This window comes from Limobrevibacterium gyesilva, from assembly GCF_025989185.1.
Classification (GTDB): domain Bacteria; phylum Pseudomonadota; class Alphaproteobacteria; order Acetobacterales; family Acetobacteraceae; genus Limobrevibacterium; species Limobrevibacterium gyesilva.
This window is the reverse complement of sequence record NZ_JAPDNT010000001.1, coordinates 55,258-506,580: the sequence shown is the minus strand read 5'-3', so window position 1 is coordinate 506,580 and position 451,323 is coordinate 55,258. Positions and strand designations below refer to the sequence as shown.

At 67.8% G+C, this 451,323-nt stretch carries 434 protein-coding genes, 7 tRNA genes, 2 pseudogenes and 1 riboswitch (1 of these 444 only partly in view); of the genes and pseudogenes, 240 read left to right on the top strand and 203 right to left on the bottom strand.

Going from position 1 to position 451,323, the window contains the following annotated elements:
• Positions 1–106: 106 nt before the first annotated feature.
• Positions 107–697, bottom strand: a complete 591-nt coding sequence (locus OL599_RS02495) for an OmpA/MotB family protein (protein WP_264712008.1) — start codon at positions 695–697, stop codon at positions 107–109.
• A 377-nt stretch (positions 698–1,074) separates the two neighbouring features.
• Between OL599_RS02495 and OL599_RS02490 the strand changes: the two genes are divergently transcribed.
• Positions 1,075–2,586 carry a serine hydrolase domain-containing protein gene (locus tag OL599_RS02490; protein ID WP_264712007.1) on the top strand — a complete coding sequence of 504 codons (1,512 nt, stop codon included), beginning with the start codon at positions 1,075–1,077 and terminating at the stop codon, positions 2,584–2,586.
• Positions 2,587–2,858: 272 nt separating this feature from the next.
• Here OL599_RS02490 and OL599_RS02485 read toward each other — a convergent pair whose 3' ends face one another.
• From OL599_RS02485 to kynU, 3 genes are all read right to left on the bottom strand, one after another.
• On the bottom strand, positions 2,859–3,938 hold the full coding sequence (locus OL599_RS02485) for an FUSC family protein (protein ID WP_264712006.1): 1,080 nt from the start codon (positions 3,936–3,938) through the stop codon (positions 2,859–2,861).
• A gap of 58 nt (positions 3,939–3,996) precedes the next feature.
• Entirely contained in the window at positions 3,997–4,353 is a 357-nt protein-coding gene (locus OL599_RS02480) for a hypothetical protein (RefSeq protein WP_264712005.1), read from the bottom strand.
• 271 nt (positions 4,354–4,624) lie between these two features.
• Positions 4,625–5,860 carry a kynureninase gene (kynU, locus tag OL599_RS02475; protein ID WP_264712004.1) on the bottom strand — a complete coding sequence of 412 codons (1,236 nt, stop codon included), beginning with the start codon at positions 5,858–5,860 and terminating at the stop codon, positions 4,625–4,627.
• 158 nt (positions 5,861–6,018) lie between these two features.
• Here kynU and OL599_RS02470 point away from each other — a divergent pair, with 158 nt between their 5' ends.
• A complete protein-coding gene (locus tag OL599_RS02470; protein ID WP_264712003.1) occupies positions 6,019–7,452 on the top strand; it encodes an aldehyde dehydrogenase family protein in 1,434 nt (477 codons plus the stop codon).
• 33 nt (positions 7,453–7,485) lie between these two features.
• Here OL599_RS02470 and OL599_RS02465 read toward each other — a convergent pair whose 3' ends face one another.
• From OL599_RS02465 to OL599_RS02455, 3 genes are all read right to left on the bottom strand, one after another.
• Positions 7,486–8,034, bottom strand: coding sequence for an HD domain-containing protein (locus tag OL599_RS02465; protein ID WP_264712002.1), 549 nt, complete (start codon positions 8,032–8,034; stop codon positions 7,486–7,488).
• Between the two features lie 76 nt (positions 8,035–8,110).
• Entirely contained in the window at positions 8,111–9,121 is a 1,011-nt protein-coding gene (locus OL599_RS02460; RefSeq protein ID WP_264712001.1) for a zinc-binding alcohol dehydrogenase family protein, read from the bottom strand.
• Positions 9,122–9,193: 72 nt separating this feature from the next.
• On the bottom strand, positions 9,194–9,841 hold the full coding sequence (locus OL599_RS02455; protein ID WP_264712000.1) for a M48 family metallopeptidase: 648 nt from the start codon (positions 9,839–9,841) through the stop codon (positions 9,194–9,196).
• A 157-nt stretch (positions 9,842–9,998) separates the two neighbouring features.
• Between OL599_RS02455 and OL599_RS02450 the strand changes: the two genes are divergently transcribed.
• Positions 9,999–10,889 (top strand): metal ABC transporter solute-binding protein, Zn/Mn family, encoded by an 891-nt coding sequence (locus OL599_RS02450; RefSeq protein ID WP_264711999.1) that lies wholly within the window; start codon positions 9,999–10,001, stop codon positions 10,887–10,889.
• 81 nt (positions 10,890–10,970) lie between these two features.
• Here the strand turns inward: OL599_RS02450 and OL599_RS02445 are convergent, their stop codons facing one another.
• From OL599_RS02445 to OL599_RS02405, 9 genes are all read right to left on the bottom strand, one after another.
• Positions 10,971–11,891, bottom strand: coding sequence for a dihydrodipicolinate synthase family protein (locus tag OL599_RS02445; protein WP_264711998.1), 921 nt, complete (start codon positions 11,889–11,891; stop codon positions 10,971–10,973).
• A complete protein-coding gene (locus OL599_RS02440; protein ID WP_264711997.1) occupies positions 11,888–12,388 on the bottom strand; it encodes a YcgN family cysteine cluster protein in 501 nt (166 codons plus the stop codon). Before OL599_RS02440 ends, OL599_RS02445 begins: the two co-directional genes overlap by 4 nt.
• An 89-nt stretch (positions 12,389–12,477) precedes the next feature.
• Positions 12,478–13,146 (bottom strand): lipid-binding SYLF domain-containing protein, encoded by a 669-nt coding sequence (locus tag OL599_RS02435; protein WP_264711996.1) that lies wholly within the window; start codon positions 13,144–13,146, stop codon positions 12,478–12,480.
• A 136-nt stretch (positions 13,147–13,282) separates the two neighbouring features.
• A complete protein-coding gene (locus OL599_RS02430) occupies positions 13,283–13,903 on the bottom strand; it encodes a histidine phosphatase family protein (RefSeq protein WP_264711995.1) in 621 nt (206 codons plus the stop codon).
• Positions 13,904–13,908: 5 nt separating this feature from the next.
• The gene (locus OL599_RS02425) at positions 13,909–14,727 is read right to left on the bottom strand and encodes an ABC transporter permease (protein ID WP_264711994.1); all 819 of its coding nucleotides are present in this window, start codon (positions 14,725–14,727) and stop codon (positions 13,909–13,911) included.
• Positions 14,724–15,461 (bottom strand): ABC transporter ATP-binding protein, encoded by a 738-nt coding sequence (locus tag OL599_RS02420; RefSeq protein WP_264711993.1) that lies wholly within the window; start codon positions 15,459–15,461, stop codon positions 14,724–14,726. The genes OL599_RS02425 and OL599_RS02420 overlap by 4 nt, the downstream gene beginning before the upstream one ends.
• A gap of 38 nt (positions 15,462–15,499) precedes the next feature.
• A complete protein-coding gene (locus OL599_RS02415; RefSeq protein WP_264711992.1) occupies positions 15,500–15,898 on the bottom strand; it encodes a hypothetical protein in 399 nt (132 codons plus the stop codon).
• A gap of 93 nt (positions 15,899–15,991) precedes the next feature.
• Positions 15,992–16,582, bottom strand: coding sequence for a hypothetical protein (locus OL599_RS02410; protein ID WP_264711991.1), 591 nt, complete (start codon positions 16,580–16,582; stop codon positions 15,992–15,994).
• Between the two features lie 125 nt (positions 16,583–16,707).
• Positions 16,708–18,105 carry a hypothetical protein gene (locus OL599_RS02405; RefSeq protein ID WP_264711990.1) on the bottom strand — a complete coding sequence of 466 codons (1,398 nt, stop codon included), beginning with the start codon at positions 18,103–18,105 and terminating at the stop codon, positions 16,708–16,710.
• A 92-nt stretch (positions 18,106–18,197) separates the two neighbouring features.
• Between OL599_RS02405 and OL599_RS02400 the strand changes: the two genes are divergently transcribed.
• Positions 18,198–18,914 (top strand): metallophosphoesterase family protein, encoded by a 717-nt coding sequence (locus tag OL599_RS02400; RefSeq protein WP_264711988.1) that lies wholly within the window; start codon positions 18,198–18,200, stop codon positions 18,912–18,914.
• Positions 18,915–18,982: 68 nt separating this feature from the next.
• Positions 18,983–20,455: a bifunctional heptose 7-phosphate kinase/heptose 1-phosphate adenyltransferase gene (locus OL599_RS02395; RefSeq protein ID WP_264711987.1), complete on the top strand. Its 1,473-nt coding sequence runs from the start codon at positions 18,983–18,985 to the stop codon at positions 20,453–20,455.
• Positions 20,456–20,470: 15 nt separating this feature from the next.
• Here the strand turns inward: OL599_RS02395 and OL599_RS02390 are convergent, their stop codons facing one another.
• Together OL599_RS02390 and OL599_RS02385 are read right to left on the bottom strand one after the other, a co-directional pair.
• Entirely contained in the window at positions 20,471–20,944 is a 474-nt protein-coding gene (locus tag OL599_RS02390) for an MmcB family DNA repair protein (RefSeq protein WP_264711986.1), read from the bottom strand.
• Positions 20,941–21,243 (bottom strand): 4a-hydroxytetrahydrobiopterin dehydratase, encoded by a 303-nt coding sequence (locus OL599_RS02385; RefSeq protein WP_264711985.1) that lies wholly within the window; start codon positions 21,241–21,243, stop codon positions 20,941–20,943. The genes OL599_RS02390 and OL599_RS02385 overlap by 4 nt, the downstream gene beginning before the upstream one ends.
• A gap of 52 nt (positions 21,244–21,295) precedes the next feature.
• On the opposite strand from OL599_RS02385, the gene OL599_RS02380 reads away from it, so the two are divergent.
• The 3 genes from OL599_RS02380 (at position 21,296) to OL599_RS02370 (ending at position 23,783) form a co-directional block, all read left to right on the top strand.
• Positions 21,296–21,712: a metallopeptidase family protein gene (locus OL599_RS02380; protein WP_264711984.1), complete on the top strand. Its 417-nt coding sequence runs from the start codon at positions 21,296–21,298 to the stop codon at positions 21,710–21,712.
• Positions 21,713–21,881: 169 nt separating this feature from the next.
• Positions 21,882–22,100 carry a hypothetical protein gene (locus tag OL599_RS02375; RefSeq protein WP_264711982.1) on the top strand — a complete coding sequence of 73 codons (219 nt, stop codon included), beginning with the start codon at positions 21,882–21,884 and terminating at the stop codon, positions 22,098–22,100.
• Positions 22,101–22,154: 54 nt separating this feature from the next.
• A complete protein-coding gene (locus OL599_RS02370; RefSeq protein ID WP_264711981.1) occupies positions 22,155–23,783 on the top strand; it encodes a B12-binding domain-containing radical SAM protein in 1,629 nt (542 codons plus the stop codon).
• Positions 23,784–23,799: 16 nt separating this feature from the next.
• On the opposite strand, the gene OL599_RS02365 is transcribed toward OL599_RS02370, so the two are convergent.
• Genes OL599_RS02365 through OL599_RS02350 form a run of 4 tightly spaced genes read right to left on the bottom strand, consistent with a single transcriptional unit; the run spans position 23,800 to position 26,099 of the window.
• Positions 23,800–24,387, bottom strand: a complete 588-nt coding sequence (locus OL599_RS02365) for a uracil-DNA glycosylase family protein (RefSeq protein ID WP_264711980.1) — start codon at positions 24,385–24,387, stop codon at positions 23,800–23,802.
• Complete coding sequence (locus tag OL599_RS02360) at positions 24,380–24,958, bottom strand: histidine phosphatase family protein (protein ID WP_264711979.1); 579 nt, start codon at positions 24,956–24,958, stop codon at positions 24,380–24,382. The genes OL599_RS02365 and OL599_RS02360 overlap by 8 nt, the downstream gene beginning before the upstream one ends.
• 3 nt (positions 24,959–24,961) lie before the next feature.
• On the bottom strand, positions 24,962–25,495 hold the full coding sequence (thpR, locus tag OL599_RS02355; protein ID WP_264711978.1) for an RNA 2',3'-cyclic phosphodiesterase: 534 nt from the start codon (positions 25,493–25,495) through the stop codon (positions 24,962–24,964).
• 10 nt (positions 25,496–25,505) lie between these two features.
• Complete coding sequence (locus OL599_RS02350; RefSeq protein WP_264711977.1) at positions 25,506–26,099, bottom strand: arylesterase; 594 nt, start codon at positions 26,097–26,099, stop codon at positions 25,506–25,508.
• 103 nt (positions 26,100–26,202) lie between these two features.
• On the opposite strand from OL599_RS02350, the gene OL599_RS02345 reads away from it, so the two are divergent.
• The 3 genes from OL599_RS02345 (at position 26,203) to OL599_RS02335 (ending at position 30,305) form a co-directional block, all read left to right on the top strand.
• The gene (locus OL599_RS02345) at positions 26,203–26,886 is read left to right on the top strand and encodes an ABC transporter ATP-binding protein (RefSeq protein ID WP_264711976.1); all 684 of its coding nucleotides are present in this window, start codon (positions 26,203–26,205) and stop codon (positions 26,884–26,886) included.
• A gap of 25 nt (positions 26,887–26,911) precedes the next feature.
• Complete coding sequence (locus tag OL599_RS02340) at positions 26,912–29,410, top strand: ABC transporter permease (protein ID WP_264711975.1); 2,499 nt, start codon at positions 26,912–26,914, stop codon at positions 29,408–29,410.
• Between the two features lie 118 nt (positions 29,411–29,528).
• Positions 29,529–30,305, top strand: a complete 777-nt coding sequence (locus OL599_RS02335; protein WP_264711974.1) for a Bax inhibitor-1/YccA family protein — start codon at positions 29,529–29,531, stop codon at positions 30,303–30,305.
• Positions 30,306–30,406: 101 nt separating this feature from the next.
• Here OL599_RS02335 and OL599_RS02330 read toward each other — a convergent pair whose 3' ends face one another.
• From OL599_RS02330 to OL599_RS02315, 4 genes are all read right to left on the bottom strand, one after another.
• Positions 30,407–31,039: a CarD family transcriptional regulator gene (locus OL599_RS02330; RefSeq protein ID WP_264711973.1), complete on the bottom strand. Its 633-nt coding sequence runs from the start codon at positions 31,037–31,039 to the stop codon at positions 30,407–30,409.
• 831 nt (positions 31,040–31,870) lie between these two features.
• Complete coding sequence (fdxA, locus tag OL599_RS02325) at positions 31,871–32,203, bottom strand: ferredoxin FdxA (protein WP_264711971.1); 333 nt, start codon at positions 32,201–32,203, stop codon at positions 31,871–31,873.
• Positions 32,204–32,240: 37 nt separating this feature from the next.
• Positions 32,241–32,606, bottom strand: coding sequence for an RNA-binding S4 domain-containing protein (locus OL599_RS02320; RefSeq protein ID WP_264711970.1), 366 nt, complete (start codon positions 32,604–32,606; stop codon positions 32,241–32,243).
• A complete protein-coding gene (locus OL599_RS02315) occupies positions 32,606–35,131 on the bottom strand; it encodes a helicase-related protein (protein WP_264711969.1) in 2,526 nt (841 codons plus the stop codon). The genes OL599_RS02320 and OL599_RS02315 overlap by 1 nt, the downstream gene beginning before the upstream one ends.
• A gap of 154 nt (positions 35,132–35,285) precedes the next feature.
• Between OL599_RS02315 and htpG the strand changes: the two genes are divergently transcribed.
• The 3 genes from htpG to OL599_RS02300 all read left to right on the top strand — a co-directional run bounded on the left by htpG (position 35,286) and on the right by OL599_RS02300 (position 39,336).
• Positions 35,286–37,148, top strand: a complete 1,863-nt coding sequence (gene htpG, locus OL599_RS02310) for a molecular chaperone HtpG (RefSeq protein WP_264711968.1) — start codon at positions 35,286–35,288, stop codon at positions 37,146–37,148.
• Positions 37,149–37,397: 249 nt separating this feature from the next.
• A complete protein-coding gene (locus tag OL599_RS02305; RefSeq protein WP_264711967.1) occupies positions 37,398–38,780 on the top strand; it encodes a leucyl aminopeptidase family protein in 1,383 nt (460 codons plus the stop codon).
• Between the two features lie 166 nt (positions 38,781–38,946).
• On the top strand, positions 38,947–39,336 hold the full coding sequence (locus tag OL599_RS02300; protein WP_264711966.1) for a MarR family transcriptional regulator: 390 nt from the start codon (positions 38,947–38,949) through the stop codon (positions 39,334–39,336).
• A 390-nt stretch (positions 39,337–39,726) separates the two neighbouring features.
• Here the strand turns inward: OL599_RS02300 and OL599_RS02295 are convergent, their stop codons facing one another.
• The 4 genes from OL599_RS02295 to OL599_RS02280 all read right to left on the bottom strand — a co-directional run bounded on the left by OL599_RS02295 (position 39,727) and on the right by OL599_RS02280 (position 42,765).
• A complete protein-coding gene (locus OL599_RS02295) occupies positions 39,727–40,656 on the bottom strand; it encodes a 3-hydroxybutyryl-CoA dehydrogenase (RefSeq protein ID WP_264711965.1) in 930 nt (309 codons plus the stop codon).
• The gene (locus OL599_RS02290; protein WP_264711964.1) at positions 40,656–41,591 is read right to left on the bottom strand and encodes an FAD-binding protein; all 936 of its coding nucleotides are present in this window, start codon (positions 41,589–41,591) and stop codon (positions 40,656–40,658) included. The genes OL599_RS02295 and OL599_RS02290 overlap by 1 nt, the downstream gene beginning before the upstream one ends.
• A 2-nt stretch (positions 41,592–41,593) precedes the next feature.
• The gene (locus tag OL599_RS02285; RefSeq protein ID WP_264711963.1) at positions 41,594–42,343 is read right to left on the bottom strand and encodes an electron transfer flavoprotein subunit beta/FixA family protein; all 750 of its coding nucleotides are present in this window, start codon (positions 42,341–42,343) and stop codon (positions 41,594–41,596) included.
• 227 nt (positions 42,344–42,570) lie between these two features.
• Complete coding sequence (locus OL599_RS02280; protein ID WP_264711962.1) at positions 42,571–42,765, bottom strand: twin transmembrane helix small protein; 195 nt, start codon at positions 42,763–42,765, stop codon at positions 42,571–42,573.
• A gap of 113 nt (positions 42,766–42,878) precedes the next feature.
• Between OL599_RS02280 and OL599_RS02275 the strand changes: the two genes are divergently transcribed.
• Complete coding sequence (locus tag OL599_RS02275) at positions 42,879–45,320, top strand: mechanosensitive ion channel domain-containing protein (RefSeq protein ID WP_264711961.1); 2,442 nt, start codon at positions 42,879–42,881, stop codon at positions 45,318–45,320.
• The gene (locus OL599_RS02270) at positions 45,317–46,036 is read left to right on the top strand and encodes a 2OG-Fe dioxygenase family protein (RefSeq protein ID WP_264711960.1); all 720 of its coding nucleotides are present in this window, start codon (positions 45,317–45,319) and stop codon (positions 46,034–46,036) included. The genes OL599_RS02275 and OL599_RS02270 overlap by 4 nt, the downstream gene beginning before the upstream one ends.
• Before the next feature lie 13 nt (positions 46,037–46,049).
• On the opposite strand, the gene folE is transcribed toward OL599_RS02270, so the two are convergent.
• From folE to metZ, 3 genes are all read right to left on the bottom strand, one after another.
• Positions 46,050–46,691 (bottom strand): GTP cyclohydrolase I FolE, encoded by a 642-nt coding sequence (gene folE / locus OL599_RS02265; RefSeq protein ID WP_264711959.1) that lies wholly within the window; start codon positions 46,689–46,691, stop codon positions 46,050–46,052.
• 193 nt (positions 46,692–46,884) lie between these two features.
• Entirely contained in the window at positions 46,885–47,289 is a 405-nt protein-coding gene (gene apaG / locus OL599_RS02260; RefSeq protein ID WP_264711958.1) for a Co2+/Mg2+ efflux protein ApaG, read from the bottom strand.
• Between the two features lie 60 nt (positions 47,290–47,349).
• Positions 47,350–48,555: an O-succinylhomoserine sulfhydrylase gene (gene metZ / locus OL599_RS02255; protein ID WP_264711957.1), complete on the bottom strand. Its 1,206-nt coding sequence runs from the start codon at positions 48,553–48,555 to the stop codon at positions 47,350–47,352.
• A gap of 63 nt (positions 48,556–48,618) precedes the next feature.
• A riboswitch (SAM riboswitch) is annotated at positions 48,619–48,698 on the bottom strand.
• A gap of 120 nt (positions 48,699–48,818) precedes the next feature.
• Here metZ and OL599_RS02250 point away from each other — a divergent pair.
• Positions 48,819–48,892: transfer RNA gene (locus tag OL599_RS02250), tRNA-Gly, on the top strand.
• 13 nt (positions 48,893–48,905) lie between these two features.
• Here OL599_RS02250 and OL599_RS02245 read toward each other — a convergent pair.
• Entirely contained in the window at positions 48,906–50,930 is a 2,025-nt protein-coding gene (locus tag OL599_RS02245) for a protein-disulfide reductase DsbD family protein (RefSeq protein ID WP_264711956.1), read from the bottom strand.
• Between the two features lie 80 nt (positions 50,931–51,010).
• On the opposite strand from OL599_RS02245, the gene hrpB reads away from it, so the two are divergent.
• The 5 genes from hrpB to OL599_RS02220 all read left to right on the top strand — a co-directional run bounded on the left by hrpB (position 51,011) and on the right by OL599_RS02220 (position 57,095).
• A complete protein-coding gene (gene hrpB, locus OL599_RS02240; protein WP_264711955.1) occupies positions 51,011–53,452 on the top strand; it encodes an ATP-dependent helicase HrpB in 2,442 nt (813 codons plus the stop codon).
• Positions 53,453–53,546: 94 nt separating this feature from the next.
• On the top strand, positions 53,547–54,608 hold the full coding sequence (locus OL599_RS02235; RefSeq protein WP_264711954.1) for a S1C family serine protease: 1,062 nt from the start codon (positions 53,547–53,549) through the stop codon (positions 54,606–54,608).
• 4 nt (positions 54,609–54,612) lie between these two features.
• Positions 54,613–55,296, top strand: coding sequence for a winged helix-turn-helix domain-containing protein (locus OL599_RS02230; RefSeq protein ID WP_264711953.1), 684 nt, complete (start codon positions 54,613–54,615; stop codon positions 55,294–55,296).
• Complete coding sequence (locus OL599_RS02225) at positions 55,293–56,738, top strand: sensor histidine kinase (protein WP_264711952.1); 1,446 nt, start codon at positions 55,293–55,295, stop codon at positions 56,736–56,738. Before OL599_RS02230 ends, OL599_RS02225 begins: the two co-directional genes overlap by 4 nt.
• A gap of 78 nt (positions 56,739–56,816) precedes the next feature.
• Positions 56,817–57,095 (top strand): hypothetical protein, encoded by a 279-nt coding sequence (locus OL599_RS02220; protein WP_264711951.1) that lies wholly within the window; start codon positions 56,817–56,819, stop codon positions 57,093–57,095.
• 20 nt (positions 57,096–57,115) lie between these two features.
• Here OL599_RS02220 and OL599_RS02215 read toward each other — a convergent pair whose 3' ends face one another.
• Entirely contained in the window at positions 57,116–57,712 is a 597-nt protein-coding gene (locus tag OL599_RS02215; RefSeq protein ID WP_264711950.1) for a hypothetical protein, read from the bottom strand.
• A gap of 65 nt (positions 57,713–57,777) precedes the next feature.
• On the bottom strand, positions 57,778–58,755 hold the full coding sequence (gene hslO, locus OL599_RS02210; RefSeq protein WP_264711949.1) for an Hsp33 family molecular chaperone HslO: 978 nt from the start codon (positions 58,753–58,755) through the stop codon (positions 57,778–57,780).
• A 46-nt stretch (positions 58,756–58,801) separates the two neighbouring features.
• On the opposite strand from hslO, the gene OL599_RS02205 reads away from it, so the two are divergent.
• Positions 58,802–59,284, top strand: a complete 483-nt coding sequence (locus OL599_RS02205; protein WP_264711948.1) for a GNAT family N-acetyltransferase — start codon at positions 58,802–58,804, stop codon at positions 59,282–59,284.
• An 18-nt stretch (positions 59,285–59,302) separates the two neighbouring features.
• On the opposite strand, the gene OL599_RS02200 is transcribed toward OL599_RS02205, so the two are convergent.
• The 3 genes from OL599_RS02200 to OL599_RS02190 form a co-directional block, all read right to left on the bottom strand.
• Entirely contained in the window at positions 59,303–60,352 is a 1,050-nt protein-coding gene (locus OL599_RS02200) for an NAD(P)H-dependent flavin oxidoreductase (protein WP_264711947.1), read from the bottom strand.
• 135 nt (positions 60,353–60,487) lie between these two features.
• Complete coding sequence (argF, locus tag OL599_RS02195; RefSeq protein ID WP_264711946.1) at positions 60,488–61,441, bottom strand: ornithine carbamoyltransferase; 954 nt, start codon at positions 61,439–61,441, stop codon at positions 60,488–60,490.
• Between the two features lie 32 nt (positions 61,442–61,473).
• A complete protein-coding gene (locus OL599_RS02190) occupies positions 61,474–62,670 on the bottom strand; it encodes an aspartate aminotransferase family protein (RefSeq protein WP_264711945.1) in 1,197 nt (398 codons plus the stop codon).
• Between the two features lie 231 nt (positions 62,671–62,901).
• On the opposite strand from OL599_RS02190, the gene OL599_RS02185 reads away from it, so the two are divergent.
• The 26 genes from OL599_RS02185 (at position 62,902) to OL599_RS02060 (ending at position 84,196) form a co-directional block, all read left to right on the top strand.
• Complete coding sequence (locus OL599_RS02185; RefSeq protein WP_264711944.1) at positions 62,902–63,477, top strand: RecX family transcriptional regulator; 576 nt, start codon at positions 62,902–62,904, stop codon at positions 63,475–63,477.
• Positions 63,474–64,187, top strand: a complete 714-nt coding sequence (locus tag OL599_RS02180; protein ID WP_264711943.1) for an AzlC family ABC transporter permease — start codon at positions 63,474–63,476, stop codon at positions 64,185–64,187. The genes OL599_RS02185 and OL599_RS02180 overlap by 4 nt, the downstream gene beginning before the upstream one ends.
• Positions 64,184–64,486, top strand: coding sequence for an AzlD family protein (locus OL599_RS02175; RefSeq protein WP_264711942.1), 303 nt, complete (start codon positions 64,184–64,186; stop codon positions 64,484–64,486). The genes OL599_RS02180 and OL599_RS02175 overlap by 4 nt, the downstream gene beginning before the upstream one ends.
• 403 nt (positions 64,487–64,889) lie before the next feature.
• Positions 64,890–65,483, top strand: a complete 594-nt coding sequence (locus OL599_RS02170) for a CHAP domain-containing protein (protein ID WP_264711941.1) — start codon at positions 64,890–64,892, stop codon at positions 65,481–65,483.
• 205 nt (positions 65,484–65,688) lie between these two features.
• The gene (locus OL599_RS02165; protein ID WP_264711940.1) at positions 65,689–65,952 is read left to right on the top strand and encodes a twin-arginine translocase TatA/TatE family subunit; all 264 of its coding nucleotides are present in this window, start codon (positions 65,689–65,691) and stop codon (positions 65,950–65,952) included.
• 6 nt (positions 65,953–65,958) lie between these two features.
• A complete protein-coding gene (locus tag OL599_RS02160) occupies positions 65,959–66,567 on the top strand; it encodes a methylthioribulose 1-phosphate dehydratase (protein ID WP_264711939.1) in 609 nt (202 codons plus the stop codon).
• Entirely contained in the window at positions 66,564–67,127 is a 564-nt protein-coding gene (locus tag OL599_RS02155) for a 1,2-dihydroxy-3-keto-5-methylthiopentene dioxygenase (RefSeq protein WP_264711938.1), read from the top strand. Before OL599_RS02160 ends, OL599_RS02155 begins: the two co-directional genes overlap by 4 nt.
• The gene (mtnC, locus tag OL599_RS02150; RefSeq protein ID WP_408886901.1) at positions 67,124–67,831 is read left to right on the top strand and encodes an acireductone synthase; all 708 of its coding nucleotides are present in this window, start codon (positions 67,124–67,126) and stop codon (positions 67,829–67,831) included. The genes OL599_RS02155 and mtnC overlap by 4 nt, the downstream gene beginning before the upstream one ends.
• A 57-nt stretch (positions 67,832–67,888) precedes the next feature.
• Entirely contained in the window at positions 67,889–68,839 is a 951-nt protein-coding gene (locus OL599_RS02145) for an acetamidase/formamidase family protein (RefSeq protein ID WP_264711937.1), read from the top strand.
• A gap of 127 nt (positions 68,840–68,966) precedes the next feature.
• Positions 68,967–69,482, top strand: a complete 516-nt coding sequence (locus OL599_RS02140) for a GcrA family cell cycle regulator (protein WP_264711936.1) — start codon at positions 68,967–68,969, stop codon at positions 69,480–69,482.
• A gap of 268 nt (positions 69,483–69,750) precedes the next feature.
• Positions 69,751–69,960, top strand: a complete 210-nt coding sequence (locus OL599_RS02135; protein WP_264711935.1) for a cold-shock protein — start codon at positions 69,751–69,753, stop codon at positions 69,958–69,960.
• Positions 69,961–70,191: 231 nt separating this feature from the next.
• A complete protein-coding gene (locus tag OL599_RS02130; protein ID WP_264711934.1) occupies positions 70,192–70,854 on the top strand; it encodes a class I SAM-dependent methyltransferase in 663 nt (220 codons plus the stop codon).
• 196 nt (positions 70,855–71,050) lie between these two features.
• Positions 71,051–71,845 carry a cytochrome c oxidase subunit II gene (gene coxB, locus OL599_RS02125; RefSeq protein WP_264711933.1) on the top strand — a complete coding sequence of 265 codons (795 nt, stop codon included), beginning with the start codon at positions 71,051–71,053 and terminating at the stop codon, positions 71,843–71,845.
• A gap of 32 nt (positions 71,846–71,877) precedes the next feature.
• Positions 71,878–73,485, top strand: coding sequence for a cytochrome c oxidase subunit I (gene ctaD, locus OL599_RS02120; RefSeq protein WP_264711932.1), 1,608 nt, complete (start codon positions 71,878–71,880; stop codon positions 73,483–73,485).
• A 12-nt stretch (positions 73,486–73,497) separates the two neighbouring features.
• Entirely contained in the window at positions 73,498–74,469 is a 972-nt protein-coding gene (locus tag OL599_RS02115) for a heme o synthase (RefSeq protein WP_264711931.1), read from the top strand.
• A gap of 10 nt (positions 74,470–74,479) precedes the next feature.
• The gene (locus OL599_RS02110) at positions 74,480–74,644 is read left to right on the top strand and encodes a hypothetical protein (RefSeq protein ID WP_264711930.1); all 165 of its coding nucleotides are present in this window, start codon (positions 74,480–74,482) and stop codon (positions 74,642–74,644) included.
• A gap of 1 nt (position 74,645) precedes the next feature.
• Positions 74,646–75,266 carry a cytochrome c oxidase assembly protein gene (locus tag OL599_RS02105; protein WP_264711929.1) on the top strand — a complete coding sequence of 207 codons (621 nt, stop codon included), beginning with the start codon at positions 74,646–74,648 and terminating at the stop codon, positions 75,264–75,266.
• Positions 75,267–75,417: 151 nt separating this feature from the next.
• A complete protein-coding gene (locus tag OL599_RS02100) occupies positions 75,418–76,272 on the top strand; it encodes a cytochrome c oxidase subunit 3 (protein WP_264711928.1) in 855 nt (284 codons plus the stop codon).
• Positions 76,242–76,631, top strand: coding sequence for a DUF983 domain-containing protein (locus OL599_RS02095; RefSeq protein ID WP_456306673.1), 390 nt, complete (start codon positions 76,242–76,244; stop codon positions 76,629–76,631). The genes OL599_RS02100 and OL599_RS02095 overlap by 31 nt, the downstream gene beginning before the upstream one ends.
• A 10-nt stretch (positions 76,632–76,641) precedes the next feature.
• The gene (locus tag OL599_RS02090) at positions 76,642–77,325 is read left to right on the top strand and encodes an SURF1 family protein (RefSeq protein WP_264711927.1); all 684 of its coding nucleotides are present in this window, start codon (positions 76,642–76,644) and stop codon (positions 77,323–77,325) included.
• Positions 77,322–78,815, top strand: coding sequence for a carboxypeptidase M32 (locus OL599_RS02085; RefSeq protein WP_264711926.1), 1,494 nt, complete (start codon positions 77,322–77,324; stop codon positions 78,813–78,815). Before OL599_RS02090 ends, OL599_RS02085 begins: the two co-directional genes overlap by 4 nt.
• Positions 78,816–78,826: 11 nt before the next feature.
• Positions 78,827–79,072 (top strand): DUF1272 domain-containing protein, encoded by a 246-nt coding sequence (locus tag OL599_RS02080; RefSeq protein ID WP_264711925.1) that lies wholly within the window; start codon positions 78,827–78,829, stop codon positions 79,070–79,072.
• 85 nt (positions 79,073–79,157) lie between these two features.
• Positions 79,158–80,561 carry a threonine synthase gene (gene thrC, locus OL599_RS02075; RefSeq protein WP_264711924.1) on the top strand — a complete coding sequence of 468 codons (1,404 nt, stop codon included), beginning with the start codon at positions 79,158–79,160 and terminating at the stop codon, positions 80,559–80,561.
• Positions 80,558–81,862, top strand: a complete 1,305-nt coding sequence (locus OL599_RS02070) for a M16 family metallopeptidase (RefSeq protein WP_264711923.1) — start codon at positions 80,558–80,560, stop codon at positions 81,860–81,862. The genes thrC and OL599_RS02070 overlap by 4 nt, the downstream gene beginning before the upstream one ends.
• A gap of 10 nt (positions 81,863–81,872) precedes the next feature.
• On the top strand, positions 81,873–83,201 hold the full coding sequence (locus OL599_RS02065) for a TldD/PmbA family protein (protein WP_264711922.1): 1,329 nt from the start codon (positions 81,873–81,875) through the stop codon (positions 83,199–83,201).
• Between the two features lie 68 nt (positions 83,202–83,269).
• Positions 83,270–84,196, top strand: a complete 927-nt coding sequence (locus tag OL599_RS02060) for a Tim44 domain-containing protein (RefSeq protein ID WP_264711921.1) — start codon at positions 83,270–83,272, stop codon at positions 84,194–84,196.
• A 98-nt stretch (positions 84,197–84,294) separates the two neighbouring features.
• Here the strand turns inward: OL599_RS02060 and OL599_RS02055 are convergent, their stop codons facing one another.
• Positions 84,295–85,161 (bottom strand): diacylglycerol/lipid kinase family protein, encoded by an 867-nt coding sequence (locus OL599_RS02055; protein WP_264711920.1) that lies wholly within the window; start codon positions 85,159–85,161, stop codon positions 84,295–84,297.
• 185 nt (positions 85,162–85,346) lie between these two features.
• Between OL599_RS02055 and OL599_RS02050 the strand changes: the two genes are divergently transcribed.
• The 7 genes from OL599_RS02050 (at position 85,347) to OL599_RS02020 (ending at position 91,873) form a co-directional block, all read left to right on the top strand.
• The gene (locus tag OL599_RS02050) at positions 85,347–86,162 is read left to right on the top strand and encodes a UDP-2,3-diacylglucosamine diphosphatase (RefSeq protein WP_264711919.1); all 816 of its coding nucleotides are present in this window, start codon (positions 85,347–85,349) and stop codon (positions 86,160–86,162) included.
• A 34-nt stretch (positions 86,163–86,196) separates the two neighbouring features.
• Complete coding sequence (locus tag OL599_RS02045; protein WP_264712322.1) at positions 86,197–87,255, top strand: glycosyltransferase family 4 protein; 1,059 nt, start codon at positions 86,197–86,199, stop codon at positions 87,253–87,255.
• 120 nt (positions 87,256–87,375) lie between these two features.
• Positions 87,376–88,044, top strand: a complete 669-nt coding sequence (locus tag OL599_RS02040) for a lysophospholipid acyltransferase family protein (RefSeq protein ID WP_264711918.1) — start codon at positions 87,376–87,378, stop codon at positions 88,042–88,044.
• Complete coding sequence (locus OL599_RS02035; RefSeq protein WP_264711917.1) at positions 88,044–89,327, top strand: 3-deoxy-D-manno-octulosonic acid transferase; 1,284 nt, start codon at positions 88,044–88,046, stop codon at positions 89,325–89,327. The genes OL599_RS02040 and OL599_RS02035 overlap by 1 nt, the downstream gene beginning before the upstream one ends.
• A 4-nt stretch (positions 89,328–89,331) precedes the next feature.
• Positions 89,332–90,306: a tetraacyldisaccharide 4'-kinase gene (gene lpxK / locus OL599_RS02030; RefSeq protein ID WP_264711916.1), complete on the top strand. Its 975-nt coding sequence runs from the start codon at positions 89,332–89,334 to the stop codon at positions 90,304–90,306.
• Positions 90,303–91,202, top strand: a complete 900-nt coding sequence (locus OL599_RS02025) for an LpxL/LpxP family acyltransferase (protein WP_264711915.1) — start codon at positions 90,303–90,305, stop codon at positions 91,200–91,202. The genes lpxK and OL599_RS02025 overlap by 4 nt, the downstream gene beginning before the upstream one ends.
• Positions 91,199–91,873: an HAD hydrolase-like protein gene (locus OL599_RS02020; RefSeq protein ID WP_264711914.1), complete on the top strand. Its 675-nt coding sequence runs from the start codon at positions 91,199–91,201 to the stop codon at positions 91,871–91,873. The genes OL599_RS02025 and OL599_RS02020 overlap by 4 nt, the downstream gene beginning before the upstream one ends.
• Here OL599_RS02020 and xseA read toward each other — a convergent pair.
• A complete protein-coding gene (gene xseA, locus OL599_RS02015; RefSeq protein ID WP_264711913.1) occupies positions 91,852–93,363 on the bottom strand; it encodes an exodeoxyribonuclease VII large subunit in 1,512 nt (503 codons plus the stop codon). The genes OL599_RS02020 and xseA overlap by 22 nt on opposite strands.
• 50 nt (positions 93,364–93,413) lie before the next feature.
• Between xseA and purD the strand changes: the two genes are divergently transcribed.
• From purD to OL599_RS01995, 4 genes are all read left to right on the top strand, one after another.
• On the top strand, positions 93,414–94,682 hold the full coding sequence (gene purD, locus OL599_RS02010; protein ID WP_264711912.1) for a phosphoribosylamine--glycine ligase: 1,269 nt from the start codon (positions 93,414–93,416) through the stop codon (positions 94,680–94,682).
• A gap of 55 nt (positions 94,683–94,737) precedes the next feature.
• On the top strand, positions 94,738–96,918 hold the full coding sequence (gene uvrB / locus OL599_RS02005) for an excinuclease ABC subunit UvrB (protein WP_283949451.1): 2,181 nt from the start codon (positions 94,738–94,740) through the stop codon (positions 96,916–96,918).
• Between the two features lie 69 nt (positions 96,919–96,987).
• Complete coding sequence (locus OL599_RS02000) at positions 96,988–97,353, top strand: RT0821/Lpp0805 family surface protein (RefSeq protein ID WP_264711911.1); 366 nt, start codon at positions 96,988–96,990, stop codon at positions 97,351–97,353.
• Positions 97,354–97,539: 186 nt separating this feature from the next.
• Positions 97,540–98,742: an MFS transporter gene (locus OL599_RS01995; RefSeq protein ID WP_264711910.1), complete on the top strand. Its 1,203-nt coding sequence runs from the start codon at positions 97,540–97,542 to the stop codon at positions 98,740–98,742.
• A 1-nt stretch (position 98,743) separates the two neighbouring features.
• Here OL599_RS01995 and OL599_RS01990 read toward each other — a convergent pair whose 3' ends face one another.
• The 3 genes from OL599_RS01990 to OL599_RS01980 are packed head-to-tail and all read right to left on the bottom strand — an operon-like array spanning position 98,744 to position 102,530.
• Positions 98,744–99,859: an alanine racemase gene (locus OL599_RS01990; protein WP_264711909.1), complete on the bottom strand. Its 1,116-nt coding sequence runs from the start codon at positions 99,857–99,859 to the stop codon at positions 98,744–98,746.
• A complete protein-coding gene (locus tag OL599_RS01985) occupies positions 99,856–101,400 on the bottom strand; it encodes a M81 family metallopeptidase (protein ID WP_264711908.1) in 1,545 nt (514 codons plus the stop codon). Before OL599_RS01985 ends, OL599_RS01990 begins: the two co-directional genes overlap by 4 nt.
• Positions 101,397–102,530 carry a pyridoxal-phosphate dependent enzyme gene (locus tag OL599_RS01980; RefSeq protein ID WP_264711907.1) on the bottom strand — a complete coding sequence of 378 codons (1,134 nt, stop codon included), beginning with the start codon at positions 102,528–102,530 and terminating at the stop codon, positions 101,397–101,399. Before OL599_RS01980 ends, OL599_RS01985 begins: the two co-directional genes overlap by 4 nt.
• Before the next feature lie 80 nt (positions 102,531–102,610).
• Between OL599_RS01980 and OL599_RS01975 the strand changes: the two genes are divergently transcribed.
• Positions 102,611–103,735, top strand: coding sequence for a M20/M25/M40 family metallo-hydrolase (locus OL599_RS01975; protein WP_264711906.1), 1,125 nt, complete (start codon positions 102,611–102,613; stop codon positions 103,733–103,735).
• On the opposite strand, the gene OL599_RS01970 is transcribed toward OL599_RS01975, so the two are convergent.
• Positions 103,723–104,481, bottom strand: coding sequence for a 2-keto-4-pentenoate hydratase (locus tag OL599_RS01970; protein ID WP_264711905.1), 759 nt, complete (start codon positions 104,479–104,481; stop codon positions 103,723–103,725). The genes OL599_RS01975 and OL599_RS01970 overlap by 13 nt on opposite strands.
• 97 nt (positions 104,482–104,578) lie before the next feature.
• On the opposite strand from OL599_RS01970, the gene OL599_RS01965 reads away from it, so the two are divergent.
• From OL599_RS01965 to OL599_RS01920, 10 genes are all read left to right on the top strand, one after another.
• The gene (locus tag OL599_RS01965) at positions 104,579–105,070 is read left to right on the top strand and encodes a GNAT family N-acetyltransferase (protein WP_264711904.1); all 492 of its coding nucleotides are present in this window, start codon (positions 104,579–104,581) and stop codon (positions 105,068–105,070) included.
• Positions 105,067–105,489: a MaoC family dehydratase gene (locus tag OL599_RS01960; RefSeq protein ID WP_264711903.1), complete on the top strand. Its 423-nt coding sequence runs from the start codon at positions 105,067–105,069 to the stop codon at positions 105,487–105,489. The genes OL599_RS01965 and OL599_RS01960 overlap by 4 nt, the downstream gene beginning before the upstream one ends.
• A gap of 15 nt (positions 105,490–105,504) precedes the next feature.
• Positions 105,505–106,446 (top strand): bifunctional riboflavin kinase/FAD synthetase, encoded by a 942-nt coding sequence (locus OL599_RS01955; RefSeq protein WP_264711902.1) that lies wholly within the window; start codon positions 105,505–105,507, stop codon positions 106,444–106,446.
• 117 nt (positions 106,447–106,563) lie between these two features.
• Complete coding sequence (gene ileS / locus OL599_RS01950) at positions 106,564–109,398, top strand: isoleucine--tRNA ligase (protein ID WP_264711901.1); 2,835 nt, start codon at positions 106,564–106,566, stop codon at positions 109,396–109,398.
• 38 nt (positions 109,399–109,436) lie between these two features.
• Positions 109,437–109,904: a signal peptidase II gene (gene lspA, locus OL599_RS01945; protein WP_264711900.1), complete on the top strand. Its 468-nt coding sequence runs from the start codon at positions 109,437–109,439 to the stop codon at positions 109,902–109,904.
• 12 nt (positions 109,905–109,916) lie between these two features.
• Positions 109,917–110,483 carry a DUF3035 domain-containing protein gene (locus tag OL599_RS01940; RefSeq protein ID WP_264711899.1) on the top strand — a complete coding sequence of 189 codons (567 nt, stop codon included), beginning with the start codon at positions 109,917–109,919 and terminating at the stop codon, positions 110,481–110,483.
• Positions 110,484–110,720: 237 nt separating this feature from the next.
• Positions 110,721–112,382, top strand: a complete 1,662-nt coding sequence (gene pgi / locus OL599_RS01935) for a glucose-6-phosphate isomerase (RefSeq protein ID WP_264711898.1) — start codon at positions 110,721–110,723, stop codon at positions 112,380–112,382.
• 7 nt (positions 112,383–112,389) lie between these two features.
• The gene (gene mutL / locus OL599_RS01930; RefSeq protein ID WP_264712320.1) at positions 112,390–114,198 is read left to right on the top strand and encodes a DNA mismatch repair endonuclease MutL; all 1,809 of its coding nucleotides are present in this window, start codon (positions 112,390–112,392) and stop codon (positions 114,196–114,198) included.
• Positions 114,199–114,283: 85 nt separating this feature from the next.
• Positions 114,284–114,715 (top strand): DUF6693 family protein, encoded by a 432-nt coding sequence (locus OL599_RS01925; RefSeq protein ID WP_264711897.1) that lies wholly within the window; start codon positions 114,284–114,286, stop codon positions 114,713–114,715.
• 10 nt (positions 114,716–114,725) lie between these two features.
• On the top strand, positions 114,726–115,472 hold the full coding sequence (locus OL599_RS01920; protein WP_264711896.1) for a maleate cis-trans isomerase family protein: 747 nt from the start codon (positions 114,726–114,728) through the stop codon (positions 115,470–115,472).
• On the opposite strand, the gene rsmD is transcribed toward OL599_RS01920, so the two are convergent.
• Genes rsmD through OL599_RS01905 form a run of 3 tightly spaced genes read right to left on the bottom strand, consistent with a single transcriptional unit; the run spans position 115,438 to position 117,459 of the window.
• On the bottom strand, positions 115,438–115,998 hold the full coding sequence (rsmD, locus tag OL599_RS01915) for a 16S rRNA (guanine(966)-N(2))-methyltransferase RsmD (RefSeq protein WP_264711895.1): 561 nt from the start codon (positions 115,996–115,998) through the stop codon (positions 115,438–115,440). The genes OL599_RS01920 and rsmD overlap by 35 nt on opposite strands.
• Positions 115,999–116,008: 10 nt before the next feature.
• Positions 116,009–116,740 (bottom strand): pseudouridine synthase, encoded by a 732-nt coding sequence (locus OL599_RS01910; protein WP_264711894.1) that lies wholly within the window; start codon positions 116,738–116,740, stop codon positions 116,009–116,011.
• Complete coding sequence (locus OL599_RS01905) at positions 116,737–117,459, bottom strand: gamma-glutamyl-gamma-aminobutyrate hydrolase family protein (protein WP_264711893.1); 723 nt, start codon at positions 117,457–117,459, stop codon at positions 116,737–116,739. The genes OL599_RS01910 and OL599_RS01905 overlap by 4 nt, the downstream gene beginning before the upstream one ends.
• A gap of 69 nt (positions 117,460–117,528) precedes the next feature.
• Between OL599_RS01905 and OL599_RS01900 the strand changes: the two genes are divergently transcribed.
• A complete protein-coding gene (locus OL599_RS01900; protein WP_264711892.1) occupies positions 117,529–117,978 on the top strand; it encodes a nucleoside deaminase in 450 nt (149 codons plus the stop codon).
• Between the two features lie 12 nt (positions 117,979–117,990).
• On the opposite strand, the gene OL599_RS01895 is transcribed toward OL599_RS01900, so the two are convergent.
• Positions 117,991–118,065: transfer RNA gene (locus tag OL599_RS01895), tRNA-Thr, on the bottom strand.
• 178 nt (positions 118,066–118,243) lie between these two features.
• Here OL599_RS01895 and OL599_RS01890 point away from each other — a divergent pair.
• A complete protein-coding gene (locus OL599_RS01890; RefSeq protein ID WP_264711891.1) occupies positions 118,244–119,776 on the top strand; it encodes a DegQ family serine endoprotease in 1,533 nt (510 codons plus the stop codon).
• 5 nt (positions 119,777–119,781) lie between these two features.
• Here the strand turns inward: OL599_RS01890 and OL599_RS01885 are convergent, their stop codons facing one another.
• From OL599_RS01885 to OL599_RS01875, 3 genes are all read right to left on the bottom strand, one after another.
• Positions 119,782–120,006 (bottom strand): hypothetical protein, encoded by a 225-nt coding sequence (locus tag OL599_RS01885; RefSeq protein ID WP_264711890.1) that lies wholly within the window; start codon positions 120,004–120,006, stop codon positions 119,782–119,784.
• Positions 120,007–120,125: 119 nt separating this feature from the next.
• Positions 120,126–120,920 carry a 2-keto-4-pentenoate hydratase gene (locus tag OL599_RS01880; RefSeq protein WP_264711889.1) on the bottom strand — a complete coding sequence of 265 codons (795 nt, stop codon included), beginning with the start codon at positions 120,918–120,920 and terminating at the stop codon, positions 120,126–120,128.
• Positions 120,917–121,624, bottom strand: coding sequence for a TrmH family RNA methyltransferase (locus OL599_RS01875; RefSeq protein WP_408886912.1), 708 nt, complete (start codon positions 121,622–121,624; stop codon positions 120,917–120,919). Before OL599_RS01875 ends, OL599_RS01880 begins: the two co-directional genes overlap by 4 nt.
• Positions 121,625–122,140: 516 nt before the next feature.
• On the opposite strand from OL599_RS01875, the gene OL599_RS01870 reads away from it, so the two are divergent.
• The 5 genes from OL599_RS01870 to nusG all read left to right on the top strand — a co-directional run bounded on the left by OL599_RS01870 (position 122,141) and on the right by nusG (position 123,339).
• A tRNA-Tyr gene (locus OL599_RS01870) sits at positions 122,141–122,226 on the top strand.
• A gap of 40 nt (positions 122,227–122,266) precedes the next feature.
• Positions 122,267–122,340 (top strand) — tRNA-Gly (locus OL599_RS01865).
• 92 nt (positions 122,341–122,432) lie between these two features.
• Positions 122,433–122,509, top strand: a tRNA-Trp gene (locus OL599_RS01860).
• A gap of 93 nt (positions 122,510–122,602) precedes the next feature.
• Entirely contained in the window at positions 122,603–122,797 is a 195-nt protein-coding gene (gene secE / locus OL599_RS01855) for a preprotein translocase subunit SecE (protein WP_264712319.1), read from the top strand.
• An 11-nt stretch (positions 122,798–122,808) separates the two neighbouring features.
• Positions 122,809–123,339, top strand: a complete 531-nt coding sequence (gene nusG / locus OL599_RS01850) for a transcription termination/antitermination protein NusG (protein WP_264711888.1) — start codon at positions 122,809–122,811, stop codon at positions 123,337–123,339.
• 36 nt (positions 123,340–123,375) lie between these two features.
• Here the strand turns inward: nusG and OL599_RS01845 are convergent, their stop codons facing one another.
• The 4 genes from OL599_RS01845 to ctrA all read right to left on the bottom strand — a co-directional run bounded on the left by OL599_RS01845 (position 123,376) and on the right by ctrA (position 127,737).
• Positions 123,376–124,416, bottom strand: coding sequence for a rhamnan synthesis F family protein (locus OL599_RS01845; protein ID WP_264711887.1), 1,041 nt, complete (start codon positions 124,414–124,416; stop codon positions 123,376–123,378).
• Between the two features lie 87 nt (positions 124,417–124,503).
• Complete coding sequence (locus tag OL599_RS01840) at positions 124,504–126,207, bottom strand: methyltransferase domain-containing protein (RefSeq protein WP_264711886.1); 1,704 nt, start codon at positions 126,205–126,207, stop codon at positions 124,504–124,506.
• 247 nt (positions 126,208–126,454) lie between these two features.
• A complete protein-coding gene (locus tag OL599_RS01835; protein WP_264711885.1) occupies positions 126,455–126,883 on the bottom strand; it encodes a hypothetical protein in 429 nt (142 codons plus the stop codon).
• A 101-nt stretch (positions 126,884–126,984) separates the two neighbouring features.
• Positions 126,985–127,737, bottom strand: a complete 753-nt coding sequence (ctrA, locus tag OL599_RS01830; RefSeq protein WP_264711884.1) for a response regulator transcription factor CtrA — start codon at positions 127,735–127,737, stop codon at positions 126,985–126,987.
• A 159-nt stretch (positions 127,738–127,896) separates the two neighbouring features.
• On the opposite strand from ctrA, the gene fliI reads away from it, so the two are divergent.
• Positions 127,897–129,270 carry a flagellar protein export ATPase FliI gene (gene fliI, locus OL599_RS01825; protein WP_264711883.1) on the top strand — a complete coding sequence of 458 codons (1,374 nt, stop codon included), beginning with the start codon at positions 127,897–127,899 and terminating at the stop codon, positions 129,268–129,270.
• Between the two features lie 87 nt (positions 129,271–129,357).
• Here the strand turns inward: fliI and OL599_RS01820 are convergent, their stop codons facing one another.
• The 3 genes from OL599_RS01820 to OL599_RS01810 all read right to left on the bottom strand — a co-directional run bounded on the left by OL599_RS01820 (position 129,358) and on the right by OL599_RS01810 (position 131,512).
• On the bottom strand, positions 129,358–130,170 hold the full coding sequence (locus OL599_RS01820; protein ID WP_408886911.1) for an NAD kinase: 813 nt from the start codon (positions 130,168–130,170) through the stop codon (positions 129,358–129,360).
• Between the two features lie 5 nt (positions 130,171–130,175).
• Positions 130,176–131,012 carry a carbon-nitrogen hydrolase family protein gene (locus tag OL599_RS01815; RefSeq protein WP_264711882.1) on the bottom strand — a complete coding sequence of 279 codons (837 nt, stop codon included), beginning with the start codon at positions 131,010–131,012 and terminating at the stop codon, positions 130,176–130,178.
• A 65-nt stretch (positions 131,013–131,077) separates the two neighbouring features.
• Positions 131,078–131,512 carry a hypothetical protein gene (locus tag OL599_RS01810; protein WP_264711881.1) on the bottom strand — a complete coding sequence of 145 codons (435 nt, stop codon included), beginning with the start codon at positions 131,510–131,512 and terminating at the stop codon, positions 131,078–131,080.
• A gap of 150 nt (positions 131,513–131,662) precedes the next feature.
• Here OL599_RS01810 and OL599_RS01805 point away from each other — a divergent pair, with 150 nt between their 5' ends.
• The 3 genes from OL599_RS01805 to rnk all read left to right on the top strand — a co-directional run bounded on the left by OL599_RS01805 (position 131,663) and on the right by rnk (position 135,282).
• Positions 131,663–132,817, top strand: a complete 1,155-nt coding sequence (locus OL599_RS01805) for a 2-aminoethylphosphonate--pyruvate transaminase (protein ID WP_347403175.1) — start codon at positions 131,663–131,665, stop codon at positions 132,815–132,817.
• A gap of 29 nt (positions 132,818–132,846) precedes the next feature.
• On the top strand, positions 132,847–134,517 hold the full coding sequence (locus OL599_RS01800; protein ID WP_264711880.1) for a formate--tetrahydrofolate ligase: 1,671 nt from the start codon (positions 132,847–132,849) through the stop codon (positions 134,515–134,517).
• A gap of 111 nt (positions 134,518–134,628) precedes the next feature.
• Positions 134,629–135,282, top strand: a complete 654-nt coding sequence (gene rnk / locus OL599_RS01795) for a nucleoside diphosphate kinase regulator (RefSeq protein ID WP_264711879.1) — start codon at positions 134,629–134,631, stop codon at positions 135,280–135,282.
• A 119-nt stretch (positions 135,283–135,401) separates the two neighbouring features.
• Here the strand turns inward: rnk and OL599_RS01790 are convergent, their stop codons facing one another.
• The gene (locus tag OL599_RS01790) at positions 135,402–136,247 is read right to left on the bottom strand and encodes an IclR family transcriptional regulator (protein ID WP_264711878.1); all 846 of its coding nucleotides are present in this window, start codon (positions 136,245–136,247) and stop codon (positions 135,402–135,404) included.
• Between the two features lie 297 nt (positions 136,248–136,544).
• On the opposite strand from OL599_RS01790, the gene OL599_RS01785 reads away from it, so the two are divergent.
• The 10 genes from OL599_RS01785 to OL599_RS01740 all read left to right on the top strand — a co-directional run bounded on the left by OL599_RS01785 (position 136,545) and on the right by OL599_RS01740 (position 148,693).
• Positions 136,545–137,147, top strand: coding sequence for a cysteine dioxygenase family protein (locus tag OL599_RS01785; RefSeq protein WP_264711877.1), 603 nt, complete (start codon positions 136,545–136,547; stop codon positions 137,145–137,147).
• 10 nt (positions 137,148–137,157) lie between these two features.
• Positions 137,158–137,886, top strand: coding sequence for an enoyl-CoA hydratase/isomerase family protein (locus OL599_RS01780; protein ID WP_264711876.1), 729 nt, complete (start codon positions 137,158–137,160; stop codon positions 137,884–137,886).
• Positions 137,887–138,151: 265 nt separating this feature from the next.
• Complete coding sequence (locus tag OL599_RS01775; RefSeq protein WP_264711875.1) at positions 138,152–140,308, top strand: acetate--CoA ligase family protein; 2,157 nt, start codon at positions 138,152–138,154, stop codon at positions 140,306–140,308.
• Positions 140,309–140,380: 72 nt separating this feature from the next.
• Entirely contained in the window at positions 140,381–141,118 is a 738-nt protein-coding gene (locus tag OL599_RS01770) for an enoyl-CoA hydratase/isomerase family protein (RefSeq protein WP_264711874.1), read from the top strand.
• 13 nt (positions 141,119–141,131) lie between these two features.
• Positions 141,132–142,163: a histone deacetylase family protein gene (locus tag OL599_RS01765; protein ID WP_264711873.1), complete on the top strand. Its 1,032-nt coding sequence runs from the start codon at positions 141,132–141,134 to the stop codon at positions 142,161–142,163.
• Positions 142,164–142,202: 39 nt separating this feature from the next.
• Complete coding sequence (locus tag OL599_RS01760) at positions 142,203–143,594, top strand: aspartate aminotransferase family protein (RefSeq protein ID WP_264711872.1); 1,392 nt, start codon at positions 142,203–142,205, stop codon at positions 143,592–143,594.
• 16 nt (positions 143,595–143,610) lie between these two features.
• Positions 143,611–145,191 (top strand): ABC transporter substrate-binding protein, encoded by a 1,581-nt coding sequence (locus tag OL599_RS01755; RefSeq protein WP_264711871.1) that lies wholly within the window; start codon positions 143,611–143,613, stop codon positions 145,189–145,191.
• 24 nt (positions 145,192–145,215) lie between these two features.
• Positions 145,216–146,193 (top strand): ABC transporter permease, encoded by a 978-nt coding sequence (locus tag OL599_RS01750; protein ID WP_264711870.1) that lies wholly within the window; start codon positions 145,216–145,218, stop codon positions 146,191–146,193.
• On the top strand, positions 146,190–147,029 hold the full coding sequence (locus OL599_RS01745) for an ABC transporter permease (protein WP_264711869.1): 840 nt from the start codon (positions 146,190–146,192) through the stop codon (positions 147,027–147,029). The genes OL599_RS01750 and OL599_RS01745 overlap by 4 nt, the downstream gene beginning before the upstream one ends.
• Positions 147,026–148,693, top strand: a complete 1,668-nt coding sequence (locus OL599_RS01740) for an ABC transporter ATP-binding protein (protein WP_264711868.1) — start codon at positions 147,026–147,028, stop codon at positions 148,691–148,693. Before OL599_RS01745 ends, OL599_RS01740 begins: the two co-directional genes overlap by 4 nt.
• A 197-nt stretch (positions 148,694–148,890) precedes the next feature.
• On the opposite strand, the gene OL599_RS01735 is transcribed toward OL599_RS01740, so the two are convergent.
• The 9 genes from OL599_RS01735 to fliK all read right to left on the bottom strand — a co-directional run bounded on the left by OL599_RS01735 (position 148,891) and on the right by fliK (position 160,050).
• On the bottom strand, positions 148,891–150,480 hold the full coding sequence (locus OL599_RS01735) for an ABC transporter substrate-binding protein (RefSeq protein WP_264711867.1): 1,590 nt from the start codon (positions 150,478–150,480) through the stop codon (positions 148,891–148,893).
• 937 nt (positions 150,481–151,417) lie between these two features.
• A complete protein-coding gene (flhA, locus tag OL599_RS01730; RefSeq protein WP_264711866.1) occupies positions 151,418–153,496 on the bottom strand; it encodes a flagellar biosynthesis protein FlhA in 2,079 nt (692 codons plus the stop codon).
• Positions 153,497–153,502: 6 nt separating this feature from the next.
• A complete protein-coding gene (locus OL599_RS01725) occupies positions 153,503–154,852 on the bottom strand; it encodes a sigma-54 dependent transcriptional regulator (RefSeq protein WP_264711865.1) in 1,350 nt (449 codons plus the stop codon).
• Between the two features lie 10 nt (positions 154,853–154,862).
• Positions 154,863–155,177 (bottom strand): flagellar motor switch protein FliN, encoded by a 315-nt coding sequence (gene fliN / locus OL599_RS01720; protein WP_264712316.1) that lies wholly within the window; start codon positions 155,175–155,177, stop codon positions 154,863–154,865.
• Positions 155,178–155,197: 20 nt separating this feature from the next.
• Positions 155,198–155,872: a FliH/SctL family protein gene (locus tag OL599_RS01715; protein WP_264711864.1), complete on the bottom strand. Its 675-nt coding sequence runs from the start codon at positions 155,870–155,872 to the stop codon at positions 155,198–155,200.
• Between the two features lie 15 nt (positions 155,873–155,887).
• Positions 155,888–156,901, bottom strand: a complete 1,014-nt coding sequence (fliG, locus tag OL599_RS01710; RefSeq protein WP_264711863.1) for a flagellar motor switch protein FliG — start codon at positions 156,899–156,901, stop codon at positions 155,888–155,890.
• Positions 156,901–158,631 carry a flagellar basal-body MS-ring/collar protein FliF gene (gene fliF, locus OL599_RS01705; RefSeq protein ID WP_264711862.1) on the bottom strand — a complete coding sequence of 577 codons (1,731 nt, stop codon included), beginning with the start codon at positions 158,629–158,631 and terminating at the stop codon, positions 156,901–156,903. The genes fliG and fliF overlap by 1 nt, the downstream gene beginning before the upstream one ends.
• A gap of 232 nt (positions 158,632–158,863) precedes the next feature.
• Complete coding sequence (locus OL599_RS01700; RefSeq protein ID WP_264711861.1) at positions 158,864–159,559, bottom strand: flagellar hook assembly protein FlgD; 696 nt, start codon at positions 159,557–159,559, stop codon at positions 158,864–158,866.
• A 17-nt stretch (positions 159,560–159,576) separates the two neighbouring features.
• The gene (gene fliK, locus OL599_RS01695; protein ID WP_264711860.1) at positions 159,577–160,050 is read right to left on the bottom strand and encodes a flagellar hook-length control protein FliK; all 474 of its coding nucleotides are present in this window, start codon (positions 160,048–160,050) and stop codon (positions 159,577–159,579) included.
• A 946-nt stretch (positions 160,051–160,996) separates the two neighbouring features.
• Here fliK and OL599_RS01690 point away from each other — a divergent pair.
• The gene (locus tag OL599_RS01690) at positions 160,997–161,962 is read left to right on the top strand and encodes an IS630 family transposase (protein ID WP_264711859.1); all 966 of its coding nucleotides are present in this window, start codon (positions 160,997–160,999) and stop codon (positions 161,960–161,962) included.
• A 202-nt stretch (positions 161,963–162,164) separates the two neighbouring features.
• Here the strand turns inward: OL599_RS01690 and OL599_RS01685 are convergent, their stop codons facing one another.
• On the bottom strand, positions 162,165–162,296 hold the full coding sequence (locus OL599_RS01685; RefSeq protein WP_264711858.1) for a hypothetical protein: 132 nt from the start codon (positions 162,294–162,296) through the stop codon (positions 162,165–162,167).
• A 44-nt stretch (positions 162,297–162,340) separates the two neighbouring features.
• On the opposite strand from OL599_RS01685, the gene flgE reads away from it, so the two are divergent.
• From flgE to OL599_RS01670, 3 genes are read left to right on the top strand one after another with little or no spacing between them, the layout of a single operon-like run.
• Entirely contained in the window at positions 162,341–163,651 is a 1,311-nt protein-coding gene (flgE, locus tag OL599_RS01680; RefSeq protein WP_264711857.1) for a flagellar hook protein FlgE, read from the top strand.
• Positions 163,652–163,673: 22 nt separating this feature from the next.
• The gene (gene flgK / locus OL599_RS01675) at positions 163,674–165,203 is read left to right on the top strand and encodes a flagellar hook-associated protein FlgK (RefSeq protein ID WP_264711856.1); all 1,530 of its coding nucleotides are present in this window, start codon (positions 163,674–163,676) and stop codon (positions 165,201–165,203) included.
• Positions 165,173–166,324 (top strand): flagellin N-terminal helical domain-containing protein, encoded by a 1,152-nt coding sequence (locus tag OL599_RS01670; protein ID WP_264711855.1) that lies wholly within the window; start codon positions 165,173–165,175, stop codon positions 166,322–166,324. The genes flgK and OL599_RS01670 overlap by 31 nt, the downstream gene beginning before the upstream one ends.
• 319 nt (positions 166,325–166,643) lie before the next feature.
• Here the strand turns inward: OL599_RS01670 and OL599_RS01665 are convergent.
• Positions 166,644–167,711: pseudogene (locus OL599_RS01665) on the bottom strand (IS3 family transposase); the annotation flags it as partial.
• 311 nt (positions 167,712–168,022) lie between these two features.
• Here OL599_RS01665 and OL599_RS01660 point away from each other — a divergent pair.
• Positions 168,023–170,755 carry a PAS-domain containing protein gene (locus OL599_RS01660; protein WP_264711854.1) on the top strand — a complete coding sequence of 911 codons (2,733 nt, stop codon included), beginning with the start codon at positions 168,023–168,025 and terminating at the stop codon, positions 170,753–170,755.
• 15 nt (positions 170,756–170,770) lie between these two features.
• Here the strand turns inward: OL599_RS01660 and OL599_RS01655 are convergent, their stop codons facing one another.
• Complete coding sequence (locus tag OL599_RS01655; protein WP_264711853.1) at positions 170,771–171,211, bottom strand: response regulator; 441 nt, start codon at positions 171,209–171,211, stop codon at positions 170,771–170,773.
• A 369-nt stretch (positions 171,212–171,580) separates the two neighbouring features.
• Here OL599_RS01655 and OL599_RS01650 point away from each other — a divergent pair, with 369 nt between their 5' ends.
• Complete coding sequence (locus OL599_RS01650; RefSeq protein WP_264711852.1) at positions 171,581–172,420, top strand: type 1 glutamine amidotransferase domain-containing protein; 840 nt, start codon at positions 171,581–171,583, stop codon at positions 172,418–172,420.
• Here OL599_RS01650 and OL599_RS01645 read toward each other — a convergent pair.
• From OL599_RS01645 to OL599_RS01625, 5 genes are all read right to left on the bottom strand, one after another.
• On the bottom strand, positions 172,314–172,880 hold the full coding sequence (locus tag OL599_RS01645; protein WP_264711851.1) for a cytochrome b: 567 nt from the start codon (positions 172,878–172,880) through the stop codon (positions 172,314–172,316). The genes OL599_RS01650 and OL599_RS01645 overlap by 107 nt on opposite strands.
• Positions 172,870–173,493, bottom strand: coding sequence for a YceI family protein (locus OL599_RS01640; protein WP_264711850.1), 624 nt, complete (start codon positions 173,491–173,493; stop codon positions 172,870–172,872). The genes OL599_RS01645 and OL599_RS01640 overlap by 11 nt, the downstream gene beginning before the upstream one ends.
• Before the next feature lies 1 nt (position 173,494).
• Positions 173,495–174,268, bottom strand: a complete 774-nt coding sequence (locus OL599_RS01635) for an anti-sigma factor family protein (protein ID WP_264711849.1) — start codon at positions 174,266–174,268, stop codon at positions 173,495–173,497.
• The gene (locus tag OL599_RS01630) at positions 174,265–174,774 is read right to left on the bottom strand and encodes a sigma-70 family RNA polymerase sigma factor (RefSeq protein WP_264711848.1); all 510 of its coding nucleotides are present in this window, start codon (positions 174,772–174,774) and stop codon (positions 174,265–174,267) included. The genes OL599_RS01635 and OL599_RS01630 overlap by 4 nt, the downstream gene beginning before the upstream one ends.
• A 395-nt stretch (positions 174,775–175,169) precedes the next feature.
• Entirely contained in the window at positions 175,170–176,081 is a 912-nt protein-coding gene (locus OL599_RS01625; RefSeq protein ID WP_264711847.1) for a peptidoglycan-binding protein, read from the bottom strand.
• Positions 176,082–176,733: 652 nt separating this feature from the next.
• Between OL599_RS01625 and OL599_RS01620 the strand changes: the two genes are divergently transcribed.
• The gene (locus tag OL599_RS01620) at positions 176,734–179,934 is read left to right on the top strand and encodes an alkaline phosphatase family protein (RefSeq protein ID WP_264711846.1); all 3,201 of its coding nucleotides are present in this window, start codon (positions 176,734–176,736) and stop codon (positions 179,932–179,934) included.
• A gap of 402 nt (positions 179,935–180,336) precedes the next feature.
• Here OL599_RS01620 and OL599_RS01615 read toward each other — a convergent pair whose 3' ends face one another.
• Positions 180,337–180,723 (bottom strand): c-type cytochrome, encoded by a 387-nt coding sequence (locus tag OL599_RS01615; protein ID WP_283949447.1) that lies wholly within the window; start codon positions 180,721–180,723, stop codon positions 180,337–180,339.
• Positions 180,724–181,270: 547 nt separating this feature from the next.
• Positions 181,271–181,885: a DUF3280 domain-containing protein gene (locus OL599_RS01610; RefSeq protein ID WP_264711844.1), complete on the bottom strand. Its 615-nt coding sequence runs from the start codon at positions 181,883–181,885 to the stop codon at positions 181,271–181,273.
• A gap of 165 nt (positions 181,886–182,050) precedes the next feature.
• Here OL599_RS01610 and OL599_RS01605 point away from each other — a divergent pair, with 165 nt between their 5' ends.
• Genes OL599_RS01605 through OL599_RS01585 form a run of 5 tightly spaced genes read left to right on the top strand, consistent with a single transcriptional unit; the run spans position 182,051 to position 186,414 of the window.
• Complete coding sequence (locus OL599_RS01605; protein WP_264711843.1) at positions 182,051–183,121, top strand: ABC transporter substrate-binding protein; 1,071 nt, start codon at positions 182,051–182,053, stop codon at positions 183,119–183,121.
• A gap of 11 nt (positions 183,122–183,132) precedes the next feature.
• The gene (locus OL599_RS01600) at positions 183,133–184,143 is read left to right on the top strand and encodes a YVTN family beta-propeller repeat protein (RefSeq protein ID WP_264711842.1); all 1,011 of its coding nucleotides are present in this window, start codon (positions 183,133–183,135) and stop codon (positions 184,141–184,143) included.
• Entirely contained in the window at positions 184,140–184,952 is an 813-nt protein-coding gene (locus OL599_RS01595; protein ID WP_264711841.1) for an ABC transporter ATP-binding protein, read from the top strand. The genes OL599_RS01600 and OL599_RS01595 overlap by 4 nt, the downstream gene beginning before the upstream one ends.
• Positions 184,949–185,797: an ABC transporter permease gene (locus OL599_RS01590; protein WP_408886899.1), complete on the top strand. Its 849-nt coding sequence runs from the start codon at positions 184,949–184,951 to the stop codon at positions 185,795–185,797. Before OL599_RS01595 ends, OL599_RS01590 begins: the two co-directional genes overlap by 4 nt.
• Positions 185,794–186,414, top strand: a complete 621-nt coding sequence (locus OL599_RS01585; RefSeq protein ID WP_264711840.1) for a hypothetical protein — start codon at positions 185,794–185,796, stop codon at positions 186,412–186,414. The genes OL599_RS01590 and OL599_RS01585 overlap by 4 nt, the downstream gene beginning before the upstream one ends.
• 76 nt (positions 186,415–186,490) lie before the next feature.
• Here OL599_RS01585 and OL599_RS01580 read toward each other — a convergent pair whose 3' ends face one another.
• The 9 genes from OL599_RS01580 to OL599_RS01545 all read right to left on the bottom strand — a co-directional run bounded on the left by OL599_RS01580 (position 186,491) and on the right by OL599_RS01545 (position 193,971).
• Positions 186,491–187,372 carry a substrate-binding domain-containing protein gene (locus tag OL599_RS01580; protein WP_264711839.1) on the bottom strand — a complete coding sequence of 294 codons (882 nt, stop codon included), beginning with the start codon at positions 187,370–187,372 and terminating at the stop codon, positions 186,491–186,493.
• Positions 187,373–187,379: 7 nt separating this feature from the next.
• A complete protein-coding gene (locus OL599_RS01575; protein ID WP_264712314.1) occupies positions 187,380–187,892 on the bottom strand; it encodes a c-type cytochrome, methanol metabolism-related in 513 nt (170 codons plus the stop codon).
• Positions 187,893–187,989: 97 nt separating this feature from the next.
• A complete protein-coding gene (gene xoxF5, locus OL599_RS01570) occupies positions 187,990–189,807 on the bottom strand; it encodes a lanthanide-dependent methanol dehydrogenase XoxF5 (protein WP_264711838.1) in 1,818 nt (605 codons plus the stop codon).
• 331 nt (positions 189,808–190,138) lie between these two features.
• A complete protein-coding gene (gene pqqE / locus OL599_RS01565; RefSeq protein ID WP_264712313.1) occupies positions 190,139–191,248 on the bottom strand; it encodes a pyrroloquinoline quinone biosynthesis protein PqqE in 1,110 nt (369 codons plus the stop codon).
• Positions 191,249–191,256: 8 nt separating this feature from the next.
• Positions 191,257–191,490, bottom strand: coding sequence for a pyrroloquinoline quinone biosynthesis peptide chaperone PqqD (gene pqqD, locus OL599_RS01560; RefSeq protein ID WP_408886898.1), 234 nt, complete (start codon positions 191,488–191,490; stop codon positions 191,257–191,259).
• Between the two features lie 40 nt (positions 191,491–191,530).
• A complete protein-coding gene (gene pqqC / locus OL599_RS01555; protein WP_264711836.1) occupies positions 191,531–192,292 on the bottom strand; it encodes a pyrroloquinoline-quinone synthase PqqC in 762 nt (253 codons plus the stop codon).
• The gene (gene pqqB, locus OL599_RS01550) at positions 192,289–193,197 is read right to left on the bottom strand and encodes a pyrroloquinoline quinone biosynthesis protein PqqB (protein WP_264711835.1); all 909 of its coding nucleotides are present in this window, start codon (positions 193,195–193,197) and stop codon (positions 192,289–192,291) included. Before pqqB ends, pqqC begins: the two co-directional genes overlap by 4 nt.
• Before the next feature lie 29 nt (positions 193,198–193,226).
• Positions 193,227–193,304 (bottom strand): pyrroloquinoline quinone precursor peptide PqqA, encoded by a 78-nt coding sequence (pqqA, locus tag OL599_RS26135; protein WP_408886910.1) that lies wholly within the window; start codon positions 193,302–193,304, stop codon positions 193,227–193,229.
• 316 nt (positions 193,305–193,620) lie between these two features.
• Positions 193,621–193,971 carry a hypothetical protein gene (locus OL599_RS01545; RefSeq protein WP_264711834.1) on the bottom strand — a complete coding sequence of 117 codons (351 nt, stop codon included), beginning with the start codon at positions 193,969–193,971 and terminating at the stop codon, positions 193,621–193,623.
• A 155-nt stretch (positions 193,972–194,126) separates the two neighbouring features.
• Between OL599_RS01545 and OL599_RS01540 the strand changes: the two genes are divergently transcribed.
• The 7 genes from OL599_RS01540 (at position 194,127) to OL599_RS01510 (ending at position 199,410) form a co-directional block, all read left to right on the top strand.
• A complete protein-coding gene (locus OL599_RS01540) occupies positions 194,127–195,140 on the top strand; it encodes an ABC transporter substrate-binding protein (RefSeq protein ID WP_264711833.1) in 1,014 nt (337 codons plus the stop codon).
• Positions 195,141–195,142: 2 nt separating this feature from the next.
• Positions 195,143–195,964, top strand: coding sequence for an ABC transporter permease (locus OL599_RS01535; RefSeq protein ID WP_264711832.1), 822 nt, complete (start codon positions 195,143–195,145; stop codon positions 195,962–195,964).
• Positions 195,965–196,007: 43 nt separating this feature from the next.
• Entirely contained in the window at positions 196,008–196,676 is a 669-nt protein-coding gene (locus OL599_RS01530) for an ATP-binding cassette domain-containing protein (protein ID WP_264711831.1), read from the top strand.
• A gap of 31 nt (positions 196,677–196,707) precedes the next feature.
• Positions 196,708–197,106: a hypothetical protein gene (locus OL599_RS01525; RefSeq protein ID WP_264711830.1), complete on the top strand. Its 399-nt coding sequence runs from the start codon at positions 196,708–196,710 to the stop codon at positions 197,104–197,106.
• Positions 197,103–197,987, top strand: a complete 885-nt coding sequence (locus OL599_RS01520) for a pentapeptide repeat-containing protein (protein WP_264711829.1) — start codon at positions 197,103–197,105, stop codon at positions 197,985–197,987. Before OL599_RS01525 ends, OL599_RS01520 begins: the two co-directional genes overlap by 4 nt.
• 116 nt (positions 197,988–198,103) lie before the next feature.
• A complete protein-coding gene (locus tag OL599_RS01515) occupies positions 198,104–198,415 on the top strand; it encodes an EthD family reductase (protein WP_264711828.1) in 312 nt (103 codons plus the stop codon).
• A 410-nt stretch (positions 198,416–198,825) separates the two neighbouring features.
• A complete protein-coding gene (locus tag OL599_RS01510; protein ID WP_264711827.1) occupies positions 198,826–199,410 on the top strand; it encodes a Spy/CpxP family protein refolding chaperone in 585 nt (194 codons plus the stop codon).
• A gap of 86 nt (positions 199,411–199,496) precedes the next feature.
• On the opposite strand, the gene OL599_RS01505 is transcribed toward OL599_RS01510, so the two are convergent.
• Positions 199,497–200,894, bottom strand: coding sequence for an aminotransferase (locus tag OL599_RS01505; RefSeq protein ID WP_264711826.1), 1,398 nt, complete (start codon positions 200,892–200,894; stop codon positions 199,497–199,499).
• A gap of 228 nt (positions 200,895–201,122) precedes the next feature.
• Between OL599_RS01505 and OL599_RS01500 the strand changes: the two genes are divergently transcribed.
• Complete coding sequence (locus tag OL599_RS01500; RefSeq protein ID WP_264711825.1) at positions 201,123–202,499, top strand: hypothetical protein; 1,377 nt, start codon at positions 201,123–201,125, stop codon at positions 202,497–202,499.
• 26 nt (positions 202,500–202,525) lie between these two features.
• Here the strand turns inward: OL599_RS01500 and OL599_RS01495 are convergent, their stop codons facing one another.
• The gene (locus tag OL599_RS01495) at positions 202,526–203,638 is read right to left on the bottom strand and encodes an acyltransferase family protein (protein ID WP_264711824.1); all 1,113 of its coding nucleotides are present in this window, start codon (positions 203,636–203,638) and stop codon (positions 202,526–202,528) included.
• 165 nt (positions 203,639–203,803) lie between these two features.
• Here OL599_RS01495 and OL599_RS01490 point away from each other — a divergent pair, with 165 nt between their 5' ends.
• Positions 203,804–204,964, top strand: coding sequence for an acyl-CoA dehydrogenase family protein (locus tag OL599_RS01490; protein WP_264711823.1), 1,161 nt, complete (start codon positions 203,804–203,806; stop codon positions 204,962–204,964).
• 62 nt (positions 204,965–205,026) lie between these two features.
• Here OL599_RS01490 and OL599_RS01485 read toward each other — a convergent pair whose 3' ends face one another.
• Positions 205,027–206,508: a PLP-dependent transferase gene (locus tag OL599_RS01485; protein ID WP_264711822.1), complete on the bottom strand. Its 1,482-nt coding sequence runs from the start codon at positions 206,506–206,508 to the stop codon at positions 205,027–205,029.
• Between the two features lie 151 nt (positions 206,509–206,659).
• On the opposite strand from OL599_RS01485, the gene OL599_RS01480 reads away from it, so the two are divergent.
• Genes OL599_RS01480 through OL599_RS01470 form a run of 3 tightly spaced genes read left to right on the top strand, consistent with a single transcriptional unit; the run spans position 206,660 to position 209,844 of the window.
• Positions 206,660–208,024, top strand: a complete 1,365-nt coding sequence (locus OL599_RS01480; protein ID WP_264711821.1) for an ABC transporter substrate-binding protein — start codon at positions 206,660–206,662, stop codon at positions 208,022–208,024.
• Between the two features lie 4 nt (positions 208,025–208,028).
• Positions 208,029–208,994, top strand: a complete 966-nt coding sequence (locus OL599_RS01475) for a carbohydrate ABC transporter permease (RefSeq protein WP_264711820.1) — start codon at positions 208,029–208,031, stop codon at positions 208,992–208,994.
• 1 nt (position 208,995) lies between these two features.
• Positions 208,996–209,844: a carbohydrate ABC transporter permease gene (locus OL599_RS01470; RefSeq protein WP_264711819.1), complete on the top strand. Its 849-nt coding sequence runs from the start codon at positions 208,996–208,998 to the stop codon at positions 209,842–209,844.
• An 8-nt stretch (positions 209,845–209,852) separates the two neighbouring features.
• On the opposite strand, the gene OL599_RS01465 is transcribed toward OL599_RS01470, so the two are convergent.
• A complete protein-coding gene (locus tag OL599_RS01465; RefSeq protein WP_264711818.1) occupies positions 209,853–210,665 on the bottom strand; it encodes an NAD-dependent epimerase/dehydratase family protein in 813 nt (270 codons plus the stop codon).
• 46 nt (positions 210,666–210,711) lie between these two features.
• Between OL599_RS01465 and OL599_RS01460 the strand changes: the two genes are divergently transcribed.
• A complete protein-coding gene (locus OL599_RS01460) occupies positions 210,712–211,407 on the top strand; it encodes an RraA family protein (RefSeq protein ID WP_264711817.1) in 696 nt (231 codons plus the stop codon).
• A gap of 96 nt (positions 211,408–211,503) precedes the next feature.
• On the opposite strand, the gene OL599_RS01455 is transcribed toward OL599_RS01460, so the two are convergent.
• Together OL599_RS01455 and OL599_RS01450 are read right to left on the bottom strand one after the other, a co-directional pair.
• The gene (locus tag OL599_RS01455) at positions 211,504–212,292 is read right to left on the bottom strand and encodes an enoyl-CoA hydratase/isomerase family protein (protein ID WP_264711816.1); all 789 of its coding nucleotides are present in this window, start codon (positions 212,290–212,292) and stop codon (positions 211,504–211,506) included.
• Complete coding sequence (locus OL599_RS01450) at positions 212,292–213,905, bottom strand: acyl CoA:acetate/3-ketoacid CoA transferase (RefSeq protein ID WP_264711815.1); 1,614 nt, start codon at positions 213,903–213,905, stop codon at positions 212,292–212,294. The genes OL599_RS01455 and OL599_RS01450 overlap by 1 nt, the downstream gene beginning before the upstream one ends.
• A 156-nt stretch (positions 213,906–214,061) precedes the next feature.
• Here OL599_RS01450 and OL599_RS01445 point away from each other — a divergent pair, with 156 nt between their 5' ends.
• From OL599_RS01445 to OL599_RS01420, 6 genes are all read left to right on the top strand, one after another.
• Positions 214,062–215,165, top strand: a complete 1,104-nt coding sequence (locus OL599_RS01445) for a glycoside hydrolase family 88 protein (RefSeq protein WP_264711814.1) — start codon at positions 214,062–214,064, stop codon at positions 215,163–215,165.
• Between the two features lie 255 nt (positions 215,166–215,420).
• Positions 215,421–216,161 (top strand): GntR family transcriptional regulator, encoded by a 741-nt coding sequence (locus tag OL599_RS01440; protein ID WP_264711813.1) that lies wholly within the window; start codon positions 215,421–215,423, stop codon positions 216,159–216,161.
• Between the two features lie 146 nt (positions 216,162–216,307).
• Positions 216,308–217,057 (top strand): transporter substrate-binding domain-containing protein, encoded by a 750-nt coding sequence (locus tag OL599_RS01435; RefSeq protein WP_264711812.1) that lies wholly within the window; start codon positions 216,308–216,310, stop codon positions 217,055–217,057.
• A 75-nt stretch (positions 217,058–217,132) separates the two neighbouring features.
• On the top strand, positions 217,133–217,843 hold the full coding sequence (locus tag OL599_RS01430) for an amino acid ABC transporter permease (RefSeq protein ID WP_264711811.1): 711 nt from the start codon (positions 217,133–217,135) through the stop codon (positions 217,841–217,843).
• Positions 217,840–218,496, top strand: a complete 657-nt coding sequence (locus OL599_RS01425) for an amino acid ABC transporter permease (RefSeq protein WP_264711810.1) — start codon at positions 217,840–217,842, stop codon at positions 218,494–218,496. The genes OL599_RS01430 and OL599_RS01425 overlap by 4 nt, the downstream gene beginning before the upstream one ends.
• Positions 218,477–219,208, top strand: coding sequence for an amino acid ABC transporter ATP-binding protein (locus OL599_RS01420; protein ID WP_264711809.1), 732 nt, complete (start codon positions 218,477–218,479; stop codon positions 219,206–219,208). Before OL599_RS01425 ends, OL599_RS01420 begins: the two co-directional genes overlap by 20 nt.
• A 90-nt stretch (positions 219,209–219,298) precedes the next feature.
• On the opposite strand, the gene OL599_RS01415 is transcribed toward OL599_RS01420, so the two are convergent.
• Positions 219,299–220,339: a M14 family metallopeptidase gene (locus OL599_RS01415; protein ID WP_264711808.1), complete on the bottom strand. Its 1,041-nt coding sequence runs from the start codon at positions 220,337–220,339 to the stop codon at positions 219,299–219,301.
• 2 nt (positions 220,340–220,341) lie between these two features.
• On the bottom strand, positions 220,342–221,532 hold the full coding sequence (locus tag OL599_RS01410) for a mandelate racemase/muconate lactonizing enzyme family protein (RefSeq protein ID WP_264711807.1): 1,191 nt from the start codon (positions 221,530–221,532) through the stop codon (positions 220,342–220,344).
• Between the two features lie 126 nt (positions 221,533–221,658).
• On the opposite strand from OL599_RS01410, the gene OL599_RS01405 reads away from it, so the two are divergent.
• Positions 221,659–222,462 carry an HpcH/HpaI aldolase family protein gene (locus OL599_RS01405; protein WP_264712312.1) on the top strand — a complete coding sequence of 268 codons (804 nt, stop codon included), beginning with the start codon at positions 221,659–221,661 and terminating at the stop codon, positions 222,460–222,462.
• A gap of 1 nt (position 222,463) precedes the next feature.
• On the opposite strand, the gene OL599_RS01400 is transcribed toward OL599_RS01405, so the two are convergent.
• Both OL599_RS01400 and OL599_RS01395 read right to left on the bottom strand, forming a co-directional pair.
• Positions 222,464–223,849 (bottom strand): amidase, encoded by a 1,386-nt coding sequence (locus OL599_RS01400; protein WP_264711806.1) that lies wholly within the window; start codon positions 223,847–223,849, stop codon positions 222,464–222,466.
• Positions 223,849–224,037: a hypothetical protein gene (locus OL599_RS01395; RefSeq protein ID WP_264711805.1), complete on the bottom strand. Its 189-nt coding sequence runs from the start codon at positions 224,035–224,037 to the stop codon at positions 223,849–223,851. The genes OL599_RS01400 and OL599_RS01395 overlap by 1 nt, the downstream gene beginning before the upstream one ends.
• Before the next feature lie 139 nt (positions 224,038–224,176).
• Here OL599_RS01395 and OL599_RS01390 point away from each other — a divergent pair, with 139 nt between their 5' ends.
• From OL599_RS01390 to OL599_RS01370, 5 genes are read left to right on the top strand one after another with little or no spacing between them, the layout of a single operon-like run.
• Positions 224,177–225,220: an ABC transporter substrate-binding protein gene (locus OL599_RS01390; RefSeq protein WP_264711804.1), complete on the top strand. Its 1,044-nt coding sequence runs from the start codon at positions 224,177–224,179 to the stop codon at positions 225,218–225,220.
• Positions 225,196–226,920: an ABC transporter permease gene (locus OL599_RS01385; RefSeq protein ID WP_264711803.1), complete on the top strand. Its 1,725-nt coding sequence runs from the start codon at positions 225,196–225,198 to the stop codon at positions 226,918–226,920. Before OL599_RS01390 ends, OL599_RS01385 begins: the two co-directional genes overlap by 25 nt.
• Positions 226,917–227,999: an ABC transporter ATP-binding protein gene (locus tag OL599_RS01380; protein WP_264711802.1), complete on the top strand. Its 1,083-nt coding sequence runs from the start codon at positions 226,917–226,919 to the stop codon at positions 227,997–227,999. Before OL599_RS01385 ends, OL599_RS01380 begins: the two co-directional genes overlap by 4 nt.
• A complete protein-coding gene (locus OL599_RS01375; protein ID WP_264711801.1) occupies positions 227,996–229,576 on the top strand; it encodes a hydantoinase B/oxoprolinase family protein in 1,581 nt (526 codons plus the stop codon). Before OL599_RS01380 ends, OL599_RS01375 begins: the two co-directional genes overlap by 4 nt.
• Complete coding sequence (locus OL599_RS01370) at positions 229,573–231,618, top strand: hydantoinase/oxoprolinase family protein (protein WP_264711800.1); 2,046 nt, start codon at positions 229,573–229,575, stop codon at positions 231,616–231,618. The genes OL599_RS01375 and OL599_RS01370 overlap by 4 nt, the downstream gene beginning before the upstream one ends.
• An 80-nt stretch (positions 231,619–231,698) precedes the next feature.
• Here the strand turns inward: OL599_RS01370 and OL599_RS01365 are convergent, their stop codons facing one another.
• Positions 231,699–231,926 carry a hypothetical protein gene (locus OL599_RS01365; RefSeq protein ID WP_264711799.1) on the bottom strand — a complete coding sequence of 76 codons (228 nt, stop codon included), beginning with the start codon at positions 231,924–231,926 and terminating at the stop codon, positions 231,699–231,701.
• A 549-nt stretch (positions 231,927–232,475) separates the two neighbouring features.
• Here OL599_RS01365 and OL599_RS01360 point away from each other — a divergent pair.
• Complete coding sequence (locus OL599_RS01360) at positions 232,476–233,198, top strand: response regulator transcription factor (RefSeq protein WP_264711798.1); 723 nt, start codon at positions 232,476–232,478, stop codon at positions 233,196–233,198.
• Positions 233,199–233,389: 191 nt separating this feature from the next.
• On the opposite strand, the gene OL599_RS01355 is transcribed toward OL599_RS01360, so the two are convergent.
• A complete protein-coding gene (locus tag OL599_RS01355; RefSeq protein WP_264711797.1) occupies positions 233,390–233,827 on the bottom strand; it encodes a universal stress protein in 438 nt (145 codons plus the stop codon).
• Positions 233,828–234,031: 204 nt separating this feature from the next.
• Positions 234,032–234,742, bottom strand: coding sequence for a Crp/Fnr family transcriptional regulator (locus OL599_RS01350; RefSeq protein ID WP_264711796.1), 711 nt, complete (start codon positions 234,740–234,742; stop codon positions 234,032–234,034).
• Between the two features lie 751 nt (positions 234,743–235,493).
• Here OL599_RS01350 and OL599_RS01345 point away from each other — a divergent pair.
• From OL599_RS01345 to OL599_RS01325, 5 genes are all read left to right on the top strand, one after another.
• Positions 235,494–236,159, top strand: coding sequence for an RraA family protein (locus tag OL599_RS01345; RefSeq protein WP_264711795.1), 666 nt, complete (start codon positions 235,494–235,496; stop codon positions 236,157–236,159).
• A 103-nt stretch (positions 236,160–236,262) separates the two neighbouring features.
• On the top strand, positions 236,263–237,309 hold the full coding sequence (locus OL599_RS01340; RefSeq protein WP_264711794.1) for an ABC transporter substrate-binding protein: 1,047 nt from the start codon (positions 236,263–236,265) through the stop codon (positions 237,307–237,309).
• A gap of 25 nt (positions 237,310–237,334) precedes the next feature.
• Positions 237,335–238,381, top strand: a complete 1,047-nt coding sequence (locus OL599_RS01335) for an ABC transporter ATP-binding protein (protein WP_264711793.1) — start codon at positions 237,335–237,337, stop codon at positions 238,379–238,381.
• Positions 238,378–239,214 (top strand): ABC transporter permease, encoded by an 837-nt coding sequence (locus OL599_RS01330; protein WP_264711792.1) that lies wholly within the window; start codon positions 238,378–238,380, stop codon positions 239,212–239,214. Before OL599_RS01335 ends, OL599_RS01330 begins: the two co-directional genes overlap by 4 nt.
• The gene (locus OL599_RS01325) at positions 239,211–239,993 is read left to right on the top strand and encodes an ABC transporter permease (RefSeq protein ID WP_264711791.1); all 783 of its coding nucleotides are present in this window, start codon (positions 239,211–239,213) and stop codon (positions 239,991–239,993) included. The genes OL599_RS01330 and OL599_RS01325 overlap by 4 nt, the downstream gene beginning before the upstream one ends.
• Before the next feature lie 17 nt (positions 239,994–240,010).
• Here the strand turns inward: OL599_RS01325 and OL599_RS01320 are convergent, their stop codons facing one another.
• Positions 240,011–240,223, bottom strand: coding sequence for a hypothetical protein (locus tag OL599_RS01320; protein WP_264711790.1), 213 nt, complete (start codon positions 240,221–240,223; stop codon positions 240,011–240,013).
• A 284-nt stretch (positions 240,224–240,507) separates the two neighbouring features.
• Here OL599_RS01320 and OL599_RS01315 point away from each other — a divergent pair, with 284 nt between their 5' ends.
• On the top strand, positions 240,508–240,873 hold the full coding sequence (locus tag OL599_RS01315) for a hypothetical protein (protein ID WP_264711789.1): 366 nt from the start codon (positions 240,508–240,510) through the stop codon (positions 240,871–240,873).
• A gap of 155 nt (positions 240,874–241,028) precedes the next feature.
• Here the strand turns inward: OL599_RS01315 and OL599_RS01310 are convergent, their stop codons facing one another.
• Positions 241,029–241,241, bottom strand: coding sequence for a dodecin (locus OL599_RS01310; protein WP_264711788.1), 213 nt, complete (start codon positions 241,239–241,241; stop codon positions 241,029–241,031).
• A gap of 221 nt (positions 241,242–241,462) precedes the next feature.
• Positions 241,463–241,666: a dodecin family protein gene (locus tag OL599_RS01305; RefSeq protein WP_264711787.1), complete on the bottom strand. Its 204-nt coding sequence runs from the start codon at positions 241,664–241,666 to the stop codon at positions 241,463–241,465.
• Between the two features lie 485 nt (positions 241,667–242,151).
• On the opposite strand from OL599_RS01305, the gene OL599_RS01300 reads away from it, so the two are divergent.
• Positions 242,152–242,400: a hypothetical protein gene (locus OL599_RS01300; RefSeq protein WP_264711785.1), complete on the top strand. Its 249-nt coding sequence runs from the start codon at positions 242,152–242,154 to the stop codon at positions 242,398–242,400.
• A gap of 49 nt (positions 242,401–242,449) precedes the next feature.
• Here the strand turns inward: OL599_RS01300 and OL599_RS01295 are convergent, their stop codons facing one another.
• Entirely contained in the window at positions 242,450–242,743 is a 294-nt protein-coding gene (locus OL599_RS01295; protein ID WP_264711784.1) for a GYD domain-containing protein, read from the bottom strand.
• Positions 242,744–243,023: 280 nt separating this feature from the next.
• Here OL599_RS01295 and OL599_RS01290 point away from each other — a divergent pair, with 280 nt between their 5' ends.
• Positions 243,024–244,406 carry a replication initiation protein gene (locus OL599_RS01290; protein ID WP_264711782.1) on the top strand — a complete coding sequence of 461 codons (1,383 nt, stop codon included), beginning with the start codon at positions 243,024–243,026 and terminating at the stop codon, positions 244,404–244,406.
• 153 nt (positions 244,407–244,559) lie between these two features.
• Here OL599_RS01290 and OL599_RS01285 read toward each other — a convergent pair whose 3' ends face one another.
• The 5 genes from OL599_RS01285 to OL599_RS01265 form a co-directional block, all read right to left on the bottom strand.
• A complete protein-coding gene (locus tag OL599_RS01285) occupies positions 244,560–245,648 on the bottom strand; it encodes an ABC transporter ATP-binding protein (protein ID WP_264711781.1) in 1,089 nt (362 codons plus the stop codon).
• A 47-nt stretch (positions 245,649–245,695) separates the two neighbouring features.
• Positions 245,696–247,153, bottom strand: a complete 1,458-nt coding sequence (locus tag OL599_RS01280) for an ABC transporter permease (RefSeq protein WP_264711780.1) — start codon at positions 247,151–247,153, stop codon at positions 245,696–245,698.
• Positions 247,154–247,298: 145 nt separating this feature from the next.
• Entirely contained in the window at positions 247,299–248,327 is a 1,029-nt protein-coding gene (locus tag OL599_RS01275; protein WP_264711779.1) for an extracellular solute-binding protein, read from the bottom strand.
• A 178-nt stretch (positions 248,328–248,505) separates the two neighbouring features.
• Complete coding sequence (gene bfr, locus OL599_RS01270; protein WP_264711778.1) at positions 248,506–248,994, bottom strand: bacterioferritin; 489 nt, start codon at positions 248,992–248,994, stop codon at positions 248,506–248,508.
• Between the two features lie 73 nt (positions 248,995–249,067).
• A complete protein-coding gene (locus OL599_RS01265; protein ID WP_264711776.1) occupies positions 249,068–249,265 on the bottom strand; it encodes a (2Fe-2S)-binding protein in 198 nt (65 codons plus the stop codon).
• Between the two features lie 609 nt (positions 249,266–249,874).
• Between OL599_RS01265 and OL599_RS01260 the strand changes: the two genes are divergently transcribed.
• Positions 249,875–252,115 (top strand): tetratricopeptide repeat protein, encoded by a 2,241-nt coding sequence (locus OL599_RS01260; RefSeq protein ID WP_264711775.1) that lies wholly within the window; start codon positions 249,875–249,877, stop codon positions 252,113–252,115.
• A 444-nt stretch (positions 252,116–252,559) separates the two neighbouring features.
• Entirely contained in the window at positions 252,560–253,039 is a 480-nt protein-coding gene (locus OL599_RS01255; RefSeq protein ID WP_264711773.1) for a hypothetical protein, read from the top strand.
• Positions 253,040–253,072: 33 nt separating this feature from the next.
• Here the strand turns inward: OL599_RS01255 and OL599_RS01250 are convergent, their stop codons facing one another.
• Genes OL599_RS01250 through OL599_RS01230 form a run of 5 tightly spaced genes read right to left on the bottom strand, consistent with a single transcriptional unit; the run spans position 253,073 to position 255,876 of the window.
• Positions 253,073–253,309: a hypothetical protein gene (locus tag OL599_RS01250; RefSeq protein WP_264711772.1), complete on the bottom strand. Its 237-nt coding sequence runs from the start codon at positions 253,307–253,309 to the stop codon at positions 253,073–253,075.
• Positions 253,306–253,641: a metal-sulfur cluster assembly factor gene (locus OL599_RS01245; protein ID WP_264711771.1), complete on the bottom strand. Its 336-nt coding sequence runs from the start codon at positions 253,639–253,641 to the stop codon at positions 253,306–253,308. Before OL599_RS01245 ends, OL599_RS01250 begins: the two co-directional genes overlap by 4 nt.
• On the bottom strand, positions 253,638–254,171 hold the full coding sequence (locus OL599_RS01240; RefSeq protein ID WP_264711770.1) for a DUF2249 domain-containing protein: 534 nt from the start codon (positions 254,169–254,171) through the stop codon (positions 253,638–253,640). Before OL599_RS01240 ends, OL599_RS01245 begins: the two co-directional genes overlap by 4 nt.
• A 16-nt stretch (positions 254,172–254,187) precedes the next feature.
• Entirely contained in the window at positions 254,188–255,600 is a 1,413-nt protein-coding gene (locus OL599_RS01235; protein ID WP_264711769.1) for a hypothetical protein, read from the bottom strand.
• A 15-nt stretch (positions 255,601–255,615) separates the two neighbouring features.
• Positions 255,616–255,876 carry a DUF2249 domain-containing protein gene (locus tag OL599_RS01230; RefSeq protein WP_264711768.1) on the bottom strand — a complete coding sequence of 87 codons (261 nt, stop codon included), beginning with the start codon at positions 255,874–255,876 and terminating at the stop codon, positions 255,616–255,618.
• A gap of 731 nt (positions 255,877–256,607) precedes the next feature.
• On the opposite strand from OL599_RS01230, the gene OL599_RS01225 reads away from it, so the two are divergent.
• From OL599_RS01225 to ccoS, 9 genes are all read left to right on the top strand, one after another.
• Complete coding sequence (locus OL599_RS01225; RefSeq protein ID WP_264711767.1) at positions 256,608–257,150, top strand: group III truncated hemoglobin; 543 nt, start codon at positions 256,608–256,610, stop codon at positions 257,148–257,150.
• Positions 257,151–257,476: 326 nt separating this feature from the next.
• Positions 257,477–259,138, top strand: coding sequence for a cytochrome-c oxidase, cbb3-type subunit I (ccoN, locus tag OL599_RS01220; RefSeq protein ID WP_264711766.1), 1,662 nt, complete (start codon positions 257,477–257,479; stop codon positions 259,136–259,138).
• Positions 259,139–259,140: 2 nt separating this feature from the next.
• The gene (ccoO, locus tag OL599_RS01215) at positions 259,141–259,872 is read left to right on the top strand and encodes a cytochrome-c oxidase, cbb3-type subunit II (RefSeq protein WP_347403173.1); all 732 of its coding nucleotides are present in this window, start codon (positions 259,141–259,143) and stop codon (positions 259,870–259,872) included.
• Between the two features lie 2 nt (positions 259,873–259,874).
• Complete coding sequence (locus OL599_RS01210; protein WP_264711764.1) at positions 259,875–260,045, top strand: cbb3-type cytochrome c oxidase subunit 3; 171 nt, start codon at positions 259,875–259,877, stop codon at positions 260,043–260,045.
• Entirely contained in the window at positions 260,036–260,917 is an 882-nt protein-coding gene (ccoP, locus tag OL599_RS01205) for a cytochrome-c oxidase, cbb3-type subunit III (RefSeq protein ID WP_264711763.1), read from the top strand. Before OL599_RS01210 ends, ccoP begins: the two co-directional genes overlap by 10 nt.
• The gene (locus OL599_RS01200) at positions 260,914–261,141 is read left to right on the top strand and encodes a hypothetical protein (RefSeq protein ID WP_264711762.1); all 228 of its coding nucleotides are present in this window, start codon (positions 260,914–260,916) and stop codon (positions 261,139–261,141) included. Before ccoP ends, OL599_RS01200 begins: the two co-directional genes overlap by 4 nt.
• A gap of 45 nt (positions 261,142–261,186) precedes the next feature.
• Entirely contained in the window at positions 261,187–261,972 is a 786-nt protein-coding gene (locus tag OL599_RS01195) for a DUF2189 domain-containing protein (protein ID WP_264711761.1), read from the top strand.
• A gap of 100 nt (positions 261,973–262,072) precedes the next feature.
• Complete coding sequence (locus tag OL599_RS01190) at positions 262,073–264,352, top strand: cation-translocating P-type ATPase (protein ID WP_264711760.1); 2,280 nt, start codon at positions 262,073–262,075, stop codon at positions 264,350–264,352.
• Positions 264,349–264,543, top strand: a complete 195-nt coding sequence (gene ccoS / locus OL599_RS01185; protein ID WP_264711759.1) for a cbb3-type cytochrome oxidase assembly protein CcoS — start codon at positions 264,349–264,351, stop codon at positions 264,541–264,543. The genes OL599_RS01190 and ccoS overlap by 4 nt, the downstream gene beginning before the upstream one ends.
• A 239-nt stretch (positions 264,544–264,782) precedes the next feature.
• Here ccoS and OL599_RS01180 read toward each other — a convergent pair.
• The 6 genes from OL599_RS01180 to rpmI form a co-directional block, all read right to left on the bottom strand.
• A tRNA-Ser gene (locus OL599_RS01180) sits at positions 264,783–264,872 on the bottom strand.
• Between the two features lie 87 nt (positions 264,873–264,959).
• Entirely contained in the window at positions 264,960–266,765 is a 1,806-nt protein-coding gene (lepA, locus tag OL599_RS01175) for a translation elongation factor 4 (RefSeq protein ID WP_264711757.1), read from the bottom strand.
• Positions 266,766–266,796: 31 nt separating this feature from the next.
• Positions 266,797–269,253, bottom strand: coding sequence for a phenylalanine--tRNA ligase subunit beta (gene pheT, locus OL599_RS01170; protein ID WP_264711756.1), 2,457 nt, complete (start codon positions 269,251–269,253; stop codon positions 266,797–266,799).
• A 4-nt stretch (positions 269,254–269,257) separates the two neighbouring features.
• Entirely contained in the window at positions 269,258–270,328 is a 1,071-nt protein-coding gene (gene pheS, locus OL599_RS01165) for a phenylalanine--tRNA ligase subunit alpha (protein ID WP_264711755.1), read from the bottom strand.
• A 90-nt stretch (positions 270,329–270,418) separates the two neighbouring features.
• A complete protein-coding gene (rplT, locus tag OL599_RS01160; protein WP_264711754.1) occupies positions 270,419–270,775 on the bottom strand; it encodes a 50S ribosomal protein L20 in 357 nt (118 codons plus the stop codon).
• A gap of 12 nt (positions 270,776–270,787) precedes the next feature.
• Positions 270,788–270,991 carry a 50S ribosomal protein L35 gene (gene rpmI / locus OL599_RS01155; protein ID WP_264711753.1) on the bottom strand — a complete coding sequence of 68 codons (204 nt, stop codon included), beginning with the start codon at positions 270,989–270,991 and terminating at the stop codon, positions 270,788–270,790.
• Positions 270,992–271,167: 176 nt separating this feature from the next.
• On the opposite strand from rpmI, the gene dapF reads away from it, so the two are divergent.
• Genes dapF through ftsY form a run of 3 tightly spaced genes read left to right on the top strand, consistent with a single transcriptional unit; the run spans position 271,168 to position 274,144 of the window.
• Positions 271,168–272,004: a diaminopimelate epimerase gene (gene dapF, locus OL599_RS01150; RefSeq protein WP_264711752.1), complete on the top strand. Its 837-nt coding sequence runs from the start codon at positions 271,168–271,170 to the stop codon at positions 272,002–272,004.
• Positions 272,001–273,224, top strand: coding sequence for a tRNA (N(6)-L-threonylcarbamoyladenosine(37)-C(2))-methylthiotransferase MtaB (gene mtaB / locus OL599_RS01145; RefSeq protein WP_264711751.1), 1,224 nt, complete (start codon positions 272,001–272,003; stop codon positions 273,222–273,224). Before dapF ends, mtaB begins: the two co-directional genes overlap by 4 nt.
• On the top strand, positions 273,224–274,144 hold the full coding sequence (gene ftsY / locus OL599_RS01140) for a signal recognition particle-docking protein FtsY (RefSeq protein ID WP_264711750.1): 921 nt from the start codon (positions 273,224–273,226) through the stop codon (positions 274,142–274,144). Before mtaB ends, ftsY begins: the two co-directional genes overlap by 1 nt.
• A gap of 13 nt (positions 274,145–274,157) precedes the next feature.
• Here ftsY and OL599_RS01135 read toward each other — a convergent pair whose 3' ends face one another.
• Genes OL599_RS01135 through OL599_RS01115 form a run of 5 tightly spaced genes read right to left on the bottom strand, consistent with a single transcriptional unit; the run spans position 274,158 to position 280,369 of the window.
• The gene (locus OL599_RS01135) at positions 274,158–275,648 is read right to left on the bottom strand and encodes a Ppx/GppA phosphatase family protein (RefSeq protein ID WP_264711749.1); all 1,491 of its coding nucleotides are present in this window, start codon (positions 275,646–275,648) and stop codon (positions 274,158–274,160) included.
• 3 nt (positions 275,649–275,651) lie between these two features.
• Positions 275,652–277,898: an RNA degradosome polyphosphate kinase gene (locus OL599_RS01130; RefSeq protein ID WP_264711747.1), complete on the bottom strand. Its 2,247-nt coding sequence runs from the start codon at positions 277,896–277,898 to the stop codon at positions 275,652–275,654.
• Between the two features lie 28 nt (positions 277,899–277,926).
• Positions 277,927–278,646, bottom strand: coding sequence for a P-loop NTPase family protein (locus tag OL599_RS01125; protein WP_264711746.1), 720 nt, complete (start codon positions 278,644–278,646; stop codon positions 277,927–277,929).
• On the bottom strand, positions 278,643–279,776 hold the full coding sequence (locus OL599_RS01120; protein ID WP_264711745.1) for an AI-2E family transporter: 1,134 nt from the start codon (positions 279,774–279,776) through the stop codon (positions 278,643–278,645). Before OL599_RS01120 ends, OL599_RS01125 begins: the two co-directional genes overlap by 4 nt.
• A 26-nt stretch (positions 279,777–279,802) precedes the next feature.
• On the bottom strand, positions 279,803–280,369 hold the full coding sequence (locus tag OL599_RS01115; protein WP_264711744.1) for a CDP-alcohol phosphatidyltransferase family protein: 567 nt from the start codon (positions 280,367–280,369) through the stop codon (positions 279,803–279,805).
• A gap of 179 nt (positions 280,370–280,548) precedes the next feature.
• On the opposite strand from OL599_RS01115, the gene purM reads away from it, so the two are divergent.
• From purM to OL599_RS01100, 3 genes are read left to right on the top strand one after another with little or no spacing between them, the layout of a single operon-like run.
• Entirely contained in the window at positions 280,549–281,598 is a 1,050-nt protein-coding gene (gene purM / locus OL599_RS01110; protein ID WP_264711743.1) for a phosphoribosylformylglycinamidine cyclo-ligase, read from the top strand.
• A gap of 10 nt (positions 281,599–281,608) precedes the next feature.
• On the top strand, positions 281,609–282,250 hold the full coding sequence (gene purN / locus OL599_RS01105; RefSeq protein ID WP_264711742.1) for a phosphoribosylglycinamide formyltransferase: 642 nt from the start codon (positions 281,609–281,611) through the stop codon (positions 282,248–282,250).
• A 38-nt stretch (positions 282,251–282,288) separates the two neighbouring features.
• On the top strand, positions 282,289–282,444 hold the full coding sequence (locus OL599_RS01100) for a hypothetical protein (protein WP_264711741.1): 156 nt from the start codon (positions 282,289–282,291) through the stop codon (positions 282,442–282,444).
• Between the two features lie 114 nt (positions 282,445–282,558).
• Here OL599_RS01100 and ndk read toward each other — a convergent pair whose 3' ends face one another.
• A complete protein-coding gene (ndk, locus tag OL599_RS01095; RefSeq protein ID WP_264711740.1) occupies positions 282,559–282,981 on the bottom strand; it encodes a nucleoside-diphosphate kinase in 423 nt (140 codons plus the stop codon).
• A gap of 125 nt (positions 282,982–283,106) precedes the next feature.
• On the opposite strand from ndk, the gene OL599_RS01090 reads away from it, so the two are divergent.
• A complete protein-coding gene (locus OL599_RS01090) occupies positions 283,107–284,978 on the top strand; it encodes an ABC-F family ATP-binding cassette domain-containing protein (RefSeq protein WP_264711739.1) in 1,872 nt (623 codons plus the stop codon).
• Positions 284,979–284,990: 12 nt separating this feature from the next.
• On the opposite strand, the gene OL599_RS01085 is transcribed toward OL599_RS01090, so the two are convergent.
• A complete protein-coding gene (locus OL599_RS01085; protein WP_264711738.1) occupies positions 284,991–285,890 on the bottom strand; it encodes a LysR substrate-binding domain-containing protein in 900 nt (299 codons plus the stop codon).
• Positions 285,891–285,995: 105 nt separating this feature from the next.
• Here OL599_RS01085 and OL599_RS01080 point away from each other — a divergent pair, with 105 nt between their 5' ends.
• Entirely contained in the window at positions 285,996–286,238 is a 243-nt protein-coding gene (locus tag OL599_RS01080) for a DUF1127 domain-containing protein (RefSeq protein ID WP_264711737.1), read from the top strand.
• Here the strand turns inward: OL599_RS01080 and OL599_RS26130 are convergent.
• A complete protein-coding gene (locus OL599_RS26130) occupies positions 286,235–286,318 on the bottom strand; it encodes a PEP-CTERM sorting domain-containing protein (RefSeq protein WP_408886909.1) in 84 nt (27 codons plus the stop codon). The genes OL599_RS01080 and OL599_RS26130 overlap by 4 nt on opposite strands.
• Before the next feature lie 35 nt (positions 286,319–286,353).
• Entirely contained in the window at positions 286,354–287,280 is a 927-nt protein-coding gene (locus OL599_RS01075) for a collagen-binding domain-containing protein (RefSeq protein ID WP_264711736.1), read from the bottom strand.
• A gap of 303 nt (positions 287,281–287,583) precedes the next feature.
• Between OL599_RS01075 and OL599_RS01070 the strand changes: the two genes are divergently transcribed.
• The gene (locus OL599_RS01070) at positions 287,584–288,471 is read left to right on the top strand and encodes a phytanoyl-CoA dioxygenase family protein (RefSeq protein ID WP_264711735.1); all 888 of its coding nucleotides are present in this window, start codon (positions 287,584–287,586) and stop codon (positions 288,469–288,471) included.
• Between the two features lie 7 nt (positions 288,472–288,478).
• Here the strand turns inward: OL599_RS01070 and OL599_RS01065 are convergent, their stop codons facing one another.
• The 3 genes from OL599_RS01065 to OL599_RS01055 are packed head-to-tail and all read right to left on the bottom strand — an operon-like array spanning position 288,479 to position 291,872.
• Positions 288,479–288,925, bottom strand: a complete 447-nt coding sequence (locus OL599_RS01065; RefSeq protein ID WP_264711734.1) for a DNA polymerase III subunit chi — start codon at positions 288,923–288,925, stop codon at positions 288,479–288,481.
• Positions 288,922–290,367: a leucyl aminopeptidase gene (locus tag OL599_RS01060; RefSeq protein ID WP_264711733.1), complete on the bottom strand. Its 1,446-nt coding sequence runs from the start codon at positions 290,365–290,367 to the stop codon at positions 288,922–288,924. The genes OL599_RS01065 and OL599_RS01060 overlap by 4 nt, the downstream gene beginning before the upstream one ends.
• Before the next feature lie 14 nt (positions 290,368–290,381).
• Entirely contained in the window at positions 290,382–291,872 is a 1,491-nt protein-coding gene (locus OL599_RS01055) for a leucyl aminopeptidase (RefSeq protein WP_264711732.1), read from the bottom strand.
• Positions 291,873–292,012: 140 nt separating this feature from the next.
• Between OL599_RS01055 and cysQ the strand changes: the two genes are divergently transcribed.
• Both cysQ and OL599_RS01045 read left to right on the top strand, forming a co-directional pair.
• A complete protein-coding gene (gene cysQ / locus OL599_RS01050) occupies positions 292,013–292,777 on the top strand; it encodes a 3'(2'),5'-bisphosphate nucleotidase CysQ (RefSeq protein WP_264711731.1) in 765 nt (254 codons plus the stop codon).
• Complete coding sequence (locus OL599_RS01045) at positions 292,774–293,772, top strand: L-threonylcarbamoyladenylate synthase (RefSeq protein WP_264711730.1); 999 nt, start codon at positions 292,774–292,776, stop codon at positions 293,770–293,772. The genes cysQ and OL599_RS01045 overlap by 4 nt, the downstream gene beginning before the upstream one ends.
• Positions 293,773–293,807: 35 nt before the next feature.
• On the opposite strand, the gene OL599_RS01040 is transcribed toward OL599_RS01045, so the two are convergent.
• Complete coding sequence (locus OL599_RS01040; protein ID WP_264711729.1) at positions 293,808–294,272, bottom strand: GNAT family N-acetyltransferase; 465 nt, start codon at positions 294,270–294,272, stop codon at positions 293,808–293,810.
• A 19-nt stretch (positions 294,273–294,291) separates the two neighbouring features.
• Positions 294,292–294,621 (bottom strand): YnfA family protein, encoded by a 330-nt coding sequence (locus OL599_RS01035; protein ID WP_264711728.1) that lies wholly within the window; start codon positions 294,619–294,621, stop codon positions 294,292–294,294.
• A gap of 68 nt (positions 294,622–294,689) precedes the next feature.
• On the opposite strand from OL599_RS01035, the gene OL599_RS01030 reads away from it, so the two are divergent.
• From OL599_RS01030 to rsmA, 6 genes are all read left to right on the top strand, one after another.
• Entirely contained in the window at positions 294,690–296,129 is a 1,440-nt protein-coding gene (locus OL599_RS01030; RefSeq protein WP_264711727.1) for an FAD-binding oxidoreductase, read from the top strand.
• Positions 296,130–296,198: 69 nt separating this feature from the next.
• Positions 296,199–297,356: an LPS export ABC transporter permease LptF gene (lptF, locus tag OL599_RS01025; RefSeq protein WP_264711726.1), complete on the top strand. Its 1,158-nt coding sequence runs from the start codon at positions 296,199–296,201 to the stop codon at positions 297,354–297,356.
• A 3-nt stretch (positions 297,357–297,359) separates the two neighbouring features.
• Complete coding sequence (lptG, locus tag OL599_RS01020; protein WP_264711725.1) at positions 297,360–298,472, top strand: LPS export ABC transporter permease LptG; 1,113 nt, start codon at positions 297,360–297,362, stop codon at positions 298,470–298,472.
• Between the two features lie 2 nt (positions 298,473–298,474).
• Positions 298,475–300,688 carry an LPS-assembly protein LptD gene (locus OL599_RS01015; RefSeq protein WP_264711724.1) on the top strand — a complete coding sequence of 738 codons (2,214 nt, stop codon included), beginning with the start codon at positions 298,475–298,477 and terminating at the stop codon, positions 300,686–300,688.
• A gap of 201 nt (positions 300,689–300,889) precedes the next feature.
• On the top strand, positions 300,890–302,101 hold the full coding sequence (locus OL599_RS01010) for a peptidylprolyl isomerase (protein ID WP_264711723.1): 1,212 nt from the start codon (positions 300,890–300,892) through the stop codon (positions 302,099–302,101).
• A 1-nt stretch (position 302,102) separates the two neighbouring features.
• Positions 302,103–302,936 (top strand): 16S rRNA (adenine(1518)-N(6)/adenine(1519)-N(6))-dimethyltransferase RsmA, encoded by an 834-nt coding sequence (gene rsmA, locus OL599_RS01005; protein WP_264712311.1) that lies wholly within the window; start codon positions 302,103–302,105, stop codon positions 302,934–302,936.
• On the opposite strand, the gene OL599_RS01000 is transcribed toward rsmA, so the two are convergent.
• The 4 genes from OL599_RS01000 to OL599_RS00985 are packed head-to-tail and all read right to left on the bottom strand — an operon-like array spanning position 302,914 to position 306,722.
• Positions 302,914–304,239: a hypothetical protein gene (locus tag OL599_RS01000; protein WP_264711722.1), complete on the bottom strand. Its 1,326-nt coding sequence runs from the start codon at positions 304,237–304,239 to the stop codon at positions 302,914–302,916. The genes rsmA and OL599_RS01000 overlap by 23 nt on opposite strands.
• A gap of 10 nt (positions 304,240–304,249) precedes the next feature.
• The gene (locus tag OL599_RS00995; protein WP_264711721.1) at positions 304,250–305,173 is read right to left on the bottom strand and encodes an AEC family transporter; all 924 of its coding nucleotides are present in this window, start codon (positions 305,171–305,173) and stop codon (positions 304,250–304,252) included.
• Between the two features lie 4 nt (positions 305,174–305,177).
• Positions 305,178–305,816, bottom strand: a complete 639-nt coding sequence (gene gmk / locus OL599_RS00990) for a guanylate kinase (protein WP_264711720.1) — start codon at positions 305,814–305,816, stop codon at positions 305,178–305,180.
• 12 nt (positions 305,817–305,828) lie between these two features.
• Positions 305,829–306,722 (bottom strand): YicC/YloC family endoribonuclease, encoded by an 894-nt coding sequence (locus tag OL599_RS00985; protein WP_264711719.1) that lies wholly within the window; start codon positions 306,720–306,722, stop codon positions 305,829–305,831.
• A gap of 57 nt (positions 306,723–306,779) precedes the next feature.
• Between OL599_RS00985 and OL599_RS00980 the strand changes: the two genes are divergently transcribed.
• Both OL599_RS00980 and OL599_RS00975 read left to right on the top strand, forming a co-directional pair.
• Positions 306,780–307,571, top strand: coding sequence for an SDR family NAD(P)-dependent oxidoreductase (locus tag OL599_RS00980; protein WP_264711718.1), 792 nt, complete (start codon positions 306,780–306,782; stop codon positions 307,569–307,571).
• Between the two features lie 49 nt (positions 307,572–307,620).
• Positions 307,621–308,490 carry an MBL fold metallo-hydrolase gene (locus tag OL599_RS00975; RefSeq protein WP_264711717.1) on the top strand — a complete coding sequence of 290 codons (870 nt, stop codon included), beginning with the start codon at positions 307,621–307,623 and terminating at the stop codon, positions 308,488–308,490.
• A gap of 13 nt (positions 308,491–308,503) precedes the next feature.
• Here OL599_RS00975 and mltG read toward each other — a convergent pair whose 3' ends face one another.
• From mltG to fabD, 5 genes are all read right to left on the bottom strand, one after another.
• The gene (mltG, locus tag OL599_RS00970) at positions 308,504–309,487 is read right to left on the bottom strand and encodes an endolytic transglycosylase MltG (protein WP_264711716.1); all 984 of its coding nucleotides are present in this window, start codon (positions 309,485–309,487) and stop codon (positions 308,504–308,506) included.
• 7 nt (positions 309,488–309,494) lie between these two features.
• Positions 309,495–310,766: a beta-ketoacyl-ACP synthase II gene (fabF, locus tag OL599_RS00965; protein ID WP_408886897.1), complete on the bottom strand. Its 1,272-nt coding sequence runs from the start codon at positions 310,764–310,766 to the stop codon at positions 309,495–309,497.
• A 32-nt stretch (positions 310,767–310,798) separates the two neighbouring features.
• Positions 310,799–311,038 carry an acyl carrier protein gene (locus OL599_RS00960; RefSeq protein WP_264711715.1) on the bottom strand — a complete coding sequence of 80 codons (240 nt, stop codon included), beginning with the start codon at positions 311,036–311,038 and terminating at the stop codon, positions 310,799–310,801.
• A 214-nt stretch (positions 311,039–311,252) separates the two neighbouring features.
• Positions 311,253–311,990, bottom strand: a complete 738-nt coding sequence (fabG, locus tag OL599_RS00955) for a 3-oxoacyl-[acyl-carrier-protein] reductase (protein WP_264711714.1) — start codon at positions 311,988–311,990, stop codon at positions 311,253–311,255.
• Between the two features lie 10 nt (positions 311,991–312,000).
• Positions 312,001–312,963 carry an ACP S-malonyltransferase gene (gene fabD, locus OL599_RS00950; protein WP_264711713.1) on the bottom strand — a complete coding sequence of 321 codons (963 nt, stop codon included), beginning with the start codon at positions 312,961–312,963 and terminating at the stop codon, positions 312,001–312,003.
• Positions 312,964–313,163: 200 nt separating this feature from the next.
• Here fabD and OL599_RS00945 point away from each other — a divergent pair, with 200 nt between their 5' ends.
• From OL599_RS00945 to OL599_RS00925, 5 genes are all read left to right on the top strand, one after another.
• The gene (locus tag OL599_RS00945) at positions 313,164–313,952 is read left to right on the top strand and encodes a class II glutamine amidotransferase (RefSeq protein ID WP_264711712.1); all 789 of its coding nucleotides are present in this window, start codon (positions 313,164–313,166) and stop codon (positions 313,950–313,952) included.
• 203 nt (positions 313,953–314,155) lie between these two features.
• Positions 314,156–314,647, top strand: coding sequence for a 30S ribosomal protein S6 (gene rpsF, locus OL599_RS00940; RefSeq protein ID WP_264711711.1), 492 nt, complete (start codon positions 314,156–314,158; stop codon positions 314,645–314,647).
• Between the two features lie 6 nt (positions 314,648–314,653).
• Complete coding sequence (gene rpsR / locus OL599_RS00935) at positions 314,654–314,953, top strand: 30S ribosomal protein S18 (protein WP_264711710.1); 300 nt, start codon at positions 314,654–314,656, stop codon at positions 314,951–314,953.
• A 13-nt stretch (positions 314,954–314,966) separates the two neighbouring features.
• A complete protein-coding gene (rplI, locus tag OL599_RS00930) occupies positions 314,967–315,533 on the top strand; it encodes a 50S ribosomal protein L9 (RefSeq protein WP_264711709.1) in 567 nt (188 codons plus the stop codon).
• 163 nt (positions 315,534–315,696) lie between these two features.
• Positions 315,697–316,995: an SAM-dependent methyltransferase gene (locus tag OL599_RS00925; RefSeq protein ID WP_264711708.1), complete on the top strand. Its 1,299-nt coding sequence runs from the start codon at positions 315,697–315,699 to the stop codon at positions 316,993–316,995.
• Here the strand turns inward: OL599_RS00925 and OL599_RS00920 are convergent.
• Positions 316,987–318,327: a PA0069 family radical SAM protein gene (locus OL599_RS00920; protein ID WP_264711707.1), complete on the bottom strand. Its 1,341-nt coding sequence runs from the start codon at positions 318,325–318,327 to the stop codon at positions 316,987–316,989. The genes OL599_RS00925 and OL599_RS00920 overlap by 9 nt on opposite strands.
• 75 nt (positions 318,328–318,402) lie before the next feature.
• On the opposite strand from OL599_RS00920, the gene OL599_RS00915 reads away from it, so the two are divergent.
• The 3 genes from OL599_RS00915 to OL599_RS00905 all read left to right on the top strand — a co-directional run bounded on the left by OL599_RS00915 (position 318,403) and on the right by OL599_RS00905 (position 320,413).
• The gene (locus OL599_RS00915) at positions 318,403–319,065 is read left to right on the top strand and encodes a TIGR04283 family arsenosugar biosynthesis glycosyltransferase (protein WP_264711706.1); all 663 of its coding nucleotides are present in this window, start codon (positions 318,403–318,405) and stop codon (positions 319,063–319,065) included.
• Entirely contained in the window at positions 319,062–319,640 is a 579-nt protein-coding gene (locus tag OL599_RS00910) for a TIGR04282 family arsenosugar biosynthesis glycosyltransferase (RefSeq protein ID WP_264711705.1), read from the top strand. The genes OL599_RS00915 and OL599_RS00910 overlap by 4 nt, the downstream gene beginning before the upstream one ends.
• A 95-nt stretch (positions 319,641–319,735) precedes the next feature.
• On the top strand, positions 319,736–320,413 hold the full coding sequence (locus tag OL599_RS00905; protein ID WP_264711704.1) for a DJ-1/PfpI family protein: 678 nt from the start codon (positions 319,736–319,738) through the stop codon (positions 320,411–320,413).
• Here OL599_RS00905 and moaB read toward each other — a convergent pair whose 3' ends face one another.
• The 3 genes from moaB to OL599_RS00890 all read right to left on the bottom strand — a co-directional run bounded on the left by moaB (position 320,414) and on the right by OL599_RS00890 (position 323,825).
• A complete protein-coding gene (moaB, locus tag OL599_RS00900; protein WP_264711703.1) occupies positions 320,414–320,959 on the bottom strand; it encodes a molybdenum cofactor biosynthesis protein B in 546 nt (181 codons plus the stop codon).
• A gap of 17 nt (positions 320,960–320,976) precedes the next feature.
• A complete protein-coding gene (locus OL599_RS00895; RefSeq protein WP_264711702.1) occupies positions 320,977–322,746 on the bottom strand; it encodes a lytic transglycosylase domain-containing protein in 1,770 nt (589 codons plus the stop codon).
• A gap of 221 nt (positions 322,747–322,967) precedes the next feature.
• Positions 322,968–323,825 carry a uracil-DNA glycosylase gene (locus OL599_RS00890; protein WP_347403171.1) on the bottom strand — a complete coding sequence of 286 codons (858 nt, stop codon included), beginning with the start codon at positions 323,823–323,825 and terminating at the stop codon, positions 322,968–322,970.
• A 54-nt stretch (positions 323,826–323,879) separates the two neighbouring features.
• On the opposite strand from OL599_RS00890, the gene OL599_RS00885 reads away from it, so the two are divergent.
• Entirely contained in the window at positions 323,880–325,514 is a 1,635-nt protein-coding gene (locus tag OL599_RS00885) for an electron transfer flavoprotein-ubiquinone oxidoreductase (RefSeq protein ID WP_264711701.1), read from the top strand.
• A gap of 55 nt (positions 325,515–325,569) precedes the next feature.
• On the opposite strand, the gene OL599_RS00880 is transcribed toward OL599_RS00885, so the two are convergent.
• The 3 genes from OL599_RS00880 to OL599_RS00870 form a co-directional block, all read right to left on the bottom strand.
• Positions 325,570–326,211, bottom strand: coding sequence for a PEP-CTERM sorting domain-containing protein (locus OL599_RS00880; protein WP_264711700.1), 642 nt, complete (start codon positions 326,209–326,211; stop codon positions 325,570–325,572).
• 362 nt (positions 326,212–326,573) lie between these two features.
• Positions 326,574–327,734, bottom strand: a complete 1,161-nt coding sequence (locus OL599_RS00875; RefSeq protein WP_264711699.1) for a pyridoxal phosphate-dependent aminotransferase — start codon at positions 327,732–327,734, stop codon at positions 326,574–326,576.
• 16 nt (positions 327,735–327,750) lie between these two features.
• Positions 327,751–329,187, bottom strand: a complete 1,437-nt coding sequence (locus OL599_RS00870) for a gamma-glutamyltransferase (RefSeq protein WP_264711698.1) — start codon at positions 329,185–329,187, stop codon at positions 327,751–327,753.
• Between OL599_RS00870 and OL599_RS00865 the strand changes: the two genes are divergently transcribed.
• The 5 genes from OL599_RS00865 (at position 329,186) to OL599_RS00845 (ending at position 337,217) form a co-directional block, all read left to right on the top strand.
• Positions 329,186–330,571, top strand: a complete 1,386-nt coding sequence (locus tag OL599_RS00865; protein ID WP_264711697.1) for a M48 family metalloprotease — start codon at positions 329,186–329,188, stop codon at positions 330,569–330,571. The two genes, OL599_RS00870 and OL599_RS00865, sit on opposite strands and share 2 nt — an antisense overlap.
• Before the next feature lie 70 nt (positions 330,572–330,641).
• Positions 330,642–331,421 carry a DsbA family protein gene (locus OL599_RS00860; RefSeq protein ID WP_264711696.1) on the top strand — a complete coding sequence of 260 codons (780 nt, stop codon included), beginning with the start codon at positions 330,642–330,644 and terminating at the stop codon, positions 331,419–331,421.
• A gap of 10 nt (positions 331,422–331,431) precedes the next feature.
• Positions 331,432–333,231: a hypothetical protein gene (locus OL599_RS00855; RefSeq protein ID WP_264711695.1), complete on the top strand. Its 1,800-nt coding sequence runs from the start codon at positions 331,432–331,434 to the stop codon at positions 333,229–333,231.
• Positions 333,232–333,858: 627 nt separating this feature from the next.
• Complete coding sequence (locus OL599_RS00850; protein WP_283949439.1) at positions 333,859–336,327, top strand: ATP-dependent Clp protease ATP-binding subunit; 2,469 nt, start codon at positions 333,859–333,861, stop codon at positions 336,325–336,327.
• A gap of 239 nt (positions 336,328–336,566) precedes the next feature.
• Positions 336,567–337,217, top strand: a complete 651-nt coding sequence (locus OL599_RS00845) for an HdeD family acid-resistance protein (RefSeq protein WP_264711693.1) — start codon at positions 336,567–336,569, stop codon at positions 337,215–337,217.
• 174 nt (positions 337,218–337,391) lie between these two features.
• Here the strand turns inward: OL599_RS00845 and hemA are convergent, their stop codons facing one another.
• From hemA to OL599_RS00830, 3 genes are all read right to left on the bottom strand, one after another.
• Positions 337,392–338,603 (bottom strand): 5-aminolevulinate synthase, encoded by a 1,212-nt coding sequence (hemA, locus tag OL599_RS00840; RefSeq protein ID WP_264711692.1) that lies wholly within the window; start codon positions 338,601–338,603, stop codon positions 337,392–337,394.
• Positions 338,604–338,777: 174 nt separating this feature from the next.
• Positions 338,778–339,212, bottom strand: a complete 435-nt coding sequence (locus OL599_RS00835) for a hypothetical protein (RefSeq protein ID WP_264711691.1) — start codon at positions 339,210–339,212, stop codon at positions 338,778–338,780.
• Between the two features lie 5 nt (positions 339,213–339,217).
• A complete protein-coding gene (locus OL599_RS00830) occupies positions 339,218–340,006 on the bottom strand; it encodes an aldolase (RefSeq protein WP_264711690.1) in 789 nt (262 codons plus the stop codon).
• An 85-nt stretch (positions 340,007–340,091) separates the two neighbouring features.
• Between OL599_RS00830 and OL599_RS00825 the strand changes: the two genes are divergently transcribed.
• Positions 340,092–341,339, top strand: a complete 1,248-nt coding sequence (locus OL599_RS00825) for a Zn-dependent hydrolase (protein ID WP_264711688.1) — start codon at positions 340,092–340,094, stop codon at positions 341,337–341,339.
• Between the two features lie 6 nt (positions 341,340–341,345).
• On the opposite strand, the gene OL599_RS00820 is transcribed toward OL599_RS00825, so the two are convergent.
• Entirely contained in the window at positions 341,346–341,675 is a 330-nt protein-coding gene (locus OL599_RS00820) for a c-type cytochrome (protein ID WP_264711687.1), read from the bottom strand.
• 149 nt (positions 341,676–341,824) lie between these two features.
• Between OL599_RS00820 and OL599_RS00815 the strand changes: the two genes are divergently transcribed.
• The gene (locus OL599_RS00815) at positions 341,825–342,268 is read left to right on the top strand and encodes an acyl-CoA thioesterase (RefSeq protein ID WP_264711686.1); all 444 of its coding nucleotides are present in this window, start codon (positions 341,825–341,827) and stop codon (positions 342,266–342,268) included.
• 146 nt (positions 342,269–342,414) lie between these two features.
• On the top strand, positions 342,415–342,720 hold the full coding sequence (locus OL599_RS00810) for a hypothetical protein (RefSeq protein WP_264711685.1): 306 nt from the start codon (positions 342,415–342,417) through the stop codon (positions 342,718–342,720).
• A 25-nt stretch (positions 342,721–342,745) separates the two neighbouring features.
• Here OL599_RS00810 and OL599_RS00805 read toward each other — a convergent pair whose 3' ends face one another.
• From OL599_RS00805 to OL599_RS00790, 4 genes are read right to left on the bottom strand one after another with little or no spacing between them, the layout of a single operon-like run.
• Positions 342,746–343,465: an ABC transporter ATP-binding protein gene (locus tag OL599_RS00805; RefSeq protein ID WP_264711684.1), complete on the bottom strand. Its 720-nt coding sequence runs from the start codon at positions 343,463–343,465 to the stop codon at positions 342,746–342,748.
• On the bottom strand, positions 343,462–344,298 hold the full coding sequence (locus OL599_RS00800; protein ID WP_264711683.1) for an ABC transporter ATP-binding protein: 837 nt from the start codon (positions 344,296–344,298) through the stop codon (positions 343,462–343,464). Before OL599_RS00800 ends, OL599_RS00805 begins: the two co-directional genes overlap by 4 nt.
• Positions 344,298–345,584 carry a high-affinity branched-chain amino acid ABC transporter permease LivM gene (gene livM / locus OL599_RS00795; RefSeq protein WP_264711682.1) on the bottom strand — a complete coding sequence of 429 codons (1,287 nt, stop codon included), beginning with the start codon at positions 345,582–345,584 and terminating at the stop codon, positions 344,298–344,300. Before livM ends, OL599_RS00800 begins: the two co-directional genes overlap by 1 nt.
• The gene (locus tag OL599_RS00790; protein WP_264712308.1) at positions 345,581–346,495 is read right to left on the bottom strand and encodes an ABC transporter permease subunit; all 915 of its coding nucleotides are present in this window, start codon (positions 346,493–346,495) and stop codon (positions 345,581–345,583) included. The genes livM and OL599_RS00790 overlap by 4 nt, the downstream gene beginning before the upstream one ends.
• Positions 346,496–346,686: 191 nt before the next feature.
• Here OL599_RS00790 and OL599_RS00785 point away from each other — a divergent pair.
• Positions 346,687–346,762: transfer RNA gene (locus tag OL599_RS00785), tRNA-Lys, on the top strand.
• Between the two features lie 202 nt (positions 346,763–346,964).
• On the opposite strand, the gene OL599_RS00780 is transcribed toward OL599_RS00785, so the two are convergent.
• Entirely contained in the window at positions 346,965–347,231 is a 267-nt protein-coding gene (locus OL599_RS00780; protein ID WP_264711681.1) for a hypothetical protein, read from the bottom strand.
• Positions 347,232–347,275: 44 nt separating this feature from the next.
• On the opposite strand from OL599_RS00780, the gene OL599_RS00775 reads away from it, so the two are divergent.
• Positions 347,276–347,521, top strand: coding sequence for a hypothetical protein (locus tag OL599_RS00775; protein ID WP_264711680.1), 246 nt, complete (start codon positions 347,276–347,278; stop codon positions 347,519–347,521).
• A 159-nt stretch (positions 347,522–347,680) separates the two neighbouring features.
• Here the strand turns inward: OL599_RS00775 and OL599_RS00770 are convergent, their stop codons facing one another.
• From OL599_RS00770 to OL599_RS00740, 7 genes are read right to left on the bottom strand one after another with little or no spacing between them, the layout of a single operon-like run.
• Positions 347,681–348,130: a PTS sugar transporter subunit IIA gene (locus tag OL599_RS00770; protein ID WP_264711679.1), complete on the bottom strand. Its 450-nt coding sequence runs from the start codon at positions 348,128–348,130 to the stop codon at positions 347,681–347,683.
• Between the two features lie 25 nt (positions 348,131–348,155).
• Entirely contained in the window at positions 348,156–348,842 is a 687-nt protein-coding gene (locus OL599_RS00765; RefSeq protein WP_264711678.1) for a response regulator, read from the bottom strand.
• Positions 348,839–351,586, bottom strand: coding sequence for a sensor histidine kinase KdpD (locus tag OL599_RS00760; protein ID WP_264711677.1), 2,748 nt, complete (start codon positions 351,584–351,586; stop codon positions 348,839–348,841). Before OL599_RS00760 ends, OL599_RS00765 begins: the two co-directional genes overlap by 4 nt.
• A 4-nt stretch (positions 351,587–351,590) precedes the next feature.
• Positions 351,591–352,196: a K(+)-transporting ATPase subunit C gene (locus OL599_RS00755; protein ID WP_283949438.1), complete on the bottom strand. Its 606-nt coding sequence runs from the start codon at positions 352,194–352,196 to the stop codon at positions 351,591–351,593.
• A gap of 11 nt (positions 352,197–352,207) precedes the next feature.
• A complete protein-coding gene (gene kdpB / locus OL599_RS00750; RefSeq protein WP_283949437.1) occupies positions 352,208–354,286 on the bottom strand; it encodes a potassium-transporting ATPase subunit KdpB in 2,079 nt (692 codons plus the stop codon).
• A 14-nt stretch (positions 354,287–354,300) separates the two neighbouring features.
• Positions 354,301–356,010, bottom strand: coding sequence for a potassium-transporting ATPase subunit KdpA (gene kdpA / locus OL599_RS00745; protein ID WP_264711676.1), 1,710 nt, complete (start codon positions 356,008–356,010; stop codon positions 354,301–354,303).
• A 1-nt stretch (position 356,011) separates the two neighbouring features.
• The gene (locus OL599_RS00740) at positions 356,012–356,101 is read right to left on the bottom strand and encodes a K(+)-transporting ATPase subunit F (RefSeq protein ID WP_264711675.1); all 90 of its coding nucleotides are present in this window, start codon (positions 356,099–356,101) and stop codon (positions 356,012–356,014) included.
• A gap of 237 nt (positions 356,102–356,338) precedes the next feature.
• Here OL599_RS00740 and OL599_RS00735 point away from each other — a divergent pair, with 237 nt between their 5' ends.
• The 4 genes from OL599_RS00735 to OL599_RS00720 are packed head-to-tail and all read left to right on the top strand — an operon-like array spanning position 356,339 to position 360,921.
• Positions 356,339–357,394 carry a radical SAM/SPASM domain-containing protein gene (locus tag OL599_RS00735; protein WP_264711674.1) on the top strand — a complete coding sequence of 352 codons (1,056 nt, stop codon included), beginning with the start codon at positions 356,339–356,341 and terminating at the stop codon, positions 357,392–357,394.
• On the top strand, positions 357,391–358,611 hold the full coding sequence (locus tag OL599_RS00730; RefSeq protein WP_264711673.1) for an ABC transporter substrate-binding protein: 1,221 nt from the start codon (positions 357,391–357,393) through the stop codon (positions 358,609–358,611). The genes OL599_RS00735 and OL599_RS00730 overlap by 4 nt, the downstream gene beginning before the upstream one ends.
• A 7-nt stretch (positions 358,612–358,618) precedes the next feature.
• Entirely contained in the window at positions 358,619–360,292 is a 1,674-nt protein-coding gene (locus OL599_RS00725; RefSeq protein ID WP_264711671.1) for an ABC transporter permease, read from the top strand.
• On the top strand, positions 360,289–360,921 hold the full coding sequence (locus OL599_RS00720) for an ATP-binding cassette domain-containing protein (protein WP_264711670.1): 633 nt from the start codon (positions 360,289–360,291) through the stop codon (positions 360,919–360,921). Before OL599_RS00725 ends, OL599_RS00720 begins: the two co-directional genes overlap by 4 nt.
• Before the next feature lie 25 nt (positions 360,922–360,946).
• Here the strand turns inward: OL599_RS00720 and OL599_RS00715 are convergent.
• The 3 genes and pseudogenes from OL599_RS00715 to OL599_RS00705 all read right to left on the bottom strand — a co-directional run.
• A pseudogene (locus OL599_RS00715) lies at positions 360,947–361,636 on the bottom strand (ABC transporter ATP-binding protein); the annotation flags it as partial.
• Between the two features lie 110 nt (positions 361,637–361,746).
• Positions 361,747–362,604, bottom strand: coding sequence for an ABC transporter permease (locus OL599_RS00710; protein WP_264711668.1), 858 nt, complete (start codon positions 362,602–362,604; stop codon positions 361,747–361,749).
• 88 nt (positions 362,605–362,692) lie between these two features.
• Positions 362,693–363,169, bottom strand: a complete 477-nt coding sequence (locus OL599_RS00705) for an outer membrane lipoprotein (RefSeq protein ID WP_264711667.1) — start codon at positions 363,167–363,169, stop codon at positions 362,693–362,695.
• 262 nt (positions 363,170–363,431) lie between these two features.
• Between OL599_RS00705 and OL599_RS00700 the strand changes: the two genes are divergently transcribed.
• From OL599_RS00700 to OL599_RS00670, 7 genes are all read left to right on the top strand, one after another.
• Entirely contained in the window at positions 363,432–364,601 is a 1,170-nt protein-coding gene (locus tag OL599_RS00700; RefSeq protein WP_347403170.1) for a lytic transglycosylase domain-containing protein, read from the top strand.
• Positions 364,602–364,738: 137 nt separating this feature from the next.
• Positions 364,739–366,913 carry an acetate--CoA ligase family protein gene (locus tag OL599_RS00695; protein WP_264711665.1) on the top strand — a complete coding sequence of 725 codons (2,175 nt, stop codon included), beginning with the start codon at positions 364,739–364,741 and terminating at the stop codon, positions 366,911–366,913.
• A 37-nt stretch (positions 366,914–366,950) separates the two neighbouring features.
• Positions 366,951–367,631 carry a 3-oxoacid CoA-transferase subunit A gene (locus OL599_RS00690; protein ID WP_264711664.1) on the top strand — a complete coding sequence of 227 codons (681 nt, stop codon included), beginning with the start codon at positions 366,951–366,953 and terminating at the stop codon, positions 367,629–367,631.
• A gap of 11 nt (positions 367,632–367,642) precedes the next feature.
• Positions 367,643–368,302: a 3-oxoacid CoA-transferase subunit B gene (locus OL599_RS00685; protein ID WP_264711663.1), complete on the top strand. Its 660-nt coding sequence runs from the start codon at positions 367,643–367,645 to the stop codon at positions 368,300–368,302.
• A 36-nt stretch (positions 368,303–368,338) separates the two neighbouring features.
• A complete protein-coding gene (locus OL599_RS00680) occupies positions 368,339–369,397 on the top strand; it encodes an acyl-CoA dehydrogenase family protein (protein WP_264711662.1) in 1,059 nt (352 codons plus the stop codon).
• Entirely contained in the window at positions 369,394–370,152 is a 759-nt protein-coding gene (locus OL599_RS00675; RefSeq protein WP_264711661.1) for an enoyl-CoA hydratase/isomerase family protein, read from the top strand. Before OL599_RS00680 ends, OL599_RS00675 begins: the two co-directional genes overlap by 4 nt.
• A gap of 3 nt (positions 370,153–370,155) precedes the next feature.
• The gene (locus tag OL599_RS00670; protein ID WP_264711660.1) at positions 370,156–371,325 is read left to right on the top strand and encodes an acyl-CoA dehydrogenase family protein; all 1,170 of its coding nucleotides are present in this window, start codon (positions 370,156–370,158) and stop codon (positions 371,323–371,325) included.
• Between the two features lie 21 nt (positions 371,326–371,346).
• Here OL599_RS00670 and OL599_RS00665 read toward each other — a convergent pair whose 3' ends face one another.
• Complete coding sequence (locus OL599_RS00665; RefSeq protein WP_264711659.1) at positions 371,347–372,519, bottom strand: M24 family metallopeptidase; 1,173 nt, start codon at positions 372,517–372,519, stop codon at positions 371,347–371,349.
• A 125-nt stretch (positions 372,520–372,644) separates the two neighbouring features.
• Between OL599_RS00665 and OL599_RS00660 the strand changes: the two genes are divergently transcribed.
• Together OL599_RS00660 and OL599_RS00655 are read left to right on the top strand one after the other, a co-directional pair.
• A complete protein-coding gene (locus OL599_RS00660; RefSeq protein WP_264711658.1) occupies positions 372,645–373,625 on the top strand; it encodes a DMT family transporter in 981 nt (326 codons plus the stop codon).
• Positions 373,622–374,086, top strand: coding sequence for an L-2-amino-thiazoline-4-carboxylic acid hydrolase (locus OL599_RS00655; protein WP_264711657.1), 465 nt, complete (start codon positions 373,622–373,624; stop codon positions 374,084–374,086). The genes OL599_RS00660 and OL599_RS00655 overlap by 4 nt, the downstream gene beginning before the upstream one ends.
• Positions 374,087–374,202: 116 nt before the next feature.
• Here OL599_RS00655 and OL599_RS00650 read toward each other — a convergent pair whose 3' ends face one another.
• From OL599_RS00650 to araD, 7 genes are all read right to left on the bottom strand, one after another.
• Positions 374,203–375,255 (bottom strand): phosphatase PAP2 family protein, encoded by a 1,053-nt coding sequence (locus OL599_RS00650; RefSeq protein WP_264711656.1) that lies wholly within the window; start codon positions 375,253–375,255, stop codon positions 374,203–374,205.
• 144 nt (positions 375,256–375,399) lie between these two features.
• Positions 375,400–376,671 carry a CinA family nicotinamide mononucleotide deamidase-related protein gene (locus OL599_RS00645; protein WP_264711655.1) on the bottom strand — a complete coding sequence of 424 codons (1,272 nt, stop codon included), beginning with the start codon at positions 376,669–376,671 and terminating at the stop codon, positions 375,400–375,402.
• Between the two features lie 62 nt (positions 376,672–376,733).
• The gene (locus OL599_RS00640; RefSeq protein ID WP_264711654.1) at positions 376,734–378,038 is read right to left on the bottom strand and encodes an aspartate aminotransferase family protein; all 1,305 of its coding nucleotides are present in this window, start codon (positions 378,036–378,038) and stop codon (positions 376,734–376,736) included.
• Between the two features lie 100 nt (positions 378,039–378,138).
• Positions 378,139–379,086 carry an aldolase/citrate lyase family protein gene (locus OL599_RS00635; protein ID WP_264711653.1) on the bottom strand — a complete coding sequence of 316 codons (948 nt, stop codon included), beginning with the start codon at positions 379,084–379,086 and terminating at the stop codon, positions 378,139–378,141.
• A gap of 74 nt (positions 379,087–379,160) precedes the next feature.
• Entirely contained in the window at positions 379,161–379,850 is a 690-nt protein-coding gene (locus OL599_RS00630) for an SIMPL domain-containing protein (protein ID WP_264711652.1), read from the bottom strand.
• A gap of 68 nt (positions 379,851–379,918) precedes the next feature.
• Positions 379,919–380,950: a threonine aldolase family protein gene (locus OL599_RS00625; protein WP_264711651.1), complete on the bottom strand. Its 1,032-nt coding sequence runs from the start codon at positions 380,948–380,950 to the stop codon at positions 379,919–379,921.
• 27 nt (positions 380,951–380,977) lie between these two features.
• The gene (araD, locus tag OL599_RS00620; RefSeq protein WP_264711650.1) at positions 380,978–382,705 is read right to left on the bottom strand and encodes an L-arabinonate dehydratase; all 1,728 of its coding nucleotides are present in this window, start codon (positions 382,703–382,705) and stop codon (positions 380,978–380,980) included.
• A 362-nt stretch (positions 382,706–383,067) separates the two neighbouring features.
• On the opposite strand from araD, the gene OL599_RS00615 reads away from it, so the two are divergent.
• Positions 383,068–384,510 carry an amidohydrolase family protein gene (locus OL599_RS00615; protein ID WP_264711649.1) on the top strand — a complete coding sequence of 481 codons (1,443 nt, stop codon included), beginning with the start codon at positions 383,068–383,070 and terminating at the stop codon, positions 384,508–384,510.
• 9 nt (positions 384,511–384,519) lie between these two features.
• Positions 384,520–385,425, top strand: a complete 906-nt coding sequence (locus tag OL599_RS00610) for an EamA family transporter (RefSeq protein WP_264711648.1) — start codon at positions 384,520–384,522, stop codon at positions 385,423–385,425.
• Positions 385,426–385,463: 38 nt separating this feature from the next.
• Here the strand turns inward: OL599_RS00610 and OL599_RS00605 are convergent, their stop codons facing one another.
• Entirely contained in the window at positions 385,464–387,008 is a 1,545-nt protein-coding gene (locus tag OL599_RS00605; RefSeq protein WP_456306670.1) for an acetolactate synthase large subunit, read from the bottom strand.
• Positions 387,009–387,088: 80 nt separating this feature from the next.
• Between OL599_RS00605 and OL599_RS00600 the strand changes: the two genes are divergently transcribed.
• On the top strand, positions 387,089–388,093 hold the full coding sequence (locus tag OL599_RS00600; RefSeq protein WP_264711647.1) for a C-terminal binding protein: 1,005 nt from the start codon (positions 387,089–387,091) through the stop codon (positions 388,091–388,093).
• Here OL599_RS00600 and OL599_RS00595 read toward each other — a convergent pair.
• Positions 388,090–388,845: an SDR family NAD(P)-dependent oxidoreductase gene (locus OL599_RS00595; RefSeq protein WP_264711646.1), complete on the bottom strand. Its 756-nt coding sequence runs from the start codon at positions 388,843–388,845 to the stop codon at positions 388,090–388,092. The genes OL599_RS00600 and OL599_RS00595 overlap by 4 nt on opposite strands.
• Positions 388,846–388,914: 69 nt before the next feature.
• Here OL599_RS00595 and OL599_RS00590 point away from each other — a divergent pair, with 69 nt between their 5' ends.
• The 6 genes from OL599_RS00590 to OL599_RS00565 all read left to right on the top strand — a co-directional run bounded on the left by OL599_RS00590 (position 388,915) and on the right by OL599_RS00565 (position 395,383).
• Positions 388,915–389,373: a YybH family protein gene (locus OL599_RS00590; protein ID WP_264711645.1), complete on the top strand. Its 459-nt coding sequence runs from the start codon at positions 388,915–388,917 to the stop codon at positions 389,371–389,373.
• Positions 389,374–389,463: 90 nt separating this feature from the next.
• Positions 389,464–391,257: an IlvD/Edd family dehydratase gene (locus OL599_RS00585; RefSeq protein WP_264711644.1), complete on the top strand. Its 1,794-nt coding sequence runs from the start codon at positions 389,464–389,466 to the stop codon at positions 391,255–391,257.
• Positions 391,258–391,318: 61 nt separating this feature from the next.
• Complete coding sequence (locus OL599_RS00580) at positions 391,319–392,068, top strand: SDR family oxidoreductase (RefSeq protein WP_264711643.1); 750 nt, start codon at positions 391,319–391,321, stop codon at positions 392,066–392,068.
• A 16-nt stretch (positions 392,069–392,084) separates the two neighbouring features.
• Entirely contained in the window at positions 392,085–392,930 is an 846-nt protein-coding gene (locus tag OL599_RS00575; RefSeq protein WP_264711642.1) for a fumarylacetoacetate hydrolase family protein, read from the top strand.
• 300 nt (positions 392,931–393,230) lie between these two features.
• Positions 393,231–394,676, top strand: coding sequence for a glycosyltransferase family 39 protein (locus tag OL599_RS00570; protein ID WP_264711641.1), 1,446 nt, complete (start codon positions 393,231–393,233; stop codon positions 394,674–394,676).
• A gap of 77 nt (positions 394,677–394,753) precedes the next feature.
• Positions 394,754–395,383: a LysE family translocator gene (locus OL599_RS00565; protein ID WP_264711640.1), complete on the top strand. Its 630-nt coding sequence runs from the start codon at positions 394,754–394,756 to the stop codon at positions 395,381–395,383.
• A 39-nt stretch (positions 395,384–395,422) separates the two neighbouring features.
• Here the strand turns inward: OL599_RS00565 and OL599_RS00560 are convergent, their stop codons facing one another.
• From OL599_RS00560 to OL599_RS00510, 11 genes are all read right to left on the bottom strand, one after another.
• The gene (locus OL599_RS00560; RefSeq protein ID WP_264711639.1) at positions 395,423–396,946 is read right to left on the bottom strand and encodes a UxaA family hydrolase; all 1,524 of its coding nucleotides are present in this window, start codon (positions 396,944–396,946) and stop codon (positions 395,423–395,425) included.
• A 76-nt stretch (positions 396,947–397,022) separates the two neighbouring features.
• Complete coding sequence (locus tag OL599_RS00555; protein WP_264711638.1) at positions 397,023–397,799, bottom strand: HpcH/HpaI aldolase family protein; 777 nt, start codon at positions 397,797–397,799, stop codon at positions 397,023–397,025.
• 133 nt (positions 397,800–397,932) lie between these two features.
• Complete coding sequence (locus OL599_RS00550; protein WP_264711637.1) at positions 397,933–398,904, bottom strand: ABC transporter ATP-binding protein; 972 nt, start codon at positions 398,902–398,904, stop codon at positions 397,933–397,935.
• Positions 398,901–399,722: an ABC transporter permease gene (locus tag OL599_RS00545; protein WP_264711636.1), complete on the bottom strand. Its 822-nt coding sequence runs from the start codon at positions 399,720–399,722 to the stop codon at positions 398,901–398,903. Before OL599_RS00545 ends, OL599_RS00550 begins: the two co-directional genes overlap by 4 nt.
• A complete protein-coding gene (locus OL599_RS00540) occupies positions 399,719–400,660 on the bottom strand; it encodes an ABC transporter permease (protein WP_264711635.1) in 942 nt (313 codons plus the stop codon). Before OL599_RS00540 ends, OL599_RS00545 begins: the two co-directional genes overlap by 4 nt.
• On the bottom strand, positions 400,657–402,213 hold the full coding sequence (locus OL599_RS00535) for an ABC transporter substrate-binding protein (protein ID WP_264711634.1): 1,557 nt from the start codon (positions 402,211–402,213) through the stop codon (positions 400,657–400,659). Before OL599_RS00535 ends, OL599_RS00540 begins: the two co-directional genes overlap by 4 nt.
• On the bottom strand, positions 402,210–403,349 hold the full coding sequence (locus tag OL599_RS00530) for an NAD(P)/FAD-dependent oxidoreductase (RefSeq protein WP_264711633.1): 1,140 nt from the start codon (positions 403,347–403,349) through the stop codon (positions 402,210–402,212). Before OL599_RS00530 ends, OL599_RS00535 begins: the two co-directional genes overlap by 4 nt.
• A complete protein-coding gene (locus tag OL599_RS00525) occupies positions 403,346–404,689 on the bottom strand; it encodes an FAD-dependent oxidoreductase (RefSeq protein ID WP_264711632.1) in 1,344 nt (447 codons plus the stop codon). Before OL599_RS00525 ends, OL599_RS00530 begins: the two co-directional genes overlap by 4 nt.
• The gene (locus OL599_RS00520) at positions 404,686–404,958 is read right to left on the bottom strand and encodes a (2Fe-2S)-binding protein (RefSeq protein ID WP_264711631.1); all 273 of its coding nucleotides are present in this window, start codon (positions 404,956–404,958) and stop codon (positions 404,686–404,688) included. Before OL599_RS00520 ends, OL599_RS00525 begins: the two co-directional genes overlap by 4 nt.
• Complete coding sequence (locus tag OL599_RS00515; RefSeq protein WP_264711630.1) at positions 404,955–405,650, bottom strand: SDR family NAD(P)-dependent oxidoreductase; 696 nt, start codon at positions 405,648–405,650, stop codon at positions 404,955–404,957. The genes OL599_RS00520 and OL599_RS00515 overlap by 4 nt, the downstream gene beginning before the upstream one ends.
• Positions 405,643–406,650: an ABC transporter ATP-binding protein gene (locus OL599_RS00510; RefSeq protein WP_264711629.1), complete on the bottom strand. Its 1,008-nt coding sequence runs from the start codon at positions 406,648–406,650 to the stop codon at positions 405,643–405,645. The genes OL599_RS00515 and OL599_RS00510 overlap by 8 nt, the downstream gene beginning before the upstream one ends.
• A gap of 67 nt (positions 406,651–406,717) precedes the next feature.
• Between OL599_RS00510 and OL599_RS00505 the strand changes: the two genes are divergently transcribed.
• Together OL599_RS00505 and OL599_RS00500 are read left to right on the top strand one after the other, a co-directional pair.
• Positions 406,718–408,097 (top strand): FAD-binding oxidoreductase, encoded by a 1,380-nt coding sequence (locus OL599_RS00505; RefSeq protein WP_264711628.1) that lies wholly within the window; start codon positions 406,718–406,720, stop codon positions 408,095–408,097.
• Between the two features lie 94 nt (positions 408,098–408,191).
• Positions 408,192–409,277, top strand: coding sequence for a Zn-dependent alcohol dehydrogenase (locus OL599_RS00500; protein WP_264711627.1), 1,086 nt, complete (start codon positions 408,192–408,194; stop codon positions 409,275–409,277).
• A gap of 18 nt (positions 409,278–409,295) precedes the next feature.
• Here the strand turns inward: OL599_RS00500 and OL599_RS00495 are convergent, their stop codons facing one another.
• Both OL599_RS00495 and OL599_RS00490 read right to left on the bottom strand, forming a co-directional pair.
• The gene (locus OL599_RS00495) at positions 409,296–410,471 is read right to left on the bottom strand and encodes a CaiB/BaiF CoA transferase family protein (RefSeq protein ID WP_264711626.1); all 1,176 of its coding nucleotides are present in this window, start codon (positions 410,469–410,471) and stop codon (positions 409,296–409,298) included.
• A gap of 1 nt (position 410,472) precedes the next feature.
• Positions 410,473–411,405 (bottom strand): hydroxymethylglutaryl-CoA lyase, encoded by a 933-nt coding sequence (locus OL599_RS00490; protein WP_264711625.1) that lies wholly within the window; start codon positions 411,403–411,405, stop codon positions 410,473–410,475.
• 293 nt (positions 411,406–411,698) lie between these two features.
• On the opposite strand from OL599_RS00490, the gene OL599_RS00485 reads away from it, so the two are divergent.
• The 3 genes from OL599_RS00485 to OL599_RS00475 all read left to right on the top strand — a co-directional run bounded on the left by OL599_RS00485 (position 411,699) and on the right by OL599_RS00475 (position 418,424).
• Positions 411,699–412,883 (top strand): efflux RND transporter periplasmic adaptor subunit, encoded by a 1,185-nt coding sequence (locus OL599_RS00485; protein ID WP_264711624.1) that lies wholly within the window; start codon positions 411,699–411,701, stop codon positions 412,881–412,883.
• Between the two features lie 4 nt (positions 412,884–412,887).
• Positions 412,888–416,025 carry an efflux RND transporter permease subunit gene (locus OL599_RS00480; RefSeq protein ID WP_264711623.1) on the top strand — a complete coding sequence of 1,046 codons (3,138 nt, stop codon included), beginning with the start codon at positions 412,888–412,890 and terminating at the stop codon, positions 416,023–416,025.
• Between the two features lie 77 nt (positions 416,026–416,102).
• Entirely contained in the window at positions 416,103–418,424 is a 2,322-nt protein-coding gene (locus tag OL599_RS00475; protein WP_264711622.1) for a xanthine dehydrogenase family protein molybdopterin-binding subunit, read from the top strand.
• 63 nt (positions 418,425–418,487) lie between these two features.
• Here the strand turns inward: OL599_RS00475 and OL599_RS00470 are convergent, their stop codons facing one another.
• Complete coding sequence (locus tag OL599_RS00470) at positions 418,488–420,077, bottom strand: DHA2 family efflux MFS transporter permease subunit (RefSeq protein WP_264711621.1); 1,590 nt, start codon at positions 420,075–420,077, stop codon at positions 418,488–418,490.
• Positions 420,074–421,237, bottom strand: coding sequence for an HlyD family secretion protein (locus tag OL599_RS00465; protein WP_264711620.1), 1,164 nt, complete (start codon positions 421,235–421,237; stop codon positions 420,074–420,076). Before OL599_RS00465 ends, OL599_RS00470 begins: the two co-directional genes overlap by 4 nt.
• A 190-nt stretch (positions 421,238–421,427) precedes the next feature.
• On the opposite strand from OL599_RS00465, the gene OL599_RS00460 reads away from it, so the two are divergent.
• On the top strand, positions 421,428–422,096 hold the full coding sequence (locus tag OL599_RS00460) for a TetR/AcrR family transcriptional regulator (protein ID WP_264711619.1): 669 nt from the start codon (positions 421,428–421,430) through the stop codon (positions 422,094–422,096).
• On the opposite strand, the gene OL599_RS00455 is transcribed toward OL599_RS00460, so the two are convergent.
• Genes OL599_RS00455 through OL599_RS00435 form a run of 5 tightly spaced genes read right to left on the bottom strand, consistent with a single transcriptional unit; the run spans position 422,065 to position 426,678 of the window.
• Complete coding sequence (locus OL599_RS00455) at positions 422,065–422,649, bottom strand: ABC-type transport auxiliary lipoprotein family protein (RefSeq protein WP_264711618.1); 585 nt, start codon at positions 422,647–422,649, stop codon at positions 422,065–422,067. The two genes, OL599_RS00460 and OL599_RS00455, sit on opposite strands and share 32 nt — an antisense overlap.
• Positions 422,646–423,662 carry an MlaD family protein gene (locus OL599_RS00450; RefSeq protein WP_264711617.1) on the bottom strand — a complete coding sequence of 339 codons (1,017 nt, stop codon included), beginning with the start codon at positions 423,660–423,662 and terminating at the stop codon, positions 422,646–422,648. The genes OL599_RS00455 and OL599_RS00450 overlap by 4 nt, the downstream gene beginning before the upstream one ends.
• Positions 423,662–424,426, bottom strand: a complete 765-nt coding sequence (locus OL599_RS00445; protein ID WP_264711616.1) for an ABC transporter ATP-binding protein — start codon at positions 424,424–424,426, stop codon at positions 423,662–423,664. The genes OL599_RS00450 and OL599_RS00445 overlap by 1 nt, the downstream gene beginning before the upstream one ends.
• Positions 424,423–425,538, bottom strand: coding sequence for an ABC transporter permease (locus tag OL599_RS00440; protein ID WP_264711615.1), 1,116 nt, complete (start codon positions 425,536–425,538; stop codon positions 424,423–424,425). Before OL599_RS00440 ends, OL599_RS00445 begins: the two co-directional genes overlap by 4 nt.
• Before the next feature lie 18 nt (positions 425,539–425,556).
• Positions 425,557–426,678: an ABC transporter ATP-binding protein gene (locus tag OL599_RS00435; protein ID WP_264711614.1), complete on the bottom strand. Its 1,122-nt coding sequence runs from the start codon at positions 426,676–426,678 to the stop codon at positions 425,557–425,559.
• Between the two features lie 76 nt (positions 426,679–426,754).
• Here OL599_RS00435 and OL599_RS00430 point away from each other — a divergent pair, with 76 nt between their 5' ends.
• The 3 genes from OL599_RS00430 to OL599_RS00420 all read left to right on the top strand — a co-directional run bounded on the left by OL599_RS00430 (position 426,755) and on the right by OL599_RS00420 (position 428,521).
• Positions 426,755–427,042: a DUF883 family protein gene (locus OL599_RS00430; RefSeq protein WP_264711613.1), complete on the top strand. Its 288-nt coding sequence runs from the start codon at positions 426,755–426,757 to the stop codon at positions 427,040–427,042.
• A gap of 48 nt (positions 427,043–427,090) precedes the next feature.
• On the top strand, positions 427,091–427,423 hold the full coding sequence (locus tag OL599_RS00425) for a hypothetical protein (protein WP_264711612.1): 333 nt from the start codon (positions 427,091–427,093) through the stop codon (positions 427,421–427,423).
• A 63-nt stretch (positions 427,424–427,486) separates the two neighbouring features.
• On the top strand, positions 427,487–428,521 hold the full coding sequence (locus OL599_RS00420; RefSeq protein ID WP_264711611.1) for an enoyl-CoA hydratase/isomerase family protein: 1,035 nt from the start codon (positions 427,487–427,489) through the stop codon (positions 428,519–428,521).
• A gap of 138 nt (positions 428,522–428,659) precedes the next feature.
• Here OL599_RS00420 and OL599_RS00415 read toward each other — a convergent pair whose 3' ends face one another.
• Entirely contained in the window at positions 428,660–429,100 is a 441-nt protein-coding gene (locus OL599_RS00415; RefSeq protein WP_264711610.1) for a hypothetical protein, read from the bottom strand.
• Between the two features lie 171 nt (positions 429,101–429,271).
• Between OL599_RS00415 and OL599_RS00410 the strand changes: the two genes are divergently transcribed.
• Positions 429,272–429,976, top strand: a complete 705-nt coding sequence (locus OL599_RS00410) for an SH3 domain-containing protein (RefSeq protein WP_264711609.1) — start codon at positions 429,272–429,274, stop codon at positions 429,974–429,976.
• Here OL599_RS00410 and eutC read toward each other — a convergent pair.
• Positions 429,943–430,713 carry an ethanolamine ammonia-lyase subunit EutC gene (gene eutC, locus OL599_RS00405; RefSeq protein ID WP_264711608.1) on the bottom strand — a complete coding sequence of 257 codons (771 nt, stop codon included), beginning with the start codon at positions 430,711–430,713 and terminating at the stop codon, positions 429,943–429,945. The two genes, OL599_RS00410 and eutC, sit on opposite strands and share 34 nt — an antisense overlap.
• Positions 430,713–432,086, bottom strand: a complete 1,374-nt coding sequence (locus OL599_RS00400) for an ethanolamine ammonia-lyase subunit EutB (RefSeq protein WP_264711607.1) — start codon at positions 432,084–432,086, stop codon at positions 430,713–430,715. The genes eutC and OL599_RS00400 overlap by 1 nt, the downstream gene beginning before the upstream one ends.
• Positions 432,087–432,296: 210 nt before the next feature.
• Here OL599_RS00400 and rplK point away from each other — a divergent pair, with 210 nt between their 5' ends.
• The 21 genes from rplK to rplN form a co-directional block, all read left to right on the top strand.
• Positions 432,297–432,731: a 50S ribosomal protein L11 gene (gene rplK, locus OL599_RS00395; RefSeq protein ID WP_264711606.1), complete on the top strand. Its 435-nt coding sequence runs from the start codon at positions 432,297–432,299 to the stop codon at positions 432,729–432,731.
• Between the two features lie 5 nt (positions 432,732–432,736).
• A complete protein-coding gene (gene rplA, locus OL599_RS00390; protein WP_264711605.1) occupies positions 432,737–433,429 on the top strand; it encodes a 50S ribosomal protein L1 in 693 nt (230 codons plus the stop codon).
• Positions 433,430–433,782: 353 nt separating this feature from the next.
• A complete protein-coding gene (gene rplJ / locus OL599_RS00385; protein ID WP_264711604.1) occupies positions 433,783–434,301 on the top strand; it encodes a 50S ribosomal protein L10 in 519 nt (172 codons plus the stop codon).
• Between the two features lie 119 nt (positions 434,302–434,420).
• Positions 434,421–434,801 carry a 50S ribosomal protein L7/L12 gene (gene rplL / locus OL599_RS00380; RefSeq protein WP_264711603.1) on the top strand — a complete coding sequence of 127 codons (381 nt, stop codon included), beginning with the start codon at positions 434,421–434,423 and terminating at the stop codon, positions 434,799–434,801.
• 232 nt (positions 434,802–435,033) lie between these two features.
• A complete protein-coding gene (gene rpoB, locus OL599_RS00375; protein WP_264711602.1) occupies positions 435,034–439,206 on the top strand; it encodes a DNA-directed RNA polymerase subunit beta in 4,173 nt (1,390 codons plus the stop codon).
• A gap of 85 nt (positions 439,207–439,291) precedes the next feature.
• Positions 439,292–443,458: a DNA-directed RNA polymerase subunit beta' gene (rpoC, locus tag OL599_RS00370; RefSeq protein ID WP_264711601.1), complete on the top strand. Its 4,167-nt coding sequence runs from the start codon at positions 439,292–439,294 to the stop codon at positions 443,456–443,458.
• A gap of 394 nt (positions 443,459–443,852) precedes the next feature.
• On the top strand, positions 443,853–444,224 hold the full coding sequence (rpsL, locus tag OL599_RS00365; RefSeq protein WP_264711600.1) for a 30S ribosomal protein S12: 372 nt from the start codon (positions 443,853–443,855) through the stop codon (positions 444,222–444,224).
• Positions 444,225–444,236: 12 nt separating this feature from the next.
• The gene (rpsG, locus tag OL599_RS00360; RefSeq protein WP_264711599.1) at positions 444,237–444,713 is read left to right on the top strand and encodes a 30S ribosomal protein S7; all 477 of its coding nucleotides are present in this window, start codon (positions 444,237–444,239) and stop codon (positions 444,711–444,713) included.
• A gap of 64 nt (positions 444,714–444,777) precedes the next feature.
• Positions 444,778–445,965, top strand: a complete 1,188-nt coding sequence (gene tuf, locus OL599_RS00355) for an elongation factor Tu (protein WP_264711598.1) — start codon at positions 444,778–444,780, stop codon at positions 445,963–445,965.
• A 61-nt stretch (positions 445,966–446,026) separates the two neighbouring features.
• The gene (rpsJ, locus tag OL599_RS00350; RefSeq protein ID WP_007282720.1) at positions 446,027–446,335 is read left to right on the top strand and encodes a 30S ribosomal protein S10; all 309 of its coding nucleotides are present in this window, start codon (positions 446,027–446,029) and stop codon (positions 446,333–446,335) included.
• A 68-nt stretch (positions 446,336–446,403) separates the two neighbouring features.
• Positions 446,404–447,099 carry a 50S ribosomal protein L3 gene (gene rplC / locus OL599_RS00345; protein WP_264711597.1) on the top strand — a complete coding sequence of 232 codons (696 nt, stop codon included), beginning with the start codon at positions 446,404–446,406 and terminating at the stop codon, positions 447,097–447,099.
• Positions 447,100–447,110: 11 nt separating this feature from the next.
• Positions 447,111–447,725 carry a 50S ribosomal protein L4 gene (rplD, locus tag OL599_RS00340; RefSeq protein ID WP_264711596.1) on the top strand — a complete coding sequence of 205 codons (615 nt, stop codon included), beginning with the start codon at positions 447,111–447,113 and terminating at the stop codon, positions 447,723–447,725.
• On the top strand, positions 447,722–448,069 hold the full coding sequence (locus OL599_RS00335; protein ID WP_264711595.1) for a 50S ribosomal protein L23: 348 nt from the start codon (positions 447,722–447,724) through the stop codon (positions 448,067–448,069). The genes rplD and OL599_RS00335 overlap by 4 nt, the downstream gene beginning before the upstream one ends.
• A 16-nt stretch (positions 448,070–448,085) precedes the next feature.
• Positions 448,086–448,919, top strand: a complete 834-nt coding sequence (rplB, locus tag OL599_RS00330; protein WP_264711594.1) for a 50S ribosomal protein L2 — start codon at positions 448,086–448,088, stop codon at positions 448,917–448,919.
• A 4-nt stretch (positions 448,920–448,923) separates the two neighbouring features.
• Positions 448,924–449,202 carry a 30S ribosomal protein S19 gene (gene rpsS / locus OL599_RS00325; protein WP_264711593.1) on the top strand — a complete coding sequence of 93 codons (279 nt, stop codon included), beginning with the start codon at positions 448,924–448,926 and terminating at the stop codon, positions 449,200–449,202.
• Position 449,203: 1 nt separating this feature from the next.
• The gene (rplV, locus tag OL599_RS00320) at positions 449,204–449,614 is read left to right on the top strand and encodes a 50S ribosomal protein L22 (protein WP_264711592.1); all 411 of its coding nucleotides are present in this window, start codon (positions 449,204–449,206) and stop codon (positions 449,612–449,614) included.
• Positions 449,615–449,617: 3 nt separating this feature from the next.
• A complete protein-coding gene (gene rpsC, locus OL599_RS00315; RefSeq protein ID WP_264711591.1) occupies positions 449,618–450,295 on the top strand; it encodes a 30S ribosomal protein S3 in 678 nt (225 codons plus the stop codon).
• Positions 450,296–450,307: 12 nt separating this feature from the next.
• Positions 450,308–450,724, top strand: coding sequence for a 50S ribosomal protein L16 (gene rplP / locus OL599_RS00310; protein ID WP_264711590.1), 417 nt, complete (start codon positions 450,308–450,310; stop codon positions 450,722–450,724).
• A gap of 10 nt (positions 450,725–450,734) precedes the next feature.
• Positions 450,735–450,941, top strand: coding sequence for a 50S ribosomal protein L29 (gene rpmC / locus OL599_RS00305; protein ID WP_347403182.1), 207 nt, complete (start codon positions 450,735–450,737; stop codon positions 450,939–450,941).
• Positions 450,942–450,954: 13 nt separating this feature from the next.
• Complete coding sequence (rpsQ, locus tag OL599_RS00300) at positions 450,955–451,230, top strand: 30S ribosomal protein S17 (RefSeq protein WP_264711588.1); 276 nt, start codon at positions 450,955–450,957, stop codon at positions 451,228–451,230.
• A gap of 10 nt (positions 451,231–451,240) precedes the next feature.
• Positions 451,241–451,323 carry the 5' end (the start) of a 50S ribosomal protein L14 gene (gene rplN, locus OL599_RS00295; protein WP_264711587.1) on the top strand. 286 nt of this gene lie beyond the right edge of the window, so the window shows 83 of its 369 coding nt (coding positions 1–83); the start codon lies at positions 451,241–451,243; its stop codon lies beyond the right edge, outside the window.

The window sequence follows — 451,323 nt, the reverse complement described above, 5'->3', positions numbered from 1 at the left end:
GAGGGGATCAGGCGGCGAGGCAACGGGCACACCACCCACGTCGAGGGTTGCCGCCCCCAGCCCCGTCGCCGTGGTTACGGGCTGCGGTTGACGGGTGGCAGTTCTGCTATGTGCCGTCCCCGGTGAGGGTGATGTCCACCCGCCGGTTCTTCGCTCGTCCCTCCGGCGTGTCGTTGGATGCGACCGGATGGTCGTCGCCAAAACCTTGTGCCGACAGGAGATTCGGGTTCACGCCCCGCGATTTGAGATAGTTGACCACGCTCTCGGCCCGCCGCGACGAAAGGTCGAGGTTGTTCGGAATCCCCATGGCCTGAAGTTGAGGCCCAACCGGCACATTGTCGGTATACCCGCCCACAACGATCTTCGTGTGCTGAAGCTTGGAAAGCGTCGGTACCATCTTGGCGAGCACAGGCGCGCCGGGCGCCAACTGCCAGCCGCCCGACGGGAAGATGTAGTCGGCGCTCGATGTGATCGTCACGGATCCATCCGACATGGCCACTTGCACCGGCTCACCAGCCAGCGCGGTCTTGAGCTCGTCAGCAACGTCCTTCAGCTTGTTGCCGCCTGTCATCGAAGCGCAAGCGGCTAACGCCAATGCGACCATCCCTGCGAGCACCAAGCGGGCCGGTCTGCGGAACAGTCTGTTTCCGGCAGGGTTGTGGGAAATGTTTGCCCGCAGGTTGACATCGCTGTCCATAGAGCACCTCCAGGTTAATAACAAATGAAATTATCCCGAATCTCCGGAAAGTGTCGTTGATATAAATCAACAATCACATTCAACGGGCGCAGCCGGCATTGCCGCTGGCATGCATCGGCCCTGTGCGGTGGGCCGGGACTTCGGTCAGGACGGCCCGGCCGAGCCGTATCTCGCCGTCATCTTGCGCTCCTGGACCCTGTGTTTGCGCTGCAGGAACCCGAGTGCTTGTTTACTGTGGTGACGGCATTCAGATGATATCAGCCGACAATCAGGGGTCACTGAAGTCACCGGGTGGCCTGTGGCAAACAAACGCAGGGGGTTGGCAACGGGCGCGATCGGGTCAAGATCGCGCCCGTTGTCTGTACGGAGAGAGCAGGATGCAGTGGCAAGCGGCGGCGTTGGCGGCGGGCGAAATCGCGCAGGGCTGGACCAGGGAAGGCGGGCCCGGCGGGGCGATCCTGCTGTTCGATGCCGACGATATCCGCGCCGAAGCCTGCGGCGGGCTGGCCAGCCTGGAGCTGGACCTGCCGTTCCGTGCCGATACGGCGGTGCGCTTCGCCTCGATCAGCAAGCATTTCCTGTGCGGGCTGCTGGCGACGGACGGGCATATCGGGTTCGACGACGCGCTGGGCGCGCATCTGCCGTTGCCGCCGGCGCTGGGCGCGGTGACGGTGGGGCGCGCGCTGGACATGACCGGCGGCCTGCCGGATGCGATGGAGACGCTGTGGCTGCTGGGCGTGCCGCCGACCGCCACGCTGGACCGGCACGCACTGCTGCGCTTCGTGTCGTCGCTGGAGGCGACGAATTTCGCGCCGGGCACCGAGATCTCCTACTCCAACACCGGCTATCGCCTGGTGCAGGCGGCGCTGGAAGCGAAGGGCATCGACTACGCGGCGGCGTTGCATGAGCGGTTCTTCCGCCCGTTGGGCCTGAGCATCCGCTTCCCGGAGGACGAGACCGACATCGTGCCGGCCCTGGCCACCGGCTATTGGCACGGGCCGCGCGGCTGGCAGCGCGGGCGCTACGGCCTGCATTTCTCCGCCTCCGGCGGGTTGGCCGGCAGCGCGCTGGACCTCACGGCCTGGGCGCAGGCGCTGATGTCCAGGCGCGGGCCGGCGGACGGGCTGCTGGCGCGGCTGGGGGCGCGGCGGCATCTGGCGGACGGGCGGGCGACCGAGTACGGGCTGGGGCTCGCGCGCTCGCCAGTGCCGGGATTGATCGCGCTGGGCCATGGCGGGTCGCTGCCCGGCTACAAGAACCATTTCCTGTTCGCGCCGGAATACAAGGCGGGGGTCGTGGTGCTGAGCAACCGCGAAGATACGGACGCGCATGGCGTCGCCCTGCGGGTGATGGCGGCGCTGGCCGGCACCACGCTGACCGAGCCGACGCCGGCGCTGCCGGACGGGCGGTTCCTGGCCGAGGACGGGCCATTCTGGCTGGAGCACCAGGGCGGGACGGCGACGTTCCTGGGCGCGCAGGAAACCCTGTATCCCGGCGAAGGAGGGTTCGCCGAAGGCCGCTCGGCGCACCTGCCCATGCGGCTGCGCCTGGCCGGCGGCGTGATCGAGGGCGAGATCGGACATGTGGCGCGGCGGTTCCACCCAGTGCCGGATGGTCTTTCCGCATCCGGCGCCTGGGCGGGACATTGGGTATGCGCGGCGCAGAACGCGCGGTTCGACATCGCCGTGTCCGCGGGTGTGGCGCGGCTCGCGATCGGTGCGGGGCCGCTTTACATGGAGTTGGAGCTAACGCCGCTGGGGCCGGATATGGCGCTGATGGAGCGGGGCGGGGACGGGCCGTGGCGGCAGCGCACGTGCCTGCAGTTCAGCGGCAACACGGTGCGGCTGGTGACCAATCGGTCGCGGATTCTGGTGTTCGAGAGGGGTTAGCGGCGACGCCCCCCTTTGGCCCGTGCTTTCCCGCAAGAGGAGGGGCGACGAAGAAAGGCAAGGTGACACCAAGGACATAGAGGACCACGGAGAGTACGAAGAACAGATGTGTAGAGCGGCCGGCCGCTCATGCGGCTTGAGATGAAGGCGCGCAGCGCGCGCGGATTTTTTTCTCCGTGTCCTCCGTGGTCCTCGGTGTCCTTCGTGCCCACTTCCCTTCCTTGCCGTGGTGGCAGCGCCCGCTTGGCGATCCCATCTCGGCCGGCATCGGTCTACCGGGCCGGGGCCGCCACGCCGCGTGTACGTTCGGCCAGGTCGTCCAGGTCGCGCTGGAGCTGCTCGGCGCGGAAGGCGCTGCCGAGGATGCGTCCGACGGCATCGGTCGGCAGTTCGCGGGTGAGGCCCTCGCGGCGGACCGTCTCGATGGCGGCGATGAAAGCGGCCATCGCGGTTCGCGGTGTCGGCGAGTCCGGGGGCGGGGCGGGCACCGGAAGCGCGGCGGCCAGGGCACGTAACTCGGCCGCCACCGCCTCGGCATAGGCCGACCAGGACGGCGCCAGCGCGAATTGGATATGCTCGGGCCAGGGCGCGCCGAACATGCGGTTCATCGCCAGGATATCCTGTTGCAGCCGGCGCAGGGTGCGGAACAGGGGCTCCGGATCGGGATGGTCGGACAGGCGGCTGCGGCGCTCACGCGCGGCCTCTTCCGCCGCGGTGCCGAGGCGGTTCAGCGCCGCCTGCACGCGCGCCGGCAGGCCCCCGAGGTCCGGCGCGCCGGCGTGCACCGCCGGCCCCAGCGCCGTCATGATCTGCGCAAGCAACAGCGCGGTTTCGCCGGCCGCCTCGCGAACCTGCGCATAGGCCCGCGCGGGGGCGATCAGCACGGCCACCACCACACCGATCACGGACCCGAGCATGATCTCGAGCAGGCGGTCGAACGCGTAGCCGAGCGGACCCTGTGTCGCGGCCCCGGTGCTCAAAAGCACGATGATCGCGGTGATCGGGGCGACGCGGTAGTCCGGGACGAAAGCGGTCAGCAGCACGAGCGGCGTCAGGGCGGCGACGAGAGCGAGGCCGATCGCCACCGGTGTATGAGCCGTCAGCAGGACCGCGGCGACGGTGCCGACCAGTGCGCCACAGACCGAGCCGACAAGGCGATCCATTGCCGCCTTCAACGAACCGCCGATGCTGTTCTGGGTGACGATGATGGTCGTGAGCACGGCCCAGTAGCCCTGGGGCAGCTGAAGGACCACGGCAAGTGCATAGGCGAGCATGGTCGAAATCATCATGCGCGCCGCGACCCAGAGGCGGACGCGGTGGCGGGCGAGATAGGAGGCGGCCGATACCGTCATGGGCGCTGGTGCCCCTTACCCCGGCCCACTTCCCTTGGCGGAGGGGGCGTGCGCCCTGTTATGCCGGCACGCGGGGCGTGGGTCGCGCGCTGACCGCCGGGCCGCAGCGGAGCCAGGTTTCGACGGGGGCGCTTTCACCGGCGCGGACCTGGACGGCTTCCTCGCTGAGCAGGCGCATCTGGATGGTGGTGCCGGCGCCGGGGTCGCCGGCGGGCACGACGTAGGAGAAGGCGTGGCGCGTGTAGTCGCCCTGGGTCTTCGTGCCGGCCGGGGTGACGATGCTGGGGCCGTTGATCATCATCCGCTGCGCGGGGGCGTGGCACCAGGCGCCGTCGATGGCGTCGGCGCGGGCGGAATGCGCGGCGAGCAGCAGGGCGGAAAATCCAAGTGCGGCACCGAGAAAGCGCAGGCGCATCGCTGGTCTCCCATCGTGGTGTGCGGGGTGACTGAGCGAAGGGCAGGGCTCTGCCCTGCACCCGCCAAAGGCCGGGGGCCTTTGGAAACCCGCTACTCTCCTTGCCTGATCGGCCGATATCATCCGAAGGGTGCCAAGGCAGCCGAGAGAGTATCGGATTGCCAAGGCTCCGCCTTGGCTGGGGTCCAGGGGCAAAGCCCCTGGCCTTGCCTGATCACGTACCGTTCACCCGTATAATGCCACGCTCACCGCGCAGGCAACGACTCTCCCCTCACGTCACCTTGCGGCGCTCGTTGAATTGCGGCTGCTGCCATTCGTTGCCGGCGAGCACCGCGCGCAGGGTCTGCACGGCGTCCCACAGTTCGGCATAGCCGAGATAAAGCGGGGTGATGCCGAAGCGCAGGACGTCCGGTGCGCGGAAGTCGCCGATGACGCCGCGGGCGATCAGGGCCTGCATGATCGGGTAGGCGTGCTCGTGGGCAAAACAGACCTGGCTGCCGCGGCGGGCGGGGTCGCTGGGCGAGGCCAGGCGCAGGCCGTGGCCGGGGCATTCCTGCGCCACGAGCTCGGCGAAGATGCGGGTCTGCTGCAGGGATTTCTCGCGGACGCCGTCCATCGGCGCCTGCAGGGCGATGTCCACGCCGACTTCCAGCGCGGCCACGCTGATCATCGGCGGGGTGCCCACCACCGCACGGGCAATGCCGGGGGCCGGGCGGTAGGAATGCTCGAAGGCGAAGGGCGCGGCGTGGCCCAGCCAGCCGGTGAGCGGGAAGCGCGCTTCCTGCTGAAGGCGCTCGGCGACATAGAGGAAGGCGGGCGCGCCAGGGCCGCCGTTGAGGAACTTGTAGCCGCAGCCGACGGCGAGATCGGCGTCGGCCGCGGCGAGGTCCACCGGCACGGCGCCGGCGGAGTGGGCGAGGTCCCACAGCATCAGCGCGCCGGCTGCGTGGGCGGCGCGGGTGATGGCGGCCATGTCGAACATGGCGCCGGTGTGGTAGTTCACATGGGTCAGCATCACCACCGCGGTGTCGGCGCCGATGGCGGCGGGGATCTCGCCGGCATCCACCAGGCGCAGCGTATGGCCGCGGCCGAGCAGGGCGGCGAGGCCCTCGGCGATGTAGAGGTCGGTGGGGAAGTTGCTGCGTTCGGACAGGATCACGCGGCGGTCCGGCCGCTGGTCCAGCGCGGCACCGAGCAGCTTGAACAGGTTCACCGAGGTGGAGTCGGCGACCGTGACGGTGCCGGCGGGGGCGCCGATCAGGCGGCCGATCTTGGCGCCGATGCGGGCGGGCGCCTCGATCCAGCCGGCGTCGTTCCAGCTGCGGATCAGGCCCTCGCCCCATTCGCGCGCCACCACTTCGGCGACGCGGGCAGGGGTGGCGCGGGGCAGGGCGCCGAGCGAGTTGCCGTCGAGATAGACCACGCCGTCGGGCAGGGTGAACAGGGCGCGGAAGGGCGCGAGCGGGTCGGCGCGATCGAGGGCTTCGAGATGGGCGCGGGTGATCATAGGGTGTCCGGGCGCTGCGGGATGGAGTGGGGCGATGCTGGCGCAGGCGTTCCGTTGGCGCAACCGGATGGCTTGACGGGGGATGCGGCGCGCGGCAACGACGTGGGACGGCTTTCGGCCGGCCGGGCGGCCGATACGACGACAAGGAGAGATGACGCATGGAGACGCACGGCCTGTTGATCGGCGGGGAATGGCGTGCCGCGGCCGAGACGCTGCCGGTGATCAATCCGTCGGATGGCGCCGTGGTGGGGCGCATCGCCCGCGGCACGGCCGCCGATATCGACGCGGCGGTGGCGGCGGGGCAGGCGGCGCTGGAAGGCGCGTGGGGGCGCGTGGACGCGGCGGCGCGCGGGCGGCTGCTGCTGCGCATGGCCGAACTGATCCGGCGCGACGCCGAGATGCTGGCGGGGCTGGAGAGTGCCGATGTCGGCAAGCCGCTGAAGCAGGCGCGGGCGGACGCGGCGGCCTGCGCGCGGTATTTCGAGTTCTATGGCGGCGCCGCCGACAAGGTGCACGGCGACACCATTCCGTATCAGGACGGCTACACCATCATGACGGTGTGGGAGCCGCATGGGGTGACCGGGCATATCGTGCCGTGGAACTACCCGATGCAGATGATCGGCCGAACCGTCGCGGGCGCGCTGACCATGGGCAATGCGGTGGTGCTGAAGCCGGCGGAGGATGCATCGCTGTCCGCATTGGCGCTGGGGCGGCTGTTCCAGGAGGCGGGGTTCCCCGCGGGTGCCGTCAACATCGTGACCGGGCTGGGTGAGGAGGCCGGGGCGGCGCTGACGGCGCATCCGGGGATCGGCCATATCAGCTTCACCGGCAGCCCGGAGGTGGGGACGCTGGTGCAGGCGGCGGCGGCGCGCAATACGATTCCGGTAACGCTGGAGCTGGGCGGAAAGTCGCCGCAGGTGGTGTTCGCCGACGCCGACCTGGAGACGGCGGCCACCACGGTGACGGCGGCGATCGTGCAGAATGCCGGGCAGACCTGCAGCGCGGGGTCGCGCGTGCTGATCGAGGACCGGATCTTTGACGCGTTCGTGGACACGCTGGCGGCGCGGTTCAACGGGCTGCAGGTGGGGCCTGCGGATCGTGACCTGGACGTGGGGCCGGTGATCAATGCGCAGCAGAAGGCGCGAGTGGAGGGCTATCTGGCGATCGCCGCGCGTGACGGGCTGCGGGTCGCCGGGCAGGGGGCGATCGCGTCGAACGCGCCGCCGGCCGGGTTCTACGTGAAGCCGACGCTGATCGCCGACGTGCCGCCCGATCATGTGTTGGCGCAGGAGGAGATCTTTGGGCCGGTGCTGGTGGCGATCCGCGTGCGCGACGAGGCCGAGGCGGTGCGCATCGCCAACGGCACGGCCTATGGCCTGGTGTCGGGGGTGTGGACGGCCGATCTGGGGCGGGCGCTGCGCATGGCGCGGAAGATCCGCACCGGGCAGGTGTTCGTGAACAATTACGGCGCCGGCGGCGGGGTGGAGTTGCCGTTCGGGGGCATGAAGCGCTCCGGCCACGGCCGGGAGAAAGGCTTCGCCGCCCTGCACGGCTTCGCCACGCTGAAGACGGTGGCGATAAGGCACGGATGAGGCGGGCAGGGCCGGGGGCGCCCGGCCCGGCCGTCACGCCGCTGCCTGAATGGCCTGTTCAGCGTCTGCCGCCGCGGCATCGAAACGCTCTTCCAGCCACGCATTCGTCCCGCGCAGACCAACCGCCACTGCGCACGCCCAGGCGACGTAGTCGAGCCTGCGCTGCGGCGGCCAGTCGGCCGGTGGGCTCGCGGCGATGGCGCGCAGGTTGCTGGTCTTGTCGGCCAGTTTCAGAATTTTCACCCGCATCGGCTTGCCCGGGGCGTGGTCGATCTGGAGCTGCTTGCGGACCTCTTTCTTCAGGCTCTTGTCGTCGGTGACGTCGGCAACCAGGGCGGCCACGTCGGCGCCGAATGCCGCCTCGATCTCGGTTCGGGGAATCTGGCAATCCTCGATCGCGTCATGCAGCAGCGCGGCGATGACCAGGTCGGGATCCTTGCCTCCGGTCGCCTCGCCCACCAGCCACGCCACTTCGAGCAGGTGGTTGATATACGGCTCCTGCGCCGCCCCCTTGCGCCGCTGCCGGGCGTGCCATTGCGCCGCGGTCTCGGCGGCCTTCAGGACGGTGACCCAATGCTGCATGCGATCGTTCTCCTCGGTGTCGTCTAGTGCCCTGAATCTGGAGTTCGCCACCTATGCGAACTTCTGATTCAGGACACTAGAAACCTTCCAGCACGATCTTGCCCCGTGTGCGGCCACTTTCGATGGCTGCATGCGCGCGGATCAGGTTCGCGGCATTGATCCGGCCGTACTGCTCGGCCAGCGTGGTGCGCAGCTTGCCCGCGTCGATCAGGTCGGCCACCCGCTCCAGCAGGTCGTGCTGGGCCGACATGTCCGGGGTGCCGAAGCCGGGGCGCACGAACATCGCCTCCCAGTGCAACGACGCGGACTTCGCCTTCAGGTCGCGCACGTCGATCGGCTGGGGATCGTCGATCAGCCCGATGCGGCCCTGCGGCGCCAGCATCTGCACCATGGCCTTCCAATGCTGGTCGGAGCCGTTGACACAGAAGATCCGCTCCACCCCGGGAACGCCGAGCTTCTTCAACTGGGCCGGCATGTCGGCGAAATGGTCGATCACCTCGTGCGCGCCCAATGTCAGGCACCAGTCCCGCGTCTCCGGGCGGCTGGCGGTGGCGATGATGTGCGCGCCGGTCAAGACGCGGGCGAGCTGGATCGTAACCGATCCGACGCCGCCGGCGCTGCCGATGATCAGCAGCGTTCCCGGCGGGGCCTGGGTCGGGTGCATCTCCAGCCGCTCGAACAGCATCTCCCACGCTGTGATGGTGGTCAGCGGCAGCGCGGCCGCCTCGGCGAAGGATAGCGATTTCGGCTTGTGGCCGACGATCCGTTCGTCCACCAGGTGCCGCTCGGAATTGCTGCCGGGGCGGGTGAGGCTGCCGGCGTAGAAGACCTCGTCGCCGAGATGAAAGCGCGACACCTCCGGGCCGCGGGCGCGCACCACGCCGGCGGCGTCCCAGCCGAGCACCCGCGGCTCGCCCACCGGGTCGGCGCGCTTTCGCACCTTGGTGTCCACGGGGTTCACGGAGACGGCGCGCACCTCGATCAGAAGGTCGTGCCCGCGCGGGTCGCCGGGTTCGGGCAACTGCATGTCCAGCAGCGCGTCGTCGGCGGTGATGGGGCGGGAGTGGGTGTAGACCACGGCTTTCATGGCGTGCCTTCCCGGTGACTCGACAGGGTGGAGAGATTGGCTCCGTTATCCTGTACTCGAATGCAATAAAGGTCAGCCGATGCGCAGCAGCCGCGGGCCCTCGTCGCGCAGCCAGGCGACAGCGGCATCGGTGTGCGAGGTCAGGTCCTGCACCAGGGCCCAGAAACGGGGGCCATGGTTCATGTGGCGAAGATGCGCCACCTCGTGCGCGGCCACGTAGTCCTGCACGAAGCGCGGCGCCATCACCAGCCGCCAGCTGAACGCCAGGGCGCGGTTCGCCGCACAGCTTCCCCAGCGACTGCGCGTATCCTTCACCGACACGCGACTGGGCCGGACACCGGCGGCCTCGGCCTTGTCCGCCACCAGGATGGACAGGCGGCGCCGGGCCTCGGCGCGCAGGAAATCCGCCACCCGGCGCGCCAGGAACTCCGGCTCGCCGGCAACCATGATGGCGCGACCGTCAACCCAGACACCGCCACGGCCGCCGATGTGAACGATGCGGTGGTCGATGCCGTGCACCGGCACCACGGCGCCGGGGGCGAACGGAATGTGGCCAGGCAGTGCGGCCAGACGCTCGGCCACCCAGTCCGCGTGGTTCATCAGCAGCGCCATTCCCGCGGTACGCCCGGTGCGGGGCGGCAGGGTAACCACGACCGCGCCATCGCGCGGGTCGATGCGCAGGCTGACGCGGCGGGCACGCGCACTGCGCCGCCATTCCACCCTGGCGGGTCCGCCGGGAAGCCGAAGAACCTCAGAACTGCCCGATTCCATCTGGAACATTGTGACGCGTCGGCGAAAGCGGGGCAATCGGAACAAACGCTTGCCACGGAGGTGAATACGGCTTTATTAATGTTATAGTATAACATAACAGGTTGTCATGCGTCGCCGTCCGCTGCTCCAGGGGCTGGTCGCCGCCGCCCTTCCCGTCGCTGCATGGGCCGATGACCGGATTGCGGTCGTCGCGACCATCTCCATCCTCGCCGACATGGCCGCGACGGTCGGTGGCGATGCCGTCGCCGTCACCACCCTGGTGCCAGTCGATGGCGATCCGCACGCCTACGAGCCGCGCCCCGGCGACCTGCGAACGCTGCAATCCGCCCGCGTGCTGATCGAGAACGGGCTGGGCCTGGAAGGCTGGATGAGCCGGATGGTGAAAGCTTCCGGCTTCAAGGGCGTGCGCATCACCGCCGCCGCCGCGGTGAAGTCTCGCACCATGCTGGAAGGCCGCAGCCGGATCACCGACCCGCACGCCTGGCAGGACCCGCGCAACGGCGTGCTGTATGTCCGCGCCATCGCCGATGGCCTGGCCCGCGCCATCCCCGCCCAGGAAGCGGCCATCCGCGCCCGAGCGGCCGACTACATCAGCCAGATCGAGGCGACCGACCGCTGGATCCAGCAGACTCTTGCGGCCATCCCGCCGTCACGCCGGCGCATCATCACCAGCCATGACGCCTTCGGCTATTTCGCCGCGCGTTACGGTATCACCATGAGGGGCGTGCAGGGGATCGACACCGAGGCCGAACCGTCGGCCCGCGACATCGCCACGCTCTCCGCGCAGATCCGCAGCGATCATATCAAGGCGGTGTTCGTGGAGAACATGACCGACCCACGGCTGGCGGCCACACTCGCGAAGGAAGCCGGGGCCGCGCTGGGCCCCAAGGTCTACTCCGATGCCCTGTCCCCGCCGGGCGGCCCGGCCGCAACCTACCTCGCCATGTTCCGCCACAACGTTACCGCCTTCGCCCAGGCGATGGCGGCCAACGAATAGGCTCGGCGAGGGCGGTTCCCGGCGTCCATATCCGGGAGATATGGACGCCGGCCGATGGCCGCGATGGGGGGGCGGCTGGCGTTACGCCGCCGCGGCCAGCTTCAGGCCACAGGCGTCGAAGGCGGCAAACAGTTTGGCCGCCGCGTCGGCCGGCAGCTTCAGGTGCGGCGGGCGCATGTTGTTCCAGGTCGCATCGCCGGTATGGCGGGCGACCAGGGCTTTCAGCCCGGGGATCAGCGCCGCCGAGGTCACCGCCTTGCGGATGGCGGCCAGCGTGACCTGTGCGTCCGCACCCACCTGGCGGTCCCAGTTGGCGTAGACGGTGGCGCTGACCGCACTGCCCACGTTCGCCGCCGCGGTGATGCAGCCCGCCCCGCCTTCCTGGAGCAGCGCATGCAGTGCGCCATCATCGCCGCAATAGACCTCGAAGCCATCCTTTGCGAAATGATCCACATAGGACTTGGTGTTGGCGAAGTCGCCGCTGCTGTCCTTGAGGCCCTTCACCTTGCCGGGATAGGCCTTCAGCAGGCGCCCGATCAGGTCGATGCCGAACGGGACCGCTGATTGTGCCGGGAAGTGGTAGAGATAGATCTTGATGTCGCCGCCGACGCGCTGGATCACCTCGCTGAAATAGGCGAACAGCCCGTCGTCCGAGGGGTTCTTGTAGAAGAACGGCGGCAGCAGCAGGGCGCCGCGGCAGCCCAGCTCCTCGGCGCGACGGGTCAGCAGCACGGTGTCGGTGATCGCGGTGGTGCCGGTGCCCGCCAGCAGCACCTTGGGCGAGATCCCGCGTGCGACCAGGCCCTCCATGACGGCGATACGCTCGGAGATCCCCAGCGAGTTGGCCTCCCCGGTGGTGCCCAGGACGCCCAGGCCGTTGCAGCCATTGGCCAGCAGCCAGCGGCAATGCGCGGCCATCCGGTCGAGATCCACGGACAGGTCGTCGTGCATCGCGGTCAACACCGCGGCATTCACGCCGCCGAACAAGGCGTTCTTCATCATGGCGTCTTCTCCTTCAATTTCTTCGGGTGCGCAGCGGGCTGCCGGGCCCGCGGCACGCGGCCGGGCCACTCGACGATGTGATGTTCCAGCGGCCCGGCCTGTTTCTCGCTGACGGCGCGGCCGCGGACCGAGATGCCGGCAGTGTGCACCGTCTCGGGGTCGCCGGATACCAGCGGATGCCACCAGGCCAGGTCCTTGCCCTCGGCCACCCGGCGATAGGCGCAGGTCGGCGGCAGCCAGTCGATCGTCTGCAATTCGGCGGGCGTCAGGTGGACGCAGTCCGGCACGCGCTCGCGGCGGTGGGCGTAGTCGCCGCAGGCACAGCTTTTCAGATCCAGCAGGCGGCAGGCGACGTTGGTGAAGGCAAGGTCGCCGGTCTCCTCGAAGCGCAGCTTGTGCAGGCAGCAACGGCCGCAGCCGTCGCACAGCGATTCCCACTCCGCCCGGGTCATCTCGGACAGGCGCTTGGTCTTCCAGAATGGTGCGGAGGCAGTCATGGCCGGAGAAACTAGAGCATCTTCCAGCGCGGCGAAATCACCGTGCCGGAAGATGCCCGGGCGTCAGCAGGACAGAGGCGGCAGGCCCGCTAGCCTGCCGAGAAACGGGCGAGCATCTCCTTGAGTGGCTCGGCGCCGGGGTTCTGGCCTTCCATGCCGATCACGATCTGTTGCGCCGCGGTCGGGCGACCGTAATAGACCTGGTTCCAGTCGCTGCGCGCGCTGATCAGGCTGCCGTCGATCGAGATGCCCGCGAACAGGCCACGGGTCTGTGAGAAGGCGACGATGTCGGCACGCAGCGCGGCGGTGGTGGAGCCGGATATGCCCGCGCCGATGGTTGCGACGGCCACGGACGCGTCGGCGCCGATCTTGAACTGGCTGTCCAGCAGCGCCTGCAGGCCCTTGTCGGTGAGTACGATGAAGATGATCTCGGCGTCCTGGATGCCGATCTGAAAGCCGATGCTGCCGCTGCCCATGCCGTAGAAGGCCGGGCTGGACCAGTTGCCGCCCTGGCCACGGCCCACCAGCACGCAGCCGCCGCCCTGGCCGCCGAGGATGAACCCGGCCTTGAAGACGCGCGGGCAGATCATCGCCCCCTTGGCCTTCTTCAGCAGGTTGCGCGCCTCGGTCCCGTTCTGGTCGGACAGCATTTCCTGCACCGCCAGCGTGGCGCGATCGACCAGGGTCTGCTGCTCGGTCTGGGCATGGGCAGCCAGCGGCGCCAGCGCGAGCAGGGCAATAAGGAGGAATCGGATCATGTGGCGTCTCCCGGGGACGGGCCAAAACGAGCGAAGTCAGGCGAATCGGCGGTCGTTAAATTCTTGGCCGAAGAGTGTGTCAACAACGTGTTGAGAAGCAAGCTTGAAGTGTTGCACCAAGAAGTCACCAATATTTTCAGGCGCCTGGAAGCTCGTTGACACAGACCACGCGCCACCCGCGCGGATGCCGCTCCAGCCGTGTCAGCGACAAGTTCTGCACCGACAGATGCAGGGCGTTGTCCGGACCAATGGTCAGCGCGTGCGCCACGGCCGCCCGGATCGCCCCGCCATGGCTGACCACCACGATGTCCTGTCCGGCATGCACGCCGGCCAGGCGTTCCATCGCGCCGCCGACGCGGTGGATCACCTCCGACATGCTCTCGCCGCCGGGCGGACGCTCCTCGCCTGCGAGCGGCCAGAAGGCGTGCGCGGGCATGGACAGCTTGTCTGGCAGCTCGGCATGGGGCAGCCCTTGCCAGTCCCCCAGGTTCTGCTCGATCAGGCCAGGCTCGACGGCCCATGGCGCCCGCGGATACCCGGCGCGAAACACGGCTTCGGCCGTTCGGCGGGTGCGCAGCAGCGGGGTGACCACCCAGGTTGCCGGCCGCGGCAGGCGCGCGGCCAGCGCGGCGTAGGTGGGACTCTGCGCCTCCAGGCTGTGCGGGCACAGTTCGACGTCCATGGTGCCGTACAGCATGGCGCGCGCGTTCTCTTCCACGATGGCGTGGCGGATGAGCCAGAAGCGGGTCTCGGTCATGTTGTTCATTCACCAATGGAGAGCAGGGCACCGCGCTCGCGCGCCACGCGGAACTGACGGGCGAACAGCAGCGCGGCGGCGGCCATCCAGACGAGATTGAGGCCGACCGCCCAGGCCATATGATCCCAGGCGACCACACCTTGGGCCATGGTCTGGCGCATCCCTTCGAACACGTGCGCCGATGGCAGTGCCAAGGCGATGGGCTGGACCACCGGCGGCAGCACCGCCACCGGATAGAACACGGCCGAGAACGGCGTAAGTCCGAACAGCACCGACCAGGCCAGGGCCTCCGCCCCCGCGCCATGGCGCAGAATCAACGACACTACACCCAGCGACACCCACCAGCCCATGACGATCAGGTTGAGCGCGAACGGGATCAGTACCAGCCCCAGGCTGAACAGGTTGAACGCATACAGCGCCCAGGCCAGCAGCACCGCCGGCAGCACGCCCACGGTCATGCGCAGGATGGACATGCCGAACAGCGCCGCCACCAGCTCCCACGGACGCAGGGGGCTGACGAAGACGTGACCGAGATTGCGCGACCAGATCTCCTCCAGGAAGCTGATCGCCACCCCCATCTGGCTGCGCAGCGCCACTTCCCACAGCAGCACGCCGCCCAGCAGCAGGCCGATCGTGGTGGCGCCGAAACTGCCGATGCGGGCGGCGAAGAAGCTGGCGGTGAAGCCCCAGATGCACATCTGCAGCGTCGGCCAGTAGGCCAGCTCCAGCAGCCGCGGCCAGGACCGGCGATACAGCGCGATATGGCGGTACATCAGCCCCCAGATGCGCCGGGCGGCGGGATAGATGGTGGCGGCCTGGGTCATGCCGTCTCCTTCGTGCGACCGCGGGCGATATCCAGGAACACCTCCTCCAGATCGTCGCGGTCGTAGCGGTCGAGCAGTTCGGCCGGGCTGCCGCGGTCGACGATGCGGCCCTTCTTCAGCATCAGCACCTGGTCGCACAGCCGCTCCACCTCGGCCATGTTGTGGCTGGCGAGCAGGATGGTGCAGCCGCTTTCGGCCCGGTAGCGCTCCAGCCAGCTGCGGACGAGATCGCCGGTGTCGGGATCGAGGCTGGCGGTCGGCTCGTCCAGCAACAACACATCGGGCCGGTTGATCAGCGACTTGGCCAGCGCCACCCGCGTCTTCTGCCCGGCCGAGAGCTGCCCGGCCGGCCGGTCCAGCAGGTCGTTCAGATCCAGCTCGTCGGCCAGTTCGGCGATGCGCCGGCTGGTGTGGCGGACATTGTACAAATGGCCGTAGACGCGCAGGTTCTCGGCCACCGTCAGCCGTTGCGGCAGCGCCACATAGGGCGAGGAGAAGTTCATGCGGGCCAGCGCGGCGAAGCGGTCGCGCGCCATGTCGTGGCCGAGCACGCGGATGTCGCCGGCGCTGGGGATCAGCAGCCCCAGCAGCATGGCGATCGTTGTGGTCTTGCCGGCGCCGTTGCCGCCGAGCAGCCCGACCGTGGCGCCGGCCGGCACGGCGAAACTGATTGCGTCCACCGCCAGGGTGTCGCCGTAGCGCTTGCTCAGCGCGGAGACCGTGATGACGTCCATTATGTGGGATTAGGCTGCATGGCGCCCCGCGCCAAGGGTCAGCGTGGCGGCGCGGCGCGAATCAGGCGGCCGCGTTCCGGGGCGCGCGGCATGGCGGGCCGGGCCATGCGGCCCTGGTAGAGGGCGATGCCCAGCGTGCGGCCCCAGGCGATGGCGGCGGCGCTGTCGGCACTCCCCAGCACGACGGCCGCCGGATCGGGCAGTGCTGCCGCGCAATCAGGCCGGGCCAGCTCGGCGGACCAGCGCAGATGCACGAGGTCGAGCCCGAGCCGGCGCAGCGGCAGCAGAGCCAGCTGCTCCCCCGTGACTTCATGCAGCACCAGCCGGTAGCCGCGCGCGTGCGCGAAGGCGCGGGCGAACACGAACGCCGCGGGATCGGCAAGGATGTCGTCCGGCCGCAGGTTCAGCAGCACCTGGCCGCGCAGCGCCGCCGGCAAGGCGGCGTCGAAGCGAAGGAACTCGGCGCCCAGCAGGCTTGCGACATTCAGGTCCAGACTGAACGGGAACGCGGCGCGCAGCTCGTCCGGGGCTCACATCAGCGCCAGCATGCGCCGGTCCAGGGTGCGGGTCAGCCGGCGAAACAGCCAGGGATCGGCGCGCGGCGCACGGTCGGGAAGGATGGTCTCGAACAGCTCCGCATCCGACAGGAAACGCCGCTCCCAGCGCATGCGCCAGCCGTCCGGAGTGGCTTGCACGACCGGCTGGCGGCGCGCGAACCGGGTCATGTCGGCTTGCGCCATGGCGCGCTCCAGCGCCAGCAATATGGCGAGATCGAGTGGCCTCGTGGCACGCGATGCCGGCGCCGCAGCCGGTGGCGGCGGACGCTCGCTGTCCTCGATCGCCTGCAGCAGCCGGCCGGAGTCCTGCGGCAGGTCGAGCACGACCGCCAGGGCCGCGGGGTCGGGAACCAGATCGGTGTCGTCGGCGAACAGGTGGCGCACCGAGCGCAGACAGGTCTGCAGCGCGGCCGTCTCCCCGCGCCAGACCACGGCAAGGTCTTCATTCGGAAGGTGGAACAGCTGCGCCCGGTCGGCGCCCGTCAGCGGCGACAATGCCTCGCGCGCGAGGCGCAGATGGTGCGGCCGTGCCCGGTCTTCGGGCAACACGGACAGCCGCAGCAACAGGACTCGCCGGGCAATGCCGGCGGAGCCGCAGGCGCGCACCAGGGCGGCCAGCCGGTGGGCGTCGTTTCGGGCCTCGGCGGGTGGTGCCTGCGCCCCGGCCCCGCGCCGGCGCAGGGCGGTGATCAGGGCACCGGCTCCGGCGGGGCGGCGGCGTCCAGCAACGCCGGGACGGTGCAGCCCGCCCGTCCTGCCGGAGCCGCGGCGGCGCCGCGCTCGATGCATTGACGCAGCGTGCAGGCGTGGCTGGCGGGGCAGGCCACGATCCGGCCGACGCCCAGCATGGCGTCGACGTGCCGGCCCTGGAAGCGGCGGATGCCCTGCGCGATGCCCCACTGGACCGCCGTCTCCGTCTCGGCGTGATTCAGCACGATGCGCTGAACCCCCAGCCTGGACACGGCTGCGGTCAATTCTTGTTGTTCCCCAGGCGCCAGTCGCGCCATTCGGGGGGACCAGTCGAGCTTCACCAGACCGGCCCCCAGCGCCTCGGGGCAGGTCAGCAGCAGCGCCAGATGCGAGACGCCGTCCAGCACCAGCTCCATGCCGGCGGCGGCGAGCCGGTTGCGGGCACGCGCGAACGCAACGAGGTCGGCGCCGGCTTCCGCCAGGGCCACTTCCACGCCAAGGGTCGCGCCGGCGCGGACGGTCGCGGCGGCCAGCTTCTCGAAACCACCGGACAGGATGCCCGAAAGGGTCAGGTTGACCTGCAGGCGCGGCGCCGTCGCAGCGTCGAGCGCGCCGGCGCCGCCGATCTCTTGCCGCAAGGCGGCGAGCATGTGCTGGTCGAGCCGCCCTGCCAGATGGCGGAACAGGAACGGGTCGGCATCGACCGGCCCCGCCCCGGTCCGGGCCTCCAGTGCCGCGAGCGAGACGCTCACTTCGCGATAGATCGGCCGCAGCGCGTTGCCGGGCCGCGCGCGGCTCTGGCCAAGCAGCACGGCGGTCTGACGGTGCAGCAGGTCGGTCAGCCGCCCGCCTTCGGCCAGCAGCGCGAGGCGGTCGATGCTCTCGGGGTCGGCGACCGCATCGCTGTCGTGCCACCCGCCCGGGCTGGGTTCGATGAGCCGCTCGGCGGCATAGCCTAGCAACTGGTCGCGAGCCTCGCCGAGCGGCCAGACTGAGATGACCGCGGCGGGATCCGGTGCGACCGCCTGGAGCAGCTGCGCCAGGGTGACGGCCAGCGGCGTGCCCGCGGCCCCGGCACGCAGCATATGAGCGCGGTACAACAGCACCAGGTCGCCATTGCGCAGCGCCAACACCTGGCCGTCGTGCCGCTGTGCCGCCTCCTGCAGCAAGGCCCGCGCGACGCGGCGGTGATGCGGACGCGGCGCCGGCTGCTGCAGCCGCGACAAATGCAGGACCAACGCGGCCCATTCCTGTGGCAGCCGGTGCGCCGCTTCCAGCAGATGCCGTTCGGCGGCCTTGTCGGGCCCGCTGCCGGCCAGCCCGAGAGCCGCCAGCAATCCGGGCGCGGGCGCCGACCCGGCCTGTCCACCTGCGTGCGCCACCCGTCCTGGGTTCATCATACTGCCCGGTGGCTCCCGAAGGGGCGCTCGCGTTTTGCGAGCTGCCGGGGGTAGGCTGATACGGCATGGTTGCCGAAACGTTAGCGTCCGTGACTCCCGCCCCTGCCACCCTGCCCCCGGGGCAGCGGGTCTATGCGATCGGCGACGTGCATGGCTGCGCCGACCGGCTGGACCGGATGCACGCGGCCGTCGCCGAGGATCTCGCGGCGCGGCCGGTGGCGCGTGCGCTGGTGATCCATCTCGGCGATTACATCGATCGAGGCCCGGACAGCGCCGGCGTCATCGAGCGCCTGATCCGGCCGTTCCCGGTGCCGGGGGCGGCCGGTGCGCGCGTGTTCAACCTGGCGGGCAACCATGAGGACATGCTGCTGACAGCCCTGGCCAGCGGCGACCTGGGGGCGGCCGATCTGTGGTTGCGCAACGGCGGCGGCGACACGCTGGCGAGCTGGGGCATACCGTGGCGCGGCGGCCCGGCCGCGTGGCAGCGCGCCATACCGCCCGCCCATCTCGGCTTCCTGCGCGGCCTGTCGCTGCTGTATCGCGTCGGCGGCTATGTGTTCGTGCATGCCGGGCTGCGGCCGGGCGTGAACCTGGAAGCGCAGGCGCGCGAGGATCTGCTGTGGATCCGCGAGCCGTTCCTGTCCTATGACGGCCTGCTGCCGGCGGTGGCCGTGCACGGGCACACGCCCGAGGATGCGCCGTCTGTCCATCCGCACCGGATCGGCGTCGATACCGGCGCGGTCCTGGGCGGCCCGCTCAGCTGCGCCGTGCTGGAAGCCGACAGCGTGCGGTTCCTGCAGACCTGAGAAAACGGTTTCGCAAGTCGGGTGCCGCGCGCTTGCAACTGCCGGCCCGCTTCGCTACGGGGGCGTGCATGGATCCAATCTCCACGGCCGCGCCTGACCACACCGCTGCCGATCTCGCCGCTGCCATGCGCCGGCTGGCACGGTCCAGCGTCCTGGTGATCGGCGACGCCATGCTGGACCGGTACGTCTATGGCGAGGTCGAGCGGATCAGCCCCGAGGCGCCCGTGCCCGTGCTGGCGGTGCAGCGCGAGATTGCGCTGCCCGGCGGCGCCGGCAACGTGGTGCGCAACCTGGGCGCGCTCGGGGCGGCAGTCGCCTTCATATCGGTGGTCGGCGACGACCAGGCGGGCTCGGACCTCACCGGCCTGATCGGCGGGCAGCCGGGCGTGGAGCCCTGGCTGCTGGTGCAGGGCAGCCGCATCACCACCATGAAGACGCGTTTCGTGGCCCAGGGGCGGCCGCTGCAGGGCCACCAGCTGCTGCGCGCCGACCGCGAGGACACGCGGCCGATCAACCCGAGGCTGATGGACCGCATGCTGCGCATCGCCCGCGACGCGATGGTGGCCACCTCTGTCACCATCCTGTCCGACTACCGCAAGGGCGTGCTGGCCGACGAGGCGCCCGCGAGCCTGATCGCGGCCGCGCGGCAGGCCGGGCGGCGGGTGGTGGCCGACGTGCACGGGCATGACTATGCCCGCTACGCCGGCACCGACGTGATCGTGGTCGCCAGCCGGGACCTGGGCCTGGCCGTGGCGATGCCGGTGGACAGCGACGCCGCAGTGGCCGCCGCCGGCGACGCCCTGCGCCTGCGTCACGGTTTCGGCGCTGTGCTGATCATGCGCAACGAGGACGGCATGACCCTGGTGGACGCCCAGGGGGCCATGCATTTCCCGGTCGAGGCGGCGGAGGTGTTCGACATCTCCGGCACCGGCGACACCGCCGTGGCCACGCTGGGCGCCGGGCTCGCGTGCGGGCTCGATCTGCGGCTGGCGGTGCGGCTGGCAAACATCGCCGCCGGCGTGGTGGTGGGCAAGATGGGCACGGCCGTCGCGCGCGAGAGCGACCTGCTGGCCGCGATCTCGCCGCAAGCCGGCGCGCTGCGCAAGATCGTGACCACCGAGGCAGCGGCAGAGCGCGCCGAACGCTGGCGCCGCAACGGCTGGCGCACCGGCTTCACGCATGGCTGCTTCGGGCCGCTGCGCCCAGGCCACGTGCATCTGTTGGAACAGGCGCGCGGCGCGTGCGATCGGCTGATCGTCGCGGTGGACAGTGACGCCGTGGTGCGTCGCAACAAGGGCGAGGCCCGGCCGCTGCAGCCCGAGCCGGTTCGCGCCGCCCGCCTGGCCAGCCTGCCCTGCGTCGACCTGGTGGTGGTCAACACCGAGGACACGCCGGCCGAACTGCTGCGCGCGTTGCGGCCCGACCTGCTGGTGAACGGCGCCGACCGTCCGCCAGAGCAGATGGCGGGCGCCGACCTGCTGGAGGAGTGGGGCGGCCGCGTGATGCTGGCGGAGATGCTGCCCGAAGCAACCGGCGATTAGCGGCGGTGTTCGCCGCTATTCCACCCGCAGCGCGGTGCGCAGGGCCACCGCGCCGGCCGGGTCTTCCAGCATCGCCAGCCGGCTGGCCGCCAGGGCGGCGAAGCGATGCAGCAACGCGCGCCGGCGGGCCGAAGGCAGCGGATGGCCAGGCGCCTCGCGCAGAACCTCGGCGCTGCGTTCCCACGCGACGATGAGGCCGGTATCGCCGGGCAGCAGCTCCTGCGGGAAGTCGGCGTCCACAGCGAAATAGAGGGCGTCGCTGAACGCCCGGTATTCCGGCCATTTCCCGTCGGTCAGGAAGTCACGCGGCCCGGATTTCACCTCGATGCAGGCAAATCCGCCATCGGGGCGCAGGGCCATGATGTCGGCGCGGCGGCCATTGGGCAGCGGCATCTCGTGCACGGGCGCCCAGCCGAGCTGGCCGCACAGGCGCGCGGCCGCGCGGCGGATGGCGAGGGCGCGTTCGGGGAAGCTGGGAAGGTCGGTCACCGCTGCGTATCGCCCGCCACTTCGTCGATGGCCTGGGCCAGCGCCACATCGCGTGCGCTGAGGCCCCCGGCGTCATGGCTGGACAGGGTGATCTCGACGCGATTCCAGACATTCGACCATTCCGGGTGGTGGTCGTGCTTCTCGGCCAGCAGGGCGACCCGGGTCATGAATCCCCAGGCCTCGTTGAAGTCACGGAACCGGAAGCTGCGCTGGAGCGCGTCGCGGCCGGCCGTTGCCGACCATTCCGGCAGCAGCGCCGGCAGCGCGTCGCGCGCCGTCTGCGTCAGTTTCTCGCTCATGTCCCGTCCTCCTGTCTTGACCCGTGCGCCGCCCGCGTGCCGTGCTGTGGGGATGACCAGGCATGACCCTCGCCGCTTCACCACGCCGCCGGACCTCGATGATATCACCGACCTGGCCGAGCGCGCGCTGGCCGCGATCCCGTCGCGGCTGCGCCGCCATGTCGCCGGTGTCGGCATCACCGTCGAGGAGATGGCGGACGACGCCACGCTGGACGAGATGGGCATCGAGAGCGCGTGGGACCTCACCGGGCTGTATCACGGCACGCCGCTGCATCTGCGCAGCGTCGGCGACGTCGCGCGGATGCCTGACCGGATCTTCCTGTACCGCCAGCCGATCCTGCTGGAATGGGTGGAGGAGGGCGAAGACCTCTATCGCCTGGTGCGCAATGTGCTGGTGCACGAGATCGCGCACCATTTCGGCTTCAGCGACGCCGAGATCGAGGCCATCGAAGGCGAGATGGACCAATGACGCGCGCGTGACGAACGCGGCCGCGTCACGACGGTCATAACGTTGACCGCGTTTCCCGACATCGTGAACAACCGCGCGGCATCCTTTCTGTTAGCGTTTCAAAGTCGGCAATTCGCATCTGCGTGAATGGCGGATGCGGCCGCCGGCCCATGAACGAGCGGAGGACACGATGCGCAAGCCCGAAGCGGCCCAGGCCCTGCCCGAAGTCCTGCAGTTCAACCCGAGATGGTGGTGGGATCCGGTTCCCTGGTGGATCATCCAGGAGCTCGACAAGAATGTGCTGACGCAGCTCGCGACCATCCATCTGCAGTTGCAGAAGGACATCCTGGCGGCGCAGACGAAGTCGATCGATGCGAGCATGAAGGTCCTGTCGCAGCAGCGGGGCTGACCGGTCCATGGCGGGCCGGGTGCCGACGGGACCCGGTGATCGGGAGCACGGAACATGGCAACCGAGTTGCGCACGGCGGCGGTTGCGGGCAGCGGCGCGCAAGCGCGGCCGGTGATCCTTGTCGGTTTCCAGGCGCAGGGAAATCTCGGCCTGGGGTATCTGTCATCCACGCTGCGGCGGGCCGGATATTGCGTGGAGTTGCTCGATATCGAGTTGCCGCCTGACGACATCGTGGCGGCGATCCGGCGGGCCGATCCGATTCTCGTCGGGTTCTCGCTGATCTTCCAGTTCTACATCCGCCGCTATGGCGACCTGATCCGCACCCTGCGCGCGCACGGCGTCGATTGCCATTTCACCATGGGCGGCCACTACCCCAGCCTGAGTTCCCGCCAGACGCTCACGACAGTGCCGGAGCTCGACAGTGTGGTTCGCTTCGAAGGCGAGATCACGCTGCTGGAAATGGTGGCGGCGCTCGCCGAGGGGCGTGACTGGACCGGCATCCCCGGCCTCATCCACCGCCGCGGCGGCGACATCGTGGCGAATGCGGCTCGTCCGTTGGTCGAAGACCTGGACAGCCTGCCTTATCCCGAGCGCAGCTTCGCGCCCGAGATCGTGCTGGGGCACAAGGCCCTGCCGATCCTGGCAAGCCGTGGGTGCGCGCGCACCTGCTCGTTCTGTTCGATCCACACGTTCTATCGCACCGCGCCGGGCAAGGTCGTGCGAACCCGCAGGCCGGCGGAAGTGGTGCAGGAAATGCAGCTGCTGCACCGGGAGCGCGGCATCACGATCTTCCTGTTCCAGGACGACGACTTTCCGCTGTTCGGCAAGAAATGGCGGGCCTGGGCCCATGCCTTCGTCGACGAGCTGCACCGCAGCGGATTGGTGGGGCGGATGATCTGGAAGATCAGCTGCCGCGCCGATGCCGTCGATGCCGAGCTGTTCGTGCGCATGCGCGATGCCGGGCTCTATATCGTCTACATGGGCCTGGAATCGGGAACCGAGGAAGGGCTGGTGACCCTGAACAAGGGCATCACGGTCGCGCAGAATCGTCTGGCGGTGCAAACCCTGAAGCAGCTCGGCATCATGTTCGAGTTCGGTTTCATGCTCCTGGACCCGTCCAGCACGTTCGAGTCGGTGCACGGCAACGTCGCGTTTCTGCGTGACATCGTCGGCGACGGCAGCGCCGCCGCGACGTTCTGCAAGATGCTTCCCTATGACGGCACCCCGATCAAGGACGCGCTGGAGCAGAGCGGGCGGCTGAAGGGCGATGTGTGTGCGCCGGACTACGATTTCCTGGACCCGCGCCTGGATGCATTCTACCAGGCGCTGGCACGCATCGTGGACGTCACCGGCTGGATCCACGGTCACCGGGCCCTGACGCCGCAACTCAACTGGGCCTGGAACGAGCTTGCCGTCATCCGGCAGTTGTTTCCCAGGCTGCCGGATACCGATGCCTACGAAGCGGCCTTGCGCAACCTCACGCGGGAGAGCAACGACCTGCTGTTTACGGTTGTCGAGAATGTGGCGACAATCTTTGCCACCGGAAAGGGGTGCGAGCCCGATCCACAGGCGCTGCGCCGGCAGTGCGACATGGCGCTGAGCCGCCTGCTGCACGAACGCAACGCTTTCATGGCGCGCCACCAGACGGTGCTGCTGCGGGCATTGCAGCAGGCTGCGGCCTGATCAGCGATCGAATCGGCTATCGCCGATCGTGCAATACATCGTGCACCCGGCTTCGCAACGCCGGCAGAACCTCCATGGCGAACCAGGGATTGCGGCGCTCCCAGCCAGTCGTGCGCCACGACGGATGCGGCAGCGGGAACAGGTGCGGCAGATGGCGGCGGAAGTCGCGCACATGCTCCGTCATCGGCCCGCGGCCCAGCAGGCGGCCCATGGCGTACGTGCCCACCACCAGCGTGAGCGCGATGCGCGGCATCAGCGGCAGCAGGCGGGGGTGCCACAGCGGCGCACAGACAGGCATGGGCGGGCGGTCGCCGCCACTGGGCAGGCGGCCGGGATAGCACAGGCCCATCGGCACGATGGCGATACTGGCTTCGTCGTAGAATTCGTCACGGCTCAGTTGCAGCCAGGCGCGGAGCCGGTCGCCGGAGGGGTCGTTAAAGGGGATGCCGGTCTCGTGGACTTTCGTCCCTGGCGCCTGGCCCACGATCAGCAGCCGGGCAGTGGCGGAGACGCGCAGCACCGGGCGCGGGCCCAGCGGCAGTTCGGCGGCGCAGCGGGTGCAGGCGCGGGCTGCGGCGGCGGCCTGCGCCAGGGTTTCATGCATCGATGGCAGTCCAGTCATGGCGCAGCAGGCGGGTGCGCAGGTCGAACGCGTAGTAGTAGCCGCCGCCGCCCGGCGGCTGGTCCTGGCTGCGGCTGATGGCCAGGCCTTCCAGCGCGCAGATCAGCAGGGCCCCCACCGCGCCGTGGGAGACGATCGCGATGTCGCCCTCGGCCGGAGCGATGCTCAGCACCGCCTCCACTGCGCCGACGATGCGCGCCTGCGCGTCCACCGCCCGCTCCCAGCCGCGCACGCTTTCCAGGGGGCGGGCAAAGAAGGCGTCGGCCGTTGCCTCGAACTCCGCGCGCGGCAGGTAGCCGGTCGCGGAGCGGTCGTTCTCGCCGAGTGCGGCGAGCGTGGTGAATTCCAGGTCGAGGCCACGAGCCAGGATCATCGCGGCGTCGACCGCCTTGCGCTCCGTGCTGGCATGGATGGCGCGGATGCCGCGCACCCAGGGGCGGGCCAGCGCTGTACGCATGCGGGCACGGCCGCGGCTCGACAGCGGCCAGTCCGGCACCGGCACCGCGGGGTCGATCTGCACGTCGGGATGGGTGATGAAGAATGCGGCGGGCATCGCTCAGGCCAGTGCGTATTCGACCTCGGCCGTGTAGACCGAGGCTTCCTTGCCCAGCTGCGAACTGAACAGGGTGAAATGCGCCACCGGCACGGGTTCGGCGCGGAACAGGTTGTGCGCCTGCACGAAGGCGGCGAGCTTCGTGGGCACCGCGTTGTCCAGGCGGGCCAGGGTCACGTGCGGGGCGAAGCGCCGCCGTTCCGGCTCGAGGCCGGCGCGCTGCAGGGCGGTCTCGATCTTGGCCTGCAGGTGGTCGAGCTGGGGATTGCGCTCCACACCCACCCAGAGCTGGGTGTCCCGCCCGCCCTTGGCGAAGGTGCCGACGCCGGCGAGCGTGAGCGCAAAGCCGCGGGCCCGCAGCGTGGCCAGCGCCAGGTCGATCTCCTCGGCACGGTGCGCCGGCACCTCGCCGATGAAGCGCAGGGTCATGTGGTAGTTCTCGGGCGGCACCCAGCGCGCGCCGGGAACGCCGCCGGCCAGGACACCCAGCCGTTGCTTCACCTCCCAGGGCAGATCGAGGCCCACGAACAGTCTCATCCCGGCAGCCTCATGAGGGCGGCACCTCTGCCAGCAGCCGCTCCACCAGCGGCAGCAGGCGGGCGACCAGCCGCCGCACGCCCTCGGGGTTCGGATGGATGCGGTCGGCCTGGTTCAGCGCCGGGTCGCCGGCGACGTCCTGCAGGAAGAACGGGTCGTAAAGGATGCCCGGCCGCTGGCCGAGCCGGTCGAATACCGCGTGGAAGGCACGTCCGTAATCGTCACCGAGATTGGGCGGCGCCAGCATGCCGGACAATAGCACCTTCACGCGGCGTGCCCGCAGCGTGTCCAGGATGGCCGCGAGGTTGGCTTCGGTGGCGCGTGGATCGATCCCGCGCAGCCCGTCATTGCCACCCAGCTCCACGATCGCGGCGTCGGCGCCGCCATCCAAAGCCCAATCCAGGCGGGCGCGGCCGCCGGCGGTGGTGTCGCCGGACACGCTGCCGTCGAGGAGGCTGACGTCGTGGCCGCGCGCCTTGAGGGCGGCGGCCAGTTGCGCCTGGAACCCGTCCGCCTGCGCCAGGCCGTAGCCGGCCGACAGGGAATCGCCGAGGATCAGCAGCCGCAACGGGGCGGCGTCGGCGGGCGGCGCATGAAGCGTCATCGTGAAAAGAAGGAAAGGCAAACAGATGGCGGCTTTCCGCAGCCAGCTGAGGAGGCCATATCCTGCTTCCATGGACGCAATCGCGACGCCTGCGGCCCCGGCCGTGCCGATTCTCACTGCAAATCCTCTGGTCCAGGTCCGTGACCTGCACCTGACGGTGCCTTCTGCCGCCGGACCGGTCAACATCCTGCGCGGGATCGACCTCGCTGTGGATGCCGGAGAGGCAGTCGGCATCGTCGGCCCTTCGGGGTCGGGCAAGACCAGCCTGCTGATGGTGCTGGCGGGGCTCGAGAGCGCCAGCTCGGGCAGCGTGTGCCTGGGCGGGCAGGAACTGGTCGGCCTGGATGAAGACGCGCTGGCCCGCCTGCGCCGCGACCAGGTGGGCATCGTGTTCCAGGCGTTCTACCTGATCCCGACCATGACCGCGCTGGAGAATGTCGCCATTCCCCTGGAACTGGCGGGCGATCCCCGGGCGAGCGCAAAGGCGGAGGCGAGCCTGCGCGCGGTCGGGCTCGGCCACCGCCTGACCCATCTGCCGGGCCAGCTTTCCGGCGGCGAGCAGCAGCGGGTGGCACTTGCCCGCGCCTTTGCCCCGGCGCCGCGCCTGCTGCTGGCCGACGAACCCACCGGCAACCTGGACGGCGCCACCGGCGCCGCGGTGATGGATCTGCTGTTCGACCTGCGGGCCCGGTTCGGCACCACGCTGCTGCTGATCACCCATGATCCCGATCTGGCCGCACGCTGCGGGCGGATCGTGCATATCGCGGACGGGCGGGTCGCCGCGTGAGGCGCGGCCGGCGTACCATCACATGATGCTGGCCTTGCGCCTCGCGCGCCGCGAACTGCGCGGCGGCGTGCGCGGCCTGCGCATCGTCCTGGCCTGCCTGGCGCTCGGCGTTGCCGCCATCGCCGCGGTCGGCACGTTGCGCGAGGGCGTGGCCCGCGGCCTGGCCGCCGACGGCAGCCGGATCCTCGGCGGCGATATCGAGGTGCAGGGCGGCTCCCAGCCGTTGCCGGAGACGCTGCGCGCCTGGCTGCGCGCCCGCGGCGCCCGGATATCCGACGTGGTGACCATGCGTTCGATGCTGGTCGCCCCGTCCGGCGAACGGATGCTGGTGGAGCTGAAGGCGGTCGACGATGCGTGGCCGCTGGTCGGCACGGCGGCTTTCGACCCGCCGCAAGCACTTGCGCAGACGCTGGGTGGGCAGGGGATTGCGGTCGAGGGCTTGGTGATGGATCGGCTCGGGGTCCGGCCAGGCGACACGCTGCGCCTTGGCCACCTGCCGATGCAGTTGCGCGGGACGGCGACAGCGGAGCCGGACCGCGTCGCCACCCCCTCGATCTTCGGCCCGCGCGCCCTGATCGCGCTCGCCGATCTGCCGGCGACCGGGCTGGAGCAGCCAGGCGCCATCCTCGAGCACCGTCTGCGCGCCGTGCTGCCCGCCGGCGCCGACACGGGCCGGATGATCCGCGATCTGCGCGCGGCGTTTCCCGAGCAGGGCTGGCGCCTGCGCGAAGCCCGCAACGCCGCCCCCGCGGTCGCCCGGTTCATCGACCGCACCAGCCTGTTCATGACACTGGTCGGCCTGACGGCGTTGCTGGTCGGCGGCATCGGGGTCGCCAACGGCACGCGCGCCTGGCTGGAGGCGCGGCACCGCAGCATCGCCACGCTGCGCTGCCTGGGCGCGTCCGGCCGGCTGGTCTTCGCCGTGGCGTTGATCCAGGTGATGGCGCTGTCTGCGCTGGGGGTCCTGGCCGGGCTCGCCGTGGGGGCGGCGTTGCCGGCGCTGGCATCGCGGTTCCTGCGCGACGTGCTGCCGGTGCCGCCGGTGCCGGGCGTGTTCCCGGCGCCGCTCGCCTTGGCCGCCGCCTATGGGCTGCTGACCGCGGCCACTTTCGCGCTGTGGCCGCTGGCGCGCACCATGCGCATCCCCGGCGCCGCCTTGTTCCGCGACCCGCTGGTGCCGGCGCGGGTGCGGCTGCGCGGTCCGCTGCTGGCGGCCAATGCCGTCCTGGGCGCCGGCCTGGTCGGCCTGACGGTGGCGGCTGCGGACGACCGGGGCTTCGCGTTGTGGTTCTGTGCCGCCGCGGCGGGGACGCTGGGCCTGTTCCGGGCCGGCGGGTGGGCGATGACGGCGCTCGCCGCCCGGGCGCCGCATGCCGGACGGCCCTGGGCGCGGCTCGGCCTGTCCAACCTGCATCGGCCCGGCAACGCGACGCCGTTGATGCTGGTCTCGCTGGGCCTGGGCCTGTCCACTCTTGCGGCGGTGGCGCTGATCCAGGGCAATCTGCGCCGCCAGGTGCTGGAGCAGCTGCCGGAGCGGGCCCCCAGCTTCTTCTTCATCGATATCCAGAACGACCAGATGGACCGGTTCCGCCAGGTGCTGACGGAGCAGCCGGGCGTGCAGGAGGTGCAGGAGGTGCCCAGCCTGCGCGCCCGGGTCGTCGCCGTGAACGGCGTGCCGGCCGACCGGGTGCGGGCCACGCCGGACACCACCTGGGCGCTGCGCGGCGACCGCGGCCTGACCTATGCCGCGCGGCCGCCCGAGGGCACGCGCCTGGTCGCCGGGCAATGGTGGCCGGCCGACTATGCCGGGCCGCCGCTGGTCTCGTTCGACGCCAACCTGGCCAAGGGCTGGGGCGTTCATCTCGGCGACACCATCCGCGTCAATGTCCTGGGCCGCGACATCGACCTTCGCGTGGCCAGTCTGCGCGACATCGCCTGGCGCACGCTGGGCATCAATTTCACCCTCATCGCCAGCCCCGGCCTGCTGGAGCGGGCGCCGCACACGCATATCGCGACCGTGAGGGTGGACCCGGCGTCGCAGGGCGCCGTGCTGCGCGCGGTGACGGACGCGCTGCCCAACGTGTCCGGGATCCGGGTGGAGGACGTGCTGCGCACGGTATCCGACCTGCTCGGCCAGATCGGCGCGGCGCTCGCCGCCACCGGGTCGCTGACGCTGGCGGCCGGGGCGCTGGTGTTGGCCGGGGCGGTGGCGGCCGGGCAGTCCGGGCGCATCCGGCAGGCGGTGATCCTGAAAAGCCTGGGCGCCACGCGGGCGCAGATCCGCGCAGCCTGGCTGGTGGAATTCGGCCTGCTGGGCGCCTGCGCGGGCCTGATCGCGGCGGCGGTGGGCACCGCGGCCAGCTATGGCGTGGTGCACTTCGTCATGGGCACGGACTGGGCGTTCCTGCCGGGAACCCTGGCTGCGACCGTGCTATCCTGCATCGTGCTGATGCTGGTATTCGGCTACGCCGGCACCGCGGCGGCGTTGCGGGCGAAGGCGGCGCCGCTGCTGCGCAATGAATAATACGGGTTTTTCCTGAGACGGTTCGCGAAACATTACCATGATTTCGCTTGAACCTGGGGCAATCGGCCCCAAAATGACCGGCATCAGGCAACTTCGCCTGGAAGGGAAAACAACGACCATGGCTCTCAGTCCCGACTATCGGACCTACACGGGTGCCACCCGCGCGGCCGAGACCGCCGCGGTACTGGACGCCGGCCTGCGCGCCTACATGCTCAGGGTCTACAACTGGATGGCCTCCGGCCTGGTCCTGACGGGCATCGTGGCCTACGGCATCGCCAGCACCGGCCTGTTCGACCTGTTCTATCCGCTGGTGATGACGCCGCGTGGCCCTGCCCACGTGCCCGGCGCGCTGGCCTGGATCAGCATGTTCGCGCCGCTGGCCTTCGTGCTGGTGCTCAGTTTCGGTGTGAACCGGCTGTCGACGACAGCCGCGCAGGCGCTGTACTGGGCGTTCTGCGTGGCCATGGGCGCCAGCCTGACGAACATCTTCATGATCTACACGCATGACTCGATCGTGCGCGTGTTCTTCATCTCGGCCGGCACCTTCGCGGCGATGAGCCTGTACGGCTACACCACGCGCGCGGACCTGACGAAGATGGGCAGCTTCCTGATGATGGGCCTGTTCGGCATCATCATCGCCAGCCTCGTGAACATGTTCCTGGGCAGCGCCGGCCTGCAATTCGCCATCAGCGTGATCGGCGTGCTGGTGTTCGTGGGCCTGACCGCCTACGACACCCAGCGGATCAAGGCGGACTACGTCCAGTTCGCGTACGCCGAGGGCACAGAGGTAGCGGCCAAGCGCAGCGTCTATGACAGCCTGCAGCTGCTGCTGAACTTCATCAACCTGTTCATGCTGCTGCTGCAGCTGCTGGGCAACCGCAACAGCAGCAGCTGACGCCGCAGCGGCCGGGCCCGGAACGCCGGGCCCGTTGGCGGGCACGAAAAAGGGGCTCCGGTTCGCACCGGAGCCCCTTCTTCTTTGCGGTTATTCGGCGGTCAGAGGGTCTTGAGGAAATTGGCCAGCTTGATGGCCGCAGCCCCCTTGTCGGTCTGGTCCAGGGCAGCGAGCTCGGCGGCGAGGCGGTCCATGGCAGCCTCGTAGATCTGCCGCTCCGAGAAGCTCTGGTCGGGCTGGCCGGCGTTGCGGTGCAGGTCACGCACCACCTCGGCGATGGCGATGGGATCGCCCGAGTTGATCTTCGCCTCGTACTCCTGCGCCCGGCGCGACCACATGGTGCGCTTGATGCGGGCACGGCCCTTCAGCACCGCCAGCGCCTCGTCGAACATCTTGCGGGTGGCCAGCTTGCGAAGGCCGGCGCTGCGGGCCTTGGTGACCGGCACGCGCAGGGTCATCCGGTTCTCTTCGAACGTGATGTGGATCAGTTCGAGCCGGTGTCCGGCAATGTCCTCGACGGCGATCTTCTCGACCTTGCCGACGCCATGGGTCGGATAGACGACGTAGTCGCCCTCGGTGAAATTCTCCTCCTTGGCGGCGGCGCGCGAGGGCGGCATCGGCCGTCCGTTCGGCATCTGCGTCGGGGCTGGGCGCATTTCGGCGCGCCGCGGCTCGGCGGCGTACGGCGTGCTCGCCTGGGTCTCGGCCATGCCATGCGCGGCGGGGGGTTTCACGAGGTGTTGTGTCTTCGTCAATTCCACGGCTTTCAGGGTTTCCATCGGTTTTGGCGCAGTCGCGGCTTTTGGCGCAGCAACACTCGTCGGGGGTTCCGGCGCCTTCTTGTGGGGGGAGGCCGGCTTCGTGGCCTCGATCTTGGCGGGCTCCGGGGCGGCCGGCTTTGCGGCCGCGGGCGCCTTGGCCGGCGCTGCTGCGGGCGCCGCGGCCTTCCTGGAGGCGGGTGTCTTGCTTGCGGCCGCGGGTGCCTTGGCGGCGGGTTTCGCGGCGGCGGCCTTGGCAGGGGCCTTGCCCAGTGGCTTGGCAGCTTGCCGCGCGGCGCTCTTGCCTGGCAGCGGCGCAGCATGGCCGGATTTGTGTTGTGACGTATCAGCAGCCCGCGCCGCGGCAGCCGGGATTTCAGTTTTTCGCACCGGAACTGCGGACGCGACAGATGCCTTCATGCCGAACCTCGTATTCCCATACATGCGTGAACATCAGCCATGCGGCGCGGCTTTGGGGTGTCCCCGGTTGCCGCACCTCAGTGCCACGGTCGGATCCTCGCGGAGCAGGCTCGAATAGGCGCTGCGACGACCGCCATCGTCGTGCCCGCGGAAATCTTGTAACACAAAATAGGCCGGGAGTCAGGGGGGCAAGGCCGCCCAGGGGGCCTGCCAGCCCGCTATCTTGCATGGCAGTACAGCACCGCGGGATGTGTCCCGCAGCGGAGTGAGGGAAAGCACCCTCGGCGTCACCACGCGCGCTGACGGCGCGCTCGTATCCCGAATCTGGTCGTTACCTGGCGCGCAGCGTCCTCAGGCGGACAGAGATGGATCGCTGAGCCGGGCGCTTCAGGGCGCGCCAGGCTCCGGTGAAAACAGCTGCGCCTTGTCGGGCTTGTCCTTCCACGCGTCGGCATCGGCCGGGGGTTCGCCCTTGCGGGTGATGTTGGGCCACAGCGCCGCATATTGCCGGTTCTGCTCCGCCCAGGCGGCCGCCCGGTCGTCGCTGTCCGGCACGATGGCCTCGGCCGGGCACTCGGGCTCGCACACGCCGCAGTCGATGCACTCGTCCGGATGGATCACCAGCATGTTCTCGCCGACATAGAAGCAGTCCACCGGACAGACTTCCACGCAGTCCATGTACTTGCAGCGAATGCAGTTCTCGGTGACCACGTAGGTCATCGCACGCTCCTGGTCGGGCAGGGAGAAGAAACACGGCTCAAGGGCGGCGATATGCCGCCGTTTCGGCTTCGCCGCAAGAGATGCGTTGCAGTGCGGCATCAGGCTCGCCAATCTCGCGGTACAGGGTCCGCGCCTCCGGCGCCGGTCCACGGCGGACGGCGAGGGCCAGCACCTCGATCACGCGGACCTGGTCGCCGCCCGGGCCGCGCAGTGCCAGGGTGATCACATCGCCCACGCGCAGGCGCGCATGCGGCTTGTCGGTCGGCTGGCGGTTGAGGCGCAGCAGGCCGCTTTCCACCAGGCGCACGCAGTCGCTGCGCGCCCGCATGAAACGGGCGCACCACAGCCATTTGTCCAGGCGCTGCCAGTCGCGGTCCTCGGCGCCGGGGCCCGGGGCGCGCATCAGTGGCGCAGCGCCGCCAGCGCGGCAAAGGGGCCTTCACGGGCGGGCTCGTGGCGCGCGGGCCGGGTGCGTGCGGGCGTGGGATCGCCGCCGCGGGAGGGCTCCGGCCGCCTGCGCCGGGCCAGCGCCATCATGGCGGGCGCCGGCGGCCCGAATTGCCCCTCGGCCAACGTCGCGGCTGGAAACAGCCGGAAACCCAGCCGGCGCAGCACGGCGGGCAGCATCTCCGCTTTCACCGAGAGCCGTGAGGCCAGGCCGACCGGCACCGCAATCGGCCGGACCCGGCTGGCCCAGGCGAGCTCGCCGGCGACGCGCTCGGCCACGTCCAGACGCCGCAGCACCGGCCCGGCATCGACCCAGCCCATGGCCTGCGCGAACCCGTCGGGCCACTCCGCCGGCGCCGCCATGGCCACGAGGCCCGGCGCCGGCAAGGCCGGAAGGCTCACCCCGCGCCGCAGTGCCCACAGCGCCGCGCGCAGGCCACCGGCCCGCGGCTTCAGCATCGCCGGCATGAACAGCGCGTGGCGCCCGGCGCGCACGCCGAGCACCTTCAGGCGGCGGCGCAGGGCGGCCGGCACGTCGTCTTCCGGCGTCTGCGCCACCACGCCCAGGCCCTCGACCAGCCGGTGCAGCGGGCCGCGCAATGCCGCATCGCCATCGGCCGCCGCGGCCGCGGCGAGCAGCGGGTTCAGCGCCTCGCGGATCTGGTCGTCGATGAAGCGCTGCAGCCGCAGGCGCACCCGCTCGCGCTGCGGGCCGTCGAGGAATTCGCTGTCGCGCACCTCGACCTGCGGCCGCAACGCCGACGGGCCTGCCCGCAGCCGCGCGATGTCCGCGCCTTCCCAGGCGATCCGCTGGTTTGCCAGCAGCGCGAGGGCGGCATCCTCCGCGGCCTCCAGCATGGCGACGCGGCGTGGCATCTCTTCGCGCAGGGCCTTGCGGGCCGCGCGCAGCACCAGCTTGCGCTCCTCGCCCTCGGCCAGCGGGTCGGGGGCGAAGCCGAAGCCCTCGATCTGGCCCACCGGGTGCCCCTCGACCACCACCTCGCCACGCCGCGTCACGGCGGACAGCAGATCGTCGGCGACGCCGGCTTCCAGCCGGCGCATCAGATGGGCGGCGCGGCGATCGACGAAGCGGGTGGTCAGCCGCTCGTGCAGCGCGTCCGACAGCAGATCCTCGACTTCGCGGGCGCGCGCCTGCCAGTGCTCGGCGTCCGGCACCCAGTCGGACCGGGCGGCGATATAGGTCCAGACGCGCACGCCGGCCAGGCGCTGCATCAGCGTGTCGATGTCGCCGTCGGCGCGGGCCAGGGCCGCGATCTGCCCGGCCAGCCAGTCCGCGGGCAGGCGCCCGTCGCCGGCGATGTGGCCGAACACCCGCGCGCACAGGCGGATATGGCTGTCATCGGCGATTTTGCGGAAATCCGGGATCTGGCAGGCTTCCCACAGCATGCGCAGGCGGGTACGTCCGCGCGCGAGGCTGTGGATCTCCGGCTCGCGGGCCAGGGCGGCCAGGGTTTCCAGGTCGGTCGCGTCGTTGCCGCGCACCAGCCCGGGGCCCGGCGGGGGCGCCGTCAGGCTCGCCAGCAAGGCATCGATGCCGGAGAAGTCGAGAACGCTGTTGCGCCAGCAGATCTGCTCCAGCGGCTCGAAGCTGTGCGCCTCGACCGCGCGTACCAGGTCGTCGTCCAGCGGCGGGCAGTCGGCGGTGGTGCCGAAGCTGCCGTCGCGCATGCCGCGGCCGGCACGCCCGGCGATCTGGCCGACTTCGGCCGCCAGCAGCATGCGTGGCCGGTGCCCGTCGAATTTCGACAGCCGGGCGAAGGCGACATGGTCCACGTCCATGTTCAGGCCCATGCCGATGGCGTCCGTCGCCACCAGGAAGTCGACCTCTTTCTCCTGGTACAGGGCCACCTGGGCGTTGCGGGTGCGCGGCGACAGCCGGCCCATCACCACGGCGCAGCCGCCGCGCCGGCGACGGATCAGCTCGGCGATGGCATAGACCTCGGCCGCGCTGAACGCGACGACGGCGGTGCGCGGCGGCAGCCGGGTGAGCTTGGCCGGGCCGGCATGGGTGATCTGTGAGAGGCGCGGGCGCGTCTCCACGATGGCGCCGGGCACAAGGCGCTGCAGCAGCGGGCGGATCGTCTCGGCGCCCAGGAACATCGTCTCGACCATGCCGCGGGCATGCAGCAACCGGTCGGTGAAGACATGGCCGCGATCGGGGTCGGCGCAGAGCTGGATCTCGTCCACCGCCACGAACTCGGCCTGGCGGTCGAGCGGCATCGCCTCCACGGTGCAGGAGAACCAGCGCGCGCCTGCAGGCACGATCTTCTCCTCGCCGGTGATCAGGGCGACATTGCGGGGCCCCTTGCGGGCGACCATGCGGTCGTAGTTCTCGCGCGCCAGCAGGCGCAGCGGGAAGCCGATGATCCCGGAGGAGTGGGCCAGCAGGCGCTCGATCGCCAGATGCGTCTTGCCCGTGTTGGTGGGGCCGAGCACGGCCTTCACGCGGTGGCCAAGCATGGGGGTCTCAGGCCTGTGGGCGGCGAATCCCGGCATGGTGAAATGGTTGGGTGTTGCAGCGCGGAAAGCAAGGGAAACGGATCGCCTATTCGCGAATGCATTGAAATCAGGGATATCCCGGCGCATATGCGCCGCCGAATAAGGAGGGCCTGGCATGACGGACGCACGGAACACGACGTTGGAGACCCACGGATTCGCAGCCGAGGTCGGCAGGCTGCTCGATCTGGTGGTGCACTCGCTGTATTCCGAGCGGGAGATCTTTCTGCGCGAACTGGTGGCCAATGCCGCCGACGCGACCGACCGGCGCCGCTTCGAGAGCCTGACCGAGCCGGGCCTGGCCCCGCCCGAGGCGGCGAAGGTCCGCATCATCCCCGACAAGCCCGCCCGCACCCTGCGCATCGCCGACGACGGCATCGGCATGACCCACGACGAGTTGATCGCCAATCTCGGCACCATCGCCCGCTCCGGAACGCGGGCCTTCGGCGAGACGCTGGCCGCGGCCAAGCCGGAAGACCGGCCCAGCCTGATCGGCCAGTTCGGCGTCGGCTTCTACTCCGCTTTCATGGTAGCCGACCGGGTGGAGGTGACCAGCCGGAAGGCAGGCGCCGAGGCGGCCTGGACCTGGGCGTCCGACGGGCAGGGGGCTTTCACCATCGCGCCGGGCACGCGCGAAGAAGCGGGGACGGACATCGTCCTGCACCTCAAGCCCGATGCCGACGAGTTCCTCGATCCCATCCGCCTGGAAGCGGTCGTGCGCAAATGGGCCGATCACGTGACCTTGCCGATCACGATCGCGCGTGATGGCAAGGACGTTCCGGCCAACGAGGGCACCGCGCTGTGGCGCAAGCCGAAAAGCGAGGTCGGCGAGCAGGCCTATGCCGAGTTCTATCGCCATCTCGGCCATATCTTCGACCAGCCCTGGACGACCTTGCACTGGCGCGCCGAGGGGGCGCTGGAATTCTATTCGCTGCTGTTCATTCCCGGCAGCAAGCCGTTCGAGCCGATGGAGCAGGAGCGGGTTTCGCGCGTGCGGCTGCATGTGCGGCGCATGTTCATCACCGACCAGGCGGAACTGCTGCCGCCCTGGCTGCGCTTCGTGCAGGGCGTGGTGGACACCGAGGACCTGCCGTTGAACGTGTCGCGCGAGATGCTGCAATCCACCCCGGTGCTGGCGCGCATCCGCAAGGCCGTGACCAACCGCGTGCTGACCGAGCTCAAGACGAAAGCGAAGGACGCGGAGACCTACGCCACATTCTGGGAGAATTTCGGCGCGGTCCTGAAGGAGGGAGTCTGGGAGGACTCCGAGCACCGCAAGGAACTGGCCGCATTGCTGCGCTTCAGGTCATCCGCGGTCGAGGGCTGGACGTCGCTGGGCGATTACGTGGCGCGGATGAAAGAGGGGCAGGAGGCGATCTACTTCCTGGCCGGCGACACCACGGAGGCTCTCGGGCGTTCGGCGCAGCTCGAGGGTTTCCGTGCCCGCGGGATCGAGGTGTTGCTGCTCGCCGATCCGATCGATGCGTTCTGGCCGGACCGAATGGACGCGTTCGACGGCAAGCCGATCCGCAGCGTAACTCAGGGGGCGGCCGATCTGTCCAGGCTGGCGCCATTGGACGCGCCGGAGGGTGAGGCTGCCGATGCCACGGCCCTGGTGGCGGCGCTGAAGGCGGCGCTGGAGGACGAGGTTTCGGACGTGCGGGTCACCGACCGGCTGGTCGATAGCGCGGTCGTGATGGCCGCCGGCGGCTCGGGCCCCGACCTGCAGATGCAGCGCCTGTTGCGCCGCGCCGGCCGCGCGGATTTCGCGGCCAAGCCGGTGCTGGAGATCAATCCCCGGCACAAGCTGATCGCCGCGCTGGCGGCCAGGGCGTCCGCCAATCCGGCGGGGGACGCCGAGACGGCCGAATATGCGGGCCTGCTGCTGGACCTGGCGCGCGTGCAGGACGGCGACCTGCCGAAGGATCCCGCTGGCTTCGCCCGGCGGATCGAACGGGCATTGGCCGTGTCGATAAGCTGACTAGCCGGTCGACCGCAAGACGTTGTGATATTCCGGCGAAGCATCTGGCCGCGCCGGGGTCATGGCTGATTTGCATTTTCGGGCCAAAATTTCGAAACAATCAAAATGATACATTAATTTGCATTAGGATAGCGCGCACATGCTCGAAACGAGCTTGTAAGCCGCGTGGCGGAATGTCATGTGTGACCTGAAACGTCCGCGATTCGCAGGGCGCACGCTGCATTTGTGACGTAAACAAGGAAGCCACGCATGCTTGACCAGGATCTGCCCTGCATCGCGGCTGATGCCGCTGCCCGGCCGATCCATACGGTGCGGCCTGCGACGCTGCAGCCGTTCCTGGCGTCCCTGCCGCCGGGTCAGGCCGGGTTCCTGAGAGATGGCGGCTTCACCGCGCGCGCCGACGAACTGATTCTGTTGCCGGGGGGCGATGGCATTGCCGGGGCGGTGCTGGGGCTTGGCGACGATCGTTCCCCATTCGCGTTCGGCTCGTTGCCATTCCGCCTTCCGGAAGGAAACTGGCGGCTCGAAGCGGGTGATTTCGATGCTTCCGCGGCGGTGCTGGGCTTTTGCCTCGGCGGCTATCGCTACGGCGCGTTCAAGCCGGCGAAGCGGGCGTCGGCGCGCCTGGTGGTTCCGCCCGGGCATGAGCGCGCGCTTTCGCAGGCGGCCGCCGCGTGGATGGTGCGCGATCTCGTGAACGCGCCCGCCAATCTGCTCGGCCCGGCCGAACTCGCAGATGTGGCGCTGGATCTCGGGCGCCGGCATGGCGCGGACGTCATGCGTGTGTCCGGCGAGGCATTGACGGCGCAATACCCCACCGTCGCCACCGTCGGGCGGGGCGCGGACCGCGCGCCCGTGGTGGCGGGGTTCTCCTGGCGCGGGAGTGCCGCCACCGACAGCAGCCCGCTGGTATGGCTCTGCGGCAAGGGGGTGTGCTTCGATTCCGGCGGCTACGACCTCAAGCCGGCGGCTGGGATGCTGCGCATGAAGAAGGACATGGGCGGCGCCGCCACGGTGCTGGGAATCGCCCGGATCCTGATGGAGGCCGACCTTCCCCTGCGCCTGGCCGTACGTATCGGCTGTGTCGAGAACAGCGTCTCCGGCCAGGCCTTCCGGCCGATGGACGTGATTCGCACGCGCCGTGGCCTGACTGTCGAAGTCGGCAACACCGATGCCGAGGGGCGGCTCGTGCTGTGCGACCTGTTGGCCGAAGCGTCGGACGAGAAGCCGGATCTGCTGCTCGATTGCGCGACCCTGACGGGGGCGGCGCGCGTGGCGGTAGGGCCGGATCTTCCGGCGCTGTTCGCCAATGACGAGGCGTGGGCGGAGTCGTTCCTGGGCGCCGGGATGGATGCCAGCGACCCGATGTGGCGGCTGCCGCTATGGGATGGCTACGACGCCTGGCTGGACAGCCCGGTCGCCGACCTGAACAACGTCTCCAGCAAGCCTTTCGCTGGCGCGGTGGTGGCCGCGTTGTTCATGCGCCGGTTCCTGGCCCCCGGAACGCCGTGGGCGCATCTGGATCTTTACGCCTGGAACGACACGACCCGCCCGGGCCGTCCGGAGGGTGGGGAGGCGCTGGGCATGCGCGCCGCCTGCCTGGCGATCGAACGGAAGCTGTTCACGACGTAAGACGACCGAAACTCTGCGGTAACGTGATCGGGATTACCAGTGTGTATCGGTAACGTTGTAGCATTAGATTCGAAGTTTGCATCTGACCGTTGTGGGCAGATGAATCGGCGTCGTTCGCGACGCTGCGGCGGTTGATGGACCGCCGCGAGAGAGAAAGGACCAAGTAATGGCTGTCAATCCGTCTGCCGACCAGCTCGTCGGCATCCTTCGCGACACCGTTGTCGCCCTTGTCCGGCGCGACGGGCCGGATCTGTCGGCACGTCAACTTGGCGTGTTCCTGACCTGCTATCTGCAGGATGGCGCGCACACGGTTCGCGGCCTCGCCGCCGAGCTGAACGTGTCGAAGCCGGCGATCACGCGTGCGCTCGACCGGCTTGGCGAACTGGACCTGGCCCGCCGCAAGGTCGACCCGATGGACCGCCGCAGCGTGCTGGTGCAGCGCACCCTGAAGGGCACGGCGTTCCTGCGTGACCTGCGCGGCATCATGAGCGAGGCGGCATCCGGCACGAAGAAGTCGGGCAGTCACGAGTCGGCGCGCAAGGTTGCCAACGGCTGATTCCAGGCGCCGATCGGGGGTGCCCCACGAAGAGGCTCTGATTGGCGCCGCGCTGGGCTGAAGGGGCGTCGTAGGACCGCGTTAGCGATACCACGGCAGCAACTGCCCTGCTTCGTCTGCGGGACGGCACTGACTTGTCAAATGACGGCAGCGGACAGCTTGGAAGAGGCGGGTGCGTGCCGGTCACGAACCCGAAAACCCCTGGTTGCGACTGCTTGGACCTTGAGGCGCCGCCGCGGATCGGCCCACGGGGTGCGATGTCGCAGGCACAAAACATCGTCATCTCGAAGAAATGACTTGCCGGCGTCCTCGCAAGCAGGTTTCGCGGTCGTGCCCCCGTGGTCGGAGTAGGGGCCGCCGCGCCGCCTGCCCGCGGGATGCGCGGCTGGCCTACCGCGTCGGTCGCGGCGGCGTCTGCGTATAGTCGTAGAAGCCGCGCCCGGTCTTGCGCCCCAGCCAGCCCGCCTCGACATACTTCACCAGCAACGGGCACGGGCGGTACTTGCTGTCCGACAGGCCCTCGTACAGCACCTGCATGATCGACAGGCAGGTATCCAGGCCGATGAAGTCCGCCAGCTCCAGCGGGCCCATCGGGTGGTTGGCGCCCAGCCGCATCGCATTATCGATCGCCGAAATCGAGCCAACACCCTCGTACAACGCATAGACTGCCTCGTTGATCATCGGCACCAGGATGCGGTTGACGATAAACGCGGGGAAATCCTCGGCGACGGCGGTGGTCTTGTTCAACCGCGTCGCCAGCGCCTGCGTGGCCTGGAAGGTCGGCTCGTCGGTGGCGATGCCGCGGATCAGCTCGATCAGCTTCATGACCGGAACCGGGTTCATGAAGTGCATGCCGATGAACTTCTCCGGCCGGTCGGTGCTGGCGCCCAGCCGCGTGATCGAGATCGACGAGGTGTTCGATGCGATCATGCAGGACGGCTTCAGATGCGGCGTCAGCGTCTTGTAGATGGCGCGCTTGACCTCTTCCTTCTCCGTCGCGGCCTCGATCACCAGGTCGCACGCGCCGAACGCCGCGTAGTCGGTGCTGGTGGAGATCCGCCCCAGCGCGGCCGCCTTCTCCTCGGCCGTGATCAGGTTGCGGCTGACCTGCCGGTCCATGTTCCGGCCCATCACCGCCATCGCCTTGTCCAGCGCGTCCGCCTTGACGTCCAGCAGCACCACCGGCAGGCCGGCAAGCGCGCACACATGCGCGATGCCGTTGCCCATCTGGCCCGCGCCGATCACGCCCACACGGGCGACGGCCGGCGTTTCCGCCTGGGTCTCGGCCGTGGCCGGTGCTGCAGTGGCGTCAGTCGTCATCAGGATCGCTCCAGCTCCGCCGCCAGTTCGGGCAGCGCGGTGAACAGGTCGGCCACCAGGCCATAGTCGGCCACCTGGAAGATCGGCGCTTCCTCGTCCTTGTTGATTGCCACGATCACCTTGCTGTCCTTCATGCCGGCAAGGTGCTGGATGGCGCCGGAAATCCCGACGGCGACATACAGCTCCGGGGCGACGATCTTTCCGGTCTGGCCCACCTGATAGTCGTTGGGCACGAAGCCGGCGTCGACGGCCGCGCGGCTGGCCCCGACAGCGGCGCCAAGCTTGTCGGCGATCGGTTCCAGCAGCTTGAAATTGTCGCCGCTCTGCATGCCGCGGCCACCGGAGATCACCACGCGGGCCGCCGTCAGCTCCGGCCGCTCGCTCTTGGACAACTCGGCCGACACGAAGCGCGACATCGAAGGTGTTTCCACCGCCGGCGCTGCCTCGATCGGCGCGTTGCCGCCTTCGGCCGCAACCGGATCGAAGCTGGCGGCGCGCACGGTGATCACCTTCTTGCTGTCCGCGCTCTTCACCGTGGCCAGGGCGTTGCCGGCGTAGATCGGGCGGATGAACGTGTCGGCATCGACGATGCCGGCGATGTCGCTGATCGGCTGCGCATCCAGCAGGGCCGCCGCGCGCGGCATCACGTTCTTGCCGATGGCGGTGGCAGCCGCCAGCAGGTGCGAATAGCCGGGCGCCAGCGCTACCAGCAGGGCGGCGAGCGGCTCAGCGAGCGCATGATCGTACGCAGGAGCATCGGCCAGGATCACCTTCGCGACCCCCGGCAGCCTCGCCGCGGCATCGGCTGCTGCCTGCACGCCGGCGCCGGCGACCAGGACATGCACCTCGCCGAGCTTCTGTGCGGCGGCCACCGCGGAGCGCGACGGCTGCTTGATGCTGCCGGCTTCGTGGTCGAGCAGAACCAGGGCGGTCATGGTCAGATCACCTTCGCTTCGGTCTTGAGTTTCGCCACCAGTTCGGCCACCGAGCCCACCTTCACGCCGGCCTGGCGCTTCGGCGGCTCGGCCACGGTCAGCACGGTCAGCCGCGGCGCCGGGTCCACGCCGAGATCGGCGGGCTTCAGCGTCTCGATCGGCTTCTTGCGGGCCTTCATGATGTTCGGCAGCGACGCATAGCGCGGCTCGTTCAGGCGCAGATCGGTGGTGACGATGGCGGGCAGGGTCAACGCCACCGTCTCCAGCCCGCCGTCCACTTCGCGGACTACCGTGACGCCGTCGCCCTCGATGGCCACCTTGCTGGCGAAGGTGCCCTGGGGCCAGCCCAGCAGTGCCGCCAGCATCTGCCCGGTGGCGCTCATGTCGTCGTCGATCGCCTGCTTGCCCATGATGATGAGGTTCGGCGCTTCCTTGGCGACGATCGCCTTCAGCAGCTTGGCCACCGCCAGCGGCTGCAGATCGACGTCGGTCTCGACAAGGATGCCCCGGTCGGCGCCCATAGCCAGGGCTGTGCGGATGGTCTCGGCGCTGGCGGCGACACCCATGGACACCGCCACGATCTCGGTGGCGACGCCCTTTTCCTTGAGGCGCACGGCCTCCTCGACGGCGATCTCGTCGAACGGGTTCATCGACATCTTGACGCCGGCGGTCTCGACGCCCGTGCCGTCCGACTTCACGCGGACCTTCACGTTGTAGTCGACCACCCGCTTCACGGGGACGAGGATCTTCATTGAATGTCGTGCCGCTTCCTGGATTTGCCACGCCTGGACTTGCCGCGATGACGCCGCCGGGGTTCATCCCGCTGCTTGCCGGCGCCCGCCCCCGTCGCATCCGCGCGTCTCTTCGCATCTGCAATAGAGCGCGCGGAACTTAGTGGGCGGCTGATCCCGCTGTCAAACAGACCCCCGGCCGGCAAAGACCTGCCCCGCCGGGCACGTTTCCGCGGCACGTCGGGATGCTAGGAACGCATCAGGCTCAACAGCAAGGCGAACAGGGCCAGGGTGACGCCCTGCAATATCACGCGCCAGCGCATCAGGCGGTTCGATCGCATCGGGTCGCCGTCGCCGCGGACAAGGCCGAGCATGCCCGCAAGCAACACCGCCAGCGTGGCGAACATGCAGACGGCGACGAGAATGGTCAGGATCGTCTTCATTCGCCATTAATAGGAGCGTGCGCGGCTTTGCGCATCCCCGCCTGACGGTGAATTTCCGGCCATCGGACACGCCGCGGTTGACAGCGCCGTGTCTGGCATGATCCGCCTGCACCATGATTCGTATCCTGCTTGCGTTCGTGACCCTCGCTCTCGTGGCCACCGGCGCCAATGCCCAGGGCGGCGGCAGCCCGCGCGCGGCCGCGCCCGCGCCGCAGGCTGCGGCCGCGTCGCCCGCGGCCCCTGGGGGCGTCGCCGCGGCCCAGGCGCAGCAGGCGCTGGAGGTGCTGAAGGACCCTGCGAAGCGCGCCCAGATGATCGCGGTCCTGGAAGCGTTGGCCAAGGCCGCCGCCACGGCGCCGCCTGCGCCTGCGCCTGCGCCTGCGCCTGCGCCTGCGGCCGGGGCCGCGCCGCCGGCCGCCGAGGCCCCGGTCACGCCGTCAACCCCCGCGGCCCCCACCGATGCGGCGCCGGCGGAGTCCAAGCTCACCTTGCCGCTCGCCCCCGACAGCCTCGGTGCGCAGATCCTGGTCGACGCGTCCCGGCGCCTGTCGAACCTGTCCGACGATGTCGTGGCCACGGCGCGGACCGCCACCGATTTCCCGCTGCTGTGGCGCTTCGTGGTGCAGCTCGCCAACGATCCGTGGTCGCGTTCGATGCTGCTGGATGCCGGCTGGCGCCTGCTGGTGGTCATGGGCGCGGGATTGGGCGCGCAATGGGCGGTGCGGCGTCTGCTGTCCCGGCCCGAACGGGCACTCAAGGCGCGATCGATGGCCGCCCGCGCCGCCGCCGGCGAGCCCGCACCCGAGGATCTCGGCCTCGCGGCCGCAGAGGCGGGGCATTCCGAGAAATTCTGGCGGCGCATGCCGTCACCGCTGATGCTGCTGCGACGGCTGCCCTTCGCCCTGGTGCGGCTGATCCTGAACCTGCTGCCAGTGCTGGCCCTCTTGGCCGCCGGTTACGCCCTGCTCGGCGCCGGCCTCGGTGCGGACCCCATCAGCCGGCTGGTGATCCTCGGCGTGCTGCACGCCTACGCCCTGTGCCGCGTCATCATCAGCGTGGTGCACACCATCGTCGGTCCCGGCGCCCCCCGCCTGCTGCCGGTGCCGGACGACGTCGCCCGCTACATCCTGCGCTGGGTGCGGCGTATCGCGGTGGTGGCGATCTTCGGCTATGCGCTGGCCGAAGTCGGGTTGCTGTTCGGCCTGTATCGCGTGGCGCACGACGCCCTGCTGAAGCTGGACGTGCTGATCGTCCATGTCTTCCTCGCCATCATCGTGCTGCAGAACCGGTCCGCCGTCGCCGGCTGGATCCGTGCGCGCGAGGGGGCGAGCGGCGCGCTGGCCGTGCTGCGCAACCGCATGGCCGGCCTGTGGCACCTCATCGCCATCTTCTACCTGCTGGCGCTCTGGGCCGTATGGGCGCTGGAAGTGCCGGACGGGTTCTCCCGGCTGCTGCGGCTGGTAATCGCCACCGGCGTGATCCTGACCGTGGCGCGTCTGGCGATGACCGGCGCCCGCGGCGCCCTGGACCGGGCCACACAGGTGGCGCCAGACCTCGCCGAGCGGTATCCGGGCCTGGAATCTCGGCTGGGCGCCTACCAACCGGTGCTGCAGGCGACGGCCAGGTTCGTGATCGGGGCCGTCGCCTTCGTCGCGTTGCTCCAGGCCTGGGGGCTCGATTCCGTGGGCTGGTTCACCTCCGGCGGCCTGGGGGGGCGGCTGCTGTCGGCACTCGGCACCATCGGTGTCACGCTGCTCCTGGCGCTGGTGGTGTGGGAGGCGACGAACGCGGCCATCCAGCGGCATTTGACGCGATTGGCGCGCGAGGCGCAGCTGACCCGTTCAGCGCGGTTGCGCACGTTGCTGCCCTTGGCCCGCACCACGCTGCTGATCGCGATCTGCCTGGTCGCCGGCCTGATGGTCCTGAGCGAGATTGGCGTGAACATCGCCCCGCTGCTGGCCGGCGCCGGCGTCATCGGCCTGGCCATCGGCTTCGGCTCGCAGAAGCTGGTGCAGGACATCATCACCGGCCTGTTCCTGCTGCTGGAGAACACCATGCAGGTGGGCGACAGCGTCAGCCTGGGCGGCATGTCCGGCACGGTGGAGAATCTCTCGATCCGCACCATCCGCCTGCGCGCTGTCGATGGCTCGGTGCATATCGTGCCGTTCAGCGCCGTCACCACTGTCACCAACATGACCCGCGATTTTGGCTACGCCGTGCTCGATGTCCCGGTGGGGCTGAACGAGGAGCCCGACCACGTCACCGAGGTGCTGCGCGAGCTGGCGCGGGAGATGCGGGCCGAGCCGCGCTGGATGGATGCGATCCGTGACGATCTCGATGTGATGGGCGTCGACAAGTTCCTGCCGCAAGCCTGGGTGTTGCGCGCGCGGATCAAGACCACGCCCAGCCAACGCTGGGCGGTGGGCCGGGAGTTGAACCGGCGGATCAAGTATCGTTTCGACGAGCTTGCAATCGAAAGCCCCCTGACCAGCTATCGGGCACTGAGCATGGCAACCCCCGCCTTCACCGGCGCCTCCACCGAAAGCCCCACGTGACGAGATCAGAACGCCTGCAGCAGGACGGCTTCGAATTCCTGCACGCCGCCGACACCCGCGCCTGGCTTGAGCAGTCGGGCAGCCTGACCGACTGGCCGGAGTTTGCCGCCAGCTGGAACGGCATGGCGCTGGATCAGTACATGGCCGATGGCGGTCGCTACCGCCGCCGCCGCCACGCGGTGTTCGCAGCGCCGGTCGGCGACGTCGCAATCGCCCGCGCGCCGCACCAGCCGCATTACCAGACCGTCGAGTACAACCCGCTGCATGGCGGCATCGAACGCTGGTTCGAGCCGGTGCCCGAGACGATTGCCAACGGCGCCAGCATGCGCACGATCCTGCGTGCCTGCCGGGCGTTGTTCGACAGCCTCTCCCCAGGCACGTCATGGCACATCGAGACCCACCAGTTCCGCATCGAGGCCCGGTCGGACGAAGCTGGCAAGCCGACGCCCGAGGGATTGCACCGCGACGGCGTGGACTACGTGCTGGTGCTGATGATCGATCGCGAGAACATCGCCAGCGGTACCACGACCATCCACGGCCTGGACAAGGTGCCGCTCGGCAGCTTCACCCTGACCGAACCGCTCGACGCGGCGCTGGTCGACGATTCGCAGGTCTATCACGGCGTGACCGCAGTGCGGCCGCTCGACCCGGCGCGCCCGGCCCATCGCGACGTGCTGGTGGTGACGTTCCGCGCCGCCCAGCCTCAGGCCGCCTGAGGCCGCTGCCCGTCTATTCGAGGCTCGGGCCGGGCAACCGGCCGACCATCGCCAGCAACTCGCGGCGGGTGGTGGCATCGTCGCGGAATGCGCCGAGCATGCGGCTGGTGACCATGGACACGCCGGGCTTGTGGATGCCGCGCGTGGTCATGCACTGGTGCTGCGCCTCGAGGATCACGGCCACCCCGCGCGGCTGCAGCACCTCGTTGATCGTGTTGGCAATTTGCGCCGTCAGCTTTTCCTGGATCTGCAGGCGCTTGGCGTAGGCGTCGACCACGCGGGCGAGCTTGCTGATGCCCACCACGCGGCGATGCGGCAGATAGGCCACGTGGGCGCGCCCGATGATCGGCACCACATGGTGCTCGCAATAGCTTTCCAGCCGGATGTCGCGCAGCAGCACGATCTCGTCGTAGCCGTCGGTCTCCTCGAACGTGCGCTCCAGCAGGGCGACGGGATCGACCTGGTAGCCCGCGAAGAATTCCTCGTATGACCGGACCACCCGGTCCGGGGTGCCCAACAGGCCTTCGCGGTCCGGGTCGTCCCCGGCCCAGAGCAGGAGGGTGCGCACGGCAGCCTCGGCCTCTTCCCGCGTTGGGCGGGTGGAGGCGGCGGGGGCGGCCGGGGTCAGGCGGGACGGGGATGTGGCAATGTTCACCGCTGCGATTCCTCAGGACGATGCCGATAGGTCGTATGTTGGGTCAGCAGGCCCCCGGCGCGTTCGGGCCGAGGCAGTCGCCGATAAGTGACCGGGGCGGGATATGGGGCCATGTTCCGATCCCGCAAGGTGAGCCCGAACTGCGTTCCCCGGCACGACCGCCTCTGCGCAACGTGATCTGCCTGGCGCCACGCTAATGCAAGCGGCCATGCTGATGCGGGCTGTCCAGGCTGAACGCGGGGATGGCGACGTCGAATGGTTCGCCCGAGGCGGTCGCCACCATGTGATACTGGCCGGACATGAAGCCCGACGGCGTCTCCAGCGGCGTGCCGGAGGTGTATTCGAAGCTCTCCCCGGGCTCCAGCACCGGTTGCTGGCCGATCACGCCGGCGCCGTGGACCCGTTGCGTCCGGCCGCGGGCATCGGTGATGTGCCAGGTGCGGCGCAGCAACTGCACCGTCTCGCGGCCGGTGTTCTCGATGCGGATGCGGTACGCCCACACGAACCGGCCCTCGTCCGGCTTCGACTGGTCGTCGAGGTAGAACGAACGCACGCTGATGCGGATGCCGCGTGTGGTGGCGCTGTAGTCGTCGGTCATGCGGTCCTTCCCCGGCGCTCCACTCAACGCGAGCGCCGGGGCAAAGTCCAGCGATCGCGCCTATTCGGCGGCGGCGCGGGTGCCGAGTGCCGACAGGGCGGCGGCGAGGTCGTCCTTCAGGTCCTCGACATCCTCGAGCCCGACCGAGAGGCGGATCACCCCGTCGGTGATGCCCAGCCGCGCACGTTCCTCGGCGCCGATGCGCATATGGGTGGTGGTGGCAGGGTGGGTCGCCAGCGACTTGGAGTCGCCGAGGTTGTTGGAGACCCTCACCAGCCGCATGGCGTTCATCATCCGGAAGGCCGCGTCCTTGCCGCCCGCGACCTCGAAGATGACCATCGTGCCCCCGCTGGTCATCTGCGCCGTTGCCAGTTCGCGCTGCGGATGGTCGGCGCGGGTGGGATACCAGACCCGCGAAATTTCCGGACGCGCGGCCAGGAAGTCGGCAATGGTCGCGGCACTCCGGCACGCGGCGTCAACGCGCAGCGCCAGCGTCTCGAGCCCCTTCAGCAGCAGCCAGGCGTTGAACGGCGACATCGCCGGCCCGGTATTGCGGAAGAACGGCTGCAGCGTCTCCTCGATCCATTTCTGCCGGCCGAGAACGGCGCCGCCGAGCACGCGGCCCTGGCCGTCGATATGCTTGGTACAGGAGTACACGACCACGTCCGCCCCGAGCTGGAGCGGCTTCTGCAGCAACGGGGTGGCGAACACGTTGTCGACCACGACGATGGCGCCGGCGGCGTGTGCGAGGTCGGCGACGGCCTGCAGATCGACGATCTCCAGCATCGGGTTGGACGGCGATTCCAGCAGCACCAGGTTGGCCGGCCGGGCAAGGGCCGCGCGCCACTGGTCGAGGTCGCGGCCATCGACGAACTCGGTGGCGATGCCGTAGCGCGGCAGCAGGGTCGAGACGATCCAGTGGCAGGACCCGAACAGGGCGCGCGACGCAACCACGCGGTCGCCGGCCTTCAGGTGCGACAGCAGCGCGGCATTCACCGCGGCCATGCCAGTGGCGGTGACACGACAGGCATCGGCCCCTTCGATCAGGGCCAGCCGCTCCTCCAGCATCGTGACCGTCGGATTGCCGAAGCGCGAGTACTGGAAGTGCTTGATCGCGCCGGTGAATGTCGCCTCGGCCTGCTCGGCGCTGTCGTAGACGAAGCCGGAGGTGAGGAACAACGCTTCGGCGGTTTCGCCGAACTGGGTACGCTCGATACCACCCTGCACCAGCAGGGTTGCGGGGCGGTAGGTACTGGATATCGCCATCATCGGGGCCCTTCGCAAATGGGCCGACCGTGGATGCCGCGAAGACCCGGCGGGGGATTCCGGAACGGATGTTCGCTGGCCTCTTTAGCGCGCTTGTTTCACCTCGCCGCAATCCGGCCGGACAAATCACGAGGGCCGGAGTCGAACGTTCCGGCCCGCAAACCCTATGGCCGCGCCGTTGGGCCGTCAAGCCGGCAGGGCGTCGTCCGCAACGTTGCGCCGCCCGCGGCGGCTTCCTATAACCCCAGCAGCGGGCCTGCGCCGCGGGTGTAGTTCAATGGTAGAACGGCAGCTTCCCAAGCTGCATACGAGGGTTCGATTCCCTTCACCCGCTCCAGCGCGCCGCCCCGTCACCCCCCGATTCCATCCAGTGCGTCCAGCACGATCCCGGCCGTCAGGATCTGCGGCAGCATGATCGGCGGCCGGTTGCCGCCGGGAAACAGCATGTACAGCGGCACGCCGTCACGGTCATGCGCGCGCAGGAACCGGGTTATCTCCGGGTCCTGGCGGGTCCAGTCGCCCTTCAGGTAGGTCACGCCGCGCGTGGCGAAAGCCTGGCGCACGGACTCGGGGGCCAGCGCGATACGCTCATTCACCAGGCAGGTGACGCACCAGGCGGCGGTCATGTTGACGAACACCGGCCGCCCTTCCGCCTGCAAGGCTGCCAGACGCGCGGCCGAGAATTTCTCGCTGTCCTGCGCGGACTGCGTCTGCTGTTCAGGGCTCGGCGCCATTGCGAAACCGGCCAGCACGCCCAGCGCCGCAAGCCCGGCCACAACCGCGACCCCACGGCTCAGCCTGCGGCCCGCTCCGGACTGTGCGAGCCCCAGCGCCCAGCCGGCGAAGCCGATCAGCACCAGGCCTGCGGCCGTGGCCATCACGCCGGGTGGCCCGGCCCCCTGGCTGACCACCCATACCAGCCATGCGCTGGCGGCATACATCGGGAACGCCAGGACCTGCTTGAGGATATCCATCCACGGACCAGGCCGCGGCAGCGCCCGCGCCACCGCCGGGATGGTGGCGAGCAGCACGTAGGGCAGGGCGAGCCCCAGCCCCATCGCGACGAACACCGCCAGCGTGTCCACCGGCGATCCCGCAAGGCCCGCGGTGATGGCAACGCCCATGAACGGCGCGGTGCAGGGCGTGGCGACGAGCACGGCGAGCAGGCCGGTGAAGAAGCTGCCGGCATGGCCGCCGCGGACGGCCAATGACTGCCCAACGCCGACGCTGCCGCCCATCGCGAAGACGCCGGACAGGTTCAGCCCGACCGCGAACAGCACCCAGGCGGTCGCGGCGACGAACACAGGGGACTGGAACTGGAACCCCCAGCCCGCCACCGCTCCGGCCTGTCGCAGCGCCAGCAAGGTGAAGGCGATGGCGGCGAAACAGGCGAGTACGCCGGCCGTGTAGGCAGCGGCGTGCCCCCAGGCGTGCCCACGCTCCTTCCCCGACAACGCCGCGAGGCCCACCGCCTTCATCGCCAGCACCGGAAACACGCACGGCATCAGGTTGAGGATCAGGCCGCCGAGCAGCGCCAGGCCAAGGACCTGCAGCAATGGCATCGTTGCCGCGACCGCGCCGGGCGCAGCGGCGATCTGCACCGTGCTGTCCTGCCCGCCACGGTCGCGGATCACCAGCAACCCGTCCAGCGGCACGCCGGCCCTGAAGTCCGGGCCGGTCTTCAGCGCCAGGCGCAGACCGTTGTCGCGCAGCGTCAGCGTTTGCGGCGCGCTGTTCTCGATCGTCCCGAAGCCGTCCGGGATGAACCACGCATCCTGTACCGTCGCGCCCGACAACCCCTCGCCGGTGACTGCCAATGTGCCGTCGGGCGCGATACGGGCCTGCCAGGGAGAAGGCCGGGGCATGCGCGCGTCGGCTGCCGTGAACAGCGGCGCCTCGGCCGACAGGGACCGTGCGCCCGCCGGCACGTCGATGCGGAAATCGCCTTCCTCCGGAACGCAGATCTTCTCGCAGACCAGCCAGGTGGCATGCAGCGCAACCGGCCCGGGGCCGCCGGAGATGGTCACCGGCAGCAGCACTTCGCCGGAATAGCCATACGTCATCAGCGGGCCTTCGGGCTGCCGCGCCGGCGCCGGCCAGGCGATGGGCCCGGCGGTGGCGCCCGCCGGCAGGGTGAAGCTCAGTTCCGGCGCCACGCCGGCATCGCCGGGGTTCTGCCAATAGGTGTGCCAGCCCGGCGCCATGCGCAGCCGCAGGCCGACCCGGAAGGGCTGGCCCGGAAGCGCCGCGTCGACTTCGGACACCAGCGTCGCGGCGGCGCGGGGGCTCACGACCGGGGCGCTCTCCAGCGCGTGCGCCGGCGCTGCCGCCGCGAGCAGCGCGAGGCCGGCAATCCAGGTCCGAAGCCGTGTCATCCAGGTCTCCTCGTCGGCCGCATCCTACGCGCCATATGGGGGGCGTCGCACGCAATGGCGAAGAGTGATACTGCCCCGCCGTGAACCCAGATGCGCTTCTGTCCCTTGCCGGCGACCTGCCCGTCATCGAATGTCTGCCCGGCCTGCTGGCCGCCCTGGCCGGGCGGTCCAACGCCGTCCTGATCGCCCCGCCCGGCGCCGGCAAGACAACGCTCGTGCCGCTGGCGCTGCTGGATGCGCCCTGGGTCGGGACCGGCCGGATCGTGATGCTGGAGCCGCGCCGCCTTGCCGCCCGCGCCGCCGCCACGCGCATGGCTGGGCTGCTCGGGGAGAAGCCCGGCCAGACCGTCGGCTACCGCACGCGGCTCGATTCCGCGGTGTCGGCGGCGACGCGCATCGAGGTCGTGACCGAGGGCCTGCTGGCGCGCCGCCTGCAGTCCGACCCCGGCCTGGACGGCACAGCCATCGTCATCCTCGACGAGGTGCACGAGCGCGCGCTGGACGCCGACCTGGCGCTGGCCTTCTGCCTGGACCTGCAACGCAACCTGCGCCCGGAACTCCGCCTGCTCGCCATGTCCGCCACCGCCGATGGCGCACGGCTCGGCCCGCTGCTGGACGCGCAGGTGATCGAGAGCGCCGGCCGCGCCCATCCCGTCAGCATCCGCCACGCCGGGCGCGACATCGCGACCCAGCGCGATCTGCCGGCCGCGTTGGCGCGGGCGGTGCGCGCCGCCCTGGCCGAGCATGACGGCGACGTGCTGGCGTTCCTGCCGGGCATGGGCGAGATCCGGCGCGCCCAGGCGGCGCTGGAAGGCTGCGGCGCGCTGGTGCTGCCGCTGCACGGCGAGCTGCCGCCCGCCGAGCAGGACCGCGCGCTGCGGCCGGCGGAGACGCGGCGGGTGGTCCTGGCGACCTCGATCGCCGAGACCTCGTTGACCGTGCCGGGCGTGCGTATCGTCGTCGATGGCGGGTGGCGGCGGGCACCGCGATTGGATCCGGCGACCGGCCTGACACGTCTGGCCACCCTGCGCATCAGCCGCGCCGCCGCCGACCAGCGCGCCGGCCGCGCCGGTCGGGAAGGGCCGGGTGTGGCGATCCGGCTATGGACCACGGCGCTGCATCGCGGCCTGCCCGCTTTCGATCGGCCGGAGATCCTGGAGGCCGAGCTGTCTGGCCTGCGGCTGGACTGCGCCGCCTGGGGCGCCGAGCCAGGCGCGTTGCCGTTCCCGGATGCGCCGCCCCCCGGGGCGCTCGCCGCGGCCACCGCCTTGCTGACGGAGCTGGGCGCGCTGGATGCCGCCGGACGCATCACCGAAGCCGGCCGCCTGATGGCGCGGCTTGGCGCGCATCCCCGCCTCGCTGCGATGATGCTGGCCGCCGAGACGCCCGCCCAGGCCGTGCTGGCGGCCGAACTCGCGGCGCTGCTGGAAGAACGCGACCCGCTGCGCAATCCCGACGCCCCCGCCGATATCGGCTTGCGGCTGGCAGCCCTGGAGGGGGCTGCGGACGCCGATCGTGGCGCCGTGTCCCGCATTCGCCGGGCGGCCGCCCAGTATCGCCGCCGGCTGCGCCTTCCGGACATCGCGGCCGCGGGGGACCCGGCCCCGCTGCTGGCCGCCGGCTTCCCCGACCGCATCGCCCAGCGGCGCGGCGAGCCTGGCAGCTTCCGGCTGTCCGGCGGCGGCGGCGCGCGGTTGCCGCTGGGCGACCCATTGTCGAAGGCGCCGCTGCTGGCGGTCGCCAGCCTGGAGATGAAGGCTGGCGCCCGTATCCGACTGGCCGCCCCGCTCGATCCCGCGCGGCTGCCGGCATTCCTTGCCGCACGGGTGACGGAGGCGGTGGAAACCGGCCTCGATCCGGTCACCGGCTCGGTCCTGGCCCGCCGCCGGCGGCGGCTGGGCGCGCTGGTGCTGGAGGACCGCACTGAGCCGGCCGATCCCGCCGACACCGCCGCCGCCCTGGCCGCCGCGGTGCCGATCGCGGCACTGCCCTGGACCGATACGGCGCGGCAGCTGCAGGCGCGCGTGGCCCTGATGCGGCTGCTGGAGCCGCAGGGGGGCTGGCCCGATCTCTCGGAGGCGGCATTGGCGGAATCGCGCGCCTGGCTGGCCCCGCACCTGTACGGCTCGGCGCGTCTGGCCGATGTCCAAAGGCTCGACCTGCAAGCGATCCTGCGCGGCCAGCTGAGCTGGGAACAGGCGAGCCGGCTGGATCGGGACCTGCCCACGCATCTCACCCTGCCGGGCGGCCGCGCCGCCGTCGACTACACCCAGCCCGTGCCGGTGGCCGAAGCGCGCGCGCAGCTTTTCTACGGCCTTGCGGAGACCCCACGTCTGGCCGGCGGCCGGGCCGAGTTGCGGCTGGCCTTGCTGTCCCCGGCCGGCCGGCCCGTCGCGATCACCGCGGACCTGCCGGGATTCTGGCGCGGCGCCTGGGCGGATGTGCGCAAGGACATGCGGGGCCGGTACCCCAGGCACCATTGGCCCGACGATCCCGCCACAGCCCCGGTTCGCCGGCCGTAATCCGTTGCGGCGTAATCTTGTTGCGCGCAACCCGGCACGCCACTTTGACCTCAGATCGCCCCGATCGAGCGGAGACTCGACCATGCCTGCTGCCATGCCCGCCCCAATACCGCGCCGCGCCTTCGGCACACTGGCCCTCGCAGCCCTCCTGGTGCGTGCCCGCACCGCCGATGCGCGCACGGGCCCGGAGAGTTTCTCGCCTTTGGTCAAGCGCGTGATGCCGACAGTGGTGAACATCGCGGTCACCGAGACGGTCGCGTCCAACGACGCGTTTTCCGCCCTGCCGCCCGAGCTCCAGCGCCAGTTCCGGGACCGGTTCCGCCAGCGCCGTCAGCAGGTGATGGGCGCCGGGTCCGGCTACATCATCGACCCCTCAGGCTACATCGTGACCAACAACCACGTGGTCGGCAGTGCCGACAAGATCGTGGTCGGGCTGTCGGACGGCACCGAGCTGCCGGCCCGCCTGATCGGCGCCGACGAGTTGACCGATGTCGCGCTGATCAAGGTTTCCCCGCCCACGCCGCTGCCCGCGGCGAGCTGGGGCGACAGCCGGGTGCTGGAAGTGGGCGACTGGGTGCTGGCCGCGGGCAATCCGTTCGGGCTGGCGGGGTCGGTCACCGTCGGCATCGTCTCGGCGCGCGGGCGGGACATCGGCGCCGGCCTGTTCGACGACTTCATCCAGATCGACGCGCCGATCAATCCCGGCAATTCCGGCGGCCCGCTGTTCAACATGGACGGTCAGGTGGTGGGCATGAACACGGCGATCCTGTCGCCCTCGGGTGCGTCGGCCGGCGTCGGTTTCGCCATCCCGAGCGAGCTGGTCAGCAAGATCGTGGCCGAGCTGCGCGAGAAGGGCCGCATCGATCGCGGCTGGCTCGGCGTGTCCGTGCAGGACGTTCCGGCCAGCGGCCGCAGCCCGGCGGGCGTGGGCATCGCTGCGGTGGACCGCGCCGGGCCGGCCGCACGCGCGGGGCTGCGGGCAGGCGACGTCGTGACCGGGCTGAACGGCCAGGGCGTCGAGTCCGCCCGAAGCCTGATCCGCGGCGTCGCTATGACCCCGCCGGGCAACACCGTGCACCTTGCGGTGCGCCGCCAGGGCAAGGACATCGACCTTCCCGTCACCGTCGGCCGCCGGCCGAAGATCGAGGAGAACTGACGCCATGCGTATCCTGGTTGTCGAGGACGACAAGGACGTTGCCGGGTTCGTGGTGAAGGGTCTGAAGGAAGCCGGCCACGTCGTCGAGCACGCCGCGAACGGCCGCGACGGCCTGTTCCTGGCCGCGAGCGAAGGCTTCGACGCCATCGTGCTGGACCGCATGCTGCCCGGCGGCGTCGACGGGCTGCGGCTGCTGGAGACGCTGCGCTCGCAAGGCAACAACACGCCGGTCCTGTTCCTGTCCGCCATGGCGCAGGTGGACGACCGCGTGCGCGGGCTGAAGGCGGGCGGCGACGACTACATGACCAAGCCCTTCGCCTTCGCCGAGCTGCTGGCGCGGGTCGAGGCGCTGACCCGGCGCGGCAAGAGCGAGGGCCCGACCACCAAGCTGGTGGTCGCTGACCTGGAGATGGACCTGCTGTCGCGTGGGGTGAAGCGCGACGGCCAGAAGATCGACCTGCAGCCGCGCGAGTTCCGCCTGCTGGAATATCTCATGCGCCATGCCGGCCAGGTGGTGACCCGCACCATGCTGCTTGAGGGCGTGTGGGACTACCATTTCGACCCACAGACCAACGTGATCGACGTGCACGTGTCGCGGCTGCGCCAGAAGGTGGACAAGCCGTTCCCGACACCGCTGATCCACACGGTCCGCAACGCGGGATACATGCTAAGGCCCGAGGCGCCGTGACCGACATCGGCGGGGTCGAGGCAAGCCCGGCGCGTCCAGCCAAAGGCGGCCGCCTGTCCTTCCTTTCCCCCGACCGGCTGTTTCGTTCGGCCGGCGTGCGCTTCGGTGTGATCTATGCCGGGCTGTTCGGCATCAGCGCCCTGGCCTTGGCGGCGTTCCTATGGTGGTCCACGGCCGGGCTGCTGGAACGTCAGACCGACGCGGCGATCGAGACGGATTGGCAGGGGCTGCTGGAGCGCTTCGACGACGGCGGCATGCTGGGCCTGATCGAGGCGATCCGGCAGCGGGTCGACGCCAATGTGAACGATGACGCCATCTATCTTCTGGCCGGGCCGGACATGCGTCCCATTGCCGGCAATATCGATCAATGGCCCCGGCGCGTGACCGTGGACGTCGAGTCAACGGAGCTGCTGATCGAACGCGCGGGCGTGAAGGGTCTGGCCAAGGTCCACAAATACGACCTGGTCGGCGGCTTCCACCTGCTGATCGGCCGGGACATCGAGGCACGGTCGCAGTTGAGCCACATGCTTGCCGACGCCATGCTGTGGGCGGCGGGCATCGCGGTGGCGCTCGGCAGCGTCGGCGCCTGGGCCGTGCGCGGCCTGTTCCGGGTCACCATCGCCGACGTCTCCGCCACCGCGTCGGCGATCAGCGCCGGCGACCTGACGCGGCGCGTGCAGGTCACCGGCCAGGGCGACGAGTTCGACATGCTGGCGGAAACCATCAACGACATGCTCGATCGCATCAGCCGGCTGATGGACGGTGTCCGCCAGGTCTCCAACGCGATCGCGCACGACCTGCGCACGCCGATCACGCGCGCCCGGGCGCGGCTTGAGGACGCGGCGCTGCATGCCACCAGCGAGGCCGACCTGCGCGCCGCCATCGATCGCGCGCAGGCGGATCTCGACGACATTGTCGCGGTGTTCCAGGCGCTGCTGCGGATCTCCGAGATCGAGGCGGGGGCGCGGCGTTCGGCGTTCGCGTCGGACGACCTCGCGCCGCTGTTGCGCGACCTGGCCGAACTCTACGACGCCGCGGCGGAGGAGAAGGGCCTTGTGCTGGAACAGCAGGTCCCCGCCGTCCTGCCGGTCTTCGGCGACCGCGACATGATCCAGCAGGCGGTCGCGAACCTGCTGGACAATGCCCTGAAATTCTCGCCGCCTGGCGGCGTCGTCCGCCTGAGCGCGTCGGCCGGGCGGGACGCGGTGACGGTCGCGGTCGCCGACGGGGGGCCGGGGATCCCGCAGGACAGCATGGCCCGTGCGACCGAACGCTTCTACCGCGGCGAACAGGCGCGCAACACGCCGGGGTCCGGGCTCGGCCTGTCGCTGGTCCAGGCGGTGGCGACGCTGCATGGCGGCGTGCTGCGTCTGGAGGACAATCATCCTGGCCTGCGCGCCGTGCTGCGCCTGCCGTCGACGGAGGCGAAACCTGCCGGGTGAACACGACTTCATGTACGGACCAGTGCGCGGTCACGGAACTGCGATCATACTCCCGCGATGTCTTCCACAAAGTTAGTCGTGCTCGCGCTGCTGGCGTTCGGCATTGGCCTTGCGGAGGTGGCCGCCCAGCAGGATCCGTTGCAGCCTGCGCCGATCCTTCGAATGATGACGGAATCGGCCGAATACTGCACCCACCTCGCCAAGGAGGTGGCTGATGCCAAGCGCAGCGCGGCAACCCCGTCGGCCGATGCACAGACGCTCGAAACCGAAGGCAACCGGATGTGCGAGCGTGGCCATGTCAAAGGCGGCATCGCCCGCCTGCGCCGGGCGCTGAAGATCCTGCGCGCCGGCGAGTAGGCGGACGGCGCAGCCGCTGTCTACGGCTTCTTTGGCGTGTCCAGATCCTGGGTTTCGACGGCGCCGGGCTGCGGCGCGGCCGGGCTGGTCGTCTGCAGCTGGTCGCGCAGCGCGCGGCCGATCTGGTACTCCAGCTCCACGTTCATGTCGTCCATCATCTTGCGCTCGAGCTCGTACAGGTCGTTGCGCACGCTGTCAGGATCGTCGTCGCCGATCGGGCGAGCGCCGTGCACCTTGGCGGTGGCGGTGCCGCGGCGGCTACCGTCCTCGTTCAACAGGTCCAGATGCACCGTGAAGCTGGCCTCGTACAGGGTCCTGCTCTGGATCAGCGAGGCGTCGTCGATGACGAACAGCGCCTTCCCGGAGGTTCCGCCGGGCACCAGCCGGTCTTCGGCCATCTGGCGCAGCGCCGCCACGGGGCGCGTCGGCGCCAGGTACTCGACATGCCGGGCCGAGCCCCGCGGCACCCAGTTGTCGTCGATGTCGATCCTGGCGACGTTGAGCTTGATCTTGTTCAGGTAGTCGTAACTGAGCGGCGTGAAGCTCGGCGAGGTGTCGCCGCCGCACGCGGTCAGCAACAGGCCCAGTGCGAGCACGGCGATTCGGGCAAAAGGCATGGTGGCGACAGGATCCCGAGAAATGTCAGACCGGACGCCTAGCCTGGGGAGTCCGGGCCCGCCGGTCAATGGCCCTGCCCGTGCGCGCGGCCATCGGCGAGGCCGCGCACGTCCTCGCGGGGGAAGCGGAAATCGACGTTGCAGAACTCGCAGGTCATGACGATGTCGCCGTTGACGGCCATGTGGTCGAGGTCGTCCTGGCTGAAGCCTTCCAGAATCCCTGACAGGCGCTGGCGCGAGCACCGGCATCCATAGGCGAGCGCCCGCGCCCGGTCGGTGGCCACACCTTCCGTATGGAACAGGCGATACAGCAATTGGTCGGCCGAGAGGGCATCGTCCAGCAGTTCCGCGTCGGTGACAGTGGCAGCCAGCGTGGTCGCGGTGCGCCAGCTTTCTTCCTGTGCTCCCTCGTTCAGGTCCGGATCGATGCCGCCGCTGCCGGCGATGCGCTCCAGGATCAGGGCGGCCGCGCGCCAGCCCGACGCCGTGCGGTCGCAGGCGAGGTGGATCGAGCAACGGATCTGCTCGCTGGTCTCGAAATAATGCAGCGCCATTTCGGCGAGAGTGCCGCCGGTGATGGTGACGATGCCCTGGTGGCGCTCCGTGTCCGGCCCCTGGTCCACGGTGAAGGCCAGGTATCCTTTGCCAAGCAGCGACATGGCCGAGGGGGCCGGGTCGCTGTCCAGCAGGGCCTGCAGCCGCTCCGGCACGGCGCGGGCATAGCCGCGCAGACCCCCGGAATCGGTACAGTCGGCCAGCAGCATGTTCAGCGGGCCATCGCCCTTGGCCTGCAGGCTGAACGAGCCGCGGAATTTCAGCGCGCTGGCCAGGGCGGCGACCAGCGCCAGGGCCTGGCCGGCCGTGCGGGTCACGGCGTCGTGGTTGTCATGGCGCGTCAGCAGCGCGTCGGCGAGTGGGCCGAGGCGCACGAGGCGGCCCCGCACCGGGCGGCGCGGGAGGAAGAACGGCGTGACCCCACGGGGGACGACGATATCGGGCACATCTGGGCGCCCGCTGTCGAGGAAGGCGGGTGTTTCGGACATTCCGGCTAAATAGGCATCGCCGCGCCGCGAGGCTACTGTCGCGCGCATGAGAACCGACACGGAATACGTGCTGCGCGCGCTGCGCGCGGGTGACGCGGCAAGTGCCGCCGGGCTGATCCGCGCGTCCTTCGCCGCCCAGTCCGTGGTCACCGATCCGCTCCCCTCCGCCCTGCGCGAGTCGGCCGAGAGCGTGGCGGCGACGCTTGCTGCGGGCGGCGGCGCCTGTGCCGAGGCCGGGGAGATGCTGGTGGGCGTGGTGCTGTGGTCGGAAAAGGACGGCGGCCTGTATATGGGCCGGCTTGCGGTTCATCCCGGCTGGCGCGGCCGGGGCGTGGCCCGTGCCCTCGTCGCCGCTGCCGAAGCCGAGGCGCGGCGGCGCGGCATGCCGCGCCTGCATCTGTCGGTCCGGCTGGCGCTGGCCGATAACCGGCGCCTGTTCCAGGCCTGCGGGTTCCGGGAAACCGCGATGCATGCGCATCCCGGCTATTCGGCACCGACCTTCGTGGACATGGAGAAGCGGCTGGCCTGATCGCGCAGGGCCGCGGTATCAGCCGAGGCCGGCGGCCACCGTCGCGGATTCCTCGACCAGCCGGCGCACCAGCTCCGCGGCCGGCATCCGGCGGAACATGCGCACGCCCTGGCCGGACCAGAGCGACATGCGCTCGATATCGCCCACGCGGGAGGCCTGGCGGCGCATCGGGCCCGTCAGCGCCCCGTGCACCGCGAAGGGCAGCGTCACCGGGCCGGCCTTTTCCGCCGCGTGCACGTCGCGCATGAAGTCGTTCACCAGCCCCCGCGCAGGCCGGCCGGAGAAGGCGCGGGTGACGGTTGCTGCATCCTCGTGCCCGGCCTCAAGCGCGGTCCTGTGCGCCTCGGCGACGCCGGCCTCGTCGCAGCCCAGGAAGGCGGTGCCCATCTGCACCGCCGCCGCACCCAGCGCCCGGGCGGCCACGATGCCGCGGCCGTCCATGATGCCGCCCGAGGCGATCACCGGCACCGAAACGGCGTCGACCACCTGTGGCACCAGCGCCATGGTGCCGATCATCGCGTTCTCGAACGGCCCGGCGAAGGTGCCGCGATGGCCGCCGGCCTCGCTGCCCTGGGCCACGACGGCATCGATCCCGGCGGCTTCCAGGCGCTGCGCCTCGTCAACCGTGGTGGCGGTGCCGACGGTGCGGATACCGGCGTCCCTGGCGCGCCGGATCGCCTCGGCGGGAAGGCCGAAGGTGAAGCTGAATATGGCGGGCCTGGCTTCCAGCACGGCCTCGAACTGCTCGGGAAAGCGGTCGGCGGGCCAGGCGGGCATGGTTGGTCGTTGCAGCCCCAGCGCCTCGTGGTGCCGCGCCAGGATCGCCAGCATCGCCGTGGGGTCCACGTCGTGCGGGCTGTCATGGCCGCCGGCGAACAGGTTCACCGCGAACGGGCGGTCGGTCAGGCGGCGGATTTCGGCAACGGTGTCGCGGATCTGCGCCGGCGTCATGTAGGCAGCGCCCAGCGAGCCTAGCGCGCCCGCATTGCTGACGGCGGCGACCAGCGCAGGAGTGGTGGTGCCGCCGGCCATGGGGGCCTGGATGATGGGATAGGTCGTGCCGAACATGCCTGGGCTCCGGTGTCGCGTGTACCGCCGGCCCGTTCAGGCCTGGCCGAACGCTAGGCGGGTCCGGGGCTTGCGGGAAATCGTTTGTTGAGAACGGGTCCATCTGCGCGGCAGATGGACCCGCTTCCAGGAACGCTAGCGGGCGGCGCCCAGGGCCCAGGCCAGTACACCCTTCTGGGCATGCAGGCGGTTCTCAGCCTCGTCGAACACGACGGATTGCGGACCGTCGATCACCTCGGCGGTCACTTCCTCGCCGCGATGGGCCGGCAGGCAGTGCATGAAAATCGCGTCCGGCGCCGCCTTGGCCATCAGCGCGGAATCGACCCGATAGGGCGCCAACAGATTGTGACGGTTGGAATTCGGGTCGTCGGACATGCTGACCCAGGCATCCGTCACCACGCAGCGCGCACCGGCCACGGCGGCAGCAGGATCGCTGGTCACCTCGATCTTCGCCCCTTGGGCGCGTGCCCATTCAACCAGCTCGGCCGGCGGCCGCAGGCTGTCCGGAGTGGCGAGGCGCAGGGTGAAGCCGAAGCGCGCCGCCGCCTCGATCCAGCTGCGCGCGACGTTGTTGCCGTCGCCGCACCACGCCACCACCTGCCCTGCGATCGGGCCGCGATGCTCCTCGAACGTCATCACATCGGCCATGAGCTGGCAGGGATGCGATGCCGCGGTCAGGCCGTTGATCACCGGAATGGTGGCGTACTGGGCCATCTCGATCAGCTTCTCGGGCGCGTCCGTGCGCATCATGATCGCATCGACGTAGCGCGACAGCACGCGCGCCGTGTCGGCCACGGTCTCGCCGCGACCGAGCTGGGTGTCGCGGCCGGAGATCATGACCACATCGCCGCCGAGCTGGCGCATCGCCACCTCGAAGCTGACGCGGGTGCGGGTGCTGGGCTTCTCGAAGATCAGCGCGATGGTCTTGCCCGCGAGCGGGCGCGACGACACGCCGCCGGCGGCCTTGAAGCCGCTGGAGATGTCGAGCATGTGGCGCAGCGTCGCCGTGTCGAAATCGCGGATATCCAGGAAGTGGCGGGGCGCAGTGCGCGCCCCGCCGGAGTCCGTTCCGCCCGTTGGCGCCGCCATGCCGGACCGGGTCCGCCGCAGAGCCGCGCCGCTCACTTCGCGGCGACCTTGCTGCCGCTGGGGCGGCAGCGCGCGGCGCCACGGCGCATCATCGCCACGGCGTCGGCGATGTCGGCGTCGGTGATCACCAGCGGCGGCACCAGGCGCACCACGTTCTCGCCGGCGGTGACGGTCAGCAGGCCCTCGGCGGTGAAGGCCTCCTGCACCTCGCCCTGGGGCGCCACGCATTTCAGGCCCAGGATCAGGCCGGCGCCGCGCACCTCCTCGAACACGTCGGGGAAGGCGCGCACCACGTCCTGCAGCAGGTTCCACAGCTTGCGCGCCTTGCGGTCCACGTCGGGCAGGAAGCCCGGCGCCAGCATCACGTCCAGCACCGCATTGGCAGCGGCGCAGGCCAGCGGGTTGCCGCCGAAGGTGGTGCCGTGCGTGCCGGGCACCAGATGCCGGGCCACATGCTCCTTGGCCAGGATCGCCCCCATGGGGAAGCCGCCGGCGATGCCCTTCGCGGCGCTCATGACGTCGGGCGTGATGCCGGCCCATTCATGCGCGAACAGCTTGCCGGTGCGCCCCATGCCGCACTGGATCTCGTCCATGCCCAGGATCAGGCCGAACTCGTCGCAGGTGGAGCGCAGGTCGCGCAGGAACTGCAGATGCGCCGGACGGATGCCGCCTTCGCCCTGCACCGGCTCGATGAGGATGCCGGCGGTGTTCGGCCCGATCGCGTCGCGCACGGCGTTGAGGTTGTTGAACGGCACGTGGTCGAAGCCGTCCACCTCCGGGCCGAAACCCTTCAGGTATTTCGGGTTGCCCGTCGCCGCCAGCATGGCCAGCGTGCGGCCATGGAAGGCGCCTTCGAAGCAGATGACGCGGTAGCGGTCGGTCTGGCCGGTCTCGTACATCGCCTTGCGCATCATCTTCACCATGCCCTCGTTCGCCTCGGCGCCCGAGTTGCAGAAGAACACGCTGTCGGCGAACGTTGCCTCGACCAGCCGCTCGGCCAGGCGCTCGGCGCCGGGCACGCGGTACAGATTCGAGACATGCATGACCTTGTGGGCCTGCTCGGCGATCGCGTCGGCCAGATGCTTGTTGTTGTGGCCGAGGGAGGAGGTGGCGATGCCGGACCCGAAATCGAGGAATCGTCGCCCGTCGACCGTGTACAGCCAAGCGCCCTCGCCCCGCTCGAAAGCGAGGTTGGCGCGGTTGTAGGTCGGCATAAGGGCGGGGATCATTCCTTTTGGTCCTCGTTTGTCCCGGCTTGGGGACGTCTTTCCCAGGGTTGTCCCACCGCAGCACCCATGTGCGGGCGGTTCCAGGAAAGCGGAAACAATGATCTGGCCAGCGAGGCGAAGTCAAACCTTCGTCTTGCGCATGGGCGCGCCGATGGGCGTGTGCATAGCCGGTCTGCGTGCGGTGCCCGGCGCCGCGTTTCGCCGCGCGGGCGGAAATGGCATCGTGCCGGCATGACTGAAACACACCCAGGACCGCCCACCGAGGCGGCATTGCACGAGGCGGCGCTGGCGCATCTTGCCCGCTATGCCACCACCCAGGCCGGCCTGGTCCGCGTGCTCGACCGGCGCGTGGATCGCTGGGCGCGTGCGGCCGCGTCCCCGGACCCGGATGCGGTGCTGGCGGCGAAGCGGGCAGTGCGGGCGGTGGTGGCGCGGCTTGCGGCCGCGGGCGTGGTGAACGATGCGGCCTTCGCCGAAAGCCGGGCGCGCAGCCTGACACGGTCCGGCCGCTCCCGTCGGGCCGTCGCGGCCCACCTCGCGGCCCGCGGCGTGGCCGCCGAGACGGTCGCGCGCGCCGTGCCGGGCGACGCCGAAACGGAACTGGCCGCGGCGCTGTCGTTCGCCCGCCGGCGCCGCATCGGGCCGTTCCGGCGGATGTGCGACGATGAGGCGGCGATGGCCGATATCCATCGCCGCGAACTCGGCGTCCTGGCGCGCGCGGGCTTCCCCCAGGATGTCGCGTCACGGGCCTTGCGCATGGCGGAAGACGAGGCCGAAGCGTTGGTGAACCGGCTGCGCCAGTCGTGACCGCTTCGTCGAGTGCTCCGGTCGTCTTCACCCGCGCCGGCGTCCTGCGCGGGATGAAGGAATGCATCCCGCTGTTGATCGGGGTGACGCCGTTCGGGCTCGTCTGCGGCATCACCGCGCAGGGGGCGGGGCTGTCGTTCCTGGAAACCTTTCTGATGAGCGCCTCGGTCTATGCCGGGTCGGCGCAGCTAGTGGTGCTGGCCAACTGGGCGCATCCGGCGCCGGTGGTGGCCGCCACCCTGGCGACCTTCGCGGTGAACCTGCGCATGGCGCTGATGGGGCCGGTGCTGAGCCCGTGGCTGGACCGCCTGCGCGGCTGGCGGTTGTGGGGCAGCCTGTTCGTGATGGCCGATCAGAACTGGGCTCAGGCCCTGGGCGACATGACCGCGGGCGGGCGCGATGCCGGGGTCCTGCTCGGCAGCGGGCTCATCATGTGGGTGTGGTGGATCGTGACCGGCGGCATCGGCCATGCCATGGGAACGGTGCTCAGCCTGCCGCCGGGACATCCGTTGTTCTTCGCCGCCCTGGCCGTGTTCGTGTCCATGCTTGCGAACATGTGGCGCGGGTGGGGCGATGTGCTGCCATGGGTGATCGCGGGCGGTGTGGCGGTGGTCACGGCGCGACTGCTCCCCGGTACCGCGTGGTACATCGTCGCCGGCGCGCTGGCGGGGAGCATGACCGGCGGCCTGCGGGACCATTTCCGCCGATGAGGCTCGATCCCTGGACACTCGCGGCCATTATCGGCATGGCGCTGGCGACCTATGCCTGCCGCGGCGGCGGCTACTGGCTGTTCCGCCAGATCAAGCCGACGCCGCTGCTGCGCGCGGTCATGGCGCATATTCCCGGCACGCTGTTTGTGAGCTTCGTGGTGCCCGCGCTGGTGGCGGGCGGCACGCAGCCGGTGGTCGGCGCCGCCGCCACGCTGGTGACCATGGTGGCCACCCGCAGCCTGTCGCTCGCCATTCTTGCCGGCACGGCCGCGGCCTGGGGCGTCTGGGGCCTGGGGTGACACGCGGCCGCGTAATAAAAGCGGGCGGTGCGAACACGCCGCACCGCCCGAAGGAGCCGCGCCAGCGTTCGGTTCACGTGGCGCGGTCAAGGAGGGAGCTCGAAGCCAGCCAAACGGCCTCAGGGCACAATCGTAATCGCCCGGTATCAACGGACGGTTAAATTGGGACGAACCGGCGGTATGCAACGCAACAATGTTCACGCCCACGAATATGTGAGGAGCTTTGCACGACCACGGCTGCCGATCCGCCTGTCCGTGTCCGCGTGTCGGTGCGGCAGGGCGAGGATCGGCCGAGCGGTTTTCAGGCCGGTGCCGGGCATCGATGTCCTGAACACGCTCCTGGAAGTCTGAATCACAATCCGTTGCAGTACTTGTGGGGTGATGTTGATATGTTCGGACTGGCATGCACCGCATCATCCGCATATCGCTCAGGCTTGCTCTCCTCGTCGTTGCGGGGGCGCTGTCCGCCTGCGCTTCGTCGCCGCGCACCGGCCCGAACCTGGCGGCGACCAGCCGCCATCCGGGCCTGACCTGCGCACCGTTTGCGCGGGAACTGTCGGGCATCGCGCTTTATGGCGACGCCGCCACGTGGTGGGACGGGGCGGCCGGCCGTTACGGCCGCGCCAGCAGCCCGATGGTGGGCGGCGTGCTGGTGTTCCGCCGCTCCTCGCGGTTGTCGTCGGGTCATGTGTCCGTGGTGTCGCGTATCCTGACACCGCGGCAGATCACGGTCATTTCGGCCAACTGGGTGAGGGACGAACTCGACGAAGATCAGCTGGTCGTTGACGTCTCCGAGCGGAACGACTGGACCCAGGTGCGGGTCTGGTACCCGCCGTCCAATCAGCTCGGCATATTCACGTATTCGACCTATGGTTTCGTGCTGCCGCCACGCCCGGCGACGCATGAAGAACTGGTGCGCGCGACCCGGCCGGCGGCGGTCTATGCCATTGACAATCGGGGCCGACCGCTCCCGCGGGCGCGCTATGTCGGCGGCTAGCGGGCAGGCGCTACTCTCTTGAATCTGAAGTCCGCATAGGTGGCGAACTTCGGGGGCAGGACACTATGCCGAATCCCTGGCCGAGCGCGTGGGTGCTGGCCTTCCTGCACGATCCAGGCTACGCACCCTGCGAAACATCGCTTGCACCGGACACTCGGGCGGGCCATGTCGTCGAACACGGCGGTCCACCCGGTTGGAGGGAACTATGGGTAGTTTCAGCATTTGGCATTGGCTGGTCGTGCTTCTGGTCGTGCTTCTGCTGTTCGGCAGCGGCAAGGTCAGCAACCTGATGGGCGACTTTGCCAAGGGCATCAAGTCGTTCAAGAAGAACATGGCTGATGACAGCGACGATTCCATGGAGGCGAGCGCGGAGAAGCCGTCCGGCTCGATTTCCGGCCCCGGCGCCGGCACGTCGACCGCCGGTACGTCGACTGGCAGCACGCAGTCGACGGCCGCCAATCGCGGCTGACGCTCGATGCAGCCGACGCCCGCCTGGGCGATCGAGGCGATCGTTCAGGCGGGGCGTCGGATGGATGCCCGTGGATGGGTGCCTGCGACCGCCGGCAATATCAGCGTCAGGCTGGATGAGCGCCGCATCGCCATTACCCGCAGCGGCGGACACAAGGGCTTCCTCGATGCCGACGGGGTGATGCAGGTGGACCTGCAGGGGCGCCCGCTGACGGCTGGCAAACCCAGCGCGGAGACGCTGCTGCATTGCCAGCTGTACCGCCTGTTCCCCGGTGTCGGCGCGGCGCTTCACGGCCATTCGGTGGCGGCCACGGTGCTGTCGATGGCCGGCGACCGGCCGATCCGGTTGGCCGGCTACGAGGTCCTGAAGGCGTTCGAGGGACAGGCGACGCATGATGTGGCGCTGGAGCTGCCGGTCTTCGCCAACGATCAGGACATCGCCCGGCTGGCCGCAGCGGTGGAGCCGGTGGTCGCCGCGGGCAGCCCACTGGGCTATTTGATTCGTGGCCATGGCGTTTATGTTTGGGGTCCCGACATGCCGGCGGCGCTGGCCCGGCTGGAGGGGCTGGAATTCCTGCTGGCCTGCGAGCTCGAAAGAAGGAGGCTGGAACGATGAGCCGCCTGACCGTCTACCAGGACGATGCCCCTGGCACGCCCATCCTGGCGACCGAGGATGCCGGAGCGATCGCGCGGGAACTGCGCGGCGTCGGCGTGCGGTTCGAGCGATGGGACAGCCCGGTGACCCTGTCGCCCGAGGATTCCGCCGAGAAGATCCTTGAGGCCTATCGTCCCTACCTGAACGGGCTGATGGGCGAGACCGGCGCCGGCTCGGCCGACGTCATCAAGCTGACGCCGGACAATCCGAACGCGGCCGCCTTGCGCCAGAAGTTCCTGTCGGAGCACACGCACACCGAGGACGAGGTGCGCTTCTTCGTGCATGGCAGCGGCAACTTCATCATGCACGTGGGCGGCAGGATCTATGACGCGCATTGCGTGCAGGGCGACCTGATCAGCGTGCCTGCCGGCACCAGGCACTGGTTCGATGCCGGCGCGGCGCCGTTCTTCACGGCGCTGCGCGTGTTCACGGACGCGTCCGGCTGGGTGGCGCAGTATACCGGCGATGCGATCAGCGAACGCTTCCCGGCCTCGGTCGCCACGCCCTCCGCCGCGACGTGACGGTGCTGCCGCCTGCGGCGATCCTGACGGATATCGAAGGGACCACCACCCCGATCGCCTTCGTCCGCGACGTGCTGTTCCCGTTCGCCCGGGCCCGGCTGCCGGAATGGGTGGAAACCCATGCCCAGCGGCCGGACGTGGCGGCCGAGCTCGCCGAGATCCGCCGCATGACGCCGGGCAAGCCGGAGCTGCAGGCGCTGCTGCAATGGATGGACCAGGATGCCAAGGTCACGCCGCTGAAGGCGCTGCAAGGCATGATCTGGCGCGAGGGCTATCTGAACGGTGCGCTGAAGGGGGCGATCTACCCGGATGTGCCGCCGGCCCTGCGGCGCTGGGCGGGGGCCGGTCTGGGTCTGTACGTGTATTCATCCGGCTCGGTCGAGGCGCAGAAGCTCATTTTCGGGCATTCCACGGCGGGCGACCTGGCCCGCCTGTTTTCCGGCTTCTTCGATACCAGGGTCGGCGGCAAGCGTGAGCCTGACAGCTATGCGCGACTGGCGATCGCCATGCATGTGCCGCCGGTCGAGATCCTGTTCCTGTCCGATGTCGAGGCCGAGCTGGACGCGGCAGCGGCGGCGGGCATGCGCACCTGTCAGCTGGTCCGCGCCGAGGACGGCACCGAACCCTCCGACCGCCACCCGACTGCGGCCGATTTCCCCGGCGTGGCCGCAAGAATGGGGCTGCCGGGAGCCGCCCGGGCATAGCACGCGGCGTTCCTTATCCCTCTTCATATTGTGAAACTCGACCGACCGGAGCCTGCCATGGCCACGCACCACATCGCTGCAACGCCCGCGACCGTCCGCTGGGGCCAGTTCGACGCGGCCTTCCCGCCGGTCCTGACGATCAACTCGGGTGAGACGGTCGTGCTGGAATGCGTGTCGGGCGCACCGGAGACGCTGCCGCCGCCCGGCTCCGGCTTCCAGGTTCCGCCGGCGTTGGCGGCGATCCATGCCGCCGTGCCCCGTGGGGCCGGCCATATCATCACCGGCCCGGTGGCGGTGGCTGGCGCCGAACCGGGCGACATGCTGGAAGTGAAGATCGAGAAGATCGCGTTCGGCGCCGATTGGGGGTTCTGCGGCTTCCGCCCGCTGGCGGGCACGTTGCCGGAGGATTTCCCCGAGCGATTCCTGACCCATATCCCCGTGGACCGGGCACGGGGGACCTGCAAGCTGCCTTATGGCGCAGAACTCGATCTGGCACCGTTCTTCGGTGTGATGGGCGTGGCCCCGCGGCCGGCCTACGGCACGATTTCGACGATCCAGCCGCGCGAGCATGGCGGCAATCTCGACAACAAGGAACTGGGCGCGGGTACCACCCTGTTTCTGCCGGTCTGGGCGCCGGGCGCGCTGTTCTCGGCCGGCGACGGGCATGGCGTGCAGGGCGACGGCGAGGTCTGCATCAACGCGCTGGAGATGTGCCTGACCGGCACATTCACGCTGACGCTGCACAAGAAGGCCGGGCCGGGCCCGTTGCTGGCCTATCCGCGGGCCGAGACGGCGACCCATTACATCACCATGGGGATGAACGAGGACCTGGACCTGGCGATGAAGCAGGCGCTGCGCGAGATGATCGCCTTCATCTGCAGCCGCAGCAACCTGTCGCGGCAGGAGGCGTACCAGTTCTGTTCACTGGCCGTCGACTTCCGGGTGACACAGACCGTGAACGGCGAGAAGGGCATCCACGGGCTGCTGAAGCGGGGCTTGCTGTTCTGAACCACAACATTTAGGGTTCATAACGGACTTTTCCACAACTTTTTGCGCCCGAGTCGCCATCTGTCGTTGACCCGCCCTGCGGTCCGTCTACCATATCTTGTGGCCAGGACGGCAGGAGGACCACGAGATGGAGTGGAACGACGAGACGATCGCGCGCTTGCGCGCGCTCTGGGCGGAGGGACTCTCCACTGCCGAGATCGGCCGGCGGATGAATGTCTCGAAGAACGCCGTGGTGGGGAAGGCGCATCGGCTGAATCTGCCGGCGCGGCCGTCGCCGATCCGGCGCGACGGTGCAGCGGGCGGCATGCCGCGCCCGCCGGTGCCGCGCCGCGTGACCGGCCCGACCTTGCCCCCGCTCTCCGCCGACGCCCCCGTGATTGTCGAGGCCCAGCGAGCCGTGGCGCCGCCGAAGGTTGCGGCGGGCGCGCCGGCGGCGCCTGCCGCCGCGGCGCGATCGGCGCCGGTTCGCCCGGTACAGCCGCGTTTTGGACGCGCGGCCGCCTGTTGCTGGCCGATCGGTGAGCCCGGAACCAAGAGCTTCCGGTTCTGCGACGCCGAGGCGGCGGCCGGGAAGCCCTACTGCGCCGAGCATGCCCAGGTCGCTTACGTGAAAGTCCGGGACCGGCGCGAAGAGGCCGCCTGATAACCTTCTCTTACATGGGCCGCGCATCCGTTGCGTGGGGGCTGCCAGCGCGGGTATCGTTTCAGACGCCGGCGAGCACAGATCCCGCAGCAGAACACGGACGGCTCGCCGCCGGGTGGGATGCGCGTCCGGCTGTCGCAAGTGCGGGGCACGCGTCCGGATTCACGAGGACGTTCGGACGGGTCGTGTCGATCGGGATAGTCTTTTATCGGCGCATCGAGCCATTGTCCCGAACCGGGCGTCCGCAGCAAGGAGAGGCGGTGCGTCGATGCCCAAGGGTACAGTCAAATGGTTCAACCCGACCAAGGGTTACGGCTTCATCGCCCCTGATACCGGGGGCAAGGACGTTTTCGTCCATATCAGCGCCGTACAGAAAGCCGGGATGCGGACCTTGAACGAAGGCCAGAAGGTCGGGTTCGATATCGAACAGCAGCAGAATGGCCGGGCTGCAGCCGTGAACCTCGCCGCCGCCGACTGATCTTGTTCGTCCGGAACGTGTAAACGGCTCGGCGCCGCCCTGGTGGCGAGGCCGCCGGGCTGGCGATGTGCGCCGGTGCCCCGCGGCCGTGGGAGGCGGCTGACCCGCGATGCCTCAATCGTGCTGCGTGCGCCCTCTCCCCACTGCGGAGTGGACGTGTTAGAGACACCTGACAAGTATTTGCTGTCGGGCCCAGCCGTGCCGCGCGGTGGGCACCAGGACCCGTCTCTCATGAGCCATGCCACCGAAACCCACCGATCGCCTGCGCCGCACTCGGCCCTCGATGCCGATGCTGTTCGAGCCGCCTATCGGCGCTGGGCGGGCGTCTATGATGCCGTCTTCGGTGGCATCTCCGCCTGGGGGCGGCGCCGGGCGGTCATGGAGGTGAACCGGCTGCCGGGCACCAAGGTGCTCGAGGTCGGTGTCGGCACCGGGCTGGCGTTGCCGCGTTACGCCCCGGCCAAGCGGATCACCGGCATCGATTTGTCGGCAGAGATGCTCGACCGCGCCCGCACCCGGGTCCAGGACCAGCGCCTCGGCAACGTGGACGCGCTGCTGGAGATGGACGCCGAGCAAACCGGCTTCCCCGACGCCTGCTTCGACACGGCGGTGGCGATGTTCGTCGCCTCGGTCGTGCCGCATCCGCGGCGGCTGCTGGCGGAGATGCGTCGCGTCGTGCGGCCGGGTGGCCACATCCTGTTCGTGAACCACTTCGCCGCCGAGCGCGGCCCGCGCTGGTGGGCGGAGCGGACATTGGCGCCGGCCTCTCGCGCGCTGGGCTGGCATCCGGATTTCTCGGTTGACGCCCTGTTCAGCCCCGAGGACCGGGCGCAATGCACCCTTACGCCGGTGCCGCCGCTCGGTCTCTTCACCCTGGCGCGCCTGCCAAACTGACGTCGCGGCGGGGGGCCGCGGATGAACGGGCCTTGATCTGGACGTAAGGGTCTTGTAGCCCACATCTTGCAGCGCGGGGTGGTCGCTCACCTCGCGATTTCTCAGCGGGATGGATCGGCCGATGCACGTTCTCCGGCGGCTTAGTGCCGCATTTGCTCTCATTGCCACCGGCGCCCTGGGCTGTGCCGGGAGCGTCATGGCGCAGACTCCGACGAACTGGAACATCGGGATGCAGGCGCCAGGCAGCCCGGTCGCGCATGCTGTGACGAGCCTGCACGACATCGTGCTGGTGATCATCACGGCGATCACCGTCTTCGTCGCCGGCCTGCTTGGCTGGGTGATGTATCGCTACAATGCCAGCCGCAATCCGAACCCCAGCCGCACCAGCCACAACACGGTGCTGGAAGTGGCCTGGACCGTCGTGCCGGTGCTGATCCTGGTGGTGATCGCCATCCCGAGCTTCCGCCTCGTCTACTACCAGGACCGCACTCATGATGCCGACATGACCATCAAGGTGACGGCGCATCAGTGGTACTGGGAATACGCATACCCGGATCATGACAACGTCAATTTCAGCAGCTACATGGTCCCGACCGACCAGCTGAAGCCGGGACAGCTGCGTCTCCTCGATGTCGACAATCCGCTGGTGCTGCCGGCCGGGAAGAATATCCGGATCCTCGCCACCAGTGCCGACGTGATCCACAGCTTCTACATTCCGAGCCTCGGCGTTCAGCGCTACGCGATCCCGGGCCGCACGATCGAGACCTGGGTGCGGGTCGACCAGCCCGGTGACTATTACGGCGAGTGCAACCAGGTCTGCGGCAACAACCACAGCTTCATGCCGATCTCGGTCCATGCCGTGCCGCCGGCCGAGTTCGAGGCCTGGGTGAAGCAGGCCAAGACCAAGTTCGCCGAGCAGGGCGCCGTTCCCGCCGCATCCACGACCCCCGTCGCGCCTGAGCGGCTGGCGGTTGCGCAGATTCAGCACTGACCCCGCATGTCGGTGCATGAAGGAGACCTAAGATGAGTGCTACCGCCCACGACCACGCGCATCACGGCCATGACGACCGTCATGGCCATTATCCTGGGTTTGCAGCCCGCTGGCTCGGCAGCACCAACCACAAGGACATCGGCACGCTCTATCTGATCTTCGCGGTTCTCGCGGGGCTGGTCGGCGGCGCGTTGTCGATCTGGATGCGCATCGAACTGGCGTCGCCGGGCATGCACCACTTCACGTCGGGCCAGCAATGGAACGCGGTGGTCACCGCGCACGGGCTGATCATGATCTTCTTCGTGGTCATGCCGGCCCTGATCGGCGGCTTCGGCAACTGGTTCGTGCCGCTGATGATCGGCGCGCCGGATATGGCGTTCCCGCGGCTGAACAACATCAGTTTCTGGCTGCTCGTGCCGGCATTCTGCCTGATCATGGCTGGTCTGCTGAGCGGCGATGGCGCGGGCTCGGGCTGGACGCTGTACCCGCCGCTGTCAAATGCGACCTACCAGAGCGGCCCGGCGCTGGACTTCACGCTGTTCGCGCTGCATCTGGCCGGCATTTCGTCGCTGCTGGGCGCCATCAACTTCATCACCACCATCTTCAACATGCGCGCCCCCGGCATGACGCTGCACAAGATGCCGCTGTTCGTGTGGGGCATGCTGGTGACGGCGTTCCTGCTGCTGCTCGCGATCCCCGTGCTGGCCGGCGCGATCACCATGTTGATCACCGACCGCAATTTCGGCACGGCGTTCTTCGATCCGCAGGGCGGCGGCGATCCGGTGCTGTTCCAGCATCTGTTCTGGTTCTTCGGGCACCCCGAAGTGTACATCATGATCCTGCCCGGCTTCGGGATCGTCAGCCACATCGTTTCCACCTTCGGCCGCAAGCCGGTGTTCGGCTATCTCGGCATGGCCTACGCCATGGTCGCGATCGGCGTGGTGGGCTTCGTGGTGTGGGCGCACCACATGTTCGTCTCGGGCATGGACGTCGACACCCGCGCCTATTTCATGGCCGCGACGATGATCATCGCGGTGCCGACGGGCATCAAGATCTTCTCGTGGATCGCCACCATGTGGGGGGGATCGATCGAGCTGGCGACGCCGATGCTGTGGGCGATCGGCTTCATCTTCCTGTTCACGATCGGCGGCGTGACGGGCGTGGTGCTGGCGAATGCCGGCCTCGATCAGGTCCTGCACAACAGCTACTACGTGATCGCCCATTTCCACTACGTGCTGTCGCTGGGCGCGGTGTTCTCGATCTTCGCGGGATTCTACTACTGGATCGGCAAGATGTCGGGCCGGCAGTATCCGGAGTTCTGGGGCAAGGTGCATTTCTGGGTCACCTTCATCGGCGTGAACCTGACCTTCTTCCCGATGCACTTCCTGGGCCTGCAGGGCATGCCGCGCCGCTATGTCGACTACCCCGATGCCTTCGCCGGCTGGAACGAGGTGGCGTCGATCGGTTCGTATATCGGCGGCCTGTCGGTGCTGATCTTCCTGTACGTGGTCTTCCGCACCTTCACCTCGAAGGAACAGGTGGCCGAGAACTACTGGGGTGAAGGGGCTACGACCCTGGAGTGGACGGTGTCTTCGCCACCGCCGTTCCACACTTACGAGGAACTGCCACGTATCCGCTGATCGGGTGATGTCATGATTGAGGCTGCAAGCGCGGCGCTCGGCGAGGGCAGGGGGGGTGAGCCACCCTCCCTGGCGTCGCTTTCGGCACAGGGTATCGGTGTCTCCAGCGCGGGTGACTGGATCGCCTTGCTCAAGCCGCGGGTGATGACCCTGGTGGTGTTCACCGGGCTGGTCGGGCTGCTGGTGGCGCCCGGGCATCTGCATCCGATACTGGCCTTCACGGCGGTCCTGTGCATCGCCGTCGGCGCCGGTGCGGCCGGGGCGATCAATATGTGGTACGACCGCGATATCGACGCGGTGATGCGGCGAACCAAAAACCGGCCGATTCCGGCCGGGCGGATCCGCGCCGGTGAGGCGCTGGGCTTCGGCGTGACGCTGGCCGTCGCGTCCGTGCTGGTGATGGGTCTGGCGACCAACGCCCTGGCCGCCGCGGTGCTGGCCCTTTCCATCGCCTTCTATGTTTTCGTCTATACGATGTGGCTGAAGCGACGGACGCCGCAGAATATCGTCATCGGCGGCGCTGCCGGCGCCTTCCCGCCGGTGATCGGGTGGGCGGCGGTGACCGGCGGGCTCGACGTGATGCCGGTGCTGATGTTCGCGATCATCTTCTTCTGGACGCCGCCGCATTTCTGGGCGCTGTCGCTGTGGGCGCATACCGACTACCAGCGCGCGGGCGTGCCGATGCTGCCGGTGGTGGCCGGCGCGACTGAGACGCGGCGGCAGATCGTTCTCTACACCCTCCTGCTGGTGCCGCTCAGCCTGCTGCCATGGATGTTGCATCAGACCGGCGCCATCTACGGCCTCTCGGCGCTGGTGCTCGGCCTGGGTTTCCTGGCCAGCGTCTGGCGTGTGGCGCGCGACCGGCAGGACGCCGCTGGCGTCAGCCTGACCGGGGACGCCCCGGCGAAGGCCGCTTTCAAGTTCTCGATCCTGTATCTGTTCGTCCTGTTCGCGGCGCTCGCGGTGGACCGGATGATCGGTTGATCCCATGGGCATGAATCCGAAGCAGCTGCCGCCGCTGTCACGCGACGAGTCGAAGCTGGTCGCGCGGCGGCGCCGCGGCCGGAATATCGCCATGCTGATCGTGCTCATCGCGCTGTCCGGCCTGTTCTACGCGGTGGCGATGGTCAAGTTGACCAAGCCGGACCTGGCCCCCTGACATGAAGCAGTCGACGCAGCAGGCGCCTCGACCGAAGCAGCCGCGTGGCAATGCCGTTCTGGCGTTGTCGCTGTTCGGGGTCATCGCGGGGATGGTCGGGCTGTCGTTCGCCGCGGTGCCGCTCTATCGCGCCTTCTGCGCGGCGACCGGCTATGGCGGGACACCCAAGATCGGTCCGGCAGCCAGCCCGGGTGTGATCGCGCAGACGATCGCAGTCCGCTTCAATGCCGACACGAACCCGACGCTTCCCTGGCGCTTCCTGCCGGAGCAGAACGAGGTTCACGTCAAGCTGGGCGATGAGCAGGTCGCCTTCTACCATGCCCGGAACCTCGATTCCGGGCCGGTGACGGGGGTCGCGACCTATAACGTGACGCCCGAGAAAGCCGCGAAATACTTCCACAAGACCGCGTGCTTCTGCTTCAACGAGCAGACCCTGGCGCCGAACCAGGAGATGCAGTTCCCGCTGAGCTTCTGGGTCGATCCGGCAATCGCCAGCGATCCCAGCACCGCCGACGTGAACACGATCACGCTCTCCTACACCTTCTTTCGCTCGCTCGACGACGCCGCCCGCTCGGGCGCTCTTGCCAAGGCCGGGCCGCATGTCGGGCCGCTCGTGCGATGATCGGCTTCGCGCATGCCGGCGGCGCTCACTCCTTCGTCAGCCCGGGCATGGGCCCGGGCTTCTTTCGGCCTCCCCATCGCAGCGCACCAATCACCCTTGATGCGTGCGGCGTTTTGGCGATGATGCGGCCACCTCTTGTGATGGATTTGGCATGAGCAGCGACGCGCACGGCGCCACCACCCTTCCCGCCAGTTCGGGCCTGAAGCAGCCGTATCACCTGGTCGACCCTAGCCCCTGGCCGTTGCTCGGTTCCCTCGGCGGTGGCCTGACGGTGCTTGGCATCATTCTGGCGGCCCATTACGGCAGCTACATCACGCTGGTCATCGGCGTGCTGGTGATCCTTGGCGTCATGTTCTTCTGGTGGCGCGACGTGCTGAAGGAGAGCCGGACAGCCGGCATGCACACGCCGATCGTGCGCATCGGCCTGCGCTACGGCATGACGCTGTTCATCGCCAGCGAGGTCATGTTCTTCGCCGGGTTCTTCTGGGCATATTTCCATTTCGCCCTGTTCCCCGAGCACGTGCTGGGCGTCGAAAACCCGACATGGCCACCGGCCGGCATCCACACCTTCGATCCGTGGCATCTGCCGTTCCTGAACACGATGATCCTGCTGCTGTCCGGCACCACGATTACCTGGGCGCATCACAGCCTGCTGGCAGGTGACCGCAAGGGGCTGATCACCGGCCTCGCGCTCACGGTGGCGCTGGGCCTGACCTTTACGACCTTCCAGGCCATCGAATACTCGGAGGCGCCGTTCCACTTCAGTGGCGGCGGCATCTATCCGTCCGTGTTCTTCCTGGCGACCGGTTTTCACGGGTTCCACGTGATCGTCGGCACCTGCTTCCTGATCGTCTGCCTGCTCCGCGCGATGAATGGCCAGTTCACGCCGCAGCGGCATTTCGGCTTCGAGGCGGCCGCTTGGTACTGGCATTTCGTCGACGTGGTCTGGCTGTTCTTGTTCATCTGCATCTACTGGTGGGGCGCCGGGGTGATCGTCGGCGAGTGACCGACCGGGCCTCACCGCCCTGGTGGCAGGTGGCGCTGACATGCCGCTGCCCCCGGTGCGGCGAGGGCAGGCTGTTCAGGGGCGTGCTCACGGTCAACGAGCGATGCGGCGTGTGTGGCCTGGATCTGCGCGAACACGATGCCGGCGACGGACCGGCCGTGCTGGTGATCTTCCTGCTGGCAACCATGGTTGTGGCCGCGGCGTTCTGGGTGGAGTTCCGCTTCTCGCCGCCGCTTTGGGTCCATGCCGTGCTCTGGCCGGTTGTCACCGTGCCTTTGGCGTTGGCGATGATGCGGCCGCTGAAGGCCGCCCTGGTCGCACTCCAGTATCGCCATCGCTCCAGCGAGATGGGTGTATGAGGCTGTGGCGGTGAGTCTGGCCCGGCGCTTGCTGGTGCCTGGGCTCAGCGCCCTGGCGATGCTCGCGGTGCTGATCGGCCTTGGAACCTGGCAGGTGGAGCGGCTTGCCTGGAAGACCAACCTGCTGAACCAACTCGCCCAGGCGGAGGCACGCCCGGCGGAACTGCTGCCCGCCGACCCCTCGCCATTCGTGCGGGTTCGCGTCGAGGGGCGCCTGCGCAACGATCTGGCGGCGCTGTACGGGGCCGAAGGGCGGGAGACGGCGCAGGGGCCGCAGATGGGCGGACAGCAGATCGTGCCGATGGAGCGCCCGGGCGCCGACCCGATCCTGGTTGACCGGGGCTGGGTGCCGGATAGGCGGCCGATGCCGGCCGCGACGGGCACTGTCGTGGTGGAGGGCTATGTGCGGCCCGCCGAGCATGCCGGATGGTTCTCGGCGAAGGACGATCCGCAGGCGCGGCGCTTCTACACCCTGGATCCGCAGGCGATCGGCGCCGCTCTGGGCTTGGCGCGCGTTGCGCCGTTCACCCTGGTCGCGGTCGGGTCGGCGCCGCCGGAGCTGTATCCCGACCCCGCGCGCCATCTGCCGCGGCCGCCGAACAACCATCTGTCCTATGCGATCACCTGGTACGGCCTCGCGGTCGCCCTGGTGGTGATCTTTGTCCTTTATGTCCGGAAAGCTGCGCGCGAATGACCTCCGCCTATGACCGGCTGACCGAACGTTTCAGCCGCATTGCCGTGATCGATGAGGCCGCCGCCGTGCTCGGCTGGGACGCCGCTGCGATGATGCCGGCAGGGGGCGGGGCTGCACGCGGCGACCAGCTGGCCGTCCTGGCCGGCCTCGCGCATGCACAGCTGGTGGCGCCGGCGGCGGCGGACGAGCTGGCACAGGCCGAGGCCGACTCGGCCGGGCTGGATGCCTGGCACGCCGCCAATCTGCGGCTGATGCGCCATGCCCATACCCGCGCCGTCGCGATCCCCGCCGACCTCGTCGAGGCGCAGGCACGGGCGAACTCGGCCTGCGAGAAGGTGTGGCGAGAGGCGCGGAACACCGCCGACTTCTCGCTGGTGCAGGCGTCGCTCGCGGAAGTGATGAACCTCGTGCGCCAGCAGGCGGCGGCGTTGGCCCCGGCGCTGGGCCTGTCGCCCTATGACGCCTTGATGGACGGCTACCAGCGCGGCATCGGTGCCGCCGACGTGACGCCTATCTTTGCGGATTACGAGGCATTCCTCCGCGCCTCCCTGCCGCAGGCAGAGGAACGCCAGGCGCGCCAGCCGGCACCCGTGCCGGCACAGGGGCCGTTCGCCGCGACGGTGCAGGAGGCGCTTTGCCGCCGCCTGTCGGAACGGGCCGGCCTTGAGCCCGCGCATGCGCGGCTGGATCGCTCGGCGCATCCGTTCTGCGGCGGCACACCGACCGACGTTCGCATCACGACGCGCTATGACGAGGCCGATCTCTCGATGAGCCTCATGGGCGTGATGCACGAGACCGGGCACGCGTTGTACGAGCGCGGGCTGCCCGCCTCGTTCGCCCGCCAGCCCGTTGGCCAGGCGGCCGGGATGGCAGCACATGAGAGCCAGTCGCTGATCGTGGAGATGCAGTCCTGCCGCTCCGATGCCTTCCTGAGCTGGCTGGGGCCCGAGCTTCTGGCGACGTTCGGCGGCGATCCCGCCTTCTATGACCCCGCCAACCTGACGCGGCTGTGGCGGCGGGTGGAGCGCGGCTTCATCCGCGTCGATGCCGACGAGATGACCTACCCCGCCCATGTCATCCTGCGTTTCCGGCTGGAACAGGCGCTGGTGTCGGGCGATCTTCGGGTTGCCGACCTGCCCGGGGCCTGGAACGAGGGGCTGCGCGGGCTGTTGGGGGTGGTGCCGCCGGACGACGCGCAGGGATGCCTGCAGGACATCCACTGGTATGATGGCGGCGTGGGCTATTTCCCGAGCTATACGCTGGGCGCCATGGCCGCCGCGCAGTTGATGGCGGCGGCGCGCCGGGCGGTGCCGGATCTTGACGCCGCGCTGTCGCGCGGCGATCTGGGGCCGCAGGTGGGCTGGCTGCGGGAGAAGGTACATGGCCAGGGCAGCCTGCTGGGCTTCAACGATCTGCTGCAGGCCGCCACCGGCAAGAAGCTCGACCCCGCCGACTTCCAGGCACACCTGACCGCGCGCTACCTGTCCTGACGGAGGCTCCCATGCTCGAACTGCGTCCGAACTGCGAGTGCTGCGGCACGGATCTGCCGCCGGAGAGCCTTGAGGCCCGCATCTGCTCGTTCGAATGCACGTTCTGCGTGACCTGCGCCGAGGGCGCTTTGCGCGGGCACTGTCCGAATTGCGGCGGCGAACTGGTGCGGCGCCCGATCCGGCCGGCGGAGAAGCTGGGCCGCTTCCCGGCTTCCACCGTGCGCAAGGTCAAGCCGCAAGGATGCCTGCCCGCCTGACCTGGCCCCGGTTGCGCCATTGATCGGCGGGCCGGACTGGCCCAGAAATCCCGTTCACCCGTCAAGAAAGCAGGGCCGTCACGCCATGCGCTACGTCTCCACTCGCGGGCAGGCGCCCGTGCGCGACTTCTCAGGCGTCCTGCTGGCTGGCCTGGCCGAGGATGGTGGGCTTTACATGCCCGCCACCTGGCCAACCTTCTCCGCCGCCGATTGGCGGTCGCTGCGGGGGCTGCCTTATGCCGAGCTGGCGGCGCGCGTCATGCAGCCCTTCATCGGCGACGCGATCCCCTTCGCGACCCTGCAGGGCCTCTGCCGGGACGCCTATGCGAGCTTCGGGCACCCTGCGGTGGTGCCGCTCGTGCAGCTCGATTCCCGGCTCTGGGCGCAGGAGCTGTTCCACGGTCCGACGCTTGCCTTCAAGGACATGGCGATGCAGCTGCTCGGCCGGCTGTTCGACCACGTGCTGACGCAGCGCGACGAACGCGTCACCATCGTCGGGGCCACGTCCGGGGACACCGGCTCGGCCGCCATCGAGGCCTGCGCCGGGCGGGCACGGGTGGATATCGTGATCCTGCATCCGCATGGCCGCACCAGCGAGGTGCAGCGGCGGCAAATGACAACGGTGCTGGCCCCGAATGTCGGCAACATCGCCGTGGACGGAACGTTCGACGACTGTCAGGACCTGGTGAAGGCCATGTTCGCGGACACCGCGTTCCGTGGCGAGATGCATTTGTCGGCGGTGAATTCGATCAACTGGGCGCGAATCGCGGCCCAGATCCCTTACTACGTTGCCTCGGCGCTCGCCCTGGGCGCACCGGAGCGGGAGGTGGCGTTCAGCGTCCCCAGCGGGAATTTCGGCAACGTGCTCGCCGCCTGGGCGGCCCGGCGCATGGGGCTTCCGGTCGTCCGCCTCGTGGTTGCGTCCAATCGCAACGACATCCTGGCGCGGTTCCTGGCCGCCAATGACATGTCCGTGCGTGGCGTCGAGCCCTCGCTGTCCCCCAGCATGGACATCCAGGTCAGCTCCAATTTCGAGCGGCTGCTGTTCGAGCTGATGGACCGCGACGCGGCGGCCACGGTCGCGGCCATGACGGCCTTCCGCGCGACCGGACGGATGCCGGTGCCCCAGCAGGCCTGGCAGCGGGCGCGGGCCGTCTTCCATGGGTTCCACCTTGACGATGCCGGCACCGTCACCGAAATCCGCCGCCTGCATGCGGCCTCGGGTTACCTGGCGGACCCCCATACCGCCATCGGCATCGCCGCGGCCCGCGCCCTGGCCTGCCCGCATGGCGTGCCCACCATCGCCATGGCCACCGCCCACCCCGCCAAGTTCCCGGATGCCATGGAGCAGGCGACCGGCTTGCGCCCCCCCCTGCCCGCGCGCCTGGCCGACCTATATGAGAGGCCCGAGAGATTCACCCGCGCACCCAATGACCTCGGCGCCATCGAGGCGCAGGTACGCGCGACTGTTCTAAGGAACGCCGCATGACCGAAGCCGCACGTGCCGAGAACCAGGATGTCCGTGAGGCTGGCGCAATCCGCGTCACCCGCCTGCCATCCGGCCTGATCGTCGTCACCGAGCGCATGGACCGGGTCGAGACCGTTTCGCTTGGCGCCTATGTCGCCACCGGCACCCGCAGCGAGCGGGCCGAGGAGAACGGCGTCTCGCACTTCCTGGAGCACATGGCGTTCAAGGGCACCGAGCGCCGCAGCGCCACGGCGATCGCCGAGGAGATCGAGGCGGTCGGCGGCCACATCAATGCCTACACGGCCCGCGAGCAAACCGCCTTCTACGTCAAGGTCCTGAAGGAGGACACGGAGCTGGGAGCCGACATCATCGGCGATATCGTGACCCACTCGACCTTCGACCCCGACGAGCTGGAGCGCGAGCGCGGCGTGATCCTGCAGGAGATCGGCCAGGCCAACGACACGCCCGATGACATCGTGTTCGATCATTTCCAGGAGACGGCCTATCCCGACCAGCCGATGGGCCGCCCGGTCCTGGGCACCGAAGCCAGCATCCGGGCCATGAAGCGCGACACGCTGATGGGCTATATGCGGCGCCACTACACGGCGGCGAACACCGTTGTGGCCGCCGCGGGGAACCTGGACCACGACGCTTTCCTCGACCTGGTCCAGCGCCATTTCGCTGACCTGCCCGGCACGCCGGCGCCGGCGGTGCCGCCCGGGCTGTATGCGGGCGGCGAGTTCCGCGAGGGGCGCGACCTCGACCAGGTGCATATCGTGCTCGGCTTCCCGTCCGTGGCCTATGCCGATCCCGACTATTACCCGGCCATGCTGCTCTCGACCCTGTTGGGCGGCGGGATGTCCTCGCGCCTGTTCCAGGAGGTGCGGGAGAAGCGCGGTCTGGTCTATTCCGTGTATTCCTTCACCGCGCCGTACATGGATGGCGGGCTGTTCGGCATCTATGCCGGCACGGGCGAGAGCGAGGCGGCCGAGCTGATCCCGATCACCCTCGACGAGCTGCACAAGGTCCAGCGTGGCGTGACCGATGTCGAACTCGGGCGCGCACGGGCGCAGGTGAAGGCGTCGCTGCTGATGTCGCTGGAAAGCACGGGCAGCCGGTGCGAACAGCTGTCGCGGCAGATCCAGGTGTTCGGCCGCGTGATCCCCACGGCGGAAACGGTCGCGAAGATCGAGGCCGTGACCCCTGCCGACGTCGCGCGTGCAGCCGCCCGTATCTTCCGCGCCCCGCCGACGCTGGCTGCGATGGGCCCGGCCGGCCGGGTGCCGGCGCTGCCGGTGATCGCCGAACGGCTGGCGGCGTGAGGGGACGCCGATGAGCAGCCTGGACCTGCTGGCCGACCTGATCGCGCGCGCCCGCAAGGCGGGGGCCGACGCCGCCGACGCCGTGCTGGTGGCCGGCACGTCGCTGTCCGTGCAATGCCGTCTGGGCCAAACCGAGCATCTGGAGCGCGCTGAGGGGCGGGATCTCGGCTTGCGCGTCTTCGTCGGGCAGCGCTCGGCCATCGTCTCTTCATCCTCCGTCGATTCCGCCGGATTCGGAATGCTGGCGGAGCGCGCCGTCGCCATGGCCAGGGTGGTCCCGGAAGATCCGTATGGCGGGCTGGCGGCGGAAGCGGCGCCGGCCGATGCCGGCGACCTCGATCTGGATGATCCCGCCGAACCGGATGCCGAGGCGCTGATTGCCCGGGCATCCGCCGCGGAGGCGGCGGCCCTTGCTGTGCCTGGCGTCACCAATTCCGAAGGCGCGGAGGCGGGGTATGGCCGGACCGAGATCGTCCTGGTCACGTCGGCGGGCTTCGCCGGGCGCTATATCCGCACCAGCCACTCGGTGTCCGCGACTGCGCTGGCCGGGCAGGGCACCGCGATGCAGCGCGACTACGACTATTCGACGGCCGTCCATCTGGCGGATCTCGACGATCCCCTGACGATCGGGCGCACGGCCGGCGAGAAGGCCATCGCCCGGCTGAACCCGATCCGCCCGAAGACCGGGCGCCTGCCGGTCGTCTATGATCCGCGCGTCGCGGCCAGCCTGCTCGGCCATCTCGCCGGCGCGATCAACGGCGCCTCGGTTGCCCGTGGGACGACGTTCCTGAAGGAGAAGCTCGGCCAGCGCATCTTCGCCCCGGGCATCGTGGTCATCGACGATCCGCGCCGTCGCCGCGGCCTGCGGTCGCGTCCGTTCGACGGGGAAGGCGTGCCCACGAAGCCATGGACCCTCGTCGACGACGGGGTGCTGACGACATGGCTGCTCGATTCGCGCAGCGCCAGGCAGCTTGGCATGACCACCACCGGGCATGCCGGGCGCGGCACCGGCGGCCCGCCGTCGCCGGGGCCGACCAACCTCTATCTGCAGGCGGGAGCCGTCAGCCCCGCGGCGTTGATGGCCGACATCAAGGAGGGGCTCTACGTCACCGAACTGATCGGGATGGGCGTCAATGGCGTCACCGGCGACTACAGCCGCGGCGCCGCCGGGTTCACGATCCGCGACGGGAAGCTCGCGGAGCCGGTAGCCGAGATCACCATCGCCGGGGCGCTGCCGGAGATGTTCGCCCATATGACGCCGGCCGATGATCTTCGCTTCCGCCGGGGGACCGACGCGCCGACGGTCCGGATCGACGGTATGACTCTCGCGGGAAGCTGACCCCCTCGTCTTGCAAGGCAGGCGAGGCTATATACGGGGCCGAGTCCAAAGAAATGGTGAGCCACAACATGCGTCGCATCCGTCTTCTTGCTGGTCTGGTTGCCCTCGCGCTGGTTCTCGCGCCGGGGCTGGCCGATGCGCGTGCTGGTGGCGGCGGCTCCATGGGCAGCCGGGGCAGCAACACCTATTCGCGGCCGCCGGCCACCACCACGGCGCCCGGCGCCGCGCAGCCGATGCAGCGCACACAGACGCCGCAGGCCGCGCCGACGACGGCGCCGGGCACGTCACCCGCCGCCCAGCCTGGCTTCGCCGGCCGCTCTCCCTTCATGTCCGGCCTGATGGGCGGATTGCTGGGGGCCGGCATCGGCGGGTTGCTGTTCGGCGGCGGGCTGTTCCACGGCATCAGCGGCTTCGGCAGCTTCCTGGGCTTCCTGCTGCAGATCTTCCTGTTGGTGCTGATCGGTCGCTTTGTATGGCGGCGGATCTTTCGCCAGCCGGCGCTCGCCGGCGGGGCCATGTTCGCCCGCTCGCCCGACCCCGACGCGGGCGTGCGGCCGATGGGTGGCGGCGGTGGGGCACCACAGGTTGCGGCGCTTGCCGTAGGGCCCGCGGACTACCAGGCGTTCGAGCAGTTGCTGAAGGCGGTGCAGGCCGCCTGGTCGGCGCATGACGTCAACGCGCTGCGTGCGGTCGCGACGCCGGAAATGGTCAGCTACTTCGCCGAACAGATGGCCGAGCAGACCAGCGGCGGCGTGCGCAACACGGTCACGGACGTGCACCTGGAGCAGGGCGATCTCGCCGAATCCTGGGCGGAGCAGGGCCGCGAATATGCGACCGTGGCGATGCGCTTCTCCATGATCGATGCCACCCGTGACGCGAGCGGCCGCGTGGTGGAGGGCGATCCGACGCGCCGGACCGAGGCCACGGAGATCTGGACCTTCATGCGCGTGCCCGGCGGCCGTTGGGTCCTGTCGGCGATCCAGCAGGCGCGCTAGAGCATGATCGGTGCAGATAGAAGCACCAATCATGCTCTAGCTTATTGTTTTGACGAGCAATTTTATCGCCCGGTGATTCCACCTCTAGCGATATTGCTCTAACCGACAACCACGTTCATTGGCGCCGGCGCGTCGCTGATCGAAAGCGGCGTTTCGCCGGCGGGGTCGCCGTCGGCCTGCGCCGGCACCTGACTGGAGAGGATATCGATCCGGTCGGCGCGCAGCAGGCGCAGGCCGGACATGCGGGGCAACAGGTTCAACGGCAGGGCCGCGCCATAGAGGAGCGCGGCCATGGGGCCGCCACGGTCGAACAGGGCGACGGTGAATCCCTTGTCCGTGGGCGTCGCGCCGGGTGCGAGCGTGTAGCAGCCGGCGTAGAGGTGGCCCTTGGTGACGATCACGCTGCCGGTTTCCGTCTCGGCGCCATCGAGCCTGAGGCGGATGGGCGGAAACCCGTAACGCGCCAGCTCGCGGAGCGTCTGCGCGACATAGGCGCCACGGCCGATCGTCCGCTTCAACCGCTTCGACAGCCCATGAACCACTTGCGCGTCGAATCCGGCCCCCAGCATCTGGACGAACAGACGAGTACCTGACTCGCCGCACGCGATGCCGGGCCAGACCGCGCGGGTGCGCCCGAACGCAAGCGACGCGGCCACTGCCCGGGGGGCGAATGGCAGGCCCAGCTCGTGCGCCAGCACATTTGCGGTTCCCAGCGGGATGATCCCCAGCCGGCAGGGCGAGCCGGACAACCCGTTGGCGACTTCCGCGATCGTGCCGTCGCCGCCGGCCGCGACCACGAGGGTGATGCCGGCACGGGCGGCCTGCCGTGCGATCTCGGTCGCATGACCAGGGCGCCGTGTCTCCTCGATCTCGAAGCCGACGCCGTTCGCCGCCATGACATCGAGCACGTGCCACAGGAGCTGCGCGCGCCGGCGCCCGGCGGCGGGGTTGAACACGATCGTCATGCCAGTGTGCGTGCCGGCGGCTCGGGGCATATGCATCGCAGAAAGTGCCCTTCATGCGCCCGGATGATTGCATCGTCATGACGATTATGCGGCGGCGCAGTGATCTTGTCGAAGGCGCTGGAACCGATGGCGGGTCATGGAATCTTCACGTGCACGGCCCGCATCGTGCCGTATCTGCTGGGCGCATGAACGCCTCCGCCCTTTCCTCCGGCGACCGTTATCGCAGCATCTTCATCTCCGATGTCCATCTGGGCACGCGTGGCTCTCGCGCGGACTTCCTTGCCGATTTCCTGCGCCGGGTGAGTTGCGAGAACCTGTTCCTGGTCGGCGACATCATCGACGGCTGGCGTCTTCGGAAGTCCTGGTACTGGGACGGGAGCCACGACGAGGTGCTCCGCCTGATCCTGCGGCACGCCCGCGCCGGAACCGAGGTGACCTACATTCCAGGCAACCACGACGAGCTGTTCCGCAACTGGCTGCCCCTGGGGCTCGAGATCGCCGGCATCCGTCTGCGCAAGGAAGCCGTGCACGTTACCGCCGACGATCGCCGGCTTCTGGTACTGCACGGCGACGAGTTCGACAGCGTGGTGCGATACGCGAGGTTCCTGGCCTTGCTGGGCGACGGGGCGTACTCGACCGCGCTGGTCGTGAACCGGTGGTTCAACGCGGTACGCCGGCACCTCGGCTATCCCTACTGGTCGCTGTCGGCATGGCTGAAGCGGCAGGTGAAAGAGGCGGTCAAGGCCATCGACCGGTTCGAGACCGCGCTGGCCGGGGAAGCCAGGCGGCGCGGCTTCGACGGCGTCGTGTGCGGCCACATCCATCACGCCGAGATGCGCGACGTGAACGGTGTGCTCTACGTCAACGATGGCGACTGGGTGGAAAGCTGTACGGCGCTGGTCGAGCATCACGACGGCAGGCTGGAGCTGATCGACTGGGCGGCAGTCAATCGCCTGTCGTTCCTCGCGCCACGCCGCACGGCGATGCCTGAAGCCGCCTGACCCCTTGCCCCTTCCCGAGAGTCCCGCGGCGGACATGCTGAGCGAGCACCGTGCGCGCTTGCTGGCTGTCGGGCCGCAACCGGCGCGCATCCTGATCGTCTCGGACGCATGGCGGCCGCAGGTGAACGGCGTGGTCCGGACGCTGCAGACCTTGGCGGCTGAGCTGGCTGCCATGGGCCACGTCGTCGAGGTCGTCGGGCCGGATCGGTTCCGCACGCTGCCATGCCCGACCTATCCGGACATCCGGCTGTCTTTGTTGCCAAAGCGGCGGTTGGGACGGCTGATCGAAGCGTTTGCGCCTGATGCCCTGCACATTGCGACCGAGGGTCCACTGGGGCAGGCGGCGCGGTCATGGGCCTTGCGGCGCGGCTGCGCGTTCACCACCGCGTTCCATACCCGCTTCCCGGAATATGTTCAGGCGCGCACCGGCCTTTCCCCGCGCTGGCTCTATGCCTGGCTGCGCCGTTTTCACGATGCCGGCCAGGGCGTGATGGTTGCCACGGCCAGCCTCCGGGAAGAGCTGGCCGACCGTGGGTTCCGCAACATCCGGGCCTGGTCGCGCGGGGTCGATCTGGAATTGTTCAGGCCCGCGCCGGCGGAGGAATGGGGCCTGCCGCGGCCGGTGTTCGCCTATGTCGGCCGTGTGGCGGTCGAGAAGAACATCCGGGCGTTCCTCGACCTCGACCTGCCGGGCTCCAAGGTGGTCGTGGGCGGGGGGCCGCAACTGTCCGCGTTGCGGCGTCACTATCCGGGCGTGCGGTTCACCGGTCCGCGCCACGGCGAAGCGCTGGCGCGGGCCTATGCCGGGTCGGACGTGTTCGTCTTCCCCAGCCTGACCGACACGTTCGGCCTCGTGATCCTGGAAGCATTGGCCTGCGGGACCCCGGTCGCCGCCTACGATGTGACCGGGCCCAAGGATATCCTGGCCGCGGCCGAGGGCCGGATCGGGGCGGTCGACAGCGATTTGCGGCGTGCGGCATTACGGGCCCTGGGCGCGGACCGCGCTGCCTGCCGCACCCATGCCGAGCGTTTCGGCTGGCGCGCCTGCGCGGAGGCGTTCCTGTCGCACCTGGTGCCGCTCGGCGGCCATTAAGGCGGGGGTACAGGAGCGGGCTGCCGCAGGAGGAGGAACGCATTTGCGGTGCCCCGGGGAGCGTGCTACCGGCGCACCCATGTTGGCGACGGTGCACGAAGCGCAATGTTGAAGCGCCTGTTGCGGCGACCGGCCGCGCAGGCGCTGCTGGCGTGGCTGCTCGGCCGTTATCTCGACTTCGCGCTGCGCACCACGCGCTGGACGCTGCATGGCGACGAGCATCTCGCGCCGTTTGCCGCGGGCCATCGGGCGGTCGTCGCGTTCTGGCACGAGCGGCTGCCGTTGATGCCCGCCTTGTGGACGCTGGCGAAGCGGCAGGGGGGCGATCTGCGCGCGCATATCCTGGCCAGCCGCCACCAGGATGGGCGCTTCCTCGGCGAGGTGATGCGCCGGTTCGGGGTGTCGGTCGTGCACGGCTCCACCCAGCGCGACGGCCGGGATCGGGGCGGTGCGGCGAGCGTTCTTACGATGCTGGACGTGCTGGACGACGGCGGGCTCGTGGTCCTGACCCCGGACGGGCCGCGCGGCCCGCGCCGCCAGGCCGCGCCGGGGGTGGCCCAGCTCGCGGCGCGATCGGGTGCGCCGGTGCTGCCCTGCGCCGCCCAGACGAGCCGTCGGCGCATCCTGGGGTCATGGGACCGGATGATCCTGCCGCTGCCGTGGGGGCGTGGCGTCCTGGTTTGCGGGCCGGCCATCTTGGTGCCGCGCGACGGGTGGCAGGAGTCGCTGCCGCAGATCGCGAAGGCGCTGTCCGACGCGGCCGATGCCGCCGACAGGCTGTGCGGCTGATGCTGCGGGCGCTCTATGCAGGGGCGGCCACGATTGCCACGCCGGGCCTGCGCCTGATGCTCGCAGGCCGGGCGCGGCGCGGCAAGGAAGTCGCCGCCCGGTTGCCGGAGCGGCGCGGCATCGATGGCACGGCGCGGCCGCCCGGGCGCCTGCTATGGCTGCATGCGGCGAGCGTCGGCGAGACGGTCTCCGTGCTGCCGGTCCTGGCCGCGTTGGCGCAGTCGTCACCCGAGGTGACGGTGCTGATGACCACGGGAACGGTGACCTCCGCCACCCTGCTCGCCCGGCGCCTGCCTGAGCTGGGGTTGCAGGCGCGGGTGCTCCACCGCTTCGTTCCACTGGACGTTCCGGCCTGGACGGCGCGATTCCTGGACCATTGGCGTCCCGATGCCGCCGCCTTCGTGGAAAGCGAGATCTGGCCGAACCTGCTGACCGGCTGCCGTCGTCGCGGGATTCCCACGATGCTGGTCAATGCCCGGCTGTCGGCACGCAGTTTCGCGCGATGGCGCCGTCTGCCACGGCTGGCACAGGCGCTGTTCGGTTCGTTCGATCGCCTCCAGGCGCAGTCCGATGGGGATGCCGAGCGGCTGCGGGCGCTTGGTGCACCGCCCAGCCTGTTGACCGGGAACCTGAAATTCGCCGCCGATCCATTGCCGGCGGACGCGGCTGAGCTGGCGCAGTTGCGGCGGCTCGTCGCCGGGCGCCCCGTCTGGCTCGCGGCCAGCACGCATCCGGGTGAGGAGGCCGCGCTGCTTGAGGCGCACAGTATGCTGGCGCGGCGGCACCAGCGGCTGCTGACGATCGTGGTGCCGCGGCATCCCGAGCGTGGCCGCGACATTGCCGCCAGGGCCGGATCGCTCGCGGTGGCCCGGCGTTCAGCCGGGGAGGGTCCGCCGGCGGGCGAGGGCCTGTGGATCGCGGATACGCTGGGCGAGTTGGGCCTGTTCTACCGGCTGGTCGGCCACGCATTCGTCGGGCGGAGTCTGGGGGAGCATGGCGGCCAGAACCCGCTCGAGCCCGCCCGGCTCGGCTGCGCCGTGGCGGTGGGGCCGAATGTCGAGAATTTCCGGGATCCGGTCGCGATCCTGGAGGCGGCGGGCGCCCTGGCCCGCGTGGCCGATGTCGCGTCGCTGGTCGATTGGGTCGACCGGATGCTGCAAGACCCGGCGCGACGCGCAAGCATGGGCGAGGCGGGCATGGCTGCGTCGCGCCGCTATGCCGATCTGCCGGCCCGCGTCGCCGCGGCCGTGGCGGAGCTGCTGCCGGCCGGGGCGGGGTCCTGAGGCGATGCGGGCACCGTCTTTCTGGCAGCATGATGGGGTCCTGCCTGCGCTTCTGTCGCCGCTGTCCTGCCTGTATGCGGCGGCGACGGCGCGCCGGGTGGCGCGGCCGGGCTGGCGGGCCGCGGTGCCTGTGATCTGCTGCGGCAACGCCACGGCGGGGGGCACCGGCAAGACGACGGTGGCGTTGGATATCGGGGTCCGCCTGGTTGCCCGGGGCAAGCCGGTCGCATTCCTGACTCGCGGCTATGGCAGCCGCATCGTGGAGCCGGTTCGGGTTGATCCCGATCGTCATGGCGCCAGGGACGTGGGGGACGAGGCCCTCCTGCTGGCGGCGGTCGCCCCGACCATCGTCTGCCCGGATCGCGGCGCCGGCGCCCGCGCGGCCGTGGCCGAGGGGGCCAAGGTGCTGGTGATGGATGACGGCCTGCAGAGCCCCTCGCTTGTTCGGGATTTCTCGATGCTCGTCATCGATGGCGCCAGCGGCTTCGGAAACCGGCGGGTGATTCCCGCCGGGCCGCTGCGCGAGCCGGTCGCCGCGGCGGCCGCCCGATGCCAGGCGGCGGTGATCATCGGCGAGGACTGCCACGGCGCCACCGCGATGCTGCCGCCCGGGCTGCCGGTTCTGCGCGCAGAGCTGCGCTCCGCTGCCGCGGTCGAGGCACTTCGCGGCGGGCCCGTGCTCGCCTTCGCCGGCATCGGCCGGCCAGGGAAGTTCTTCGACACGCTCGCGTCGGCTGGCCTGACATTGGCCGGGCGCATGGCGTTCCCGGACCATCATCCTTATTCGGCAATGGACGTTCAACGTGTCCTGGATGAGGCCAGGCGCCTGGGAGCGACGCCCGTGACCACGCCGAAGGATGCCGTCCGCCTGCCTGAGCCTGCCCGGGGCATGGTGTCGGTGGTGGGCGTGGATCTCGTCTGGCAGGATCCGGCTGCGCTGGAGGCCCTGCTGGACCGGGTTGTCGGGGCGCGGACATGACGTTGCGCGCGTTGCAGTTTCGTCTTGAGGCCGCCGTCGTCCGCCTGGCGCTCGGCCTGCTGACGCGGCTGCGCCCAGCCACGGCGTCCAATATCGGCGGCGCGATCGCGCGCACCATCGGCCCTTGGTTGCCGGTCAGCCGCGTGGCGGACGCGAACCTGCGGCTGGCGCTGCCCGAACTGGATCGCGCGACGCGGCGCCGCGTGATCCGCGGCGTGTGGGACAATCTGGGGCGCACCGCCGCGGAACTGCCCCATGTGGCCGCGCTGACGCGGACGGCGTCGGGCCCCGGTTGGGATCTTGAGGGCGAGCAGATTTTTCGCGGATTGGTGCGCAATGGCGGGCCGGCGATCTTCTTCTCTGGCCATATCGGCAATTGGGAGATGCTGCCCGCCGTCGCCGCTTCCTTCGGCATGCCCCTCAGCAGCTTCTATCGTGCGGCCGCGAACCCGATTGTGGACGGAATCATCATGGATCTGCGGCAGCGCGCGATCGGCGCCGATGTGCCGCAGTTTCCCAAGGGCGCGCAGGGTGCCCGCTCCGCGCTGGGATTGCTGCGCGACGGCGGGTTCCTGGGAATGCTCGTCGACCAGAAGATGAACGACGGCATTCCCGTGCCGTTCTTCGGGCACACCGCCATGACGGCGCCGGCCGCGGCTGCCTATGCCATCCGGTTCCGCTGCCCGATTGTCCCCGCCTATGCGCAGCGGCTCGGTCCCGCCCGCTTCCGCCTGGTGTGCGAAGAGCCGCTGCCACTGCCCGACAGCGGCGACCGCCAGGCCGACATCGCCAGCCTGACCCTGCAGATCAATGGCTGCCTGGAGCGATGGATCCGCGCCCGGCCGGCGGAGTGGCTGTGGCTGCACCGCCGTTGGCCGCGCGAGGCGACACCATGAACGGACCAGCGGCATTGTTCGACCTCGACGGCACGCTCACGGACTCCCGTCCCGGGATCGTCGGCAGCATCCATGCCGCCTTGCGTTCGCTGGGCCATGTGCCCGACCCGCGGATGGACCTGACCCGGGTGATCGGGCCGCCGCTCGACGAGGTGATCGCGCATGTCCTGGACCATTATGGCGACACCAGGACGGCGGAGGCCATTACGCTTTATCGCGGCCACTATGGCGAGACGGGCCTGTTCGACAACGCGCTCTATCCGGACATCCAGGCCGCTCTGGCGGAATTCGTGGCAGCCGGGTTCACGCTCTATGTGGCCACATCCAAGCGCACCCTCTTCGCCCGCAGGATTCTCGAGCATTTCGGGATATCCGGCTGCTTCCGCGGCATCTACGGATCGGAGGATGGCGGGGCGCTCGACCACAAGCCGGAACTGCTCGGCCATATTCTGCGGCGCGAGCCGATCCGTCCGCCAGCAGCCGTGATGATCGGCGACCGGCGGCAGGATATCGCCGGCGCCCATGCGAACGGCATGCGCGCGATCGGGGTCACCTGGGGTTATGGCGATGCCGGTGAACTGGAACAGGCCGGCGCTGACGCATTGGCGCATGCGGCGTCCGACCTGCTATCCGTGGCCCGTGCACTGGTTCAGAGCGGCAGCGTGCGCTGACGCGATTCTGCCCGGCCGCCGGCGACGGCGCGCACGTCGCCATCGGCGAACTGGAGGCGCAGGTCCATCCCGGACCGGACCATTTTCGCCGAGGTCACGGGGGCCCCTGCGCGGTCGAACACCAGCGCGTATCCGCGTGCCAGCACGGCGGTGTGGGACACCGATTCCAGCCGTGCCCCCACGCCTTCGAGCCGCGCCCTGGCCTCGCGAAGCCGGGCCCGCAGCGGTGCATCGGTCAGCCGCGGAAGCACCCGCGCAGCCGCCGCAGCGCGGCCGGCAACGGCATGGCGCAAGGCCGAGCGCAACTGCTCCGACGCCAGCGTGAGGGCGGCCTGGCGTAGCGTGACGAAGCTCGGCAGGGCCAAACGGAGCCGGAATGATTGCTCATCCAGCCGCTGGCGTGCGGCGGCGATCAGCGTGGGCAGGTCGGGCAGGCCACGCTCGGCGCGCTCCAGCGCCGTCCGGCGTGCGGCCAGAAGGTTCGGCAATGCCAGCCCCAGCCGGGCCGCCCGGTCGTCGAGCCGCTGGCGCGCGGTGCCGACCAGGTTGGGCAGGTCGGGCAAGCCGCGTTCGGCGCGTTGCAGGCGCAGACGGCATTCCTGCGCCAGCCGGTTGAGCGCGCCGATCAGGCGTGCGCCTTTCTGCTGCAGGTCGGCGGCCAGTTCCACGCGTGACGGCACGGCAATCTCGGCCGCCGCCGTCGGCGTGGGCGCCCGCCGGTCGGAGACGTGGTCGATCAGGGTGGTATCGGTTTCGTGCCCGACGGCGGAGATCAGCGGAATGCGGCAGGCAGCGGCGGCGCGGACGACGACCTCCTCGTTGAACGCCATCAGGTCTTCGAGGCTGCCGCCGCCGCGCGCGACGATCAGCACATCCGGCCGGGGGATCGGGCCATCCTTCGGCAACGCGTCGAAGCCGCGAATCGCCTCGGCGATCTTCGCGGCCGCGCCCTCGCCCTGCACCGGGACGGGCCAGAGCAGGATGTGGCGGGGGAACCGGCGCTGGATCGTTGTGCGGATGTCCTGGATGACCGCGCCGCGCTCCGAGGTGACGACGCCGACGACCTCGGGCAGCAGCGGAAAGGATTTCTTGCGGGCGGCGTCGAACAATCCTTCGGCGGCCAGCCGGGCGCGCAGCAGCTCGATCCGCGCCAGCAAGGCGCCGGCGCCCGCGTAGTCCATGCGCTCCACGATCAACTGGTAGGTGGAGCGGTCGCCGTAGGCGGAGATCTTGCCCTGGGCGATGACTTCCACGCCATTCTCGGGGTCGAGCCCGAGTCGCGAGACGGCCGATTTCCAGACCACGCCGGCGATCTTCCCGCCTTCGTCCTTGAGCGAGAAATAGATATGGCCGGACGGGTAGCGCTTCAGCTCGGTGATCTCGCCGCGCACACGCACGCGCCCGAAGGCGCCTTCGAGCGTTCGCTTCACCGCGCCGGAGATCTCGGTGACGGTGTATTCGGGGATGTTCGAGGCAGGGAGTTCGTCCATGGCGCCAGCCTATGCTAGAGGCGGCCGCGGATGAAGCGGAGAGGGCGGGCATGCGGGTGCTGGTGGTCGGATCGGGCGGGCGTGAGCACGCGCTGTGCTGGGCATTGTCGGCCTCGCCGCTATTGACGAAATTGTGGTGCGCCCCCGGAAATCCCGGCACCGGCGAGGTCGCGGAGAATGTGCCGATCGGCGCGCTGGACATCGCGGACCTGGTCCGATTCGCGCGCGAGAATGCGGTCGATCTGGTCGTTCCCGGCGGCGAGCCGCCACTGGTGGCCGGGATCGCCGACGCGCTGGGGCATGAGGGCATCGCCTGCTGCGGGCCGTCCGCCGCCGCCGCCCGGTTGGAAGGCAGCAAAACCTTCACCAAGGAGATCTGCGAAGCGGCCGGCATCCCGACGGCGCTGTGGGAGCGGTTCGACGACCCGGCCGCGGCCCGGGCCTTCGTGCGCCGCCGGGGGGCGCCGATCGTCGTGAAGGCGGATGGCCTCGCGGCCGGCAAGGGCGTGGTGGTGGCCAACAGCGTGGCCGAGGCCGAGGCGGCGATCGCCGATTTCATGGAGTCCGGCCGTCTCGGTGATGCCGGCCGCACGGTCGTCATCGAGGAATGTCTGGTTGGCGAGGAGATCAGCCTGTTTGCGCTGTGCGATGGCACCCATGCGATTCCGCTGGGTGCGGCGCAAGACCACAAGCGCATGGGCGAGGGCGACACCGGCCCCAATACCGGCGGAATGGGGGCCTATTCGCCCCCGCCGGCCCTGACCCCGGCCCTGGAGCAGCAGGCGATGGACCGGATCCTGCGCCCGGCCCTGGCCGAGCTTGCGCGGCAGGGCACGCCGTTCCGCGGCGTTCTGTTCGCCGGACTGATGCTGACGGCCGAGGGGCCGAAGCTGATCGAGTTCAACGTGCGCTTCGGCGATCCCGAATGCCAGGTGCTCATGCTGCGGCTCAAATCCGACCTGCTGGCGGCCCTGATCGCGGCCTGCGACGGGGAGCTCGCCGCATTCGACCTGCGCTGGCACGACGAGGCCGCCATCGGCGTCGTGATGGCGGCCCGTGGCTACCCCGGCACCCCTGTTCGCCATACCGTGATCCGCGGGCTGGAGGAGGCGGCGTCGGTCCCCGGGGTGCAGATCTTCCATGCGGGCACGGAAGTGCTCGATGGCCGCCTCGTGTCGTCCGGGGGGCGGGTGCTGACGGTGTGCGCCACCGGCGCCGATTTGCGCGCCGCCCGGACGGCGGCCTATGCCGCGGTCGCGCGGATCGACTGGCCGGAGGGGTTCTGCCGGCGCGACATCGCCTGGCGTGCGCTGGCGTAGGCCCCCCCTCGACTCCCGGCGGGAACGTCGCCATCTAGCGGCGCAGGAGAGCGCCATGTCCCAGGTTCTGAACCGCCCGACTCAACCGGTCCTGTTCGTGCCGCAGCGTCAGCCGCCCAAGCCCGTGACGCGGCGCCTGAGCGTGGTCTCCGAATTCGAGCCGAACGGCGATCAGCCGACGGCGATCCGCGACCTGGTGGCGGGGGTGGAGCAGGGCGAGCGCGACCAGGTGCTGCTGGGCGTCACCGGCTCGGGCAAGACCTTCACCATGGCCAAGGTCATCGAGGCGGTGCAGAAGCCGACGCTGATCCTGGCGCCGAACAAGACGCTCGCCGCACAGCTCTACGGTGAGATGAAGGCGTTCTTCCCGGACAACGCGGTGGAGTATTTCGTCAGCTACTACGACTACTACCAGCCGGAAGCCTATGTTCCGCGCACCGACACCTATATCGAGAAGGATTCGCAGATCAACGAGCAGATCGACCGCATGCGGCATGCGGCGACGCAGTCCCTGCTCGAACGCAACGACGTCATCATCGTCGCCTCCGTCTCCTGCATCTACGGCATCGGGTCGGTCGAGACCTACGCCAAGATGGTGGTGAAGCTGGATGTCGGGGGACATATCGACCGGGATCGGCTGGCGAAAGGGCTGGTCGAGCTGCAGTATCGCCGCAACGACGCGGCCTTCCAGCGCGGGACGTTCCGCCTGCGCGGCGAAACGGTCGATATCTATCCCGCGCATTACGAGGATCGTGCCTGGCGCGTGGTGCTGTTCGGCGACGAGGTCGAGAGCATTTCCGAGTTCGATCCGTTGACCGGCGAGAAGACCGCGACACTCGAAACGATCACGGTCTACGCCAACAGCCACTACGTGACGCCGCGGCCGACGCTGACGCAGGCGGTGGCCGATATCAAGATCGAGCTGAAGGAGCGGCTGGCGCAGTTCGAAGCGGAAGGAAAGCTGCTGGAGGTGGAGCGGCTGCAGCAGCGAACGACGTTCGACATCGAAATGATGGAGACGACCGGCAGTTGCAAGAGCATCGAGAACTACTCCCGCTATCTGTCCGGCCGGAACGCGGGCGAGCCGCCGCCCACCCTGTTCGAATACCTGCCCGAGAACGCGCTGCTGATCGTGGATGAGAGCCACGTCACCGTGCCGCAGATCGGTGGCATGGAGCGCGGGGACCATGCCCGCAAATCGATCCTGGCCGAGTTCGGCTTCCGGCTTCCCTCATGCATCGACAACCGGCCGCTGAAATTCGCGGAATGGGAGTCCTTCCGCCCCCAGACCCTGTTCGTGAGTGCGACGCCGGGGCCATGGGAGATGGAACGTACCGCCGGCGTGTTCGCCGAGCAGGTGATCCGTCCGACCGGGCTGATCGACCCGGTCACCGAGATCCGTCCCGTCGAGCGGCAGGTGGACGACCTGCTGGCCGAATGCCGCACGGCCGCCGCGGCCGGCGGGCGCGTGCTGGTGACGGTGCTGACCAAGCGGATGGCCGAGGATCTCACGGAGTATCTGAACGAGCACGGGGTGAAGGTGCGCTACCTGCACTCCGACATCGATACGCTCGAACGCATCGAGATCATCCGCGACCTGCGCCTGGGCGTCTTCGACGTGCTGATCGGCATCAACCTGCTGCGCGAGGGGCTCGACATCCCGGAATGCGCCCTGGTGGCGATCCTGGACGCGGACAAGGAAGGGTTCCTGCGCTCGCGCACCAGCCTGATCCAGACGATCGGCCGGGCCGCCCGCAACGTGGATGGCCGCGTGATCCTGTATGCCGACGTCATGACCGACAGCCTGCGCTTCGCGATCGAGGAGACCGAACGCCGGCGCAACAAGCAGCGTGCCTGGAACGAGGCGCACGGCATCACGCCGCAGTCGATCAGGAAGCAGATCGGCAAGGTGCTCGAAAGTGTGTTCGAGCAGGATTACGTGACCGTGGCGCCCGTCGCCGACAGCAAGACCACGGAGTTCGTCGGCAAGGACCTGAAAGCCTCGATTGCCGAACTCGAGCGCCGGATGCGCGCCGCCGCGGCCGACCTGGAATTCGAGGAAGCCGCAAGGCTGCGCGACGAGATCCGGCGGCTGGAGGCGCTTGAGCTGGGCCTTGAGCCGCCGCCGGCCTCGTCGGCCACGCTGCGGCCGAAGCGCGACCGCACGCCGGAGCCGATGGGCCCCGGCGGGGGCGGCTATGACCCGAAGAAGCGGCACGGGCGGAAGCGGCGATAGCGCGTGTCCCACGGCCGGTGCCTGCATGCTATGCAGGCCCATGGTCATTCACGGCTCGGGATCCTCGTCATGAAGATGCATCGCCACGTCGCGCTCGCCTTCCTGCTCGGCCTGCTGATCTGCGGGGCGGCGAACGCCCAGATCAACCCGTTCAAGGGGAAGGGGCCGAGGCTCGACAGCTCGGACCTGGCCCTGATGGACAAGGCTGCCGAGCCGTTGTTCCAGGCGGAGAACGCGACGCCCGGCGCGTCCGCGACCTGGAATAACGAGAGGACGGGCGCTTCGGGGGTGGTGACCATACTGGACAGCACGCAGAGCCACGGCATGCTGTGCCGCAAAGTCAGATACGATTTTTCGGTGCAGGGGCGCCGCAGTGACCGGTCCCTCACACTGGACTGGTGCCGGACAGCCGATGGCACCTGGAGGTTTCGCTGATTGTTGCGTCTCGGCTTCGGTCGGCGCCGACCGGCTGCGGCATGGTCGATGCCGATCGTTCACGGCTCGGGGGTCTGCCATGAAGATGCACCGACGGCACCTGGAAAATGCGCTGATTCCGGTAACGAGTTGACGGCGGATAGTCTGCCCCGCATTTTTCCGGGCGTGACCTTGCAGGGGCGTGCCATGAGTCGCGACGGCCGTGTCAACCTTCTGATCGGAACCGGACATTTCCTGTCACATTTCTACGTGCTGTGCCTGCCGCCGATGTTCCTGGCCTGGCAGGACAGTTTCGACGTGTCCTATGCGCAGCTCGGTCTCAGCGTGGCCTTGATGTCAGGCGTGACGGCGGTGCTGCAGACGCCCGTCGGCTTCCTGGTCGACCGCTACGGTGCCCGGCGCTTCCTGGTCGGCGGAACGTTGCTGATGACGTTGACCATCGCCGGCATGGGGCTGGCCACCGCCTTCTGGCAGATCCTGGCGCTGGCGGCGCTGTCGGGCGTCGGCAACTCCGTCATCCACCCTGCGGACTATGCGATCCTCAGCGGCTCGGTCGACAAGAGTCGGATGGGCCGTGCGTTCGCCATTCATACCTTCAACGGGAATCTCGGCTTTGCCGCGGCCCCGCCGGTGATGGCGGCGCTGATGCTGGTCATGGGATGGCGCGCCAGCCTGCTGCTGGTCGGCGGGCTCGGCATCCCGTTGGTGGTGACCATCCTGCTGCAGAGCCGCATCCTCAACGATCAGGTGCCAACCGAGCATGCCCGGCACGGCGGCCCCGCGCCCTCCGGCCGCGAGCTGTTGATGACCCGGCCGATGCTGCTGTTCTTCGCCTTCTTCCTGCTGTCCTCCATGGCCGGCGCGGGCATCCAGTCATGGATCATCACGGTGCTGCACCAGGTGCACGGCATGGATCTCGCCGCCGCGTCGTCGGTCCTGACCGGCTACATGGCCGGCGCCACGTCCGGCACGCTGGTGGGTGGCTATGTCGCGGACCGGATCAGGCGCCAACTGACCTTCGCGTCCGTGTTGACGGTCGTCTCGGCCGCGCTGATCCTGGTCGTGGCCGTCGCGGCGCTGCCGGATCCCATGACCATCGCGGTGATGTTCGGCTCGGGCCTGGCGCTCGGCGCCAGCCGGACGCCGCGCGACATCATGGTGAAGGACGCGGCGCCGCCGGGGCAGATCGGCAAGGTCTTCGGCTTCGTCAGCGCGGGCCTGCCGTTGGGCAGTGCGGTCACACCGGTGCCGTTCGGCTACCTCATCGACCGCGGCCATCCTGAGCTTGTGCTGGTCCTGGTCGCGGCCATCCTGCTGGTCAGCCTGCTCTGCGCCGGCGGCGCCCGGGCCGCCACACTCCCTGAGGTGGCTCCGGCGCCGGCCGAATAAGCTACCAGCCGTTCACCCGCGGCCAGATCGCGGTCACCGTGTCGCTGCCGTCGACCACGAAGTAACGGTCATGCGCCGCGGCGGTCATGCAGATGTGGTTGGGCGCGATGCGCACCTTCGCCCCGATCGGCAGGTCAGGGGCCGGCAGCTTCGGGTCGAGGTCGACCATGCCATGTTCCTGGTAGGCGCGCTTGACCAGCGCGTGACCGAAGCTGCGCTGGCCGTGCAGGTCGAGCATGAGGCCGAAGCCCCAGTCATGCGGCGCCGCTTCGGTGCTGCGGTCCTTCGACAGCGCGATGCCGCCGGCGTCGATCACGATCTGCCCTTGCGACGGGCGGTGGCCGATGACGCTGGCAAGCACCGTCACGGCGATGTCGCCCAGGCCGTGCGTGCCGATCTCCGCCTGGAACAGGTCGCCGAGCATGTAGACGCCGGCACGAACTTCGGTGACGCCATCGAGGTTGGCGGCGTGCAAGGCGGTAGGGGAGCTGCCCATCGATACGATCGGGCACGGCAGGCCGGCGGCCGTCAGCCGCTCGGCCGCGCGAACGGCGCCGCTGCGCTCGATTTCTGCGATGTCGGCCATCTGCTGCGCCGAGCGGCCGGCATAGCTGTGACCCGCATGCGTGATGACGCCGGCGAGGGTCTGGCCGAGGCGAGCCGCGATATCCAGCAGCGCCGGGTCCTCCGGCGCCACGCCGCCACGGTGCTCGCCGGTGTCGACCTCGACCAGCACGCGCGGCGGATGCGGCTGCGCAGCGATGATGCTCGCAACCTCGGGGTCATCGGTGATGACCATCACCGACGCGCCGGCGACATTGAGCTTCGCCACCTGCTCCAGCTTCTGCGGCGTGATGCCGACGGCGTAAAGCACGTCGGTGATCCCGTGCCCGACGAAGTACTCGGCTTCCGCCAGCGTCGAGACGGTGATGCCGGATGGCCGGGCCTGCGGCGTGGCAAGCGCCAGCCGGGCGACGTCGATCGATTTCGCGGTCTTCATATGCGGCCGCAACGCCACGCCATGCCGGGCGACCGCCTGTGCCATCGCATCCAGGTTGCGCTGGAGGATCGGCCGCTCCAGTACCAGGCACGGCGTGGGGAGATCGTCCAGCTTCATGCGTATTGCTCCGGCGCCCAGGTGGCCTGCGGATCGAGCGGCACGACAGGGCGTGGCAAATGCTGCCAGTTGAAGTGATGCAGGATCGGGCTGGTGAGGCCGGGCGCGTCGACTTCGATCACCTGCTCGTGGCGGAAGAACTCGTCGAAGCCGCCACGGAAATGGCCGCGCGACTTCACGACGACGACTCGGGCCTTGCCGATGTCGAGGCCGAACGACTCCAGGAAGGCCGGATCGGCGCACTGGACCCGCTGCGAGACGACGACCACGGTGATGCCGCCGACGTCCAGCGCGGCCGAGGGGCCAAGGTCGATCGTGCCGCCGGCGAAGATCCCGCGACGGCACTGGACCGGCCCGGGATGCAGCCGGCGCACGGTCGCCGCGGCATGGAACGGCCGGGAGAACTCCGACGCCGATTCGCGGTTGAACCGGGCGTCGAAGGCTGCGCCTTCACCCAGGCGATGCGCTTCCGCCGCCAAGGCCGGGTCGTGGATGACGCCGACGATCGCGTCCTTCACTGCCGCTGCGTGGAACGCTTCCAGGATGAACATGGTGTTCCCGCGCCCGCCACCGCCAGGGTTGTCGGCGACATCGGCGAAGATCAGGGCAGGTTGCGTGCGGTCCTCGGTGCGTCGGGCAAGTTGCACCGCCTCTTCAAGTGACGTCAGGCGCGGGTGGAATTGTTCGCGACGCGCCCAGCCTTCGCGCGCGATCTCCATCGCCAGGTCGCGGGCGGCGGCCGCATCGGTGGCGGTCACCACCGCGGTCAGGCCGTTGAACGGCGTGTCCGCGAAGGCGAAGCCGCCCATGACCGACACGTTGACCACACGGCCCGCATAAGGTGGCTCGGCCATGCGGCGCTGGCCCAGGTCGATCAGCTCGCCATAGGGGCGATTGGGCGCATCCTTGCCGGTCAGCATGGTAACGGTTGGCGGGACGATCGGCAGGCGGACGCTGGCGAGATGGGTCTTCATGCCGCCCATGAGGCGCCGCAGCACCTGCGCCGACTCGGCGCCGCGCTCGCGCATGTCCAGGTGCGGATTGGTGCGATAGCCGATGAAGGCATCGACCGTCCGGACATCGGTGCCGGAGACATTGGCGTGCAGGTCGAAGCTGGCGACCACCGGCACATCAGGACCGACGACGGCGCGCACCATCGTCAGGATGGTGCCTTCGGGGTCATGGTCTTCGGTCGTCAGGGCTGCGCCATGCAGCACGCAATAGACGCCGTCGAGCTTGCCGGCCGCGCGCAGCCCGTCCTCGCATTCCTTCAAGATGTGCTGGAAGAACGGGTGCTCCACGGGCCCGTTCGGTTCTGCCATCGCCAGCAGCACCGGAACCGGCTCCCATGGGCCGGCGGTGTCCATGTCGGCGACGAAACCCGGCAGTTCGCCGAGCATCCGCGGCGAGGGCGCATGCGCTTCCGCGATCAGTGGCGCGCCGCGGAACAGCGTGCGGGTGGCGAAATCCTGCTCGGTCGCGGGCGGGGCGAAGCGGTTGCACTCGATGGAGAAGCCCAGCAGGGCGATGCGTGCGGTCACAGGGTGATTCCCAACAATTCGGCGATGCGTGGTGTCGCCTTCAATCCGGTGCCGGTGAGGACCAGCACGGTGGTCTGTTCCGGCGTGATGGCGCCGGATGCCAGCAGCTTGCCGAACGCGGCGGCGGCCTGGGCGCTGGTCGGCTCGACATAGATGCCGCTGCGCGCGAGGTCGAGCGTCGCGGTCCCGATTTCTTCTTCGGTCAACATGACGGCGCCGCCGCCGGTCTCGCGCAGGGCGCCGAGCACTTCGGACAGCCGGATGGGAGCGGCGATCGCCGTGCCCTCGGCGATGGTTGGGCGGACCGGCGAGGGCACGGGGTGCTCAGAGCCGGCCAGGAACGCCGCGGCGATCGGGCCGCAATTGGCGGGCTGGGCGGCGAAGATCCGCGGCGGCGCGTCGATCTCGCCGGCACGCAGCAATTCGGAAAAGCCGATCTCGCACCCGAGCACGTTGGACCCGGCGCCGCAGGGCACGATGACGTTGTCGGGCGCACGGAAGCCGAGGTCTTCCCATAGCTCATAAGCGAGGGTCTTGGTGCCGTGCAGGAAGAATGGATGCCAGTTGTGGCTGGCGTAGAAGACCTGGCTCGACCGCGCCACCGCCGCATCCGCCGTGTCCTGCCGCGTGCCGGGAATGAGCTCGACGGCGGCGCCATGCGCGCGCATCTGCACCGTCTTGGCCGGGCTGGTGGAGGCGGGGGCCATGATCGTCGCACGCAGCCCCCCGGCCGCCGCATAGGCCGCGACCGCCGCGCCGCCATTGCCGGAACTGTCCTCCAGCACGTCGGTGATGCCCTGCTGACGCAGCAGGGACAGCATCACGCTGGCTCCGCGGTCCTTGAAGCTGCCGGTCGGCATGAACCATTCGCATTTCAGCCGCACGTCGGCCCCATGTAGCCGCCGTGTCACCAGCGGGGTGCAGCCCTCGCCCATGGTGATGGGGGAAGGCACGCCCATAGGCAGCGCCGCACGATAGCGCCACAGGCTGCGTGTGGCCGGATCGATCTGGTCGCGGGTGATTCCCGGCAGCGGCGTCAGCAGCAGCGGCGCCTGGCCGGGGCCGCACCAGCGCGGCGTGTCGATGGGGAAGGTCTCGCCGCTGCGCGGATCGAGATAGGCGAGAGTCATTGCTCAAGTCTCCTGTTGGCGGCAGGCTGGCCGCACACGCCCGACAGGTCAACCGGCTCAGCCAGAAGAGGCTTTCTCGCATGACGTCATTCCGCTCGGATCTCCACGGCCTTGCCAGCGACCTGGTGGCGATCGACAGCCGCAGTTTTGTCTCCAATCTTGCGGTTGCGGATCGGGTCGAGGCCGCGCTCGTCGGGTTCGATGTCGAGCGGCTGGATTATGTGGACGGGGCCGGTGTCGCCAAGCGTGCCCTGGTCGCCCACAAAGGGGGGGCAGGGGGGCTCGCGCTGTCGGGGCATATGGACACGGTGCCCGATACAGGTTGGCAAGAAGATCCGTGGTCGGGGCGCATCGAGGGCGCGTGGCTGCACGGCCTGGGCAGCACGGACATGAAGGGCCCTGTGGCGGCCTGCATCGTGGCGGCGCAGGCGCTGCCGGCCAGCGTGCCCGTGACCCTGCTGATCACCACTGACGAGGAGACCACGAAAGCCGGTGCCCGGATCATCGCCGAGCGGTCGGAACTGGTGCGCCGCATGCGTCCCGCCGCCATTCTTGTGGCCGAGCCCACCCGGATGATCCCGGTGCGCGGCCATCGCAGCCATGTTGCGTTCACCGCCGTCGCCACCGGGGTGCAGGCGCATAGCAGCACCGGGCAGGGGCGCAACGCGAACTGGGACCTGGTGGAGTTCCTGGCGGAGATGAAGGGGATATACCGCCGCCTGCGCGAGGACCCCTCGCTGCAGGACCGGGACTACGATCCGGTCTTCAGCGACTTCAATCTGGTCATCGACAATCACGGCGCGGCGGTGAACGTGACGGTCCCGACGGCGACCGTGCGGATCAAGTTCCGCTACAGCGCCAAGGTCGATCCCTCGCCGGTGGTGGACGCCGTGCGCGCCGCGGCTTCGCGTGCCGGGCTGGCATTGTCGGAGGCCCGCGAGGGGTTCCCGCCGGAACTCCCTGCCGACCACCCGCTGATCCGCCTTTGCGCCGGTACGGTGGGCACCGCGCCGCGGACTGCCCCGTATGGGACGGACGCGTCCGGACTGCAGGCGGTCGCCCCTTGTGTGGTGCTGGGCCCCGGCGACATCGCCGAGGCCCATACGCCGAGCGAGAAGGTCCGTCTCGCGGATCTGGAGGCGGCCGTGCCGGTGTTCGTCCGGCTGGCGAAGGAGGTGGCGGCGCGGCCGGCTCAGGCCGTGTAGGCGACCTGCACCTCGCCCAGGCTGGGGAAGCGCACCCGCACCTTGGCGGTGGGCCCGACGGTGGACTTTCCGGTCCAGGACCCGCAGGTGACGAACTGCCCGGCCTTCAGGCCGCCGGCCCAGATGCTGCCTTCGTTGGCCAGCCAGACCACCAGGCGGATCATGTCGCCGGCCGGGTTGCCTACCCGTTCCATCTGCAGGGCGCCGTCCACGTATTGCTCGACCTTCTCGCGGGCGAAGTCGATGCCATGCCAGTCCGTGACCGGGGCGCCGTAGACGAAGCCGCCGTGGCTTTGCGTGTCCGCCAGGTTGGTCATCGGGTCGACCGCGTCGGGGTCGAGGTAGCGGGACTCCAGCACTTCGATCGCGGGGTGGGCGGCGGCGATGGCGGCAATGACCTCCTCGTGGGTGTAAGGCGTGGGCCGCGGCGGCAGGTCGCGACCGATGCGGAAACACACCTCCGCCTCGATGCCGCGCAGAGAGTGGGTCGCCGAGGGGAGTTTCGCGGGGCTGGGGACGACGCCCGCGGCCGGCAGCGCCCCGCAAATTGGGGGAGCGTCGGGTCCGGGCGCGCCGACCTTCCAGCCACCGATGCCCGGGAACGTCGCGGCAACCTTGTGCTGGATGGCGTAGGCGGCCGCCTTGTCCGCCGGCTTCAACGCGGCGGGAAGGTCGGCCAGCCGCTTGGCGGGGTCGCGGCGCGCGGCCAGCAAGAGGTCGGCGGCCTGAGTGATGGGGTCGGGCATCGCATATTCCTTGGCACGGGGAGTGGTAAGCGCGGCAGGAATGGTTGCATCGGGTCCGGATCTTGTCCAACCGGCGCACCGGGCCCAGGCTGGCGGCATGGAGATCACGGTCACCGAAACCCCTGATGATGCCGCCCTGAAGGCGCTGTTCGATCAGATCGACGGCTACAACGACGCCCGGACCGGGCTGACCGAGCCGTCGCGGCGCCTGGCGATCCTGATCCGCGATCCGGCGACCGGCGCGGTGCGGGGCGGATTGCGGGGGATCAGCTATTACGCATGGCTGTTCATCGAGATCCTGGTGCTGCCGCCGGATCTGCGCCGGATGGGGTTGGGCACAAGGATCATGCGGATGGCCGAGGCCGAGGCGATCCGGCGCGGCTGCCGTGGCATCTGGCTCGATACGTTCAGTTTTCAGGCGCGCCCGTTCTACGAGCGCCTGGGTTACGCCGTCTTCGGGCAGATCGACGACTATCCGCCTGGCCAGAGCCGCTTCTTCCTGTGCAAGCGCCTCGGCCCCTCTGGGCTAGACGCGGACACCGCACTGGCAGAGAAAGCGGGCGAACAGCCAGCGGAACGAGTCAGATGAGCGACGGATACTTCTTCGAGGACCTGCAGGTCGGCATGTCCGCCAGCGCCGGCAAGACGATCACGGAAGCCGATATCCTGATGTTTGCGGCGGTGAGCATGGACACCAATCCGGTGCATTTGAGCGCCGAGGCTGCCGCGGGGACACAGTTCAAGGAGCGGATCGCGCACGGCATGCTCTCGGCGGGCCTGATCAGCGCGGTCCTGGGGACGAAGATGCCTGGTCCCGGCACGATCTACATGAGCCAGAACCTGCGTTTCCGCGCCCCGGTCCGGATCGGCGACACGGTGACAGCGACCGCGGAGGTGACGGCGCTGGACGCGGCGAAAAAGCGGGCCACGCTGAAGACCACCTGCAGCGTCGGCGGCAAGGTCGTGATCGAGGGCGAGGCGCTGGTGATGCCGCGATCCCGCAGCTAGCGGCCTGAATCGGCGATGGAAATCTTTCGCGACTGGCGGAACCTGCCGGCTGATGCCCGGGGCGCCGTGGTGGCCCTGGGGAATTTCGACGGGGTGCATCTGGGCCACGCCCACGTGCTTCGGGCGGCGCACGGTGCGCGCCCGGATGCCAGGCTGGCGGTCCTGACCTTCGAGCCGCATCCGCGCGAGCTGTTCCGGCCCGATGACCCGCCATTCCGCCTGACGCTGTCGGCGGAACGCGCGGCGGCGCTGGAGAACCTGGGTGTCTCGCTGCTGTTCGAGTTGCCGTTCGACCATGCGTTCAGCCTGATGTCGGCCGAGGCCTTCGTGGCCGATGTGCTGCACGCGGGGCTGGACGCGCGCCACCTGGCGTGCGGACCGGATTTCGCGTTTGGCCATCGCCGTGGCGGTGACGTGACCTTCCTGTCGGCCCGCGCCGAGGCGATGGGCATCGGCCTGACGGTGGTGCCGCTATTGACCGACGAGGTCGGCCAGATTTCCTCCAGTCGGATCCGCCGGGCGCTGCAGGACGGCTATCCGGAGCGTGCCACGGCGAAACTCGGGCGGTCCTGGGCGATTCGCGGGGTTGTCGCCCATGGGGACAAGCGGGGTCGCACGATCGGCTTCCCGACCGCCAATATCGCACTCGGCCGGCATCTGGAGCCGGCGCGGGGCGTCTACGCCGTCATGGTCACGCTCGCCGACGGCAGTATCCGGAGTGGCGTCGCCAATATCGGCAGGCGACCGACGGTCAATTCCGGGACGGAAAGCCGCCTCGAGGTCAATATTTTCGAATATGAGGGGGACCTCTACGGCACCGAGCTGTCGGTCGCTTTGTGCGCATACTTGCGCAGCGAGCGGAAGTTCTCCGGTCTTGACGAATTGCGTGCCCAGATCGCCGCTGATGCGGCCGAGGCGCGCCATATCCTTGACCTGATGGTCCCGCGCTCCGCATAGTCCAACCCATGTATCGGGTGTGCGGCGCGCGAATTATTGGCCCGGTCTCTCGCTGAGAGCCGGGACCGCCCTCCATGCGCCTTTCCCTGAAGCGGCCGCACGCCGCACGAGATCAAAATGAGCGAAACACGAGATTACCGCGACACGGTGTTCCTGCCGGCGACCTCCTTCCCCATGCGTGGCGACCTGCCGAAGAAGGAGCCGGGCATGCTGGAGCGCTGGCGCAAGGCCGGCATCTGGCAGCAACTGCGCGCCCGCTCGCAGGGGCGTGACAAGTTCATCCTGCATGATGGTCCGCCCTACGCGAACGGCCATCTGCATATCGGCCATGCGCTGAACAAGATCCTCAAGGACGTCGTCAACCGCACCCGGCAGATGGCCGGCTATGACGGCCTGTATGTGCCGGGCTGGGACTGCCACGGCCTGCCGATCGAGTGGAAGATCGAGGAGGAATACCGCAAATCCGGACGCGACAAGGACGCGGTGCCGGTGCTGCAGTTCCGTGCGGAATGCCGGGCCTACGCGGCCCACTGGATGGCGGTGCAGTCCGAGGAATTCCAGCGTCTCGGCGTATTCGGCGCCTGGGAAGACCGCTACGCCACCATGGACTTCCCGTCCGAGGCCGCGATCGCCGGCGAGATCGGCAAGTTCCTGCTCAACGGCGCCCTGTACCGCGGCCTGCGCCCGGTGATGTGGAGCCCGGTCGAGAAGACCGCGCTCGCCGAGGCCGAGATCGAGTACCACGACCACACCAGCACCACGGTGACGGTTCGCTTCCCGGTTGTACGCTCTCCGGTCAGCGACATCGTCGGCGCCGCGATCGTCATCTGGACCACGACCCCCTGGACCATGCCAGGCAACCGGGCGATCGCCTGCGGACCCGAGTTCGACTACGCGTTGGTGCGCATCGACAGCGTTGCCGAAGGCTCGCGCGCCCGACCCGGTGAGCGGATCCTGGTCGCGATCGCGCTGCTTCCCCAGCTTTGCGAAGCGGCGGGGATCGCGACGCATCACGTTCTACGGCTGTTCAAGGGGGCCGATCTCTATGGCACGGTCTGCGCCCATCCGTTGCGTGGGCGCGGCTACGATCACGACGTGCCGGTTTTCACCGCCGCCTATGTGACCACCGATGCCGGCACCGGCTTCGTCCATATCGCGCCCGGTCATGGCGAGGAGGATTTCGACCTGGGCCGCAAGCATGGCCTCGAGATCCCGGAAACGGTGGGCGATGACGGCAGCTTCAATGCCTGGGTGCCGCTGTTCGCCGGACTGCATGTCTACAAGGCGGCGGACGCGATCTGCGCGGCGCTGCAAGAGGCGGGCGGGCTGCTGGCGCGCGGCAAGCTGGTTCATTCCTATCCGCATTCATGGCGGTCGAAGGCGCCACTGATCTTCCGGGCCACACCGCAATGGTTCATCCGCATGGACGGGCCGGAACAGATCCGCGCCCGGGCCCTGCAGGCCATCGCCGAAACCGACTTCGTGCCCGACCAGGGACGCAACCGGATCGGCAGCATGATCGCGGCGCGGCCGGATTGGTGCATCAGCCGCCAGCGCGCCTGGGGCGTGCCCATCCCGGTCTTTGTCGAGCGGGCGAGCGGCCAGCCGTTACGCGATCCCGAGGTGGTCGCGCGCGTTGTCGCCGCGTTCCGGGAGGAAGGGGCCGATGCCTGGTATGCCTCGCCGCCTGGGCGCTTCCTGGGCCCGGATCGTGACCCGGCGGCCTACGAGCAGGTCATGGACATCGTCGACGTCTGGTTCGAGAGCGGGTCGTCGCATGCCTTCGTGCTGGACGCGCGCGGCCTGCCCTGGCCCGCGGATCTGTACCTGGAAGGGTCCGACCAGCATCGCGGCTGGTTTCATTCGTCGCTGCTGGAGTCGGTCGGCACGCGCGGGCGAGCGCCCTTCGAGGCCGTGTTGACCCACGGCTTCGTGCTCGATGAGCAAGGCCGGAAGATGTCGAAATCGCTCGGCAACGTCACCGCGCCCCAGGAGGTGTGGGACCAGTACGGTGCCGACATCCTGCGCCTGTGGGTGATGGTTTCCGACACGCGCGACGATCTGCGCATCGGGCCCGAGATCCTGAAGCAGCAGGCGGAGCTGTATCGTCGCCTGCGCAATACGTTGCGGTGGATCCTGGGGAGCCTGGACGGCTGGACGCCGGGCGAGCATGTGCCCGAAGCCGAGATGCCGGAACTGGAGCGGTGGGTGCTGCATCGGTTGTGGGAAATGGACGCCCAGATCCGCTCGGCCGTGGATACGTATGACTGGACGGGGGTGTACCCGGCCTTGCATGCCTTCTGTGCCACCGACCTGTCGGCCTTCTATTTCGACATCCGCAAGGACGCGATCTACTGCGATCGCCCCGACAGCCTGCGCCGCCGCGCCGCGCGGACCGTGCTGGACCACCTGCACCGCTGCCTCACCACCTGGCTGGCCCCGGTGCTGGTGTTCACGGCAGAGGAAGCCTGGGCCGCGCGCTTCGGCGGCGAGTGCAGCATCCATCTGCAGGATTTCCCGGATATCCCGCAACGGTGGCGCGACGATGCGCTGGCCGAGCGTTGGAAGCGCATCCGCGAGCTCCGCCGCGGTGTCACCTTGCAGCTGGAAGCCGCGCGCCAGGCCGGCTGGCTCAAGTCGTCGCTGCAAGCTGCCGTTCTGCTGCCACTTTCGGCTGACGATGCGTCGCTGCTGACGCCGGAGGAGTGGGCGGAAGTCGCCATCGTCTCCAAGGCCGACGTGACGGAGGATCCCGATCGCCAGCCGGCGGATGACGCGCAGGCGTCGCCCGAGCGGTCGCCGATCGCGATCTCGGCGGCGCCCGGCGACAAATGCGCGCGCTGTTGGAAGGTGCTGCCCGAGGTCGGGCAGCAGCCGGGCCATCCGACCTTGTGCCGCCGCTGCGCGGATGCGGTCGATTCCGGTCTGGTCTGCCGGGCTGCTGCCGAGTGAGTCGCAGCGGCCGGACCTGGCTCGGGATTGTCGCGGGCGTGCTGATCCTTGCCGCCGACCAGGCCAGCAAGTGGTGGGTGCTGGCCGTCCTGCATTTGCCCGACCTGGGGTCGGTCACGATGCTGCCGTTCCTGAACCTGACCATGGTCTGGAACCGCGGGATCACCTTCGGGCTGCTGAACGGCGAGGGGCGCGCCAGCAGCATCGTACTTGCGGCGGTTGCCCTGGCCGTCGTGGTCGCACTGGGCGTCTGGCTCCGCCGCGCCGAGAGCCGTCTGGTTGCCATCTCCCTGGGGGCGATCGTCGGTGGCGCCGTCGGCAATGTCATCGACCGGTTTCGCTTCGGGGCGGTCGTCGACTTCATCCACGCCCACGCCTGGGGCTGGTCGTGGTACGTTTTCAATGTGGCTGATGCTGCGATCGTTTGCGGGGTTGCCGCGTTGGTGCTCGACGGAATGCGGCCAAAGCGCGACAGCCGCCTTGCCGTGGGTTCCGGCCGCGATTAAGGAGTGTGCACAATGGTCCAGTTTCGCAGACTCCGTGTCGTTCCCGTCCTTTGCCTCGGCGCCACGCTCGGCTTGACTGCCTGCGGGGGCACCGATGTTGCGCGCACATTCGGTCTGGTGCGCGACGCGCCCGATGAGTTCCAGGTGACCACGCGCGCGCCGCTGTCCATGCCGCCCGACTACACGCTGCGGCCGCCGCGGCCCGGGGCTTCGCGGCCGCAGGAGCAGAGTTCCAGCAGCGCTGCGCAGGCGACGTTGGCACCGCAGACTGCTTTTGGCGCGGACGCTGTCGGGTCGACCAGCCCGGGTCAGCAGGCATTGCTGAATGCCTCCGGGCCGGCCGCGCCGGCGGATATTCGCAGGAAGGTGGATGCCGACGCGGCGATCGATGCGCCGGGTCCGAGCTTCACCGACCGTCTGATGTTCTGGCGGTCCCCGCCACCGCCCGGTATCGTGGTCGATCCGCAGAAGGAGGCGCAGCGCCTGCGGGAGAATGCCGCGCTGGGCCAGAACGTGCAGCAGGGCGATACGCCGATCATCCAGCCGAAAAAACAGAGCCTGTTCGGCCGGATATTCTGACGGTCCATGGGCTGCGGCGGCCGGGCGGAATAGTCTTCGCCGTGCGGGTCCTCCTGGCGGCGACATGCGGCGGTTCGGTTCGCTGGCATGATGCGCTAGTGTCCCAAGGCGGAGGTTCGCCATAGGCGGCGAACCTCCGCCTTGGGACACTAGCCTTTTGTTTTCAGTGGCCTGCTTATCCCCTCCGTTCGCCGCCAGGTGCGGCGGATGTCGGGGGCAGGACGCCAGGATGACGACATGCATGGCGACTCGATTCTCACCGACGCGTGGCGGCGCGTGGCCGAACTGGCATCTCAGCCCGGGGCCAACCTCATCCGCCCGTTGTTCGGCGCTGATGATCAGCGGGCGCGGCGATTCAGCGCGTCCCTGGACGACCTGACCCTCGATTTTTCCAAGACGTCGATCGGCGCCGAGACGCTGGTGGCGCTGCTGGATCTCGCTCATGCCGCGGGGCTGGCGGGATTTCGCGACCGGCTGTTCGCGGGCGAGGCGGTGAATACCACCGAAGGCCGGGCGGCGATGCATATGGCACTGAGGGCACCGGCTGACGCAGGCCTGCGGGCGGTGCTGCCGGAGGGGGTCGACGATGCGAGCGGCCTTGCGGCCCGTGAGCGCGACCGCATGCGCCGTTTCGTCGCCTCCGTGCATGACGGCAGCCTGCGCGGCGCCACCGGCCAGCCCTTCGACACGGTGCTGAACATCGGGATCGGCGGGTCTGATCTCGGCCCGCGGATGGCGACGGAGGCGCTGACGCTCGCCCGCGGTCCGCTGATGCGCGCCCGCTTCCTGTCCAATGTGGACGGCCACGGCTTCATGGCCCTCGCGCGCGAGCTGGACCCTGCCCGGACGCTGGTGCTGGTGGCCTCGAAATCCTTCACCACGCAGGAGACCGCCGAGAATGCACGCGCCGTGCGCCGCTGGGTGGCGGGGGCGCTGGGCGAGGGGGCGGTCGGCGATCATTTCGTGGCGCTGTCAACCAACCTGAAGGCGGTGGCATCGTTCGGGATCCGGCCGGAGCGGGTGTTCGGGTTTCGCGACTGGGTCGGCGGACGCTATTCGCTGTGGTCGCCGGTCGGCCTGTCCATCGCGCTGGCGGCCGGCTGGGACGCGTTCCAGGCCATGCTGGACGGCGCGCGGGCAATGGACGTGCATTTCCAGGCTGCCGATTTCGCCGACAATCTGCCGGTGCTGCTGGCGCTGACCGGAATCTGGCATGTGAATGGGCTGGGGCTGCGCAGTCATTGCGTGCTGGCCTATGACGACCGGCTCGCCCGCTTCCCGGCCTATCTTCAGCAGCTGGAAATGGAGAGCAACGGCAAAAGCGTCGGCCTCGACGGCCATCCGGTTCCGCGGCCCACCTGTCCGGTGGTGTTCGGCGGACCCGGGACCGATGCGCAACACAGCTTCATGCAGCTTGTCCACCAGGGCACCTCGGTGATCCCGGTGGACTTCATCCTGGCCGCCGAGGCCGATCACGAGCGCCCCGATGCGCACCGCATGCTGGCCGCAAATGCGTTCGCGCAGTCTGAGGCGCTGCTGCGCGGCAAGGCCCGGGCCGAGGTGGAAGCCGAGATGCGGGCGCACGGCGCCAGCGAACCCGAGATCCAGGCGGTCGCGCCGCATCGGGTCTTCAGTGGCGACCGGCCGAGTACGACCATCATGTTCCGGCGGCTCGACGCCTATGCGCTTGGCCGGCTGATTGCCTTGTATGAGCACAAGGTCGCCGTGCAAGGCTGGATCTGGGGGATCAACAGTTTTGACCAATGGGGTGTGGAGCTGGGCAAGGTCCTGGCTCGCGGCATCCTGTCGGAACTGGCGCCCGGCGCCCGGCCCGGCGGGCATGACGGGTCCACTGCGTCCCTGATCGCGCGTTTCCGTGCGCTCCGGGGCGAATCCTGATGCCGCGATGACCATCGCGGGGCGCATCCGCCTGCTGCCCGAGGCGACCGTCAACCGGATTGCCGCCGGCGAGGTGATCGAGCGACCGGCGGCTGCGGCCCGCGAACTGATCGAGAATGCGTTGGATGCAGGCGCTCGGCGCGTTTCGGTGGCCATCGACGGCGGCGGCATCGACCGGATCGAAGTGGTCGATGACGGCAGCGGCATGGCACCGGACGAGTTGGCGTTGGCCGTGCAGCGTCATGCAACGTCGAAGCTGTCCGATGACAGCCTGGTGCGAATCTCGACCCTGGGGTTCCGCGGTGAGGCGTTGCCGAGCATCGGCGCCGCGGCGCGCCTGTCCATCGTCACGCGCTGCGCGGGGGCGGATCATGCCGCCACCATTCTGGTGGAAGGCGGGCATGTCGGGGCGGTGGCCCCGGCGGCCGGTGGGCAAGGCACCCGCGTCACTGTCCGGGACCTGTTCTTCGCGACGCCGGCGCGCCGCAAGTTCCTGAAATCGCCGCGTGCCGAGGCCGATGCGGCCGAAGTGGTCGTACGCCGCCTGGCGCTCGCCGCACCCGGCGTCGCGTTCCGGCTGGAAAGTGATGCACGCGTCGTGTTCGATCTGCCGGCCCAGGAGCGGGCCGCGCGGATTGCGGCGCTGCTCGGGCCCGAGGCGGCCGCGACCCTGCTCCCCGTGGACGGAGCGCGCGGTGCGTTGCGGCTCACGGGGTTCGCCTGCGCGCCGATGGTGACGCGCGCCACGGCTGCCGGACAGACGCTGGTCGTGAATGGCCGGCCGGTGGTCGATCCGGTGCTGCGCACGGCTGTGCGCGTCGCCTATCGCCACGTGATCGCCGCAGGCCGGCACCCGCTGGTGGCGTTGTTCCTTGAGCTCCCGCCGGAAGAGGTCGACATCAACGTGCATCCGGCCAAGGCCGAGGTGCGGTTCCGCGAGCCGGACGCGGTGCGGGCGCTGGTGATCGGCAGCCTTGGCCGTGCCCTGGCCGGCGGCGCCGGCGGTGTGGCGGCCCCCATTCATCTGGGCGGCGCGCAGTTCCAGTCGCGACCGCCGCAGAGGCGCCCGAACCTCCAACTCGCCGCTCCCGCCGATACCCGCCAACATGCAGGCCTGCCAGCGGGCTTTGCCGAGGCGCGCCTGCCGCTGGAGGCTGGCCCGTCCGCCCGGGTCGTGGAGATGGGGACGCCTGATCGGTATCACGGCCCCTTCACCAATCCGGCGGCGCGGGAATTTCCCCTTGGTGCCGCGGTGGCACAGGTGCTGGACACCTACATCATTGCTGTCGCGGCCGATGGCAGCCTGGTGCTGGTGGACCAGCATGCCGCGCACGAGCGGCTGACCCACGAGTCGCTGCGCGAGCAGGTGCTGGAAGGCGGCGTGCGCACGCAGCCGCTGCTGCTGCCGGCCGTGGTCGACATGCCGCAGGCCGATGTCCATCGCCTGGTGGCGCGGGCCGCCGACCTGGCCAGCCTGGGGCTGGAGATCGAAGCGTTCGGTCCCGGTGCGGTTCTGGTGCGCGCAATGCCCGCGGTCCTGGGCGCACCCGATCCCGGGCCATTGCTGCGCGACCTCGCCGAAGAGTTCGGGGAGATGGGGGAGAGCACGGCGCTGTCCGTGCGCCTCGACGCGGTGATTGCGCGGATGGCATGCCATGGCAGCATTCGGGCCGGCCGTCGCCTTGCATCGCCCGAGATGGACGCGCTGCTGCGGCAGATGGAGGCGACGCCACGGGCCGCGACCTGCAGCCATGGGCGTCCGACGTTCCTGAAGCTGACCAAGGCCGAGATCGAACGGCTGTTCGGCCGCCGATAGCGGCGGTGATTGACCTGGATCAGCGCGCTGCCGCCGCCACCCCGGTAGGAATCCCGAAGATTCCACCAACGAACCGGGGCGTTCCATGCGTTTATCCCTTGCCGAGACCATGCCGGCCGGTACCCGCCTGCGCAACGAGCTGCGGCTCGGCAAGGTGTGGCCGCCTTTCCTGGTATGGCTGATTGTGACCGCGGCCACGAGCCCTTCGTTTTCAGTGGCCTGCTTGCCCCTGCGTCCGCCGCAAGATGCGGCGAACTTCGGGGGCAGGACACTAGGCCTCGGGTGGCTTGTGGTCAGCGGGCATTTCTTCAAGCTGATCATCAACAACACCACGATTGTCGACAGCAATGGTCGCCTTGTCGGCCGCTTGCAATGCGATTACGACGTCGAGACGGACGCTGGTCATATCGTCGTCTGGGTCGTGCTCAGCATCGTGACTTTGGGAGTCGGATTGCTGTTCTATAGCTTCCGCGCGGCGCGGTCGGCCTTGGATGCCACGGTGATCGAATGGTACTGAGCGGTTTGCGATGACGTCGGCAAAGCGGCTGGGGATGCTGACCCCGAGCTCGAACACGGTGCTCGAGCCGGTCACGACAGCGATGCTGGCGGGGTTGCCGGAGGTGTCCGTGCATTTCGCGCGGTTTCGCGTGACCGAGATTGCACTGTCAGCGGGTGCCCTGGCGCAGTTCGACGATACCGAATTGCTGCGGGCCGCCGAGCTCCTGGCTGATGCCAAAGTCGATGTGATTGGCTGGAACGGTACCTCGTCCAGCTGGCTCGGCTTCGAGGCGGACATGCGGCTGTGCCGGCGGATCACCGAGGCGACCGGAATCGCGGCGACCACGTCGATTCTGGCGCTCAACGAGATCCTTGGGGTGCTTGGTGTCCGGTCGCTGGGGCTGGTGACGCCGTATCTGGACGATGTGCAGGAGCGGATCGTCGCGAATTATGCCGGGGCGGGGATCGCCTGTCCGGCGGAGCGCCATCTGCGGCTGCGCGACAACTGGTCGTTCGCCGAGGTGACCGAGGCTGAGCTCATGGACCTGGTCCGCCATGTGGCCGGGGCGGGGCCCGATGCCATCGCTGTCGTGTGCACGAACCTGCGCGCGGCGCCCGTCGTCGCGGCGCTTGAGACCGGGATCGGGCTCCCGGTTCTGGACTCGATCGCTGCCGTGGTCTGGAAGAGCCTCGTCCTGGCCGGCGTCGATCCCGCGCGGGTGCAAGGCTGGGGACGGCTGTTCAGCCTGGTCGCGCCGCGTTCCGCCACACCGTGACCTGGGCGGCGCCGTGGCTGCGCGATGCCAGCAGTTCGCCGATCTCCGGCGCCGCTTCCTCCCGGCCGGTCTCGAGCACGATGATGGCATCCGAGGCGAGCCAGCCGGTCCTGCGGAGCGCCGTTACCGCGCGTGGCCCGAGATCCTGCCCATAAGGCGGGTCCAGAAAGATCAGGCTGCATGCCTTGCCAGGCGGAGGTTGGGTCGCGTCCGTGGCCAGGACGGTGGCCTGGTCCGTGGCCTTGCAGCGGGCGATGTTCTCCCGCAACGCGCCAAGCGCGGCCTTTTCACGCTCCATGAAGGTGACGTGGGCCGCGCCCCGCGACAGGGCTTCCAGTCCCAACGCGCCGGTTCCGGCGAACGCGTCCAATACCCGCGCCGCTTCGAGCAAAGCTCGCCCACCCCAGGGCGCATGCAGCAGCATGTCGAACAACGCCTGGCGGACCCTGTCGGCAGTCGGTCGGGTGCCCAGCCCGGGAGGGGACGTCAGAAGGCGGCCGCGCCAGGTGCCCGCAACGATTCTCAACGCTGGTGCCTCACGCCGCCGGCAGTTGCTCGCGCAGAACCTTTGTCGGCACCTCGTCCACGGTGCCGCGGGGAAGGTTGCCAAGCTGGAACGGGCCATAGGCGACGCGGATCAGCCGGGTGACCTGCAGGCCCAGATGCGCCATCACCCGCCGGACCTCGCGGTTGCGGCCCTCGCGCAGACCCACGCTCAGCCATGAATTGTCGCCCTTGCGGCTGTCCAGCCCGGCCTCGACGGCGCCGTAGCGGACTCCGTCGATCGTGACGCCCTGCGCCAGCGCCGCCAGTCCAGCAGGATCGACGGTGCCAAAGACGCGCACCCGATAGCGGCGGATCCAGCCATTGGCGGGCAGTTCGAGCCGCCGCGCCAGGGCGCCGTCGTTGGTCAGCAGCAACAGGCCTTCGCTGTTCAGGTCGAGCCGCCCCACGCTGACCACGCGCGGCAGGCCGGGCGGAAGCTTTTCGAACACGGTGGGGCGGCCCTGCGGGTCCTTGTGGGTGGTCACGAGCCCGGTCGGCTTGTGGTAGCGCCACAGCCTGGTCCGTTCCGGCGCGTCGACGAGGGTGCCGTTCACCACCACGAGGTCGCCGGCGGCGACGAAGGTGGCGGGATGGGTGACGACCGTATTGTTGAGCTTCACCCGTCCTTCGCCGATCAGCTTCTCGGCATCGCGCCGGCTGGCCACGCCGGCGCGCGCCAGCCATTTGGCTATCCGCTCGCCTTGCGGCCCGGTCTCGGTCATCTGACGCAGGCGGCGGTGAGGGCATCGAAGATCCGGCGGTCGCCCTGGTCGATGTGGAATTCGGGGTGCCACTGGATGCCCAGACAGAAGCGGTAACGCGGGTCTTCAATCCCCTCGATCACCCCGTCCGGCGCGGTGGCGTCGACCACGGCAAAGGGGCCGGCATCGCGGACCGCCTGATGATGCGCCGAATTCACATGCATCGTCGTGGCGCCGACAATGCGGTGCAGCAGCGTTCCGGCAACGACCGACACCTCGTGCCCCGGCTCGTGGCGCGGATTGGGTTGCTCGTGCGCCAGCGCGTTCGCGACGGTATCGGGAATATGTTGGATCAACGTGCCGCCCAAAACGACAGCGAGCAATTGCTGTCCCCCGCAGATCCCCAGGACCGGAAGGTTGCGCGCCAGGGCGCCGCGGACGAGCGCCAGCTCCGCGGCGGTGCGGCCGGCCTTGAGCGTGACGGTCGCGTGGCGCCCATCGTCGCCGTAGAGGGACGGATCGACGTCGAATGCGCCACCTGTCACGACGAGGCCATCGATCCGGTCGAGATAGGCTTCGGCCAGGTCCGCATGATGCGGCAAGGCGACGGGAAGGCCGCCGGACGCCACAATTGCCGCGCTGTAGTTGGTCCTCAGCGCATACCAGGGGTATTTCGAGTAGCCGCCGGGTTGTTCGCTGTCGAGAGTAACGCCGATGATCGGCCTGATGTCGGTGCCCATGCCGCGTTGCTAGCCCTCGAGCCGTGGCACAGGCAAGACAAACCGGGTGATCGCAGGCATGAAGGCGCAATGGATACGATGGAAATTGCCCTGCAGGAGGCGCGACGGGCCGCGGCGCGGGGCGAGGTGCCGGTTGGCGCCGTTGTGGTGGGACCGGATGGCGCGGTGCTTGCGCGCGCCGGCAATCGCACGGAGGAACTGCGGGACGCATCCGCGCACGCCGAGATGCTGGCCCTGCGCGAAGCGGCCCGGCGCCGCGCCGGGCCGCGTCTGACGGATTGCGATCTTGTGGTGACCCTGGAGCCGTGCCCGATGTGTGCGGCGGCGATCAGCCTGTTTCGCATCCGCCGGTTGATCTTTGGTGCCTACGATCCGAAAGGCGGGGGGGTGGAACACGGAGCGCGGATCTTCGCGGCATCCTCGTGCCTACATCGCCCTGACGTGGTCGGCGGCGTGCGGGAAGTGGAGGCCGGCGACTTGCTTCGGCGCTTTTTCGAGGATCTGCGGCAAAGCGGGTGATGCCGTGGCCGATGGTGCCGGGTGAGGGATTTGAACCCCCGGCCTTCGGTTTACAAAACCGCTGCACTACCGCTGTGCTAACCCGGCATGCCGCCTGATTACACGACTGCAATGCGGTACGGAATACATTCGATCGCTGGATGACGCGACTTTCACTCCTGCGACACAACGATGTTGGGACGTTCGGTTCATGGTGGCTGCATGGATGGTGCGTGCGCAGCACGGCCACCACGCAGTTCCGACTTCCACGGGATAAGTGAAAACCATGTCCAACAATTCCGCAACCAAGGGCGCGCCGCGCTGGCGCGCTGTTTTTCTGGCCGCTCTGCTGGGCGGGACGGCGCTTGCCGGTGTTGCCGGCGTGCAGTCGGTCCGCGCGGCCGCTCCGCCGGCCAACCAGGCCGATGCGTCCGCAACGCAGGGCAGCGCCCTGCATCAGGTACCGGACTTCGCCGATCTGGCGGAACGCGTGAAGCCCGCGGTTGTTTCGATCACCGTCAACATGCGCCCCCAGGCCGCGGCGGACGAAGAGGGGATCCAGACGCCGTTCGGCATGATGCGGCCTGACCGTCCCCGGGCGATCGAGGCCCGCGGATCCGGGTTCATCATCGACGCCGACGGCACTGTCGTCACCAACAACCATGTCGTCGAGAACGCGCGCTCGGTGTCCGTCACTCTGTCGGATGGAACTCAGTTGCCTGCACGCATTGTGGGCCGCGACCCGCGGACCGATCTCGCGGTGCTGAAAGTCGATGCGGGCCACAAGCTGACCTATCTCGAACTTGGCGACTCCAACAAAGTGCGGCCGGGCGAGTGGGTGGTGGCCATGGGCAACCCGTTCGGCCTGGGCGGGACGGTGACGGCGGGCATCGTCTCGGCGCGCGGTCGCGATATCGGTTCCGGACCGTATGACAACTACATCCAGGTCGATGCGCCCATCAACCAGGGCAACTCCGGTGGGCCGCTGTTCACGCAGGATGGCCGTGTCGTCGGGGTGAACACGGCGATCCTGTCGCCATCGGGCGGGAGCGTCGGGATCGGGTTCGCGATCCCGGCCAACATGGTCAAGTCCGTTGTCGCCCAGTTGGAGAAAGACGGCCGCGTCACGCGCGGGTATCTGGGCGTTGAGACCCAGCCCGTGACGGCGGCGATGGCGTCTGCGTTGCGCCTGCCGCAGCAGGATACGTCCAATGCCCCGACCGATCAGGGCGGCGCCCTGGTGGCTTCGGTCGAGGACGACTCCCCGGCGGCGAAGGCTGGCCTCCAGGCTGGTGACGTGATCCAGACGGTCAACGGGCATCGTGTTGGGACGCCGCGGGATCTCGCGATTGATATCGCGGGCATCGCGCCGGGCAAAGAGGCGGCGCTGGACATCGTGCGTGATGGGAAGGCGCAGTCGGTGCGGGCGACCGTGGCGGCGATTCCGAACGAGCGCACGGCTGATCGCGGCGAGGCCGGGCAGCGCCAGGGGATCGGGGTTGCCCTGGCGCCGCTGTCGCCGGATATGCGCGACAAGCTCGACTTGCCGGCGAGCTCCCGTGGCGCTGTGGTTGCCGAGGTGAAGCCCGGGTCGCCGGCAGATCAGGCGGGGATCCGGCGCGGCGACGTCATCGTCGGGGTGGGCAACCATTCGGTCGGCTCGGTCGATGATGCCACCACGGCAATCCGCGGCGCTACGCACAACGGCAAGGCGCTCGCTTTGCGGATCATGCGCGACGGGCATACCGCGTTCGTTGCTGTCGATCCCGGCGCCAAGGCGCCAAACGACGGCGGCCCGGACGACAGCGCGAACGGCTAGGCGGGTCAGGCGTGGCCGGCCGGTTCGAATTCTTTCCGGTCGGTCGCGCGGACCACATTGGCCAACAGGCGCAGCGCTTCGGGACCGCCACGGTCGGCCAATCCGCCGCTCTCCATTTCGCCGGCCAGGAGTTCAGCCTGGCCGGCGATTGTCTCGGCGGCCCGGCGCAGCGCCGCGTGCGACAGCGCCAATTGCATCTCTTCAGACAGCATATTCCAGTCGCGGAGCATGACCGTATCCCGCTATGGCCTTCCTGGCAGGGTGTAGCCGCGGAAACGTCAACGCGCGGTCATGCAGCGAGACTAGCGCGGGGCGGTTAACAGCCGGTTGTCGCTGGGCGGCGTCTGGTTCAGACGAAGCGCAGCCGCGCTTCCGGCAGCCGTTCGAACGCGACTGTGACGTCGCAGGGGCCGTCGAGCCAGATCGGCGGCGTGACGCTGCCGAGCATGACGACCTGCCCGGCCTTCAGGCCGCCGAACGCACGCGCCACGGCCGACCCGGCGAGCCAGGCCAGCGCCTGCATGGGGTGTCCGAGCAGGTCGGCGCCATGGCCTTCGCCGCGAGGGGTGCCATCGACCTGGATGCGGCCGGGGACCGAAAGCAGATCGAGGGAACGCCAGTCGCCGGCCGGATCCCCGAGAACCGCCGCCGCGTGAAAGACCTGGTCGGCGATGAGGGTGGGCGTGCCGACGGCCTTCAGATCGCCCGCGGGTGGCGGTCCATACCGGTTCTCGACGACCTCGATTGCCGCGAACAGGTCGCCGACGGCGGCGGCCGCGCTGGCTGGGTCACAAGGGCCCGGTGGCAGGTCGTGGCGGAGGCGCACGCCGATCTCGCATTCCACACCAGGGCTGCGGAAGTCCGACCAGTTGAGCGCCACGCCGCTGGCGTGGAGGCCTGCAGGCGCCATGAAGCCGGCGGCGGGGCCGGACAGCCCCAGGTAGTCCTGCATCTTCTTCGCCGTCGCCCCGATCTTGAATCCTGCCGGCGGGTTCGCCGCAAGACGCTGCGCCAGGGCGAGTTGCACGGCCACGCCGTCCCCCTCGGTCCGGGGCGCGATGTCCGCAGGCAGGGGGCCGGCCGGACGTCGTGCGAGCCGAGCCTGGTGCAGCGCGAGCGCCGCCGGGGCGGGATCGAATGTCATGTGGGTCGTGTCAACTCGTAAAGGGCGACCGACGCGGCGGCCGAGACGTTCAGACTCTCCATTTCCGACGCATGGCCGGTCGGCATCGCGAGTCCGGCGATTTCGTCGCACGTGTCGCGGGTCAGGCGACGCAAGCCCTCGCCTTCGCTGCCGAGGACCAGAGCCACGCGGCGCTGCCTGAGGGCAGGCCCCGAAAGTATGGCCCCGCCGGCATCGAGTCCGACCACCCAGCAACCTGCCGCCTTCAAGGCGACCAGCGTGCGCGCGATGTTCACCGCCCTGAACAGCGGCACCTTCTCCAGGGCGCCGGACGCCGCCTTGGCGAGAGCACCCGTCTCTTCCGGGGCATTGCGGTCCTGGGTGATGATCGCGGCGGCGCCGAAAGCGGCGGCGGATCGCAGGATGGCGCCGACATTTCGGGGGTCGGTCACCTGGTCGAGCACCAGCACCGGGCCAGGACGCTCGAGGGCTTGTGCCAGGGAAGGTGGCGCCAGCGGATCGGCCAGCAGCGCTGCGCCCTGATGGGCGGTTTCGCGGCCCAGCAGTTGGTCAAGCCGGGCGCGGTCGCCACGCTCAGGCTGGATCGGCCACGGCTGCTTCAGCTGTGCCGCGATGGTCGCCTCGGCGTCCTCGGTGAGGATCAGGCGCCGCAGCCGCCGTGAAGGGTTCGCCAGGGCGCTGGCGACCGCATGCAATCCATACAGCCAAACGGTCCCACGCGGCGCATCAGGGCCGGCTGCGTGTGCGCGGTCCTGGCGATGCCCGGCAGGTGATCTTCCTGGCCCGTGATAGGCAGCGGCGCGTTCCCGCCGCGGGTCCTGAGGTTCGCTCCCGGCAGATTTCCCATCCTGCGGGCGATAGCGGAGCTGGGGGCGGTCGTCGCGCGTGGTCTGACCAGTCTGCGGGCTGCGGTCCGTCCGCTGGCCTCGGCCTTCCGCGCCTGGGGCGGCACCACCGGCCTGGCGTCCGCGCTGGTCCTGGCCGGCGGCGGCCCCGGCGCCGTGGCGCGGCCGCTGTGTGAAGCCGCCTGCCGAGCGGTGCGGGCCGCCCTGGTGGCGATTGCCCGGGCCGTGATTATGCGGTGGTTTCATGTTCTGTATCGTATAGCTGGTCATGCGATCGCCGACAAACCGGTCTGTGCATGCGGTTCGTTGACAAGTGGCGCAAGATGGCAATAGTGCGCGGCATTGCGACGGCCGGGCCGAAGTTTCCAGGCGCGCGGAGGGGTGCCCGAGTGGCTAAAGGGGACGGACTGTAAATCCGTTGGCGCACGCCTACGTTGGTTCGAATCCAACCCCCTCCACCACGCCGACTTCATGTTGCCCTGATGGTGTTCCGTGCTCCGGGCGGGTGTAGCTCAATGGTAGAGCCCCAGCCTTCCAAGCTGGTTGTGCGGGTTCGATTCCCGTCACCCGCTCCAGCATCCGACACGGACACTTGACATCGCCGCCCCGGCATTCTTTCTACGCGCCCCGGACCTTGCTGCTGCGGATCGTGGCGGGGAGGTGCGGTAGGGGTGTAGCTCAATTGGCTAGAGCGCCGGTCTCCAAAACCGGAGGTTGGGGGTTCGAGACCCTCCACCCCTGCCAGTCCGGGTCCCGTCAAGCCGGGATCAGCGTCCAGGGTTGGTCGTTTCGGGGCGTAAGCCCATTTCTGAAAGGCGTTAGAGGAGTATGAGCGGCGTGGCGTTCGATCCAGTGAAATTCGCGCGCGAGGTGCGGAGCGAGGTCGTCAAGGTGACCTGGCCCACGCGCAAGGAGACGCTGGTGACAACCGGTCTCGTGTGCGCCATGGCGGCGCTCGCCGCTTTGTTCTTCTTTCTCGCGGATCAGATCATCGGCGTCGGCGTGCGTGCGCTGTTCGGCATCGGGATCTGAAGGAGTTCGGCATGGCCAAGCGTTGGTACGTGGTTCACGTCTACTCGGGCTTCGAGAAGAAGATTGCCCAGCAGATCAAGGAACAGGCCGCCCAGAAGGGGCTGGCCGACCAGTTTGACGAGGTCCTTGTGCCGTCGGAGGAGGTCACGGAGGTGCGCCGCGGCCAGAAGGTCAATGCGGAGCGGAAGTTCTTCCCCGGCTATGTGCTGGTGAAGATGGAACTGACGGACGAGGCGTGGCATCTCGTCAAGGACACGCCCAAGGTTACCGGCTTCCTTGGCAGCAAGACTCGTCCGACCCCGATCAGCGACGCCGAGGCCGAGCGGATCATGAAGCAGACCCAGGAGGGCGTGGAGCGCCCGCGGCCATCGATTCTGTTCGAGATCGGCGAGCAGGTTCGCGTGGCCGATGGCCCCTTCACCAGCTTCAATGGCGTCGTCGAGGAAGTGGACGAGGAAAAGGGCCGCGTGAAGGTCAGCGTTTCGATTTTCGGCCGTTCGACCCCTGTCGAGCTGGAATACGGGCAGGTCGAAAAGGTCTGACGGAACCCGGGCCGCATTGCGGCCCGGCCGGCCGGGTCACGGAGCGCGGTTGCGCATCGCCTTCTGAAGATCACGTTCGATGACGTCCGGGACGCCGCCGAAATTCCGGCGGACGACGTCGCGCCAATCATTGATGTCGGCGACCTGGCTTGGGTTGTCTCGCAGCAACTCGCGCTTGATGAACGGGAAGCCCGCCCTCAGCAACTGACGCCATAGGTCGGAGGTCGGGTTCAGCGGCTTCTGGGTGGCGGCGGAATGGCGGATCCGATGGGCGTGGATGCCGCGCATCGTGATCATCGGCTCTTTCGATTCCGGCCGATCCTTGGGGATGTCCATCAGTGCATAGGCATCCACGTCCTTGACAAGGTCGCAGTAGGGCCAGATCGGGGCGCAGCGCAGGCCCGCGCGAACCATTTTTTGTGTCAGCCCGACCTCATATTGATTTACGACCCACACCTTCGAGCGGACCGGCCGGACATCCTCCCAGAACTGGCGCCACGCCTTGCTGGTGAGCGTCTGGCGTCCCGCGGCGAGGAAGAACGATTGCAGATGATACCGCGTCTGCCAGCTCTCGGTCGCGCCCCAGAAGTCCGCAACGTTGAAGTCGATTTTCTGGACCATCTCCGTCAGTGGCTTGAGGGGGCCGTAGATGCTGTCATTGGCGAGTATGACCATCTCGGTGTCGGCGCGCGGGAGCCCGAGACACTCCAGGCCCTCTCGCATTGCCCCGAAATCATATCCGATGTTGCGGCGGACCACGATGCCGGCGCACAGGGGTTGCAGCGCGGCCAATGCATCCGGCCGCAGCTTGCCGGCGTTCGTAACGAACACCACGGATAGACCGGTGTCGCGCAGTGCCCGGACATAATGCAGCACGTGCGGTCCGACGCTCCCCTGGGCATCGAAATGAACGAAGATCGCAACCTTGGGGCCCAACGGGATTGTCCCCTCGGGCCATGCATGGACAATCTGCCGCGGGCTGCGGAAGACGCTGGCTGCGTAGTCGAGCCAGGACAGCCATTTCAGGAATTTCGCGCGGATCCGCGATAGCAGGGCGAGCAGACGAGCGAAGGTCATGGCGCTGCATTGCCATCAGGTCGGGCGCCGCGGTGGTGCATCGGCCGGTCCATTGTCCTGGTGATTGCGGTTGTGCCCGCCTGCCCGTCAGTCGGCATTCAGGGGCATGGCTGGTTGGGCGAGTTCCGGAACGCGGGCCAGCAGGCTTTGCTGAAGTGCCTCTCGCCGGGCCCAGAGAGACCGATACCAGGAGGTTCTCCGCGCGACCTGGTAGGCGAGCATGCGGTGTTTGGCGACGTAAGAGCGGGCCGCGTCAGCTATCGTCTGCCCGATATCGGGGTTCGCAATCAAGCGCAAGAGCCGTTGCTGGAGGTCCCTGGCGTCATGGAAGAGGACGCCCGTATGTCCGTCCTCGATGGTATCGCCATAGACGACCGGGCTCGCCAATGCCGTCACGCGGAAAGCGGCGGCTTCAAGGAATTTGAGGTCCGACTTGCAGCGATTGAACGGGCTGTCCAGGAGCGGCATGAACGAAATCTCGCTCCGGGAGAGGAGCTCCTGGTAGGTTTCATAGTCGCAGAGGGGCGTGAAGCTTTTGTGCGGCGTCTGCAGCGCCTCGAACAGTCCGCGGTCATTGACGATCTGGAAGTGCAGGCGTTCGCCGGCGAGTGCGGCCACGGCATTCAGCGCGGGCAGGAACGGTGGCCAGTCTTCCTCCCGATTCAACCCGCCGAAGAAGAGCGTCAGGCGGCCGGGGGTCGCGTAGTTGCGGACGGACGGCAAGCGGCTGACGGCATTTGGAAATACCGCGACTTCCGGGTTCTGCCGGCGAAGCACCTCGGCCAACGGCTCGGTCGAGGTCTGAACGGCATGGACGGCCCGGAAGTTTTGGACGTCGGGCCGTTGCAGGACCGGGATGTAGTCCGGGTGATCGTCGAATTCGCACACGACCAGATAGCCGCGGTCGATGAGGGTGCGGACGGGGACAAGCCCGGCCTCGCCGGTCAGCAGCGGGCGATGGAACACGAAGATCCTGGGAGTCGTCTCGGGCAAATCCATGGTGTCGAAGCCATTGACGATCCGGGTCGTGACAGCCGGGTCGGTTTCCATCGCGCGAAGCGGTTCCACGACCCGGACATGGCTGACGCCCCCCACCGGTGCGAGCATGGTCGAGACGACGTGGATCTGTTGGATCGGTTGGCGGCCGGCGCGCCATACGTACTGCAGAGGCGCCGCGCGCTGCAGGTAATGCTGCGGGTCGATCCCGAGAGTCTCGAGCGCCGGGCGCAGCGCGTGCATGAACTCCTGCGCCCTTGCAAGGTCAAATATGCGCGGAGTGACGTCTCTGATGACAAGCCCCGCGGCACGCAGAGCCCGGCGGGTGGTCTCAAAATTAAACCATCGGAGATGCGTCTTGTCGAACAATCCCTGTTCTTCGTAGTCCCAGGTTCCCCTGAGAAGACGTTCAGCAAAACTCCAATGCTCGACGTTTGGAAGGCATATAAGAATGGTCCCCGTAGGGCTCAGTAATTCAGCATGGCGTAGCAGGAGACTCCAGGGATCGCGCAGATGCTCGAGTACGTCGCCATAGATAATGCAATCAAAGGCCTTGTCGTCAAAAGGAAGCGGGCCGGCTTCGACATCGATGGTCGCCACCTCATCCAGCCGCTGTGATGCGATTCTGGCGGAAGCTATGTCGGTCTCGATTCCGAGATAGCGGACGGCGGGATTTCGACGCTTGTATTCTGCCCCCAACGCGCCGGTGCCGCACCCCACGTCGAGCACCGTCATCGCATTGAGCGGTATCCGTTTCAGCAGATCCGGGTTCGCAGCATCGGCATATACCGCCATGTTATCGTATTACTTCTGTCTCGTTCGATCCAACTACCGGAGACTCGCTTGATGACAGGCAGACCCCTTCATCCGGCTCATAGCATATTGTTCGTCCGATAGCGTGATAGCTGAGCCGGCCGGCGGCCGCATTGTCGGCCACCAGGCCCACGTAACCGCCACCAATCATCGCAATGCGCAAGGCTCGACTCCGTCTCCGAGCCGAGACATCCAGCACAATCCGAACGAAAGCGCCACCGTGACGGCGTCAGAGGGGCGGGCAGGGGCGCTTGCTTAGGGCTGCTTCGTCGAGGATCGCCTGCTCTCGGCGGCTTGCTTCCAGGCGCGCCTTGGCGGCTTCCGCGTCGAGCATGCTGGCGATGGCTTCGGCAGCGCCTCGCGCTGCGGCGAGCTTGGCACGCGCCTGCGCGCAGGCTGCCTCGGCGCGCTCGGACGCCTCGCGCGCGGCATCCAGGGCCTTGAGGCCGGTCGGCAACCAGGCGGCGAAGGCTTCGACGGCAGTGTCCGTGGCTTGCATCGAGGACGCTGCTTCCCGCTCCCGCCACAATGACAAGGCCGCGGCACGTTCCGCGGCCGCGGCAAGCGCCGCATCTTGCAGACGGGATGCAAGCCCCTGCCGGGCGTCGTCCAAGGCAATATGGCGGAGACGCAAAAGTAATTGCAGGTGCGACGCCATAGATACCTTGGGACAGATGCCAAATCTGGAATCGGACTGAATGTCCGGGCTAAGTGCTCCTGGATGCTCTTTCCATCGTGAGGGCGAGGTTCGTTTCGGCCTCAGGCTGCGTTTAGGGACTGCTGTTCTTCGACAAGATCGTTGACTCGCGCATCCGCAATTCCGCCGAGCGCCGTGTGCTGCTCTGGCTCCCGCATCATGTATCCACGTCCCCAGACGGTGCCGATGAGGTTGGTGGCGCCGGCATGCGCCAGCTTCTTGCGAAGCTTGCAAATGAAGACGTCGATAATCTTCATCTCTGGTTCGTCCATGCCGCCATAGAGGTGATTGAGAAATGCCTCTTTCGTCAAAATCATTCCCTTGCGGAGGGTTAGAAGCTCAAGAATAGCATATTCCTTTCCTGTCAGATGCACGGGGGTTCCGTTCACGGTGACTTCGTGGCTATCGAGATTTAATTGTAGATTCGCGATGCGCAGGCTGGGTTGGCTGAATCCTTTGCTGCGGCGAACGACGGCCTGCATGCGAGCCATCAATTCAGCTTTGTCAAAGGGCTTGGTGATGAAATCGTCGGCGCCCATGGCGAGGCCCTTCACCTTGGCCTGCGGGCGCGAGAGACCTGACAGGATCAGCACCGGGGTCTCGACTCGGCCTGCGCGCATGCGGCGGACGACTTCGTACCCTTCCATGTCCGGCAGCATGAGATCGAGAATAACGATATCGTAATCATAATGGCGAACCAGTTCGAGCGCTTCCTCGCCGGTGTCGGCTTGGTCGACGACCGTGCCGCCAGACTTGAGCATCAGGGACACGCCTCGTGCTGCCGCAAGGTCGTCTTCGACGAGAAGGACGCGCATGGTGGATCCTTTTGCTATCTATGGTTGTCTTTTAACACCCCGGCTCCAGGGTTTCCACCAAATTTTCACCAATAAGTTGTATTTTGGAGGAAAATCTGATCCGATTAGGTGGACAATGAACATTAAAAAGAAATTAATATCAATAATTAGGATACCAGCATGAAGACCTCTTCCTTCAAAGCGCGCCTTAGTGCGGCCATCGCAGCCCTTGGAGAATTCGAACCGATCCAACTCGAGGGGCGGATCGTGGGGGTATCCGGACTCACGGTCGAGGTGGTCGGGCTATCGAACCAGCTGGCGGTCGGCGATCGGATCGACCTGCAGACCCGCAGCGGGCAGTCAACCGTGGCGGAGATTGTCGGCTTCCGCGGCGGGATTGCTCAGGCGATGGCCTACAGCTCGGCCGAGGGTATCGGCCCTGGGAGTGTCGCCCGTGCCCGACTGAACGCGCCAGGCAACGTGTTGGCTGTCGACGATGGCTGGATCGGGCGTGTCATCGACCCGCTGGGGCACCCTGCGGACGGACGGGGAGCCTTGCCGCGCGGGCCGCGGCCGCTCCCTGTGCGCAGGGCTCCGCCGAGTGCAACCCAGCGCGCGCGCATGGGGCCGCGGACGGATCTGGGTGTGCGTGTGCTGAATGCTTTCGCCACATGCCGAAAAGGTCAGCGAATGGGCCTGTTTGCCGGCTCCGGGGTCGGCAAGTCGACCCTGCTGTCCATGTTCGCCCGGCATGCGGACTGCGATGTCGTCGTGCTTGCGCTGGTTGGCGAGCGTGGACGGGAAGTGAGGGAATTCCTTGAAGATGATCTCGGCGCGGCCGGTCTTGCGCGCTCGGTGGTCGTGGTCGCGACATCCGACTCGCCGCCGTTGATGCGGCGAGAGGCCGCTTATGCCGCGATGACGGTCGCCGAGCATTTCCGCGACCAGGGCAAGAACGTCCTCATGCTCATGGACAGTGTCACGCGCTTCTGCCTCGCGCTGCGCGAAATAGGGCTGTCTACGGGGCAGCCGCCAGCGACGCGGGGATACCCGCCGAGCGTCTTTTCCGAACTGCCGGGCCTACTGGAGCGTGCCGGCCCTGGATACGACTCACCCGGTGGGATCGGTTACATCACCGCGCTGTTCACCGTCCTGGTCGAGGGGGATGACCACAACGAACCGGTCGCCGACGCGGTGCGTGGGATCCTCGACGGCCATGTCATTCTCGATCGGAGGATCGGCGAAATGGGCCGGTATCCGGCCGTGGACGTATTGCGGTCGCTGTCGCGCGCTGTCCCCGGATGCAATTCAGCCGAAGAGAACGCCCTTACCAGGCAGGCACGCGCACTACTCGGTCTTCATGGCGAGGTTGCAGACCTCGTTCGCCTGGGCGCCTACCGCCCCGGAAGTGATGCGCGCGTCGACGAAGCCATCGCGCTCGCACCAAAGATCGAAGCCATGCTGGCGCAGGAACGCGGCGAGGGCGCGACGATAGAGGGCAGTTTCACGCAATTGCGGATGATATTGGGCGAGCCGGCAACACCTGCCACCTGATCGGACGTTTCGCCTGCCCCCCTGACCGACCTGGCATCGTGGCCGGGTGCCGCGGACCCGGCGGAGCGACAACGGAGGCAACTCGCCTCAGACGGTGAACTGCTCCGCAATTATTCGTTCCGACAACCCTTGGTCCGGATCGAACAGGATCCGCGCCTCCGTGGCTCGATCTTCGCGCACGGATACTGACACCACGTCGCGGACCTCCGTGAAGTCGGCGACGGCGGCGACGGGGCGCTTGTTCGACTCGAGCACTTCGAACAGCACTTCAGCCGAGCTCGGCAGCAATGCCCCGCGCCAGCGCCGCGGCCTGAATGCGCTGATAGGCGTCAGCGGCAGCAGATTGGCCGACAATGGCACAATCGGCCCATGCGCGGATAAGTTGTATGCGGTCGATCCCGCTGGGGTCGAGACCAGCACCCCGTCGCAGATCAGTTCAGCCAGGCGAATGCGGCCGTCAACCGTGATGCGTATCTTGGCCGCCTGCCGCAACTGCCGGAGCAGCGAGACCTCGTTCAAGGCGAGGGCCTCATGCGTGTCGCCGGCCGCTGTCGTTGCGCGCATCCGCAACGGGTGCAGGACAGCCACCTGCGCCCGGGACAGGCGGTCGAGCAGGTTGTCCTCGCTGAACTCATTCATCAGGAAGCCGACCGATCCGCAATTCATCCCATAGACCGGGATGCCACGGCCCAGGATCCTGTGCAGCGTCTCCAGCATGAAGCCATCGCCGCCAAGCGACACGATCACCTGCGCGTCTTCGGGCGGACAGTCGCCGTGGCGCGCGACCATCCTCGCCCGGCTTTCGAGCGCGAGCGCGGCCGGGGAGGCGACAAAGCTGATCCGCTCGTAGGGGATCGCGTGCGGCCCCGGCAGATGCCGCGCCAGGGTGGCCGGGTGGATCGGGTTCAAGCGAGCTTCCGGTGTTCCATGACCGGCATGTCCCGGCGGACGCGCGCTGTCAGGTTGCTGTCGATCCTGGCCGTCGCCCACCTGACGCCGTCGGACACCTTGGCCACGACATGCCCCCAGGGATCGCAGACCAGCGAATGGCCATAGGTATAGCGCGGTTCGCCGCTGCCATCGCGATGCTGGCCCCACGTCGCCGGCGCAGCCAGCCAGCATTGCGTCTCGATCGCCCGGGCGCGGATGAGGGTCTCCCAATGGTCCTTGCCGGTCTGCACGGTGAATGCCGATGGCAGAAAGATCAGCTCCGCGCCAGCCCGCCGGAGCTCGAGGAACAGCTCGGCGAAACGAATATCGTAGCAGATGGCGCAGCCGATCCGGACGCCGTTGACGTCGTAGCTGACCACCTTGTCGCCGGATCCGAACATGGAGCTCTCGCGGTAACCCGTCCCGTCCGGCGTAACGATGTCGAACAGGTGGATCTTGCGGTAGCGCGCGATCTCGACGCCCTGCGGGTCGAAGGCCACTGTCGTGTTGAACAGCCGATCCCCCATCCGTTCGGCAATCGAGCCGCCATGGACGTGGATCTGTCGATCCCGCGCAATGCTGCGCAGGAATTCATAGGCCTCCCCGCCGGGCTCGTTGCTGCCGCTGGCCGGAAGTTCCTCTGCCTGGTGGAATTTCGTCGCACGGTCGCCGCCAAGGCATGTCCACATCTCCGGCAGGCTCACGATATGCGGGGTGTCCGCGGCGATCGCACCGTCGATCAGCGAACGCGCCTGGGCGATGTTGGCAGCCTTGTCGTGGCCGGCATTCATCTGGACCACGCTGACACGCATCGGACCTCTCCATTCATCATGACGCAGCCTGGGCGTCCGCCGGCGCAAGGTTAGCAGGCTGCCGCTTAGCGTGGCCAGTCAAGACGGGGTTCGGACCTGCGCCCATAGGGCGGCCTGGCCATGCTGGGCGGCGGCGGCGCATGCGCGAGCGGCGAGGCGTGGGATGGCCCGCGGTCGCCAGAGCGCCACCAGGCTTCTTCGGCGGCGTCCTCGGAGGGCGCCGCGGGCCGGCGAGGCTGGTCGGCTTCGGGATGCCGATCGAGGCGATCGGGGTCATGGTCCGGTCGCTGCATTGGGGGAATCGGGGCGCGCGATGGCGGGCGGGCAGCGGTGGCTGGTGGGCGCGTCACACTGGACCCATCCGGTTCGGGCAGCCGAAGTGTGAGCGCGCGGATCTCGCCCTGGATGTCGTCAAGTCGAGCCTCGATCTGGTCGAGGCGCCCTTTCAGCCCGAACACGTTGAAGGGCATGAGCAGGAAGCTCAGCGCGAAGAGCAGCAAGGGTACCAATGCGGCGGTGGCGACCCACCCTGGTATCCAATCCGGAAGTAGGAATGGCAGCGGCATGTCCAATCCCTAGCACCGAATTCTCGGGCAGGCGATGGACGAACTGCCCGGATTCCGCCACGCTTGCATGCGAGTGCATGCGAGATGTGCGTCAGAGGGATGGTATCGCCGATGTTGCTCTTGATTCCGGGCCCGGTCACGACAAGGCCAGAGGTCCGCCAGGCCATGACCCAGGATCACGCCCCCTGGGACAACGCGTTTCGTCCGTTGTATGCCTCGGTGCGCGAGCGCGTGCTGGCGATCGCGGGAGGCGTTCCCGGAACCCACGCCAGTCTGGCGCTTCAAGGCTGTGGACATTTCGCGACCGAGGCGGCTGTTCGCACCTTTGTCCCGCCCGGAGGCAGGATCCTCATTCCGGCGACCGGGTCCTACGCCGACCGGATGGCACGGCTGGCCCGCGAGGCGGGGCGGGTCGTCGTTCCGTTGACGGTTGCGCAGACCGAACCGGTTTCGCCGGCAGTAGTGGCAGCCGCTCTGGCCGCCGATCCGACCATTTCGCATGTGGGACTTGTCTACAGCGAGACGAGCTCCGGGGTTATTCACGACGCGATTGCGATCGGGGAAGCCGTTCGCGCTGCTGGCCGCCGGTTGATACTGGATGCCGTATCCGCCTTCGGTGCGCTGCCTCTGGATATCTCGGCCCAGCCGGAGATGGATGTTGCAGTGTTCACGACCAACAAGTGCCTTGAAGGACTGCCGGGCCTTTCATTCGCCGTCGCGCGGGTGGACTCCCTGACCGGGGCGGTCGGGAATGCCGGAAGCTGGTCGTTCGACCTTGCTGATATCTATGCGCATGCGCTGAGAAGTGGGTGGGGCAGCTTCCGCTTTACCCCGCCGGCGCAGGTGCTGGCGGCATTCCAGACGGCGCTTGACTTTTTCGATGTCGAGGGCGGTCAGGCTGCACGCCTTGCGCGATACACCGCGAATGCCCGGACCCTCTACGACGGCATGCTGTCGCTAGGGCTGGAGCCCTGCCTTGCGCGCGATGTGCAAGGACCCATCGTCATGAACGTGCATGCGCCCAGCGATCCGGCGTGGTCGCTGCAGGCCTTCGTCGACGCGCTCAAGGAGGCGGGGTTCGTCATCAGCAACTTCTATAATACGGAATACCCGAGTTTCCGTGTCGGCTGCATTGGTGCCGTGACACCTGGCGACATGCAGCGGTTCATATCGGCGGTGGATCAGGTATTGGTACGCCTGGGCATCAAGAACCGTTCGGCATCGCGCCAGGCCGCCTGACAGCAGACGATCCACCGGGGAGACGACACATGCTGACCGACATGGAGATCGCGCGCGCGGCGACGCTGCGCCCGATCGCCCAGATCGCCGCCGCTGCCGGCATCCCGGCGGATGCGCTTGTACCCTACGGCAAGTACAAGGCGAAGATCGACTTCGACTTCATCCGTGACGTGCAGGCTCGTCCGGACGGCGCGCTCGTGCTCGTAACGGGGATCAGCCCGACGGCAGCAGGGGAAGGCAAGACCACAACGACGATCGGCCTGGGCGATGCCCTTAATGCGCTCGGCACCAGGAGCATGATCTGCCTGCGGGAGCCCAGCCTCGGTCCGTGCTTCGGCATGAAGGGGGGCGCCACTGGTGGCGGGCGGGCCCAAGTGGCCCCGATGGACGAGATCAATCTGCATTTCACGGGCGATTTCCACGCGATCACGTCGGCGAACAACCTGCTTGCCGCGATGATCGACAACCACCTCTATTGGGGAAACGCGACGCAACTCGACCCTCGCCGAATCACCTGGCGCCGCGCCCTCGATATGAACGACCGGGCGCTGCGCAGCATCGTCAATGGATTGGGAGGGACGACGAGCGGCCCTCCGCGCGAGGACGGGTTCGATATCACCGTTGCGTCCGAGGTGATGGCGGTGTTCTGCCTGTCGCGCGATCTCGACGATCTGCAGGCGCGGCTTGGCGGCGTGATCATCGGCTCTCGTCGCGACGGCTCCTTCGTCTATGCGCGCGACATCAAGGCCCACGGGGCCATGGCGGCGCTGTTGCGGGACGCGCTGATGCCGAATCTCGTGCAGACGCTGGAGGGCTCACCGGCGCTGGTCCATGGCGGGCCCTTTGCGAATATCGCGCATGGTTGCAACTCGGTCCTGGCAACGCGCCTGGGCCTGAAGCTTGCCGATATCGTCGTTACCGAGGCAGGGTTTGGGGCAGATCTCGGTGGCGAAAAGTTTCTCGATATCAAGTGCCGTTTTGCCGGTCTTGCGCCCGCCTGTGCGGTCGTCGTTGCGACCGTGCGGGCCTTGAAAATGCATGGTGGAGTGCAAAAGTCTGAGCTGTCGCGTGAGGATGTCGGAGCCGTGACGCGTGGACTCGATAACCTCGATCGTCATGTCGAGAACCTGCGCAAATTCGGCCTGCCCGTGATCGTTGCCCTGAATCGCTTCACATCCGACACCGACGCGGAGATCGCCGCGGTGAGGGATGCGATGGCGCGTCAGGGCGTGGAGGTTTGCCTGTGCACGCACTGGAGCGATGGTGCTGCCGGCGCCGCCGACCTTGCGCAGGCCGTACGGAAGCTTGCCGATCAGAAGGCCGGCGACTTCAAGCCTCTCTACCCCGACGACATGCCGCTTATTGACAAGATTCGCGTGATCGCGCGCGAGATATACCGGGCTCGCGACATTGATGTTCCCGCCACCGTGGCCCAAAGGTTGGCGTCCTATGAAAAGGCGGGGTTTGGTCGTGCGCCGGTCTGCATTGCCAAGACGCAGTACAGCTTCAGCGCCGACCCCACCCGGCTGGGTGCTCCAGAGGGGCATGTCCTGCCGATCCGCCAGGTCCGCATGTCCGCGGGCGCGGGTTTCGTCGTGGCGATCGCCGGCGATATCATGACGATGCCCGGCTTGCCGCGCGTTCCCTCGGCCGAGTCGATCACGCTTACGGACAGGGGCGAGATAACCGGGCTGTTCTGAGCATAAGCGATTTTATCGGTGGCGAGACGAATCGATACCGAGTGAAGTGCGCCCCGGGGGTGGACAGATCGGTCCGGTTTGAATTGACTGGGCCCGGCGGGCTTTCAGAGGGTGGAAGCCCTGCCCAGGCACCGCCTCTGCGTCGCCGCGCGTACGCGCCAGCTCGCGCGGGCATGCCTTTCCCTTGAGATCCCGTCCGCGCTCGCCAAGTTCGAGAGCGGAGAATTTGATGACCACCCGCGGCGACGAGAGCAATGGGGCGCGTCGCAACACCAAGCCGCGCGGATGTACCGCGCTGAGGATTCTGAAATGATCAACCCGATGACGACGAAGAATGGCACTGCCGGACGGCAGGCGTTGGCGGACGACAACCCGCCTTTGACGCTCTCGACTGCCGACGAGGAGCGCCTCTCCGGCCTGGCGACCATGTCGGCGCGGCGTAACGCCGAGGTTGCCGAGCTTTTGCTCGAAGAGATTGGCCGCGCGCAGCTGGTGCCGGCGGACCAGATGCCGGAGGGCGTGGTCCGCATGCACGCCTATGTCGAGTACCGGGATGAGGCGACAGGCGCGGTCCGGCGCGTGCAGCTCGTCTACCCGCACGAGGCCGATATCGCGCAAGGCAGCATTTCCGTGCTCACCCTGGTTGGTGCAGGACTCCTCGGCCTCGCTGCCGGTCAGTCCATCATGTGGCCGACACAGGACGGGCGTGAGCGGCGGTTGACGGTGTTACGGGTGTCGCCGGAGCCCTTCGAAAGCGAGTCGTGAGACGGTTCGCCTGCCGCAACGCACACCTTGGTGGGGGGTGACCGGCGCAGTCGCCGGTCCGCGGTCCCGGTTGCCGAAAAGGCGCAGGGCAGAAGATCGCCCTCTTTCGTCGGCACGTGTCACGAGCTGGAATCTGCGCGCCGTGGGCGGTGAGTCGAGAGCCCCGTCGTGGCACGCAGGGGCTGTGCCGCCGGCTCCGCGGCCTGGTTCGGGGGAACCCCGCCGACGCGCCGCGTGATTTCGCTGGCGGTTGCCATCACGGCGGGCGCCAGCTGTCGAATCGTTGCCGGTTTCAGGCGTTCGGCCGGACCAGCGATGCCGATGGCCGCGGTGACGCGGCCATCCGGGCCCCAGACCGGCGCTGCGACGCCGCGCACTGTATCGCTTCGTTCGCCGCGGTTCACGGCATGACCGAGCCGGCGCACGCGGGCCAGTTCCTCCTCGAGGGCGGCGCGCCCGGTGATGGTATGCGAGGTGAGGGGGCCAAGTCGGCTCGCCGCTTCCGCGACCTCGGCGACGACCGATGCCGGGGCGTGGGCGAGCAGCGCCTTGCCGGTGGCCACGCAGTGTGCCGGTGTGCGCCGACCGACGCGGCTATAGGCGCGAACCGGGTGAGAACTCTCGACGATGTCGATATAGACGACTTCGGTGCCGTCGAGCACGGACAGGTGCACGCTCTCGCCGGTCTTGTTTGCCAGTTCGGCCAGCAACGGTGCGGCGACGCGCCGTATATCGACCCGCGCCAGCACCACAATGCCAAGTTCCCATAGCCGCAGGCTGGGCTCGTAGACGCCGCGCTCCGCATTGTGGCGGACAAACCCTTGCGTTGTCAGCGTCTGCAGCAGGCGATGGACATTGCTCTTGGTCAGGCTGAGCTCGCGGGCGAGGTCGCTCACCCCCCGCGCTTCGCTGCTGTTCGCGAGCGCCGCGAGCAGGTTGAGGCCCTTCACCAGACTTTTGTCCATATTCCTGCTCGCACCAGGTGACATTTCGCCGCCGAACCTCCAGAACATCGATACATAACGAAATGTCCTACCAGCGTTCCGGAAACAACGATACCGCATTCCAGGACAATGAATGAGGCCAGCCGCGCCGCGCACCGCGCATCCATCCCGCACGCGCCGATCCGGCTGGCTGGTCCAGCCCGAGAGTTCGTTGTGACGTATTGGATTGCAGGACGCTGTTCTGTAATATTGACAGGGTGAACGGCACGTGGGAACCGGTGATTGCTTGGGTGCGAGTGGGACGGGAGCCGAAAGAGCATGACGACAACGCCTGGATTTCACCGGCTGCGCGACTTCGTGGTCGCCATGACCCGCCTGGTGGACGCGCACGGATGCGTCGAGGAGGCATTGCTGGAGGGCGCCCGCCCGCTGCTGGCTGCCCTGATCGCCGAGGACGACTGGCTGCCCGAACGCTTCGCGCAGCCGGATGCGACGCATTACCGGCAATTCCTCCTCCATGGCGACCCGCTCGGCCGTTTCTCGCTGGTGAGCTTCGTCTGGGGACCGGGCCAGCGCACGCCGGTACACGACCATTCGGTCTGGGGCCTGGTCGGCGTCCTGCGCGGTGCCGAAATCTCTGTCCCGTACCGGCGCACCGGTGGAACGCCGGCGTTGGCCGCGGGCACGCCGGCTCGCCTCACGCCCCGTATGATCGAGGCGGTTTCCCCGGTGTTGGGCGATATCCACGAGGTATCGAACGCGTTCGACGATCGGGTATCCATCAGCATCCATCTCTACGGCGCGAATATCGGCGCGGTCCGCCGCCATGTTTTCGACCCGGTGAGCGGTGCGGCGAAAGAGTTCATCTCCGGCTACTCGGCCGATGTGGTGCCCAATCTCTGGTCAAGCGCAGGCCGGTGAGGGTCACGCGATGAGCGACAGCATTGTGGCGGAGGCCAGGGGCGGCGTCCTGACGGTCGTGTTGCAGCGCGAGGAGCGCGGCAACGCGCTGGACGCACAGTCGGTCGAGGCGTTGCATGCGGCGCTGGCCGAAGCCGCGCGACCCGAGATCCGGCTGCTGGTGCTGCGCGGGGCGGGACGCTCGTTCTGCACAGGTTTCGATCTGGCCGGGCTGGAGACGCAGAGCGACGGCGACCTGCTGCTGCGCTTTACCCGGATCGAACTGCTGCTGCAGGCCATCCGCCATGCCCCGGTGCCGAGCCTGGCGCTAGCGCATGGCCGCGCCTTCGGCGCTGGGGCCGACCTGTTCGCCGCGTGTACCTGGCGGGTGGCGGCGCCGGGCACCCGCTTCGCGTTTCCTGGCGCGCGGTTCGGCCTGGTGTTGGGCACACGCCGCCTCGCCGCGATCATTGGCACCGCCGCTGCGCTGGAGCTGACCGCGTGCGGCCGCATCCTGGAGGCTGCCGATGCCGTCCGGTTCGGCCTGGCCACGCAACTCGCTCCCGCGGAGGACTGGCCCGCGCTTATCAGCGGTCTCGTTGGCGAACTCGCGGCGACCGACCGTGAAACCGTGCTCGCGCTGCGGCATGCGGCCCAGGCGGATACGCGGATGGAGGATCTCGCCGACCTCGTCCGTTCGGCCGCGCGGCCCGGACTGCGCGAGCGCATCCTTGCTTATGCCAGTGCGCGGCGGGGCTGATAGCTGTCGGCGGAACGGCTTGGCGGAACGGCAGATGCATCGTTCACCCTGCAATACCAGATATCGTCCTGGATTTCCCTGTTTCGCGGCCGATGAACCACACCGGGGCTTGACAGTCCTCTCCGAGCATCCTTAGCATTTTTCTGATATTCGATACGACGTATCGTAATGCAGAACAACGGGAGGATCCTATGTGCGACCGCGCTCACGGGTCCGTCTGGTTCGGGCATTGCGCCGACCTGACCTTCGAATGACGGGACCAGTCATGCCGCCGAACGAGACCACCGAAAGCCTGGCCACAGCCGCAAGCCGCATTCCGGTGGCACGCATCGTCGCGCCCCGCTCGGTCGCCGTCATCGGCGCCTCCGATGACGTGGGCAAGTTCGGCGGCCGGCTGATCCATTATCTGATCAAGCACGGCTATCAGGGCCAGCTGCTGCCGATCAACCCGAAGCGCGCGACCATACGCGGGCTGCCCGCCTATCCGAGCATCACCGCCGCGCCCGGCCCGGCCGATGTCGCCGTCCTGGCGGTGCCGGCCACGCAGCTGCTGGCACAGATCGAGGAATGCGCCGTGGCGGGGGTGGGCGCCTGCATCGTCATCACCGGCAAGCTGGCCGAAGTCGGACCGGAAGGCGAGGCGCTGCAGGCGCACATCGTCGCCACCGCGCGCGCCGCCGGCATGCGCCTGCTGGGGCCCAACTGCCTGGGTATCTTCAATCCGGTGGACCGCGCCATGCTCAGCTCCAGCCTGGCCCTGGAGGTGGACGCGCTGCGGCCGGGCGGTGTCGGCCTGGTCAGCCAGAGCGGCGCGCTGATGGGCACGCTGGTCTCGCTGGGCAATGAGTACGGTGCCGGCTTCAGCCGCTGCATCTCGGTCGGCAATCAGGCCGACCTGGAATTGTGCGACTTCCTCGAATACCTGATCGAGGACGACGCCACGCAGGTGATCGGCCTTTATGTCGAGGGGCTGCGCTCGCCGCGCCGCTTTGTCGAGCTGCTTCGCCGGGCACGGGTGGCGGGCAAGCCGGTGTTGTGCGTGAAGGCGGGGCGCAGCGACGCCGGCGCGCGCGCCGCCCGCTCGCACACCGCCAGCCTTGCCGGTTCCTATGCCGCTTTCGAGGCGGTCTGCCGTGCCGCCGGCGCGGTGGTGATGGACGATCCGGCGGCGATGGTGTTCGCGGCCGACGCCCTGGCGCGCCTGCCGCGCCTGCCGGCTGCGGGGAAGGGGGTGGCGGTCATTGCTTCCTCCGGTGGCAGCACCGCGGTGCTGACGGACCAGTTGCCGGCAGCGGGTCTGCGACTGGGCGAGATGTCGGAGGCGACGCGCGCGGTGCTGGGGGAATTGATGCCAGCCTCGCACGTGCATCTGCCGCTCGATACCGGGTCGTTCCAGAACGGCAGCACCGAGGAAGGGGTGCTCGCCTGTCTGCGCGCCTTCATGGCCGATCCCGATATCGGCGCCATCGTCTATCCGATGACCACCCAGCCGCGCATGGCAGGCTATGCCGCGCTGCTGCCGCCGGTCGCGCGCGAGGGCGGCAAGCCCATCCTCTACGTCATGACCGCCGGCTCGGTCGGCGACGCGGCGCGACGGGCCGTTGGGGCTGCGGATTTTCCGTGGTTCGATCGCACCGGGGACGCCCTGCGCGTGCTGCGGGCAATGGAAGCGGAGGCGGCCGGAAGAGCGCGTGCCGCCGTGACGCCGCCACAACGTCCTGCCGGCGCCGGCCCGCTGCCCGCCGGATTGCGGGCGGGGCCACTCACCGAGCATGAGGCCAAGTGCCTGGTTGCCGCCTATGGCATCCCGGTGACGCGTGAGCATCTGGCCACCAGCGCCGACGCGGCGGCAGCGGCGGCGGCGGAGATCGGCTACCCGGTGGTGCTGAAGGGGGTGAGCCGCGCGGTCGTACACAAGAGCGATCTCGGGCTGGTGCGTCTGGGCCTGGCCGACGCATCCGCGCTGCGCGCCGCCTTCGACGAGGTCCGGCTGCTGCTGGAACAGGTGGCACCCGGCGCCGGCGAGGGTGCGCTGGTGCAGGAGATGGCGCGTGGCGAGGCCGAGTTGATCCTGGGCACCACCTGCGACCCCGATTTCGGCCCGATGATCATGGTCGGTTTCGGCGGTGTGCTGGTGGAGGTGCTGAAGGACGTGCAGTTCGCCCCGGCGCCGCTGTCGGCGGAGGATGCGGAGGCGATGCTGCGCCGGCTGGCGCTGTGGCCGGTGCTCGCCGGCGTGCGCGGGCGGCCGGCGGCCGATGTCGCGGCGGCGGTGGACGCATTGGTGCGTCTGTCCTGGCTGGCGCACGACCTCGGCGAGCGCCTGGTGGAGCTCGACATCAACCCGCTGTTCCTGCGCGCAGCGGGGCAGGGCGCGGTGGCGGTCGACGGGCGGGCCACGTTGCGCGCCGGCGATGCCTGATCACGAGACGATGCCTGATCACGAGATGTTGGGCGCGGTGGTGCGCCGGGCGAGCATGAGGACAGATTGACCATGGAACATGTGACCATCCGGGATGAGGGTCCCGTCCGCATCGTGGCGCTCGACCGTCCCGAGAAGGGCCATGCCATCACCAAGGGCATGGCGGAGGCGGTGCAGGCGGCGATGCTGGAATTCGACAGCTCCGACCAGCGCGTCGCGGTGCTGACCGCGACCGGCACCCGCGCCTTCAGCTACGGGGCGGATGTGACCGAGCCGCCGGAGCTCTGGCGCGCCATCCCGACCGTGGGGTTCCGCACCGACAAGCCGGTGATCGCGGCGATCGAGGGCTGGTGCGTCGGCGGCGCCATCGTGCTGGCGATGATGTGCGACCTGGCGGTCTGTGGGGCCGGGGCGAAGTTCTACTACCCGGAAGCGAAGATCGGCCTCACCGGCGGCATGATCGCAGGGCTGGCGGCCCGCATCCCGCACAAGGTGGCGATGGAGATGATGCTGCTCTGCCGCACCGTGGAGGCCGAGCGCGCGGCGTCCGTCGGCCTGGTGAACGAGGTGGTGCCCGAGGGGCAGGCGCTGTCCACCGCCATCGCCTGGGGCCAGGAGATGGCCGGCTATGCGCCGCTCGTGCTCGGCACGCTGAAGCGCATCGTCGTCGAGGACATCCTTCCGCAAGGCCCCTCCGAGCAGATGGCCCTGCATGCCCAGCGCATGGCGAAGGTGCGCCAGTCGGAGGATCTGCGCGAGGGTGTCGCGGCCTTCCGCGAGAAGCGCAAGCCGCAGTTCCAGGGGCGGTGAGGGGCGCGCGGCCATGCTGGTGACATACTCCCAGGCCCAGGCGCTCCACGTCCCGCGCCCCTATGTCCTGCGCGGCGTCATGACGCAGCCGCGGGAGATCCCGGCGCGGGCGGAACAACTGCTCGATGCCGTCCGTGCGGCCGGGCATGACATCCGCTCGCCACAGGATTTCGGCCGCGGCCCGCTGCTTGGCGTGCACACCGAGGACTATGTGAGCTTCCTCGAGGCGGCCGCCGCACGCTGGCAGGCGGAAGAGGGTGATACGGGCCCGGTGATGCCGGTCACTGCGGCGCTGCGCCGCACGGCATCGCGCCCGTCCAGCGCGCGGGGGCTTGCCGGCTGGTATCTGGCCAGCGCCTCGGTGGGCATCGAGGCCGGCACCTGGGAGGCGATGGCCGGGGCGGCCAATTGCGCGATGGAAGCCGCCGAAGCGGTGCGGACGGGCGCGGGCGAGGCCTATGCCATCTGCCGCCCGCCCGGCCACCATGCCTATGCCGACCTCGCCGGCGGCTATTGCTACCTGAACAATGCCGCCATCGCCGCACAGCATCTCGCCGGCACCATGGGCCGGGTCGCCGTGCTGGATGTGGACGTGCATCACGGCAACGGCACGCAGGATATCTTCTATGCCCGCAGCGATGTGCTGTTCGTGTCGCTGCATGCCGATCCCGATCTCGCCTATCCGTTCTATGCCGGGCGGGCGGAGGAATGCGGAGAGGGTGCGGGACTTGGCTGCAACCTGAACCTGCCGCTGCCGGCCGGCGTCGGCGACGGGCCCTATCTGCAGGAACTCGACCGCGGCCTTGCCGCGATCCAGGCGTTCAATCCCGCGGCCCTGGTGGTCTCGTTGGGCTTCGATGCCTTCGAGGGCGATTCGTCCCGGCTGCTCGCAGTGACGACGCCCGGTTTCGCGCAGATCGGCGACCGGATCGGGGCGCTGCGCCTGCCCACCGTGCTGGTGCAGGAGGGCGGCTACGCCGTGGATCACCTCGCCGCCAATCTTACCAGCTTCCTCACCGGCTTCCTTGCCTGCCGCCACGGGTGAGCCGGGCTGGATGACCGAGCCGACAAAAGGACCGCAACCATGAACCATCTTCCGAACTCGACGGCGGCGCGCGATATCGCCACGCTGATCCATCCCTACACCAATCTCGACCGGCATATGACCGCCGGGCCGCTGGTGATGACGCGGGGCGAGGGCGTGTACGTCTTCGACGACAGCGGCAAGCGCTATCTGGAAGGCATGGCGGGTCTGTGGTCGGTCTCGCTCGGGTTCGGCGAGCAGCGTCTGGTGGATGCCGCCACCCGCCAGATGCAGGCGCTGCCCTACTCGCAGCTGTTCGGCCACCGCTCGCACGAGCCGGCCATCGAACTGGCGGAAAAGCTGCTGGCGATGGCGCCGGCCGGGCTGGACAAGGTGCTGTTCGCCAATTCCGGCTCCGAGGCGAACGACCAGGCGGCCAAGCTGGTGTGGTACTACCACAATGCCATCGGCAAGCCGCGCAAGAAGAAGATCATCGCCCGCACCCGCGGCTATCACGGCGTGACCGTCTATTCGGGCAGCCTGACCGGGCTTCCGGCGAACCATGCCGATTTCGACCTGCCGGTGGGCGGCGTGCTGCGGGCCGATTGCCCGAGCCATTACCTGTTCGGCCAGCCGGGCGAGGGCGAGGCGGCTTTCGTGGACCGCATCGTGGGCAACCTGGAGCAACTGATCCTGCGCGAGGACCCGGAGACCATCGGCGCCTTCATCGCCGAGCCGGTGCAGGGATCGGGCGGCGTGATCGTGCCGCCGAAGGGGTATTTCGAGAAGGTGCAGGCGCTGCTGCGGCGCTACGACATCCTGTTCATCGCCGATGAGGTGATCTGCGGCTTCGGGCGCACCGGACAGATGTTCGGCTGCGAGACGTTCGATATCCGCCCCGACATCGTGACCGTCGCGAAGCAGCTTTCCTCCTCCTACATCCCGATCTCCGCGACCCTGGTGAGCCGGCCGATCTTCGAGGGGATGCTGGAGGAGAGCCGCAAGCAGGGCGTGTTCGCCCATGGCTTCACCTATTCCGGGCACCCGGTGGCGGCCGCCGTGGCGCTGGAGACGCTGAAGATCTACGAAGAGCGCGACACCATCGGCCACGTGCAGCGGGTGATGCCGCATTTCCAGTCGCGTCTGCATGCCCTCGCGGAGCATCCGCTGGTGGGCGAGGCGCGCGGCATCGGCCTCATCGGCGCCATCGAGATCGTGCAGGACAAGCGGACCAGGAAATCGTTCGCCGCCGCGGACGGCATCCCTGCCATGGCGGCGGCGGCGACGCTGCGCCACGGCGTGATCGCGCGTGCCATCCGTGACGCGATCGCCTTCTGCCCGCCGCTGATCATCTCCGAGGCCGAGATCGACGAATTGTTCGACGGCGTGCGGCATGGCCTCGACGAGGCACTTGCCCATGCCCGGGCCAAGGGCCTGGTTTCCACGAGCTGATGGCAGGGGAAAGCCAATGATCAGCAGGCGGCAACTCGGTGCGCTGGCCGGCGCGGCGGCACTTTCTCCTGCCCTGGCGGCCCACGCGGAAGAGCCGCGGCGCGGCGGCAGGCTCAACCTGATCGTCCAGCCCGAGCCGGCATCGGCCTTCATCGGCATCAACCGGCTCGGCCCGTCAGCCTTCGTCGGCAGCAAGATCAATGAAGGTCTGCTGAGCTTCGGCCGGGACCTGAAGCCGCGGCCCATGCTGGCCGAATCCTGGGAGGTCTCGCCCGACGGCCTGACCTATGTGTTCCGGCTGCGGCGCAATGCGGCCTGGCACGACGGCCGCCCCTTCACGTCGGCCGACGTGGTGTACAGCATCACCGAGTTCCTGCCGAAGGTGTTCTCTCGCAGCCGCGCGGTGTTCACCAATGTGGACCGGGTGACGGCGGTGGATGCGCATACGGTCGAGCTGAAGATGAAACACCCGTTCCCGGGCCTGCTGACGGTGTTCGAGCGCAGCGGCGGCACGATGGTGCCGCGGCATATCTATGAAGGCACCGATCCCTATCGGAATCCCGCGAACGAGAAGCCCATCGGCACCGGGCCGTTCAAGTTCGCCGAGTGGCGGCGGGGCTCGTTCATCCGCCTCGAGCGCAACGAGAACTACTGGCAGCCGGACCGCCCCTATCTCGACGAAATCTATTTCCACGTCGTCCCCGATGCGAATGGCCGCAGCGTCGCCTTCGAGACCGGGCAGGTCGATGTGCTGCGCGGCGGCGACGTGGAGTGGTTCGAGGTCCGGCGGCTGGCTCGCCTGCCGGAGGTTGAGGTGACGGAGGCGGGGTGGGAGTTCTTGTCGCCACTCGCCTGGTTCAATCTCAATCTGAGGAACCCGCCACTGAACGATGTGCGCTTCCGGCGCGCATTGTCCCACGCGATCGACCGCAACTTCATCGTGCGCACCATCTTCGCCGGTTTCGGGACGCCGTGCGACGGACCGATGACGCGCGGCATGGCCTTCAGCGATCCGGCCGCCTGGACCACCTACAAATACGATACGCGCGCCGCCATCGCGCTGCTCGACGAGATGGGGCTGCGGCCGGGGCGCGACGGCATCCGCGCGGAGCTGCGTTTCCTGCCGCTGCCATACGGCGAGACCTGGCTGCGCCTGGGCGACTATCTTCGCGAGCGGCTGCGCGCCATCGGCATCCGGCTGAACGTGACGCCAGTGGACATGCCCACGCTGGTGCAGCGGGTGAATGCCGGCGATTTCGATATCTTCTCCAACTTCGTCTACATGCTGCCGGATCCGGCGATGAACTTCACGCAGGTGTACCGGTCCGATATGAAGGCGATCGGCACCTCGTCCAATCTTGGCGGCTACGACAACCCCGAGCTCACGGCGATGCTGTTGCGTGCCGAACGGACGCAGGACCGGGCCGAGCGCCAGCGCCTCTACACAGAGATCCAGAAGATCCTGACGCGCGACGTGCCGATCCTGTGGACGCATGAGATCGGGTTCCTCACGCTCCACCGGAAAAAGGTCCGCAACCTGATGGCAACCGGCCTGGGCACTGACGACACGCTGGCCGACACCTGGCTGGCTGGCTGAGGCGATCCGCCGGAGGACCTGGACATGCGCCAGCTCGAGTTTGTGGTCGCGCGCCTGCTGAAGGTGGTCCTGGTGATGTTCGGCATCGTGGTGCTGAACTTCTTCCTCGTCCGCCTCGCCCCCGGCGATCCGGCGACCGTGCTCGCCGGGGAGGCGGGGGCGGTTGACCCGCAGTTCATGTCCGAGGTGCGGGCCCGCTACGGGCTCGACCGGCCGATCCACGAACAGCTGGCGATCTATGTCCGCCGTGTCGCCACGCTGGATTTCGGGGAATCCTACCGCATCCAGCGCCCGGCGATGGACCTGATCGCGGAACGGCTGCCCGCCACGCTGCTGCTTTCCCTGTCCGCCTTCGTGTTCGCGATGGCCGCCGGCGTGGCGCTGGGGGTGCTGGCGGCGCGCCGGGTGGGGCGCTGGCAGGACATGGCGATTTCCGTCACGGCCCTGGTGTTCTTCGCCATGCCGCTGTTCTGGGTCGGGCTCATGGCGATCCTGCTGTTCTCGGTGCAGCTCGGCTGGCTGCCGGCCTACGGACTGGAAACGGTCGGCGGCGGCTTCTCGGGACTGCGTCGCGCCTTCGACATCGCCGCGCATCTGGTCCTGCCGGCCACCACCCTCGGCCTGTTCTACGTGGCCATCTATGTCAGGATGACGCGGGCCTCGGTGCTGGAGGTGTCGCGGCTCGATTTCGTCCGCACGGCCCGGGCGAAAGGCATCCGCGAGCCGCGGATCTGGCGCCGGCACATCCTGAAGAACGCGCTGCTGCCGGTGATCACCCTGGCCAGCCTGCAAGCAGGCTCCCTGGTGGGGGGAGCCGTGGTCACGGAGACGGTGTTCGCCTGGCCCGGCGTCGGACGCCTGGCGTTCGAGGCGCTCGGACAGCGTGACTACAACCTGCTGCTTGCGATCTTCGCGGTGACATCGGCGGTGGTGCTGCTGTTCAACCTGGTCGCGGATATCGTCTACAGCCTGGTCGATCCGCGCATCGAGGCGCGGGCATGAAAGATCTTCTCGCCTGGAGCAGGCATCACTGGGCCCTGCTGCTGGGTGGCGGCATGCTGGCCGTGCTGGCGGCACTGACGCTGGCGGCGCCGGCGCTGTACCCCGAGGACCCGCTCAGCATGGTGGGGCCGCCGGATGTGCGGCCCTTCGACGAGGGGTTCCTGTTCGGCACCGATTCGCTGGGACGGGATGTGGCCGCCGGCATCCTGCATGGGGCGCGGACCTCGTTGCTGCTGGGCCTGGTCTCGACCGCATGCTCGGTGCTGCTCGGCACCGGCGTCGGCGCCGTGGCCGGCTATTTCGCCGGCCGCGTGGACGATGTGCTGATGCGGTTGACGGAATTCTTCCAGACCATCCCGTCCTTCATGCTGGCGCTGGTCCTGGTGGCGGTGCTGTCGCCCTCCATCTGGACCATCGTGCTTGCCATCGCCGTGGTCTCCTGGCCGCCGGTTGCGCGGCTGGTGCGGGCGGAATTCCTCAGCCTCCGCTCGCGCGATTTCGTCAAGGCAGCGGTGGTGGGCGGGCATCCCACCCATGTCATCATCCTGCGCCACATCCTGCCGAATGCGCTCACGCCCATCATCGTCACCGGCTCGCTGATGGTGGCCAGCGCCATCCTGCTGGAATCGGCACTCTCGTTCCTTGGGCTCGGCGACCGCAACAACATCACGTGGGGTTTCATGATTGGCGCGGGGCGATCGATGATCCGGCAGGCCTGGTGGCTCAGCGCCATTCCCGGCCTGGCCATCTTCTATACCGTGCTGGCCCTGAATCTGCTCGGCCAGGGCCTGGCTGACCTGCTCAACCCGCTGCTCGCACGCACGAGGCGGGCATGAGCGCCGGCCCCTTGCTCAACATCGAAGATCTTTCCGTTGCCTTGCCGGAAGGGGCGGACCGTCGTTTCGCGGTGCAGGGCGTGTCGCTTCCACTCGGCCGGCGCGAGGTGCTGTGCGTGGTCGGCGAGTCGGGTTCGGGGAAGTCCGTCCTCGCCAACACGGTGATGGGATTGCTGCCGGCACCGGCGCTGCGCGTGGCCGGCGGCCGGATCATGTTCGACGGCCAGGAGCTGACGCGGCTGCCCGAGGAGAGCTACCGGGAGCTCCGCGGACGGCGCATCTCGATGATCTTCCAGGAGCCAATGACGGCCCTCAACCCGGTACTGACCATCGGCGAGCAGATCGAGGAAGTCCTGGCCGCGCATGGCATGGCCGACCGCCGGACGCGCCGGGAACGTGCGCTGGAGCTGCTTGCGGCGATGCACTTGCCGGACCCGCCATCGCTGCTGGGCGCCTATCCGTTCCGCCTGTCGGGCGGCCAGCGCCAGCGGGTGATGATTGCGGCCGCCCTGGCGCTGGAGCCGGAGATCCTCATCGCCGACGAGCCTACCACCGCGCTCGACGTGACGACGCAGAAACAGATCCTCCGCCTGATCCGGGAAATCCAGGAGCGTCGGCGCCTCTCGGTGCTGTTCATCACGCACGATTTCGGCGTGGTGGCGGATATCGCCGACAAGGTGGCGGTCATGCAGCATGGCAGCCTGGTGGAATATGGCGTGGCGGCGAAGGTGCTGGATGCGCCGGAGCATCCCTACACGCAGCGGCTGATTGCCGCAGTCCGCCGGCTTGAGGACGGCGCCGAAGACGCACGCCCCGTCGCCGCAGCGGAGCCGCTGCTGGAGATCAAGGGGTTGCGCAAGACCTATCGCAGCGCATCCGGCTTTTTCGGCCTTCGGAAGCGGGAAGTGCGGGCCGTGGACGATGTGACGCTGACCATCCATCAGGGCGAGACGGTCGGGCTGGTAGGCGAGAGCGGATCCGGCAAGACAACGCTCGGTCAGCTTGTCGTGCGGCTGTTGCCTGCGGACGGCGGAGAGCTGGCGTTCCGCGGGCAGGAGATCCGCACCGCACGAGGCGCCCGCCTGCTCGGATTGCGCAAATCGATCCAGATGGTGTTCCAGGATCCTTTCGCCTCGCTCAATCCGCGCCATCGCGTGGGCCGCATCCTGACCGAGACGCCGATCCGGCACGGAGTGACCCCCGCCCAGGCCGCGACCCGGGCGCGGGAACTGCTGCACCTGGTTGGTCTCGATGTCGGGGCGTATGACCGCTTCCCGCATGAGTTCTCCGGCGGGCAGCGCCAGCGCATCGCCATCGCCCGCGCGCTCGCGCTCGATCCCGAACTTGTGGTGGCGGACGAGCCGGTTTCGGCGCTCGACGTGTCGGTGCAGGCGCAGGTGCTGGAGCTGTTGGCCGATCTCCGGCGCCGGCTCAATCTCTCGATGCTGTTCATCACCCACGACCTGCGCGTCGCCAGCCGGATATGCGACCGTATTGCCGTCATGCGCGGCGGCGTCATCGTGGAGATTGGTTCGACGCGGCAGATATTCGGCGATCCACAGCATGAATACACTCGTGGGCTGCTCGATTCGATCCCGGGCCGGTCGTGGCTGGGCATCGGCGGCGGAGCTCCGGTGGCGGATCGGGCCACAATGACGCTGTAGAGCAACCTCAGGCGAGGCTGCCCTCGCCCGTCTGATAAAATTGCTCGCCCCAACAGCAAGCCGGTGTGCCGTCACACAGGTGAACATGTTCGTTTGAAACGAACGCGCTCTCATACCAGAGGCCATTCAGCATGACCTCTGGCATGAGCCGGTGGATGGGCGGCATCGGCCGCCCATACATCGTACGCGAGGGCGGGTTAAGCCTTCTGGAGCTGCCGGTACTGCGTGCCGTCGAACAGTAGCCCGACATGCAGGCCGCTGGTGCGGCGGTTGGTGACGGTAGTCTCCACCTCCTGCAGCAGCCAGACATTCGGCCCATGTTCCCAATCGTAGCGCTGCAGTTCGCGATAGGCGTCGAGCCGCTTTTCGGGGTTCGGCTCCACCTTGGCGGCAAGGATCTTCCGGTTGACCTCGGCATCCTGGAAGCCATTGCGCCATGCGGCATTGCGGGTGCGGCTGTTCTCGGTGTTGTCGGGATTGAACAGCACGAAGTCCACGTTGTTGTGGGGGTCGAGGAAGTCCGAACCCCAGCGCGTGAGCACCATATCCGTCTGCCGCGCTCGGTAGCGGCTCAGCACCTGCCTGCCCTCGCCGGGCATCATGCGCACGCGAATGCCGATATCCGCCAGGTTCCCCTGGATAGCCTGGGCGAGATCGGCGAACGGGCTCGCCGAGATATAGTCCAGGGTCGCCTCGAACCCATCGGCGAAGCCTGCCTGGCGCATCAGGGCACGCGCATGATCCAGGCGGCGCGAGAATGGCCGTTCATCGAGCGCGCTGGGAAAGCCCTTCGGTTGGTGCGACTGATGCACGACATAGGTCCGGCGAACCAGATTCTTCTGGATCGCGTCATAGTCGATCGCCGTCTTGATCGCCTGCCGCACCTCGGGCCGCGCCAAGGCGGGGTGGCGTTGCGACAAACCGACATAGAGCAGGCTGGCCTTCGGGCTGGAGGTGATGCGCAGGTCCTTGTCGGTGTCGGCGCGGCCCAGTTCCTCGGTGCCGAGCCGGCGGGCGATATCCACGTCCCGCCGCTGCAAGGTAAGCAACTGCGTGGCGGGCTCGGGCAGGTGGCGGATGACCACGCGCCGGATCCGCGGCGGCGTGACGGCATGGGGGTTGGCATCCAGCGTAATGCTTTCGCTGGCTCGCCAGGACCGCATAAGGAAAGGGCCGGAGCCAGCGGTGTTCTGTTTCAGCCAGGCATTGCCCAGATCGTTGCCCTGGGCGTGCGCGACCACAACGGCGCGTTCGACGACACCGCCGATGCCCGCCGATATCGAGTAGAGAAAGAAGGTCGGCGCCACGGCCTCGCCGCATTCGATCTCCAGCGTCTGCGGGTTCACCGCGCGTACGCGTGTCTCGACATTATCAGCGGTAAGGCCGATCTGCGTCAGGATGAACACAGGTGATTTGGCGAGCACCACGGCGCGGCGCAGCGAGAACGCCACATCGTCGGCCGTCACCGCGTTGCCGCTGGCAAAGCGGCAGCCCGGCTTGAGGCGGAAGGTGAAGGTCCGGCCGTCCGGCGAGACTTCCCAGGACTCGGCCAGATCGCCAACAATCTGGCTGGCATCCGCGTCGGCGGGGCGAACCAGGCGCTGGTAGCAATTCGCGGCCACTTCGCCGGTTGTATACTCATAAGCCTCCGCCGGGTCGAAACTCGCGGCGTCGTCAATGCGCGTGGCCATCACCACGGCATTGTCGGGCGTCTCGGCCTGCGCCGCGCGCGGCAGCGGAACCACGGCGGCGGAAGCCGCCGCGAGTACTGAACGACGTGTGAACATGCCACTGTCTCCCTATTCTAGGACGCCTCGTATGGGCGCAAGCTTCGCGGCAAGGGCCAGCGGATCGCTTGTATTCTGCAATGCGATACGACGTTCCCTGATACGTGACGCAGGCTAGATGTTTGCCATTCGTGGCGTCAAGATGCGCTGCTCACGGTGTTGAACGTCCGGCCAGATGCCAGGCGGCCGATTGGCGGTTGCCGCGCGGCGTTGGTTCGTCCGGCGGCAACTCGGGCATCCTGGATCTCGCCCGGCGTTCGGCCGTCCACGCGGCAGGCCATGGGCATCGGCCTCGGAATGAAGTCTGATCGTTACGCCAGGGTGCGAAGAGCCAAGATCCGGGCGATAGGTCCCCCGTTTGGGCCGGCGGCGCGGTGATGCGCGCAGCTCGTGGTGCGATGCTGTCAGCAGGGTGCTGTCCATGCTCGTCCGGACAGGCACATCACAGCGCCTACGAGTGCGATTTCGGTCGTCGGTACCGCGGGCGCCCCGGCACTTACTGCCGCCGGTTCAGTCCCGTCGACACCGCGATTCACCCAAACCACCAATACTCCGCCTGCCGAGCGCCGAATTTGGCCGGCAGCATGCCCAGCCGCCGCTACCGTCGGCAGTGTTGCAGATTGCGTCGAGGATCCCGTAGATATCCACAGGCAGCTTCCACCAACGCCTCAATGTTTAGGACACGAGGGCTGAATGCGCCTTTATTCGCGCTTCGTGGGATACCGCTTCGCCTTGCGGGCGATATCCGCCATCCCGCCATGGTTTGTTCGGGTCCACGTCCCAGGCTTGAGTCGCTCCAAGCCGAGGCGCCACAGCCATTTTCAAACAGTCTCTGAAGACTTTACACGAGGCGCCCACTCACTCGCGGGGTGGCCACGGTCTTTCGGGTTTCGACAGCAATAATTCATCCCGATGCCGCTTCTGCGGCCGCGGTCCATCATATACTCCCGACCGTTCGGATGCGGGCCCGGGGATAGATCTCCGCTTGAGCGAGCACCGGGGTGGTGGGTCGAATCCGGTCGACGACGGCGCGGACGTGGTGTCGGATATGCCCGCTGGTCAGTAGTACCGGAGCATCGCCGGACTGGACCGCAGCATCGAATGTCGACCGCAAACGCTGCATGAACTCCGTCAGTTTTGACGGCGCCATTGTGAGCTGGCGATCCTCGGCAGGCCCGACCAACGACTCGGCGAATGCCATCTCCCATTCCGGTGAAAGCGTGACCAGTGGAATATAGCCTCCGCCGCCCACGTGGCTATCGCTGATCTGCCGAGCCAATCGTGCGCGCACATGACCGACCAGCGCCGGGATCGCCCTTATCTGACTTGCGCACGCTTCCTGGACACCCTCCAGAATGGTGGGGAGGTCTCGAATAGACACGCGCTCGTTGAGAAGGGATTGCAGCACGCGCTGAACCCCGCCAATGGCGATCTGCGTTGGAATGAGCTCTGCGACGAGCTTCTGGTTCTCCGGCGGCAAGCCTTCGAGGAGCTTTTCCGTCTCCGCATATGACAAAAGGTCGGAGAGGCATTGTTTCACAACCTCAGTCAGATGCGTCGCGAGTACGCTTGGCGCGTCGACGACAGTATAGCCGCGAAATACGGCCTCCTCGTGGGCGCTCGCGTCAATCCATAGGGCCGCAAGTCCAAAGGCCGGTTCGGTCGTCCTTTCGCCATTCAGATTTGGGAACTCGCCTCGATGGTCCATGGCCAGGAATCGGCTCGGGCGGATCTCACCACCACCTGCCTCGATCTCCTTGATCCGAATGCAATAGGCCTCCGGCGCCAGTTGCATGTTGTCCTGTATTCGGACCGGAGGCATGACAAAGCCTAACTCCGCCGCTATTGCCCGGCGCAATCCCTTGATCTGATCGGTCAGACGCGGGGCGTCGCCACCAGCGAGGCCGAGCAATCCGTATCCTAGCTCCAGCCGGATCATATCGATTCGCAGCGCCTCCGAGATCGGCGGCTCCGGGGTTGGGATCGGGGTCGCGGGGGCTGCGTGGTCTTCTGCGCGACCATGGCCACGACGCAGCCAAGCGGCGCCGCCCGCGAGGCCGGCCAACGCAAGAAATGGGAGCATGGGCAGCCCTGGCATCAGCGCGAGAACGGCCGCCGCCGCCCCAGCCAGTCCGAGCGGCTTCGTCGTTCCCAGCTGATGAACAAGCGTCGCGTCGGTGGTGCCCTCCATGCCGCCCTTCGTCACGACGATGCCGGCGGCAGTGGACACCAGGAGCGCCGGAATCTGGCTGACCAGGCCATCGCCGACAGTCAGTGTCGTGTAGGTGCTCGCGGCCGAGGCGAAACCCATCCCGTGCCGGCCAATTCCAATCGCAAGCCCCCCGATGATATTGATCGACGTGATGATGAGACCGGCAATTGCGTCACCCCTGACAAACTTCGCCGCCCCATCCATCGCTCCGAAGAATCCGCTGTCCTGCTCCAGTTCCCGGCGCCGCCTCCGCGCAGTGGGCTCGTCGATCAGTCCGGCGGACAGGTCGGCGTCAATGGCCATCTGCTTGCCGGGCATTGCATCCAGGCTGAAGCGTGCGGCGACTTCCGCGATGCGGCCCGAACCCTTTGTGATCACCATGAAATTGACGACCAGAAGGATGAGAAACAAGATCAGACCGATCAGAACATCGCCGCCCATCAGAAAGCCGCCGAACGCGGCCACCACGTGCCCGGCGGAGAATGGCCCCTCGTTCCCGTGTGACAGGATCAGTCGGGTCGTTGCCACATTCAGCGACAGGCGCAGCAAGGTCGTCAGCAGCAATAGGGTCGGAAAACTTGTGAACTCCAGCGGTCGGACGAGAAACATCGCCACCATCAAGATGAGCACCGATGCGCTAACCGAAAGCGCCAGACCGAAATCCAGAATGGCGGCCGGCAATGGCAATATGAGCATCGAAAGAAGCGCGACAACGCCAATTGCAAGGCCGATATCGCTGCCAGGTAGATAATCCCTCAGCAATCTCTGCCAATTACGAGCCGCATCAACATCCGCGGTCAGCATAGCCGGTTATGCCATCACGCCGAGAGCAGGAGGAGGAACAGAGGCGCCGCCGGCGGCATAGTCTTTGAGCTTATTGCGTAGGGCGCGGATCGAGATTCCCAGAAGCATCGCCGCATGTGTTCGATTTCCAGATGTGCTGAGCAGCGTGCTTAGAATCAGCTCTCTTTCAACATCATTGATTGTCCGACCGACCAGGCCGTCAATAGCGCCCGAGGCACCCGTCCTCGCCGGTTGGTTGTGTCCGCAGACAGGAGTCGTACCAGTGCGCAGCTCAAGTGAATCAATATCGATCTCGTCGCCAGTGGCGAGAAGCACAGCTCGATGAATTATGTTTTCGAGTTCTCTGACGTTTCCGGGCCATGCGTAATCGAGTAGCCGGCGGTGAAATGCGTCCGTCAGGGGACGCTTGGGCAGACCATTCAGATTCGCATAATGTTCGGCGAAGTGGTTCGCGAGAGGCGATATGTCGTCGATACGCTCTGCGAGGGCGGGTACCCTGAGGTTTACGACGTTAAGGCGAAAGTACAGATCTTCGCGAAATGTTCCTTGCCTGATTTCCGAGAGGAGATCGCGGTTGCTGGTCGCGAGTATCCGGACATTGATTGGTATGGGCCTTAAGCCGCCGAGACGATCAATTTCGCGCTCCTGTAGAACTCTCAGCAGCTTGGCCTGGAGTTGGATGTCCATTTCGGTCACCTCGTCCAGGAGCAACGTGCCACCGTCCGCGGATTCAAATTTCCCGACCCGTTTGGCGACGGCGCCACTGAATGCCCCTTTCTCGTAGCCGAATAGCTCACTTTCGAGCAGTGTGTGTGGGATCGCCGCGCAGTTGATGGCCACGAAGGAGTGGCCGGCGCGCCGGGACTTCTGATGTATGTGTCGCGCAAGCATCTCCTTGCCGGTTCCACTCGCACCAGTGAGGAGGACGGAGGCCTCGGCGCCAGCGACCAGATCGGCGCGTCGGATCAACTCCAGCATCAATGGGTCTCGCGCGATGATCGAGGGGCGACTGGAGGTTAGCGATTCAAGGATCGCGGCGACAAGTACTGGATCTGGGGGCAGCGGCAAAAATTCCTTCGCCCCGGACCTTATGGCCAAAGCGGCGTCGTCGCCGGAGGTGTCTATGCCGCAAGCGACGACTGGAATGCATATCCGTTGATCCGCGAGAGTCCGTACGAGCGCGGCGACCGGTTGCCTAATGTCACAGAAGACAAGGTCGACACTGACTCCTCTACGAAGCGAAACGAGACCGGCAGCCACGCTGTGAGCATGTTCGAGTTGCACGCCCTTCGCGAGCACGAGTCGGGCGGCCTGTCCTATTGCGCCGTCCATTGTGCCAATGACCAAAATGCGCACGAAAAGCCTCCTACAGAGACCGGTCTGCCTTCACGATTTCGGTCATCGTGACCCCGAGCCTGTTATCATCCACCATCACGACCTCACCACGGGCGACGAGCCGGTTGTTGACGTAGATGTCAATCGCCTCACCGAGCTTCCGGTCAAGTTCCACGACGGCACCGCGTCCAAGCTTCAGAAGTTGATTGACTTGCATTGTGGCTTTCCCAAGCACTGCGCTCACGGTCACCGGAATGTCGTAGACCGCTTCGAGATCACGAGCTGACTTGGTGATGCTGGTGTCAGACGCCGTCGTCGAGAGTTCCGTCAACTCCGAAAGATCCATATTTTCTGTCACGGTGTTACTCACATTACATCTGAGTTGCTGACGGCGGCGATGGACACCGGTGCTTCCGACGTTAAGCCCAGTTCGCGAAGCAGGTCGATGACGTGTGCCTGCAGGGAAGCGCCAGTTCGCCTTGTCTGGCCATCTTGCCAGGAAATCCGAACGTCGCCTGGCTGCAGATCGTCACCCACCTCAACCCGAACGCGGCGACGTAGATCCGTCGGAACATCGGCACGGATTTGTTCCGCTGCGGGCAACTCGCCGCAAGCAACCTGCACGAGGATATCCGGTTCAAATCTCAGGAGAGGGAGAATCCGCTTTGAGAAGTGGGCAACTTCCGCCGAGCCGCTCCTGGCGTATGTTGCGGGAAAGGCTTGGAGGAGTACTGCGAACACTACGCTCGCGATCGACTCGGCGGTGGCAGAAGCCGCGTCATCGATGTCACGACGGACCGCGGTGAGCCGCTCCATAACGAGTCCTACCGTACGGGCGGAGGCTGCCAATCGCTCTTGGCTCCGCTCTACGGCGCCGTCCCGTAAACCCGCCGCATAGGCCTCTTGTCGAAGGGCGTCGAGGTCGAATGCCAGGTCGGACGCCGGATCCGCATCGCGTTGACTTTCCGGCGTGTCGTCCGCGGGTACCTCAGGTGGGTTGTCAAAGTCGTCATATATGAGGTCCTCAACAGTCTCAATCATGGGAAGTAGGAAACATCAGTATATTAGCTCCTCGTCCTTGCTCTCACTGATCTCGATCTGTCCTTGCGCGGCCATGTCCTTGGCCAGTGCGACAATACCGGCCTGTGCCTCGTCAACATCACGCAGCTTGACTGCTCCGAGGGCATTGATGTCCTCCTTGAGCATCTTGCCCGCGCGTTCCGAGAGATTCGCAAAGAACAGCTCGCGGAGCTTTTCGGACGCGCCCTTGAGAGCCAGGGGGAGCTTGTCCTTCTCCACGACGCGCAACAGGGCCTGAACAGCCATCGGCGTCAGTCTCTGGAGATCGTCGAAGGTGAACATCAGAGACTTAATCCGCTCGGCGGCCTCCCGGTTGCGCTCCTCAAGTGCGGTGATAAACCGCGTCTCGGCGTGCCGGTCGAGGTTGTTAAAGATTTCTGCCATCATCTCGTGCGCATCACGCCGGATGCTGCGGGAGAGGTTCGACATGAACTCGGCACGAAGCGTCTTCTCAACGCCGTCGAGGACATCCTTTTGCACGCTTTCCATCCGGAGCATGCGCATGACGACCTCCATTCCGAAGCCATCCGGGAGAAGGGTCAGGACACGGGCCGCGTGGTCGGGCCGGACCTTCGAGAGCACTACCGCCACGGTTTGTGGATATTCGTTCTTCAGGTAGTTCGCCAGAACGACCTCGTTCACATTTCCTAACTTGTCCCACATGGTCCGTCCGGCAGGCCCGCGAATTTCCTCCATGATCTGCATGGCGCGGTCACGCGGCAGCGACTTCATAAGAAGGCGTTCCGTATTCTCGAAACTGCCCACGAGGCTGCCGGCACCACCGAGGCTCTCCACAAAGTCCGTACACAGACGCTCGACAGTATCTGATGGAACAGCCCCAAGCTGCGCCATGGCTGCGGAGAGCTCCTTGATTTCATCCTCATGCATCATGCTGAACAGCCGGGCGCACTGTTCCTCCCCGAGAGTCAACATGAGGATCGCCGCTTTCTGGGGGCCGTTCAGAGCACGATATTCATCAGGGCGGGCCATCAGCCAGGGTCCTGCTGCAACCAGGCGCGTATGATCGACAGAGATTCATCAGGGTGGCGCTCTACCAGGGCGCTCAACTTACGGATCGAGGAGGCCCGGAGTTGCCCCTCTATGTTTGCGATCTGAATCATGCTCTCGTCACTGTCGCCTCTTGATGTCAGGGGATCGGTTACGCCGGACCGGCCGGCCTGTTGCGCAAGATCGGCCGACGCGATCGAGGACAAGGAAGGACCTTGCAGTAGCCGATGGCGGCCGCCAACAGCTTCGGTATCGGCGCTTTCCAAGGAACCGTAAGGGACAGCCGATGAGTTCGCGAATGAAGGGGCGAGCGACGGGTAGTTCTGACCGGTAGCTGTCGAGAGCCGGAGTACCAGGGGGCGAAGAACGGTAAGTAATACGGCGACGGCGATCAGACCCATGATCAGTATCCGAGCGAGGCCCTGGAGATCCGGCTTGTCGATTGGCAACCCGAGGAACAGAGCAGGATGAGGCGGAGGGACCGGATCTCCAAAGGCGAAGCGCAGATTTATCACGTCCAGCTGGTCGCCACGCCGTTGGTCGAAGCCAACTGCCGACCGGACAAGGCGGCCAATTCTTTCGAGTTCGTCGGCCGTCCGAGGTCTCCATGTAACGGTTCCGTCCGGCGACCGCTCATCGGCACCGTCCACCATTACGGCGATACTCAGCCGGCGAACGAGTGCCTGTTCACGTACGATGGTGCGCATTGTCTTGCCGATCTCGTAGTTGGTGGTCTCCTCCTGACGATTCTCCTGGCTGCCGGACGGTGTGCTCCCGGCGTCAGCGTTTGGCAGATTGTTCTGCACCGATACATTCTGCGACGATTCAGTCGTCTTGATGCCAGCCGTGACCGCTTGCATGCTGCGTGCAACCTGGTTTTCGGGGTCGAATCGCTCCTGTGATTCATTTACGCGTTCGAAGTCGACGTCGGCGGTTACCTCGGCACGAACGTGGCCCGGTCCTAGACTGCGTTCCAGCATCTGCTCGACGGCCCGGGCGAGCCGAACCTCAAGATTGCGGCGCATCGTTTCCGTGGACTGCAACTGCGAGTTCTGGTCCTGATCGCGGGCACTGGCGAGCAGCGTTCCATGATTATCGGTGATCGCGACGTTCTGCCGACGCAGGCCAGGCACGGCGGCGGTCAGGAGATTGATGATCGCCTGGACGCTCTCTTGATCGAGCGGCGCGGCCGCGCCCGTGGTCAGCATGACGGACGCCTGGGCCTCCTGCTTCTCGCGCGTGAACGGTTCTCGCACCGGCAGGACAAGGTGAACGCGGGCTCCCCGAATGCCACTGATCGTGCGGATCGTGCGACCCAGTTCGCCCTCGAGCGCCCGCAACTGGCTCATTCGTTGCTGAAATTGATTCGACGCGAAGCCATCCCCACGATCGAATATCTCATACCCGACGGAACCACCCACGGGGAGCGAGTCCTTGGCCAGCAGAACGCGGCTGCGAGTGACCTGGTCGGCCGGGACCAGGATCTGTGAACCGCCATCTCGGAGCTGATAGGAGATGTGGAGCCGGTCAAGACGCTCGACGATCTGCGACGAGTCCCGCAGGTCGAGATCGGCGTAGAGTAGTGCCATCCTTTCCTCGGGGGAGCGGAAGGCGAGGAGAGCAATCAGCATGAATGTGATGACGGTCGCAACCCCCAAGGCAATCAACCGGGCGGGTCCGAGGGCCATCAGACTCTGAATGAGTGGGGTCATGAGGCCGGCTGGGCCAAGGCGTGTACCCGCAAACGAGTCGTGCTTGTGGCGTGTGGCGAAGGCCCGGCGGAGTACCAGAGAGCGCGCGTGGTCACGCCGTCATATCCTCCTCTTCGGGGTGTAATGTGGTGCCGAAGACGAAGGATGGCGGAAAGAGGCTAACGATCGGTAACCGACCGGGCAATTTTTGCCCGGCGCCCGGCGCCGGATCGTCAGGCCGCCGCCGGCCTTTCTAGCTGTGGACTGATTGCAATGCGCTAAGCGGGACGGAAATTGAGCCGAGCTGCAACTGAGGTGCGGCAGGATCTGCCGTGACGCCGGTTACGACTCCAGTAATCACGATGGGGATGGCATTCTGGCCGCCCGCCGCCGGCGCAACGGAAACCTTATATATGCCGTCGGGGACGGTACGACCGGATTGATCAAGGCCGTTCCATGTCCATACATTCGTCCCGCCCTGGGCCGAGAGGACCGAATCGACGACGGCCGTGCCTACGGTATTGGTCACGAGAACCCGGACATCCTCGGGGAAGCCGACATTGAATGCCAATTGTGCGGAACCGTTCAGGAGTTCGATCTGATCTGAAGTGACAGAAGCCTGCTTACCAACAATGGCTGCGGATTGCAGCGTGGAATTGGCCTGGGTGATCTCAATCAAATGCGTAAGGCTCGAATTCATGTTGATTTGCTGTTCAACGCCAGCAAATTGCACGAGTTGCGACGTGAACTGGTTGGCGTCCAATGGGCTTGTGGGATCTTGATTCTGGAGCTGAGTCATCAGCAGCTTCAGGAAACTGTTGAAGTTACCGGACAGCGAACCCAATGCGGAGTCCGTGGTCGTCGGCGGGGATTGTCCATTTGTGACGGCCATAGCCGCTTGCGCGGCAGCAGACTGTGTGTTCGCGTTGGCGGTGGATACAATGGTCATGGGACCTCCAATCTGTGTCAGGCGACGATATTGAGTGTCCGCCAGGGCGTGGTGGTCGTGCTCTGTGGTGCCGTCGCGTCGTCGATCGAGAGTGGCTCGGTAGCGGGCGGGCCGTGATTCCATGGCACGTCGTCTTCGCGGCGACGCGGATTCGGATCTCCTGAATGGGCCGCGTCCTGGGGCGCGGGCGGTGCGAGTGCGGGCCCGGGGTCTGGAGTGGCCACCAGATCGGCGCGAGAGGCATCTTGAGGCGCCACCAGGCGGATGGACCGGCTCTCGGGCGGCACGCCGGCGTTGTCCAGGGCCTGATGTAGTGCCGCGCTGTCAGCGAGTAGGAGCCTCAGGGTTTCCGGGCGTTGGACGGAGATCTCCAGCTTCTGATGACCGCCAGGTTTGCTTGATAGCCGGAAAGTGACCTCACCGAGCTCCACCGGGTGCAGCTTTACGGTGAGCCTTTGCTGACCAGCGCTGCTATTGGCGATGAGGTGCACGCAGTGGGCCGCTTGTTCGGCAGGTGACGGAAAGCGCACCATAGTACCAACGTCGAGACCAGACCTGTTTTTGCTGCGGGATGCGTCGGAGACTTCGTGGGTTTCGGGGCTGGCAAGAGGCGCAGCGTCCCCTGTGTTGGCAGCAGGCGGCGGGGACAGGTGCCGGAGACCAGGGGGCTGACGGAGCTGCGTTGTGTCCGGGGCGGCCGCAGGAAGGTCGTCGAAGAGCGAGCTCGAGGAGGCTTCTGATCGGTCGCCACCTGGAGCTTGAGAGTGGATTGTCAGCGGTTCCATGTAGGTATCGTCCGGTCCCGCGGTCCTTCCGCACGGTGTGGGAGTCGTCCCGGGTTCGGAGTCGTCGGACGGGCGCGCATGACAGGGCAATGAGGGGCTTGGCGCCGGCGCGGGATTGGGTGGGCAGGCGCGGGGCATCTCGCAGGAGGTCGGCGCCACCGCTGCCAGATCTGGCGACTGTTGGTCCTTGTCGGAGCCTCCGACGAGCGGCGGTCCCTTGGGGCGGTCGCGGAGAGTCTGACGGGACGACGAAAGAGTGGGGACGGGGCGATCCGGGATTCCGACATTCGCTGGTGGCAATCCGCCTTGCGCGGCGACGTCCGGTGTAGAGGCGCGTTCAGCGGTCGAGCGCATCCCAGGCGCCATGATAGTGCGGAAGCTGACGTCCTGGGACGATGCCACCGCAGATAAGTCCGGGTGCATCGTGCACGCGGAGTCGGAGCATACCTTCGCCAATGCCTGCACGAAGAGGTTCGCATCTGACCGCTGGCGTGCAGGCGCAGCGGCAATGCCGGCCAAATGTGATATGCCATCAAGCGGCGGGCCGCTTGATGGATGAGGGGGAAAGGGGGTCATGGTCCTGTGCTATCTGCGATCACGTCATGCCTGAAAGCAATTCCTGCGCCACTGCTCCACCCACCTTGGCCAGTCGTTGGTAAACCCCGACTCCGCGGGTTTCCGTTTGATTGCGGTTGCCTCGACGCGGCGCGGTGGGATTCGCTGCGGCGATGGCTGGATTGGTGTTGAGCGCCCCGGATCGCGCATATTTTCTGACGATGATGCGTCGGCAGCTGAACAGCGCGGTGCATCGCCGGATGAACGTGCTGTTCTGCTCGATGACGGCTGGCCTGCTGAGTGCATTGCCGAGGCGCTGTTCATCGAGGCCGAGACGGTGCGAGAGCACCGGCGGCTGTATGCGACCCAAGGGCGGGCCGGGATCGAACATCTGGCCTGCACCGGCAGCGTGCCAGCGTTGACCGCAGAACAATGCGGCAGAGTTGAAGCCGAGCTTTGCGCCAGGCTCTACATGAGCGCCAAGGAAGTCTGCGACTTCGTGGCACAACGGTTCGGCGTGGACTACACGCCGCACGCGATGGCCAAGCTGCTGGGACGGCTCGGTTTTATCTGGAAGCGGCCCAAGCGAGTTCCGGCCAAGGCGGACGCCGCCGCACAGCAGGCCTTTCTGGAACAGACGCTGGCGCCGCTGATGGCGCAGGCGGCGGCGAACCCGGACCAGCCGCTCTACTTCGTGGATGCCACCCATCCGGCCTATGACGCACATCCCGCCTGCGGTTGGATCCGCAAGGGCGAGACGCGGGTGCTGAAAAGCAATCACGGCCGGGCCAACGTGACACTCAATGGAGCGCTGAGTTGGCCAGCGCGCGAGGTCGTGCACCGCGCGGCCAGCAAGATCACCGCCGCCGAGATGATCGCCCTGTTCCAGGACCTGCAGGCGCGGCATCCGACCGCCATCGCAGTGAACGTCATCGTGGACAACGCCACCTACAACCGAGCCGCAGCCGTGCGTGAGTGGCTGGCCGGCGCGGACTGTCGGGTCCGGCTGGTCTACCTGCAACCCTACGCGCCGAACCTGAACCTGATCGAGCGGCTGTGGTGATTCTTCAAGAAGAAGACCCTCAGCAATACCCATTATCCGACCTTCGCCGCCTTCCGCGCCGCGATCGCCAGCTTCTTCGACACCATCGAACAGCGGAAGGCCGAACTCGCCTCCCTTATCACCGACAAGTTCCACCTCATCGGCGCCAAACCTACACAGATTCCCGCTGCGTAAAGGTTTATCAGGGAAACAGGAGGGCGTTTCACGCCGGCCGGCTGATATTGCCGGGCAGCAATTGCCGGGGGATGCCGTTCAGCCTCAGAAATTCACGAGCGTCCAGCAGGTTCGCTCCGACCACCATCTGGCACGAATAATGCCAGATGGTGGCAGACACCCACATGCCGCATTCGGCAAAGCTGAGACACGGAGTAGATCTCGATGTCCCTCTTCGGAGCGATGAATACCGCCATTAGTGGACTGAGCGCGCAGTCGTCCGCGTTCGGCAACATCAGTGACAACATCGCGAACAGTCAAACGATCGGATACAAGGGCGTCGATACGGCCTTTGTCGACTATCTCACCACAAGTACGGCGACGGCGAACAACCCAGGCGCCGTTGTCGCGCGGCCGGACTACACCAATACTGTCCAAGGGACGGTCGCCCAAACCAATAACCCCCTCGGGCTCGCAATCGCAGGGCAAGGGTTCTTTCCCGTAAGCCACCCGGTCAGCACGCGCGGGAGCCAGGTGGCATTCTCGCCCACGCCCTATTTCACGCGCGCGGGCGACTTCCAGATGGATCAGAATGGTTACCTGGTGAACAGCGCGGGTGAGTACCTTAATGGATGGTCGGTGAATGCGGCGACTGGGGTGGTCAATCGCAACGCCGTAGCCCCGATCCAGGTGAGCCAGTCCGTCTATAACCCGGTCGCTACGACGCAGGTTGACCTTTCCGCAAACCTTCCGGCCACACCAGCTGCAGGCGCCTTGGTGTCATCGCAGGTTAGCATATACGACAGCCTTGGAACCCCTCACGTCGTGACACTGAACTGGTCCCAGAACGCTCAGAACGACTGGAATGTTGCTGTCAACGTCCCCGACGACATCGTTGCACCCGCCGTTGGATCCGCCAATGTGAAGTTTGGGGCAGTCACCAGCGGCAACCCGGTCACGGACGGAACGGTCGGGAGCGTGAGTGGTGGAACCGGGACCGTGACCACGTCGGCATTTGCCGCCGGAAAGCCGGCAACTCTCATGTTCACCGTGGACTTCGGTAATGGTGCGCAAAACGTCGTCCTCAACCTCGGCGACTACGGCCAAACGAATGGCGTGACACAATATGCGGGTTCCTCCTATGCTCTGAGAGGTATCTCGCAGAATGGGGTGCCACCCGGAAGCTTCAGCAGTGTTTCCACAACGTCGGCCGGCAGCGTGGTCGTGAATTACGACAATGGGCAATCCCGCACGATCGCTCAGGTTCCGATTGTTACGTTCAACAACCCGGACGCGCTGCAACGCCAGGATGGGCAATCTTTCACAGCCACGACGACCTCGGGCGTTCCGCTGACGAATGACGCCGGCACGAACGGGGCGGGGGGCATTGTGACGGGGTCGGTCGAGCAATCGAACGTCGATATCGCGACTCAGTTCACCCGGTTGATAGTGGCGCAGCGCGCCTACTCGGCAAACGCGAAGATGATAACAACAGCAGACGAGCTCCTGCAGCAGACCGTCGACATGAAGCGATAGACCGCGTTAGAGAGCCGATACCATGAGCCTTGAGAGCGTTCTTGCGATTTCGTCCAGTGGTCTGCGGAACGTTAATAATGGACTATCCATTGCCTCGCAGAATATCGCGAATGCGAATTCACCAGGCTATGCCCGTGAAGTCGCGACTCAGACAAATACTGCGACCGCCGGAAGTGGCGGGGGCGTTAAGATCGGGCCGACGGCGCGTGACGTCGATGTTGCATTGCAGGCGCGGTTCTTCACCCAGGCAGGTATAGTGGCAGAGGCCACCACAAAGCAGGCAGCCCTACAGAAGCTCGATGCGCTCCAGGGGTCAACGGGCCAGGGGACAGACCTTGCTAGCCTGGTTTCCGATGTTCAGGATTCCTTTTCGACCCTGTCCAGCAGCCCCGATAACGTGGTCCAGCAGCGCGCAGTGCTTAGTTCAGCACAGTCCCTGGCAACCAAATTGAACACGCTCTCGGCGTCTTACACGGCAACACGCCAGGATGCGCAGGACGCTGTCGTGGCGGGGGTTGCAGCGCTCAATTCCGGGTTATCGAGCATCGCAAAGCTCAGTGCACAAATCATGCAGGCCAAGGCGACCGGCCAGGACACCGCTGATTATGAGAACCAGCGCGACGCGGCAATGAACACCGTCGCAGGTCTCATCGGGGCAAAATTCCTCGAGCGGCCAAATGGTGAGATGCTCGTCATGACAACGAATGGCCTGAGCCTCCCCGTTTCCGTCAATGGCGCGCCATTCGGCGTACAGAACGCAGCGTTGGGATCGGGCTCTTTCTATCCTGGGGGAGGGACGCCAGCCGTGACATTGAACGGTGTCGACGTGACCCAGCAGTTGTCAGGCGGCTCACTGGGGGCGAACCTGACGCTCCGCGATACGACAATACCATTATACCAAGCACAGCTGGACGAGTTCTCCTATACGCTGTCGACCCGATTCGATGCACAAGGCTTGGCACTGTTCACGGATGGCAGCAGCAACGTTCCGGTTGCCGGGGGGGGAGGGCCGGTCCAGTCTGGGTATATCGGCTACAGCGCGTCAATCAAGGTGAATCCGGCTGTTGCGGCACAACCCGGCTTGGTACGGGATGGGACACACGCGGTTGTGGCGGGCGCGGGCGGCGCCAGCGCGTTTACGCCGAATCCCCCCGGCGGTCCGGCGGGATTCGGCGATCTTATTGCGCGGGTGCTGACGTATGCTCTCGGCAGCGAGTCGCAACTCGGGACTCCACAGCGGGCGCCAGCAATGGTCGGGCTCGGGCCCTCTGGAGCCCTGAACGGGCCCACGGCTCCTGTGACGGACATTTCCAATTTCGCGGTCGCCCTGGTCTCAGGGCAGGCGCAGGACACCGCAGATGCCACGAGCAAGGCGACCGCGGAGACGGATCTTCAGAACGTCTTGGCGAGTAGCCTGTCGAAGGCGTCAGCGGTCAGTATTGACACGGAGATGGCAGCGCTCGTGCGTCTGCAGAATTCCTATGCGGCCAATGCGAAAGTGGTTGCGACACTTCAGGCGCTATGGGCACAACTGCTTCAGATGGTGAATTGAAAATGACGGTGAGCGCAGGCATTGATGGGGTTGGTGGCAGCTACGATAGCGCGACGGCCGGGACCGTCGGGCTGCTTATCGCGAATGCCGCGTCTGTACGCAGTCAGCTCGACGCGCTTACGCGGAAGGTCAGCAGCGGAAAGAACGCCGCCACATACGGGGGTTTGGGGTCGTCCACCGGCATGGCACTTCAGATGCGCACGGAGATTGCGCATAACGACGTGTGGGTACGCAACATAGACTCCGCCACCGGTCGGATGAACGTAGCGCAGAGCGCACTCTCGCAGATTAGTGCGATCGCGTCGAGCTTCTACGCCCAGACGAACAACTTGAACGGGTTGAATGCGTCGGAGATCGACAGTATCGCCGCGTCAGCGCGGTCCGCATTGCGCGATGTGACTGCGTTTCTCGACAGCAAATTCGGCGACGTTTACGTTTTCGCTGGACAGGATAGCAGCCAGGCACCCCTACCAAACCCAGATGCGATCTGGCAATCGGGGTTCACGACCGCAATATCGGCCGCAGTTTCGGCATTGGGTGCAAACGGCGCAGCAGCGACGGTCGCAAACACACTTTCGATCGCGTCCTCGAATGCGGCACCACTATCACCATTCTCGGCATCACTATCACAACCGGCCGCTACATTGACTGCATCCCGGCCGTCTATCCAGGTGGGGCAGGGGCAATTCGTGCCTGTAGGGATCGTAGCGAGCGCAAATGGCGATGCCCCATCGGCTGGGACTTCGACAACAGGGTCATATATTCGCGATATCATGCGAGGACTGGCGACTTTGGGCTCACTCAGCAGTGGGCAGGCTTCGGTGCCAGGTTTTTCGCAGCTGGTTTTGGATACACGAACCAGCCTAGGTGATGCAATCAGCGCATTGAACGTGGATGCAGGGGCACTCGGAGACCGCCAGACGCAGCTGAGCGATTCGAAGGCCACTCTTGGCACGGTGTCCACGACGCTGCAGGCACAGTTGAGCAGTATTGAAGACACGGATATGGCTACAAGTCTATCAGAATTGTCGTCAGTCCAGAATCGGCTTCAAGCGTCCTACCAGTTGATCGCATCAATACAGAGCCTTTCACTGACCCGTTTCCTATCGACCGGTGGATAGTAGAGCGGTCCAGCTCGCCCGTGTGCCGAACCTGACCTGCGGTGCGATCCCACGCAAAATGTAGCGACGACCGCGGAATGTGATGTGACAGGAGTGGTGGCGCCGCACACGGTCTCGACAAGACCAGCCGGATCGGGCGGGGGCGCGTTGCCGCGCCGTGCCACATGCCCGTCTGGTCGTGATCTGCCCCCGTTTCTCATCCAGTCGTATTGAGAGTCCGGGGTTGACCTGATCCTTCGTCGTCGCGGCTGGCAAGAGGCCGGCGCGCGAAGTGGTCGGGGTTCGCGGCGCGCCGGCCGACCTCTTCGCCGGGGGGCGTAGGCGCAGGCTGCGGGCGTGAGGTATCCGAGGCTCGAGTGGGGCCGCACCTCGTTGTAGTCCCGTCGCCACGCTTCCAGCTTGGCCCTGGCGTCCGGCAGGGACCGGAACAGGGTCTCGTTCAAGAACTCGTCGCGCAGGCGGCCATTGAAGCTCTCGCTGAAGCCGTTCTGCTGGGGCTCGCCGGGCGCGATGTAATGCCAGCCGACCTTGCGCTCGTCCGCCCACGCCAGGATGGCGTTGGAGGTCGGCTCCGTGCCGTTGTCGCTGACGATGCTCACCGGCTTGCCGCGCCAGGCGATGACGGCGTCCAGCGTCACGCGCGACGCACCGCCCGCCGATCGAGGTGTCGGCCACCAGCGCCAGGCACCCGCGGGTGCAGCCGTCATACACCTCCAGGATCCTGAACCGTCGGCCGTCGGTCATCTGGTCGGCGACGAAGCCCAGGCTCCAGCACTGGTTGGCTGCCTGGGGCGTCTGCATCGGCCGCCGCTCGCCCAAGGTCCGCTGGCGCCCGCCGCGCCGGCGCACGGTCAGCTTCTCCTCGCGATAAAGCCGCTGGACGCGCTTCCTGTTGACCGCATGGCCTTCGCGCCGAAGCAGCACGTACAGACGCCGATAGCCGAAGCGCCGCCGTTCCTGGGCCAGGGCCTTCAGCCACTCCCGCAGCCGAGCGTCGTCCGGTCCGCTCGACCGGTAGCGGACGCTGGACCGGTCGGCCCCGATCACCCGGACCGCCCGCCGCTCGCTCATCTCGTAGGCTTGGCGCAGATGCGCCACCGCCTCCCGACGCGCAGCGGGCGGCACCACTTTTTCCCAGAAGGTCCTTCAGCGCCACGTTGTCCAACATGGCGTCCGCCAGCACCCGCTTCAGCTTGGCGTTCTCGTCCTCCAGCGCCTTCAGCCTCCGAGCCTCGGAGACTTCCAGGCGGCCGTACTTGGCCTTCCACTTGTAAAACGTCGGCGAACTCACCGCGTGCTTGCGGCACAGCTCCGCCACCGGCACGCCCGCCTCCTGCTCCCGCAAGATCGCGATGATCTGCTCTGCTGTGAACCTCGATCGCTTCATCCGTCCGTCCCTTCCAATGGGCCGGACTCTACATCCCGATGGAGGAGTTTCAGGGGGGCAGGTCAATCTCGGATTACTTCGATGCGGCGTCCGCTGGGCGTACTAAGTCGCATTTCGTGGCGACACCATAAATTCGGTCGGCCAGGCCGGGCCCAAAGGCCAAAAAGCGGTGGGATCTTGGGAGATTGTCCTACAAGATCGGGCGAGCGTCGGCCTTCAGAGCCGCCGGGTCGCTTGATATTCATTGCCGTCCGGGCGTCAACTTGCTCTCCTGTCCGGGGGGCTGACTCGCGAAGGGGCTGACTCGCGAAATGGGCCTGTTGGCGATTTGGTCTGTCGTCGTCGCCGTGACCATGTCGCAGAGCAAGCCGGATTGGGATCGAATAATGCGAAGCGCTCATGAGCCGACGGAGGAAAGGGTTGGCGATATTCGCTGCGCGCAGGTCCAGTTGAGCGATCCTGCGGCGGCACCGACACGCGGATTCCGCTTGGCCTGGCAAGGCGCCATCGTTGCTGCGGCGTGCATGCTGGTTGCACTGGCCTGGATCGGCGCGTACGGCACCCTCCGCGTGCAGCATGCCGAGACGCTGGCGCGCGTCGAGGGGGAAGTGGGCAACAAGGCGCTGATCCTGGAGGAGCAGTTGCGCCGGCAACTGCTTACGATCGATCAGACCCTGCGCATCCTGGAGGCGGCGTGGCAGAACGACCCCGGGCATTTCGACCTCTCCGCCTGGAGCCGGCAGCTGGTGATGCTGACCGATGCATCCTTGCAGGTGTTCGTGGCGGACAAGCGGGGAATTGTGTGGGCAAGCACCCGCCCTGAAATCATCGGCAATGATGTCAGCGGCCGTGACTACTTCCGCCACGAGGCGGCGTTGCCGACCGATGACGGCAAGATGTTCATCAGCACGCTCGTGCAGGGCCTCACCACGCGGCAATGGCAGTTGAACCTTGTCCGCCGGCTGGACCGGGACGGCGACGTGTTCGCCGGCGTCGTCTCTGCATCGTACGACACGGCTGCGCTCGCCCAATTCTACGGCAAGGTCGAGGTGGGCGCGCGCGGGCTGATCGGCGTGGTCAGCACATCCGACGGCGGACTGCGTACGTTGGTTGGCCCGGTGCCGGCCGAGCCGAATGCGAACATTGCCGGCACCCCGCTTTTCGCCGCGCTGCAGGCCTCGCCCAATGGGCAGTGGCTGGGTCCCTCGGCGCCGGACGGGATTGAACGCATCCATGCCTTCCGCAGCGTCCCGGATCGCGAGCTGGCTGTGCTTGTGGGCGTCGACCGGGACGAGGCGTTGCACGCGCTGATGATCTGGGAGCGGGGCGCGGTGGTCTTCGCCGCCTGCATCACGGTGCTGGCGCTGTTGATGACGTGGCTGCTGCTGCGAGAGGGGCGGAGTGCGCGCCGGCGAGAGAAGGCCCTCGCGCACGATAGTGCGGTGCTTGCCGAGGCCAATGCACGCGCGCAGGCCAAGGCAGCACAATTGGAAGCCACACTCTCGGGCATGACCGACGGCGTGATGATGGTCGACGCAGATTTGCAGCTTGTGGCGTGGAACCAACACTTTCCTGAATTCACTGGCGTTCCGCCGGAGATGCTGCAGGTCGGCCTGCCCATGGAGGTGATCCTGCGAGCGCAGGCCATGGCGGGCGAGTTCGGCGAAGTCGACATCGAGGCCGAGGTTACGCGGCGTATGGCACGGCTGCGGACGGGTGGCAGCACGGGCACGATCGAGCGCACCCGTCCGGGTGGGCGAGTGCTGGAACTGCGGCGCAATCCCGTCGGCGATGGCGGCTTCGTCACGCTGTACACTGACATCACCACCCGCCGCCAGACCGAGGACCGGTTGCGCCAGGCGCAGACGATGGCCTCGATCGGCCGGCTGACATCGGGAGTCGCGCACGACTTCAACAACCTTCTGGCATCCATCACCGGCAATGCCGAGATGCTGGACCGTGATCTGCATGACGATCCCGTGCATGCGCGCCGTATCACGATCATCCTGCAGGCGGCCGAGCGGGGCGCGGCTCTCGTACGGCAACTGCTTGCCTTCGCGCGCAAACAGGCTCTAGCGCCGACACGGGTGGATCTGAACGGGGTCGTACGCAACATGAGCGAGTTGCTGCGCAGCATGCTCGGGCCCACGATTCGGATCGAGACGCATCTCGGCGCTGAACTCTGGCCGGCGCTGGCGGATCCCATCCAGATCGAGCATGTCATCCTGAATCTGGCCATCAACGCACGCGACGCCATGCCGGATGGCGGTCAACTGGCGATTGCGACGACCAACGAGGACCTGGGACCTGCGGGGGCCACGCCGGATCTGCCGGTGGGTAGCTATGTCGTTGTGTCCGTTGCCGACACCGGGACGGGCATGACGGAGGAGGTGCTGAGCAATGTCTTCGAGCCGTTCTTCACGACGAAGCCGCCCGGTAAGGGGTCGGGGTTGGGGCTCAGCCAAGTCTATGGCGTCGCGACACAATCGGGCGGTGGGGTGCGGATCGACAGTAACATCGGCGTGGGCACGACGGTGAAGGTCTATTTCCCGCGGGCGATCGCCGGGTCGGGGGTCGTGCCTGATGCTGTGATCAATCCCCCGGGAGGAACGGCCGGGCGCCCGGCACAAGATGCCCCGGGGCCGGGGGGCTGCAAGGTCCTGCTAGTGGAGGATGATCCAAGTGTTCGTGAGACCGTGGCCGCCATGCTGTCGGCAAGCGGGTATACGACGATCGAGATGGAGGGCGGCCGGGAGGCGGTGCAGCTGCTAGAGAACGGGCTGCGTGTCGATCTGCTTCTGGTGGACTTCGCCATGCCGGACATGAACGGGGCCGAGGTTGCACGGATCGCGCGCCGGTCGCAGCCGTCATTGCCGGTCGTATTCATGACTGGGTATCGCGACGAGGAGCGCATCAGCGGCGAGCGGTGGGTTCTGATGAAGCCTTTCCTCACCCCCGCTCTGGCGAAGATCATGCGTGACGCGCTTGAGCGTACCGGTGACACGCGCGGTACGGTGTGGTCGCCGATCAGGAAGGTTTCCTGACACGCGCAGACTTTCCTACCGGCGGCGCGAAGGCTCGCCCAGGACTTTCCGAATCGCATACAGAAGGGCGCGTACGCTCATCGGCTTGTCGATAACAATCAGCGGCCCTTCGCCTTCGTGCTGGAGCGACACCAGCCAGTCGGCCGGCGCATGCCCGGTCATGACAACCACCGGCAGGCTTGGCTGTCCCGCGCGCAACAGTCGGATGAGTGTCTTGCCGTCGAGGCGGGGCATTCGGAGGTCGGTCAGCAGGGCGTCGAAGTGGGTTCCGGCGGCAGCCTCCAGGGCGGCCTGCCCGTCTTTCGTCAACGATACGCAGAACCCCTCCTGCCGCAGGATGTCATCGACTGTTGCTGCGAGCAGGGCGTCGTCCTCGGCCACGAGGATGCGTGGAACGTGTTCGTGATCGGCCATACTGCGATTGCGCCCCTCCACATGAGCTTGGCGACTGCTCATTGCCAAGCCAGCATGTTCGCCTGATTTCAAGCACATGCGAACCCACCACGCACAACTCACATGGCCGTGTGTCCGCTCCGGCTCCCCAGCCAGTTCGACGCCTTGGAATGGCTGGAAATGGCCGTGGCTGAGCAGGTGCATGGACGTGAGAGGCTCTGACTCCGATGCTCCGCGCGCCAAGGATTGAACGATGCCTGGGATTGGAGTCGGGCCGGGGGCCCACGACTCATTCAGCCGCGCCACGTACCCACCAGGGCCTGGCACGGTGCTGGATGTGGAGGGCGGGGTCGCGCGCACCGTGGCGTAAGCTGCGGACCGACGCGCGCAGCCTCCGAAACTGCGGGCGTGTGGAACTACAAGGAGGATGGCATGGCCATGGTGCTGATAGTGGCCACATCCCATGATCGCCTCGGCGACACCGGTCACCCGACCGGCGTGTGGCTGGAGGAACTCGCCACGCCCTACTACGTACTGGTCGATGGAGGCGCGGACGCCACGCTGGCGTCCGTCAAGGGCGGCGCGATTCCTGTCGATCCGCGCAGCGTGCTGCCTCCGGACTCCGACGCAGCCTCGGTCAAGCGATTCCTGGCCGACCCGGACGCACAGAAGCGATCCAGGAATTCGCCGGCGCTGGCCGCTGTAGCGTCCGAGGCGTTCGATGTGGTGTTCTTGCCGGGCGGTCATGGCCCGATGTGGGATCTGCTGCCGAATAAGACGCTCGCTGCGTTGATCGGCAACGCCTATGGTTCAGGCCGTGTGGTGGCCGCCGTCTGCCGTGGGCCGGTAGGCTTGGTGTCTGCCAGGCGGGCTGACGGACAGCCGCTTGTCGCCGGTAAGCGGGTCACCGGCTTCACCAATGCGGAGGAGGAAGCCGTCGGGCTGACGGAGGCCGTGCCGTTTTTGCTCGAAACACGTCTACGCGAGCTGGGTGGCCGGTTCGAGAACGGACCGCCGTTCACGGCCTTCGCCGTTCACGACGGCAATCTGATTACGGGGCAGAACCCGAAATCGTCGGAACCCGTGGCGAAATACATCCTAGAGGCATTGCAGCCACACCAGGCGGAAGCCTGGCGCGCCATGCCGTTTCTGCGGCGTGCCGGCCCTATGGCCGCTCGCACGAATGGCCTCGCCACATCCGGACCAAGGTGGCGCGCCCGTGCCGGTGGTTGTGGATGGCCGCCGCCGCATGGCCGGCTGCCAGCAGCATGAGCGAGGCCGCCATCCACCAATGCGCCTGCCGCAGGATGGCGAACCAGAATTCGCTCGGGCTTACCAAGTGAGGAACAGGGATGATCCCCAGGAACAAGGTCGGCACCCGTGCGGGTGCAGTGGCTGCCGTCAGGTAGCCGAGTGCCGGCGTACCGACCAGGAGTGCATAGAGGACGAGGTGCATGACGGCCGCCGCCTGGCGCTGCCAGAGCGGCAGGTCGGTGTCCCATGAGGGGCGGCCACGCCGCATGCGGATGAGCAGGCGTGCCACGGCAAGCACGAGTACGGTGATCCCGATCGTCTTGTGCAGCTGGTAGAGCAGGAACTTTTCGAGCAACTGACTGAGCGGCACGCTGACCATCTGCCAGCCGACCGGAAAGGCGGCGAGAACGAGTCCTGCCGTCCACCAGTGAAGCCGGCGTTGCGCCCTGGTCCAGACCGGAGATTCATCAGCCTGCACGGCCGGATGCGGCCAGCTGAATGCGCGCGTGGATGCTCAATTTGACGGCGTCCGAGATGAAAGACCGGTCGGCGATCATCCCGAAAGCCGAGCGCCTGAGTGTCCCGGTTACCACGAAATCCGCTACTTCAGCCTTGCGCGCAGGGTCAAAGTGCCGCGCAGTCATCCTGGCGTCCAGCACGCAAGGCTGGGTTATCCCGCGGATCATGACCGTGCCGTGGATAAGGTAGTGGTCCGCCGACAGAACCTCGATCGTGGCACTTACGAAGCGGACGTCGGGGTAGTGCTGGACGTCGAAATAGTCGGCCGATTGTAGCATCGCGACCGCACCCTGCCAGGACATGTCCACCGACTTCGCATCCACGTCGACTGCGATCCGCGTCCATTCGGGATGCGCGGCATCAATGGTCAGTGTGGCGTCGAACTTGTCGAACTGCCCCTGCGAGGTGAACAGGCCGAGATGGTCCACGCTGAACTCGATTGTCCCGAACCGCTGATCGAGGGAGTAGGCGCTCTCGGCGCGGACGGATCCGGGAGGGAGCACCGCTGTCGCCAACAGGAACAGGAAGCCAAGGCGGGCTGCGCGGGCCCGGCAAGCGTGTAAGCTGATCACGTCAGATGGGGGCCAAGGCTTGCTGCCTGACATGTTTGGACAACTCCAGGAGCCGCTTGTACGGTTCGGCCGCGATGACGGTATAGCCGACGCCCCGCTCCACCCAGGCGCAGCCGTCCAGGTCGCCAATGTCTACCTGTTCGATCGGCGTTGTCTCCACAATCTTCATGGGGCGGACATAGATGGTCAGTCGCGTCCCGCCGGCGTTCTCATATACGAACAGGGCCGCAGCCCCATGCGCCGCCGCGACCAGGCGACCGCCCAGCAGCCGGTAGCCGGCCGCGGACAGATCCGGCGGCGCGACCGGCCGGTTCAGCCGATTGGACAGCCACCGGGTCAGGTCATCGCGCTGCGCCGCTCCGAGCTCGACGGGACGTCGCTTGTCGAGGGAATAGACGGCATGGCTCGCTCCGGCTTCCTGTGCGAGCGCGTCGATACCGCTTGGCAAGCGGGCGCCGAGCGCCCAGCCGCTAGCGCCTCCGAGCCCGAGGGCAAGTGCGACTGCAGCGGCCATCCGCCACGGCGCTTGCCGCCGGGTCAGCCGCGTCTCGACCAATCGGGCGAAATCGAGCGAGGGCGGCAGCGGGTTGGTTGCCCGCTCGGCGAAGGCGGCACGCAGCCCCTCGCGCTCGGCAGAAAAGGCCGTCACGCTCTCGGAGACGTCCGGATGATCATGCAGGTAGCGGTCGACAGCAGCCCTGCGCTCGGTGTCGAGGCGGCCGTCGACATAGGCGTGCAGGTCTTCTTCAGTGATGTGGCGGCCTGGTTCGGTCACTTGACTCTCCTCAGGCAGGGTCGTGCCTTCGCGCCGTCCTGCATCATCTGCCGCAACTGTTCACGCCCACGGGCGAGGCGGGACATCACTGTCCCGATCGGAATGTCCAGCACGCGTGCGGCCTCGGCGTAGGACAGGTCCTCGACGGACACGAGAAGGATGACAGCTCGCTGCTCCTCTGACAGACAGTTGAAGCTTCGCATGAGGTCGCGCCAGCGCAGATTTTGCTCCTGCTCCTCCTGCACGGTTTCGTTGATCACGTTCAGCGGCTCCTTCGCCGCGCGCGCCTTTGCCCGCCTCAGCTGGGTGACGAACACGTTGTGCATGATGGCGAAGAGCCATGGCCGTACCTCAGCATCGCTGCGCTTTGTGTGCAGCTTGTCCAATGCACGGATCAGCGTGTCGTGGACCAGGTCGTCTGCATCCTGTGGGCTGCGCAACAAAGCGTGGGCATAGCGCCGGAGGGCCGGAACACAAGCTTCGATGCTGGAGAGCACCCCGGCCATGGCCGACTACCACCCAGGCACGCATGCAACGGCGCAGCAATGTCCACCGCTTCCCGGCTGACGCATGAGGCGTGGAGCGAGAGGCTGCATTGATGGCGGCTTCGGCATCGTGGTGGGGTCTCTTGTGGGGTGGCTCTTGTGCTCTCCGTAGACGCTTCACGAACAAATTTATTCCCCGAGCCACGGGTGCGTCATTGGCCAGCTATGTGGTGGGGGCGTTCCGCCCGCCGGGCAATCGCAGTTCGGGCCCGGGCGCGGCGGCGAAAGCGCTGCTGATCGGTCTGGCGCGGCCGTCGTGAACCGCCACGTCCTGGTCACCGACGGCGGCAGGAGCGCCGGCAGTCATATACCGAAGGGGGAAGGAAGCCGGCGCTCAGAAGGAACAGCTACGGCGGTCAGGCCTGCGGGGCCTCGGGGGATGATCCGACGCGTGTGCGGGCGAGAACCTGGTGCAACGCGGCCCAGGTGATCTCTCCCGCGACGCCATCGACTGTCAGTCCAGCCGCCTGCTGGAACCAGCGAATCGCGGCTTCGGTTGACGGGCCCGCGAGGCCGTCCACGTCGAGTTTCGGGGCGGCCCCGACATCGTTCAGGGCCTGTTGGAGGGCTCGGGTGCTGTCGTCATCCGCTGCGGCCGCCCAGGCCTCGGTCTTCGCGGCGCCACCCCGGAGCAGTGCCCAGAGCTTGTCGAACCAGGCTTTTCGTTCGTCCAGGCCATTGGTCCCGCCGTTGATCTTGAGCGTGATGGTGCGGATGTCGTTGCGGTCGGCCGCGGCGTTGAGTTGGCCCTCGTCCCATTCGTGCAACGCGGGCTTGAGCGCATGCGCCGGATCGACGACAAGATCGGGCTGTGCCTCGAAATCCACACCGGATTTCTCGCCCATCCGGCGGTAATTGGCACGGCCGGTGGTCTGCAATACGCCGCCGCCGCGATAGCGATAGCCGTCGCCGGGTTGCGCGTTGCCGAGTTCCCTCGCCTTGCGAGGATTACCAAGGCCATAGACGCGTTCGGCCAGAGCCGGCTCATTTCGCAACAGACCTTGAACTTCGCCGGGGCGAACCGCGGCAGAATGTTGTCCTTCACCGAAGACCTGCAATAGCCGTTCAGGTGTCGTGTAATATAGGCTCTCGAAAAGCACCGTGCCTCCGCCGGTCTCGTGCAGCATCTGGGCCAGGAAATGCGCCGACCGAAGCGGTGTGGTGATCCCGAACTGGCCTAGCAACGCATCGCCGTCGGCGAACGCGTCCACGTAATTGGTCTTGGCCTTTGGGGCAAGTTGTCGGATTACGTCCACGGCGGTTGGCATGTGCGTCTCCTGCGCGGCGCGGTCCACTGGTATCGCCCGGACGGACGGCGTGCTCGACATGTCGGCAGGAAGAATAGCCTCCGCGGCGCCGTCGGCGCAACGATCGAGATGGGTGGGGCAGGCCAGGCCCGCTCAAACAATCATGGCGGCCTTGCGCCGACCGCCATCGGTCGAGATGGAGACCCGAGTTCGCCAGCGGCCGTCCGCTGGGCCGCCGCCCACCGCATGGCGGGGCCCGAGACCGGGCTGGGGACGGAGATGACTGCCAGCGGGTGCCGCTTTTCGCGGCACTGTGCCGACCCGTCCCGGGGTTGCCGAAACGGCCTAGATCTAAAGATGCGTTGAGGGAATATCGTTCCGGTCGCTAATGTCGAATCCGAACGGAGAAGGAATGACACGTCATTTTCGTGGATGATGTGGAATCCATCTCAGGGGCAGCGTGGCCGGGCAATGCGCGGGTGGGGGGTGCAGGTCGCTTGCGGCGGCCGCTGCGGCCTGCCGGGAGGGGTGGGGCTGCGCAAGATGGCTTAGGACCTATTGCGCGGCGCCACGACGTTCATTCCAACAGGAATGCCGGAATAGCGGCTCGCGGCGCCCACGCTGGGGCCGCGCAGCAAGCGGAATTATCGGCTTCGGCACTCAGGAGCGGGAAATGGGTGTTCCTCCCTACGATCACATCGTGGTCGTCATGATGGAGAACAAAGACTATAGCCAGATCATCGGCGATATGGTGGATGCGCCATATATCAACAGCCTTGCGGCGGACGGTGCTCTGCTTACGAACTACACTGCGATCGCGCACCCGAGCCAGCCGAACTATTTCGCCCTCTTTGCGGGTAGCACCTTCGGTGTCACCGACGACGATCACCACACGGAGTTCGACCCGACACTCGCCACGATATTGCAGAGCGCCGGGAAGACCTTCACGGGGTACGTGGAGAGCAATGGCCGTTCGTATGACCACAACCCATGGGAGTCGTTTCCCGAGGGATTCACCGTCGAGCAGGACTTCAATACATTTCCGTCCGGGAATTTCGCAAATCTGCCAAGTGTCGCATTCGTCAGCCCAAACGTGCATGACGATATGCACGATGGGACGATCACGCAGGGTGACGATTGGCTGCAGGCCAATCTGGACAGCTATGCGCAATGGGCGAGGGCGAACAATTCGCTGCTTATCGTTGCCTGGGATGAATCCTCCCAGAATTCCACGAACCAGATTGCGGCGATTCTCTATGGCGATCACGTCATACCGGGCGCTTATGCGGCTGCCTACAACCACTACAACATGCTCAGCACGATCCTCGGGGCGTTCAATCTGACCGGCCCCAATAATGCGGCGACGGCGGCTACGATCGACGTGTTCGGGAAAATCATCAGCGGTAGCGTCACCGGCCCAGTGGTTCTCGGGACTGCAGACAACCCCCTTACCATCACCGCCGCGGGTACCGTGATCGCAACCGGCTCCGGGGTTGATGGGATCGACGGGCCGAGTGCCTTCGCATCCACGATCAAGAATGACGGCACCGTGGCCTCCGCCGATGGGTTCGGGATCGCCCTTGTGGGTGGCGGCACCGTTGGCAACGGGCCATTGAGCGAGGCTGCGGCATCCATCACGGGGAAGGGCGCTGGTCTCTTCATCAACGGTGGGGTTGGAACTCTTAGCAACGCCGGCCTGGTCAGCGCGTCGGGCGGCGCCGGTGCCGATATCGAGGCCGGTGGCAGCGTGTCGAACGCTTCAGGTGGCCTCATCGCCGGGAGCACATTCGGCGTCTTCATCTCCGGCGGGTCCGGCACGGTCTCGAACGTGGGAAGCGTCAGGGGCGCGGCCTATGGCGGCGTCCTTCTTGCGGCAGGGGGCAGCGTGACGAACGTCGCAGGAGCGTCCGTCCGGGGCGGGCACAATGGCGTTTATGTCCAGACGGCGGCCGGAGCGGTCATCAATGCTGGCAGCATCCTGGGTAGCCGGGACGACGGCGTCGTCTTCGCGGCCGGGGGTAACGTATTCAATGCGGCGGGTGGGGTCATCGCGGGCGGTGCCGACGGTGTCTTCATCTTCGGGGGCGGCGGGGCCGTCACCAACGACGGCACGGTCTCCGGGGGCAGCACATCCGGCTATGGTATGATCATTGGCTCCGGGGGCAGCGTAACCAATGCCGGATTAATCTCGGGCAGAGATGGCCTCGGGCTCCGCGCCGGTGGCAGTGTGACGAACGCCGCGAGCGGCGCCATATCGGGTCTCGGCCCCTCCGGGACCGCGGTATTCGCAGCTGGCTCGCCTGGGACGCTCACGAATGCCGGCAGGATCGCCGGTAATAGTCTCGGCGCTCTGTTCGTTGCCGGCGGCAGCATCACCAATGCGGCATCGGGGGCTATCGTGGGGCGGGTGGCTGGCCTGTTCGTCAATGGCGGCGCCGCTTTCCTCAGTAACGAGGGCAGCATCGGCGCGACCGCTGGCGCGGCTGTCGATCTCGAGGCCGGGGGCAGCGTGACCAACAACGCTTCCGCGTCCATCACGGGCAGTGGGTTCGGCGTCTTCGTCACGGGCGGCTCCGGCTCGGTCGTGAATTCCGGCAGCATTGCCGGGGGCAGCAACATTGGCGCCTTCCTCGCCTCGGGTGGCTATGTGACGAACAACGCGTCCGGATCGATTTCCGGCCACATTGCGGGCGTATTCACGAAGGGCGCGCGCGCGACGCTCAGCAATTCAGGCAGCATCACCGCGACAGGTGGTGCCGGCGCGGATATCGAGGGTGGCGGCAGCGTTATCAACAATGCGGGTGCATCCGTCTCGGGCGGTGGGTTTGGCGTGTTCATTACGGGCGGCTCCGGAACAGTGTCGAATTCCGGCAGCATCACGGGCACGAGCAGTGGCGGCATCGTCCTCGGGGCGGGTGGCGGCGTTGCGAACAACGCGGGTGCATCCATCACGGGTGGCAGCAATGGCGTCTATGTCAAATACGGCGCCGCCGGGACCATCACGAACATGGGGTTGATCAGTGCCAGTTCGGGCGCGGGCGTCGATCTCGCGGGTGGCGGAAACGTCGTGAATGCCGCAGACGCGTCCATCTTGGGCGGCCAGTTCGGCGTGTTCATTGCCAATGGCGTGGGGACGGTCACGAACAACGGGACGATCGTGGGCGGAACCTATGCTGTGAAGTTCTCGGGCGGTGGCACAAATCGGCTGGTTGTCGGCCCGACCTCGGTCATCATCGGCGCCGTCGGCGGAAGCGCATCCGCAACCAGCGCACTGGAGTTCGCGGGCGGATCGGGTGTGATCAGCGGCATGTCCGGCGGCTCAGGCATGGTGACCGAGAACGGGCAGAGTTGGTCGTTCTGCGGCGATTTCGGAACGCTTGCGATCGACCCAGGCGGCGTCTGGATAATGAGCGGCACCAATACGGCCCCGTTCATGGCCAACTACGGGCTGGTCGAGATCAGCGGATCGCTCAACGTGTCGGATGCAATCGATCAGGCCAGCACCGGCCTGTTCCAACTCGACAACGGCGCCAGGCTGGAGATTGCAGCGGCGTTGGGCACGGATGTGCAAATGCGTTTCCTGGCCAGCTCCAGTCTGGTGATCGACAATGCCGGAGCATTCGGAATCAACGTGGGAACCGCGTCGTACGCGGGACCGCAACTTCAGAACTTCGGCGTAGGTGACACCATCGATCTGAAGAGCTTCAGCGCTGCGGGCGTGGCGTGGAACTATGACGCTTCAACGGGGGTTCTGCAGGTGTCAGACAGCGCCCTGCAGGTGGCGAGCCTCGCCTTCCAGACGTCCAGCCTGGGCGCCGGCACTTTCCATGCAACGACGGACGGAGCGACGGGCATCTACATAACGCATGGCTGATAGCTGATCACGGCGGGCCTGGATGCTGCGAAAAACATCATCGGTCGCCAGCGTTGTCAATCGGTTCGGTGACCCGGTCTGCGCACGCCTGGTTGCTGCTGCCGAAACCGGTGGCGTCTGAGAACCCCTGGCGTTGCTGGTAGCCTCGACAACGGGTCTGGGTAACGTGCAAGCCCGCCACCCATCCGACGAGGCAGAACGGGCCAGCACCGACAGACCAAGCGTTGCCGCCTGGCCCGCGGCACTCCGAGCCAGAATAGATTACCTCGGGACGCTGACCGAGTTCATATCCCCGATGACCGAGGCTTTCGGTGTTCCCACGACCGGCACCGGGACGATGCAAATCGACCCGCTCTTCGCGTAGGACAGGTGGCGGCGCGTGCAGACCAAATGTCGGGGCGGCTATTGCACCTTCTGCCCATCAGGCCCGAATTGCTTCAGGAAGGCTATGATATCTTTGACTTTCTGTGGGTCCTTGACTCCAGGGAAGATCATCTTGGTCCCTTTCACAATAGTCTGCGGGCTAGGGAGGTAAGTCTCCAGGGTGGTCTCATCCCAGGTTAGTCCGGAGTGGAGGTTCGCTTGCGAGTAGGTATACCCGGGGACGGTTCCCGCTTTGCGGCCGACCACGCCATTGAGTTCTGGCCCGACAAGGTTCTTGGCGCTTGGTCCGATCTGATGGCATGCGCGGCAGACAACGAACGCCTTTTCGCCCGCCGCCGGGTCCTGTGCGACAGCGGGGGCAGTCGCGATGGCGGCCAGAAACAATCCCGCGAAGATGGAACGCAACACCAAGTCTCCTTTTGCACGATTTCCGGGACATGTTGCTACGCCCGAGTCGGTGGCTCTTCGGCCGCAGTTGACGAACCTTCCGCCCCGCCGTCGGCAGATGTCAATGCCGGCCGCGCGTGACGTCGGAGCAGGTATGTCAGATTTTCGCACCATCCGCGCCCGGCCAACGGCAGCGCCATCGCTGGACGCGATAGTTCGGGTGCTCCCCGACCCATTGCGCCAGATATGGTGGGGCCTGGATCATGCATGCCTGCAGCGACCCGGAGGATTGCAGAAGTATATGCCGTTCGGTGCACGCGGTCGGGTTGGACAACGTGCAAACCAGGATGATCAGATCAACAAGGTTCATTGTCGCCTCTTACGTATCTGGGGACAAGCCGCGCGGGAGGTGCGGACCGGGCGCCTGTTCCGTGCGAGGCATATACGACGCAAACGCCATCCCGAAAGCGTACCGCGCACAGTATTTCTGACTGGCACCGTCCAGCCGCGCGTGGGGGACGAACATATGTCCAGCCCGATCCGATTATGCCTGCCAACAAGCGGACTATTGCGGGGAGGACAACAGTTGGTTACGCACGAGATATTCCAGCCCGCGGGCCCAGGAGTCATCGGTATTGCCGCGGATATCGACGCTGCCGGCATGCACCACCCGGCCGGTCGCGACATCGCGCATGACGACATTGATATTGAGGACCAGGTTGGACACTTTCTGTACCCAGCCGATGACCGCGACCTGGGCGCCGGCTTGCCGGGCGAAGGCAATGTCGCAGCCACCGCATGCCCGCAGGTTGTAGCGGCGGGCGGCGGCGGCAATGGATGGCACATCCACCACGACATATTGGCCAGAGTTGGCAAGCCGATCCCGAAGCTGACTCGTAAGACGAGAAAGTCGTGCCTGCTCGTCCTTGCGCGGCCCCTGCATCTGCCCTTGCAGGCTGGTGTCGTCGAGTTCGAAATCGAACACGGCGGCCGTCACCGGTGCAGCCTTTGGCAATTCCGCCGGCGCTGAGCGCGTTGACAGCAACGCCGCTGCGACGAAACAGAGAACGACCCTCATGCGTTTGCCTCCGGTCACGAAGGTTCCCTCCGCATCCGCCGGAATGGCGGATGCACCAACGGGTCGGCCAAAACTCTTGAACACGCGACGGCCAGTGTCCATGCTGACGGCATGCGGCGTCCAGAAACGCCAGAGCGTAGCGGCGTAGCCCGGCGTGCAGTGCTCACTGCGCTGGCCGTCTTCTTGATTGGGATGCCTACTGGACGGGCAAATGCCGATTCCTCCGCGATCGCGGTCGGGTATATCCGACGGACCGATCGGCACCCTATGATCTCGCTGCTCGATCAGCAGGCGCCCGATGACGGGTTCGCCGGCGCGAAGCTGGCCACAGATGACAACAACACGACCGGACGCTTCCTGGGCCAGGCGTTTCAGCTGATCGACGCCCCTGTGGGCGGGCAGGATGATCCCCTGGCTGCACTCGCCTCACTCGCCGACCAAGGTATCGCATTCGCCCTGGTGGACCTTGCCGCAGACGGCGTGCTGAAGCTTGCCGGGCCGGCCGGCACGCGGGGTATCACACTGTTCAACATCGCCGCCCGTGACGACAACCTGCGCGAAAAGGACTGTCGCGCGGACGTGATCCATATAGCGCCCACGCGCAGCATGCTCGCGGATGCACTGGCCCAATACCTTGTCTGGAAGAAGTGGACACGCTGGATGCTGGTGCTGGGATCGCATCCGGAGGATGCCTTGCTGGCGGATGCCTATCGCCGCGCGGCCAAGCGGTTCGGCGCCCGAATCGTTGATGAGCGCATCTTCAAGGACAGCGGTGGCGCGCGCCAGACCGACTCCGGCGTGATCCAGGTGCAGCAGCAGATGCCCGTCTTCACCCAGGGGGCGCCCGACCACGACGTGGTGGTAGCGGCAGACGAGAATGAGGTGTTCGCGGGCGACTTGCCCTACCGCACCTGGACGGCACGACCGGTCGTGGGGTCGGCGGGGTTGGTGCCAGTGACCTGGGACGCCAGCAGCGATTCCTGGGGCGGCGCGCAGTTGCAGAACCGCTTCGTTCGTCTTTATCACCGCCGCATGACGGCACTGGACATGCAGGCGTGGACGGCCGTGCGCATGATCGGGGAGAGCGCGAGCCGTACGAAATCGGCGGATCCCAAGGCCATCATGGCATACATGAAGGGCCCTGAGTTCGGTGTTGCCGCCTACAAGGGGCAGAGGCTGACGCTGCGTGACTGGAACTGGCAGCTTCGCCAGCCGATCCTGCTGTCGGACGGGCGCAACGTCGTGTCGATCTCGCCGCAGCCTGGATTTCTTCACCAGGTCACCGAGCTGGATACGCTGGGCATTGACCGGCCGGAAAGCCAGTGCAAGCTCAAGTGAAGGGGGCGACAATGCGCGGACGCCTAGGATGCGCCGCGGGCCTGGCCACGATCCGGCCGACGATGGCCCTTCTGGCCTTTTCCTTCGTCGACGTCCTGTTCCCGGCGCGGTCGCAGGCATTGACCGCCTACGTGTCGAACGAGCGGGACAACACGATCAGTGTCGTCGATCTCGACGCGATGAAGGCGGTGAAGACCATCGACGTTGGCGAGCGTCCACGGGGCATCACGTTGACCCGCGACGGGCACTTCATATTGCTGTGTGCGAGCGACGACGACACTATTCAGGTCATCGACACCAAGACGCTGAAGGTAGTCGGGAACCTGCCATCCGGCCCGGATCCCGAGACATTCGCGCTGAATGCGGCGGGCAATCTGCTCTACGTGTCCAACGAGAACGACAGCATGGTGACGGTAATCGACATCGACGCGCGCAAAGTGATGGCGGAGATTCCGACGGGCGTGGAACCGGAAGGAATGACGGTCAGTCCGGACGGGCAAACCATCGTGAATACCTCCGAGACCACCAACATGGCGCATTTCATCGACTACAAGACACGCAAGGTGACGGCCAATGTGCTGGTGGATGCTCGGCCACGCATTGCGATGTACCGCCATGACGGGACGGAGCTCTGGGTTTCCGCGGAACTTGGCGGCACCGTTAGCGTGATCGACCCGGTAGCGCACGCCGTAAAACGGAAGATCGGGTTCGAGGTGCAGGGGTTGCGCAGCGACGTCATCCAACCGGTGGGCATCCGCTTCACCGCTGACGATGCCCTTGCCTTTGTTGCTCTCGGTCCTGCCAATCGCGTGGCCGTGATCGACACCAAGACCTACCAGGTGAAAGACTACCTGCTGGTCGGGCAGCGGGTCTGGCAGATGGATTTTACGCCCGACGGAAAGCTTCTGCTGACGACGAACGGCTTGTCCAACGACATTTCCGTCATCGACGTCGCGGCCCTGAAGGTGGTGAAGTCGATACAGGTCGGGCGGCTGCCGTGGGGCGTCGTGGTGGCGCCGTGAACGACATTTCCGGAAAGAACGGGCCGGAACTGCCGCGGGAAGCGCCGCAAGCCGCTACATCCCTGGCCATGCCGGCCTTGGCGATGGATCGCGTGAGCCACGCTTACGGATGCCGCAAGGCGCTAGTGGACGTGACGCTAACAGTGCCGCAGGCTCATTTCACCGCCCTGCTCGGGCTGAACGGTGCGGGCAAAACCACATTGTTCTCCCTGATCACGCGCCTGTATGACACGCAACAGGGAACCATTACCGTTCTCGGCCATCGCGTCGACCGCTCCCCCGGCGAGGCGTTGCGCCAACTTGGGGTGGTCTTCCAGGCGCGCACGCTCGATCTGGACCTGAGCGTGATGGACAACCTGCTCTATCATGCGGCGTTGCATGGCATCGGCAGGCGGACGGCACGCCAGCGGGCGCACGAAGTGCTGGAGGAGGTCGAGCTCGCCGGGCGCGCCCGCGACACGGCGCGGGATCTGTCCGGCGGGCAGATGCGGCGTGTCGAGATTGCGCGTGCCTTGCTGCATCAGCCGCGTCTGCTGGTGCTGGACGAGCCGACAGTCGGCCTCGACGTCGCCTCCAAGTCGGCCATCGTCGCGCATGTGCGCGGGCTGGTGCGGGAACGGGGCGTGGCGGTACTGTGGGCCACGCATCTCATGGACGAGGTCGAGCCATCCGACGATGTGGTGGTGTTGCACAAGGGCCGTGTCCTGGCGGCCGGTGCAGCGGCTAACGTGGTTCAGGGTGCCGACATGCGGACGGCCTTTACGATGTTGACTGCCGGAGCGGACAGCACCGGAGCAGGCATGGAATGAGCGCGACCGCGGTTGCGGCGGCGACCCGTCGCGGCTTTTCCGCAATGCAGTACCTGATCTGCCTGCGCGGCATCATGTGGCGGGAGATGCTGCGTTTCGTGCACCAGCGCGAGCGGTTTGTGTCCGCCCTGGTCCGGCCGCTGGTCTGGTTGTTCATCTTTGCGGCCGGGTTCCGCCAGATCCTTGGTGTCTCCATCATTCCGCCATACGAGACCTATGTCTTGTATGAGGTCTACGTTACGCCCGGGCTGATCGCGATGATCCAGCTCTTCAATGGCATGCAGTCCTCGCTCTCGATGGTCTACGACCGTGAAATGGGGAATATGCGGATGCTGCTCGTCAGCCCGCTTCCCCGTTGGTATCTGCTGATCTCCAAGTTGGTCGCGAGCACGACCGTCTCGGTGCTGCAGGTCTATGCCTTTCTGCTGGTCGCCTACCTCTGGGGGGTGGAGGCCCCGCCTTGGGGTTATGTCACCGTTCTGCCGGCACTCGTGCTGTCAGGGCTGATGCTCGGCGCGCTCGGGATGCTGCTGTCATCGATGATCCGTCAGCTCGAAAACTTCGCGGGAGTCATGAACTTCGTCATCTTCCCGATGTTTTTCGCCTCATCGGCGCTGTACCCGCTATGGTTGGTGCAGCAGTCGAGTCCGGTCGTTTATGCGATCTGCCGCCTCAACCCGTTCACATATGCGATCGAACTGACTCGGTTTGCCCTGTACGGCACGGTCAACTGGCTCGCGCTCGCCGTGGTGGCAGTGATGACCGTCCTGTTCGTGGCGGGGGCGGTTTTGGCCTACGACCCCGCACGCGGGCTGATCGCACGCCGTGGCGGAGGCGCCCCATGAAGCCGCTGCCGACGATGCTAATGGTCGCAACTTGCGCCCTCGGCATGACGATGGTGGCTCTGGGCGCACCGCCCGTGCGCGATCCTGATTGGCCATGCGAGCAGATCAAGGTTTCAGAGCTCTCGCTCGGCGCAGTCTGGGCCGGCCCTCCGGTGGAGCCTTACGCAGACGCCTGGGCGCAGGATAAACAGGTCGCAGACCTCATGGGCCGGCTGGCTCAACGGCGGATGCCGGTCGAACAAGCACAGGCTGAGATTACGGCATTCGCCCAGCAAGCGGGAGAGGGGCGGCAGGCGAAGCTGTTGGCGCTATTCGCAGGTCTGTACGCGACACTGGATCGTGAGCGTGGCAGCGTCATGGCTGGGCTCGACCGCATCGGCCGGGCGCAAAAGGACCTGGCCCAGTCAATCCGCGCGGATATGGAGCGGCTACGGACACTGCAGAGCGCCGGCGAGTCGGACGAGAAGCAGGCCGGCGAGTTGGCGGGGCGCCTGGGGTGGGAGACGCGAATCTTCGAGGACCGGCGCCAGTCGCTCATCACCGCATGTGCCGTGCCGTCGATCATCGAGCAGCGGTTATTCGCGCTGGGTCGGACGGTCCAGCGGGCGCTCGAATAGCGTTCCGCTGTGTTGTAGAGAAATCGCAGCGCCCGAACATCGGCGGCCAGGCACCGCTTCCTGCCGGTACCGCCGGTTATTTGGGGATTAATGCCCCGTGCTCGTCCAGCAGTGGCACGCCGTATTCCTCCAGTATGCTGTCGATCTCCGACTGGTTCTCCTTGATCAGCCTGTTCAAGGTCCGCTTCCACTCCTGATCACTGTGCCGGACCCCCAGAGCGATGCGAAAGTCCATGCGCACGCCCGTCTCTTTGAGCAGGGGGACCACCGTTAGCCTCGTCCCGGAGTGCTTCGCCCAATAGCCCGCGATGGGACCCCAGAGGACGCCGGCATCGATACGGCCGGTCACGAGGTCATCGGCCATATCCTTCGCCGGCGATTCATAACGGGTATCGACGGTCAGTGCATACGGTTTGGCATGCAACATCAGGCCGTTCGCAGCCATCAACGTCGCAGGCGGCGTGCCTGCCACGATGCCGATACGCATGTTCTTCAGCCGTGGATCCTCGAGGGACTCGATCCCATCAAGGCCAGTGCCCGGCCTGATGAGCAGCGAATACACGGTCCGGTAGTAGGAGTTGGTGGTTTGCACGAGGTCGTCACCCTGGGCTGCGCCCATCACGACGTCGCAGCGGAACATGTTAAGCGTGTTGCGCACGAAGCCGATCACCTGCGGGTAGTAGGTGTAAGCAACGGGCTTGCCGAGTTCTCGGCCGAGCAGCGTGGCAATACGGTTCTCGAAGCCCTCGCCCGCCTCATTGGAGAAGGGCAGGTTCCTGGGGTCTGCACAAACTCGCAACACCTTGGGGTCGACCAACTCCACAGTCGCTCCTAGTCCCGGGGACTGCGCGCGAGCACCATGCCCCACAAGCGCCAACAGCACGACGAGGGCCGGCAACCATTGGCGCACGACCTTGTCCTCGCCGGTGCGGTTCAGGTTATCCCAAACGCCGGCCATGTCGCCGTCAACCCATGCATTCGTTCTCAGCGATCGCGTAGGCCGGGGGCTTGTCGTCATGCAGTGACGGGCGCCCGCGGGGAATTGCGTCATCGGCCCGGCCCCGGAGATACACGTAGATCGCGTCAATGTAGCACATGACATTCTTGTTCTCAGCAAGCCCCGGCATGACCAGCGTTTGCGCGGTCGACACATCGCGCTTTCCGCCGGCGACGGTCGCGAGGAAGTCCCCGTAACTGAGCCGCTTCATGGCGTCGACGAGCGACGGCGCGTAGGTGGAGCCCAGGCCGTCGGGCCCATGGCATGCCAAGCAGTTTGCAGAATATCGCACAAAGCCGGCATAGCTGTAGTAGTCGACTTTGCCGTCCGGACCGATCTTGAAGGTCGGGTTGCCGTCCTTGTCGAGATATTTCCCGCCTTCGGATGTTATCGCGGCGGGATCACCGGCCCCGTCCGCGCGCGCCGCCGCGACGTTCACCAGGAGCAGCAGGAAAATGGCCTTCGTAACGGTCGGCGGCATTTTCACCACGCGTTTCCTCGGTCGCGGGCAGTACAGGAGGCCGGCACTTCGGGATCTACTTGAGCGCCGGCCTCCGCTTCAGTGCGCCGCGGAAGGGTCAGTTGGGCAACGCGAATACGGTCAATTGGCCTCCGAGGGCCGTGTAGTTATTCAGCGCGGCGTAACCGCCCACCGCACCCAGACCTGCATGCGGATCGGTCAAGCCGGCGGCCAAACCGATTCCGGCCCATCCGCCTACCCCAGACAGGATGGCAACATACTGCTTGCCGCCATGCTGATATGTCATGACATTGCCGATGATTCCGGACGGAGTCTTGAAGCGGTACAACTCCTTCCCGGTTTTAGCGTCGACCGCCTTCAAGTAGCCTTCCAACGTGCCGTAGAACACCACGCCACCAGCCGTCGCCAGAGCGCCAGACCAGACCGAGAACTGCTCAGGATCCGACCAGACGATCTTCCCCTGCTTCGCATCCCACGCGATGAAGTTCCCCATGTTGGTTTCGCCCTTCGGCGGATACATGGAAAGAGTCGCGCCGACATAGGGCTGGCCCGCCGTATAGGACACACGGAATGGCTCGTAGTCCATACAGACATGGTTGGTTGGGACATAGAACAAGCCGGTATCGGGCGAGTAGGCCGCCGGTTGTTCGTCTTTGGTACCCAGGGCGGCAGGGCACACATTGGCGGTGTTGACGTCCTCGCCATTGCGGTCGGTCGAGTACTGCGACACCACCATCGGGCGTCCATAGGTTGGGCTGCTCTTGTCCATGTCGACCTTGCTGGCCCAGTTGACCGCCGGGTCGTATTTCGCCGCCACCAACAGCTCACCAGTTGCGCGGTCCAGGGTGTAGCCGAACCCGTTGCGGTCGAAGTGAACCAGCGTCTGCCGCATTTGTCCGCCGATCTGCTGGTCGGCGAGGATCATCTCATTTATGCCGTCGTAGTCCCATTCGTCGTGTGGCGTCATCTGGTAGACCCATTTCGCCATGCCGGTGTCGGCATCGCGCGCCCAGATCGTCATCGACCATTTATTGTCGCCCGGGCGCTGCCGCGGATTCCACGTCGAAGGATTGCCGGAGCCGTAGTAGATCAGGTTGAGCTGCGGGTCGTAGGAGTACCATCCCCAGGTCGCGCCGCCGCCGATCTTCCACTGATCGCCCTGCCAGGTCTTCAGGCTGGAGTCCGGGCCGACGGGTTTGCCGAGTTGTGTCGTCTTCTCGGGATCGACCATGATTTCCTTGTCCGGACCCATCGAGTAGGCGCGCCACAGCAGCGTGCCGTCCTTCAAGGAGTAGGCGGAGAGCCAACTGCGAACGCCGAACTCGCCTCCGGAGACGCCGATATACACCTTGTCCTTGACGATCATGGGCGCCGATGTTCCGGTTTCGCCTTTGCCGGGATCACCGTCCTTTGCGGACCAGGCTACTGCGCCGTTCTTGGCGTCCAAGGCGACAACGGTCGTGTCGGACTGATGGAGAATGATCTTGCCATCGCCGTAGGCCACACCGCGGTTTACGGTGTCGCAGCACATCACGGGAATGACGTTGGGATCCTGCTTGGGCTCGTATTTCCAGAGGATCCGGCCATCGTGGTTCAGGTCGAGTGCATACACGGTGTTAGGGAACGGCGCATGCACATACATGACGTCGCCGATCACCAGCGGGGCGCCTTCATGTCCGCGCAGCACCCCCGTCGAGAATGTCCAAGCGGCCTGCAGCTTGCCGACATTGTCGGCTGTGATCTGTTTGAGGGCGCTGTAGCGATGGTTGTCATAAGTGCCTGTCGGCATGACCCAGTCAGCAGAATTTGCCTGCATCTTCAGCAGATCTTCCTGCGCCGCGGCCGGACCCGCGAACGAAGCTGCCGACAGTGACACGCCCGCCGCCAGCATCAATTTTGTGGAAAAACGACGCATCCGCCATCTCCCGAGGATGTTCTGCGGCCGCCGTCGGCGTGGGTGTCGAGTACGCCATTGCGGACAGGTCGCCAAAAGATCGGTCAGGTAGACATCCCCGTCAGCGTGTCACGTCGGATCCAGGCAGTGGCAGGGCCCCGAAAGACATCCCGCGCTTTTTGCGAGCGTTCATGCTTGCGCATTTGTCCTGCAGCCGACTGCGAAGAGATATCCGCCCTCCCGAACCGCGGATACCCTTGAAGCCGGGGATCACACAGATGCTAGAGCACTCCTCTTGGCGACCGCAATTGACATTTTCCGGAAACGCCGCGCCTGGTGGGACATGCCGCACCTAGGGGCGCACCCTAGCGACGGGGCGTCCGCGATAGGCGTAGCGGATTTCGTGCGCCGCGGCCTCTTGCTCCGCCAGTGCGGCCATCGCGAGATGATGGGATGAGAGGTCGCAGGCGGGGTCGGTCGCGGCGGCATCGCCGGTGATGGCGAGGGCCTGGCATCGGCACCCACCGAAATCGATCTCCCGCCGGTCGCAGGAACGGCATGGCTCGCGCATCCAGCCGGTGCCGCGGAAGGCGCGGAAGGCAGGGGAGGCAACCCATATTTCTTCCAGGGGATGGTCGCGCACTGACCAGAATTCAAGTCCGGGAATGGTCTCGGCGGCATGGCACGGCAATACGCGCCCGGATGGGGTGACATTCAGCGAGCGCCGCCCCCAGCCGCCCACGCAGGCCTTGGGCCGGCGTGCATAGTAGTCGGGAAGAACGGCATCGATGATGATCCGGCCCTCGTATTCGTGGCGGAGGGCGCCAAGCTCGCCGGCGGCCGTCATGGCCTGTTCACGGGTTGGCATCAGCGCGCCGCGGTTGCGAAGGGCCCAGCCATAGTACTGGACATGTGCGATCTCCACGCGCCCCGCACCCAAAGCAACGGCGAGGGCGACGATCCGGTCGACCCGCGTGATGTTGGCTCGGTGGATTACGGCGTTGATGGTCAGCGCGAGCCCGGCCTCTACCACCGCCTCCGCCAGGGCGAGCTTGCGCACATGCCCACCGGGATACCCGGCGATGGTGTCTGCCGAGTCTGCGTCCACGTCCTGCAGCGACACCTGCACATGGTCCAGTCCGACTTGTTTCAGCCGCAGCAGCCGGGCGCGGTCGATCCCGATCGCCGATGTGATCAAGTTGGTGTAAAGGCCGGCTGCAGAAGCAGCTGCGGTAATATCCACGAGATCGCTCCGCGCGGCGGGCTCGCCGCCCGATAGATGAAGCTGCAGAACGCCAAGGGCCGCAGCTTGTCCGAATACGCGCGTCCAGGTAGCGGTATCCAGCTCGGCGCCGCGGCCTTCGAGCGTGGTCGGGTTCGAGCAGTAGGGGCAGGCGAGCGGGCAGCGATGTGTCAGCTCTGCGAGCAAGCCGAGCGGCGCCGGGAGCGCCTCTGCCGGCATGTCCTTTGTCACATTTGCACCAGCCGCTTGGCGGCAAGTTCGGCCAGCATGCTTCTCACGTCCTCCTCGATAACGGCACGCTCGGCGACAAAACGGGCCACCAGGTCATCGACGATCTCATCCACTGACCGCCGCCCGTCGCACCGGCTCAGGATCTCGTTGGCGGGTCCATCCAGCTCTATAATCCGCTCGGGGCACAGCAAGAGCCATATCCCGCGCCTGGTATCGAACGTCAGGCGCACGCCCGCTGCCAGCCGTGGTCGTGACGAAGGTGCGGCTGGATCAGGCATCGGGCGGCACGAACGCACCAGGCGGGATGCGCCCGGGCGTGTCATAGCTGTATTCGAGGGCGTCAAGCATTGACCACAGCACGCTGCACTTGAACTCCAGCGCGGCGATCACGGCCTGCTGTTGATCGGGGGTGCGGGCGTGTCGCTTAACGTAATCAAGCGCGAAGGTGGCGTCACGCGCCGCCTGTGGCGGGCGCTTGTCGAAGTAGGCCAGTGTATCCCGTGTAATATAGTCATAGTGCGCCAGCATGCCGACCATCCGTTCAGTGATGATCCTCGGCGAAAACATCTCCGTCAAGCACGACGCGACGGCCTCCAGAAGGCTCCGCTCTCTCACGAAGTGCACATAGGCGTCGACGGCAAATCGGGTGCCCGGCAAGATCCGGCGCGTGGAGACGACCATCGCGTGATCGAGTCCGAGGCTGTCGGTCAGTGCCAGCCAACGCTCCAGACCTCCTGGCCTTCGGCTCACCTCACTCTCGCCCGACTCGCCATCGAAGCCGTCATGATCCTCCAGCCGGCGGCGCCAGGCCCGACGCAAGTTGGGATCCTCGCAACGGCCGATGAGAGACCCGTCCTTCAAAGGGATCATCGCCTGGTAGTAGTAGCGGTTCAACGCCCACGCCTGAACCTGCCCCTTCGTGCAATAGCCCCCGTGCAACTTCCGATGGAACGGGTGCAAGTCATGATAGCGCTGGGCCCCGACGGTCCGAAGGCGTTCTTCGAGTTGTTCGGGTGTGAACAGGACGGTCATAGGCGCACCTCCATCCCGTCAAATGCAACTTCAAATCCCGCTTCCTCCGCCTGTCGACGCTCGGGCGAGCCGTTGAGAAGCAGGGGATTGGTGTTGTTGATGTGCAGGAAGATCTTGCGGGCCGGGAGGTCCGCCAGGCCTTCGAGCGAGCCACCCACACCGCTGACCGGCACATGGCCCATGCGGCGGCCCGTCTTGGTGCCGACGCCGGCCGTGATCATCTCGTCGTCGGTGAACAGCGTGCCGTCGAAGAACACGACATCGGCGAGGCGAAGATGGCTCCGCACCGTGTCGCTGATCTCGGCACAAGCGGGCGCCACGATCACGCGATGACCGTTCGCCTGTACCAGTGCGGCATAGGTCGGGGCCGCCTGCGGCTGTTCGGCCGCGCGGTCCTCCAGGTAAAGCGGAACCTTGCCGGGCATCGGCAACAAGGTCAGCGTCAGCCCGTATCCGCAGTCGACCGCATGCAGTGGCGCGACATGAATACGATCGACCATGGCGGGATTGAGTACGTCGAAGACCGCGTTTCTGCGTAACACCTCGAGAACGGGGCCAGGTGCGAAAACACTCAACCGCTGCTGCTCGCGCAAGACAAGCAAGCCAGCGATGCCGTCGACATCAGCACTGATCAGCGCGGTAGCGAAAATCGGGGAGTCCCGGGGTCCTTCCCTTGGGTGCAGCTGCGGTGTTTTCAGGATCTGTTGGCGCAGATCCGGCGATGCGCCGACCAGCAACCAGTGCGTCTCATCCGCAGAAAATGCGACCCCAACCTGCGTGCTCGCGCAGACACGGGCATCCCCCGACCGCACCAATTGGCACACGCGGCACGCACAATTCCATTGCGGAACTCCGCCACCGGCCCCGGCTCCCAGTATGAGCGCCGTCAGTCCCGATGGCGGCATCGTTCACCGCAGGGCTGACCGGATCCTCGTCAGAACTCGCTCGGCATATAGCCGTTGATTTCCTGACAGAGGCAGATTTCACGAATTTTCGGTTTCGACCAGGGCATTAGGTTTCTCCCGTGTGCGTACTGCAACTGCGTGCATTTCGGGCATGCTTTTCCGGGGGCTATTCGTTCCCAGATTTCCCGGAAGCGAAGCGACGCTACTGGTGCGCGCCCTGTCGGTCCGTGTCAAGCGACTCCTCAGTGCTACCGACGATCACGAGGGGCGCCGATCGCTGTCGAAAAGGGCGTTGGCCAATGTTCACGCGAGGCTGGATCGCATTTCCGATTTTGTCCATGGGAGGGCGCCGTGGGGACTTCACGCAGTTTTGTTCTTTTGCGAAGTGCAGTAGCGTCTGGAGACGTCAGCCAGCCGCAAGCGTCAGAAGCAGCGCACCTCGGCTTCCGCTTGGGCCTCACGCAGATCTCGCAGATTGTCCCGGGCTCGGCCAGTACGGAACATGCTGCCGAGATAGCCGCTGTCGTGGCTCATGCGCATCACAGTTTCTGCGGCCTCGTAGCGCGCATACGGAAGGATCGAGGCAATGACGTCGATCGCGCATGAACAACGCAGCAGGGCATCCTGGGTACCGCCGTTCACGTTCATGCAACCAAACACATAGTCGGCGCGGGCGGCGGTCGGGTAATCGTTCTCGGTTTCGCCGAAAGCCGCGGCGCCGATCGGTGCCGTGATCGGCAGCAGCAGGACGGCGCCAAGAAGCAGCGTTCGCATGATGACACTCCGGACTGTCGCGGATCCTGATATCGTGCAGATGGCAGGCTATCGTGCGGGCGGGCGGAGTGCAGTTAGAATGTGGCTCCGTCGCAACCTGACACTCGCAGTAGCCACGCCCGATATCCCGATATAAGGGCAGGATGGGAGCGAACGTGAACATCGAGGACCTCGTGACCAGTCGGCGCGCGTGGCTTCGCGCGGCAGTTGCCAGCATCGGCCCGGCTTTGGCGCTGAGAGCGACGGCAACGGAGAGTGTGGTGGTCCGGCTGGGCGTCCTCCAGTTCGGTACCGTGCAGTGGATCGCCGACGTCGTCCGCCGCCATGCGCTGGACACGCCGAATGGGATTGCGCTGCAGACGTCGCTGCTTGCCAACACCGATGCAGGCCGGGTGGCCTTGATGGCCGGGGCGGTTGATGTGGTCGTTGCAGACTGGCTGTTCGTGGCCAATCAGCGGGCCGCGGGGACCAAATTGTGTTTTGCCCCGTTCTCGGCAGCGACGGGGGGGGTGCTGGTGCGGCACGAGGCCCCGATCCGCACTCTTGGCGAGCTACGGGACCGCCGGCTCGGCGTGGCTGGTGGACCGACTGACAAATCCTGGCTGGTTGTGCAGGCAGCCGGCCGCTCCATCGCCGGGATCGACCTCGCCGCCGCAGCCCGGGTGGTCTACGGCGCACCGCCCTTACTGGGTGCCAAGCTCGAACAAGGCGAGCTCGACGCAGTGCTCACGTTCTGGAACTTTGCGGCGCGGCTACTCGCCGCCGGTTGTCGCGAGGTGATCTCGGTAGCCGACTGCTCCGGGGCGCTGGGCCTGCCTGCGACGACGCCCTTGATCGGCTATGTGTTCCATGAGGACTGGGCAGAGCAGCATCGAGCGGCGATCGATGGCTTCCTTGCCGCGGCCAGGGCAGCCGAGGATCTGCTCGCCACATCCGATGCGGAGTGGCAGTCGCTCCGCAGGCTGATGGACGCCGAAGATGACACCGTATTCGCGCAATTGCGGGCGCGCTTTGTTGCCGGGATCAGCCATCCCTCCGTGAACGCCCAACAGGCCGCGGCGCAGCTGCTGCTTGACATCCTGATGCGCACCGGGGGGGAGAAGGCGACGGGCGGCGTCGACGCCTTGCCCGCCGGGGTTTTCTGGCGCGCCACGGATCGCGAAGGCTGACGGTGACGACGGAGAGCGGCGCAAAGACGAATCTGGCGACTGCCAATTGGAGCAAGGTGGGCTGGGCGAACCTCTCGTGGCCCGTCGGCGGGCGCTTCGTATCGCTGGCAGGGTTCGCAGTGTTGTGGTGGATTGGCGCCCGCCTCGCTGCGTCCCCGCAGTTCCTGCCCTCGCCTGCACAGGTGCTGCGAGTGGCCTGGACCGCGCTGCTGGACGGCGACATGCCTCGAGACATCGGTGCCACGCTGCTGCGTGTCGTAGTTGCGTTCGGCGTGTCCATGGCGGCGGGCAGTGTTGCCGGATATTTTGCCGGACGTTCGGCACGGGCCAACGCATTGATGGATCCGTGGTTGACCATCGCGCTGAACTTGCCGGTGCTGGTCGTGGTCATCCTGGTCTATATCTGGGTCGGGCTGAATGAGGTGGCGGCGGTGCTGGCGGTGGCAATCGTCAAGGCACCGACGGTGATGGTGACAGTCCGCGAGGGGGCCCGCGCGCTCGATCCGGCGCTGGAGGAGGTGGCGTTCGTCTATCGTCTGCCACGGCTGCGGCGCCTCCGGTGGATCATACTGCCGCAACTCGCGCCTTATCTCGCGGCGGCGGGCCGTGGGGGATTGTCGGTCACGTGGAAGATCGTTCTGGTCGTTGAGTTGCTGGGGCGGCCCAACGGCGTTGGCTTTGCTCTGAACCTATTCTTTCAGAACTTTAACGTTGCGGGCATCCTGGCCTATGGCCTGGTGTTCGCAGTGATCATGCTGGTGGTGGAGGCAGCGCTGCTGCAGCCTTGGGAGCAACGGGCCAATGCCTGGCGACGTGGCGCTTGACGTCTGCATTGAGGCGAAGACTTTTCACGCCGGACAGGCGACGGTGCTGCGCGAAGTCCGGTTTCGCGCCGCCCCCGGAGAATTCATCGCCCTGTTCGGACCATCCGGCGTCGGCAAGACGACGACGTTGCGAATCGTGCTGGGGCTGGACACCGCCTTCACTGGACGAGTGCGGCGAGGGCGCGGCCGCATTGGCGTTGTCTTCCAGGAGCCGCGGCTGGCCCCGTGGTTGAATGTCGCCGATAACCTGCGCCTGGTGGCAACCGACGGGGTGCCCGCGCCCGACATTCCGACATTGCTGGACGAGGTCGGCCTGTCAGGTGGGGGGGGCCACATGCCGCGAGAGCTGTCGCTTGGCATGGCCCGGCGGGCGGCGCTCGCGCGGGCGCTTGCGGTCACACCGGATCTGCTGGTGCTGGACGAGCCGTTCGCATCAACGGATCCACAGCTCGGGGCATCATTGGCGACGATGACGGCGCGTTGGGCGCGCCGGCGGGGGGCGACGGTGCTGCTGGCGACGCATGACCTGGACCAGGCACTGGCAGTCGCGGACCGTGTGCTGGTGCTGTTCGGCCATCCTGCCACGTTGGCGGCCGACCTCGCGGTGCCGGAAGCGACGGATGGTGCGGCGGTCGCGCTCATGCGGGAGACGCTGCTCCTGCGGTTCCCGTTCCTGGGTACCGGCGAGGATCGGCCGGCCGCCTCACCGTGATTGCCCCGCGCGCCACCGGCAGCATAGGCTGGTGGACAACGGAGCTGGGAGAGACGTCATGGTCTTGCTTCGTGCTTTGCGGCTTGCGCTGTTGCTGGGCGTTGCCTGCACCGCCGGGAACGCGGCGGCCGCCGACAGGTTCTTTGCCTATAACCTGACCACGACGACCGATTTTGCTGGCGTCTATCTCGCCCCGGCGGGGACCGAGCATTGGGGACCAAACCAGGCGTTGAACGACAAGGACAAGTCCCTGGACAGGTCGGAGCGGCTGTCACTGACCGGGATCGCCCGCGGCAAGTTCGACGTCAAGCTGGTCGACAGCAAGGGTCACATTTGCGTGAAGCGGGACGTCGACCTGACGCGGGACCTGATCTTCGAAATTCGCGACGCCGACGTGGCATCTTGCCGCCGAGGCGGGCCCTCGCAATGAACGCGCATATTTGGTCAACACCGTGGTTGGAGAACGAGCTTGTCTTCCGCGCCAAGTCAGGCGTTGTCGCCGGGCGGGCCATGCCTTCGTGGCGTGAGGTAGGCGCCACCGTGCTGGTTGCGCTTTTGCTCGCCGGGCCAGTTGAGGCGCAGGATCTGTTGAAATTCCTGGACTTGAGCTCGCCGGCCATGACGACGGCCGAGATGACGCGAGCCGAGATTGAAGCCGTGCTGCAGGCGGCTCAGCCGGGTCACGCCCCCGATTTCAGCGGGAAGAGGCTGAACGGGCTGGATCTTTCCGGCCTGAACTTCACTCGCACCAGCTTCCGGGCCGCCCGCATGAATGGGGTGAAGCTGGGCGGTGCGCGGCTGGACGGTGTCATACTCGACCAGGCCTGGATGCTGAAGGCAGACCTCCGAGGAGCGAGCCTCCGCCGCGCGGGGATGTTTGGCACGCAGCTGCAAGACGCCAGGCTGGACGGCGCCGATCTCAGTGGCGCCCGCATCGCCGGCGACCTCTCGCGGGCGAACCTCACGCGGGCGAAGCTGGTGGGCGCGGACCTCAGCGCCGACATGCGCAACCAGTCCATGGGGCTGATGCGCGGCGTGCTGACATCGGCGAATCTGGAAGGGGCGGATCTGTCGGGTGCGAACCTTTCGCGCGCGGTTGTGGAGTTTGCGAATCTCAAAGGAGCAAACCTCACCGGGGCGCAGCTTATTGGCCTGGAAGCGGCCGGCGCCGATTTCGAGGGCGCCCACGTCGCTGGAGCGGACTTTACCGGTGCGGATTTGGCCTCTGCACGGCTGACAGGAGTGGCGGATCTTGGTGAAGCGAAGAACCTCGACAAGGCCCGGAATCTGTCGCGCGCCATTCGAAACTGATGCCGGCTGCGCCATCGCGCGGCAGTGACCAGCATCAGACCGAAAGCGGCCGGACAGGCGTTCGACATGAAGAAGTCCCGGTCCGAGGGGCCGGCCAATGAACCAGGGAGAGCACCATGTTCGTCGTCAGCGTCATGTATCCCACCGAGGATGACACGGCCTTTGACTTCGACTACTACATGAAGACACATATCCCGATGGTGCAGTCCCTCTGGACCGCGTTCGGCGTGCGCGACATCCGGGTATTGCGGGGAACTGGGGCGCCTGGTGGTGGGCAGCCTGCATACCTGGCCATCGCCCATCTTACGTTCCCGTCGGCATCCGACTTCGAGAAAGCCGTAGCGCAGCACGGGCAGGAGGTGATGGGCGATATCCCGAAATTCACCAATATCAAGCCGCTTCTGCAATTCAGCGAACTCCTGACCTGAGCCGCCGCGGCGCCGAGCCAGCCAGGAGCCCCGACCGGAACCATGTTGACAGACGGGAGAACCATTCGAACCTGCCGGCAAAGTGGTCGCGCAGATGGTTTGGCTGCCAGCTATTCATGCAACTTGGCAAACGCCTGATTATAGTCCTTCAGGTTCAGCTTCCTGTGCTGAGACGGTAATCACCTGACAGTTGGCTGCGTCGGCCGCTGCGGCCGTGCCACGCAACGACAATTGCCAGGCCCATATATCAACGGCCATCGTCCAAAGATGCTCGATGCATCCCCTATACGAATCACATGGTCCCACGTCGCCTCAACCCGTTAGATTCGCACCTATGGAGAAATGCCCGCAATGCCCGCATTGCGTAGCGACGCGCAGGAGACTGCCGCACCCAGACAATGGAGCGCAAAATGATCACCATCTTCCGCCTCGCATTCGCAGCCGCCATGCTCGGTGGCGTTGCCCTGGCTCATGCGCAGACTGCGCAGGACCATGCCGCCCATCTTTCCGGCAACTCCGCCGGCAGGGTTGCACAGGTCGCTCCCATGTCCCCAACGGCCGGTCAGACCGGGGCGATGCCGATGATGGACATGAACGGGATGATGCGTGGCGGCATGGGCCAGATGATGCCCATGATGCGGATGATGCCCGGCGACATGGCGATGATGCCGTTCGACCATATCGAGGGCCGCATCGCATTTCTGAAGGCGGAACTTGCGATCACCGATGCGCAGTTGCCGCAATGGAATGCCTTCGCCCAGGCGCTTCGCGACGGCGCCAAGACCACACAGGAGGCTATGGCGAAGGTCCTGCAGGCAGGCATGCCGGCGACATTCCCGGCGCGCGCCGATACCATGCTGCAGATCATGTCTGCGCGGCTGGATGCGATCAAGGCCACGACGGCAGCCGGCAAGGCGCTCTACGGCGTTCTAAGCGATGCGCAAAAGTCGATCGCCGACGAGTTGCTGTTGGGCCCGATGGGCAGGATGGGGTGACACGCTGAGACACGCATGGCAGCCGAGCGTCGGACCAACCGCCGCACGTTGCGCATCAGGTCCTGATGCGCAACGTGGGGGTCGGTTCAGGCCGCGCTGGCCAATTGCCGCCCCAGCGACGCCACCGCTTGGCCGAGCACTTCCACGATGCGGTCGATCTCGCCACGGGTGATCACCAGCGGCGGGCACAGAGTAATGGTATTGCTGTAACGCCGACCGCCGCCCGAGCGCCCGACGATCACGCCGTTGTTGCGGCAGAAATCGACCACGCTCTGGATATGCGCCGACGTCACCGGCTCCTTGGTCTGGCGGTCCAGCACGAGTTCCACGCCCACCAGCAGGCCTTTGCCGCGTACGTCACCGATCCAGGGGTGGTGCATCAGGCCGCGCAGTCCGTCCATCAGATAGGCGCCCATCTCCGCGGCACGTTCCGCCAGTCGCTCTTCCTGCATGATCTCGATGTTGCGCAGGGCCACCGCGGCTGCGGCGGGATGCCCGCCATAGGTGTTCACCTGCGCCACCTGCCGGTTGTCGGACGCGTCGCCATAGAACGACTGGAACACGTGGTTCTTCACCACCGTGGCAGCGATGGGCAGATAAGCGCTCGAAATGCCCTTGGCGATGCTGATGATGTCCGGCGAGATGCCCCAATGCTGGTGTCCGAACATCTTGCCGGTGCGGCCGAACCCGTTGATGACCTCGTCCACGTGCAACAGCAGGCCGTATTTCCGGCACAGCTTCTCGACTTCAGGCAGGTACTCGTCGGGCGGCACCGCCACGCCGACGCCGCTCATGATGGGTTCGACGATGATCTCGGCGACCGTCTCCGGCCCTTCGCCCAGGATCGTCGTTTCCATGTTCTTCACGCAGGCCAGCGCGCAGGACGGATAGGTCAGGCCGAACGGGCAGCGGTAGCAGTATGGCTGCGCCACATGGATGAAGTCCCCGCTCAGCGGCTCGAATTTCGTCTTCCGCTCGCCCATGCCGCCGGCCGCGAGCGTGCCCAGCGTGGTTCCGTGATACGAGAAATAGCGGGTTATGGTCTTGTAGCGGAACTCGCCGGGATGCTCCTGCTTCATGTACTGGCGCGCGATCTTGAACCCGGCCTCGTTGGCCTCCGACCCCGAGTTGACGAAGTAGATATGGTTGTCGCCACCCAGCAACCCGTTGATCTTCTCGGCCAATGCCGCGGCCGGCACGTTCATTGCCGTGTGCGGGTAGTAGGCAAGCTGTTGCATCTGCTCGGCCGCCACCGCGGCAAGCTCTGTACGGCCGTAGCCGATGTTCACGCACCACAGCCCGGCCATGGCGTCGAGATAGGCCGTCCCGTCGGCATCCACGATCGTGGAGTTCTGCGCCGAGGTCACGACGATCTGCTGCTGCTCCAGCACTTTGTGCTGCACGATCGGGTGCAGCACATTGCCAAGGTCTTGCCGGACGACGGCCTTCCGGGCCTCGGGATCGGGGGTATTGGCAAGCGACATGTCTGCCTCTCTTCGTGTTTTCTGTTTGATGCCGAAGCCTAGCGGCGCCGGTGCCGCAAGTCACCACCCCGTCAGCCCATAGGTGACGGCGGCGCAGGCGCGCGGTATGGCCGCGATCCAGCACACCAGTATAACATCATCGTCCAAGAGCCGTTGAACGACTCGCATGGGGCGCGGCGCAGCAATTAGGGTGAAATTCGGACGGCGTACTGAACCAGTACAACCCACATGGCGGACACGGTGACGCTGCGACTGCCAACCGGCGCTCTCCCTTACTCTCTTTGCCTGGCACTGTTTGAGGCCTCGCTTGCGCTGTTCGGCGAATTCTACTGGGGTTACGGCCTTGTCCGGCTTGGCTTGCTGGCACTGATGCTGCTGTTCGTGGTTGCCTTGCGTCGTTGTGCCCCGGCGGAGCCGCGCAGCCTGCCCGGCGGCGCCGTCATCCGGGTCACACTCGCGGCCGTCCTGCTCGCAACTTCGCTGCTCGCGGTGCGCACCATCCGGCAGGCGGCCTATGCTGCCAACCACACCAACCGCATCCGGCTCGACGAGGGACGGACGACCTGGGTCGCCGCACGGCTTTTGTGGCAAGGTGAGAACCCCTACGCCCGCGGCGCGCTGGTCGACGATACCTCGTACAAATCCCGCTTGCCCAAGCGCCTGGCGGCCGGGATTGGACCGATGATAGCCGCGGACGCGGTTGAACCGGAACTCGAACGCTATCTGCTCTCGTTAGATCCTTCGAGCCGTGCGGCCTTGCTGCCAGCGCCGCACGCCGATGCACCAAGCGTGGCACGGCGCGAGGCCGCGCTGCTTGGCTACAAATACGGGCCGGTTCCGCTGCTGATCACGGCCGCGCTCGGAAAGCTGACCGGTCCGGCGGCGGTGCCGCTCAGTAACGGCACCGCCTGCCTGGCCTTGTTCGCGGTGCTCGCCCTGGTTTTGTATTCGGCTGGCGCCGGTCTCGCGGGGGCCGGCCTGGGGCTCGCCGCGCTGATGCTGGACCCGATGATCGGCTTCTATTTCATGTTCTGGACGGCCACCGATGTGTGGCCCCTGCTGTTCGGCTTCTCGGCTTTGCTGCTGGCGATGCGCGGTTATTCGGCCGTCGCCGGCGTGGCACTGGCTCTGGCCGTCAGCAGCAAGATCATGCCGGCTGCCCTGTTTCTCATCTTGCTGCCGATGCTGCGGTCATGGCGCGCCCTGGCGGCTTTCGTGGCCGCGTGCGCCATCTGGATGCTGCCGTGGATCGTTTTGGATGCGCGCGGCTTCGTGAACAATGCCATGCTATGGGGGGCTATCATGGAACCCGACACGGATTCCTGGGTGTTCGGCGCACCGCATGGCCTGGTTCTGGTGGCGCGGGCCCTACTGCTGGTTCCGATCGGGATCCTGGCGCTGCGCCTCGCGCTTGGGCGAGAGCCGCACATCTGTAGCACTTTCGCGGTCATCACCATCCTGGTGATGGCCGGGGGCAACGCCGTTCATAACAATTACGTGCCCTGGTTCGAGACCTGGACGGTGCTGGCGATTGCGGAGGCATTCTGCTTTCCTCGCCCTCTCGGCACCCTCATCGGCCTGCGGCGCGCCGGCGCCACGGCATGATGCGCGCGGATCGGCGCCAGGCACGATCAGGCCGTGCTGGCCCGTTTCGCTGACGGTAACAGGAATAATGCGCGCCAGTTCGCGACATTGCGGAACTCGATGTAGCGATAGGTAAATGCGGCAACGATAACGGTCATCAGCAGCCCCGCGGCCGTTCCGTATTTCGTCCCGACCTGCTCGGAGATCGGCACATGCCAGATATACAGGCTGTAGCACATCATCCCCGGCACCTGTAACGCCGGCAAGGATAGCAGGCGCCCGGCAGCCGAGCCCTCCCGCAACGCCGCCAGCATGATGGCGCCGTAACCGGCATCGAGGATATTGTTCAGCAGCGACAGCGGGACGATCGGCACATGGGCAACCTGGCCGAAGGCGTAGAACCCCGTCCACGCAAGCAGGATCAGCAGGATTCCTGGTACCCACAGCCACGAAGCCCAGGCCGGGATGCGTCCCGCTGCGTGCAACCGTGCGATCGCCATGCCGATGACGAATTCGTCGATACGACCGAAGATATTGTCGCATACAAAATGCGCGCCGTGCACCTCCAGGTTCCACATGCGGCCGGCGATGCGCAACAGCAGCGCCGCCGCCAGGGCCGCAACCAGGACCCGCAGCGCGCCGAACCGGACGAATCCGATGACCAGCACCGGAAAGACGATGCTGAACAACACCTCCACGCCCAGCGACCAGAGCGGCGGATTGGCCGAGGGCATGAAGGCATAACGCTGGAACACGTAGCTGAAGGTTAACAACTCCTTCGCCGACTGTAGATGCGCCGCGGCGGCGAAGTCGTTCGCTCGCAAGATCAACACCACGAAGGCGGCGAAATAATACAGCGGCATCAGGCGCAGGAAGCGGCGACGGTAGAACGCCGAGGCATCCGCCCAGCCCGTCAGCCTGCGCTTGCCCTCGGCATAGGGCAGGAACAGCACGAAGCCCGACAAAATGAAGAAGAGATTGACCCCGGACCAGCCGCTTGCGAGTACCGCTGCCAGCAGAGTCTGCAAAGCGGGAGGGTCGATGTGCCCGACCTGGACGCCGGCGTGATGCCAAAGCACCGCCAGGATGGCCAGGCCGCGCAGCCCGTTGATAGCGGAGACCCGGTCCACAGCAGCGGGAATCTCCAGTTGCGACGGCAAGGATCTCCGCCGGTCCGTAACGTTACCGGCCACCGCCGGGTCCGGCAATACGTGCGCCCTCACCGCTCACAGATGCACCCGCCTTGGCTCGTGAATCGCGTGGAGAGGCAACCTTGTTTCCGGCGGTGCCCGAACGGATGATGCCCATATGGAGGAAACGTGATGATGTTCGAGCTGTCCGAAGAGCACCGTATGTTGAAGGACCTGGTGGCGAAGTTCGTCGACCGGGAACTGATGCCGCTGGAGCCGGCCGTGCTCGCCCGCGAGGCCCAGGGCCAGAAGGTCGGCCTGACCGACGAGGAGGAGGCGCGGCTGCACGCCAGGTGCAAGGAGCTCGGCTTGTGGGGCCTTGATGTACCGGCGGAACTGGGCGGCGCAAACCTTCCCGTCGTGGCGCTGATGGGCATGAACGAGGAGCTTGGCCGCACCCCCGTTCCGTTCTACTTCCCGCCCGACTCCCCAAATCTGCACATGCTCATGGCCGCCGCCAACCCCGAACAGCGCCGGCTCTACCTCGACCCCTACGCCAGGGGTGAGGCGAAATCGGCCATCGCCATCTCCGAGCCCGGCGCCGGCGGCGACCCTGCGGCCATGATCACGCGCGCGGTGAAGGATGGCGGCGACTGGGTGATCAACGGCCGCAAGATCTGGATCAGCCGCGTACCCTATGCCGACTTTACCATCGTCATGGCCCGCACCGGCGAGGGCAAGCGCCACGAGGGCATCACAGCCTTCATCGTCGAGAAGGGCACGCCCGGCTTCCATATCGAGCGCGAAATCCCGATGCTCGGCGGCCAGCGCACCTACGAAGTGCTGTTAGAGGACTGCCGTGTGCCCGAGGCCCAGATGCTCGGCCGCCTGGGCCAGGGCTTCGCGCCGATGCAGCTGCGCCTGACCATCCGCCGCCTGCAGATGGGCGCCTGGTGCACGGGCATGGCCGTCCGCGCGCTGGACATGCTGTGCAGCCACGCCAGGCAGCGCTCCACTTTCGGGGTGCGCCTGGCCGACCGGCAGGCGGTCCAGTGGTGGATCGCCGAGGCGGCGACGAAGATCCATGCCTGCCGCCTGATGGTGCTGGACGCGGCGGCCAAGCAGGATGCCGGCCAGGACGTGCGGACCGAGGCGTCGATGGTCAAGGTGTTCGCCACCGAAATGGCGCAGGATGTGATCGACCACGCCATGCAGGCCTATGGCGCCATGGGGATGACCAAGGAACTGCCGCTGCAACTGATGATGCAGAAGGTGCGCACCATGCGGGTGTACGAAGGCCCGTCGGAAGTCCACCGCATGGTGATCGCCCGCCGCGTTCTCGATTCAAGGAGGTAATGGACCCGGCGGCTGGACAGGGCCCGGTTCCAGGCCCTGTCCGCCGTCACTGCCCCCGGGCATCAACGCAGCCGCACCGCCTGCCACTCTCCGGTGCCGAACTGGCTTAGGCCGACCACCCCCTGGTGGTGGTCCGTGGCGCTCCCCAGCACCACGGTGCCGCCCATTTCGTCGGCTGCCACCCGGCCGTCGAACTGATAGGCGATCGTGTTGCCCTCATAGCGCAGGTCGAAGCCGAAAAAGATCCCCGCAGGCGTCAGCCGCATCCTCACCGGCCCATCGAACTCGGCCGATTGATGCTGCCCGGTCAGCTCGCTGCCGCTGCGGCCGATCCGCAGCCGGTGCACCCGCTCGCCGTGCAGGAACCGCACCCGCAACTCCCACTCGCCCGCCACATCCGGCCCGGGCCCCGTTGCCGGCGGCGCCGCCGCAGTCGCTCGCGCGCCGGCGGCCAAGGCCGCGGCAATGGCGTCGCCCACGGCGGCCGCTTCGCCGGGTTGCAGGCTGAACGGCTCGATCGCGATCGAGTCCGACGTTGCGGACATATCGTCCAGCACGATCCGTGGCGTGCCGTCCAGCAGGCGCTGGCGCAGGCCCACACCGTCAAATCCGACCTCCGCCGGATCCCAGCGCACCAGCAGCCGGGGCACCCGCTCCACGCCAGTCGGCTCCAGCACCTCCGTCTGCGCCACCCCTGCGAGCTTGCGGGCGATGGTCTCGACGTCGTCGCGCCAACGCCGCCGCTCGGCCGCCGCGTCGCGATCGTTGAACCAGTACTCCACCGCCGCCAGCAGCCCGACCACATCCTCCTTCGAAACCTTCATCGGCCGCCCCAGCGCCTGGTGTGGCGAGGAATTGCGCCAGGCTGCCTGCACCAGCGGCTTGGAGCCCAGCAGCAGCCCGCTGGTCTGCGGGCCGCGCAGGAACTTGCCGCCGCTGTAGACAACCAGGTCGGCCCCGCGCACCAGCCACGGCGACGGCCGTTCCAGGTGTTCCGATGCCGCATCGACCAGGATTGGAATGCCGCGCGGCTTCACCACCGCGGCGATTTCCTCCAGCCTGATCCCCGACAGATGTTCGTGCGTGCCCAGAAGGGCCACCATCGCCACCGGCTCGGCCAGTGCCGCATCCAGGCCGGCGCGGTCATCGATCTCGACGATATGCGTGCCGATCATGCGGATCGCCTGATCATAGACGAAGCGCTGGTTGCGCGGCATGATCACCCGGTTCGCCATCCCCTCGGTGAACGGCAGCCGCAGCATCTTCGCGGGATCGTTGCCGGCCACGCAGGCTGCGGTTGCCAGCGCCACCGCGGCGGCGCTGCCGCAGGTGACGATGCCCCATTCCGCCCCCGTCAGCTCCGCCAGACGCGCCCCCGCCGCCTCCATCAACTCGTCGAGGTTGACGAATTGCCGCGAAGCGTCGGCCATCGCCGCCCGCACCTCAGGCAGCATCAGGCTGCCGCCGAAGACGGTCCGCACGCTGCAGCAGTTGATGAAGGGCCTGACGCCCAGCGCCAGATAGGGGTTGGCATTTCTTGTCATTACCGCCTCCGTTGGGTTGTCCAAGTAAACCCAAGCACGGGCATTCTTGCGAGCGGAATATGCGCCACGCACGACGTTCCACCCGGGGCGTTGCAACGAACGTTCCCCGAGGCGTAGAGTTTTCCGATCCTGTAACGGGGAGGCGTGCGAGATGGACACGACGAAGCCGAATGGCGCGACGTCCGGCGACGCAAATTCCACGGGGCCATGGGTCGGCCGGCGGAGCGCCCTCAAGCTTGCGGCCGGAGCCGCCGCGGCCGGCCTCGCCGGCCACAGCGCGAATGCCGCCGACGTCACGCTCAGCGTCTGGACCGGATATCCCGAGCTCGTGCCCTGGTACCAGGCCGTCGGCGACGCCTACGCGAGGGCCAATCCCGGCACCAAGGTCACGGTGTTCAGCACCACGTTGCGCGAGCACGAACAGAAGCTGGCGGCCGCCATGCCCACCGGCACCGGCCCCGACCTGTTCGATGTCGGCCAGATCCTCAGCATCAGCTTCATCGAGGCCGGCCTGCTGAAGCCGAATCCGCCCGAGGTCGACAAGCAGCTGCGCAGCGGCGCCTACAAGGATGTCAGCGTCGACCAGTTCACCACCGACGGCAAGACCTACGGCCTGCCGCTGCTGTTCAGCACGCCCGCGATGTTCTGGAACAAGGCGATGTTCCGCGAGGCCGGCATCGCCGGCCCGCCCGATACCTACGGCGAAATGATGGACGACGCGAAGAAGCTGGTGAAGTTCGACAGCACCGGCAAGATGATTCGCAGCGGCATGAGCCTGCGCCTGTCCGGCCAGGGCAGCGGCATCGCCGAGAAGTTCCGCTTCGTGCTCGAGCCGGCCGGCGGGTCGCTGATCGTGCGCACGCCGAGCGGGAAATACCACCAGGGCTACGACAACGAAGCCGGCCGCGCCGCGCTGAAATACTATATCGACGCCGTGCAGGTGCACCATGTCGACGACCCCAAGGTCCAGCATGATGCCGACGCCTTCGTCGCCGGCAACACCGCGATGCTGTTCCGCGAAGCCTGGGTGATCGGCGAGATCCAGCAGAAGAACCCCGCGCTCGAATATGGCGTCTATCCCATCCCGGCCTGGACCGCAGGCGGCCCGAAGAAGACCCTGCTGCAGCACGATGGGCTGTATGTCAGCGGCAGGAGCCGCAACATGCCGGCCGCGTACGACTTCATGCGGTTCCTGACCAACCCGGAGAACAGCGTGCTGCTGACGATGAAGTCGGGTTGGGTCGCGGCCCGCCAGGACGTGGACTGGTCGCCGCTGCTGAAGCAGACCCCGCAATACGAAGGCTTCGTGACGCCGCCCAAGGACATCCAGTTCTACCTGGAGCCGGTGCTGTCCCCCTGGAACGAGATCGAGAGCCGCCTCGCCGACCAGCTCCCGGGCGCCTATGTGGACCCGACGCTGAAGGACAACCCGCAGAAGGTTGCGGACGCCGTCCATAAATGGGCGATGCAGACCGATCAGATCCTCAAGGACGCCGACCTCTACGGCACCAGGTAGTCCCATGGCCAGCGGCGCCGAAGCCACGCCGCTCGCCGTCGGCGTGCCCGCGGACGGCATGGCCTTGCGGCTGCGCAGGCGCCTCCGCCGCGCCCGCATACCGCTGTTCTGCTACGTGGCCCTGCTGCCGGTACTGGCGCTGTTCCTGTACGTGCGCATCATTCCGATCGGCTTCGGGTTCCTGCTCAGCTTCTACAAATGGAACCTGATCAGCCCGCGCAAGCCGTTCGTCGGCTTCGACAACTACGTAACGCTGATGAGCGACGAGAACTTCCTGCTCGCGCTCAAGAACACCACCATCTACTCGTTCTCCACGGTGGCGCTCAGCACGGTGCTGGCGCTGCCGCTGGCGGTGTTCCTCAGCCGCCCCGGCCGGCTCTCGGCGTTCTACCAGACCGTCTATTTCCTGCCGGTCATCACGCCGCTGGTGCCGATGTCGATCGCCTGGAAATGGATCTACGACTACAATTACGGCATCCTGAACTACGGGCTGTCGCTGGTCGGCCTGCCCGCGGTGCCCTGGCTCACCGATCCCGACATCGCCCTGTGGGCCCTGGTGATCATGGGCGTGTGGAAGGTGATCGGCTACAATCTGGTGCTGTTCCTGGTGGGTATCCGCAACATCCCACACGAATATCTCGAAGCCGCGGCGCTGGATGGCGCGTCCGACTGGCAGCGCTTCTGGCGCATCACGCTGCCGCTCCTCAAGCCCATTTTGCTCTATGTGCTCGTGACCGCCACGATCAACGCCTACAACGTGTTCACCCAGGTCTATGTGATGACGCTGGGCTCGCAGTCGGCCCCGGGGCAAGCGGTGCGCATGCTGGTGCTCGACATCTACACCAACGGCTTCCAGTTCTTCCGCATGGGCTACGCCTCGGCCGAGGCGGTCACGCTCACCCTGATCGTGCTCGGCCTCACCGTCGTCCAGTTCGGCCTGGTGCGCAACGATCCCGCGAAGGAGGCGTAGGATGGCGCGCCGCCGACACCGCCGCGTTGCCGCGCGCCTCGGGACCCTCCTGGCTCACGGCGTGCTGATGGCGGGCGCCCTGGTCATGGTCATGCCGATGATCTGGATGGTTGCGACGTCGCTCAAGCCGGCGCCAGAAATCGCTCGGTGGCCGCCGGTGTTCCTGCCGCAGGCGCCGAGCCTGGAGAACTACACCGGCGCTTTCGCAACCGCTCCGTTCGGGCGGTTCTTCCTCAACAGCGTGTTCATCGCCGGCGTCGCCACCATCTTCGTGGCCGCCACATCCCTCGTGGCCGGCGCCGTGTTCGCGAAATACCGCTTCCCCGGCCGGCAGTTCCTGTTCGCGCTGGTGCTGGCGACCGCCATCGTGCCGTTCGAGGCGTACATGATCCCGCTCTATCTGCAGCTCGTCTCGATCGAGTGGATCAACACCTATCAGGGCATCATCCTGCCCTACTTGTTCATGGCCTTCGGCATCTTCCTGATGCGCCAGCACGTCGCATCGGCCATCCCCAGCGAGCTGATGGAAGCGGCGCGCGTGGACGGCGCCGGCGAGTGGTGGATATTGCGGCGCGTGATCGCGCCGCTGTCGGGCAATGCCCTGGCGGCGGTCGGCATCTTCGCATTCATCCAGGGCTGGGGGATCTTCATCTGGCCGCTGCTGATCGCCAACGACCAGTTGCTGTTCAACATGGAGCTGGGCCTGACCGCCTTCCAGTTCCGCTTCAGCAGCGACACCGGCAAGCTGATGGCGGGCTCAGTGGTCAGCGTGGTGCCCATGCTCGCCATCTTCCTGCTGCTGCGGCGGCGGATCATCGAGAACATGGCGCTGACCGGCCTGAAGGGCTGACGCCGTGTTCACGCCCGCGCCGGCCGCTCGGGCATGCGCGCGAACGCCCCGCCATGCTCCGGCCACTCCCACGCGCCATCGACATCCACGCCCATGCCCCGCAGCATCTCCACATGGTCCTCGGCATTGTCCACCGGGCGGTAGCCCAGGAAGTCCCAGTTGGGATCGCGCACCTTGATCCGGGTATTAGCGGAATAGCCATTCGCCACCAGGCATCCGGGATCGGGATGGCGCAGCGACCGTTCCACCAGCTGCACCACGTCGCGCGGGCTCAGCCATGTCGCCAGCGAACGCTGGTCGATCGGCAGCCGACGGTAGGTGCCGATGCGCAGCGACACCGAGCGGATATCATGCCGGTCGAAATAGTACCGCAGCATCGTCTCGCCCAGCACCTTGAACACGCCATACAGGCTGTCCGGCCGCGCCGGGTGGGCCGGCGTCACCGGCTCCTCGATCGGATAGCAGCCGAAGGCGTGGTTGCTGCTGGCGAACACGATCCGCCGCACGCCGGCCAGCCGTGCCGCCTCGAACATGTCAAACAGGCCCCGCGCGTTCACCCGGAACAGCATCTCAAGGTCGTGCTCGGCCGGGGCGCCGGTCATGTGCACCAGTGCAGTGACGCCTTGCATCATGCGCTCCAGTGCCGGGCGGTCACCGATATCGGCGATCACCGCTTCCTCATTCGCGGCAAGATCAGGGATCGGCCGTATATCGGTCAGCCGCAGATGCCGCCATTCGGCCCGCAATCCCGACCGCAGCGCCTTGCCGATCTCACCGGCCGCGCCGGTAATCAACACGCGGTCGGTATGCGGATCAATCATTCCCCGGGCCCCCATTTCCCCGGACAGCTTGACCCCGCAACCGGGGGTGATCAAGCTCCCGCAAGAACATGCGCAAGGGAGGACAACGTTGGCCGATCTTCAGGATATCCGCAGCAAGCTGTTTGCTTCCCTGGTTTCGGATGTGCTGGACTCCCTTGGCTACATGAACCAGGCGCTGCCGCCGGCAATCCGCCCGCTCGACGAGTCCAGCGTCATGGTCGGCCGGGCACGGACCGCCCTGTTCATGGACGTGTATGAGGTCGAGCCCGACGAGAACCCGTATGACCTGGAAATCAGGCTGATCGACAGCCTGCAGCCCGACCAGATCCCCGTCTTCTCCTGTGGTAGGACCGGGCGCATCGCCCCCTGGGGGGAACTGCTCAGCACGGCCGCGAAGGTCCGCGGCGCCGCCGGTGCGCTGATGGACGGGATGGTGCGCGACATCAAGGCCATCCGCACCATGGGCTTCCCAGTCTTCCACGGCGGCATCGGGCCGCTGGACAGCAAAGGCCGCGGCAAGATCATGGCCGTCGACGTGCCGGTGGAATGCGCCGGCGTACGCATCGCCCCCGGCGACCTGATCGTCGCCGACGCCGACGGCGTTGTCGTGGTTCCGCAACAAGTGGAAGCCCAGGCCCTGGCTGCCGCCTATGAGAAGCTCAAAGGCGAACGCAAAACCCTCGCCGACCTGCAAGCCGGCATCTCTCTTGGCGCAGTCTACGCCAAGTACGGCATCTTGTAGGGGCAGGACAAGGAGGAGGGGCCAGGGCGCTGCGGCCTTCCACCACGGCGGCGAGTCCTCCGCCGCCGTCGCCGATGGTTGCTTTTCCGTCGCCCGCTAAGAGGCTGATGTCGCCGCTTTTCCTGTTCGCCTTGAAAAGAACTCCTTCTGCGCTTGTTTTTGGGCGGGTGTCCCCCACAGTCGTGCCACGGCCCGCGCTTCAGCTTCCATGCCGCCGGCCAGGCTGCCGACGAGGCCGTCATCGATGACCTGCTTGATGGCCTGGAGTGAATCGAGCGTGTGCGACGCGATCTGTGCAGCGAGGTCCAGGGTCTTGGTCAAGTGCTCGGCGTGAGGATAGACGGCGTTCACAAGTCCGAGTTGAAGACAGCGTTCGGCCTGAACGCGCTGACCCGACATCGCTATCATCTTGGCCTGGGACGCGCCGATAAGCCTGGGCAGCCGTTGGGTGCCACCCCATCCCGGGAGGCTCGCGAGCGTTACCTCGGGCAGGCCGAGCTGGGCCGCTTCGCTTGCGGTGCGGAGATCGCATGCAAGCGCCAGTTCCAGGCCTCCACCCAAAGCAAAGCCATTGATCGCCGCGATGGTGGGTTTGGCAAGCCGCTCCAGCCGGCTGAAGATATCCTGGCCCCATCGCATGTGGGCGTAGGCATGCTCCGGCGTGAAGCCGGTCTGTTCATTGATATCGGCACCGGCGCTGAACGCGCGATCACCGGCGCCGGTAATCACCACACAGCGAACGCCTTCATCGCTGGCAATCTGCTGTAGCGTCTGGTCCAGTTCCATGAGAAGCGGCCGGCCGAGCGCATTATGGCGTTCCGGCCGATTCAGTGTGAGCAGGAGGACGCCGGGCGCCTTGTCCCTGTCCTGGACGAGGAGAGTCATCAGTACCGCTCCGTGCCGGCAGGGCGCGGCGCCAGTTGCAGGCCCATCGGCATCGTGGCGAACAGGCGTGCGTCCATCGTCTTCAACGCCGCGGCGATACGGGGCCTGAACTCCATCTGCTGAAGGACGTCTCTCTCAAGATCAAGGCCGGCCGCCACTTCCGTGAGTACCAGGCCGTCTTCCGCCAACTCGAATACCGCGCGCTCGGTCACGTAGGTGACGGGGACTTCGCGTTGAAGAGCATAAGCGCCGCCGAAGGAGATCTGCTCGACCGCCGAGACGAATTTGGGCGACTTCGCTTCGTGCTGCACGGAGATGCCATCTCCGGTGATGCTGACCGTCTGCTTCCCCGCCCGCAGAGTTCCGACGAAGACCACGCGCTTGGCGCCCTGGGCGATGTTGACGAAGCCGCCGATACCCGCAATCCGGCCGCCGAACTTGCTGACGTTCACGTTGCCCTTCGGATCGACCTGCGCGAACGACAAGACCGCAACATCAAGTCCGCCGCCGTCGTAGAAGTCGAACTGTGCGCCTGCGTCGATCATCGCCATCTGATTCCTGGCCATCCCGAAATCGGCCCCGGTGGCAGGCACGCCGCCATAATGGCCCTGTTCAAGCGTGAAGGTGACGTGGTCGCTCAATCCCTCCTCGGCCAGGACCGTTGCGACGCCGTCCGGCATCCCGTACCCGAGATTGGCGACGTCGCCGCTATGCAGCTCGAACGCCGCGCGTCGCGCGATGATCTTGCGCTCGTTCAGCGGCAACGCTGGTATGTCGGTGCTCGATACGCGCAGCGCCCCGGTCAGGCTCGGATCCTGTTGCGTCAGGAACGATAAACGCTGATCCGGATTGACCACGACCGCATCCACCACCGTTCCCGGAACCTTGACGATGCGGGGGTCGAGCTCGCCGGCTTTCACAAGGGTTTTCACCTGCGCGATCACGCGGCCGCCGGAGTTTCGAGCGGCTTGCGCAGCGGCCAACGTCTCGGCGTAGAGACCCTCGCCTTCCATGGTGATGTTTCCGAACGCATCAGCGGTGGTGCCGCGGATGATCGCGACATCAACCTTGAAGGACGGATAGAACAGGTATTCTCGCCCACGAATTTCGATCGTCTCGACGAGCTGATCCTTCGCCTTTGCGTTCAACCTCCCCCCATCGATGCGGGGATCGACGAACGTTCCCAGGCCGACATGGGTGAAGACCCCCGGCTTGCCGCCCGCGATGGCGCGGAAAAGGTGGGAGATGACGCCTTGCGGGAGGCAGTACGCCTCGATCTGCTCGGAGGTGGCAAGGGCCTGCATGCGGGAACACCAGTTCCAGTGCCCGCCGATGACTCTGCTGACGAGGCCCGGATGCGCGAGGTAATCGATCCCGCCGCCCTGCCCGTCGCCGATGCCACTCGGATGCACGATCGTCAGTCTTGTCGGATGGCTTTCGCGCAGGAACCGGTCCGCCAACGCCAACAGGACGAGGCCGGGTTCATTCACACCACCGCCTGAACCGTCGACGAGGACCGTGTCGCCATCGCGAACCAAATGAGCTGCCTCGGTGGCCGACATGACCTTGGTCAACGCAACACTCCCCTGTTTTCGGGCAGTGGTGTAAGTCATGACACTAAGACTTGGCAATACGCTTCCATTCACCGGAGCGCCCATGGAGGTCCGACGTGGCGCCAGTTCCTGGAGTGAGTGCAGAAAAAATCTGCTTGCATGTCCTGGTGTCATAACATTAGAAGGGCGAAAGCGAAGAACGCGAGGGAGGGGGGTATGGGCCTGTGGATCGACGATGCGATTGCTCGGGCCCTGAGCCGTCTGAAGGGTATCGCCGCGGAGACAGCCGATTTCCCGCATATCACCGAGAACGGGACGTGGCAGTGCACGCCGGACGGCGTGTGGACAGGCGGCTTTTGGGCCGGCCTGCTCTGGCTGGCCTGGAAGACCGACCAAGAAGATCGCACCTTGAAGGCGGCCACAGCTTTCACCGATCGGCTGCTATTGCGGGCCGAGGACAAGCATAACCACGACCTTGGCTTCATGTTCTTTCCCAGCGCGGTCAGGGGTTGGCAACTGACCGGCGAGCAGCGCTTCCACGAAGGCGCGATCCGGGCCGCCTACGCGCTTGCCGGACAGTTCAATACCCGAGCGGGATACATTCCCGGCTGGGGGTTCTTCGGCGGCGAAGACTGGAGCGGCTCGGTCCTTGTCGACACCCTGATGAATCTCCCGCTGCTGGTTTGGGCGGCGGAGCGGGGGGCTGGCCCAGGATTGATGGACGTTGTCCACCGGCAGGTCGAAACGACCCTTCGCAATCACCTTCGCCACGACGGCTCTGTCTTTCACGTCTACAGGTTCGACCCGGCGAGCGGACAGCCGCGCGGCGGCGACACGTATCAGGGGCTCGCCCCGGACAGTTCATGGGCGCGGGGCCAATCCTGGGCCATCACCGGCCTCGGCATCCTCGCGCAGATGACCGGAGCGCCGGAGTATCTCGCTGCAAGTGAACGCGTTGCAGCTTACTTCCTGGATCACTTGCCAGCTGACGGCGTGCCGCCATGGGACTTCAAGGCAACGGGCAACGACCAGCCCAAGGACTCGGCGGCCGGAGCGATCGCAAGCTACGGCTTCCAGAAGCTGTTTCGGGTGACGGGAAACCGGATGTACTTCGACGCGGCCTCCAAGCTGCTGCACGCACTGGCGTCAACCTGCGGCAACAAGACGGATCGCGGCGGATTGCTGCTGCATTCGACCGCCGACCTGCCGCACGGATTGGGGATCGATGAATCCACGATGTATGGCGACTTCTACTATCTGAAGTCGTTGATCTCGCTCAAGACGATGAGTTTGGATGCAGGCGGTCGCCATGTTCACTGAAGGGCTGGGGGCCGGTCGCTGTCCTCACACCTGCCGCGCGCCGGTTCCGTGGCAAGCGCGCGTGGTACGGCCCTGGTGTCCGGGAATGGATTGGAAGCTCGCATGACCGCAACGAGTGACAGGCGTGGGGCGGCTCCCCCCCGCAAGGAGGCATCATCGCCGATCGGGCGGAAGCAGCCGCAAGGCGGGCCCACGACGGCGATGGCCCCGGTCGCACCGCATGCGACGGCACTGAACCCGTCCAGTCCCATACCCTTGTACCATCAACTCAGCCAGGCGCTCGAGGCGACCTGGCGGGACCGATATGGCCCGGACGAGGATCTGCCGACCGAGCAGGAAATCGTGCAGAAGTTCAACGTCAGCCGGATAACGGTTCGACGCGCCCTGGATGAGATGATGGCCGACGGCACCATCTGGCGGCCAAAAACGCGCGGGCGGCTTCGATGGGCGCCTGTCAAATTGAAGCACCACGTCAATCGTCTTCGCGGCTTCTTTTCGGACGATGCGCTGGCATCCGGTCACCGCCCGAGCGCACGCGTTATCGAGGTGGCGCAGGGTATCTGGACGACCGCCAACCGCTACCTGCACCTTCCTGAAGAGGCGCCCTGCTACCGGATCTCGAGGCTGCATGAGAGCGACGGCAGGCCTCTGAGCTACCAGGTCTCCTTCATCCCTTGCGATGTCTGTCCCGATCTGTTGCTGAGCGACCTCTCCGGTTCATTGTTGCAAATGCTCGAAAGTCGATACGGCCACGTCGTGGACCACGCCGAGCAACGACTGCTTGTCCGAGAGGCGACGGCCGAGGAAGCGAATCTGCTGCAGCTTCCCCTGCGCAGCAATGTCTTCGAGGTGGACCGCGTTTCCTACGCGCAAGGAGGTCGCCCTGTTGAGTATTTCACCGCAGCATTGGACGTGACGCGGTACGAGTTCGTGTCGTCCATGGATGCGCTGCGACCAGAGGATCTGCTGGCGCCACGCTCGCCGTGGGGCAGATAGCGCCCGGCATCGGGTGTACGACGAGCCGGGGCGGATGTTCCGGTGGACCAACACAGGCATCACCGAAGAGTTCGTGTCGTGACAAGAATAGAAAGTGGGAAACGATGAGACATATAGCCAAGCAGCTTCTGGCGCTCGTTCTGGGCATGGCAGTCGCCGTGCCCGGTCTCGCGCGGGCCGATTCGCTGTCCGACGTCATCTCGCGTGGCAAGGTGCGGATCGGGGTCAACAGCGGAGCGCCGCCGTTCAGCATCGTCGACGCCAAAGGCAATCCTGTCGGATACGACGTGGACACAGCCAACCTGATCGGAAAGTATCTCGGCCTGCCTGTGGAGATTGTGCCCTACACCACGGCCGCGCGCATCCCCGCGCTGGAAGCCGGCAAGGTAGATCTGGTCGTGGCCACTCTGTCGCCGACCCCGGAACGGGCGCGGACGGTTCAGTTCACCATGCCTTACAGCACCTTCCAGCTCGTCGTCATCGCCCCGAAGAGCAGTTCGATCAAGTCGGTGGCGGATCTCGCCGGCAAGAAAGTGGGCGTTTCGCGGGGAACGCCACAGGAGGTTGCATTGATACGCGCCGCCCCCAAGGAAGCCGCAATCACGCGATTTGACGACGACTCGACAACGATGCAGTCCCTGGTATCGCGGCAGGTGGACGCCGTGGCCATTCCTGAAACAGTCTTCACGGAACTGCTCAAGGCGCGTCCCGACATCGGGTTCGAGCCGAAGTTCACCTTCTTCAACCAGTTCATGTCGATCGCCGTCCGTCGTGATGCGCCCGAGCTGCGGCAGTGGCTCAATACGACGATCTCGTTCATCAAGCAAAATGGCGAGTTGGACGACATCTCCAAGAAATGGACCGGTAAGCCTCTGCCTCAGATGCCGGTGTTCTGATCCCGATGGCGCGGCGCGCTGACATGCGCCGCGCCTGGTCTGCTTCGCCCGGAGTGCGCGCGAGAGGAAGCGGCGTTGTTCCAACTTCAGTTTGCCCCGGCCCTGGCGGAAACGCCCGCCCTGCTGCGAGGTTTTTGGCTGACGATTGAGTTAACGGTTGCTGCCATTCTCCTGGGGGGTGCCCTTGGCCTTGCGGCAGCGATGGCCCGCAACATGGGGCCGCGCTTCGTTAGGTGGCTGGTCAGCGCCTACGTCGAACTCATCCGCAACACGCCGTTCCTCGTTCAACTCTACATCGTCTTCTTCGGCTTGCCTTCGGTTGGCGTCAGGGTCTCCGCCATCCAGGCGAGCATAATCGCGATGACGATCAACCTCGGGGCCTATGCAGCGGAGATTTTCCGCGCCGGTATCGAGTCGATCCATAGATCACAAATCGAAGCGGGCGCTTCGCTTGCTCTCACGCGCCCGCAGATTCTCGTCCATGTGATCCTCGCGCCGGCGGTCTCAAAGGTTTGGCCTTCGCTCGTCAGCCAATTCATTCTGATCATGCTTACATCGAGCGTATGCTCGTTCGTCTCCGTCGAGGAACTCAGCGGCGCCGCGGCGACCATACAATCCGCCACCTTCCGAAGCTTCGAAGTATACATCATCGTGGGTGCCGTTTACCTGGGCTTCGCGATCCTGCTCAAGTCAGCACTTGCCAGTGTCGGGGAACGCCTTTTCCGCAGGCCCGGTACCGCTCCCCGCAAGGCGAAGCTGGCCGCTGAGCCGGGAGGGCTGCGGTGATACGACCATTCGGCTCCGACGAGATCCTGTTTCTGTTCGAGGCGGCACGCTGGACGAGTGTGCTCTCCCTCGCCGCGTTGGCGCTCGGCGGCCTGTTCGGGCTCGCGGTCGCCTTGGCGCGCGTCTCCGTGAGCAACGTCCTTCGCACCGCCGCATCGGGCTACATCACGGTCGTCCAGGGTATCCCGGTACTGATCTTGCTGTTTCTGGCTTACTACGGCCTGTCCACGATGGGGTTTGATCTGCCTCCGTTGATCGCGGCGTCCCTGTCCCTGGGGATCTATGCGAGCGGCTATCTTGGGGACATCTGGCGCGGTGCGATCGAGTCTGTCGCGCTGCAGCAATGGGAAGCATCTGCCTCCCTGGCTCTGACCAGGGGCCAGCAATATCGCTACGTCATCATCCCACAGTCGGTTCGAATTGCATTGCCGCCGACGGTCGGATTCCTTGTCCAGCTAATCAAGAACACATCCATTGTGTCGATTGTGGGCGTGGTCGAGCTCACGCGGGCCGGGCAATTGGTCAACAATGCGACCTTCGAGCCGTTTCCCGTCTTCCTGTCTGTCGCGGCGATTTACTTCATCATCTGCTATCCGTTGTCTCTCATAGCTCGCCGTCTGGAGGCGCAGTTCAATGCCTATCGTGCTGGTTGAGGATCTGCGGAAGAGCTTTGGCTCACTCGAGGTCCTGAAGGGCATCTCGCTGTCCGTCGAGCGCGGGCAGGTGGTGGCTCTCCTCGGGCGGAGCGGCTCGGGCAAAAGTACCCTGCTCCGCTGTCTTAATGGCCTTGAGACCATCAGCAGCGGGCGAATCGAGATAGGCGGGCACGTGATGAGCTACGCTCCTGCGGCACTGCGTGCATTACGCAAGGACGTCGGGATCGTCTTTCAGAGCTTCAACCTGTTCCCACATCTTTCGGCGGCCGAGAATGTCATGCTGGCGCCGCGCGTGGTCAAGAAGACGCCCAAGCGGGAAGCGCGCGAGCTTGCAATGGAGATGCTCGGGAAAGTCGGCCTGATCGACAAGGCCGACGTGTACCCGGACCAGCTTTCCGGCGGGCAGCAGCAACGTGTCGCGATTGCCCGCTCTCTGGCGATGCAGCCACGTGTCATGTTGTTCGACGAAGTGACCTCGGCCTTGGATCCCGAACTCACAGGAGAAGTTCTCAACGTGATGGAACGCCTCGCGGCAGAGGGAATGACCATGCTGCTTGTGACACACGAGATGGAGTTCGCCCGACGCGTCGCGACAACGACCGTGTTTATGTACAAAGGTCTCGTTCATGAAACCGGATCGTCGAAGGAACTGTTCGGAAGGCCGAGTACTTCTGAGTTCAGGCAGTTCCTCGGCGTCACCTCGGACTAGACCGCACCTTGGGGTGGAGCCCCCGGGGCAAGGGTCGCCTGCAGCGGCGTACCTCGGGCCTCCGTCCCCACACCGGTTAATGTAAGGGGATCAAAAGGGCTTCCGCCCCTTCACCCGTCCCGTGCAAAGGATATGCTGCCCTTGCAGGACCGGGGCGGCCCAGGCCTGGGCGACGACGATGCCGTCCACGCCGGCGCGCACGGGCCAGGGATCAAGGTCCAGCCGCTCGAAGTCGTGCAGCCAGCCGACCTGTTCGCCTTTTGCCACGTCCGTCCCGCAGTGCAGCAGCGGCTCGTAGTGGCCGGCGAACGGCGCGATGGTGAGGCAGTCGCGGTCCGCCATATCGACCAGGCGCTGGGTGCCGTCAGCGTGGTATGCGATCTTGTCGACCTGTCCGCGAAGCTGGCCGTGATGGATGGCGGCCGCCAGCACGCCATGGCGGGCGTAGCGCACGCCTTCGGGTTGGATCGCCCCACCCCAGCCGAACTCACCGCCGATGGCGATCTTGCCTAACCGCTCGGCTTCGCTTGGGAGCAGGCCCGGCGTCTCGTTCTGGTAGGTGATCACCAGCGGAGTGCCGAACCAGCGCGCGGTCTCTTCGATCAGGCGCCCCTGGTCGGGATGGTCGATCCGGTGGAAACTGGTGCCAAGCGCGAAACGGGCCACCTGGCCGCCAGCATGCAGGTCAATCACCACGTGCACCTGCGGCCAGAGATGGGCGCGAACGAAGTCGGCGATGCGATGGGTGATGCCGGCCAGCGCAGCACGATGGCCCGCGCCGTCGATGAAGGCCCGGTTCAGGTTGACCCGGTCGTCCAGCGTGCTGTCGCGCGTGCCGGCGCGGAACGCGGCCACGTTCAGCACTGGCACCAGAATGATGCGGCCGGTCACATCGGCGATGTCGATCTCCCGCAGCAGATGGCGGATTGCCACGGGGCCCTCGTATTCGTTGCCGTGGTTGGCGCCGAACGCCACCAGGCCTTGCCCGGGCCGCGCCCGCGGACCGACGAACACCGTCAGCGGAATCAGGTGGTCGCCCCAGATCGAGTCGTGCTCCAATGCCACGTAGTAGTCCCGCCGCCCAGGAGATTCGAGGTCCAGGCCGGCGGGCCGGACGATTTCGCGTGTCATGGTCAGTTCACCCGGTGCGCGCGAATGAAATCGAGGTCCACCTCCACGCCAATGCCCGGGCTGTCCGGGATCGGCACCGCGCCGTCGGCGTCCAGCGCGAAGCTGGCGCGGGCGATGCCGGCGGTCAGCGGACTCTGGCTGACGTTGAACTCCACGAAGCGGGCACGAGGCAAAGTGGCGATCAGTTGCAGGCTGTAACCGGTCAACAGATGCGTCAGCCAGGAATGCGGCACCAGGTCGATGCCGGCCTGCTCGGCCAGCCCCGCGACCTTCGTGGCCACGCTCACCCCGCCGCAGCGCGACAGGTCGGGCTGGATCACGTCCACACAGCCTTCGCCAATGAAACGCTGGAAGTCCCAGATCGTCGCCACTTGCTCGCCGGCGGCGATCGGCACGGGGCTGCGGGCGCGCACATAAGCATATTCGTCGAAGCGCTCGGGGTGGATGAAATCCTCGACCCAGCCGACATCATAGTCTGCCAGCCAGTCGCACAACGCCTCCGCCTGCCGCCTGCTGCGCATCGGCCCGGGCGTCTTCCACCCGACTGGATACCAGCCAGGATCAACCAGCAGGTGCCGGTCCGGCCCCAATGCCGCCCGCGCCGCGGCCACCAGTTCCCGGTCGCGGCCGGGATCCTCGCCGAACACACCCCAGCCGAATTTCACCGCACGGAAGCCCCGCGAAACATAGCCGCGTGCGGCCTCCTCCATCGCTTCCGGCGTCTCGCGGAACAGCGTGGAGGCATAGGCAGTGATGCGATCCCGCCGCCGCCCGCCAAGCAGCCGCGCCAGCGACATGCCGGCGGCCTGGGCGCGGATGGACCACAGGCAGTTGTCGATGGCGGACAGGCACTGCATCGCAACGCCGCGCCGCCCGTAATAGGCGCTGCCGACATACAACTTGTCCCAAAGCCGCTCGACATCCAGCGGGTTCTCGCCGATCAGCAACTCGCTCAGGGTGCGAAAGCCCATGATGCCCATGCTCTGACCGGCGATGATCGCCACTGCCGCCGGTGCCAGCGTTTCAGCGTCGGCCCAGCCGGTCAGCCCCTCGTCGGTGCCGACGCGCACCAGCAGCTGCCAGTCCCCGTTGTCCGTGGCCTCCTCGGCGCCGGCAGCGGCGCGGTAGGCCCGATCGCCACGCAACAGGATCGGTTCGACTTCGGTGATGCGCAATGTGGCCCCCCGGGTCACCGTTTTACCGTCGAAAGGGCAGCAGATTTTTCGCAACGCGTCCATGCCTCGCTGTCCGTGCGTATTGCCCAGGCCGCCGCGGGCAGTCATCCTCTGCCAAAATCAAGGAGGAAGCACCGCGTGTCGATGATCCCGAATCCGACTCTCCTGCGCCTGCGCGAGAGCAGACTGGCCCTGGGCTTCTGCGCCTATCACCTGCGCACCTCCGCATCCGCCATGCTCGCACATGCCACCGGGCACGATTGGCTGTTCATCGACACCGAGCACGGCGCCTTTACGGTGCAGGAAGCCTCGCAGATGTGCTACGCGGCGATCCCGCTCGGCATCACCCCGATCGTGCGCGTTTGCGCCGATGCATTGGACGAGGGCACACGCGCACTCGACAACGGCGCCATGGGCATCATCGTGCCGCATGTCGATACCGGTGCGCAGGCAAAGCGCGTGGCCGAGGCGTTCCGGTTCCCGCCGATCGGCCGGCGCAGCTGGGGCGCGCCCCCCGCGGCGTTCCTGTATGGCGGTCCTTCCCTGGGCGAGGCGCAGGCCATCCTCAACCGCGAGGTGCTGGTCTGCGCCATGATCGAAACCGAAGAAGCCATCGGCAATGTCGAGGACATCGCGCGGGTGCCGGGCATCGATGTGCTGATGATCGGCACCACCGACCTGACGACGACGATGGGCATCCCCGGGCAATGGGGCCACCAGAAGGTGCAGGACGCCTATCACCGCGTCGGCGAGGCCTGCCGCAGGCACGGCAAATACGTGGGCATGGGCGGCATCGGCGACGACGAATGGGCGCCGCATTACATCAGCCGAGGCGCGCACATGGTCCTGGCCACGTCCGACCACGGCATGATCATGGAAGCCGGGTCGCGCCGCGCCTCCTTCCTGCGCGCGCTGGAAGGCAAGGGCGCGACCCCGGCGCCGGCATAGCTCAAACGGCAGGCCGCCGGCCACGCCAGGGAGTTGCCTGCTCGTAGGCGTGGCCGGCCCGGAACAGCGTCGCTTCATCGAACGGCCGGGCGATGAGCTGCAGCGATAGCGGCAGCCCGGCCGGGGTGAAGCCGCAGCACAGCGACAGCGCCGGAAAGCCGGTGACGTTGCAGGGGAAGGTGAAATTGGGCGTGGTGAACAGCACCCATTTCAACGCCGCGTCGATGCGCGGTGCCTCGCTGCTGGTCGAGGCGGTGACCAGGATGTCCACACTGTCCAAGGCAGCCTTCATTTCCGCCCACAGCTCCCGCCGCCGGCGCAGCGCCTGCACGTAGTCCGCGGCGCGGATCATTCCGCCCAGTGCCATGCGATCGCGGAAGATCTCGCCGTAGTCGTTGAAGCGGGTCTTCAGCCACGGCTCATGCACCGCATAGGCTTCGGCAAGCATCACGACCATGCCGACCGCCTGATAGTCGGTCAGCGGCGAGAGCGTGACGTCGCGGATCTCTGCCCCAAGGCCGCGCCACACCTCCAGCGCCGCTTCGATGCCCTGGCGCGTGGTGTCGGCCACGGGCACGTCGACTTCGTGGAAATGGCGGATCACGCCGATGCGCAGGCCGCGCACGCCCTGGCGGAGCTTCGCGCTGAAATCCGGCACGGCCCGGTCGGCGCTGGCCGGGTCCGCAGCATCGTGGCCGGCCATGGCCTGCAGCAGCATGGCGCAGTCCTCGACCGTCCAGGCCATGGGCCCCGCGTGGTCCAGCGAGAACGACAGCGGCTGGATGCCGGCGCGGCTGACCAGGCCATAAGTCGGCTTGATGCCCGCGATGCCGCAGAACGAGGCCGGGCCGCGGATTGAGCCGCCGGTATCCGACCCGGTGCCGCCGAGGATCAGGCCCGCCGCCACCGCCGCCCCGGTGCCGCTGCTGCTGCCGCCGGTGAAGTGGTCGGTGTTCCAGGGGTTACGGGCGGGTGGCCAGGGCAGGTCGAAGCTCGGGCCGCCGAAGGCGAATTCATGGGTGGCGAGCTTGCCCAGCATCACCGTGCCGGCCTCGGCCAGCCGGCGCACGGCGGTGCCGTCCGCAGCGGGCACATGGTCCTGCAACAGCTTGGAGTGCGCGGTGGTGGCGATGCCGGCGGTATTATAGATGTCCTTGTGCGCGATCGGGATGCCGTCGAGCGGGCCCTTTGCCGCCCCCGCCATCACCCGCGCCTCGGCAGCGCGCGCCTCGGCCAGCGCGCGGTCCTCGGTGCGGCGAATGAAGGCGTGCAGCACCGGATTGAGGGTGGCGATGCGATCGAGGCAATGGCGGGTAAGCTCCACCGGCGAGAGCTTGCGGGCGGCGATCTGCGCCGACGCTTCGGAGATGGTCGGGAACGGGCCCATCATTCCGTTTCCGCGCGGAAGATCAGTGCAGGCTCGGCCTCGCGCGGGCGCTCGCTGCCGATGCGCGCCAGCATTGCCTCGATGGTGCCGTAGGCGGCATGGATCTCGCGGCGCTGCGCGTCGGTGAGCCTCAGTCCGGTCTGGGCCGCGAGCACGGCGAAATCCGCCTCGCTGATTTTTGTCTTCATCGGCGACGTCTCCTGCGCGGAAGCTGGGCCGCCAGCATAGCCACGAGTTCGTGCGCGGATGAAGCCCGGCTTCGCGGGATGGCAGGACCGCGCCTTTCGCTTATGCTCCACGGCAACAAGCAAGACCAAGGGGGGAACGATGTCGGGAAAGATCAGCCGCCGCAGCGTGGCAACCGGACTTGGGGCACTGGGGCTCGCGCAGATGCTGCCGCGCCCCGCACGGGCCGAGTTCGAGGCTCTGGTGGAGGCCGCGCGCAAGGAAGGCACGCTGACCTGGTACACCGCCCATACCGACGGCGAGACCGCCGAGGCCACCGGCCGCGCCTTCACCGCCGCCTATCCGGGCGTCAAGGTCTCGGTGATCCGCACCACTGCGCAGGTGGCTTATGAGCGGCTGTTGCAGGACATCAAGAACAATGTTGCGCAATGTGACGTGTTCAGCTCCACCGACCCCGGCCATGACGAGGCGCTGAAGAAACGCGGCCTGCTGGCCAAGATCACGCCGCAGAACGCCGCCGGACTCAGCGCGCCGTTCCAGGGCGTGGACCCCGACGGCACCTACTACCCGACTTCCGCCGGGCTGGTGCTGATCACCTACAACACCAAGAAAGTGAAGGCGGAGGACGCGCCGAAGAACTGGCCCGACCTGCTGGATCCGAAATGGCGCCGGCAGATCTCGGTGGGGCATCCCGCCTTCTCCGGCTATGTCGGCACCTGGGTGCTGGCAATGCGCAACCTTTATGGCTGGCAGTATTTCGAGAAGCTGGAGAAGAACCAGCCGCAGATCGGCCGCTCCGTGAACGACACGGTGACGATGCTGAATTCCGGCGAGCGGTCGGTGGCCGCGGGGCCTTCCGGCACCACGCTGATGAGCGCCGACAAGGGCAATCCGCTGGCGCTGATCTATCCCACCGACGGCGCGGTGCTGCTGGTGTCGCCCTCGGCGGTGATGGCAAATGCACCGCATCCGAACGCGGCACGGCTGTTCATGGAATTCCTGCTGAGCGACGATCATGCGCGCCTGTCGGTCGAGTCGCGCAATGAATCGCTGCGGCCGGGCGTCCTGCCCAAGGCGGGCGCGAAGCCGTTCAGCGAGGCGAAGATCATCCGCCTGTCCACCGCCGAGATCCAGAAGGGCATCCCGGAGGTGATCGAGCAGTGGCGCGATACCTTCGGCAGCTGATGCGCGCCCACGTCGTCTCGCGCCGGTTCGACCCGCTGATCCTGCTATGGGTCGCGCTGGCCGCGGTGCTGGGGTTCCTGGTCGTGAACCCGCTGCTGCGGCTGATCCTGACCAGCCTGGAGGCGCCGGACACCGGCACCTTCACGATCGCCAACTATCTCGCCGCCTATGGCCGCCCGCGCTACGTCCAGGCGCTGTGGAACTCGCTGTGGCTCGGCGCGTCGGTCACCGTGCTGTGCCTGTTCTTCGCGCTGCCGATCGCCTGGGCGGTGTCGCGCACGGACATGCCGGGGAAGGGCGCGGTGCGGCTGATGGTGCTGGGGGCTTTCATCACGCCGCCCTATCTCGGCGCGATCGGCTGGATCCTGCTCGCGGGCCCCAATGCCGGCTGGCTGAACCGGCTGTGGATGGCGCTGACCGGAGCGCCGGAGGGGGTGCTGGACATCTACTCCTTCCCCGGCCTGACCTTCATCATCGCCATCTATTCGTTCCCATACCTGTTCATCTTTACCGCCTCGGCACTGGACGTGGTGTCGTCGGAGATGGAGGACGCCGCCAACATCCTCGGCGCGGGCACGCTGCGCACCGTGCTGAAGGTGACGCTGCCGATGGTCCTGCCGGCAATCCTCGGCGGCGCGATCGTCACCTTCCTGGAGACGATCGCGCTGTTCGGCTCGCCGGCGCTGATCGCCATCCCCGCGCGGTTCAACGTGGTGACCACCCAGCTACAGCAGTTCTTCAGTCCACCCGTACGTTCGGAGGTGGCGGCCGCCTATGCGGTGCCGTTGCTGCTGGTCACGGTGGCGATGTTCGCCCTGCAGCGGCGGCTGATCGCGCGCAAGGGCTTCGTGGCGCTGACCGGCAAAGGCGGCGAGCGCCGGCTGATCGCGCTCGGCCCGTGGCGCTTCGTGCTGCTGGGCTACGCGCTGTTCGTGCTGTCGCTGTCGGTGCTGCTGCCATATGCGTCGCTGTCGCAGGCGGCGCTGGCGCGCGCCTGGGGCCAGGGCTGGAGTTTCGCCAACCTGACGCTGGGCAATTTCTACTATCTGCTGTTCGAGCACGAGACGGCTGGACGGTCGGTTGTCAACAGCTTCCTGTATGCCGGGGCGGCCGCATGCCTGGCGATCGGCCTGTCGCTGTCGATCGCCTATATCGTCAACCGCCGCCTGCTTCCGTTCGCGGGCATGCTGAGCTTCCTGTGCATGGCGCCCTTCGTGGTGCCCGGCATCGTGCTCGCCATCGCCTTCTACGCCGCCTATGCACCGCCGCCGTTGGCGCTGTACGGCACGGCGCTGATCCTGATCCTGGCCTTCACCACGCGCTTCCTGCCGATCGGCTACGCGAATGCCTCGGCGGCGATTCGCGGCATCAATCCGGAAATGGAGGAGGCGGTACGCATCCTGGGCGGCGGGCGGCTGCTGGCGGTGCGCCGGGTGATGGCGCCGCTGATGAAGCGCAGCCTGGTCGGCGCGTGGCTGCTGGTGTTCATCCCCGCGACCCGCGAGCTCAGCACGGCGATGTTTCTGTACGGCCCACGCACGCGCACCATGTCGGTGATGCTGCTGGACCTGAGCGAGGAAGGCAATTTCGAGCGGCTGGCGGCACTGGGCTTCCTGCTGCTGGCGGCGACCATCGTGATCGTGGGCGTCGGGTTCCGTCTGGTCGGGGGTGATTTCATGCTGCGCCGGGGTCGGTCATGACCAAGCTCGCACTCGTCGATCTCGGGCGCAGCTTCGGCCAGACCGCGGCCGTGCAGAGCGTGTCGCTGGCGCTGGCGCCGGGCGAGTTCGTCTCATTGCTGGGCCCGTCCGGCTGCGGCAAGACCACGACGCTGCGCATGATCGCGGGCTTCATCAAGCCGACGGCCGGGCGGATCGAGATGAACGGGGCGCTGCTGTCCGACCCCCACCGTGTCGTGCCGCCGGAAAAGCGCGGCATGTCCATGATCTTCCAGAGCTACGCGATCTGGCCGAACATGACCGTGCGCGAGAACGTGGCCTTCGGGCTGAAGCTGCGGCGGATGCCCGGCGAGGACATGCAGCGCCGGCTGAACCTGATCCTGGACGTGGTGCGGCTGGGCGCGCTGGCCGACCGCTATCCGGCCGAGTTATCCGGCGGCCAGCAGCAACGCGTCGCCCTGGCGCGCGCCATCGTCATCGAGCCGGAGGTGCTGCTGCTGGACGAGCCGCTGTCGAACCTCGACGCCAACCTGCGCGAGGAGATGCGCGCCGAGATCCGGCGGCTGCACGACGAGTTCCGGATCACGACGGTCTATGTCACGCACGACCAGTCCGAGGCGATGGTCACCTCCGACCGCATCGTGGTGATGAGCCAGGGGCGGATCGAACAGGTGGACGATCCGGTGTCGCTGTACAACCGGCCACGCACCCGCTTCGTCGCCGGCTTCATCGGCCGAACCAACTTCCTTGACGGGCATATCGACGGCGGAATGGCGGTCTTCCCGGGTATTGCCGCTCCCGCCGGCATGGTCCCCGGGCTGAAGCTGGCGCCGCGCCCGGTCAGTTTCTCGGTGCGGCCGAACACCGTGGCGCTGCATCGCACCCAGCCCGCGGCGGATGGTATCTGGTGCTTTCCCGGCCGCATCGTGGAGCGGGCGTTCCTGGGCGAGCACTGGGATTACGGCGTCCAGCCCGACGGGTCGGATCTGCGGCTGCGGGTCGCGACGTCGCCCCAGGATGTGCATGGCCTCGGCGACGCCGTGTGGATCGGGATCGACCCGGCGCGCATCGTCGAGATTCCCCCGGCCGAATCGGCATGACCGATCCCGTCACCGTTGCCGTCCTGCAGAACCGCCTGTCGGCCATCGCCGAGGAGATGGGCGAGGCGATGCTGCGCACCACCTATTCGCAGATCCTGAACTCCTCGCGCGACTTTTCGATCGGGTTGGTCGATTCCCATGGCCGGCTGGTGGCGCAAGCAGACCATATTCCCGTACATGTCGGGGCGCTGCCCTGGGCCGTGCTGGCGTTGATGGAGGTGTTCCCCACACAGTCGCCCGGCGACGTGTTCCTGCTGAACGATCCGTATCACGGCGGCAGCCACCTGCCCGACCTGACAGCCTTCGTACCGTCCTTCGCCGAGGGGCGACTCGCGTTCTGGTCGGTGGTGCGGGCGCATCAGAGCGATATCGGCGGCGCCACCATGGGCGGCTACAACCCCGGCGCCACCGAGATCTGGCAGGAAGGCCTGCGCGTGCCGCCGATCCGCCTGACCGAGGGCGGCATGATCCGCGATGACCTCGTGGCCATGCTCGCCGCCAATGTGCGTCATCCCCAGGATTTCCGCGGCGATCTGGCGGCGATGATCGGCGCCGCACGTCTCGGCGAGCGGCGCCTCGCCCAGACGCTCGCGGAGTTCGGCGCTAAGGTGCTGCAGGAGTCCGTCGAGGCGATCCTGGATGCCGCCGAACAGCATGCCCGCGCCATCGTCGTCACCTGGATGGATGGCGCCTACGAGGGCGAAGCGGTGCTGGACGACGACGGCCACGGCATCGAGAACGTGACCATCCGCGCCCGCGTGACGGTTTCCGGCAGTGATGTCACCGTGGACCTGACGCAGTCGGACCCGCAGGTGCAGGGCTTCGTCAATTCGTCGTACGCCAACATGCAGTCGGCGGTGGCGATGGCCTTCGCCTTCCTGCTCGACCCCGATTGCGCGCGCAATGCCGGCGCGTTCCGGCCGCTGCATGTGGTCGCGCGCGAAGGCACGGTGGTATGGGCGCGCGAGGGCGCCCCGGTGACGATGTGCACCAGCCACTGCTCGAACGAGATCGTGGAGGCAATCGTCGTCGCATTGTCCGGCGCCTGTCCCGACCGTGCCATGGGCGGCTGGGGGCGGCGGTTCCGGGTGGCGTTCGAGGGGCGCGACGGGCGCACCGGGCGGCGCTTCATCTGGCACATGTTCCACGCCCGTCCGGGCGGCGGTGCATCCTCCGCGGGTGACGGCTGGCCGACGGCGGGCGAGTGGCACAGTGTCGGCGGCCTGAAATTCGGCAGCGTGGAGGTGGCAGAGGCACGCTTCCCGTTGTTCTTCGAGCAGCACGAGTTCCGCCTTGGCTCGGGCGGCGCTGGCCGGCACTGCGGCGGCGACGGCGGCGAGATGTGGCTGCGCATCGAGACGGACGGCCCCGCCACCGCCAACACCGCCGGCGACGGCGTCCGCCATGGCGCGCGCGGGATGCTCGGCGGTCAGGACGGCGCTCCGCACTGCTACGTGCTGCACCGCCCCGACGGGGTCGTGCGGGAGTTGCGCACCAAGGAGGTCGGCATCGCCGTGCCGTCCGGCAGCCGCCTGCATGTGCTGTCAGGCGGTGGCGGCGGATGGGGCAGGCCGTGACGATCTCGATCGGTATCGATGTCGGCGGCACTTTCACCGATGTCGTCGCGGTGGACAGTGATGGCGCCGTGACCACCGCCAAGGCGGCCACCACGCCTGCCGACCAGTCGGAGGGCGTGATCGCCGGACTGCGCCTGCTGGGCGAGCGCCTCGGCCTGGAGCTGGGCGCGCTGCTGGCGGCCACCGAGCGCATTGTGCATGGCACCACCGTCGCCACCAACGCGCTGCTGGAAGGCAAGGGCGCGCGGGTAGGGCTGCTGACCACCGAAGGGCATCGTGACGTGATCGAGATGCGCGAGGGACTGAAGCCCGAGCGCTACGACCTGCGCATGGCCCCACCGCCACCGCTGGTGCCCCGCGCACGCCGGCTGCCCGTGCGTGAGCGGCTGCGCGCCGATGGCTCGGTGGAAACGCCGCTCGATCCCACTTCACTGGCCGCCGCGGTCGATGCACTGGCGGAGCAGAACGTGGACGCGGTGGCGGTGTGCTTCCTGCACGCCTGGTGCAATCCCGCGCATGAGCGGGCGGCGGCAGCGGCGGTGCAGGCGCGGTTGCAAGGCGCGTTCGTCACGGCGTCGTCGGACGTGCTGCCGCAGATCAAGGAATTCGAGCGGTTCTCGACGACGGTTGCCAACGCGGCGGTGGGGCCGGTCGTAGCCGGCTATCTGCGCCGGCTGCAGGACCGGCTGCTTCAGGCGGGGTTCGGTGGGCCGTTGTTCATCATGCTGTCGCACGGCGGCGTCGCCTCGGTGGACGAAGCCGTGCGGCTCGCAGCAGGCACGGCGTTGTCCGGCCCCGCCGGCGGTGTGGCGGCAGCGGTAGCACTGGCCCGGCAGGGAACCTCGCAAGACCTCATTACGTTCGACATGGGCGGCACCAGCACGGACATCGCATTGGTGCAAGCGGGTCAGCCCGTGCTGACGGGTGGGCGCGGTGTGGGCGAGGCGCGCATCGCCCTGCCCAGCCTGGACATCGTGACGCTGGGGGCCGGCGGCGGCTCGATCGCGCATGTCAGCCGTGCCGGCCTGCTGCAAGTGGGGCCGCAAAGCGCCGGCGCCGATCCAGGGCCGGCCTGCTACGGCGCCGGCGGGCGGTCGGCGACGGTGACCGATGCGAACCTGATTCTGGGCTATCTCGATCCCGCCTCGTTCCTGGGCGGACGGCGGCGGCTGGACACAATGGCGGCGGAGGCGGCGTTGACGGCGCTAGGCCGCCCGCTGGGCCTCGATGCCGTCGCGACGGCCGCGGGCATCCATCGGCTGGTGAACGCGCGCATGGTCGACGGGCTGCGAGTGGCCACAGTGCGGCGCGGCGTCGATCCGCGCCGGTTCGCATTGCTGTCCTTCGGGGGTGCCGCCGGGCTGCACATCGCGTCCGTGGCGGCGGCGCTGCGGGTGGCGCGCGTGCTGGTGCCGCTGCAGGCCGCGGTGCTGTCGGCCTGGGGCATGCTGAATACCGATCTCCGGGTGGAAATGATGCGCAGCCTGGCGCAGGGCGGCGCCATCGATCCGCAGGCCCTACGCATCGTCTGCGATGTGATGGAGCAGGAGGGTCGCGACCGGCTTCGCTGGTTCCAGGGCGACATCCAGGTGCGCCGTAGCGCCGACATGCGCTACGGCGAGCAGGTGTCGGAGATCGCGGTGCCGTTCGACGACCTCGATATGGGCGCCCCGGGCTTTGCCGCTGCCTTGGCCGAGGCATTCCATCGCCGGCACGAGGCTCTATTCACCTATGCCTTGCGCGACCGCGCGCCGGTACTGGTGAATGCCCGCGTATCGGTGGCCGGCGTGTTGCCAGCCCTGGCAACGCGCGCAGCGCCGCTCGAACGGCCCGGGGCTGTCCTGCATCGCCGCGTGCATCTGGAGTCCTGGCAGAGCGTTCCGGTGCATCCGTTCGCGGGGCTCGTTCCCGAGCAGGTGGTTACCGGGCCCGCGATCGTGGAATCCGATACCACCACCGTGCTGTTCCGCCCCGGCGACCGCGGCCGTTTCGATGCGCGCGGTTGGCTGGAACTGGAGGTTGCTGGCGCGGCAATGGCGTGAATGGCGTGCGCACCGCCCCCGCCGCGGACGGGATAGCCAGACGTACGGATGGATGTCACCCGGCTCAGGCGAGGTACGATCTAGTAGTCGCCGCCCACCTGAAAGGACCCACCCTCTTTGCCGTGACCCGCGAACTGCTGATAGAGGGGACGCCCCTGGCTCCCCTTCGGGGCGGTCAGCGCCTGCCTGCCGACGGCCTCATGGCGTACGGTCGAGGCGGCAGGTGCATGCTGGTCACAACTCGCGAAAGCCGGTGCGGCCATCACCAGGCCAACCACCGCAGCAGCGGAAAACAGCGCAGCCTTCATCGGTCGCCTCCTTCGGTGCGGACCGCCAGCGGCAGGTCCTGCGGGGGTTGGTCGGCGACACCAGCGGTGCACACCGCCAATGACATGACGATACGGGCGGCTGCCTTCGCGCCACGTGTCCGCCACCGAAAATCGAATTAATGATCGCCTTCATATCGAACGCCTCGCGCGACGCCCGCGGGCTGCGCCGCCACATTCCCGACAAGGGTCGATAACGAAAAAGCCATGAAATTCGTTGAGAAGATGGCGCTAGGCAGAAACCGGCGGCGTCGCACGACAAATGTCGCGGCCACGTGGCCCTGCGATTGCAACCTGCGTCATCTGAGGCGGTGTGCCTCGCGTTGATGTGATCGAAAGGCGGCCAAGCCCGGTGGACCAGAGGTAATGTCATGGAAACGTTGCGAACAACGTCGAGAATTCGCGCGATGATGGCTCCGAGAGCGGCATCCGGCGAGGATGTGGCCGCGTATCGGCTTTTGGCTCCCGTGGCGTTGCGCGGAGCGGAACGCCACTCGGCTTTCTTTGTATGATCGGGCGGACAGACGCCTAATGGCACAGGCGCGAGATGTACTGATCGTGACAGGCGACGGCGCCGGTTCCGGGCCGGTGGCCGAAGCGTTGCAGCACGGCGGCGCGTTCCGCGTGACCATAGCCGCCCCCATGGGTGGACCTGGGCCCGGCCTGTCGGCGATGGTTCCTACCACCCACGTTGACGCGGTGCTTCTGCATGTGGCTCATCCCAGTGCGGTGGTGCCCGAGATGCTGAGCGAACTCGGCCGCTCCGGCCTGCGCGCGCCCGTGATCATCCTGGCGGAGGCAGGTTCGGAGCCGGACGTAGTGCTGGGTCTCGATAGCGGCGCGAGCGATTACATGGTGGGGCCGCTCCGCCCGGCCGAGCTCAAGGCACGGTTGCGCGCGCAGATCCGCGCCCACCAGGCCAGCGAGGACGCGGTACTGGCGATCGGCCCTTACGTGTTTCGCCCAGCGACCCGATCGCTGGCCGCTCCGGCGGGCGGCCGCCACGTGCGGCTGACATACAAGGAAGCTGCGATTCTGAAATACCTGTACCACGCCGCCGGTCGACCGGTGGCGCGTCAGACGCTGCTGCGCGAGGTGTGGGGGTACAGCGAAGACACGGACAGCGAAACGGTCGAGTCAACCGTCTACCGGCTACGACGGAAGATCGAGCCCGATTCTTCCGAGGCACGCCTGCTGGTGAATGAGGCCGGCGGCTATCGCCTGCGGAACAATCTATCGGCGTGGCGCGACTAGGCGGTGGCTCGTGACGCGGGCCGGCATCGTCGTTCCGTGTCGGTCGAACCATCGGCCACGCCGGCCGCCGCGGTACTGGCAGCCCACGGCCACGATCGCCGCGCCGGCCACGACACCTATGACGAGTCCGAATAGGGCCGCGGCAGGGCCGCAGTGATGCCGGTCCACGCTTATGGCTGGGGCCCGCGGCCTTAGCGGTGGACGAGGACAGGGATGGTGGAATGCGTGAGCACCTTCATGGTCTCGCTTCCCAGCACAAGCGCTGCCATGCCATGCCGGCCGTGCGAGGCCATGACGATGAGGTCGCAGCCCTTGGACGTCGCGGTGTCGATGATCGCCTGGTAGGGGTGCTCGTGCTCGATCCCGACCGTGTCGCACGCCACGCCAGCGGCTCTGGCGATATCGGCCGCCGCACCAAGCGTGTTGGCCACGTGAAGCTGCATGTGCTTGCGGTACTCCGCCGGCGTGTCCTCGAGCATTTCCGGAACCGTCGTGAAGATGCGAAAAGGAGTCGACGCCGTGAGGATCGTGACGGTGGCGGCAAGACTCCTGGCCAGTGCGATTCCGTGACGAACCGCCTTGTCGGCGAGTTCGGAGCCGTCGGTCGGTATCAGGATATGCTTGTACATCTGCGTTTCCCGTTGGTGTAAGCTCGACCAGGTGCGCGCCCGGCCGTTGCCGGTCGTCTCCCCGCGGAAGAGATTAGAGCACGTCCCGATCCACGATGATCGGAAAATATCCAGGCGGCGTAACGGGGTGCCGGATGGAAGGCATTCCTGTCCAGAACGGCACCGGCATGGACCCCGGCCTGGCGCGCGACCTGCGAAGATGCCTCATCCGTGTCGGAGCAGCTCGACCCTGGCCCGCATCGTCGCGTAGCACTCGCAGGCCGCGGCCTCCAGACCGTCGCGATCGCGGATGCTGATATGCCCGTGCCGATACTGGATGAGCCCGGACTTCTGCAGCGCGCCGGCGGCAACGGTCACGCCCTGCCGCCGCACGCCGAGCATCATCGCGAGGAATTCATGCGTGAGTGGAAACTGGCTCGTTCCAAAGCAATCGCTGGCGGTCAGGATCCACCGCGCGAAACGCTGGGCCACGCCATGGCGGACGTTGCAGACGGCGGTCTGCGAGACGCGCGCCAGCACGAAGACGATGTATGGGAATATTACGTTCTGAACCCCGGGCCGCTCGGCGAGCTCGCGGCGCAGGATGTCGATATCGACACGGAAGGCGCGCCCATTGCCCTGGGCGATGACTTCGTTGGTTCCGTACGCCGCACCGAGCAGGCCCGAGATGCCGCAGAGTCCTTCATTGCCGATGATGCCAACCTCGACGGATGAACCGTCCTTGAGCGTATGGACAACGGAAAGCATCCCGGCGGTGACGAAATAGGCGGACGTCACCTCTTGTCCGGGGCTCTCGATCACATGCCGCACTGGCAGAGAAACCGGCTCCAGATGCGGCTGAATGCGCTCGAAGTCGGGTTGCAGCAGCGAATCCAATATGTGATTGCCCGTGGGCATGCGATCGGCATCGTTCATAGATACCTCGGTAACGGGGTGGCCGCGCCCGGCCGCGCGCGTCGCGGTACCGGTTCTGCAGCGACGCCAAAAACTGTTCCCGCCCGATTCTCGAAGGCGTCGGGACGACTGCTCGGTGCCCGGGTCGGGTTCGCGCATTTATGGAGACGGATGGCCTTGGGATCCAACGGCTCTGAGATCCAAAGAAGCACGGCCCTCCGAGGCCAAGTATTCGAAGGGGAGTCAAGTACCGGAATCCGGGTATAAGAAGGGTAGAAGAGATTTCGAAGCGAAACAGAGAAACGGTTCTTTTCTTGTTCATGGCATAAGCCACAATTTTCTCCAGATCGTTCGCACATTGACGCCGAGCGGGCTGATCCGATCTAAATCCATATTAAGCATAGCAGCATATAATCAAATGCCGCAACATTCGTTGTTGAAAAAAGACAAAATCGTTATTTAACGGACTTTGGTGTCCTGAAGCTGTGTGTTTTCAATAGGTTGCGGCCGTCGCGGGCGCTGCGTCGGCGTGGATCGCGCACCTTGCGCTGGTGCGTTTGCGCGGGGTCGCCACCTTTCGGTTGTGCTGTGGTTTGCAACCGCAGGGGACGGTTGTGAGTGTCCCGGTCTCGCCTGGAAGAAAGGATCGCAACGCCAGGCGCGCACTTTGCACTGCTCGCCGCCGGAATCATCCTGTGGTGGTGATTCCACCGGCCGCGAAGATGCTCTAGCGTCCATGGCCCCGATTCCCGCGTGAACGAAAGCGACGCTGATGCCGAAATACGAAATCGAGAAGATGCCCGCCCAACTCAGCGCCGAGGTTGTCGCTCTGTTGGAACAGACCGAGACGGCCACGATCGGGCATTGGCGCCACTGGGGTTTCTGCGACCGGGGCATCCAACCCTTACTGCGCCGGCGGCGCGTGGCCGGCACCGCGGTGACGCTGGCCATCCCGGGCCCGGATTCCACCCTGTTGCACCACGCGCTCGGGCTGCTGCGCCCCGGCGACATCCTGGTCGTGGATCGGCTGGGCGATGACCGCCACGCCTGTTGGGGCGGCGGGGTGACCGTTGCGGCCAAGGCCGCGGGCGCCAGGGCCGGTGTGGTGGACGGGCCCTGCACCGATCTGGAAGAGGTCGAGACCTCGGATTTTCCGTTGTGGTGCCGTGGCATCGCGCCGATCACCACGCGGCTGTACGACCTCGGCGGCCGGCTGAACAAGCCGGTATCGATCGGCGGGGCGGTGGTGATGCCGGGTGATGCCGTGCTGTGCGACGAAAGCGGCGTGGTCGTGCTGCCGCCCGACGAGGCCGAGGCCGAGGCCCGGCGCGCCATCGCCCGGCAGCAGGCCGGCCTGGTCAGCCAGGGCAAGGTGCAGGCCGGCGAGAAGCTGGGCGCACTGAGCGGCGCCACGACCAAGGTGCTGGCGGGTCTCTGAGGCGTCTCTCTCCCACTAGAACATTGCCCCGCCCGCCGTTTTCGTTTTCGCTAGCGCCGTCTGCGTCCTCGTTGGCATAGCCGTCTGTTCGTTGGAGTTTTCGATGCGCCCGACCCTGATCGCCACACTGACCGCCGCTCTCGGCCTGGCTGCCCCGCTCGCGCCCGCCTCGGCCGACCCGGCCCGCCTGCTCACGTATTCCGGCGTGTTCCAGGACAATTACACGGATGTCGTGGTCAAGCCGTTCAACGCCAAGGGCGCGGCGAAGGTGGAGTATGTCGGCGGCGATACCTCCGCGAGCATGCTGGGCCAGCTGCGTACGCAGAAGAACGACCCGCAGCTCGACGTGGTCATCATGGACGCCACCACCGCGGCCCTCGCCTGCGCCGAGGGGTTGGTGGAAAAGATCACGCCGGCCATGATGCCGGTGCTCGACGAGCTCGATCCGCAGGCGCGCAGCGGCGGTGGGGAGTGCGGCCCGGCCGTCACCTTCGACCATCTCGTCATCGTCTATGACAGCCGCGCAGTGGTGCCGCCGCCCACCTCACTGCGCGCCATGTGGGACGCGAAATGGCGCGGCCGTATCAGCGTATCCGCACCGCCGAACATCCAGGGCCTGGCGCTGACCGCGATCATGGCGCACGCCGACAGCGGCAACTGGCGGAACGCGGACGGTGCCTTCCGCGCGCTCAAGGACCTGGCCCCGTCGGTGCAGACCTTCGATCCGCAGCCGGACGGCTACAACCTGATCCTGAACAACACCGTCACCTTCGCCACTGGCTGGAACGCCCGTGCCCAGCTCTATCATGACCGCTCCGCCGGCCGGGTGGGCGTGCTGCTGCCCAGCGAAGGCACGGTGTTCCAGATCAACACCATCAACGTGGTGAAGGGTGCGCATAACCGCGACGCGGCGCTGGCATTCATGGCCTATGCCCTGTCCCCCACGGCACAGAAAGCCTTCACCGAGCGCATGTACTACGGCCCCACCAACTCGCACGCACAGATCGCCCCGGAAGCCGCGGCACGCACGGCCGCGGCGGCGGAGAACAAGGCGCGGGTGATTCCGCTCGACTGGAACGAGATGATCAAGCTGCGTGACAGCTGGAACCAGCGCTGGCGGCGTGAGGTGATCTCGGCCGCCACTCGGTGATTGTTCCTGCAGGGATTGCCCGGCCATGACCCATCTGGTCCTGGAAGGGCTGACGCGCGCCTATGGCGGGCGGCCCGTGGTGCAGGGCGTATCGCTGTCCGTGGAGCGCGGCAGCCTGCTGGCGCTCCTGGGCCCATCCGGCTGCGGCAAGACCACCACCTTGCGCATGGTGGCGGGACTGGAAGCGCCGGACGCCGGCCGCATCCTGGTGGAAGGGCGTGACGTGACGCCACTGGCGCCGCACCGGCGGCGCATGGGCGTGGTGTTCCAGTCGTACGCGCTGTTCCCCCATATGACCGCTGCGGCGAACGTCGCCTTCGGGCTTGAGATGCACGGCGTGCCGCGCGGCGAGCGCGTGCGCCGCGCGGCGGAGGCGCTGACCCTGGTCGGACTGGCCGACCACGCCCAGAAGCGGCCGCGCCAGCTCTCTGGCGGGCAGCAGCAGCGCGTGGCCCTGGCCCGCGCGCTGGCCATCGAGCCGGACGTGCTGCTGCTGGACGAGCCGCTGTCGGCGCTCGACGCGAAGCTGCGCGAGGAGTTGCGCAGCGAGATGCGCGCCATCCAGCAACGGGTCGGGGCAACATCGGTGTTCGTGACCCATGACCAGGCCGAGGCATTGGCCATGGCCGACATGGTGGCGGTAATGGACCAGGGCCGCATCGCCCAGCTCGGCACGCCCGAGGACGTGTTCGAGCGCCCCCGGACGCCGTTCGTCGCCACGTTCGTGGGCCGCAGTGCGCGCTTCGCCGGGCAGGCGGAGGGTGGTGCCGTGCGCGCCGGCGGAATGGCCATCCATGCTGCCGGGCTGCCTGCAACAGGAGCCGTGGAGGTGTTCGTCCGTCCGCACCGGATCCGGGTGCTGGCGGATGGCGACACCGCAGAGAACGCCCTCGACGGCACCATCGCCGCCATCGACTACACCGGCGAAGTTGCGCAATTGCAGGTCGACACGCCGGTCGGCCGTGTCCCGGTGGACGTGGCCACGGCCGACGGCGCCTGGCGGGCGCGGCAGCCTGGCCAGCCGATCCGTCTGGGCTGGCGGGCCACCGACACGATCTGGTTCGCGGCATGAGCCGGCGGCAGGCCGGGTGGCTGCTATGCCTGCCGGCACTGGCCCTGCTGACGCTGGCCTTCCTGTGGCCCATGGCCATCCTGGCGCGCATGAGCCTGAACGAGACCTCGGAGTCCGGCATGCTGGTCGAGACGGTCTCGACCGCGACCTATGTGAAGCTGGCCGAGGACGCGTTCACCTGGCAGGTCACGCGCGACAGCCTGGTTCTGTCGGCCGGATGCGCGACCTCGGCCCTGCTGCTGGCCTATCCCATGGCGCTGTTCCTGTTCCGCACCCGCAGCCGATGGCGCAACCTGCTGGCGATCGCGGCGATCGCGCCGTTGCTGGTCTCCGGCACCGGCCGCGTGATCGGCTGGCTTGCCATCCTCGGCGATGGCGGCATGGTGAATGCTGCACTGCACGCAATCGGCCTGCCCACCCAGCATCTGATCAACAACTGGACCGGCGTGCGCATCGGCCTGACCGAAAGCGTGATGCCCTATACGGTGCTGGCGCTGCTGGCCGGATTCGGCCGTCTCGACCCGCGGCTGGAGGAGGCCGCGGCGACGCTCGGTGCGCGGCCGCTGCGGGCATTCTGGCGGGTCACCTTCCCGCTGACATTGCCGGCCGTCTCCGCCGGCTGGCTGCTGGCCTTCGTGCTGGCGATCTCGGCCTTCGTGACGCCGCATCTGATGGGCGGCGGGCGAGTGTTCGTGCTGGCGACCGAGATTTATGACGCGGCCACCCAGACGCTGGACTGGCCGGCCGCGGCGGCACTGTCGATCTATGCGTTGGTTCTGCTGCTGGTGCTGATGCTTGCGCATGGCACACTGTCGCGGCGGGCGGCAGCATGAAGGTTGGCCGGTTTACCGCCGTGTTGGCCGCATGCGGCTACGGCTTCCTGCTGTCGCCGTTGCTGCTGGTATGCCTGCTGAGCTTCTCGGCGGACGACTACCTGACCTTCCCGCCGTCCGGCTGGTCGCTGCGCTGGTTCGGGGCGCTGGTGGCGAACGGGGCGATGCTGCAGGCCGCGCGCACCAGCCTGTTGCTGGCCAGCGTGGTCACGCTGCTGGCATTGGCGGCCGGGTTGCCCGCGGCGCTGGCAGTGGCGCGAGGCTGGGTTCCCGGCGCGGTTGCGGCGCTGCTATCCGCCCCGCTGCTGTTGCCCACGCTGGTGCTGGGCCTGGCGCTGCTGATGGCGTTGCAGCCGCTGGCACTTGTGGCCACATGGCCGGGATTGGCACTGGCCCATATCGTGGTGGTATTGCCCTTCGTGGTACGAATCATGACCACCGCGTTGTCAGCCCTGCCAGCCGAACTGGAGGCGGCGGCGGCCACACTTGGCGCTTCCCCATTGCGCGTGTTCTGGCGGGTGACGCTGCCGCTGGCGGCCCCGGGTGCCATCGCCGCAGCCACCCTGGCTTTCCTGGTCAGTTTCGACGAAGTGGTGATCAGCCTGTTCCTGGTCGGCCCACGTCTGACCACGCTGTCGGTAGCACTGTTCCGCTATACGGAGAGCCGCACCGACCCGCTGGTCGCGGCCCTGGCGGTGGCGCTGATCGCCGTCACTGTCGTGGTGGTGCTGACGGTGGATCGGCTGGTGGGATTCACCCGCACGATTGGCCGGACCTGAGGCGCCCTCAAGCGAGCCTACCGCCTGCGGCCGCCACTGAATTCGTCGCGGGTGGTACTGCGTGATGGCGCGGGGATCACTCCTTCGATGAGCGCGGTCAGCAATGCACCTGTCAGGACGAACGCGCTTGCCGCCCACGCATTGCCGACGCACAGGCCGAACAGGGCCATCAACGAGACGATCAGAACGATGGCGTATCCGATCCCACGAAAGCCATCTGCTACTTGCATTTTGCAGGTCTCCCCCGCGTCCAGTTTGATGCTAGCGCTCCGACATGTCTGGATTTCGGCACGATCCTGTCAGGATCAGGGCACGTCGCGACCAAGCATCAGGACGATGCACGCATAGGTTCCGTGGGCATATGAACCGGGTCACACTCGCGGCCGGGCGAAGGTCCGACGCGGCAACTTGGCGTGCCTATCCTCTTTGGTGTTGATCGCCGGCGGCCCAGGAGTCATGGTGCCGCGTCGGTGCTCGCTGGTGCCCGTCGGCCCCTGAATACGGGCCTGGGCGGATGCATCTCCAGCAAATCGCGCACTTGGCGGCGAACCCCGAGAAAAACGAATCCTCAGGGCTTTTTATGCCCAAGAGCGGGTTCGCCTTGAGTCTCATTCGAGATGGGGCAAAACCGATGATTAACGTTCTCGACGAACAAGAGCACTACGTGCTGGTATCGGACGGGGAGCACTTCGCAGTCGTTGAGCGTCGTGTTGGGAAATTTTACGCACTGCACCACCGCGAATGCCACGGGTACCTCCTCGACGACCCGGACCTGGTGAACCTGGTCAAAAAGACGGGCGTACGTCGTGAGCGCGAGGCTCGCGCCATACTCGTCAGGGTCGCGATGGAATGGCGTGATCTCTTCGAGCACATCAGATGAGAACAGCAAACTCTCGTCGCTGGTGACAGCGACGAGAGGATCCGTCGCCGTCTCAAATCTCCACGGGGGCATCCTGGCAAGGGCAGGAGGCTGTAAGCGCGTGCACAGCTATTGCGACGGCGCCGTCGCCGGTTCCGCGACGCGCGGCCCACGCATCACTTTTCGTCCAGGGTGAAGCCGACTTTCAGCGTTACCTGATAGTGATCGACCTTTCCACCTTCGATATGGCCGCGCGTCTCCAGAACCTCGAACCATCTCAGATTACGGATCGTTGCAGACGCCTTCGCGACAGCGCGCTCGATAGCATCCTCGATGCTTTTATCAGAGGATCCAACGAGTTGGACAACCTTGTAAACGTGCTCTGGCATGGCGGTTCTCCTATTGCTGCGCGGGCGTGATGGACGGTGCGCTCGGCGCAGCATCCGCGCCGGTGGTAGCGGCGATTGCGACGCCGGCCGAAACGAAAGACCAAATCGCCGCTCGCATCGAACGCGATCGCGACGCGGCACGGTCGGCTCCAGAGCCCGGTCGGCCGTGCAGCGAAGCCGGCTCTGCCAGCCGGGCCTCGCAGCGAACCGCTTCCTGCGTCTCAGCTCTCCAGGATGAAGGTGATCTCCATGGTCACCCTGTATTCCGCGATCTTGCCGTCTGACACGCTCGCTTTCTGCTCGACAACATGGAGGCCGGTGATGCCGCGCAAGGTCTTGCTGGCGCGACCCAAGCCTTCGCGGATGGCGTCGTCGAAACTCTTGGTCGAGGCCGCTGTGATCTTCGTCACTGTTGCTACTGCCATCGTCGCCTCCCACAGTTAGCGGCCGTTCCGGCCGACAACGGCGGGATGATAACCCAATCGGCGTGGCTCGGCCGAGCAAAGTCGGGGATTGCGGCGCCGATACGTATTTGTGCACGCGCGCCAATCGCCACCGGTGCCCCAACAAACACGATGCAGCTTGATCGGGCGGGCGTCGCCGCAGGCAGTTGGTGTCTGCCACGTGCCGTCGATCCACTGCAGGGACGCCCTGAAGTTGGCTGAATGACCGGGGAATTTCGTCCGTGGGCCGGGTTGGCGAAAGAGTTGTGCGGTGTCTGGAAGCTGGCTTGCCCTGCCCCGCACACCCGGGCAGCTGCGACAATAGGTCAACGCCGGCATGCCGTTGGCGGACAGGCGGGAGTGTTAAAGCGATCTAACTTTCGCTATTCGCGCACGCGCTCTAAGATTATCTATTCATGTGCGGAAGCGGATCGAAATCTCTCTTGTCGAACGAAAGAGGCGTAGGAATGTCCGAGACACGTCAGAAATTTCTGTGCGATGCGGTCGCCATCGCGGAGCCGAACACCAAGCTGTTCATCACGGTCTACAAGGTTGGCGACGGCATCGAATTCAGCAGTGGGCGCGGCGAGACGAAGCATGGCTCTCCTCGCCGTCATTGGACGAACGACAACATCAAGCAAGAGATCGCGTTGATCTACGGTGCGAAGACTGTCGAACTGGTGCACCCGGCGCCCGTACCGGCGAAGCGCAGCTAGACGCCAGCTCCGGCCTTTGCTTCGGGTCGAGCGTGCCAGGAAGATTGGTCTAGCCAACCGAATTGATGATCTCCCGCATCGCCAGTTCCGGGAAGGCTTTCAGCGACGTCGTCCGCACATTGCCGATTTTCCCGAGCATCAGGATGAATCGGGCTGCCACCGCATCGTCCGGTGCGTCGTAGATTCCAATAAGATCATACTCGCCCATGGTCATGTAGACCGACCCGAAGTGACCGCCCATGTCCTCCAGAAGCTTCCTGGCCGCGGCGAGGCGCTTCGGAACCTCCCCGATGGTGCGCATGCCTTGGTCAGTCCATTTGGCCAGCATGACATAGGTGGTCACGGCATATTTCCTCCCGACTGCTGACAGAAGAGCGAATGTTCGGCGTGATCACTCTCTTCGTTTCCCACGCCCGCCGCGACGAAGTATAGCTCCGCCAAGCCGCCCCGCCGGCACGGGATTTTGGTGCCCACCCCCGGCGCCGAACCACTTGATTTAGCGCCGGATTACCTCTATCGACTGGGCCCGCTATGCACCATGGCCGCATTCAAATACGCGCCAACCCGGCATAAGCGGGCGATTGACCCACCTGACACCACGACCCGATTAGGCTCCCATCGACATGGACACACTCGGCGGCCCGCGTCCGTCTGCGGCGACTGAAGCCCTTGCGCCGGTTTCCGGTGACTTCTTCTGGCACCATCCAGCACTCTGCCAGCTTGCGTTGCCGGTCCGCGCTTCCTCCAAAGGAAGCTGGAGTCGCGATATCGGCACAGCGGCGGTGACGATTTCGGCCGCCGGAGCGGATGCGCCGCCGATGCCGACCGGCCGATCCCTTCGCCTGTTGCTGATCCATCTCTTCAGCGCCGCCATCCGCTCCGCCAGTCCGGTCATCGATGTCGGCGAAAGCCCGGCCGCACTCTCCCGGCAGATGGGGCTGGACATCGAGGGGCAGAAGCTGCGTGAGCTCTCCGAGCAATACGAGCGACTTGCGGCCGCCAAGATCGCCGTTTCCATCGACGGCAAGGCGAGCTTCACCGTGTTCGATGGGCGCGGCAAGGCACGCGCGGCCGGATTGGAGTGGCGCCCGGGCATCAGGCTGAACAGCAGGTTCTTCGAAAGCCTGACGCAGAGCGCGGTGCCCCTGGAGCGGGCGGTCGTCGCGGCCCTGACCGATTCCGTGATGGCGCTCGATGCCTATGCCTGGGTCGCATACACGCTGTCGTGCCCGCAAGGCTCTCTGGTGGTGCCGTGGGAACGCCTGCTGCGGCAGTTCGGGACGGCAGCAGCCAAGATGGACGATTTCCGGCCGGCCTTCGAGCAGAGCCTTCAGCAGGTGTCGGCAGCGTGTCCGTCGGTCTCGCTCGTGTTCGGCGCGGACGGGGTGGAAGTTCGCCAGGGCGGGCGCGATGTGCGGCGGGCCAGGCCCGTCACATCGGCGACGCCGGCCCCGCATCCGGCACCTCCGCAGGCTCCGGCCGCGGCATCTGCGACGGCGGCTTCCGATGCGGACCTGCCTGCGCTGCCCGATATGCCCGCTCCTGAAGCTGAGCGTTTTCCTGCGATTGCCGATCGACCCGCCGCAGGCACTGACGCTCCCATCGACCCGGACGACGATTCCGCCGCCGAGCTGGCCGGCGCGACGCTTGTCGGTTCGGAGGACGGACAGGTGGTCCGGAATGGATTGGCCCAGAAAGTCAGTCTGAAATCCCACCTGACCGGCTTGCGGCAGGTCATATGGCTGCAGCGCAGGAGCGGCAACGGCGAGGTGGTCATCGAAGTGACGCCGGGTGGGCGCTACGACCCTGAAAACGTGACAGTATTGGCGCTCGAACCGATCGTTGTTCAGATCGTGGGCGGGCTCTATGCGCGCGACTTCGAGAGGGTTGCCGCATGGGCCAACGTCAACCGTGATCTCATCGACGACTTCTGGCACGGTCAGATCGACTCGCTTGAGCAGATGGCGAGCCGCGTGCGGAAGGTTCCGGCACCGGGCTGGCGCTGAAGGCGCGGAACCGCCTCACCGACGGCGACGTCAGAGGTATTCGGCGGCGTTCGGCCTCCCTGTGCCATCGCTCGCCGCCCGATCGGCGTGCGGAATGGTCCCCGCGGGGACGGCAGCTCGTGCCCGATTGGCACGCGCCGGCGTTTGCGGGACTCACGCCCGCTGATGCACGGCCGGGTATGCTGGTAAAGGATCTCGAGCGGCGGCAGGCACCGCGACGGGCACGTCACGTCCGGCAGATGAAATACTCTGAGCGGCACCAGCCGGCATCGCGTTCGGCGGGAAGGCCGCACATGCACCGGTTACGCGCAGGTGCACCACCGCACCAAGGGGCGGGGCATCTGCCAGGCGCAGCTGCAATTGCATGCCCTCCAACGCGACGGTCACGAGCGTGTGGTCGCCGCGGAAAGCCCGCGCCACCACCCCCCCTGCAACGCCCTGGCCGGGCGGGGCGAGGGCAACCTGTTCCGGCCGCAGCAGAACCACCGCCGGCCCGGCCGGCATCGGGCAGCCCGGGTGGAGCCTGACCCGGCCAAGCGCCGTCTCGGCGCCGCCGTCGCTGAGTGTCGCGTCCAGGAACACCGCCGCACCCGTCAGTCGCGCGACGGCAGGATCAACGGGCGCGTGATAGACCATGGCGGGGTGGTCGCACTGTGCCACCAGGCCCGCGCGCATGATCGCGAGGCGGTCGGCGCTGGCGAAGGCTTCCTGCGGATCATGCGTGACCAAGACGGCAGTGGCGCCGGCGACGCGGATGGCGGCGATGACGTCCTCGCAGACGGTGCGTCGCAGTTCCAGGTCGAGGGCATTGAAGGGCTCGTCCAGCAACACCAGCGCGGGCCGTGGAGCCAGCGCGCGGGCGAGCGCGGCGCGTTGCTGCTGGCCGCCGGACAGCTCGTTCGGATAGCGCCGGTCCAGGCCCTGCATCCCCGTCAAACGCAGCACCTCCTCGACCCGCCCGCTGCGCCGCTCGCTCCGGTCCAGACCGAAGGCGACGTTTTCCGCCACGGTGAGGTGCGGAAACAGCGCGCCCTCCTGCGGCACGTAGCCGATGCGCCGGCGCTCCGGCGGCACGTGCAGGCCAGCCGACGCAACGAGGTCGCCGCCGATGGCGATCTCGCCGTCATCGACCCGGTCGAAGCCGGCAACAAGGCGCAGCAGCGTGGTCTTGCCGCAGCCGGAGGCGCCAAGCACGGCGACGATGCAGCCCTCCGCCAGCTCCAGATCGACGCCATCGAGCACCGGCTGCCGGTCGTAGCGCTTGCGCAGCCCATTCACACGTAAACGACTCATCGCGGCTCATCGACATTCAGGGTGCGCAGCGTGAACACATATACGGGCACACCGGAGATCAACACCAGAGCCGCGGCGAAGGGGGCCGCCGCTGCATAGGCGACCTCGCCGGTGTAGGACCAGAGTTCAGTCGCCAGCGTGGTCACGTCGGACGAGGCCAGCAACAGTGTCGCCGTCAGCTCCCGCATCAGCTGCAAGGTGACCAATGCCAGCGCCGCACCGACACCAGGCGCGAGATTGGGCAGCGTCACCGTCAGGAAGGCGAGGAAGGGACCCCGGCCCAGGCTGCGCGCCACGTCCTCAAGACCCGGCGGCACCAGCTCCGCCGAGGCGCGCAGGGACGACTGCGCCAGCGGCAGGAACAGCACCGTATAGGCCAGCAGCACGAGCAGGCGCGTCTGATAGATCGCCGGTGCGTAGTGGACCGACAGGAACACGAGGGCGAGGGCCACACCGATGCCCGGCAGGCCGTGCACGACATAGGGCAAGCGATCGGCCAAAGCGGTGAGCCGGCCCTGGTAGCGGATCGAGAGCATCACCAGCGGCACGGCGAACAGGGTGGTCAGCACGGCGCCGGGCAAAGCGAGGCTCAGCGAGCCGAGCAGCGCGGGCACGATCGTGCCCACGCCACGCCCGGCGGAACTGCCATGCCAGAGCCAAAAGCCGAGGGTCATGAGTGGTACGCCAAGAGAGAGCGCCGCGGTGCCGGCAAAGCCCGCCAGGACCACGGGCTTCAGCCGGCCAAGCGGCGAAAGCGGCAGCCGGCGGGAATTGCCGCGTCCGACCCTGGCGAAGCGCCTACCGTGGCGCAGGCGCATCTCAGCGAAGGCGATCGGCAAGCTCAAGGCCATCAACCCGGCGGCGAGCAGCGCCGCGGCGGACGGATTGAACTGCATCTGGTACTGATCGAAAATCGCGGTGGTGAAGGTCTGCACACGCAGCAGCGACAGCGCACCGAATTCCGCCAGCATGTGCGACGCAACCAGCAATGCACCACCGCCGAGCGCCGGCAGGGCCTGCGGCAGCACGATCCGGAAAAAGCAGCGCCACGGCCCATGCCCGAGAGAGCGGGCAACGTCCTCCAGGCTCGGATCCATGCCGCGCAGCGCAGCCGCGACCGGCAGATAGATCAGCGGCATGCTGGACAGGGTAAGGATCACCACCGCGCCGAGCATCCCCTGGAACCAGGGGCCGAGTGACGCCCAGGCGTAGCTGGCCACGAAGGCGGGCATGGCGAGCGGCAGGCTCGTCACGATCCGCCAGATCTGCCGCCCCGGCAGGTCGCACCGCTCCGTGCACCAGGCTGCAGCCGTGCCGAGCACCGCGGCCCCAGCCGTCACCGAAACGGCCAAGGTGACCGTATTGACCAGCAGGCCCATCGTGTAGGGCCGTGCGAGCTCCGACCACAGACCGGCCGGACCTGCGTCCCAGGCCCGTCCGAGTATGTAGCCCATGGGCAGGATGACCAGGCCTATCGGAATAGCGGCCAGGAGTACGAGCCAGGGAGATGGCGCCGGTCGCAGCCCCCTGGCGCGCAATTGCATGCTCAATCCATGCCCATGCCCATGCCCATGCCCATGCCCATGCCCATGCCCACGCTCAAGCGATTCCGGCCTCGCGCTGCAGGGCATAAGCGTCCGCGGCGCTACCGATATCGGCGGCGGTGACCGGGGCTCCCGCGAAGTCTTCGAGCGGCCGCAGCGGGAAGGGGGACGCGACGCCCGGCCGCACCGGGTATTCCGCGACAGATCCGGCGATCGCTCTCTGGCCGTCCTCGCTGACCATGAAGGCCAGGAAGCGCTGCGTGATCGCGGCCTTCTTCGTCGTCTTCAGGATGCCGGCGGCCGATACCGTGCGCAGCGCGCCGACGTCCTGCCTGGCGACATAATGGAGTGCCGAGTTCAACCGGTCCGCGCCGGCCTCTCTGGCCAGGCTGTACCAATAATAATGGTTGGTCAGCGCCGTGGCGATCTCGCCCGCCTCGACCGCGCGCATGGCAGCGGAGTTGGAGTTGTAGGCGCGGGCATATTGCTTCAGACCCTTGAGCCAGGCGAGCGCCGCGTCGCGTCCTTTGACATGCGCAATCGCCATTACCTGTTCCTGGAAACCGTCCTTTGGCACATACGCCACCCGGCCCTGCCAGGCAGAGGTTGCGCAATCCAGCACGGAGGCGGGGAGCTGGTCCGGAGCGACCATCTTTTTATTGTACGCCACGATGCGGCAGCGCACGGTGCTGCCAACCCAGGTCCCGGTCCGGGCGGAGTAGGCCGCAGGAATCTGCTGCAGGGTGCCCGCCTCGATCGGCGCGAGCATTCCCTTGGCCTCCAGGGCCGCGATGGGCGGGCTTGTCTCGGAATAGAACAGGTCGGCGGGGCTGCGCTCACCCTCTTCAAGCAGCTGGCCGGCAAGCTGCGGGCTTTCGCCATTGCGCACCGTGACCTTGATGCCCGTCGCTTTGGTGAAAGCGGCGACCAGCGCCTCCGTCGTCTGGCGATGCTGCCCGCTATAGAGAACCAGGGCTTCCTGGTCCGCGGCTACTGCTTCGCCAGGCTTCGCCGCGAAGGCGAGGGCAGCGCCACACATGCCGAGCCCGGTGCGTACCAGGGCTCGCCGGTTCATCAGGGTCATCGTGAAACTTTCTTGCAATTGAGAGGCAGTCGCAACTCAGCATATCGGCCGAAGCACCCTGGCCTGTCAAGCGTCGGCAACATCGCCGATGGTGTTTTCATCAAATGTCCTCGGGCGCCTGCGCATGACCGACGCCGCCGTTGCCGACGCATGCGAGCCGGGCGCAGCTGCGGCCGGCCTACGCCTCCTGCTCGGGCGCCGGTGCAGCGTTCAGAAGGATGTAGCGCTCGATGCCAATGCGCTCGATCAGATCGAACTGCCGGTCGAGGAAGTCGACATGCTCTTCCTCGCTGGCGAGAATGCCCTGCAGCAGGTCGCGGGACACGAAGTCCCGCACGCCCTCGCAATAGGCGATGCCCTCGCGCAGATCGTCCAGCGCCTTCTCCTCCAATTGAAGGTCAGCCCTCAGGATCTCTTCGACGGACTCGCCGACCGCGATCGGGTTCAGCCGCTGCACGTTCGGAAGGCCATCGAGGAACAGGATGCGCTCGATCAACGCGTCCGCATGCTTCATCTCGTCGATTGATTCGGCGTATTCGTGCTGTCCGAGCCTGGTCACGCCCCAATGCCGCAAAGTGCGGGCGTGCAGGAAATACTGGTTGATGGCGGTCAGCTCGTTGGTCAGCTGCGTGTTGAGATATTCGACGACTTTCGGGTCTCGCAACATGGGGCTCTCCTGTGTGTTCGCCGATAGGAAGCAGTGTTGCTTACCCCGCCGTCCAGAGTCCCGGGCGAGCGGTTCAGTCCGCGCCTTGCAGTTCGCCGGCGCCCTGGTCGGCGAGGTCGCGAAGGATCCCCAGCAGCTTCTTCACGCAGTTGCCGCACTGCGCCCGGCAGCCGCAGGCAGCGTACACTTCGCTTGGCCGCGTCGAGCCGGCCTCGCCGATGGCCTGCTTCACATGGCTGTCGGTCAGCGCATTGCAGATGCAGATGTACACGCCGAAACCATCCTCCAACCATGGTCCAACGTATCCTAGCTAGGGTAATTGCAATTGATTCGCAATAGCGATTCTGCAGGGCTGGCCTGAGCCCCGCGAACGCCTTCTCGGGGCGCCGCGGAAGCAGGGCGCCGCGATGGCAACCGCAGAGGTCTGCCGGCAACTCGGCTTCGAGCGCCCGGCCGTCGACCAAGAAGTCGTCCGTGTGCGCGTTGAAAGGCCCCCAGAGCCGGCATGACCCCGGTGTCCGGGGCCAGTTCGGTCTTCGCGATGTTTACCTGACAACCGGCGTCACGCGCTCCTATGGTCCCGAACCACGAGGCTGGGCACTCCGCATGCAGCTCAAGGAACGGCGAGGTGGATGCATCCTCGCCCGCCAGCACGCAGACCATCAGCGGCAATGTCCTGCCATTGCCCCGGTACCGGGCGTTGGCATCGCCTTCTGATATCCTGCCCAAGCTTCGTGCGGCCGCTCCCAGTGGCGGCACGCGCGCTGCGGAGACTTCACCCACAGCTTCAACTCGGCCCGCCGTTGCGCTCGTTTCGGTTCTTCTGTTGGCCGCGTGCTTGGCATTGACCCAAGGGGGTGGCGCGCGGGCGGACGAGCCGGTGAGCTTTGTCGGCACCCAGACATGCGCCGGCTGCCACCAGGCCGAAGCCGAGCGTTGGGAAGGATCGCACCATGCGCTCGCCATGCAGCGCGCCACGGAGGCAACTGTCCTCGGCGATTTCTCCGGCGCTGGTCTCGAGCACTTCGGCGTCGCGACCACTTTCAGCCGCGCCGGCGCCACGTTCATGGTGCGGACCGACGGTCCCGACGGCGCCCTACACGACTATGAGATCGCCTATACGTTCGGCGTCTACCCACTGCAGCAATACCTGATCGCCATGCCAGGCGGCCGGCTGCAGGCGTTGGGTATCGCATGGGACAGCCGGCCGAAGGATCAGGGCGGCGAGCGTTGGTTCCACCTCTACCCCGATCAGAAGCTGCCGGCAGGCGGACCACTGCACTGGAGCGGGCGCGACCAGACCTGGAACTATATGTGTGCCGATTGCCACTCGACCGGCGTCAGGAAGAACTACGACCTCGGCACGAACACCTATGCGACCACATGGAGCGACGTGGATGTGTCCTGCGAGTCGTGTCACGGCCCGGGCTCCCGCCATGTTGCCTGGGCCAGGGACCATCCGGGTGCCGGACCGTATGCGGCACGGACGGACGCATCCGGTCCCGGCGCGCAGGACCGAATGGGCATTGTCGCCTGGTTGAAGGCGACCGACCACGGCCGTTGGGAAATGCAGCCCGAGACGGGCATCGCACGGCGCACGGAGCCGCTCGTCTCCGCGGAGCTCGACGCTTGCGCGGGATGCCATTCCCGGCGGAAGACGGTCGCCACAAACGCCCCGGCTGGTGCGCCGTTCCTCGATTCGTATTTGCCCGCGCTGCTTGAGCCTGGCCTCTATCACGCCGACGGTCAGATCGACGGAGAGGTCTATGAATACGGCTCCTTCGTGCAAAGCCGCATGCATTTCGCAGGCGTCACCTGCTCCAATTGTCATGACCCGCATAGCCTGAAGCTGCGCGCGGAAGGCAACTCCCTGTGCGCTCAGTGCCATATGCCCGCGAAGTTCGATGTGCCCGCGCACCACCATCACCAGCCTGGCGGCACCGGCGCACAATGCGTGAACTGCCATATGCCGACGAAAACCTACATGGTGATTGATACCCGGCGCGACCACAGCTTCCGCGTCCCGCGGCCGGACCTGTCGGTATCGATCGGCACGCCCAATGCATGCACCCAATGCCATGCTGGCCGCCCGCCCGAGTGGGCCGCGCAGGTAGCCGCAGGGTGGTTTCCGCACGGGCGGCAGACCACCGCACATTATGGCACCGCGCTCGACGCTGGCCGAACCGGGGCAAGGGACGCCGAGCAGCAGCTCGATCGCCTGATTCTGGACCAGAGCCAGCCGGCGATCGCGCGGGCGAGCGCCTTGCTGCTGCTGCCGCGCTACACGTCTCCCGCTTCCGAACCCGCGGTCCTGAAGGGGATCGCCGACCCCAACCCGCTGGTCCGATTGGCGGCGCCACGCGCGCTCTCGGCTGCGGCGTCGGCAGTCACCGTTCAGGCGGCCATGTCGTTGCTGAGCGACCCCGTCCGGGCGGTTCGCATCGAGGCGGCGCGTGCCCTTGCCGGGGTCGATCCCCGCACCACGAGCCCGGGACAGCGGAACGCCTTCAACGCCGCCTATCAGGAATTGATCGCCGCCGAGATGATCGACGCCGATCGACCCGAGGCGCATCTCAACCTGGGCCTGCTGAATACGCGCCGGGGGCAGTTGGGCGATGCGGAAGCGGAGTACCGGACGGCGCTGCGCCTGGCCCCTGACTTCGTGCCTGCGCTAGCAAACCTTGCCGATCTCGACCGGATGCGCGGCATGGACCAGCAAGGGGCGGAACTGCTGCGCAAGGCGCTGGCGATCGACCCGAACAATGCGGATGTCCGGCATTCCCTCGGACTGCTGTTGGTGCGCCAACATAACTATACCGAGGCGCTGGGGCTGCTCCGGCAGGCGAGCGAGCTGGCGCCCGACAATGCGCGCTATGCCTACGTCTACGCCATCGCCCTGAATTCCTCCGGCGAGCCCCGGCAGGCAATAGCGCTGCTGGAGCGCACTCACCGACAGCATCCGACGGACAGGGATGTGCTTGCTGCCTTGGTCTCGATCGCACGGGCCCAGGGTGATTTTGCCACGGCACTCCTGCACGCGCGGGAGCTGTTAACGCTCTCCCCTGCAGACCCGCAGCTTCGCATTCTGGTCTTGGATCTGCAGAGGCGCCAGACGCGATGATGCTGTCCCGAGCCTCGGGATCGGCGGGTGTCCTACGCGTCATCGGTGAAGCGGGCGGGTGGCCGACGATGTAGGGTTTCTTAATCGAAATTTGATGCCAGTCTGCTAGCTGTTGGACTGGATTCATATCTGAATCGTCTGCTCGTCAGTGATTAAGTGTCATCCACTGGATGAATTTGTGGGAATTTCTGTCGCAAGCTTGCGAGGCGGCTGTCGCAGATGTCCGACTCGGAGAGGGCAATGATATGGCGCCCCTTGCCTGATCGCTTGTCATACGATCCGGCCGCTCAGGAGCCGACCGCGCGGCGCTATCCCCACATTCCTTGGGCAGTGGAGCTCGAGCTTTGCCGTCAGGAACGTCAGCGGGCATTCCCAGATCCGTTGGCTAATATAGTGTCGTGTCTCCCCGGTCAGTCTCTGGGGAACAAGGTGCATGCGACGGATGTGGACATTCCGACGCTCCCGCCCATCGTTGCCTCGGATCATGCACCTGCATCGGCATTGGACGCGCTCCAGATCAAGGGGATCCGGCAGCAGCTTTCCCTGACGCCAGCGGCTGCGCAAATCAACAGGGGATCGGCCAATCCTGCTCTGACATCGCCGCGGGTGCCCGACCGCCGCAGACCCGGTCGTGTGGAATACACGAGTCCCGAACTCATCGCGCTACTGCGCCAGACATCGCGTCCTGTTGTGCCTGATGCGCGGCGCGCGATACCCGCGGCAGAAACTGCGCGAGCCGGCAACGATGCGCCCGGAACAGTTAACAACCAGTCTTTTGGGATCGAACCCCTCGCGCCGTACACGGCGCGTAACGCCGCGCGGACTGGTGATCATTCTCCAGGGAAGCAGTACTACGGCGAAGATGGAGAACTGCCCTATAGTTTGCATATCACCATCCTGGTGGAGGATTCGGCCAACGGTTGATCCATGGAACCCACGGCCCTACCGCGCTGCCTGTCACCATTGAAGCTGCGGCGTCAGCCGATGCAGCAGTGCGTTGAACCGGTGCGCCGATCTTTCATTGCTTCGGCGCTGTAGCTGGCACGCCTTGCCTGCAAGGCGACACGCGGCCTCGACTTCGCCGGCGGCAGCCAGGCGCGCGAGGCTATCAAGAAGAAGGTCGTCGAGCCCAACGGTCACAGCGAAGCCGTCGGCGGCGCCGCTGCGCGGCGGCGGCAGAGCAGGTTCGTTCACCAACCCTCTCCCTCGGCAATGCCAAGGTGTCGCTTTGCATCGGCGCTCATCATTCTCGGTGTCCATGGCGGGTCATACGTCAGTACGACGTCGACAGAAGTGACCCCCGCTGTGGCCTCGACACTGTCACGAGCACCGTCCTTGAGGTAGCCGGTCGCTGGGCATCCACGCGTCGTTGTCGTCATGATGACGCGTGCCTCACCGCTGTCGTCGACGCTAACGTCGTAGACGAGACCAAGGTCGACGATATTGTATCCGAGCTCGGGATCGATCACGAGGCGCAGCGCATCCTTGATCCGCTCCGGGAGGCCGTCATTCAACGCGGCGCTCATGCCTTTGCCTCCGCACCCGCACCGATCCGCACCTCTACGCGATAGGTCTTTCCGTCAGCTTCGAACCCTCCACGCCAACCGTGTCCGCGCTTGGCAAGCTCCGGCAACAGAAAGATGGGTTCCCGGCACAGAAGCGCTGAAAGAACCTCCCCCGGCTTCAAGGCTTCGATTGCAGCGAGAATGCGGACCATTGGTTCCGGCGGGTCGAGGTCACGGTTGTCGAGATGCTGTACGGGCTCGGGCCAGGGGGAATCGTCGGAAGGAGCGGTCTTCGCGCCCTCAGCGGCCGGCGCCGCCGCGGTTGGCCGGAACAGGACTTCCCAATCACCACCTTCAAGTTCCCGAGCTTCATGCGCAAAGCCGCGCGAGCTGAGCACCTGGAAGAGCGGCGTCGGCTTGAACGTCGCAAGGAGCCGCAATCCCTGACCCGGCTTCAGAGTCGCAATCGCCTCCATGATCGCCCCGAACGGCTCACCTCCCGCTCGCAGGACTGGCCGGACATCGAGATCGACGAAGGATGGGGTGGTCATGAGGTTCTCCTTTGTATCAGGCTTGTCGCGATAGCGACCATAAGAGCCGGGGCCGACGGGCGCCGGCTGCGACCGCGGTGGCATGCTCCACGTCACGAAGACGGCGTGTTCGAAACAGCTGCATCGCGATTGCAACCGTGGCAATGAGCGACAGCGCTGTGGCGGCGCGGAACACTCCTGGATAATCGAAGAGGAGAGCGGCCGTGCCTGCCCAGACGGCAAGGAAATAGAGCCCGAACCATTTCACCGCACGCGGCTCCACGACGAGATCCTGGACGCGTGGTGTCGGCATCTTGCCCAGGACCGGTCCGTAGCACTCGAGCCAGGTGAGGAAGGCAACGATTTTGTAAAGCTTGGCCAGCCCGAGACCCGACAGCCAGCCGAATGCAACGAGATAAACGATGGCTGGGGCATGGGTCGACAAATCACCACGAGCAATCGTGACGACGACCAGCGCCGCCGCCAGGACCAGCGATAGAAGCGCGAAAGCGGCCATGCGGCTGTTCAGTTCGAGAGTCCGCCGCTTGCGCGCACGGTAGAGGAACAGCATGTCCTTGCCGTAAAGGGCGAGCGCGCCAAGGCCGAGCAGGGCTGCCGTGAGCAACGGAAAATCGAGACGCCATTCGAAGCAGATCGCAACCACGCCGCCAACGAAAGCGACTGCCAGTGCGCCGCTACCGAGATGAAAAGCCAGACGACTGGACAGCCGATCGAGCTCGGGGGCGAGCATGAACATCGCCAGAAGCCGATAGCTGACACCCATCGCCGTAAGCGTCAGCCAGCCGCCCAGCCCTGCAATGGCGTGAATGGGGACACCCCTGGCGGTCAGTTCAATGAGGTGAGGATGAGAGGTCGCCCCGCCGAGAACCAAAGCGAAGATGGCGCCAAGGAACACCGTTCCGGCAATACCGAACAGGCCGGTCACAACGAAGCGCGCCGGCAGCGGCAAGGGGCGCGCAGCCCAAAGGGTGCGGCCGAGGTTCCACAGGACGAGCGTGAAGCCGAGAACAAGCAGTGTGGCGGCCACCGGGAAAAACGGCAGGGACAGGCTGATCTGGCCGCCGAGTTGCAGAAATCCCAGCAAAAGAGCCAGCAGCCCGATAAGGAGGCAGACAAGGGTAGGCAGCGGCATCGCGTTGTCGTGCAACGGTTTTGCCACCAGCACCGGCACAAACTGGAACAAAGCGCCGCACAGGAGAAGGCTCAGCCAACCAAGCGCGATGAGATGCACCAAAGCGAGTGTTTCAGGTGCCTCAACAGGCGCGTGGGGGTAGCCATATCCCGCCACCATGAGGCCCTGCGCCAGAGCGAACGACATCAACCCTGCGGCAAAATACGACATCGTCCATCGGGAGAGCGAGACGCCAGGCAAAGTTGCGTTCCTTTCCGAGGCGACCGCGTCGGACAAGGCGCGGTCCGACGCGTTCATCCGATCGAATATGGGTCAAGCAGCCTGGGCGATCTTGCCGATCGCGACACGCCACACCTCCGGTCCGCGTTCGACGTAGGTCCACGTGAACTGCTTCGGGTATTCCGCCTCCAACTGGTAGTAGAGCGGCTTCGGGTCGTGGTCATTGACCAGAATGAACGACGCTCCGGGAGCGAGACCGTTGACGAGCTCGAAGATTTTCGCGTGTCGCTGCGCCGGAACGAGGGTCCGGACGTCAACGATGCTTTCTGTTGAGTGGGATGTGGCCTGTGGCATCGGGTTTACTCCTGAGGTTGCTGCTCGGCGGCTGATCCGACGATCGCAAACACGTCGCCGGGCGCCGCAGACAGCACAGCGGCAAAGCTGCGTGGCCGCTGTGCTCGCAGTCGATCTTGGCACTAAAAGAGGTATTGTCAATATACCTTTTAACTTGACCTCCCCACCGCAGCCGGGGACGCCATGATGGTCGTCACCGGTTGACCAGCTTTTCTCACTATCGCCACGCCTCCGGACGTTTGTGGCCGTGCGGTAGGTGTCTGGTCACGATCGAGGAGGCTGCGTAGGCCCATGGCACCTCCCGCGCCCATCTGATGAAGGGTGCTCGACGCCTTCATCGCGACCCTCGACAAATACACACTGAAAGATTGGGTCCTGCCGCGGACGGATTTTTGGCATCACACCAGTCGCCTGATCGGCCGGTCCGCGCGGACTGTCCGCGTAGTTTCCACGTTCATCCCGCGCGCTTGGTACCATTCCTGACCCTTGCGTTTGAGATTTTCAGATATAAGATGCATAAGAAATACACCTTTAAGTGAACCACGTGCCTAACGACCGATGGTGATGATCCGACGCATACGATCAATGTGCTCATCCGGGCCGACGACGAGTGCTGCTGTCCCGGTGACATATACGAGGATCTGAGGCGGCGCACCCGGTTCTCGAAGGAGGACAGGGGGGTGCTACGTGACTGGGGCAGTCGCAGCAGGCCGCGCACAGGTCAAGACGGGATGCCTGACCACAAGATGATGGAACGGATGGCGGAGAAGAATATGGCAGCTGACGGACCCGAAAGCGCGGCTCCACGAGAAGGCGGGCCCGAGCGGCGGGCGCGGATCACGCAGGGGATCATGCAGCGCACGGGCATCGACGAGACCATGATCGCGGAGCTCGTTTCCATCTTTTATGCGCGCGTTCAACTGGATCCGCTCCTTGCGCCGATCTTTGCCGAGAAGGTTGAGGATTGGGATCAGCATATCGAGAAGCTCAAGGCGTTCTGGTCGTCAGTCGCCCTGATGTCGGGCCGCTATCATGGGCAGCCGATGCAGGCACATCTGCCGCTCAGGATTGATGCCAGCCACTTCGAACGGTGGCTGGACCTTTTCGAAACGACCGCAGAAGAGGTCTGCCCTCCGGCCGCTGCAGCGCATTTCATGGATCGGGCGCGGCGCATCGCCGACAGCCTTGAACTTGGCATTGCCAGCCAGCGCGGCGAAATGCGCCATCAGCGAAGGGAGCGCTCGGCCGGAGAGGTCAACGTCGCTGCCGAATGAAGACTGCATCCTCGTCGAACGGCCGATATCAAGCCGGGTCGTACGTCAATGTTGCGCTGATGCGTCCGCCCAATCGCCTGTGCCGGAACGTCTCGACCCGTTTGACGATATTGCTGAGGCAGCGGACTTAAGATACAAGCGAAGTATCTCTTATATAATATTCTTGCAACCGCCCGGGGCTCGCCAAAGAGATGACGGGAAGGATCAGGACAGGAGCAGGATGTGCACGAGATCAGGGCTGCCCGGAGTGACCGCGCGTCTCACATCGTCCGCAATTGCGAGAAGCCGGCCTGCACTCGCGCTCGACCCATGAAGGCGATGAACCCATGATCTCGACACTGACAAAGGGGGAACGCGAGCTCGCAATCGTCATCCTGGGCATACTCGCCTGCGTGGGCCTGGCGATGGCCGCCGCTGGCCGCGCCGATCCTCTCGGCGCCCATGGCTGGCTGATCATCGCGCTCTGTGTTCCCATGATCTTCTTCGTGATCGCCGGCTATTACACGCCGCAACCGGCCGAAGAACGACTGTCGCAATATTACGATGACCCGAGCAAGGCGGGCATTATCGCCGCCATGGTCTGGGTCGTCTTCGGCCTATTCGTTGGCGACTGGGTCGCCTGGCAGCTCGTCTATCCAGATCTCACCTTCGATGCTGCCTGGTCGAGTTTCGGTCGCATCCGGCCGGTCCACACCACGAGCGTCATCTTCGGCTTCGGCGGCAATGCGCTGATCGCGACCTCGTTGCATGTTCTGCAGCGGACGTCGCGGGCTCGTCTACCCGATCAACTGAGCCCGTGGTTCGTGCTCGTCGGCTACAATCTCTTCTGCCTCATCGCCGTCACCGGCTATCTGATGGGTGTGACCCAATCGAAAGAATATGCCGAACCCGAATGGTATGCCGATATCTGGCTCGTCATCGTGTGGGTGGTCTATTTCCTGATCTATCTGCGGACACTTGCGCGGCGCAAGGAGCCCCACATCTACGTCGCCAACTGGTACTACATGGCCTTCATCCTGGTCGTGGCCGTTCTGCATATCGTCAACAACATCGCGGTGCCGGTCTCATTCGGTCACGCCAAGAGTTATTCGCTGTTCTCGGGCGTACAGGATGCGATGACTCAATGGTGGTACGGGCATAACGCGGTTGCGTTCTTCCTCACCTCCGGCTTCCTCGGCATGATGTACTACTACCTGCCCATGCGCGCAGGTCGCCCGATCTTCTCCTATCGGATGTCGATCATCAGTTTCTGGGGCATCACCTTCATGTATATGTGGGTGGGCTCTCACCACCTGCACTACACTGCGCTGCCGCAATGGGTGCAGACGCTCGGCATGACCTTCTCGTTGATGCTGCTGGTGCCATCCTGGGCCTCCGCCGGCAATGCGCTCCTCACCCTCAATGGTGCCTGGCACAAGGTGCGCGACGACGCGACATTGCGCTTCATGATGGTTGCCGCGGTCTTCTACGGCCTGACGACCTTCGAAGGCTCGTTCATGGCGATTCGCCCCGTCAACGCGCTCTCCCACTATACGGACTGGACGATCGGCCATGTCCACGCCGGCGCCCTCGGCTGGGTCGCACTGATCACCTTCGGCTCGATCTACGCGGTGGTGCCATGGCTGTGGAAGCGCGAGGCGATGTATTCGGGGAGGCTCGTCGAGCTGCATTTCTGGCTCGCGCTCTCGGGGACGATCATATACGTCTTCGCGATGTGGAATTCGGGCATCATTCAGGGCCTGATGTGGCGCACGTACAATGAGAGCGGCACGCTCGCCTATTCCTTCCTCGACTCGCTCGTCGCCATGCACCCCTACTATATCGCCCGCGCCACCGGCGGCCTGCTGTTCTTCCTGGGTGCCGTTGTCGGCTTCTACAATATCTGGATGACCATCCGCACGGCTCCAGCCGCGCAGGTGTCTGACGTAAGGACCGACATTCCCGTTCCCGCTTCGGCTGGCACACCCGCGCTGCAACCGGGAGAATGAGCATGTTCGGCCTCCACTACAAACTCGAACGGACCACGATCGGCTTTGCGCTCGCTGTGATCGTCGCGGCAAGCATCGGCGGCTTCGTCGAAATCGCGCCACTCTTCACGATCGATGAAACCGTGGAAAAAGCACCGGACATGCGCGTCTATACCCCCCTCGAGATCGCCGGGCGCAATATCTACATTCGCGAAGGTTGCTATGCCTGCCATTCGCAGATGATCCGGACGCTTCGCGACGAGGTCGATCGCTATGGACCTTATTCGCTGGCGGTCGAGTCCCAGTACGACCACCCGATGCTCTGGGGCTCGAAGCGAACGGGCCCGGATTTGGCGCGTCTCGGCGGCAAGTATTCGGATGAATGGCATGTCGCGCATCTGATCAACCCACGAAACGTCGTGTCAGTGTCGAAGATGCCGCCCTATGGCTGGCTCGCGCGCACGACGCTGCGAATTGACGACCTGGGGGAGCACCTTGAAACTCTGCGGCGCGTGGGCGTGCCCTACACCGATGAGATGATCGCGCACGCATCGGCCGATGCGTACGGACAGGCGAGACCGGACAGCACCTATGCCGAAGCTGTGCGGACGCGCTATGGCGAGGCGACGCAGATTCGTTCCTTCGACGGTCGTTCCAACGAACCGACCGAGATGGCCGCGCTCGTGGCCTATCTGCAAATTCTCGGGCGGCTTACGGACGTCGCGACCAAGTCAGCGGCGCAGGCGGGAGAATGACCATGGGTGTCGACCATGACACCATCGTCGGTTTGTCGAAATCGTTCGGCTTGTTCTACCTCATCGCGCTGTCGGCGGCGGTGATGATCTACGCTTACTGGCCTTCCAACAAAAAGCACTTCGACAACGCGGCGAAGACGATCCTTCGCGATGAGGACAAGCCATGGCGATAGAGGAGCGCGATCCGCACACGGGCCATGCGACAACCGGCCATGAATGGAACGGCATTAAGGAGCTCAACACGCCGGTGCCGCGCCCCGTCTATTTCTTCCTGGCGACCACCTTCCTCTTCTCGCTGTTCTACTGGGTGCTGATGCCGGCGTGGCCGACCGGCGTTTCCTATACGAAGGGCCTGCTCGGGATTGATCAGCGCACGACCGTGGCTGAGAACTTGCGCCAAGCCGCGATGGAGCGCGCCGTTTGGGCCACGAAGATCGAGGCGAGCGACTACAGCGTCATCCCAGCCGATGCGAGCCTCATGCAAGTGGTCAGGCAAACCGGAAGAACGCTCTTCGGCGACAATTGCGCGGCCTGCCACGGCGCCAACGCAAAAGGCGGCCCCGGCTTCCCGAATTTGACGGCCGGGTCCTGGCTCTGGGGCGGCTCGCCGGAGGCTGTGGCCGAGACGATTCGCGTCGGCGTCAATTCGACGCATGGCGACGCGCGCGTCGCGCAGATGCCCGCCTTCGGCAAGGATCAGATGTTGCCCCGCAGCGACATCGAGAACGTCGCCGCCTTCGTTCAATCCCTGTCCAATCCATCGATCGCCACAGGGCCGGACGCCGGAAAAGTGGCCGCTGGCAGGCAGGTCTTTGCCACCAATTGCACCGCCTGCCATGGCGAGGCGGGCAAGGGGAATATCGAGATGGGCGCACCCGATCTTACCGATACGGTGTGGATCTATGGCGGTGATCGGCAATCAATCATGACCACGCTCTATGGTGGCCGGCAGGGCCACATGCCGACCTGGGAGGCGCGGCTGTCACCTCTCGATCGCAAGATCCTGACGCTCTATATCCTCGATCTCAGGCGGCGAGCGCCATGACGACGCCCGGCTCGGCCGATCGCTTCGTGCCGCCACGCAGAGGAGGCGGCGCAAAGCTCGTCGTCGGCTTGTCCATCGGCTTTGGCCTGTTGGGTCTGGGGTTCGCCAACGCACATCTCGTCTATGTGGCGGTGACGTCGCAGCCGGACTGCGTCGCGCATCTGAAGGAGCGTGGCGACCGGGCCGGGCAGGCAATGTTCAGGGCAGCGCGGTCCGCATGTTGACCGCCTGGGAAGCAGCATCGTGAGGCAACAGGAGAGGCCAGCGCCATGACCACGATACCGGCCGTCATACCGCCGCTCCAGCGTCCAAGCGTATTTGCGCGGCACCTTCCGTGGCAGACAGCCTTCGGCTGGCTCGCTGCTGGCTGGCGCGACCTGACCACACGGCCGGCAGCGAGCGTCAGTTATGGTGCCGCGGTCTTCGTGATCTCGCTCGGGATCGTCTACGGCCTCTTCGCCCTCGGCTGGGACTACATCCTCTTTCCGGTGCTGTCCGGGTTCATGGTGGTTGGCCCCGTGCTGGCGACCGGGCTCTACGAGAAAAGCCGGCGCCTGGCGAAAGGCGAGCCTTTTTCGCTCGCCAGCATGGTCTTCGTCCGGGCGAACTCGGGCGGGCAGATCCTGTTCGTTGGGGTGCTGCTCTGCCTCCTGATGATGGTGTGGATGCGCGCCGCCGTGATCATCTATGCTCTCTTCTTCGGTGTGCGGCCGTTTCCCGGGCTAGACCACGTCGCAGCGATGCTGTTCACTACCCCCGTCGGTTGGGCAATGCTCGTTGTCGGCGCTTTGGTCGGCGGCTTGTTCGCTGCCTTCTCTTTCGCAATCAGCGTGTTCGCGATCCCCATGCTTTTGAACGAGCGGCTTGATGCCTTCACAGCGATGGGTACCAGCATGGCGCTGGTCTGGAACAACCTGCCGGTGATGTTGACGTGGGGTGCTGTCGTGCTCGGTCTGTTCCTGGCAAGCCTCGCCACCGGGATGCTCGGATTGATCCTGGTCTTTCCGTTGCTCGGACACGCGACCTGGCATGCCTACAAGGCGGTCAGACAATAGATAGCGAGCATCGGGCAGAGTGGACCAGCCAGCCCTCGATCAACGCCAGGCGAATAGCGCCCAACAGCGATCTGTTCCTCCCGGGCAGGCGATGGATCGCATGAGTGCCGCAAGGGCGACCGTGCGCAATGAAACCCATCGCGCTGCCGTAGCCCGGGAAGAGATCCTTCTTGCAAGCCGGACGCTGGGCGCCGCTACGCGCCAGACCGACCTTTCCGTTCCCGGCATCCATTGCGGTGGTTGCATCCGCACGATCGAGAGGGCGCTCGGTGCGCTGGAGGGCGTCGAGCGGGCGCGGGTCAATCTGTCGACCAAACGCGTTGCGGTGCAATGGCGCGCGAGCGACGCACCACCGCCGCTCATCGAAACCCTGAGCGCGCTCGGCTACGTCGCGCATCTCTACGATGGGGGCGCCGAACCGAAGGATCGCACCCGCTTCGAACTGCTGCGGGCGCTTGCCGTGTCAGGCTTTGCCTCAAGCAACATCATGCTGCTGTCGGTGGCGGTTTGGGCGGGCGCCGATGGTGCCACGCGCGATCTGCTGCACTGGATCTCGGCAGCCATCGCAATCCCGGCGCTGGCCTTTTCCGGCACCGTCTTCTTCCGGCCCGCCTGGCGCGCGCTGAGGCAAGGCCGCACCAACATGGACGTGCCGATTTCGCTCGGCGTGCTGCTCGCCTTCGGCATGAGCCTCTACGACACGGTCCATCACGGTCCGCATGCCTATTTCGACGCGGCGACATCGCTCCTGTTCTTTCTTTTGATCGGACGCACGCTTGACCACATGATGCGCGAAAGGGCGAGGGTCGCAGTCAAAGGCCTGGCGCGCCTCGCGGCCCGCGGCGCCATGGTTGCCCATGCTGACGGCACGACGGAATACGTGCCCGTCAATGAGATCGCGCCGGGCATGACGGTTCTCGTCGGCGTCGGTGAGCGTGTTCCTGTCGATGCGCAGGTCGAGGAGGGACGCTCCGATCTCGACTGCTCGCTTGTCTCCGGCGAAAGCATGCCCCGGCCGGTGGCCGTCGGGTCAACCCTCCTGGCCGGAACGCTCAATCTCACCGGGCCGCTGAGGATCACTGCCACCGCGCCTGCAAGCGGATCGTTTCTCGCCGAGATGACGCGCCTCATGGAAGCGGCCGAGGGAGGACGATCGGCGTATCGCCGGATTGCCGACCGCGCCGCGCAGCTCTACGCGCCGGTCGTCCATCTGACCGCCTTGCTGACCTTCGCAGGCTGGATGATCGCGAGCGGCGATCTCCATCGCGCCGTCACGATTGCGATTGCGGTGCTGATCATCACCTGCCCCTGCGCGCTCGGCCTGGCGGTGCCGATGGTCCAGGTGGTCGCCGCCAGGCGCCTGTTCGAGGCCGGTATCATGGTCAAGGACGGCGGCGCCATGGAGCGGCTGAACGAGGTTGATACTGTCGTCTTCGACAAGACCGGAACATTGACACGCGGCACGCTCCGGCTGGTTGCCGCCAACGACCACGATCCGGCCCAGCTCGCCATCGCCGCTGCCATGGCCGCCTATTCCCGTCATCCGCATTCGCAGGCGTTGGCAGCGGCGGCGCGCGGCCCTCGTGAGCCGGCATTCGACTGGATCGAAGAGCATCCAGGTCTTGGCCTGGAGGCCGTCGCCGGTGGGGCGGTTTATCGGCTCGGGCGTGCCGCTTGGGCGGTCCGCGGTGCGACAGACGGCGATCTCGCGCAGTCCGACGGCGGCACGGTTCTGTCGAAAGACGGGCGGCTGATCGAAGCTTTTCAATTCGAGGACCAGATCCGCGAGGGGGCGCGTCAAGCAGTTGCGGAGCTGTCGCGCCAAGGCTTCGCAATGGAAATCCTTTCCGGCGATCAGCAGCGGCCCGTCGAGGCACTCGCGCGTGACCTTGACCTTGCGCAGTTCGGCGCGGGTGTATTGCCGGGAGAAAAGACCAACCGTATTGCGACGCTTGCGGCGAGCGGCCGCAAGATCCTCATGGTCGGAGACGGATTGAACGACGCCCCGGCGCTGGTGGCGGCGCATGTGTCCATGGCTCCGGCGACAGCAGCCGATGTTGGGCGCAATGCCGCCGATTTCGTATTCCTGCACGAGAGTCTCGCGGCGGTTCCGCTGGCGATCAAGATCGCACAACATGCCGACCGGTTGATCCGTCAGAATTTCGCGTTCGCGGTGGCCTACAACGTCATTACCGTGCCCGTTGCCATCTGCGGCTATGTGACCCCGCTGGTCGCAGCGCTGGCGATGTCGATGTCATCGATCATCGTCGTGGGCAACGCGCTGCGCTTGAAAGGTGGCCGTCCCGCGCGGCTGTCGCAGGCGAGCGCCAGCGGCCCGAGGGTCGCGATGCAGGCTGCCGAGGCGCCGTCCCTCCGATGAGCGGAGTCTTCTATCTCATACCGCTTTCCCTTGGTCTTGGGGCCGTTGGGCTCGGACTCTTTCTCTGGTCGCTCAGGGCTGGCCAGTATGAAGACCTTGACGGCGCTGCCGAGCGGATCCTGTTCGAGGGCGACGATATCCCGCCCCATCACCCCCTGCCTCCCGGTTCAACGCCGCAATCCCGGGCTTAGCCTGCGCCTCTCGCGGCGGGGTGGTGCATCGGCAAAAATTCATTTGCAACAACACCTTGTCGTGATTGACCGGTCCCACGAGGGAGGGATCGTTCGGCGATACCGACAGACCCTGGCCTTCGAATGCTACTTGAGGTTCGACATGACGCTCATATTTGCGGCGCCATTTGGGGGCACGAAAATGCTCGAAAATTGGCGGATTGTGGGGAGTGCAGAGGTATTGGAGATAGTCGCAAGGTTGGCGGAGGGAGTGGGATTCGAACCCACGGTACGCTTTCACGTACACACGCTTTCCAAGCGTGCGCCTTAAGCCGCTCGGCCATCCCTCCATCCCGGGACCATCACGCCCACGCGATCGGCCCGTCTGTCGGCGGCGGAAAATACCAGCCGTTCCCGCCAGCGCAAGTCTTGCCTTGTCAGGCGTCCATCTTCAACGCGGCGAGGAAGGCGGATTGCGGAATTTCCACCTTGCCGAACTGCCGCATCCGCTTCTTGCCTTCCTTCTGCTTCTCTAGAAGCTTCCGCTTGCGGCTGATGTCGCCGCCATAGCATTTCGCCGTCACGTCCTTCGACAATGCGCCAATGGTCTCGCGCGCGATCACTCGCCCGCCGATCGCCGCCTGGATGGCAATCTTGAACAACTGGCGCGGTATCAGGTCCTTGAGCTTCTCGCAGATCGACCGGCCCCGCCTCTCAGCCTGGCTGCGATGCGCAATGAAGCTCAGCGCGTCCACGAGGTCCCCATTCACCAGGATGGAAATCCGCACCAGGTCGCTCTCGGCGTATCCGTCCATCTGATAGTCGAAGCTGGCATAGCCGCGGCTGACGGATTTCAGGCGATCGTAGAAGTCGAACACCACCTCGTTCAGCGGCAGCCGGTAGACCGCCATGGCCCGATTGCCGACATAGGTCAGATCCACCTGCTGACCACGGCGCTCGCTGCACAGCGTCAGGATCGCCCCCAGATAGTCGTCGGGCACCATGATCGTGGCCTTGATCCATGGCTCCTCGATGTGATCGATCTGGCTGGGATCGGGCATATCCGCGGGATTGTGCAGCTCTTCCACCTCGCCGCTCGTGCGGTGCACGCGATACACCACGCTCGGCGCGGTCGCGATCAGATCGAGGTCGAACTCGCGCTGCAGCCGCTCCTGGATGATCTCCAGGTGCAGCAGGCCCAGGAAGCCGCAGCGGAAGCCGAAGCCCAGCGCCGCCGACGTCTCCGCTTCGTAATGGAAGCTCGCGTCGTTCAGCCGCAGCTTGGCCAGGCTCTCGCGCAGCTTCTCGAAATCGTCGGCATCCACGGGATACAGGCCGCACCAGACCACGGGGATCGAGGGCTTGAAGCCCGGCAGCGGTTCCGCTGCGGGATTGCGGTCATCGATGATGGTATCGCCCACCGCCACGTCGGCCACCGTCTTGATCGCCGCCGTGATGTAGCCCATCTCGCCCGGCCCCAGGTCATCGACCGCGACCATGCGCGGCGTGAACACGCCCACCTGCTCCACGCTGTGAGCGGAGCCGCGCGCCATCATGCGGACCTTCTGGCCGCGCCTGATGCGCCCGTCCTTTACGCGGATCAGGATCACCACGCCCAGGTACTGGTCGTACCAGCTATCCACCACCAGCGCCTTCAGCGGCGCATCGGGGTCGCCCTTGGGCGGCGGCAAGCGGGTGACCAGCGCCTCCAGCACGCCCTCGATGTTCAGGCCGGTCTTGGCGCTGATCATCACCGCGTCGGAGGCATCGAGGCCGATCACGTCCTCGATCTGCTGTTTCACCTTCTCGGGCTCGGCGGCCGGCAGGTCCACCTTGTTCAGGATCGGGACGATCTCGTGGCCGGCCTCGATTGCCTGGTAGACATTTGCCAGCGTCTGCGCCTCCACGCCCTGGGAGGCATCGACCACCAGCAGCGAGCCCTCGCACGCCGCCAGGCTGCGCGAGACTTCATACGCGAAGTCCACATGGCCCGGCGTGTCCATCAGGTTCAGCGTGTAATCCAGCCCGTCCTTCGCCTTGTAGGTCAGGCGAACGGTCTGGGCCTTGATGGTGATCCCACGTTCCTTCTCCAGGTCCATGTTGTCCAGGACCTGCTCGGTCATCTCGCGCGCCGACAGTCCGCCGGTGGCCTGGATCAGCCGGTCGGCCAGGGTGGATTTCCCGTGGTCGATATGCGCGATGATCGAGAAGTTGCGGATGCGGTCGATGGGCGTGTCGGTCATGGGTGTCAGATAGGGGCTTTCATGCCTGCTGTCAGCCGCGCAACGTGGCCCCGGTCGCCTTTGCGACCGCGGCGACCACCTTAGCACAGGCAGCCTCGATCTCGGCGTCCGTCAGCGTGTGTTCACGCGGCTGGAAGACCACCTCGATGGCCAGCGACTTCAATCCGGGCCCCACCTTGTTGCCTTCGTACACGTCGAATAGCGACACCCCGGTGATCAAGCTGCGTTCGGCGCCGCGGGCCGCCTTCAGCACCGCTTCCGCCGGAACGCTGCTGGCCGCAACGAAGGCGAAATCGCGCCGCACCGGCTGGAAGGCCGGCAGGTCGGGGGCAGATTTGCGGCGCCGCTTCGGATCCTGGATGGCGTCCAGGTACACCTCGAACGCCACCGCCGGTCCGGCCAGATCCAGGGCCGCGAGCACGCGCGGATGCAACGCGCCGAAAGTGGCCAGAACCGTCTTCGGGCCCTGGCGCACAGTGCCGGAGCGGCCGGGGTGGTAGAAGCCGGGCGCGTCGGGCGTGGTGGTCAACGCGTCCAGCGGCACGCCCAGCGCCGTCAGCAAGGCCCAGACATCGGCCTTGGCGTCCATGGCCCCAAAATCCACGGCCGCCACGGCCCAGTTGCGCGGCGTGCTGCCGGCCCGCAGGCCGGCGGCGACCAGTAACTGGCCGTCGGGGCGATAGGCCGGCCCGATCTCGAACAGCGACACATCGGGCCAGCCACGGGTGGCGTTGCGCTGCGCGGCCCGAGCCAGCGTCGCCACCGGGGTGGGGCGCATCTGGTCCAGGTCCGCGGCGATCGGGTTGCTGAGTCGCAGCGCGTCCGGGGTGTCGCCGAACAGCGCGGCGTCACTGCCGGCCATGAAACTGAACGTCACGCACTCCGCCAGCCCCTGGGCTGCCAGGGTGCGGCGGGCCAGGGCGGAGCGCGCCTGGCGCGGCGTCAGGGTCGGCGGCGGCACCGGCGCGATGGCCGGCATCGAGACCGGCGGAACGGCATCCAGGCCTCGCATCCGCAACACTTCCTCGACCAGATCGGCCTCCGGCTCGATCGCGTTGCGGCCTTCGGCGGCTTTGCGCATCCGCTCCGGCGGCAGCGTGTCGGCGGGCTCGAGCGGGCTGGCAGCGGCGACGTCGTTGCGCCAGGACGGCACCTCGACGGTCACGCTGACGGGGCTGCGCTCGACGCAGCGAAAGCCCAACCGCTCCAGCGTGCCGACGGCGGCGTCGGCCGGCACGTCCAGTCCGCCGAAATCGCGCAGCCGCGCGAAGCGCAGGCTGGCACGGCGCCGCCAGGCGGGCTGGGCGCCGGCGGACACCACCTCGCTGGCCTCGCCGCCGCACAGCTCCTGGATCAGGCGCGTCGCCGCCTCAACGGCATCGGGCAGCAGCGCCGGATCGATGCCGCGCTCGAAGCGCTGGCGGGCGTCGCTGATGATCTGATGGTGGCGCCCGGTCAGGGCCACATGCACGGGGTCGAACAGCGCGCATTCGATGAACACGCTGGTCGTGGCCTCGTCGCAGCCGGTGGCCTCGCCGCCGATCACGCCGGCCAGCGACTGCACGCCGGCGGCGTCCGCGATCACGCAGTCCTGCGGCCGGGCGGTGTAGTCCTTGCCGTTCAGCGCGCGGAAGGTCTCGCCGGCGCCGGGCCGGAAGGTGAGCGTGCTCCCCGTCACCTTGCCCGCGTCGAACACATGCAGCGGGCGGCCGAGGTCGATGGTGAAGAAGTTGGTGATGTCGACCAGCGCATTGATCGGGCGCAGGCCGATCGACAGCAGCCGATCCTGCAGCCATTGCGGGCTCGCGCCGTTCCTCACGCCGCGAACGGTGCGGCCGAGCACCCACGGGCAGGCCTCTCGCATCGTGATCGCCCACTGCAGCGGGCTCGGGAAGGCCGCCGGCACCGGCGTCGGCGCGAACGGCTTCAGCGTGCCGAGGCCCGCCGCCGCCAGGTCGCGGGCGACGCCGCGCACGGCCAGCGCGTCGCCACGATTGGGCGTCACGCTGATGTCGATGATCGGATCGTCCAGCCCGGCCCACGCGGGATAGGACACGCCCACCGGCGCATCGGCAGGCAGATCGACGATGCCGTCATGGTCGTTGCCCAGGCCCATCTCGCGTGCCGACAGCAACATGCCCGCGCTCTGCACGCCGCGGATCTCCCCGACCTTCAGGGTGATACCGGTCCCGGGAATGAAGCTGCCGGGCGGCGCGAACACCGCCTTCATCCCGGTGCGCGCGTTCGGCGCGCCGCACACCACGGAAACGATGCCGTTGCCGGTGTCCACCTTGCAGGCGCGCAGGCGGTCGGCATTGGGATGCTGCACGGCCTCGACGACGTGGGCGACGCGGAAGGCGGCCAGCGCAGCGCCGCGATCCTCCACGCCCTCCAGCTCCAGGCCGATAGTGGTCAGCGTGTCCGTGATGGTCTGCAGCGATGCATCCGTGTCCAGATGCGTCTTCAGCCAGGACAGTGAGAACTTCATGGCGTCACAGCCCCTCGTGCAGCATGGCGGGGGCCAACGGGTTGAAGCCGTAATGGCGCAGCCAGCGTATGTCGCTTTCGTAGAACGGGCGCAGGTCGGGGATGCCGTGCTTCAGCATGGTCACGCGCTCGATGCCCATGCCGAAGGCGAAACCCTGCCACTCCCGCGGGTCGATCCCGCAATTGGCCAGCACCTTCGCGTGCACCATGCCGCTGCCCAGGATCTCCAGCCAGTCGCCGCCGCCGCCCAGTTCGCCGGTTTTCCGGTTCCAGCCGATATCCACTTCCATGCTCGGCTCGGTGAACGGGAAATAGCTGGACCGGAACCGCACCGGCAGATTGGAGATGCCGAAGAACGCGCGCAGGAAGTCGATGAGGCAGCCCTTCAGGTGCCCCAGCGTCAGGTTGCGGTCGATCGCCAGCCCCTCCACCTGGTGGAACATGGGGCTATGCGTGGCGTCGTGGTCGGCGCGATAGGTGCGCCCGGGCACGATCACGCGCAGCGGCGGCTCCTGACTGGTCATGGTGCGCACCTGCACCGGCGACGTGTGGGTGCGCAGGACCCTCCGGCGCCCCTGCGCGTCCGTCCCCGGCAGATAGAACGTATCCATGTCCTCGCGCGCCGAGTGATGCGCGGGAATGTTGAGCGCGCCGAAATTGCGCCAGTCGTCTTCCACGTCCGGCCCTTCGGCGATACCGAAGCCCATGGCGCCGAAGATGGCGGCCATCTCCTCGATGGTGCGGCTGATCGGATGGACCAGGCCGGGCACCACGGGGCGGGGCGGCAGCGTCACGTCCATGCGCTCGGCTGCCAGCTGCGCGTCCAGGGCGGCAGCCTCCAGCGCGGCGCGGCGGGCGTCGATCGCCGAGGCCAGCTCATCCTTCAGCCGGTTCAGCGCGGCGCCACGTTCGCGCCGCTGCTCGGGCGAAACCTTGCCCAGCTCTTTCAACTGTTGCGTCAGGGTGCCGTTCTTGCCCAGCACGCCGACGCGGACAGCGTCCCACGCGCGCAGGTCCTCGGCGGCGGCCAGTGCCGCGTCCGTATCGGCTTTCAGGGCGAGAAGATCGTCGTTCATCATGTCCTGCATGCGAAAAAGGGCTGCCCGGCGCGGGCAGCCCTTTGCAGTTTGATCGCGTATCCCGGCCGAGCGGCGGGGTCGGAACGATCAGGCCAGGGCGGCCTGCACCTTCTTCACGATCTCGCCGAAGCTGGCGGGATCGTCATAGGCGATGGCGGCCAGCACCTTGCGGTCCATCTCGATCCCGGCCGTCTTCAGCCCGGCGATAAATCGCGAATAGGTCAGCCCGTGCTCGCGCACCGCGGCGTTGATGCGCTGGATCCACAGGCCGCGGAACTCGCGCTTCTTCACCCGGCGGTCGCGATAGGCATACTGGAGCGACTTCTCCAGCCGCTCGAGCGCGATGCGGTAATTCGTGGAGGAACGTCCGACGAAGCCCTTCGAGGCGTCGAGGACCTTCTTGTGGCGGGCGTGGGTGGTCGTGCCGCGCTTGACGCGTGCCATGGCTTGTCTCCCTTACCGCAAGCCGTACGGGGCCCACTGCTTGACGGTCAGGCCGTCAGCATGGGTCAGCGTCTGGCTGCCGCGGTTCTGCCGCTTCATCTTCTGCGGGCGGTTGATCAGGCCGTGGCGCTTGTTGCCCGGGCCGGCCAGAACCTTGCCGGTCGCGGTGATCTTGAAGCGCTTCTTGACCGAAGACTTCGTCTTCATCTTGGGCATTTTTGGTCTCCTCTTGATCCAGTCCCCGCATGAACGCAGGCATCGCGGCCGGGCATGCCCTACAGGCCCGGACTCGCAGATGAGGGGCGGGCTTATATCCGTGCAGCCCCTCCCATGCAAGGACGCCATGGCGACGGGGCTTTGTCCGCGGCACGGGTCCACATATAACCACGCGCATGGATGCGCCTTTCGTCAAGATGCATGGCTGCGGGAACGATTTCGTCGTGTTCGACGAGCGGGCGGGCGCGCTCGGCCTGTCGCCGCCCCGCGCCGCCGGCATCGCGCATCGTCGCACCGGGGTGGGCTGCGACCAGTTCATCGTTATCGAGCCGCCACCCGCCGGCAGCAACGCCGACGCCTTCATGCGCATCCGCAACCCCGATGGCGGCGAGGCCGGTGCCTGTGGCAACGCCACACGCTGCGTCGCCCATCTGCTGTTCGCCGAAACCGGGCGGCGTGAGCAAGTGATCCAGACCGTAGCCGGCAACCTGCCCGCGCGGGTGCTGCAGGATGGCCGGGTGTGCGTGGACATGGGCTCGGCCCGGCTGGCCTGGCAGGACGTGCCGCTCGCCGCCCCCGCCGACACGCTGCATCTCGACCTCGCCGAGGGCCCGGTGTCCGATCCCGCGGCCGCCTCCATGGGCAACCCGCACGCCACCTTCTTCGTGCCCGATGTCGCCGCCCTCCCGATCGAGACGCTCGGCCCACGCCTGGAGCACGCCGCGCTCTTCCCCGACCGCGCGAATGTCGGCTTCGCCCAGGTCCTGGCCCCCGACCGCATCCGCCTGCGGGTGTGGGAGCGTGGCGCCGGCCTGACCCTGGCCTGCGGCTCCGGCGCCTGCGCCACCCTGGTGAATGCCGCGCGCCGCGGCCTCACCGGCCGGCGCGCCGCGGTCGTCGTGGACGGCGGCGAACTGGAGATCGAATGGCGCGACGACGGCCATGTGCTGATGACCGGCCCCGTCGCGACCGCCTTCCGCGGCGTCATCGACCTGGGTGCCTACCCGGCATGACCGTCGATATCGTCACCTTCGGCTGCCGGCTGAACACCTATGAAAGCGAGGTCATGCGCGACCACGCCGCGGCATTGACCGACACCATCATCATCAACACCTGCGCCGTCACGGCCGAGGCCGAGCGCCAGGCCCGCCAGGCCATCCGCCGCGCCCATCGCGAACGGCCCGAGGCGCATATCGTCGTCACCGGCTGCGCCGCCCAGATTGCGCCGGAGGCCTGGGCCGCATTGCCGGGCGTCACCCGCGTGCTGGGCAACCTGGAGAAGCTGCGTCCCGGAAGCTGGACGCCCGATGCCATTTCCGCCGTGTCCGACATCATGGCGGCGCGCGAAACGGCCGCGCATCTGGTCACCGAGTTCGCCGGCCGTGCCCGCGCCTTCGTGCAGGTGCAGCAGGGCTGCGACCACCGCTGCACCTTCTGCATCATCCCGTTCGGCCGCGGCCCCAGCCGCAGCGTGCCGATCGGTGCCGTGGTCGAGCAGGTGCGCACGCTGGTGGCATCCGGCTACCGCGAGGTAGTGCTGACCGGCGTGGACATCACCAGCTACGGCCCCGACCTGCCGGGCACGCCCAGCCTCGGCCAGATGGTCCGCCGCCTGCTGGCCCTGGTGCCTGAGCTGCCGCGGCTGCGCCTCTCCTCGCTCGATCCCAACGAGATCGATGCCGACCTTTGGCGCCTGATCGCCGAGGAGCCGCGCCTGATGCCGCATCTGCACCTGTCCATCCAGGCCGGCTCGGACCTGATCCTGAAGCGCATGAAGCGCCGCCACTTGCGCGCGGACGCCATCGCCGTCATCCGCCGCGCCCGCGACCTGCGGCCCGGCATCGCCATCGGCGCCGACCTGATCGCCGGTTTCCCCACGGAAACCGATGAATTGTTCGCCGAGACCCTGGCGCTGGTCGAGGAGGCCGAAATCCCCTACCTGCACGTCTTCCCCTACAGCGAACGCCCGGGCACCGCGGCCGCGCGCATGCCCGCGGTGCCCAAGCCGGTGCGCCGCGACCGCGCGGCCAGGCTGCGCGAAGCCGGCCAGCAGGCCGCGCGCCGCTTCTATGCCGCCCAGATCGGTCGTGAGGCGTCCGTGCTCGCCGAAACCAATGAGGCGGGCCACACCGAGCATTTCGCGCCTGTCCGCATCGCCGCCGCCCCCGGCGCCCTGCTGCGCGCCCGCGTGGTGGCCGCCACCAACGCCGGCCTGCTGGCGGAGCCCGCCTGATGGCGCTCGGCTCGTTCTTTTCCAAGCTCAAGCAGGGCCTGTCGCGCAGCACCCAGAAACTCAGCGAAAGCATCGGCGCCGTCTTCACCAGGCGCAAGCTGGACGAGGACGCGCTCGCCGAGCTCGAGGACCTGCTGATCGCTGCCGATCTCGGCACCGCCGTGGCCGCCCGCGTCATCGCGTCGTTCCGCCGCAGCCGCTTCGGCAAGGAAGTGACCGACCAGGAGATCCGCCAGGCCCTGGCCGAGGAGATCGCGGACATCTTGCGCCCGGCGGCCAGGCCCCTGGCCATCGATCCCACGCTGAAGCCGCATGTGGTGCTGGTCGTCGGCGTCAACGGCACCGGCAAGACCACAACCATTGGCAAGCTGGCCCAGCAATACCGCGAGCAGAGCCTGCGCCCGATGCTGGTCGCCGGCGACACCTTCCGGGCCGCCGCCGTCGAGCAGCTTCAGGTCTGGGGCCAGCGCACCGACGCCACCGTGGTCACCGCGCCGCCGAACTCCGATGCGGCCGGCCTCGCCTTCGACGGCCTGACCCGCGCCCGCGCCGAGGGCGCCGACGTGCTGCTGATCGACACCGCCGGCCGCCTGCACAACAAGGCGGCCCTGATGGAAGAGCTGCGCAAGATCATCCGCGTGCTGCGCAAGCAGGACCCGGCGGCGCCGCATTCGGTGCTGCTGGTGCTGGATGCCACCACCGGCCAGAACGCGTTGCAGCAAGTGAACGTGTTCAAGGAAATGGTCGATGTCACCGGCCTGGTCGTCACCAAGCTGGACGGCAGCGCCCGCGGCGGCATCGTGGTGGCGCTCGCGGAGGAATTCGGCCTGCCCGTGCATGCGGTGGGCGTCGGCGAGCAGGCCGGCGACCTGCGCCCCTTCGATCCTGACGAGTTTGCCAGGGGGCTGGTCGGAACGTAACGGAGGCGCCTGCTTACGCCGCCAACTCCGTCGTCGCGTTCAAGCCGAGCGCCTGGGCCAGCCGGTCCAGCCGTCGCGTCACGCTCTCCCCTGCGAACACGCCGCTTCCTTCGGCGAGGCGCAGCGTCAGCCGGTGATTCGCATCGAGCCGTGTTCCCGCCAGCAGGTCCGGCGTGCCGGCCGACAGCGTGTAGGCCAGGCGCAGCGCCACGCCCAGGATGGTCGCGCGGCGCATCGCCTCGGGCGTCAGCAACGCGCGGGCGGTCGCCAGATACGGTGCATCGGGTTCGGCCTCGTAGCGCACGGCGATGGTCCAGGCCAGGAAGGCGCGGGTGGGATGGTCCAGCCCGACACCGGGCTGGCGCAGGATGCGCAGATAGGATTGCTCGGCGCGATACTCGGGATGATCGTGGCTGCCGATGTCGGACATCCAGCAGACGGCTTCGCGCAGCCGCCGCGCGTCGCCGGCCTCGCCGGGAAACAGCGGGTCGGTCCAGGCCAGGAGGGCCGGCGGCATGTTGGGGTCACGCCCGAACCGGCGCGCGAAGTCGTGGCCGGCGGACAGCAGCGGGTCCTGGGCGCGGTGCTCCGGTGGAACGCGCTCCATGTACCAGCCCTCGCGCAACCCGTTGGCGCTGAACACGACCCGGCGCGCGCCGGTGGCGCGCAGCGCCCGGCGCAGCACCACGGCGGCAAAGGGCAGGTCCTCGATCCGCCGGCGCGACATGCCCGGCATCCGCTCCAGTATCCGGCGCGAGGCGCTGCCGATCATCCCGGTGAGGTCGCGGGCCTCCTCGCGGCCGATGGTGTAATGGTGCACCATGTTCAGGGGATAGCCGGTCTGCGCGATGTGGATGCGCGCGAGGGCTCGCCAGGCGCCGCCGACCGCATAAAGGTCGCGCCCGCTGCCCTCGGGCAGCCACGGCACGGCGGCCAGTTCGGATTCGGCGATGGCGCGGGCCCGCGCGAGGTCGTTGCCGGCGCGTTCGGCCAGCCTGATCACGCCCAGGCGCAACGTGCTGGCCTGTCCGCGCGTGCCGGCGCGCAGCCGCACCATTTCCAGCGAGCCGCCGCCGATATCGGCCAGCACCCCATCGGCATCGGGAATCCCGCACAGCACGCCGGCGGCCGACAGCCCGGCCTCCTGCTCCCCCGCCAGCACGCGGATGCGCAGGCCGGGTATGCGCTGCTCCAACAGATCGACCAATTCGGGGCCATTCTTAGCGTCGCGAACGGCGGCGGTGGCCAGCGCCTCGAACGGAACGGCCCCCATGGCACGGCTGATGGCGGCGTAGCGGTTCATCACGGTCAGGGCCTGGGCCATGCCGTCCTCGTTCAGGCGCCCCGTGGTCTGCAGGCCGCGACCCAGGCGCAGCACCGCCTTCTCGTTGAAGATGGGCATGGGGTTACGGTTGTGTCCCTCGAACACCACCAGGCGCACCGAGTTGGAGCCGAGATCGACGACCGCGCAGCGCGGCACGTCGGGCAGGGGGGAATAGACCACGAGCTAATCCTGTGAAAGGCGATCGGGGCGGCGCAGCTGCGGCACCGGCGCGGGCACCAGCGGGCCATGCAGTGCCGAACCGCGCCCGGACAACGAAGGGTTCGTCATGAAATAATCGTGGGCGGACACGCGCTTGCGGGCATGACCCGGCGGCACGCGCCGCCACGTGGCGTCTGCCCCAAGCTCCCACGACTGCATCGTGTCCTTCAGGTTGACCACCATGATCTGGTCCAGCACCTGGGCATGAACCGTGGGGTTGTGGATCGGCACCAGCGTCTCGACGCGCCAATCCATGTTGCGGGCCATCCAGTCCGCGGAGCTGATGTATACCCTCGCGTGGCGGCTGGGCAGGGGGTGACCATTGCCGAAAACGCAGATCCGGCTGTGCTCCAGGAAGCGCCCGACGATCGATTTCACCCGGATGTTATCGGACAGGCCGGGCACGTGCGGGCGCAGGCAGCAGATGCCCCGGACCACGCACATGATCTTCACGCCGGCGTTGGACGCGTCGTACAGCCGGTCGATCAGGATATCGTCGACCAGGCTGTTGAGCTTCAGCCAGATCTGCGCGGGCTTGCCCTCGCGTGCGAACATGATCTCCCGGCCGATCAGTTCCATCAGCGCCGCCCGCAACGTCAGCGGGCTGAAGGCGAGCGCGTCCATCTTCTCCGGCCGTGCATAGCCGGTCATGTAGTTGAACAGGCGGGCCGCGTCGCGCGTCAGGTCCGGGTCGCAGGTGAAGAAGCTCAGGTCGGTGTAGATGCGCGCGGTGATCGGGTGATAGTTGCCGGTGCCGAAATGCGCATAGCTGCGCATCGTCGCCCCCTCGCGGCGCACCACCAGCGACAGCTTGGCGTGCGTCTTCAACTCGGTGAAGCCGAACACCACCTGCACGCCGGCGGCTTCCATCACCCGGGCGAGGCGGATATTGGCCTCCTCGTCGAAGCGCGCCCGCAGTTCCACCATGGCGGTGACGGACTTTCCGGCCTCCGCCGCCTCGATCAGCGCCTTGACGATCGGGCTGTCCCGGCTGGTGCGGTACAGCGTCTGCTTCACCGCCACGACGTTGGGGTCGGCGGCGGCCTGGCGCAGGAACTGCACCACCACGTCGAAGCTCTCGAACGGGTGATGGACGATGATGTCCTTCGCCCGGATGGCAGCAAAGCAGTCGCCGCCGAAATCGCGAATGCGCTCGGGGAAGCGCGGGGTGTAGGGCGGGAACAGCAGGTCCGGCCGGTCATCGACGATCAGCTGCTTGAGGTCCACCAGACCCAGCAGGCCGTCGACGACATGGACTTCCTGGCTCGGGGCGCCGAACTCGTCGATCACCAGTTCGCGCAGGTCTTCGGGCATGCCGGCGTCGATCGACAAATGGATGGCGACCCCGCGGCGACGGCGCTTCAGCGCGGTTTCGTAGGACCGCACGAGGTCCTCGGCCTCCTCCTCGAACTCCACATCGGTGTCGCGGATCAGGCGGAACATGCCCTGGCCGAGCACCCGGAAGCCCGGGAACAGCCGGTCCATGCACAGGCTCACCAGATGCTCCAGCAGCACGAACCGGCTCGCCTTCGGGGCGTCGCCGGCCTGCGAACCGGCCGGCAGGCGCACGAAGCGCTTGATCTGCGAGGGCAGCGGAATCATCGCGCGCATGCCGTGTCCGTCCTGGTCGCGCACCAGCCGCAGCGCCATCACCAGCCCCATGTTGGGGATGAACGGGAACGGGTGCGCCGGGTCGATCGCCAGCGGCGTCAGCACCGGGAAGACCCGCTCCATGAACCAGGCGTCGAGCCACAGCCGGTCCTGGTCCGACAGGGTATCAGGGTCGGCGACCACGATTCCGGCCTCTTTCAGCCGGGCGCGAAGCTGCCGCCACACCCGCTGCTCCTCGTTCATCAGCACCCGCCCCCGCGCCTCGACCTCGGCCAGTTGCTGGGCGGGCGTGCGCCCATCGGCCGAGAGCGCGCTCACGCCGGCCTTGGCCTGCCCGATCAGGCCGGCGACGCGCACCGAGTAGAATTCGTCGAGGTTGCCGGCGCTGATCGACACGAAGCGCAGCCGCTCCAGCAGCGGATGGCGGGGGTTCTCGGCTTCCTCCAGCACACGGTGGTTGAAATCCAGCCAGGACAACTCGCGATTGATGAACCGCTCCGGGCTGTCGCGCGTGATCGCCGAGACCCGCGCCGTCGTCTCGACCTCGATCACCCCGCCGCCGGCGCCGGGCACGTGCATCGCAGTATCGGGCATATTCATGGCTGCCGTCCTGAGTTCCGGAGCAATTCTACAGGAGTTGCGGTGCGGGAGAGGAGGCCGCCGACGACAACTGCGCGAATTCTTCATCGCCGCCGTCGAGGTCCATGCCGGCCAGCACCTCCCCGGCCAGCGCGCGGGTCACCCGGCCGCCAACGGCCAGGGCGGCGCGGTCCAGCCGGGCCGCCGCCTCACGCATGGCCGCTGCCGTGCGGGGAAGCCGCAGCCGCAGCCAGTCCTGCACCGCCTCGGCCACCGGGACCTGCCGCTCGACCAGCAGCCGCGCCAGCAGGATACGCAGCAGCGCATCATCAGGCGGGTGGATTTCCACCGCGGTCACGGCGCGCAGCCGGCTCGCGAGGTCGGGCAGGGCGGTTCCCCAGCGGGACGGCGGCGCGCGGCCGGCCAGGAGCACCGGCAAACCGGCCTCCGCCGCGGCGTTCAGCAGATGCAGCAGCGCCCGCTCCGGGGCGTTGTCCGCATCGTCGATGGCCAATGATTGCGCGGGCGGCGCGAAATGCAAGGCCGGCCCGGCGAGCAGAGCCGCACCGGCGCGGGCCGCCCAGATATGCAGCAGATGCGTCTTGCCGCTGCCTTCCGGTCCCCAAAGCGCCAGCCGGCGCTGCGGCCAGTCGGCGGCGCGATCCAGCCACGCCACCGCCTCGGCGTTCGAGATGTCGGTCAGGAAGTCCGCCGCATGGAAGTGCGGCGTGTCGTCGAACGGCAATGGCAGCTGGCGCGCGGCACTCACGGCCCGGTCTCCACTGGCTCGCCGACTGGCTCACCCATTGGCGCATCGCCCTCGGTCGGGCGCGGCGGGTCGAGATACAGCGGGCTCTCCAGGTAGCGGTGCAGCCAGAAGCGGCACAAGACACCGATCGTGGCCGCCGCCGGCACCGCCAGCAGCACGCCCAGGAAGCCGAACGCCGCGCCGCCGGCGAACAGCGAGAAGATCACCCAGACGGCGTGCAGCTCCACCCGGTCGCCGAGGAAACGCGGATAGATCACGTAGCCTTCGAGGAGCTGGCCGGACACGAACACCCCCGCGACCATGGCCACGCCGGTCCAGGTGGGGAACTGCGCGACCGCCAGCAGGATCGCGGTCATCGCCCCGGTGATGCTGCCGACATAGGGGATGAACGACAGGAAGCCGGACGACAACCCGACGATCAGCCCGAGATCGAGCCCGACGGCGGACAGCGCGACCGCATAGTACACCGCCAGCGCCACGCAGCACATCGCCTGGCCGCGCAGCCATGCCGACAGGATCCGGTTCACTTCGCGCGCCTGTGCCCGCACCGTATCGGCGTAACGGCGCGGCAGCCACGAATCGACTCGTGCCACCACGTCCGGCCAGTCGCGCAGCAGGTAGAAGCCGACCACCGGGGTCACGACCATCAAGGTCAGCACGTTGAACAACGCGAAGCCGCTGCCGATCACCTGGCGCAGCGCCAGGGCCACGAAGGACAGCATGGCCCCGGCCTGCCCGCCCACGAGGTCGCGCAGTTTCTCGTCGACGAACTCGGGCCCAAGCTGTTGCTGCAGCGCCGCGATCGATTCTATGGCGAAGCCGCGCACCAGCTCCACATAGGTCGGCAACCGCGACAGCAGGATGCCCAGCTGCGCGATGATCAGCGGATACAGCAGCAGCGCGAACAGCAGGCAGAGCGCCAGCAGGGCGACGATCAGCAATCCCGCGGCCGCCGCCCGGCGCAGCCCGGCCTGGTCCAGCCGGCTGGCGAGCGGGTCGAGAAAATAGGCCACGCCGGCCGCGGCCACGAACGGCAGCAGCACCGAGGCGAACAACTGCAGCACCAGCCAGGCCGCCACCAGAAGCCCGGCAAGCAACGCAACCCGCTGCCCCCTGGTCGCGCCGGTCATCGGTTCGAAAGGAGAGGGCGGCGCGGTCATCCGGTGCGGGCAGCCTTGCGCACATAGGCCGCACCCGAGGCTACGGTGCTGACGACCACCGCCCAGACCAGCACCGTCATGACCCGCGGCGCAGCCTGGCCCAGGCCGGCCAGCAACAGGGCCACCGCCACCACGAAGAGCTGCAGGGCGGTGTTCACCTTCGAGATGAGCAGCGGCCGCATCACCGGCGGCTGGCCCAGCAGGTACAACACCAGCACGCCGCCCACGATCACGACGTCGCGGAACACCACCAGGATCGCCAGCCAGTCCGGCAGCACGTGCACCACCGCCAGCGCCACGTACATCGTGACCAGCAGCGCCTTGTCCGCCACCGGGTCCAGCAGCGCGCCGACATAGCTGGGGCCGCGCCGGCGGGCCAGCCAGCCGTCGATCGCGTCCGACGCGCCGGCAGCGATGAACAGCCAGAACGCGGCCATGAAGTCCTGGTGCAGCACCAGCCAGACCGCCACCGGCACCGCGCAGAGGCGCGCGAAGGTGATGGCGTTGGGCAGGTTGATCGCCCCGGCATCGGCCGGGCGCGGAAGCTGGGTGCCGTCAGGCATGCGACCTCGGTGCCCGCGCGCCCGACGCGCAAGTTGCGTTCGCGCCCGACGCGCAAGTTGCGCGCGGGGGGCGGCTATGGTTCTTTCCGCGGCCGTTCGGCCGCCGCGCCGTCGCCGGCATCATTGTTCCACCGCGCCATGGTCCCATAGATCATGGCCAGTATACACCGAGGGCTGCCATGGCCAGCATGACCTATCGCTCGGCCGGGGTCGACATCGAGGCGGGCGACGCACTCGTGGACCGCATCAAGCCGCTTGCCCGCGCCACCGCGCGCGCCGGCGTCATGGGCGGGCTGGGCGGCTTCGGCGCCCTGTTCGACCTGAAGCAGGCGGGCTACAGCGACCCCGTGCTCGTGTCTTCCACCGACGGCGTGGGCACCAAGCTGAAGATCGCCATTCACACCGGCCTGCATGACGGCGTCGGCATCGACCTGGTGGCGATGTGCGTCAACGACCTGGTCGTGCAGGGTGCCGAGCCGTTGTTTTTCCTTGACTATTTCGCCACCGGCAAGTTGTCGGTCGATCAGGCGGCCCGCGTGGTCGGCGGCATCGCCGAGGGCTGCCGCATCGCCGGCTGCGCCCTGGTCGGCGGCGAGACCGCGGAAATGCCGGGCATGTATGGGCAAGGCGACTACGACCTGGCGGGCTTCTCGGTCGGTGCCGCAGAGCGCGGCGCGCTGCTGCCGAAGGACGTGGCGCCCGGCGACGTGGTGCTGGGGTTGGCCAGCTCGGGCGTGCATTCCAACGGCTTCTCGCTGGTCCGCCGCATCGTCGAGGCCGGCAATGCAGGCTGGGCGGCGCCGGCGCCGTTCGTCGCCGGCAGGACGCTGGGCGAGGCGTTGATGGAGCCGACCCGGATCTACGTGAAGCCGCTGCTGGCCCTGCACCGCGCCGGGTTGCTGCATGCCGCCGCGCACATCACCGGCGGCGGCTTGCCCGGCAACGTGCCGCGCGTGCTGCCGGAGGGCACGCGTGCGGTGATCGATGCCGGCGCCTGGCCGCTGCCGCCGGTGTTCGCCTGGCTGGCCCGCGCCGGCGGCGTGGCCGCCGACGAGCTGCTGCGCGTGTTCAACTGCGGCCTGGGCATGGTGCTGGTGGTGCGCGACGAAGCCGCCGCCCGCGCGCTGCTCGAAGAACAGGGCGAGACGGTCTTCACCATCGGCCGGATCGAGGCCGGGGAAGGCGCACCCGGCATCCGTATCGACCTGCCGGCCGGCTGGCCTGCGTGAGGGCTTGCGCATGAGGCGGCGCGTCGGCGTGCTGATCAGCGGCCGCGGTTCGAACATGGCGGCCCTGCTGGAGGCCGCCCGCGCCCCGGCCTTCCCCGCCGAAGTGGTGCTGGTGCTGTCCAATCGCCCGGATGCGGGCGGGATCACGACCGCCGCCGCCGCCGGCGTGCCGACTGCCGTGGTGGATCACCGTCCGTTCCGAGGCGACCGCGCCGGTCACGAGGCCGCGATCGCTGAAGAGCTGGACCGCGCCGGTGTGGAAATCGTCTGTCTGGCCGGATACATGCGGCTGCTGACGCCGTTCCTGGTGCGACGCTACGCGGGCCGGATGCTGAACGTCCATCCGAGCCTGCTGCCTGCCTTTCCCGGCCTGGACACGCATGCCCGCGCCCTGGCCGCCGGGGTCAAGTTGCATGGCTGCACCGTGCACCTGGTCACCGAGACGATGGACGACGGGCCGATCCTGGCGCAGGCAGCGGTGCCGATCCTCCCCGGCGACAGCGAAGCGCCCCTGGCCGCCCGGGTGCTGGCGCAGGAGCATGTGATCTATCCGCTGGCGCTGCGTCTGTTCGCCGCCGGCAATGCCGGTGCGGCGCCGGCGGCCGATGCGGTGCTGTGCAACCCCTTGCCTGCGCCGCCCGGCGTCACCTAGAAACCATCAACGCCCCTGCAGCAGAACGAGACGCGCCCATGGCCCAATCGCCTATGTCCGACCTCCCGCCGGTGACCGAGGAGGCCTTTGTCGCAAATCGCCAGCAAGTCTGGGCGAGCTTCTGCGGGTTCACCACCGGCACCGTCATCGTCGCAGTGGCCATTCTGGTGCTGATGGCGATCTTCCTGCTTTAACCTTCCGCCCGGCCGTTCAGGCCACAGGCCGACGAAACAGCAAAGCGGCGGCACCTTGGTGCCGCCGCTCTTTTCGTGCGTCCGCCGTCCGGGGCAGCCGCCCCGGCGGAAAGGTCAACCGACGAGGTCGGTGCCGGCGAAGAAGTAGGCGATCTCGGTGGCCGCGTTCTCCGGGCTGTCGGAGCCGTGCACCGAATTCGCCTCGATGCTCTCGGCGAATTCCTTGCGGATCGTGCCGGGCTCGGCATTGGCCGGGTTGGTGGCGCCCATGATCTCACGGTTGCGAGCCACGGCGTTCTCACCTTCCAGAACCTGGACCACCACCGGGCCGGAGGTCATGAAGGCGACGAGGTCGTTGAAGAATCCGCGCTCACGGTGCACGCCATAGAAGGTCTCGGCCTGCTCCCTGGTCATCCAAAGGCGCTTCTGCGCGACGATGCGCAGGCCGGCTTCCTCGAACTTGGCGTTGATCTTGCCTGTCAGGTTGCGACGCGTGGCGTCGGGCTTGATGATCGAAAACGTGCGCTCGGTCGCCATTGCGGCCCCTTAATCCGGTTGTTGCGGTCGCGCCGGCGTTTAGAGCACGCATAACGGGGCGACAACCCCTCCCCACGGAAGGCTGCCCCTTCCCCTGCAGGCCCGCCCGCGGCTACATCGCGCGCATGAGCCTCCTCACCATCAGCGACGTCACCATCCGCATCGCCGGCCGCGTTCTGCTGGATGGTGCCGACCTGGCCGTCGACCCCGGCCGGCGCATCGGCCTGGTCGGCCGCAACGGCGTCGGCAAGTCCACGCTGCTGCGCGCCATTGCCGGCGACATCGCCATCGACGGCGGCCAGATCCGCCTGGCCTCCCGCGCGCGCCTGGGCCGGGTGAAGCAGGAAGCCCCGGACGGCGACGCCAGCCTGCTGGAGACGGTGCTGGAAGGCGACCCGGAACGCCTGTCGCTGCTTGCCGAAGCTGAATCCGAGGCCACCGACCCGCACCGGCTGGCTGAGGTGCATGACCGGCTGCGCGCGATCGGCGCCGATTCAGCCCCCTCGCGCGCCGCCACCATCCTGGCCGGCCTGGGCTTCGATGCCGCCGCCCAGGCCCGCCCGGTTGCTTCGTTCTCCGGCGGCTGGCGCATGCGCGTGGCGCTGGCCACCGCCCTGTTCGCCCAGCCGGACCTGCTGTTGCTGGACGAGCCCACCAACCACCTCGACCTCGAAGCCACGTTGTGGCTCGAAAGCTGGCTGGCGAAATTCCCCGGCGCCGCGCTGGTGGTGTCGCACGACCGCGGCCTGCTCGACCGCTGCGTGGACAGCATCGCCCACCTCGACCGCGGCAAGATCACTCTCACGCCCGGCGGCTTCGATGAATTCGTGCGAATCCGCACCGAGCGCGCCGCCCAGCAGGCCAGCATGGCTGAGAAGATCGCCGAGCAGCGCGCGCACATGCAGTCCTTCGTCGACCGTTTCCGCTACAAGGCCAGCAAGGCCCGCCAGGCGCAGGCGCGGCTGAAGGCGATCGAGAAGCTGCCGGCGATCGAGGCGGTGGTCGAGGACGCGCCGACCCGGTTCGCCTTCCCCGAGCCGCAGCAGATCGCGCCGCCGATCCTGTCGCTGGACCGCGTCTCGGTCGGCTATGGCGGCGCGCCGGTGTTGCGCGGCCTGTCGTTGCGCGTCGACATGGACGACCGCATTGCCCTGCTCGGCGCCAACGGCAATGGCAAGTCCACCCTGGCCAAGCTGATCGCCGGAAAGCTGGAGCCGCTGTCCGGCGAGATGCGGCGCGGGCCGAAGCTGAAGGTCGGCTATTTCGCCCAGCACCAGACCGACGAACTGGTCGCGTCCGAAACGCCCGTGGACCACATGGCCCGCGCCATTCCGCGCGCCATGCCGCAGCAGGTGCGCGCCCAGCTTGCCCGTTTCGGTCTGGACGCCGACCGGGCCGACACGCCGGTGGCGAACCTGTCCGGCGGCGAGAAGGCGCGCCTGCTGCTGGCACTGGCCACCCGCGACGCGCCGCAGCTGCTGATTCTCGACGAGCCCACCAACCACCTGGACATCGACGCCCGCGAGGCGCTGGTTCGTGCCCTGGCCGATTTCTCCGGCGCGGTGCTGCTGATCACCCACGACCCGCATCTGGTCGAGCTGGTGGCCGACCGGCTATGGCTGGTGGCCGACGGGAGCGTGCGGCCCTATGACGGCGACCTCGACGAGTATCGCGCGTTGCTGGCGGAGCGCGCCCGTCCGGCTGCGAGGCAGGACGCGCCCACCCGCCGCGACGAACGCCGCGAGCGCGCCGATGCCCGCGCCGCCGCCGCACCGCTGCGCCGCCGCGCCAAGGAGGCGGAGACGCGCATCGCAAGACTCACCGACGAGCGCAAACGGATCGAGGCGAAGCTGGCCGATCCCGGGCTGTATGCGCCCGGCCGCGCCGCCGATGTCACGGCGGCTCAGACCCGGCTGGCTGCGGTCGTGCGCGCCATCGAGGCGGCGGAGGCCGACTGGCTGGAAGCGGAGGAGGCACTGGCCGCGGCGTCGGCCTGAGCCCGTCGGCCGTCAGGCCGAAAGCCGATCCTGCCAGCGCATTTCCTGCTGGAACGTGTCGCTGATATGGGCCGCCAGCACGTCGGTGACGGGCTGGCGCGGGGTGCGACCCTTCAACAGCAGGATCCCGGTATCGGGCAGTTGCGGCAACCCCTCGTCCGGCCGCAACGGCCGCAGGCCCTCGGGCAGCCAGGCGATGGTGGAGACGGTGACCGCCAGCCCCGCCAGCACCGGCGCGGTCGTGCCGGCCAGGGTGGCCGAGGTGTAGGCGATCCGCGCCCGCCGGCCGGTGCCTTCCAAGGCGCGCAGGGCGGTCCGGCGCCAAGCGCAGCCCTGGGCGGCCAGCGCCAGCGGCAGCGGGTCCAGCTTGTGTGGCGCGTGCCGGTCCGAGGTGATCCAGCGCAGCGGCCCCCGCCACAGCTCCACCTCGGGCCAGTTGCGCGGCCCATGCCCCTCGGTGACCAGAGACAGGTCCAGGTCACCCTCACGCAGCCGCTCCACGAGTTCCGAGGACGGGGCGCAGAGCACTTCGACCTCGATCGCCGGATGCGAATCCGCGAAGCGCCTGAGGACCTGCGGCAGATAGCGCAAGGCATAGTCGTCGGGCGTGCCGAGACGGACGGTGCCGTGCATCTGCGGCGCGCGGAACGTGCTCCAGATCTCGTCGTTCAGCGCCAGCAACTCGCGCGACCGCTCCAGCAGGTAGTGGCCATGCGGCGTGAGCTGGACTGCCCCGCCTTTGCCGCGCAGCAGCACTTTCTGGCCCAACGTCGCCTCAAGCCGCTGCACCTGCATGGAAACGGCCGATTGCGTGCGGCCGATCCGCTCGGCGGCACGGGTAAAGCTGCCTTCTTCCGCGATGAATGCGAAGGCGCGCAGCAGGTCTGGATCAAGGCCGGCGGGGAGTCCCATGCGCATCAATATCGGTGATCTCCATCATCAATGCAATTCGTTTTGTTTATGGTGCAGTGCACCCTATCTTTGCCCTGTAACCGCCTTTTGACGGAGGACTGAAAGATGTCGGTGATCGGAACATTCTTCCCGCACGCCAGGATCGCAGGTGGGGTCGCCGAGGGTGTTCGGGGCGCGCTGGAGCGCGGCTGGGCCATGCTGCGCATCTGGATCCGTGTTCTCTCGACGCGCCGCGACCTTGCCGAGATGGACGACCGCATGCTCAGCGATCTCGGTATCTCGCGCGCGCAGGCAGACTTCGAGCTGTCGCAGACGCCGTGGACGCTGACGCGCCGGCGCCGCCGCTAACTGCGTCGCGGGCGTCGGCGCACCAGGCCGACGCCCGCCAGCCCGGCCGCCAGCAGCGCGATGCTGGCGGGCTCGGGCACGGGCGTCACCGAATTCTGGGGGCCGCCAATGGTGTTCACGAAGCTTGTGCCGGTGGCGCCGAGCGGCCGGTGGCGCCGAGCGGCCGGTAGTGCAGCTCCCCATTCCCGGTGAAGCTGTTGGCGAACAGGGTGCCGTCGATTGGCGCATTGTTCGATACGTTGGCGTTCGGCGCGATCACCGAGCCGCCGAACTCGACACCGAATGACAGGCTGGCCGCGTTGTAGAAATTCCACAGCACGCTGCCGGCATAGCCCTGGCCGTTGAAGTTCGTGCCGCTGCCGGCGGTGTAGCTGCCGCCGATGCCGGCCGTGTCGACATTGATGATGAGCAGCTGGGCGCTGCCGAGGTTCACCGTCGGCGCGCTGCCGACCGACAGCAGTTGCGACCCCGTGATGTTCAGCACGGCGACGTTCGACACGCCGTTCACGGTCGCCGATCCCGCGGTGAACGTGCCGCCGCTCAGGCTGGAGCCGGCGGTGGTGGCCAGTGACGCGAGGCCGGACGACAGCTGGGTCACCTGCGCGCATATGCTGCTGAAGGCGTATGGGAAGGCGTAGCCGTAATTGACGCTCGCCGCGCCCGAGAAGCCCGCGCCCTGGTTGCCGGTCCTGACGTCGACCGTCAGGTTGTTGGCGTTGTAGCTGGCGCCCGACGTGTTGCCGTAGACGTTGATCGAGCCATAGCCGCTGAGCGACGACGGCTGTGGCAGCCCCTTGTTCATCACGGTGCCACTGCCGGACATGTTGCCGCCGATCAGCAGCGGCCCTTCCGACTCCGACGTCGTAGTGAAATTGCCGTTGGTGATCAGGTTGAAGCCGGTGAGCAGGTCGCCGTTGGTCGGGTTTGCCAGGGCGGTCTGCGTGGAGACGCCGAGGCAGATGCCGGCGACGGCCAGCCCCCGCAGTGCCATGTGGCGCGGACTGCGGTTGGGGCGATCAGGAGCAGGGAGGCGGGCACGCATCGGCTGTTTCCTTCGACCAGACGGCCAGGGGATTCCGGATCCTGCTGGCGGACGATCATCGGCCGGCGAGGGTGACGGCGGCTCGATATGCCTTCTTATGATGAAACACGCTCAAATTTTCAACGATCAGACTGAAAGGCCACAAAAAATAACAGATCGGCTCGAATGAGCGCCACCTGAGCCGTTCGTCGCCGCAATGGCCCTGGCGTGCCGCGCGTCACCGAACCTATGCTCCGTGGAAACGTGGCGGCACGGGCGCGGCGGAAGCGGCGCTGCGCATCCGCTCACCGGCGGGGGGATGCCATGCTGTCGCAGAGCCAGATCGACGATTACAACCGTGTCGGCGCCATCGTGGTGCCCGATGTGCTCTCGCCCGACGAAGTCGCACGGTTACGCCGCGTCACCGACGCCTTCGTGGAGCGATCGAGGGCCGTCACCACCCATACCGACATCTTTGACCTCGAAGAGACGCACACTCCGGCCCAGCCGCGCGTGCGCCGTATCAAGGCGCCGCATCTGCACGACCCCGCCTATGCCGCCCTTGTGCGCCACCCCGGCATCATCGCGGTGCTTCGCGCCCTCTGGGGCCCGAACATCCGCTTCGACACGGCCAAGCTGAACCTGAAATCGGCGGGCTTCGGCGCCGCGGTGGAATGGCACCAGGACTGGGCCTTCTATCCACACACCAATGACGACCTGGCCGCCGTCGGCGTGATGATGGACGACATGGAACTGGCCAACGGCCCGCTGCTGATCGTCCCCGGCAGCCACAAGGGGCCGGTCTACGACCACCATGCCGGGGGCCGGTTCTGCGGCGCCATGGACCCGGCCGGATGCGGCGTCGATTTCGCCGGCGCCATTCCCCTCACCGGCCGCGCCGGCTCGATCACGGTGCACCATGTGCGCGCCGTCCACGGGTCGGCGGTCAACACCTCGAACAAGGATCGCCGGCTGCTGCTGTTTCAGTTCCGCGCCGGCGACGCCTGGCCCCTGGTGAACGCGCCCAGGGACATCGCCGCCTTCGACGCCCTCATGGTTGCCGGCGAGCCCACCCTGGAGCCGCGCCTGACCGCCGTTCCCGTCCGCCTGCCGCTGCCGCCGGCCGATCACCAGGGCTCCATCTACGAGAACCAGAAGGGTCTGGCGAACCGCTACTTCAACGTCCCCGGGACACTGCAGCCGGTGCCGTAACGGCGCCTTACGCCTTCTTTTCCCATCCGCGCGGCGTCTGCTGCCAGTAGGCAAGGGTGTGGCCGGCTTCCTTCGCCGCCTTCCAGCGCAGCCGCGCCGCCGCCACAGCGCTTTCGTCGCGGCCGTCGAACAGGTCGAACACCCGGTCGAAGGCGTCCAGCCGCGCGCTGGTGGCGCCGTCGACCAGGAACAGGAAGCGCGCGCCGTTAGGGGCTTCGTCGCGTGTGGTCAGCCAGATCGGCTGCAGCGGCGCGTCGCCCATCGCCGCCGTGCCGTGCGGCAGCCAGTCGGGGTCGGCGCCGAGCCACAGCGACGCATCCAGCGCCGCCACCCGCTCGTCGCTGCCGCACAGCACCACCGCGCGCTGCCCGGCTGCGAGCGTGCGGCCCAGAAGCTGCGGCAGCGCCTGGTCGGGCCCGGTGCGCGTCAGGTGATAGAAGCCGATCTCCGTCATGGCTCAGAGGGCTGAGGCAGGATCGGCGCGCGATCCGGATCCTCGAAGCGCAGCGCCACCAGCCGGTCGAGCAGCCGCACGCCGAAGCCGGTCGGGCCGGCGGCGTGCCGGTCGCAGGCCGCATCGCGCGATTCCACGCCGGCGATGTCCAGATGCGCCCACGGCAGGCCCTCGGCGAATGTGCGCAGGAAGGCGGCGGCATGGCAGGCGTCCGGCTGGCCGCGCCCGGGCACGCATTGCCTGAGATCGGCGATGTCGGAGTCGAGATCGGCGCGATGGGTCTCGCCGATCGGCATGGCCCAGACCGGCTCGCCGACCGCGGCGCCGGCGGCGGCCACATGGGCGGCCAGGGCCGGCGCGTTGCCGAACAGCCCCGCCATATGGTGGCCAAGCGCCACGACGATGCTGCCGGTCAGCGTGGCCAGGTCGATCATCGCCTGCGGCCGGTGCCGCCGCGCGGTCCAGGACAGGGCGTCGGCCAGCGCCAGCCGCCCCTCGGCATCGGTGTCGATGACCTCGATGGTGCGGCCGGAGAAGCTGCGCAACACGTCGCCGGGCCGGTAGCTGTCCGCGCCTATGGCATTCTCGGCCAGCGGCAGCACGGCCAGCGCGGGGGCAGGGGAGTGGCGCAGGGCCAACGCGAGCATCGCGCCCGCGCAAGCGGCGGCGCCGGCCATGTCCGCGCGCATGTCCTCCATTCCCGCCGCCGGCTTGATGCTGATCCCACCGGTGTCGAAGGTGATGCCCTTGCCGACGAAGGCCACCGGCGGCGCCGGCAGGCGGCCCTTCCAGCGCAGCATCGCCAGCCTCGGCGCATGTGCGGAGCCGCGTCCCACCGCCAGCAGCGCGCCCATGCCCTCGCGCACGAGGTCGCGGCGCTTGAGCACCGTCAGTTCCAGGCCGTGCCCGGTCAATGCCTCCAGCCGTTCGACGAAGCCTGAGGGCGTGAGGATGTTGGACGGCTCGGCCACCAGGTCGCGGGCGAATGCGGTGCCGCGCAGGGCCGCATGCACCGGCTGCCACGCCGCTTCCACCGCCGCCGGGGCATCGGTCAGCAGGTCGATCCGGCCCAGCCGCAGCGCCTCGTCCGCGGGCCGGGTCCTCAGCCGGTCGAACCGCCAGGACCGAAGGCAGGCGCCTTCGGCGAAGCTGGCGGCCTGCTCGCCGGTGAGGCCGCGCGCGTCGAGGGCGATGCGCGGCAGGTGCAGCAGCTGCGCGGCGGCCACCGCACCGGCATGGCGCAGGTCCGGGGCCGCGCCGGTTCCCACCAGCAGCACCCGGCCCTGCGGCGGGAAGGCCTCACAGGTTTCTCCCGCTCTTCCAGTGAAGCCGGCCGCCGCCGCGGCGGCGCGCATGCTGTCCGGCGGCGCCGCGCCCTCGGCCACCGGCACCGCCATGGCGGTGGCCTTGGGCGCCGTGGTTCCGATGCGGACCCTGAGCACGGTGCCGTCCGCCGTCAGCTTTCGTAGTGTTCCGCCACCAGGCGATCCAGCAGCCGCACGCCGAATGCGGTGGCGCCCTTCGGCACCGTCGGCGCGTCCTTGCTGCTCCAGGTCGTGCCGGCGATGTCCAGATGCGCCCAGGGCTTGCCGTTGACGAAGCGTTGGATGAACTTGGCCGCGGTGATGGCGCCGCCGGGACGGCCGCCGACATTCTTCATGTCCGCGATGTCGGACTTGATCTGCTTGTCGTAGACCTCGTCCAGCGGCATGCGCCACAGCTTCTCGCCGGTGGCCCCGCCCATGGCATGCAGCCGCTGCGCCAGCTCGTCGTCATTGCTGAAGAAGCCGGCATAATCGTGGCCCAGGCTGATGATCATCGCCCCGGTCAGGGTTGCCAGGTCGATCATGAAGCGCGGGTCGTATTTCTCCTGCGCGTACCAGAGCACGTCGGCCAGCACCAGGCGGCCTTCGGCATCGGTGTTGATCACCTCGACCGTTTGGCCGGAATAGGTCTTCACCACGTCGCCCGGGCGCTGCGCCCGGCTGCCCGGCATGTTCTCGACCAGGCCGACGAGGCCGATCGCGTCCACCTTCGCCTTGCGGCCGGCCAAGGCGGCCATCAGGCCGATCACGGTGCCGGCGCCGCCCATGTCCCATTTCATGTCCTCCATGCCGGCGGCCGGCTTGATGCTGATGCCGCCGGTATCGAAGGTCACGCCCTTGCCGACGAAGCAGAGCGGCTTGGCCTTCGCCCGCCGGCCGGTGCTGCCGGCGCCGTTCCAGTGCATCACCACCATACGCGGCTCGTTGGCGCTGCCCATGGCGACCCCCATCAGCGCGCCGAAGCCGAGCTTCGTCATCTCCTTGGGGCCGAACACCTCGACTTTCACGCCCAGCTTCGTCAGGGCCCCGCAACGCTCGGCCATCTCCGCGGGGTTGAGCACGTTGGCCGGCTCGCTGACCAGGTCGCGCGACAGGAACACGCCCTCGGCCACCGCCTTCAACGGCTCCCAGGCCGCCTTCGCCTTGGCGGCGTCGCTCAGCACCGTGAGCCGGGCCAGTTTCGGCTTCTCGTCGGCCTTCTCGGTGGTGCGATAGCGGTCGAAGCGATAGCTGCGCAGCACCGCGCCCATGGCCACCGCGGCGGCCTGTTCGGCGGATAGCCCGGAAGTGGCCACCGTGCCGGCCGCCTCGCGCTGCAGCGCCGCCGCCGCATGGCCGCCCGCTTCCTCCGCCAGATGCGGCGTGAGCTCGGCGAGCTGCCCCAGCCCGACCGCCACGACGCGCGACAGCCCGGCGCCGGGGGCGAGGATGGTGGCGCTCTGGCCCTTCTTGCCTTTGAACTCGGCGGCGGCGAGCGCCCGCCCGATGGCGCCGTCCGTGGCCGCGTCGGCGGCCTGCCACAGGGCGCCGGTGGGGCTGTCGGGCCCGCCGCCTTCCTCCAGCAGCAGCACGAGCGCGCCGGATTTCGGCAGGGCGGACTTGGCGAATGCGATATCGAGCATGGGGTGGACGCTCCGGTGTCGGGATTCGGTGCCAGGATTCGATGAGCGGACGGACTGTAGCAGCGGCGCATGGGATTGCCATGCACGCGCCCGCGCCGCGGTGCCTTTGCGGCGCCTGTCGGCCTGTGTATGAAAGATCCATGGACGACATGACCCTGCTCGATCTTGCCTTCGCTCTCGCGCGGGAGGCGGGGGAGACCATCCTTCGGATTCGCGCCCGTGGCTTCGATACACACAAGAAGGCCGACCAAAGCCCGGTCACGGAAGCCGACCACGCCGCCGAGGCGCTGATCCTGGCCCGCCTGCGCGCGACGACGCCCGGCATCCCCGTGGTTGCCGAGGAAGAGATTGCCGCGGGGCATGTCCCTGCCGACGCACGGGTCTATTGGGTGGTGGATCCGCTGGACGGCACCCGCGAGTTCGCGGCCGGGCGTGACGACTTCGCCGTCTGCATCGGCCTGGTGCGCGACGGCCGGCCGGCGCTGGGTGCCGTGGGCGCGCCAGCGCAGGGCGAGGTGTTCGGCGGCATCGTCGGCGTCGGTGCCTGGAAGCGGGGCAAGGCCGGGCAGGTGGCCATCTCCGCCCGCCATCCACCGGCCGAGGGCATCGATGTCGTGGCCTCCCATCATTACGCGAACGACCCCCGGCTCGGGCCGTTCCTGGCCGGGCGCAAGGTCGCCTCGATCCTCAACATCGGCTCGGCGCTGAAATTCTGCCGCGTGGCCGAGGGGATCGCCGACCTGTATCCGCGCTTCGGCCGCACCATGGAATGGGACACCGCAGCCCCTCAGGCGGTGGTCGAGGCGGCGGGCGGGTCGGTGCTGGTGCTGGAGACCATGCAGCCTTTGGGCTACGGCAAGCCGGGCTGGGAGAACCCCTCTTTCGTCTGCGCGGGCCGGGCTTGACCGAGCGCCTCGCCGACGGTCCGGCCGGCATCGCACGCGCGGCCGGGCTGCTGCGCGCCGGCGAGCTGGTCGCCTTCGGCACTGAGACCGTCTACGGCCTGGGTGCGGACGCCACCAACGCCCGCGCCGTCGCCTCGGTGTTCGAAGCCAAGGGCCGGCCGCATTTCAATCCGCTGATCTGCCATTATCCGGCCGCCGAAGCGGCGTTCGCTAATGTCGCGCCGTCCGAGGCCGCGCGCAGGCTGGCCGCTGCATTCTGGCCGGGGCCGCTGACCATGGTGCTGCCGCGCCGGGCCACTTGTCCGGTGGCGCTGCTGACCGGCGCCGGCCTGGACACGCTGGCCGTGCGCGTGCCCGCCCATGCCACCGCGCTGGCACTGCTGCGCGCGACCGACCGGCCGGTTGCGGCCCCGTCGGCGAACCGCTCCGGGCATGTCAGCCCGACCACGGCGGCGCATGTGCTGGACGGGCTGGAAGGCCGCATCGCTGCGGTGCTCGACAGCGGCCCGTGCCCGGTGGGCGTGGAATCCACCGTGCTCGATCTGGCGGGCCCGCGCCCGATCCTGCTGCGGCCGGGCGGGCTGACGCGCGAGGCCATCGAGGCCGTGGTCGGCCCCATCCAGCGCGGCCGGACGCCCGCAGCCGAGCCCGCGTTGCGCTCGCCCGGGATGCAGGTGTCGCATTATGCGCCGGCGCTGCCGGTGCGCCTGGATGCGACCGAGGCTACCATCCGCGACGCGCTGCTGGCCTTCGGCCCGCCACTGCCCGGCGCCGGCGCGGTGTTCCAGCTCAGCGCCGCCGCCGACCTGACCGAGGCGGCGGCCAACCTGTTCGAGGGGCTGCGCCGGCTGGATGCCGACGGCGAACGGCTGGGCCTGGCGCAAATCGCCGTGATGCGGGTGCCCGATACAGGGTTGGGACTGGCGATCAACGACCGGCTGCAACGGGCGGCCGCCCCGCGCCCGGCCGCGCACGCGCTCACGCCCGAACGCTGACGTCCCGGCGGCGCCGGGCCGGCAATCGGGCAATGTCAGCCGAAATCGCGGCGCATGATGGAGACGGGATGGCCGTGATCGCGGGCCGCCCCCGCCTCCTGCCAGCCCAGCCGGGCATACAAGGCGGCTGCATGCTCGGTGTGCAGCCACAGCGTGGCGATGCCGGCCTCCATGCAGGCGGCCTCCACCCGCCGGACCAGGCGGGCCGCGTAGCCGCGACCGCGATATGCCTCCGGCACATAGACGCTGGCCAGCCACGGCGTCAGCTCCCGGCGTTCGTCCAGATCGTCATGCACCAGACTGGCGGTGCCGGCGGGCGCGCCCTCCGCGAGCAGGATGAAGACCTGCTCGGGGCCCAGCGCGGCCATCGGGCGCTGCAGCCACGCGGTCGTGCTCGCCAGCGTGCGGCCCTCGCGTCGCCCCCATTCGTGCCATAGCCACTTGGCGATCACCGGCACGAGGTCGGGCCGGTCGGCGATGCCGACGATCCGCGTATCCATCAACCGCCTCCTCGCCGGCTCACGACGCCCGGGCTCCCAGCAAGATGATGGCCGCCCCCAGCAGGCTGACCGCGCCGCCCGCCACGTCCCAGCGCGTCGGCACCACCCCTTCCGCGGCCCACAGCCAGGCCAGCGAAGCGGTGATATACACGCCGCCATAGGCCGCGAAGGCGCGCCCGGCGAAGCCTGTGTCCACCCGGGTCAGCAGCCAGGCAAAGCCGGCCAGGCTCAGCAGGCCGGGGATGAGCCATAGTGCCGAGGCGCCGCGCCGCAGCCAGGCCCAGAACGCGAAGCAGCCGACGATCTCGCCCAGGGCCGCCAGCGCGTAGACCAGTGCCGTCGCCGCCATCCTGTCCCTCCGCCGCGCTGCATTGACCGGGCGCCTGTCGCAGATACCCTGGGCGCGGAGGTTCCGCCATGCCCGACACGCACCCGCCCCGCGATATCCCGGCCACCCTGTTGGCGCAGTTGCGCGCCATCGTCGGCGAACGCGGCCTGCTGACCGACCCCACGGACACCGCCCCCTATGCCGAGGACTGGCGCCACCTCTATCGCGGCCGGACCCCGGCCGTGGTCCGCCCTGCCGACGTGGCCGAACTGGCGGCGGTGATGCGTGCCTGCGCCGCCGCCGGCGTGCCGGTGGTGCCGCAGGGCGGCAACACCTCGATGGTCGGCGGCGCCGTGCCGGCCGAGGACGGCAGCGAGATCGTGGTCAGCCTGGCGCGCATGCACCGCATTCGCGACGTCGATGCCGTCGACCTGACGCTCACCATCGAGGCCGGGGCCACACTGAAGGCCGCGCAGAACGCGGCGGCCGAGGCGGGCTGCCTGTTGCCGCTGTCCATCGGCTCCGAGGGCACGGCCCAGGTGGGCGGCATCCTGGCCACCAACGCCGGCGGCAACAACACGGTGCGCTACGGCAACGCACGCGACATGGTGCTGGGGCTGGAAGTGGTGCTGCCGGACGGGCAGGTGTGGAACGGGCTGCGCCGGCTGCGCAAGGACAACACCGGATATTGCCTGCGCCAGCTTTTCGTGGGCGCCGAGGGCACGCTGGGCATCATCGCCGCGGCGGTGCTGAAGCTGGTGCCGCGCCCGCGCGAGACCGAGGTGGCGCTGTGCGCGGTGCCGTCGCCGGAGGCCGCACTGCAGCTGTTCACCCGCTTCCAGGGCCACGATCCCGCCGCCGTGCAGGCGTTCGAATACATGTCCGGCATGGGCATGTCGTTCGTGCTGAAGCACATCCCCGGCGCCAGCCTGCCGCTCGCCGCGCCGGCCGCGCATTACGCCCTGGTGGAGTTGGCGACGCCGCGCCCCAATGCGGGCCTGCGCGCGGCCATGGAACAGGTGCTGGAGGGAGCGCTGGAAGCAGGCATCGTGGCGGACGCGGTGATCGCCGAGAGCGACGGCCAGCGTGCCGCCCTGTGGCGTCTGCGCGAGGAGCATTCGGAGGCGCAGAAGCGGGAAGGGGCCAGCGTGAAGAACGATGTCTCGGTGCCGGTGTCCAAGGTGCCGGAGTTGATCCGCCGCGCCTCCGAGGCCTGCGCGCGGCTCATGCCGGGCATCCGCGTGGTGCCGTTCGGCCACATGGGCGACGGCAACATCCACTTCAACCTGGAGCAGCCGGTGGACATGGACGCGGCCGCTTTCCTGGCCCGCGACCACGAGATCATGGACACGGTGTGCGTGGTGGTCCGCGACCTCGGCGGCAGTTTCTCGGCCGAGCACGGGGTGGGCAAGCTGAAGCCCTACATGATGCCGGAGTGGCGGGGCGGGGCCGAGCTGGAGCTGATGCAGCGGATCAAGCATGCCATCGATCCCGGCAATCTGATGAACCCCGGAAAGGTGCTTCCTTAACCCCGCGGTTTGGTCATGGCGCCCGGGGCGGGTAAAGTGGGGTGCCCGTCAGGAGATCCGACCCCGCCCATGCGGCTGCTCTCGCCCTCCCGTGTCGTGCCGGCCAGCCGGATCGACCGCTATATTCTGCGCCAGCTGGCCCTCGCATTGGTGGCCGTGACCGGTGGGCTGGTGGCGCTGATCTGGCTGACCCAGTCGCTGCGCTTCGTCGAACTGGTGGTCAACCGCGGCCTGTCCTTTCGCGTGTTCGTCCAGCTCACCAGCCTGCTGATCCCCAATTTCGTCGCGGTGATCCTGCCGATCACCACCTTCGTCGTGATCCAGTTCATCTACCAGCGCCTCGCCGGCGACCGCGAGCTGACCGTGATGCGCGCGGCCGGCCTGTCCCCGGCCGGTCTGGCACGGCCCGCTTTGGTGCTGGCGCTGCTGGCCATGGCCGCCGCCTATGCGCTGAATCTATGGATCGTACCGGCCTCGTTCGGCGCCTTCCGGGAGTTCCAGTTCGAGATCCGCAACCGGGTCGCCGCGTTCCTGCTGCAGGAAGGCGTATTCACCCCGGTCTCCGACGACCTCACGGTCTATGTGCGGGTCCGCGAGCGCGATGGCACGTTGCGTGGCATCCTGGTGGACGACGCCCGCAACAAGAACAGCCACGCCACGATCCTGGCCGAGAGCGGGCGGCTGATCGCCGATTCCGGCACCCCCCGGGTGCTGCTGGTGAACGGCAGCCGCCAGGAACTGGACCACCAGACCGGCCGGCTGAACGTGCTGACCTTCGCCGAGAACACGGTGGACCTGACCCAGGGCGACAAGCCCGGCGAGCAGCGCTTCCGCGACCCCACGGAAATGTCGATCAGCGAATTGCTGCACCCCGCGCCGGGAAGCGTGTTCGAACGCGATATCGGCAAGCTCCGCGTGGAGGCGCACCGACGCCTGTCGAGCCCGTTGACCTGCCTCAGCTTCACCATGATCGCGCTGGTGTCCGTGCTGATGGGAACGTTCCGCCGCCACGGCGGATTGCTGCGTCCGTTCCTGGCGATCATGACGGTCGTGGCGCTGGTGGCGCTGGGCCTGGCCGTCGCCAATCTGGCGGCGCGCGAGCCGGCACTGATTCCGCTGATCTGGGTGCATGCCGTCGCACCGACACTGGTGTGCGTCTGGGTGCTGTTCGGCCCCCAGCTTCATCTGATGCCAGCCGGGCTGCAGGCGCGGCTGGGAGTTACCTGACCGGTGCGGATTGCCGTCACGCTGTCGCTCTATATCGCCCGGGTGTTCGCGTTCGCGGTGCTGTCGATGCTCAGCGCGCTGACCGCGCTGGTGGGATTGTTCGACTTCATCGAACTCCTGCGCCGCTCCGCCACCAAGCCCGAGGCGACCTTCGCCATCGTGGCCCAGATCGCGGCCCTGCGGCTGCCGTGGATGAGCATGCAGATCCTGCCCTTCGCGGTGCTGCTCGGCGGCATCCTGGCGTTCTGGCGGCTGACCCGCTCGTCCGAGCTGATCGTGGCGCGCGCCTCCGGTGTATCGGCCTGGCAGTTCCTGGCGGCCCCGGTGCTGTGCGCCATCGCGCTCGGCGGCTTTGCCACCACCGCCATCAGCCCGGTTTCGGCGGTCATGCGTGCGCGGGCCGAGGCGCTGGACAACGTCTACCTCAAGACAGGAGGCGGCCCGCTGGCGCTGGCCGGGGGGCAGCTCTGGCTGCGCCAGGCCGACCGCCTGCTGGATCTGCAGGGTGTGGCCATCCTGCACGCCAGTGGCGTGGCGCTGAAGGACGGCGCGCTGAGCGCCGAGGGCATCAGCGTCTTCCGCCTGGACAGCCGCGACCGTCTGCTGCAACGCATCGAGGCCCGCCGCGCGAGTCTCGATTCGGGTGTCTGGACGCTTGAGGAGGCCCGCACCATTACCCCCGACCACCTGCCCGATGCGCCGCGCCAGATCCAGCTGCCCACCAACATGACCGTCGAGCGGGTGCAGGAGAGTTTTGCCTCGCCCGACACGTTCTCGGTCTGGGCCCTGCCTGGATTCATCAGCCTGCTCGAGCGGTCCGGCTTCTCGGCGATCCGCCACCGGCTGCAGTTCCAGACCTTGCTGGCCCTGCCGCTGCTGGCCGGCACCATGTCGCTGCTGGCCGCCGGCTTCTCCATGCGTCCGTCGCGCCGCGGCGGCGTCGCCCGGATGATCGGCAGCGGCGTGGCGGCGGGGTTCGCGCTGTTCGTCGTCTCCAAGGTGGCGGAGGAGTTCGGCCAGTCCGGCGCCTTGCCGCCGGTGCTCGCGGCCTGGGCGCCCGCGGCGTCGGGGCTCATGCTGGCGGTGGCGCTGTTGTTGCATCTGGAAGACGGCTGAGCATGCGCCTCCGCCCGCTTCCTGCGCGGCTGCTGGGTGCGCTGCTGCTCGGGCTGGTGCTGGCCGCCGGCGCCGCGGCCGATGCGCGGGCGCAGTTGTCCGGTGCCCTCGGCGTGCCCACCGCCCCGATCCAGCGCGACCAGCCGGCCTATTACCAGGCCGACAGCGCCACCTACGACAGCGACGCCGGCCTGGTCACGCTCGAGGGCCATGTCGAGCTATGGCAGAACGACCGCATGCTGCTGGCCGACAAGGTCACGTTCGACCGCAACACCAACGTCGCCGCCGCCTCCGGCCATGTCGTGCTGCTGGAGCCGACCGGACAGACCGTGTTCGCCGATTATGCCGAGCTGACCGGCGGCATGAAGGACGGCGTGCTGTCGGGCATGCGGGCACTGCTGGCCGAGAACGGCCGGCTGGTGGCGAATGGCGCGCGACGCACCGACGGGCACCTGAACGAGCTGAGCCGGGTCGTGTATTCGACCTGCAACCTGTGCGCCCAGGACCCGACCCGCGCGCCGTTGTGGCAGATCCGCGCGCGCGAGGCGCTGCAGGACACCGAGAACAAGTTCATCGAGTACCGCGACGCGGTGGTCGACATCTTCGGCCTGCCGGTGCTGTGGCTGCCGTACCTCACCCATCCCGACCCGTCGCAGAAGCGCGCCAGCGGGCTGCTGGTGCCCAGCATGGGCTATTCCAAGCATCTGGGCGGATTCACCACGGTCCCGTACTATTGGGTGATCGACGCGCAGTCGGATGCGACCATCACCGGCATCGTGGCAACCAAGAACGGTCCTGCCATGGACCTGCAGTACCGCCGGCGGTTCAACGACGGCACCGTCACGATCAACGCCTCCCTCGCCAACGACCAGGGGGTGGCCGGCCATGTGTTCTCCAAGGGCCAGTTCGCCATCGACGACACCTGGCGGTGGGGCTTCGATGTCAACCGCGCCAGCTCGATCGACTACATGCGCGACTTCCGTATCGTCGGCTCGCAGGCGGTGCTGACCAGCCAGGCCTATATCGAGGGCTTCGGCCAGGGCGCCTACACCCGCCTGGACGCGCGCGCCTATCAGGGCCTGACCTCGAGCGTGAGCTCCAGCAAGCTGCCATTCGTGCTGCCGCGCTACGAATATCACCTCGTCACCGAGCCCAACGTGTTCGGCGGGCGCGTTTCGGTCGATACCGGCGCGTTCAACGTGATCCGCCACGAGGGCACGAACACCCAGCGCGCCAGCCTGAGCCTGGGCTGGGGCCGCTCGGCGATCGGCCGCGTCGGCGACGTGTGGAATTTCGCCCTTCACATGGACAGCGCGGGCTATGTCGCGCATCAGTTCGACCAGCAGCCGAACTTCGGCAGCCCCGGCTCGGTGAGCTCGGCGCAGGCCATGCCGACGGCGGCGGCGATGATCCGCCTGCCGATGATGCGCGACGCGGGCAGCTGGGGCAGCCAGCTGGTCGAGCCGATCGCCCAGCTGATCGTCGCCCCGCGCGGCGGCGCGTTCATGGGAACCCGGATCCCGAACGAGGACAGCCTCGACATCGAGTTCACCGACGCCAACCTGTTCTCGCTGAACCGGTATACCGGCATCGACCGGCTGGAGGGCGGGGTGCGCGCCAACGTGGCGCTGCACGCGGCGTGGTATTTCCCCAGCGGTGCCATGATGGATGGCCTGGTCGGCCAGGGCTACCGCACCCAGAAGGACAATGCATTCCCCGTCTGGTCGGGGCTGCAGGATACCGCGACGGACATCGTCAGCCGGCTTTCGTTCACGCCGAACAGCTACCTCGACATCACCACGCGCCAGCGTTTCGACCACAAGAGTTTCCAGATCCGCTTTGCCGATGCCCTGGTCTCGGCGGGACCGTCCTGGCTGCGCTTCACGGGCGGCTACATCTACACCATCGACAACCCGTACACGCTGTATGATACCCCGACCTCGTTCAACCAGACGACCACGCCGCGCAACGAAATCTCGCTGGGCACCACCGCCAAATGGGGGAACTGGCGGCTGAATGCCGCGGCTCGGCGCGACCTGCAGTCGTCGAAGCTGGTGGCGACGAGCTTCGGCGGGGCGTATGAGGATGAGTGCTTCATCTTCAACGTCAGCTATATCAGACGCTATACGTCCATCAACAACGATCACGGCTCCAGCACGATCCTGTTCCAGATCACCCTCAAGACCGTGGGCCAGTTCGGGTTCCATGCGCTGTAGTGCGGATTCCTCATCCGGAGTAGAACCCCTGCGATGACTTTGCCTTTCTCGCTTCGACGCGCGCGCGTTCCCGGTCTGATCCTGTTCACGGCGCTGTCTGCGGCAGTGGCCGGGCAACCGGCGCATGCTCAGGGCCCACAGCATCAGGGAGCACCGAATCAGGGCGCGACCCGCCCGGCCGCCCGGCCATCGGTCGCGCGCATGTCGCCGGCCGAGGGTTCGGTCATCGTCGCCGTGGTCAACGGCGAGGTGATCAGCCTGGGCGATGTCGACAACCGCCGGCGCCTGTTCGCGCTGTCCACCGGCATGGGGATATCCGCCGACGTGCTGGCGCGCCTGACGCCGCAGGTGACGCGCCAGCTGGTCGATGAGCGGCTGCGCCTGCAGGAGATCCAGCGCCGCCACATCGTGGTGACCGACAAGGAGATCGCCGCGGCGATCGGCGAAGTGGAAACCCGCAACGGCATGCCGCCGGGGACCTTGCGCCGGCGCCTGGCTGCCGACGGCGTGGAGATGCGCACGATGATCGACCAGATCCGTGTGCAGATCGGCTGGGGTCGGGTGTTGCGCGAGGTGCTGGGCGCGCAGGCGCAGGTGACCGGCGCCGACATCAAGCAGCAGGAGGACCTGCTGAAGGCGCAGGTCGGCCAGCCCGAGTTCCGGATCTCCGAGATCTTCGTGCCGGTGGCCGACCCGGCGCAGGCCGAGGAAGCCCGCCGCTTCGCCGACACCGTGATCGAGCAGCTGCGCGCGGGCGCCCCCTTCTCGGTGGTGGCGGCCCAGTTCAGCCAGAGCCAGACGGCGCTTCAGGGCGGCGACCTCGGCTGGGTGCAGCCGAACGAGATGGACCCGGCGGTGCTGCGGGTAGCGCAGGAGATGCCGGTCGGCGCCATCAGCAACCCCATCCAGGTGCCTGGCGGCCTGTCGATCGTGACCTTGCGGGCCAAGCGCGAGATCGGCCGCGAGCCGGCAACAATGTTGAGCGTTCGCCAGGTGTTCTTCCGGTTCGCCACCCCCCTGGACCCGAACAACCCGAACGAGCAGCAGCGCCAGGCATTGGAACAGGCGCGCCGCGTCTCCGTCTCCGTCAAGGGGTGCGACGGCATGGAGGCCGCGGCCAAGGCGGCGGGCGACGAGAAGGGCGGCAACCCCGGCGAGCTGCGGCTGGAGTCGGTGGCGGTGCCGGCCTTGCGCCAGCTGATGGCGACCCTGCCGCTGGAGAAGGCCAGCCAGCCGCTGATCGCCGATGACGGCGCCGCGGTGGTGATGGTCTGTTCCCGCGACCAGCGCAACCTCGGCGTGCCGAACCGCAACGAGCTGGCCGAGCGCATCCTCAATGACCGTGTGGAGCTGACGGCGCGCCAACTGATGCGGGACCTGCAGCGCCGGGCCATGATCGATCGGCGAGCCTGATCTGGGCGCGGTCGAGCTACCGCCGCTGCGCGAGGTCATCGCCCGGCACGGCCTGGACGCAAGGCGATCACTGGGCCAGCACTTCCTGCTCGATCCCAACCTGACGGCGCGGATCGCCCGCCAGGCCGGCGAGCTGGGCGGGCGACACGTGGTGGAAGTGGGGCCCGGCCCCGGCGGTCTGACCCGGGCGCTGCTGGCCAGTCCCGCGGGAAGCGTGACCGCGGTTGAGGTGGATCGGCGGGCGGTTGCTGCGATCACGGAGCTGCGCGCGGCCGCGCCCGACCGGTTGCGGATCGTCGAGGCCGACGCGCTGGCGCTGGACCTGTCCACACTGGTGCCCGCGCCGCGCCAGATCGTGGCCAACCTGCCGTACAACATCGCATCGCCGCTGCTGATCGGCTGGCTGCGTCAGGCCGCCGCCTGGGAGCGCTTCACCTTGATGTTCCAGGAGGAAGTGGCCGACCGGATCTGCGCCGCACCGGACACGCCGGCCTATGGCCGGCTTTCGGTGCTGGCGCAGTGGCTGTGCGTCACCGAGTTCCGGCTGCGCATCCCGCCGGCCGCTTTCGTGCCGCCGCCCAAGGTGTGGTCGGCGGTGGTGGTGTTGACGCCGCGCCCCTGGCAGCCGGAACCCGCGCTGTTCGCCGCCATGGAGCGGTTGACCGCGGCGGCGTTCGGCCAGCGGCGAAAGATGTTGCGCGGGTCGTTGAAGCCGCTGGGCGGCGAGGCCCTGCTGGCCCGGGCCGATATCGCCGGCGAGCGGCGGGCGGAGACGCTGAGCGTGGCGGAGTTCGACCGGCTCGCCCGCCTGCTCAGCTCCGCCGCAGCAGCCTGAGCGTCCCGTAGACCGGCCAGGCTGCGAGGAACAGGCAGGCGCTGTCGGTGTAGCGGGCCGCCGGCATGGTCACGAGCACGATCGGCACCGCAGTGCCGAGCAGATAGACCCCGGTCAGCGCCAGTAGAGGCGGAATGTCGCGCCGTCCGGCGCTGTCCGGCTCGGGCGCTGATGCGCCCCGCAGGCCCCGCCAGAGCACCATGCCAAACAGAACGGTGCAGGCCAGAACGAAGATCGGATTCAGCACCAGCATATGGCCGACGGCCCGGCCGGTGGCGCCCGCCACCCATGCGCTGTAATAGGCCGGCGCCGCTCTGAACGTGGCCAGCGACAGGGCCTGCAACCGCAGGGTGAAGGCCGGCCAGCTCTCGTCCGCCTGGCGCAGGGGCGATACGCCTTCCCACACCACCACATCGAAGCTGCGCGCCAGCACGTCGAAATACAGCGCCGCGGCCGAGACGAACGAGCGCTGTCCGGACGAGTTCAGGGGAATCGGCAGCGCCTGCCCGGCGGCGATCAGCGTGTCGCGGCGGGCGATGATCTGGCGTGCGAGATCCTGGTGCGCGGGCGGCAGGCGGTCGGCGATGTCGGGCGTCAGCATCAGCGCGGCCACGCCGGACATCTGGAAGCCGTTGAACGAGACGACATTGAAGTCGTGGTAGCGGATCGCGCGCAGGCCGGACAGGGTTAGGAACGGCAGTAGCAGCGCGACGAGCAACCACGCCGCCCGGCCGTGGACGCGCAGAGTTGCCGGACGCGGTAGCAGCAGCACCAGCAGCGGCAGCAACAGGATGAAGGGCAGCAGGCTCGGACGCAGGGCCCAGGCCAGCGTCGCCGCCAGCGCGGCCCACAACACGCGCCACACGGCGCGCCGCCCGGCCGCGATCTCCAGCACCAGCGCGAGCGCGGCCAGCAGGGCGGCATGCCCGGGCACTTCGGGCAACAGCGCGTGTCCCCAAACCAGCAGCTCGTTGGATCCGGCCAGCGCCACCGCCATTGCCACCGCAGCCGGGCCCGACAGGAAGTGCCGGCGCAACACCACCACCAGCCACAGCGAAGCGGCCATGAACGCGCCGACCTGGAGCCCCGGCAACAGCCAACCGGGCGCGGCGCTGGCCAGCAGCGGAGCGGCGAGCCAGCCATAGACCGGCAGTCGCAGCTCTGCGAGCGGGGTGGCCGAGCGCGCGGCTGCCAGATAGGTGGGTGTGTCGGGCGACGGCCACGGCGCCAGTTGGCCGGTCACGCCGAGGCTGAGCAGCGCCACGGCCAGAATGCTCGCGGCAATGGCTGTCGTTCGCGTCATGGCCAGTCTCTTACCGCAGCCAGGACAGCAGCGCCGCCAGTGTGAAGAGTGACGCGACGGTGCTGACGACCACGGTGCTGGCCGAGGCTTCGGCCATGGTGGCGAAGCGCCGTGCCAACAGGAACGCGTTGGCCCCGGTGGGCAGTCCCGACGCCAGCACCACGACGGCGAAGGCGACGCCGGTGACACCGGCCAGATGCGCGAGCAACGCCACCAGCGCCGGCATCGCCGCCAGCTTCAGCACCGCCGCCAGCGACACCTCAAGGATGTCTGACCAACCGGTGGGGCGGGGCAGCGAGGCGCCCAGGCAGAACAGCGCCAGCGGCGGTCCCGCGGCGCCCATCAGGCCCAGCAGCCGGCCGATCGGGACCGGGATCGACAGCCCGGTGGCGCGCCAGACAAACGCCAGCATGATCGACACCACCACGGGGTTGCGCACGATACCGGGGACGGCGGCCTGCAGCACGCCCAGTGGCCCGCGCCCCGAGTCGGTGTCGGCCTCGATCATGATGGTGGCCAGGGGCAGCAGCACGGCGGAATGGAAGGCGATCACGGCCAGCAGGTTGGCCACGCCCTCGCGCCCGTAGGCGGCGTCGACGATGGGAATGCCCAGCATCACCGTGTTGCCGAACACGCTGTTGAGGCCGAACATCGACGCCTGCGCCAGACGCACGCCCAGCACATACCGCGCCAACAGCACGGCGGCCGCGAACAGCAGCACCGCGCCGCCGAGGAAGCTGCCGGCCACGTCCAGCAGGCGCAGCGGCGGCGCGCCGGCCACCGAGCCGAACAGCAGGCTCGGCATCGCCGCGAAGAAGACGAAATCGGTCATGCCGCGCACGGCCGGAGTCTCGAGCAGCCGCATCTGGACGGCGGCCACTCCCATGCCGATCAGGGCAAACACCGGGGCGATGATGCCGAACAGGTCGGTCACATGGTCATTCCGGCGTCATCCGCATGTTCGGCGCCGCCAGGAACGCGGCCAGGCCAATCTGGCGCGCGGTGGCCAGGCGGGCGGCCTGCAGCACCGCGCGGGTTTGCGCCACCGTCTGCTCGAAATCGTCGTTCACGAGAACGTGGTCGAACTCGGGCGCGTGCGACATCTCGTCACGCGCCTGGGCCATGCGGCGCGCGATCTCTGCCTCGGTGTCGCCGCCCCGGCCGCGAAGGCGCGCCTCCAGCTCGGTGAGGGACGGCGGCAGGATGAACAGGCCGACCACGTCGCCCGGCAGCGCCGCGCGCAGCTGGCGGTGACCCTGCCAGTCGATGTCGAACACGATGTCGCGTCCGGCAGCCAGGGCGGCCTCGACCGGGGCGCGTGGACTGCCGTAGGAGCGGCTGAACACGCCGGCCCATTCCAGCAGCTCACCGCGGCCCACCATCGCGTCGAACGCCGCCTGGCTGCGGAAGAAGTAGTGCACGCCCTCCTGCTCACCGGGGCGCGGGGTGCGGGTGGTGACGCTGACCGACAACGCCAGTTCCGGCTCCGCTTGCAGCAGGGCGCGGGTAATGGAGGTCTTGCCGGCGCCCGACGGGGCGGCGAGCACCAGGCACAGACCGCGGCGTGCGAGGCTCAATGCGCCGCTCCTTCACTCAATGTTCTGCACCTGCTCGCGCAGCTGCTCGATCGTTGCCTTCAGCTTCAGCCCGGTTGCGGTCAGGGCGACGCTCGCGGACTTGCTGCACAGGGTGTTGGCCTCGCGGTTGAACTCCTGCACCAGGAAGTCGAAGCGCCGGCCGATGTTCTCGCCCTCCGCCAACAGCGCGCGGGCGGCGTGGACGTGGGCGTCCAGCCGGTCCAGCTCTTCGCGCACATCCGATTTCGCGGCCAGCATCGCCACTTCCTGCACGATCCGCTCCTCGGGAAGGGCAGGAACCTCGGACAACAAGGCCTGCACGGTCTCGAGCATGCGGGCGCGTTGCTGCGCGGGTTGGTCGGCGGCCTCGACGGCGGCACGCCCGCGCAGGGCGTCGATCTCGGCGAGCAACGCGTCCAGGATGCCGGCCAGGCGCGCGCCCTCTCCCTGCCGGGCCGTCACGAGCCCGTCCAGGACCGCCGCGAAGCCCTGGCGGATGGCCTCAGCCTGGGTCTGCACGACGGCCTCGCTGTCGGCGGCGGTGGTGGGGCGGAGCACGCCCGGCAGCCCCAGCAGCGCCTCGGCGCGCGGCGGCTCGGCGCCGGGAATGCGGGCGGCGAGCTCCAGGGCCAGCGCCAGCACCTGCTCCAGCGCTGCCGGATCGGGGGCGAGCTTGGGCTGGTCCTCACGCTTGACGGTCAGGTTGGCGGTGACATTGCCGCGCTTCAGCAGTTTCGCGGCGGCAGTACGCAGAGCTGGCTCCAGCGCATCGAAGCCGGGGGGCAGGCGGAACCGCAAGTCGAGACCGCGGCCGTTGACGCTGCGCACCTCCCACGCCCAGGCGAGACCTTCGATGGTCCCGTCGCTGCGGGCGAAGCCGGTCATGGAGCTGAGCGGAGCGGCCATCATGTCGTCCTTGCAAACATCCGCGATCTTCTAGCAGCGCTGCGCTAAGGTCGAAACATGGCCGGATACGATTCTGTTCTGATTACCGGAGCCTCATCAGGCATCGGTCGGGCTCTCGCATTGGCATGCGCCGGGCCCGGCGTCGTCCTGCATCTGTCCGGTCGCGATGCCGCGCGCCTGGGTCAGACGGCGGCGCTGTGCCGCGGGCGCGGCGCGCTGGTGCACGAGGCGGTGCTCGACGTGCGCGACGCGGCGGCAATGGCCGCCTGGATCGCGGCGGCGACGCCGCTCAGCCTCGTGGTCGCCAATGCCGGCATCTCCGCCGGCACCGGCGACGGGTTGCAGGAGACGGCGGCCCAGACGCGGGCGATCTTCGCGGTCAATCTCGACGGCGTGCTGAACACGGTGCTGCCTGCGATGGCGGCGATGGCGGCCCAGCCGCCTGACGCCCACGGCGTTCGTGGCCGGATCGCCGTGGTGGCGTCCCTCGCCGCCTTCGTGCCGGCCCCTGGTGCGCCGGCCTATTGCGCCGCGAAGGCGGCCGCCGATGCCTGGACGGTGGCGACCGCGCAGACGGCGCGTCGGCGGGGGATCCACCTGACCAGCATCTGCCCCGGCTATGTCCGCACCGCCATGACCGCCCATAACCGCTTTCCCATGCCCGGCCTGATGGATGCCGACCGCGCCGCGCGCATCATCCTGCGCGGCATCGCGAAGGGGCGGCGGCGGGTCGTGTTTCCGTGGTGGATGGGGGCGCTGGGGCGGTTGGCCGGGTTGTTGCCGCCACGGCTGTCCGGGGCATTGCTGTCGATTCCGCCGGGCAAGGACGCCTTGCCCGGCGGCGGCTGATGCCTCACATCGGCAACTGCCGCACAACGATCACGCAAAGGGGCAGGGCATGCAGAGCACGAATTCCGGCATCCATCACATCCGCATCGGCGACATCACCGTTACCGCCCTCCACGACGGCATGCTCGAGGCCTCGACAGATCTGGTTGTTGGCGTTGCGCCGAATGACTGCGAGGCGCTGCTGCGCGAAAGCTTCCGCGCCGTGCCCCCGCGCATCACCATCAGCTCGTTCCTGCTGACGATCGGCAATGAGCCGGTGCTGGTCGACACCGGCTGCGGCGGCGCCATGGGCCCGGATTACGGCCATGCGCGGCGGCGCCTGGAGGCGTTGGGGGTGGAGCCGTCCGCGGTCCGCACCATCCTGATCACGCACGCCCATATCGACCATGTCAGCGGCCTGCTGGACGCGGACGGCGCGGCCTATTTCCCCAACGCCGAGGTGGTGCTGCACGAGGCCGAGCCTGCGTTCTGGCTGGACGAGGCGATCGCGGCAGGCGCCCGGGACGCCGCCAGGAATGCCTTTGCCGTGGCGCAGCGCAGCCTCGCGCCCTACCGCGACCGGATGCGCACGGTGAAAGACGGCGGGACGGCGCTGCCCGGCATCACGGCGAACCACCTGCCGGGGCATACGCCTGGCCATTCCGGATGGCTCGTGACGTCCGGGCCGGATTCGCTGCTGATCTGGGGCGACGTGGTGCACCTCCCGGGCATCCAGTTCGCCCGGCCGGAGGCCGGGGTCAGCTTCGACGTGGACGTGGGCCAGGGGCGCGCCAGTCGGGCCCGTGCCCTGGACATGGCCGCGACCGACCGGATGTTGGTGGCCGGCATGCACCTGGATTTCCCGACCTTCGGGCACGTGGTGCGGGCCGGCGGCGGCTACGGCTTCGTGCCGCATGTCTGGGCGCCGGCGGCCGCATAGGGCGAGCCAAAGCTTAGTGCGTCAGTGGCGCCGACATTGCCCGCCAGCGCGCGACATTGCGGTTGTGTTCCTCCAGCGTGCGGGCGAAGGCATGCCCGCCGGTGCCGTCCGCGACGAAATACAGCTCGTCGGTTCGTGCCGGCCGCGCGACCGCCTGCAGGGCGGCGACGCCCGGGCTGCCGATCGGGCCCGGCGGCAGGCCGGGGACGCGGTAGGTGTTGTAGGGATTGGCCTGGTCCAGGTCGGCGCGTGTCAGGGCCCGCTCGATCGTGCCCATGCCACCGCTGACCGCGTAGGCCACGGTCGGGTCGGATTGCAGCTTCATGCCGCGCTTCAGGCGGTTCAGGAACACCGCCGCGACCCGCGGCCGCTCCTCTGCCCGGGCGGTTTCGCGCTCGACGATGCTGGCCAGGGTCAGCAGCTCGTGCGGGGTGGCCAGCGGCAGGTCCTCGGCGCGCTCGGCCCAGATCTGCCCCAGCGTGCGCCGCATGGCGCCGGCAGCGCGTTCGACCACCGCTGCGCGGCTGGCGCCATATTCGTAGGCGTAGGATTCCGGCAGCAGCGCGCCCTCGTCGGGCACGGGCGCCGGACCGGTCATCGCCTCGGCGCGGTCCAGCAGCAGCGCGATCTGCGCGGCGGTCAGGCCTTCCGGGATGGTCAGCCAGTGCTGCACCGGGCGCGCCGTCCGCAACACGGTCAGGACCTGGCGCAGGCTTGCCGAGGCGGGGAAGGCGAACTCTGCCGCGCGCAGCGGGCCTTCGCCGCGGGTCAGCAGGCCCGCGATCCGGAATGCCCGGATATCGGCAATCACCCCGGCCGCGTGCAGCGTCTGTGCCACATCCGCGGGCGAGCCGCGCGGCACGACCACGTTGCGCGGCTGCGTCAGGGGACCGGGCGCCAGGAAGCGATGCCGGGCGATAGCGGCGCCGCCGGCGCCGGCCGCGCCAAGCGCCAGGACCACCGCCAGCACGACCGCCGCGGCGCGCCGGCGCGTCATCGTGGAATCAGGCGGCTCGTTTGAAGATGATGCTGGCGTTGGTGCCGCCGAAACCGAAGCTGTTCGACAGCGCCACGTCGATCCGGCGCTGCTGCGCGCTATGCGCCACCCGGTCGATCACGCTGTCGCGGCTCGGCGAATCGAGGTTCAAGGTCGGCGGGGCAACGTTGTCGCGCACCGCGAGCGCCGAGAAAATCGCCTCGATGGCGCCGGCGGCGCCGAGCAGATGGCCAGTTGCCGATTTGGTGGACGACATCGCCAGCCCGCGTGCCGCTTCGCCGAAGAACCGCTCGACCGCCTCCAGCTCCAGGTCGTCGCCGAGCGGCGTCGAGGTGCCGTGGGCGTTCACGTACTGGATCTGGTCGGGCGTCACGCCGCCGTTCTTCAGCGCCGCCTTCATGGCGCGGAAGGCGCCGTCATGGCCCTCGGCCGGTGCCGTGATGTGGTAGGCGTCGCCGGACAGGCCGTAGCCGCCGATCTCGGCATAGATCTTGGCGCCGCGCTTCTTCGCGTGTTCGTATTCCTCAAGCACCACGACGCCGGCGCCTTCACCCATGACGAAGCCGTCGCGGTCCTTGTCCCAGGGCCGCGAGGCCTTGGCGGGGGTGTCGTTGTAGCCGGTCGAAAGGGCGCGCGAGGCGCAGAACCCGGCGATGCCCAGCGGGTTCACGGCCGACTCGGCGCCGCCGGCCACCATGACGTCGGCATCACCCAGCATGATCAGCCGGGCGGCGTCGCCGATGGCGTGCACGCCGGTGGCGCAAGCCGTCACCACGCTGTGGTTCGGGCCCTTGAAGCCGTATTTGATCGACACGTGGCCGGAGGCGAGGTTGATCAGCGCCGACGGGATGAAGAACGGCGACAGCCGGCGCGCCTTGCCTTCATGGAGCTGCACGGAGGCTTCGTAGATCGTCTCCAGCCCACCGATGCCGCTGCCGATCATGACACCGGTGGCGCAGCGGTCCTCCTCGGTCTCAGGCACCCAGCCGCTGTCTTCCACCGCCTCGGTCGCTGCGACCATGGCGAACTGGATGAAGCGGTCCATCTTCTTCTGGTCCTTGACCGGGACCCATTCGGAGATATCGAGCTTGCCCTCGGCCTTCGTGCCTTGCGGGATCTGCCCGGCGATCTTCGCCGGCAGATCCTTCACGTCGAAGGATTGGATGGCGTTGATGCCCGACTCGCCATTGATCAGGCGCTTCCAGACATTCTCCGTCCCCAGACCCAGGGGACAGGCGATGCCCGTGCCCGTCACCACCACGCGCCGCATCGCTGCCATCCTTGCCCCGTTCTTCCTGCGACCAGCCGACCTTAAGCGGCCTTCTGCTTCTCGATGTACTCGATCGCGTCCTTGACGGTGCTGATCTTCTCGGCCGCGTCTTCGGGGATCTCGACGCTGAAGGCCTCTTCGAAGGCCATGACCAACTCGACGGTGTCGAGGCTGTCCGCGCCCAGGTCGTCGATGAACGACGCCTCTGCGGTGACCTTGCTCTCTTCGACACCTAGGTGATCGACCACGATCTTCTTCACCCTCTCGGCGATATCGCTCATCGGTACTTGTGCTCCTGCCTGCCGGTACTGGTTCAACGTCTCTCGTCCGGTCTTCCCCAGGGCCCCGTTGTCGGGACCGACGGGGGAAGACCCCAATCGGCGCCACGCAGCCACCTCCGGACGAGGCCGCGCGGCGCTTAGCATGGTTTTACGACGCGCGCCAACGGGGGAGCCGATTCGCGCCATGCAATTGCGCAACTCTACCCCAACACGCCTAAAGCATGGCCATCCCGCCGTTGACGTGCAGGGTGGCGCCGGTGACCCAGCCGGCCTCGTCGCTGGCCAGATAGGCCACCGCGGCCGCGACGTCCTCGGGCTTGCCCATCCGACCCAGCGGAATCGCCTCGGACAGCTTGGCCTTCTGGGCATCGCTCAGCGCGTCGGTCATCGGCGTCTCGATGAAGCCCGGGGCGACCATGTTCACGGTCACGCCGCGGCTGCCCACTTCCTGGGCGAGCGCCTTGGTCATGCCGGTCAGGCCGGCCTTGGCCGCGGCGTAGTTGGCCTGGCCAGGGTTGCCGGTGGCGCCCACGATCGAGCCGATGGCGATGATCCGTCCGGCGCGGCGGCGCAGCATGCCCTTCAGCGCCGCGCGCGACAGCCGGAACGGTGCGGTCAGGTCCACGTCCAGCACCGCCTGCCAGTCCTCGTCCTTCATGCGCAGGGCCAGCATGTCGCGGGTGAACCCGGCATTGTTGACCAGGATGTGCAGCGGCCCTGCCGCCGCCTCGGCCGCCGCCACCAGGGCATCCGGCGCGGCCGGGTCCTTCAGGTCCGCAGGGCAGACATGCGCGCGGCTGCCCAGTTCGGCCGCCAGCGTCTCCAGCGCCTCGCGCCGGGTGCCAGACAGGGCCACGCTCGCCCCGAGACCATGCAGCGTGCGCGCGATCGCCGCCCCGATGCCGCCCGAGGCGCCGGTGACCAGTGCAGCCTTGCCGTCCAGTTGAAACATCGCTGCACTCCTAGAGTGTCTTGAGGATCTGCTCGATCTCGGCCGGCGTTCCGGCCGCGGCCGCGGCGGCATCGGGCAGGATGCGCCGCACCAGGCCGGACAGCACCTTGCCGGAACCCAGTTCCAGGAAGCTGTCTACGCCCAGGGCAGCCATGGCCAGCATCGACTCGCGCCAACGCACCGTCGCGGTGACCTGCTGCACCAGAAGACGGACGATCTCGGCCGGATCGGTTGCCTTGGCGGCCGACACATTGGCCACCAGCGGCACGGCCGGGGCGGCCGGGGGCGACGTCTCCAGCGCTTCCGCCATGGCGTCGGCGGCTGGAGCCATCAGGGCGCAATGGAACGGGGCGGACACCGGCAGCAGCATGGCGCGGCGCACGCCCTTCGCCTTGGCGATGACGATGGCCCGGTCGACGGCTGCCTTGTGGCCGGAGATCACCACCTGACCGCCGCCATTGTCGTTGGCGGGATCCACCACCTGCTTCCTGCCCGTCTCGGGGTCGGCGGCCGCTTCGGCGCAGATCTCCTGCGCCAGCGGCAATTCCGCACCCAACAGGGCGGCCATGGCGCCTTCGCCGGCGGGCACCGCCTTCTGCATGGCCTGGCCGCGCAGGCGCAGCAGTCGCGCGGCCAGGGGAATGGTGAAGCTGCCGGCCGCGGCCAGGGCGGAATACTCGCCCAGCGAATGCCCGGCCACCACCACGGTCTTGTCGGCAAGCTTCACGCCGCCTTCGCGCTCGATCACCCGCAGCACGGCCAGCGAATGGGCCATCAGCGCGGGTTGCGCGTTCTCGGTCAGGGTCAGTTCTTCGGCTGGGCCTTCGAACATCAGCTTCGACAGCTTCTGATCGAGGGTGTCGTCGACCTCCTGGAACACCTCGCGCGCGGCGCCGAAGGCCTCCGCCAGGTCGCGGCCCATGCCGGGCGCCTGGCTGCCCTGGCCGGGGAAGATGAACGCGTGAACCGGCATCTTGTTCGCTCTCCAGGTGACTTGCCGCGGCTACATACGTTTCGCGACTGCGTGGGGTCGTGAGTGGCGCGGGGGGTAGCTTCGCCCACCCACACTGTCAATTGCCGGCGCTCGATTGTCGGCGCCGCGCGCCCCGTGCAATGAATACGACGGCATATCCTGCGCCGGATGCCGGGCCATCCCGGATCGGAGACTCTGCCATGTGCCGTTTCCTCGCCTATCGCGGACAGCCGATCCTGCTGGAGGAGCTGGTCGCCGCGCCCGCCCATTCCCTGATCCACCAGTCCCTGCACGCCGAGGAAGCCAAGATCGGCACCAACGGCGACGGCTTCGGCGTCGGCTGGTACGGTGAGCGGACGGAGCCGGGGCTGTACCGGGAAGTCCGCCCGGCCTGGTCGGATGAGAACCTGCGCTCCATCTGCGCCCAGGTCCGCTCCGGCGTGTTCTTCGCGCATGTGCGGGCGTCCACGGGCACGGCCATCAGCCGCGCCAACTGCCACCCGTTCGCGGTCGGGCGCTTCCTGTTCATGCATAACGGGCAGATCGGCGGCTGGCCGACGGTGCGGCGCGGGGTGGAGGCGATGATCCCCGACAGCCTCTACACGGCGCGCCAGGGCACCACGGATTCCGAGGCGATCCTGTTCGCGGCCATGGCCCGCGGCCTGGAGGACGATCCGGTCGGCGCCATCGCGGGCACGCTGGGCCGTGTGCAGGCGCTGATGAGCGCCGGAGGCGTCACCGCCCCGCTGCGCTTCACGGCCGCCCTGACCGACGGCGAGCGGCTATGGGCGTTCCGCTGGGCGTCGGACGCACGGCCGCCGACGCTGTACTGGCGCGAGGACGAGACGGGGCTGGTGGTGGTCTCCGAGCCGATCGACGGCCATCGCGCCGACTGGCAGGCGGTGCCCGTCGGCGGCTGCCTGACGGCGATCCCGGGCGAAGCGGCGGCGCTCGGCTGCCTGGAGATTGCGGTGGCCCAGGCGGCCTGAACCCCGTGACGGCTGGGCGTTGCGCGCCGCCGTCGGCGTCAGACCCTGCCCGCGGGGACAAAGCTTGCGTCCCGCGCGGTTCCATGTATAAGCCCGCGGCTTCCCTGTCGGGGGATTTCGGCATCTCCCGGCTATGCCCACGCGCCATTGTGGCGCGGGACCCTATCAAGGTCCGGGGCGGAGACAAGCCAGAGGGAGCCCATATGCCGCTATATGAATGCGTGCTGATCGCACGCAACGATGTCACGCAACAGCAGGTCGAGAGCATCGCCGACGCGATCGCGACCCAGATCGACACCGATAACGGGATCGAGCCTGGCAGCGAGAACAGCTCGGTGAAGAAGCGCGAATACTGGGGCCTGCGCAGCCTGGCCTACCGGATCAAGAAGAACCGGAAGGGCCACTACATGCTGCTCGGCCTCGACGCCAAGCCCGCCTCCATCACCGAGATGGAGCGTCAGCTCGGCCTGAACGAGGACGTGCTGCGCTTCATGACCATCCGTGTGGATGCGATCGAGGAAGCGCCCAGCGCCATCCTGTCGCGCAAGTCCGACGACCGCGAACGCAGCTTCCGTGGGCCGAAGCCCGCCGGGCGCTTCGACAGCGGCCGCAAGCGCGGCTTCGACGACCGCGAGGAATTCCGCGCCCGCGACGAAGGCCCCCGTGAAGACTTCCGCGGCGGGAACGAGGAGTAACAACGGATGTCCGACAACCCCCGTAACGCCGCGGCTGCCGCCGACGACGTGAACCCCGCCGCCCGCCGCGCCGCCGTCGGCGCCCGCCGGCCGTTCTACCGCCGCCGCAAGTCCTGCCCGTTCTCCGGCCCGAATGCGCCGAAGATCGACTACAAGGACGTGCGCCTGCTGTCGCGCTTCCTCAGCGAGCGCGGCAAGATCGTGCCGAGCCGCATCACCGCAGTGTCCGCCAAGAAGCAGCGCGAGCTGGCCCAGGCCATCAAGCGTGCGCGTTTCCTGGCGCTGCTGCCCTACATCGTCGCCTGAAGGGAACAATACCATGGCTGCCGTGGAACTGATCCTGCTCCAGCGCGTCGAGAAGCTGGGCCAGATGGGCGATATGGTGCGGGTGAAGCCGGGCTATGCCCGCAACTACCTGCTGCCGCAGCGCAAGGCGATCCGCGCCAACAAGGACAACCTGGCGAAGTTCGAGGCCCAGCGCGCCCAGCTGGAAGCCCAGAACATCAAGCGCCGCGAGGAAGCCGAACGGGTTGCCGAGCGCGTGGGCGGGCTGTCCGTCGTCGTCATCCGCCAGGCCGGCGAATCCGGCAGCCTGTACGGGTCGGTGTCGTCGCGTGATATCGCCGATGCGTGCACCGCTGCCGGGCTGACCATCAACCGCTCGCAGGTGGTGCTGGAACACCCGATCAAGTCGCTGGGCCTGACGGCGGTCCGCGTCGTCCTGCATCCCGAGGTGTCCATCCCCGTTACCGTCAACGTGGCGCGCAGCCCCGAGGAAGCCGAGAAGCAGGCGCGCGGCGAGGCCATCGGCGGCGAGGCGGCCGAAGAGGAGGTGAGCCTCGAAGAGTTGCTTGAGACCGAGGTCCCGACCGAAACGGAAGCCTGACGAGTTCCATCCGAAAGGCCGAAACGGATCGGCCTGCCATGTCTGAGACGCCGGGCATCGCTGCGTAAAAGAGCAGTGATGCCCGGCGTTGTCGTTCTTGAAATCGCTGCGCTAGTGGTCCCATTCTGCCAACATCGTTCCTTCGACGGCAGAGGAGGGAAAGATGCGGGCGATACTGGACCCCATCCTCCGGCGTTTCATTGTGCTCGGGCGCCTTACGGTCCGTTGGCCCGATGGCCAGCTCACCACTTATACCGGGGAGCCGGGACCCGAGGCGCTGATGGCGCTCCGCAGCAGCGCCGCCGTCCGTCGCATTGCGCTGAATCCGGCGTTGGCGGTGGGTGAAGCCTATATGGACGGCGATCTGGTACCGGTGGACTGCACGATTCACGACGTGCTCGACCTGCTGGTCATCAATCTGAACTCCGAAACTTCCAGCCTGCCAGTTTACAAATTCCGTGCGGCACTGAAGCGAATGACCCGGGCACTCGCGCAGTTCAATCCGGCCAGCCGGTCACGGCGCAATGTCGCCCATCATTACGACCTCAACGGCCGGCTCTACAGCCTGTTCCTCGATCGCGACCGGCAATACTCCTGCGCCTATTTCCCCCGCGGCGACGAGACCCTGGAAGAGGCGCAGGTCGCGAAGAAGCGGCATATCGCGAGCAAGCTGCGGCTCGACCGCCCGGATCTCACCGTGCTCGACATCGGTTGCGGCTGGGGCGGGATGGCGTTGACGCTGGCACGTGACTACGGCGCCCGGGTCACCGGCATCACCCTGTCCACCGAACAACTCGACGAGGCCCGGGCGCGCGCGTCGGCCGAAGGGCTGGCCGACCGTGTCACCTTCGAGCTGCTGGACTACCGCTCGTTGCATCGCTGCTTCGACCGCATCGTGTCGGTGGGCATGTTCGAGCATGTCGGCGTCGGTCACTACCGGACGTTCTTCGAAGTGACCAAACGCTGCCTGGCGCCGGACGGCATTGCGCTGCTGCACGCGATCGGCCGCCATACGGGGCCGGACGCAACGAATCCGTGGATTGCAAAATACATCTTCCCGGGCGGCTACTCGCCGGCCCTGAGCGAGGTGCTGCCGGCGATCGAAAAATCCGGCCTGGTGACGACAGACATCGAAATCCTCCGGCTGCATTATGCGGAGACACTTCGGCACTGGCGCCGCCGCTTCGCAGCCAACCGCGACGCCATCATGGGCCTCTACGACGAACGTTTCTGCCGCATGTTCGAATTCTATCTGTCCGGCAGCGAACTCGCATTCCGCCGCGAAGGTCACATGGTCTTCCAGATCCAACTGGCGCGCGACCAGCGCGCGGTGCCGCTGTCGCGCGACTACATGGTCGACACCGAGCGCAAGGCCGCTGCGTCCGCGTGCGCTGCGGCCGGCCTGACACATGGCCAGGGCTCCGCCCCGGGGTCGGAGTCCCGCGGCCGCACGTCAGAATAGCGACATCTGCGCCTGCGCGCGGCCGCTTTTGCTGTCGGCAGGTGGGTTGAAGCGGGAGCAATCGAGCTCGGCACGATTATCCAGCCCCCATTGACGCGCTGCGCGCGCGAAGCGACGCGCGAGCAGGTCTGCATAGACTCCGGTCCCGGAGAAGCGCTGGCCGAATTGCGCATCGTTCAGGGCGCCGGCCCGCGTTTCGCGCACCAGTTCCAGCACGTGCCGGGCGCGGTCGGGAAAGTGCCGATGCAGCCAGTCCTCGAAGATCTGCTTGAGCTCGTGCGGCAGACGCAACAGAACGTAACCGCCCCAGCGTGCGCCGGCGCGCGACGCGGCTTCGAGAATGCGCTCCATTTCCGCGTCGTTCAGCGCGGGGATCATGGGAGCGGCCAGAACGCCGGTGGGGATACCGGCGCGGGTCAGCTGCTCGATCGCCTGCAGGCGACGTGCGGGGGTTGCTGCGCGCGGCTCCATGCGACGGGCCAGGGCCGGGTCGAGCGTGGTCACGGACAGGCACACGCGCACGAGGCTCCGTTCGGCCATCGGCTGCAGGATGTCGAGATCGCGGAGCACGCCGGCGGATTTGGTGACGATTGTTACCGGATGGTTGAACCGGTCGAGCACCTGCAGCACCGCGCGGGTCAGCTTCAGCGTGCGGTCCACGGGCTGGTAGGGATCGGTGTTGGAGCCGAGCGCCAGCGGCCGGGCGATGTAGCCGGGCTTGCGCAGTTCCTTCTCCAGAATCTCCGCCACATCCGGCTTGAACAGCAGCTTGGTCTCGAAATCGAGGCCCGGCGAGTAGCCGAGATAGGCATGCGTCGGCCGGGCGTAGCAGTAGACGCACCCATGTTCGCAGCCGCGATACGGATTGACCGCGCGGTCGAAGCCGATATCGGGACTCTGGTTCCAGCTGATCACACTGCGCGAGGCGTCGCGGATCAGCGTGGTCGGCAAAGGCGGCAGATCGGTGAAATCGGCTGCCAGGGTGTCCCAGCCGTCATCGAAGGGGGCGGCGGCCGTCGACACGAAGCGGTTGGGCGGGTTGACCGTGGCGCCGCGCCCTTTGCGGACGACCGACGTGCCCGGCGGACCATCCGTCGACGCCACGGTCGGGCGCGTGGTGGGGACGGGTGGGATGAACAGCGCGGTCTTGCTGCGCCGCGCGGCGCGGGCCGGTGCCGGCAGCGTGTCGGGAAGTCCCGCGCGCTCCTGGGCCTCCAGTTCCTGCGGGTCGATTTCCCGCACCAATTCGGAGCGGTCGTCATATGCGCTATGATTCTGCCCGTGCATCCCGTGGACGCGCACGCCGCGGTCGCTCGTCGCTGGGTCGCGCATGGCTGTGTTCCCCGTCCGTTCCGGTGCTACAGTGGCGTTGTCCGACGGTCACGTCAAGAACATAAAGAGAACATAATGCGGCTGTCCGTGATCATCCCGACATTGGACGCGGCGGCCCGGTTGCCGGCGACGCTTGCCGCCCTGGACGGCGCGCCGTGCGAGGTGATCGTTGCCGATGCCGGCAGCACCGACGGCACGGCGGAGCTCGCCGGGCGCCTGGGTGCGCGGGTGGTGCAGGCGCCGCGTGGCCGGGGCGTGCAGGTCGCCGCCGGTGTGGCGGCCGCACGCGGCGAATGGCTGCTGTTGCTGCACGCCGATACGCGGCTCGATCCTGCCTGGCCGGCGGCCGTGCAGAGCGTCATGGCGCGACACCCCGACCGCGCCGCCTATTTCCGCTTCGTCCTCGACAGCAGCGACCCCCGCGCCCGCCGATTGGAGCGCGTGGTGGCGTGGCGATGCCGCGTCTGGGCGCTGCCATACGGCGACCAGGGGTTGCTGATCTCGCGGCGGCTGCTGGCCGCGGTGGGCGGTGTCCGGCCGTTGCCGTTGATGGAGGATGTCGATCTCGTGCGGCGCATCGGACGGCCGCGTCTCATCGGGCTGGATGTGCCGGCGGTGACCTCGGCGGAACGATGGCAGCGAGACGGCTGGTATCGAAGATCGGCGCGCAACTTGTGCTGCCTTGCGCTGTATCGTGCGGGGCTGCCGCTGCATCTGGTCGCGAGGCTCTACGCGTGAAGGACACCGTCTTCGTCTTCGCCCGGGCGCCGCATCTGGGCACCGTCAAGCGCCGGCTCGCACGTGACATCGGCGCGCGTGCTGCGTTGCGCTTTTATGTTGCCACGTTGTCACGCACGTTGCGGCTGCTGGCTGCCGACCGGCGTTTCCGTACGGTGGTCGCGGTGACGCCGGATGGCGCGCGCGGACGGTGGCTGCAAGGCCTCCCGGTGGTGCGGCAAGGCCCTGGCGACCTGGACCAGCGCATGCAGCGTGCCTTCCGCCGCCATGCGCGTGGACGTGTCGCGATCGTCGGCAGCGACATTCCGGATCTGCGCGCCGACGACGTGGCGCGCGCCTTTCGTCTGCTTGGCCGCGCGCAGGCCTGTTTCGGTCCCGCCGCCGATGGCGGCTACTGGTTGGTGGCGATGTCGCCGCGCCGCCCCGCCGCGCCGTTCGGCCACGTCAGGTGGTCCAGCGAATGGGCGCTGCGCGATACCTTGGCGAATTTCGAAGGAAGGCGGGTGGCGCTGCTGCGCCAACTGCGAGACGTGGATACACAGGCGGATCTGCGGGCCGTACGAAATGCGGCATGAGCGGCCAGGTGCGTACTCGGCGGTAATGGCTCGGCCTTCCCGGTACGATGGACAGCCCCCCGAAACCCGTCCGCGACAACAACCGGAGACGACGGATGACCGACATGCGCGTGGGACTGCTGCTGTTCCCCGATCTGACGCAACTTGACCTGACTGGCCCCTACGAGGTGTTTCGCAAGACGCCGGGTTTCACCGTGCATCTTCTGGCGAGGACGCTCGATCCCGTGCGCGCGGAGACGGGGTTGCGGCTGTTGCCGGACACCACGCTGGCAGACTGCCCGCAGCTCGATGTCCTCTGTGTGCCTGGCGGTCCAGGGGTGAATCCGCTGATCGAGGATGCGGAGATGCTGGAGTTCCTGCGCGTGCAGGCTGCGGGTGCGCGCTATGTGACCTCGGTGTGCACCGGCGCGCTGGTACTGGGAGCGGCGGGCCTGCTGCGCGGCCTGAAGGCAACCACACATTGGGCGGCGCATGATCTGCTTGCGCAGTTCGGTGCCATACCGACGCAGGGTCGCGTCGTGCGCGACGGCCGCGTGTTCACCGGCGGCGGTGTCACCGCGGGGATCGACTTCGCGCTCACGCTGGTGGCCGAAGTGATGGGCGCCGAGATCGCCCAGGCCGTTCAGCTGCAGATCGAATACGCGCCGGCGCCGCCGTTCAATGCCGGAAATCCTGAGACCGCACCTGCCACCGTTCTGTCGGCCGTGCGCGCACGCGGGGCGCCGATGCGGGCGAAGCGCGAGGAGATCGTTGCGCGCGCAACCCGGAGATAGTTATTGCGCCGCCGTCAGATGCTCCTGCAGCCTGGGCATCAGCTCGACCAGGTTGCAGGGGCGGTGGCGGTTGTCCAGCTGCCAGAGCAGGATGTCGTCCCACGCATCCTTCACCGCCCCGGGACTCCCTGGCAACGCAAACAGATAGGTGCCGCCTGCAACGCCACCGACCGCGCGCGATTGCATGGTCGAGGTTCCGATCTTCTGATAGCTGAGCAACCGGAACAATTCGCCGAAGCCCTCGATTTTCTTCTCCAGCACACGATCGAACGCTTCGGGCGTCACGTCGCGGCCGGTAATGCCGGTGCCGCCGCTGGTGATGACCACGTCGATCTGCGGGTCTGCGATCCACGCCTTCAGAATCTCCGTGACGAGATCTGCATCGTCGCGTTCGATCCGGCGCGCGGCAACGTGGTGCCCGGCGGCCGCGATGCGCCCCGCCAGCGTATCGCCCGACGTGTCGTTGGCGGCGGTGCGCGTGTCGGACACCGTCAGCACGGCGATGTTCACGGCGATGAAGGGACGGCTTTCGTCGATGCGTGCCATGGCCACACTCCTGCGCGTCAATTGGTGCGCGTGGCAGCTTCCTGCTGTGCGCTGATATCATGATAGCGCGGCCAGCCGCCGACGGCGAGTTCGTCGAGGCTGGGCGTGGGCAGATGCATCCGGGCCGCGTAGATCCAGGTATATGTCAGCACCCGCGGGACGAAGGCGCGCGTCTCGTCGATCGGGATCGCCTCGATGAACAGCAGCGGATCGCCGTCGTCGCGAACGGTCGGGCCCCAGCGCGAGAAATTACCGGGCCCGGAATTGTAGCTGGCGAGCAGGCGGATCAGGTTGCCGTTCACCACGTCGTGGGTCGCGAGATAGCTGACATAGCGCTGGCCGAGGTCGAGGTTGACCGCCGGATCGTGCAGCGCGCTGCGAAGTCCCTCGCCGCGGTTCGCCTGCAGGATGAAGAGCGCCGTCTCCGGCATGATCTGCATGAGTCCCCGCGCGCCGGCGGGAGAGACCATGGCCGGGTCGAAATTCGATTCCGTGCGTGCCAGCGCGTAGACCATGGCGGGATCGATGGTGAAGCCGCCGGCCGGGCGCAGCCGCGGTACCGGGAAGCGGGTGCCGTCGCGCGGCCGGCCGTCGGCTGCCTGCACGCGGTCCGCGAGCTGGGCCGCCAGCTCCGTCAGCCGCGCCCGCGAGGCCACCAGCATGATGGCGCGGGCCAGTGCCGGCGTGTCTTGCGCGGCCGGCCACAGGCGCCGGAGCTCGGCCTCGGCCCGCGCCGTCTGGCCGACCTGCAGCAGCGCGAAGGCGCGCAGCCCTTCGGGCGTGGCGGCGACGGCTTCGACATCGGCCTCGGCCAGGGTTTCGCGGTCACCCATGTCGAAGCCAAGGGTCAGGCCTAGGGCGCGGCGGGCCAACAAGCCATAGAAGGTGTTCTTCTGCGTGCTCGCGCGCAGCATCCACGGCACGTATCCCGCCGGGTCGCGGGAGCGAAGACGGGCGCGGGCGGTCCAGAACGCGGCTGCCGATTTCAGCGCCGGCGTGGTCAGCTCAGCCCGCCACGCGGCCTCGAACATCGGCCGGGCCAGCTCGATCCGGCCCATGCGCCAGGCGGCGAGGCCGGCGACATAGGCCGGCAGCGCCACCCCCTGGCAGCCGTCGGGCGCGGTGCGGCCGCAGGCCCGGACACCCGCGGCGGCGGTGTCGAAGGCTTCCTCGTCGCGGTTGAGGGTGAACAGGATCTGCCCTGCCTCGCCGCGCAGCAGGGCCGCGTAGGCGGGCGCAAGATTGCTGGCCTGGGCGATCAGGCGGGCCGCGGCATAGGGACGGGGCGAGCGCGCGGCCTCGCGCACCGCGCGGTCGGTTGTGGCATTGCGCGCGAGCGACAGACCGGCGGGCTCGGTCTCCTCGGGGACCGGGGCGGGGCGCGCGTCGCTGCTGGCCAGAGCCTGTGCCGCCGGCGCGGGCGGTGCTGTGGCGCCGCGCGGCAGGCGGACCAGCAGCAGGGAATGGATAGACGATGCGTCGGGCAGGTCGGCCCAGCCCGCGAGCCAGGCCTGGAGTTCGCCGGCGCCGGGGCGCGTGAAGGGGCCGAGATAGCGGTCGGCCAAAATATGGCCGAGCATTGCCTGGCCCAGTGGCGTGGAGGTGTCGAGCTGGGCCGTTTCCCGCAGCGCCGCGGGGATGTCGCCGCGAGCCTGCTGGCCGAAGATGCGGCGGATGCGCGCCGCCTCGCTGGGCGGCAGCGGATGCGGCAGTGCGACACCGCCGCCGGCCCCGGGCGAGACGCGCGGAATTGCCAGCGCGGAGTCGTCCGAGCCGTTGGGGAGCAAGCCTCCCAGGGGTTGCGCAAACGCCTTTTCGGCCGACAGACCTGCCAGCATCGCCGCGCCGGCAATGAGAGCCCGAGCGGCGGAAAGGCGGGAGAGCGTAGAACCGGTCCCTCGCATGGCGGACGCCCTACACGGGGGCGCAGGCCGGCGCAACTCCCGCAGGCGAGACGAGTCCAGAAAAATGAGATCACCCGATTGGGATTTGCGTCCTCAACCGCCAGCTACACCTCGTCTATTGTGCGCCGCAGCAACAACAGATCCGCCCACGCATCCCGCTTTGCGCCTGGGGTTCGCAGCAGATAGGCAGGGTGCAGCATCGGCAGGGTCGGGACCGGGGAATCGAGGCCGGGTATGGCCACTTCGAGCCATTTGCCCCGCATTCTGCGAATGCCTGTATTGCTTCCAGCGACGGCCCGGGCGGCCAAAGCGCCCAGCAGCACCAGCCGCCGGGGGCGCACCAGCGCGATATGGCGCAGCAGGAAGGGCAGGCAGATCACCACCTCGTTGTCCGTAGGATTGCGATTCCCCGGCGGGCGCCATGGAATCAGGTTGGTGATAAGGAATTCGGTCCTATAAAGCCCGATGCTCCCGAGCATCCGGTCAAGGAACTGGCCAGACGGCCCGACGAACGGTTTGCCGGCCCGGTCTTCCTCCGCGCCCGGGCCCTCGCCCACGAACATCAGGCCTGAATCGGGGTTGCCATCGGAGAAGACGAGGTTGGTGGCGGTGGCCGAGAGGGGGCAGCCGTCGAAGGCGGCGAGTGCCGCCCGCAGCTCCTCGCGCGTTCGGCAGGCGGCGGCGATCTCCCGCGCGCGCAGTGCCGGGGCGGGGGCGCCCAAGGGTGGCGTCTGCACCACCGGCATCACCGGCCGTGGCATCGCCTCGGGCTGCCGCGCAGGAGGGGGCGATGCTTCCGGCGCCGGCCGCGGTGGGGCCGCGGTAACGCGCGCCGACAGGCGGTCCACGGGCGCCTCGCCCAGCGCTTCGTCCACACCCCATTCGATTTGCAGCCGCAAGGCCGCCAGCGCATTCATGGCGATCAATGTTTCCCGCCCTTCGGTTTTGCGCAACAGCGCCACACTCCCTAACCTGCAATGGCCTCCCGGTTGCCGGGCGGCAGCGGGGGAGAGACCATGGCTGAGAGAGTGGCGCGCGAGCATATGGACTTCGATGTGGTCGTGGTGGGAGCCGGCCCGTCCGGCCTGGCCGCCGCCATACGGCTCAAGCAACTCGCCCCGGACGCCGCCGTCTGCGTGGTGGAGAAGGGGGCCGAGGTCGGGGCTCATATCCTGTCCGGCGCGGTCGTCGAGCCGCGCGCGCTGGACGAGTTGCTGCCGGATTGGCGCGAACGCGGGGCGCCGTTGACCACCCAGGCCAGGGACGACCGCTTCCTCTATTTGACGAAAGCCAGCTCGATCCGCCTGCCCACGCCGCCGACCATGAACAACCACGGCAACTACATCGTCTCCCTGGGCGACGTGTGCCGTTGGCTGGGGCAGCAGGCCGAGGCGCTCGGCGTGGAGATCTACCCCGGCTTCGCCGCCACTGAAGCGCTGGAGGAGGGCGGCCGCGTGATCGGCGTGGCCACCGGCGACATGGGGGTGAACCGCGACGGCGAGCCCGGCCCGAACTACGCCCCGGGCATGGAGCTCCGCGCCGCCTACACCATCTTTGCCGAAGGCTGCCGTGGCAGCCTGACCAAAACGCTGTTCGAACGCTTCCGGTTGCGCCAGGGCTGCGATCCCCAGACCTACGGCATCGGCGTGAAGGAGCTGTGGGAGATCCCGAAGGAGAACCACCGGCCCGGCCTGATCGAGCATTCCGTCGGCTGGCCGATGGACAGCGCCACCTATGGCGGGTCGTGGCTGTATCATTGGGGGGATAATCTGATTTCCTACGGGTTCGTGGTGGGGCTGGACTACCGCAACCCCTGGCTCAATCCGTTCGAGGAGATGCAGCGCCTCAAGACCCACCCGGACATGCGCAAGCATTTCGAAGGCGGACGGCGCATCGCCTACGGCGCGCGCGCGCTCAGCGAGGGCGGCTTCCAGTCGGTGCCGAAGCTGACCTTCCCGGGCGGCTGCCTGGTGGGCGACACCGCAGGGTTCCTGAACGTGCCGAAGATCAAGGGCACCCATACCGCCATGAAGTCCGGCATGCTCGCCGCCGAAGCGGTGGCCGAGGCGCTGGCCGCCGACCGCACGCCCGAGCCCGTGGCGTATGCCGAGAAGCTGCGCCAGAGCTGGCTGTGGGACGAGCTGTATCGCGTGCGCAACATCCGTCCCGGCTTCGCGAAGTTCGGCCTGTGGGGCGGGTTGCTCAACGCCGCCATCGACACCTACGTGTTCCGCGGCAGGGCGCCCTGGACGCTGCACCATGCGCATCCGGACAACACCACGCTGATGGAGGCGGATGCGGTCCCGCGCATCGCGTATCCGAAGCCCGACGGCAAGCTGACCTTCGACCGGCTGTCCTCGGTGTTCATCAGCAACACCAACCACGCGGAAGACCAGCCGGGGCATCTGCGCTTGCGCGATCCGGACCTGGCGATCACGGTGAACTGGAACAAGTACCGCAGCCCGGAAACACGCTACTGCCCTGCTGGCGTCTACGAGATCGTGGGGGCGGAAGAAGGCGATCCGCGTTTGCAGATCAACGCGCAGAACTGCGTGCACTGCAAGACCTGCGACATCAAGGACCCGACCCAGAACATCGACTGGGTGCCCCCGGAAGGCGGCGGCGGGCCGGTCTATCCCGGCGGGATGTAGCCGGTCGGCCGGCCCGCGTTGCGGCCCGGCCGGTCCGTGCCCTTTTTTCCGGCGGTCAGGTCCGCGCGCGGCGGCGGCGCACCAGGGCGATGCCGGCGAGCCCCGATGCGATCAGCGCCATCGAGGCCGGCTCCGGCACCGGCGTGACCGTCACCGTGCCGGCGCGGGCGCCGACATTGCCCGTCTTGCCGTTGGGGCCGATGATGTCGCTGGAGAAGAAGATGCCCGCACCATTGGCGATGAAGCTCGATATCTGGATCGCCGTGGAGGCGATGACGCTGAAGGCCAGCGGGCCGGGATTGGGGTTGCTCGCCCCGCTGCCGCAACCGGACGGGACCTGGCAGTCCACGCCATAGCCGTAGCTGCCGCCCATCCCCTTGGGCGACGCCACGCTCGCGAACCCGGGCGTGATGTTGGTGATGGTGACGACGGGGTTGGACAGCAGATTGAACGCCAGCGAGTCGCCGGCGCCGGTCGCAACGAATTTCGCCGTCGGGATCAGGGTGACGAGGACATCGACCTGGAACGGACTCACCTCGGTCAATACGATCGTGCCGAACGGGCCGGTGCCGCATGTGCCGCTGCAGGCGTCCTGCGTGAGCACGAATGTTGCCGTATCGGCCGCCGCCGGCGTGGCATATGCCGCGCCAAATGCGGAAAGGGCCATGACCAGGAACAGGTGTCGAATACGCATCATCTCATCTTCTCCGCGACCGCTGCGCGCGGCCCTGGCGTCGCAATAACGTTTGCTTAACGCGATGCAACTATCGTGCCTCGCAGAGAGCCTGTTGGAATCGCGAGCACTTCCCGGATGTGCGACGGTCCTGTCGGCGCGAATTGTAAAAATTTCCGACATCATGATCGGGATTTGGCACGCCCCTGGCATCGAAAGCATGATCGGCGCCGAGAGAAGCGCCGAACCGATATTGCTCCTAGTGTCCTGCCCCCGAAGTTCGCCGCATCTTGCGGCGGACGCAGGGGTCAGCAGGCCACTGAAAACAAAGGGCTAGTGTCCTGTCCCCGAAATTCGCCACCTATGCGAACTTCGGATTCGGGACACTAGCGCCAGTGCGCGAGGCGTGCAGCCGCTTCGGCCATGTCCGCCTCGGGCCCGCAATAGCTGAAGCGCACGAAATGGTGGCCCCGCATGCGGTCGAAATCCACGCCCGGAGACGCCGCCACGCCGGCTTCGGCCAGCATGCGCGCGCAGAAGTCGTGGGCGTCGTTGCTGCGGTCGGAGACGTCGGCGTACAGGTAGAACGCGCCCTCGGCCGGGCTCAGCCGCGGGAAGCCGGCGCCGGGGAGGGCCGCCAGCAGCAGGTCGCGCGAGCGGCGGTAGCGGGCGACGTTGGCCTGCAGCTCGTCCGTGCAGTCGAACGCGGCCTCGGCGGCGATCTGGGCGATGTGCGGTGGGCTGATGAACAGATTCTGCGCCAGGCACTCGACCGGGCGGATCAGATCGTCCGGCAGCACGAGCCAGCCGATCCGCCAGCCGGTCATGCTGAAATACTTGGAGAAGCTGTTCACGACGATGGCGCTCGGGCTGAGTGCGGCCGCCGTCGCGAGGGGCGAATCGTAGTTCAGCCCGTGATAGATCTCGTCGCTGATCAGCCGCACGCCGTTGCGGTGGCACCATGCGGCAATGTCCGCCAGCTCCTGCGGGTGCAGCATGGTGCCGGCGGGGTTGCAGGGGCTGGCCACGATCAGCCCGTCGGGGCGCGGCGCCAGCCGTTCCAGCATTGCCACGGTCGGCTGGAAGCGCGTGTCCGCGCCAGCCTCGATGATGACCGGTTCGATTCCCAGTGCGGTCAGAATGTTCACATAGGGTGGATAGAACGGGGCGGCCATGGCCACGCGGTCGCCGGGGTCGAAGGCGGCGAGGAAGGCCAGCGGGAAGGCGCCGGATGCGCCCACGGTCACAGCCACGCGGTCCATGGGCAGAGCGAGCCCGTACCACGCGGCGTAATGGCGGGCGATGCGTTCGCGCAGGCTGCGGCGGCCGAACGTCTCCGTGTAGCCCATCGGGGCACCGGCGGCGAGCGCCGCCTGGACGGCGGCCACCGCGCCGGCAGGTGCGCCGGTGCCGGGCTGGCCGACCTCCATGCGGATGACGTGGGGCGCGCCCGGCGGCAATGCGGCCTGTCGTACATTGGCCGCGGTGATCACGTCCATCACGATGAACGGCGGGGCGGCAGCGCCCCGCCCGGTCTTCAGGGCCATGGTTTCCTGACAGCCATCAATTGCTGCCGATGGCGAGACCCGCGCCACGCGGATCGGTCGCCCAGCCGCAGGATCCTTCCTCGGATGGCAGATACTCGTTGCAGGCGATGATGTTGGCCCGGCCGGGATCGGGCACCGCGGCCGGGTCCGGTCGTGCCACGGCGCTGCGGTCGTTCTGCACCTGCACCAGGGGGAGGGCCACCGCCAGCGGCGCGCCGGCCTGGCCCGACCCGCCGACTGCGGCATGGAAGGCGCGAATGTGGCTGTTGTAGAGGATCGCCGCGGACAGCAGCGCCGGCGGAATCCAGTTCGGTGATGCTGCCAGCAACATGCCGGTGTCCGGCGCCATCCGCCCGGTGCCGAACAGGTTGCCCATGGTCAGGGCGCAGACGACGGCGTTGCCGTCCTGGTCCAGCGTGGCGAAGGTGGTGGACGCCGGCAGCGCCGGCAGGCTCGCAGCCGGCAGGTCGTTGGCGGCGAGGATCGCCTGGGGATCGGCGCCGCCCTGGCGCGACCGCGCAGCCACCGCCAGCGCACGCGCATTGGCGCGATCCAGCGCCGCCGGGTCGGACACCAGCACCTGATACGCCGCCGCGGCGGCCAGGCCACCATCGGCGGGCGGCGGCAGGAAGGCCACGGAATCGCCGCCCCGAACCGGCAGGATCAACGGTGGCGCCAGACGCGCCACGGCACCGCGGAAATCCTCCGCCGTCAGCGTGGCGCCGGCGGATCTGGATGCCTCGGCCATCCGCCGCGCCAGCGCGCCCTGGTAGAAATCGCCGACGCCGGCGACGCGGATCTGCGCCAAGGTCGAGCCGAGGTCGGGCTGAACCAGCATGGTGCCTTCGCCGATCGGCTGGCCGGCGCGGAAGAACGCATTGCGTGCACCAGGATCGGCGCTCAGCGGCCCTGCCACCAGCGCGAGGTCGCGGGTGAAGGCGCGGCTTGCCACGACACCCAGGCGCGCCAGGCGCTCGGCCGGCACGATCAGCGACTCGAAGGGCCGGCGGCCATAGCGGGCATGCAACGCGAACAGGCCGCGCGACAGCATCGGCACCGCCGCCGGCCGGTCCGCCCCGGCCGCGCTGGCCGGCGGCACCGGCGTGAACAGCACCGCGTCCGGCACGCCGGAGCCGCCCTTGCCGGCCTTGTAGGCGAGGCAGGCGCCGCCGCCGCCGAGCCCGGCGCGGGAGGGCAGGGTGACGGACAGGGCAAAGCCCAACGCCACCGCCGCATCGGCCGCGTTGCCGCCGGCCGATAGCACCTCACGCGCCGCCAGCACCGCCTGCGGCTCGTCGGCCACCACGCCGCCGAGGAAGCCCTTGATATGGCCGGGCGCTCCCTCGGGGTTCGCGGGCGGGCCGAAGACCGAATTGACGGTCGAACAGCCGGATGTTGCGAGGCCGAGCGCAACCAGGACGGCGACGCCGCGATTGGCTAGTCTATGGCACATGCGTCCGAGGCTGCTGATCCGCATTCTGTCCGTGCTGTTGTCGATGGTTGTGCTGGCGGGGCTGCTGCCTGCCGGGCCGGCGGCGGCGCAGGCGCCGCCCGGAAGCGGCGGGCCGCGTGTGATCCTGATCCGCGACGCCGAGACCGAGACGCTGCTGCGCACGTATGCCAACCCCTTGTTCCGCGCGGCCGGGGTCGATCCCAACCTGGTCCGGATCATCCTGATCCGGGACAACGCCATAAACTCGTTCGTCAGCACCGGCAACCGCATGTTCGTCCATACCGGCCTGATCATGCAGGCTGAGTCGGCGCTGGAGATGGTGGGCGTGCTGGCGCACGAGACCGGCCACATCGCCGGCGGCCACCTGGCCAGGCTGCCGGACGCCATGCGCCAGGCCATGATCGAATCGATCGTCGCCGTGCTGATCGGCGCCGCCGCGGGCGCGGTCACCCGCGACAGCGGTGCCATCGGCGCAGGGCTGGGGGCGCAGCAGATGGCGATGCGCAACTTCCTCTCGTTCACCCGCGGCATCGAGCAGTCGGCCGATCAGGGCGCGATGGCATTCCTGGACCGGAACCAATGGTCCGCCCGCGGGTTGCTCGACCTGTTCAATCGTCTGGAGAGCCAGGAGGCGCTGAACTCCACGCAGCAGGACCCGTATCTGCTCACCCATCCGCTGACACGCGAGCGGATGGCGTTCGTGCAGGAGCACGTGGCGCGCAGCCCGTACAGCAACAACCAATTGCCGCCTGGCTTCGAGCAGGGGTTCCAGATGGTCCGGGCCAAGCTGCACGGCTTCCTTGATCCCAGCTCGGTCACGCTGCGCACCGTGGCGGCGACGGACAAGTCCGCGCCGGCCCGGTACGCCCGGGCCATCGCGCTGCACCGCCTGGCCCGCACCAATGAGGCATTGGCCCTGATCGATGGCCTGCTGGCCGAGCAGGCCGGCAGCCCCTGGCTCCATGAACTGAAGGGGCAGATGCTGTTCGAGGGTGGCCGGGTGCGAGAGGCCCTGGGCCCGTATCGGGAGGCGGCACGGCTGGCGCCGGACCAGCCGCAAATCCGGGCGGCGCTGGCGCATGCGATGATCGAGTCCGGCGACCCGCTGCTGCTGCGCCCGGCGGTGCAGCAGTTGCAGTCCGCCCTGGACCGCGACCGCGAGGACAGCGATGCCTGGCGTTCCCTGGGCATCGCCTGGGGGCGGGTGGGCGATCTGGGCCAGGCCAACCTGGCGCTGGCCGAGGAGGCGATGCTGCTCGGCGACATCCGCACTGCGCGCGCATTGGCGACGAAGGCCGAGAAGTTGTTGCCGGCCGGCCCCGCCAGGCTGCGCGCAACGGATATCAGCAACGCCGTGAAGAAAGAGAACCGTGAAGGCTTCTGACGTATCCCGCTTATAATCTCCGTCATTCCGGCCTATCCCGTTACCACACTATCAAGAGGCACCCCGCACGATGATCCGTATCCTGGCCATGCTGCTGCTGGCCGCATTCGTGGCGACCGCCCCGGTCCGCCCTGGCCATGCTGCACCGGCCCAGAGCACGGCGACACAGGGCGCCGCGGCGGGCAGCTTCACCGCCCAGCAGCGCCAGGAGATCGTCGACATTCTGCGTGCCGCCCTGAAGGCCGACCCCTCGATCCTGCGCGACGCCATCGAGACGCTGCAGGCCGATGAGGGGAGCCGGCAGGAGGCCGCGGCCCAGGCCGCCATCTCCAGCATGGCGGACGCGCTGACGCGCACGCCCGGCGATCCGGTGGCGGGCAACCCCGCAGGCGACGTGACGGTGGTGGAGTTCTTCGACGTCCGCTGCCCCTATTGCCGGCGCATGCAGCCGGTGATGGCCGAGTTGCTGCGCAAGGACCGCAACATCCGCGTCGTCTACAAGGACATCCCCATCCTCGGACCGGCCAGCGTCATGGGCGCGAAAGCGCTGTTGGCGGCGCAGCGCCAGGGCGGCTACCTGAAGCTGTTCGAGGTGTTGATGTCCGGGCCGCCCAACGTCGACCAGGACAGCCTACGGGCGGCGGCGATCCGCGTCGGGCTCGACTGGGACCGGCTGCAGCGCGACATGGCCGACCCCGCCATCCAGGCGCGCATCGATGCCAACCTGCAACTTGCCCACGCCCTGCAGATCCAGGGTACGCCGGCCTATGTCATCGGGGGGCGGTTGCTGCCCGGCGCGGTCGAGCTGGCCGAACTGCAGGACGCCGTGGCCTTGGCCCGCAAGCGCTGAAACCGACGTCGTGCAGCAAGACACGGCCGCGGGCGGCGCCCGCCCGGCACTGAGCGGGCGCGAGGCGGCGGTGTATTTCCTGATTGCCGCAGTGCTTGATGTCGCCACCGGTCTTCGCAGTGCGCCGGGTGTGCTGCAGGGCGACCTGCTGAACCCTGACACCTATATGCGCCTTGTCCGGTTGCGCGACATCGTACGGCTCGGCGAGCCATTGCATGTCGTGCTGCGCGACGGTTCGGGCGGCGGCACGGTGCTGCATTGGTCACATTTCCTCGACAGTATGCTGCTATTGCTGGCCGCGCCGCTGCGACTGTTGCTCGGCCCCGATACGGCGCTGCACGGTGCGGCACTCGCGATCGGGCCAATCGGCGTCGGGCTGCTGGGGGTCGGCGCGGCCTGGGCGATGGCGCCGCTGGCCGATCGAGGCTGGCGTTGGACCGCACCTGTACTGGCGGCAATGGCTCCGCCCATCGTGGCTTATGGGTTGCCGGGGGTGGCACATCACCACGTGCCACTGGGCCTGGCCGCCGTGATGCTGGCTGGTTATGCCGGACGCTTGGCCGTGGGCGATCTCGCCGCAGGCTGGGGTCTTGGCGCCTGGGCGAGCGCAGGGATCTGGCTCAGTCCGGAATCCATGCCTCTGATACTCATGGCCTTCGGTGGGACTGGCCTGGCCTGGATGCTGTCTCCGCGTGGCATGGGAATCGGCAGCGGAATCGCGGCAGCGGGAAGTGTATTCGTGGCGCTGACCGCATGCACATTTGCGGTCGATCCACCTTTGCCTGGCTATGGCGCGGTCGAGATCACCCGGTTGTCGGTCGTCTTTGTCGTGCTCGCGGCTGTCGCCTGCGCCGTCGGCTGGTGGCTGTGGAGTCTCGATCGGGCGCCGCTGGCGCCGCTGCCACGGGCGCTGCTGGGAAGTGCTGTCGGCGTCGGGTTAGTGTTGCTGTGGATCGCGCTGTTTCCCGTGATCCTTCGTGGCACTGGCGGCCTGAACGACGCCACCGAGATCAACGCGATGTTCGCGCAGATACAGGAGATGCGGCCAGTAGCGTCGATTTCACAGGGGATCGTGTTTCTGCTGGATGGCGTGTTTGCGGCCCTGTTGCTGGTGTGGTTGGCCGTCAGCCGGCGTTCATGGCTGTGGGCCTACGCCGCCCTCTGCGTGGGCCTGGCGCTGGTGCTCGGCCTGCTTCATGTACGCTTTACCACTTATGGCGCGGTGGCGGGCGCCGCCTGCCTGCCGGTGGCGCTGACGGAGTGCTCGCGCCGGCTGGCCCATCGGGCGCCCGGCTTGCAGATGCTCGTGCGCGTCGGGTTGCTGGCGGTGGTCATGCTGTCCACCCGCGCCGATGCCATGCCCGCATTATTCGGCGCCGCGACGCCGGCGGAGCGGCGCAGCTCTGTCGCGTCGGCAGAGTGCCCGATGCGTGACGTGACAGCGCTGCTCGCGCCCTACGCTGGGGAGGTCGTGCTGTCGGACGTGAACGATGTGCCGGAGTTGTTGTATCGCACTGAGGTGCACACGGTCGGGTCGCTGTATCTCAATGTGGGCGGCTTCATGCGCCTGCGCGCGGCTTGGCGCACTGGGCCGTCCGAGTCCGCGCCGGATGCCGTGCTCGCCACTCGCGCCACTTTGGTGCTGGCATGTCCCCACGCTGCCCGCTCGATGCTGGTCGCCGACCTGCCGCCCGACACGCTGCTGGATCGGCTCGGCCGTCACGAGGTGCCGTCCTGGCTGCAGCCAGTGGCCAGCGACTCTGGTTCGGGCTACACGCTCTATCGCATCATCCAATCCACGCGGCCGTGAACGCGGCGGCTGCCGGCACGGGGCAGGCTGTCGTCGTAAGTTCGATACAGAAACAACAGCATCTCTTAAAGTCCATAGATATTCACTCGTTACATTGCCCCGTCTTCACCAATCCGTGCCCGGTGGGTTCTTGACTCGATCGACCGCCAAGCCTAGCTTCCCTGACCAAGTAAAGCGCGCGCATGGTCGCGCGAGAGACTCGTCGCGCACCCTGGAAGACGAGCGATCGATCTCCTGACGGAAGCTTGCCCGAATGCTTGAGCCTGTTCCGAGGCTGAGGCGCTGGAGGCTGTCATGGCGAAGCTGTGCGATATCTGCGGCATTCGACCTGCTACCGTGCGTGCGACCGTTGTGTCGGGTGACAAGAGACAGACACTTGATCTGTGCGAAATCGACTATCGGCGTCTCGCCAGACAGCAAAGATTCAATTCGCCGCTGGAATCCCTGTTCGGCGGCCGGAGCAGTCCGTTCGACGAGTTCTTTGACGATTCGCTCTGGGATGAGGGCACGTCCGAAACAGGCGAGCCCGCCGGGCGCCGGATCCCGGTCAACGCCGGACGCGGGACGAAGCGCGGCCGGGGCACACCCTCCGGCGCGGAGGACATCCTCAGCGAGCACGCCAGGCAGTTGCTGCAGGAGGCTGCGCAGACTGCCACCGAATTCGGCCGGCACGAGGTGGACACGGAGCATCTGCTGCACGCCCTTACCGGCAGCGATGTCGTCCGTACCGTGCTGGAGCAGTTCAAGCTGTCAGCCGATGACCTGCGTGCGCAGCTGGAACGCGAGAGCCCGCGCGGCGACCGGGCAAAGGAAAAGGAAGGCGGCGGCGAGATCGGTGTCTCGCCACGCCTCAAGGACGTTCTGGGGCGTGCCATCGCGGCGTCGCGCGAGTTGGGCCACAGCTATGTCGGACCCGAGCACCTGCTGATCGGCCTGGCCGAGGAAGACGAAGGTATCGCCGGCGAGGTGCTGCGCCGCTACGGCCTGACGCCCCAGGCGCTGCGCCAGCAGATCGTCAAGGTGGTCGGGCGCGGCGCGGAGGAGGGCCGGGTCGAACGCCCGACCAACACGCCAAACCTCGACAAATATGCGCGCGACCTCACCGCCCTTGCCCGTGACGGGAAGCTCGATCCGGTGATCGGGCGCGCCCGCGAGATCGAGACCACGATCGAGGTGCTGGCGCGGCGCAAGAAGAACAACCCCGTGCTGATCGGCGAGCCGGGCGTGGGCAAGACGGCGATCGTCGAAGGCCTGGCGCAGCGGATCGTCGCCGGCGAGGTTCCGGAATCCTTGCGTGGCAAACGCCTGGTGGAATTGAACGTCAATTCCATGGTGGCCGGTTCGAAGTATCGCGGCGAGTTCGAGGAGCGGGTCCAACAACTCCTGCAGGAAGTCAGCGCGCACCAGGATGAGCTGGTGCTGTTCATCGATGAGATCCACACCATCGTCGGAGCCGGCCAGGGCGGCGGAGAGGGTGGGCTCGATGTCGCCAACGTCTTCAAACCGGCACTGGCGCGCGGCGAGTTGAACCTGATCGGCGCCACCACGCTGAACGAATACCAGAAGCATATCGAGAAGGACGCGGCGCTGGAGCGGCGCTTCCAGCCTGTCTTCGTGCCGGAGCCGACGGTTGAGCAGACGATCATGATCCTCCGCGGCCTGCGCGATACATTCGAATCGCACCACAAGGTGACGATCACCAACGAAGCGATCGTCGCCGCGGCCGAGCTCTCCGACCGCTACGTCACCGGCCGCTTCCTGCCCGACAAGGCGATCGACCTGATCGACCAGGCGGCGGCGCGGGTGAAGATCAGCAGCACCGCCCGGCCGCCCGAGCTGCAGGAGCTGGAGGCGGAGGTTCGCCAACTGAAGCGCGAACAGGACTATGCGACGTCGCGCAAGCAGTTCGACCGCGCTGCTGAGGCGCAGGCACGCCACGCCGACCGCAGCAAGGCGCTGCAGGAGGCGACAGAGCGCTGGCGGCGCGAGCGTGGCTCCGCCAGCGCCGAGGTCAAGAGCGAGCACATCGCGCAGATCGTCTCCAAGCTCACGGGGATTCCCGTGACCGAACTGACCACCGAGGAGCGCGAGCGGCTGACCAAGCTGGAGGAACGGTTGCACGAGCGCGTCGTCGGACAGGACGAAGCGGTCCGCGCGGTCAGCGACGCGGTGCGCCTCGCACGGGCCGGATTGCGCGAGGGACGCCGGCCGGTGGCGACTTTTCTGTTCCTGGGTCCGACCGGCGTCGGCAAGACCGAGCTGGCCAAGGCGCTGGCCGAGACGGTGTTCGGCGACGAAGAAGCGATGATTCGCATCGACATGAGCGAGTACATGGAGCGCCATGCGGTCGCGCGGCTGATCGGCGCCCCGCCGGGCTATGTCGGCTACGAGGAGGGCGGACAACTCACCGAGCGGGTGCGCCGCCGCCCCTATTCAGTGGTGCTGCTCGACGAGATCGAGAAGGCCCATCCGGATGTCTACAATATCCTGCTGCAGGTGTTCGATGATGGCCGGCTGACCGACGGCAAGGGCCGCGTCGTGGACTTCACCAACACCATCCTGATCGCCACCAGTAACCTGGGGTCCCACATCATCCAACGCGCGTTGCGTGAAGGAGAGGCCGACGAGGCCGAGCTCAAGCGCGAGGTGATGGACGTTCTGCGCGGCCATTTCCGGCCGGAATTCATCAACCGGATCGACGACATCATCGTCTTCCACACGCTTGGCCGCGAGCAGATCCGCAACATCGTTCGGCTGCAGCTTGAACGCGTGAAGCGGACCGCGCACGGCCAGGGGCTTGTGCTGGAGATCGACGACGCCCTGCTGGAGCATTTCGCCGAGGCAGGCTTCCAGCCGGAGTACGGGGCACGGGAGTTGCGTCGCCTGATCCGCTCGGAGCTGGAGACACAGCTCGCGCGCGCCATGCTCGGCGGCGAGGTGCACGAGGGAGACCACGTTGTGGCGCACTGGGATGAGAGCCGGCACAAGGTGGCCTTCGAGGCGAAGGCGAAGCCCGCGGGCCAGGCGGAGGCTCCCGCAGCGCCCGTCAAGAAGCCGCGCAAGCCCGGAAAGGAAACCGCGGCCGCGGCCGAGTAGCAGCCGGGCCGAGAGAGACCCGGTGATGACCCTGGTCGATCGTGGAGACAACATCGCGCGGGGGGGGGGGCCGCATCATCGCCTCGTTGCCTGATGTGGCAGAGAAGGACATCGACACATCATTGGACGACGACGTTCTCACCATCCGCGCCGAGAAGAAGCCCGAGTGCAGGGAGGAGCGCGAGAGCACGCATTTCACCGAACGCGTCTGCGGCGCGCATCCTTAAGCACAGAACAAGGTGGAGAACGACATGGGTTCAGACACATCCTCGGGCGGCACGACAACGCCACCTCAGGCAAGCCCGGACGCCGCCAGTTCCGACGTGATGAGTGCCCAACTGGCGGGCAACTGGTGGGCGATTGCCCTGCGCGGTGTCGTGGCGATTCTCTTTGGCCTTGTCGCCTTGTTCGTGCCGGGCGCCGTCATGCTTTCGCTGGCGCTGCTGTTCGCGGCGTATCTGCTTGTCGACGGCATATTCAGCATCGTTGCGGCGGTGCGGTCGGCACGCAGCCATGAACGCTGGGGGCTGCTCCTGCTCGAAGGGATCCTCAATCTCGTCGTGGGCCTGATTGCCGCTTTCTTCCCCGCCTCCGCGGTGCTCGCCTTCGTGCTGGTGACGGCTGCCTGGGCGTTGTTGACCGGAGGGTTGATGCTGGGTGCCGCTTTCCGGCTGCATGTGAGTCATGGGCGCTGGTGGCTCGCCCTTGGTGGCATCGTCTCGATCCTGTGGGGGGTCGTGCTCGTTATCGCTCCGCTGAGCGGGGCGATCGTGCTCACCTGGTGGCTTGGCGGCTATGCAATCGTGTTCGGCATCATACTGCTTGTGCTCGCCTTCCGGCTGCGCGCGCAACATGGCGCGTCAAGCCCGACGGCGGGGTATGCCGCCTGAAACGAGAGGCCCAGGCTCCGCAGGATGAACGGGTAAGGATCCCATGCGTCCATCCAGCCGATCACGTCGCGTGGCATCCCGCTCGCGAACAGGCCGGCTTTGCGCGATACCAACCCCTGCGTCCGCCGCAAAATGCGGCGAACGTCGAGGGCAGGGTCCGCCGCGGCCGTGTCCTTATGCCGCGATCGCCAGATCCCGCGGCAGCACGTTGCGCAGCGCCTCCACCAGCGCATCCATCATGGCATCCGTGTGCAGCGGTGTCGGGGTCAGGCGCAGCCGCTCCTGGCCGACCGGCACCGTCGGGTAGTTGATCGGGGTCGCGTAGATGGCGAATTCGTCCATCAGCCGCCGGCTGACCTCGCGGCACAGCGCGGCCTCGCCGACATGCACGGGCACGATGTGGCTGGCAGTGGGCAGCCGCCGGATACCGGCGCGGTCGAGCTTGGCCTTCAGCGTCTCGGTGCGCGCGAACAGGGCGGTCCGGCGGGCGGAATCGCCACGCACGTGGCGCAGGCTGGCCAGGGCCGCCGCAACCGTGGTCGGCGGCAGCGAGGTGGTGAAGATGAAGCCTGAGGCGGTGGAGCGGATGAAGTCCACCACCTCCACATCACCCGCAATGTAGCCGCCATGACAGCCGAAACCCTTGGCCAGCGTGCCCTCGATGATGTCCACCCGGCGCGCCACGCCGTCGCGCTCCGACACGCCGCCGCCGGTGGGGCCGTACAGTCCGACGGCATGCACTTCGTCCAGATAGGTCATGGCGCCGTAGCGCTCGGCCAGATCGCAGATCGCACCGATGGGGGCGATGTCGCCGTCCATGGAATAGACGCTCTCGAAGGCGATCAGCTTCGGTGCCCCCGCCGGGGCCGTTGCCAGCTTCGCCTGCAGGTCGGCCAGGTCGTTGTGCGCGAAGATATGCACCGTCGCCGGCGCGCCCTTGACGCCCACGATCATGGAGGCGTGGTTCTTCGCATCCGAGAACACGTGCCAGTCCGGCAGGCTGCGCAGGATGGCCGTCAGCGTCGCCTGGTTGGAGACATAGCCCGAGGTGAACAGCAGCGCCGCCTGCTTGCCGTGCAGATCGGCCAGCTCGGCCTCCAGCGCGTCGTGGAGGTCGCTGGTGCCGGCGATATTGCGGGTGCCGCCGGCGCCGGCGCCCATGGAACGGGCGGCCTGCGCCGCGGCCTCGATCACCGCGGGATGCACGCCCATGCCGAGATAGTCGTTCGATGACCAGACGGTGATGTCGCACGGCTTGCCGTCACGCTCGGTGGTGAACACCGGGAACCGGTCCGCGTGCTTGCGCAGCGGCGTGAACGTCCGGTAGCGGCCCTGGCCGCGGATATCCGACAGCGTATTGCGGCAGGCGAGGCGGAACGGATGCATGGCTAATCCCCCGGCGACCATATACCCAATACAGTCGGAAAACGCCGCTGGTTCAATGACGCAGATCACTCGGGAAGGACTCTACCAGCCGCGCGACACCATGAGCACCCGCGTGATCGTCATGCCAATGACGACCAATTGTCGCAGCCTCGGGGCGCGCCGGCATGCCGTCGTTCAGCGGGCGTAGACTCTCACCTCGCGTGGCGGCGTACCGGGATCGCCGCGATAGCCCATGTGCACGCGATCCGGCGGCACTCCCTCGGCGGCGAGGGCGTTGGCGACGGCCGCGGCATCCTCGGCGCCCTGCCTGGCGTAGCGTTCCTGCACCTCGCGCGCCTCGCCGGTGGGGATGGGGGTGAGCACGTCGAACACCACGTCCGGCTTGCGCGCCTGTGCCGCCTCGATCGCCTCGGCGAGTGCCGGCTGGTAATCCGTGTCGAGCTGGTCGAACCGGATCACCACCAGCGGCAAGGGCGGCAACCTGGCACGGGCCACGTCCTCGGCGGTCGGCGCGGGCGGGGTGCGCTGGAAGGTGCGCTGGTCAACCAGCGTGCAGCCGGTCAGTACCAGGCCGGCCAGAAGCAATGCCGCCGGCCGGCGCGGACGCATCCGGATCAGTGCCGGTACTCCGGCGCCTCGCGGTCGAGCTGGCGCTTGAGGCTCTCCAGATGCAGGCGCGCGCTCTCGCCGTCGCCTTGGCGCATCTGCGCGTAGGTGCGGGCGGCGATCTCAGACGGCACCGGCTTCAGCTTGCGCCCGGTGGACAAGGCCAGGCGCTCGGCCTCGCAGGCGCGCTCCAGGTAGTACAGGTCGTCCCAGGTCTCGGCGATGGTGGTGCCGACCACCATCACGCCGTGGTTCTTCATGAACACGATGTCGGCGTCGCCGATGCTGGCGGCGATGCGGTCGCCTTCGGTCTCGTCCAGGGCCAGGCCGTTGTAGTGCTCGTCCACCAGGGTGCGGCCGTAGAATTTCAGCGAGGACTGGATCGACCAGGACAGCGGCGGCCCGTCGAGCATGGCGAGCGCGGTGGCATTGGGCATGTGGGTGTGGAAGGCCGCGCGGGCGCGGGGTACGTTCTTGTGCACGCGCGCGTGGATGAAGAAGGCGGTGGCCTCCGGCGTGCCACTGCCCTCGACGACGTTGCCATGGAAGTCGCAGGTCAGCAGGCGGCTGGCGGTGACTTCGGAGAAGCCCCAGCCATAGGGATTCACCAGGAACAGGTCGTCGCGCCCCGGCACCATGGCCGACAGGTGGTTGCAGATGCCCTCGCTGAGCCCCAGCCGGGCCGCGGCCCGGAAGCAGGCCGCCAGGTCAACGCGCGCCTGCCAGACGGCGTCGCGGTCGAGGTCTGTGTTGCGCCGGATCACGGGGGCGGCGGGCGCGGACAGCGGATGGGCCATGGACAACAACCTCCTTGGGGACGGCCGAGGCTTGCAGGAACGCGACCCCCGGGCAAGATGCGCACGCTGCAACAGGGACATGATGATGAGCGCTCAGACCAACCAGCGGATCGACGGCAAGCGCCTGTGGGACAGCCTGATGGACATGGCGCGCTTCGGCGCCACGCCAAAGGGCGGCGTGCGGCGGCTGACGTTGACCGATATCGACCGCCAGGGCCGCGACCATTTCCGCGCCCGGTGCACGGCGGCGGGGCTGACGGTGCGGGTGGACGAGATCGGCAACATGTTCGCCCGCCGCCCGGGCCGCGATCCCGACCGCCTGCCCGTGCTGTTCGGAAGCCACCTCGACAGCCAGCCCAGCGGCGGCAAGTTCGACGGCGCGCTGGGCGTGATCGCAGGGCTGGAGGTGATGCGCAGCCTGAACGACCTGGGCATCGTCACCGAGGCGCCACTGGAACTGGTGAACTGGACCGACGAGGAGGGCAGCCGGTTCGGCCACAGCCTGATGGGCTCGGGCGTGTGGGCGGGCGTGTATGCGTTGGACAAGGTGCAGGGGCTGACCGACCTCGATGGCGCGACCGTGCAGGCGGCGCTGGAGGGGATCGGCTATGCCGGGCCGGAGAAGGCCAGGCCGTTTCCGGCGGATGCCTATTTCGAGCTGCATATCGAACAGGGGCCGATCCTGGAGCGGGAGGAGAAACAGATCGGCATCGTCACCGGCGCGCAGGCGCAGGTGTGGTACGACGCGGTCTGCATCGGCCAGGACTCGCATGCCGGCACCACGCCGCCCTCGGCCCGCAAGGATGCCCTGGTTGCCGCGGCCCGGATCATCGACCTGGTGGACCAGTTGATGCGCGCCCAAGGCGAGGACGGCCGGGGCACCGTGGGCCAACTGCAGGTGCTGCCGAACAGCCGCAACGTCATCCCGGGTGAGGTGCGCTTCTCCGTGGAGTTCCGCCATCCCGACGACGCCACGGTGGCCACTCTGGCGCAGCAGTTCGAGGCGCGCGCGTCCGCCTTGGCCCAGGGCTGCGGCGTGAGGCTGGATCTGACCGAGTTGTTCCGCATTCCGGCCCAGCCCTTCGACCCCGCCTGCGTGGACCTGGTGCGGCAGGCGGCGGCGCGGCTCGGGCTGTCGTCGCGCGAGATCGTCTCCGGCGCCGGGCACGACGCGGTGTACGTGGCGCGCCACGTGCCGACAGCGATGATCTTCACCCCCTGCAAGGACGGGCTGAGCCACAACGAGGCCGAGAGCATCGACCCGGTGGAGGCCGAGGCCGGTTGCCAGGTGCTGTTCGAAGCGGTGGTGGCGCGGGCGAACCGGGCGCTGTGACCGCTTCTATCGGCCCTTGAGGCTGAGGATATAGGCGACCACGTCGTCGGCTTGACCGGTGGTGAGCTGGAAGTTCGGCATGCGCCCATGCGGTGTCACCACGAACGCCCGCAATCCGGCCCGTGTGGTCGATGGAAGGTTGGCAATGGCCGGGAAGCTCGGGACGGCGTCGCCGGCCTGCACCGGCGCGGTGTCGACGACGTGGCAGTTGCTGCACCAGATGCGGGCGATGCCCAGACCTGCCATGGGATCGCCTGCCGGCGCCTGAGCAAATGCGGCGCCGGCCACGAGCAGCGCGGGTGCGGCGGCCAGGATGGCGAGGGTCGCGCGATGCATCGGATGGCACTCCCGTAGGGTTCAGCCGTTTCGTTCGACCGGGGAAGGATCGCGCCGGCCGGCTGGCGGGGCAAGGGGTGTGCCGGCGTTGGAGGTTCGGGCATGCTCGCCGGATGACCCGGCATTGGCCGGAAAGCGGGGGCACGGCGATGACGCAAGACCCGACCTATCGCGGCACGGTGTATCCGTGGCACTGCGACCATGTCGGCCACATGAACGTGATGTGGTATGTCGGCAAGTTCGACGAGGCCACCTGGACCCTTTTCCTGCGGCTCGGACTCACGCCCACCTATCTGCGCGAACAGCAGCGCGGCATGGCGGCGGTGCAGCAGAACATCTCCTATCGTCGCGAATTGCTGGCCGGAGACGTGGTGGAGGTGCACTCGCGTGTGCTGGAAGTTCGCGAGAAGGTGCTGCGTTTCGCGCATGAGATGCGCAACGCCGAAACCGGAGAGGTGGCGGCGAGCTGCGAGCTGACGGCGGTGCACGTGGACCGACAGTCGCGCCGGTCCTGCGCGTTCCCCGATACGGTTCGTGCGGCCGCCCAGGCACGCCTGGGCCAGGTGGCTGGCGCACAGGATGCCGCCCGATGAATGCCCCCGAGAGGGTGCGTTGCAGCCGTTCACGCACCATATGAGGCGCCGATGCCACGCGGCGCCGGTATCGGCGCTGAGGCGGATGCTGGTGCCCGTGCTGGTCGCCGGATTGGGGGTGACGAATGAAACGCTTCGTCTTCGCCATGGCGATGTTGCTGGCCGCGAACGCGCAGGCGAGCCCCCCCGCTGATGCCGACCCCACCCTGAAGCCCTGGTTCGATGATCTGCGCCAGCCGGGCACTGGCCGGCCGTGCTGCTCGATCGCGGACTGCCGCCGGGCGGAATACCGGATCCAGAATGGCGGTTACGAAGTATTGATCCTCGGGCTTTGGATCCCGGTGCCGCAGGATCGTGTGCTGGACCGTAATGACAATCCCACCGGGCACGCCGTGGTGTGCTGGCTGCCGACCATCGGGGTGATGTGCTTCATCCGCGCACCGGATGCCTGACCCCGGCGCCCGGAATCGTGTTCCGTTAATGCCCACCTTCGAGATACGCCGCGCGTATCTCCGGCCGCGCCAGCAGGTCGGCGGCGGCGCCGGCCATGGTGATGGCGCCGTTGACCAGCACGTAGCCGCGATGCGCCAGGCGCAGCGCCTGGAATGCGTTCTGCTCCACCAGCAGGACCGTGAGCCCGGTGCTGCGGTTGAGGTCGCGGATGGCGCCGAAGATCTGCCGCACCACCAGGGGGGCGAGACCGAGGCTCGGTTCGTCCAGCAACAGCAGGCGCGGGCGGCTCATCAACGCGCGGCCGATGGCGAGCATCTGCTGCTCGCCGCCCGACAACGTGCCGCCGCGCTGGGCGGTGCGCTCCTTCAGGCGGGGAAACAGGGCGAATACCTGCTCCATGGTTTCCGCCGCTTCTCCGCCGTCGCGGCCATGGGCACCCATCAGCAGGTTCTCGTAGACGCTCATGCGCGGGAAGATGCGGCGCCCCTCAGGCGACTGGGCGATGCCCTGACGCATGATCTCGTGCGTGGGCACGCGGGTGATATCGGCACCGTCGTAGACGATGCGGCCGTCGCGGGCGCGCGGGTTGCCGCAGATGGTCATCATCAGGGTGGACTTGCCCGCCCCGTTGGCGCCGATCAGCGTGACGATCTCGCCCGGGTTCACGTTCAGCTCCACGCCCTTCAGCGCCTGGATGGCGCCGTAGAAGGCTGTGACGCCGGACAGGGACAGCAGCGCCGTCATTGCGCGACCTCCGCCGGGGTCTCGTCCTCGTCGCCCTCGCCGAGATAGGCGGCAATGACGTTGGGGTCGTTGCGCACCTGCTCGGCGGTGCCGTCGCTGATCTTCTTGCCGTGGTCGAGCACGACGATGTGGTCCGAAATTCGCATCACCACCCCCATGTCGTGCTCGATCAGAAGGATGGAACAGCCACCGTCGCGGATGCGCAGGAGCAGGGCGGACAGTTCGTCGCTTTCGCGCGGGTTGAGGCCGGCGGCCGGCTCGTCCAGGCACAGCAGGACCGGGCCGGTGCACATGGCGCGCGCGATCTCGAGCCGCCGTTGCGCGCCGTAGGGCAGCGCACCCGCGGCGTCGTCGGCGCGGGCGGTGAGGTCGATGGCGTCGAGCCAGAAGCGGGCGAGCTCGACGGCGGCGCGCTCGTGGGCGCGGTAGCCGCCCAGGCCGAACACCGCGAGCAGGCCACGGGCGACATCCGGCATCAGCGTGTTGTGCTGGGCGACCAGCAGGTTCTCCAGCACCGTCATGCCGGCGAACAGGCGGATGTTCTGGAAAGTCCGGGCGACCTTGGCGTGGCGCGCGATGCGGTGGCCGGGCATCCGTTCCAGCGCGAACCGGCCGCCGGCCTGGGTGAGGTTCAGGCCGCCGGAGGTCGGGCGGTAGAACCCGGTGATGCAGTTGAAAACGGTGGTCTTGCCGGCGCCATTCGGGCCGATGACCGCGGTGATGTCACCGGCATGCGCCTCGAACGACAGCATATCGACGGCAGTGAGGCCGCCGAAGCGCATGGTCAGGTCCCTGACCGCCAGCAGCGGGGCGTCCGTGGTGACCGCGTCCATCAGCCGCGTCCCTGGGCAACGAGATCGGGGGCGATCTCGTGCCGCTCGCCCAGCGAGACCGACGGGGTGCGGCCGGAAACCAGGCCGCGGGGACGCAGGACCATCATCATCACCAGCGCCAACCCGAAGATCAGCATCCGGTATTCCGCAAGCTCGCGGAACATCTCCGAGCCGCCGATCATGATGAGCGCGGCCATGGCCACGCCAAGCTGGCTGCCGAGTCCCCCGAGCACGACGATGGCCAGCACCATGGCGCTTTCGATGAAGGTGAAGCTCTCCGGACTGATGAAGGCCTGGCGGGTGGCGAAGAAGGCGCCGGCGAAGCCGCCGAACATGGCGCCCATCGCGAATGCGGTGAGCTTGGTGATGGTGACGTTGATGCCGAGGCTGCGGCAGGCGATCTCGTCCTCGCGCAGCGCCTCCCACGCCCGGCCGAGCGGCAGCCGGCGCAGCCGCAGCGAGACCCAGTTGGTGAGCAGGGCCAGTCCGAGGATCACGTAATAGAGGAAGGCGACGCGTTGGGTGAGGTTCGGCTCGATGCCGAAGAAGTCCGCGAAGCTGCCCGGGCCGCCGCCCGCGGAGAAGGTGAGGCCGAACAGGGTGGGGCGCGGGATGCCGGAGATGCCGTTGGGCCCGCCGGTGAGCGTGGTCCAGTTGAGGATGACCACGCGGATGATCTCGCCGAAAGCAAGGGTGACGATGGCCAGGTAGTCGCCGCGCAGACGCAGCACGGGGAAGCCGAGCATGACGCCCCAGCAGGCGGCGAGGATGCCGGCCAGCGGCAGGCAGGTCCAGAACCCCAGGCCGAGATCCTGCGCCAGCAATGCATAGGAATAGGCGCCGACGGCATAGAAGGCGACATAGCCGAGGTCGAGCAGGCCCGCGAGGCCGACCACGATGTTCAGCCCCCACCCGAGCATGACGTAGGTGAGCACGAGGATGCCGAGGTCGAGCCAGTAGCGCCCGGCATAGAGCGGCAGGGTGAGGGCCACCGCCAGCACCACGGGAGCGATATAACGCCCCGCGCGGGCGAACCCTGCGGTTATGCGCCTGGGTGCGGGAACGCCGGCCGGACGCCAGAGGCGCCACAACAGCATCGCCAACCGCCCGAAGAACACCGCGGCGACGGCGAGAACCACCGCCCAGGGGCGCGGCGTGAGCACCAGCGAGGTGGGGCCGGCATCGGTCTTCAGCCCGATCATGACCGCGAACAGGCCGAACGCGACGAGCGCCGACAAACCCGCATCACGCAGGATCGCCGGAAGAGCGGTGGCGCCGCGGCTCATACTTTCTCGATGTCCGCGCGGCCCAGCAGGCCGGTGGGCATGAAGATCAGCACAAGCACCAGGATCGAGAAGGCGGCGACGTCCTTGTACTGGACGCTGAAATAGGCCGACCAGAACGTCTCGATCAGGCCGATGGCCAGCCCGCCCAGCACTGCGCCGGGCAACGAGCCGATGCCGCCGAGGACCGCGGCGGTGAACGCCTTCACGCCGGCGATGAAGCCGATGAAGAAGTCGATGACGCCGTAGTAGAGGAGGAACATCAGCCCGGCGACGGCAGCCAGGGCGGCGCCGATGACGAAAGTGAGGCTGATGGTGCGGTCAGTGTCGATGCCCAACAGGCCCGCCATCTTGAGGTCCTGCTCACAGGCGCGCATGGAGCGGCCCAGCGGCGTTCGCGTCACCAGCCAGGTGAACGCGGCGAGCAGGATCAGGGTCGTGATGACAATGGCGATCTGCATCCACGACAGCTGGACGGCGAAGCCGTCGCTGCTCAGGAGGGTCACCCCGCCGGGGATCATCTGCGGCATCGGCTTCACCCGGGCGCCCTGACTGACCTGGACGAAGTTCTGCAGCACGATCGACATGCCGATGGCGCTGATCAGCGGCGCCAGACGGAAGGAGCCGCGCAGCGGGCGATAGGCGATGCGCTCGACCGCCCATCCATAAAGTGCGGCGATGCCGGCGGCGAACAGCAGGGTCACGATGAGCGCCAGCGGGACCGAGGTGATGCCAAGCATGCCGAGGCCGACAATGGCGATCAATGACAGGAAGGCGCCGACCATGAAGATGTCGCCGTGGGCGAAATTGATCATGCCGATGATGCCGTAGACCATCGTGTAGCCCACGGCGATGAGCCCGTAGATCATCCCCAGGGTGACGCCGTTGATCAGCTGTTGCAGCGCGTAGGCCACGGGCACCCCCAATCAATGAGAAAGTATCCCTGCGCTGAACGAAGCACGGGGTTGCGTCCGCTGCAAGCCGAGCGGAGGCGAAGTCGTTTCAGAAGAGACGACTTGCGTCAAGCCCTTCACAGGCGATGGTGCGCTTGCTATAGGGGCCGCCCGGACGGACTGGATCGCCTGTGGCGGCCGGTCCCCGTGGCGGGCGCATAGCTCAGTTGGTAGAGCAGCTGACTCTTAATCAGCGGGTCCAAGGTTCGAGTCCTTGTGCGCCCACCATCATCCCGGCGATCCCATGGGGATTCCTGGCGATCTCGACCATAGCCCCCGCCCGATCGGACGATCCGGCTGATGCATGCCGCTCACATGGCTGCGCCATTTCGCTGGCCTGCGACGGCGTGGCCCAACAGTCGCTCCAGCAGCGCCGATCAGCCCCGAGCGTGACGGCAGCGATCAGCGGCGACTCGGACCACGGTCGCGGTCACTCCGGCGCCTCCAGGCCTTGCCACTCGCCGCACCAATCGCCGGCGGCGGTCATCGGCCAGTGCGAGGGGGGCATGCCTTGGGGAAGCATCGCCCGTCGCGGATCCGGGACCGGCGGATAGCGCCGGCAGGGGAAGAAATGGACCTCGTCCTTTCTGATCCGCAGGGCAACCGTCCCGGACTGCAGCTTTTCCGCCGCCTTGGCGCGGGCCTCGGCATCCAGGTGCCAGAACCGGCAACGCAGACAAGTCTTTCCGTTCGCCATGAACGCTACGCCGCCCCGCTCGACAAGGGACGGGCGGATATTCCATGGACGCGAAAGGTTTCATTAACGTCCGTGAGGTCGTACGATTCCGTATGCCGTGGCGCCGTTGCTGTGGCATTCTTGAAATGTTCGGAATTGCGATCGATGTTCCTGAAGGCCGCCTGTCGATCCGGGTCGAACCGGTATCGGATATGCACGCAATCGGACGCTTATGGCGGCTGATTATCCACCACGCGCGACACGGCTATAACTCCAACGGGTTACCGGATGATAATGACAATAATAACTGAAAATTAATGATAAAACCTAACAATTTCAGGAAGTTCCGATTTCTGCCCGGATTCCGGGCAATCCGCTGAAGAGCTTGATCTGCCTACGCTTGCGGCCTTGATCCAGCAAATGTCCCCCGAGTTGTCCACAGGTTCAGTGGATTATTCATGCCGCGTTTTCTATGCATCACCGAGCAGCGCAATGCGCATTGCCGGACCGGAACCGGCGGCGCGAATGGCCTCCGCTACGGTCCTGTCGCGCAGGCGGCGCGAAGCCGCGGCCAGGGCCGCCAGATGCGCGCCGTGGCCCTGGGCGGGGCTCAGCAGCAGGAACACGAGGTCCACCGGCTTGCCGTCGATCGCGGCAAAGTCGATCGGGCGTTCCAGACGGGCGAAGAAGCCGGCCGGCGCCTCGATCCCATCGATCCGGGCATGGGGCACGGCGATGCCGCCGCCGATGCCCGTGGAGCCCAACGCTTCCCGCGCCGCCAGGCTGCTGGTGACGGCCGCGGCCGGCAGATGCAGCATCGTCGCGGCCCGTCCCCCCAGCTCGGCCAGCAGCATCTGCTTGTCCGCGGCGCGCAGGCGGGGGAACACGTGGTCGGGGCCGATCAGCTCGGTCAGGGTCATGGGTGGTGGTCCACTTGGGCCCGGCTCATTCCTGGACCGCGAGGCGGTAGCCCACCCCGGTCTCGGTCAGGATGTGCCGGGGACGTTCGGCGTCAGCCTCGATCTTCTGGCGGATCTGGCGCACGTAGACGCGCAATTGCTGCACGTCGCCCGAGGCGCCCCACAGCTTGCCCAGGATCAGCCGGTGCGTCAGCACCTTGCCGGCATGGAGCACCATCAGACGGAGGATGTCGTACTCGCGCGGTGACAAATGCACTTCGGTCCCGCGCACGGTCACGATGCGCCGCACCAGATCCACCGCCAGATCGCCGCTGCGGAACACCGGCGGCGCGCCTTCCTGCTGCAGGCGGTGGCGCAAGGCCGCGCGCAGCCGGGCCGCAAGTTCGTCCATGCCGAACGGCTTGGTGACATAGTCGTCCGCACCCAGATCCAGCGCCGCGACCTTGCCGCGCTCGTCCTCGCGCGCGGTCAGCACCACGATGGGTACGGCCGAGACGTTGCGTATGAGGCGGATGACCTCCAGCCCGTCCATATCCGGCAAGCCGAGATCGAGCAGCACAAGGTCGGGCTTGTCGGCGGTTGTTCGTGCCACCGCCCCGGCGCCGGTCTCGGCATCGAGCGTCCGGTAGCCCTGCGCCTGCAGGCTGGTGCGCAGCAGCCGGCGGATGGCGGGCTCGTCGTCCACGATCAGCATGGTGGCTGGGGTGGTCATGCGGCCTGCATCGGGATTGGTGGCGTGGCTCCTGCGGCAGGCACCGGCAGCGTCACGGTGAAGACGGCGCCCGGACGGTCCTGGCGGTTGGCGGCTATCACGGTGCCGCCCATCGCTTCCACGAAACCGCGGCAGACCGCAAGGCCCAGGCCGGTGCCGGGGCGTTGACGGTCGGTGCCGTGCACGCGGAAGAACTTGTCGAACACCCGTTCCAGGGCATCCGGGGGAATGCCGGGGCCCTCGTCGATCACCTGCAGCTTCACCACGCCGTGTCCGCGCCCGGAAGGGGGCGCGTCGTGCCAGGCACGCAGCGTTACGGTGCTGCCCGGCGGCGCGTATTTTCCCGCATTGTCCAGCAGGTTGAACAGAACCTGCTCGAGCAGCACCACATCCAGGCGCAGCAGCGGCAGGTCCGGCGCCAGCTGCATGTCGACGCGGTGGCCCTCCAGCACCTTGCTCGCCCGCGCGATGGCGCTGCCGATCACCTCGCCCAGATCCGCCATGTCCTGGTGCAGCTCGATCGCCCCGCTTTCCAGCCGGGTCATGTCCAGCAGGTTGGCGACGAAGCGGTTCAGCCGCTCGGCCTCGTCCTGGACCGTGCGCAGCAGGTCGCGCCGGGCCGCCTCGTCCAGCAGCGCGTGGTAGGAATCGAGGCTGCTTGCCGCGCCGAGGATGGACGCGAGCGGCGTGCGCAGGTCGTGCGACAGCGAGGTCAGCAGCGCCGAGCGCAGCCGCTCGGTTTCAGCGAGCAGGCGGGCACGGTCCACGTCCTCGGCCAGGTTGATGCGCTCGATCGATACGGCGGCCTGGTCGGACAGGGCGTCCAGCAGGCGCTGCTGGTCCGGCGTCAGGATCGGCCGGGTGGAGCCGGGGGCCTGGTCGCTGTCGATGCCCACCACCCCCACCGGGCCGCGGCCGGTGCGCAGCGGCAGAAACAGGCGTCTGGCCCCGGGCAGGGTGTCGGCCCCGCGGCCGGCCGGGCGGTTGTGCTGCCAGCACCATTTCGCCGCCGCGAGATCGGCCTCGTCGAGCGCGTCCTCCGGCGGGTAGCCGGCGCGCACCGACACGGTCTCGCCATGGCTGTCGCTCTCGGGCAGGAGCAGCACCACGCGCACCTTCAGCATCGCCGCGAACTGATAGGCGGTGGCCCATAGCAGGTCGTCGAGACTGCCGATGCCGGCGAGCTTGCGGGAGAACTGGTAAAGCTCGTTCGTGGTCCGCGCACGCTGGCCCGCGGCCACGGCCTGCGCCCGCACGCCGGCGGCGAGGTTGCTCGCGATCATGGCCGCGACAACGAAGAAGAACAGCGCCACGACATTCTCGGGGTCGGCAATGCTGAAGGTGTAGAGCGGCGGCAGGAAGAAGAAGTTGTAGGCGAGCACGCTGGCGAGGCAGGCGTACAGCGAGGGCCACAGGCCCCATAGCGCTGCGGCCGCGAGCACGGCGGTCAGGAACACCAACGAGATGCTGGTGACCGCCAGCACGTGCTGCAGCCCGACGCCGATCAGGACCGCCGCCGCGACGAGTATGGTGCTGCCGATATAGGGCCAGGGATCGAAGGGCTGGGCCTCCGTCGCCGGCGCGCGTCCCGGCTTGGCGCCGGCAGCCTCCTGGTGCCCCAGCACATGCACGGGAATGTCGCCGGCCGCGGCGATCAGGGCTTGCGTCACCGATCCGCGCAACCTCTCCCACCAGCGCCTGCGCCCGGCATGGCCCACCACGATATGCGAGAAATTGTGCTCGCGCGCATAGGCGACGATGTCAGCGGCGACGCGGCTGCCGGGGATCGTGACCGCGTCGCCGCCGAGCTTCTCGGCCAGACGCAGGCACTGGGCGATGCTGTCGCGCTCGGCTTCGGAAAACCGCAGGTGGCGCGAGGTTTCGATGTACAGCGCGGTCCACGGCGCCCGCAGCCGCTCGGCCAGGCGCCGTCCATAGCGCACCAGCACGGGGCCGGAGGCATTGCGGGTGACGCAGACCAGCACACGGTCGCCGGCCGCCCAGGGGCCGCTGATGGCATGCGCCTGCATGTGGTCGAGCAGTTGCGCGTCCACACGCTGCGCCGTGCGCCGCAGCGCCAGCTCCCGCAGCGCGGTCAGGTTGCCGGGCGAGAAATAGTGTTCGAGCGCGCGCGCGGCAGTCTTCGGCAGATATACCTTGCCCTCGCGCAGGCGCTGCAGCAGGTCGTCGGGCGTGAGGTCGACCACCTCGATCTCGTCGGCGCGGTCGATGACGCCGTCCGGGACCGTCTCGCGCACGCGGATGCGGGTGATCTGTGCGATGACGTCGTTCAGGCTCTCGACATGCTGGATGTTCAGCGTGCTGTACACGTCGATGCCGGCGGCGAGCAGTTCCTCGACATCCAGGTAGCGCTTGGGATGGCGGCTGCCGGGCGCATTGGTGTGGGCGAGTTCGTCCACCAGTGCGAGCCGGGGCTTGCGCGCCAGCAAGGCATCGAGGTCCATCTCGTCGATGACGCGGCCTTTGTACTCCTCCTGCCGGCGCGGGATGGTCTCCAGCCCCTCGGTCAGTGCCATCGTCTCGGCGCGGGCATGGGTCTCGACGATGCCGACGACGACGTCGACGCCCTCGCGCCGGCGGGCCTGGGCGGCCGACAGCATTTCGTAGGTCTTGCCGACACCCGGGGCCGCGCCCAGGAAGATCTTCAGGCGCCCGCGCCCGCCCTCGCGCGCCGCTTCCTTCAGCAGCGCATCGGGGGAGGGGCGGCCGTCGCGTTCCGACACGCCGTTATTCGCCGCCGGCCCGGTCGAGCGCCAGGTTCAGCGCCAGCACGTTCACCCGCGGCTCGCCGAGCAGGCCCAGCAGCCGTCCCTCGACATTCGCGTCCACCAGCGCGCGCACCCGCGCTTCCGGCAGGCTGCGCGCCTTGGCGACGCGCGGCACCTGGAACAGGGCTGCCTGCGGCGAGATATGCGGGTCGAGCCCGCTTCCCGAAGTCGTCAGAAGATCGGCGGGAACGGTCGCACCGGGGTTTTCGGCCTGCAGCCGGGCAAGATCGTCCTTCACGCGGTCCGCCAGCGCCTTCGCCGTGGGCCCCAGGTTGGAGCCGCCGGAACTGGCGGCGTTGTAGGGTGCTGGCACGGTCTTGGTCGGATCGTTCGGATCGGTGTCCGTGGTCGCCGACGGCCGGCCGTGGAAGTATTTCGCGCCCGTGAAGTTCTGGCCGATCAGCGCGGAGCCGACGACCTTGCCGTCGCGCTCAACCAGGCTGCCGCCGGCCTGGCGCGGGAACAGCGCCTGGGCGATTCCGGTCATGGCAAGCGGATAGACGAGGCCTGTCAGAACCGTGAACGCCACGATCATCACGATGGCCGGACGGACTTCCTTCAGCATGACGATGTTCCTTACGCCAGACCGAGCGCGGTGACGAGCATGTCGATGACCTTGATACCGACGAACGGAGCGGCGAGGCCGCCGACGCCATAGACCAGCAGGTTGCGGCGCAGCAGCGACGCGGCCCCGATCGGGCGGTAGGCCACGCCCTTCAGCGCCAGCGGAATCAGCGCCACGATGATCAGCGCGTTGAAGATGATCGCGGACAGGATGGCGCTTTGCGGTGTCGACAGGTACATGATGTTGAGCGCCGAGAGTTGCGGGTAGAAGGCCAGGAACATCGCCGGGATGATGGCGAAATACTTGGCCACGTCGTTGGCAATCGAGAACGTGGTCAGCGCTCCGCGCGTCATCAGCAACTGCTTGCCGATCTCGACGATCTCGATCAGCTTCGTGGGATCGCTGTCCAGATCGACCATGTTGCCGGCCTCGCGCGCGGCCATGGTGCCGGTGTTCATGGCGACACCTACATCGGCCTGGGCCAGCGCCGGCGCGTCGTTGGTTCCGTCGCCGCACATCGCCACCAGCTTGCCCTGACCCTGCTCCTGGCGGATCAGGCCGAGCTTCGCCTCCGGCGTCGCCTGGGCGAGGAAGTCGTCCACGCCTGCCTCGGCGGCGATGGCCGCCGCGGTCATCGGGTTGTCGCCGGTGATCATCACCGTGCGGATGCCCATGCGGCGCAACTCGGAGAAGCGCTCCTTGATGCCGCCCTTGATGATGTCCTTCAGATGGATGATGCCCAGCAGGCGATGCCCGTCGGCGACCGCCAGCGGCGTGCCGCCGGACGTGGCGATGCGTTCGGCGATGGCGCGCAACTCGCGAACCACCGCCTCGGCCACCGGGCGCTCGTTCGCCGATGTCGCCAGCACATGCGCGAGCACGGAGTCGACGGCGCCCTTGCGGATCTGGCGTCCATCGAGGTCCACGCCGCTCATGCGGGTCTGCGCGGAGAACGCCACGAAATGCGCGCCGAGATGCGCCATCTCGCGGCCCCGCAGCGCATAGAGCTCCTTCGCGAGCACCACGATCGAGCGCCCCTCCGGCGTCTCGTCGCTCAGCGAGGAAAGCTGGGCGGCATCGGCGAGCTCGCGCGCGTCCACGCCGGCCACCGGGAGGAACGCGGTCGCCTGCCGGTTGCCGAGCGTGATGGTGCCGGTCTTGTCCAGCAGCAGCGTGTCCACGTCGCCTGCCGCTTCCACCGCGCGGCCGGACATTGCCAGCACATTGAAGCGCACCAGCCGGTCCATGCCGGCAATGCCGATGGCGGACAGCAGCGCACCGATGGTGGTGGGGATCAATGTGACGAACAGCGCCACCAGCACCAGAACGGTCAGCGAGCCGCCGGCATAGGTCGCGAAGCTGGGGATGGTCGCCACCGCCAGCACGAAGATCAGCGTCATGCCCGCCAACAGGATGTTCAGGGCGATCTCGTTCGGCGTCTTCTGGCGCGCGGCGCCCTCCACCAGCGCGATCATGCGGTCGAGAAAGGTCGAGCCCGGGGCTGCGGTGATGCGCACCTTGATGATGTCCGACATGACCTGGGTGCCGCCGGTGACAGCGGAGCGGTCGCCGCCGGCCTCGCGGATCACGGGAGCCGATTCGCCGGTGATCGCGGCCTCGTTCACCGAGGCGACGCCCTCGATCACCTCGCCGTCACTGGGGATGATCTCGCCGGCCGCCACCAGCACGATGTCGCCCTGGCGCAGCGACGTGGCAGGGATGGATTCGGTGCCGCCGTCGGCGCGCAGGCGATGAGCCATGGTTTCGGTCTTGGCGCGGCGCAGGCTCGCGGCCTGGGCCTTGCCCCGGCCCTCGGCCACTGCCTCGGCAAAGTTCGCGAACAGCACCGTGAACCACAGCCAGATATTGATCTGCAGCGCGAAGCCGAGATGCGTGCCGCCGGTGGCGAGGTCACGCAAGAACAGGATGGTCGTGAGGACCGAGACGATCTCGACCACGAACATCACGGGGTTGTGCCACAGCATCCGCGGATCGAGCTTGCGGAAGGCCTGACCGATGGCCGGCCACAGGATGGCCGTGTCGAGCATGGTCGTGGTGGCGCGCAAGCGGGGCAGGGTTGTGTCGCTCATGCTGGAAGGTCCGATCAGAACAGGGTGCCGGCGTGCATGGCGTAATGCTCGACGACGGGGCCGAGGGCGAGCGCGGGGAAGAACGTCAGGCCGCCCATGATCAGGATCACACCGACCACCAGGCCCACGAACAGGGCGCCATCGGTGGGGAAGGTGCCGGAGGAGGGCGGGACGGTCTTCTTGGCCGCCATCGATCCGGCGATGGCCAGCGCCGGGATGATCACAAAGAAGCGGCCGATCATCATGGATATGCCCAGGCTGGTGTTCCAGTAGGGCGTATTCGCCGACAGGCCGGCGAAGGCGCTGCCGTTGTTGGCGGCCGTCGAGACATAGGCGTACAGCGCCTCGCTGAACCCATGCGGGCCGCTGGCGGAGATCGCCGCAGGTGGGCCAGGCAGAACCAGGGCGAGCGCCGTGAAGCCCAGCATCACCAGCGGCAGGCACAGGATCGCGAGCATGGTCATCTTCACCTCTCGCGCCTCGATCTTCTTGCCCAGGTACTCGGGCGTGCGCCCGACCATCAGCCCGGCCACGAACACCGCGACGATGGCGAACAGCAGGAAGCCGTAAAGGCCCGAGCCGACGCCGCCAAAGATGATCTCGCCGAGCATCATGTTGATCATCGGCACCATGCCGCCCAACGGCAGGAAGCTCTCATGCATGGCGTTGACCGCGCCGCAGGACGCATCCGTGGTGACGGTGGCGAACATGGCGCTGGCGGGTATGCCGAAGCGCAGCTCCTTGCCTTCCATGTTGCCCATCGACGGGTCCATGCCCAGTGCGACCAGCGCGGGGTTTGCCTGCGACTCGGACCAGTACAGCACCCCGACACCGACCAGGAACAGCAGGCCCATGGCGGTGAACACCGCCCAGCCCTGGCGCTCGCTGCCGACCATGCGGCCGAACATGTTGGTCAGCGCGGCCCCCAGCGTGAAGATCGCGACCATCTGGATCAGGTTGGTCAGCGCCGTCGGGTTCTCGAACGGATGCGCGGAGTTGGCGTTGAAGAAGCCGCCGCCGTTGGTGCCGAGCATCTTGATCGCTTCCTGCGAGGCGACCGGGCCGAGGGCGACGGTCTGCCTGGCACCTTCCAGCGTGGCGGCATCGACATAGGCGCCCAGGGTCTGCGGCATGCCCTGCCAGACGAAAGCCAGCGTCATCACCACACAGATCGGCAACAGCACGTAGAGCGTGATGCGTGTCAGATCGACCCAGAAATTGCCGATATGCCGGGCCGAGCGGCGGGCGAAGCCGCGCACGAAAGCGACGGCGATGGCGATGCCGGCGGCGGCGGACATGAAGTTCTGCACCGCGAGCCCGGCCATCTGCACCAGGTCGCTCATGGTGCTTTCGCCGCCGTAGTTCTGCCAGTTGGTGTTGGTGAGAAAGCTGACGGCGGTGTTGTAGGCGAGATCCGGCGGCACGGCGGACTGGCCGGCCGGGTTCAGCGGCAGCATCGCCTGCACGCGCATCAACGCATACAGCGCCAGGAAGCCCACGAGCTTGAAGACCAGCATGCCGACGGCGTAGCCGATCCAGCCTTGCTCGGCTTTCGCATCCACGCCGGCCATCGCATAGATGCCGCGCTCCACCGGGCCGAAGACCGGGGAGAGGAATGTCCGCTCGCCGGCGAACACGCGCGTCATGAATCCGCCGAGCGGCCGCGTGATCGCCACCACGATCGCGCAATAAAGCGCGATCTGGAGCCATCCGATGACGGTCATGTCAGAACCGCTCCGGCCGCACGAGCGCGTAGACGAGATAGACGACCAGGCCGGCGGTCACGAGGCCGCCGAGCGCGTATTCGAAGATCATGGGGGCTCCTCACAGGCGGTCGCACAAGAGGACGTAGCCCAGGCAGACGGCGAAGCCGACGACGCCAAGGGCCAGGAAGATCGCGTCGTACATGACGAGCCTTGTGCTGCGGATGTAGGACCTGCAACGTTGCGGCTATGGCATAGGAAATCGATGTCGCGACGAGGGCGGCGGCATAGGAATTCCATAGGAAACGCCCCACCTCAGGCGGGTCGGCGGCAGGAGAGATGGGCGCGTATGGAATCGATCTACTACGTCATGGCCTGGGCCTGCCATCGCAAGTGTCGGCACTGTTATGAAGACCGCTTCAGGCCGTATGTCCGCAGCGAGCTTGAGGCCGTCGTGGCCGAGGCGGAGGCGAATGCCCCGCGCATCATTGCCAACCTGCCGGACCGGATGACTTATCTGGACCAGGACGATCCCGCGCCCGATGGCACGCTGCCGGAGAAGACCGGCCGCATCGTCCTGTCCGGCGGGGAGGCGCTGCTGGAGGCGACGCGCCGGCGGGTGACCTATCCGGTGATCGAGGCGCTGGTGGCGAAATACCGTGACGCCGGCGGCGTGCGCGTGGTGCTGCAGACCACCGGAGACCTGGTCACGCTGGAGATCATTGGCGACCTGCTCGCGCGTGGGGTGTGGATGATCTCGGTCGCCGGCGTCGACGATTTCCATGTTGGCCTGGAAGGGACAGAAAAGCAGACCGCGTTCAAGGCCGGCCTGACCGCCGTGTTCGAGGCCGCCGGCATGCGCCCCTCCGGCCGGCAGGCGCCGGACCGTGCCTGGCACCAGGAGGACGGGCCGGTCTACAGTTTCTTCGGCGCCACGCCGGAGTCCTGGATCGGCAAGCTGTGGCCACGCGGGCGGGCGTGGCAGAACGGGCTCTCCACCGCCACCATCGCCGACAATTTCTGCGCCCGCTGGTCGGGCGGGATGAACTTCCTCAACCACCCGTATGCCGGCTCGGAAGTGTCCATCGAGCCGGATGGCAGCGTCTATCCCTGCTGCGTCAAGACCAGGCTGCCGGTGGGCAACCTGCTGGAGGAGCGGCTGACCGACATCCTCGACAGCCTGGCCGGCGATCCCGTCTATGAGGCGATCAACGCCGGCAAGCCGGAACGCATGGGCCTGACCCTGGGCTGGAGCGTCGAAACCTTCCTGGAGAAGGCGCGCACCACTTCCCCGACGGGCAAGCCATACGCAAATCTGTGCATCGGTTGCGACCGCTTCCACGCGGAGGTGCTGGCCCCCGTGATCGAAGCCGCCCGCATGCGCCGCCTGAAGGAGACCGTATGAGCCTGGTTCGCGCGCCCCTGTCCCGCCGGGGCCTGCTCGCCGGCACCGCCGCGGCGGGGCTGGCGCCGCTGGCCCGCGCCGCTGCACCGGCCTGGGCCGGGATCGAGCGGGCCGGGCGCGGCCAGACCGTGTTCTGGAACGCCTGGGGCGGCGACGACCGCACCAACGCCTTCATCGCCTGGACCAGCGAGCGCATGAAGATGCGCCACGATCTGCAGCTCCGCCACGTGCGCCTGCGCGATACCTCCGAGGCGGTGGCGCGTGTGGTGGCCGAGAAGGTCGCTGGCCGCAACGAGGGCGGGTCGGTGGACCTGATCTGGATCAACGGCCCCAATTTCCTGGCGATGAAGCAGCAGGGCCTGCTGCATGGCCCGGTGCTGGACCTGCTGCCCAATGCCGCCCTGATCGACCGCATCGGCAAGCCCACTACCATGGTGGACTTCACCGTGCCGACAGACGGCTATGAAGTGCCGTGGCGGATGGCGCAGGTGGTGTTCGTGCACGACAGCGTCCGGGTGCCTGACCCGCCGCGCAGCATGGCGGCGCTGCGCGATTGGGCGGCCGCCCATCCAGGCCGGGTGACGCATCCGACGGTCCGCAACTTTCTCGGCGCCACCTTCCTGAAGCAGGCGTTGTACGAACTCGCCCCCGATCCTGCGCTGCTGCAACAAGCGGCAACCGGCGCGACGTTCGGGCCGGTCACCGCGCCGCTGTGGGACTGGTACGCCGCCTTGCGCCCCAGCCTGTGGCGTGGCGGCCGGAACTTCCCCGACAGCGGGCCGGCGCAGCGCGCGCTGATGAACGATGGCGAAATCGACATCATGATCTCGTTCAACCCCTCGGAAGCGTCCACCGCCATCGCCAACGGCACGTTGCCGGGCACGGTGCGCACCTATGTGCTGGACGGCGGGACCATCGGCAATTGCAGCTTCAACGCCATTCCCTTCAACGCCGCACATAAGGAGGGCGCCCTGCTGGTGGCCGACTTCCTGCTGTCGCCGGAGGCGCAGGCGCACGGCATGGACCCGCGCATCCTGGGCAGCCCGACCGTGCTTGCGCTCGGCCGCCTGTCTGCCGCCGAACGCAAGCTGTTCGACGACCTCCCGCGGCCCGTCGCCACGCTGTCGGATGCCGAACTGGGTCGGCCGCTGCCGGAGCCGCATCCATCGTGGATGACCGCCATCGCCGCGGAGTGGGAGAAGCGGGTCACGCTGTAGTACTCGAATGCTGCGCCTCGCACCCGCCGCATTGTTGAGTGTGCTGCTGCTGCCGGTGGGCGCGGGCATGGTGGCGACGCTGTTGCCGGCGTTCGGCTATTTGCCGGCGCTGGGCGGCAGCGCGCTGTCGCTGCAGCCGTGGCGGGAACTGCTCGCCTGGCCGGGGCTGCCAACCAGCCTGGTGCTGACCATCGGCACCGGCCTCGCCGCCACCGTGCTGTCGCTGGCCTCCGCCCTGGCGCTGGCCATCGCCGCCCGCCGGGCACGCGTGCTGCGGCCGGTCCAGGCTGCGATTGCGCCGGTCCTGGCAACACCGCACGCGGCCTTGGCCATTGGCTTTGCCTTCCTGGTCGCCCCCAGCGGCTGGATCGCCCGACTGGTCTCCCCTGGCCTGACGGGATGGCAGGTGCCCCCGGACATCGCGACGGTGCAGGACCCCTGGGGGGCGGCGCTGGTGCTGGGCCTCTGTCTGAAAGAGGCGCCGTACCTGCTGTTGATGACCCTGGCGGCGCTGGCGCAGGTGGAGGCGCCGGCCACGCTGCGGGTGGCGGCCGCCCTGGGCTACGGCCCCTGGCGCGCCTGGCTGCTGGTGGTGCTGCCGCGGGTCTGGCCGCAATTGCGCCTGCCGGTGATGGCGGTGCTGACCTTCTCGCTGTCGGTCGTGGACGTGCCGCTGGTGCTTGGTCCGTCCAACCCGCCGACCCTGGCGGTGCAGATCGTGCGCTGGTTCGCCGACCCCGACCTGTCGCGCTGGTTCCCCGCCGGCGCCGGCGCGGTGCTGTTGTCGGCGGTGGTGCTGGCCGCGTTGCTGGGGCTGCGGGTCATCGAAGCAGTCGTTGCCCGGCTGGGCCGCGCCTGGGGCCGCAGCGGGGAGCGTGGCGGGGGTGGGGCCGACGGGCTCGCCTCGGCGGTCGGCATTCTGCTGATCGGGACCAGCGTCGCGGCGATCCTGGTGCTGGCGCTGTGGTCCTTCGCACGGTCCTGGCGGTTCCCGGATGCGCTGCCGCAGGCGTGGGGTCTGGGCACCTGGCAGGCGCAGCTGCCCGGCCTGGCGGGGACCGCCGGCGTCACCGTGGCGCTGGCGGTGGCGGCCACGATTATCGCGCTGCTGCTGGCGGTGGCGTGCCTGGAGAACGAGCGGCGGATCGGGCACCCGGCCGGGCGGGCGATGGCGTTGCTGTACCTGCCGCTGCTTGTGCCGCAGGTGGCCTTCCTGTTCGGCATGCAGATCCTGCTGGTGTGGCTGTCGCTGGATGGCGGAGCGCTGGCGCTGGTGTGGGCGCATCTGGTGTTTGTGCTGCCCTACGTGTTCCTGTCGCTGGCCGATCCCTGGCGGGCGCTGGATGCGCGCCTGCTGCGCAGCGCGGCCTGCCTGGGCGCTCCGCCGTGGCGGGTACTGCTGCGGGTGACGCTGCCGCTGCTGGCCCGCCCGCTGCTGGCCGCCGCGGCGGTCGGCTTCGCCGTCTCCGCCGGGCTGTATCTGCCCACGCTGTTCGCCGGCGCCGGCCGGGTGGCGACGCTGACCACCGAGGCGGTGACGTTGTCCTCCGGCGGGGATCGGCGGGTGGTTGCGGCCACCGCGCTGCTGCAGGCGGCGCTGCCGGTGTTGGCCTACGCGCTGGCGGTCGGCCTGCCGTCCTGGCGGGCCCGGCGACGCCGGGGGCTGGCTCTGGCGGCATGAGCCTGCATCTGCGCGACGTCACCATCCGGGCCGGCACGCGCACGCTGCTGCGCGACCTGTCGCTGACGGCGGAGCCAAGCCAGGTGGTCACGGTGATGGGACCGAGCGGGGTGGGCAAATCGAGCCTGCTGGCCTTCGCCTGCGGCACGCTGGCCGCGGGGCTGCAAGCCGAGGGCCGGGTGTTGATCGACGGCGACGACATCACGGCTTTGCCGCCGCATCGCCGCCGCCTCGGCATCCTGTTCCAGGATGATCTGTTGTTCCCGCACATGAGCGTGGGCGACAATCTGCTGTTCGGCCTGGACCCAGCCATGCGCGGCCGCGCCGCCCGGCGTGCGGCCATGCAGACGGCGTTGATCGAAGCCGAGTTGCCCGGCATGGCCGCACGGGACCCGGCCTCGCTGTCCGGCGGTCAGCGGGCGCGGATCGCGCTGATGCGCGTTCTGCTGTCGCGGCCACGCGCGTTGTTGCTGGACGAACCCTTTGGCCGCCTGGACGCGGCTCTGCGCGACCGCCTGCGTCGCGTCGTGTTCGATGCAGCGGCGGCGCGCGGGCTGCCTGTGCTGCTGGTCACGCATGATCATGCCGACGCCGATGCCGCCGGGGGGCCGGTGCTGGAGCTGGCGTGAGCGGGGCGGCCGCGGTCCCGGCCGATCAATCCGAAAGGGACGCAGGCACCGCCTTCTGTTTCAGCGGATGGCCGAGATAGTGCTCCAGCACCTGTTCGGTCGGCCCGTCCTCGCGGATGCGGCCCTGTTCCATCCAGATGAGCCGGTTGCACCAGTCCATCAGCGTCTCGGTGCTGTGGGTGGAGAGCACCAGGATCTCGGCGCCGCGCACCATGTCTTCCAGCCGCGCGCGCGCCTTCTCCATGAAGTTGGCGTCGCCGGCCAGGAACCATTCGTCCATCAGCAGGACCTGCGGGCGGATGGCGGTGGCGAGTGCGAAGCCCAGGCGCACGATCATGCCGGCGCTGTAGATGCGCACCGGCAACTCCATGAAATTGCCCAGCTCGGCGAAATCGCGGACGTCATCCAGCAGCCGCTTGACCGCCGCCGGTCCCAGCCCATGATACATCCCGCGCAGCGTGATATTTTCGCGGCCCGTGAGGTTCACGTTCATGCCCAGATGCGGATCCAGCAGCGCGTTCAGGGTGCCCTGGACCCGCACGGAGCCGTTGAGCGGCTCGTAGATGCCGGCGAGCGTTCGCAGCAGCGTGGTCTTGCCCGCGCCATTGGTGCCGATCAGGCCCAGCCGGTCGCCGCTGCGCAGGGTGAACGAGATGTCGCGCAGCGCCTGCACGACGATGCGGCGCTTCGCGTCCGCGCCCATGCGCCCGGCCACGGTGCTCAGTACCGTCTTCTTCAGGCTGCGTCCGCTGGCGTGGTAAAGGGGAAAGTCGAGGCTCAGCGCGGAGACATCGATTTCGGCAAGGGGGCTGGTGGGCATCGCCGTCAGATCCAGAACGCGATCCGGCCACGCACGCGCGAGAACAGCAGCCAGGACACGCCGCAGAGCAGGATCGAACTTCCGATCGCCGAGGCATAGACCGCCATGTCCGGCACCGTGCCCAGCAGCGGGCCGCGCACGACTTCCAGCAACGTAAAGAAGGGGTTGAACGGCAGCATCCACTGCGCGTCGCCCACCAGCTCCGGCTTCCAGATGACGGGAGTCACGAAGAACGCCATCTGCAACACGTTGGTGACGATCGGCGGAATATCGCGGAAGCGAGCGCACAGTGCGCCGAGGGTGGCCGTGATCGCCAGCGAGTCGACCAGCCACAACGCCATGCCCGGGATCGCCAGGATCACCTCCGGCCCGGGCCAGGTGTCCAGCACGGCATCGACGACCACGAAGACGACGGTGTTGTGCGCCAGCACGATCAGGTTGCGGAGCACGATCCGCGCCGCATACAGCGAAAACGGCATGCGGATGGACCGGATCATGCCCTCGTTGCTGGTGTAGCCGGTGCAGGCATCGGTGACGAGCGTGGCCAGGAAGCCCCACAGCACCTGCGATACCGCCAGGAATGGCAGGTATTCGTGCAGGTCCATGCGGAACAGCGTCGAATAGATGGCGCCCATGGCCGCGACCATGGCGCCGGTGGACAAGGTCAGCCAGAACGGCCCGAGCATCGAGCCGCGATAGCGCAGGCGGATGTCGAGCCAGGCCAGCGTCCAGCACAGCCGCCACAGCGATGCGGCCTCGCGCAGGTCGCGAACGGCCATCCGCTGGCGCTCCGCGGCGGTATTGCCTGGGGTGAGTTCGAGGGTCTTGGCGCCTCGGGTGCCGGGTTGCAGCGCGACGGTCATGCCGGGCGGGGCGATAGCCCATAAGCCGGCCTGCCGCAACCGGAGCGTCCGGACGCGGCGTGCCAGCCGGCGCTGGCCTGGTGCGCGTTCAGCTGCCGGTGCGGGCGATCCGGGTGCGGGCGCCGCGGGTCAGCATGACGCGTTCGCCGGGCCGGAAGCCGTCTTCGTTGGTCTGCACCACCGAAATGGTCTGGCCGTTGTCCTCGCGGATGATGAATTCCACCGCGCTGCCGGTGCTGACACCTTTCTCGACGGCCGAGCCGGCGATGCCGCCGATGATCGCGCCACCGACGGCGCCGAGGATGTTGCCGCGCACGTCGTTGCGGCCAATGAAGCTGCCCGCGGTTGCACCCAGCGCGGCGCCGCCAAGTGTGCCCACACCGGTCTGATCGGCCTGCACCGTGACCGGGCGCATCGAGACGATCACACCATAGCTGACGCTGGCGGTGCGGCCGATATCCGCGCCGGTATAGGTGGTGTTGGTGTTGGTCGGCGCGCATGCAGCCACGCCCAGCACGGCAACCAGGATTGTTGCGGCAGCGAGGTTGCGGGTCGTTCTGAACATCACTCTCGGTCTCCTCGGTGCCAACCCGCGCCGGACCCGTGGTCTGGAGGGCGTACTCTGACCGCAACAATTAGCATATCCGTGTGAACACGGCACGGCATCACACGCGCGTGAGCATGAAATCACGGTAACCTTGCTTTGAACAACGCTTTAGGATAAGGACTTACCCCGGGTTCCTGACTATTACTGTCAACGACGGCCGCTAGGCCGCCGTGCCCTCCGGCTGCATTTGCGGTCGTGCCACGACGGAGACTCGCGCCGCATGACGACCCACCCGATCCGCCTCCGCACTGACGCAGAACGCGGGCGTTTCCTGCCAACCATGCGGGCCCTGATCTGCGTGGCGACGCTCGGTCTGCTGTCGGCGTGCGCCGGCAACCATTCGCAGATGAGCGCCACCCAGGAGGCGGCGCAGTATGTCGCCCGGGCCAAGCGCAACTACACCCCGCCCGGCCCGCCCGGCGACCCCTGGGGCCCTTACATTACCGAGGCCGCGGCGAAGTACGACGTGCCGGAGCGCTGGGTGCGCGAGGTGATGCGCCAGGAATCCGGCGGCCGCCTGTACGAGAACGGCCAACTCATCACGTCCGGCGCCGGGGCGATGGGCCTGATGCAGGTGATGCCCGCCACGTATGACGAACTGCGCGCCCGCTACGACCTGGGCGACGACCCGTTCGATCCGCACGACAACATCATGGCCGGCACCGCCTACCTGCGCGAACTGTACGACGTGTTCGGCTCGCCCGGCTTCCTGGCCGCCTATAACGCCGGCCCAGGCCGGCTGGACGACTATCTGACGCGCAACCGGCCCCTGCCGGATGAGACGCGCCGCTACGTCGCCCGGGTGGGATCCGCGATCGGCGACAGCGTGCCGGTGCGCGTGGCGGCGGCCCCGCAATACGCGATGCTGCCGATCAACATTCCCGCCGGTCCGCGCTATCCGCGCGGCCGCAACAACAGCGCCCCGGTGGCCCTGGCCGACAATCGCGGCCCGCGTACCGGCTATGCCCGCGGCGTTGTGCAGACGGCGGCATTGCCCGAGCCGCCGCGCCCCGTGTCGGCGCCGGCGGTGCAGCAGGTGGCCGCGGCCGCCCCTGCCGCCGGCCGCTCAGGCTTCCACCTGATCGCCCCGGCCATGGCGGACACGCTGCCGACCCAGCGCGGCGGACCCGCCGCGGGCAGCTGGGCGATCCAGGTGGGTGCTTTCGGCAACGAGAGCCAGGCCCGTGCCGCCGCCGATGCTGCCCGCGGCCGTGCGCGCGACCTGCTGGCCTCAGCCCGGCCGACGATCGGGACCGTGCGCCAGGCCAGCAACACGCTGTATCGTGCCCGGCTGACCGGTCTGTCGCGCGACACCGCCATGCAGGCGTGCGAGCGGATCTCGCGCAGTCGCGGCGGCTGCATCGTGCTGTCACCTGACGCACAATCCTGAGCACCGCCGCAACCCTGCCGGCCTGATCTTTCCGGAGCCACGCGGCCGCATCGCGCCCCATCGGATGCCACCGGGTTGTGGCCCCGCGGCCCGGACGGCATGATCGGCACCGACCGATCTCCGGGGGGATAAGACGAATGAGCGAACCGGCCGCAACTCAGTCCGGGCAAGGCCCGGCGAGCCGGGCTTGCGGTGGTGGTGTGGGCGCCGCTGGCGCCCGCTTCGCCAGCCTGACGCCGCTGCTGAACCCGCGTTCGGTGGCCGTGCTGGGCGCCTCGACCGATCCCACACGCATCGGCGGCCGCCCGATCGCCTATATGCGCAAGCAGGGATTTGCCGGGCGCATCTTCCCGGTGAATCCACGCCGCGAGGAAGTGCAGGGCCTGCGGGCCTACCCCTCGGTGGCCGATCTGCCGGAAGTGCCGGATGTCGCCGTTGTCGCGGTCTCGGCGGAGCTTGCCGTGCCGGCCGTGGCCGACCTCGCCGCTGCCGGCGTGAAGGGCGCGATCGTGCTGACGGCCGGCTTCGCCGAGGTGGATGAAGCGGGGGCGGAGGCGCAGGCGCGCATGGTCGCGACGGCCAAGGCAGCCGGCATGCGGATGCTCGGGCCCAACTGCCTTGGCCTGTTCAACGCGCGTATCGGCTTCTATCCGATCTTCTCCTCCTCGTTCGAGAATGGCTGGCCGCGGCCCGGGCGCATCGGCATCGTCAGCCAGTCCGGCGCCTACGGCACGCATCTGTTCGCCGCCGCGCGCGATCGCGGACTCGGCACCCCGCTCTGCGTCACCACCGGCAACGAGGGCGATGTCACCATCGGTGACGTGATCGGCTGGCTGGCCGAGGACCCGGAGACCGACGTGATCGCCGCCTATGCCGAGGGCATTCGCGAGTCCGAGGGCCTGCTGGCGGCGCTGGCGGCCGCGCGGGCCGCGCGCAAGCCGGTGGTGATGATGAAAGTGGGCCGCAGCGCGCTGGGCACGGCCGCCGCCAAGTCGCATACAGCCTCCATTGCCGGCGACGACGCCGTGACCGATGCGGTGCTGGCCGAGTTCGGCGTGGTGCGGGCGCGCACCACCGAGGAGATGCTGGACATCGCCCAGCTCGCGTCGCGCCGCATCTACCCCGCGCGCAACACGCTGGGCGTGATGACCATGAGCGGCGGCGCCGGCGTGCTGATCAGCGACGCTGCGGACGAGCTGGGCGTTCCGATGCCGGAAATGCCGGCGGATGCGCAGGCCAGGCTGAAGGCCCTGGTCTCGTTCTGCGCGCCGCGCAACCCCGTGGATTGCACGGCGCAGGCGTTCAACGACTTCTCCCTTGTCGGCCGTTTCGCCGACGCGGTGGCGGGCGACGGCGGGTATTCGTCAATCCTGTGCTTCTTCTCCCAGATTGGCGGCGCACCCAGCATGGTGCCGAAGCTGCGCACCGAGTTGAATGCCACGCGGGCGAAGTACCCGGACCGGTTATACGTGCTGTCCGTGCTGGCGCCGCCCGAGGTAGTGCGCGACTACGAAGCGGACGGATTCACGGTGTTCGAGGACCCGTCGCGCGCCGTGGTCGCGATCGAGGCGATGGGCCGGTTTGGCGCCGCCTTCGCCGCTGCCCCGGACGCCGCACCGCCTTCCGTCCCCGTGGTCGCGCTGCCGGCCGCGACACCCAGCGAGGCGGAGGCGAAGCGCCTGCTGGCCGAGGCCGGCATTCCCAGCGCCCCCGAGCGGGCGTGCCCGACCGCCGACGCTGCCGTGGCTGCCGCGGCATCGTTCGGCTTCCCGGTGGTGATGAAGATCCTGTCGCCGGACATCCTGCACAAATCCGAGATCGGCGGCGTGCTGCTGGACGTGGCCGATGCGGACGGCGTGCGCGCCGGTTTCGCCACGCTGCTGGAGCGTGCCCGCGCGGCGGCGCCGGCGGCGCGGATCGAGGGCGTGCTGGTGGCGAAGCAGTTGCAGGGGGGCGTCGAGTGCATCCTGGGCATCCACCGCGACCCGGTGTTCGGCCCGGTCGCGATGTTCGGGTTGGGCGGCGTCTTCGTGGAAGTGCTGAAGGACGTGGTGTTCCGCCGCTGCCCGTTCGGCGAGGACGTGGCCGAGCGCATGATCCGCTCCATTCGCGGCGCCCCGCTGCTGCTGGGCGCGCGCGGACGCCAGCCGGCTGACATCAAGGCGCTCGCGCGCATGCTCGCGCGGCTGTCAGTGTTTGCGCATCAGGCGGGCGCGGCAGTGCAGGCGGTGGACCTCAATCCCGTCTTCGCCATGCCGGAGGGCGAAGGCGCCTATGCCGCGGACGCCGTGATCGAGATCGGGGGGACATGAGTATGGCAGTCGTCAACAGCGTCAGGGTACGCATCGCATGATCAACAAGATCGTCCCGTCCATGGCCGATGCCGTGGCCGGCGTGAAGGATGGGGCCACCGTATTGCTGGGCGGCTTCGGGTCGGTGGGCCAGCCGAACCAGCTGGTGGACGGGCTGATCGAGACCGGCGTGAAGGACCTCGTCGTCGTCGCCAACAACGCCGGCGGCGGGCATGTGGGCCTGGCGCTGCTGATGGAGCTGGGGCGGGTGCGCAAGATCATCTGCTCGTTCCCGCGCAGCTCCACCTCGACGATCTTCGAGGAGCTGTATCGTGCCGGGAAGATCGAGCTGGAAATTGTGCCCCAGGGCACCATGGCCGAACGCATGCGCGCGGCCGGGGCCGGTGTGGGCGCGTTCTTCACCCCCACCTCGGTTGGCACGAAGCTGGCCGAAGGCAAGGAGCTGCGCACCATCAATGGCCGCGAGATGGTGCTGGAATACGCCCTGCGCGGCGATTTCGCGCTGGTGGAGGCCTGGCAGGCCGATCGCTGGGGCAACCTCACCTACAACAAGTCAGGCCGCAACTTTAACCCGGTGATGGCCATGGCGGCGGACTGCACCATCGTGCAGGCACAGCACGTCGTGGAGCTCGGGGAACTGAACCCGGAGCACATCGTGACCCCCGGCATCTTCGTGGACCGGGTGGTGCACGTGCCTTACGGTGCCCCCCCGATCTGAGGAGAGACGTCATGGACACTGCCGTGGACATCAAGCCGTGGAGCCGGGCGCAGATGGCGGCGCGTGTGGCGCGGGACGTTCCCGAAGGCTGGTACGTGAATCTCGGCATCGGCATTCCCACCCAGGTCGCCGACCACGTGCCGCCGGAGCGCGAGGTGATCATCCATTCCGAGAACGGCGTGCTGGGCATGGGCCCCGCGCCGGCCAAGGAGGACATCGATCCCTGGCTGATCAACGCGGGCAAGCAGCATGTGACGCTGCGCACCGGCGGTGCCTTTGTGCACCATGCCGACAGCTTCGCGATGATCCGTGGCGGGCACCTCGATCTGTGCGTGCTGGGCGCCTTCGAGGTGGCGGAGAACGGCGACATCGCCAACTGGGCCACCAGCGAGAACGATACGGCGCCGGCCGTGGGCGGGGCGATGGACCTGGCCGCGGGGGCGAAGCGCCTGTGGGTGGTGATGGAGCACACCACCAAGGACGGCCGCCCGAAGCTGGTACGCCGCTCCAGCTATCCGCTGACCGCACCGCGCGCGGTGAAGCGCGTGTATACCAACCTCGCGGTGTTGGACGTGACCGATCGGGGCTTCGTGGTGCTGGACATCCTGCCGGGGCTGTCGCGCGACGACCTGCAGGCCCGCACCGAGGCGAAGCTGCATTTCCCGTCCTGAACGGCCGCAGTGCCGCCCAGGGACCGTGAAGATGCCATGAACGCCGCTGAAGACCGGGCCGAGAATATCCGCCTGCTGCGCGACAGCGCCGCCGCAGTGGTCGCGCCGGGCGACATGAAGCGCATCCGGGTCCTGCGTTTCCGGGAGCCCGGCTTCGACCGCGCGACCTGGCAGGCGATGTGCGACATGGGCTGGGCCGGGCTGCGCGTGCCCGAGGCCGCCGGCGGCTCGGGCCTGGGCATGCAGGAATACTGCGCCCTGGCCGAGGAGCTTGGTGCCGGGCTGGTGCCGGAGCCCCTGATCCCGTGCGCCATGTCCGCGCGTTTGCTGGCCGGGGACGCGTTGGCCGGGCTGCTGTCGGGCGAGCGGGTGATCATCCCGGCCTGGCAGGAGTGCGCCAACACGCTCGATGCGCAAGGCGACACGACGGTTGCCGGCGGCCGGGCCAGCGGGCGAAAGATGTTCGTGCCGATGGCGGCCGGCGCCGACGCGTTCCTGGTCTCCGGCCGGGACGGGCTGGCGCTGGTGGACCGTGCCGCGCCCGGCCTGCGCCTGACCATCGAGCGCACCCAGGATGGCGGCAACTTCGGCACGCTTTCACTGGCGGACGCGCACTGCACGCCCGTGGCCGGGGACATGGCGGCGGCGATCGAGGAAGCCGCCCTCGCCACCGCCGCCTACCTGCTTGGGGTGATGGACCGCGCCTTCGCCATCACGCTCGACTATCTCAGGACGCGCCAGCAATTCGGCCGCCCCATCGGCAGCTTCCAGTCGCTGCAGCACCGCGCGGCCGACCTCAAGATCCAGGTGGCGCTCACCCGCGCCAGCGTGGACTCCGCCGCGGCGACGTTGGACAGCGCCGCAGCCCCGGCGTTGCGCCAGGCCGCTGTCTCGCGCGCCAAGGCACGGGCGGCGGACGCGTCCATGCTGGTGACCCGCCAGGCGATCCAGTTGCATGGCGGCATCGGCTACACCGACGAGTACGATGTCGGGTTGTTCCTGCGCAAAGCCATGGTGCTGGCCAACCTGTACGGCTCGGCCGCCTTGCATCGGCGCCGCTATGCCGCGGCCGCCCCTGACCAGGATGACGAATGATGATTCTTGAAGACCGTATCGGCGCCACCGCCGTGATCACGCTGAACTATCCGGAGCGGCGCAATGCCCTGGCGGTGCCGATGCGCGCCGAGTTGGTCGCGGCGCTGGAGCGGATCGAGGCCGATGCCGGCGTGCGCGCCGTGGTGGTGACCGGCGCCAACGGCACCTTCTCGGCCGGCGGCGACATCAGCGGCATGAACGTGCAGGATCTGGCCGCCGGGCGCGAGCGCTTCCGCCTGACGCAGCGGCTGGTGCGCCTGATCATCGAAGGCAGCAAGCCGTTCATCGCCGCCGTGGAAGGCTGGGCCGTCGGCGCCGGGCTGGGTGTGGCGCTGTGCTGCGACACCATCGTGTCCAGCGACAGCGCCCGCTTCATGGCCGGCTTCGGCAAGATCGGCCTGATCGCCGATTTCGGCCTGCTGCATACCCTGCCGCGCCGGGTGGGCGAGGGCCGGGCCCGGCAGATCCTGATGTATGCGGAGCCGATGGACGCTGCGGCGGCGGAGCGCATCGGCCTGATCGACCATGTGGTGCCCGCTGGCACTGCGCTCGACGCTGCCCTGGAGCGTGCCGCCATGTTCGCCGACGCCGCGCCCTTGCCGATCGCCATGACGAAGTCCTGGCTGGCCCAAGGGCTGGCGGATTCGCTGGAATGGGAGCGCAATACCCAGTCCGCGCTGTTCCTGACCGCCGACCATGCCGAGGGGAAAGAGGCGTTCCTGGCCAAGCGCAGGCCGAGCTTCTCCGGAGTGTGAGCCATGAACGCCATCGCGGCGCCGGCATCCGACGACCTCGACTCGCTGGACGACGACAGCTTCCGCGTGGTCGTGCGCCGCTGGGTGGAGGCGAACTACCCGGAGGAACTGCGCAACCCACCCAAGCGTCTGCACTGGCGTGACAACAAGCCGTGGTATTTCAAGCTGGCCGAGCAAGGCTGGCTGTGCCCGGGCTGGCCGCGCGCGTTCGGCGGCATGGGGCTGTCGGCAGCCAAGCAGATCATCTTCATCGAGGAATGCGAGCGCCACGGCGTGGCCCGGACCAACGACCACGGCATCGTCATGGTCGGGCCGTTGCTGATCCAGTACGGCAGCAAGGAACAGCAGGACTTCTTCCTGCCGAAGATCCTGAGCGGCGAGCATGTCTGGTGCCAGGGCTATAGCGAGCCCAATGCGGGCTCCGACCTCGCATCCCTGCGCACCGAAGCGGTCTCCGACGGCGACCACTGGGTGGTGAACGGCCAGAAGACCTGGACGACGCTGGCCAATGACGCGAACTGGATCTTCCTGCTCGTCCGCACTGACAGGACGGCGAAGAAGCAGGAAGGCATCTCGTTCCTGCTGGTGCCGATGGACAGCCCCGGCGTCACCGTCCGCCCGATCGTGAACCTCGACCTGCATGACGAGTTCTGCGAGGTGTTCTTCGACAATGTCCGCGTGCCCAAGGCGTGGACGGTGGGCGAGGTGAACAAGGGCTGGACGATGGCCAAGGCCCTGCTGGGCTTCGAGCGCATCTTCCTCGGCTCGCCCAAGCTTTCCGGCTACGCACTGACGCGGCTGCGCGTGCTGGCCGAGCGGATGGGCGTGTTCGACGACCTTGCATTCCAGGACCAGTACACGCGCCTGCGGCTCGAGTTGGCGGACCTGAAGGCGCTGCACGCGACGTTCGTGGACATCGTCCGCCGGGGTGAGACGCTGGGGCCGGACGTGTCGATGCTGAAGGTGATCCAGACCGAGCTGTTCCAGAAGATCACCGACACCATGATGGACATCGCCGGCGAGAACGCGGGGCTGCTCGATCCGATGGAAGGCAACCGCGAACTGCACCCATCCGGCCTGTTCATCCAGGCGCGGCCGAGCACGATCTATGGCGGCTCGAACGAGATCCAGCGGAACATCCTGGCGAAGAACGTGCTGGGGTTGCCGGGGTAGGGCGGCAAAGCCGCCGGCCTGTCATTTTTGTACCAATTCGATTGACCCTCGCGACAGGCTCTCCGACCCGCGCTCGGTCACCAACGATGTCCGCCCCAGCGTCATCGCCAATCCGTTCGTGGCGTCGAAGACGATGATGTGGATGAAGAACACCATACCCGGCTGCGCTTCCAGCGCCTGGCCGGCATACAGCATGGGCCAGTCCATCCAGTTCGGCGCGTAGGTGGTGCCCAGCGAATAGCCGCAGGCGTTCAGCCGGTGCTCGCGCAGGCCGCGCGCATCCAGTGTGCGGGCATGGGCGTCGAAGGCAGCGCCCACGGGATCGCCGGGGCGCAGTGCAGCCTCGGCAGCCAGCAATGCATCTGTGCACGCGGCATGCATGTCGATCAGCCGGGGATCGGCGTGGCCGACCAGGAAGGTGCGCATCAGGCAGGCGTGGTAGTGGCGATAGGCGCCGGCGAATTCGAGGGTTAGCTGGTCGTCGGCGTCCAGGTGCCGGCGTCCCGTGAAGTAGCGGCACATCAATGCGCCGGGGCCGGAGCCGATGATGTACTCGTTGGCCGGGTCGTCACCGCCACCGGTGAACACGGCCGATTGCATGTCGGCCAGGATGTCGCCCTCGAACGCACCGGGCGCTGTCGCGAGCTCGGCGGCATCCAGCGCATCGTCGGCCAGGGCGGCGGCGCGGCGGACATATTCGAGCTCGGCGGCGCTCTTCACCACGCGCAGGCGCGAGATCAGGTCGGAAGCATCGTCCAGGGTGGCGAACCCGTCCAGTGCGGCGGACAGGCGTTGGCCGTTGCGCGCGGTCAGGCCGTAGGCTTCCCATTCCACCCCCAGTGTTGTCCCGGCGCGGCCAAGTTCGCGCAGGATATCGCGAAGATCCTGGGCGGGTGAGGCGTCGGGCCCGTCCACCCAGATGCGGATGTCCTCGACGATGGAGGTGAACCGCGCCTGCAGCCGATCGGGGGCGCGGGTCAACAGCACCATGCGGCCGTCATCGGTCAGCACCAGGCATTGGAAATAGACGTAGCCGAACGTGTCGTAGCCGGTGAGCCAGTACATGCTCTCCTGGCGGAACATCAGCAGGGTGGACAGGCCACGGCGCTGCATCTCGGCAAGCGTCCGGGCGCGGCGGGCAGCGAATTCGTCGCGACTGAAATGGATGTGCTCGCCGGGCGTAACGACAGTCATGGTGTCCCTCCGCGGAGTGCAGCGGGCAGCATCGCACGGGGGCGGGAAGGCGCACAACGCGCAGGGCGGTCCTGCGGAATGCGCAGGTTGCCGCATCTGCGCCGCATCCGCACGATCGCCCCGGTATGGACACAGTCGCCGTTCAGCGCCGCGATCATGTTGATGCGACGGCCATCGCCGTGCTGGTGGTGCTGTGCACGCTGTGGGGCGTCCAGCAGGTGGCGGTGAAGGTCGCCGTGGTGCAGGGCCTGGGGCCGTTGCTGCAGGCCGGTCTTCGCTCGGCCGTCGCGGCCGTGCTGGTGCTTGGCTGGATTGCGGTGAAGGAGGGGCCCGAGGCGTTCCGCGCGGTCTTCCGGCGGGATGCGGCGCTGGGACCGGGCATCGTGATCGCCGTGCTGTTCGGCTTCGAGTTCCTGACGCTGTATCCCGGGCTGAAGCTCACCACCGCGTCGCGGGGGGTGCTGTTCCTCTACACCGCTCCGTTCTTCACGGCACTGGGTGCCCATCTGTTCCTGCCGCATGAGCGCCTGACGCTGCGGCAGGCGTTGGGTCTGCTGATTGCATTCGGCGGCGTCGCCGCCGCCTTCGCCGATGGCCTGGCGTTCGGTGGCGGCAGCGTTGCGGGCGACCTGCTGTGCCTTGCGGCGGGTGCGCTGTGGGGGGCGACCACGGTGGTGGTGAAAGCGAGCCCCAGCCTGTCGCGCACGCCGTCGTCCAGGATCCTGCTGATCCAGCTTGTGGGCTCGGCACCCATCCTGCTGGGCGCGTCGGCGCTGGCGGGCGAGATGGACCACTGGCCGCACGCCACCGCTCTGGCCTGGGCCGCCCTGTTCTACCAGACCGTCATCGTGGCGTTTCTGAGCTATCTCGTCTGGTTCGCGATGATCATCCGCTACCCCGCCGGCCGGTTGGCGGGCTTCACCTTCCTCACGCCGCTGTTCGGCATTCTCGCCGGCGCGTTGTTGCTGGGGGAGCATGCCTCGATCGCGCTGCTGGCCGGCCTGGTCGCGATCGCCGTGGGCCTGCGCCTGGTGAACAGCCGCGGCCCAGTGCGCCAAGGTCGCGGCGGTGTAGAGTGGCCGTTCCGAAGGAGGGACCCGCCATGACCGACCTGCCGATCCTGACCCAGCGCCGCATCGAGGCGGCGTTCGCCAAAGGCGTATACGAGGAGATGAAGGCCGAGCTGGGCGAGGAGACGGCCAGGCGCATCCTGACCAATGCCGTGATCAAGCTGGCGAAATCCACGGCCGCCGAGATGGCCAAGGAAGCACCCGGCGGCAACCCCAGCCTGGGCAGTTTCCGCGCCATCCAGCCGCGCTGGACCGCCGAGGACGCGCTGCGCACCGAAGTGGTGAAATCCACTGCCACCGAATTCCACTTCGACGTCGTGCGTTGCCGCTATGCCGAGATGTATCGCGCCATGGGGCTGGCCGAGTTGGGGGCGATCCTGTCCTGCAACCGCGATGGCGCGTTCTGCGAAGGCTATGATCCCCGGCTGAAACTGACCCGCACACAGACGCTGATGGGCGGCGCGGATCATTGCGATTTCCGTTATCACTACGAATAACGAGATCGGATACTGGCCGGCGCGCGGTCGCGGAGTGCGAGTTAGTCAACGCCTGGACTGACTGACCTCCTCCAACGTCGGCACACGCAAGACGCTCTTCGGTGGAATTCTGGTCGTCAGGGACGTATCGGCTGGATGAGCCTGTCGCCGGTATGATCGGCACGGCGTGTTGCAAGCGCTTTGAATGCCGGTTCCCGTACGTCAGCTTCGGTTCGGCGTTCACGAGACCGGAGCAGCGCGGCCCCGACGGCGGTCGCCACGAAGATCGATATGACGGCGAGGGCACTGCCGCCGATCATGTCGGCGAGATAGTGGGCGCCCTCCACGGGAGTTGCTGCCAACGCGAGCAGATTCAGTCCCAATACCGGCCAGCGCAGCCATCGGTTGGGCCACAACGCCCAAACGAACAGGATGGCGCCGGACGTGTGGAAGCTCGGAAATGTAATCAGCCCTTCCAGATCGTCCATCGACACCAAATGGGGGCCGGGGCCTCGCATCTGCGGCAGCAGGGCCGTAAAGCGATTCACCAGAGACGCAGGGTGCAGAGTATGCAGATCTTGCAATCCGACTCCGAAATGGGAATAGGCTGCGCCCGCTGGCATTGTGACAAATATCGCGATGGTCAGAATCAGGCACAGCCAGACCGCGATGAGGAAGGTCTGTAGCCGATCCCGCGCGCCGGTGAAGGTCAGCCCGGCGAGCACCAGGAGGAACATGATGTTGATGGAGAAATAGCCGGCCTTCAGCAATTGCCCGACCAGTGGCCGCGCATCCACGTAAGCGACATAACTACGCCAATCGAAGCCAAGCCACTGATCTGCGGCCGCCAACCAGGCATCGCGGTACGGAAAGTGCGATCCGGCAACGGCGGCCGCGAAGTTCAGCAGCGTTGCCAGTGCAATGATAAGTATCAGCTGGGCGGCATCTTCGCTTCCGGTGGCGATTCGATAGTCGGACCGGATTCGCCGATAGAACCAGCTGACACCGAGACAGATCGGGATTGGCGCCAATATGATCGGGCCTGCGTCACCCAGCCTCAGGGAGATCCCATTGGCCCAGTAGGCCGCGACCGCTGCCGCCCCCGTGCTTCCGATCAGAACCCAGAGCAGCCGGCTGGCCCCTGGAATTTCGCTGACCGACTCCGAGCTTCTATGATCAGGCCGAGGCATTCATGACGCTCCGGGGACAGACTTCAGTCCGTTCCCTAGAGCACACCACGTTAAGATCAGCTTCGACCGCAGACGTTGGCGCATCCCGCGCCATCGACGCCCGACTGGCCGCCGGGTGCTCACTGACGTCCGAGAGAGCCGGGCTCAGACCTTCTCGAAATCGATCCGCTCCGCCACAGGCAATCCCTGAAGATAGCGGCGCAGGCAATCCAGCCCCAATTCGACCGCGCCCAGACGGATCCACTCGCGCCCGCCAAGGATGCGCGCGCGCCGGCAGACGACGTCGTCGGTCGTTGCGATCGCCACCCAGATGGTCCCGCCGAGATCGATCCGGTCGCTGCCTTCGTCGAGATCGATCAAGACCGCCAGCGCGTGCGTCGCATCCGCCCCGCTGCGGGCGGCCTGGGCCACCGCCGCGGCGACCTCGGCGGTGAACTCACCGTCGGGCGCCGCACCCGCACGACCGACCGCGGCCAGCAGTTGTGCCCGGTCACGCGCCACCGCGCCGCGGCGGAAGATCATCTCCGCGCCGGGCAGGGGGGCGATGCGGGCGGCGATCTGGCCGGCCGTGAACGTTTCGACCACCGCCAGGGTGGCCTGGTGCCCGGTCAGCGCCGCAAGCACGACGCCTTCCAGCGTCTGGTCGTCCTCGGCGACGATGAAGTTGCCCAGGCGCTCGTGCACCGCGGCCTCCACCGGCGCCAGCTTGCGCCGCACATCGCCCATATCCGTGCCGCGCGCCGTCAGTTTGGTCTCGATCTGCGGATAATGCGCGCGGAAGCCCAGCTTCACACTGCCGTCCGGCACCATGGCCTCGACCCCGGCCAGCAGCGTGTCCACGTGTGATTCGCCAAGGCCGTAGCTGTGAAGCCGCTTCAGAAAGATCGATGTCGGTGCGCCGCTGCGTGCCAGCAGGCGGGGGATGATCTGCTCCTCCAGCATCCGGCGCAGCTCGCGCGGCACGCCGGGGGTGAAGAAGAAGCGCGCCTTGCCGATATCCATGGAGAAGCCGCAGGCCGTGCCGATCGGATTGTCGAGGATCTCGGCGCCGGCCGGCAGCATCGCCTGCTTGCGGTTGTTGGGCGGCATAACGCGGCTGCGCCGGGTGAAGAACGCTTCCATCCGCGCCAGCCATTCCTCATCAAGGACGAGATCGACGCCCCCCGCCTGGGCTGCGACTTCCTGCGACAGGTCATCCACCGTGGGGCCGAGGCCGCCATTGACGATGACGGCATCGGCGCGCTCGCCGGCCAGCCGGAACGCCTGCAGCAGACTGTCCCGATCGTCGCCAACAGTGGTGCCCCAGAACACCGAGAGCCCGGCATCCTCCAGCTTCTGGCTCATATAGCTGAAATTCGTGTTCACGATCTTGCCGGTGAGGACCTCGTCCCCGGTGCAGATGATCTCGATGCGCATGCTGCCGCCCGTTGCAATGTTGGTTCTGGACGATGGCGCCAGCCCTGCTGGCCGCGGTGCCTTCAGCCCGCGGTTGCCCGCGCCGCGGCCAGCACATCGATGGCGGCCGCCCAGGCGTCGCAGGTATGCCGCACGTCCTCGGCCGTGTGGGCGAGCGAGACATAGTATTTCGACTCGCCCTTCATGATGCCGCGCTCGCGCAGCAGCGCGTTGAAGCGCCGGAGCAGGCCGGCATCACCGCGCAGCGTGTCACGGTAGTCGCGGATCTCGCCATCCGTGAACACGACGTCGAACAGCGGCGGCTCGCCGATCACCTGTGCCGGCAGCCCGGCACGCATCAACATTTCCGACAGGGCTTCCATCAGCGCGCGGCCGGTTGCGAACAGCTGCTGATAGGTGCCGGGGCGCTTCAGGATCTCGAGCGTCGCCAGCCCGGCCGTGGCGGCAACAGGGTTGCCGGACAGCGTGCCGATCTGCATCAGGAAGCCGTCATCGCCGACCAGGCTGCGGTCGAAATGGGCCATGATCTCCTCCCGCCCGGCAACGGCTGCCAGCGGGAAGCCGCCGCCAATGACCTTGCCCAGCGTGCACAGGTCGGGCGTGACGCCGTAATATTCCTGCGCGCCGCCATAGGCGAAGCGGAAGCCTGTCACCACCTCGTCGAAGATCAGGGGAATGCCGCGCTCGGCCGTCAGCTTGCGCAGCCCTTGCAGGAAACCCGGCGCGGGCGGGATCAGGCGCTGGAACGGCTCGACGATGACGCCGGCGAGCGCGTCGTGATGCGTGGCGATCAGGCCGGCGACGGCATCCAGGTCGTTGAACGGGGCGACCAGCATCTCGTCCTGCACGCTGCGCGGAATGCCGGCGGAATCCGGAATCGGCTGCGGCGAGTTGCCGGGGCGTTTCGGGGCCAGGCTCATGAGCGCGTAGTCGCTCATGCCATGATAGCCGCCCTCGAACTTCAGGATCTTGTCGCGCTTGCGGAATGCCCGGGCGGCGCGCATGGCATAAAGGTCGGCCTCGGTGCCGCTGGTCACGAAGCGGACCTTGTCGGCGCAGGGCATGGCCGCGACGATAGCTTGTGCAAGCAGGATGCCGTGGCGGTTGTTGGCGAAGAATGTCGTGCCCTGCGGCAGCTGCGCCTGCACCGCCGCGGTGACCTCGGGATGGGCATGGCCGACCAGCATCGGGCCGGAGCCCAGCAGGAAATCGACGTATTCATTGCCACTCTCGTCCCAGACGCGGCCGCCACGGCCGGCGCGGATGATCACCTCGGGCGCGAAATTGCCGAACCCGCCGGCGGGCAGAACCCGCTTCGCCGTCTCGATGAGGCCCAGTTCGACATCACTGCGTGTGTTCGCGGTCATGCGATCCTCGCTTTCCTGCGTGTTGACGGAATGATCATCCCGAAGCCGGACGCTGTCCACCGGTCGCGATGGCAGCTTTCATCGATCACGTTTCCTGCGATCACACCGCCATGCGGCGCTTCTGGTGGGCGCGGCCGATGGCGGCAGTGTCCTGGCGGTGGCCGGCCACGACGCGCACGCCTTCGTCGATGCGGGCGGCGATGTTCGCGGGCGTGCAGGCTTCCAGGAACGCGACCTTGTGCTTCCGGCATGCGGCGAGGATACGGTCGCGCGCTGCCTGCATTTCCGGCGGGTATGGGTCGTTGCGAACGGTGACGTAGCCGAGCGACAGGCCGAGGTCGCCGGGGCCGATCTCTGCGAAGCCGATGCCGGGCACGGCGATGATCGACTCGCAGTTGGCCACGCCCTCCGGGCTTTCGATCTTCACCCCCAGCAGCAGCTCGCCCTGTGGATTAAGCGGCCAGGTGTCGCCGCGGGCCAGGTAGTCCTGCTCGGAGATCCCCCAGATCGCGGCGGCGGTTGCCTCCGAGCCGCGGCCGCGCGTGCCGACACCCAGCAGGGTCGTGGCGGAAGGCACGCCGCGTCCCGCGCCCTGCATGCGCGCGAGCGGCGAGGGCAGGGCAGGGTCCACGCCTGCGGCGTGGTGCGGATAGCGACAGGCCTCGACGAAGGCGCGCGTGGCCTCGGCAGATTCGGCCTGGCAGAGCAGGACGCCGTGCACGCCGCGGCCGAGGATCTGGCGGAACTGCCAGGCGTTGAACCGCACATTGGCCTCGTCCGTGCCGTTCACCGGCGCCTCGACGATGACCGCGGGCGTGCGGTGGCCGGAGCGGGTGGGGCCGCCATCCACCAGCCCGCGCATGTATTCGGCGAGGCCGGCCATGTCGAACGCGCCGTGTTCCATGCCGACATTGATGTAGTCGGCCCAGGTCTGGGCATCTTCGCATCCCTGGGCGTGCGTCAGGACGTGGCCGGTGTGCGGGCCATCATAGTAGATCGCCACGTTCTGCCCCAGCAGCTCTATGGCCCGGTTGATCCGGTTTGCCACGGTCGTTCCCTCCCCACGGTTGCGCCGCCGTTACCGCAACGCTAGCAGCTTCCGGTGCGGGGGAAATGGCGGGGTCAGGGCTGGGCGGGCACCAGCACCGCGTCGGCCTCCACGCTCGCCTGGATGTCGACATCCTGAGCCTCGGCGCGCGGTGGCGGCATCGGGGCGGCGCTTGCGACCGCCATGGCCATGGCCCGCGGCATCGGCGGGGAGGGGCGACTGCCGTCCAGGCGCACCTCGCGGAACGACACGAAGCGCAGGCCAAGGATGCCGGCCGCTTCTTCGGCCCGGGCGCGCAGCGCGCCGAGAGCGATCTTCGTCGCCTCGGACTGCGCCTTGCGGGCCTTCTCGGGCGAGACCTGCCAGGCGAGCTGCTCCAGCCCCAGGCCCTGCCCCTGCAGCCGGCCCACCAGCTTGAGCATCTCCGCCCCGTCGCTGCCCTTCAGCGCGATCGTCTGGCCGGCATTCCACTGCGTGCTCGGCTGCGTGCGCTGCCACACCTGATACGACCCAGTGCTGGTCGCGATGCCCGGCACCTTCCTTGCCTCGTCCAGCGCCTTTCCGACCATCGCGTTCACCCGCGCCTGTGCCTCGGCCGCCGTGGCCGCGGCGCCGTCGGCGCGCAGTGTGGCGACGATCTGGTCCGGGGGCACGGCAACATGCGCGGTCTCCGACAGGCGCAGCAGCGTGTCGGCGGCGGCGGGCTGCACGAGTGCGGCCAGGATGGCCAGAGTGCTGAACGTCTTCGTGCCGAACGTCTTCATGGGGCCCTCGCAACGATGGTCGACTGTGGACACCGTGGCGCGCTGGTGTGGCGAAGCGAAGGCACCGCCTACGGCGCCAGGATCCTGGCGAGGACGTCGGCCGCATGCCGGCATTGGGCCGACGTGACATTGAGATGCGTGGTGGCACGGATCGTGCGCGGTGCGAAGGCCGAAACCAGGACACCCTGCTCCTGCGCCCGCCGCACCACCGTGGCGGCATCGGGCAGCGGCGGCGGCAGACGGAAGATCACGATATTGGTCTGCACGGTGGCAAGATCGATATCCGCCTTGGTGTCCGCGATGCGTTCGGCCAGTCTGCGGGCATTGGCGTGGTCCTCGGCCAGATGGTCCAGGCCACGGTCCAGCGCGTGCAGCCCGGCCGCCGCCAGGATGCCTGACTGGCGCATGGCGCCGCCGAACATCCGCCGCGCCCGCACGGCGCGCTGCATGGCCTCCCTGGTTCCGGCGACGAGGCTGCCGACGGGGCAGCCGAGGCCCTTGGACAGCGCCACCGAGACCACATCGAACGGCGCTGCGAGTTCGGCGAGCGAGCGCCCCGTTGCCACTGCCGCATTGAACAGCCGCGCGCCATCGAGATAGGTGCCGGCGCCGAGCGCGCTTGCGTCCCGGCAGATGGCGACCACCTCGTCCTGCGGGAAGATGACGCCGCCGCCCCGATTATGCGTGTTCTCGATCACCACGAGCGTGGTCGGCGGGAACACGATATGGCCCGCCGGCTTGTGGGCCGAGCGGAAATCGGCGGCGGTGAACAGCCCGCCCTTGCCGGCCACGGTGAACTGCACGCCGGAATTGGCGGCGGAGGCGCCGGCCTCGTGCCAGACGATATGCGCCTCCTCGCCGACGACGACCTCGTCGCCAGGGCGGGTCAGCAGCTTGAGGCCGATCTGGTTGGCCATGGTGCCGCTGGGCACGAACAGCGCCGCTTCCTTGCCAAGCAGCCCGGCCACCCGCTCCTGCAGCCGGTTGACCGATGGATCCTCGCCATACTGGTCGTCCCCCACCGGGGCCGCGGCCATGGCGGCCCGCATCGCGTCGGACGGGAGGGTGACGGTGTCCGAGCGCAGGTCGATGCGGTCCATGGCCGAGTTCCTTGATAGAGGGTCGCGTCAGTGGATTTCCGGTTCCGCCGTCGCCGCCGTGCCTTCCAGGACGCGATAGTCGCATCCCTCGTTCGCCTGTGTCACCTCGCGCGCGTGCAGCCGGCCGAAGCCACGCACGTAATGCGGCGCCGGGGCGGTCCAGGCGGCGCGGCGGGTGGCCAGCTCGGCCTCGCTCACCTCCAGCGTCAGTCTGCGCGCGGCCACGTCCAGCGTGATCAGGTCGCCGCTGCGCACCAGGGCCAATGGGCCACCCACCGCGCTTTCGGGTGCCACATGCAACACGCAGGTGCCGTAGCTGGTGCCGGACATGCGGGCGTCGGAGATGCGCACCATGTCGCGCACGCCCTGCTTCAGGATCTTCTTCGGCAGCGGCAGCATGCCCCATTCCGGCATGCCCGGCCCGCCGATCGGGCCCGCGTTGCGCAGCACCAGCACGCTGTCCGGCGTCACCTCCAGATCGGGGTCGTCCAGCCGCCGGGACATGTCATTGTAGTCCTCGAAGACGACCGCCGGACCGGTGTGCTGCAGCAGGCGCGGGTCGGCGGCGCTGTGCTTGATCACCGCGCCGTCCGGGCACAGATTCCCGCGCAAGACGGACAGCCCGCCCTCCGGCTTCAGCGGGCTGTCGAGCGGGCGGATGACGTCGTCGTTCAACACCTTGGCGCCGGCGATACCCTCGCCCAGCGTCTTGCCGGACACGGTCATCGCCGAGCGGTCGAGCAGGTCGCCCAGCCGCTCCATCAGCGCCCGCAATCCGCCAGCGTAGTAGAAATCCTCCATCAGATACGTGCTGCCGGACGGGCGGATATTGGCCAGTAGCGGCGTTGCTCGGGACAATGCGTCGAACCGGTCGAGGTCCAGCCCCACGCCGATCCGCCGCGCCATGGCGATCAGGTGCACGATCGAGTTGGTCGATCCGCCGATGGCCATCGCCACCTTCACGGCATTGTCGAAGCTCGCCTGGGTCAGGAAGGCCGTGGGCTTCATGTCATCCCACACCATTTCCACGATCCGCCGCCCGCAGGCCGTGGCCATGCGGGCGTGGTTGGAATCGGCCGCGGGAATGGACGAGCTGCCCGGCAGCGCCAGGCCCAGCGCCTCGGTGGCCGATGTCATGGTGCTGGCGGTGCCCATGGTCATGCAGGTGCCCCAGCTGCGGGCGATGCCGTCCTCCACGCCCTGCCAGTCGTTCTCGGTGATGTTGCCGGCGCGCAGTTCGTCCCAGAACTTCCAGCTATCCGAGCCGGAACCCAGCGTGTGGCCGTTCCAGAACCCGCGCAGCATCGGGCCCGCGGGCATGAAGATGCAGGGCAGGTCCATGGACAGCGCGCCCATCACCATGGCCGGCGTGGTCTTGTCGCAGCCGCCCATCAGCACCAGCCCGTCGAACGGCATGGAGCGGGCGATCTCCTCCACCTCCATGGCGAGCAGGTTGCGGTACAGCATCGTGGTCGGCTTCATGTAGTTCTCGGGCAAGGCCAGCGCCGGGATCTCCAGCGGGAAGCCGCCGGCCTGCCACACCCCGCGCTTCACTTCCTCGGCACGGATGCGGAAATGCTGGTGACAGGGGTTGAGGTCGCTCCAGGTGTTGAGGATCCCGATGACCGGCTTGCCCTGCCAGTCCTGCTGCGCATAACCCATCTGCTTGGTGCGGCTGCGATGCCCGAAGCTGCGCAGGTCGGCGACACCGTACCAGCGGTGACTACGGAGCTCTTCCGGGGTCTTACGGGCCATGGTAGCGATATCCTTCCATTTCCGCGGAGGGTGCATCGCCGCTGCGCCGGGGGCAAGTCCCGTGTCGGCAGACGCCGGCGGGGCGGCAAAAGGGAAGGTGACACAGAGGTCACGGAGGGCCACAGAGGACACGGAGAAGAAAGAAAAAGGATGAGGCGCTTCGCGCGCAGCGCCATTCGCTTCCTTCTCCGTGTCCTCTGTGGCCCTCCGTGTCACCTTGCCTTGCTTGGCCTTACGCCCCTCCACGCTCCTTGACGACCGGGATCGCCCCTTTACGCTGGCGCAGCAAGAATGGGGTTCCGCATGCGCTACGTGGTCGCAGCTCTGACGCTTCTGGCGCCACTGCGCCTGGCGACCGTTCAGTGAGTGCGCCCCCGGCGACCGCCGACATCTTGCTGCGCGGCGGCACGGTCATCACCGTCGATCCGGCCCGCCGCGTCATTGCCGACGGCGCGGTTGCCATCGCCGCGGACCGCATCCTGGCCGTGGGCCCGCGCGCGGACATCGAAGCCGCCTACACCGCGCGCCAGGTCATCGACACCACCCACCACGCCATCCTGCCCGGCCTGATCGACGGCCATGCCCATGCCGGGCACGGCCTGGTGAAGACCCTGCATGGCGGCGACTCCGCGGCCTGGAGCGAGGCCTGCCGCGTCATCTATACGACCGCCTCCACGCCCGAATTCTGGCACGCGGAGGCCCGGCTCGCAGCCCTGGAGCGCCTGATGTTCGGAGTCACGACCGGCGTGTCGCTGCTGGGCGGCGGCGACTCGATCCTGCGCACCGACGACTTGGCCCATGGCATCGCGCATTGCCGCGGCGTGACCGAAATCGGCATCCGCGACATCGTCGCCGTCGGTCCCACGCGCCCGCCGCATCCCCGCGTTTATGCAAGCTGGGAGGGGGGCGTCCGCCACGAATACCCCGTCAGCTTCGAGCGGCAGCTGGAGACGATCGAGGCTCTGATCGAGACCTGCCACGGCCGCGGCCGCATCGGGGTCGCCACCCTGATGCCGGTCTATGCCGAGGCGGAGCACGATCCCGTCGCCGTCGCGCTGATCGCTCGCCAGGGCCGGCTGGTGCGCGATCTGGGCCGCAAGCACGGGCTGATCTTCCATCAGGATGGCCACCACAGCGGCAGCCTGGACATGGCCGACAGGATGTTCGGCCTGCTCGGCCCCGACGCCACCATGTCGCACTCCACCGACCTGACCGACGCGGACATCGAGGCCGCCGCCCGGCATGGCGCCAGCATCGTACACAATCCTTCGGCCATCGCTTCGGTGCGCGGCTACTGCCCGGTGCCGCGCCTGCTCGACCGCGGCGTGAACGTGATGCTCGGCTCGGACGGCACCGCGCCGGACCGCAGCACCGACATGTTCCGCCACATGTTCCAGTGCATGCGCCTGCACCAGCGCCAGCATCGCGACGAACGGCTGATGCCGCCCGGCAAGCTGCTGGAGATGGTCACCATCGACGCCGCGCGCGGCCTGAACATCGCCCACGAGGTCGGCAGCCTGGAGGCCGGCAAGAAGGCCGACATCATCACCGTCGATCTGCGCAAGCCGCATCTGTATCCGCTGAACATGCCGGTGTGGCGCGTGGTCTGTTTCGCCAACGGCCAGGACGTGGACACGGTCATCGTCGACGGCCGGATCCTGATGCGTGCCCGCGCTGTCGCCCATGTCGACACCAACGAGATCCTCGACGCCGCCCAGGCGGAAACCGGATTGATGCTGGACCGGGCCGGCCTGCGCGCCGCGCTGGCCGAGCCACCGACCCTTTGGGGCAAGGCGCGGCACTGATCCGGCCGCATGGACCTCTGGATTCCCATCACGCTGACGGCTGCCCTGGTGCAGACCTGGCGGACGGCGCTGCAGCAGAAGCTGCGCAGCGTGCTGTCGGTGAATGCCGCGGGCGTCGTGCGCTACATGTATGCGATCCCCACCGGCATCCTGATGCTGGCGGTGGTGATGATCATCACCGGCAAGGCGATGCCGGATCCCAACTGGCGCTTTCTGTTCGCCTGCGTCACCGGCGGCTTGTTGCAGATCTTCGGCACGTCGCTGCTGATCATGGCGTTCGGCTTCCGCAGCTTCGCCGTCGGCACCGCCTACGCCAAGACCGAGGCCGTGCAGGGCGCCATCGCGGCCTGGATCCTCCTGGATGAGGTGCTGACGTTGCAATCCTGGATCGGCATCGGCATCGGCGTGGGCGGCGTGCTCGTGCTGTCGCTCGCCGGCCGTGGCCTGAAGCCAGGCGAATTCCTCGCCGCCACATTCCAGCCCGCCGCCCTGTGCGGCCTGGGCGCCGGCTTCTGCTTCGCCCTGACCTCGATCTGCATCAAGGAAGCCAACCGCGCGCTCGGCCCGAACGACGTGATCCTGCAGGCGGTCTTCTCGCTCGTGATCACCAACGTGCTGCAGACCCTGATGCAAGGCTCCTGGCTCGCCTGGCGCGAACCGGCCCAGTTGCGTGCGACCTTCACGACATGGCGCAGCTCGGCCTGGGTCGGCACCTTGTCCGCCCTCGGCTCAGCCTGCTGGTGGACCGCCTTCGCCTTGGCGCCTGTGGCTCTGGTGCGCTCGGTCGGTCAGGTGGAGATGGTGTTCACGCTGATTTTCAGCCGGTTCTACCTGAAAGAGAAAACCCGCCGCTGGGACGTCGCCGGTCTCGTCCTGGTCGTCGGCAGCGTGGTACTGATCCTGAGCGGGCGGTAGGGAAGGCCAGGGGGCAGCGCCTCTGGCCTTCCTTCTGTTCAGATCATCAGCTCGATCACGAACGGCCCGCTTCGGGTCGTGGATTGGGTGAACAGGTCGTTGAACTGTTCCATCGTGGTCGCGCGGGCGCCTTCGACGCCCATGCCGGCGGCCATCTTCACGAAGTCCAGATCCGGGCTGCCCAGGTCGAGCATGTCGAGGGCGGTGCGGCCGGGGTTGGCGCCCACGTTCGCCAGTTCGTGGAGCAGGATCGCGTATTTGCGGTTCGAGAAGATCACCGTGGTGACGTCGAGCTTCTCGCGTGCCTGGGTCCACAGCCCCTGGATCGTGTACATCGCCGAGCCGTCGGCCTGCAGGTTCACCACGCGCCGGCCCGGTGCCGCAACCGCGGCCCCGGTGGCCAGCGGAATGCCGCCGCCGATGGCGCCGCCGGTGACGGACAGCCAGTCGTGGCGCGCGGCGCCGTGGGTGTTCGGGTAGATGGCGCGGCCGAAGGTGACGCTCTCGTCGGCGACGATGGCGTTCTCCGGCAGCAGGGCGGTGAGCGACTGGGCGAAGGCTTCGCTGCTGACCGCGCCCTTCGCGGGATCAGGACGGGCGCCGTAGTCGGGCGCCGGCACGGGGGCGGCGCCGAGTTCCTCGGCCAGGGCTGCCAACGCCGATGCTTGGTCGTGTTCGGGGCGCGTCATCACGTGCACATTGGCGTCGGCCGGCACGGGGCTGCCGGGCTTGCCGGGATAGGCGAAGAAGATCACCGGCTTGATGGCGCCGATCAGAATCACGTGGCGCACGCCCTTCAGGCGCTCGACCGCCTGGTCCACGGGATAAGGTACGCGGTTGATCGGGTGGCGGCCGATGCCGCGCTCGATCCGGCCGTTCGAGCCCTGGGCGAGCATGTCGGCGCCGGTGGCGGCGGCGATGCGGTGGGCGTCGGCCAGCGCGCCGGCGCGCAGGGCGCCATTGCCCAGCACCAGCAGCACCTTCTCGCCGCTGCGCAGGATGCGGGCGGCGGTCTGGATGGCGTGCGGCGTCGCCTGCGGCGCCGGCGGCACGGGCAGCGGTTTGGCGACCACGCCGCCGGGGTTCCAGCAGGTATCGGAGGGCAGGATCAGCGTGGCAATCTGGCCGGGCGAGGTCTGCGCCGCCTGCACCGCCACTGCCGCGTCCGCGCCCACATGCTCGGCATGCGTGGCGGTGCGCACCCAGCCGGAGACACCGCGCGCGAAGCCTTCGGTGTCGGCGGTCAGCGGTGCGTCGAGCGGCCGGTGATACGTGGCCTGGTCGCCGACGCAGTTCACCATCATCGTGTTGGCGCGGCGCCCGTTGTGCAGGTTGGCCAGGGCGTTGGCCAGGCCCGGGCCGCAATGCAGCAGGGTGGCGGCGGGCTTGCCGGCCATGCGGGCATAGCCGTCGGCGGCACCGGTCACCACGCCTTCGAACAGGCCGAGCACGCAGCGCATGCCCGGAACTCGGTCCAGCGCAGCGACGAAGTGCATCTCGCTGGTGCCTGGATTGGCGAAACACGTATCGACGCCACTGGCCAGCAGCGTATGCACCAGGCTCTCCGCCCCATTCATGGACATCCCGACTCCATCTTGTTACCCAAGCTCCCAGACTGCGCGAGCATCTGCGCCCGCGCAAGCAGCGGAGCCGACGACGCGCCATGACAACGATTCTCTATTCCGAGGCGATGTATGCCGACGACAGCGTGGAGCGCGCGGTGTTCGGCCCGGATGTGCGTATCGTTACGCGCGACGCCACGAGCCTCGCCGACCTGAGCGAAGCCGACTGCGCCGAAGCGGACGGGCTGATGCTGTTCCGCCATTTCGCCCCGGCCGCCGAACTCGCCCGCTTCACCAGGCTGCGGGCGATCGTGCGCATGGGCGTCGGCTACGACCGCATCGACCGCGCCGCCGCGGCCGCCCAGGGCATCATGATCTGCAATGTGCCGGACTACGGAACGATGGAAGTGGCCGACCACGCGATCGCGCTGACGCTGGCGCTGCGCCGCGGGCTGCTCCTGCATCACGAGGCACAGCGGCGCACCCCGCCGGCCCCGTGGTCGGTCATCGACACGCCGCTGGTCCGCCGGCTGACCGTGCAGACCTTCGGCGTGATCGGCCTGGGGCGCATCGGCACCGCGGCGGCGCTGCGGGCGAAGGCGCTGGGCTTCAAGGTGGTGTTCTACGACCCCTACCGCCCGAACGGCGCGGATCTGGCCCTGGGCATCGGCCGGGCCAGGACGCTGCAGGAGTTGCTGCAGCAGTCCGACGTGCTGTCGGTGCACGCACCGCTGACGCCCGAGACGAAAGGCATGCTGGGCCTCGCCGAGCTGTCGTTGCTGCCGCAGGGCGCGGTGGTGGTGAACACCGCGCGCGGCCCGATCATCGACCTGGGCGCGCTGGAGGTGCTGCTGCGCGACGGCCAGATCGCTGGCGCCGGCCTGGACGTGCTGCCGGTCGAGCCGCCGCCGGAGCCGGTGCCCGACCTGCTGCGCGCCTACCGTGCCCGCGAGGAATGGCTGGAGGGGCGGCTGATCATCACCCCGCATTCCGCCTTCCACACGCCGGAGGCCTGGGACGACATCCGCCGCAAATCGGCCGAGACGATGGCGGCCGCGTTGCTGAACGGAGCGCCACAGAATGTGATTCCGCCCGACAGTTTCTAGATCACCAGCCCGCCGTCCACGTGCAGCGCCTGGCCGGTGATGTAGGCGGCGTCGGCTGAGGCGAGGAACGCGACTGCCGCCGCCACCTCGTCCGGCAGGCCCGGGCGGCCCAGCGGGATGCTGGCCATCTGCTTCTGGTAGACGGCCGGGTCCATGGCGGCATGCGTGCCGGGGTCCTTGCGGATGAAGCCGGGCACCACCGCGTTCACCGTCACCAGGTCCGGCGCCAGTTCGATCGCCAGCGCCCGCACCAGCGCCTCCAGCCCCGCCTTGGCGGCGGCCGAGGCCGGAAACAGCGTCACATCGGTACGGAACGCATGCGCGACGAAACTGCTGACCGCCACCACCCGCGCATCCTGCCCGGCACGCAGATGCGGCAGGGCGGCGCGGGCCAGCCGCAGGAAGCCCCACTGGATCGCGTCCTGCGAACGGGCGAAGGCTTCGTCGGTCATGCCGTCCAGTCGCGTGCGGTCGGCGAAGCCGGCGTTGCTGACCAGCACATGCAGCCCGCCGAACCGTTCCACGGCGCCGGCCACCAGGGCCTCCGGCACCGCCGGATCGGCGAGGTCGCCGAGCATCACCTCGGCTTCTGCGCCGGCGGCGCGCGCCGCTTCGGCCACGCGTGCGGCCCCCGCCTCGTTGCGCCGCGTGTGTACCAGCAGCGCCACCCCCGGTGCCGCCAGCTTGCGGCACACCGCGGCGCCGATGCCGCTGGCCGCGCCGGTTACGATCACAACACGTCGTTCCGCCATATCCGTCTCCCGGTTGCGCGCCTGCCGGCGCCGCCGCTAGCCTGCCCGGGAACGAGGGGAATGAGAACCATGGCCGACCTGCCCGAAGCCGACGCCGCCACGCGTGCCTATCTGATGCAGTGGCTCGACACCTTCGCCGGCTATGTCCGCGAGGTCGATTACGCCTCGGCCCGTCCCCTGTTCCATCCCGACGTGCTGGCCTTCGGCACGCATCGCGACGTGATTGCGGGCGTGCAATCCTGGATGGACACGCAATGGGACAATGTGTGGCCGAAGACCGCGGATTTCCGTTTCGCTCTCGACGCCACCCGTATCCTGGCCGCCGATGACGGCAGCATGGCCGTGGCGGTCGCGCCCTGGACCAGCACCGGCTTTCATCAGGACGGCAGCAGGTTCGACCGCCCGGGCCGCGCCACCATGATCTTCCACAAGTCCGGCGGCACCTGGCTGTGTGTGCACTCGCACATGTCGCTGAACCGCGGCGTGCCGCAGCAAAGTCATGCCAACCGCCCGGTGAAGGCACGCTGATCGCGCGCCGCGCCGCCTGCCGGCGACCGTTGACACCCGAGCGTCAGCAACCGCACCCTGCGGCTTCGGGAGAGCAACGAGGAAACGGCAATGGCGCATGATGACGACGGCTCGGACAAGCGTCTGCGGAGCCGGCGCTGGTTCGACAATCCCCACGATCCCGCGATGACCGCGCTCTATGTCGAGCGCTATCTGAATTTCGGGCTGACGCGCGAGGAGCTGCAGGGCGGCAAGCCGATCATCGGCATTGCCCAGACCGGCTCCGACCTGTCGCCGTGCAATCGTCACCATCTGGATCTCGCCACCCGCGTGCGCGACGGCATCCGTGCCGCCGGCGGCATTCCCCTGGAATTTCCGATCCATCCAATCCAGGAGACCGGCAAGCGCCCGACCGCGGCGCTGGACCGCAACCTCGCCTATCTGAGCCTGGTCGAGGTGCTGCACGGCTATCCGATCGACGGCGTGGTGCTCACCACCGGCTGCGACAAGACCACGCCGGCCTGCCTGATGGGGGCGGCGACGGTGAACATCCCGGCCATCGTGCTGTCCGGTGGGCCGATGCTCGACGGCTGGTGGCAGGGCAAGCTGTCCGGGTCCGGCACCATCGTGTGGGAAGGGCGCAAGCTCTACGCCGAGGGCAAGATCAACTACGAAGAGTTCATGAAGATGGTGGCGTCCTCCGCGCCATCGGTCGGCCACTGCAACACCATGGGCACGGCGTTGTCGATGAACAGCCTGGCCGAGGCGCTGGGCATGTCGCTGCCCGGCTGCGCCGCCATTCCCGGCCCCTATCGCGAACGCGGCCAGATGGCGTTCGAGACCGGCCGCCGCATCGTCGACATGGTGCACGAGAACCTGCGCCCGTCCGACATCATGACCAAGCAGGCGTTCGACAACGCGGTGGTCGCGGCGGCCGCGCTCGGGGCCAGCTCGAACTGCCCCATCCACATGGTCGCCATCGCGCGGCACATGGGTGTGGATCATTCGCTGGACGACTGGCAGCGCCTCGGGCCCGATGTGGCGCTGCTGGTGGACTGCCAGCCCGCCGGCCGCTTCCTGGGCGAGCGTTTCCATCGCGGCGGCGGCGTGCCCGCGGTGATGAAGGAACTGCTGCAGGCCGGGAAGTTGCATGGCGGCGCCATGACCGTGACCGGCAAGACCGTCGCCGAGAACCTGGAAGGCGTGCCCGACGGCGACCGCGAGGTGATCCGCGCCTACGCCAGGCCGATGAAGGAAGCCGCCGGCTACGTGGTGATGTCCGGCAACCTGTTCGACAACGCGGTGATGAAGATCAGCGTCATCGACAAGGAATTCCGCGACCGTTTCCTGTCCAGCCCAGACCACCCCAACGTGTTCGAAGGCAAGGCCATCGTCTTCGAGGGTCCCGAGGACTATCACGCCCGCATCGAGGACCCCGACCTGGGCGTGGAGGACCAGTCCGTGCTGGTGATCCGCAACTGCGGTCCCGTCGGCTACCCGGGCAGCGCCGAAGTGGTGAACATGCAGCCGCCGGCCAGCATGCTGAAGCGCGGCATCAACGCGCTGCCCACGATGGGCGACGGCCGCCAGTCCGGCACGTCCGGCTCCCCGTCGATCCTGAACGTCTCCCCCGAAGCCGCCGTCGGCGGCGGCCTCGCCCTGCTCAAGACGGGCGATCGCATCCGGATCGACCTCAACACCCGCAAGGTGGATGTGCTGCTGCCGCCAGGCGAGCTGGACGCGCGCCGCGCTGCCTGGAAGAAGCCGGAGTTGCAGAACCTCACGCCGTGGGAAGAGATCTACCGCAGCATGGTCGGCCAGCTCGGTCACGGCGGCTGCCTGGAGCCGGCAACGCTGTACTTGAACATCCTCGAAACCCGCGGCGAAAGCCGCAACAACCACTAGTCGCCGTGGACTGGCGCGGCGGCCCGCGGCCGTCATGCCATCTGGCCTGAGGAGTTTCCACATGGCAGGACGCCTTGCGGGCAAGGCCGCTTTTGTTACCGCCGCCGCCCAGGGCATCGGCCGGGCGACGGCGCTCGCCTTCGCGGCCGAGGGGGCGCAGGTCTATGCGACCGACCTGAACGGCACGAAAGTGGCCGAGATTGCCGGGCCGGGCCTGCGCACGGCGCAACTCGACGTTCTGAACCCCGCCGCCATCGCCGCCGCGGCGGCGGAATGTGGCCCGGTCGATGTCCTGTTCAACTGCGCCGGCTTCGTACACCAGGGCACCGTCCTGGAAGCGACCGAGGATGAGTGGGATTTCGCGTTCAACCTGAATGCACGATCGATGTTCCGCACCATCCGCACGTTCCTGCCGGGCATGCTCGCGCGCGGCGGCGGGTCGGTGATCAACATGGCTTCGGTGGCCAGCAGCGTGAAAGGCATTCCAAACCGTTTCGTATATGCTACAAGCAAGGCGGCGGTGGTGGGGCTGACCAGGTCGGTGGCGGTGGACTTCGTGAAGCAGGGCATTCGCTGCAACTGCATCTGCCCCGGCACGGTGCAGTCGCCCAGCCTGGACGAGCGTATCGCCGCCAATGCCGCGGCGGCGGGATCGGTCGAGGCGGCGCGGGCAGCGTTCATCGCGCGCCAGGCGATGGGGCGGCTGGGTACGCCCGAGGAGATTGCGGCGTTGGCTGTGTATCTGGCCAGCGATGAAGCGCAGTTCGTGACCGGGCAGGCCTTGGTGATCGACGGCGGCATTTCACTCTAACGGGGACAACGAAACCATGAAGCTGTTGCGATATGGCAAAGTCGGCGCCGAAAAGCCGGGCCTGCTCGATGCCGACGGCAAGATCCGCGATCTGTCCGGCGTCATTGCCGATGTGAACGGATCGACGCTGTCGCCGGCGAGCCTGCGCAAGCTGGCCAAGATCGACCCGGCCACGCTGCCGCTGGCGCGCGGCCGGCCGCGCCTGGGTGCCTGCGTCGCGCGGCCGCTGAACTTCGTGTGCATCGGCCTGAATTATGCAGACCATGCCGCGGAGACCGGCGCGCCGATCCCGAAGGAGCCGATCGTGTTCCTGAAGGCCCTGAGCGCCTATCACGGCCCGAACGATGACGTGAAGATGCCGCGCGGCTCGAAGAAGATGGATTGGGAAGTCGAACTCGGCGTCGTCATCGGCACCACCGCCCGCTATGTGCCGGAAGCCGATGCGATGAAGCATGTCGCCGGCTATTGCGTCATCAACGATGTCAGTGAGCGCGAATTCCAGGCCGAGCGTGGCGGCACCTGGGACAAGGGCAAGGGCTGCGACACGTTCGGCCCCACCGGCCCGTGGATGGTCACGAAGGACGAGGTCAAGGACCCGCAGAACCTGCGGATGTGGCTGGATGTGGACGGCAAGCGCATGCAGGACGGCAGCACGAAGACGATGATCTTCAATGTCCAGCAGATCGTCTCCTACGTGAGCCACTTCATTACCCTGCAGGCCGGTGACGTCATCGCCACCGGCACGCCGCCCGGCGTCGGCCTGGGCAAGAAGCCGAAGCCGGTCTTCCTGAAGGTGGGCCAGACCATGCATCTGGGGATCGAGGGCCTCGGCGAGCAGATGCAGACGGTGGTAGCGGCCTGATACCAACGGCCACCAGATGATCGGATCGGGGCGGCCAGATCACTGGCCGCCCTTTTTCATGCTTCCCACCGTGCTTCCCGCCAATATGGCCGTGCGGACGCGGCCCCGCATTGATGCCGAGGCGTCTGCGTGGCATGCACCGCGCGGGAGCGCCGCATACGGCCCGCTCGCATTCAGCTCCGAGGCCCGGCTTCACGCGCTGGTTCAGCGACAATACCCAGCAGGGGAAGGACCGATGTCCAAAGCCGCCCGAATCCGTCGCAACACCCCCGACGCCTCCTTGGGCGGTGCGGCCGCCTGATGCCGGGAAGAGCCGTCGCCGGCCTGATCGCCGGAACCACAGCGATTCGCCTACTGCTGGCCTGGGCGGTCGGTCTGGGCATCGACGAGAGCTACATGGTGGCGGCCGGGCGGGATCTCCGCCTCGGCTATTTCGACCATCCGCCGCTGTCCTGGTGGCTGTCGTCGGGCATTGTCCATCTCACGGGCAGCGAGGCGCCGGTGGTGGTGCGGCTGCCCTTCATCGTGCTGTTCGCGGTCTCAACCTGGTTGATGTATCGCCTTGCCGCCACGCTGTTCACCCCGCGGGCCGGAGTCTGGGCGGCGGTGGCGCTGAACCTCGCCCCGGTGCTCGGCCTGACCACGGCAAGCTGGGTGCTGCCGGACGGCCCGCTGGTCTGCGCCCTGCTGGCGGCGGCGCTCTGCCTGGTGCACGCGCTCGAGGGCCGGGGTACTGCCTGGTGGCTCGGCGCCGGCGTGGCCGCGGGGCTGGCGCTGTTGTCGAAATACTCGGCCGGCCTGGTGCTGGGCGGTGCCTTCATCGCGTTGCTGACCCAACCCGCCCATCGGCATTGGCTGGCCCGGCCGCAGCCCTATCTGGCCGCTGCTCTGGCGTTGCTCGTGTTTTCTCCGGTCCTGGTCTGGAACGCACAACATGGCTGGGCCTCGTTCGCCTTCCAGGGCGGGCGGGCAGGGGGGGCGAGCTTCCGCCCGTTCGGCCCGATCGCCACGCTGGCCGGCGAGGCGCTGTTCCTGCTGCCCTGGATCTGGCTGGGCCTGATGATCCCGTTCGTGCGCGGCCTCCGCGCCGGTCCCGCCGACTGGCGGCGCTGGCTGCTGTGCTGGCTTGCCGCGGGGCCCATCGTGCTGTTCGCGGTGGTCTCGCTGTGGACGCGCAGCATGCTGTTCCACTGGGCCACCCCCGGCTACCTGTTCCTGTTCCCGCTGCTGGGCGACTGGCTGGACCGCTGGCGGCAACGACGCGTGCGGGCCTGGGCGCAGGGCACCGCCATCCTGACCGGCGTCGTGCTGGTGCTTGCGGTCACCGAGGTTCGGTTCAACTGGCTATCCGCTTTCAAGCCCGGCTTCGATCCCGCTCTGCAAGGCGTAGACCTCACACCGCTGCGCCCCGTGCTTGCCGCGCGCGGGCTGCTGAACGGCCCGGCGATCGCGGCGCCGAGCTGGAACGATACCGGCAAGGTCGACTACGCCCTGGGCGGACATCCACGCGTGCTGTGCCTGAACCTCGATGCCCGCCAGTACGGCTTCTCCCCAGGCCCGGGCGCGCATATCGGCGAGGACATGCTGATCGTCGCCCCGCGGCAGAACCAGGCGCGGATCGAGGCAAGCTACGGCAAGTTGTTCGACAGCATCGAGCCCCTGGAACCGGCTCGCCTGGAATTCCCTGGCCGCGGCACCGTGGAGGTCCCGTTGTTCCTGGCACGTCATCTGAAGCGCTGGCCCTGAACCGCCGGATACTGCCGCCCGACTTGCGTTCGCCGGCAAGTGATGGATTGATCCTTCGGCGAGATCGCGAGGTCGTCATGTCCATCGAGCATTGGCTTGCCTTCGTTGCCGCATCCGCGGTGCTGCTGGCCATTCCCGGCCCGACCATCCTGCTGGTGATCTCCTACGCACTCGGGCACGGCCGCCGCGCAGCGGTCCCGACCGTGGCCGGCGTGGCGCTCGGCGACTTCACCGCCATGACCGCCTCGATGCTCGGCCTGGGCGCGCTGCTGGCCACCTCGGCGGCGCTGTTCACCGGGCTGAAATGGGTCGGTGCCGCCTATCTCGTCTATCTCGGCATCAAGCTCTGGCGCGCCCCGGTGGACGGCACGCCGCAGCCGCAGGCGGCGCCGGCGGAGCGGCCGGCGCGCATCTTCCTGCACGCCTATGCGGTCACCGCGCTGAACCCGAAGAGCATCGTGTTCTTCGTCGCCTTCCTGCCGCAGTTTCTGGACAGCACGCAGGCCCTCGTGCCGCAGCTCGTGATTTTCGAGGCGAGCTTCCTGGTGCTGGCAACCCTGAACGCCTTCACCTACGCCATGCTCGCCGCCGCCGCGCGGCGCACCATCCGCCGGCCACTCGTGCAGCGCGCGGTCAATCGCGTGGGCGGTTCGCTGCTGATCGGCGCCGGACTCTTCGCGGTGTCCTGGCGCCGGGCCGCGGGATAGCCGAGGAGACAAGGGCGGAATCCCTGCCTCCCAGGCTTGCTACATCGTCGCGCCGATGACCCAGGGTGCGAACTCGGCAGCGCCGAAATCGTAGCTCTCGCTCCGGGTCGGCTCGCCCGAGGCCACCCGCAGGATCAGGTCGAAGATGCGCTGGCCGCATTCCTGCACGCTTTCGTCGCCGTCCAGGATGGTGCCGCAATTTACGTCCATGTCTTCTTGCATGCGCGTGTACATCGGCGTGTTGGTCGCCAGCTTGATCGAGGGCGCCGGCTTGCAGCCGAACACGCTGCCGCGGCCAGTGGTGAAGCACACCAGGTTGGCGCCGCCCGCCACCTGCCCGGTGGCGGCCACCGGGTCGTAACCCGGTGTGTCCATGAACACGAAGCCCTTCTTCGTGACCTGCTCGGCGTAGTTCACGACATCCACCAGGTTGGTGCTGCCGGCCTTGGCCATCGCGCCCAGCGATTTCTCCAGGATGGTGGTCAACCCGCCGGCCTTGTTGCCGGGGCTGGGGTTGGCGTTCATCTCCGCACCTTCGCGCGCGGTGTACTCGTCCCACCAGCGCATCAGCGCCACCAGCTTCTCGCCGACCTCGCGCGACACCGCGCGGCGGGTCAGCAGGTGCTCGGCGCCGTAGGTCTCGGGCGTCTCCGACAGGATCACCGTGCCGCCATGCTGCACCAGCAGGTCGCTCGCCACCCCCAATGCGGGGTTGGCGGAGACGCCGGAATAGCCGTCGGAGCCGCCGCATTGCAGGGCCACCATCAGCTCGCTGGCCGGAACCGTCTCGCGATGCACCCGGTTCGCGTCTGCCAGCGCCTCGCGCACGAAGGCGATGCCGGCTTCCACCGTCTTGCGGGTGCCGCCCATCGTCTGGATGTCCATGGCGCGCAGCCGGCCCGCCAACTTCTGCTCCTGCATCAGCCCGCCGATCTGATTGACCTCACAACCCAGGCCCATGACGACGACGTTGGCGAAGTTCACGTGCCGTGCGTAGCCGCCCAGCGTGCGCCGCAGCAGCGCCAGCGGCTCGTTCTGGGTCATGCCGCACCCGGTCTTGTGGGTCAGCGCCACCACGCCGTCCACGTTCGGGAAATCGGCCAGCGGGTTGTCGCCGGTGAACGGGTTCTTGCGGAACGCGTCGGCCACCAGGCTCGCGACATGCGCGCTGCAGTTCACGCTGGTCAGGATGCCGATATAGTTGCGCGTCGCCACGCGCCCGTCAGGCCGGCGGATGCCCTGGAACGTCGCAGGCGGAACGAAATTGGCGGTCGGCTTCGCATCCACCCCCCAGGCATAGTCCTTGTCGAAATCGCCCATGCCGCAGTTCTGCACATGCACGTGCTGGCCGGGCGCGATCGGCGACGTGGCGAAGCCGATGATCTGGCCGTAGCGCCGGATCGGCTCGCCCACCGCGATCGGCCGGATCGCCACCTTGTGGCCCGCGGGCACGCGCTCGGTGGCCACCACGCCGTCGGCCACCGGCGTGCCGGGCAGCAGCGTCGCGCGCGCGATCACCACGCCATCGTCGGGATGCAAGCGAATGGTCGGGGGCGGTGCCATGGCAACCTCCAGAATGGAACGGGGCCGGGAGCTGCCTCCCGGCCCCTCGATCACAAGTCTAGCAGGGCCCGTCCGGTCAGGCGACGCCCTTGGCTTCCTTGCGGATCTGCGCCACCCCGGCCTTCGCCGCGGTCTGCATCAGCCCGCTGTCGTTCATCAGCGTCACCAGCCGGAAGCCCATGCCGATCGCACGGGCGGCATAGCTGGCGCTGCCGGTATGGATGCCCGCATGGATGCCATGCTTGCTGCACGCCTTCAGCAGCTTGTCGTAGATCTTCAGGATCTCCGGCTCGTCGCGGTCCAGCTTGGGCACCATGCCGTAGGAGAAGCCGAGGTCGGAGGGGCCGACATACACGCCGGCGATGCCCGGCACGTCCAGGATCGCGTCCAGGTTCTTCACCGCGGTCTGGGTCTCGATCATCGGAATGCACAGCGTCTCGGCGTTCGCCGTGGTCTGGTAGCTGGTGGCCTCGCCGTACATCGCCGCGCGGATCGGGCCGTTGCTGCGCGTGCCGTCGGGCGGATACTTGCAGGCGGCGACGAAGGCCTCCGCCTCCTTCTTGGTGTTGATCATCGGGCAGATCACGCCCATGGCTCCACCGTCCAGCACCTTGCCGATGATCCCCGGCTCGTTCCAGGGCACGCGCACCATCGGCGTCACCGGATGCGCCTGCATCGCCTGGAAGCACTGCACCATCGACAGGTAATCCTGGACGCCGTGCTGCAGATCGACCGTCACCGAGTCGAATCCGCTTTGCGCGATCACCTCGGCCGAGAAGCCCGAAGGAATCGCCAGCCAGCCGTTCACCACGGCCTTTCCGGACGCCCAGATTTTTTTGACGTTGTTTGCCATCGGTCGCATTTCCCCTTTGTCGGCAGACGGCAACGCTAGGCGCGCGCCGCCGCCCGGTCAATTCGCGGAAGTGATCATGTACGCGGGACCGATCATCGATGCGAATCGGCATCGGGCCCGCTGCGGGGCCGACCTAGTCGACATGCGGATGGTGGCACGCCGTTCCGTGGCCGTCGCCTTCGTCCCACGCCGGATAGGTGGTGCGGCAGATCTCGCTCGCCCGCGGGCAGCGCGGGTGGAAATGGCATCCCGGCGGCGGCGCGGCGGCCGACGGAATCTCGCCGACCACGCGCGGCAGCACGCCGCGCTTGCCGGGATCGGGAATGGGCGAGGCATCGCGCAGCATGCGCGTATACGGATGCCGCGGGGCCGAGAACACGCGCGCCACCGGGCCCTGCTCGACGATGCGGCCCAGATACATCACCGCCACCCGCGCGCAGAACCAGCGGATCACGCTGAGATCGTGGCTGACGAACACGAACGCCAGCCCGCGCCGTGCCTGCAGGTCCTTCAGCAGCAGCAGCACCTGGGCCTGCACGGAGACGTCCAGCGCCGACACCGGCTCGTCGGCCACGATCAACTCGGGCTTCAGCGCCAGCGCGCGCGCAACGCCGATGCGCTGGCGCTGGCCGCCGGAGAATTCGTGCGGATAGCGCCCGAGTGCGGCAGCCGGCAACCCGACTTCCTCCAGCAGCGCCGCCGCCTGATCCTTCGCCGCCCGGCCCCGCGCCACGCCATGCACGCTTAGCGGCTCGGTCAGCGTCTGCCCGATCGTGCGGCGCGGATTGAGCGAGGAATACGGATCCTGGAACACGATCTGCATGCGCCGGCGCAGGGCGATCAATGCGGCGCCGCTGGCGGCGCGGACATCCTGCCCGGCGAAACGGATCGTCCCGGCGTCCGGCTCGATCAGGCGCAACACGGCGCGCGCCGCCGTCGATTTGCCGCAACCGGACTCGCCGACGATGCCGAAGGCCTCGCTGGCTCCCACGCTGAAATCGACGCCGTCGACGGCACGAACGATCGTCTTCACCGGGCGCGGAAAGCCCTTCACCACCGTGAAGTATTTGCGCAGCCCCGCGACCTCGAGGATCGGCGCGGTCATGTGCCGGACAGTTTCGGATCGGTCGCGTCGCGCAGACCGTCGCCCACCATGTTCAGCCCGAGCACCAGCATCAGGATGGCGATACCCGGAAAGATCGACAGCCAGGGCGCGTCCAGGATCGCCTCGAACCCGTCGCGCATCATGCCGCCCCAGGTCGCGGTCGGCGGCTTCACGCCCAGGCCGATGAAGGACAGCGATGCCTCGGTGCGCACCGCGGTCGCCATCCACAGGCTGCCCATCACCAGCACCTCGCTGACGATGTTCGGCAGGATGTGTACGAACAGCACGCGCGCATGCGAGAAGCCGAGCGCACGGCCGGCTTCCACGAAGGCGCGTTCCTTCAGGCTCAGGACCGGCGCGCGGGCGATGCGCGCGAACGGGGCGATTGCCGTCAGCGCGATGGCAAACACCAGGTTCACCAGCTCCGGCCCCAGCAGCGCCACCACGATCAGCCCCAGGATCAGGCTGGGGAAGGACAGCATCACGTCCATCACCTGCATGATGAACAGATCGACGCGCCCGCCGATATAGCCGCTGACCATGCCGATCGCGCCGCCCACCAGGATGGCGCTCGCGATGGATGTCACCGCCACGATCAGCGAGATCCGCGCGCCCCACAGGATACGCGACAGCACATCGCGGCCGTAGGTATCGGTGCCCAGCAGGAAGGCGCCGCCGGGCGGCTGCAGGCGGTCGAGAATGCTCTGGTCGACCGGATCATATGGCGCGATCCACGGCGCCAGCACCGCACCCAGCACGATGATGACGCACAGTATGGCGCCCACCAGCGTCGTCGGGTTCTGCAACAGGCGCTTCATGCCTGCTTCACCCGCGGATCGATCAGCCCATAGGTCAGGTCGGTCAGCAGGTTCACCACCACGATGAGGAAGCAGTAGATCACCATCAGCCCCTGCAGCATGGTGTAGTCGCGCTGGTTCAAGGCACCGACGATGATCTTCCCGAGGCCGGGCCGGTTGAACACGATTTCCGTCAGCACGGAATTGCCGATCAGGATGCCCACATACAGGCCCACCACGGTCACCACCGGCAGACCGGCATTGCGCAGCCCATGCCGCCATACGACGCGCCGCCACGGCACGCCCTTGGCGCGCGCGGTACGCATGTAGTCCTCGTCCAGCACCTGCAGCATGGCGCTGCGCGTCACCCGCGTGATGTAGGCCGCCATCACCAGCCCCAACGTGGCCGCCGGCAGCACCAGCTTGGTCAGCCGGTCCACCGGATCGGCAAGATTGGCATTGCCGATCACCGGAAAGATCCGCCAATGCAGCGCGAACGCCAGCAGCAGGAAGATGCCTGACACGAACACGGGAAACGACAAGCCGATCAGGCTCAGCAACCGCGCCGCGACGTCGATCGCACGGTTGCGGTGCAGCGCCGCCCACACCCCGGCGGGAACGCCGATGATCGTGCCGATCAGCATCGCCGCGATGGTCAGGTCCAGCGTGTGCGGAATCACCGCGCCGACATCCGTCAGGATCGGCCGGTTCGTCACCATCGAGCTGCCGAAATCGCCGGAGAGCGACCTGCCGAGGAACGTTACGTATTGCTCCCAGATCGGCCGATCCAACCCAAGCTTCGCCTGCAACGCCGCCACCGCCGCCGGCGTGGCGCGGTCGCCCAGGATCGCGATCGCGGGATCGCCGGGCACGATCCGCACGATCACGAAGACCAGGGTCAGAACCGCCAGCAGCGTCGGGATCGCTGCCAGCAGCCGGCGGATGACGTAGAAGATCACTTGAAGTGTGTCGCCTCCGTGATCAGCGGGCCCAGCGACAGCGAGCCCTTCAGCTCATAGCCATAATCGAGATCGTCGCGGCGCACCCAGGTCTGCAGCGTCTCGATCAGCGGCACCGCGCAGGCCTGCGCCACGATCTTGCGTTGCGCCTCCTGCCACAGCGCGATCTGCTTGGCGTCGTCCGGCTCGGTGCGGGCGGCGTCGATCTCGGCGTCGGCGGCGTTGCAGTGGCTGAAATTGGTCACTGCCGTCGGCGTCTTCACGGTGCTGCGCGAGTGGTAGAACTGCGTCAGATAGACGTCGGCCACCGGGAACCGCGCGGCCGAATAGAACACGATGTCCGACAGGTCCTGGCGGATCATCTGGTGGAAGGTTGCGTGCTCGACGACCTGGAGGTCGAGATTGATGCCGGCCCGCTTGAGTTGCGCCTGCACCACCTGCATCTGCGCCAGCATTCCCGGCAACTGCGTGTGCACCACTTTCAGCGTTACGCCGTTCGGATAGCCGGCTTCGGCGAGCAGCGCCTTCGCCTTGTCGAGACTGAATTGCGGCAATCCGTTGTCCGCGGTGTAGCCAAGATTGCCGATGGGGATCACGCTGCCCGGAACGCGCGACGGGTCCTGCCCCTGCCAGCGCAGCAGCTCCGGCCGGTTGATCGCGTAGGCGATGGCCTGCCGTACGCGCAGGTCGTCCAGCGGCTTGTGCGTCATGTTCAGGTGCAGGACGGCTTCCTCGCCCGGCTCGAACACGTCCACCACGGCGTGCGGCACCTTGCGCGTGCGGTCGATCCAGGTCTGGTCGGAGTTGCCGTATTCCAGGTCCAGCTCGCCGTTCTGGAAGGCGAGGTCGCGCGAGGCATTGGACGGCAGGAACCGGTAGCTGATCTTCTCCAGCTTCGGCGTGCCGCGGAAATAGGCCTTGTTGGCCACCAGCTCCAGCGACTGGTTCGGCGTGACCGAGGCGAAGGCGAACGGCCCGGTGCCGATCGGCGCGCTGGCGAACTTGTCGCCCAGCGCCTCCACGGCCTTCTTCGAGACGATGAAGCCGCCGGAGTAGTTGGTCAGGATGCCCAGCAGGCTCGGCACCGTCTGCTTCAGCGTGATCTTCACGGTGTAGGGATCGACCGCCTCGATCTTCTCGAACGCGGCGAAATCGGCCGAGAAGGCGCTGCGCTTCGGATCGGCTGCCTTCTGCAGGCTGAACACCACGTCATCGGCGGTCAGCTCGCCATAATCGCCATGGAACTTCACGCCGTGCCGGAGATGGAAGACCCACTCCTTCTTGTCGGCCGTGTTCTCCCAGCGCTCGGCCAGGTCGGGCTCGATCTCGGCGGGGCTCATGCTGCCGGGCTTGAAGCGCACCAGGCCGTTGAACATCCACGCCACCACGGCGCGGTCGATGGTGGAGACCGCGAGATGCGGGTCGAGCTTGCCCACGTCCTGGGCTGCCATGCCCACCGTCAGCGTGGTCTTCGGCGCGGCCAGTGCCGGCGTGGCCAGCGCCGGCGCTGCGAACGCCAGGCCCGCTGCCAGCAATGCGGTGCGGAATTTCATGCGTTGTCCCCCTTGTTTGCGTCGATCGTAGCGGCGAACCGGTCAATGCGAAACGGCTCAAGCGGCACATCCGTGTGCCCGTCGAGGACCAGTTCGGCCAGGATGGCGCCGATGGCCGGCCCAAGCTGGAAGCCGTGGCCCGAAAATCCGAAGGCGTGCAACAGGCCCGGCGTGGTCGTGGACGCCCCGATCACCGGAATCCCGTCCGGCATCGCCCCGTCGATCCCGGTCCAGCTGCGGATCACCTGCGCGTCGGCCAGCGCCGGCACCAGCTCGATGGCCAGGTGCATGGACCGCAGCGCGGGCTCGGGCAGCACGCGCGACCGGGCGGTGACCGGGTCGTTCTCGCCGCGGCCGCCACCGAAGATGACATTGCCGCGCCGGATCTGGCGCAGATACACATTGCCGCCGACCACGCCGAGATTGGGCGCGATGAACCAGGGCAGCGGCTCGGTCACCAGCATGATGGGGCTCATCGGCGCCACCGGCACCAGCTCGCCGAAAGCGGCGGCCACCTTGCCGCCCCAGAACCCCGCGGTGTTCAGCAGCACCGGCGCGGCGAAGGTCTCGTGCCCCGCTGTCACCACGAAGCCTGTGCCGTCATGGGCGAGGGTGGTGACCTCCCGGTTCTCCAGGATATCGGCGCCCAGGATGCTCGCCGCCCGCGCCAGCGCCGGCGCCAGCAGCCGCGGATTGGCCGCCCCGTCATCGGGCGCCAACGACCCGGCGACGACGACCGGCCCCAGCCAGGGATATTCGCGATGGATGGCGTTGCGTCCGATCATCCGCAGCGGCAGGTCATGCGCCTTGGCCACATCGAGATAGGCGACGAGCTCGGCCTCCTCGACCTCCGAGCGCGCGAGCTTCAGATGCCCGGTCACCTCGAACTCGCAATCGCTGCCGACCAGCGCCGCCAGCCTGCCCCACAGCGCGCGCGCCCGCCGGGCGATCGGCAGTTCGGCGGGATGCCGGCCTTGCTGGCGCACGCCGCCGTAGTTCACGCCGGTTGCCTGGCTGCCCACCAGCCCGCGCTCCAGCAGCGTGACCCGTGCCCCACGCTGCGCCAGGTGCAGCGCCGCGGAGCATCCGGCGCCGCCGCCGCCGACGATCAGGACATCGCTTCGGCGCTCGTTCATCCGGCCGCTGCGGTGCGCATCGGGATCGGCTTGACCGGCGGCTGCCCGCGCAGGCGGCCGACCTGCTCGACCGGACAACCCAGCGCCGCCGCCAGCACCTCCGCCGCCGCCGGCCCGCAGACCCGCCCCTGGCAGCGCCCCATGCCGATCCGGGTGAGCGCCTTCGTGCGGTTCACCTCCGCGGTCGCGGCCGCGCGCATGGCGCCGGCGGTGATGGCCTCGCAGCGGCACAGGATGGTGTCGTCGGCCATGCCGGCGGCGAGCCGGTGCGGATAGGGAAAGGCGCGGTCGAGGGCCTGCCGGAACTTCGCCTGCCGCTGCAGGGCCCGGTCCAGCCGCGCCACCGCCGCGTGGTCCACCGGCAAACCGCGATCCTCGACCACCGCCCAGGCCACCCGTGCCCCGGCCAGCTCTGCCACGTCGGCGCCGCCGATCCGCACGCCGTCGCCGGCAAGATAGATGCCGCGAATATCGGTCCGTCCGGCTTCGTTGCGCACCGGCAGCCAGCCGCGCTGCACCGGATCGAAGGCAAAGGATACGCCGGCGAGATCGGCCAGTTGCGTCTCCGGCTTCAGCCCCCAACCGATGCCCACCGCGTCGCAGGCGATATGGTGCGTGCCGTGCCGGGTGCGGTAGCGCAGGCCGGTCACCTCGCCGTCGCCCTCGATCGCTTCGGGGACCACGCCCTCGACGATCCGCACGCCGCGCCAGCGCAGCCAGCCGACATAGCGCAACCCGTTGAGGAAGGTGCGGCCGCCGCGCAGCAGCCCTCCGGTCCGCCACGCCTTCGTGGCGAAGTCCGTCGTGTCCAGCACTGCCGCCACCCGGGCCCCGGCCTTCGCGTACTGGTAGGCGACCAGCCACAGCAACGGGCCGGTGCCCAGGAACGCGACCGCCTGCCCGATGGCGCAGCCCTGCGTCTTCAGTGCCACCTGCGCCCCGCCCAGCGTGTAGACGCCGGGCAGGGTCCAGCCGGGCAGGGGGATTACCCGGTCCATGGCGCCGGTGCACAGGATCGCCTGCTCGAACCCGATCGTCTCGGACCGGCCGTCGCGCAGGGTCAGCAACTGCTGCGGCCGGACATCCCACACCAGCGTGGAGGCGCGCAGGTCGATGGCACCCCGCAACTGGTCGAATCTCCGGTGCAGCGCCTGCGCCTTGTGCGCCTCGGTGCCGTAGAGGTCGCCGTCCGACCGCCGGAATCCGGCGGGCGGGCGCTGATAGATGCGCCCCCCGTTATCCGGGGCTTCGTCGATGACCACGGGCCGCAACCCGGCCTGCACCAGGACTTCGGCCGCGCGCGTTCCCGCAGGCCCGGCGCCCACCACCGCGACGGTCATGGCCGCAGCACCGCCATGCCCTGCGCCACATAGGTCGAGCAGGCCCGCACCCGCCCCTCTCCCTGCACCAGCACCCAGCAATCCTGGCAGGCGCCCATCCAGCAGAACCCGGCACGGTTGCCGTCGCCGAATTCGCTGGTCCGCACATGCTCGGCATTGGCCAGGATCGCGGTCAGCAGCGTGTCGCCCGCCAGCGCCGTGGCTGGCGCGCCATCCAGGGTGAAAGCGACCGCGGGGCGCGCCGTCTCGGCGAGGCGCACCAGCCTCACAGGGTATCCTCGTGCTGGCAGTTCACCAGCAGCTCCGCAACGCTGGCGTTGTTCGGCAGGCGCAGCAGCATTTCGACCAGCACCGCCAGATCGGCGGGGTCGGTCATCTGCGTGCGCGACACCTTGGTCACGGCCGCGGTCATGTCGGTCGCGACGAAGCCCGGGCACAGCGCCGTCGCCCGCACGCCCTGGTCCCACCCGTCATGGCGCACGCCGTGCGTCAGGGCCACCACCGCGAACTTGCTCATGGCGTAGCCGACATTGGCGTTGCGCACGCGCTTGCCCGACAGCGAGGCGACATTGATCACCCGCCCGGTGCCCGACGCCTTCAGATGCGGCAGCGCGAAACGGATCAGCCGCAACGGCCCCTTCACGTTCACCGCCCACATCCGATCGAGCGCCGTCTCGTCCTCGTCGATCACCGCGAAAGCCGGGTTGATGCCGGCGGCGTTCACCAGCCCATCAAGCCTCCCGAAACGGGACACCGTGGCGGCGACCCAGTCGCGCGCGGCCTCCAGGCTTTCCGCTTCATACGGATGCAGCATCAGCCGCCCGCCTTCGGTCAGGCCGCGCGCGCTGCGCACCCCGGCCGAGACCTGGAATCCCGCGGCGACCAGCCGTTCCACCACGTGCCGACCGATGCCGCGCGCGGCGCCCGAGACCATCACGACGCGCCCGTTCGGATCAAGCATGCGCCATCGCTCCGGCCTGCAACGCGCCGGTCGCCACATGGCAGCGTGCCAGATGTTCGTCGCCCACCGGCGCCAGCTGCTGCGGCCGCTCGCAGCCCGCCTGGGCCAGGCTGCAGCGGGGCGCGAACCGGCAGCCCGCGGGCATCGCGTCCAGCGGCGGCACGCGGCCGGGAATGGCGGCGAGGTGCTGGCCTTCCAGGTCCATGCGCGGAATGGCCGCGAACAGGGCGCGCGTGTAGGGATGCGCGGGTGCGGCGAAAATGCGCTCCACCGGCCCCTGCTCGACGATCTGGCCGGCATACATGACCGCCACCCGGTCGGCGATCTGCGCGACCACGCCGAGATTATGGGTGATGAACAGCATCGCCATGCCGTGCCGGCCCTTGAGGTCGGCGAGCAGGCCCAGCACCTGTGCCTGGATGGTCACGTCCAGCGCCGTGGTGGGCTCGTCGGCCAGCAGCAGGGCAGGTTCGCAGGCCAGCGCGATGGCGATCATCACGCGCTGGCGCATGCCGCCGCTGAACTGGTGCGGATAATCGTCGAAGCGCCGCGCGGCGGAGGGAATCTTCACCTCCTCCAAGACCGCCAACGCCTGCCGGTTGGCCTCGGTCCGCGACAGGCCGCGATGCAGCAGCAGCGACTCCGCCACCTGATCGCCGATGGTCATGACCGGATTGAGGCTGGTCATCGGCTCCTGGAAGATCATCGCCATCCGGTTGCCGCGCAGCTTCTCCAGCCGCTCTTCCGCCAACGGCACGAGATCGGTGCCGTCCAGCAGGATCCGCCCCACGCCGATCCGTCCCGCCGGCCTCGGCACAAGCCCCATGATGGACAGCGCGGTCATCGACTTGCCGCAGCCGCTCTCGCCCACCAATGCCAGGGTCTCGCCCCGCCGCAGGGTGAGGCTCACGCCGTCGACCGCCGCCCGCCAGGTGCCGCCGATCCGGAATTCGGTGCGCAGATTGTCCACCTGCAGCACGGGTTTGTCTGTACTGACCATGACTTGCCAGCCTGGGGCAGCAGGCCCAAAGCTGCAAGCGATCCGACACATTCCGGGGGGTATCCCTATGTCACGACCCGTCGACGCCGCCATCGCCGCCATTCGCGAATTCCTCGGCGAGCGCCTGACCACCAATGCCGGCCTGCGCGAGCATCACAGCCACGGCCAGGACACGCAGCCCCCGGTGAGTCCCGACGCCGTGGCGTTCATCGAGACCTCGGAAGAAGCCGGCCGCGTGCTCGCGATCTGCAACACCCATGGCGTGCCGGTGGTCCCATTCGGCACCGGAAGCTCGCTCGAGGGTCACGTGACCCCGGTGCGCGGCGGCATCAGCCTCGACCTGTCGCGCATGACGCAGGTGCTGGAGGTGAACGCCGCCGACATGGATTGCCGCGTGCAGGCCGGCGTCACCCACCGGACGCTGAATGCGCATCTGCGCGACCAGGGCCTTTTCTTCCCCGTCGATCCCGGCGCCGACGCCTCGATCGGCGGCATGTGCGCGACCCGGGCCAGCGGTACCAACGCCGTACGCTACGGCACCATCCGCGAGAACGTGCTGGGCCTGACTGTCGCCCTGGCCGACGGGCGGGTGATCCGCACCGGCGGGCGCGTGCGCAAATCCGCCACCGGCTACGACCTGACGCACCTGTTCGTCGGCTCCGAGGGCACGCTGGGCGTGATCACGGAGATCCAGTTGCGCCTGCACGGCATCCCCGAAGCGGCGAGTGCGGCGATCTGCCAGTTCGAGACGCTGGGCGACGCGGTGGAGACGGTGATCGCGGTGATGCAGGCAGGCATTCCCGTGGCCCGCATCGAGCTGCTCGACGACGTGCAGATGGGCGCCTGCATCGCCTATTCGAAACTCGAGGACGCGCTGCCGTTGCCGACGCTGTTCTTCGAGTTCCACGGCACCGAGGCTTCGGTTGCCGAGCAGGCAACGTCGGCGGAAGAGATCGCCGGCAGCTTCGGCGCGCGCGGCTTCCGCTGGGCCACCGGCCAGGAGGAACGCAACAAGCTCTGGCGCGCACGACACGACGCCTATTGGGCCTGCCTCGCGTTGAAGCCCGGGCACAAGGGAATCGCGACCGACGCGATCGTGCCGATCTCCCGGCTCGCCGAGGCGATCCTGGGGGCGCAGGACGACATCGCGGCCTCCGGCCTCACCGCGCCGATCGTCGGCCATGTCGGCGACGGCAATTTCCATACGGTGATCCTGGTCCCGCCCGAGCCGGACGGGATCGCGCGGGCCTGGGAGCTCGACAAGAAGATCGTGGCCCGCGCCCTGGCGCTGGGCGGATCATGCAGCGGCGAGCACGGGGTGGGCATCGGCAAGCGCGAATTCCTGGAAGTCGAGCACGGGGCCGAGACCTTGGCGGTGATGCGCTCGGTGAAGACCACGCTCGATCCGCGCGGCATCCTGAACCCCGGAAAGATCTTCCTGAACTGACCGGCCCGGCGCCCGGACTTCTGGACGGCGGCCGCGGCCGCGCCCTACGCTTCAGGAAAGGCTCGCGCAACAAGAACAAGTCCGGGAGCACGCCATGAAAGCCGCCGTCCTGCACGCCGCTCATCAGCCGCTGACAATCGAGGATATCGGCCTGGCCAGGCCGAAGCGGAACGAAGTGCTGGTGCGCACCGCCTTCGCCGGCCTGTGCCATAGCGACCTGCATTTCATGGAAGGGCTTTACCCGTATCCCGTGCCCTGCGTGCTCGGCCACGAATCCGCCGGCGTGGTCGAGGCCGTCGGCGAGGACGTCACCTACGTGCAGCCCGGCGACCATGTGGTCACGTGCCTGTCGGTGTTCTGCGGCGCCTGCCCGCAATGCGTCACCGGGCATCCGAACCTGTGCGAGAACACCGAGGTGAAGCTGATGCCCGGCATGTCGCGCCGGCTGACCTGGAAGGGCGAGGTCCTGCACCAGTTCATGAACCTGTCGTCCTTCGCCGAGCAGATGCTGGTGCACGAGCACGCCATCGTGAAGATCGATCCGGACATCCCGTTGGATCGCGCCGCTTTGGTGGGCTGCGGCGTGGTCACCGGGGTGATGGCGGTGTTCAACGCGGCCAGGGTCGAGCCGGGCTCGACCGTCGCGGTGATCGGCTGCGGCGGCATCGGCCTGTCCGCGGTGAACGGTGCCGCCCTGGCCGGCGCCGAGCGCATCATCGCCATCGACACGCAGCCGGCGAAGCTGGAACTGGCGCGCGAGATGGGCGCCACCGACCTGGTGAACGCCAGCAACGCCGACCCGGTGGACATCGTGCGCGACCTGACCGGCGGCGGCGGTGTGCATTATGCGTTCGAGGCCATCGGCTCGAAGGAGACCGCCGAGCAATCCTTCCGCATGCTGCGCCCGGGCGGCCTCGCCACCATCATCGGCATGATCCCCGTGGGCACGAAAATCGAGCTGCACGGCGCTGATTTCCTGCGCGACCGCCGAATCCAGGGCACGTCGATGGGCGGCAACAGGTTCCGCGTGGACATGCCGCGCCTGCTCAACCTGTGGCGGCAGGGGCGGCTGAAGCTCGACTACCTGATCTCCGGCCGCATCCGGCTGGATCAGATCAACGAGGGCTTCGCCATGCTGAAATCCGGCGCGACGGTTCGCCAGCTCATCGACTTCGCCTGAACCGATGCCGCCGGCCGCTCACACCAGCCGGCCGGCGGCCCGCATCGCCGCGATATCGCGCTCCGAATAGCCAAGCTCGCGGGCGATCTCGGCGCCGTGCTCGCCGGGCTTCGGCAGATCGTGGCGCAGGCCCGGGCGCTCGCCGTCCAGCGACAGCGGCAGGGCGGGCAGCTTCGTCAGCGCGCCGTTCGGCAGCGTCACCGGCACCAGTCCGCCGGAGTTGTTCAGATGCGGATCGTCGAACAGCTCCACCGGGCGGGAGATCGGCGCATAAGGCAGGCCCAGCGCCTCGCAGCGCGCCATCAGCCCGTCGCGGGTGAAGCCGCGCAGCGCCTCGGCGACAATGGGAATGGTGCGTTCGCGCGCCTCCACGCGTTCGCGTTGCGTGGACAGCGTGGGGTCCTCGGCCAGCGCCGTCATGCCGAACGCCTCGCAGAACACCTTCCACTGCGTGTCCGTGACCACGCCGATGAACACCTGGCCGTCGGAGACCTCGAAAATATCGTAGATCGGCCAGGCCGGCAGGCGCTGCGTCATCGGCGGCGCTTCCTTGCCGGTGGCCGCGAACTGCGCCATGTGCTGGGCAACCAGCAGGACGTTGTTCTCGAACAGGCCGGATTGCACCAGCCGGCCTTTCCCGGTGGCGTGCCGCTCGTTCAGCGCCGCGAGGATGCCGATCGCGCCGAACATGCCGCCCATGATGTCGTTCACGCTGCTGCCGGCGCGCAGCGGCCGCCCGGGCATGCCGGTCATGTAGGCGAGGCCGCCCATCATCTGCACGACTTCATCGAGCGCCACGCGGTTCTCGTACGGGCCGGGCAGGAATCCCTTGCAGGAACAATAGACGAGGCGCGGATTGAGCGCGGCCACATCGGCATAGCCGAGGCCGAGCTTGTCCATTGCCCCGGGTCGGAAATTCTCCACCATCACGTCGGCCGTCGCCAGCAGGCGCTTGACCAGCGCCATGCCCTCGGCCGATTTCAGGTCCACCGCCAGGCTGCGCTTGTTGCGGTTGGTGAAGGCGAAGAATCCGGCGCCGGAGCCGCCGAGCCTGCGGGTGTTGTCGCCCTCCGGCGCCGGCTCCACCTTGATCACGTCGGCGCCGAGATCGGCCAGCACCAAGCCGCAGGTCGGTCCCATCACCATGTGCACGAATTCGACGACGCGAATCCCGGCCAGCGGCAAGGTTCCCATGTCAGGCGGCGGCGCGGCCGGCGGGGTGATACGTCCTGGGAATGCCGGCCTTCGGCACGTTGCCGTGCATCGGCTCGGCCGGCAGGCCCGCATGCAGGATGGCGCGGGCGGCGATCAGTTTTTCGAGATCGATGCCGGTCGAGAAGCCCATGCTCTCCAGCATGAACACGAGGTCCTCGGTGACGATGTTGCCGGAGGCGCCGGGCGCGAACGGGCAGCCACCCAGGCCGGCCAGGGCGGAATCGAAGCTGCGGATGCCTTCCTCCAACCCGGCCAGCGCGTTGGCCAGGCCCAGGCCCATCGTGTCGTGCAGGTGCAGCCCCTCCAGCCGGGGGCCGATCGCCGCCCGCACCGCGCGCACCACGTCCTTGATCTGGGCGGGATGGCCATAGCCGACCGTGTCCGCCAACCCCACCGAATCCACCCCGGCCTCGGCCAGGCCGCTGGCGACCCGCACCACGGCGGCGGTCGGGACCACACCGTCGATCGAGCAGCCGAACGCGGTGGAGCAGGCGCCCTCCACCTGCATCGCGCGCGGCTGGGCGCGCACCCATGCGACGACCCTGGCGACCTCGGCCACCTGCTCGGCGGGCGTGCGGTTCAGGTTGGCGCGGCTGTGCCCCTCGCTGACGGACACCGGGACGCTGATCCGGTGGGCGCCTGCCTCATAGGCGTTCTGCGCGCCGCGCAGGTTCGGCGCCAGGGCCACGATCTGCACGCCCGGCAGGCGAACCGCCTCGCGCACGATCTCGGCGGTGTCGGCCATCTGCGGAATGAGCTTCGGCGGCACGAAGCTGCCCACCTCGATTTCCGGCACGCCGGCCGCCGCGATGGCGGCGATCCAACGCGCCTTGACTGCCGTCGGCATGATGGTCTTCGCCATCTGCAGCCCGTCGCGCGGCCCCACTTCGCAGACCGTGACCGTCTCGCTCATGTCGCTGTCCCTCCAGGCCGGATGATGCCTGGCAGGGTGGCGCGGCCGCCACATGCTGGCAAGGCGCGTGTTCATTGCCGACGGGTGGGGTAGAACTCCCGCGCTTCATGCCATATGTGCGGCGCAACATGGACCAAGCGATCCACCTGCTGCCCCTAGCCGGAGCAACGTCAGGCAGGCGATTTCTGTCGTCTTGATAGAATTGCTCGCCAAAACAAAGGGATAGAGCGTTCTCAGCGGGGACAGCCATGCTGGGAATGCCCTGGCCGTCGAGGATTTAGTTGATGCGCGTCATGCTCGCCCTGTTGGCCGCAGCCGTTCTGCTCGGCCTGTCGACACCCATCCACGCCCAGTTCGGCCCCGGGGGGCCGCCTGCCGTGGGTGTCGTCACGGTACAGAAACGTCCGGTAACGGAAACGAGTGAATTTGTCGGCCGCATCCAGGCGACCGACAAGGTCGATCTGGTGGCACGGGTGACCGCCTTCCTGCAGGAGCGCCTGTTCACCGAAGGGGCCGAGGTGGAGCAGGGCGACCTGCTGTTCCGCCTGGAGCGTGGCCCGTTCGAGGCCGATCTGGAGGCCAAGCAGGCGGCCGTTGCCCAGATCCAGGCGCTGTTGCGCAACGCCACCATCACCCTCAACCGGGCGCAATCGCTGCTGAACACGCCCGCCGGCCAGCGCTCCACCGTGGACGACGCGCTGGCAAACCAGGCCAATTACGCCGCCCAGTTGCTGGCGGCGCAGGCGCAGGTGCGGGCCTCGCAGATCAACCTGAACTACACGGAAATCCGCGCCCCGGTTTCCGGCAAGATCAGCCGCAGCACGCTGTCCGTCGGCAACGTGGTCACGCCCAGTTCCGGCCCGTTGGCCAGCATCGTCAGCCAGGATCCGATGTACGTGCTGTTCCCGATTTCGGTGCGCACGGCACTCGACCTGCGCAACCGCTATTCCGACAAGGGCGGCGTCGCCGCGGTGATCATCCGCCTGAAGCTGCCGGACGGGACGATGTATGGCCAGATCGGCAGGCTCGACTATGTCGATCCATCCGTGGCCGCCAACACCGACACCTTCACCTTGCGCGCGCGCATCCCCAACCCGCTGCGCCCCGGCGCCAGGCCCGGAGAGCCCGGCAATCGCGAGTTGTCCGATGGCGAGTTCGTGACCGTGACGCTGGAGGGCGTGCAGCCGGTGCTGGCCCTTGCCATCCCGCGCTCGGCCGTGCTGTCGGACCAGCAAGGCAGCTATGTCTATGTGGTCGACGCCGAGAAGCGGGCGCAGCAGCGCCGGGTGCAGCTTGGCCAGTCCACGCCCGATACTGCGGTGGTCCTGGCCGGATTGCAGGCGGGCGAGACCGTCGTCGCCGACGGCATTCAGCGGGTGCGGCCGGGCATCGAAGTGAACCCGGCACCGATTTCCCCGCCGCCCGCCGTCCCGTCCGCTGCCGCCCCATCGGCCCCCACCCCGGCCGCGCGGAACTGAGGCGATGCTGAGCTCACTCTTCGTCGACCGCCCGCGGCTGGCGATCGTCATTGCCATCGTCACCATGCTCGCGGGATTGATCGCGCTCACGCGCATTCCCGTGGCGCAGTTCCCGGACATCGTGCCGCCGCAGGTGCAGGTGACCACCCGCTATCCCGGCGCCTCGGCCGCGGTGGTGGAGGCGACGGTGGCGCAGCCGCTGGAAGCGCAGATCAACGGCGTCGACCAGATGCTGTACATGAAGTCCAACAGCGCCAATGACGGCAGCTACTCGCTCACCGTCAGTTTCGCGCTGGGCAGCGACCCGGACATCGACACGGTCAACGTCAACAACCGTGTCCAGGCCGCATTGTCGCGCCTGCCGGCCGAGGTGCAGCGCCAGGGGGTCGTGGTCAAGAAGCAGTCCTCGGCCATTCTCGAGTTCCTGCAGTTCTACAGCGAGGGCGGCAAGCAGACGCCGCTGTTCATCAGCAACTACGTCACCATCAACGTGCTGGACGCGCTCGCCCGCGTTCCCGGCGTCGGCCAGGCCTTCGTGTTCGGCGCGCTCGACTACTCGATGCGCATCTGGTTCTCCACCGACCGGCTGATCGAGCTGAACCTGTCGCCGTCGGACATCATTGCCGCGCTCCAGAGCCAGAACATCCAGGGCGCCGTGGGGCGCGTCGGCGCCAAGCCGACCGACGACTCCACGCCGTTCCAGATCAACCTGCAGACCAAGGGCCGCCTGGCCTCGCCGGAGGAGTTCGGCGCCATCGTGGTGCGCGCCAACCCGGACGGCTCGGTGCTGCGCGTGCGCGACGTGGCGCGCGTCGAGCTGGGGGCGGCGACGCAGGATACCGAGAGCCGGCTGAACGGCAATCCGGCCGTAACGATCGGCATCTACCTCTCTCCCGGCGCCAATGCGGTGGCGACCTCGGCGCGCGTCGCCGCCCTGCTGGACACGCTGGAGCAACGTTTCCCGGAGGGGCTGAAGAAGATCGTCTTCTACGACAGCTCGACTTTCGTCGCCGACACCATCCACGAAGTGGTCAAGACGCTGGGCGAGGCCTTCGTGCTGGTGGTGCTGGTGGTGTTCCTGTTCCTGGGCAATCTGCGCGCTACCATCATTCCCACCGTCGCGGTGCCGGTGAGCCTGATCGGCACCTTCGCGGTGCTGCTGCTGCTCGGCTACTCGGCCAACACCGTCTCGCTGCTGGCCATGGTGCTGGCCATCGGCATCGTCGTGGACGATGCCATCGTGGTCGTGGAGAACGTCGAACGCGTGATGGAGGAGGAGCCGCACCTCACGCCGAAGGAAGCCACCAAGAAGGCGATGACCCAGATTACCGGGCCGATCATCGCCATCACCCTGGTGCTGCTGTCAGTGTTCGTGCCGGTCGGCTTCATTCCCGGCATCTCCGGCCAGCTGTTCCGGCAGTTCGCGGTCACGATCAGCGTCGCCATGCTGATCTCGGCGATCAACGCGTTGACCCTGTCGCCGGCGCTGTGCGGCGTGTTCCTGCGTCATACCGACAAGCGCCGTGGCGTCATGTCGTACGTGCTGCGTGGCATCGATGCCGTGCGCGACGGTTACGCCGCGGTAGTCCGCCGCCTCGTGCGCGTGGCCGTCCTCGCCGTTGTCCTGATCGCCGCCTGCGGCGCGGGTATCTTCGGCATGTCGAAGCTGACGCCCACCGGCTTCCTGCCGGAAGAGGACCAGGGTGTGTTCTTCGTCGCGGTCCAGCTGCCCGACGGCGCCTCGGTCGCGCGCACGCGCGGCGTGGTGCAGCAGGTCGAGGGGCTGCTGAAGGGCATGCCGCAGGTCGACAACATCCTCTCCATCGTCGGCTTCTCGCTGCTCGACGGCGGCGCGCAGAGCAATGCGGCCTTCATGGTGGCGCGGCTGAAGCCGTTCGCCGATCGCACCGCGGCCAGCGACAAGGCGCAGGCGGTGATCGGCCGGGTATTCGGCGCAGCCCAACAGATCCGCTCGGCCGTGGTGTTTCCGTTCAACCTGCCGCCGATCATCGGCCTGTCCACCAGCGGCGGCTTCGAGTACCAGTTGCAGAACCTGGAAGGGCGCGAGCCGGCGGAGATGGGCAGCGTGATGCAGGGCCTGGTGGCGGCGGCCAACCAGGACCGGCATTTGTCGCGGGTGTTCTCCACCTTCAGCCCGACCACGCCCAGCCTCTTTCTGGACATCGACCGCGACAAGGCGCAGGCGCTGGGGCTCACCATCAGCGACGTGTTCACGGCGCTGCAGGCGACGCTGGGCGGCATCTACGTCAACGATTTCAACCTGTATGGCCGCACCTGGCAGGTGAACATCCAGGGCGAGGCGATGGACCGCAACGACATCCCCGCGGTCTGGCGCATCTTCGTGCGCAACAAGCAGGGCACCATGGTGCCGCTGCGCTCGATCGCGGACATGCGCATCGTGCTGGGGCCGCAGACCATCAGCCGCTACAACAACTACCGCTCCATCACCATCAACGGCTCGCCGGCGCCGGGCGTCTCCTCGGGCGATGCGCTGGCGGCGATGACGGCGGTGTCGGCGCGCACCCTGCCGCCGGGCTACGCGTTCGAATGGACCGGCACCGCCTATCAGGAGATGCAGGCCTCCGGCCAGACCGCACCGATCCTGGCCCTCGCCGTGCTGTTCGCCTACCTCTTCCTGGTCGCCTTGTACGAAAGCTGGGTGATCCCCGTCCCGGTGCTGCTGTCGGTGGCGGTGGGCGTGCTGGGGGCCTATGCCGGCGTGTTCGTCTCCGGACTGGCGCTCGACCTCTACGGCCAGATCGGCCTGGTGGTGCTGATCGCGCTGGCGGCCAAGAACGGCATCCTGATCGTCGAGTTCGCCAAGGAGCAGCGCGAGGCGGGCATGGAAATCCGCGACGCCGCCGCGCTCGGGGCGAGGATGCGATTCCGCGCGGTAATGATGACGTCGATCGCCTTCATCCTCGGCCTGATGCCGCTGGTCACCGCGCAGGGGGCCGCCATGCTGTCGCGCCGCGCCGTCGGCACACCCGTCTTCGCCGGCATGCTGGCGGCCAGCACGCTGGGCATCTTCCTGATTCCGATGCTGTACGTAACATTCCAGGCGATGCGGGAGCGGGTGAAACGCCGCTTCGGCCACCGGGTGGGTGAGCCGGTACACTGACTCGGGTCTTGGCCTTTGCCGCCGGATACGTACATGCTGTCGCGAACCCACGAACGACCTCCGGAGAGAAACCGCCCATGACCAAGTTCGGCCTCGCTCAGCCCGTTCGCCGTGTGGAGGATCCGCGCCTGCTGAAGGGCAGCGGCGCCTACACCGACGACATCACCCTGCCGGGCACGGTGCATGGCGTGGTGCTGCGCAGCCCCTACGCCGCGGCCGCGATCACCAGCATCGACACGGCGGCAGCCAAGGCCGTGCCGGGGGTGCTGGCGGTCTACACCATCGCCGACCTGAAAGCCGACGGCATTGGCGACCTGCCCTGCCTGGTGAGCCTGAAGAATCGCGACGGTTCAGAGCAGGTCAGCCCGCGCCGCCCGGTGCTGGCCGACGGCGCGGTGCGCCATGTCGGCGAGCCGGTCGCTTTCATCGTCGCCGAGACGACGAAGGCCGGCCGCGACGCCGCGGAACTGGTCGAGATCGCCTACGACATGCTGCCCTCGATCACCGATCTTGCGACCGCCATGGATGCCGGCGCCGCGCAGGTGTGGGACAGTGCGCCGAAGAACGTGTGCTTCGACTGGGAGATCGGCCAGAAGGAGAAGACGGAGGCCCTGTTCGCGCAGGCCGCGCATGTCACCCGCCTGACCGTGGTCAACAACCGTATCGTCGTCTCCTCGCTGGAGGCGCGGGCGGCGTTCGCCGATTACGACGCCGCGACCGGCCGCTGGACCCTGCGCACGAATACGCAGGGCGGCTGGGGCATCAAGGACATGCTCGGCCAGAACATCTTCAACGTGTCGCCCGACCAGTTCCGCGTCATCACCCCGGACGTGGGCGGCGGCTTCGGCATGAAGCTGTTCCTGTATCCCGAGCACGCGCTGACCTGCTATGCCGCCCGCAAGCTGGGCCGCCCGGTGAAATGGGCGTCGGAGCGCAGCGAGGCGTTCCTGTCCGACAGCCACGGCCGCGACAACATCACGCTCGGCGAGATCGCGCTGGACAAGGACGGCAAGTTCCTCGCCCTGCGCACCCGCAACGTCGCCAACATGGGCGCCTATCTCTCGAACTTCGCCCCGTACATCCCGACCATGGCGGGCACCAGCGTGCTGGCGAGCGTGTATGGGTTCCAGACCGTCTACGCGAACGTGATCGGCGTGTTCACCAACACCGTGCCGGTCGACGCCTATCGCGGCGCCGGCCGCCCCGAGGCCAACTACCTGGTGGAGCGACTGATCGACGCGGCCGCCCGCGAGGCCGGGATCGACCGCGTGGAGCTCCGTCGCCGCAACATGGTGACACCGGACGCGATGCCCCACACCACGCCGGTCGGCAAGGTCTATGACAGCGGCGATTTCAAGGTCGTGCTCGAACATGGCCTGAAGATGATGGACTGGGCCGGGTTCGAGGCACGCCGCGCCGAGGCTGCCCGACGCGGCAAGCGCCGTGGCATCGGCATGGCCTATTATCTGGAGGCCACCGGCGGCGCGCCGACCGAACGGGCCGAAATCCGTTTCGCCGATGATGGGTTCGTGGACGTCTATGTGGGCACGCAATCCACGGGCCAGGGCCATGAGACCGCCTATGTCCAGCTCACCGTGGATCGCCTCGGCGTGCCCGGCGAGAAGGTGCGGGTGAAGCAGGGCGACACCGACACGATCCCGACCGGCGGCGGCACCGGCGGCGCGCGCAGCTTGTATTCCGAAGGGCAGGCGATCCTCGTGACTGCGGCCGCCGTGATCGAGAAGGGCAAGAAAGCCGCGTCCGAGGCGTTGGAGGCGGCCCCGGCCGACATCGTGTTCGAGCAGGGTCGCTTCTCCATCGTCGGCACCGATCGCGGCATGGATATTCTGACACTCGCCGCTACCCAGCGCGACCGTGCCGCCAAAGGCGCCGATGTCACCACGCTCGATGCGGCGGAAGTGGCCAATATCGACGCCCACACCTTCCCGAACGGCTGCCATATCGCCGAGGTCGAAGTGGACCCCGACACCGGCGAGGTGGCGATGGTGCGCTATTCCGTCAGCGACGACTTCGGCAAAGCGGTGAACCCGCTGATCGTGCGCGGCCAGGTGCATGGCGGCGTGGCCCAGGGCTTCGGCCAGGCGGTGCGGGAGAACACCGTCTACGACCCCGAGTCCGGCCAGCTGCTCGCCGGCAGCTTCATGGACTACGCCCTGCCGCGCGCGGACGAGCTGCCGGATATCGAAGTGGACCTGATCGAAGTGCCCTGCGCCAGCAACCCGCTGGGCGTGAAGGGCGCGGGCGAGGCCGGCGCCGTCGGCAGCCCGCCGGCGGTGATGAACGCCATCGTCGATGCGCTGACGCCGATCGGCGTGACCCATCTCGACATGCCCGCGACGCCGGAGAAGGTGTGGAAGGCGATCGCCAGGGCGGCCTGACGACAGATCCCGGCTGCAACGAAAACGGCCGGTGGGAAACCACCGGCCGTTTCTTTGTCTGCGTCAGTGCGCGCCGGTCGCGCCGCTTCCGGCTGTCTTGCGCATCAGCAGCACAGCGCCCAGCGCCAGCAGCAACCCGGCGCCCATCATGTAGAACGCGTCGCCATAGGCCAGGAAATAGGCCTGCGCCCGGATGGTACGGCCGATCTGCACCACCGCGTCGTGCCAGGCGGCGGCGGGATCGCTGGTGCCGGCCGCCATGAAGTGGGATTGCAGGGCGGCGATCCGGGCCTGGGTCGCCAGGGCCATCGGCGAAACATGCGCCGTCAGCACGCTGGAGTGGAACTGTTCGCGCCTGGTCAGCAGGGTCTGCAACGCGGCGATGCCGATGGCGCCGCCGAGGTTGCGCAGCATGTTGTAGATCGCCGATGCGGAGGCGGCACTGGCGCGCTCGATCCCCGCCGTCGTCAGCGAGGTGAGCGGCGTCAGCAGCAGGGCCTGGCCGACCGCGCGGACCAGATTGGGAACGAGCAGTTGCGGTCCCGAATAGTCCGGCGAGGTCGCAACGTTGAGGAAGCAGCTCGCCGCGAACAGGGCGAAGCCCAGGGCCACCAGCATCCGCGCATCGATCCACCGCATCAGAAGCGGCACCAGCGGGATCAGCACCAGCTGCGGCAGGCCGGTCCAGGCCAGCACGAAGCCCACCTGCTCGGCATTGTAGCCCTGCATCTGCGACAGATAGAGCGGCAGCAGGAACACCGAGCCGTAGAGCGCCATGCCCAGCAGCACCGAGCTGATGCTGCCCAGGCCGAAATTGCGCCGCTTCAGCAGCCGCAGGTCGAGCAGCGGACGCGGGCTCGTCAGCTCGATCCACACGAACAGGGCCAGCGACACCGCCGCCACCAGCGACAGCCGCACGATGAACGTGGAACCGAACCAGTCGTCCTTGTTGCCTTCCTCCAGCACCGTCTGCAGCGTCGCGAGCCCGATCGACAGCGTGGCGATCCCCGGCCAGTCGCCCAGGCGCAGCAGGCCAGGCTGCATTTTCCCGGCCGGCAGAGTCGGCCATAGCGTGGCCAGCATCAGGGCGCCGGGCACGAGGTTCACGTAGAAGATCCATTGCCAGCCATATGTCTCGGTCAGGTAGCCGCCGATGGTGGGGCCGATCGCCGGGGCGAAGGTCGCCGACAGCGCGAACAGCGCCAGGCCCATCGGCTGGCGGGACGGCGGCAGGGTGGTGAGCGTGATGGTGAAAGCGAGCGGGATCAGCGTGCCGCCGAAGAAGCCCTGCAGCGCGCGCAGGACGATCATCTGGGTCAGGTCCTGGGCGGAGGCGCAGGCCACCGACAGCACCAGGAACAGGACGGTGTTCGCCAGCAGGTAGCGGCGCAGCGAGAACACCTGGGTCAGAAAGCCGGTGAGCGGGATCACTACGATCTCGGCCACCAGGTACGCCGTGGAGATCCAGCCGCCGTCGTCCAGTCCGGCGCCGATCGCGCCCTGGATGTTCGGCAGCGACGCGTTGGTGATCTGGATGTTCAGGACCGCCATGAAGGCGCCGATGATCGACCCGCCGACCATCAGCCAGGTCTTCGCGTCCACGGCGTCGGGGCGGGTCGCGCTCCCCTTTGCCATGGCCGCTGGCGTGGTCATGACGCGGTCCTCGGCCGGGCGCTCGCCAGACGGCCGGCTTCCTGGCGCGTATCGATCGTCGGTTCCACGGACATGCCCGGGCGCAGGATGCCCTGCGCGCCCTGCGGCCGGTCGAGCACGATGCGCACGGGGATCCGCTGGACGATCTTGGTGAAGTTGCCCGTGGCGTTGTCCGGCGGCAGCAATGCGAATTGCAGGCCGGTGGCGGGGGCCACGCTGTCCACGTGCCCGGATAGGGTCATGCCGGGATAGGTGTCGACCGACAGCGTCACTGGCTGGCCAGGATGGACGTTGGTGAGCTGCGTTTCCTTGTAGTTGGCCACCACATAGACGGCGTCCAGCGGCACGACCGCCATCAACTGCGTGCCGGCCTGCACGAACTGCCCGACGCGCAGGGCCCGGGCGCCGACGACGCCGTCGATCGGCGCGGCGATCACGGTGTAGCCAAGGTTCAGCCGGGCCTGTTCCTCGGCCGCCGTGGCGTGGGCGAGTTGCGCCTCGGCCTTGGTGCGGGCGGCTTTCAGCACATCGACCTGCTGGCGCGCGCCGGTCAGGGCCGCGTTGGCCTGGCGGAGCGCCGCACCGCGCTGCAGCAGAATGGAGGCAGTCTGCTGGGCCTGCTGGGTGCTGCCGGCCCCGGTGCGGGCCAGCTCGCCGTAGCGCGCCTGGTCCTGGCGGGCGAAGGTCAGCGCCGCCTCGGCGGCCGCCACCTGACTTGCGGCCACGTCGATCGTGGACTGCTGCAGCGCCAGCTGCGCGTCGATGCTGCCGATCTCGGTCTCCGCCGTCTGTCGGTCTGCGGTTGCCTGCTGCAGCGCCGTGCGGAAGTCGCGGTCGTCGATGCGGGCCAGTGCCTCGCCGGCCCTCACGGTCTGGTTGTCGGCCACCAGCACCGCGGCAATGTAGCCGGAGACGCGCGGGGCGATCGCGGTGCTGTCCGCTTGCACATAGGCGTCGTCCGTCGCCACCAGGAAGCGGCCGACCCGCCAGTACTCCAGACCGAATTCCGCTGCGCCCGCGACCACCAGCACGGCGGCCGCGCCCAGGAGGCCCCGGCGCAGCCAGCCCTTGCGGGCGCGGCTCCTGGCGGCGTGGGCTTCGCTGCCGAGAGCGGCTATTTCGCCGTCCGCGGCCGGCGCCAGATCGCTGGCAGGCTGCATCATCGTGTCTCCTTGGATCGGAGTTTCGCTACAGTGTGTAGCAACGATGGCGCGGTATAATGCGGCCTTTGCCACCAACAGAAGCACCGCCCGCCTGATAGGAGACATACCGTAGCGTTATAATTGAACCGGAGCGGCCGCACGCCTATGGTGTGTTCACATCACCGGCTTGCGTGGGTCTCGAAACAGCATGGACAAGGCGACCAGGACTCGACCAACGGGCGCAGCGCGATCCCCGGCGAAGGCGCCGGGACGGCCGCGCAGCGACGCGACGCGGCAGTCGGTCCTGCGCGCGGCCTTTGAGCTGCTGACGGAAGGCGGCCTCGCCCGCTTCACCATCGAGGGGGTGGCCGCCCGCTCCGGCGTCGCGCGCACGACGATCTATCGCTGGTGGCCCAAGAAGGGCGCCTTGGCGATGGAAGGGTTCCTGGAGGCGACGGCCCCGGAAATCCGCTTCCCGAAGACCACGTCCGCGGTGGCGGACATGAAGGCGCAGCTTCGCCTGTGTGCCAAACTGCTGCGCGGCCGGGCCGGCCGGATCATCTGCGGCGTGATCGTCGAGGGCCAGACCGATCCCGAGACGATCGCGGCCTTCATCGAGGGCTATCTGCAGCCGCGGCGGCGGGAGGCACGGGCGATCCTGCAGCGCGGCATCGACAGCGGCGAGATGCGGCCCGATCTCGATATGTCCGCTCTGCTCTCGGCGCTGTACAGTCCCATGCATCTGCGCCTGCTGCTGGGTGAGCCGATCGACGACGCCTGGGTGGACAGCCTGGCGGACACCGTCCTGCAGGGTTGCCTCGCCACCCCCACGGCGCCGGCACAGGTCAGAACCGCAGCGCCGCCTCGATCTGCGTGAACACCGCTGCCAGGGCCGCGGTCTGCGCCTGGACCTCGGCCTGGGCGCCGGCTGCGGTCAGCGGCGCATCTTGGGTGAACATGCGCTGCAGCATGATGCGCGACGCCTCGCCGCGCGGCGCCAGCACGGTAATCCCCAATGCCGCATGCGCTTGGCCGGCGTCTGGCCGGCTCCACAGCGCCGAAAGCTCGCCCTCCAGCGTCAGGTCCGGCACGGCCCGGCTGCCCGGCGCGACGACGGCGGCGAACTGCCCGCTCTCGGCCAGCCAGCGGCGCAGCGCGTCCTCCACCCCCTGCGCCGGCGGCACCGCCCATTCCTCGTAGAACGCGGTGCGGATGCTGCCGTCGGGCGCCAGCGTCTGCAGTCCTCGCGCCTCCAGGCCCGGCCCCGCCCGCAGCGCGCGCACTTCCAGCACCCGCCCGCCCCGCTTCGGCGGCAGCGCCATGGGGCGGCGAACGATCAGCGGCCATTGCCGGCGCTCGGCATAGGGTCGCTCGGAAAGGCCGCAACCGGCCAGGATCGCCGGCAGCGCCAGCAATGCGCGCCGCTTCACCGGCCGCCATCCGTGCGTGGCGGCGGGCCGCCCAGCAGCACCGCCGCAGGATAGCGGCGCAGGGTCTCGCTGGTTTCGCGCAGGTTCGCCGCCGCGGCCCGGGCATCGCGCAGCACCGGCAACAGGTCGGCCTGGATATCGGCGGTGCCGGCATCGGCACGTCTCACGGTCGCCTCCAATGCGGTGATCAGCGCCGGCAGCCGTCCCGCGGCCACCGCCAGGCGATCGGCCGCCTGGGTGGTTGCTGCCAGCAGGTTCTGGGTCGCCTTGGGGTCGACGGCGCCGCGCACTGCCCCCGAGGTGGCCCGCAGATCCGCCGCCAGCCCCGGCAGGTCGGCGCTCTCGAGGCCCTTCCGGGCGGTCTTCATCAGGCGCGCGGCCTCGGCCAGCGCGGCATGGGCGTCGCCGGTGGTCAATTGTCCGTGCACGTCATCCAGCGCGGTCTGCAGTGCGGCAGCCAGACGCTCGATGTCCACCCCCTGGATCCTCGCCAGCAGCGTCTGCGCGGCGTTCTGCACCTGGGTGATCGTGCTGGGCATCGACGGCATGTAGGTGTCGCGCGGCTCCCACGGCACCGTCGCGACCGGGAAGCGCACGGGATCGACGAAGTCGAGTTCAACATAGGCCAGTCCGGTAATGCCTTGGCTGGCGAGGCGGGCGCGCAGGCCGTAGCGGATGGCGCTCTCCTGGTCCGGCACGCGGCCGATCCGCCTCGGGTCGATGACAAAGCGCACGAACACCAGCCGTGATGTGGGGTCCTGCGGATCGGCCGACTTGTCGCGCATATAGGCGGCGCTCACCAGGCCGATCTCGTTCACCTGGCCCAGGGTGACGCCGCGGAACTTGACCGGCGCACCGACCTCAAGCCCCTGCACCGACTCGGTGAAATAGGTTTCGTAACGGGCGCCTTGGCTGACCCGGTTGCGCCCGAGGAACAGAACCAGCCAGATCGCGGCGACAATGCCGGCGACGAGCAGCAACCCGACACGCAGATAGGTCGCCTTGCTGGTCATCACGCCGGCGCCCCCGCGGCATCATTCGGCAGTTCGCGCCGGAAGAAGGCGCGCACCATCGGCTGCTCGCTGGAATCGCGCAGCACGCGTGGATCGCCTTCAGCGATGATGCCCTGGGCGGTGCGGTCCAGCATGATGCAGCGATCGGCGATCGCCAGGATCGAGGCCAGCTCATGCGTCACCACCACGAAAGTGGCGCCGAGGTCGTGGCGCAGGTCCAGGATCAGCCGATCGAGCCCCGCCGAGGTGATGGGGTCAAGGCCGGCGGACGGCTCGTCGAGGAACAGCAGCGGCGGGTCCAGCGCCAAGGCACGGGCGATCGCGGCCCGCTTGGCCATGCCGCCGGAAATCTCCGCCGGCATCAGCGCTGCCGCGTCCGCGAGGCCCACCAGCCCCAGCTTCACGCTGGCCAGCCGGGCGCGGGCCTGGGGCGGCATGTCGGTGTGCATTTCGAGAGGCAGCATCACGTTTTCCAGCAGCGTCATGGAGCCGAACAAGGCACCGGACTGGAACATCACGCCGATCCGGTCGCGGATATCGACGCCGGCTGCGTACATGTCCTGGCCCAGCACTTCCACCTTTCCTTCGTTGGGCGGCAGCAGGCCGATGATCTGGCGCATCAGCGTGGACTTGCCGCAACCCGAGCCGCCGAGGATGACGAACACCTCGCCGGCCGCCACGTCGAAGGTGACGTCGCGATAGATGGTGCGGGCGCCGAAGCGCTGCGCCAACCCCGTCGCGCGGACGACTGCCGTTCTGGTCACAGCCCCAACCTGTAGAAGATGATCGCGAAGACACCGTCCAGCGCGATCGAGGCGACGATGCCCCCCACCACCGCCGCGGTGGCGGACACGCCGACGGCGCGCGGTCCCACCCCGGTGGACAGGCCGGCCCGGCAGCCGACGGCGGCCACGGCGGCGCCGAACACCGCGGCCTTGAACAGCCCGCCATACAGGTCTCCCGGCTGCACCCAATAGGCGACCTGGTTGCCGATCGCGACCGGCGGGATGCCCGCCCCGACCAGCACCAGCGTCATGCCGAGCAGCCCGGCGACGTTCATGGCAACGGTCAATACCGGCGCCAGCAACAGCGCCGCCACCAGCCTGGGCAGCACCAGCATCGTCACCGGGTCGAGCCCCATGGTCGTCAGCGCGTCGAGCTCCTGGTTCACCTTCATCGTGCCGATTTCGGCGGCGAAGGCGGAGCCGCTGCGTCCGGCCAGGATCACCGCGGCCAGCAGCGGGCCAAGCTCACGGATCATGCCGATGGCGACCAGGTTCGCCACATAGATGTCGGCGCCGAACTGGCGCATGGGAATCAGCGACTGGAAGGCCAGGATCAGCCCGATCAGGATGCCCAGCAGCAGGATCAACGGCATTGCCTGCACGCCGGCCTGATCGGCCACTCGCAGCAGGTCGCCACGGCGGAACATTCGCGCCCGTGAAGGGAATCGCGCGATCGTCACCGCCAGCTCGCCCAGGAAGGCGATGCCCTCGGTGGCCGCCCGCAACCCGGACAGGATCGTTTCGCGCCAGGTCATCGCCGGCGGTGGCGAAGGCCGTGGCGCGGCGGTGGACACGGCGCGGATGCGCGCCAGCATGTCCGCCACCTGCGGTGCGGCGCCGGTCACTGTGGCCGCACCCGCATGCGCGCCTTCCACATCCAGCAGCAGGGTCGCGCCCGCCGTGTCGCAGGCGGTCAGCCCCGAGAGGTCCAGCACGAGCGCTTGCCCGTCCGCCTGCCCGGCGGCGCGCAGCGCGGCGGTCCACAGCCGCGCCGCTGCGCGCACATCCAGCCGGCCGTGAAATGCCAGCACGCGGGCGCCGCCCTGTTCGCCCACCTCCAGCCGTGCGAGCTCGGCCGTATCAGCCGGCATGCGCGGGCTTGTGCCGGGTCATGCGCCCACCTCAGGCTGGAAGGCGCGGGCGTGGTAAGGCTGCCAGGCGATCGCGGCGGCCTCGCCGGGCACCAGCCCGGCCATCGGCACCCCTGCCGGGCGCTTCACCACCACCTCGGCGGGGGCGGAACCCGGCAGGCCGACCTGCAGCCGCAGCCGGATATGGTCGCCCTGGTAGATCGCCTCCAGCAGCGTCGCCGGCAGGGCGCCGTCGCCCATGTCCTCGGCTGGAACCGCGGCCACCGCCACCCGCTCGGGCCGCACCGAGACGACACAGCGCCGGCCCTCCTGGGCGTCGGCCAGGCGGGCCTCCACCACCGGCCCGCAGGCCAGCCGCACTCGGGCGATATCGTCCTCGACCGCCTCGACATGCCCGGGCAGGCGGTTGTTCTCGCCCACGAAGCGGGCGACGAATGCGTCGACCGGGCTGTCGTAGAGTGCCTCCGGGGTGCCCAGCTGGCGCAGGGCGCCGGCGGCGAATACGGCGATGCGGTCGGACAGGGTCAGCGCCTCCGCCTGGTCATGCGTCACGTGGATCATGGTGACGCCCAGCTGTTTGTGCAGGTGGCGGATCTCCAGCTGCATCTCCTCGCGCAGCCGCCGGTCCAGCGCGCCCAGCGGCTCGTCCAGCAGGACCAGGCGCGGGGCAAACACCAGGGCACGGGCCAGCGCCACGCGCTGCTGCTGGCCACCGGAGAGCTGGGCAGGCATGCGCTCGCCCAACCCGGTCAGGCGCACCATGTCCAGCGCCCGGGCCACCCGGTCGGCCTGCTCGGCACGCGGGACGCGGCGCAGTTGCAGCGGGAAGGCGATGTTCTGCGCCACGGTCATGTGCGGCAGCAGCGCGTAGCTCTGGAACACCACGCCGATGCCGCGCCGTTGCGGCGGCGTGCGGGCGATCGGGCGCCCTTCCAGCAGGATGTCGCCGGAATCCGGGCGCTCGAACCCCGCCAGCATCATCAAGGTGGTGGTCTTGCCGGCGCCGGAGGGGCCGAGCAGGGTCAGGAACTCACCCGCGGCCACGTCCAGCGACAGGTCGCGCACCGCCGGCGCGAGCCCGTCATAGCTCTTGCGGACGTTCCGGAATCGGACGAGGGGCGCGGCTGGCAGGGCAGGCATGGTCATCCTTGCGAAGGCGTGCAGGATCGCCATTTGGGCTGGGAGTGCAGGTTTCCGCAACACGGGAGTAACTGCCATGGCCGCCTCTACCGACTCGAATGTCGGCGACACGAAGATCGGGGCCGAGCCCGATATCCGCACCCAGTTGCAACAGCTTCGTGATCAGGTGGAGAAGCTGCTGAAGGGAACCGCGGGAGCCAAGGTCACCGAAGCGGTCGAGTATGCGGAGGATGCGCTGCGGCACGGCAAGGTGATCGCGCGTGACCAGGTGGATACGCTGGCCAGCACGGTGCGGCGGCAGCCCATCACCGCCTTGGCGGTTGCCGCCGGCGTGGGGTTCCTGATCGGCCGTCTGATGCGCTGACCGATGCGCACGATGGGGTTGGCCCGGGCCGCGGCCGAGGCGGAAGTCTTGAGGCTGCGCCTGCTGGCGCGGCGCATGGGATACCGCGCGGTCGTGGCTGGCGCGTGCCTGATGTTCGCCGCGGCGGCTTTGGCGATGGTGCATGTGGCGATCGTGCTGGCCCTCGCGTCGCAACTCGGCCTGGTGCAGGCCACCCTGATCCTGGCGGCCGCCGACCTGCTGATCGCGGCCCTGCTCGCGCTTCTGGCCGCTCGCGATCACCCCGGCCCTGCCGAACGGGAGGCGGCGTTGTTGCGCGAGTCGGCATGGCGCGGCCTGCGCCAGCAGGTAGTGCTGGCCGGGCTGGTGACCACGCTCACCAACCTGCTGCGCCGGCGCTGACGTCTCGCCCGAACCGCCGACAGCCTGTATGACGGCCCCGACACGAGACGGGACCCCGCGCGCATGACCGAGATTCAGACGACCGACATGGCTGGCGTTGATCAAAGCGTGGTCGCAACGCGCAATGGCCGGATCGGCCACATCCTGCTCAATCGGCCGAAGGCGCTGAACGCGCTGGACACCGCCATGATCCGCGCCATGACCGCGGCGCTGGCCGCGTGGCGCGACGACCCGGCGGTGCACGCCGTCGTGATCGAGGGTGCTGGTGGCCGCGCCTTTTGCGCCGGCGGCGATATCCGTGCCATCCGCACCCTTGCGCTGGCCGGCGAGCGCGCGGCGATCGAGGCGTTCTTCGCCGAGGAATATGCCCTCAACGCCCTGATCGACGAGTACCCGAAACCCTATGTCGCGGTTATCGACGGCATCTGCATGGGTGGCGGCATCGGCGTGTCCGTGCACGGGCAGATGCGCGTCACCTCCGAGGCCGGGCTGTTCGCCATGCCGGAGACCGCGATCGCCATGTTCCCGGACGTGGGGGCGACCTTCATGCTGCCGCGATTGCCCGGGGCCATCGGCATGTATCTCGGGTTGACCGGCGCGCGGCTGCACGGGGCGGATGCGGTCCATGCCGGCATCGCCACCCATTTCGTTCCGAAACCGGCGATCGCGACCCTCGCCGCCGACGTCGCCGCCGACGGCGTTGCGGCCGTGGCGGCGCATGCCCAGACGCTGCCGCCGTTCTCGCTGGCCGCACAGCGCCCGGCGATCGACCGCTGCTTCGGCGCCGACAGCGTGGCGGGGATCATCGCCCGGCTGGAGGCGGAGGGCACCGACTGGGCGCGGGAGACGCTGGCCGCCCTGCGCAGCGTGTCGCCCTCAGCGGTGCTGTGGTCGTTCGAGGCGATCCGCCGTGGCGCGGCGTGCTCGCTGCGCGACTGCCTGTCCGCGGAACTGGCGCTGACCCGCCATGTCACCGCCCATCCCGACTTCGCGGAGGGGGTGCGAGCGATGGTGGTGGAAAAGGACCGCCAGCCGCGCTGGAGCCCGTCGCGGATCGAGGACGTGGATCCGGCGGCGATCGCGGCGATGTTCGCCTGATACCAACGGTCCTTGACGATGACCCTTCCATCGTCAAGCGCCGTTGGTATCGCGCGCCGGGTTGGTGGGCGGCGGCGCGCAAAATAACGACTCATACCAGCGGCCATTCTTCATGGCCGCTGGTATGGGCCAGGCGGGTCAGGCGCGCGCCAGGGACCGCGGCACCAGCAGCGGGAAGATGATGCCGACGCCGATGCCCCAGGCTCCATTGATCAGGAACCCGCGCACCCAGTTGGTCAGCACCCATCCGCCGCCGATCGGGTTGCCCTTGATGACGGCGACCACGAACATGCCGACGAGGGAGGCGATGATCCCGAGGGCGAGGCCGTTCAGCCACATCGGCCCCTTCAGCCAGGGGGCGGCGATCCCGAAGACGATGCCGTAAAGCCCGCCCCAGAAGCACAGGTTGAGCACACGCGGCACGCCGAACGGCGCAACCCCGCCCATGGGATAGGCCCGGGGCATCTGCAGTCCCGGCAGATCGAGGGCATGGAGCAGCGCCCACATCCCCTGGTGGAAGATCAACACCGCGAACGCGGCAGCGATGAAGCCGAACAGGGCACGCAGGGGCAGCGGCATGGACATGACAGGTCATCACTCCGATCTGATCGCAGTCTTGCGCACATGCGCCGCGTCCCGGAAGCGGAATAATCGGACCACTCGACGTGGCGTCGGCTATGTTGAAGATGTGACCGGGAAGGTCTTCGTAAAGGGACGGCTCTGACGCCGTACCCGGCCAGGAGCCACGAATTGGCGGATGTGAGCGAGGACGACCTCGAGCGGCTGGCGAGCCGGCTGGCGATGGTGGTTTCCGAGGACGGCGAGGCGGAGAATGCGGGGCGGGCCATGGGCCAGCTTGCCCGCCGGCTCGGCCTGACCGGCGGCCATCTGAAGGAGATGTTCCTGGCGGGCGCCGCGGCACGCGGGCCGGCGCAACGCCAGCTGCGGCGGGCCGCGGCCGAGGCCGAGCGGCTGGAGCGCGAAGTCGCCGCCCTGCGGCAGAGCCTGCGGCTGATGGAGACGAACTGGCGCAGCGCCGAGCGGGAACGCGACGCGCTGCAATACGAGGTCGCCGCGCTGCGAACGACCGTATTCAAGTCCCGCACCGCGTCGCAGACGCGGTTGGTGATGGCCACCGTGATTCTGCTGGCGGTGATCGCCGCCGCCGCCATCAGCTATCTGGTGCCGCTGGGCGAGACCACCCCCGCAGTGCCGCCGCTGCCGGCCGCCGCGGCCGATCCGGCCGCCACGATGCGCCGCATGGGCGTCGTGCGCAGCGTCCGGGCCACCGTGTTCCAGCAGCCCGACCGGGCCGCGCCGGTGATGGCCACGCTGCAGGCGGGCATGCCCGTGGTGGTGCGCCGGCTGGTCTGGAGCATGCTGATGCAATGGGCCGAGGTGGAGGTGGGCAGCAGCGTCGGCTACGTGCTGACCACGGATATCGATCTGTCCTGAGCGGCAGCGCCGGGGGGCAGCATCGGCTGCTCGTCCTTCAACGCCACGCCGGTCAGGCGCAGCCGCCGCATCTCGCGGATCAGCCACGTGAGCTTTGCGGCGGCATTGGCGATCGGCAGGCCCTCGGGGCGGATGTTGGAGATGCAGTTGCGTTCGGCATCGCTGCGGCCGCGGCGGGGCTGCCAGGTCAGATAGACGCCGAGGCTGTCCGGCGTGGACAGGCCCGGCCGCTCGCCGATCAGCACCGCCACCGCCTCGGCCCCCATCGCCTCGCCGATGTCGTCGCCCAGCGCCACCCGGCCCTGGCGCGCCAGCACCACCGGCCCGGGGCCGAGCGCCGGCAGCAGCCGGGCCAGCAATGGGGCGGCATGGCGCTGGGCGGCGGTCGCGGACAGCCCGTCGCAGACCACGAAGGCGATGGTTCCGGGTGCGGGCTGCGCCGCCAGCGCCGCGCGGTCGGCGTCGTGCAGCCGGCGGCCGAGATCGGGCCGCAGCAGGTAGGTGTGCCGGTCCGGGCAGGCGCTGCGCACGCAGCGGCTCGGCAGGCCGGCTTCGGCCAGGGCTTCGGCCAGGGCGTCGAGGTCGAGCTCGGCGTGCACGGCGTCTCGCGCGGCGGCATGCGCCGCCTGGAAGGCGAGATGGGCGGCGGTCGGCTGGCCGTTGCCGACACGGCCGAGCGCCACGCGGGCCGGGGTGAAGCGGCGCAGATCGCGCCACAACGCCAGGGTCTCGGCCATCAGTCCAGCCCCACCAGGGCAGGGGACAGGCGCGCGGGGATGCGTTCGGGCGGCGCCGTGCCGTGCAGCCCCATGCGCTCCATCCACGCTTCGAACTCCGGCGCCGGGCGCAGGCCCAGCACCCCGCGGACATACAGCGCGTCGTGGAACGAGGTGCTCTGGTAGGACAGCATCACGTCGTCGGCCCCGGGGACGCCCATGATATAGGTGACGCCGGCGACGCCGAGCAGCGTCAGCAGCGCGTCCATGTCGTCCTGGTCGGCCTCGGCGTGGTTGGTGTAGCAGACATCCACCCCCATCGGCAGGCCGAGCAGCTTGCCGCAGAAATGGTCCTCCAGCCCGGCGCGGATGATCTGCTTGCCGTCGTACAGGTATTCGGGGCCGATGAAGCCGACCACCGTGTTCACCAGCAGCGGGGCGAAGGCGCGGGCGACGGCATAGGCGCGCGCCTCGATGGTCTGCTGGTCCACGCCGTGATGCGCGTCGGCGGACAGGGCGCTGCCCTGGCCGGTCTCGAAATACATGACGTTGTCGCCCACCGTGCCGCGCTTGAGGGCCAGCGCCGCTTGCCGCGCTTCCGCCAGCAGCGGCAGGGTGACGCCGAAGCTGCGGTTCACCGCCTCGGTGCCGCCGATCGACTGGAACACCAGGTCCACGGGGGCGCCGCGCTCCATGCAGCGCAGGCTGGTGGTCACATGGGCGAGCACGCAGGTCTGCGTCGGGATGTCGTAGCGGGCGCGCAGTTCGTCGAGCATGCGCAGCAGGGTGGTGGTGCCCTCGATGCTGTCGGTGGCCGGGTTGACGCCGATCACCGCGTCGCCGGCGCCCAGCAGCAGGCCGTCGAGGGTGGAAGCGGCGACGCCGCGCGGGTCGTCCACGGGGTGGTTCGGCTGCAGCCGCACCGCCATGCGCCCGGGCAGGCCGAGCGTGTCGCGAAACGCCGTGGTGACCCGGCATTTCGCGGCGACCGCGACGAGATCCTGCAGCCGCATGATCTTGCTGACCGCGGCCGCCATCTCGGGGGTGATGCCGGGACGCAGTACTGCGAGCGCCGCGCCGTCGGCTTCGGCCAGCAGCCAGTCGCGCAGGCCGCCGACCGTGAGGTGCGCGACCGGCGCGAAGGCGGCGTGGTCGTGGCTGTCCAGGATCAGGCGGGTGACGTCGTCCTGTTCGTAGGGGATGACCGGCTGGTTCAGGATCGCGGTCAGCGGCAGATCGGCCAAAGCGAGCTGGGCCGCCACCCGCTCGCTGGCCGACGCGGCGGCCACCCCGGCCAGGGAATCGCCGGACCGGGGGGGCGTTGCGCGCGCCAGCAGCGTGCGCATGTCCGGAAATACGTAGGTTGTGCCGTTGACCGTATGCCGATAAGCCATGGCTGATACCCCAAAAAGTCCTGGACTTGCGACAGTGCCTCGGCTACACGCGCCGGCTCAACCGGAACGCGGGAGATTTCCGGGCCCACTCCTATTGCCGGATGGCATGTGGCGCGATGCCATGTGCAGCGACGCAAGGGATGGGCCGGGTCGCTTGTACCGCGGTCCCGTCTCCAACCCCCCGCGATCGGGGAACAAGGACCAGGGATTATGGCGAAGAAAATCGTCGGCTACGTCAAGCTGCAGATTCCGGCCGGTAAGGCCAACCCGTCGCCGCCCGTCGGCCCGGCGCTGGGTCAGCGCGGCCTGAATATCATGGCGTTCGTGAAGGAATTCAACGCGGTCACCGCGAACATGGAGCCGGGCATGCCGATCCCGGTGGTGATCACGGCCTATGCCGACCGCACCTTCACCTTCATCACCAAGACGCCCCCGAACACCTATTTCCTGAAGAAGGCGGCAGGCATCCCGAAGGGGACGTCGACCCCGGGCAAGGGTGCGGCGGTGGGGCGCGTCACCACGAGCCAGTTGCGCGAGATCGCGGCCGCCAAGATGAAGGACATGAACGCCAACGATGTCGAGGGCGCCGTGAGCATGCTCACCGGTTCCGCCCGATCGATGGGCCTGACCGTGGTGGAGGGCTGATCGCCGTGGCACACAACAAGCGACTGGCCGCCGGCTACAAGACCTTCGACCGCGCCAAGGCGTATTCGCTCCAGGAAGCGATCGATCTGGTGAAGTCGAACGCCAAGGCGAAGTTCGACGAGACGGTCGAGATCTCGATGAACCTGGGCATCGACCCGCGGCATGCCGACCAGATGGTGCGTGGCCTGGTGGGGCTGCCGAACGGCACCGGCAAGACGCTGCGCGTCGGCGTGTTCGCGCGCGGCGCCAAGGCCGAGGAGGCGCTGGCCGCCGGCGCCGACGTGGTGGGTGCGGAGGATCTGGCCGAGAAGATCCAGGCCGGCGACATCCAGTTCGACCGCTGCATCGCCACCCCCGACATGATGGCCCTGGTGGGGCGCCTGGGTAAGATCCTGGGCCCCCGCGGCCTGATGCCGAACCCGCGCCTGGGCACGGTGACGATGGACGTCAAGGGCGCCATCACCGCCGCCAAGGCCGGCCAGGTGGAGTTCCGCGCCGAGAAGGCCGGCATCGTGCACGCCGGCATCGGCAAGGCGAGCTTCCCGGCCGAGAAGCTGGTCGAGAACGCCAAGGCCTTCGCCGATGCGATCGTGAAGGCGAAGCCGACGGGCGCCAAGGGCACCTACGTCCAGAAGGTCGCGGTCAGCTCCTCGATGGGGCCGGGCGTGCGCGTGGACGTGGCCAGCGTTCACTCCTGAAGCCTCAGGGCGTCAGGTAGCGAGATACGCCGGGCCGCAGGGCCCGGCGGGCAGGGGGCGGGAGCCCCCGATCCTGTCCGAGACTGTTCGTATCCCGCCCATCCCCTGGGTGGCGGGATCCAAGGGGCCTTCGGGCCCGCGCACAGGAGACGGGGATGCCAAGGCGTTCGGGCCACGTATGCCCGGTCACCCTGGCGGTTCCGGCTAGACGGGACCTCGCCGCGTTCGCGCGGTGCGGCCCGGGGACAGGCGAACCGGGTCCGCCCGGGCGCCTGGAAGGCGTCCTTGCGGGCCCATAGGGCAACCCGGCCGATTGCGGTCCATACGCAATTGGCCACCGACGGAGACGGGTTTTGGACCGTACGGAGAAGCGGGAGTTCGTCGCCTCCCTCGCGTCGGTGTTCGCGGAAACGTCGATGGTCGTGGTCACCCGCAATGCGGGCCTGACCGTGGCTGAAGTGACGGAACTGCGGCGCCGGATGCGGGCGGCTGGAGCGAGCTTCAAGGTCGCGAAGAACCGGCTGGCCACCCTCGCCCTGGATGGGACCCGATTCGAAGGCATCAAGCCCCTGCTGAAGGGCCCGACCGCGCTTGCGTGGTCCAGGGATCCGGTGGCGGTGGCGAAGGTGGCTGTCGAGTTCGCCAGGACCAACGAGAAGTTCGTGGTGCTCGGTGGGGCGCTTGGAGCCCAGGCGCTTGATGCGTCTGGAATCAAGGCGTTGTCCGAGCTGCCGTCGCTTGAGGAGCTGCGCGCGAAGCTGCTGGGGATGCTGCAGACCCCGGCCACGCGGATCGCCGGCATCCTGCAGGCGCCGGGCGGGCAGATCGCACGGGTTCTGGCAGCCTATGCCAAGAAGGACGAGGCGGCCTGAGTATCCTGCCCCGGCAGGACACTGACACAGCCGCGCGCTGTTGCGTCAAACGGATAGCAGGTTCGCGCCAGCGGGCTTGCATGGAACCGACCAGGATCTAGATTAAGGGACATACGAAGATGGCCGATTTGTCGAAGCTTGTGGACGAGCTGTCCAGCCTGACCGTGCTGGAAGCCGCCGAACTGTCGAAATTGCTCGAGGAGAAGTGGGGCGTCTCCGCCGCCGCTCCCGTTGCAGTGGCGGCGGCTCCGGCTGCTGGCGCAGCGCCTGCCGCCGCGGTTGAGGAGCAGACCGAGTTCACGGTCATCCTGGCCGGCGCCGGCGACAAGAAGATCAACGTCATCAAGGAGATCCGGACGATCACGGGCCTTGGGCTGAAGGAAGCCAAGGATCTGGTCGAGGGCGCTCCCAAGACGGTGAAGGAAGGCGTGAACAAGGAAGAGGCTGCGAAGATCAAGAAGGTGCTGGAAGATCAGGGCGCCACTGTCGAGGTCAAGTAAGCCACTGTCGCGGCAGGCTATCGCCGCGACCTGAGAGTGTGCCGGGCGGAAACCTGATCGGTTTCCGCCCGTGCATGCGTTCCGGCGGTCCGGAGCGTGTGTGGAGACCCCGGCGGCCTGGGGGACGATGGCCGGACGACCGCTTGGTATCCGATCGCCCGACGCTCACGGGCGGCCGGCGATCCCGGCGATTTCAGTTCCACGGTTTAAACTACGGGGCAGCAGGACAGGCATGAACGCGATCACCAGGTCGTTTACCGGGCAGAAGCGGATCCGCAAGAGCTTCGGGCGCATTCCCGAAGTGGCGCCGATGCCCAACCTGATCGACGTGCAGCGCGCCAGCTACGAGGCGTTCCTGCAGATGAACACGCCGCATGACAGCCGGACCAACGCCGGGCTGCAGGAAGTGTTCAAGTCCGTCTTTCCGATCGACGATTTCGCCGGCCGCGGCCGCCTGGAGTTCGTCTACTACGAGCTCGAAGAGCCGAAATACGACGTCGAGGAGTGCATCCAGCGCGGCATGACTTTCGCCGCGCCGTTGAAGGTGATCCTGCGGCTGATCGTGTGGGACGTGGACGAGGACACCGGCGCCCGGTCGATCCGCGACATCAAGGAGCAGCCCGTCTACATGGGCGACATGCCCCTGATGACGGATAACGGCACCTTCATCATCAACGGCACCGAGCGCGTCATCGTCAGCCAGATGCACCGCAGCCCGGGCGTGTTCTTCGACCACGACAAGGGCAAGACGCACAGCAGCGGCAAGTACCTGTTCGCCGCCCGCGTCATCCCCTATCGCGGCTCGTGGCTCGATTTCGAGTTCGACAGCAAGGACCTCGTCTACGTCCGCATCGACCGCAAGCGGAAGCTGCCGGTCACGACGCTGCTCTATGCGCTGGAGAGCCAGTACACCGAGCAGCTGCGCGCCGCCCGCGAGGCCAAAGGCGAGCAGATGGAGCTCGGCGAGATCCGCGGCATGGATGACGAGGAGATTCTCTCCTACTTCTACGGCCAGGTGGTGTTCATGCGCACGCCGAAGGGGTGGGCGCGTCCGTTCGATCCCGATGCGTTCCGCGGCATCAAGCTGCTGGAGCCGCTGGTCGATGCCGAGACCGGCGAGGTGGTCGCCGACTCCGAGACCAAGCTGACCGCGCGCACGGTGCGCAAGATCGCCGAGGTCACGAAGGTGGTGCTGGTCGGCCGTGCCGACCTGCTCGGCCGGTTCGTGGCCGAGGACCTGGTCAATCCCGAGACCGGCGAGATCTTCGCCGAGTCCGGCGAGGAACTGGCCGAGGCGCGGCTGGCGGCCCTCGAGGACGCCGGCATCGACCGCCTGCCGACGCTGGCCGTGGACCAGTCCAACGGCCCGTGGATCCGCAACACGCTGGTGGTGGACAAGAACAGCAACCGCGACGACGCGCTGATCGACATCTATCGGGTGATGCGCCCGGGCGAGCCGCCGACGCCGGAGACGGCCGAGGCGCTGTTCCGCGGCCTGTTCTTCGACGGCGACCGCTACGACCTGTCGGCGGTCGGCCGGGTGAAGATGAACATGCGCCTGGGCATGGAGACCGACGACAGCGTGCGGGTGCTGCGCAAGGAGGACATCCTGCGCACCGTCAAGATCATGTGCGAGCTGAAGGACGGCCGCGGCACGATCGACGACATCGACAACCTCGGCAACCGGCGCGTGCGTTCGGTCGGCGAGCTGATGGAGAACCAGTACCGCGTCGGCCTGCTGCGCATGGAGCGGGCGATCCGCGAGCGCATGGGCAGCGTGGACATCGACACGGTGATGCCGCACGACCTGATCAACGCCAAGCCGGCGGCGGCGGCGGTGCGCGAGTTCTTCGGCAGCAGCCAGCTGTCGCAGTTCATGGACCAGACCAACCCGCTGTCGGAAGTGACGCATAAGCGCCGCCTGTCCGCACTTGGCCCGGGTGGCCTGACGCGCGAGCGTGCCGGCTTCGAGGTGCGCGACGTGCATCCGACGCATTACGGCCGCATCTGCCCGATCGAGACGCCGGAAGGCCCGAATATCGGCCTGATCAACTCGCTGGCCACCTACGCCAAGGTGAACAAGTACGGCTTCATCGAGACGCCGTACCGCCTGGTGAAGGACGGCGTGGTGCAGGACGGCTGGAAATACCTCTCCGCCATGGAAGAGGAAAAGCTGGTCGTGGCCCAGGCCGACGCGCCGACGGACGCGGGGGGGCGGTTCACCGAGGAATTGGTCTCCGTGCGCCGGCAGGGCGATTTCCGCCTGGTGAAGCCCGAGGACGTGACCGCGGTCGACGTGTCGCCGAAGCAGCTGGTGTCGGTCGCGGCGGCGCTGATCCCGTTCCTGGAGAACGACGACGCCAACCGCGCCCTGATGGGCAGCAACATGCAGCGCCAGGCGGTGCCGCTGATTCGTGCCGATGCCCCGCTGGTGGGCACTGGCATGGAAGCCGCGGTGGCGCGCGACTCGGGTGCCACCATCGTGGCGCGCCGCGCCGGCATGATCGACCAGATCGACGGCGCCCGCATCGTGGTGCGCGCGACCGCCGAGGATGGCACGACCAAGGGCGTGGACATCTACCGCCTGCGCAAGTTCATGCGCAGCAACCAGTCGACCTGCATCAACCAGCGGCCGCTGGTGCGCGTGGGCGACCGGGTGGCCGAGGGCGACATCATCGCCGACGGTCCCTCGACCGAGCTGGGCGAGCTGGCGCTGGGGCGGAACGTGCTCGTCGCGTTCATGCCCTGGAACGGCTACAACTTCGAGGACTCCATCCTGATCTCGGAGCGCATTGCGCGCGACGACGTCTTCACCTCGATCCACATCGAGGAATTCGAGGTGATGGCCCGCGACACCAAGCTGGGCCAGGAGGAAATCACCCGCGACATTCCGAACGTGGGCGAGGAGGCGCTGAAGAACCTCGACGAGGCCGGCATCGTCTATATCGGCGCCGAAGTGAACCCGGGCGACATCCTGGTCGGCAAGGTCACGCCGAAGGGCGAAAGCCCGATGACGCCGGAAGAGAAGCTGCTGCGCGCCATTTTCGGCGAGAAAGCGTCGGATGTTCGCGACACCTCGCTGAAGCTGCCGCCGGGAGTCACCGGCACGATCGTGGACGTGCGCGTGTTCAGCCGCCGCGGCGTGGACAAGGACGAGCGCGCCATGGCGATCGAGCGCGCCGAGATCGAGCGGCTGGCCAAGGACCGCGACGACGAGAAGGCGATTCAGGAGCGGTCGTTCCTGAACCGGCTGCGCGAGAAGCTGCTGGGCCGCAAGGCGTCCGGCGGGTTCAAGGGCATCAAGGCCGGCACGGCGCTGACCGAGGAAGTCCTCGCCGAGCATCCGCGTGGCGCCTGGCGCCATATCGGCGTGCAGGACGATGCCGTGATGGCGGAAATCGAGATCCTGAAGCGGGAATTCGACACCGCCGTCAACCGGCTGCAGGCGCGCTTCGACAGCAAGGTGGAGAAGCTGCAGCGCGGTGACGAGCTGCCGCCCGGCGTGATGAAGATGGTCAAGGTCTTCGTCGCGGTGAAGCGCAAGCTGCAGCCCGGCGACAAGATGGCCGGCCGCCACGGCAACAAGGGCGTGGTCTCGCGCGTGGTGCCGGTTGAGGACATGCCGTTCCTGGAGGACGGCACGTCGGTCGACCTCGTGCTGAACCCGCTGGGTGTGCCCAGCCGCATGAACGTGGGCCAGATCCTGGAGACGCATCTGGGCTGGGCCTGCGCGTCCATCGGCAAGCAGGTGGGCGAGCTGGTGGAGGAGTACCGCCGCACCGGCAATGCCCGCCAGGAGCTGCTGGACACGCTGAAGGGCGTCTACGGCGACGCGGTTTATGGCGAGCAGATCGCCAACATGTCCGACGCCCAGCTGACCGAGCTGTGCGACAACCTCAAGAAGGGCGTGCCCATCGCGACCCCGGTGTTCGACGGCGCCCGCATGGCGGATATCGAGGACATGCTGACCCGCGCGGGCCTGGCGACCTCGGGCCAGGTGACGCTGACCGACGGGCGGACGGGCGAGCCGTTCGAGCGCAAGGTGACGGTCGGCATCATCTACATGCTGAAGCTGCACCACCTGGTCGACGACAAGATCCATGCCCGCTCGATCGGCCCGTACAGCCTGGTGACGCAGCAGCCGCTGGGCGGCAAGGCGCAGTTCGGTGGACAGCGCTTCGGCGAAATGGAGGTCTGGGCCCTGGAAGCCTACGGCGCCGCCTACACGCTGCAGGAGATGCTGACAGTGAAGTCGGACGACGTGTCCGGCCGCACCAAGGTCTACGAGGCGATCGTGCGCGAGCAGGACACCTTCGAGGCCGGCATCCCCGAGAGCTTCAACGTGCTGGTGAAGGAGCTGAAGTCCTTGGGCCTGAACGTCGATCTCGATATGCGGGCGGCCTGAACGGGGCGGCCGAAACTGACGCGACAGCGTTCCCTACTTTTTCCGGCGGCCGGGGTTTTCCCCCGGCCCGCCAAGGGGTGACAGCATGAATGAGCTGATGAAGATCCTGGGCCAGACCGGCCAGTCCATGACCTTCGACCAGATCAAGATCCAGATGGCCAGCCCGGAGCAGATCCGCAGCTGGTCCTACGGCGAGATCAAGAAGCCCGAGACGATCAACTACCGCACCTTCAAGCCGGAGCGGGACGGGCTGTTCTGCGCCCGCATCTTCGGCCCGATCAAGGACTACGAGTGCCTGTGCGGCAAGTACAAGCGGATGAAGTTCCGTGGCATCATCTGCGAGAAGTGCGGCGTCGAGGTCACGCTGGCCAAGGTGCGGCGCGAGCGCATGGGCCATATCGAGCTCGCCAGCCCCGTCGCCCATATCTGGTTCCTGAAGTCGCTGCCCAGCCGGATCGGCCTGATGGTCGACCTGACGCTGAAGGAGCTGGAGAAGATCCTGTATTTCGAGAGCTATGTGGTTCTCGAGCCCGGCCTGACCGACCTCAAGCTGCATCAGTTGCTGACCGAAGACCAGCTGCTGTCCAAGCAGGACGAGTTCGGCGATGACGCCTTCCGTGCCGGCATCGGCGCCGAGGCGATCAAGGGCATCCTGAACGGCATCGACGCCGACGCCGAGAAGGTGAAGCTGCGCGCCGACCTGAAGGAGACCACCAGCGAGGCCAAGCGCAAGAAGCTGGTGAAGCGCCTGAAGCTGATCGAGGCGTTCTCGGAGTCCGGCGCCAAGCCGGAATGGATGATCCTGGACGTCGTGCCGGTGATCCCGCCCGAGCTGCGCCCGTTGGTGCCGCTGGACGGCGGCCGGTTTGCGACCTCGGACCTGAACGATCTGTACCGCCGTGTCATCAACCGCAACAACCGCCTGAAGCGGCTGATCGAGCTGCGCGCGCCGGACATCATCGTGCGCAACGAGAAGCGCATGCTGCAGGAATCGGTCGATGCGCTGTTCGACAACGGGCGGCGCGGCCGCGCCATCACGGGGGCCAACAAGCGGCCGTTGAAGTCGCTGTCCGACATGCTGAAGGGCAAGCAGGGCCGGTTCCGCCAGAACCTGCTGGGCAAGCGCGTGGACTACTCGGGCCGCTCGGTCATCGTGGTGGGCCCGGAGTTGAAGCTGCATCAGTGCGGGCTGCCGAAGAAGATGGCGCTCGAGCTGTTCAAGCCGTTCATCTACAGCAAGCTGGAGAAATACGGCCACGCCACCACCATCAAGGCCGCGAAGCGGATGGTGGAGAAGGAACGGCCGGAGGTGTGGGACATCCTCGAAGAGGTGATCCGCGAACACCCAGTCATGCTGAACCGCGCGCCGACGCTGCACCGCCTGGGCATCCAGGCGTTCGAGCCGGTGCTGATCGAGGGCAAGGCGATCCAGCTGCACCCGCTGGTCTGCACCGCCTTCAACGCGGACTTCGACGGCGACCAGATGGCCGTGCACGTGCCGCTGAGCCTTGAGGCGCAGCTGGAAGCCCGCGTGCTGATGATGTCGACCAACAACATCCTCAGCCCGGCCAACGGCAAGCCGATCATCGTGCCCAGTCAGGACATCGTGCTGGGCATCTACTATCTGTCGCTGGAAACGCCGGAGTTCCGCGCGACCGATGACGCCAGGGCCTCGGCCTTCGCGACCATCGGCGAGATCGAGCATGCCCTGCATGCCCGCGTGATCAAGCTGCACGACAAGATCCGCGCCCGTTACGAGACAGTGGACGCCGAGGGCAAGAAGCTGGTGCAGACGGTGATCACCACCGCCGGGCGCATGCTGATCGCCCAGGTGCTGCCCAAGAGCCCGTTGATCCCGTTCAGCCTGATCAACCGGCAGCTGACCAAGAAGAACGTGTCGGACGTGATCGACGCGGTCTATCGCCATTGCGGCCAGAAGGAATGCGTGATCTTCGCCGACCGCCTGATGGGCCTGGGTTTCGGCCAGGCGGCGAAGGCGGGCATCAGCTTCGGCAAGGACGACATGATCATCCCCGCCGAGAAGCGGGGGATGATCGCCAAGACCCAGGCCGAGGTGAAGGAGTTCGAGCAGCAGTACCAGGACGGCCTGATCACCGCCGGCGAGCGCTACAACAAGGTGGTGGACGCCTGGTCGCGCTGCACCGACGAGGTGGCCGGCGCGATGATGAAGGAGATCTCGCGCCAGGAGATCGGTCATCCCACCAACTCGGTGTGGATGATGAGCCACTCCGGCGCGCGTGGGTCGCCGGCGCAGATGCGCCAGCTGGCCGGCATGCGCGGCCTGATGGCCAAGCCGTCGGGCGAGATCATCGAGCAGCCGATCATCGCCAACTTCAAGGAGGGCTTGTCCGTCCTTGAGTATTTCAACTCTACCCACGGTGCCCGCAAGGGTCTCGCGGACACGGCGTTGAAGACGGCGAACTCGGGCTACCTCACACGGCGCCTGGTGGACGTGGCGCAGGACTGCATCATCGTCGAGGTGGATTGTGGCACCGAGCGCGGCCTGACCGTGAAGCCGGTGATGGATGGCGGCGAGGTGGTTTCCAGCCTGTCCGAGCGCACGCTGGGCCGCACCACGGCCGAGGATATCGTCGATCCCGTCACCAACGAGGTGCTGGTCGCGAACAACACGCTGATCGAGGAGGAGCACGCCGAGCGCATCGAGAAGGCCGGGGTCGAGGCGGTGAAGATCCGCTCGGTGCTGACCTGCGAGGCGAAGATCGGGGTCTGCGCGCATTGCTACGGCCGTGATCTCGCGCGTGGCACGCCGGTGAATGTCGGCGAGGCGGTGGGCGTAATCGCCGCCCAGTCGATCGGCGAGCCCGGCACGCAGCTGACCATGCGCACCTTCCATATCGGCGGTGCGGCCCAGCGCGGTGCCGAGCAGAGCAGCGTCGAAGCAAGCCACGACGGCGTGGTGGTGATCAAGAACCGTAACGTCGTCATCAACAGCTCCAGCGTGCCCGTGGTGATGAGCCGCAACTGCGAAGTGGTGCTGAGCGACGACAAGGGCCGCGAGCGCGCGCGCTTCCGCGTGCCCTACGGCGCCCGCCTGCTGGTGGACGATGGGGCGACGGTCGCCCGTGGCCAGAAGCTGGCGGAGTGGGATCCATACACCCTGCCGATCATCACCGAGAGCCACGGCCGGGTGGAATATCTCGACCTGCTCGAAGGCGTGACGCTGGTCGAGCGGATGGACGAGGTGACGGGCCTGACGTCGAAGGTGGTGGTGGACTACAAGCAGAACGCCCGCGGGGTGGATCTGCGGCCGCGCCTGCAGCTCAAGGACGCCAAGGGCGAGGTGGTCCGTCTGCCGAACAACACGGACGCACGCTACTTCCTGTCGCCGGACTCGATCCTGTCGATCGAGAACGGCGCCGAGGTGGCGGCGGGCGACGTGCTGGCGCGCATCCCGCGCGAGGGCAGCAAGACCCGCGACATCACCGGCGGTCTGCCGCGCGTGGCCGAGCTGTTCGAGGCACGGCGCCCGAAGGACCACGCCATCATCGCCGAGATCGATGGGCGCGTGGAGTTCGGCAAGGACTACAAGGCCAAGCGCCGCGTCATCGTGAAGAACGACGAGACCGGCGAGGAGACCGAGTACCTGGTGCCGAAGGGCAAGCACGTGTCGGTGCAGGAGGGCGACTTCGTCCGCCGGGGCGACCCGCTGGTCGACGGGCCGCGCGTGCCGCACGACATCCTGAAGGTGCTGGGCGTCGAGGCGCTGTCGGACTACCTGGTCAACGAGATCCAGGACGTCTACCGGCTGCAGGGCGTGAAGATCAACGACAAGCACATCGAGGTGATCGTTCGCCAGATGCTGCAGAAGATCGAGATCACCGATCCGGGCGACACCACCTACCTGACCGGCGAGCAGGTGGACCGCATGGAGTTCCAGCAGGAGAACGCCAAGCGGACGGCCGAGGGCGAGCGCCCGGCGGTCGGCATGCCGGTGCTGCAGGGCATCACCAAGGCCAGCCTGCAGACGCATAGCTTCATCAGCGCTGCGTCGTTCCAGGAGACCACCCGGGTGCTCACCGAGGCGGCCACGGCCGGCAAGGTGGATAACCTGATCGGCCTGAAGGAGAACGTGATCGTGGGCCGCCTGATCCCGGCGGGCACGGGCAGCGTGATGAACAAGCTGCGGTCGATCGCCGCCGGGCGCGACCAGCAGCGCGGCCTGCGGCAGGAAACGCCGGCCATTACCGGGCGCGACATCGCGGCCGAGTAGGGGTTATCGGGCCGTACCCGGCCGTGCCGGGTGCGGGATTCGCGGACGCGGCGCAGTCACGCGCCCGGGTCATGGAAGGCCGGCGATGGGTGCATCGCCGGCCTTCATCTTTTAAGGCATTCACGCCTCGCCAACGCTTGACTCGGCTCCCCCCTGCCCGTAGGTTCCGCGCCCTCGGCCGACCCCCACTCTAGCTCGGGCGGCTGTCGTTTGCAGGCACCAGAGCGTGCGGCGCCGCACCCCAAACGAGCCGGGGCGCCCAGGCCGCAGGCAGGGTCGAACCCCGCAGGGTGGGATGTCCCACCGGCTGCGGGGCTTGCTTGTGGAAGGCGGTCACCCGTGCGGCGTTCGGCCACAAGGTTTTGGCTTTGCCAATAGGATCGAAAGAGGGTCTATGCCGACCATCAACCAGCTGATCGCCAATGGGCGCGAGCCCGCGGCCAAGCGCAACAAGGTCCCGGCGCTCGAAGGATGCCCGCAGAAGCGCGGCGTCTGCACGCGCGTCTACACGACCACGCCGAAGAAGCCGAACTCGGCGCTTCGCAAGGTCGCCAAGGTGCGCCTGACCAATGGCTACGAAGTGGTGAGCTACATCCCCGGCGAAGGCCACAACCTGCAGGAGCATAGCGTGGTGCTGATCCGCGGCGGGCGCGTGAAGGACTTGCCGGGCGTGCGCTATCACATCATCCGCGGCGTGCTGGACACCCAGGGCATCGCCAAGCGTCGTCAGCGCCGGTCGCTGTATGGCGCGAAGCGTCCGAAGTAAGAGGAGAGCGCGATGAGCCGCCGTCGCCGCGCAGTCAAGCGCGAGATCCTGCCGGACGCGAAGTTCGGTGACGTCGTGATCAGCCGTTTCATGAACGCGCTGATGTACGACGGCAAGAAGTCCGCCGCCGAGGGCATCGTTTACGGGGCCCTGGACGTGCTCAAGAAGCGGGGCGGCAACCAGGCCGATCCCGTGCGCATGTTCCACGAGGCGCTGGACAACGTGAAGCCGGCCGTCGAGGTCCGCTCCCGCCGGGTTGGCGGCGCCACCTACCAGGTGCCCGTCGAAGTGCGCACGGAGCGTCGCCAGGCGCTGGCGATCCGGTGGATCATCGATGCCGCGCGCAAGCGCGGCGAGCACACGATGGAAGACCGGCTTTCGAACGAACTGCTGGACGCGGTGAACAATCGCGGCTCGGCGGTGAAGAAGCGTGAAGACACCCACCGGATGGCCGAGGCCAACAAGGCCTTCAGCCACTACCGCTGGTAGGATCTTCACTCAACAAGACTTGCACCCCCACCCCGGATCGTAGAGCGGGCACGGAGACACGACGATGGCCAAGGCGAAATTCGAGCGGAACAAGCCGCATTGCAACATCGGCACGATCGGCCATGTGGACCATGGCAAGACGTCGCTGACGGCAGCGATCACGAAGGTGCTGGCGAAGGCCGGCGGTGCGACCTTCACCGCATATGACCAGATCGACCGGGCTCCGGAAGAGCGCGCCCGTGGCATCACGATCTCCACGTCGCATGTGGAGTATGAGACCGCGAAGCGCCACTACGCGCATGTCGACTGCCCGGGCCACGCCGACTATGTGAAGAACATGATCACCGGCGCCGCGCAGATGGACGGCGCGATCCTGGTCGTGTCCGCCGCCGACGGCCCGATGCCGCAGACCCGCGAGCACATCCTGCTGGCCCGCCAGGTGGGCGTGCCCGCGCTCGTGGTGTTCCTGAACAAGTGCGACATCGCCGATCCCGACCTGCTCGAGCTGGTCGAGCTCGAGGTTCGCGAGCTGCTGAGCAGCTACCAGTTCCCCGGCGACGAGGTCCCGATCATCAAGGGCTCGGCGACCTGCGCGCTGGAAGACCGCCAGCCGGAGCTGGGCGAGCAGGCGGTGCTGAAGCTGATGGAAGCGGTGGACGCCTACATCCCGCAGCCGGAGCGCGCCGTGGACCTGCCGTTCCTGATGCCGGTCGAGGACGTGTTCTCGATCTCCGGGCGTGGCACCGTGGTGACCGGCCGTGTCGAGCGCGGCATCATCCGCGTCGGCGAGGAAGTCGAGATCGTCGGCCTGAAGGACACCGTGAAGACCATCGTCACGGGCGTCGAGATGTTCCGCAAGCTGCTCGACCAGGGCCAGGCCGGCGACAACATCGGCGCGCTGCTGCGCGGTACCAAGCGCGAGGACGTGGAGCGCGGCCAGGTTCTGGCCAAGCCGGGCACGATCACCCCGCACACGAAGTTCAAGGCCGAGAGCTACATCCTGACGAAGGAAGAGGGTGGCCGCCACACGCCGTTCTTCACCAACTACCGCCCGCAGTTCTATTTCCGCACCACCGACGTGACCGGCATCGTGACGCTGCCGGAAGGCACCGAGATGGTGATGCCGGGCGACAACGTGTCGATGGACGTGACGCTGATCGCGCCGATCGCCATGGACGAGGGCCTGCGCTTCGCCATCCGCGAGGGTGGCCGGACCGTCGGCGCCGGCGTGGTCGCCAAGATCGTCGCCTGAGGCTGCAATTGAAGGATCGGCGTCCCCGCCCGCGAGGGTGGGGAGCCTGGAAGACTGAGAGATGGACAACCAGAATATCCGCATCCGCCTGAAGGCGTACGATCATCGCGTGCTGGACAACAGCACGAAGGAGATCGTGAACACGGCCAAGCGCACGGGCGCGCGGGTACGCGGGCCGATCCCGTTGCCGACGCATATCGAGCGCTTCACCGTGAACCGTTCGCCGCATGTCGACAAGAAGAGCCGGGAGCAGTTCGAGATCCGGACTCACCGGCGCCTGCTGGATATCGTCGAGCCCACTCCGCAAACCGTGGACGCGCTGATGAAGCTCGATCTCGCGGCCGGCGTGGACGTCGAGATCAAGCTGTAAGTTTTTTATTGGCCTAAGGACCCGCCTCCATCCCATCCGGGATGGGGGGTCCCTCTGGGGAAAGTGCAATGCGTACTGGATTGCTGGCGAAGAAGCTGGGCATGACCCGGCTGTTCAAGGACGACGGGACCCATGTTCCCGTCACCGTGCTGCACCTGGATCAGGTGCAGGTGGTTGCTGCGCGTACCGAGGAGAAGGACGGCTACAGCGCCGTTCAGCTCGGCTGGGGCACGGCCAAGGTGAAGAACGTCTCCAAGCCTAACAAGGGCCATTTCGCGAAGGCGAAGGTGGAGCCGAAGGCGCGGCTCGCCGAGTTCCGCGTGGACGCGGACGCGCTGCTGGAGCCGGGCGCCACGTTGTCCGCCGCGCATTTCGTGGTCGGGCAGAAGGTCGACGTCTGCGGCACCACCAAGGGCAAGGGGTTCGCCGGCGCGATGAAGCGCTGGAACTTCGCGGGCCTTGAGGCCACCCACGGCGTGTCGGTCAGCCACCGCTCGCACGGCTCGACCGGTAACCGCCAGGATCCCGGCAAGACCTTCAAGAACAAGAAGATGGCTGGCCATCTCGGTCAGGAGCGGGTGACCACCCTGAACCTGGAGATCGCCGCGGTCGACTCCGAGAAGGGGCTGCTGATGGTGAAGGGCGCCGTCCCGGGCGCCAAGGGCGGCTGGGTGCTGGTGCGCGACGCCGTCAAGGTCGCGCGTCCGGCCGACGCGCCGTACCCCGCGGCTCTGATGGCTGCCGCCGGCGCGGCGCAGGGTTGAGGGCAAGGAACATGCAGATCGAGATCAAGACCCTCGACAACGGCAGCGCCGGCACGGCCGAGCTGCCTGACGAGATCTTCGCCATCGCCCCGCGTGCCGACATCATGGCCCGCGTCGTGCACTGGCAGCAGGCCAAGCGTCGTGCCGGCACCCACAAGGTAAAGGGCATGAGCGAGGTGCAGGGCACCACGAAGAAGCCATACAAGCAGAAGGGCACCGGCAACGCCCGCCAGGGCAGCCTGCGCGCACCGCAGTTCCGTAAGGGCGGCGTGGTGCATGGCCCGGTGGTTCGCGACCACGGCTACGACCTGCCGAAGAAGGTGCGCCGCCTCGGCCTAATTTCCGCGCTGTCGCAGAAGCAGGCGGAAGGCAAGCTGGTGGTGCTGGACGCCGCCGCGGGCGCCACGAAGACGAAAGACCTGGTGGCGAAGCTGAAGGTCCTCGGCTGGTCGTCGGCGCTGATCGTCGACCGTGCCGTGGACGAAGGCTTCCTGCGCGCCAGCCGCAACATCATCGGCCTTAACGTCCTGCCGACGGTGGGGGCCAATGTCTATGACATCCTGGCCCATGACGTGCTGGCGATCACCACCGCCGGTCTCGAAGGCCTGAAGGAGCGCCTGGCATGAGCGAAGCAGTGGCGAACAAGGCAGGCGGCAAGAAGCGCAAGCCGCAGCTTTCGCGCGAGGCGATGTACAACATCATTCGCAGCCCGGTGATCACCGAGAAAGCGACGATGCTGAGCGAGAAGGGCCAGACGGTCTTTCGCGTCGCCATCGATGCCACGAAGCCGGAGATCAAGGCCGCGGTCGAGGGCCTGTTCGGCGTGAAGGTCATGGACGTGAACACGCTGGTGACGAAGGGCAAGACGAAGCGCTTCAAGGGTCGTCCGGGCCAGCGTTCCGACGTCAAGAAGGCGTATGTCAAGCTTGCCGAGGGTCAGACCATCGACCTGTCGACCGGCCTGGCGTGACGCGGGAAGAGCACCGATGGCACTGAAGCATTTCAATCCGGTCACGGCGAGCCTGCGCGGCACCATCCTGGTGGACCGCAGCGAGTTGTGGAAGGGCAAGCCGGTCAAGGGCCTCACCGAGGGCAAGCACTCCTCGGGCGGGCGCAACAACCACGGCCGCATCACCAGCCGCTTCCGCGGCGGTGGCCACAAGCAGACCTATCGCGTCGTCGACTTCAAGCGGCGCAAGTTCGATGTGCCGGGCGTGGTGGAGCGGCTGGAATACGACCCGAACCGCACCGCCTTCATCGCCCTGGTGAAGTACCGGGATGGCGAGCTGGCCTATATCCTGGCGCCGCAGCGCCTGCGCGCCGGCGACGCCGTGGTGGCTTCCCAGCGCGCCGACATAAAGCCGGGCAACGCCATGCCGCTCGCCGCGATCCCCGTTGGCACGATCGTGCACAATGTGGAGATGAAGCCGGGCGCCGGCGGCAAGATCGCCCGTGCGGCCGGACAGTATGCCCAGCTGGTCGGCAAGGATGCCGGCTATGCGCAGATCAAGCTGATGTCCGGCGAGCTGCGCATCGTGCGCGGCGAATGCATGGCGACGATCGGCGCGGTGTCCAATCCGGACAACGCCAACGTGCATATCGGCAAGGCCGGCCGCTCGCGCTGGCTGGGCCGCAAGCCGCATAACCGCGGCGTGGTGATGAACCCGGTCGACCATCCGCACGGCGGCGGCGAAGGCCGCACCTCCGGCGGCCGCCACCCGGTCACCCCGTGGGGCAAGCCGACCAAGGGTTACAAGACACGCGTGAACAAGCGGACGGATCGGTTGATCATCCGTCGCCGCAACAAGGGTAAGGGCTGACGCAATGGCTCGTTCCGTATGGAAGGGCCCGTTCGTTGACGGGTACCTGCTCAACAAGGCCGAAGCTTCCCGGTCGTCCGGTCGCAACGAGATCATCAAGATCTGGACGCGTCGCTCGACCATCCTGCCGCAGTTCGTCGGGCTGACGTTCGGCGTGTACAACGGCCACAAGTTCCTGCCGGTGCAGGTGACCGAGAACATGGTGGGGCACAAGTTCGGCGAGTTTTCGCCGACGCGCACCTTCACCGGCCACTCGGCCGACAAGAAGGCGAAGCGGGGCTGAGATGAGCAAGCCGAAGCACGAACGCAGCCTGGCAGAGACGGAAGCGCAGGCGGTCCTGCGCAACATCCGGGTCTCGCCGCGCAAGCTCAACCTGGTGGCGGGCCTGATCCGCAACCGTTCCGCCGCGGACGCGGTGGCGACGCTGACCTTCAGCAAGCGCCGCATCGCCCAGGACGTGAAGAAGGTGCTGGAGAGCGCGATCGCCAATGCCGAGAACAACCACCAGCTGGATGTCGACCGCCTGGTCGTCTCCCGCGCCGAGGTGGGCAAGTCGGTGGTGATGCGCCGGTTCCATGCGCGCGGCCGCGGTCGCGCGGCCCGCGTGGAAAAATGGTTCAGCCATCTGAAGATCGTGGTGGCCGAGCGGACGCAGGAAGCTGCGCCCGCCGAGACGGCGCAGGAGGCCGCATAACCGATGGGTCACAAAGTCAATCCGATCGGGCTGCGGCTCGGTATCAACCGCACCTGGGACAGCCGCTGGTTCGCTGCCAGCGACTACTCCAAGCTGCTGCATGACGACCTGAAGCTGCGTGCGCATCTGCGCAAGAAGCTGTCGGGCGCCGGCGTGTCGCGCGTGGTGATCGAGCGTCCGGCCAAGAAGCCGCGCGTGACGATCTATGCGGCGCGCCCCGGCGTGGTGATCGGCAAGAAGGGCCAGGATATCGAGAACCTGCGCAAGGATCTGGGCAAGATGGCCCGGTCCGAGGTGGCGCTGAACATCGTCGAGATCCGCAAGCCCGAGATCGACGCGACCCTGGTGGCCGAGAACATCGCCCAGCAGCTGGAGCGCCGGGTGGCCTTCCGTCGTGCCATGAAGCGCGCCGTGCAGTCGGCGATGCGCCTGGGCGCGCAGGGCATCCGCATCAATTGCGGCGGCCGCCTGGGTGGCGCGGAGATCGCCCGCGTGGAGTGGTACCGCGAGGGGCGCGTGCCCCTGCATACCCTGCGCGCGGACATCGATTTTGGCATGGCCACTGCGAAGACGACGTATGGCACCTGCGGCGTGAAGGTCTGGATCTTCAAGGGTGAGATCCTGGCGCATGACCCGCTGGCACAGGATCGCCGCGCCGCCGAGCAGGCGCCGCAGCGCTAAGGACAGAAGGCAATGCTCTCCCCCAAGCGCACGAAATACCGCAAGGCCCACAAGGGCCGGATCCACGGCGTCGCCAAAGGCGGCACCGCGCTGAACTTCGGCACGTTCGGCCTGAAGGCGATGGAACCCGAGCGGGTGACCGCTCGGCAGATCGAGGCCGCTCGCCGCGCCATCACCCGCGCCATGAAGCGCGCCGGCCGGGTGTGGATCCGCATCTTCCCCGACGTCCCGGTGTCGATCAAGCCGGCTGAGGTTCGCATGGGATCGGGCAAGGGCAGCCCGGAATACTGGGTGTGCCGGGTGAAGCCCGGGCGGATCATGTTCGAGATCGACGGCGTCGCGCCGGAGCTGGCGAAAGAAGCGCTCACGCTGGGCGCCGCCAAGCTGCCGATCAAGACCAAGTTCATCACCCGCATCGGAGACGCGTGAGATGGCGAAGGTGACGAAGGCGGCCGACGTGCGGGCCAAGACGGCGGACGAGCTGTCGACGATGCTGCTGGACCTGCGCAAGGAGCAGTTCAACCTGCGCTTTCAGCGTGCGACCGGGCAGACCGAGGGCGTGGGCCGTGTGCGCCAGGTGCGCCGCGACATTGCGCGGGTAAAGACCATTATGGCGGAGCAGACACGCTCCGCCACGAAGTCCTGAAGGGAGTAGGGCGATGCCGAGGCGCGTCCTGACGGGGCGGGTGACCAGCGACAAGATGGACAAGACCGTGACGGTGCTTGTCGATCGCCGCGTGATGCATCCGTTGTACAAGAAGTTCATTCGCCGGTCGAAGAACTACGCGGCGCACGACGAAGCCAACCTGTGCAAGGTCGGCGACACCGTGCGTATCGAGGAATGCCGGCCGATCAGCAAGCGCAAGACGTGGATGGTCGTCGAGCGCAACGGGCAGCCGCTCGTTGCGGCCGAAGCCGCCGCGGCGCAGGGCTGAGGAGGTTTAGATGATTTCAGTCGAGACCAACCTGGATGTCGCTGACAATTCTGGCGCGCGTCGGGTGCAGTGCATCAAGGTGCTGGGCGGCTC

What these genes read in the sequence shown, in the direction of transcription:
- OL599_RS02495 (WP_264712008.1), bottom strand. Translation starts at nt 697, where the DNA reads ATGGACAGCGATGTCAACCTGCGGGCAAACATTTCCCACAACCCTGCC.
- OL599_RS02490 (WP_264712007.1), top strand. Translation starts at nt 1,075, where the DNA reads ATGCAGTGGCAAGCGGCGGCGTTGGCGGCGGGCGAAATCGCGCAGGGC.
- OL599_RS02485 (WP_264712006.1), bottom strand. Translation starts at nt 3,938, where the DNA reads ATGACGGTATCGGCCGCCTCCTATCTCGCCCGCCACCGCGTCCGCCTC.
- OL599_RS02480 (WP_264712005.1), bottom strand. Translation starts at nt 4,353, where the DNA reads ATGCGCCTGCGCTTTCTCGGTGCCGCACTTGGATTTTCCGCCCTGCTG.
- kynU (WP_264712004.1), bottom strand. Translation starts at nt 5,860, where the DNA reads ATGATCACCCGCGCCCATCTCGAAGCCCTCGATCGCGCCGACCCGCTC.
- OL599_RS02470 (WP_264712003.1), top strand. Translation starts at nt 6,019, where the DNA reads ATGGAGACGCACGGCCTGTTGATCGGCGGGGAATGGCGTGCCGCGGCC.
- OL599_RS02465 (WP_264712002.1), bottom strand. Translation starts at nt 8,034, where the DNA reads ATGCAGCATTGGGTCACCGTCCTGAAGGCCGCCGAGACCGCGGCGCAA.
- OL599_RS02460 (WP_264712001.1), bottom strand. Translation starts at nt 9,121, where the DNA reads ATGAAAGCCGTGGTCTACACCCACTCCCGCCCCATCACCGCCGACGAC.
- OL599_RS02450 (WP_264711999.1), top strand. Translation starts at nt 9,999, where the DNA reads ATGCGTCGCCGTCCGCTGCTCCAGGGGCTGGTCGCCGCCGCCCTTCCC.
- OL599_RS02445 (WP_264711998.1), bottom strand. Translation starts at nt 11,891, where the DNA reads ATGATGAAGAACGCCTTGTTCGGCGGCGTGAATGCCGCGGTGTTGACC.
- OL599_RS02440 (WP_264711997.1), bottom strand. Translation starts at nt 12,388, where the DNA reads ATGACTGCCTCCGCACCATTCTGGAAGACCAAGCGCCTGTCCGAGATG.
- OL599_RS02435 (WP_264711996.1), bottom strand. Translation starts at nt 13,146, where the DNA reads ATGATCCGATTCCTCCTTATTGCCCTGCTCGCGCTGGCGCCGCTGGCT.
- OL599_RS02430 (WP_264711995.1), bottom strand. Translation starts at nt 13,903, where the DNA reads ATGACCGAGACCCGCTTCTGGCTCATCCGCCACGCCATCGTGGAAGAG.
- OL599_RS02425 (WP_264711994.1), bottom strand. Translation starts at nt 14,727, where the DNA reads ATGACCCAGGCCGCCACCATCTATCCCGCCGCCCGGCGCATCTGGGGG.
- OL599_RS02420 (WP_264711993.1), bottom strand. Translation starts at nt 15,461, where the DNA reads ATGGACGTCATCACGGTCTCCGCGCTGAGCAAGCGCTACGGCGACACC.
- OL599_RS02405 (WP_264711990.1), bottom strand. Translation starts at nt 18,105, where the DNA reads ATGAACCCAGGACGGGTGGCGCACGCAGGTGGACAGGCCGGGTCGGCG.
- OL599_RS02395 (WP_264711987.1), top strand. Translation starts at nt 18,983, where the DNA reads ATGGATCCAATCTCCACGGCCGCGCCTGACCACACCGCTGCCGATCTC.
- OL599_RS02385 (WP_264711985.1), bottom strand. Translation starts at nt 21,243, where the DNA reads ATGAGCGAGAAACTGACGCAGACGGCGCGCGACGCGCTGCCGGCGCTG.
- OL599_RS02380 (WP_264711984.1), top strand. Translation starts at nt 21,296, where the DNA reads ATGACCAGGCATGACCCTCGCCGCTTCACCACGCCGCCGGACCTCGAT.
- OL599_RS02375 (WP_264711982.1), top strand. Translation starts at nt 21,882, where the DNA reads ATGCGCAAGCCCGAAGCGGCCCAGGCCCTGCCCGAAGTCCTGCAGTTC.
- OL599_RS02370 (WP_264711981.1), top strand. Translation starts at nt 22,155, where the DNA reads ATGGCAACCGAGTTGCGCACGGCGGCGGTTGCGGGCAGCGGCGCGCAA.
- OL599_RS02365 (WP_264711980.1), bottom strand. Translation starts at nt 24,387, where the DNA reads ATGCATGAAACCCTGGCGCAGGCCGCCGCCGCAGCCCGCGCCTGCACC.
- OL599_RS02360 (WP_264711979.1), bottom strand. Translation starts at nt 24,958, where the DNA reads ATGCCCGCCGCATTCTTCATCACCCATCCCGACGTGCAGATCGACCCC.
- thpR (WP_264711978.1), bottom strand. Translation starts at nt 25,495, where the DNA reads ATGAGACTGTTCGTGGGCCTCGATCTGCCCTGGGAGGTGAAGCAACGG.
- OL599_RS02350 (WP_264711977.1), bottom strand. Translation starts at nt 26,099, where the DNA reads ATGACGCTTCATGCGCCGCCCGCCGACGCCGCCCCGTTGCGGCTGCTG.
- OL599_RS02340 (WP_264711975.1), top strand. Translation starts at nt 26,912, where the DNA reads ATGCTGGCCTTGCGCCTCGCGCGCCGCGAACTGCGCGGCGGCGTGCGC.
- OL599_RS02335 (WP_264711974.1), top strand. Translation starts at nt 29,529, where the DNA reads ATGGCTCTCAGTCCCGACTATCGGACCTACACGGGTGCCACCCGCGCG.
- fdxA (WP_264711971.1), bottom strand. Translation starts at nt 32,203, where the DNA reads ATGACCTACGTGGTCACCGAGAACTGCATTCGCTGCAAGTACATGGAC.
- OL599_RS02320 (WP_264711970.1), bottom strand. Translation starts at nt 32,606, where the DNA reads ATGCGCGCCCCGGGCCCCGGCGCCGAGGACCGCGACTGGCAGCGCCTG.
- OL599_RS02315 (WP_264711969.1), bottom strand. Translation starts at nt 35,131, where the DNA reads ATGCTTGGCCACCGCGTGAAGGCCGTGCTCGGCCCCACCAACACGGGC.
- htpG (WP_264711968.1), top strand. Translation starts at nt 35,286, where the DNA reads ATGACGGACGCACGGAACACGACGTTGGAGACCCACGGATTCGCAGCC.
- OL599_RS02305 (WP_264711967.1), top strand. Translation starts at nt 37,398, where the DNA reads ATGCTTGACCAGGATCTGCCCTGCATCGCGGCTGATGCCGCTGCCCGG.
- OL599_RS02300 (WP_264711966.1), top strand. Translation starts at nt 38,947, where the DNA reads ATGGCTGTCAATCCGTCTGCCGACCAGCTCGTCGGCATCCTTCGCGAC.
- OL599_RS02295 (WP_264711965.1), bottom strand. Translation starts at nt 40,656, where the DNA reads ATGACGACTGACGCCACTGCAGCACCGGCCACGGCCGAGACCCAGGCG.
- OL599_RS02290 (WP_264711964.1), bottom strand. Translation starts at nt 41,591, where the DNA reads ATGACCGCCCTGGTTCTGCTCGACCACGAAGCCGGCAGCATCAAGCAG.
- OL599_RS02285 (WP_264711963.1), bottom strand. Translation starts at nt 42,343, where the DNA reads ATGAAGATCCTCGTCCCCGTGAAGCGGGTGGTCGACTACAACGTGAAG.
- OL599_RS02280 (WP_264711962.1), bottom strand. Translation starts at nt 42,765, where the DNA reads ATGAAGACGATCCTGACCATTCTCGTCGCCGTCTGCATGTTCGCCACG.
- OL599_RS02275 (WP_264711961.1), top strand. Translation starts at nt 42,879, where the DNA reads ATGATTCGTATCCTGCTTGCGTTCGTGACCCTCGCTCTCGTGGCCACC.
- apaG (WP_264711958.1), bottom strand. Translation starts at nt 47,289, where the DNA reads ATGACCGACGACTACAGCGCCACCACACGCGGCATCCGCATCAGCGTG.
- metZ (WP_264711957.1), bottom strand. Translation starts at nt 48,555, where the DNA reads ATGGCGATATCCAGTACCTACCGCCCCGCAACCCTGCTGGTGCAGGGT.
- OL599_RS02245 (WP_264711956.1), bottom strand. Translation starts at nt 50,930, where the DNA reads ATGACACGGCTTCGGACCTGGATTGCCGGCCTCGCGCTGCTCGCGGCG.
- OL599_RS02235 (WP_264711954.1), top strand. Translation starts at nt 53,547, where the DNA reads ATGCCCGCCCCAATACCGCGCCGCGCCTTCGGCACACTGGCCCTCGCA.
- OL599_RS02230 (WP_264711953.1), top strand. Translation starts at nt 54,613, where the DNA reads ATGCGTATCCTGGTTGTCGAGGACGACAAGGACGTTGCCGGGTTCGTG.
- OL599_RS02215 (WP_264711950.1), bottom strand. Translation starts at nt 57,712, where the DNA reads ATGCCTTTTGCCCGAATCGCCGTGCTCGCACTGGGCCTGTTGCTGACC.
- hslO (WP_264711949.1), bottom strand. Translation starts at nt 58,755, where the DNA reads ATGTCCGAAACACCCGCCTTCCTCGACAGCGGGCGCCCAGATGTGCCC.
- OL599_RS02205 (WP_264711948.1), top strand. Translation starts at nt 58,802, where the DNA reads ATGAGAACCGACACGGAATACGTGCTGCGCGCGCTGCGCGCGGGTGAC.
- OL599_RS02200 (WP_264711947.1), bottom strand. Translation starts at nt 60,352, where the DNA reads ATGTTCGGCACGACCTATCCCATCATCCAGGCCCCCATGGCCGGCGGC.
- argF (WP_264711946.1), bottom strand. Translation starts at nt 61,441, where the DNA reads ATGGCGGCGCCAACGGGCGGAACGGACTCCGGCGGGGCGCGCACTGCG.
- OL599_RS02190 (WP_264711945.1), bottom strand. Translation starts at nt 62,670, where the DNA reads ATGATCCCCGCCCTTATGCCGACCTACAACCGCGCCAACCTCGCTTTC.
- OL599_RS02185 (WP_264711944.1), top strand. Translation starts at nt 62,902, where the DNA reads ATGACTGAAACACACCCAGGACCGCCCACCGAGGCGGCATTGCACGAG.
- OL599_RS02175 (WP_264711942.1), top strand. Translation starts at nt 64,184, where the DNA reads ATGAGGCTCGATCCCTGGACACTCGCGGCCATTATCGGCATGGCGCTG.
- OL599_RS02170 (WP_264711941.1), top strand. Translation starts at nt 64,890, where the DNA reads ATGCACCGCATCATCCGCATATCGCTCAGGCTTGCTCTCCTCGTCGTT.
- OL599_RS02165 (WP_264711940.1), top strand. Translation starts at nt 65,689, where the DNA reads ATGGGTAGTTTCAGCATTTGGCATTGGCTGGTCGTGCTTCTGGTCGTG.
- OL599_RS02160 (WP_264711939.1), top strand. Translation starts at nt 65,959, where the DNA reads ATGCAGCCGACGCCCGCCTGGGCGATCGAGGCGATCGTTCAGGCGGGG.
- OL599_RS02155 (WP_264711938.1), top strand. Translation starts at nt 66,564, where the DNA reads ATGAGCCGCCTGACCGTCTACCAGGACGATGCCCCTGGCACGCCCATC.
- OL599_RS02145 (WP_264711937.1), top strand. Translation starts at nt 67,889, where the DNA reads ATGGCCACGCACCACATCGCTGCAACGCCCGCGACCGTCCGCTGGGGC.
- OL599_RS02140 (WP_264711936.1), top strand. Translation starts at nt 68,967, where the DNA reads ATGGAGTGGAACGACGAGACGATCGCGCGCTTGCGCGCGCTCTGGGCG.
- OL599_RS02135 (WP_264711935.1), top strand. Translation starts at nt 69,751, where the DNA reads ATGCCCAAGGGTACAGTCAAATGGTTCAACCCGACCAAGGGTTACGGC.
- OL599_RS02130 (WP_264711934.1), top strand. Translation starts at nt 70,192, where the DNA reads ATGAGCCATGCCACCGAAACCCACCGATCGCCTGCGCCGCACTCGGCC.
- coxB (WP_264711933.1), top strand. Translation starts at nt 71,051, where the DNA reads ATGGCGCAGACTCCGACGAACTGGAACATCGGGATGCAGGCGCCAGGC.
- ctaD (WP_264711932.1), top strand. Translation starts at nt 71,878, where the DNA reads ATGAGTGCTACCGCCCACGACCACGCGCATCACGGCCATGACGACCGT.
- OL599_RS02115 (WP_264711931.1), top strand. Translation starts at nt 73,498, where the DNA reads ATGATTGAGGCTGCAAGCGCGGCGCTCGGCGAGGGCAGGGGGGGTGAG.
- OL599_RS02110 (WP_264711930.1), top strand. Translation starts at nt 74,480, where the DNA reads ATGAATCCGAAGCAGCTGCCGCCGCTGTCACGCGACGAGTCGAAGCTG.
- OL599_RS02105 (WP_264711929.1), top strand. Translation starts at nt 74,646, where the DNA reads ATGAAGCAGTCGACGCAGCAGGCGCCTCGACCGAAGCAGCCGCGTGGC.
- OL599_RS02100 (WP_264711928.1), top strand. Translation starts at nt 75,418, where the DNA reads ATGAGCAGCGACGCGCACGGCGCCACCACCCTTCCCGCCAGTTCGGGC.
- OL599_RS02085 (WP_264711926.1), top strand. Translation starts at nt 77,322, where the DNA reads ATGACCTCCGCCTATGACCGGCTGACCGAACGTTTCAGCCGCATTGCC.
- OL599_RS02080 (WP_264711925.1), top strand. Translation starts at nt 78,827, where the DNA reads ATGCTCGAACTGCGTCCGAACTGCGAGTGCTGCGGCACGGATCTGCCG.
- thrC (WP_264711924.1), top strand. Translation starts at nt 79,158, where the DNA reads ATGCGCTACGTCTCCACTCGCGGGCAGGCGCCCGTGCGCGACTTCTCA.
- OL599_RS02070 (WP_264711923.1), top strand. Translation starts at nt 80,558, where the DNA reads ATGACCGAAGCCGCACGTGCCGAGAACCAGGATGTCCGTGAGGCTGGC.
- OL599_RS02065 (WP_264711922.1), top strand. Translation starts at nt 81,873, where the DNA reads ATGAGCAGCCTGGACCTGCTGGCCGACCTGATCGCGCGCGCCCGCAAG.
- OL599_RS02060 (WP_264711921.1), top strand. Translation starts at nt 83,270, where the DNA reads ATGCGTCGCATCCGTCTTCTTGCTGGTCTGGTTGCCCTCGCGCTGGTT.
- OL599_RS02055 (WP_264711920.1), bottom strand. Translation starts at nt 85,161, where the DNA reads ATGACGATCGTGTTCAACCCCGCCGCCGGGCGCCGGCGCGCGCAGCTC.
- OL599_RS02050 (WP_264711919.1), top strand. Translation starts at nt 85,347, where the DNA reads ATGAACGCCTCCGCCCTTTCCTCCGGCGACCGTTATCGCAGCATCTTC.
- OL599_RS02045 (WP_264712322.1), top strand. Translation starts at nt 86,197, where the DNA reads ATGCTGAGCGAGCACCGTGCGCGCTTGCTGGCTGTCGGGCCGCAACCG.
- OL599_RS02035 (WP_264711917.1), top strand. Translation starts at nt 88,044, where the DNA reads ATGCTGCGGGCGCTCTATGCAGGGGCGGCCACGATTGCCACGCCGGGC.
- lpxK (WP_264711916.1), top strand. Translation starts at nt 89,332, where the DNA reads ATGCGGGCACCGTCTTTCTGGCAGCATGATGGGGTCCTGCCTGCGCTT.
- OL599_RS02025 (WP_264711915.1), top strand. Translation starts at nt 90,303, where the DNA reads ATGACGTTGCGCGCGTTGCAGTTTCGTCTTGAGGCCGCCGTCGTCCGC.
- OL599_RS02020 (WP_264711914.1), top strand. Translation starts at nt 91,199, where the DNA reads ATGAACGGACCAGCGGCATTGTTCGACCTCGACGGCACGCTCACGGAC.
- xseA (WP_264711913.1), bottom strand. Translation starts at nt 93,363, where the DNA reads ATGGACGAACTCCCTGCCTCGAACATCCCCGAATACACCGTCACCGAG.
- purD (WP_264711912.1), top strand. Translation starts at nt 93,414, where the DNA reads ATGCGGGTGCTGGTGGTCGGATCGGGCGGGCGTGAGCACGCGCTGTGC.
- uvrB (WP_283949451.1), top strand. Translation starts at nt 94,738, where the DNA reads ATGTCCCAGGTTCTGAACCGCCCGACTCAACCGGTCCTGTTCGTGCCG.
- OL599_RS02000 (WP_264711911.1), top strand. Translation starts at nt 96,988, where the DNA reads ATGAAGATGCATCGCCACGTCGCGCTCGCCTTCCTGCTCGGCCTGCTG.
- OL599_RS01995 (WP_264711910.1), top strand. Translation starts at nt 97,540, where the DNA reads ATGAGTCGCGACGGCCGTGTCAACCTTCTGATCGGAACCGGACATTTC.
- OL599_RS01990 (WP_264711909.1), bottom strand. Translation starts at nt 99,859, where the DNA reads ATGAAGCTGGACGATCTCCCCACGCCGTGCCTGGTACTGGAGCGGCCG.
- OL599_RS01980 (WP_264711907.1), bottom strand. Translation starts at nt 102,530, where the DNA reads ATGACTCTCGCCTATCTCGATCCGCGCAGCGGCGAGACCTTCCCCATC.
- OL599_RS01975 (WP_264711906.1), top strand. Translation starts at nt 102,611, where the DNA reads ATGACGTCATTCCGCTCGGATCTCCACGGCCTTGCCAGCGACCTGGTG.
- OL599_RS01970 (WP_264711905.1), bottom strand. Translation starts at nt 104,481, where the DNA reads ATGCCCGACCCCATCACTCAGGCCGCCGACCTCTTGCTGGCCGCGCGC.
- OL599_RS01965 (WP_264711904.1), top strand. Translation starts at nt 104,579, where the DNA reads ATGGAGATCACGGTCACCGAAACCCCTGATGATGCCGCCCTGAAGGCG.
- OL599_RS01960 (WP_264711903.1), top strand. Translation starts at nt 105,067, where the DNA reads ATGAGCGACGGATACTTCTTCGAGGACCTGCAGGTCGGCATGTCCGCC.
- OL599_RS01955 (WP_264711902.1), top strand. Translation starts at nt 105,505, where the DNA reads ATGGAAATCTTTCGCGACTGGCGGAACCTGCCGGCTGATGCCCGGGGC.
- ileS (WP_264711901.1), top strand. Translation starts at nt 106,564, where the DNA reads ATGAGCGAAACACGAGATTACCGCGACACGGTGTTCCTGCCGGCGACC.
- OL599_RS01940 (WP_264711899.1), top strand. Translation starts at nt 109,917, where the DNA reads ATGGTCCAGTTTCGCAGACTCCGTGTCGTTCCCGTCCTTTGCCTCGGC.
- pgi (WP_264711898.1), top strand. Translation starts at nt 110,721, where the DNA reads ATGCATGGCGACTCGATTCTCACCGACGCGTGGCGGCGCGTGGCCGAA.
- mutL (WP_264712320.1), top strand. Translation starts at nt 112,390, where the DNA reads ATGACCATCGCGGGGCGCATCCGCCTGCTGCCCGAGGCGACCGTCAAC.
- OL599_RS01925 (WP_264711897.1), top strand. Translation starts at nt 114,284, where the DNA reads ATGCGTTTATCCCTTGCCGAGACCATGCCGGCCGGTACCCGCCTGCGC.
- OL599_RS01920 (WP_264711896.1), top strand. Translation starts at nt 114,726, where the DNA reads ATGACGTCGGCAAAGCGGCTGGGGATGCTGACCCCGAGCTCGAACACG.
- OL599_RS01910 (WP_264711894.1), bottom strand. Translation starts at nt 116,740, where the DNA reads ATGACCGAGACCGGGCCGCAAGGCGAGCGGATAGCCAAATGGCTGGCG.
- OL599_RS01905 (WP_264711893.1), bottom strand. Translation starts at nt 117,459, where the DNA reads ATGGGCACCGACATCAGGCCGATCATCGGCGTTACTCTCGACAGCGAA.
- OL599_RS01900 (WP_264711892.1), top strand. Translation starts at nt 117,529, where the DNA reads ATGGATACGATGGAAATTGCCCTGCAGGAGGCGCGACGGGCCGCGGCG.
- OL599_RS01890 (WP_264711891.1), top strand. Translation starts at nt 118,244, where the DNA reads ATGTCCAACAATTCCGCAACCAAGGGCGCGCCGCGCTGGCGCGCTGTT.
- OL599_RS01885 (WP_264711890.1), bottom strand. Translation starts at nt 120,006, where the DNA reads ATGCTCCGCGACTGGAATATGCTGTCTGAAGAGATGCAATTGGCGCTG.
- OL599_RS01880 (WP_264711889.1), bottom strand. Translation starts at nt 120,920, where the DNA reads ATGACATTCGATCCCGCCCCGGCGGCGCTCGCGCTGCACCAGGCTCGG.
- nusG (WP_264711888.1), top strand. Translation starts at nt 122,809, where the DNA reads ATGGCCAAGCGTTGGTACGTGGTTCACGTCTACTCGGGCTTCGAGAAG.
- OL599_RS01845 (WP_264711887.1), bottom strand. Translation starts at nt 124,416, where the DNA reads ATGACCTTCGCTCGTCTGCTCGCCCTGCTATCGCGGATCCGCGCGAAA.
- OL599_RS01840 (WP_264711886.1), bottom strand. Translation starts at nt 126,207, where the DNA reads ATGGCGGTATATGCCGATGCTGCGAACCCGGATCTGCTGAAACGGATA.
- OL599_RS01835 (WP_264711885.1), bottom strand. Translation starts at nt 126,883, where the DNA reads ATGGCGTCGCACCTGCAATTACTTTTGCGTCTCCGCCATATTGCCTTG.
- ctrA (WP_264711884.1), bottom strand. Translation starts at nt 127,737, where the DNA reads ATGCGCGTCCTTCTCGTCGAAGACGACCTTGCGGCAGCACGAGGCGTG.
- fliI (WP_264711883.1), top strand. Translation starts at nt 127,897, where the DNA reads ATGAAGACCTCTTCCTTCAAAGCGCGCCTTAGTGCGGCCATCGCAGCC.
- OL599_RS01815 (WP_264711882.1), bottom strand. Translation starts at nt 131,012, where the DNA reads ATGCGTGTCAGCGTGGTCCAGATGAATGCCGGCCACGACAAGGCTGCC.
- OL599_RS01805 (WP_347403175.1), top strand. Translation starts at nt 131,663, where the DNA reads ATGTGCGTCAGAGGGATGGTATCGCCGATGTTGCTCTTGATTCCGGGC.
- OL599_RS01800 (WP_264711880.1), top strand. Translation starts at nt 132,847, where the DNA reads ATGCTGACCGACATGGAGATCGCGCGCGCGGCGACGCTGCGCCCGATC.
- OL599_RS01790 (WP_264711878.1), bottom strand. Translation starts at nt 136,247, where the DNA reads ATGGACAAAAGTCTGGTGAAGGGCCTCAACCTGCTCGCGGCGCTCGCG.
- OL599_RS01785 (WP_264711877.1), top strand. Translation starts at nt 136,545, where the DNA reads ATGACGACAACGCCTGGATTTCACCGGCTGCGCGACTTCGTGGTCGCC.
- OL599_RS01780 (WP_264711876.1), top strand. Translation starts at nt 137,158, where the DNA reads ATGAGCGACAGCATTGTGGCGGAGGCCAGGGGCGGCGTCCTGACGGTC.
- OL599_RS01775 (WP_264711875.1), top strand. Translation starts at nt 138,152, where the DNA reads ATGCCGCCGAACGAGACCACCGAAAGCCTGGCCACAGCCGCAAGCCGC.
- OL599_RS01770 (WP_264711874.1), top strand. Translation starts at nt 140,381, where the DNA reads ATGGAACATGTGACCATCCGGGATGAGGGTCCCGTCCGCATCGTGGCG.
- OL599_RS01765 (WP_264711873.1), top strand. Translation starts at nt 141,132, where the DNA reads ATGCTGGTGACATACTCCCAGGCCCAGGCGCTCCACGTCCCGCGCCCC.
- OL599_RS01760 (WP_264711872.1), top strand. Translation starts at nt 142,203, where the DNA reads ATGAACCATCTTCCGAACTCGACGGCGGCGCGCGATATCGCCACGCTG.
- OL599_RS01755 (WP_264711871.1), top strand. Translation starts at nt 143,611, where the DNA reads ATGATCAGCAGGCGGCAACTCGGTGCGCTGGCCGGCGCGGCGGCACTT.
- OL599_RS01750 (WP_264711870.1), top strand. Translation starts at nt 145,216, where the DNA reads ATGCGCCAGCTCGAGTTTGTGGTCGCGCGCCTGCTGAAGGTGGTCCTG.
- OL599_RS01745 (WP_264711869.1), top strand. Translation starts at nt 146,190, where the DNA reads ATGAAAGATCTTCTCGCCTGGAGCAGGCATCACTGGGCCCTGCTGCTG.
- OL599_RS01740 (WP_264711868.1), top strand. Translation starts at nt 147,026, where the DNA reads ATGAGCGCCGGCCCCTTGCTCAACATCGAAGATCTTTCCGTTGCCTTG.
- OL599_RS01735 (WP_264711867.1), bottom strand. Translation starts at nt 150,480, where the DNA reads ATGTTCACACGTCGTTCAGTACTCGCGGCGGCTTCCGCCGCCGTGGTT.
- flhA (WP_264711866.1), bottom strand. Translation starts at nt 153,496, where the DNA reads ATGCTGACCGCGGATGTTGATGCGGCTCGTAATTGGCAGAGATTGCTG.
- fliN (WP_264712316.1), bottom strand. Translation starts at nt 155,177, where the DNA reads ATGGATCTTTCGGAGTTGACGGAACTCTCGACGACGGCGTCTGACACC.
- OL599_RS01715 (WP_264711864.1), bottom strand. Translation starts at nt 155,872, where the DNA reads ATGATTGAGACTGTTGAGGACCTCATATATGACGACTTTGACAACCCA.
- fliG (WP_264711863.1), bottom strand. Translation starts at nt 156,901, where the DNA reads ATGGCCCGCCCTGATGAATATCGTGCTCTGAACGGCCCCCAGAAAGCG.
- fliF (WP_264711862.1), bottom strand. Translation starts at nt 158,631, where the DNA reads ATGACCCCACTCATTCAGAGTCTGATGGCCCTCGGACCCGCCCGGTTG.
- OL599_RS01700 (WP_264711861.1), bottom strand. Translation starts at nt 159,559, where the DNA reads ATGACCATTGTATCCACCGCCAACGCGAACACACAGTCTGCTGCCGCG.
- flgE (WP_264711857.1), top strand. Translation starts at nt 162,341, where the DNA reads ATGTCCCTCTTCGGAGCGATGAATACCGCCATTAGTGGACTGAGCGCG.
- flgK (WP_264711856.1), top strand. Translation starts at nt 163,674, where the DNA reads ATGAGCCTTGAGAGCGTTCTTGCGATTTCGTCCAGTGGTCTGCGGAAC.
- OL599_RS01670 (WP_264711855.1), top strand. Translation starts at nt 165,173, where the DNA reads ATGGGCACAACTGCTTCAGATGGTGAATTGAAAATGACGGTGAGCGCA.
- OL599_RS01660 (WP_264711854.1), top strand. Translation starts at nt 168,023, where the DNA reads ATGGGCCTGTTGGCGATTTGGTCTGTCGTCGTCGCCGTGACCATGTCG.
- OL599_RS01655 (WP_264711853.1), bottom strand. Translation starts at nt 171,211, where the DNA reads ATGAGCAGTCGCCAAGCTCATGTGGAGGGGCGCAATCGCAGTATGGCC.
- OL599_RS01650 (WP_264711852.1), top strand. Translation starts at nt 171,581, where the DNA reads ATGGCCATGGTGCTGATAGTGGCCACATCCCATGATCGCCTCGGCGAC.
- OL599_RS01630 (WP_264711848.1), bottom strand. Translation starts at nt 174,774, where the DNA reads ATGGCCGGGGTGCTCTCCAGCATCGAAGCTTGTGTTCCGGCCCTCCGG.
- OL599_RS01625 (WP_264711847.1), bottom strand. Translation starts at nt 176,081, where the DNA reads ATGCCAACCGCCGTGGACGTAATCCGACAACTTGCCCCAAAGGCCAAG.
- OL599_RS01620 (WP_264711846.1), top strand. Translation starts at nt 176,734, where the DNA reads ATGGGTGTTCCTCCCTACGATCACATCGTGGTCGTCATGATGGAGAAC.
- OL599_RS01610 (WP_264711844.1), bottom strand. Translation starts at nt 181,885, where the DNA reads ATGGACACTGGCCGTCGCGTGTTCAAGAGTTTTGGCCGACCCGTTGGT.
- OL599_RS01605 (WP_264711843.1), top strand. Translation starts at nt 182,051, where the DNA reads ATGATCTCGCTGCTCGATCAGCAGGCGCCCGATGACGGGTTCGCCGGC.
- OL599_RS01600 (WP_264711842.1), top strand. Translation starts at nt 183,133, where the DNA reads ATGCGCGGACGCCTAGGATGCGCCGCGGGCCTGGCCACGATCCGGCCG.
- OL599_RS01590 (WP_408886899.1), top strand. Translation starts at nt 184,949, where the DNA reads ATGAGCGCGACCGCGGTTGCGGCGGCGACCCGTCGCGGCTTTTCCGCA.
- OL599_RS01585 (WP_264711840.1), top strand. Translation starts at nt 185,794, where the DNA reads ATGAAGCCGCTGCCGACGATGCTAATGGTCGCAACTTGCGCCCTCGGC.
- OL599_RS01580 (WP_264711839.1), bottom strand. Translation starts at nt 187,372, where the DNA reads ATGGCCGGCGTTTGGGATAACCTGAACCGCACCGGCGAGGACAAGGTC.
- OL599_RS01575 (WP_264712314.1), bottom strand. Translation starts at nt 187,892, where the DNA reads ATGCCGCCGACCGTTACGAAGGCCATTTTCCTGCTGCTCCTGGTGAAC.
- xoxF5 (WP_264711838.1), bottom strand. Translation starts at nt 189,807, where the DNA reads ATGCGTCGTTTTTCCACAAAATTGATGCTGGCGGCGGGCGTGTCACTG.
- pqqE (WP_264712313.1), bottom strand. Translation starts at nt 191,248, where the DNA reads ATGCCGGCAGAGGCGCTCCCGGCGCCGCTCGGCTTGCTCGCAGAGCTG.
- pqqC (WP_264711836.1), bottom strand. Translation starts at nt 192,292, where the DNA reads ATGACCGTCCTGTTCACACCCGAACAACTCGAAGAACGCCTTCGGACC.
- pqqB (WP_264711835.1), bottom strand. Translation starts at nt 193,197, where the DNA reads ATGCCGCCATCGGGACTGACGGCGCTCATACTGGGAGCCGGGGCCGGT.
- pqqA (WP_408886910.1), bottom strand. Translation starts at nt 193,304, where the DNA reads ATGCCCTGGTCGAAACCGAAAATTCGTGAAATCTGCCTCTGTCAGGAA.
- OL599_RS01545 (WP_264711834.1), bottom strand. Translation starts at nt 193,971, where the DNA reads ATGCGAACGCTGCTTCTTGGCGCCGTCCTGCTGCTGCCGATCACGGCA.
- OL599_RS01520 (WP_264711829.1), top strand. Translation starts at nt 197,103, where the DNA reads ATGAACGCGCATATTTGGTCAACACCGTGGTTGGAGAACGAGCTTGTC.
- OL599_RS01515 (WP_264711828.1), top strand. Translation starts at nt 198,104, where the DNA reads ATGTTCGTCGTCAGCGTCATGTATCCCACCGAGGATGACACGGCCTTT.
- OL599_RS01510 (WP_264711827.1), top strand. Translation starts at nt 198,826, where the DNA reads ATGATCACCATCTTCCGCCTCGCATTCGCAGCCGCCATGCTCGGTGGC.
- OL599_RS01505 (WP_264711826.1), bottom strand. Translation starts at nt 200,894, where the DNA reads ATGTCGCTTGCCAATACCCCCGATCCCGAGGCCCGGAAGGCCGTCGTC.
- OL599_RS01500 (WP_264711825.1), top strand. Translation starts at nt 201,123, where the DNA reads ATGGCGGACACGGTGACGCTGCGACTGCCAACCGGCGCTCTCCCTTAC.
- OL599_RS01490 (WP_264711823.1), top strand. Translation starts at nt 203,804, where the DNA reads ATGTTCGAGCTGTCCGAAGAGCACCGTATGTTGAAGGACCTGGTGGCG.
- OL599_RS01485 (WP_264711822.1), bottom strand. Translation starts at nt 206,508, where the DNA reads ATGACAAGAAATGCCAACCCCTATCTGGCGCTGGGCGTCAGGCCCTTC.
- OL599_RS01480 (WP_264711821.1), top strand. Translation starts at nt 206,660, where the DNA reads ATGGACACGACGAAGCCGAATGGCGCGACGTCCGGCGACGCAAATTCC.
- OL599_RS01475 (WP_264711820.1), top strand. Translation starts at nt 208,029, where the DNA reads ATGGCCAGCGGCGCCGAAGCCACGCCGCTCGCCGTCGGCGTGCCCGCG.
- OL599_RS01470 (WP_264711819.1), top strand. Translation starts at nt 208,996, where the DNA reads ATGGCGCGCCGCCGACACCGCCGCGTTGCCGCGCGCCTCGGGACCCTC.
- OL599_RS01465 (WP_264711818.1), bottom strand. Translation starts at nt 210,665, where the DNA reads ATGATTGATCCGCATACCGACCGCGTGTTGATTACCGGCGCGGCCGGT.
- OL599_RS01455 (WP_264711816.1), bottom strand. Translation starts at nt 212,292, where the DNA reads ATGACTCTCCTCGTCCAGGACAGGGACAAGGCGCCCGGCGTCCTCCTG.
- OL599_RS01450 (WP_264711815.1), bottom strand. Translation starts at nt 213,905, where the DNA reads ATGACTTACACCACTGCCCGAAAACAGGGGAGTGTTGCGTTGACCAAG.
- OL599_RS01445 (WP_264711814.1), top strand. Translation starts at nt 214,062, where the DNA reads ATGGGCCTGTGGATCGACGATGCGATTGCTCGGGCCCTGAGCCGTCTG.
- OL599_RS01435 (WP_264711812.1), top strand. Translation starts at nt 216,308, where the DNA reads ATGGCAGTCGCCGTGCCCGGTCTCGCGCGGGCCGATTCGCTGTCCGAC.
- OL599_RS01420 (WP_264711809.1), top strand. Translation starts at nt 218,477, where the DNA reads ATGCCTATCGTGCTGGTTGAGGATCTGCGGAAGAGCTTTGGCTCACTC.
- OL599_RS01415 (WP_264711808.1), bottom strand. Translation starts at nt 220,339, where the DNA reads ATGACACGCGAAATCGTCCGGCCCGCCGGCCTGGACCTCGAATCTCCT.
- OL599_RS01405 (WP_264712312.1), top strand. Translation starts at nt 221,659, where the DNA reads ATGATCCCGAATCCGACTCTCCTGCGCCTGCGCGAGAGCAGACTGGCC.
- OL599_RS01400 (WP_264711806.1), bottom strand. Translation starts at nt 223,849, where the DNA reads ATGGGCCCGTTCCCGACCATCTCCGAAGCGTCGGCGCAGATCGCCGCC.
- OL599_RS01395 (WP_264711805.1), bottom strand. Translation starts at nt 224,037, where the DNA reads ATGAAGACAAAAATCAGCGAGGCGGATTTCGCCGTGCTCGCGGCCCAG.
- OL599_RS01390 (WP_264711804.1), top strand. Translation starts at nt 224,177, where the DNA reads ATGTCGGGAAAGATCAGCCGCCGCAGCGTGGCAACCGGACTTGGGGCA.
- OL599_RS01380 (WP_264711802.1), top strand. Translation starts at nt 226,917, where the DNA reads ATGACCAAGCTCGCACTCGTCGATCTCGGGCGCAGCTTCGGCCAGACC.
- OL599_RS01375 (WP_264711801.1), top strand. Translation starts at nt 227,996, where the DNA reads ATGACCGATCCCGTCACCGTTGCCGTCCTGCAGAACCGCCTGTCGGCC.
- OL599_RS01365 (WP_264711799.1), bottom strand. Translation starts at nt 231,926, where the DNA reads ATGAAGGCTGCGCTGTTTTCCGCTGCTGCGGTGGTTGGCCTGGTGATG.
- OL599_RS01360 (WP_264711798.1), top strand. Translation starts at nt 232,476, where the DNA reads ATGGCACAGGCGCGAGATGTACTGATCGTGACAGGCGACGGCGCCGGT.
- OL599_RS01355 (WP_264711797.1), bottom strand. Translation starts at nt 233,827, where the DNA reads ATGTACAAGCATATCCTGATACCGACCGACGGCTCCGAACTCGCCGAC.
- OL599_RS01350 (WP_264711796.1), bottom strand. Translation starts at nt 234,742, where the DNA reads ATGAACGATGCCGATCGCATGCCCACGGGCAATCACATATTGGATTCG.
- OL599_RS01345 (WP_264711795.1), top strand. Translation starts at nt 235,494, where the DNA reads ATGCCGAAATACGAAATCGAGAAGATGCCCGCCCAACTCAGCGCCGAG.
- OL599_RS01340 (WP_264711794.1), top strand. Translation starts at nt 236,263, where the DNA reads ATGCGCCCGACCCTGATCGCCACACTGACCGCCGCTCTCGGCCTGGCT.
- OL599_RS01335 (WP_264711793.1), top strand. Translation starts at nt 237,335, where the DNA reads ATGACCCATCTGGTCCTGGAAGGGCTGACGCGCGCCTATGGCGGGCGG.
- OL599_RS01330 (WP_264711792.1), top strand. Translation starts at nt 238,378, where the DNA reads ATGAGCCGGCGGCAGGCCGGGTGGCTGCTATGCCTGCCGGCACTGGCC.
- OL599_RS01325 (WP_264711791.1), top strand. Translation starts at nt 239,211, where the DNA reads ATGAAGGTTGGCCGGTTTACCGCCGTGTTGGCCGCATGCGGCTACGGC.
- OL599_RS01320 (WP_264711790.1), bottom strand. Translation starts at nt 240,223, where the DNA reads ATGCAAGTAGCAGATGGCTTTCGTGGGATCGGATACGCCATCGTTCTG.
- OL599_RS01315 (WP_264711789.1), top strand. Translation starts at nt 240,508, where the DNA reads ATGCATCTCCAGCAAATCGCGCACTTGGCGGCGAACCCCGAGAAAAAC.
- OL599_RS01310 (WP_264711788.1), bottom strand. Translation starts at nt 241,241, where the DNA reads ATGCCAGAGCACGTTTACAAGGTTGTCCAACTCGTTGGATCCTCTGAT.
- OL599_RS01305 (WP_264711787.1), bottom strand. Translation starts at nt 241,666, where the DNA reads ATGGCAGTAGCAACAGTGACGAAGATCACAGCGGCCTCGACCAAGAGT.
- OL599_RS01300 (WP_264711785.1), top strand. Translation starts at nt 242,152, where the DNA reads ATGTCCGAGACACGTCAGAAATTTCTGTGCGATGCGGTCGCCATCGCG.
- OL599_RS01290 (WP_264711782.1), top strand. Translation starts at nt 243,024, where the DNA reads ATGGACACACTCGGCGGCCCGCGTCCGTCTGCGGCGACTGAAGCCCTT.
- OL599_RS01280 (WP_264711780.1), bottom strand. Translation starts at nt 247,153, where the DNA reads ATGGGCTACATACTCGGACGGGCCTGGGACGCAGGTCCGGCCGGTCTG.
- OL599_RS01275 (WP_264711779.1), bottom strand. Translation starts at nt 248,327, where the DNA reads ATGACCCTGATGAACCGGCGAGCCCTGGTACGCACCGGGCTCGGCATG.
- bfr (WP_264711778.1), bottom strand. Translation starts at nt 248,994, where the DNA reads ATGTTGCGAGACCCGAAAGTCGTCGAATATCTCAACACGCAGCTGACC.
- OL599_RS01245 (WP_264711771.1), bottom strand. Translation starts at nt 253,641, where the DNA reads ATGAGCGCCGCGTTGAATGACGGCCTCCCGGAGCGGATCAAGGATGCG.
- OL599_RS01240 (WP_264711770.1), bottom strand. Translation starts at nt 254,171, where the DNA reads ATGACCACCCCATCCTTCGTCGATCTCGATGTCCGGCCAGTCCTGCGA.
- OL599_RS01235 (WP_264711769.1), bottom strand. Translation starts at nt 255,600, where the DNA reads ATGAACGCGTCGGACCGCGCCTTGTCCGACGCGGTCGCCTCGGAAAGG.
- OL599_RS01230 (WP_264711768.1), bottom strand. Translation starts at nt 255,876, where the DNA reads ATGCCACAGGCCACATCCCACTCAACAGAAAGCATCGTTGACGTCCGG.
- OL599_RS01225 (WP_264711767.1), top strand. Translation starts at nt 256,608, where the DNA reads ATGCCTGACCACAAGATGATGGAACGGATGGCGGAGAAGAATATGGCA.
- ccoN (WP_264711766.1), top strand. Translation starts at nt 257,477, where the DNA reads ATGATCTCGACACTGACAAAGGGGGAACGCGAGCTCGCAATCGTCATC.
- ccoO (WP_347403173.1), top strand. Translation starts at nt 259,141, where the DNA reads ATGTTCGGCCTCCACTACAAACTCGAACGGACCACGATCGGCTTTGCG.
- OL599_RS01210 (WP_264711764.1), top strand. Translation starts at nt 259,875, where the DNA reads ATGGGTGTCGACCATGACACCATCGTCGGTTTGTCGAAATCGTTCGGC.
- ccoP (WP_264711763.1), top strand. Translation starts at nt 260,036, where the DNA reads ATGGCGATAGAGGAGCGCGATCCGCACACGGGCCATGCGACAACCGGC.
- OL599_RS01200 (WP_264711762.1), top strand. Translation starts at nt 260,914, where the DNA reads ATGACGACGCCCGGCTCGGCCGATCGCTTCGTGCCGCCACGCAGAGGA.
- OL599_RS01195 (WP_264711761.1), top strand. Translation starts at nt 261,187, where the DNA reads ATGACCACGATACCGGCCGTCATACCGCCGCTCCAGCGTCCAAGCGTA.
- OL599_RS01190 (WP_264711760.1), top strand. Translation starts at nt 262,073, where the DNA reads ATGAGTGCCGCAAGGGCGACCGTGCGCAATGAAACCCATCGCGCTGCC.
- ccoS (WP_264711759.1), top strand. Translation starts at nt 264,349, where the DNA reads ATGAGCGGAGTCTTCTATCTCATACCGCTTTCCCTTGGTCTTGGGGCC.
- lepA (WP_264711757.1), bottom strand. Translation starts at nt 266,765, where the DNA reads ATGACCGACACGCCCATCGACCGCATCCGCAACTTCTCGATCATCGCG.
- pheT (WP_264711756.1), bottom strand. Translation starts at nt 269,253, where the DNA reads ATGAAGTTCTCACTGTCCTGGCTGAAGACGCATCTGGACACGGATGCA.
- pheS (WP_264711755.1), bottom strand. Translation starts at nt 270,328, where the DNA reads ATGAACGACGATCTTCTCGCCCTGAAAGCCGATACGGACGCGGCACTG.
- rplT (WP_264711754.1), bottom strand. Translation starts at nt 270,775, where the DNA reads ATGGCACGCGTCAAGCGCGGCACGACCACCCACGCCCGCCACAAGAAG.
- rpmI (WP_264711753.1), bottom strand. Translation starts at nt 270,991, where the DNA reads ATGCCCAAGATGAAGACGAAGTCTTCGGTCAAGAAGCGCTTCAAGATC.
- dapF (WP_264711752.1), top strand. Translation starts at nt 271,168, where the DNA reads ATGGATGCGCCTTTCGTCAAGATGCATGGCTGCGGGAACGATTTCGTC.
- mtaB (WP_264711751.1), top strand. Translation starts at nt 272,001, where the DNA reads ATGACCGTCGATATCGTCACCTTCGGCTGCCGGCTGAACACCTATGAA.
- ftsY (WP_264711750.1), top strand. Translation starts at nt 273,224, where the DNA reads ATGGCGCTCGGCTCGTTCTTTTCCAAGCTCAAGCAGGGCCTGTCGCGC.
- OL599_RS01130 (WP_264711747.1), bottom strand. Translation starts at nt 277,898, where the DNA reads ATGAATATGCCCGATACTGCGATGCACGTGCCCGGCGCCGGCGGCGGG.
- OL599_RS01120 (WP_264711745.1), bottom strand. Translation starts at nt 279,776, where the DNA reads ATGACCGGCGCGACCAGGGGGCAGCGGGTTGCGTTGCTTGCCGGGCTT.
- OL599_RS01115 (WP_264711744.1), bottom strand. Translation starts at nt 280,369, where the DNA reads ATGCCTGACGGCACCCAGCTTCCGCGCCCGGCCGATGCCGGGGCGATC.
- purM (WP_264711743.1), top strand. Translation starts at nt 280,549, where the DNA reads ATGGCCAGCATGACCTATCGCTCGGCCGGGGTCGACATCGAGGCGGGC.
- purN (WP_264711742.1), top strand. Translation starts at nt 281,609, where the DNA reads ATGAGGCGGCGCGTCGGCGTGCTGATCAGCGGCCGCGGTTCGAACATG.
- OL599_RS01100 (WP_264711741.1), top strand. Translation starts at nt 282,289, where the DNA reads ATGGCCCAATCGCCTATGTCCGACCTCCCGCCGGTGACCGAGGAGGCC.
- ndk (WP_264711740.1), bottom strand. Translation starts at nt 282,981, where the DNA reads ATGGCGACCGAGCGCACGTTTTCGATCATCAAGCCCGACGCCACGCGT.
- OL599_RS01090 (WP_264711739.1), top strand. Translation starts at nt 283,107, where the DNA reads ATGAGCCTCCTCACCATCAGCGACGTCACCATCCGCATCGCCGGCCGC.
- OL599_RS01085 (WP_264711738.1), bottom strand. Translation starts at nt 285,890, where the DNA reads ATGGGACTCCCCGCCGGCCTTGATCCAGACCTGCTGCGCGCCTTCGCA.
- OL599_RS01080 (WP_264711737.1), top strand. Translation starts at nt 285,996, where the DNA reads ATGTCGGTGATCGGAACATTCTTCCCGCACGCCAGGATCGCAGGTGGG.
- OL599_RS01075 (WP_264711736.1), bottom strand. Translation starts at nt 287,280, where the DNA reads ATGCGTGCCCGCCTCCCTGCTCCTGATCGCCCCAACCGCAGTCCGCGC.
- OL599_RS01070 (WP_264711735.1), top strand. Translation starts at nt 287,584, where the DNA reads ATGCTGTCGCAGAGCCAGATCGACGATTACAACCGTGTCGGCGCCATC.
- OL599_RS01065 (WP_264711734.1), bottom strand. Translation starts at nt 288,925, where the DNA reads ATGACGGAGATCGGCTTCTATCACCTGACGCGCACCGGGCCCGACCAG.
- OL599_RS01055 (WP_264711732.1), bottom strand. Translation starts at nt 291,872, where the DNA reads ATGCTCGATATCGCATTCGCCAAGTCCGCCCTGCCGAAATCCGGCGCG.
- cysQ (WP_264711731.1), top strand. Translation starts at nt 292,013, where the DNA reads ATGGACGACATGACCCTGCTCGATCTTGCCTTCGCTCTCGCGCGGGAG.
- OL599_RS01040 (WP_264711729.1), bottom strand. Translation starts at nt 294,272, where the DNA reads ATGGATACGCGGATCGTCGGCATCGCCGACCGGCCCGACCTCGTGCCG.
- OL599_RS01035 (WP_264711728.1), bottom strand. Translation starts at nt 294,621, where the DNA reads ATGGCGGCGACGGCACTGGTCTACGCGCTGGCGGCCCTGGGCGAGATC.
- OL599_RS01030 (WP_264711727.1), top strand. Translation starts at nt 294,690, where the DNA reads ATGCCCGACACGCACCCGCCCCGCGATATCCCGGCCACCCTGTTGGCG.
- lptF (WP_264711726.1), top strand. Translation starts at nt 296,199, where the DNA reads ATGCGGCTGCTCTCGCCCTCCCGTGTCGTGCCGGCCAGCCGGATCGAC.
- OL599_RS01015 (WP_264711724.1), top strand. Translation starts at nt 298,475, where the DNA reads ATGCGCCTCCGCCCGCTTCCTGCGCGGCTGCTGGGTGCGCTGCTGCTC.
- OL599_RS01010 (WP_264711723.1), top strand. Translation starts at nt 300,890, where the DNA reads ATGTCGCCGGCCGAGGGTTCGGTCATCGTCGCCGTGGTCAACGGCGAG.
- OL599_RS01000 (WP_264711722.1), bottom strand. Translation starts at nt 304,239, where the DNA reads ATGACGCGAACGACAGCCATTGCCGCGAGCATTCTGGCCGTGGCGCTG.
- OL599_RS00985 (WP_264711719.1), bottom strand. Translation starts at nt 306,722, where the DNA reads ATGGCCGCTCCGCTCAGCTCCATGACCGGCTTCGCCCGCAGCGACGGG.
- OL599_RS00980 (WP_264711718.1), top strand. Translation starts at nt 306,780, where the DNA reads ATGGCCGGATACGATTCTGTTCTGATTACCGGAGCCTCATCAGGCATC.
- OL599_RS00975 (WP_264711717.1), top strand. Translation starts at nt 307,621, where the DNA reads ATGCAGAGCACGAATTCCGGCATCCATCACATCCGCATCGGCGACATC.
- mltG (WP_264711716.1), bottom strand. Translation starts at nt 309,487, where the DNA reads ATGACGCGCCGGCGCGCCGCGGCGGTCGTGCTGGCGGTGGTCCTGGCG.
- fabF (WP_408886897.1), bottom strand. Translation starts at nt 310,766, where the DNA reads ATGGCAGCGATGCGGCGCGTGGTGGTGACGGGCACGGGCATCGCCTGT.
- OL599_RS00960 (WP_264711715.1), bottom strand. Translation starts at nt 311,038, where the DNA reads ATGAGCGATATCGCCGAGAGGGTGAAGAAGATCGTGGTCGATCACCTA.
- fabG (WP_264711714.1), bottom strand. Translation starts at nt 311,990, where the DNA reads ATGTTTCAACTGGACGGCAAGGCTGCACTGGTCACCGGCGCCTCGGGC.
- fabD (WP_264711713.1), bottom strand. Translation starts at nt 312,963, where the DNA reads ATGCCGGTTCACGCGTTCATCTTCCCCGGCCAGGGCAGCCAGGCGCCC.
- OL599_RS00945 (WP_264711712.1), top strand. Translation starts at nt 313,164, where the DNA reads ATGTGCCGTTTCCTCGCCTATCGCGGACAGCCGATCCTGCTGGAGGAG.
- rpsF (WP_264711711.1), top strand. Translation starts at nt 314,156, where the DNA reads ATGCCGCTATATGAATGCGTGCTGATCGCACGCAACGATGTCACGCAA.
- rpsR (WP_264711710.1), top strand. Translation starts at nt 314,654, where the DNA reads ATGTCCGACAACCCCCGTAACGCCGCGGCTGCCGCCGACGACGTGAAC.
- rplI (WP_264711709.1), top strand. Translation starts at nt 314,967, where the DNA reads ATGGCTGCCGTGGAACTGATCCTGCTCCAGCGCGTCGAGAAGCTGGGC.
- OL599_RS00925 (WP_264711708.1), top strand. Translation starts at nt 315,697, where the DNA reads ATGCGGGCGATACTGGACCCCATCCTCCGGCGTTTCATTGTGCTCGGG.
- OL599_RS00920 (WP_264711707.1), bottom strand. Translation starts at nt 318,327, where the DNA reads ATGCGCGACCCAGCGACGAGCGACCGCGGCGTGCGCGTCCACGGGATG.
- OL599_RS00915 (WP_264711706.1), top strand. Translation starts at nt 318,403, where the DNA reads ATGCGGCTGTCCGTGATCATCCCGACATTGGACGCGGCGGCCCGGTTG.
- OL599_RS00905 (WP_264711704.1), top strand. Translation starts at nt 319,736, where the DNA reads ATGACCGACATGCGCGTGGGACTGCTGCTGTTCCCCGATCTGACGCAA.
- moaB (WP_264711703.1), bottom strand. Translation starts at nt 320,959, where the DNA reads ATGGCACGCATCGACGAAAGCCGTCCCTTCATCGCCGTGAACATCGCC.
- OL599_RS00885 (WP_264711701.1), top strand. Translation starts at nt 323,880, where the DNA reads ATGGCTGAGAGAGTGGCGCGCGAGCATATGGACTTCGATGTGGTCGTG.
- OL599_RS00880 (WP_264711700.1), bottom strand. Translation starts at nt 326,211, where the DNA reads ATGATGCGTATTCGACACCTGTTCCTGGTCATGGCCCTTTCCGCATTT.
- OL599_RS00875 (WP_264711699.1), bottom strand. Translation starts at nt 327,734, where the DNA reads ATGGCCCTGAAGACCGGGCGGGGCGCTGCCGCCCCGCCGTTCATCGTG.
- OL599_RS00865 (WP_264711697.1), top strand. Translation starts at nt 329,186, where the DNA reads ATGCGTCCGAGGCTGCTGATCCGCATTCTGTCCGTGCTGTTGTCGATG.
- OL599_RS00870 (WP_264711698.1), bottom strand. Translation starts at nt 329,187, where the DNA reads ATGTGCCATAGACTAGCCAATCGCGGCGTCGCCGTCCTGGTTGCGCTC.
- OL599_RS00860 (WP_264711696.1), top strand. Translation starts at nt 330,642, where the DNA reads ATGATCCGTATCCTGGCCATGCTGCTGCTGGCCGCATTCGTGGCGACC.
- hemA (WP_264711692.1), bottom strand. Translation starts at nt 338,603, where the DNA reads ATGCATCCGTTCCGCCTCGCCTGCCGCAATACGCTGTCGGATATCCGC.
- OL599_RS00835 (WP_264711691.1), bottom strand. Translation starts at nt 339,212, where the DNA reads ATGCGTCCGCGCCGGCCGGCGGCATTGCTTCTGGCCGGCCTGGTACTG.
- OL599_RS00830 (WP_264711690.1), bottom strand. Translation starts at nt 340,006, where the DNA reads ATGGCCCATCCGCTGTCCGCGCCCGCCGCCCCCGTGATCCGGCGCAAC.
- OL599_RS00825 (WP_264711688.1), top strand. Translation starts at nt 340,092, where the DNA reads ATGAGCGCTCAGACCAACCAGCGGATCGACGGCAAGCGCCTGTGGGAC.
- OL599_RS00820 (WP_264711687.1), bottom strand. Translation starts at nt 341,675, where the DNA reads ATGCATCGCGCGACCCTCGCCATCCTGGCCGCCGCACCCGCGCTGCTC.
- OL599_RS00815 (WP_264711686.1), top strand. Translation starts at nt 341,825, where the DNA reads ATGACGCAAGACCCGACCTATCGCGGCACGGTGTATCCGTGGCACTGC.
- OL599_RS00810 (WP_264711685.1), top strand. Translation starts at nt 342,415, where the DNA reads ATGGCGATGTTGCTGGCCGCGAACGCGCAGGCGAGCCCCCCCGCTGAT.
- OL599_RS00805 (WP_264711684.1), bottom strand. Translation starts at nt 343,465, where the DNA reads ATGACGGCGCTGCTGTCCCTGTCCGGCGTCACAGCCTTCTACGGCGCC.
- OL599_RS00800 (WP_264711683.1), bottom strand. Translation starts at nt 344,298, where the DNA reads ATGGACGCGGTCACCACGGACGCCCCGCTGCTGGCGGTCAGGGACCTG.
- livM (WP_264711682.1), bottom strand. Translation starts at nt 345,584, where the DNA reads ATGAGCCGCGGCGCCACCGCTCTTCCGGCGATCCTGCGTGATGCGGGT.
- OL599_RS00780 (WP_264711681.1), bottom strand. Translation starts at nt 347,231, where the DNA reads ATGGCGAACGGAAAGACTTGTCTGCGTTGCCGGTTCTGGCACCTGGAT.
- OL599_RS00775 (WP_264711680.1), top strand. Translation starts at nt 347,276, where the DNA reads ATGGACGCGAAAGGTTTCATTAACGTCCGTGAGGTCGTACGATTCCGT.
- OL599_RS00770 (WP_264711679.1), bottom strand. Translation starts at nt 348,130, where the DNA reads ATGACCCTGACCGAGCTGATCGGCCCCGACCACGTGTTCCCCCGCCTG.
- OL599_RS00765 (WP_264711678.1), bottom strand. Translation starts at nt 348,842, where the DNA reads ATGACCACCCCAGCCACCATGCTGATCGTGGACGACGAGCCCGCCATC.
- OL599_RS00755 (WP_283949438.1), bottom strand. Translation starts at nt 352,196, where the DNA reads ATGCTGAAGGAAGTCCGTCCGGCCATCGTGATGATCGTGGCGTTCACG.
- kdpB (WP_283949437.1), bottom strand. Translation starts at nt 354,286, where the DNA reads ATGAGCGACACAACCCTGCCCCGCTTGCGCGCCACCACGACCATGCTC.
- kdpA (WP_264711676.1), bottom strand. Translation starts at nt 356,010, where the DNA reads ATGACCGTCATCGGATGGCTCCAGATCGCGCTTTATTGCGCGATCGTG.
- OL599_RS00740 (WP_264711675.1), bottom strand. Translation starts at nt 356,101, where the DNA reads ATGATCTTCGAATACGCGCTCGGCGGCCTCGTGACCGCCGGCCTGGTC.
- OL599_RS00735 (WP_264711674.1), top strand. Translation starts at nt 356,339, where the DNA reads ATGGAATCGATCTACTACGTCATGGCCTGGGCCTGCCATCGCAAGTGT.
- OL599_RS00730 (WP_264711673.1), top strand. Translation starts at nt 357,391, where the DNA reads ATGAGCCTGGTTCGCGCGCCCCTGTCCCGCCGGGGCCTGCTCGCCGGC.
- OL599_RS00725 (WP_264711671.1), top strand. Translation starts at nt 358,619, where the DNA reads ATGCTGCGCCTCGCACCCGCCGCATTGTTGAGTGTGCTGCTGCTGCCG.
- OL599_RS00720 (WP_264711670.1), top strand. Translation starts at nt 360,289, where the DNA reads ATGAGCCTGCATCTGCGCGACGTCACCATCCGGGCCGGCACGCGCACG.
- OL599_RS00710 (WP_264711668.1), bottom strand. Translation starts at nt 362,604, where the DNA reads ATGACCGTCGCGCTGCAACCCGGCACCCGAGGCGCCAAGACCCTCGAA.
- OL599_RS00705 (WP_264711667.1), bottom strand. Translation starts at nt 363,169, where the DNA reads ATGTTCAGAACGACCCGCAACCTCGCTGCCGCAACAATCCTGGTTGCC.
- OL599_RS00700 (WP_347403170.1), top strand. Translation starts at nt 363,432, where the DNA reads ATGACGACCCACCCGATCCGCCTCCGCACTGACGCAGAACGCGGGCGT.
- OL599_RS00695 (WP_264711665.1), top strand. Translation starts at nt 364,739, where the DNA reads ATGAGCGAACCGGCCGCAACTCAGTCCGGGCAAGGCCCGGCGAGCCGG.
- OL599_RS00690 (WP_264711664.1), top strand. Translation starts at nt 366,951, where the DNA reads ATGATCAACAAGATCGTCCCGTCCATGGCCGATGCCGTGGCCGGCGTG.
- OL599_RS00685 (WP_264711663.1), top strand. Translation starts at nt 367,643, where the DNA reads ATGGACACTGCCGTGGACATCAAGCCGTGGAGCCGGGCGCAGATGGCG.
- OL599_RS00680 (WP_264711662.1), top strand. Translation starts at nt 368,339, where the DNA reads ATGAACGCCGCTGAAGACCGGGCCGAGAATATCCGCCTGCTGCGCGAC.
- OL599_RS00675 (WP_264711661.1), top strand. Translation starts at nt 369,394, where the DNA reads ATGATGATTCTTGAAGACCGTATCGGCGCCACCGCCGTGATCACGCTG.
- OL599_RS00670 (WP_264711660.1), top strand. Translation starts at nt 370,156, where the DNA reads ATGAACGCCATCGCGGCGCCGGCATCCGACGACCTCGACTCGCTGGAC.
- OL599_RS00665 (WP_264711659.1), bottom strand. Translation starts at nt 372,519, where the DNA reads ATGACTGTCGTTACGCCCGGCGAGCACATCCATTTCAGTCGCGACGAA.
- OL599_RS00660 (WP_264711658.1), top strand. Translation starts at nt 372,645, where the DNA reads ATGGACACAGTCGCCGTTCAGCGCCGCGATCATGTTGATGCGACGGCC.
- OL599_RS00655 (WP_264711657.1), top strand. Translation starts at nt 373,622, where the DNA reads ATGACCGACCTGCCGATCCTGACCCAGCGCCGCATCGAGGCGGCGTTC.
- OL599_RS00650 (WP_264711656.1), bottom strand. Translation starts at nt 375,255, where the DNA reads ATGCCTCGGCCTGATCATAGAAGCTCGGAGTCGGTCAGCGAAATTCCA.
- OL599_RS00645 (WP_264711655.1), bottom strand. Translation starts at nt 376,671, where the DNA reads ATGCGCATCGAGATCATCTGCACCGGGGACGAGGTCCTCACCGGCAAG.
- OL599_RS00640 (WP_264711654.1), bottom strand. Translation starts at nt 378,038, where the DNA reads ATGACCGCGAACACACGCAGTGATGTCGAACTGGGCCTCATCGAGACG.
- OL599_RS00630 (WP_264711652.1), bottom strand. Translation starts at nt 379,850, where the DNA reads ATGAAGACGTTCGGCACGAAGACGTTCAGCACTCTGGCCATCCTGGCC.
- OL599_RS00625 (WP_264711651.1), bottom strand. Translation starts at nt 380,950, where the DNA reads ATGGACCGCATCGACCTGCGCTCGGACACCGTCACCCTCCCGTCCGAC.
- araD (WP_264711650.1), bottom strand. Translation starts at nt 382,705, where the DNA reads ATGGCCCGTAAGACCCCGGAAGAGCTCCGTAGTCACCGCTGGTACGGT.
- OL599_RS00610 (WP_264711648.1), top strand. Translation starts at nt 384,520, where the DNA reads ATGGACCTCTGGATTCCCATCACGCTGACGGCTGCCCTGGTGCAGACC.
- OL599_RS00605 (WP_456306670.1), bottom strand. Translation starts at nt 387,008, where the DNA reads ATGTCCATGAATGGGGCGGAGAGCCTGGTGCATACGCTGCTGGCCAGT.
- OL599_RS00600 (WP_264711647.1), top strand. Translation starts at nt 387,089, where the DNA reads ATGACAACGATTCTCTATTCCGAGGCGATGTATGCCGACGACAGCGTG.
- OL599_RS00595 (WP_264711646.1), bottom strand. Translation starts at nt 388,845, where the DNA reads ATGGCGGAACGACGTGTTGTGATCGTAACCGGCGCGGCCAGCGGCATC.
- OL599_RS00590 (WP_264711645.1), top strand. Translation starts at nt 388,915, where the DNA reads ATGGCCGACCTGCCCGAAGCCGACGCCGCCACGCGTGCCTATCTGATG.
- OL599_RS00585 (WP_264711644.1), top strand. Translation starts at nt 389,464, where the DNA reads ATGGCGCATGATGACGACGGCTCGGACAAGCGTCTGCGGAGCCGGCGC.
- OL599_RS00580 (WP_264711643.1), top strand. Translation starts at nt 391,319, where the DNA reads ATGGCAGGACGCCTTGCGGGCAAGGCCGCTTTTGTTACCGCCGCCGCC.
- OL599_RS00575 (WP_264711642.1), top strand. Translation starts at nt 392,085, where the DNA reads ATGAAGCTGTTGCGATATGGCAAAGTCGGCGCCGAAAAGCCGGGCCTG.
- OL599_RS00570 (WP_264711641.1), top strand. Translation starts at nt 393,231, where the DNA reads ATGCCGGGAAGAGCCGTCGCCGGCCTGATCGCCGGAACCACAGCGATT.
- OL599_RS00565 (WP_264711640.1), top strand. Translation starts at nt 394,754, where the DNA reads ATGTCCATCGAGCATTGGCTTGCCTTCGTTGCCGCATCCGCGGTGCTG.
- OL599_RS00560 (WP_264711639.1), bottom strand. Translation starts at nt 396,946, where the DNA reads ATGGCACCGCCCCCGACCATTCGCTTGCATCCCGACGATGGCGTGGTG.
- OL599_RS00555 (WP_264711638.1), bottom strand. Translation starts at nt 397,799, where the DNA reads ATGGCAAACAACGTCAAAAAAATCTGGGCGTCCGGAAAGGCCGTGGTG.
- OL599_RS00550 (WP_264711637.1), bottom strand. Translation starts at nt 398,904, where the DNA reads ATGACCGCGCCGATCCTCGAGGTCGCGGGGCTGCGCAAATACTTCACG.
- OL599_RS00545 (WP_264711636.1), bottom strand. Translation starts at nt 399,722, where the DNA reads ATGAAGCGCCTGTTGCAGAACCCGACGACGCTGGTGGGCGCCATACTG.
- OL599_RS00535 (WP_264711634.1), bottom strand. Translation starts at nt 402,213, where the DNA reads ATGAAATTCCGCACCGCATTGCTGGCAGCGGGCCTGGCGTTCGCAGCG.
- OL599_RS00530 (WP_264711633.1), bottom strand. Translation starts at nt 403,349, where the DNA reads ATGAACGAGCGCCGAAGCGATGTCCTGATCGTCGGCGGCGGCGGCGCC.
- OL599_RS00525 (WP_264711632.1), bottom strand. Translation starts at nt 404,689, where the DNA reads ATGACCGTCGCGGTGGTGGGCGCCGGGCCTGCGGGAACGCGCGCGGCC.
- OL599_RS00515 (WP_264711630.1), bottom strand. Translation starts at nt 405,650, where the DNA reads ATGCTTGATCCGAACGGGCGCGTCGTGATGGTCTCGGGCGCCGCGCGC.
- OL599_RS00510 (WP_264711629.1), bottom strand. Translation starts at nt 406,650, where the DNA reads ATGGTCAGTACAGACAAACCCGTGCTGCAGGTGGACAATCTGCGCACC.
- OL599_RS00505 (WP_264711628.1), top strand. Translation starts at nt 406,718, where the DNA reads ATGTCACGACCCGTCGACGCCGCCATCGCCGCCATTCGCGAATTCCTC.
- OL599_RS00500 (WP_264711627.1), top strand. Translation starts at nt 408,192, where the DNA reads ATGAAAGCCGCCGTCCTGCACGCCGCTCATCAGCCGCTGACAATCGAG.
- OL599_RS00495 (WP_264711626.1), bottom strand. Translation starts at nt 410,471, where the DNA reads ATGGGAACCTTGCCGCTGGCCGGGATTCGCGTCGTCGAATTCGTGCAC.
- OL599_RS00490 (WP_264711625.1), bottom strand. Translation starts at nt 411,405, where the DNA reads ATGAGCGAGACGGTCACGGTCTGCGAAGTGGGGCCGCGCGACGGGCTG.
- OL599_RS00485 (WP_264711624.1), top strand. Translation starts at nt 411,699, where the DNA reads ATGCTCGCCCTGTTGGCCGCAGCCGTTCTGCTCGGCCTGTCGACACCC.
- OL599_RS00480 (WP_264711623.1), top strand. Translation starts at nt 412,888, where the DNA reads ATGCTGAGCTCACTCTTCGTCGACCGCCCGCGGCTGGCGATCGTCATT.
- OL599_RS00475 (WP_264711622.1), top strand. Translation starts at nt 416,103, where the DNA reads ATGACCAAGTTCGGCCTCGCTCAGCCCGTTCGCCGTGTGGAGGATCCG.
- OL599_RS00470 (WP_264711621.1), bottom strand. Translation starts at nt 420,077, where the DNA reads ATGACCACGCCAGCGGCCATGGCAAAGGGGAGCGCGACCCGCCCCGAC.
- OL599_RS00465 (WP_264711620.1), bottom strand. Translation starts at nt 421,237, where the DNA reads ATGCAGCCTGCCAGCGATCTGGCGCCGGCCGCGGACGGCGAAATAGCC.
- OL599_RS00460 (WP_264711619.1), top strand. Translation starts at nt 421,428, where the DNA reads ATGGACAAGGCGACCAGGACTCGACCAACGGGCGCAGCGCGATCCCCG.
- OL599_RS00450 (WP_264711617.1), bottom strand. Translation starts at nt 423,662, where the DNA reads ATGACCAGCAAGGCGACCTATCTGCGTGTCGGGTTGCTGCTCGTCGCC.
- OL599_RS00440 (WP_264711615.1), bottom strand. Translation starts at nt 425,538, where the DNA reads ATGCCGGCTGATACGGCCGAGCTCGCACGGCTGGAGGTGGGCGAACAG.
- OL599_RS00435 (WP_264711614.1), bottom strand. Translation starts at nt 426,678, where the DNA reads ATGCCTGCCCTGCCAGCCGCGCCCCTCGTCCGATTCCGGAACGTCCGC.
- OL599_RS00430 (WP_264711613.1), top strand. Translation starts at nt 426,755, where the DNA reads ATGGCCGCCTCTACCGACTCGAATGTCGGCGACACGAAGATCGGGGCC.
- OL599_RS00420 (WP_264711611.1), top strand. Translation starts at nt 427,487, where the DNA reads ATGACCGAGATTCAGACGACCGACATGGCTGGCGTTGATCAAAGCGTG.
- OL599_RS00415 (WP_264711610.1), bottom strand. Translation starts at nt 429,100, where the DNA reads ATGCCGCTGCCCCTGCGTGCCCTGTTCGGCTTCATCGCTGCCGCGTTC.
- eutC (WP_264711608.1), bottom strand. Translation starts at nt 430,713, where the DNA reads ATGGCCGAGACCCTGGCGTTGTGGCGCGATCTGCGCCGCTTCACCCCG.
- OL599_RS00400 (WP_264711607.1), bottom strand. Translation starts at nt 432,086, where the DNA reads ATGGCTTATCGGCATACGGTCAACGGCACAACCTACGTATTTCCGGAC.
- rplK (WP_264711606.1), top strand. Translation starts at nt 432,297, where the DNA reads ATGGCGAAGAAAATCGTCGGCTACGTCAAGCTGCAGATTCCGGCCGGT.
- rplL (WP_264711603.1), top strand. Translation starts at nt 434,421, where the DNA reads ATGGCCGATTTGTCGAAGCTTGTGGACGAGCTGTCCAGCCTGACCGTG.
- rpoB (WP_264711602.1), top strand. Translation starts at nt 435,034, where the DNA reads ATGAACGCGATCACCAGGTCGTTTACCGGGCAGAAGCGGATCCGCAAG.
- rpoC (WP_264711601.1), top strand. Translation starts at nt 439,292, where the DNA reads ATGAATGAGCTGATGAAGATCCTGGGCCAGACCGGCCAGTCCATGACC.
- rpsL (WP_264711600.1), top strand. Translation starts at nt 443,853, where the DNA reads ATGCCGACCATCAACCAGCTGATCGCCAATGGGCGCGAGCCCGCGGCC.
- rpsG (WP_264711599.1), top strand. Translation starts at nt 444,237, where the DNA reads ATGAGCCGCCGTCGCCGCGCAGTCAAGCGCGAGATCCTGCCGGACGCG.
- tuf (WP_264711598.1), top strand. Translation starts at nt 444,778, where the DNA reads ATGGCCAAGGCGAAATTCGAGCGGAACAAGCCGCATTGCAACATCGGC.
- rpsJ (WP_007282720.1), top strand. Translation starts at nt 446,027, where the DNA reads ATGGACAACCAGAATATCCGCATCCGCCTGAAGGCGTACGATCATCGC.
- rplC (WP_264711597.1), top strand. Translation starts at nt 446,404, where the DNA reads ATGCGTACTGGATTGCTGGCGAAGAAGCTGGGCATGACCCGGCTGTTC.
- rplD (WP_264711596.1), top strand. Translation starts at nt 447,111, where the DNA reads ATGCAGATCGAGATCAAGACCCTCGACAACGGCAGCGCCGGCACGGCC.
- OL599_RS00335 (WP_264711595.1), top strand. Translation starts at nt 447,722, where the DNA reads ATGAGCGAAGCAGTGGCGAACAAGGCAGGCGGCAAGAAGCGCAAGCCG.
- rplB (WP_264711594.1), top strand. Translation starts at nt 448,086, where the DNA reads ATGGCACTGAAGCATTTCAATCCGGTCACGGCGAGCCTGCGCGGCACC.
- rpsS (WP_264711593.1), top strand. Translation starts at nt 448,924, where the DNA reads ATGGCTCGTTCCGTATGGAAGGGCCCGTTCGTTGACGGGTACCTGCTC.
- rplV (WP_264711592.1), top strand. Translation starts at nt 449,204, where the DNA reads ATGAGCAAGCCGAAGCACGAACGCAGCCTGGCAGAGACGGAAGCGCAG.
- rpsC (WP_264711591.1), top strand. Translation starts at nt 449,618, where the DNA reads ATGGGTCACAAAGTCAATCCGATCGGGCTGCGGCTCGGTATCAACCGC.
- rplP (WP_264711590.1), top strand. Translation starts at nt 450,308, where the DNA reads ATGCTCTCCCCCAAGCGCACGAAATACCGCAAGGCCCACAAGGGCCGG.
- rpsQ (WP_264711588.1), top strand. Translation starts at nt 450,955, where the DNA reads ATGCCGAGGCGCGTCCTGACGGGGCGGGTGACCAGCGACAAGATGGAC.